The 461,373-nt window shown below is 72.7% G+C and carries 323 protein-coding genes, 6 pseudogenes and 1 riboswitch (2 of these 330 only partly in view); of the genes and pseudogenes, 139 read left to right on the forward strand and 190 right to left on the reverse strand.

The genetic code is table 11. From position 1 onward, the window contains the following. Positions 1-737, reverse strand: partial view of a pyruvate dehydrogenase gene (locus AB0D49_RS00220; RefSeq protein ID WP_362748174.1) — the beginning only. Its footprint begins 1,006 nt before the window's first position; only the first 737 of its 1,743 coding nucleotides appear in the window; its start codon is at positions 735-737; its stop codon lies beyond the left edge, outside the window. A gap of 252 nt (positions 738-989) precedes the next feature. Then, positions 990-2,516 carry a protein phosphatase 2C domain-containing protein gene (locus AB0D49_RS00225; protein WP_362748176.1) on the reverse strand — a complete coding sequence of 509 codons (1,527 nt, stop codon included), beginning with the start codon at positions 2,514-2,516 and terminating at the stop codon, positions 990-992. 317 nt (positions 2,517-2,833) lie between these two features. Between AB0D49_RS00225 and AB0D49_RS00230 the strand changes: the two genes are divergently transcribed. Further along, the gene (locus AB0D49_RS00230; protein ID WP_362748179.1) at positions 2,834-3,817 is read left to right on the forward strand and encodes a helix-turn-helix transcriptional regulator; all 984 of its coding nucleotides are present in this window, start codon (positions 2,834-2,836) and stop codon (positions 3,815-3,817) included. Between the two features lie 158 nt (positions 3,818-3,975). Beyond that, positions 3,976-4,458 (forward strand): DUF456 domain-containing protein, encoded by a 483-nt coding sequence (locus AB0D49_RS00235; protein ID WP_362748182.1) that lies wholly within the window; start codon positions 3,976-3,978, stop codon positions 4,456-4,458. Positions 4,459-4,491: 33 nt separating this feature from the next. Here the strand turns inward: AB0D49_RS00235 and AB0D49_RS00240 are convergent, their stop codons facing one another. Beyond that, a complete protein-coding gene (locus AB0D49_RS00240; RefSeq protein WP_362748185.1) occupies positions 4,492-5,880 on the reverse strand; it encodes an AlkA N-terminal domain-containing protein in 1,389 nt (462 codons plus the stop codon). A 160-nt stretch (positions 5,881-6,040) separates the two neighbouring features. Between AB0D49_RS00240 and AB0D49_RS00245 the strand changes: the two genes are divergently transcribed. Together AB0D49_RS00245 and AB0D49_RS00250 are read left to right on the forward strand one after the other, a co-directional pair. Next, on the forward strand, positions 6,041-7,057 hold the full coding sequence (locus AB0D49_RS00245) for a hypothetical protein (protein WP_362748188.1): 1,017 nt from the start codon (positions 6,041-6,043) through the stop codon (positions 7,055-7,057). A 31-nt stretch (positions 7,058-7,088) separates the two neighbouring features. Then, a complete protein-coding gene (locus AB0D49_RS00250; protein ID WP_362748191.1) occupies positions 7,089-7,361 on the forward strand; it encodes a hypothetical protein in 273 nt (90 codons plus the stop codon). Between the two features lie 30 nt (positions 7,362-7,391). Here the strand turns inward: AB0D49_RS00250 and rsgA are convergent, their stop codons facing one another. From rsgA to AB0D49_RS00270, 4 genes are all read right to left on the reverse strand, one after another. After that, positions 7,392-8,537, reverse strand: coding sequence for a ribosome small subunit-dependent GTPase A (gene rsgA, locus AB0D49_RS00255; RefSeq protein ID WP_362748194.1), 1,146 nt, complete (start codon positions 8,535-8,537; stop codon positions 7,392-7,394). 266 nt (positions 8,538-8,803) lie between these two features. Further along, positions 8,804-10,300: a cellulose-binding domain-containing protein gene (locus tag AB0D49_RS00260; protein WP_362748197.1), complete on the reverse strand. Its 1,497-nt coding sequence runs from the start codon at positions 10,298-10,300 to the stop codon at positions 8,804-8,806. Between the two features lie 146 nt (positions 10,301-10,446). Beyond that, entirely contained in the window at positions 10,447-10,815 is a 369-nt protein-coding gene (locus AB0D49_RS00265; RefSeq protein ID WP_362748200.1) for a hypothetical protein, read from the reverse strand. Between the two features lie 144 nt (positions 10,816-10,959). Further along, complete coding sequence (locus tag AB0D49_RS00270) at positions 10,960-12,279, reverse strand: radical SAM protein (protein WP_362748203.1); 1,320 nt, start codon at positions 12,277-12,279, stop codon at positions 10,960-10,962. Positions 12,280-12,479: 200 nt separating this feature from the next. Between AB0D49_RS00270 and AB0D49_RS00275 the strand changes: the two genes are divergently transcribed. Together AB0D49_RS00275 and AB0D49_RS00280 are read left to right on the forward strand one after the other, a co-directional pair. Next, positions 12,480-13,745 (forward strand): FAD-binding protein, encoded by a 1,266-nt coding sequence (locus tag AB0D49_RS00275; protein WP_362748206.1) that lies wholly within the window; start codon positions 12,480-12,482, stop codon positions 13,743-13,745. A gap of 197 nt (positions 13,746-13,942) precedes the next feature. Next, positions 13,943-16,816, forward strand: coding sequence for a glycoside hydrolase family 2 TIM barrel-domain containing protein (locus AB0D49_RS00280; RefSeq protein ID WP_362748209.1), 2,874 nt, complete (start codon positions 13,943-13,945; stop codon positions 16,814-16,816). A gap of 49 nt (positions 16,817-16,865) precedes the next feature. Here AB0D49_RS00280 and AB0D49_RS00285 read toward each other — a convergent pair whose 3' ends face one another. Next, complete coding sequence (locus AB0D49_RS00285; protein WP_362748212.1) at positions 16,866-17,387, reverse strand: hypothetical protein; 522 nt, start codon at positions 17,385-17,387, stop codon at positions 16,866-16,868. Then, positions 17,384-19,132: a PHP domain-containing protein gene (locus tag AB0D49_RS00290; protein WP_362748215.1), complete on the reverse strand. Its 1,749-nt coding sequence runs from the start codon at positions 19,130-19,132 to the stop codon at positions 17,384-17,386. The genes AB0D49_RS00285 and AB0D49_RS00290 overlap by 4 nt, the downstream gene beginning before the upstream one ends. Before the next feature lie 291 nt (positions 19,133-19,423). Here AB0D49_RS00290 and mmuM point away from each other — a divergent pair, with 291 nt between their 5' ends. Beyond that, positions 19,424-20,335 (forward strand): homocysteine S-methyltransferase, encoded by a 912-nt coding sequence (gene mmuM, locus AB0D49_RS00295; protein ID WP_362748218.1) that lies wholly within the window; start codon positions 19,424-19,426, stop codon positions 20,333-20,335. Positions 20,336-20,377: 42 nt separating this feature from the next. On the opposite strand, the gene AB0D49_RS00300 is transcribed toward mmuM, so the two are convergent. Beyond that, complete coding sequence (locus tag AB0D49_RS00300; protein ID WP_362748221.1) at positions 20,378-21,973, reverse strand: carboxylesterase family protein; 1,596 nt, start codon at positions 21,971-21,973, stop codon at positions 20,378-20,380. Positions 21,974-22,362: 389 nt separating this feature from the next. On the opposite strand from AB0D49_RS00300, the gene AB0D49_RS00305 reads away from it, so the two are divergent. Then, positions 22,363-23,178, forward strand: coding sequence for an SAM-dependent methyltransferase (locus AB0D49_RS00305; protein WP_362748224.1), 816 nt, complete (start codon positions 22,363-22,365; stop codon positions 23,176-23,178). Positions 23,179-23,252: 74 nt separating this feature from the next. Here the strand turns inward: AB0D49_RS00305 and AB0D49_RS00310 are convergent, their stop codons facing one another. The 5 genes from AB0D49_RS00310 to AB0D49_RS00330 all read right to left on the reverse strand — a co-directional run bounded on the left by AB0D49_RS00310 (position 23,253) and on the right by AB0D49_RS00330 (position 32,051). Further along, on the reverse strand, positions 23,253-24,782 hold the full coding sequence (locus tag AB0D49_RS00310; RefSeq protein WP_362748227.1) for an adenylosuccinate lyase family protein: 1,530 nt from the start codon (positions 24,780-24,782) through the stop codon (positions 23,253-23,255). Continuing rightward, positions 24,779-26,839 carry an FAD/NAD(P)-binding protein gene (locus AB0D49_RS00315; RefSeq protein ID WP_362748230.1) on the reverse strand — a complete coding sequence of 687 codons (2,061 nt, stop codon included), beginning with the start codon at positions 26,837-26,839 and terminating at the stop codon, positions 24,779-24,781. Before AB0D49_RS00315 ends, AB0D49_RS00310 begins: the two co-directional genes overlap by 4 nt. Positions 26,840-27,183: 344 nt before the next feature. Continuing rightward, positions 27,184-28,224, reverse strand: a complete 1,041-nt coding sequence (locus AB0D49_RS00320; RefSeq protein WP_362748232.1) for a methyltransferase — start codon at positions 28,222-28,224, stop codon at positions 27,184-27,186. A 147-nt stretch (positions 28,225-28,371) separates the two neighbouring features. Next, positions 28,372-30,996 carry an AAA family ATPase gene (locus AB0D49_RS00325; RefSeq protein WP_362748235.1) on the reverse strand — a complete coding sequence of 875 codons (2,625 nt, stop codon included), beginning with the start codon at positions 30,994-30,996 and terminating at the stop codon, positions 28,372-28,374. A gap of 320 nt (positions 30,997-31,316) precedes the next feature. Continuing rightward, entirely contained in the window at positions 31,317-32,051 is a 735-nt protein-coding gene (locus tag AB0D49_RS00330) for a class I SAM-dependent methyltransferase (RefSeq protein WP_362748238.1), read from the reverse strand. A 115-nt stretch (positions 32,052-32,166) separates the two neighbouring features. Between AB0D49_RS00330 and AB0D49_RS00335 the strand changes: the two genes are divergently transcribed. After that, on the forward strand, positions 32,167-32,565 hold the full coding sequence (locus AB0D49_RS00335; protein WP_362748241.1) for a VOC family protein: 399 nt from the start codon (positions 32,167-32,169) through the stop codon (positions 32,563-32,565). A 286-nt stretch (positions 32,566-32,851) separates the two neighbouring features. Here AB0D49_RS00335 and AB0D49_RS00340 read toward each other — a convergent pair whose 3' ends face one another. Both AB0D49_RS00340 and AB0D49_RS00345 read right to left on the reverse strand, forming a co-directional pair. Continuing rightward, positions 32,852-33,529, reverse strand: coding sequence for a helix-turn-helix transcriptional regulator (locus AB0D49_RS00340; protein WP_362748244.1), 678 nt, complete (start codon positions 33,527-33,529; stop codon positions 32,852-32,854). Positions 33,530-33,539: 10 nt separating this feature from the next. Then, positions 33,540-34,475, reverse strand: coding sequence for an AraC family transcriptional regulator (locus AB0D49_RS00345; RefSeq protein ID WP_362748247.1), 936 nt, complete (start codon positions 34,473-34,475; stop codon positions 33,540-33,542). 80 nt (positions 34,476-34,555) lie between these two features. Here AB0D49_RS00345 and AB0D49_RS00350 point away from each other — a divergent pair, with 80 nt between their 5' ends. After that, positions 34,556-35,392 (forward strand): NmrA family NAD(P)-binding protein, encoded by an 837-nt coding sequence (locus tag AB0D49_RS00350; RefSeq protein ID WP_362748250.1) that lies wholly within the window; start codon positions 34,556-34,558, stop codon positions 35,390-35,392. A gap of 31 nt (positions 35,393-35,423) precedes the next feature. Here AB0D49_RS00350 and AB0D49_RS00355 read toward each other — a convergent pair whose 3' ends face one another. Continuing rightward, positions 35,424-36,596 carry a YihY/virulence factor BrkB family protein gene (locus tag AB0D49_RS00355; protein WP_362748253.1) on the reverse strand — a complete coding sequence of 391 codons (1,173 nt, stop codon included), beginning with the start codon at positions 36,594-36,596 and terminating at the stop codon, positions 35,424-35,426. 110 nt (positions 36,597-36,706) lie between these two features. On the opposite strand from AB0D49_RS00355, the gene AB0D49_RS00360 reads away from it, so the two are divergent. From AB0D49_RS00360 to AB0D49_RS00435, 16 genes and pseudogenes are all read left to right on the forward strand, one after another. Continuing rightward, on the forward strand, positions 36,707-38,341 hold the full coding sequence (locus AB0D49_RS00360; RefSeq protein ID WP_362748256.1) for an acyl-CoA dehydrogenase family protein: 1,635 nt from the start codon (positions 36,707-36,709) through the stop codon (positions 38,339-38,341). A 390-nt stretch (positions 38,342-38,731) separates the two neighbouring features. Next, entirely contained in the window at positions 38,732-40,018 is a 1,287-nt protein-coding gene (locus tag AB0D49_RS00365; protein ID WP_362748259.1) for a GAF domain-containing protein, read from the forward strand. Positions 40,019-40,103: 85 nt separating this feature from the next. Then, the gene (locus AB0D49_RS00370) at positions 40,104-41,381 is read left to right on the forward strand and encodes a hypothetical protein (RefSeq protein WP_362748262.1); all 1,278 of its coding nucleotides are present in this window, start codon (positions 40,104-40,106) and stop codon (positions 41,379-41,381) included. Between the two features lie 75 nt (positions 41,382-41,456). Continuing rightward, on the forward strand, positions 41,457-42,029 hold the full coding sequence (locus tag AB0D49_RS00375; protein ID WP_362748265.1) for a GNAT family N-acetyltransferase: 573 nt from the start codon (positions 41,457-41,459) through the stop codon (positions 42,027-42,029). A 127-nt stretch (positions 42,030-42,156) separates the two neighbouring features. Then, positions 42,157-42,240 (forward strand): putative leader peptide, encoded by an 84-nt coding sequence (locus AB0D49_RS00380; RefSeq protein WP_350969053.1) that lies wholly within the window; start codon positions 42,157-42,159, stop codon positions 42,238-42,240. 126 nt (positions 42,241-42,366) lie between these two features. After that, entirely contained in the window at positions 42,367-44,064 is a 1,698-nt protein-coding gene (locus AB0D49_RS00385; protein ID WP_362748268.1) for a nitrite/sulfite reductase, read from the forward strand. 31 nt (positions 44,065-44,095) lie between these two features. Beyond that, complete coding sequence (locus tag AB0D49_RS00390; RefSeq protein WP_355739920.1) at positions 44,096-44,275, forward strand: hypothetical protein; 180 nt, start codon at positions 44,096-44,098, stop codon at positions 44,273-44,275. After that, positions 44,272-44,982, forward strand: a complete 711-nt coding sequence (locus AB0D49_RS00395; protein ID WP_362748272.1) for a phosphoadenylyl-sulfate reductase — start codon at positions 44,272-44,274, stop codon at positions 44,980-44,982. Before AB0D49_RS00390 ends, AB0D49_RS00395 begins: the two co-directional genes overlap by 4 nt. Positions 44,983-45,064: 82 nt before the next feature. Continuing rightward, a pseudogene (cysC, locus tag AB0D49_RS00400) lies at positions 45,065-45,610 on the forward strand (adenylyl-sulfate kinase); the annotation flags it as partial. Beyond that, a complete protein-coding gene (gene cysD / locus AB0D49_RS00405) occupies positions 45,607-46,542 on the forward strand; it encodes a sulfate adenylyltransferase subunit CysD (protein WP_362748275.1) in 936 nt (311 codons plus the stop codon). The pseudogene cysC and the gene cysD, both read left to right, overlap by 4 nt. Before the next feature lie 2 nt (positions 46,543-46,544). Beyond that, on the forward strand, positions 46,545-47,891 hold the full coding sequence (locus AB0D49_RS00410; protein ID WP_362748277.1) for a GTP-binding protein: 1,347 nt from the start codon (positions 46,545-46,547) through the stop codon (positions 47,889-47,891). A gap of 1 nt (position 47,892) precedes the next feature. Then, a complete protein-coding gene (locus AB0D49_RS00415; RefSeq protein ID WP_362749334.1) occupies positions 47,893-48,048 on the forward strand; it encodes a hypothetical protein in 156 nt (51 codons plus the stop codon). Between the two features lie 132 nt (positions 48,049-48,180). Further along, the gene (locus tag AB0D49_RS00420; protein WP_362748279.1) at positions 48,181-49,287 is read left to right on the forward strand and encodes an aliphatic sulfonate ABC transporter substrate-binding protein; all 1,107 of its coding nucleotides are present in this window, start codon (positions 48,181-48,183) and stop codon (positions 49,285-49,287) included. Positions 49,288-49,319: 32 nt separating this feature from the next. After that, positions 49,320-50,108 carry an ABC transporter ATP-binding protein gene (locus AB0D49_RS00425; protein WP_362748282.1) on the forward strand — a complete coding sequence of 263 codons (789 nt, stop codon included), beginning with the start codon at positions 49,320-49,322 and terminating at the stop codon, positions 50,106-50,108. Then, positions 50,095-51,021, forward strand: coding sequence for an ABC transporter permease (locus AB0D49_RS00430; protein WP_362748285.1), 927 nt, complete (start codon positions 50,095-50,097; stop codon positions 51,019-51,021). Before AB0D49_RS00425 ends, AB0D49_RS00430 begins: the two co-directional genes overlap by 14 nt. Positions 51,022-51,032: 11 nt before the next feature. Continuing rightward, on the forward strand, positions 51,033-51,794 hold the full coding sequence (locus tag AB0D49_RS00435; RefSeq protein WP_362748288.1) for a sirohydrochlorin chelatase: 762 nt from the start codon (positions 51,033-51,035) through the stop codon (positions 51,792-51,794). Between the two features lie 239 nt (positions 51,795-52,033). Here AB0D49_RS00435 and AB0D49_RS00440 read toward each other — a convergent pair whose 3' ends face one another. The 8 genes from AB0D49_RS00440 to AB0D49_RS00475 form a co-directional block, all read right to left on the reverse strand. Continuing rightward, complete coding sequence (locus tag AB0D49_RS00440; RefSeq protein ID WP_362748291.1) at positions 52,034-53,200, reverse strand: GNAT family N-acetyltransferase; 1,167 nt, start codon at positions 53,198-53,200, stop codon at positions 52,034-52,036. Positions 53,201-53,209: 9 nt separating this feature from the next. Further along, positions 53,210-53,740 carry a MaoC family dehydratase gene (locus AB0D49_RS00445; RefSeq protein WP_362748294.1) on the reverse strand — a complete coding sequence of 177 codons (531 nt, stop codon included), beginning with the start codon at positions 53,738-53,740 and terminating at the stop codon, positions 53,210-53,212. After that, complete coding sequence (locus tag AB0D49_RS00450; RefSeq protein WP_362748297.1) at positions 53,737-54,582, reverse strand: CoA ester lyase; 846 nt, start codon at positions 54,580-54,582, stop codon at positions 53,737-53,739. The genes AB0D49_RS00445 and AB0D49_RS00450 overlap by 4 nt, the downstream gene beginning before the upstream one ends. A gap of 7 nt (positions 54,583-54,589) precedes the next feature. Next, positions 54,590-54,820 (reverse strand): acyl carrier protein, encoded by a 231-nt coding sequence (locus AB0D49_RS00455; protein ID WP_362748300.1) that lies wholly within the window; start codon positions 54,818-54,820, stop codon positions 54,590-54,592. After that, positions 54,810-55,817, reverse strand: a complete 1,008-nt coding sequence (locus AB0D49_RS00460) for a beta-ketoacyl-ACP synthase III (RefSeq protein ID WP_362748303.1) — start codon at positions 55,815-55,817, stop codon at positions 54,810-54,812. Before AB0D49_RS00460 ends, AB0D49_RS00455 begins: the two co-directional genes overlap by 11 nt. Next, entirely contained in the window at positions 55,814-56,839 is a 1,026-nt protein-coding gene (gene dmpG, locus AB0D49_RS00465; RefSeq protein ID WP_362748306.1) for a 4-hydroxy-2-oxovalerate aldolase, read from the reverse strand. The genes AB0D49_RS00460 and dmpG overlap by 4 nt, the downstream gene beginning before the upstream one ends. A gap of 14 nt (positions 56,840-56,853) precedes the next feature. Next, positions 56,854-57,723, reverse strand: a complete 870-nt coding sequence (locus AB0D49_RS00470; protein WP_362748309.1) for an acetaldehyde dehydrogenase (acetylating) — start codon at positions 57,721-57,723, stop codon at positions 56,854-56,856. A 68-nt stretch (positions 57,724-57,791) separates the two neighbouring features. Then, positions 57,792-58,583 (reverse strand): fumarylacetoacetate hydrolase family protein, encoded by a 792-nt coding sequence (locus AB0D49_RS00475; RefSeq protein ID WP_362748312.1) that lies wholly within the window; start codon positions 58,581-58,583, stop codon positions 57,792-57,794. A 191-nt stretch (positions 58,584-58,774) separates the two neighbouring features. Here AB0D49_RS00475 and AB0D49_RS00480 point away from each other — a divergent pair, with 191 nt between their 5' ends. Together AB0D49_RS00480 and AB0D49_RS00485 are read left to right on the forward strand one after the other, a co-directional pair. Further along, positions 58,775-59,842: a hypothetical protein gene (locus AB0D49_RS00480; RefSeq protein WP_362748315.1), complete on the forward strand. Its 1,068-nt coding sequence runs from the start codon at positions 58,775-58,777 to the stop codon at positions 59,840-59,842. Continuing rightward, complete coding sequence (locus AB0D49_RS00485; RefSeq protein WP_362748318.1) at positions 59,806-60,147, forward strand: hypothetical protein; 342 nt, start codon at positions 59,806-59,808, stop codon at positions 60,145-60,147. The genes AB0D49_RS00480 and AB0D49_RS00485 overlap by 37 nt, the downstream gene beginning before the upstream one ends. A gap of 2 nt (positions 60,148-60,149) precedes the next feature. Here the strand turns inward: AB0D49_RS00485 and AB0D49_RS00490 are convergent, their stop codons facing one another. Both AB0D49_RS00490 and AB0D49_RS00495 read right to left on the reverse strand, forming a co-directional pair. Further along, complete coding sequence (locus AB0D49_RS00490; protein WP_362748321.1) at positions 60,150-60,890, reverse strand: NUDIX domain-containing protein; 741 nt, start codon at positions 60,888-60,890, stop codon at positions 60,150-60,152. Positions 60,891-61,175: 285 nt separating this feature from the next. Beyond that, positions 61,176-61,730, reverse strand: a complete 555-nt coding sequence (locus AB0D49_RS00495; protein ID WP_362748324.1) for a DUF1697 domain-containing protein — start codon at positions 61,728-61,730, stop codon at positions 61,176-61,178. A gap of 383 nt (positions 61,731-62,113) precedes the next feature. On the opposite strand from AB0D49_RS00495, the gene AB0D49_RS00500 reads away from it, so the two are divergent. Then, positions 62,114-64,363, forward strand: a complete 2,250-nt coding sequence (locus AB0D49_RS00500; RefSeq protein WP_362748327.1) for an MMPL family transporter — start codon at positions 62,114-62,116, stop codon at positions 64,361-64,363. Positions 64,364-64,434: 71 nt separating this feature from the next. Here AB0D49_RS00500 and mgt read toward each other — a convergent pair whose 3' ends face one another. The 5 genes from mgt to AB0D49_RS00525 form a co-directional block, all read right to left on the reverse strand. After that, the gene (gene mgt / locus AB0D49_RS00505) at positions 64,435-65,649 is read right to left on the reverse strand and encodes a macrolide-inactivating glycosyltransferase (protein WP_362748330.1); all 1,215 of its coding nucleotides are present in this window, start codon (positions 65,647-65,649) and stop codon (positions 64,435-64,437) included. 218 nt (positions 65,650-65,867) lie between these two features. After that, on the reverse strand, positions 65,868-66,647 hold the full coding sequence (gene erm, locus AB0D49_RS00510; protein WP_362748333.1) for an ErmE/ErmH/ErmO/ErmR family 23S rRNA (adenine(2058)-N(6))-methyltransferase: 780 nt from the start codon (positions 66,645-66,647) through the stop codon (positions 65,868-65,870). 386 nt (positions 66,648-67,033) lie between these two features. Continuing rightward, entirely contained in the window at positions 67,034-68,329 is a 1,296-nt protein-coding gene (locus AB0D49_RS00515) for an extracellular solute-binding protein (protein WP_362748336.1), read from the reverse strand. A gap of 197 nt (positions 68,330-68,526) precedes the next feature. Beyond that, on the reverse strand, positions 68,527-69,360 hold the full coding sequence (locus AB0D49_RS00520; protein WP_362748339.1) for a carbohydrate ABC transporter permease: 834 nt from the start codon (positions 69,358-69,360) through the stop codon (positions 68,527-68,529). Next, complete coding sequence (locus AB0D49_RS00525) at positions 69,357-70,292, reverse strand: sugar ABC transporter permease (RefSeq protein ID WP_362748341.1); 936 nt, start codon at positions 70,290-70,292, stop codon at positions 69,357-69,359. Before AB0D49_RS00525 ends, AB0D49_RS00520 begins: the two co-directional genes overlap by 4 nt. Before the next feature lie 203 nt (positions 70,293-70,495). Between AB0D49_RS00525 and AB0D49_RS00530 the strand changes: the two genes are divergently transcribed. Then, positions 70,496-71,359, forward strand: coding sequence for an aminoglycoside phosphotransferase family protein (locus AB0D49_RS00530; RefSeq protein ID WP_362748344.1), 864 nt, complete (start codon positions 70,496-70,498; stop codon positions 71,357-71,359). A 224-nt stretch (positions 71,360-71,583) separates the two neighbouring features. Here AB0D49_RS00530 and AB0D49_RS00535 read toward each other — a convergent pair whose 3' ends face one another. From AB0D49_RS00535 to AB0D49_RS00555, 5 genes are all read right to left on the reverse strand, one after another. Further along, positions 71,584-71,946, reverse strand: coding sequence for a hypothetical protein (locus tag AB0D49_RS00535; RefSeq protein ID WP_362748347.1), 363 nt, complete (start codon positions 71,944-71,946; stop codon positions 71,584-71,586). 283 nt (positions 71,947-72,229) lie between these two features. Beyond that, entirely contained in the window at positions 72,230-72,955 is a 726-nt protein-coding gene (locus AB0D49_RS00540; RefSeq protein ID WP_362748349.1) for a 3'-5' exonuclease, read from the reverse strand. Between the two features lie 152 nt (positions 72,956-73,107). After that, positions 73,108-74,346 (reverse strand): SAV2148 family HEPN domain-containing protein, encoded by a 1,239-nt coding sequence (locus tag AB0D49_RS00545; RefSeq protein WP_362749280.1) that lies wholly within the window; start codon positions 74,344-74,346, stop codon positions 73,108-73,110. A 103-nt stretch (positions 74,347-74,449) separates the two neighbouring features. After that, positions 74,450-75,763, reverse strand: coding sequence for a copper amine oxidase (locus AB0D49_RS00550; RefSeq protein WP_362748352.1), 1,314 nt, complete (start codon positions 75,761-75,763; stop codon positions 74,450-74,452). A gap of 61 nt (positions 75,764-75,824) precedes the next feature. Beyond that, entirely contained in the window at positions 75,825-76,670 is an 846-nt protein-coding gene (locus AB0D49_RS00555; RefSeq protein WP_362748355.1) for a Tat pathway signal sequence domain protein, read from the reverse strand. A 286-nt stretch (positions 76,671-76,956) separates the two neighbouring features. Here AB0D49_RS00555 and glgX point away from each other — a divergent pair, with 286 nt between their 5' ends. Continuing rightward, positions 76,957-79,071, forward strand: a complete 2,115-nt coding sequence (gene glgX, locus AB0D49_RS00560; RefSeq protein WP_362748357.1) for a glycogen debranching protein GlgX — start codon at positions 76,957-76,959, stop codon at positions 79,069-79,071. Between the two features lie 26 nt (positions 79,072-79,097). Here the strand turns inward: glgX and AB0D49_RS00565 are convergent, their stop codons facing one another. Together AB0D49_RS00565 and AB0D49_RS00570 are read right to left on the reverse strand one after the other, a co-directional pair. Beyond that, positions 79,098-80,276, reverse strand: a complete 1,179-nt coding sequence (locus tag AB0D49_RS00565; RefSeq protein ID WP_362748360.1) for an ATP-binding protein — start codon at positions 80,274-80,276, stop codon at positions 79,098-79,100. Next, positions 80,257-80,910 (reverse strand): response regulator transcription factor, encoded by a 654-nt coding sequence (locus tag AB0D49_RS00570; protein ID WP_362748363.1) that lies wholly within the window; start codon positions 80,908-80,910, stop codon positions 80,257-80,259. The genes AB0D49_RS00565 and AB0D49_RS00570 overlap by 20 nt, the downstream gene beginning before the upstream one ends. A 112-nt stretch (positions 80,911-81,022) precedes the next feature. Between AB0D49_RS00570 and AB0D49_RS00575 the strand changes: the two genes are divergently transcribed. From AB0D49_RS00575 to AB0D49_RS00590, 4 genes are all read left to right on the forward strand, one after another. Then, positions 81,023-81,592: a hypothetical protein gene (locus tag AB0D49_RS00575; RefSeq protein ID WP_362748366.1), complete on the forward strand. Its 570-nt coding sequence runs from the start codon at positions 81,023-81,025 to the stop codon at positions 81,590-81,592. After that, positions 81,589-82,869 (forward strand): peptidoglycan-binding domain-containing protein, encoded by a 1,281-nt coding sequence (locus AB0D49_RS00580; RefSeq protein WP_362748369.1) that lies wholly within the window; start codon positions 81,589-81,591, stop codon positions 82,867-82,869. The genes AB0D49_RS00575 and AB0D49_RS00580 overlap by 4 nt, the downstream gene beginning before the upstream one ends. Next, positions 82,866-83,630 carry an ABC transporter ATP-binding protein gene (locus tag AB0D49_RS00585; protein WP_362748372.1) on the forward strand — a complete coding sequence of 255 codons (765 nt, stop codon included), beginning with the start codon at positions 82,866-82,868 and terminating at the stop codon, positions 83,628-83,630. The genes AB0D49_RS00580 and AB0D49_RS00585 overlap by 4 nt, the downstream gene beginning before the upstream one ends. Positions 83,631-83,704: 74 nt before the next feature. Beyond that, positions 83,705-84,877, forward strand: a complete 1,173-nt coding sequence (locus AB0D49_RS00590; protein WP_362749283.1) for an ABC transporter permease — start codon at positions 83,705-83,707, stop codon at positions 84,875-84,877. Positions 84,878-85,057: 180 nt separating this feature from the next. Here the strand turns inward: AB0D49_RS00590 and AB0D49_RS00595 are convergent, their stop codons facing one another. Then, positions 85,058-86,233, reverse strand: a complete 1,176-nt coding sequence (locus AB0D49_RS00595) for a prephenate dehydrogenase (protein WP_362748375.1) — start codon at positions 86,231-86,233, stop codon at positions 85,058-85,060. Next, on the reverse strand, positions 86,230-87,570 hold the full coding sequence (locus tag AB0D49_RS00600) for a PLP-dependent aminotransferase family protein (RefSeq protein ID WP_362748378.1): 1,341 nt from the start codon (positions 87,568-87,570) through the stop codon (positions 86,230-86,232). Before AB0D49_RS00600 ends, AB0D49_RS00595 begins: the two co-directional genes overlap by 4 nt. A 191-nt stretch (positions 87,571-87,761) precedes the next feature. Between AB0D49_RS00600 and hppD the strand changes: the two genes are divergently transcribed. Together hppD and AB0D49_RS00610 are read left to right on the forward strand one after the other, a co-directional pair. After that, the gene (gene hppD, locus AB0D49_RS00605; protein ID WP_362748380.1) at positions 87,762-88,883 is read left to right on the forward strand and encodes a 4-hydroxyphenylpyruvate dioxygenase; all 1,122 of its coding nucleotides are present in this window, start codon (positions 87,762-87,764) and stop codon (positions 88,881-88,883) included. Continuing rightward, complete coding sequence (locus AB0D49_RS00610; protein WP_362748383.1) at positions 88,870-89,982, forward strand: alpha-hydroxy acid oxidase; 1,113 nt, start codon at positions 88,870-88,872, stop codon at positions 89,980-89,982. The genes hppD and AB0D49_RS00610 overlap by 14 nt, the downstream gene beginning before the upstream one ends. Before the next feature lie 100 nt (positions 89,983-90,082). On the opposite strand, the gene AB0D49_RS00615 is transcribed toward AB0D49_RS00610, so the two are convergent. From AB0D49_RS00615 to AB0D49_RS00670, 12 genes are all read right to left on the reverse strand, one after another. Beyond that, a complete protein-coding gene (locus AB0D49_RS00615) occupies positions 90,083-90,355 on the reverse strand; it encodes a ferredoxin (protein ID WP_362748386.1) in 273 nt (90 codons plus the stop codon). Between the two features lie 14 nt (positions 90,356-90,369). Next, positions 90,370-91,623, reverse strand: a complete 1,254-nt coding sequence (locus tag AB0D49_RS00620) for a cytochrome P450 (RefSeq protein ID WP_362748389.1) — start codon at positions 91,621-91,623, stop codon at positions 90,370-90,372. Positions 91,624-91,636: 13 nt separating this feature from the next. Beyond that, positions 91,637-92,827, reverse strand: coding sequence for a cytochrome P450 (locus AB0D49_RS00625; RefSeq protein WP_362748392.1), 1,191 nt, complete (start codon positions 92,825-92,827; stop codon positions 91,637-91,639). A gap of 53 nt (positions 92,828-92,880) precedes the next feature. Further along, positions 92,881-94,374 carry a tryptophan 7-halogenase gene (locus tag AB0D49_RS00630; protein ID WP_362748395.1) on the reverse strand — a complete coding sequence of 498 codons (1,494 nt, stop codon included), beginning with the start codon at positions 94,372-94,374 and terminating at the stop codon, positions 92,881-92,883. Positions 94,375-94,401: 27 nt separating this feature from the next. Then, the gene (locus tag AB0D49_RS00635) at positions 94,402-95,679 is read right to left on the reverse strand and encodes a cation:proton antiporter (RefSeq protein ID WP_362748398.1); all 1,278 of its coding nucleotides are present in this window, start codon (positions 95,677-95,679) and stop codon (positions 94,402-94,404) included. A gap of 41 nt (positions 95,680-95,720) precedes the next feature. Next, positions 95,721-95,942, reverse strand: a complete 222-nt coding sequence (locus AB0D49_RS00640; protein WP_362748406.1) for an MbtH family protein — start codon at positions 95,940-95,942, stop codon at positions 95,721-95,723. A gap of 119 nt (positions 95,943-96,061) precedes the next feature. Continuing rightward, positions 96,062-102,316 (reverse strand): amino acid adenylation domain-containing protein, encoded by a 6,255-nt coding sequence (locus AB0D49_RS00645; RefSeq protein WP_362748409.1) that lies wholly within the window; start codon positions 102,314-102,316, stop codon positions 96,062-96,064. Between the two features lie 39 nt (positions 102,317-102,355). Then, positions 102,356-117,562, reverse strand: coding sequence for an amino acid adenylation domain-containing protein (locus tag AB0D49_RS00650; RefSeq protein ID WP_362748412.1), 15,207 nt, complete (start codon positions 117,560-117,562; stop codon positions 102,356-102,358). 28 nt (positions 117,563-117,590) lie between these two features. Next, complete coding sequence (locus AB0D49_RS00655; RefSeq protein ID WP_362748415.1) at positions 117,591-122,174, reverse strand: amino acid adenylation domain-containing protein; 4,584 nt, start codon at positions 122,172-122,174, stop codon at positions 117,591-117,593. Continuing rightward, positions 122,171-128,854, reverse strand: coding sequence for an amino acid adenylation domain-containing protein (locus tag AB0D49_RS00660; RefSeq protein ID WP_362748418.1), 6,684 nt, complete (start codon positions 128,852-128,854; stop codon positions 122,171-122,173). The genes AB0D49_RS00655 and AB0D49_RS00660 overlap by 4 nt, the downstream gene beginning before the upstream one ends. Before the next feature lie 178 nt (positions 128,855-129,032). After that, positions 129,033-131,186 carry an ABC transporter ATP-binding protein gene (locus AB0D49_RS00665; RefSeq protein WP_362748420.1) on the reverse strand — a complete coding sequence of 718 codons (2,154 nt, stop codon included), beginning with the start codon at positions 131,184-131,186 and terminating at the stop codon, positions 129,033-129,035. A 683-nt stretch (positions 131,187-131,869) separates the two neighbouring features. Continuing rightward, positions 131,870-132,874, reverse strand: coding sequence for a streptomycin biosynthesis protein (locus tag AB0D49_RS00670; RefSeq protein WP_362748423.1), 1,005 nt, complete (start codon positions 132,872-132,874; stop codon positions 131,870-131,872). Between the two features lie 973 nt (positions 132,875-133,847). Between AB0D49_RS00670 and AB0D49_RS00675 the strand changes: the two genes are divergently transcribed. The 3 genes from AB0D49_RS00675 (at position 133,848) to AB0D49_RS00685 (ending at position 138,963) form a co-directional block, all read left to right on the forward strand. Further along, positions 133,848-134,366, forward strand: coding sequence for a hypothetical protein (locus tag AB0D49_RS00675; protein ID WP_362748426.1), 519 nt, complete (start codon positions 133,848-133,850; stop codon positions 134,364-134,366). A gap of 156 nt (positions 134,367-134,522) precedes the next feature. Then, positions 134,523-136,883 (forward strand): malto-oligosyltrehalose synthase, encoded by a 2,361-nt coding sequence (treY, locus tag AB0D49_RS00680; protein ID WP_362748429.1) that lies wholly within the window; start codon positions 134,523-134,525, stop codon positions 136,881-136,883. Between the two features lie 829 nt (positions 136,884-137,712). Next, on the forward strand, positions 137,713-138,963 hold the full coding sequence (locus AB0D49_RS00685; RefSeq protein ID WP_362748432.1) for a M14 family zinc carboxypeptidase: 1,251 nt from the start codon (positions 137,713-137,715) through the stop codon (positions 138,961-138,963). Between the two features lie 24 nt (positions 138,964-138,987). Here AB0D49_RS00685 and AB0D49_RS00690 read toward each other — a convergent pair whose 3' ends face one another. From AB0D49_RS00690 to AB0D49_RS00700, 3 genes are all read right to left on the reverse strand, one after another. Continuing rightward, on the reverse strand, positions 138,988-139,413 hold the full coding sequence (locus AB0D49_RS00690; protein ID WP_362748435.1) for an SSI family serine proteinase inhibitor: 426 nt from the start codon (positions 139,411-139,413) through the stop codon (positions 138,988-138,990). Then, complete coding sequence (locus tag AB0D49_RS00695; protein WP_362748438.1) at positions 139,410-140,777, reverse strand: M14 family zinc carboxypeptidase; 1,368 nt, start codon at positions 140,775-140,777, stop codon at positions 139,410-139,412. Before AB0D49_RS00695 ends, AB0D49_RS00690 begins: the two co-directional genes overlap by 4 nt. 191 nt (positions 140,778-140,968) lie before the next feature. After that, entirely contained in the window at positions 140,969-141,520 is a 552-nt protein-coding gene (locus AB0D49_RS00700) for a DUF1707 and FHA domain-containing protein (RefSeq protein ID WP_362748440.1), read from the reverse strand. 234 nt (positions 141,521-141,754) lie between these two features. Here AB0D49_RS00700 and treZ point away from each other — a divergent pair, with 234 nt between their 5' ends. Continuing rightward, complete coding sequence (gene treZ / locus AB0D49_RS00705; protein WP_362748443.1) at positions 141,755-143,500, forward strand: malto-oligosyltrehalose trehalohydrolase; 1,746 nt, start codon at positions 141,755-141,757, stop codon at positions 143,498-143,500. Positions 143,501-143,659: 159 nt separating this feature from the next. Here treZ and AB0D49_RS00710 read toward each other — a convergent pair whose 3' ends face one another. The 3 genes from AB0D49_RS00710 to AB0D49_RS00720 all read right to left on the reverse strand — a co-directional run bounded on the left by AB0D49_RS00710 (position 143,660) and on the right by AB0D49_RS00720 (position 146,596). Further along, positions 143,660-144,661: an aminoglycoside phosphotransferase family protein gene (locus AB0D49_RS00710; protein WP_362748446.1), complete on the reverse strand. Its 1,002-nt coding sequence runs from the start codon at positions 144,659-144,661 to the stop codon at positions 143,660-143,662. Between the two features lie 39 nt (positions 144,662-144,700). Continuing rightward, positions 144,701-145,828, reverse strand: coding sequence for an aminopeptidase P family protein (locus AB0D49_RS00715; protein WP_362748449.1), 1,128 nt, complete (start codon positions 145,826-145,828; stop codon positions 144,701-144,703). Between the two features lie 183 nt (positions 145,829-146,011). Next, complete coding sequence (locus tag AB0D49_RS00720; protein ID WP_362748452.1) at positions 146,012-146,596, reverse strand: PDZ domain-containing protein; 585 nt, start codon at positions 146,594-146,596, stop codon at positions 146,012-146,014. Positions 146,597-146,950: 354 nt separating this feature from the next. Here AB0D49_RS00720 and AB0D49_RS00725 point away from each other — a divergent pair, with 354 nt between their 5' ends. Further along, a complete protein-coding gene (locus tag AB0D49_RS00725; protein ID WP_362748455.1) occupies positions 146,951-148,480 on the forward strand; it encodes a hypothetical protein in 1,530 nt (509 codons plus the stop codon). Here AB0D49_RS00725 and cyc2 read toward each other — a convergent pair. From cyc2 to AB0D49_RS00740, 3 genes and pseudogenes are all read right to left on the reverse strand, one after another. Continuing rightward, a complete protein-coding gene (gene cyc2 / locus AB0D49_RS00730) occupies positions 148,473-150,731 on the reverse strand; it encodes a germacradienol/geosmin synthase Cyc2 (RefSeq protein WP_362748458.1) in 2,259 nt (752 codons plus the stop codon). The genes AB0D49_RS00725 and cyc2 overlap by 8 nt on opposite strands. A gap of 599 nt (positions 150,732-151,330) precedes the next feature. Next, a pseudogene (locus AB0D49_RS00735) lies at positions 151,331-152,728 on the reverse strand (S8 family peptidase); the annotation flags it as partial. A gap of 571 nt (positions 152,729-153,299) precedes the next feature. Further along, positions 153,300-154,259, reverse strand: a complete 960-nt coding sequence (locus AB0D49_RS00740; RefSeq protein ID WP_362748460.1) for an ABC transporter substrate-binding protein — start codon at positions 154,257-154,259, stop codon at positions 153,300-153,302. 526 nt (positions 154,260-154,785) lie between these two features. On the opposite strand from AB0D49_RS00740, the gene AB0D49_RS00745 reads away from it, so the two are divergent. Genes AB0D49_RS00745 through AB0D49_RS00760 form a run of 4 tightly spaced genes read left to right on the forward strand, consistent with a single transcriptional unit; the run spans position 154,786 to position 158,759 of the window. Beyond that, positions 154,786-157,233: an ATP-binding protein gene (locus AB0D49_RS00745; protein WP_362749290.1), complete on the forward strand. Its 2,448-nt coding sequence runs from the start codon at positions 154,786-154,788 to the stop codon at positions 157,231-157,233. Next, entirely contained in the window at positions 157,230-157,706 is a 477-nt protein-coding gene (locus AB0D49_RS00750) for a roadblock/LC7 domain-containing protein (protein WP_362748463.1), read from the forward strand. The genes AB0D49_RS00745 and AB0D49_RS00750 overlap by 4 nt, the downstream gene beginning before the upstream one ends. A gap of 44 nt (positions 157,707-157,750) precedes the next feature. Next, positions 157,751-158,173 (forward strand): DUF742 domain-containing protein, encoded by a 423-nt coding sequence (locus AB0D49_RS00755; RefSeq protein WP_362748466.1) that lies wholly within the window; start codon positions 157,751-157,753, stop codon positions 158,171-158,173. Then, complete coding sequence (locus AB0D49_RS00760; RefSeq protein ID WP_362748469.1) at positions 158,160-158,759, forward strand: ATP/GTP-binding protein; 600 nt, start codon at positions 158,160-158,162, stop codon at positions 158,757-158,759. Before AB0D49_RS00755 ends, AB0D49_RS00760 begins: the two co-directional genes overlap by 14 nt. 179 nt (positions 158,760-158,938) lie before the next feature. On the opposite strand, the gene AB0D49_RS00765 is transcribed toward AB0D49_RS00760, so the two are convergent. The 6 genes from AB0D49_RS00765 to AB0D49_RS00790 form a co-directional block, all read right to left on the reverse strand. After that, entirely contained in the window at positions 158,939-159,613 is a 675-nt protein-coding gene (locus AB0D49_RS00765) for an ABC transporter permease (RefSeq protein ID WP_362748472.1), read from the reverse strand. After that, positions 159,610-160,317, reverse strand: coding sequence for an ABC transporter permease subunit (locus tag AB0D49_RS00770; protein WP_362748475.1), 708 nt, complete (start codon positions 160,315-160,317; stop codon positions 159,610-159,612). Before AB0D49_RS00770 ends, AB0D49_RS00765 begins: the two co-directional genes overlap by 4 nt. Then, positions 160,314-161,507, reverse strand: a complete 1,194-nt coding sequence (locus AB0D49_RS00775; protein WP_362748478.1) for an ABC transporter ATP-binding protein — start codon at positions 161,505-161,507, stop codon at positions 160,314-160,316. Before AB0D49_RS00775 ends, AB0D49_RS00770 begins: the two co-directional genes overlap by 4 nt. A 194-nt stretch (positions 161,508-161,701) precedes the next feature. Further along, a complete protein-coding gene (locus AB0D49_RS00780) occupies positions 161,702-162,424 on the reverse strand; it encodes an FAD:protein FMN transferase (RefSeq protein ID WP_362748481.1) in 723 nt (240 codons plus the stop codon). Position 162,425: 1 nt separating this feature from the next. Beyond that, positions 162,426-163,109 carry an FMN-binding protein gene (locus AB0D49_RS00785; protein ID WP_362748484.1) on the reverse strand — a complete coding sequence of 228 codons (684 nt, stop codon included), beginning with the start codon at positions 163,107-163,109 and terminating at the stop codon, positions 162,426-162,428. Between the two features lie 72 nt (positions 163,110-163,181). Next, a complete protein-coding gene (locus tag AB0D49_RS00790) occupies positions 163,182-164,519 on the reverse strand; it encodes a ferredoxin reductase family protein (protein WP_362748486.1) in 1,338 nt (445 codons plus the stop codon). A 152-nt stretch (positions 164,520-164,671) separates the two neighbouring features. Between AB0D49_RS00790 and AB0D49_RS00795 the strand changes: the two genes are divergently transcribed. Further along, on the forward strand, positions 164,672-165,361 hold the full coding sequence (locus tag AB0D49_RS00795; protein WP_362748489.1) for a response regulator transcription factor: 690 nt from the start codon (positions 164,672-164,674) through the stop codon (positions 165,359-165,361). Next, positions 165,358-166,938 (forward strand): HAMP domain-containing sensor histidine kinase, encoded by a 1,581-nt coding sequence (locus AB0D49_RS00800; RefSeq protein ID WP_362748492.1) that lies wholly within the window; start codon positions 165,358-165,360, stop codon positions 166,936-166,938. The genes AB0D49_RS00795 and AB0D49_RS00800 overlap by 4 nt, the downstream gene beginning before the upstream one ends. A gap of 72 nt (positions 166,939-167,010) precedes the next feature. Here the strand turns inward: AB0D49_RS00800 and AB0D49_RS00805 are convergent, their stop codons facing one another. Beyond that, a complete protein-coding gene (locus tag AB0D49_RS00805; RefSeq protein ID WP_362748495.1) occupies positions 167,011-168,162 on the reverse strand; it encodes a PP2C family protein-serine/threonine phosphatase in 1,152 nt (383 codons plus the stop codon). Between the two features lie 409 nt (positions 168,163-168,571). Between AB0D49_RS00805 and AB0D49_RS00810 the strand changes: the two genes are divergently transcribed. Further along, entirely contained in the window at positions 168,572-169,615 is a 1,044-nt protein-coding gene (locus tag AB0D49_RS00810; RefSeq protein WP_362748497.1) for a lysylphosphatidylglycerol synthase domain-containing protein, read from the forward strand. 119 nt (positions 169,616-169,734) lie between these two features. Here the strand turns inward: AB0D49_RS00810 and AB0D49_RS00815 are convergent, their stop codons facing one another. From AB0D49_RS00815 to AB0D49_RS00835, 5 genes are all read right to left on the reverse strand, one after another. Beyond that, on the reverse strand, positions 169,735-170,952 hold the full coding sequence (locus AB0D49_RS00815; protein ID WP_362748500.1) for a PP2C family protein-serine/threonine phosphatase: 1,218 nt from the start codon (positions 170,950-170,952) through the stop codon (positions 169,735-169,737). Between the two features lie 121 nt (positions 170,953-171,073). After that, positions 171,074-171,478 (reverse strand): peptide-methionine (R)-S-oxide reductase MsrB, encoded by a 405-nt coding sequence (gene msrB, locus AB0D49_RS00820; RefSeq protein WP_362748503.1) that lies wholly within the window; start codon positions 171,476-171,478, stop codon positions 171,074-171,076. A gap of 66 nt (positions 171,479-171,544) precedes the next feature. After that, positions 171,545-172,936: a UDP-N-acetylmuramate--L-alanine ligase gene (murC, locus tag AB0D49_RS00825; protein WP_362748506.1), complete on the reverse strand. Its 1,392-nt coding sequence runs from the start codon at positions 172,934-172,936 to the stop codon at positions 171,545-171,547. Positions 172,937-173,233: 297 nt separating this feature from the next. After that, on the reverse strand, positions 173,234-173,707 hold the full coding sequence (locus AB0D49_RS00830) for an indole-3-glycerol phosphate synthase (RefSeq protein WP_362748510.1): 474 nt from the start codon (positions 173,705-173,707) through the stop codon (positions 173,234-173,236). A 150-nt stretch (positions 173,708-173,857) separates the two neighbouring features. Beyond that, positions 173,858-174,757: a dihydrofolate reductase family protein gene (locus AB0D49_RS00835; RefSeq protein ID WP_362748513.1), complete on the reverse strand. Its 900-nt coding sequence runs from the start codon at positions 174,755-174,757 to the stop codon at positions 173,858-173,860. A gap of 37 nt (positions 174,758-174,794) precedes the next feature. Between AB0D49_RS00835 and zapE the strand changes: the two genes are divergently transcribed. The 7 genes from zapE (at position 174,795) to AB0D49_RS00870 (ending at position 181,755) form a co-directional block, all read left to right on the forward strand. Further along, positions 174,795-175,934 (forward strand): cell division protein ZapE, encoded by a 1,140-nt coding sequence (zapE, locus tag AB0D49_RS00840; RefSeq protein ID WP_362748516.1) that lies wholly within the window; start codon positions 174,795-174,797, stop codon positions 175,932-175,934. A 684-nt stretch (positions 175,935-176,618) separates the two neighbouring features. Continuing rightward, positions 176,619-177,200: a carbonic anhydrase gene (locus AB0D49_RS00845; protein ID WP_362748519.1), complete on the forward strand. Its 582-nt coding sequence runs from the start codon at positions 176,619-176,621 to the stop codon at positions 177,198-177,200. An 8-nt stretch (positions 177,201-177,208) separates the two neighbouring features. Next, positions 177,209-178,699, forward strand: coding sequence for a SulP family inorganic anion transporter (locus AB0D49_RS00850; protein WP_362748522.1), 1,491 nt, complete (start codon positions 177,209-177,211; stop codon positions 178,697-178,699). A 135-nt stretch (positions 178,700-178,834) separates the two neighbouring features. After that, positions 178,835-179,785, forward strand: coding sequence for a slipin family protein (locus AB0D49_RS00855; protein WP_362748525.1), 951 nt, complete (start codon positions 178,835-178,837; stop codon positions 179,783-179,785). A 176-nt stretch (positions 179,786-179,961) separates the two neighbouring features. Then, positions 179,962-180,789, forward strand: a complete 828-nt coding sequence (locus AB0D49_RS00860; protein ID WP_362748528.1) for a polysaccharide deacetylase family protein — start codon at positions 179,962-179,964, stop codon at positions 180,787-180,789. A 27-nt stretch (positions 180,790-180,816) separates the two neighbouring features. Beyond that, positions 180,817-181,020: a hypothetical protein gene (locus AB0D49_RS00865; RefSeq protein WP_362748531.1), complete on the forward strand. Its 204-nt coding sequence runs from the start codon at positions 180,817-180,819 to the stop codon at positions 181,018-181,020. Positions 181,021-181,050: 30 nt separating this feature from the next. Further along, positions 181,051-181,755 carry a peptidyl-tRNA hydrolase gene (locus AB0D49_RS00870; RefSeq protein WP_362749293.1) on the forward strand — a complete coding sequence of 235 codons (705 nt, stop codon included), beginning with the start codon at positions 181,051-181,053 and terminating at the stop codon, positions 181,753-181,755. 114 nt (positions 181,756-181,869) lie between these two features. Here AB0D49_RS00870 and AB0D49_RS00875 read toward each other — a convergent pair whose 3' ends face one another. Then, positions 181,870-182,886 carry an aminoglycoside phosphotransferase family protein gene (locus tag AB0D49_RS00875; RefSeq protein ID WP_362748533.1) on the reverse strand — a complete coding sequence of 339 codons (1,017 nt, stop codon included), beginning with the start codon at positions 182,884-182,886 and terminating at the stop codon, positions 181,870-181,872. A 225-nt stretch (positions 182,887-183,111) separates the two neighbouring features. Here AB0D49_RS00875 and AB0D49_RS00880 point away from each other — a divergent pair, with 225 nt between their 5' ends. From AB0D49_RS00880 to AB0D49_RS00890, 3 genes are all read left to right on the forward strand, one after another. Beyond that, complete coding sequence (locus AB0D49_RS00880) at positions 183,112-184,470, forward strand: DUF692 domain-containing protein (protein WP_362748536.1); 1,359 nt, start codon at positions 183,112-183,114, stop codon at positions 184,468-184,470. Between the two features lie 126 nt (positions 184,471-184,596). Further along, a complete protein-coding gene (locus AB0D49_RS00885) occupies positions 184,597-185,394 on the forward strand; it encodes a TIGR04222 domain-containing membrane protein (RefSeq protein ID WP_362748539.1) in 798 nt (265 codons plus the stop codon). Positions 185,395-185,685: 291 nt separating this feature from the next. Then, entirely contained in the window at positions 185,686-187,269 is a 1,584-nt protein-coding gene (locus tag AB0D49_RS00890; protein ID WP_362748542.1) for an alpha/beta hydrolase, read from the forward strand. Between the two features lie 3 nt (positions 187,270-187,272). On the opposite strand, the gene hemQ is transcribed toward AB0D49_RS00890, so the two are convergent. Together hemQ and hemG are read right to left on the reverse strand one after the other, a co-directional pair. Further along, positions 187,273-187,998 carry a hydrogen peroxide-dependent heme synthase gene (hemQ, locus tag AB0D49_RS00895; RefSeq protein ID WP_362748545.1) on the reverse strand — a complete coding sequence of 242 codons (726 nt, stop codon included), beginning with the start codon at positions 187,996-187,998 and terminating at the stop codon, positions 187,273-187,275. A gap of 4 nt (positions 187,999-188,002) precedes the next feature. Beyond that, positions 188,003-189,457 carry a protoporphyrinogen oxidase gene (gene hemG / locus AB0D49_RS00900; RefSeq protein ID WP_362748548.1) on the reverse strand — a complete coding sequence of 485 codons (1,455 nt, stop codon included), beginning with the start codon at positions 189,455-189,457 and terminating at the stop codon, positions 188,003-188,005. A gap of 156 nt (positions 189,458-189,613) precedes the next feature. Here hemG and AB0D49_RS00905 point away from each other — a divergent pair, with 156 nt between their 5' ends. From AB0D49_RS00905 to AB0D49_RS00915, 3 genes are all read left to right on the forward strand, one after another. Beyond that, complete coding sequence (locus tag AB0D49_RS00905) at positions 189,614-190,627, forward strand: DUF4349 domain-containing protein (RefSeq protein ID WP_362748551.1); 1,014 nt, start codon at positions 189,614-189,616, stop codon at positions 190,625-190,627. A gap of 46 nt (positions 190,628-190,673) precedes the next feature. Next, complete coding sequence (locus tag AB0D49_RS00910; RefSeq protein ID WP_362748554.1) at positions 190,674-192,071, forward strand: FAD-dependent oxidoreductase; 1,398 nt, start codon at positions 190,674-190,676, stop codon at positions 192,069-192,071. A 230-nt stretch (positions 192,072-192,301) separates the two neighbouring features. Then, a complete protein-coding gene (locus AB0D49_RS00915) occupies positions 192,302-193,129 on the forward strand; it encodes a rhomboid family intramembrane serine protease (protein ID WP_362748557.1) in 828 nt (275 codons plus the stop codon). An 18-nt stretch (positions 193,130-193,147) separates the two neighbouring features. Here the strand turns inward: AB0D49_RS00915 and hemE are convergent, their stop codons facing one another. Beyond that, positions 193,148-194,215, reverse strand: coding sequence for a uroporphyrinogen decarboxylase (gene hemE / locus AB0D49_RS00920; RefSeq protein WP_362748560.1), 1,068 nt, complete (start codon positions 194,213-194,215; stop codon positions 193,148-193,150). 128 nt (positions 194,216-194,343) lie between these two features. Here hemE and AB0D49_RS00925 point away from each other — a divergent pair, with 128 nt between their 5' ends. The 5 genes from AB0D49_RS00925 to AB0D49_RS00945 all read left to right on the forward strand — a co-directional run bounded on the left by AB0D49_RS00925 (position 194,344) and on the right by AB0D49_RS00945 (position 201,073). Continuing rightward, positions 194,344-195,021: a DUF3000 domain-containing protein gene (locus AB0D49_RS00925; protein ID WP_362748562.1), complete on the forward strand. Its 678-nt coding sequence runs from the start codon at positions 194,344-194,346 to the stop codon at positions 195,019-195,021. A gap of 365 nt (positions 195,022-195,386) precedes the next feature. Further along, on the forward strand, positions 195,387-196,049 hold the full coding sequence (locus tag AB0D49_RS00930) for a response regulator transcription factor (protein ID WP_003972894.1): 663 nt from the start codon (positions 195,387-195,389) through the stop codon (positions 196,047-196,049). Positions 196,050-196,240: 191 nt separating this feature from the next. Beyond that, on the forward strand, positions 196,241-197,530 hold the full coding sequence (locus AB0D49_RS00935) for a ribonuclease D (protein ID WP_362748565.1): 1,290 nt from the start codon (positions 196,241-196,243) through the stop codon (positions 197,528-197,530). A 199-nt stretch (positions 197,531-197,729) separates the two neighbouring features. Next, complete coding sequence (locus tag AB0D49_RS00940; RefSeq protein WP_362748568.1) at positions 197,730-198,947, forward strand: acetyl-CoA C-acyltransferase; 1,218 nt, start codon at positions 197,730-197,732, stop codon at positions 198,945-198,947. Continuing rightward, positions 198,944-201,073 (forward strand): 3-hydroxyacyl-CoA dehydrogenase NAD-binding domain-containing protein, encoded by a 2,130-nt coding sequence (locus tag AB0D49_RS00945; RefSeq protein WP_362748571.1) that lies wholly within the window; start codon positions 198,944-198,946, stop codon positions 201,071-201,073. Before AB0D49_RS00940 ends, AB0D49_RS00945 begins: the two co-directional genes overlap by 4 nt. Positions 201,074-201,483: 410 nt before the next feature. On the opposite strand, the gene AB0D49_RS00950 is transcribed toward AB0D49_RS00945, so the two are convergent. Next, on the reverse strand, positions 201,484-202,512 hold the full coding sequence (locus AB0D49_RS00950) for a hypothetical protein (RefSeq protein WP_362749296.1): 1,029 nt from the start codon (positions 202,510-202,512) through the stop codon (positions 201,484-201,486). 66 nt (positions 202,513-202,578) lie between these two features. Between AB0D49_RS00950 and AB0D49_RS00955 the strand changes: the two genes are divergently transcribed. Next, complete coding sequence (locus AB0D49_RS00955; RefSeq protein WP_362748573.1) at positions 202,579-202,944, forward strand: NTP pyrophosphohydrolase; 366 nt, start codon at positions 202,579-202,581, stop codon at positions 202,942-202,944. Between the two features lie 25 nt (positions 202,945-202,969). On the opposite strand, the gene AB0D49_RS00960 is transcribed toward AB0D49_RS00955, so the two are convergent. The 17 genes from AB0D49_RS00960 to AB0D49_RS01040 form a co-directional block, all read right to left on the reverse strand. After that, positions 202,970-204,415: a glycosyltransferase family 39 protein gene (locus tag AB0D49_RS00960; protein ID WP_362748576.1), complete on the reverse strand. Its 1,446-nt coding sequence runs from the start codon at positions 204,413-204,415 to the stop codon at positions 202,970-202,972. A 72-nt stretch (positions 204,416-204,487) separates the two neighbouring features. Then, positions 204,488-205,999 carry an amino acid permease gene (locus AB0D49_RS00965; RefSeq protein WP_362748579.1) on the reverse strand — a complete coding sequence of 504 codons (1,512 nt, stop codon included), beginning with the start codon at positions 205,997-205,999 and terminating at the stop codon, positions 204,488-204,490. A 169-nt stretch (positions 206,000-206,168) separates the two neighbouring features. Next, positions 206,169-208,088, reverse strand: a complete 1,920-nt coding sequence (gene dxs / locus AB0D49_RS00970) for a 1-deoxy-D-xylulose-5-phosphate synthase (protein WP_362748582.1) — start codon at positions 208,086-208,088, stop codon at positions 206,169-206,171. 269 nt (positions 208,089-208,357) lie between these two features. Next, positions 208,358-209,650 carry a sugar ABC transporter permease gene (locus tag AB0D49_RS00975; RefSeq protein ID WP_362748585.1) on the reverse strand — a complete coding sequence of 431 codons (1,293 nt, stop codon included), beginning with the start codon at positions 209,648-209,650 and terminating at the stop codon, positions 208,358-208,360. Further along, on the reverse strand, positions 209,647-210,438 hold the full coding sequence (locus AB0D49_RS00980) for an ATP-binding cassette domain-containing protein (RefSeq protein WP_362748587.1): 792 nt from the start codon (positions 210,436-210,438) through the stop codon (positions 209,647-209,649). The genes AB0D49_RS00975 and AB0D49_RS00980 overlap by 4 nt, the downstream gene beginning before the upstream one ends. Before the next feature lie 188 nt (positions 210,439-210,626). Continuing rightward, a complete protein-coding gene (locus AB0D49_RS00985) occupies positions 210,627-211,733 on the reverse strand; it encodes a substrate-binding domain-containing protein (RefSeq protein WP_362749298.1) in 1,107 nt (368 codons plus the stop codon). A gap of 133 nt (positions 211,734-211,866) precedes the next feature. Continuing rightward, positions 211,867-213,066, reverse strand: coding sequence for an ROK family transcriptional regulator (locus tag AB0D49_RS00990; protein ID WP_362749301.1), 1,200 nt, complete (start codon positions 213,064-213,066; stop codon positions 211,867-211,869). Positions 213,067-213,296: 230 nt separating this feature from the next. Next, a complete protein-coding gene (locus AB0D49_RS00995) occupies positions 213,297-214,226 on the reverse strand; it encodes a carbohydrate ABC transporter permease (RefSeq protein WP_362748590.1) in 930 nt (309 codons plus the stop codon). A gap of 4 nt (positions 214,227-214,230) precedes the next feature. After that, on the reverse strand, positions 214,231-215,157 hold the full coding sequence (locus tag AB0D49_RS01000) for a sugar ABC transporter permease (RefSeq protein ID WP_362748593.1): 927 nt from the start codon (positions 215,155-215,157) through the stop codon (positions 214,231-214,233). Positions 215,158-215,225: 68 nt separating this feature from the next. Continuing rightward, entirely contained in the window at positions 215,226-216,677 is a 1,452-nt protein-coding gene (gene ngcE / locus AB0D49_RS01005; protein WP_362748596.1) for an N-acetylglucosamine/diacetylchitobiose ABC transporter substrate-binding protein, read from the reverse strand. Between the two features lie 423 nt (positions 216,678-217,100). Continuing rightward, on the reverse strand, positions 217,101-217,640 hold the full coding sequence (locus tag AB0D49_RS01010; RefSeq protein WP_362748599.1) for an NUDIX domain-containing protein: 540 nt from the start codon (positions 217,638-217,640) through the stop codon (positions 217,101-217,103). A gap of 81 nt (positions 217,641-217,721) precedes the next feature. Next, a complete protein-coding gene (locus AB0D49_RS01015) occupies positions 217,722-218,414 on the reverse strand; it encodes a hypothetical protein (RefSeq protein ID WP_362748602.1) in 693 nt (230 codons plus the stop codon). Between the two features lie 110 nt (positions 218,415-218,524). Next, entirely contained in the window at positions 218,525-219,487 is a 963-nt protein-coding gene (locus AB0D49_RS01020) for a toll/interleukin-1 receptor domain-containing protein (protein WP_362748605.1), read from the reverse strand. Next, complete coding sequence (locus AB0D49_RS01025) at positions 219,484-221,454, reverse strand: GTPase (protein WP_362748608.1); 1,971 nt, start codon at positions 221,452-221,454, stop codon at positions 219,484-219,486. The genes AB0D49_RS01020 and AB0D49_RS01025 overlap by 4 nt, the downstream gene beginning before the upstream one ends. Before the next feature lie 138 nt (positions 221,455-221,592). Next, complete coding sequence (locus tag AB0D49_RS01030) at positions 221,593-225,621, reverse strand: GTPase (protein WP_362748611.1); 4,029 nt, start codon at positions 225,619-225,621, stop codon at positions 221,593-221,595. Positions 225,622-225,716: 95 nt separating this feature from the next. Further along, complete coding sequence (locus AB0D49_RS01035) at positions 225,717-225,848, reverse strand: hypothetical protein (protein ID WP_362748614.1); 132 nt, start codon at positions 225,846-225,848, stop codon at positions 225,717-225,719. After that, positions 225,841-226,404, reverse strand: coding sequence for a hypothetical protein (locus tag AB0D49_RS01040; RefSeq protein WP_362748617.1), 564 nt, complete (start codon positions 226,402-226,404; stop codon positions 225,841-225,843). The genes AB0D49_RS01035 and AB0D49_RS01040 overlap by 8 nt, the downstream gene beginning before the upstream one ends. Before the next feature lie 157 nt (positions 226,405-226,561). Here AB0D49_RS01040 and AB0D49_RS01045 point away from each other — a divergent pair, with 157 nt between their 5' ends. The 4 genes from AB0D49_RS01045 to AB0D49_RS01060 are packed head-to-tail and all read left to right on the forward strand — an operon-like array spanning position 226,562 to position 228,116. After that, positions 226,562-227,404 (forward strand): helix-turn-helix transcriptional regulator, encoded by an 843-nt coding sequence (locus tag AB0D49_RS01045; RefSeq protein ID WP_362748619.1) that lies wholly within the window; start codon positions 226,562-226,564, stop codon positions 227,402-227,404. A 14-nt stretch (positions 227,405-227,418) separates the two neighbouring features. After that, on the forward strand, positions 227,419-227,616 hold the full coding sequence (locus tag AB0D49_RS01050) for a DUF397 domain-containing protein (RefSeq protein ID WP_362749303.1): 198 nt from the start codon (positions 227,419-227,421) through the stop codon (positions 227,614-227,616). A gap of 45 nt (positions 227,617-227,661) precedes the next feature. Next, a complete protein-coding gene (locus AB0D49_RS01055) occupies positions 227,662-227,877 on the forward strand; it encodes a DUF397 domain-containing protein (RefSeq protein ID WP_362748622.1) in 216 nt (71 codons plus the stop codon). Between the two features lie 23 nt (positions 227,878-227,900). Next, positions 227,901-228,116 (forward strand): DUF397 domain-containing protein, encoded by a 216-nt coding sequence (locus AB0D49_RS01060; protein ID WP_362748625.1) that lies wholly within the window; start codon positions 227,901-227,903, stop codon positions 228,114-228,116. A 13-nt stretch (positions 228,117-228,129) separates the two neighbouring features. Here AB0D49_RS01060 and AB0D49_RS01065 read toward each other — a convergent pair whose 3' ends face one another. Then, positions 228,130-229,170, reverse strand: coding sequence for a lipase (locus AB0D49_RS01065; protein ID WP_362748628.1), 1,041 nt, complete (start codon positions 229,168-229,170; stop codon positions 228,130-228,132). A 306-nt stretch (positions 229,171-229,476) separates the two neighbouring features. After that, positions 229,477-230,616, reverse strand: a complete 1,140-nt coding sequence (gene tgmC, locus AB0D49_RS01070; protein WP_362748631.1) for an ATP-grasp peptide maturase system methyltransferase — start codon at positions 230,614-230,616, stop codon at positions 229,477-229,479. A 324-nt stretch (positions 230,617-230,940) separates the two neighbouring features. On the opposite strand from tgmC, the gene AB0D49_RS01075 reads away from it, so the two are divergent. After that, entirely contained in the window at positions 230,941-234,765 is a 3,825-nt protein-coding gene (locus AB0D49_RS01075; protein WP_362748634.1) for a GH92 family glycosyl hydrolase, read from the forward strand. A gap of 62 nt (positions 234,766-234,827) precedes the next feature. Here AB0D49_RS01075 and AB0D49_RS01080 read toward each other — a convergent pair whose 3' ends face one another. Together AB0D49_RS01080 and AB0D49_RS01085 are read right to left on the reverse strand one after the other, a co-directional pair. Further along, positions 234,828-237,800, reverse strand: coding sequence for an FAD-linked oxidase C-terminal domain-containing protein (locus AB0D49_RS01080; RefSeq protein ID WP_362748637.1), 2,973 nt, complete (start codon positions 237,798-237,800; stop codon positions 234,828-234,830). A gap of 88 nt (positions 237,801-237,888) precedes the next feature. Further along, the gene (locus AB0D49_RS01085; RefSeq protein ID WP_362748640.1) at positions 237,889-239,055 is read right to left on the reverse strand and encodes an aminotransferase class V-fold PLP-dependent enzyme; all 1,167 of its coding nucleotides are present in this window, start codon (positions 239,053-239,055) and stop codon (positions 237,889-237,891) included. 420 nt (positions 239,056-239,475) lie between these two features. Between AB0D49_RS01085 and AB0D49_RS01090 the strand changes: the two genes are divergently transcribed. The 6 genes from AB0D49_RS01090 to AB0D49_RS01115 all read left to right on the forward strand — a co-directional run bounded on the left by AB0D49_RS01090 (position 239,476) and on the right by AB0D49_RS01115 (position 253,550). Continuing rightward, positions 239,476-240,843: an SLC13 family permease gene (locus AB0D49_RS01090; RefSeq protein ID WP_362748643.1), complete on the forward strand. Its 1,368-nt coding sequence runs from the start codon at positions 239,476-239,478 to the stop codon at positions 240,841-240,843. 177 nt (positions 240,844-241,020) lie between these two features. Further along, entirely contained in the window at positions 241,021-241,752 is a 732-nt protein-coding gene (locus AB0D49_RS01095) for a ribosome-inactivating family protein (protein ID WP_362748646.1), read from the forward strand. Next, positions 241,753-245,715, forward strand: a complete 3,963-nt coding sequence (locus tag AB0D49_RS01100; RefSeq protein WP_362748649.1) for a DUF6603 domain-containing protein — start codon at positions 241,753-241,755, stop codon at positions 245,713-245,715. It abuts the gene before it with no gap. 167 nt (positions 245,716-245,882) lie between these two features. Then, on the forward strand, positions 245,883-248,273 hold the full coding sequence (locus tag AB0D49_RS01105) for a hypothetical protein (protein WP_362748652.1): 2,391 nt from the start codon (positions 245,883-245,885) through the stop codon (positions 248,271-248,273). Beyond that, positions 248,270-252,142: a hypothetical protein gene (locus tag AB0D49_RS01110; RefSeq protein ID WP_362748655.1), complete on the forward strand. Its 3,873-nt coding sequence runs from the start codon at positions 248,270-248,272 to the stop codon at positions 252,140-252,142. Before AB0D49_RS01105 ends, AB0D49_RS01110 begins: the two co-directional genes overlap by 4 nt. A 34-nt stretch (positions 252,143-252,176) precedes the next feature. Continuing rightward, entirely contained in the window at positions 252,177-253,550 is a 1,374-nt protein-coding gene (locus AB0D49_RS01115; protein WP_362748658.1) for a hypothetical protein, read from the forward strand. 73 nt (positions 253,551-253,623) lie between these two features. On the opposite strand, the gene acnA is transcribed toward AB0D49_RS01115, so the two are convergent. The 8 genes from acnA to AB0D49_RS01155 form a co-directional block, all read right to left on the reverse strand. Then, positions 253,624-256,338: an aconitate hydratase AcnA gene (gene acnA, locus AB0D49_RS01120; RefSeq protein ID WP_362748661.1), complete on the reverse strand. Its 2,715-nt coding sequence runs from the start codon at positions 256,336-256,338 to the stop codon at positions 253,624-253,626. 288 nt (positions 256,339-256,626) lie between these two features. Continuing rightward, complete coding sequence (locus AB0D49_RS01125) at positions 256,627-258,057, reverse strand: FAD-dependent monooxygenase (RefSeq protein ID WP_362748664.1); 1,431 nt, start codon at positions 258,055-258,057, stop codon at positions 256,627-256,629. 181 nt (positions 258,058-258,238) lie between these two features. Then, positions 258,239-259,189, reverse strand: coding sequence for a squalene/phytoene synthase family protein (locus tag AB0D49_RS01130; RefSeq protein WP_362748667.1), 951 nt, complete (start codon positions 259,187-259,189; stop codon positions 258,239-258,241). Positions 259,190-259,297: 108 nt separating this feature from the next. Next, complete coding sequence (locus tag AB0D49_RS01135; protein ID WP_362748670.1) at positions 259,298-259,882, reverse strand: short chain dehydrogenase; 585 nt, start codon at positions 259,880-259,882, stop codon at positions 259,298-259,300. A gap of 95 nt (positions 259,883-259,977) precedes the next feature. Then, the gene (locus AB0D49_RS01140; protein WP_362748672.1) at positions 259,978-261,135 is read right to left on the reverse strand and encodes an XdhC/CoxI family protein; all 1,158 of its coding nucleotides are present in this window, start codon (positions 261,133-261,135) and stop codon (positions 259,978-259,980) included. A 370-nt stretch (positions 261,136-261,505) separates the two neighbouring features. Next, a complete protein-coding gene (locus tag AB0D49_RS01145) occupies positions 261,506-263,629 on the reverse strand; it encodes a xanthine dehydrogenase family protein molybdopterin-binding subunit (protein ID WP_362748674.1) in 2,124 nt (707 codons plus the stop codon). Further along, positions 263,626-264,654 carry a xanthine dehydrogenase family protein subunit M gene (locus AB0D49_RS01150; protein ID WP_362748677.1) on the reverse strand — a complete coding sequence of 343 codons (1,029 nt, stop codon included), beginning with the start codon at positions 264,652-264,654 and terminating at the stop codon, positions 263,626-263,628. Before AB0D49_RS01150 ends, AB0D49_RS01145 begins: the two co-directional genes overlap by 4 nt. Beyond that, the gene (locus tag AB0D49_RS01155) at positions 264,651-265,196 is read right to left on the reverse strand and encodes a 2Fe-2S iron-sulfur cluster-binding protein (protein WP_362748680.1); all 546 of its coding nucleotides are present in this window, start codon (positions 265,194-265,196) and stop codon (positions 264,651-264,653) included. The genes AB0D49_RS01150 and AB0D49_RS01155 overlap by 4 nt, the downstream gene beginning before the upstream one ends. Positions 265,197-265,487: 291 nt before the next feature. On the opposite strand from AB0D49_RS01155, the gene AB0D49_RS01160 reads away from it, so the two are divergent. The 9 genes from AB0D49_RS01160 to AB0D49_RS01200 all read left to right on the forward strand — a co-directional run bounded on the left by AB0D49_RS01160 (position 265,488) and on the right by AB0D49_RS01200 (position 288,486). Continuing rightward, entirely contained in the window at positions 265,488-266,183 is a 696-nt protein-coding gene (locus AB0D49_RS01160) for a TetR/AcrR family transcriptional regulator (protein ID WP_362748683.1), read from the forward strand. Positions 266,184-266,247: 64 nt separating this feature from the next. Continuing rightward, positions 266,248-267,777: a UDP-N-acetylglucosamine 1-carboxyvinyltransferase gene (locus AB0D49_RS01165; RefSeq protein ID WP_362748686.1), complete on the forward strand. Its 1,530-nt coding sequence runs from the start codon at positions 266,248-266,250 to the stop codon at positions 267,775-267,777. A gap of 277 nt (positions 267,778-268,054) precedes the next feature. Further along, positions 268,055-274,378: a protein kinase gene (locus AB0D49_RS01170; protein ID WP_362748689.1), complete on the forward strand. Its 6,324-nt coding sequence runs from the start codon at positions 268,055-268,057 to the stop codon at positions 274,376-274,378. A 40-nt stretch (positions 274,379-274,418) separates the two neighbouring features. Then, on the forward strand, positions 274,419-277,385 hold the full coding sequence (locus AB0D49_RS01175) for a DEAD/DEAH box helicase (RefSeq protein ID WP_362748692.1): 2,967 nt from the start codon (positions 274,419-274,421) through the stop codon (positions 277,383-277,385). Continuing rightward, a complete protein-coding gene (locus AB0D49_RS01180; protein ID WP_362748695.1) occupies positions 277,385-281,506 on the forward strand; it encodes a DNA methyltransferase in 4,122 nt (1,373 codons plus the stop codon). The genes AB0D49_RS01175 and AB0D49_RS01180 overlap by 1 nt, the downstream gene beginning before the upstream one ends. Before the next feature lie 61 nt (positions 281,507-281,567). Then, positions 281,568-282,821, forward strand: coding sequence for a hypothetical protein (locus AB0D49_RS01185; protein ID WP_362748699.1), 1,254 nt, complete (start codon positions 281,568-281,570; stop codon positions 282,819-282,821). Positions 282,822-283,262: 441 nt separating this feature from the next. After that, positions 283,263-285,086 (forward strand): DUF4357 domain-containing protein, encoded by a 1,824-nt coding sequence (locus AB0D49_RS01190; RefSeq protein ID WP_362748702.1) that lies wholly within the window; start codon positions 283,263-283,265, stop codon positions 285,084-285,086. Further along, on the forward strand, positions 285,083-286,345 hold the full coding sequence (locus AB0D49_RS01195) for a restriction endonuclease (RefSeq protein ID WP_362748704.1): 1,263 nt from the start codon (positions 285,083-285,085) through the stop codon (positions 286,343-286,345). Before AB0D49_RS01190 ends, AB0D49_RS01195 begins: the two co-directional genes overlap by 4 nt. Then, entirely contained in the window at positions 286,345-288,486 is a 2,142-nt protein-coding gene (locus AB0D49_RS01200; protein WP_362748707.1) for a UvrD-helicase domain-containing protein, read from the forward strand. The genes AB0D49_RS01195 and AB0D49_RS01200 overlap by 1 nt, the downstream gene beginning before the upstream one ends. 13 nt (positions 288,487-288,499) lie before the next feature. Here the strand turns inward: AB0D49_RS01200 and AB0D49_RS01205 are convergent, their stop codons facing one another. Next, complete coding sequence (locus AB0D49_RS01205; RefSeq protein WP_362748710.1) at positions 288,500-290,152, reverse strand: N-6 DNA methylase; 1,653 nt, start codon at positions 290,150-290,152, stop codon at positions 288,500-288,502. 119 nt (positions 290,153-290,271) lie between these two features. Here AB0D49_RS01205 and AB0D49_RS01210 point away from each other — a divergent pair, with 119 nt between their 5' ends. Beyond that, on the forward strand, positions 290,272-291,996 hold the full coding sequence (locus AB0D49_RS01210; RefSeq protein ID WP_362748713.1) for a TIGR04141 family sporadically distributed protein: 1,725 nt from the start codon (positions 290,272-290,274) through the stop codon (positions 291,994-291,996). A 55-nt stretch (positions 291,997-292,051) separates the two neighbouring features. Here AB0D49_RS01210 and AB0D49_RS01215 read toward each other — a convergent pair whose 3' ends face one another. The 4 genes from AB0D49_RS01215 to AB0D49_RS01230 are packed head-to-tail and all read right to left on the reverse strand — an operon-like array spanning position 292,052 to position 301,139. Further along, a complete protein-coding gene (locus AB0D49_RS01215) occupies positions 292,052-294,823 on the reverse strand; it encodes a DUF3962 domain-containing protein (RefSeq protein WP_362748715.1) in 2,772 nt (923 codons plus the stop codon). A gap of 10 nt (positions 294,824-294,833) precedes the next feature. Next, positions 294,834-298,364, reverse strand: coding sequence for a hypothetical protein (locus tag AB0D49_RS01220; protein WP_362748718.1), 3,531 nt, complete (start codon positions 298,362-298,364; stop codon positions 294,834-294,836). Further along, positions 298,357-299,565 carry a hypothetical protein gene (locus AB0D49_RS01225; RefSeq protein WP_362748721.1) on the reverse strand — a complete coding sequence of 403 codons (1,209 nt, stop codon included), beginning with the start codon at positions 299,563-299,565 and terminating at the stop codon, positions 298,357-298,359. The genes AB0D49_RS01220 and AB0D49_RS01225 overlap by 8 nt, the downstream gene beginning before the upstream one ends. Next, positions 299,565-301,139 (reverse strand): PD-(D/E)XK nuclease family protein, encoded by a 1,575-nt coding sequence (locus AB0D49_RS01230; RefSeq protein ID WP_362748724.1) that lies wholly within the window; start codon positions 301,137-301,139, stop codon positions 299,565-299,567. The genes AB0D49_RS01225 and AB0D49_RS01230 overlap by 1 nt, the downstream gene beginning before the upstream one ends. Positions 301,140-301,213: 74 nt before the next feature. Here AB0D49_RS01230 and AB0D49_RS01235 point away from each other — a divergent pair, with 74 nt between their 5' ends. Further along, positions 301,214-302,119: a serine/threonine-protein kinase gene (locus AB0D49_RS01235; protein ID WP_362748727.1), complete on the forward strand. Its 906-nt coding sequence runs from the start codon at positions 301,214-301,216 to the stop codon at positions 302,117-302,119. Between the two features lie 24 nt (positions 302,120-302,143). Here the strand turns inward: AB0D49_RS01235 and AB0D49_RS01240 are convergent, their stop codons facing one another. Further along, positions 302,144-304,924 carry a tetratricopeptide repeat protein gene (locus AB0D49_RS01240; RefSeq protein ID WP_362748730.1) on the reverse strand — a complete coding sequence of 927 codons (2,781 nt, stop codon included), beginning with the start codon at positions 304,922-304,924 and terminating at the stop codon, positions 302,144-302,146. Positions 304,925-305,164: 240 nt separating this feature from the next. Between AB0D49_RS01240 and AB0D49_RS01245 the strand changes: the two genes are divergently transcribed. From AB0D49_RS01245 to AB0D49_RS01255, 3 genes are all read left to right on the forward strand, one after another. Then, positions 305,165-305,332: a hypothetical protein gene (locus AB0D49_RS01245; protein WP_362748733.1), complete on the forward strand. Its 168-nt coding sequence runs from the start codon at positions 305,165-305,167 to the stop codon at positions 305,330-305,332. A gap of 369 nt (positions 305,333-305,701) precedes the next feature. Then, on the forward strand, positions 305,702-306,430 hold the full coding sequence (locus AB0D49_RS01250) for a hypothetical protein (protein WP_362748736.1): 729 nt from the start codon (positions 305,702-305,704) through the stop codon (positions 306,428-306,430). Further along, positions 306,430-306,717, forward strand: a complete 288-nt coding sequence (locus AB0D49_RS01255; RefSeq protein ID WP_362748739.1) for a helix-turn-helix domain-containing protein — start codon at positions 306,430-306,432, stop codon at positions 306,715-306,717. Before AB0D49_RS01250 ends, AB0D49_RS01255 begins: the two co-directional genes overlap by 1 nt. A gap of 173 nt (positions 306,718-306,890) precedes the next feature. Here the strand turns inward: AB0D49_RS01255 and AB0D49_RS01260 are convergent, their stop codons facing one another. Continuing rightward, a complete protein-coding gene (locus AB0D49_RS01260; RefSeq protein WP_362748742.1) occupies positions 306,891-309,065 on the reverse strand; it encodes a TerD family protein in 2,175 nt (724 codons plus the stop codon). Between the two features lie 220 nt (positions 309,066-309,285). On the opposite strand from AB0D49_RS01260, the gene AB0D49_RS01265 reads away from it, so the two are divergent. Both AB0D49_RS01265 and AB0D49_RS01270 read left to right on the forward strand, forming a co-directional pair. Continuing rightward, on the forward strand, positions 309,286-310,026 hold the full coding sequence (locus AB0D49_RS01265; protein ID WP_362749305.1) for a GNAT family N-acetyltransferase: 741 nt from the start codon (positions 309,286-309,288) through the stop codon (positions 310,024-310,026). 292 nt (positions 310,027-310,318) lie between these two features. Next, entirely contained in the window at positions 310,319-314,656 is a 4,338-nt protein-coding gene (locus tag AB0D49_RS01270; protein ID WP_362748745.1) for a discoidin domain-containing protein, read from the forward strand. A 108-nt stretch (positions 314,657-314,764) separates the two neighbouring features. Here AB0D49_RS01270 and AB0D49_RS01275 read toward each other — a convergent pair whose 3' ends face one another. Beyond that, a complete protein-coding gene (locus tag AB0D49_RS01275) occupies positions 314,765-315,187 on the reverse strand; it encodes a DUF6299 family protein (protein WP_362748746.1) in 423 nt (140 codons plus the stop codon). Positions 315,188-315,493: 306 nt separating this feature from the next. Here AB0D49_RS01275 and AB0D49_RS01280 point away from each other — a divergent pair, with 306 nt between their 5' ends. After that, the gene (locus tag AB0D49_RS01280; protein WP_362748749.1) at positions 315,494-315,682 is read left to right on the forward strand and encodes a DUF5999 family protein; all 189 of its coding nucleotides are present in this window, start codon (positions 315,494-315,496) and stop codon (positions 315,680-315,682) included. A gap of 14 nt (positions 315,683-315,696) precedes the next feature. Here the strand turns inward: AB0D49_RS01280 and AB0D49_RS01285 are convergent, their stop codons facing one another. Beyond that, on the reverse strand, positions 315,697-316,098 hold the full coding sequence (locus tag AB0D49_RS01285; protein ID WP_362748752.1) for a RidA family protein: 402 nt from the start codon (positions 316,096-316,098) through the stop codon (positions 315,697-315,699). Further along, on the reverse strand, positions 316,095-317,300 hold the full coding sequence (locus AB0D49_RS01290) for an acyl-CoA dehydrogenase family protein (protein WP_362748755.1): 1,206 nt from the start codon (positions 317,298-317,300) through the stop codon (positions 316,095-316,097). Before AB0D49_RS01290 ends, AB0D49_RS01285 begins: the two co-directional genes overlap by 4 nt. 248 nt (positions 317,301-317,548) lie before the next feature. Here AB0D49_RS01290 and AB0D49_RS01295 point away from each other — a divergent pair, with 248 nt between their 5' ends. The 5 genes and pseudogenes from AB0D49_RS01295 to AB0D49_RS01315 form a co-directional block, all read left to right on the forward strand. Continuing rightward, positions 317,549-319,174: an AMP-binding protein gene (locus AB0D49_RS01295; RefSeq protein WP_362748758.1), complete on the forward strand. Its 1,626-nt coding sequence runs from the start codon at positions 317,549-317,551 to the stop codon at positions 319,172-319,174. 25 nt (positions 319,175-319,199) lie between these two features. Next, positions 319,200-320,027: a PaaX family transcriptional regulator C-terminal domain-containing protein gene (locus AB0D49_RS01300; RefSeq protein ID WP_362748761.1), complete on the forward strand. Its 828-nt coding sequence runs from the start codon at positions 319,200-319,202 to the stop codon at positions 320,025-320,027. A 45-nt stretch (positions 320,028-320,072) separates the two neighbouring features. Next, a pseudogene (locus AB0D49_RS01305) lies at positions 320,073-320,330 on the forward strand (adenylyl-sulfate kinase); the annotation flags it as partial. Further along, positions 320,330-320,518: pseudogene (locus AB0D49_RS01310) on the forward strand (phosphoadenosine phosphosulfate reductase family protein); the annotation flags it as partial. The pseudogenes AB0D49_RS01305 and AB0D49_RS01310, both read left to right, overlap by 1 nt. Then, positions 320,506-320,826: pseudogene (locus AB0D49_RS01315) on the forward strand (hypothetical protein); the annotation flags it as partial. The pseudogenes AB0D49_RS01310 and AB0D49_RS01315, both read left to right, overlap by 13 nt. A gap of 3 nt (positions 320,827-320,829) precedes the next feature. Here the strand turns inward: AB0D49_RS01315 and AB0D49_RS01320 are convergent. Together AB0D49_RS01320 and AB0D49_RS01325 are read right to left on the reverse strand one after the other, a co-directional pair. Next, entirely contained in the window at positions 320,830-323,136 is a 2,307-nt protein-coding gene (locus AB0D49_RS01320) for a bifunctional salicylyl-CoA 5-hydroxylase/oxidoreductase (protein ID WP_362748764.1), read from the reverse strand. Further along, a complete protein-coding gene (locus tag AB0D49_RS01325) occupies positions 323,133-323,960 on the reverse strand; it encodes an enoyl-CoA hydratase family protein (protein WP_362748767.1) in 828 nt (275 codons plus the stop codon). The genes AB0D49_RS01320 and AB0D49_RS01325 overlap by 4 nt, the downstream gene beginning before the upstream one ends. Before the next feature lie 523 nt (positions 323,961-324,483). On the opposite strand from AB0D49_RS01325, the gene AB0D49_RS01330 reads away from it, so the two are divergent. Then, a complete protein-coding gene (locus tag AB0D49_RS01330) occupies positions 324,484-324,921 on the forward strand; it encodes an ATP-binding protein (protein ID WP_362748770.1) in 438 nt (145 codons plus the stop codon). 5 nt (positions 324,922-324,926) lie between these two features. Here AB0D49_RS01330 and argF read toward each other — a convergent pair whose 3' ends face one another. The 12 genes from argF to AB0D49_RS01390 form a co-directional block, all read right to left on the reverse strand. After that, a complete protein-coding gene (argF, locus tag AB0D49_RS01335) occupies positions 324,927-325,934 on the reverse strand; it encodes an ornithine carbamoyltransferase (RefSeq protein ID WP_362748773.1) in 1,008 nt (335 codons plus the stop codon). A gap of 162 nt (positions 325,935-326,096) precedes the next feature. Further along, the gene (locus AB0D49_RS01340; RefSeq protein WP_362748776.1) at positions 326,097-327,320 is read right to left on the reverse strand and encodes an arginine deiminase; all 1,224 of its coding nucleotides are present in this window, start codon (positions 327,318-327,320) and stop codon (positions 326,097-326,099) included. A 94-nt stretch (positions 327,321-327,414) separates the two neighbouring features. Beyond that, positions 327,415-329,166, reverse strand: coding sequence for an HEXXH motif-containing putative peptide modification protein (locus AB0D49_RS01345; protein WP_362748779.1), 1,752 nt, complete (start codon positions 329,164-329,166; stop codon positions 327,415-327,417). A 210-nt stretch (positions 329,167-329,376) separates the two neighbouring features. Next, on the reverse strand, positions 329,377-329,625 hold the full coding sequence (locus tag AB0D49_RS01350) for a hypothetical protein (RefSeq protein WP_362748782.1): 249 nt from the start codon (positions 329,623-329,625) through the stop codon (positions 329,377-329,379). A gap of 147 nt (positions 329,626-329,772) precedes the next feature. Next, positions 329,773-330,912 carry a caspase family protein gene (locus AB0D49_RS01355; RefSeq protein WP_362748785.1) on the reverse strand — a complete coding sequence of 380 codons (1,140 nt, stop codon included), beginning with the start codon at positions 330,910-330,912 and terminating at the stop codon, positions 329,773-329,775. Beyond that, entirely contained in the window at positions 330,909-332,081 is a 1,173-nt protein-coding gene (locus tag AB0D49_RS01360; protein ID WP_362748788.1) for an alpha/beta fold hydrolase, read from the reverse strand. The genes AB0D49_RS01355 and AB0D49_RS01360 overlap by 4 nt, the downstream gene beginning before the upstream one ends. A gap of 175 nt (positions 332,082-332,256) precedes the next feature. Beyond that, positions 332,257-336,915, reverse strand: coding sequence for an FxSxx-COOH system tetratricopeptide repeat protein (fxsT, locus tag AB0D49_RS01365; protein WP_362748791.1), 4,659 nt, complete (start codon positions 336,913-336,915; stop codon positions 332,257-332,259). Next, the gene (locus tag AB0D49_RS01370) at positions 336,916-338,001 is read right to left on the reverse strand and encodes an AAA family ATPase (RefSeq protein ID WP_362748794.1); all 1,086 of its coding nucleotides are present in this window, start codon (positions 337,999-338,001) and stop codon (positions 336,916-336,918) included. Then, entirely contained in the window at positions 337,998-339,752 is a 1,755-nt protein-coding gene (locus AB0D49_RS01375; protein ID WP_362749308.1) for a hypothetical protein, read from the reverse strand. Before AB0D49_RS01375 ends, AB0D49_RS01370 begins: the two co-directional genes overlap by 4 nt. Positions 339,753-340,827: 1,075 nt before the next feature. Further along, entirely contained in the window at positions 340,828-343,389 is a 2,562-nt protein-coding gene (locus AB0D49_RS01380) for a polynucleotide kinase-phosphatase (protein ID WP_362748797.1), read from the reverse strand. Continuing rightward, positions 343,386-344,876, reverse strand: coding sequence for a 3' terminal RNA ribose 2'-O-methyltransferase Hen1 (locus AB0D49_RS01385; protein ID WP_362748801.1), 1,491 nt, complete (start codon positions 344,874-344,876; stop codon positions 343,386-343,388). The genes AB0D49_RS01380 and AB0D49_RS01385 overlap by 4 nt, the downstream gene beginning before the upstream one ends. A gap of 175 nt (positions 344,877-345,051) precedes the next feature. Continuing rightward, positions 345,052-345,975, reverse strand: a complete 924-nt coding sequence (locus tag AB0D49_RS01390; protein WP_362748804.1) for an LLM class F420-dependent oxidoreductase — start codon at positions 345,973-345,975, stop codon at positions 345,052-345,054. A 467-nt stretch (positions 345,976-346,442) separates the two neighbouring features. Between AB0D49_RS01390 and AB0D49_RS01395 the strand changes: the two genes are divergently transcribed. Then, positions 346,443-346,643: a hypothetical protein gene (locus AB0D49_RS01395; RefSeq protein ID WP_362748807.1), complete on the forward strand. Its 201-nt coding sequence runs from the start codon at positions 346,443-346,445 to the stop codon at positions 346,641-346,643. A 33-nt stretch (positions 346,644-346,676) separates the two neighbouring features. Here the strand turns inward: AB0D49_RS01395 and AB0D49_RS01400 are convergent, their stop codons facing one another. The 4 genes from AB0D49_RS01400 to AB0D49_RS01415 form a co-directional block, all read right to left on the reverse strand. Then, positions 346,677-347,150 carry a DUF6099 family protein gene (locus AB0D49_RS01400; protein ID WP_362748810.1) on the reverse strand — a complete coding sequence of 158 codons (474 nt, stop codon included), beginning with the start codon at positions 347,148-347,150 and terminating at the stop codon, positions 346,677-346,679. 238 nt (positions 347,151-347,388) lie between these two features. Beyond that, positions 347,389-347,697, reverse strand: a complete 309-nt coding sequence (locus AB0D49_RS01405; RefSeq protein ID WP_362749311.1) for a nucleotide pyrophosphohydrolase — start codon at positions 347,695-347,697, stop codon at positions 347,389-347,391. Positions 347,698-347,759: 62 nt separating this feature from the next. Further along, positions 347,760-348,917, reverse strand: a complete 1,158-nt coding sequence (locus tag AB0D49_RS01410) for an ATP-binding protein (protein WP_362748813.1) — start codon at positions 348,915-348,917, stop codon at positions 347,760-347,762. A 94-nt stretch (positions 348,918-349,011) separates the two neighbouring features. Beyond that, positions 349,012-349,401: a cell division protein SepF gene (locus tag AB0D49_RS01415; protein WP_362748816.1), complete on the reverse strand. Its 390-nt coding sequence runs from the start codon at positions 349,399-349,401 to the stop codon at positions 349,012-349,014. Between the two features lie 263 nt (positions 349,402-349,664). On the opposite strand from AB0D49_RS01415, the gene AB0D49_RS01420 reads away from it, so the two are divergent. From AB0D49_RS01420 to meaB, 4 genes are all read left to right on the forward strand, one after another. Then, the gene (locus AB0D49_RS01420) at positions 349,665-350,414 is read left to right on the forward strand and encodes a DUF4142 domain-containing protein (protein ID WP_362748818.1); all 750 of its coding nucleotides are present in this window, start codon (positions 349,665-349,667) and stop codon (positions 350,412-350,414) included. A 651-nt stretch (positions 350,415-351,065) separates the two neighbouring features. Next, complete coding sequence (locus AB0D49_RS01425) at positions 351,066-352,865, forward strand: methylmalonyl-CoA mutase family protein (RefSeq protein WP_362748821.1); 1,800 nt, start codon at positions 351,066-351,068, stop codon at positions 352,863-352,865. Next, positions 352,865-355,045, forward strand: coding sequence for a methylmalonyl-CoA mutase (gene scpA / locus AB0D49_RS01430; RefSeq protein WP_362748825.1), 2,181 nt, complete (start codon positions 352,865-352,867; stop codon positions 355,043-355,045). The genes AB0D49_RS01425 and scpA overlap by 1 nt, the downstream gene beginning before the upstream one ends. A gap of 15 nt (positions 355,046-355,060) precedes the next feature. After that, positions 355,061-356,047: a methylmalonyl Co-A mutase-associated GTPase MeaB gene (meaB, locus tag AB0D49_RS01435; RefSeq protein WP_362748828.1), complete on the forward strand. Its 987-nt coding sequence runs from the start codon at positions 355,061-355,063 to the stop codon at positions 356,045-356,047. A 141-nt stretch (positions 356,048-356,188) separates the two neighbouring features. Here meaB and AB0D49_RS01440 read toward each other — a convergent pair whose 3' ends face one another. After that, positions 356,189-357,997, reverse strand: a complete 1,809-nt coding sequence (locus AB0D49_RS01440; RefSeq protein ID WP_362748831.1) for an FAD-binding dehydrogenase — start codon at positions 357,995-357,997, stop codon at positions 356,189-356,191. A gap of 349 nt (positions 357,998-358,346) precedes the next feature. On the opposite strand from AB0D49_RS01440, the gene AB0D49_RS01445 reads away from it, so the two are divergent. From AB0D49_RS01445 to AB0D49_RS01465, 5 genes are read left to right on the forward strand one after another with little or no spacing between them, the layout of a single operon-like run. Then, positions 358,347-359,894 carry an ABC transporter substrate-binding protein gene (locus tag AB0D49_RS01445; protein ID WP_362749314.1) on the forward strand — a complete coding sequence of 516 codons (1,548 nt, stop codon included), beginning with the start codon at positions 358,347-358,349 and terminating at the stop codon, positions 359,892-359,894. A gap of 32 nt (positions 359,895-359,926) precedes the next feature. Beyond that, on the forward strand, positions 359,927-360,895 hold the full coding sequence (locus AB0D49_RS01450; RefSeq protein WP_362749317.1) for an ABC transporter permease: 969 nt from the start codon (positions 359,927-359,929) through the stop codon (positions 360,893-360,895). Then, entirely contained in the window at positions 360,885-361,784 is a 900-nt protein-coding gene (locus AB0D49_RS01455; RefSeq protein WP_362748834.1) for an ABC transporter permease, read from the forward strand. The genes AB0D49_RS01450 and AB0D49_RS01455 overlap by 11 nt, the downstream gene beginning before the upstream one ends. After that, the gene (locus AB0D49_RS01460) at positions 361,781-362,758 is read left to right on the forward strand and encodes an ABC transporter ATP-binding protein (protein ID WP_362748837.1); all 978 of its coding nucleotides are present in this window, start codon (positions 361,781-361,783) and stop codon (positions 362,756-362,758) included. The genes AB0D49_RS01455 and AB0D49_RS01460 overlap by 4 nt, the downstream gene beginning before the upstream one ends. Further along, positions 362,751-363,452, forward strand: coding sequence for an ATP-binding cassette domain-containing protein (locus tag AB0D49_RS01465; RefSeq protein WP_362748840.1), 702 nt, complete (start codon positions 362,751-362,753; stop codon positions 363,450-363,452). Before AB0D49_RS01460 ends, AB0D49_RS01465 begins: the two co-directional genes overlap by 8 nt. Positions 363,453-363,479: 27 nt before the next feature. On the opposite strand, the gene AB0D49_RS01470 is transcribed toward AB0D49_RS01465, so the two are convergent. Next, the gene (locus tag AB0D49_RS01470) at positions 363,480-363,635 is read right to left on the reverse strand and encodes a hypothetical protein (RefSeq protein ID WP_362748843.1); all 156 of its coding nucleotides are present in this window, start codon (positions 363,633-363,635) and stop codon (positions 363,480-363,482) included. Positions 363,636-363,838: 203 nt separating this feature from the next. Between AB0D49_RS01470 and AB0D49_RS01475 the strand changes: the two genes are divergently transcribed. Further along, positions 363,839-366,841 (forward strand): tetratricopeptide repeat protein, encoded by a 3,003-nt coding sequence (locus AB0D49_RS01475; RefSeq protein WP_362748846.1) that lies wholly within the window; start codon positions 363,839-363,841, stop codon positions 366,839-366,841. A gap of 123 nt (positions 366,842-366,964) precedes the next feature. Beyond that, positions 366,965-367,537, forward strand: coding sequence for a MarR family transcriptional regulator (locus AB0D49_RS01480; RefSeq protein ID WP_362748849.1), 573 nt, complete (start codon positions 366,965-366,967; stop codon positions 367,535-367,537). Between the two features lie 58 nt (positions 367,538-367,595). Here the strand turns inward: AB0D49_RS01480 and AB0D49_RS01485 are convergent, their stop codons facing one another. The 7 genes and pseudogenes from AB0D49_RS01485 to AB0D49_RS01515 all read right to left on the reverse strand — a co-directional run bounded on the left by AB0D49_RS01485 (position 367,596) and on the right by AB0D49_RS01515 (position 374,908). After that, positions 367,596-368,345 (reverse strand): gamma-glutamyl-gamma-aminobutyrate hydrolase family protein, encoded by a 750-nt coding sequence (locus AB0D49_RS01485; protein ID WP_362748852.1) that lies wholly within the window; start codon positions 368,343-368,345, stop codon positions 367,596-367,598. Beyond that, on the reverse strand, positions 368,342-369,832 hold the full coding sequence (locus AB0D49_RS01490; RefSeq protein ID WP_362748855.1) for an aldehyde dehydrogenase: 1,491 nt from the start codon (positions 369,830-369,832) through the stop codon (positions 368,342-368,344). The genes AB0D49_RS01485 and AB0D49_RS01490 overlap by 4 nt, the downstream gene beginning before the upstream one ends. Further along, a pseudogene (locus tag AB0D49_RS01495) lies at positions 369,813-370,442 on the reverse strand (TetR family transcriptional regulator); the annotation flags it as partial. The pseudogene AB0D49_RS01495 and the gene AB0D49_RS01490, both read right to left, overlap by 20 nt. A gap of 65 nt (positions 370,443-370,507) precedes the next feature. Beyond that, the gene (locus tag AB0D49_RS01500; protein WP_362748858.1) at positions 370,508-371,353 is read right to left on the reverse strand and encodes a fumarylacetoacetate hydrolase family protein; all 846 of its coding nucleotides are present in this window, start codon (positions 371,351-371,353) and stop codon (positions 370,508-370,510) included. Beyond that, positions 371,350-372,282 carry a 3,4-dihydroxyphenylacetate 2,3-dioxygenase gene (locus AB0D49_RS01505; protein WP_362748861.1) on the reverse strand — a complete coding sequence of 311 codons (933 nt, stop codon included), beginning with the start codon at positions 372,280-372,282 and terminating at the stop codon, positions 371,350-371,352. The genes AB0D49_RS01500 and AB0D49_RS01505 overlap by 4 nt, the downstream gene beginning before the upstream one ends. Continuing rightward, positions 372,275-373,762 carry an aldehyde dehydrogenase gene (locus AB0D49_RS01510; protein ID WP_362748864.1) on the reverse strand — a complete coding sequence of 496 codons (1,488 nt, stop codon included), beginning with the start codon at positions 373,760-373,762 and terminating at the stop codon, positions 372,275-372,277. Before AB0D49_RS01510 ends, AB0D49_RS01505 begins: the two co-directional genes overlap by 8 nt. Positions 373,763-374,116: 354 nt before the next feature. Next, on the reverse strand, positions 374,117-374,908 hold the full coding sequence (locus AB0D49_RS01515; protein WP_362748867.1) for an acetoacetate decarboxylase family protein: 792 nt from the start codon (positions 374,906-374,908) through the stop codon (positions 374,117-374,119). A gap of 349 nt (positions 374,909-375,257) precedes the next feature. Here AB0D49_RS01515 and AB0D49_RS01520 point away from each other — a divergent pair, with 349 nt between their 5' ends. Beyond that, positions 375,258-376,646, forward strand: a complete 1,389-nt coding sequence (locus AB0D49_RS01520) for a glutamine synthetase family protein (RefSeq protein WP_362749319.1) — start codon at positions 375,258-375,260, stop codon at positions 376,644-376,646. Positions 376,647-376,720: 74 nt separating this feature from the next. Then, positions 376,721-378,013, forward strand: a complete 1,293-nt coding sequence (locus tag AB0D49_RS01525) for a cytochrome P450 (RefSeq protein WP_362748870.1) — start codon at positions 376,721-376,723, stop codon at positions 378,011-378,013. 41 nt (positions 378,014-378,054) lie between these two features. Here the strand turns inward: AB0D49_RS01525 and AB0D49_RS01530 are convergent, their stop codons facing one another. Both AB0D49_RS01530 and AB0D49_RS01535 read right to left on the reverse strand, forming a co-directional pair. After that, entirely contained in the window at positions 378,055-379,704 is a 1,650-nt protein-coding gene (locus AB0D49_RS01530; RefSeq protein WP_362748873.1) for an amidase, read from the reverse strand. Beyond that, positions 379,701-380,003, reverse strand: coding sequence for a hypothetical protein (locus AB0D49_RS01535; protein WP_362748876.1), 303 nt, complete (start codon positions 380,001-380,003; stop codon positions 379,701-379,703). The genes AB0D49_RS01530 and AB0D49_RS01535 overlap by 4 nt, the downstream gene beginning before the upstream one ends. A 390-nt stretch (positions 380,004-380,393) precedes the next feature. Here AB0D49_RS01535 and AB0D49_RS01540 point away from each other — a divergent pair, with 390 nt between their 5' ends. From AB0D49_RS01540 to AB0D49_RS01550, 3 genes are all read left to right on the forward strand, one after another. Next, positions 380,394-381,680 carry a right-handed parallel beta-helix repeat-containing protein gene (locus tag AB0D49_RS01540; RefSeq protein WP_362748879.1) on the forward strand — a complete coding sequence of 429 codons (1,287 nt, stop codon included), beginning with the start codon at positions 380,394-380,396 and terminating at the stop codon, positions 381,678-381,680. A gap of 192 nt (positions 381,681-381,872) precedes the next feature. After that, entirely contained in the window at positions 381,873-383,267 is a 1,395-nt protein-coding gene (locus AB0D49_RS01545) for a transaminase (RefSeq protein WP_362748882.1), read from the forward strand. 104 nt (positions 383,268-383,371) lie between these two features. Further along, positions 383,372-383,812 carry an Lrp/AsnC family transcriptional regulator gene (locus AB0D49_RS01550; RefSeq protein ID WP_362748885.1) on the forward strand — a complete coding sequence of 147 codons (441 nt, stop codon included), beginning with the start codon at positions 383,372-383,374 and terminating at the stop codon, positions 383,810-383,812. A 3-nt stretch (positions 383,813-383,815) separates the two neighbouring features. On the opposite strand, the gene AB0D49_RS01555 is transcribed toward AB0D49_RS01550, so the two are convergent. Further along, positions 383,816-384,919, reverse strand: coding sequence for a PP2C family protein-serine/threonine phosphatase (locus tag AB0D49_RS01555; protein ID WP_362748888.1), 1,104 nt, complete (start codon positions 384,917-384,919; stop codon positions 383,816-383,818). Positions 384,920-385,144: 225 nt separating this feature from the next. On the opposite strand from AB0D49_RS01555, the gene AB0D49_RS01560 reads away from it, so the two are divergent. Next, positions 385,145-386,836, forward strand: coding sequence for an alpha/beta hydrolase (locus tag AB0D49_RS01560; RefSeq protein WP_362748891.1), 1,692 nt, complete (start codon positions 385,145-385,147; stop codon positions 386,834-386,836). 175 nt (positions 386,837-387,011) lie between these two features. Here the strand turns inward: AB0D49_RS01560 and AB0D49_RS01565 are convergent, their stop codons facing one another. From AB0D49_RS01565 to AB0D49_RS01580, 4 genes are all read right to left on the reverse strand, one after another. Beyond that, positions 387,012-388,193: a PQQ-dependent sugar dehydrogenase gene (locus AB0D49_RS01565; protein ID WP_362748894.1), complete on the reverse strand. Its 1,182-nt coding sequence runs from the start codon at positions 388,191-388,193 to the stop codon at positions 387,012-387,014. 256 nt (positions 388,194-388,449) lie between these two features. Then, on the reverse strand, positions 388,450-389,217 hold the full coding sequence (locus tag AB0D49_RS01570; RefSeq protein ID WP_362748897.1) for an SDR family NAD(P)-dependent oxidoreductase: 768 nt from the start codon (positions 389,215-389,217) through the stop codon (positions 388,450-388,452). Between the two features lie 185 nt (positions 389,218-389,402). Next, on the reverse strand, positions 389,403-390,551 hold the full coding sequence (locus AB0D49_RS01575; protein ID WP_362748900.1) for an oxidoreductase: 1,149 nt from the start codon (positions 390,549-390,551) through the stop codon (positions 389,403-389,405). A 10-nt stretch (positions 390,552-390,561) separates the two neighbouring features. Then, positions 390,562-391,494 (reverse strand): 2-hydroxyacid dehydrogenase, encoded by a 933-nt coding sequence (locus tag AB0D49_RS01580; protein WP_362749322.1) that lies wholly within the window; start codon positions 391,492-391,494, stop codon positions 390,562-390,564. Positions 391,495-391,774: 280 nt separating this feature from the next. Between AB0D49_RS01580 and AB0D49_RS01585 the strand changes: the two genes are divergently transcribed. Together AB0D49_RS01585 and AB0D49_RS01590 are read left to right on the forward strand one after the other, a co-directional pair. Next, the gene (locus AB0D49_RS01585; protein WP_362748903.1) at positions 391,775-396,493 is read left to right on the forward strand and encodes a DUF6531 domain-containing protein; all 4,719 of its coding nucleotides are present in this window, start codon (positions 391,775-391,777) and stop codon (positions 396,491-396,493) included. A gap of 89 nt (positions 396,494-396,582) precedes the next feature. Continuing rightward, a complete protein-coding gene (locus AB0D49_RS01590; RefSeq protein ID WP_362748906.1) occupies positions 396,583-397,068 on the forward strand; it encodes a hypothetical protein in 486 nt (161 codons plus the stop codon). Between the two features lie 39 nt (positions 397,069-397,107). Here AB0D49_RS01590 and AB0D49_RS01595 read toward each other — a convergent pair whose 3' ends face one another. Beyond that, on the reverse strand, positions 397,108-398,439 hold the full coding sequence (locus AB0D49_RS01595) for a class I SAM-dependent RNA methyltransferase (RefSeq protein ID WP_362748909.1): 1,332 nt from the start codon (positions 398,437-398,439) through the stop codon (positions 397,108-397,110). Positions 398,440-398,762: 323 nt separating this feature from the next. Beyond that, positions 398,763-400,952, reverse strand: coding sequence for an APC family permease (locus AB0D49_RS01600; RefSeq protein ID WP_362748912.1), 2,190 nt, complete (start codon positions 400,950-400,952; stop codon positions 398,763-398,765). A gap of 544 nt (positions 400,953-401,496) precedes the next feature. Between AB0D49_RS01600 and AB0D49_RS01605 the strand changes: the two genes are divergently transcribed. Together AB0D49_RS01605 and AB0D49_RS01610 are read left to right on the forward strand one after the other, a co-directional pair. Next, positions 401,497-402,168, forward strand: a complete 672-nt coding sequence (locus AB0D49_RS01605) for a TrkA family potassium uptake protein (RefSeq protein WP_362748915.1) — start codon at positions 401,497-401,499, stop codon at positions 402,166-402,168. Beyond that, a complete protein-coding gene (locus AB0D49_RS01610) occupies positions 402,165-402,842 on the forward strand; it encodes a TrkA family potassium uptake protein (RefSeq protein ID WP_362748918.1) in 678 nt (225 codons plus the stop codon). The genes AB0D49_RS01605 and AB0D49_RS01610 overlap by 4 nt, the downstream gene beginning before the upstream one ends. Positions 402,843-403,047: 205 nt before the next feature. Here AB0D49_RS01610 and AB0D49_RS01615 read toward each other — a convergent pair whose 3' ends face one another. From AB0D49_RS01615 to AB0D49_RS01655, 9 genes are all read right to left on the reverse strand, one after another. Then, entirely contained in the window at positions 403,048-403,794 is a 747-nt protein-coding gene (locus tag AB0D49_RS01615; RefSeq protein ID WP_362748921.1) for a DUF3159 domain-containing protein, read from the reverse strand. A gap of 3 nt (positions 403,795-403,797) precedes the next feature. After that, on the reverse strand, positions 403,798-404,196 hold the full coding sequence (locus AB0D49_RS01620; RefSeq protein WP_362748924.1) for an OB-fold nucleic acid binding domain-containing protein: 399 nt from the start codon (positions 404,194-404,196) through the stop codon (positions 403,798-403,800). Positions 404,197-404,272: 76 nt separating this feature from the next. Continuing rightward, the gene (locus tag AB0D49_RS01625; protein WP_362748927.1) at positions 404,273-404,956 is read right to left on the reverse strand and encodes a response regulator; all 684 of its coding nucleotides are present in this window, start codon (positions 404,954-404,956) and stop codon (positions 404,273-404,275) included. After that, on the reverse strand, positions 404,953-407,574 hold the full coding sequence (locus tag AB0D49_RS01630) for a sensor histidine kinase KdpD (RefSeq protein WP_362748930.1): 2,622 nt from the start codon (positions 407,572-407,574) through the stop codon (positions 404,953-404,955). The genes AB0D49_RS01625 and AB0D49_RS01630 overlap by 4 nt, the downstream gene beginning before the upstream one ends. 140 nt (positions 407,575-407,714) lie before the next feature. Further along, a complete protein-coding gene (locus tag AB0D49_RS01635) occupies positions 407,715-408,407 on the reverse strand; it encodes an ABC transporter ATP-binding protein (protein WP_362748933.1) in 693 nt (230 codons plus the stop codon). 76 nt (positions 408,408-408,483) lie between these two features. Next, complete coding sequence (locus AB0D49_RS01640) at positions 408,484-409,683, reverse strand: alginate lyase family protein (RefSeq protein ID WP_362748936.1); 1,200 nt, start codon at positions 409,681-409,683, stop codon at positions 408,484-408,486. A gap of 712 nt (positions 409,684-410,395) precedes the next feature. Next, positions 410,396-411,172: a DUF3710 domain-containing protein gene (locus AB0D49_RS01645; RefSeq protein ID WP_362748939.1), complete on the reverse strand. Its 777-nt coding sequence runs from the start codon at positions 411,170-411,172 to the stop codon at positions 410,396-410,398. Between the two features lies 1 nt (position 411,173). Beyond that, complete coding sequence (gene dut / locus AB0D49_RS01650) at positions 411,174-411,734, reverse strand: dUTP diphosphatase (RefSeq protein WP_362748942.1); 561 nt, start codon at positions 411,732-411,734, stop codon at positions 411,174-411,176. Continuing rightward, positions 411,731-412,315 carry a PaaI family thioesterase gene (locus AB0D49_RS01655; RefSeq protein WP_362748945.1) on the reverse strand — a complete coding sequence of 195 codons (585 nt, stop codon included), beginning with the start codon at positions 412,313-412,315 and terminating at the stop codon, positions 411,731-411,733. The genes dut and AB0D49_RS01655 overlap by 4 nt, the downstream gene beginning before the upstream one ends. A gap of 474 nt (positions 412,316-412,789) precedes the next feature. Between AB0D49_RS01655 and AB0D49_RS01660 the strand changes: the two genes are divergently transcribed. Further along, on the forward strand, positions 412,790-413,257 hold the full coding sequence (locus AB0D49_RS01660) for a DUF3093 domain-containing protein (RefSeq protein ID WP_362748948.1): 468 nt from the start codon (positions 412,790-412,792) through the stop codon (positions 413,255-413,257). Between the two features lie 29 nt (positions 413,258-413,286). On the opposite strand, the gene AB0D49_RS01665 is transcribed toward AB0D49_RS01660, so the two are convergent. The 4 genes from AB0D49_RS01665 to AB0D49_RS01680 all read right to left on the reverse strand — a co-directional run bounded on the left by AB0D49_RS01665 (position 413,287) and on the right by AB0D49_RS01680 (position 416,854). Continuing rightward, complete coding sequence (locus AB0D49_RS01665; RefSeq protein WP_362748951.1) at positions 413,287-414,243, reverse strand: hypothetical protein; 957 nt, start codon at positions 414,241-414,243, stop codon at positions 413,287-413,289. A 13-nt stretch (positions 414,244-414,256) separates the two neighbouring features. Continuing rightward, positions 414,257-414,553: a DUF4193 domain-containing protein gene (locus AB0D49_RS01670; RefSeq protein WP_003993510.1), complete on the reverse strand. Its 297-nt coding sequence runs from the start codon at positions 414,551-414,553 to the stop codon at positions 414,257-414,259. A 408-nt stretch (positions 414,554-414,961) separates the two neighbouring features. After that, a complete protein-coding gene (locus AB0D49_RS01675) occupies positions 414,962-416,194 on the reverse strand; it encodes a HAMP domain-containing sensor histidine kinase (RefSeq protein WP_362748954.1) in 1,233 nt (410 codons plus the stop codon). A 6-nt stretch (positions 416,195-416,200) separates the two neighbouring features. Then, positions 416,201-416,854: a response regulator transcription factor gene (locus AB0D49_RS01680; RefSeq protein WP_069778299.1), complete on the reverse strand. Its 654-nt coding sequence runs from the start codon at positions 416,852-416,854 to the stop codon at positions 416,201-416,203. 449 nt (positions 416,855-417,303) lie between these two features. Between AB0D49_RS01680 and AB0D49_RS01685 the strand changes: the two genes are divergently transcribed. Further along, positions 417,304-417,477 carry a hypothetical protein gene (locus AB0D49_RS01685; protein WP_362748957.1) on the forward strand — a complete coding sequence of 58 codons (174 nt, stop codon included), beginning with the start codon at positions 417,304-417,306 and terminating at the stop codon, positions 417,475-417,477. Between the two features lie 287 nt (positions 417,478-417,764). Here the strand turns inward: AB0D49_RS01685 and AB0D49_RS01690 are convergent, their stop codons facing one another. Next, positions 417,765-418,580, reverse strand: coding sequence for an inositol monophosphatase family protein (locus AB0D49_RS01690; protein ID WP_362748960.1), 816 nt, complete (start codon positions 418,578-418,580; stop codon positions 417,765-417,767). Positions 418,581-418,588: 8 nt separating this feature from the next. Further along, the gene (locus AB0D49_RS01695; protein ID WP_362748963.1) at positions 418,589-419,716 is read right to left on the reverse strand and encodes a ferrochelatase; all 1,128 of its coding nucleotides are present in this window, start codon (positions 419,714-419,716) and stop codon (positions 418,589-418,591) included. Positions 419,717-420,077: 361 nt separating this feature from the next. Here AB0D49_RS01695 and AB0D49_RS01700 point away from each other — a divergent pair, with 361 nt between their 5' ends. Next, the gene (locus AB0D49_RS01700) at positions 420,078-421,316 is read left to right on the forward strand and encodes an MFS transporter (protein WP_362748966.1); all 1,239 of its coding nucleotides are present in this window, start codon (positions 420,078-420,080) and stop codon (positions 421,314-421,316) included. After that, a complete protein-coding gene (locus AB0D49_RS01705; protein WP_362748969.1) occupies positions 421,276-422,595 on the forward strand; it encodes a D-arabinono-1,4-lactone oxidase in 1,320 nt (439 codons plus the stop codon). Before AB0D49_RS01700 ends, AB0D49_RS01705 begins: the two co-directional genes overlap by 41 nt. Here AB0D49_RS01705 and AB0D49_RS01710 read toward each other — a convergent pair. Continuing rightward, positions 422,519-423,391: a hypothetical protein gene (locus AB0D49_RS01710; RefSeq protein ID WP_362748971.1), complete on the reverse strand. Its 873-nt coding sequence runs from the start codon at positions 423,389-423,391 to the stop codon at positions 422,519-422,521. The genes AB0D49_RS01705 and AB0D49_RS01710 overlap by 77 nt on opposite strands. 469 nt (positions 423,392-423,860) lie before the next feature. Between AB0D49_RS01710 and sepH the strand changes: the two genes are divergently transcribed. After that, positions 423,861-424,886, forward strand: a complete 1,026-nt coding sequence (gene sepH / locus AB0D49_RS01715) for a septation protein SepH (protein ID WP_362748974.1) — start codon at positions 423,861-423,863, stop codon at positions 424,884-424,886. 150 nt (positions 424,887-425,036) lie between these two features. Here the strand turns inward: sepH and AB0D49_RS01720 are convergent, their stop codons facing one another. Then, the gene (locus AB0D49_RS01720) at positions 425,037-425,888 is read right to left on the reverse strand and encodes a sulfurtransferase (RefSeq protein ID WP_362748977.1); all 852 of its coding nucleotides are present in this window, start codon (positions 425,886-425,888) and stop codon (positions 425,037-425,039) included. A gap of 472 nt (positions 425,889-426,360) precedes the next feature. Between AB0D49_RS01720 and AB0D49_RS01725 the strand changes: the two genes are divergently transcribed. Continuing rightward, complete coding sequence (locus AB0D49_RS01725; RefSeq protein ID WP_362748980.1) at positions 426,361-427,200, forward strand: VOC family protein; 840 nt, start codon at positions 426,361-426,363, stop codon at positions 427,198-427,200. 59 nt (positions 427,201-427,259) lie between these two features. Beyond that, positions 427,260-427,415, forward strand: a complete 156-nt coding sequence (locus AB0D49_RS01730) for a hypothetical protein (protein WP_362748983.1) — start codon at positions 427,260-427,262, stop codon at positions 427,413-427,415. A 401-nt stretch (positions 427,416-427,816) separates the two neighbouring features. Here the strand turns inward: AB0D49_RS01730 and AB0D49_RS01735 are convergent, their stop codons facing one another. From AB0D49_RS01735 to AB0D49_RS01750, 4 genes are all read right to left on the reverse strand, one after another. Then, positions 427,817-428,467: a thymidine kinase gene (locus tag AB0D49_RS01735; protein ID WP_362748986.1), complete on the reverse strand. Its 651-nt coding sequence runs from the start codon at positions 428,465-428,467 to the stop codon at positions 427,817-427,819. Positions 428,468-428,610: 143 nt separating this feature from the next. Beyond that, positions 428,611-429,819 (reverse strand): nucleotide pyrophosphatase/phosphodiesterase family protein, encoded by a 1,209-nt coding sequence (locus tag AB0D49_RS01740; RefSeq protein WP_362748989.1) that lies wholly within the window; start codon positions 429,817-429,819, stop codon positions 428,611-428,613. Beyond that, positions 429,819-430,415 carry a DUF5998 family protein gene (locus tag AB0D49_RS01745; protein ID WP_362748992.1) on the reverse strand — a complete coding sequence of 199 codons (597 nt, stop codon included), beginning with the start codon at positions 430,413-430,415 and terminating at the stop codon, positions 429,819-429,821. The genes AB0D49_RS01740 and AB0D49_RS01745 overlap by 1 nt, the downstream gene beginning before the upstream one ends. Before the next feature lie 819 nt (positions 430,416-431,234). Then, a complete protein-coding gene (locus tag AB0D49_RS01750; RefSeq protein WP_362748995.1) occupies positions 431,235-434,126 on the reverse strand; it encodes a GNAT family N-acetyltransferase in 2,892 nt (963 codons plus the stop codon). Positions 434,127-434,382: 256 nt separating this feature from the next. Between AB0D49_RS01750 and AB0D49_RS01755 the strand changes: the two genes are divergently transcribed. Beyond that, positions 434,383-434,664, forward strand: a complete 282-nt coding sequence (locus AB0D49_RS01755) for an HPr family phosphocarrier protein (RefSeq protein ID WP_362748998.1) — start codon at positions 434,383-434,385, stop codon at positions 434,662-434,664. Between the two features lie 713 nt (positions 434,665-435,377). On the opposite strand, the gene AB0D49_RS01760 is transcribed toward AB0D49_RS01755, so the two are convergent. The 4 genes from AB0D49_RS01760 to AB0D49_RS01775 all read right to left on the reverse strand — a co-directional run bounded on the left by AB0D49_RS01760 (position 435,378) and on the right by AB0D49_RS01775 (position 440,182). Then, positions 435,378-436,067, reverse strand: a complete 690-nt coding sequence (locus AB0D49_RS01760) for a GntR family transcriptional regulator (protein ID WP_362749001.1) — start codon at positions 436,065-436,067, stop codon at positions 435,378-435,380. Between the two features lie 200 nt (positions 436,068-436,267). Beyond that, on the reverse strand, positions 436,268-437,041 hold the full coding sequence (locus AB0D49_RS01765; RefSeq protein WP_362749004.1) for a M23 family metallopeptidase: 774 nt from the start codon (positions 437,039-437,041) through the stop codon (positions 436,268-436,270). 12 nt (positions 437,042-437,053) lie between these two features. After that, a riboswitch (cyclic di-AMP (ydaO/yuaA leader) is annotated at positions 437,054-437,210 on the reverse strand. A gap of 195 nt (positions 437,211-437,405) precedes the next feature. Next, positions 437,406-438,794, reverse strand: coding sequence for a pitrilysin family protein (locus tag AB0D49_RS01770; RefSeq protein WP_362749006.1), 1,389 nt, complete (start codon positions 438,792-438,794; stop codon positions 437,406-437,408). Next, positions 438,791-440,182, reverse strand: coding sequence for a pitrilysin family protein (locus tag AB0D49_RS01775; RefSeq protein WP_362749009.1), 1,392 nt, complete (start codon positions 440,180-440,182; stop codon positions 438,791-438,793). Before AB0D49_RS01775 ends, AB0D49_RS01770 begins: the two co-directional genes overlap by 4 nt. 434 nt (positions 440,183-440,616) lie before the next feature. Here AB0D49_RS01775 and AB0D49_RS01780 point away from each other — a divergent pair, with 434 nt between their 5' ends. Next, positions 440,617-443,073 (forward strand): DNA topoisomerase IV subunit A, encoded by a 2,457-nt coding sequence (locus AB0D49_RS01780; RefSeq protein ID WP_362749012.1) that lies wholly within the window; start codon positions 440,617-440,619, stop codon positions 443,071-443,073. Here AB0D49_RS01780 and AB0D49_RS01785 read toward each other — a convergent pair. Next, a complete protein-coding gene (locus tag AB0D49_RS01785) occupies positions 443,070-444,323 on the reverse strand; it encodes a CobW family GTP-binding protein (protein WP_362749015.1) in 1,254 nt (417 codons plus the stop codon). The two genes, AB0D49_RS01780 and AB0D49_RS01785, sit on opposite strands and share 4 nt — an antisense overlap. Positions 444,324-444,641: 318 nt before the next feature. Between AB0D49_RS01785 and AB0D49_RS01790 the strand changes: the two genes are divergently transcribed. After that, entirely contained in the window at positions 444,642-445,193 is a 552-nt protein-coding gene (locus AB0D49_RS01790; protein ID WP_362749017.1) for a DUF6082 family protein, read from the forward strand. Between the two features lie 340 nt (positions 445,194-445,533). On the opposite strand, the gene AB0D49_RS01795 is transcribed toward AB0D49_RS01790, so the two are convergent. After that, positions 445,534-445,773, reverse strand: a complete 240-nt coding sequence (locus AB0D49_RS01795) for a hypothetical protein (RefSeq protein WP_362749019.1) — start codon at positions 445,771-445,773, stop codon at positions 445,534-445,536. A 507-nt stretch (positions 445,774-446,280) separates the two neighbouring features. Further along, positions 446,281-447,495, reverse strand: coding sequence for a citrate synthase/methylcitrate synthase (locus tag AB0D49_RS01800; RefSeq protein ID WP_362749022.1), 1,215 nt, complete (start codon positions 447,493-447,495; stop codon positions 446,281-446,283). 100 nt (positions 447,496-447,595) lie between these two features. Between AB0D49_RS01800 and AB0D49_RS01805 the strand changes: the two genes are divergently transcribed. The 4 genes from AB0D49_RS01805 (at position 447,596) to AB0D49_RS01820 (ending at position 452,651) form a co-directional block, all read left to right on the forward strand. Continuing rightward, entirely contained in the window at positions 447,596-448,855 is a 1,260-nt protein-coding gene (locus AB0D49_RS01805; protein ID WP_362749025.1) for a citrate synthase family protein, read from the forward strand. A 53-nt stretch (positions 448,856-448,908) separates the two neighbouring features. Continuing rightward, positions 448,909-449,850, forward strand: coding sequence for a sucrase/ferredoxin-like family protein (locus AB0D49_RS01810; RefSeq protein ID WP_362749028.1), 942 nt, complete (start codon positions 448,909-448,911; stop codon positions 449,848-449,850). 390 nt (positions 449,851-450,240) lie between these two features. Next, positions 450,241-451,974, forward strand: a complete 1,734-nt coding sequence (locus tag AB0D49_RS01815; protein ID WP_362749031.1) for a sensor histidine kinase — start codon at positions 450,241-450,243, stop codon at positions 451,972-451,974. Next, on the forward strand, positions 451,971-452,651 hold the full coding sequence (locus AB0D49_RS01820) for a response regulator (protein ID WP_362749033.1): 681 nt from the start codon (positions 451,971-451,973) through the stop codon (positions 452,649-452,651). The genes AB0D49_RS01815 and AB0D49_RS01820 overlap by 4 nt, the downstream gene beginning before the upstream one ends. Before the next feature lie 82 nt (positions 452,652-452,733). On the opposite strand, the gene AB0D49_RS01825 is transcribed toward AB0D49_RS01820, so the two are convergent. The 6 genes from AB0D49_RS01825 to AB0D49_RS01850 all read right to left on the reverse strand — a co-directional run bounded on the left by AB0D49_RS01825 (position 452,734) and on the right by AB0D49_RS01850 (position 460,050). Next, positions 452,734-454,326 (reverse strand): cation acetate symporter, encoded by a 1,593-nt coding sequence (locus AB0D49_RS01825; protein ID WP_362749036.1) that lies wholly within the window; start codon positions 454,324-454,326, stop codon positions 452,734-452,736. Then, positions 454,323-454,898, reverse strand: coding sequence for a DUF485 domain-containing protein (locus AB0D49_RS01830; RefSeq protein WP_362749038.1), 576 nt, complete (start codon positions 454,896-454,898; stop codon positions 454,323-454,325). Before AB0D49_RS01830 ends, AB0D49_RS01825 begins: the two co-directional genes overlap by 4 nt. A gap of 69 nt (positions 454,899-454,967) precedes the next feature. Continuing rightward, entirely contained in the window at positions 454,968-455,651 is a 684-nt protein-coding gene (locus AB0D49_RS01835) for a response regulator transcription factor (RefSeq protein WP_362749041.1), read from the reverse strand. Continuing rightward, a complete protein-coding gene (locus AB0D49_RS01840) occupies positions 455,648-456,802 on the reverse strand; it encodes a histidine kinase (RefSeq protein ID WP_362749044.1) in 1,155 nt (384 codons plus the stop codon). Before AB0D49_RS01840 ends, AB0D49_RS01835 begins: the two co-directional genes overlap by 4 nt. Beyond that, complete coding sequence (locus AB0D49_RS01845) at positions 456,799-457,323, reverse strand: DUF1453 domain-containing protein (RefSeq protein ID WP_362749047.1); 525 nt, start codon at positions 457,321-457,323, stop codon at positions 456,799-456,801. The genes AB0D49_RS01840 and AB0D49_RS01845 overlap by 4 nt, the downstream gene beginning before the upstream one ends. A 606-nt stretch (positions 457,324-457,929) precedes the next feature. Then, positions 457,930-460,050, reverse strand: a complete 2,121-nt coding sequence (locus AB0D49_RS01850; RefSeq protein ID WP_362749050.1) for a DNA topoisomerase IV subunit B — start codon at positions 460,048-460,050, stop codon at positions 457,930-457,932. 442 nt (positions 460,051-460,492) lie between these two features. Here AB0D49_RS01850 and AB0D49_RS01855 point away from each other — a divergent pair, with 442 nt between their 5' ends. Beyond that, positions 460,493-460,723: a hypothetical protein gene (locus AB0D49_RS01855; RefSeq protein WP_362749053.1), complete on the forward strand. Its 231-nt coding sequence runs from the start codon at positions 460,493-460,495 to the stop codon at positions 460,721-460,723. Positions 460,724-461,039: 316 nt separating this feature from the next. Here AB0D49_RS01855 and AB0D49_RS01860 read toward each other — a convergent pair whose 3' ends face one another. Beyond that, positions 461,040-461,373, reverse strand: the final stretch of a protein-coding gene (locus AB0D49_RS01860) for a serine protease (protein ID WP_362749056.1). 533 nt of this gene lie beyond the right edge of the window; the window shows 334 of its 867 coding nt (coding positions 534-867); its start codon lies beyond the right edge, outside the window — the gene reads right to left on this strand; its stop codon occupies positions 461,040-461,042.

Genomic DNA, 461,373 nt, shown 5'->3' on the forward strand with positions numbered 1-461,373 from the left:
GGGTTGTCGTACTGGATCCATTCCTTGCCGCGCAGGGCGTGGCCCACCGGGGACTTGACCTTCTCGGCGAACTCCATCACCTCGGCGTGCGCCCCGGCCGTGCCGCTGCCGCAGAACAGGGTGATCTTCTCGGCGCGGTCGATGAGGTCGGCCAGCTTGTCGATCTCGGCGTCGCCGGGGCGGATCGAGGGGCGGGAGGTGACGAGGGCGGTCTCCAGGGGCTTGTCGGGGGCCGGGTGGTCGGCGATGTCACCGGGGAGCGTGATGACGCCGACGCCGCTCTGGCCCACCGCGTGCTGGATCGCGCTCTGGAGGACCCTCGGCATCTGCTTCGGGTTGGAGATCATCTCGCTGTAGTGGCTGCACTCGCGGAACAGCGACTCGGGGTGGGTCTCCTGGAAGTAGCCGAGCCCGATCTCGCTGGACGGGATGTGCGAGGCGAGGGCGAGGACCGGGGCCATCGAGCGGTGCGCGTCGTACAGCCCGTTGATGAGGTGCAGGTTGCCGGGGCCGCAGGAGCCGGCGCAGGCGGTGAGCCGGCCGGTGATCTGGGCCTCGGCACCGGCCGCGAAGGCGGCGGTCTCCTCATGGCGGACGTGCACCCAGTCGATCGCGGAGTTGCGCCGGACGGCGTCGACGACGGGGTTGAGGCTGTCGCCGACCACGCCGTAGAGCCGCTTGACTCCGGCGCGGGCGAGGATGTCGACGAACTGCTCGGCGACGTTCTGCTTGGCCATGACTGCGCTGCCCTTCGGTCTCCATGCATTCCCGGACCCGGTGCCTCCCGGAAGGTCTTCCGGGGTGCCGCTCGGATTCCATGAATTCACATCGAACGTGGTTTCGCCTCCCAAGCTACGCGATCACGGCGCCGGACCACGATCACGCACCGGGGGCAGGATCTTGCCCCCCGTAGGAAGGTTTCCCAGAGCGGTCGGCAGGTTTCCGGGAGCAGTCGGAAGGTTTCCGTGAGCACGGTCACGCCGTACGCGTCACGCCTCCCAAACGGCCGCCGCCGTACGGTCGTCGGCGTAGCCCTTGGCCCGGGTCTGGATGTCGGCGAGGAACGCGGCCAGGCCCGGTGGGGCGGCACCGGACCAGCGGGCGGTCAGATGGGCGGTCAGCTCCGGCTCGCCGTGCAGCGGTTCGGCCAGGCCGTGGGTGCACATCAGCAGGGTGTCCCCCGGGCGGGCCACCGAGGCGCGGAACCTGAAGGGCTCTCGGGGCCGCTCGGGGGCGGGCTCGTAGGGGCTCGGCGGGGTCGGGATGTTCAGGTCCATGGTGAGCCGGTCGCCCTCGGGGGTCTCGGCGGGCGGCGAGCCGAAGCTCATCAGGGGCTCCCCCGGGGCGTCGGTGATCTGCGGTTCGATGTCCTGCCAGACGCCGTCCCGGAGCCGGAAGAGGCCGCCCGCGCCGACCCCGAAGAACACCCGGGTACGGCACTCGGGGTCGGCGGTCAGCAGGAGGCAGCGCAGGGTGGCCGCGTACTCGTCCGGTCCGAGGCCCCGGTCGGCCGCCCCGGCGCGGAGCTTGCCGAGGCTGCGGTCGGTGAGCCGGTGCAGTCCGGACTTCAGATCGCCGCGCCGCCCGGCGCGTATGTCCTCGGCCAGCCGGGTGTGGCTGCGGCCCACGGCCCGCGCGATCCACTGGCACGCCTCGGCCGCCGCGCGGTGCGCCGCCGGGGTGGCGCGGGCGCCGCTCGCCATCGCGACCAGCACCAGCGCGTCGGCCCCGGTGCCGAAGCGGGCGGTGAGCAGCGCGTCCCGGCGGGGCTCGCCCCGGTAGCGGGCGGAGTCGCCGCGGACCGAGACAGCGCGCAGGGTGCTGACGCCGTACCGGGCGCCGTCCAGCACGGTGTCCGCGACGAGGTCGGCGAGGTCGTCGGGGTCGGCGGCGGGCAGGGCGGTGGGTTCGGGGTCGTAGGTGGGCGGTCCCGAGCCGACGTGGACGACGGTGGGGGCGGAGGTGTCGCCGGGGGTCGCGGAGGGTTCGGCGGGGGCCGGGCGGCGCGGCGGCGGGGGCGGGGGGAAGGTCGACGGTCCGCCCGCGGTGGGCAGCGGCCGTTCCCAGGGGGCGCGCTGGCGGACGAGCCCGGTGGCGGGGCGGGGCGGCGGGGGCGCCGGGGGTGCCGGGGTCCGGAGGGGTGGGGGCGGGGGCGGCCCGGGGGACGCGGGCGGGGGTGACGCGGGCGGGCGGGTGGTGCCTCGCGGGTCCCGGGCGCGGTCGGGGCGACGGGGGTCCACGGCCGGGGTGGCGGGGGCGGCGGGACCTGAGGGGTCGCGCGTGCCCCCCGTGCCCCCTGCCCCTCCGGGGTCACCCGTCCCGCCCGTCCCGCCCGTGTCTCCCGTGGCGTCCGTGACGTCCGTGGCGTCCGTGGTGACCGCTCCCGATGCCGAGGCGAACCGGTCGTCCAAGGAGTCGGCGGCCGGTGCGGGGCCGGTGTCCTCGGTGGAGTCGTCGTACAACTGACCCCACCAGTCGTCCTCATGACCGGTGGGGCTTCCCCCCTGTTGGCTCATGCCCCTAATTGTCCACCGCAGGGACGCCGGGAAAACGGGCATACGGAAATCCGCCGCACTCGTGCACGTCGAACGGTGTGTCGGACAAAGGCCGTCGGGCGGCTCCACCCCCCACGGGAGAACCGCCCGACGACAGTCATGGGCGTATCGCGCACAGGCGCGCCGGTCCGGCCGAAAAGGCCCGCTTGACGACGCGCGGTGACGTATGTCGCCGTGGCTCCACCTTGGCAGAGTGACCACCGGTACGGCGATGATGTGCCGAGGCGGGTTTGCGCCGTGGCCGGTTTCCGCCACGGCGAGGAGGGAGGGTTCGCCTGATGCTGGCGGCGATAGGGCTGGACGACACGCACGAGGCGGCGTACCGGACGCTGGTGGCGGTGGGGGCCGCCGATGTGCCGGATCTGGCGCGGCGGCTGCGGCTGGCCGAGCGGGAGGCCGAGCAGACGCTGCGGCTGCTGGAGGCGCGGGGGCTGGCGGCGCAGTCCCCCGCCCGGCCGGGCCGGTGGGTGGCGGCGCCGCCCGGGGTGGCGCTGGGCGCGCTGCTCACCCAGCGGCGGCACGAGCTGGAGCAGGCGGAGCTGACGGCGGTGCTGCTCTCCGAGGAGTACCGGGCGGCGGCGGCCGAACCGGCGGTACACGATCTGGTCGAGGTGGTGAGCGGCGCGGCGGCGGTCGCGCAGCGGTTCCTCCAGCTCCAGTTGGGCGCGACCGACGAGGTGTGCGCGCTGGTGACCGGGAACCCGGTGGCGGTGACGGGCATGGAGAACGACGCCGAGGAGCAGGCCGCCGGGCGCGGGGTGCGCTACCGGGTGGTGGTGGAGCGGGCGGTGCTGGACCCGCCGGACGGGATCACCGAGCTGACGGCGGCGCTGCGCCGGGACGAGCAGGTGCGGGTGGTGGACCGGGTGCCGACCAAGCTGGTGGTCGCCGACCGGTCGCTGGCCCTGGTGCCGCTGACCGCGCGGGCGGCGGAACCGGCCGCGCTGGTGGTGCACGCGAGCGGGTTGCTGGAGCTGCTGTGCGGGCTGTTCGAGTCGGTGTGGCGGGACGCGCTGCCGCTGCGACTGGGCGGGGCGGGCGTGAGCGAGCGGGCGCCGGACGCGCCCGACGGAGAGGATCTGGAGATCCTCTCCCTGCTGCTGGCGGGCCTGACCGATGTGAGCGTGGCCAAGCAACTGGACCTGGGGCTGCGCACGGTCCAGCGCCGGGTGAAGCGGCTGATGGAGCTGACCGGGTCCTCGACCCGGCTCCAGCTGGGCTGGCACGCGTATGAACGCGGGTGGGTCGCACGGGAGCGGTGAGGGGGGCGGGAGCGGTGGCGGGCGTGAGGGCGGTGCGGGGCGTGGGAGCGGTGCCGGGCACGGGAGCGGTGCCGGGCACGGAGAGCCGGGCGCTGCGCGCCGGACCGCGGCCGGTTCGCTGACCTGCGCGTGCCGCCGGGGTCCGGCACTCTGAACAGATGGGTGTCTGGGACCTCCTGCTGGTCGGCGTCGTCCTGCTGCTCGGCCTGTGCGGAGTGCTGGTGCCCGGGGTGCCGGGTTCATGGCTGGTGTGGGCCGGAGTCCTGTGGTGGGCGCTGAAGAACCCGGCGCCGGTGGCCTGGGGGCTGCTGGTGGGGGCGTCGGTGGCGCTGCTGCTGTCCCAGGTGGTCCGCTGGTCGCTGCCGCCCCGCCGGCTGACCGAGTCCGGGGCGACGCCCAGGATGGCGGTCTACGCGGGCGTGGGCTCGTTCCTCGGGTTCGTGCTGGTCCCGGTGGTCGGGGCGGTGCCGGGTTTCCTGGGCGGGGTCTATCTGTCCGAGCGGCTGCGGCTCGGCGGGCACGGGGAGGCGATGACCGCCCTGCGCACCGCGATGCGCTCGGGCGGCTCCAGTGTGCTGACGGAGCTGTTCACCTGCCAGCTGATCTTCGCGGCGTGGCTGGGCGCGGTGATCTGGGGCTGACCGGGTCCGGGCCGGGCGCGCAGGCCCGCGCGCTCACACCGGCTCCCCCGCGACCCGCAGATGCCGTACGGCGTACGAGCGCCAGGGGCGCCAGGTGTCGGGGAGGTCGGTGCCGGGCGGTGCCACGTCGGGGTCGCCGAGGGCACGGGTGCGGACGGCGGCGACGACGGCCGGGTCCAGACCGGGCAGCGCCCGCAGCGCGGCCTGCGAGGCGTCCCGGTCGGCGCCGGGGTCCAGCCGCAGGGTGCCGTCGGCGAGCGCGGCGGTGAGCGCGCCCAGCAGGGTGCCGGGACGGGCGGCGGCGAGGGCGGCGGGCTCGGGGAAGAGATGGGTGAGCGTGCCGTCGGGGGCGTCCAGCGTCGTGCCGTACCGCTGGACCAGGTCCGCTGTCGCGGCCGGGGTGAGCAGGGCGCGGACGGCCAGTTCGGCGGGGTCGGCGGCGCCGGGTGAGCGCAGTCCGGGGCGGGCGGCGATGAGCGGGGCGAGCCGGGGGTCGGTGCCGAGCCGGGCGTCGACGGCGTACGGGTCGGCGTCGAGGTCGAACAGCCGCCGCACCCGCTGTACGGCGGTGGTGAGATCGCGCTGGTCGGTGAGGTGCAGTACGGCGTCCAGCCAGCCGCCGGGGTGGGTGGCGGTGCCGGACGTGCCGGTGCGCTCGGCGACGGCGGCGACCCCGGTGCCGTACGGGAGGCGCAGGGTGCGGCGGTAGCCGCGGGCGCCGGGCGGGCCGGTGATCTCCTCGACGCCGGGGACGGCCTCGGCGGCGAGCAGATCGAAGACCGAGGCGGCGTGGTAGGGGCCGCGGTGGGCGAGGCGGAGCGGGATGCCGGTGGCGGGGGTGGCGTCCGGTGCCGGGCGGCGGGGCGCGGGGGCGGCGGAGCGCAGGGCGCTCGGGGTGAGCGCGTAGATCTCGCGGATCGTGTCGTTGAACTGGCGGACGCTGGCGAACCCGGCCGCGAAGGCGATCTCGGTGATCGGCAGCGCGGTGGTCTGGAGCAGGACCCGGGCGGTGTGCGCGCGCTGGGCGCGGGCCAGGGCGACCGGACCCGCGCCGAGTTCGGCGGTGAGCTGGCGCTGCACCTGCCGGGCGCTGTAGCCGAGCCGGGCGGCGAGTCCGGCGACGCCCTCGCGGTCGACGACACCGTCACGGATGAGCCGGACGGCCCGTCCGACGACATCGGCGCGGACGTCCCAGTCGGCCGAGCCGGGCACCGCGTCGGGGCGGCAGCGGCGGCAGGCGCGGAACCCGGAGCACTGGGCCGCGGCGGCGGTCGGGAAGAACCGGACGTTCCGGCGTTTCGGGGTGACGGCCGGACAGCTCGGGCGGCAGTAGATGCCGGTGGTCTCGACCGCGAAGAAGAACGCGCCGTCGAACCGGGCGTCCCTGCTGCGGACGGCTTCGTAGCGGGTGTCCTCATCCATCACGAGGTCCAGTCTGCGCCGCCCCCGAGAGCGCCGCTGGCGGGAATCGGACATGAACAGGGGGTGACACTTCCGGACAGATGCCGGACACACTCCGTTGACAGTCCGGACACCTCCCCTTGAGATTGATGCGTCCATGCCACCAATCCGGAGGTTCCATGTGTTAGGCATACGTCGCCGACACGCGCTCGCCGGCGGTCTCGCCGCCACCCTGCTCCTGCTCACCGGCACCGCCACCGCGGCTCAGGCCCGCCCGGCACCGGCCCCGGCCGCCACCAAGACGGTCGAACACCGGGTCCCCGCCGGAGCCGCGGCCCGCACCGCCGCGTACTGGACCCCCGAGCGCATGGCCGCGGCCATCCCCGTCGAGTCGACCGATCTCACCGTCCCCGCCACACCGCCGCGCGAGCGGCCCCCCGCCGCGCCGCAGCGGCCGACCGGCCCGGCGACCACCGGCTCCGACCCGGTCGCGGGCACCGCGACCCCGTCCGCCGACGTCCTGCGCGCGGCCGTCACCGCCACCCAGGTCGTCGGCAAGGTCTTCTACACCGCCTCCAACGGCCTCGACTACGTCTGCTCCGGGTCCGCGGTCAACAGCACCAACAAGAACATGGTGTTCACCGCCGGACACTGCGTCCACGGCGGTCCCGGCCAGGGCTGGGCGTCGAACTGGCAGTTCGTGCCGTACTACAACCACGGCAACCGCCCCTATGGCACCTGGTGGGCCGAGACCCTGGTCGCCTTCAACGGCTGGACCAACAGCGGCAACTTCGGCTACGACCTCGGGATCGTCATCACCGCGCCCAACTCCTCCGGTGAGCTGGTCAACGCGGTCGGCGGCCTCGGCCTCCAGTGGAACTACCCCAAGGACCGCTTCATGACGTCCATGGGCTACCCGGCGGCCGGCGCCTTCGACGGCCAGTGGCAGTACTACTGCTCCGCCACCACCGCCCAGCGCTCCGTCTTCACCACGGACCAGATCAAGATGCCCTGCAACATGACCGGCGGATCGAGCGGCGGCCCCTGGCTCTTCGGCAAGGACGACAACGTCTACTACAGCGGCTGGGTGAACGGCGTGAACAGCAACAACGACAGCCGCGACAACCCGACCGAGATGCGCTCGCCGTACTTCGCGACCTGGGTCGGCGACGCGTTCAACACCTACTCTTCGTACTGACGGCGGCGGCGCGCGGAGGGCGGAACCACCCATGACCGGGTCCACACGGGCACTTCTCGGTGTGCTGACGGCGGTGCTCGTGTGCGCGCTCGGCGGGTGCGGGGACGACGACGCCGGGTCCGGCGACCCGGGCGAACCGACCCCGTGCGCCACCGCGTCGGCCTCCGACGAGGAGACCGGCGCCGACGCCCCGGGCGACGGGGCGTCGGCCACCGCGCCCGGGGCCAGCCGGGCGCACACCCTCGATCCGTCCGAGGGCTGTGTCATCGAGAGCGGTATCGCCTCGATGCCGGAGGACCCCTAGCAGAGCGGGTCCTCCTGACGGTCGGCCCGCCTAGCGCAGTCGGCCCCGCTTCGCCTCCATCGCCGCCCGGCCCTCCGCGCCCTTGCGCTTCCAGTCCTTGCGGATCTCCGCGCGCAGCCGGGCGTCGGTCTTGGCGACGATCCGCTGGTTCTCCCGGAGCAGCTTGCGGTAGCTGTCCAGCCGGCGCGGCGGCAGGTCACCGGCGTCCAGCGCGGCCTGCACCGCGCAGCCCGGCTCGGACTCGTGGGCGCAGTCGTGGAACCGGCAGTCCCGCGCCAGTTCCTCGATCTCGGCGAAGGTCTGGCCGACGCCGGTCTGCGCGTCCCACAGGCCGACCCCGCGCAGTCCCGGGGTGTCGATCAGGACTCCGCCGCCGGGCAGCAGCAGCAGATTGCGGGTCGTGGTGGTGTGCCGCCCCTTGCCGTCGACGTCCCGGGTCGCCTGGACGTCCATCACCTCCTCACCGAGCAGCGCGTTGGCCAGCGTGGACTTCCCCGCGCCGGACTGGCCGAGCAGTACGGAGGTGCCCCCGGCGGTGACGGCGGCGAGCACATCGAGCCCGTCCCCGTCGACCGAGCTGACCGGCAGCACCGGCACACCGGGCGCACTGGTCTCGACGTCCTGCACCAGATGCGCCCGGGTCACCGCGTCCGGCACCAGGTCGGCCTTGGTGAGCACCACCAGGGGCTGGGCGCCGGACTCCCAGGCCAGGGCGAGGAAGCGTTCGACCCGGCCGAGGTCCAGCTCGGCGGCGAGCGAGACGGCCACGACGGCGTGGTCGACATTGGCGGCGAGGATCTGCCCCTCGGACCGCTTGGAGGAGGTGAAGCGCACAAAGGCGGTACGGCGTGGCAGACACGTCCGTACATAGCGCGGGTTCCCGCCGGGCTCGACGGCGACCCAGTCGCCCGTGCACACCACGCGCAGCGGGTCGTGCGGGGTGACGAAGGCGGTGTCGGCGCGGAGCGGACCGGCGGCGGTCTGCACATCGCACTGGCCCCGGTCGACCCGGACGACCCGGCCGGGCAGCAGCCCCTCGGCGGCGTACGGGGCGAACTCGGCGGCCCAGGCGTCGTCCCAGCCGTAGGGGACGAGGACGGAGAAGTCAGGGGAACCGGAGGAACCGGTGGAAGCAGAGGAACGGGTGGAATCGGTGGAACCGGTGGAGAAAGTCAAGGGGGGACCCTTCGACATGCGGTCCCGGCGCGCGAAGAGGTCGCGCAACGGTGTCGATCAGCCGGTGACCGCGGAGGTGGACGTGATGGGGAGCGGGATGCGGGCAGCGCCCAGCGCAGTGACAGCCATCGGTCAGCACCTCCTCGTCCTCTGGTCTCGGTCGTGGTCGCGGTCGCGGTCGCGGTCGTGGTCGCGGTCGTGGTCGACACCGGGACTCTAGCCCCGTGCCCCGGAGACGGGTCAACTCCTTTTTCCGGACCACATGCTCAGCGCAGCGCGCAGGGCCGTCCGTTGAGGGTGATGTTCTTCGGCACGCCGTTGGCGTCGCCGTACAGGCCGACGAATCCGAAGGTCAGCGATCCCCCGGCGGGCACCGCCCGGTTGTAGTGCGCGGCGTCGACTCTCACCCGGGTGCCGCGCTGCTCGGGGTGGGCGTCCCACATCTGGGAGATGCGCTGGCCGGGCCGGAAGTCCCAGGCGACGGTCCAGTCGTCCAGCGCGCGTTCGGTGGTGACCTCGACGACGGCCTGGAAGCCGGTGGACCACTCGCTGGTCATGTCGTAGGTGGCCCGGCAGGTGCTGGGGGGCGTGGCCGGGGCGCTCGGGGTGGGTCCCCCGGCGCCGGCGGACGCCGTGGAGGTGCCCTGCGGCTCCGGGTCGGGCGCCCGGTGGGACGGGGACGGCGAGGGCACGGCGGACACCGACGGCGCGGGCGTGCCGGACGGTTCGCGGCTCGGGCCGGTCGCGGTGGGGCCGGGTCCGCCGGTCCCGGGGCCGGTGGCGGGCGGCTGCCGGTCGGCGGCGTCCTCGCCCCGGACCGCGGCGTCGCTCTTCGCCCCGCCGAACGGCATCAGGGAGACCCCGAGCGCCACCAGCGAGACCAGGACCGCCCCGGCGAGCAGCCCGCCGCGCAGCAGCCGGACGCGGCGCGTGTCCGGTGCCGCCGAGCGGCCGAGGTCGCAGGTGGCGCGCCGGGCGGCGAGCCGTACCTCGGCGGCGCGGCGGCGGCGTTCCAGGTAGGCGAGTCCGCCCCAGCCGATGACCCCGCCGGACAGGGCGGCGGGCAGCTGTCCGCCGTGCACCCGCAGACAGGCGGCGGCCTCGGCGCAGTACGGGCAGCGGGCCAGATGGTGGGAGAGGTCGTCGGGGGTGTCGGCGACGGCGGTACGGGTGACGGCGTCCAGCATCCGGGCGTAGTTCCGGCACTGGGTGTCCATCGGGCGGTCGAGGTGGTTGCGCAGACAGCGGTCCCGGAACAGCGCCCGGACCTCGGTGCGTTCCTCGGCGACACCGCCGGGGTCGAGTTCCAGGCGGGCGGCGACGGCGGGCAGCGGCAGCGACTCGACCTCGGTCAGCCACAGCAGCGCGGCGTCGGGCCGCTGCATGTCCTGGAGGCCGCGCAGGGCCAGCGGGCGCTGGGTGGGCGGGCCGGTGAAGCGGGCGGCCTGTTCGGAGGTGAGCCACAGCCGCAGATCGGGGTCGAGCCGGTGGCCCTGGCCCCGGCGCTCCCAGTCGGCGGCGGTGTCACGGACCGCGCCGAGCAGCAGCGGGATGTGCGGAAGGGCGGCGGTCCGGCGTCCGGCACCGCGGCCGGGGGCGCCGGCGCGGGTCTCCCGGACGCCGTGCGCGAACGCCTCGGTGGCCAGCTCCACGGCGGCGTCGGAACCGGCCGTGCACAGGTCGGCGTACGAGAGAACGGTGTCCCAGCTCTCGTCGAACTCGGCTGCCTCGGTGGCGTTCTGGGGGGTCGGCAGGTCTGGCATGGGTCTCCTGCGTCCGGGCGAGGTCAACTCACCTTATGGATACGGGAGTTGTGGGGAACCTCGCGGGCGGTGCCGAGCCTTTCACGTATTCACCACAACTGACAAGCTAGGCATCCGATTAGCCGTCACGGGAGTGCCCATCAGTATCAGCGCCTACCAGCGGTTTCTTGTTTCTCCGTCGCTCCGGCGTTCTTTGATGGTTCGTCAGTTCGACGGGAAACCCGGAGGGGCGGGCCGCGGCGGCGCGGTGGTGTCATGGCGGTGGTGTCATGGCCGTCGGCGGTGGCGGTGACGAGCCCGCCCTCGTCCCCGGCGAGGAATCCGGAGAGGAATCCGGTCAGGAATCCGGTCGGGAATCCGGTCAGGAATCCGGAGAGGAGTCCGGTGAGGCCGCGCGGCTGCCCGGCGTGGTCGCCGGTGGGCCAGGTGTCGCAGACGGCGACGGCGGCGGTCGGTTCGCGGGGTCCGGCGCCGGGTCCCGCCCGGTCGGCGGCGGTCCGGGCGGAGGCGGGCACGACAAGCGCCGTGGGCCGTCGCGCGAGCCCGGTTCAGCGATGACCGGCGCCGCGGTCACCGTCACATACGGTCCCACTCCGTCTGCCCCGTCCCGTCGGTCGGCACGGGGCGGGGCGGGGCGGACGGGTAGCGGCCGGAGCGGGTCAGACCTCCGCGGGCTGCTGGGCGGCGAGGCTGTCCATGAAGGAGCTGACCGAGAACACCGCGCGGCCGGGTCCGGGCGGGCCGTAGCCGGGGGGCGAGGAGAGACCGAACTCGTCCATGGTGTTGCGGTACGCCTCCAGGAGCCGGATGTGGTACTCCAGCGGGGCGCCCTGCGGGTTGGCCTTGCCGAGCGGGGTGGTGGGCTCGGGGCACCAGGTGGTGAAGCGGGGCGTGATGCCCTTCGACATGAAGAAGCGCAGGCCCTCGGTGGTGGAGGCGATGGCCTCGTCGACCGTCTTGAAGCCGAACGGCTCGGCCATCTCGACGCCCGCGACGAAGTTGGGGATCACATTGCGGGGACCGAAGATCTCCGCGGAGTCCAGGATGCGCCGGTGCCACTCGTCCCGGCCGACGTACCGCTCCTTGCCGGGGCAGTACATCTTGAACAGGTACTCGTCCCACACCTCGTAGTTGGGGTGGTAGATCTGCACGCCGTAGTCCTTGAACCGCTGGACGTCGTCGCGGGGCAGGGCCTGGGCGACGACCTTGCCGATCCAGCGGCCCGGGAAGCGCTCCTCGATGGCCTTGGCGTAGCGGCCGTAGAAGTCGGCCTCGTCCCGGCCGCCGACGGTCTTGGTGATGGCGCCGCCGGTGAGGGTGTAGGCGGTGGACGCCTTCTGGGTGTCGTACCGGTCGATGATCTCCAGGGCCTCCAGGACCTCGTCGATGTCCTTGACCCCGGTGTACGGACGGCCGGCCGCCTTGTGCTGGCGCCAGTTGTGGTTGATGTCGCAGTACTGGCACTCCTCCTTGGCGCCGAAGTACTGGCAGACCCGGAAGACGGTGAGGTAGATCAGATAGCCCCACTGGATGGTGGGGGCCACCTCCATCACGGACTTCCCGTTGGAGAGGGTGTGCTTGTAGTACTCCGGCATCGGCGGCGCCCCGACGTCGGCGATCCGCTTGCCGTCGAGGTAGAGGCCGAGCATCCCGGAGTCGTCGGCGGCGACCCGGTACGGGGAGGCCGGGTTCACCCGGACCGAGACGACCGTGCGGCGCAGGTCGTAGGGGCCGCCGGTGAGGATGATCTCCTCCGGGGGGCGGCGCAGCGCGGCCTCGCCCAGCTCGGGCAGGGTGCCGTGGTCGAAGGAGAAGATGAAGTACGACTTCGGCTTGACCTCGCCCCCCTCGTTGTCACTGAGCGCGGACGGGTCGAAGGCGACTCCGCCGCGCAGCAGGTCCTCCTTGAAGACGGCCTCCCGCGGTACGTGCGGGAACCGCTCCATCAGATCCTCGACGAGCGCGGTACGGCTGCCCATCCCCTGTCTCCTCCCTGCGGCGGTGTTCGACTCCTCACGGTATGCCCCCTGCCTCGCCAGGCGTGCAGCCGGGTCCACCGGAGCGTCGACGCTGCCGACAGTCTTCGTCAGGGGCGTCCGTATGAGCAAACAGGACCGGGTCGCGCGGTCGGCGGGCGGTGATGTGATGATCACCTCACGGTCGTCGAGAGGGGTGCCGGATGTCAGGGGCCAGCGGGCCGGTCAGGAACTGGGCCGGGAACATCACCTACCGGGCCGCCGAGGTGTCCCGGCCCCGTTCGGCCGCCGCGGTGCGGGACGTGGTGGTGTCCGCCGACCGGGTGCGGGTGCTGGGCAGCGGGCACTCCTTCAACACCGCCGCCGACCCGGGACCCGGCGGTGTGCTGCTCTGCCTGGACGGGCTCGCGCCGGTCCTCGACATCGACACGGCCGCCCGCACGGTACGGGTCGGCGGCGGGGTCCGGTACGCGGAGCTGGCCCGCGCGGTGCACGCCCACGGTCTCGCGCTGCCCAATCTGGCCTCGCTGCCGCATATCTCGGTGGCCGGTTCGGTGGCCACCGGCACCCATGGCTCGGGCGCGGGCAACGGACCGCTCTCCGACGCCGTACGGGAGGTGGAGCTGCTCACCGCGGACGGGACGGCGGTGACGATCGGGCGGGGCGATCCACGGTTCGGCGGGGCCGTGACCGCGCTGGGCGCGCTCGGCGTGGTCACCGCGCTCACCCTGGATCTGGAGCCCGCTTTCGAGGTGGAGCAGTGGGTGTTCACCGGGCTGCCGCCGACCGGTCTCGATGTCGGGGCGGCGCTGACGGCGGCGTACAGCGTCAGTCTGTTCACGGACTGGCGGGCGCCCGGGTTCCGGCAGCTGTGGGTGAAGCGGCGGACCGATCAGCCGGTGCCGGAGGTGCCCTGGGGCACGCCCGCGACCCGGGCCGTGCATCCGGTGCCGGGGATGCCCGCGGGCCACTGCACCGAGCAGGGCGGGGTGCCGGGGCCCTGGCACGAGCGGCTGCCGCACTTCCGGGCGGAGTCCGCTCCGAGCAGCGGTGACGAACTGCAGTCCGAGTATCTGCTGGCCCGGGAGCACGCCCCGGCGGCCCTGGCGGCGCTGGACGCGCTGCGGGCCGTGCTCGCGCCGGTCACCCTGACCTGTGAGGTGCGGGCGGTCGCGGGCGACGGACAGTGGTTGAGCCCGAGCCACGGCCGGGACTCCGTCGCCGTGCACTTCACCTGGGTCGCGGACACCGCTGCCGTGCTGCCCGTGGTGCGGCGGGTGGAGGCGGCACTCGACGGGTTCGGGGCCCGGCCGCACTGGGGGAAGGTGTTCGCGATGCCGGGCGCGGTGGTGCGGGAGCGGTATCCGAGGCTCGGGGACTTCCGGGAGCTGCGGCGGGCGCTGGACCCGCGCGGGACCTTCACCAACGCGTTCGTGAGCGACTGTCTGGGGCTCGGAGGGGCTGAGTGAGGACTCGGCTGGACAGGACTTTCGACAAGCCCGTTCCTCGCCGGGCGGGGCGGCCCGTACCGGCGTCACCGGTCCGCCGGTGGACGCGGCCCCTGAGCCGTTGCGGTGACCGTGTCCGTCCGCACGGCCGTGCGTCCCCCGCCCTGTGGCGGCTTCCTGGGATGCCCAGAGGACGAGCCTCGTGAGGAGACCGACCCATGTCCTTCCGTTCCCCCAGCACCCCCGCCTCTGTCGAGGACGTCTCGCCCGGGAGCGGGGCGCTGCCGCCACGGGCGCGGGCCAGGCCGTCCGACGCGGCGGCACTCTCGCTGAACGGCACCTGGCGGTTCCGGCTGTCCCCCACGGCGGGCGGCGCCGACACGTCCTTCACGCGGCCCGGGTTCGACGCCGGGGACTGGGCCGGGATCGAGGTCCCCGGGCACTGGGTGCTCCAGGGCGGCGGGGCGTACGGCGCCCCGATCTACACCAACCAGATCTATCCGTTCCCGGTGGACCCGCCCCGGGTGCCCGCCGAGAACCCCACCGGTGACCATCTGCGCGTGTTCGACCTGCCCGGGGGATGGCCGGGCGACGGGGACGCGGTGCTGCGCTTCGACGGTGTGGAGTCCTGCGCCCGGGTCTGGCTGAACGGCACGCCGCTCGGCGAGTTCAAGGGGTCCCGGCTGCCGCACGAGTTCGCGGTCGGGGCGCTGCTGGAACCGGCCGGGAACGTGCTGGCGGTCCGGGTGCACCAGTGGTCGTCGGGGTCGTATCTGGAGGACCAGGACCAGTGGTGGCTGCCGGGCATCTTCCGGGACGTGACGCTGCTGCACCGCCCGCCGGGCGCGGTCCGGGACTTCTTCGTGCACGCCGGGTACGACCACACCACCGGCGAGGGCACCCTGCGGGTCGACTCCGATGTGCCGGGCCGGGTCACCGTCCCGGAGCTGGGCCTCGACCTGGCGACCGGGGACAGTGTGAGCGTGGCGGTGGCGCCGTGGACGGCGGAGACGCCCCGGCTGTACGACGGGGTGCTGGCCACGGCGGGCGAGCGGGTGCCGCTGCGGATCGGCTTCCGGACGGTCGCCCTGCACGACGGGCTGCTCACGGTGAACGGGCGGCCGATCCTGCTCAAGGGCGTCAACCGGCACGAGTGGCACCCCGAGCGGGGCCGGGCGCTGGACGAGGCGACGATGCGCGCGGACGTGCTGCTGATGAAGCGGCACAACGTCAACGCGGTGCGCACCGCGCACTATCCGCCGCACCCGGCGTTCCTGGACCTGTGCGACGAGTACGGGCTGTGGGTGATCGACGAGTGCGATCTGGAGACCCATGGCTTCACCGGGCAGGACTGGCGGGACAACCCGGTGGACGACGACCGCTGGCGCCCGGCGCTGCTGGACCGGGCGGCGCGGATGGTCGAGCGGGACAAGAACCATCCCTCGGTGATCGTCTGGTCGCTGGGCAACGAGGCGGGCACCGGGCGCGGACTGACCGCGATGGCCCGCTGGATGCGGGCGCGGGACTCCTCCCGGCTGCTGCACTACGAGGGCGACCACGACTGCCGGGACACCGATCTGTACTCCCGGATGTATCTGCCGCACGCGGAGGTCGAGCGGATCGGGCGCGGCCTGGACGGGGGTCCGCGGCGACGGCGGGGGCTGCCGTTCATCCTGTGCGAGTACGCCCACGCGATGGGCAACGGACCGGGCGGACTGAGCGAGTACCAGCGGCTGTTCGAGACGTATCCGCGGCTCCAGGGCGGGTTCGTGTGGGAGTGGATCGACCACGGCGTCACCGACGACCGGTACGGGTTCGCCTATGGCGGGGACTTCGGGGAGGAGGTCCATGACGGGAACTTCGTCTGCGACGGACTGCTGTTCCCGGACCGGGTGCCGTCCCCCGGCCTGACCGAGCTGAAGAAGGTGATCGAGCCCGTCCGGATCGAGGGCGACGGCACCGGCCCCGGCGCCACGGTCCGGGTGACGAACCGGCAGGACTTCGCGGATCTTTCGGCGCTGGCGTTCGAGTGGGCGTACGACGTCGAGGGCGAGACGGTCGCGCGGGGCGCGCTGGCGGTGGGGCCGCTCGCGGCGGGCGAGTCGGCGGAGCTGAAGCTGCCCGAGCGGCCGGACGGCCATGACGGGGAGGCGCTGTGGACACTGCGGGCGGTGCTGGCCGAGGACACGGCGTGGGCGGAGCGCGGGCACGAGGTGGCGTGGGCGCAGCTCCCGGCCGTCGCCCGGCGGGCACCGGAGGTGGCGGCGAGCGCCCGGCCGGTGGCGCGGGAGGGGCGGATCACGCTCGGTCCCGGGGTCTTCGACGCCGCCACGGGCGCGCTGCTGGCCGTCGGGGACGTGCCGGTCACCGGGCTGCGGCTGGATGTGTGGCGGGCGCCCACCGACAACGACGAGGGGGCGCCCTGGCAGCCCGACGCCCGTCTCGGGCCGCTGTGGCGGGCGCGGGGCCTGCACCGGATGCGGCACCGGCCGGACGGCGTGGAGACCGGTACGGACGCGCTGACGGTACGGAGCCGGGTGGCCGCCGCGGGGCGCGAGGAGGGGCTGCGCGCGGTGTACCGGTGGACCAGCGACGGGACCCGGCTGCGGCTGGCGGTGACGGTGGTCCCCGAGGGCGAGTGGAGTGTGCCGCTGCCCCGGCTGGGGGTGCGGTTCGGGCTGGCGGCGGCGGACCGGGTGACCTGGTACGGCGGTGGGCCGGGCGAGGGGTACCCGGACACCCGGGCGGGCTGCCGGACGGGGTTGTTCCGGTCGACCGTGGACGCCTTGCAGACGCCGTACGTCCGGCCGCAGGAGAACGGGGCGCGGCCCGGGGTGCGCCGGGTGGAGCTGGGCGGGCTGCGGGTCGAGGGCGACCCGGAGTTCTGGTTCACGGCCCGCCGCTGGAGCACCGAGGAACTGGACGCGGCGGACCATCGCAGCGATCTGGTGCCGGGCGACACGGTGTGGGTGAACGTGGACCACGGTCAGCTGGGCATCGGCTCCCAGTCCTGCGGTCCCGGTGTGCTGCCGCCGTATCTGCTGTCCGCCGGACCGGCGGAGTTCGCGGTGGTGTTCACGGCGGCGGGCTGAGCGCGACACGGCCGCCCCGGGGTGTCCCGGGGCGGCCGGTGCTCCGCCGTCAGTGGTCGGCGCAGCACGGTGTGGGGTCCGGGTGCTCGAACGGCACCAGGACCCCTCCGGCGGCGGGCTGCGCGGCGAGGACCAGCCGCCCGTCCCGCCACTGCGGCCGGACATGGCCCCGGGTGTCCAGCGGGGTGCCCGGGTCGGGCGCGCCCGGGGTGCCGAGCACCGTCACGGCGTCGATCGCGGAGGCGGCGAGGATCTCCCCGACCGGCAGGACGCCGGTGAGGGCCGCCGCGCCCGGGAAGAGCACGGCCCGGCCGTGGGCGTCGGGCGCCCCGTCGGCGACCTGGTGGCCCTGGGCGGTGAGCCGGTCCCTCGCGGTGTCGCGGGCGGCGGCCGACTCCAGGGCGAAGGAGAGCGCCACGCGCGGGCGGCCGTCCCGGACGAGGTGGGTGCAGCCGAACCCGCGCTCGGTGAGGGCGAGTCCGGCGGCCAGCTCCCGGAGCAGGTGATCGGCCGTACGCAGGTCCTTCGTCGCCGTGTCGACGGTCAGGACATGGGGCGTCGGCGGGGTCACGAGGGCAGGACCCACACCGGGTTGGAGTAGAACCAGAGGTCCTTCCAGGGGTCGGCGTCGCCGACGACGTCCAGCACCGGGCCGTTGGGGTCGACCGCGGCCCCGTTCACGCCGACGCCGTTGCGCTTGCCGTCGGTGCCGCGCAGCCGGACGTACACCGGGCGGTCGACCCGGCCGAGGTCGTAGCTGAGCCTGACCGTGCCGGTGCCCTTGCCGACCTCGTAGGACTTGACGACCTTCGCGGACGGGGCGGTGAAGGTGTCCTTGTCCTTGGCGGGGCCGGTGACATCGCCCTGGATGACATCGACGCGGGCCAGCTCGGGCTGGAATCCGGCCCAGTTGGGGCCACCGGCGAGGGCGACCTCGACCGAGAGGGTGACGCGCGTGCCCTTCTTGACGTGCAGGGCGCCGCCCAGGGTGGCCCAGCGGCTGCCGCCGGAGACCCGGACGTCCAGGGCGCTGATGAGCTGGCCGTGGTCGACCCAGATGCGCCCGGCGCGGATGCCGTCCATGACGGCGGCGTAGGAGAAGCCGTCGGAGCCGACGTGGGTGCGGCTGTAGTAGCCGGGCCAGTAGTCGCCCTGGGCCAGGTCGAGCTGGCCGTTGTAGACCGGGTCGTCGTAGCGGCCGTTGCCGTTGAAGTCGCCGCCGCCACGGGCCGCGGTGTCGGCGTAGACCTGGTGGGAGTCGGAGTTGGCGGTGATCCACCAGGGCTTGCCCTCGGCGATCAGGCTGTCCCAGAGGCCGCCGACGGTGGCGGTCATCCAGTCGAAGCCGCCCCAGGTGCGGTAGCTCTCCAGCGGGTAGCCGGGGAACGAGTCGGCGCCCGGGTTGTTGTCGTAGATGCCGCGGGCCCGGCCGGGGCCGAGCGGGGAGGGCAGTCCGGCGGCCTGGTGGCCGGGGGCGCCCTCGAAGCCGACGGCGATCTGACGGCTGACCGGGGAGGCGTCGCGCCAGCCGCGGATCTCGTGCGGGGAGTCGACACCGCGCCGCGCCGGGTGGTTGGCGAGCATCAGCGCGTCCTGCACCTTGCGCTGCTTGACCTGCTCGGCGAGGAAGGCGATCCCGGCGATGGCGAGCGCCTCGTTGGCGGGGCTGTTGCCGCTGGCGCCCTTGACGCTGCCGTCGTAGTCGTTCTCGAACTGCTTGAGGACGGACACCTCGTTCTTGCCGGGGTGCACGAAGACGGTGCCGTGCTCGGCGGCCGGGATGTTCCACTCCAGGCCCTGGAAGACAAGGGTGTCCTCGTAGGCGGAGCGGGCCTCCTTGATGTCCGGGTTGACCTTCTCCACACCGATCTTGGCGTGGGTGGCGGAGCCATGGTCGGTGATGACCAGCCAGTCCATGCCGTGCTTGGCGCCCTGGCGGACCTGGTCGACGACCCGGTACTTGCCGTCGCTGCTGTACTGGGTGTGGATGTGGTGGTCACCGGCCAGCCACAGGAAGCCGTTTCTGCGGCTGCCGCCCGACGCGGCCGACCGGGCGGCGGCGGACGCGGCGGGGGACGCGGCGGCGGGCTGCGGGGCGAGCACGCTTCCGGCGGCCAGACCGGCGCCGAGCAGTCCGGCGCGGCGCAGCAGCGAGCGGCGCGACCGCTGTTCGGGGCTCAGCTCCCCGTCCGGCACGGAGGTGTCGAACGCGGCGGGCAGGGCGCCCTGTTCATGGGCGTGGTCGTGCCCGTGGTCATGGTCGTGGTCGTGCCCGTGCGGGTGGTGGTGGTGCCCGGGTCCGTGGCTGTGCCCCATGATCGCGCCTCCTGTCGCCGCCGCTGTCGCGTGCGACGGCTGCCGTTCGCGGTGCTGCTGCGCCGCGTGAGGAGAATCGAGGGGGCACATGAACTCTTCGCGACCGTCGGATGAGCGCCGGACGACCCCGGCACGGCCGGTGTCGTGAGCGCTCACAGACTCCACGGGACGGCTTCCGCTTTGGCCCGGTTGGCACCGACCTGCGCTCTGCACATCCTGTGCAGCTGCCACTGACCTGCACCGATGGGGACACCGCTGGGCGGCGGAACCGGCGCGGACTACCGTCGGGTCATGAGCACCGTCGCGCCCCGTCCGCCGTTCGCCGCCGCCCTCGCCGCCGGGCCGCTGGTGCTGGACGGCGGGCTGTCGAACCAGCTGGAGGCCGAGGGGCACGACCTCGGGGACGCGCTGTGGTCGGCGCGGCTGCTGGACGAGGCGCCCGAGGCGGTCGTGGCGGCGCATCTGGCGTACTTCCGGGCGGGCGCCGATGTGGCGATCACGGCCAGCTACCAGGCGAGCTTCGAGGGGTTCGCCCGGCGCGGCACCGGGCGGCGGCGGGCGGCCGGGCTGATCGCGTCGAGCGTGGCGCTGGCCCGGGAGGCGGCCCGGCGCGCGGACGTGGCCCGCCCGTTGTGGGTCGCGGGGTCCGTCGGCCCGTACGGGGCGGTGCTGGCGGACGGGTCCGAGTACCGGGGGCGGTACGGGCTGGGCGTGGCCGAGCTGGAGCGGTTCCACCGGCCCCGGGTGGCGGCGCTGGCGGCGGCGGAACCGGATGTGCTGGCGCTGGAGACGGTCCCGGACGTGGACGAGGCGGTGGCGCTGCTGCGGGCGGTGCGCGGGGTGGGGCTGCCGGTGTGGCTGTCGTACGCGGTGGCCGGGGGGCGGACGCGGGCCGGGCAGCCGCTGGAGGAGGCGTTCGCGGTGGCGGCGGGGGTCGACCAGGTGGTCGCGGTGGGCGTGAACTGCTGTGCGCCGGAGGAGGTGGCGGAGGCGGTGACCGTGGCCGCCCGGGTGACCGGCAAACCGGTCGTCGCCTACCCCAACAGCGGGGAGGCCTGGGGCCCGGACGGCTGGACGGGCGACACCACGTTCGCCCCGGCCCGGGTCGGGACGTGGCGGGCGGCGGGGGCCCGGCTGATCGGGGGGTGCTGCCGGGTGGGGCCGGGGGCGATCGGGGAGGTGGCGGGGGTATTGGGGCGGTGACGGCGGGGGCCGCCTGAGAGGTGACGTTCACCCGGTGTCGCCCTACGTGCGTTTCACGCTTCCCGGGATGCGCAGGCGGCGGACGACCGAGCGGAGTTCGGTCATCCGGGCCGGGAGGTCGGCCGGGGGCGCGGGGGGTTCGGGACGGGGCGGGGCGGTGGCGGACCAGAGGGAGAGTTCGGCGTCGCGGGGGCCCTTGACGGTGTGGGCGGGGCCGTCGCCGAAGAGGTGGACGGGGTGGGTGGGGTCCCAGTGCGGCCAGCCGGGGGTGCCGTCGGTGGCGAAGCGGACCCAGGCGCGGTGCATGGCGTCGGCGAGGTCCTGGGGCGCTCCGGCGCCCGCGAGCTTGGCGGACTCGGGGACCTGGCCGGTGTCGAAGACGAACCCGAGTTCCAGGGCGTGGCAGGCGCCGAGCCGGGGGACCAGGGACGGCCAGGCGAACTCGTAGACGTACGAGGTGGTGGGGCGGGCGTCGGCCAGGCGGTGCAGGGGCAGCCGCAGCAGATGGTCGGTGACCAGCTGCCCGACGATCTCGGCGGTGCCGGCCTCGGGGCGCAGGGTGCGGTAGCCGCGCGGCACCTCGTGGCCGCAGTGGCAGCGGGCCATGGCACCGGCCAGGGCGACCGGGCCGAGTCGGTCGACGCGCTCCACCAGGCCGCCGGGGACCAGCCACAGCCGGTACTCGTCGCGGGTCCAGCCCGTCATCAGGTCGACGCCGGGGGCCGCGGCGCCGGAGACGAGGGCCTCCAGCGGGTCGCGGGGGACGACATCGCCGTCGATGACGATGCCGAACGCGGGGCCACCCAGGACGGGGCTGCTGAGGCGGCCCACGTCGGCCTGGACGCGCAGCAGCAGGTCGCGGTCGGCGGCGGCGAAGGCGGCGGCGGTGGCCGGGATCTTCAGCCGTCCGGCCATCCGGCGCACCATCCGCCGTACCTTCTCGCGTTCGGCGGCCTCGGGGGCGCCGCTCTGGAGGACGGCGCGGCGCACCAGGCCCTGGGTCTGCGGGGCGGCGAGCAGGGCGCCGATGCTGATGGCGCCCGCCGACTGGCCGAACAGGGTGATCCGCGCCGGGTCGCCGCCGAACTCCTCGATGGACTCGTGGACCCAGGTCAGGGCGGCGATCTGGTCGCGCAGTCCGGCGTTGGCGGGGGCGTCGGGGAAGAGTCCGTAGCCCTCGACGCCGAGCCGGTAGTTGAGCGAGACCAGGACCACTCCGTCGCGGGCGAAGGAGCCGCCGTCGTACACCGGGACGGCGGAGGAGCCCCGGGTCAGGGCGCCGCCGTGCAGCCAGACGAGGACCGGGAGACGGGCTCCGGGGCCGGGCTCGGGGGTCCAGACGTTGAGGTTGAGGCAGTCGTCGCCGGGGATCACCGGGTCGGACAGGTAGGGCGCGAAGGCGTCGGAGTACGGCGGTTTCGGCGGGGTCGGTCCGAAGGCTCCGGCGTCCCGGACGCCGTCCCAGGGCTCGGGCGGCTCGGGGGGCCGGAAGCGGCGGGGCCCGAAGGGCGGGGCGGCGTAGGGGATGCCCCGGAACACCGCGATCCCGTGCTCCCAGCGTCCGCGGACCGCCCCGTACGGGGTGCGCGCCACGGGTCCCGTGCGTTCCGTCCGTTCCGTCAGGTCTGCCGTAGACATCCGCCCACCAGCCCTTCCGCACCGCACAGCCTGGAGTTCCGGTTCTGATCAGAGCACCACATTCCGGGGTGGTATTCCGGCGTGGAGGGGGTGGGCGGGGGCCGATCGGGTGACGATCGGGTGACGCGTGACAGCAGCACTTGCACACCTCCGGACGAAACGGCCGATTACCAAATCATTCGCAGGCCAAGCCACTTGATCACCTTCGATTTCCGGAAGGCTGTGCTTCCTCTGCCTGGTCATGGCATCGTGTACTCGCCACCCCTCGAAAGATGGCCAAAACCTCACCGTGCGCAGGCGGCACCGCGTCAGCCCACCGCCGTGCCGGTCCGGGGTCGTCCCGGCCGTCGCTGCCCTGAACACCTCATTCGTCCGCAGGAGGCACTGCCGTGTCGGAGTCCAACCCCCAGATCGTCACGTCTGCGGAGATTCGCGCCAGGATCGACACCACCAAGCCGCACTCCGCCCGTTTCTGGAACTACTTCGTCGGGGGCAAGGACAACTACGAGGTCGACCGGGAGATCGGGGACCACATCAAGGAGATCTTCCCGGGTCTCGTCGATGTCGCGGTCACCAGCCGCCAGTTCCTCGGCCGCGCCGTACGGCATCTGATCGTGGACCAGGGGGTCCGGCAGTTCCTCGACATCGGCACCGGTCTGCCGACCGCCGACAACACCCACGAGGTCGCCCAGCGGGTCGCGCCGGACGCCCGGATCGTCTACGTCGACAACGACCCGATCGTGCTCACCCACGCCAACGCCCTGCTCACCAGCACCCCCGAGGGCAGGACGGCGTACCTGGACGCCGACCTGTACGACCCGGACTCGGTGCTGGAGGCCGCCGCCGGGACGCTGGACTTCGACCAGCCGATCGCCCTGATCATCATGAACACGCTCGGGCATGTCGCCGAGTACGACAAGGCGCGCGACCTGGTCCAGCGGCTGATGGCGGGCCTGCCGTCGGGCAGCTACCTGGTGATCAGCGACTCCACCTCCACCAGCGAGGGCATGATCGCCGCCTCCGACGCCTACAACGCGAGCGGCGCGGTGCCGTACTACGTGCGCACCGTGGCGGAGATCGGCGGGTTCTTCGACGGTCTGGAGCTGCTGGAGCCGGGCGTGGCGCAGGTGACCGCCTGGCGCCCGGAGAGCGACGCCTCGGACCCGGAGGTGGACGCGTACGGCGCGGTGGGGCGCAAGTCCTGACGCCCTGTCGGGCGCGGTGACCTCGGGAGCGGTCCGGGCGGACGTCCGGACCGCTCCGTGCTGTCCGCCGCGGCTCACCCCTCGCCCGTGCCGTCCGTGCCCTCCGTGCCGTCCGTGCCGTCCCTGGCATCCCTGGCATCCCTGGCATCCCTGGCGTCCGCGCGGGCCGTGTGCCGGGCGAGGACCCGGTCCACCAGGAGGCCCGAGGCGCCCAGATAGCCGGACGGCGCCAGGAGTTCCTTCAGCGCCGCCTCGCCGTCGGGCCCCGTGAAACGGCCGTCCGTCTCCGGGGCCGCCGCCAGCCGTTCGGCGAAGGAGGTTCCGCCGCCCGGCTCCTGAGGGGCGGTCAGCCGGCCCAGCAGCCGTTTCGCCCCCGCCTTGCCGAGGACCGGCGCGAGGGCGACCCCGAGCCGCTCCGCGTGCAGGGCGCCGTCGCTCAGCTCGGCGTTGGCGAGCATCCGCTCCGGGAACACCACCAGACCGGCGGTGAGTTCGGCCGCGCTGTCGGCCGCGCCCGCCGTCAGCCGCAGCGCCTCCCGCAGCGGCTGCCACTCGGCGTGCCAGGCGCCGGGCGCCCGCTCGTCCTCGGCGACCAGGCTCTGGGTGAGGATCAGCGCCAGCGGCGGCACCTGCCGGGCGGCCGAGGCGATCAGCGTGGCCAGCACCGGATTGCGCTTCTGCGGCATCGCCGAGGAGGCGCCCCGGCCCTCCCCGCCGGGTTCGGCGACCTCGGCGACCTCGGTACGGGCCATGCCCTGCACATCGGCGGCCAGCTTGCCGAGCGCCGCCGCCGTGAAGGCGAGCACGGCACCGAGGTCGGCGAGCGGGGTGCGCAGCGCGTGCCACGGCACGGGGGGCGCCGAGAGGCCGAGCCGCGCGGCGAACGGCCCGGTCAGTTCGGTGCCGTGACCGGGCAGGGCGCCCCGGGCGACGGCGTCGTAGCCCGCGAGGGTCCCGGCCGCGCCGCCGAGCTGGACCGGCAGCCCGGGGTCGAGCAGCCGGCGGACCCGGTCGGAGGCGTCGAGGGCCAGACTGAGCCAGCCCGCGGCCTTGAGCCCGAAGGTGACCGGTACGGCGTGCTGGGTGAGGGTCCGCCCGGCCACCGGGGTGTCCCGGTACCGGGCCGCCAGCCCGGCGAGCGCGTCCGCGGTACGGGTCAGCGCGGCGTCGATGTGCCACAGCACCCGGGTGGCGACCAGCATGGTCGCGGAGTCCAGGATGTCCTGGCTGGTGCTGCCGTGGTGGACATGCTCGGCGGCGTCCGGGTCGAGCGCGGCGACCACCGGGGTCAGCGCCGCGACCAGGCCGACGACGGGGTTCGCCGCGTCCCGGGCGCCCCGGGCGAGCGCCACCGGGTCGATCCGGCCGGACCGGGCGGCCTCGGTGATCGGCCCGACCGAGGAGGCGGGGATGACGCCCAGCTCCGCCTGGGTCTCGGCGAGCGCGATCTCAGCCTCCAGCATGGCGCCGAGGAAGGCCGCGTCGCCGGTGAGCCGCTCGGCCGGGGAACCGGCCCGGACCGGGGAGAGCAGCCCGAGGTCGGCGATCTCGGCGACGGCGGTGGCGTGCCGCTCGTACCAGGTGTCCACGGGTGCGCCGGTCATGCCGCGCCCCCGCCCGTGGTGGTGAGCGGCCGACCGCTGGTGGGCAGCCAGGCCAGCGGCACATGGCGGTGCAGATACGGCGTCCGGCGGGCCCGCGCCGCCGCGATCCGGGCGTCCGCCGACACCAGGCAGGTGTGGGCGATGGCGTCGCTGTCGCCGACGATGACCGAGTTGACGCCCGGCCGGATACCGGCCGCGGTGACCCAGTGGACGCCCTCGGTGGGCACCCCGAAGGCCAGCCTGCGCGGATGCGCCCGCGACTCCCGGTCGAGCAGATGGTAGGGCCGGGTGGTGACGGCGACGCCCCCGGTCTCGTACGGCGCGGCGGTGCCGTCCGGGATGCGGTACGGGGCGCACTGGCCGCTGCCGAGGAGCTGGCGCAGCAGCGGGTCGGTGGTGGCGCGCAGATCGAACTCGGGGAGCCGGGCGTCCACCAGGGCGGTGACGAGGGTGGCGGGACCGGGCACCCGGGTGGAGCCCAGCCGGAAGCCCCGTCCGTGCGGGTCGGGTTCGACGCGTACGCCCGGACCGGTCACCTCGACCACTCCGGCCTCGATCAGGGCGATCAGCTCCTCGATCCGGCGGGCGGGCGGGCCGATGGAGAGATAGGCGTTGAGCGGGGTGTACCAGCCGCTCAGCTCGTCGCGGTAGGACGCGCCGCCGAGTCCGGCGTGGTCGACCACCAGGCGTATCTCGTTGCGCAGATCGCGCAGCACGTCGAGGGCGGCCTTGAGGGGGCTGGTGACATTGCCCCTGCGGGCTTCGGCGAGGTCCTCGCGCAGATGGGCGAGGAGCCAGCGGCGGTAGTCGTCGGGGCCGGTGAACGCACGGTCGCCGTAGGGGCGTTCGATGTGGCTCCAGTCCCAGCGGCGCTCGCGCGGGACGCCGTGCCGGGTGAGGAGGGCGTCCTCGGCCGGGCTCTCGGCCGGGTCGTCGGGGGCGCCCAGGACGGCGACGAACTCGGTGAGGAAGGCGTCGGCGGCGGCCCGGTCGCCGCGTTCGGCGAGGAGCGCGTGGTAGTAGACCGCGCGGACCTCCGCCGAGATCAGCGGCCAGACGTCCGCGCGGAAGGACAGCGGACCGGCGGTGCGGTGGCGCCGCCGCAGCGCGTCGATGGCGGCGGGGGTCAGGAAGAGCGGGTCGTGGCGGCCGGAGACGCCCTTCTCGTTCTCGCCCCGGGCGTGGTACGGGATGCCCCGGCGCGAGGCCAGGTGGAGCACGGGTTCCTGTCCCGAGCGCTGGTACACCAGCCGTCCGGCGGCCCGCTGGAAGGTCCCGCCGCGTCCGGTGGTCAGCAGGGCGACGATGTCGAAGCAGGTCAGGCCCATCCCGAGCAGGGCGACCCGCTCGCCGGGGGCGATGGCGCCGTAGTCGGCGTCGGCCGGGTTGCCCGGCGGCAGATGCAGCAGTCCGTGCCGCTCGGCGTACGCGGTCAGTTCGCGCTCCCGGGCGCCGGGCGCCATGGGCGCGTGGCCCTGGGCGAGCACCACGGAGTCGAGCCCGGTCAGGACGGTGCCGTCGTCCAGGGCGACGGTCTGGGTGCCGTCGCCGCCGGGGGTGTCGTGCAGGGCCACGGCGACGGCCGGGTGCGGTGTGATGCGCAGGTTGGCGGGCGCGGTCGCGCGCAGCCGGTCCAGCACCCACACCAGGTAGTGGCCGTAGAGCCGCCGGGTCGGGTAGGTGTCGGGGCCGAGGTTCCTGACCTCCTGCCGGGTCCGCTCGGGCAGGTCCTCGGGGGAGCCGAGTTCGTCCAGGAGCGCCGCCCACTGGTGCAGGCTCGGTCCGGGGACGACGGGGCCCTCGCAGTCGACGCTGTCGTCGCTGAACAGGGTGATCTGCGAGGCGACGGTGTTCATCAGCAGTTCGGCGTCCTGCGCGGGCCGCCACACCTGGCCGCCCGCGCCGCGCGGGTCGACCAGGTGCACCTGGATCGTCCGTTCGCGCCAGCGCGGCAGCCGGGCCTGGGCGGCGAGCCGTTCCAGGACGCACAGCCCGCGCGGACCGGCCCCGATCACACAGATCCGGGTCACTTCCGGGTCAGTCATGTCAATCGCCATGCCCTGGACGCTAGACGCGGTCCGGGTTGTGCGGCATCACGCGGATACGGGATTTCCGGGGGCACCGTACGGATTACCGGGACCCGGTGCGGCAATTCCGGGGCGGGCGTCTTCTGGAATTCCAGCGAACGCCGGTGAATGCCGGTGAATGCCGGTGAATGCCGTGTCAAGTGCCGGGGATTTCATCCGTCAGGTTCCCGGGCGGAAATTGCCCGGACCCGCTGGAATTCCCGCGCGAAAGGCCCGCCGCGCTGTCGCGTGGCGGGCCGTTGCGGAGGGGGGAGCCCCAGGGGCCGGGGGGCCGGGGGGAGCCCCAGGGGACAGGGGGACGTGGGGGGGGCGGGTCAGGCGGGGACCGCCACGACGAGGCTCGTGGGCGACCGGGTCGGCAGCGTCTCCTGGTGCCGGAACCCGGCCTTCTCGAACAGCTCCACGAACTGCGCCTCGGTGCGCACCTGCCCGGTGAGCAGCGACAGCATCACGATGTCCTCGAACTTGCCGAAGTGCGGTGTGTCGCCCTCCGGCAGCACCTCGTCGACGACGATCAGCCGTCCGGAGTCGCCGAGCGCCCGCCGGACGTTGCGCAGGATGGTGACGGCGTCCTCGTCGTCCCAGTCGTGCAGGGTCCAGCACAGCACGTACACGTCCCCGCCCTCCGGGACGGACTCCAGGAAGTCGCCGCCGACGCACTCCGCGCGGTCCGCCACGCCGAGGCCGGTGAGCACGGCCCGCGCCTCGGGGACCACCCGGGGCAGGTCGTGGACCACGGCGGTGAGCCGCGGGTACCGCTGGAGCAGGGCCCCCACCAGCTGTCCGTGGCCGCCGCCGACATCGACCACATGGCGGGCGTCGGACAGGTCGTAGACGTCCAGGACACTGGAGTTGACCATGACCGACATGCTGGCCATGGCCCGGTTGAACTGCTCGGCCCGCTCCGGGTGGGCGGCGATGTAGGTCCACCAGTCGCTGCCGTGCAGGTCGTCGAAAGCGGGCCTACCGGTGCGCAGACTGTGCGCCAGCGCGCCGAACGACCGCTGCCGCTCGGGCAGTCCGACATAGCGGGCCAGGTCCCGCATCGAGCCGGGCACATCGCTGCGCAGGGTCGCGGCGAGCGGGGTGAGGGCGAAGGTCTCCGGCTCCACCTCGGTGAACACCCCGACGCTGGCCAGCGCCCGCAGCCCCCGGTAGAGGGCGCCGGGGTGGGTGCCGGTGCGGGCGGCGATGTCGTCGACATGCCGTGTCTCGTCGCCCACGGCGTCGGCGACGCCCAGTTCGGCGACGGCCAGGATCAGCTGGCTGACCAGCGAGCTGTAGAGCATCTCGTACATCCTGACCGGCGGTGGTACCTCGTTCGCAGGGTCGGACACGGTCGGGTGGACGGTCATGGTGTGCGCTCCTCCTCCGCCTGTGCGGCCGGATCGGTAGGGGGTGTACGGCAGGGTCGGCGTGGTCCGGGCCCAGTCTCCGGGCGGCGCCCGGGGCGGGACATCACGTGTTCGCGTGAACTGCCGTGGGGACGGGGCCGCGCGCGGTCACGCGGTGCCGTCCAGGGAGAGTTCCTCGTGCGCCAGCACCTGGCGGGTCAGCTCCACCCGGCTGGTCACGCCCAGCTTGGTGAAGCTGTGCCGCAGATGGCTGTCCACGGTGTGCCGGGACAGGAACAGCCGCTCGGCGACCTCCCGGTTGGTCAGCCCCTCGGCGACCAGCCGGACGACCCGCAGTTCGGACGGTGTCAGCCGCTCCCAGCGGGCCCGGGGCCCGCCTCCCGGATCGGGCGCGTCCCGGTCGCCCCGGCCGGGCTCGGGGCGTGGGCGGCGCACGGCCAGCGCGCGCAGGCTGGTGCGCACCCGCAGGGCGTCGCCGCGGGCGCCGAGGGACTGGTAGCGGCCGAGCGCCTCGTTGAGCAGGGCCGTCGCGGCGGCCCGGCCGCCCCGGGCGGCCTCCGCCCCGGCGAGGTCCTCGGTGGCGGCGGCCAGCGCGAGCGGCCGGGGCCCGGACCGGTAGTAGCCGACGGCGGTACGCAGCCGCCGTACGTCACCGCCGAGGACGCCCTCGGCGTGCGCGACGGCGGCGAGCGCGGTGAGCACCGTCGGGTTGCGGGCGGCGACCAGCCGGGCGGCCTCGGTGACGGCGGCGGCCCGCGCGGGGTCGCCGCCGTCCAGTGCCGTCCGCACCAGGAGGGCGCCCGCGTGCGGCTCCCGGGTGAGCAGCAGGGGCCGCTTGGGCAGCGCCGAGCAGACCTCGGCGAGGGCCTCGGCGGCGGTTCCGGGCTCCTCGTCCTCTCGGTGCAGCAGCGCGGTCACCCAGGCCAGGTCCTCCAGCGCGGCCCCGGCGGCACCGGCCGACAGGGGGCCCGCGCGGTCCAGGTGGCGGCGGGCGAGCGGCAGGTCCCCGGTGTGCAGCGCGACCCGGACCCGCAGCGCCAGCGGCGCCACACCGAGCGAGGGCACGGCGAGCCGCTCGGCGACCCGTACGGCTTCGGCGGCCTCGGCGTCGGCGTCGGCGAGCCGGCCCGCGGCGAGGGCGAGTTCGGCCCGGTGGTGGTGCCACATCGGGGGCACCCAGTGCAGGGCGGGGTGGCCGCCGGACGGGGCGTGGTCCCGGGCGAGGAGCGCCGCCGCCTGGTCGAACTCGTCGGTGGCGGTGAGGGCGACGGCCAGCCACAGCCGGTGGTGGTCGGCGTCGGCGCCCCGGCCCTGGGCGTCCCGCAGGGCCTCGCGGGCACGGGCGGCGACCTGCTCGTGCAGTCCCTGCGCGTGGGCGGCGGAGTACCACATGGTGGTGCGGTGGAGCGGTTCGGTGGGCCGTGCGGGGCGCGGGTCCGTGACGGGACAGGGCACGGGCGCCGGTGTGCCGCCGCCCGGAGCGTCGCCCAGGGTGTCGCCCGGGGCGCGGAAGGTCCCGGCGCCCATCAGATGGACGGCGTCGGCGATGAGTTCGGGCAGCAGCGGGCCGTCCCGGTCCCGTCCGGGGACCTCCGGCCCCGGCGGGCCGGTCACGGGGGGCGCCCCCGCGCGGGCGGACCGGCGCGGGGCGAGCGGGTCGGGCACGGGCCCCGGCGGTACGGCGGCGGGGCCGCGGGCGAGGACCAGGTGGTCGATGAACTGCGGGGCGGCGCCGCCCTCGCGCCACACCACCGTGGCCGCCTCCCGGTGCAGGGCGGCCCGTACGGGTCCGGGGAGCCGGTCGTAGAGCACCTCGCGGACCACGTCGTGCCGGAAGACGACGGCCGGGCCGTCCTCCACCAGGACGGAGGCGTCGAGCAGTTCACCGATCTGCGGGAGCAGGTCCACGGGAGCGCGGCCGAGCAGCGCGGCGGCCTCATGGACCGTGCAGCGCGGGCCGAGGACGGCCAGCGCGTCCAGGAGGCGCCGGCTCTCCGGGGTCAGGTCGCGCAGATGGTGCTCGACGGCGGACCGGAAGGCGGGCGCCGGTGTGCCGTCGGTGAGGGTGGCGACGGCGCCCGGTCCGCCCGGGGTCCGGACCCGTCCGTCGGCCAGCGCGGTGGACAGGAGTTCGGTGAGCAGGTAGGGGTTGCCGCCCGCGCGGGCGGCCAGCGCGAGGACGTCGTCACCGGGGCGGGCGCCCAGCACCTCGGCGGCCAGCGCGGCGACCGCGTCCGGGGACAGCGGCTCCAGCCGGTGGCGGGCGGCGCCGTCCCGTGCCGTCCGGTCGAAGGCGTCCTGGACGGGGCCGCGCGCCAGCAGCCACAGCACGGGCAGGTCGGCGGTGGCGCGGATCAGCCGGTGCAGGGCGGTCGCGGAGCGGTCGTCGGTGTGGTGGGCGTCGTCCAGCGCCACCAGGAGCGAGGTGGCGCGGGCGGCCGTCGCGAGGAACCCGGCGATCCGGTCGGTCGGCTCCACGGGGTCGTGGTCGGCGCGGGCGGTCAGCGGGGCGAGCAGCGCCGACGGCACGGTGTCCCGCAGCAGGGCGCGCAAGGTGCCGTACGGGGCCGCCCGGTCGGCGCGGGTGGCCTCGGCGGTGGCCACGGCCGTGCCCCGGGCGCGGGCGAACCGGACGGCCGCCCGCAGCAGCGCGCTCTTCCCGGTGCCCGTGGCGCCCTCGACGACGGCACACCGTCCCGGGCCCGTCGCGGTGTCCTCGATGGCCCGGCGTATCTCGTAAAGGATTTCCTCACGGCCCGGCAGCGCGGGCACGGCGGATAGCATGTCGTCCCCGTCCGACTGAAGTCCCCAGGTGTCGCATCCGTAGTGGTGCGAACTACCCGTGAAGTAAAGCCGAAAAGGCCCGGGAACGGCCCGGACGGTGACTTCCGGGCGACGTCGGGAACATCTCCGTCCACCGGAGAAGAGGACGTTCCGGAGATCTTCTCCGGTGGGCCCGCGCCCGATTCCCGAATCTCTCCGGGTGGCCGGAATTCATGGGCCGGGGCGCGGACTCACGGGAACCGTCACACGTCCGGGAGTTCCGGCCGCCGTCGCGGGCCGCCGGGAATGGCCGGTATGGGACGGCCGGGTCAGCGGGTGTCCGGGCGGCGGGCCACGAACACGAACTCCCGTCCGGGCCGGTCCGGGGCGTCCCGGACGCCCTCCAGCACGAAGCCGTACTCCGTCAGGTCCGCCACCACGTCCGCGCGCTCCCGGAACCGCAGCGTCGAATGGGAGAGCAGGGTCTCACCGGTCGCCCGGAAGACGTACGTGCCACGGAAGGTGACCAGCGGGCCGTCGACGGCGATCAGGTCGATCCAGTGCTCGACGGGTCCGGTGCCGGGGACGTCGACGACCGTGTGGGTGTGCGCGCGGTCCCACTCCCGCCAGGCCCGGCGCGCCGGGTCCCGGGTCTCGAACACCAGCCGCCCGCCCGGCCGCAGCGCCCGGTACGCGCCGCGCAGGGTCCGCGCCCAGTCCCCCGGGTCGAGGACGGCCTGTGCCGCGTTGCCGGTCATCACGGCGAGATCGGCGCCGAGCGGCCCGGCCGCGCCCGCGTCGCCGTGCACCCAGCGCACCCGCCCGGCACCGGGCTTGGCCCGCGCCGCGTCCAGCGAGGCGAGCGCCGGATCGACGCCCACCACGTCCAGGCCGCGCCCGGCCAGCAGCAGCGCGAGCACACCCGTGCCGCACCCGATGTCCAGGACCCGGCGCGCCCCGAACTCCCCGGCCATCGCGAGATAGGCGTCCAGGTCGTCGCGGTCGGCCTCCAGCACGTCGTAGAGCGGAACGAGCCGGGGATCGGAGAACAGGGCGTCGGGCATGGGCAGGACCGTAGAGAGCGCGGCGGACGGGGGCAACGAGATTTCCACGACGGCGCTCCCCCACGTGTCCGATTCATTCAAGACCGCCGCCCGCCGGGCCGCCTACGGTGGCCGCATGACTCCACGTTTCGACGCCATCGGCCTGGTCGTCTCCGACATGGCCGCCTCCGTCGCCTTCTACCGGCGGCTCGGGTTCGCCTTCCCCGACGGGGCGGAGACCGCCCCCCACGCGGAGGCGCCGCTGCCCGGCGGGCTGCGCCTGCTGCTGGACACCGAGGACGGCGTCCGCTCCTTCCACCCCGACTTCGACCCGCCCACCGGCTCCCGCCACTCCCTGGCCCTCCGGTGCGACGACCCCGCAGACGTGGACCGGGTCTACGCCGACCTCCTCGCCGCCGGCCACCACGGCGAACTCGCCCCCTGGGACGCCCCCTGGGGCCAGCGCTACGCGGTCGCGCACGACCCGGACGGCCACGGCGTGGACCTGTTCGCCCCACTGAAGACGACCGGGTGAACCGGCACCACCGCCGGGGCCTGCCGTACGGCTCGCCCCGGCGGACGACCGGGTGATCCGGCTCCGGCACCGGGGCCTGTCGTACGGCCCGTCCGGGCGCTGCTCGCACCCTGGCCGCGCCACCGTCGACACCTTCCAGCTGGAGCAAGCGTTCACCGAGGCGGGCCGCCCCCGGCCACGCCACCGTCGACCCCCCCTCCTCCGCCCCACGCCCCGACACGCCCGACCCGGCCGACAAGCCACCGCCGCTGGCGGCGAGAACGCTCCGCTCCGGACGACCGCGGTCCTAGCCGTCGCCGAGCAGCTCCCCCAGTGGGACCCCCGTGAGGTCCTTGACGTCCCGGGACAGATGGGCCTGGTCGGCGTAGCCGGCGCGGGCGGCGGTCTCGGCGTACGGGACGCCCGCGCGGGCCAGGGCCAGGGCCCGCTGGAGGCGCAGCACCCGGGCGAGGGTCTTGGGTCCGTAGCCGAAGGCGGCGAGGGAGCGGCGGTGCAACTGGCGGGCGCCCAGGCCGAGCCGGTCGGCGGTGGCGGCGACCGGGCGGCCCGCGCGCAGGGCGGCGACCAGCGCGCGCAGCGCCGGGTCGGGCGGGGCGGCCCGCCCGAGCGCCAGGTCCTCCAGGGCGGTGGCGGGGTCGGCGGCGGCGGAGAGGCGGGCGGACAGCGCGCGGACCTCGGTGGCGGGCCACAGCTCGGCGAGCGGGACGCGGCGGTCGCGGAGTTCGTGGGCGGGGACACCGAGCAGGGCGGGCGCGGTGCCGGGGGCGAGCCGTAGACCGGTCCAGGGGCCGGTGGCGGTGGAGCGGTGGGCCCGGGTGTCGGGGCCCGCGACCAGGAGCGTGCCGTCGTGCCAGAGCAGGTCCATGCATCCGTCGGGCAGCACCCGTCCGGTGCCGGGGCGGTCCGACGGGGTGAGCGTCCACACGACCGCGCCGGTCAGCCGGGACACCCGTTCCTCATACACGTGTGCCAGGCTACGCCGCCCGGGTGCGGTGCTCCTGGGGGCTGATCCCGTACACCCGTTTGAAGGCGCTGGACAGGGCGAAGGGGCTGCCGTAGCCGACCTGGCGGGCGATGGTCTCCAGGGTGTCGGCGCTGTCGCGGAGCCGGTCCGCGGCGAGCGCGAGCCGCCAGCCGGTGAGGTACGTCATCACCGGCTCGCCGACGAGGTCGGTGAAGCGGCGGGCGAGGGCGGCGCGGGAGACCCCGGCTTTCGCGGCGAGGGCGGCGACCGTCCAGGGGTGCGCGGGGTCGTCCTGGACCAGCCGCAGCACCCGGCCGACGACCGGGTCGCCGAGCGCCCGGTACCAGGCGGGGGCGGCGGACTCGGGGCGCGCGAACCAGGCCCGCAGCGTGGCGATGACCAGCAGGTCGAGCAGCCGGTCGAGGACGACCTCCTGTCCCGGCTCGTCGCGGGTGATCTCGACCAGGAGCAGCGGGACGAGGGGGCCGCCGTCCGCGTCCGGGCGGAGGCTGAGCAGCGGGGGCAGGGCGTCCAGCAGCCGGGCGCTGACCTCGCCGGGCCACAGATAGGTGCCGATCACCATGACCGTGGCGCCGTCGAACCGGTCGCCCCAGGCACGGACGCCGAGGTCCATGGAGCCGTTGAGGGCGCGGCCGTCGGGGTAGTGGCATTCCCCGCCGGGCAGGATCAGCGCCTGCGGCGCGGTGCCGGGGTCGTCGGCGCAGGTGTAGGGGGCGGGGCCGCGGGCGACGGCCACGTCCCCGGCGCGCAGCCGGAGCGGCTCCCCGGTGTCGGGCAGCACCCAGGCGTCCCCGCGCGCCATCACCATCACGGTCAGCGGCGCCCGGTCCTCCACCCGCACCGCCCAGGGCGGGTCGAAGCCCGCCCGGATCATGAAGGCGCCCCGCGCGCGGGGGCCCTCCAGCAGACCGGCGAGTGCGTCCATGGCGCCAGCGTAGACGGGCGCTTATGGGCGTGAGCCGTTCGCCGATGGCCGCCGCGGACGGGCGGGCGTTGACTTGAGCCATGACACAAAAGACACACGACGAGACGACAGTGCTGGTCACGGGGGCTTCGGGCCGTTCGGGGCGCCGGGTGGCGCAGGCGGCCCGCGCGGCGGGGCTCACCGTACGGGAGGCGTCCCGGGCCACGGGCTTCGACTGGAACGACCGGGCGACCTGGGCGGACGCCCTGCGGGGCGCGGACGCGGCGTTCCTGGTGCACCCGGCGGACGTGGGCGCGCCGGAGGCGACCCTGTCGGTCGGGCTGCTGGCCCACGAGGCGGTGGCCCTCGGGGTGCGGCGGCTGGTCCTGCTGTCCGCGCGGGGCGAGGCGCAGGCCCGGCCCACGGAGGAGGCGCTGCGCGAGTCGGGGGCGGACTGGACGGTGGTGCGGGCCGCGTGGTTCATGCAGAACTTCAGCGAGGGGCCGCTGGCGGACGAGGTGCGGGGCGGCGGGCTGGTCTTCCCGGCGGGCGACGCCGGGGAGCCGTTCGTGGATCTGCGGGACGTGGCGGACGTGGTGACGGCGGTCCTGACGGCGGGCGACACCTATGCGGGCGCGGCCGTCGACGTGTCCGGCGGCCGGTTGCTGACCTTCGGCGAGGCGGTCGCGGAGATCGCCGCGGCCACGGGACGTCCCCTGACGTACCGCACGGTCCCCCCGGCACAGTACGCGGGCGACCTCACCGCGTTCGGCGTCCCCCCGGAGCAGGCCGCGTTCCTGGTGGAGGTCTTCGAGGGCCTCCTGGACGGCCGTAACGCGTATGTCTCCGAGGGCATCCCGAAGATCCTGGGCCGCGAGCCCCGCTCGTTCACGTCGTTCGTGCGGGAGTCGGCGGCGGCGGGGGTGTGGGCGGGGTAGCGACACGCGTCCCCGCTCCCCCTGGGGGCCGTCACCTGTCCCGCCGCTCCCCCTCCTCCGGTGTCTTGCTCCCCGGGGTCTTCGCGTGGGTGCGGAAGCGGGACGTGACGTCCTCCGGGGGGAGGAAGCGGGACCAGCGTTCGGGGAACTCCGAGGGCATGTCGGGGTCGTCGGGGTCGTCGGGCTGCGCCGCGCGGGCCGCCTTGGCGCGGGCCACGTACTCCTCGACCTGGGCCTCGCGGATACGTTCGTTGGCGGCGCGGGCTGCGGCGGTCGCGGCGGCCGGCCAGACCCGGTCGATGGCCGCGTTGACGGCGGCGCCGACCAGCACCGCGAAGGCGGACACCCCGATCCACAGCAGTACGGCGACGGCGGCGGCGAGCGAGCCGTAGATCGTGGCGCCCTCCACGGTGCTCGTCAGGTAGATACGGAGCAGGAAGCTGCCGAGCACCCACATGCCGAGCGCCACCAGCGCGCCGGGGACGTCCTCGATCCAGGGCGAGCGGACCGGCACGGAGACGTGGTACAGCGTGGTGAGGAAGGCGATCGACAGCAGGATGACGACGGGCCAGTACAGCACTTGGACGAGCGTCGTCGACCAGGGCAGCACCCGCAGCACCGCGTCCGGCCCGGCCACCATCAGCGGCAGGGCGATCGAGCCGACCAGCAGCGCCACCAGGAAGAGCAGAAACGCCAGGAGGCGGGTCTTCACGATGCCGCGCACCCCGTCGAGGCCGTACATCACGGTGATGGTGTCGATGAAGACGTTCACCGCGCGCGAGCCGGACCACAGGGCGAACAGGAAACCTATGGAGATGACGTCGGGGCGTCCGCCGCGCATGACGTCGTCCAGGATCGGCTTGGCGATCTCGGTGACGCCCTTGTCGGACAGGACCGTGCGGGACGCCTCCAGCAGATTGGCCTCCAGACTGGAGATGGTGTCGGTGCCGGTCCAGTCGTCGACGTAGCCGAGCAGTCCGATCATGCTCAGCAGCAGCGGGGGCACCGAGAGCAGGGTGAAGAACGCGGCCTCGGCGGCGAGTCCGAGGATGCGGTACTCGATGCAGGAGTTGACGGTGTCCTTGACGAGCAGCCAGGCGGTCCTTCGTTTGGAGACGTTCCGGTAGAGGGCACGCGCGCGATGCAGACGGCCGGAGGAAGACGGGGGGCCCGGCGTCTGAGTGGGGTCACTGACTGGCTGCACGACCCAAAGGTATCCGTCTGGCCAGGCATCACTCACCCAGGTGGGGGGCCGGAAGCGGAAGCCGTGTCCCCGGACCGGACGATTCCCTACCCCACGGTAGGTTCCGGGCCATGCCACGCACCACACACACCGTCGTCAACCAGCCGCCCCCGCTCACCGGGTACGACGTCTACACGGCCGACCGGGCGCTGACCGCCGCGGTCGAACGCCATGTCGAACCGGAATCCGTCGCGGGGGTCCGTGCCGAGCTGACCACCCTGGGCCGGGCCGCCGGGTCCGCGCAGGTGCAGGAGTGGGGCGCGCAGGCGAACGCGTTCCCGCCGCGGCTGCGCACACACGACCGTTTCGGCCACCGTGTCGACGAGGTGGAGTTCCATCCGGCGTGGCACCGGCTGCTCGGCAAGGGCGTGTCGGCGGGGCTGACCTCGTCCTGGACCCGGCCGGGCGGGCAGGTGCGGCGCGCGGCGGCGTTCCTGGTGTGGACGCAGGTGGAGGCGGGGAACACCTGTCCGCTGTCGATGACCCACGCGGCGGTGCACGCGCTGCGCGCCGATCCCGGGCTGGCGGCGGTGTGGGAGCCGCTGCTGACCTCGGAGGTGTACGACCGGGGGCCCGGCCCGGCGGAGCGGAAGGCGGGCGCGCTGATCGGGATGTGCCTGACGGAGAAGCAGGGCGGCACCGACGTACGGGGCAACACGACCCGGGCGCGTCCGCTGGCGGAGGACGGGACGTACGAGCTGACCGGGCACAAGTGGTTCTGCTCGGCGCCGATGTCGGACGGTTTCCTGGTGCTGGCGCAGGCGCCGCAGGGCCCGACGTGCTTCCTGGTGCCGCGGGTGCTGGCCGACGGGTCCCGGAACGTGTTCCTGCTCCAGCGGCTCAAGGACAAGCTGGGCAATCGGTCCAACGCCTCCGCCGAGGTCGAGTTCGACGGCACCTGGGGGCGCCGGGTGGGCCCGGAGGGGCGGGGCGTGGCGACCATGATGCGGATGGTGACGGCGACCCGGCTGGACTGCGCGCTGGGTTCGGCGGCGCAGATGCGGCAGGCGGTGGCGCAGGCGGTGCACCACTGCGCGCACCGCTGGGCGTTCGGCGGCCCGCTGCGGGACCGTCCGCTGATGCGCAATGTGCTGGCGGATCTGGCGCTGGAGTCGGAGGCGGCGACGACGCTGACCCTGCGGCTGGCGGCGGCCTGCGACGACGGCGGCGAGCAGGCGCGGGCGCTGCTGCGCCTCGCGGTGCCGCTGGCCAAGTACTGGGTGACCAAGCGGTGTCCGCCGTTGGTGGTGGAGGCCGCCGAGTGTCTGGGCGGAAACGGTTATGTGGAGGAGTCGGGGCTGCCCACGCTGGTGCGGGAGTCGCCGCTGAACTCGGTGTGGGACGGAGCGGGGAACGTGCAGGCGCTGGATGTGCTGCGGGCGCTGCGGCGTGAACCGGCCGTGCTGGACGCCTATCTGCGGGAGGTCGGTGCGGCGCGGGGCGCGGACCACCGGCTGGACCGGGCGGTGAAGGACCTGCTGGGCGAACTGGCCGATCTGGCGGGGGTGGAGGCGCGGGCGCGGCGGCTGACCGAGCGGCTGGCGCTGGTGCTCCAGGGCTCGCTGCTGGTGCGGTTCGCGCCATCGGCGGTGGCCGACGCGTTCTGTGCGGCACGGCTGGGCGGTGAGGGCGGGGCGTCGTTCGGCACGCTGCCGCACACGCTGCCGCTCGGGGAGCTGGTGGAGCGGGCGCTCCCGGTCGGCTGACCCGGGGCGCCCGGCGGACCCGCTCCGGCCTGGGGGTTCGCCGGGTGGCCCGGAGTGGCGGAGGTGGTGCTGCGCCGACACGGCACCACCCCCGCGACGATGGCCCGGACAACGCGGCCACGAACGCCCGCAGGGGCGCCGTGGTGAGAGTTTCAGCCACCCCGGTGGCGATCACCAGGGTTGCAGAGGGTTGCAAGGTTGAACGCATATGTGCGCGGACTGTGCCCGTCCATTACCTCCCGCCGGGCAGTATGGGACGGACGACGGAACGCGACCGGAAAGCGCCGGAAAGCGCCGTAGAGCGCCGGAGAGCTTCGGTACCGGCGTCTGGCATCCGGTGGCGCACAGGGCTCTGCGGGGAGGACACCAGTGGGGAAGGCGCCGACACACGTGAGGCAACTCGCCGCCGTGGACGCGGCGCGCGCGGCCCGGATCCTCAGCGAGGTGCGGGACGCGCGGCTGGCCGGACGGCACCCGCGGATCGCGCCCCGCCCGGTGATCGAGCAGTCCTGGGGCCGGATGCTGCGCGTCGGGGTCGACCCGGACGGCGGCGTCCGCCCGGGGGTGCTGAGCGGCGACGAGGTGCTGCGGCGCCGGGAGTCCTCCCCGCTGCGCGAGGTGCTGCCGGTGCTGCGCCAGGGTCTGCTGTCGGTCGCGGACACCGCCCGGCACATCATGGTGGTGGCCGACGAGGACGGCCGGGTGCTGTGGCGGGAGGGCAGCGCGCCGGTGCTGCGCAAGGCGGACGGACTGGGCTTCGCGCCGGGCGCCGACTGGCGGGAGGACGTGGTGGGCACCAACGGCGTCGGCACCCCGGCCGTCGTCCGCCGCCCGGTGCAGGTGTTCGCCTCCGAGCACTTCGTCGCCAGCCACGCCGAGTGGACCTGCGCCGGGGCGCCGATCACCGATCCGCGCGACGGCCGGCTGCTGGGCGTGGTCGACATCAGCGGCCCGCTGGAGACCATGCACCCGGCGACCCTGGCGTGGGTCGACGCGGTGGCCAAGCTGGCCGAGGCCCGGCTGCGGGAGCGGCACAGCGGGGAGCTGGACCGGCTGCGGGCGGTGGCCGCGCCGCTGCTGGCCCGGGTCGGCGGGCGGGCGGTGGCGGTGGACCGGGACGGCTGGACGGCGGCGGTGACCGGGATGCCGTACCCGGGGCGGGTCGCGCTGCCCAGGGACTGCGCGCCGGGACGGCACCTGGTGCCGGGGCTCGGGATGTGCGGGGTGGAGCCGCTGGGCGACGGCTGGCTGCTGCGGATCGCGGACGAGCCGCTGCCCGAGGACAGCGCGCGGATCGTGCTGGACCTGACCCGGGCGCGGGGCTGGACGGTGGCGGTCTCCGGCGGCGCGGGCACCTGGACCCGGGAGCTGAGCCCGCGCCACGCCGAGTTGCTCTACCTTCTCGCGATCCACCGGAAGGGCCGTAGCGCGGCGGGGCTCGCGACGGACATGTTCGGCGACCCGGGACGCACGGTGACCGTCCGCGCGGAGCTGTCCCGCGTCCGGCGTTACCTCGGCTGCCTGCTGGAACATCGGCCGTATCGTTTCTGCGAACGGGCCGAGGTGACGTTGCTGCTGCCCCGTGACCCCGGCGATCTGCTGCCCGCCTCCACCGCGCCCGCGGTGATCGGCGCACGGCATTTTGCGGCGTCTTCCTCCGCGGACACGGTCACCTGACGTAGCATCCCTACGGGCCACCCCACCTGCTCCTCCGTCAACGTACGGATCATCAGGCGCAGTTGGCCCGGCCTCGGGAGGATCGATGAAGCAACGCGGCAGACACCGTCGGCGTACACGGGGCAGGGCGCTGCGCGCCACCCTGGCCGGAACCGCGCTGGCGCTCACCGCCACCGCCACCCTGATCAGCGCCTCCCAGGCCACCAGCGGTGACGATCCGGGCCCGCTCAAGCCGCTGTCCGCCAACGTCACCGCCTCCCTGGGGCTGGCCGAGGACCCGGTGCCCGGCGCCGCCCTGGACCGGCTCTCCGCCGAACTGGGCGCCCCGGTCGGGGTGAGCACCGTCCTGGCCGAGCCCGAGGGCACACTGCGCGACGCCGAGCAGTGTCCGTCCGGCGACCGGGCCGCGCTGCCGGTCTCCCCGGCCGCCACCCGCGCCTACTGCTGGGACCCGGCCGACACCCGCGGCTGGCGGCCCGGCGCGGTCACCACCTCCGGCGACGCCGACGACGACGGCCGCTGGGGACAGCACAAGGTGATCCTGTCCGGCTGGTCGGGCCGGGGCTCCGCCGCCGATCTCGCCCGGGTCGCCTTCGTCGACGCGGACGACTTCGCCCGCCCCGACTTCTCCTGGGCCCTGCTGGTCGTCCCGGTCGACGGCGGCCGTGACTACCGGGGCCTGTTCTCCCAGCTGACCGGCATGGTCTGGTACGGCGACAAGCTGGTCGTCACCACCACCGACGGCGACGCCGACGCGCTGTACGTCTTCGATCTGGACCGCATCCACCGCACCACGGTCGCCGCGCGGGACGTCGGCCGGGTCGCGGACGGCTGGTCGGCGGCCGGACAGCGGTTCGTGCTGCCCGCCGTCGCCACCTACCGGGCCACCGGCACCGGCGGCGCTCAGCCCGACGTCCTCTCCCTGGACCGCAGCACCGCGCCCGACAGCCTGGTCGCCGGTGAGTCGGTGCCCACCGGCGCCGAGCACGGCAGCCGTCTGTGGCGCTATCCGCTGGCCGCCGAGGACTCCGTCACCGGCCCGCTGGCCACCGGCACGGACGGACGGGCCGCCCCCGAGGAGGCGTACCGGACCAAGGCCACCGGGGTGCGCGGGGTGCTGTCCCACCAGTCGGGCTGGTATCTCACCCGGCCCGCCGACCCGAGCGACCACAACGGCAGCCTCTGGCGCCAGGACGACGACGGGGCGAAGGCCGCCCAGTGCGGCGCGGAGGAACTGCGCCACTGCTGGAGCGGACCGGCCGCGCCGCTGTCGTACTGGGAGGCGACGGGCGAGCTGTGGTCCCAGTCGGGCCGCACCCTGTTCGCCCTCCCGCTGGCCTCGGTGGACGGGGCGCTGGGCTGACCGCGCCTGCCCCGTCCCCTCCCCCGCGCGAGCCCCGGGTGACAGACCCGTCCACCGGATGATTCCCTGACCGGCATGAGCAACATCGCCGTGACCACCTGGTCCCTGGAGCAGACCGACCGCTCGGATCTGCTGCCCGCCGCCGCGCCCGAGGGCGACGTGCGTGTCGTCCGCGCCGAGGTCCCCTCCCCCGAGTTCAGCCGCTTCCTTTACGCCTCCGTGGGCCAGGACATCCGCTGGACCGACCGGCTCGGCTGGACGTACGAGCAGTGGCGGGCGCAGTTGGAGCAGCCCGGGGTGGAGACCTGGGTGGCCTACGACCGGGGCACACCCGGCGGATATGTGGAGCTGACGCCGGGCGACGACGGGGTGGTGGAGATCGAGTACTTCGGCCTGATCCCGGCCTTCCGGGGCCGCCGGATCGGCGGTCATCTGCTGTCGTACGGCACCGCCCGTGCCTGGGATCTCGCCGAGCGGTGGCCGGGACTCGCGGTCACCAAGCGGGTGTGGCTGCACACCTGTAGCAAGGACGGGGAGCATGCGATGGACAACTACCTGCGGCGGGGGTTCACGCTGTTCGACACCAAGGTCGAGGAGGAGCGGGAGGTGGCGACGCCCGGCCCCTGGCCTGGTGCGTACCCTGCCTGACCTGCGTCGACAAGCCCCGCTGCGGGCCATGTGACCGATCACACCCTTGTCTCACTCTACGAGACAAGGGTGTCCGCATCTCGGATAATGCTGGACTGTGCCAAGAACGCCATGCCACGCTTCCGTCATGTCTGGAACTGGAATCGCCTTGGTGAGCCGACGGCACGTCGACCTCGGCCGTATGTCCAGCGCCATCTGTCCGGTGGGCTGACCGCTTCAGCACCGCCGTCCCCTCCGCGTCACCCCTTCCTTTGCGCAAAGTCGCGCAAGCCTGCTGCCATGCGCCCGTACGCGCAGGCCAGAGCGCTTTCCGCCGGTCCCGAAGGACGTATTCACCATGGCCGCCTCCCCTGACAAGCCCGCCGCATCCGCGCCCCGCCGCAAGGTGAGCCGTCACCGTGGCGAGGGCCAGTGGGCCGTCGGACATCACACCCCGCTCAACGGGAACGAGCAGTTCAAGAAGGATGACGACGGTCTCAATGTACGGACACGTATTGAGACGATCTACTCCCGGCGCGGCTTCGACTCCATCGACCCCAACGATCTGCGCGGCCGGATGCGCTGGTGGGGCCTCTACACCCAGCGCAAGCCCGGGATCGACGGCGGCAAGACCGCGATCCTGGAGCCGGAGGAGCTGGACGACAAGTACTTCATGCTGCGGGTCCGCATCGACGGCGGCCGGCTGACCACCCGCCAGCTGCGGGTGATCGGCGAGATCTCGCAGGAGTTCGCGCGCGGCACCGCCGACCTCACCGACCGGCAGAACGTGCAGTACCACTGGATCCGGATCGAGGACGTGCCGGAGATCTGGAACCGGCTGGAGGCGGTGGGCCTGTCCACCACCGAGGCGTGCGGCGACACCCCCCGGGTGATCCTGGGCTCGCCGGTCGCCGGGATCGCCGCCGACGAGATCATCGACGGCACCCCCGCCATCGAGGAGATCCAGCGCCGGGTCATCGGCAACAAGGAGTTCTCCAACCTGCCCCGCAAGTTCAAGTCCGCGATCTCCGGCTCGCCGCTGCTGGACGTGGCGCACGAGATCAACGACATCGCCTTCGTCGGGGTGGACCACCCCGAGCACGGCCCCGGCTTCGACCTCTGGGTCGGCGGCGGGCTGTCCACCAACCCCAAGATCGGGGTCCGGCTGGGCGCCTGGGTCCCGCTGGCCGAGGTCCCCGAGGTCTACGAGGGCGTCATCGCCATCTTCCGCGACTACGGCTACCGGCGGCTGCGCACCCGCGCCCGGCTGAAGTTCCTGGTCGCCGACTGGGGCGCGGAGAAGTTCCGCCAGGTCCTGGAGGACGAGTACCTCAAGCGCCCGCTGACCGACGGGCCCGCCCCGGCCCAGCCCGTCGAGCGCTGGCGCGACCACGTGGGCGCCCACCGGCAGAAGGACGGCCTCTACTACGTCGGGTTCGCGCCGCGCGTCGGACGGGTCGACGGGGCCACCCTCACCAAGATCGCCGAGCTGGCCGAGGCGCATGGCTCGGGCCGGGTGCGGACCACCGCCGAGCAGAAGATGATCGTGCTCGACATCCCCGAGGAGCAGGTCGCCTCGCTGACCGAGGGGCTGGAGGCGCTGGATCTGACGGTCACTCCGTCGCCGTTCCGGCGTGGCACGATGGCCTGCACCGGGATCGAGTTCTGCAAGCTGGCCATCGTCGAGACCAAGGCGCGCGGTGCCTCGCTGATCGACGAACTGGAGCGCCGGATGCCGGAGTTCGCCGAGCCGATCACCATCAACCTCAACGGCTGCCCCAACGCCTGCGCCCGTATCCAGGTGGCGGACATCGGTCTCAAGGGGCAGTTGGTCCTGAACGAAGCGGGCGAGCAGGTCGAGGGCTACCAGGTGCACCTGGGCGGCGCGCTCGGTCTGGAGGCCGGGTTCGGCCGCAAGGTGCGCGGGCTGAAGGTCACCTCCGACGAACTGCCCGACTATGTCGAGCGGGTGCTGAAGCGGTTCGAGGCGGAGCGCGAGGACGGCGAGCGGTTCGCCGTCTGGGCGGCCCGCGCCTCCGAGGAGGCCCTGTCATGAGCACCGTGTCCGGACGACCGGGAGGTGCCCGGTGAGCGAGCGCGCGGCCCCGTTCTACTGCCCGTACTGCGGCGACGAGGATCTGCGGCCGAGTGAAGAGGGCCATGGCGCGTGGGAATGCGCGGCGTGCAGCCGGGCCTTCCAGTTGAAGTTCCTCGGGCTGCTGTCCCGGGGACTTCGGACCGACACCACGGGAGGGGACGGCATATGACCGCCCTGACACACGCCCCCACCACCGACGATCTCAAGGCGCTCGCCGAGCAGGCGGGCCGCGATCTGGAGGACGCCTCCGCGCTGGAGATCCTCCAGTGGGCCGCGGACACGTTCGGCCCGCGCTTCTGTGTGACCTCCTCCATGGAGGACGCGGTGGTCGCCCATCTCGCCTCCCGCGCGCGGCCCGGCGTGGACGTCGTCTTCCTCGACACCGGCTACCACTTCGAGGAGACCATCGGCACCCGGGACGCCGTGGCGGCCGTGATGGACGTCAAGGTCATCACCCTCACCCCCCGGCAGACGGTCGCCGAGCAGGACGCCGAGTACGGTCCGAAGCTGCACGACCGCGACCCCGATCTGTGCTGCCGGCTGCGCAAGGTGCAGCCGCTGGAAGACGGGCTGAAGGACTATCAGGCGTGGGCCACCGGGCTGCGCCGCGACGAGTCCCCGACCCGGGCGAACACCCCGGTGGTCGGCTGGGACGACCGGCGCCAGAAGGTCAAGGTCTCCCCCATCGCCCGCTGGACCCAGGACGACGTGGACGCCTATGTCGCCGAGCACGGTGTCCTCACCAACCCGCTGCTGATGGACGGCTACGCCTCGGTCGGCTGCGCCCCCTGCACTCGCCGGGTGCTGGCCGGGGAGGACGCGCGGGCCGGACGCTGGGCGGGCCGCGGCAAGACCGAGTGCGGGCTGCACGGCTGACCATGACGACGACACCCTCGACGCCGCCGACGCCCTCCCCACGTGCCACGCCTTCGCCGCCCTCGACCCTTCGACGAACCAGGAGAACCCCGTGACGACCGGAGCCACCGTATGGCTCACTGGTCTGCCGAGCGCCGGCAAGACCACCATCGCGTACGAGCTGGCCGGGCGGCTGCGCGCCGACGGCCACCGGGTCGAGGTGCTCGACGGCGACGAGATCCGCGAGTTCCTCTCCGCGGGCCTCGGCTTCTCCCGCGAGGACCGGCACACCAATGTGCGGCGGATCGGCTTCCTCGCCGAACTGCTCGCCCGTAACGGGGTGCTGGCGCTGGTCCCGGTGATCGCGCCGTACGCCGACAGCCGGGAGGCGGTGCGCAAGCGGCATCAGGAGAGCGGGACCGCGTACCTGGAGGTGCATGTGGCGACGCCGGTCGAGGTGTGCAGCGAGCGCGATGTGAAGGGGCTGTACGCCCGGCAGGCCGCCGGGGAGCTGACCGGGCTGACCGGCGTGGACGACCCGTACGAGGCGCCCGAGTCGCCGGACCTCAGGATCGAGTCGCAGCACCAGAGCGTCGAGGAGTCCGCGGCGGCTGTCTTCGCACTGCTCAGTGAGAGGGGACTGGCATGACGACCGTGGTGAGTGTCGCCGGGGAGACCGGCAGCCCGTACGCGCTGTCGCACCTGGACGCGCTGGAGTCCGAGGCGGTGCACATCTTCCGTGAGGTGGCGGGCGAGTTCGAGCGGCCGGTGATCCTTTTCTCCGGCGGCAAGGACTCCATCGTCATGCTGCATCTGGCGCTGAAGGCGTTCGCGCCCGCCGCGGTCCCGTTCTCCCTCCTGCATGTCGACACCGGGCACAACTTCCCCGAGGTGCTCGACTACCGGGACCGGACGGTCGAGCGGCACGGGCTGCGGCTGCATGTGGCGTCCGTGCAGGACTACATCGACCGGGGCGTGCTGCGGGAGCGTCCGGACGGGACGCGTAATCCGCTCCAGACCGTGCCGCTGACCGAGAAGATCCAGGGGGAGAAGTTCGACGCGGTGTTCGGCGGCGGGCGGCGGGACGAGGAGAAGGCGCGGGCGAAGGAGCGGGTGTTCTCGCTGCGGGACGAGTTCTCCCAGTGGGACCCGCGCCGCCAGCGCCCCGAGCTGTGGAATCTGTACAACGGGCGGCACGCCCCGGGTGAGCACGTCCGGGTCTTCCCGCTGTCCAACTGGACCGAGCTGGACGTCTGGCAGTACATCGCCCGGGAGGGGATCGAGCTGCCGGACATCTACTTCGCGCATGAGCGGGAGGTGTTCCGGCGGGCCGGGATGTGGCTGACCGCCGGGGAGTGGGGCGGGCCGAAGGACGGCGAGACCGTCGAGAAGCGGCTCATCCGCTACCGCACGGTCGGGGACATGTCCTGCACCGGCGCGGTCGACTCGGAGGCGACCACGCTGGACGCCGTGATCGCGGAGATCGCCGCCTCCCGGCTGACCGAGCGGGGCGCGACCCGCGCCGACGACAAGATGTCCGAGGCCGCGATGGAAGACCGCAAGCGCGAGGGGTACTTCTAGCCATGAGCACCACCACCACGCCGGGCACGGCCGAGGAGCTGTCGGCCACCACACTGCTGCGGTTCGCCACCGCCGGGTCCGTGGACGACGGCAAGTCCACCCTGGTCGGACGGCTGCTGCACGACTCCAAGTCGGTCCTCACCGATCAGCTGGAGGCGGTCGAGCGGGCGTCCGCGAACCGCGGCCAGGACGGTCCCGACCTGGCGCTGCTGACCGACGGACTGCGCGCCGAGCGCGAGCAGGGCATCACCATCGACGTGGCCTACCGCTACTTCGCCACCGCCCGCCGCCGCTTCATCCTCGCCGACACCCCCGGCCATGTGCAGTACACCCGCAACATGGTCACCGGCGCCTCCACCGCCGAACTCACCGTCATCCTCGTCGACGCCCGCAACGGCGTCGTCGAACAGACCCGCCGCCACGCCGCCATCGCCGCCCTGCTGCGCGTCCCCCACGTCGTCCTCGCCGTCAACAAGATGGACCTCGTCGGCTACGCGGAGCCGGTGTTCGCGGCCATCGCGCGGGAGTTCACCACGTACGCCACCGAGCTGGGTGTCCCCGAGGTGACGGCGATCCCGATCTCCGCGCTGGACGGGGACAACGTGGTGGAGCCGTCCGCGCACATGGACTGGTACGGCGGCCCGACCGTGCTGGAGCATCTGGAGACCGTCCCGGTCAGCCATGACCTGGCGCACTGCCACGCCCGGCTGCCCGTGCAGTACGTGATCCGCCCGCAGACCGCCGAGCACCCCGACTACCGGGGGTACGCCGGGCAGATCGCCGCCGGGTCGTTCCGGGTCGGCGACGCGGTGACCGTACTGCCGTCCGGGCGGACCAGCACGGTGTCCGGGATCGATCTGCTCGGTGCGCCGGTCGACGTGGCCTGGACACCGCAGTCGGTGACGCTGCTGCTCGCCGACGACATCGACATCTCGCGTGGCGATCTGCTGGTGCCCAGCTCCGATGTGCCGCCGACCAGCCAGGACGTGGAGGCGACCGTCTGCCATGTCGCCGACCAGCCGCTGACCGTCGGCCACCGGGTGCTGCTCAAGCACGGCACGCGCACGGTCAAGGCGATCGTGAAGGACATCCCGTCCCGGCTGACGCTGGACGACCTTTCCCTGCACCCGCACCCGGGGCAGTTGGACGCCAACGACATCGGGCGGGTCAAGATCCGTACCGCCGAGCCGCTGCCCGCGGACTCCTACGCGGACTCCCGGCGCACCGGTTCCTTCATCCTGATCGACCCCGCCGACGGCACCACGCTCACCGCGGGCATGGTCGGCGAGTCGTTCGCCTCGCCCGAGCCGGTGCGGGACACCGCCGAGGACGACGGATGGGACTTCTGACATGGACACCATGAGAGAGCCGCACGGCACCCGGGGGGTGCCGGACGCGCGGGGCACCAGACCGATCGATGCCTACGCCACGTTCGCCAAGGAGGGCGGTCGCGTCGGCAGCGGCTTGCTCGGCAGCGGACAGGGCGGAGTCGCGCGATGTGCGTGAACCGTGCCATCTCCGCGACGCCCTGTTCCCCCGGCGCACTGCGCCACGCGCCTCGAGCGCGCCGAAAACCTGCCGATCTCCCGGCCACACCCTGACGGTGTGACCGCCGGGCCACCGAGAGGAACCCCTCCCGTGCCTGCCAGAATCGCCCTGCGCCGCTCGCTCGCGGCCATAGCCGCGCTCCCCCTGCTCACCCTCGCCGCCTGCGGCTACGGCTCCGACGCCCAGGACGACGGCACCACCGAGGTGGCCGCCGGGGCGAAGAAGATCGACGGTCTGGACTCGGTCCGGATCGGCTACTTCGGCAATCTGACCCACGCGACCGCGCTGGTCGGCCGCGAACAAGGAATCTTCCAGGACGAACTGGGCGCCACCAAGGCCGAGTACGCCACCTTCAACGCCGGGCCGTCCGAGATCGAGGCGCTGAACTCGGGCTCCATCGACATCGGCTGGATCGGCCCCTCCCCCGCGATCAACGGCTTCACCAAGTCCGGCGGCAAGAACCTGCGGATCATCAGCGGTTCGGCGTCCGGCGGCGTCAAGCTGGTGGTGAACCCGGACAAGATCAAGACCCTGGCGGACGTCAAGGGCAAGAAGATCGCCACTCCGCAGCTCGGCAACACCCAGGACGTGGCGTTCCTCAACTGGATCTCCGAGCAGGGCTGGAAGGTCGACGCGCAGAGCGGCAAGGGCGATGTGTCGGTGGTCCGCACCGACAACAAGGTGACCCCGGACGCCTACAAGTCCGGCTCCATCGACGGGGCCTGGGTACCGGAGCCGACCGCCTCCAAGCTGATCGCCGAGGGCGCGAAGGTGCTGCTGGACGAGGCGACGCTGTGGCCCGACGACAAGTTCGTGATCACCAACATCATCGTCTCGCAGAAGTTCCTGAACGAGCACCCGGCCGCCGTGGAGGCGGTGCTGCGGGCCTCGGTCAAGGCGAACACCTGGATCAACGCCAACCCGGACAAGGCGAAGGCGTCGGCCAACGCGCAGCTGGAGGCCGACACCGGCAAGCCGCTGCCGGCCGAGGTGATCGACCCGGCGTGGGAGTCCATCCAGATCACCAATGACCCGCTGGCCGCCACGCTGGAGGCGCAGGCGGACCACGCGGTGAAGGCGGGGCTGCTGGAGCAGCCCACCCTGACGGGGATCTACGACCTGACGCCGCTGAACAAGGTGCTCGCCGCGGAAGGCGAGCCCACGGTGGACGACGCCGGGCTCGGCGTCACTTCGTAAGGCCCACTCAGCGATCCCAGGAGGTGACGACCATGGCCACGACCTTCGCCAAGGCCGCCGACGCCGGTACGGCGGCGGAGCACGCCGCGCGTATCGAGCATGTCTCGAAGTCCTTCGCCGGCCCCGCCGGGCAGCAGTTGGTGCTCGACGACATCACGCTCGATGTCGCCCCGGGTGAGTTCGTCACCCTCCTGGGAGCCTCGGGCTGCGGCAAGTCCACGCTGCTGAACCTGGTGGCGGGGCTCGACCGGCCGTCCGCCGGTGCCATCACCACGGACGGCCGTCCGGCGCTGATGTTCCAGGAGCACGCGCTGTTCCCCTGGCTGACCGCCGGGAAGAACATCGAACTCGCGCTGAAGCTCGGCGGGGTGCCCAAGCCGGAGCGGCGGGGGCGCGCCGAACAACTGCTGAAGCTGGTCCGGCTCCAGGACGCGTACGGCAAGCGGGTGCATGAGCTGTCCGGCGGGATGCGGCAGCGGGTGGCGCTGGCCCGCTCGCTGGCGCAGGACAGCCGGCTGCTGCTGATGGACGAGCCGTTCGCCGCGCTCGACGCCATCACCCGGGATGTGCTGCACGACGAACTCACCCGGATCTGGAGCGAGACGGGGGTGTCCGTGCTGTTCGTGACGCACAACGTGCGCGAGGCGGTCCGGCTCGCCCAGCGGGTGGTGCTGCTGTCGTCCCGGCCGGGGCGGATCGCCCGCGAATGGACCGTGGACATTCCGCAGCCGCGCCGTATCGAGGACGCGGACGTGGCGGAGCTGTCCCGGGAGATCACCGAAGAACTGCGTGGGGAGATTCGCCGTCATGGCCAGCACTGACACGACCGTCGCCAAGGACGGCGGTACGGGCGGCTCCGGTGGCGGCCGTGACCGGCACGACCTCGCCGGGGTCGAGGCCGGGCTCGACGCGCTGGACACCGTCCAGACCGGCCGGACGCCGTGGCGGACCACGCTGGTGCAGAAGGTGGTGCCGCCGGTCGTCGCGATCCTGCTGGTGGTCGCCGTGTGGCAGGCGCTGATCTCGTTCGGTGTGGTCGACGACCCGACCAAGCTGCCCTCGCCGGGCGATGTCTGGGGCGAGGTGGAGAACGCCTGGCTCCAGGGCGAGCTGCTCGGCTACATCTGGACCAGTGTCTCGCGCGGGCTGCTCGGCTTCCTGCTGGCCCTCGCCATCGGTACGCCGCTCGGGCTGCTGGTGGCGCGGGTCCGGTTCGTGCGGGCGGCGATCGGCCCGATCCTGTCCGGTCTCCAGTCCCTGCCGTCGGTGGCCTGGGTCCCCCCGGCCGTGATCTGGCTGGGCCTGAACAACCAGATGATGTACGCCGTCATCCTGCTCGGCGCGGTGCCGTCCATCGCGAACGGGCTGGTGTCCGGGGTGGACCAGGTGCCGCCGCTGTTCCTGCGGGCCGGGCGGACGATGGGCGCGACCGGGCTGAGGGGCACCTGGCACATCGTGATGCCGGCCGCGCTGCCCGGCTATCTCGCCGGTCTGAAGCAGGGCTGGGCGTTCTCCTGGCGGTCGCTGATGGCCGCCGAGATCATCGCGTCCTCGCCGGATCTCGGCGTCGGGCTCGGGCAGTTGCTGGAGAACGGGCGCAACACCAGCTCCATGTCCATGGTGTTCCTGGCGATCCTGCTGATCCTGGTCGTCGGTATCGCCATCGATCTGCTGATCTTCAGTCCACTGGAGCGGCGGGTGCTGCGCGGGCGCGGACTGCTGGTGAAGAGCTGATCGCCGTGTTCATGTCCCAGGAACCCGTTCTTGTCGTCGTCGCCCATGGCAGCCGTGATCCACGGCATCCGGCGACCGTGCACGCGCTCGTGGAGCGGGTACGGTCGCTGCGGCCGGGGCTGCGGGTGGAGACCGGGTTCCTGGACTTCAACCTGCCCTCCGTACCGGCGGTGCTGGAGTCACTGGCGGCGGAGGGGGTGCGGGAGGTGGTGGCGCTGCCGTTGCTGCTGACCCGGGCGTTCCACGCGAAGGCGGATATTCCGGCGGTGTTGCGGGGGGCGCCGCGCGGGTTGCGGATACGGCAGGCGGGGGTGCTCGGGCCTTCTCCGCTGCTGGTGGCGGGGTTGGAGCGGCGGTTGTCCGAGGCCGGGTTGGGGATGTCGGCGGGTGAGCGGTCCTCTACGGGGATCGTGCTGGCGTCCGCGGGGTCCTCGGACCCGGAGGCTGTCGCGGGGATCGGGCGGCTGGCTCGGGAGTGGGGGCGTCGTGGGGGGTGGGGGGCGGTGATGCCCGCGTATGCGTCCGCGCGGTTGCCTCGGACCGAGGATGCGGTGCGGGTGTTGTTCGCCGGGGGGTGTGAGCGGGTGGCTGTGGCTCCGTATGTTCTGGCGCCGGGGTACTTGCCGGATCGGATTGTTCGGGGGGCGGTGGGGGCGGGGGCCAGTGTGGTGGGGGGTGTGCTCGGGGATTGTGCGGAGGTGGCTCGGGTGGTGTTGCTGCGGTTTGAAGGGGCGCGGGGTGGTGAGTTGGGGGCGGAGGCTTTGGGGGCCTGAGGTGGGGGGGACTGTGCGGGTGGGTGGGGGCTGAGCGCGCAGTTCCCCGCGCCCCTAGAAGCACGGTGTCACCCTTGCCCGGGTTTCATCGGGCTCTTGGCTCGACAGCCGTGCGCGGTTCCCCGCGCCCCTGGTGGTCCTGGTGCGGGTGGGTGGGGGCTTGTTGCGCAGGCGGACACTTCAGTCCCACGTCATGGGGACACGCGTACAGGGTGAGAAGGCCGAGATTCCCGTGGCTGTCAGAAGTGGTCGGGCAGCCAGGGCTCGAACTGTGCTGTGCTGCGGATGAGGGTCGTGAGCGCCTTCTCCGATGTGGCTTGGACTCCGGACATGCGGGCCGAGGTGGTGGACCGGTAGCCGCCGGCGTACCAGACCGCGAGCTGGCGCCGTGTGAAGGTCACCTGTCCCTCGACGCGGGTGGGGATGATCTCGGCTGCTCCGTCACTGAACTGAAGCATCCACCGCGCCCGGTCGCCCTCTTCGTTCTCGATCTCGACCGGTATGGCGGTGGTGAGGTCGGTGGGCCACCCGCGGAGCCGGACGGCTTCGGAGGTGTTGAGGATGCGGAGCATCCAGGGGTGCCAGGCTTCGGCGGTTGTGCGGTGGTGTCGGAGTCCGTGGAGCAGGGTGGGGTAGGGCGGGAGGGCGCCGCGCCGGAACTCGATGGTGCGGGCTCGGGTGTTGTGGTGGCCAAGGAAGGCGAGCATGGCAGCGGCAGTGGGCTGGCCGGCGGCCCAGAAGTCATGGACGACCAAGCTCGTGCCGTGGCGTTCGTGCCGTTTGGTGGTGAGGCTGAGCAGGCCGGTGGTGGGGTGGCCGGGCCGGGCGAAGCGGTAGGTGATGAGGTTGCTCTTGTCGTGCTTCCACCGGGTCCACCAGGCGGGCCGGTGGACGGGGCCGTTCCACTGGCGGGCGAGTTCGCGCTGGAGGGCTTCGGCTTCGATGGTCAGTCCGTGCTCGGCCGCGAAGTCATCACCGGCGAAGGAATGTTTGAGGTCGTCGGTGGCCACCGCCCAGGCGAAGACGCCGGTGGGAGCTTCCCATCCGAGGCGGCGGGCGTAGCCGGTGGAGGAGGTCACGATCGCGGAGATCACCGCTCCACGCTCGATCAGGGGGCGCAGTCGTTCGGTGGCCAGGCCGGCGGCCAGGTGTTCGCCCCGCTCCTCGGGGGCCACGCAGCCGTCGCCGAGGCAGCCGCTGGGGACAGGAGCGCCGAAGAACTGATCGACGAGGAGGCCCAGCCCGCCGGCGACGACCCGGCCGCCGCGGACGGCGACCTGGAGGTCGGCGTGCTCGCGCAGGTGGGTGATGTCGCCGACCGGGTGACCGTAGGCGCGGGTGGCGAGTTGGTCGTACTGCTCCCACAGGCCGTCGTCGGCCGGGGCGAAGGTCAACTGCTGGTTCACGGTCCGCCCTCAGTAGTGGGTGGCGTCGCGGGCTGCGTCGGCGTCCAGAGGTACGAGGAAGGTGCGGGTGAAGGCCAGGACGCTGGTGCGGTCCTGGTTGTGCGCGGTGGTGTGGCAGGTGATGACCCCCGTGTCGGGACGGCTCTCGCAGGCCCGTCGGGTGAGGATCTTCGTCTCCGCGTACAGGGTGTCGCCGAGGTGCACGGCTGCGGTGAAGCGCACATGGTCGACGGCGAGGTTGGCGGTGGTCAGGCCGCTGATGCTGCGGACGGTCATGCCGGCCACGAGATTGAGGGTGACGCCGGAGCAGACCAGGATGCGGCCCCATTGGGTCTGGCTGCTGTAGTGGGCGTCGGTGTGGATGGGGGCGACATTGCCGCTCAGGGCGGCGCCGAGGAGGTTGTCGAGTTCGGTGACGGTCCGGCCGGGCCGGTGTTCGATGGTCAGGCCGGGGGCGAGTTCGGGGTAGGAGAGGCCGACGTTCTCGCGGATCCGGTCCTCGCCGATCTGTCGGTAGCTGTGTGGCAGGCCGGTGCTCATGACGGGCCGTCCGTTTCGGCGACGAGCGCGCGGGCCCGGTTGAAGAAGGGGGTGCCGCGCATCTTCCCGTCCACGGTGGTCACTGTTCCGCCGCTGGTGTCGGCGGCCTCGACGATGGCGCGGGCCTGTGCGATCTCCTCGGTGGTCGGGGTGAAGATCTCGTTGATCACCTGTACGTGGCGCGGGTGGACACAGCCCTTGCCGTGGAAGCCGATTTCCTTGGCCCGTTCGGCGTCACGGCGCAGGATGCCGGGGTCGTCGAGTTCCCAGGTGGGGGCGTCGATGGCGGGGATGTTCGCGGCGCTCGCCGCGTTGATGAGGGCCGAGCGGGCGTAGTGGAGGGCGTCCCACCCCAGGCCGCAGCGGACGGAGGCGGCGTAGTCGGCGGAGCCGAAGAGGACGCCGCCGAGCCGTGGTGCGCGCATGATCGCGGGGAGGGTGTCGAAGGCCCGGGGGCTTTCGATCAGCGCCCAGACGTCGGGGGTGTAGCCGTCGGCGTCGAGTACGGAGGCGACGAGTTCGATGTCGCGGGGGGATTCCACCTTGGGGACCACGACGAGGTCGGGCCGGGCGGTGTAGGCGGCGAGGGCCGCGAGGTCTTTGATGCCGTCGAGCGTCGTGAGGCTGTTCATCCTGATGCCGAGGATGCAGGTCGGGGCGGGGCGGGTGAAGAACGCTTCGGAAGTGGTGCGGGCGATCTGCTTGTCGGGGAGGGCGACGGAGTCCTCGACGTCGACGACAGCGACCGCGGCGCCGGACTTCCGCGCGATGGCGAAGCGGTCTTCGTGCATGCCGGGGGTGATGATCCAGGCCCGTCCGGACGGACGGATGTCGCTGGCCATGGGGTGGTCACCTTTCGTTGCGTTTGGTGGTGATGAGGAGGTCGAGCCGGCCGAGGGTGGCGGCGTTCGTGATGTCGCTGGCGCTGATGCCGATGCCGTAGCGGTCGGTGAGCAGGACGGACAGTTCGACGACGGCGAGGGAGTCGAACCCGGCGTGGTCGAGGCTGGCGTCGTCGGTGAGCCGGTCGGCGGGCAGTTTGAGGTCGTTGGTCAGGATGCGGGTGAGGTCACCGGTCATGTCCGGCTCCTTTCGGCGGGTGGCTGCGGCAGAGGCCGGGCCAGGTGAGGGTGGTGGCGCCCCAGGTCAGTCCGGCGCCGAAGGCGGTGAGCAGGGTGCGGTGGCCGGGCTGGAGGCAGCCGTCGGCGGCGGCATGGGCCAGGAGCAGGGGGATGGACGCGGCGCCGGTGTTGCCGGTCTCGGCGATATTGCTGAGCCGACGGTTGTCAGGGATGCCGAGCCGACGGGCGACAAACGCGGTGATGCGGCTGTTGGCCTGGTGCGGGACCAGCCGGTCGATGTCGCCGAGTACCCACCCGGCGGCGGTGGCCGCCCGGCGGGAGGCGGTGCACATGCGGTCGACCGCATACCGGAAGACCTCGCCTCCGTCCATGTGCAGGGCGCCGGGGCGGGAGGCCCGGATCAGGTCGGCGCCGGTGCCGTCGCTGCCCAGCACCACCGGTCCGAGCGCCCCGGCCTCGTCCGCGCTGCCGCAGCGCACCACGACGGCTCCGGCGCCGTCGCCGAACAGTGGGACGGTGGTGCGGTCGTCGGAGTCGGGAAGGGTGGCGAGGCGGTCGACGCCGATGACCAGGACGGTCCGTACGGTGCCCGCGGCGATAAGTCCGGCGGCGGTGGCGAGGGCGTAGAGGAACCCGGTGCAGCCGGCCGCGAGGTCGTAGGCGGGGATGTCGGTCAGGCCGATTCGGGTGGCGACGGAGGGGGCGGTGGCCGGGCAGCAGCGGTCAGGGGTGGTTGTGGCCACCACCAATGCCTCCGCTGTGACCGGTTCACCGTCGGCGAGGGCCTGGGCTCCGGCCCGTACGGCGAGGTCGGTCGTGGACAGGTCCGTCCCGGCGACGTGCCGTTGGGTGATTCCGGTGCGCGAGCGGATCCACTCGTCGGTGGTTTCCAGACGTGTGGTCAGGTCGGCGTTGGAGACGATGTGCGGTGGCAGCGCCGCGCCGACTCCGCAGACCACGGCCGCCCTCCTGGCAGCTGCGGATGCGGCGGTCATCTGGTGGCCGCCTTGAGCTGCCGGGCGACGTCTGCGATCAGGTCTTCCTGCCCGGCGACGACCTGCCGCTCGCCGAGGGCAAGGAACAGGTCGACGGGGTCCACGCCTTCGGCGCGTGCGGTCTGAAGGACGGGGCGCTTGAAGCCGGCGAACACTCCGGCGATTGCGCTGGCCACGGCGATCGGGTCGATGCTCGGCGGGGCCTTCATCAGGTGGTTGGCGGCGATGTCGGCGGCGGCCAGGATCTCGCGCAGGCCGATCCCCGTGTCGAAGCCGTGCCGTTCGAGGACGGCCACGAGGACTTCGAGCTGGGTGTTGCCGGCTCCGGCGCCGAACCCGCGGGCGGTCGCGTCGATGACGCATGCCCCGGCGTCCACGGCGGCAAGGCTGTTCGCCACGGCCAGGCCCAGGTTGTTGTGGCCGTGGAAGATGACCGGCACGTCGACGGCGTCGGTGATGGCGTGCACGCGCTCGGTGACGTCGGACGGGAGGTAGTGCCCGGCGGAGTCCATGATGCCGACGGCCTGGGCGCCGTACCTGAGCATGAGGGCGCACTGTTCGGCGAGGTGGCCGGGGCCGGTCATGTGGCTCATGAGCAGGACGCCCTGGGCTTCGGCGCCGAGGTCGCGGACGACGCCGAGGTGGCGTTCGGTGACGTCGGCCTCGGTGCAGTGCGCGGCGATCCGTACGACGTCGGCGCCGTGGTGGACGGCGGCCTTCAGGTCGTCAGAGGTGCCCCAGCCGGGGGCCATGAAGACGCCCATCCGTGATGAGGTGAGGGCTTCGCGGACGGTGGTGAGCATCGTGGCGTCGTCGAGCTTGGAGCGGCCGATCTGGAGGCTGGAGGCGCCCAGGCCGTTGCCGTGGCCGACCTCCACCACCGGTACTGCGGCGGCGTTCGCGGCGATGGCGTAGGCGCGGAGCTGGTCGGCGTCGAGCTGGTGGCCGACCGCGTGGTGGCCGTCGCGCAGGGTCGGGTCGTGCAGGAGGATGCGGGGCCGCGCGGGTGGGTGTGTCTTCACGGGTGGGGTTCCCTTCATCGGCAGGCGGCGGCCGACTGCTCGGCGAGCAGGACAGCGGCGGCGTTGATGATGTCGACGCTTCCGGCGTGGCGAGGCAGACGGCCGCCGGAAGCGGCCACCTCCACTACGGCCGAGATCCGGCCCGGGGCCACGGCGAGCGAGGTCACCGTGAATCCGGGCGTGTAGGCGCGCACGGCGTGGGCGGCAGCCGCGATGCCCGTGCGGACCTGTGCGGGGCGGATGCTGTCCGCGAGGACGGTCATGGCCACCCGGAAGAGCGGGGCGGGCCGGGCGGGGCTGATGTTGACCATCACCTTCACGTTCCGAGTGCCGGTGAGGGTGCGGATCGCCGCCGTGGTGGTGGCGATGTACTGGTCGAGGTTCAGCCGGGTGGCCCGGCCGGCGCTCGCGCTCGCCCCGGTGGAGACCACCTCGATGTAAGTAGGGGTGCAACTCTGGGAGATCGCGTACAGGACCGGAATGGCTGCCTGCCCGCCGCAGCTGACGAGGTTCACGTGCCGGTAGGCCGCCGACCGGTGGCTGTTGACCCCTGGGACGATGACCGTGCCGAGCCCTGTGGGGGTCAGATCGATCAAGGTGGTACCGGTCGGGCGCAGCGCCACCCAGTGCTCGGCGTGGCTGTCGGCGTTGGTGGCGTCGAAAACCACATCGAAGGGCCCGGCTTCCGCCACGGCGCGGATCCCGCCGGCCGTGGTCGGGTGGCCCGCCTCGGCAGCCCGTCGCAGCCCCAGGCTGTCCCGGTCGCGCCCTGCCACCAGGGCCAGTTCCAGCTTCCGCGACTGGTGGACCCTGTCGGCGAGGTCGACGCCGATCAGGCCCACGCCGAGTACCGCGACACGCGGACGCTGTTCATCAGCAGCCATCGGCCGCTCCTTCATTCGGGGGGGGTGGTGCATGAGTGAGAGGTGCGGGGTCAGCAGGGTGCTGCGCATCAGCGCACGCGCAGCTCGACCGGCGGAAGATGCGGCGAGCGGGCGCGCACCGTGCTCCGGGCCTCCAGCGGGAGGCTCGCGTGCACGGCACCGGCCAGGACCAGCTGCCCGGCGCGCAGTCCGCCGCCGACGTGATGCAGCCGTCCGGCAAGCCAGATCAGGGCATTGAGCGGGTCGCCGAGGACGGCGCGGCCCTCCCCGATGGCCACCGCGGTGCCGTCGACGCTGACAACCAGCGGCTCGGCGGCCAGGTCCATGTCCGCGCCGAGCGGCACCATGGGCCCGGTGACCACGCGGGCGCAGGAGGCGTTGTCGGCGATGCTGTCCGCGACCGTGATGCGCCAGCTGGTGAACCGGGTGTCGATCACCTCCAGGGCGAGGAACACGTTCTCCACCGCCGCCCGTGCCTCGTCCACACACACCTTCTCGCCCGCCAGGTCACGGCCGAGCCGGAAAGCGATCTCCGCCTCCACCCGCGGCTGCATCAGCTCGGACCGGGCCATGGTGCTGCCGGTAGGCAGCACCATGCTCTCCAGCAGGACACCCGAGTCCGACTCATCGACGCCCATCTGTTCCTGCATGGCCAAAGAGGTCACCCCGGCCTTGTGGCCGACGACGCGGGCGCCGCCCGCGATCCGCCGGGCCACCGCCGCCCCCTGCACCCGGTAGGCCGTCTCCAAAGACAGCTCCGGCCTGCGGACAGTCAGCGGATCGACCGGCACTCGCTCGTACTCCGCCGCCAGCAGAGCCGACGCCGTAGCGGTGATCCAGCGGTCATCCTGCTCAGCCATGACGATCCCCTCCTCGGGCATGTGGCATCACCTACGGTTCGCAGACCTGGGCACGGGAAGCAGATCCGGCGCGGCGCTGACAACGACAGCCGTCGGCCGGGCCTGATGAACAGTCAACTGGCGGGCTCGTCACGGCGGTACGGTGATGGGCAGGCCAAGCGGTATATCGGGTATATACGGGGCAGGTCCTCATGACCACGCGCACGCCGAACGTCCAGCTCAGCGCCCTTGTCGCCGAATCCGGGCTCACCTACGAGGCGCTGGCCAAGGCGGTCCGCGCGGTCGCCGCCGAGTGCGGCGCGGACTTACGCACGAACAAGTCCAACGTCGAGCACTGGCTCGGCGGATCCGTGCCCCGAGGCGATACGGTCCGCTACCTCGCCCTCGCGCTCTCCCGGCGCCTGGGCCGTCTCCTGACTACCGCCGACCTCGGCCTGCCCTCCCCGGCGGAGGCCGGGGATGACACCATCGGACTGTCCCTGCGGGGTGACCCGCTGGACGCCCTGCTGCCGATGTGGAGGTACGAGTTGGACCGCCGCCGCTTCCTGACGTCCTCCGCCTACTCCGTGGCAGCGGCAGCCCTACCCCTCAGCCACGTCCAGGACATCACCGCCCGCACTGCGGCCGCCCGCGCGGGCTACACCGTGGGCATGGCCGAAGTCGCCGCCGTCCGTGACATGATCCGCGCGTTCTCCGAGATGGACGAACGCCATGGCGGACAACACGGCCGCAGCGCCCTGGTCACCTACCTCCGCGACGACGTCGCCCCGCTGTGCCGGGCCCGGTTCCGTACCGACGAAGCCCGCCGGCAGATGCTGTCCGCCGCCGGCCGGGGCGTTCACCTGCTGGGGTGGAAGAGCTACGACGCGGGTCAGCAGGGGCTCGCCCAGCGCTACTACCTCCAGTCCTACGCTCTGGCCGCCGAATCCGGCCTGCGCGGGCAGGACGGATTCGTGATGCGCACGATGGCCATGCAGGGCCTCAGGCTCCATCGCCCCGAGCACTGCCTGGGCTTGGCCGAGACCGGACTGAACCGGGCCAAGGGACGGGTGGACGCCCAGACCGAGGCGCTCTTCCGCGTTGTTCACGCCCATACCCTGGCCAAGAGCGGCAAGCGCCGCGCGGCCCTGGCCGAGGCCGAACACGCCCGCACCCTGCTGACCGTGCCCCCGGCGACGAGGTGCCGTTCTGGGCGCTGGCCTGGGGCCCGCCGGCCGCGTCGGTGTACTCCCGCACCGCCAAGATCCACGAGACCGTAGGAGACCACCGGGCCGCCGCCGAGCAGTACGCGCTGGCCGCCACGGCTCGGCCTGCGGACACCTACGCGCGGATCGTCGCCCTGGACCTGGTCGCGGGCGCGGAGATGCACCTCAAGCGCGGCAGCATCGAGCAGGCGTGCGCCACCTGGCACCGGGCCATCGACCACATGGCCGGTGTGCGCTCCGTCCGCACACGGAAGGCGGTGTCCCGTATGCGTGGTGACCTCGCACGATTCCGGGCACGTGGCCTGCGGTGCGTGGCCGAACTCGACGAACGGGGACGCCAGTTCCTCGTCGGCACCTGACCTCAGCGGCACCCGGCGAAGCGGCGGACAATCGGTTCCAGGTAGTCCGCGTGCGGACCCGACAGAGCGGCCACGTCGTCCGGTGACCGCACCAGGGCGATGTCGTCGAGTTCCGGTTCACGGCCCTGAACACGCTCGGCTGCGGCAGCAGCGGTGAAGTCCGCGCGCAATGCCGCCTCGGAAAGGGCAGGGGCGAGGTAGGTCAAGCCGACGCTGCCGTTCTCGCCGCGGGTGACGACCCACAGCCTCAGCGCCTCCGCAGCCACGCTGATCCCCAGTTCCTCGGCAAGTTCTCGCGCGGCCTGACCGGCCAGTGCCGACTCGTCCAGCACCGCCCCGTCCCGGGGAGGTTCCACAGACCCACCCGGCAGCTGCCAGCGGCCCGGGGCAGCCGTAGAGGGCGACATCCTCGCTGCCAGCACACGGCCGTCGCCGGTCGGCTGAACGACGTTCACGAACAACGAGGGCAGTGCTGTGGCGCCGGGAACGCGACGCAGCGCGTAGTGCCGGTAGGTCACACGCACCCAGGAGAGGCACAGGATGCGTGGGCCGGTCTGCTCCAGTCCCCCACACGCCACCACAGGCCCGTCGAAGAGGGCCGGGTTGGCTCTCACCGCCAGGTCCCACACCCGGTCCCGGGCCTCAGCGTCACGGGGCGGCAATGGCGGCTCCGCAACTTCGGTCAGCAGGAGCCGTTCGACGTCGAAGAGGTCAATGCCCACGGGGGGCAGTGTTTCGGTCACCAACTCATCGTAGAAACCTTTCCCGGCTTGACCGGGGAATCGGCCCGGTACGTGAACCTATGGGCGCACCGCCGAGTGCTGGTCATCGCTGTCCGCTGGTGAGCGGGACCCGGCACGGTAACCACTGTCAGGTTCAGACGAGCGCCCATGTGGAGATTCACGTCGCCGTAGGGCCGGACATGGGACCAGAACAGCGGGGCCAGGCCGCGCCGGTCTGCGCCGGTACCGAGTAGGTCCCAGGGTGTTGGACTTTACTCAGTCCCCCGCGCCCCTGTGGTGGCCGGGTTACGGGGCTGTCAGTTCCGTTAGTTTGAGGGCTGTGTTCCAGTTGCGGGTCGTGGCGATCAGGTTTTTGGTGTGGCGGGGTTTTGACAGGGTTTCGGCTAGTTTTGAGCGGCCCAGGCCCTCGGGGGCGTAGAGGTAGAGGGCGCGGTCGCCCAGGCGGAAGTCCTCCGGGAGGAACGCCGTGCGGTCCAGGTCGCTGAAGCGGGTCTCGTCCACCGGGGTGGAGTAGTAGGTGACGTGGAGTTGGCGAGGCTCCAGGTCCGCGGCGGGGAACGGGCAGGCGTCGACGATCGCGCGGAAGTAGGCGTGGTCGCGGACCAGGAGGTCGACCCGGAAGCCGAAGTGGTTCTCCACCGCTTCGGTGAGTTCGGCGGCCAGGGAGTCCTCGTCGCCGTGGGGTGTGGTGAAGACGGCTTGGCCGCTCTGGAGGTACGTGCGGACCCCTAGATGCCCGAGGCCCTCGATCAGGGTACGCAGTTCGGCCATCGGCACCTTGCGGTTGCCGCCGACGTTGATGCCGCGCAGGAGTGCCGCGTAGGTCTTCGTCCGGGTCATCGAGCCACTGTATGCGGCCGTCGTGCCCCGTGGGGGACGGGCACGACGGCCGGTGGTGCACGGCGAACTCTGGCCGAAACTCAGGGGCGGGAGCAATATCTGCACGCAGCTGTGATTTGTTCAACAAGGTTCTGTAATCACAAAGGGGATGCCCGCGGCCGGACCGGACAGGGCCCGGACCCTGAGCGGTGGCCCGGAGTCGGGGCGATAGGTGTAAGGGGCCGTTGTCCTCCCGGGAGGGGACGGAGTGGGGTCCGCGGGGATGATCCGGACGACTTTCCTTTCACCGGACAGTACGACGAGATGGGTTTATCCCGCTCATACCTTCAATGCGGAGGGTGGCCGCGGCAGGTGGCCGCCGCGCAGGAGGGGGCAGGCCCGTCATGGGGAACCGAAAGAGGAGAGTGCGGGGCGTCGCCGCGCGGGCCGGCGGCTGGAGCGCCCGGCACCGCTGGGCGGCCGTCGGCATCTGGGTGCTGTTCGTGGTGCTGGCGATGGGACTCGGTTCCGCGGCGGGCACGGTCGAGGTCAAGGACAGTGAGCAGCTCAAGGGGGAGACCCAGACCGCCGCGCGGATCATCGAGGACGCCGGGATCGAGGAACCGGCCGGTGAGTCCGTACTGATCCAGTCGCGGGACGGCTCGCTGAAGGCGACGGACGGGGCGTTCCGGGCCGCGGTCGACGCGGTGGGCGAGGCCGTCGGGAAGACCGGTGAGGTCACCGGGATCACCGATCCGTACGCCACGGGCACGGTCTCCGAGGACGGGCGCAGTGTGCTGGTCCAGTTCGATATGCGGGGGGACTCGGACACCGCCGGGGAGCGGGTCCAGCCGGTGCTGGACGCGGTCGCGGAGGTCCAGTCGGCGCACGAGTCGCTGCGGATCGAGGAGATCGGCGGCGCCAGCATGAACAAGACGTTCGACGACGCGTTCGGCGACGACTTCAAGCAGGCCGAGTACTCGGCGGTGCCGGTGGCGCTGGGGATTCTGCTGATCGCGTTCGGCGCGCTGGTCGCGGCGCTGGTGCCGGTGCTGCTGGCGATCACCGCGATCATCGCCACCATGGGGCTGATGGGGCTGGTCAGCCATCTGATGCCGATGAGCGACACCGCCAACTCGGTGATGCTGCTGGTCGGTCTGGCGGTCGGGGTCGACTACTGCCTGTTCTATCTGCGCCGGGAGCGCGAGGAGCGGCAGGCGGGCCGGGACCCGCGGCGGGCGCTGGAGATCGCCGCGGCGACCAGTGGCCGGGCGATCGTGGTGTCCGGTGTGACGGTGTGTGTGGCGATGGCGGGGATGCTGTTCACCGGGATCGCCGAGTTCGAGGCGATGGGTCTGGCGTCGCTGATCGTGGTGGCGGTCGCGATGGTCGGCTCGGTCACCGTGCTGCCCGCGGTGCTGTCGCTGCTGGGTGAGCGGGTGGAGAAGGGGCGGGTGCCGTTCCTGCGCCGCCGCAGCACCGCCGGGAACAGCGGCAGCCGGTTCTGGAGCGCGGTCCTGAAGGGCGTGCTGGCGCGGCCGGTGGTGTCGGTGGTGGTCGCGGTCGGCGCGCTGCTCGCGATCGCGGCGCCCGCCGTCGGCATGAAGACACAGGAACTGACGCTGGACCAGGAGTTCGGCGACTCGCTGCCCATCGTGCAGACGTACAACCGGGTCAACGAGGCGTTCCCGGGCGGTTCCGAGCCCGCCGAGGTGGTCGTCAAGGCCCAGGACATCAACGCGCCGGAGGTGCGCGCGGCGCTCGCCGAGTTCCGTGAGCGGGCGGTGAGTTCGGGTGCCTCGCGCGGGCCGGTGGAGATCAAGGTGCACGACGAGGACAATCTCGCCTTCGTGTACGTCCCGCTGGTGGGCGGCTCCGATCTGGACGAGGCGGGCGCCAGCCTGGACATCCTGCGCGACGAGGTGCGTCCGGCGACGCTGGGCGAGGTCGACGGGGTCGAGGCGCCGATCACCGGTCAGGTCGCCGGGTCGAAGGACTTCAGCGACCAGTTGCTCGGCTCGGTCGTCCCGGTGTTCGTCTTCGTGATCGTGTTCGCGTTCGTGCTGATGCTGCTGTCGTTCCGCTCGCTGACGGTCGCGCTCACCTCGATCGTGCTGAACCTGCTGTCGGTGGGCGCCGCGTACGGCATTCTCGTCGCCGTCTTCCAGCACGGCTGGGGCGCGTCCCTGGTGGGCGCGGAGGGGGTCGGCGCGATCGTCGCCTGGCTGCCGCTGTTCCTGTTCGTGATCCTGTTCGGGCTGTCGATGGACTACCACGTGTTCGTGGTGTCCCGGATCCGTGAGGCGCGGCTGCGCGGGCGGACGACGAAGGACGCGATCACGCATGGCGTGGTCACCACGGCGGGTGTGGTGACCAGCGCGGCCGTCATCATGGTCGCCGTGTTCGCGATCTTCGGCACGCTGTCCATGCAGTCGATGAAGCAGATGGGCGTGGGTCTGGCGGCGGCCGTCCTGATCGACGCCACCGTCATCCGGGGCGTGCTGCTCCCGGCGGTGATGGCGCTGCTGGGCGAGCGCAACTGGTACTTCCCGAAGTGGCTGCGGGGGCTGCCGGACCTGACCCACGACGAGCTGCCGGAGGAGCCGGGCGGTGAGCGTCCCGCGCGGGACGAGGCGCGGACGGTGACGGTGTAGCGGGTCCAAGGAGGGGGCGGCGGGGGCCCGTCGGTTCATGTGAACCGGCGGGCCCCCGTCTGTCCGAACTTCTAGCGGCGGGTGGTGGGCAGGGACGCCTCGATGAGGTCGGCGGCCTGGCGGGTGCCGCCCTCGTCGGCCATCGCCGACTGGATCTCCTTGAGCCGGGTGGTGACCTGAGGGTCGTTCAGCAGGGCGTCGGCGGTGGCGCGCAGGGTCTCGGCGGTGGCCTCCTGGGTGGCGAGGACCTTGGCGACGCCGAGCGCCTGGAGCATCTCCGCGTTGCCGAACTGGTCGACCGCCTGCGGTACGGCGATCATCGGGGTGGCCGTGGCCAGCCCCTCCTGGCTGCCGCCCGCGCCCGCGTGGGTGAGGAACAGATCGGCCTGGCGCAGGATCGCCAGTTGCGGGACCCAGGCGTGGACCTCGGCGTTGGACGGGATCTCGCCCAGCTCGGCGGGGTCGACATGGCGGCCGATCTGGAGGACCAGACGGACGCCGGGCCGGTCGCCGAAGGCGGCCAGGCACTGCCGGTAGAAGTCCGGCTGCTTGGTGTACGCCGAGCCCAGCGACACCAGGACGACGGTCTCCGCGTCCGCGGGCCGCCGCCAGTCGCCCTGGGCCGCGCGGTCGCCCTGGCAGGCGCCGACGAAGGTGTAGACGGACGGGTCGACCCGGTCGGCGTTCGGCTGGAGCGCCTTGGGGATGAGGACGATCGAGCGGCCGGGGTGGCCGCCGAAGACATCCGGGTGCAGATCGATGCCGTTCTCCTGGAGCCAGGCGGTGAACCGGGCGTAGTACGCCTGGCCGCGCTCGGTCTTCTTCGGCTCCTCCCACATCGGCTCGGCGACCTCCTGCTCATAGCCGTCCCAGGCCACCAGGTTCGGCGAGAGGGAGATCACCGGGACGTCCCAGCGGTGGGCGAGCACCCGGGCCGGGTAGGACGAGATGTCGTGCAGGACGAGGTCGGGTTCGTCGCCCTCGTAGGCCGCGAGGAGCTGCGGCAGGGCCTGGATCGCGTCGCTCAGGAACGGCTCCACGTTGTCCAGCAGGGTCGCGCCCCATGCCTCCGGGTCCGCGTCGGGCCCCGGCAGCGTGGAGTTCCACGGCTTCACCTCGGCGCCGGTCTCGGCGACCTTCTCCGCGAAGGACGGCGGGATCGCGTACGTCACCCGGTGGCCGCGGGCCACCAGTTCGCGGATGACCTCCAGGCTGGGGTTCACGTGGCCATGGGCGGCGATGGAGAACATGGCGATGTGGGCGGGGGTTACCGCGGGGGGCGTCATGAGGAGGACACTACGCGAGACGAGACGTCTCGTGCAACTTTGATTCCCTGAGGCTGGGGCGCACGGCTTCTACCCGGCTTCCCGAGGCCCCGGGACTGAGTCCGGCTCCCCGGGGCCCCGGGTCCCCGGCGCCCCGGGACTGAGCCGGAGTTTCGGGGCGCTGGCACCCCGGGACTGAGCTGGAGTCCCGGGGCGCCGGGAACGTCCCGGGTCCGGCGCTAGCCGGTCAGCCCCTCGTACAGCCGGAGCCAGTGCGTCGGGGACACCTCCCCCACCAGGGCGTCCGGGGCGACCCCGGCCGCGCGGAACGCCCGGTCGACGCGGCGCCTCGGGTGGGCCCGGCGCAGGGAGGCGTGCAGGCTGCCGCCGACGCCGGTGAAGCCCAGGTCCACCAGGTCCCGCCAGGCCGGAACCTCGTCGGCGGGGAGCAGCGGGGTGGCCCGGCGCTCGATCCGGACGATCCCGGCGTCGACCCGGGGCACCGGGCGGAAGCTGTGCCGGCCGACGCGGGCGAGGAGCCGCCACGCGTGGCACGGCCAGCTGCGCACGGTCAGCAGGGTCCAGCTGCCGTAGTCACCGGTGCGTTTGCGGGCGTATTCGAGCTGGGTGAGGAGGGTGGCGGTGGTCAGCTCGGGGGCCCTGAGACACCAGTCGACGACATCGGCGGTACGGGAGAACGGCACGTTCCCGGCGACCGCGAAGGGGGTGCCCGGCGGGCGGGCGGTGAGGAAGTCGCCCTCGATGACCTGGACGTGCGGGGCATCGGCGAAGCGGGCGCGCAGTGCGGGGGTCAGGCGCCGGTCGATCTCGTAGGCGCGCACCGCGGCGGCGCGGGGGGCGAGGTGGTGGGTCAGGGCGCCTTTTCCGGCGCCGACCTCCAGGACGAGGGGGGCGGGTCCGTCGTGCGGGACGGAGAGCCGGGCGAGCCGTTCGGCGGCGGCTCGGTCGGTGAGGAAATTCTGCGAGAGCACACGGGAGGTGCGCGTCGGGCGGGCCATGCCTGCGGGTCCTTGTCTTCCATGAAAAGAGGGGAAAAGGGCAGCCGAAGGCCCTGACCGGAAGACAGTGAGAAAAAGGGTGGCGAAAGGAGACCCGTGGCGTCGGCTCCGCCGACGCGGGAACGGGTCGGCCGCGCCGATCCTCGATGGGGATCAGCGCTGCCGACGCGGGATCAACGGGTGTCGCGCCCCGGCCCGGTCAGGGCTGCGGGGCAAGCACGCACTCGGGTGTAGTGCGGGCAGCCCCGGCCGTAACCGGAGTTGAATACTGCGTTGAAAGCTGCCACGGGCTGGACGCTAGGCGGGGGCGGTGGACGGGTGCAACCGGTTTTTCACCAGGCCGGGGCCGCTCATCGCTGGTAGCGGGCCAAGGCCGGGTCCGCCGCTCATCGCTGGTAGCGGGCCAGGACCAGGTTGCCGTCGTCCTCAAGACGGCGTTCCAGTTCGGCCGCGTCGATCGCGCCGCTGTAGTACTCCTGGAACGCCGGGGTCGCCACCTTGTCCTTCCACTCCGGGTAGCCGCGGACAGATTGCGCGGGGGCCGGGCGCAGGTGGGCGGCGAGCGCCGTACCGGTGGCCCAGTCGTGCTCGTCGGTGCGCAGCGCCGGGTCGGCGAGGGCGGTCGTACCGGTGGGCAGCATCCAGTCGCCGAGGGCGAGCCGGACCATGTTGTCCGGCTGGAGCAAGAAGTCGAGAAACGCGGCGGCCTGCTTCTTGTACGGGCTGTCCTCGGCGATGGAGAGGGTCTGCGGGCTGACGCCCTGGGTGAGGCCCTCGGTCCCGGCGGGCGCGGGCAGCACCTGCCACTCGAAGCCCTCCGGTGCCTGCTGGGCGATCTGCTGCCGGTAGGAGAAGCCGAGCGGCACCATCGCGTACCGGCCGCCGAAGAAGCCGGGCAGGGTGTCGGAGCCGCCGCTGCCCAGCATGGTGGGTGAGGCGCTGGCGTCGGCGCCGGTCTGGGCGTGGATGGTGTCGGGGACGACCGCGTCACCTGGTTCGTAACGGACGGTGACCTTGCCGTCGGCGTCCCGGTGGAAGAGCCGGCCGCCCGCCGAGAGGGAGAGGTTGAGGGTGGCGGAGACGGGGTCCTTCAGCGGCCAGGCCACGCCGTACCTGCCGTCGCCGGAGAGGGTCTTGGTGATCGCGCGGAACTCCGTCCAGCTCCACGGCCGTTCCGGCGTGGGGACGCGCACCCCGGACTCCCGCAGCAGTCGGGCGTTGGCGATCAGCACCCGGGGTTCCTGGAGGAACGGCACTCCGTAGACGCCGTCGCCGAAGGTGGTGGTCGCCCAGGAGTGCGCCGGGATGTCGGAGCGGAGCCGGGCGGGCAGCAGGTCGGTGAGATCGGCGAGGTAGCCACCGTAGGCGAAGTCGGCCAGGTCGTCGGCGGCGTCATGGATGATGTCCGGGGCCTCACCGCCCTCGAAGGAGGTGAGGAGCTGGTCGTGCACACTGTCCCAGCTCCCCTGGACGTACTCCACCTGGACGGCGGGGTGCCGGGCGTTCCACTCCGCGACGAGGTCCCGGGTCGCGGCGACCGACTCCTCCTGCCAGGCGAGGGACTGGAAGCGCAGGGTGATCCGGCCGTCGTCGGCGGTCCGGTCGCCGCCCGTGCATCCGGCCAGCAGCAGCGCGAGGACGGCCAGCAGGACGGCGGCCGTCTTCCCCCCGTGGCGGCGCATCACGGCGGTGGTCCTCCCTCCATCGCGGTGCATCACGACCGTGGTCCTCCCTCCATGGCGGCGCATCACGACCATGGCCCTCCCTCCATGGCGGCACATCGCGGCCGTGGCCCTCCCTCCATGGCGGCGCATCACAGCCGTGGCCCTCCCCCCATCGCGGCGCATCACAGCCGTGGTCCTCCCCCCATCGCGGCGCATCAGCCTTTCACCGCCCCGGCGACCATGCCGCCGGTGATCCGGCGCTGGATGAGCGCGAAGACCACCAGGGAGGGCAGGGTGACGAGGACGGCGGCGGCGGCGAGCGGGCCGATGTCGGCGACGCCCTCCGCGCCGATGAAGTGGGTGAGGATCACCGGCAGGGTCTGTTTCTCCGGGGTCTTCAGCAGCACCAGCGCGAAGAAGAACTCGTTCCAGGCCGTGATGAAGGCGAACAGGGCCGTCGCCACGATGCCCGGCGCGAGCAGCGGCGCGGTCACCGACACCAGGGTGCGCAGCCGCCCGGCGCCGTCGACCGCCGCCGCCTCCTCCAGCTCCACCGGCACCGCCCGGACGTATCCGGTGAGCATCCACAGCGCGAACGGCAGCGCCCACACCACATAGACCAGCACCAGGCCCGGCAGCGAGTCGATCAGCCGCAGATTCTTCAGCACCAGGAACAGCGGGATGATCACCAGCACGAACGGGAACGCCTGGCTGACCACCACCCAGCCGCTGGCCGCGCGCGCCAGCCGGGTGCGCCGCCGGGCCAGGACGAAGGCGAGCGGGGTGGCGAGGACGACGGCGATCAGGGCGGCGCCGACCGCGGCCAGCAGGGAGTTCAGCCCGGCGCGCAGCAGGGGCTGTTCGGCGAACGCCTGCCGGAAGTTGTCCAGGGTGGGCTGGTCCGGAATCCAGCTCGGGTGCAGGTCGGCGAGTTCGCGGGGTGGTTTGAAGGCGGTGGAGAGCAGCCAGAGGAAGGGCAGGGCGAGGAAGAGGAGATAGCCGAGCAGGGCCGCGTACTGGCCCGCGCGGGCCGCGGTACCGGTCTTCATACGTCCTCGCCTCCCTTGAGCCGGCCGACGAGGAAGACGGCGAGCACGATCGAGATCAGGGCGACCATCACACAGCCCATGGCCGCCGCGTAGCCGAACTGGCCGTAGCGGAACGCCTCTTCGTAGGCGAAGAGCATCGGCAGCCGGGTGCGTCCGCCGGGGCCGCCGTTGGTCAGGACGTACACCAGGGCGAACGCGTTGAAGTTCCAGATCAGATTGAGCGCGGTGATGGCGAGGGCGACCGGGCGCAGGGCGGGCCAGGTCACCGTGCGGAAGCGGCGCCAGGCTCCGGCGCCGTCGAGGGCGGCGGCCTCGTGGAGTTCACGCGGGGTGTTCTGGAGCCCGGCGAGCAGGGCGACCGTGGTCTGCGGCATCCCGGCCCAGATCCCGACGACGATCACGGCGGGCAGCGCGGTGCCCAGCGAGCCGAGCCAGTCGCGGCCGTCGCCGAGGCCGAGGTCGCGCAGGGTCTCGTTGAGGACCCCGGCGTCCGGGTGGTACATCAGCCGCCACATCACCCCGACCACGACCTCGGGCATCGCCCAGGGCACGATCGCCAGGGCGCGGGCCAGCCAGCGCAGCCGCAGCCGCGCGTTCAGCAGCAGGGCCAGGCCCAGCGCCAGCAGGAACTGCGGCACGGTCACCCCGACCGCCCACACCAGTCCGATCCGGAACGACTCCCAGAACAGGGTGTCCTTCAGGAGGTCCTGGAAATTGAGGGTGCCGATCCACGCGGTGGGCTCGGTACGGCCGGACTGCGCGTCGGTGAACGCCAGGAGGATGCCGTACAGCAGCGGTCCGACGCTCAGCAGGAGGATGGGGATCAGCGCGGGCAGCACCAGGAACCAGGCGCCGTGGTCGGTGGTCCGCCGCCGCGCCCTGGGGGTGGGCGCGCGGCGCGCCGGGCGCTCGGCCTCGGTCGCCAGTGTCACGTCAGCGGCTCCTTCGCACGGTTCGTGACGCTCCGGACCCGGCGGGCCCCCGTCATGGTCGTGAACGCGACAGGGGGCGTCAAGGCACCGCGCGCCGACTCCGACCTGTACGAATGCGACACTGGCCGGTGCGTGGCGGGAACCCGACCCCGGCCGCGGCGACAGCAACGGCGACGGCACGGTGATCACGGAGGCGGGCGACGATGGACGAGGCACGGGCGCGGGACGTACTGGACCGGGCGGGGGTGCTGCCCGGACCGGCGCGGGACGCGCGGCTGCTCGCGCTGGGCGAGAACGCCGTGTTCGCCGCCGGTGAGCTGGTCGTGAAGGTGGGGCGGGACGCGGAGCTGCTCGACCGGGCGCGGCGGGAGCTGGCGGTCGCCGGGTGGCTGGCGGAGGCCGGGGTTCCGGCGGTACGGGCGGCGGAGGCCGAGGCACGGTCGGTGGCGGGACATCCGGTGACGGTGTGGCACCGCCTGCCGGAGCCCGTACGGCCCGCGGAACCGGCCGACCTGGCGGAACTCCTCCGCCTGGTCCACGCGCTCCCGTCCCCTCCCTTCCCCCTCCCGGCGCGGGAGTTGCTGGGCGGGGTGGAGCGGTGGCTGCGGCTGGCGGGGGACGCGATCGACCCGGCGGACGCGGCGTATCTGCGCGAGCGGAGGGACGGCTTCGCGGCGGCGGCGGCCGGGGTGACTCCGCACCTCCCTCCCGGCCCGATCCACGGGGACGCCCTCCCCCGCAATGTCCATGTCGGCCCCGACGGTCCGGTCCTGGTCGACCTGGAGACCTTCTCCCACGACCTGCGCGAACACGACCTGGTGGTGATGGCCCTGTCCCACGACCGCTACGGCCTGCCGCCGGAGTCCTACGAGGCGTTCGTGTCCACCTACGGCTGGGACGTACGCGAGTGGGAGGGCTGCGGCGTCCTGCGCGGCGCCCGGGAGACGGCGAGCTGCGCGTGGGTGGCCCAGCACACCCCGACGAACCCGAGGGCCCTGACGGAGTTCCGGCGCCGCGTCACGTCCCTCAGGGACGGGGACGACACGGTCCGCTGGTACCCGTTCTGACCCGGGCCGGGTTCGGCGCGACCCTCGGGTGACGGGGTCCGGGCCACCCTCCGGGCGGCGAGGACACCGGAGTGGCCCGCGAGATCGTATACGGTCCCGTCGCCCGTGAGCGCCCGGCGGACGGCACCGGCCCGGTCGGGTGTCGGCCCGCCCGCTCACCGACAAGGGAACAGGGGGGACACGACCCCGGGCAGGCCGTGTCCCCCCTGGCTGGTGATCCTCCGTCAGCAGGGCCGGTAGGAGGAGATCTTGTCGTTGATCCACCACGGGACCTGGGCCCACCACTCGCCGGGGCCGATTCTGAACTCGAGGCCGCCCCAGTTGCCGTGCTCGTAGAAGCACATGCCGTGGTCCGCGCTGCTGCCCACGGAGGAGATGCTGTCCTGCGCGATGCCGCTCAGGTTCTGGACCCACACCGGGGCGCCGGAGGGGTACACCGGGATCGAGTAGTTGTGGTCCCGGTACACGAAGACGTTGCCCTGCGCGGCGGCGGGGGTGGCGGTGGCCAGGACACTCGCCGTCGCCGCCATGGCACCGACCGCGCCGATCAGCGCGAAACGCCGTTTGGTGTTCTTCAGGAACGACATCGGTCTCTTCCTTCTCCTCGGAGGACGCACGGCCCGGGAGCGACTCGCCCAGGGCCGGCTTCAAGCCGTGGCGAGATGCTATGAAAGAAGTTTCTGCAAGCGATAGAAAGAGTTTGCACGGTTGCCCGAAAGGGCAACCCCTATGCCCCGAGGGGCAGTTCGCGCCGCGCTGTGTTTCGTCCGCGTTACGGGCTCATGGAGTGACGCGTCCGAGCACCCCGGATGACGAACGGCGTTCCGGAAGCCTCCCGGAACGCCGCTGGAACCACCCGCCCCTCCGCGCCTACACCCGCTCCCCCGCCGTGACCTCACGGATCGGCCACACCCCGTCCACCACCGCCTCCGTGTCGCCCTTGCCTCTCAGGAAGCGCTGGAAGTCCGCTGCCCACTCCGCGTACCACTCCACCTGTCTGCGGTGCAGCTCGGCGGCGCCGATCAGGGCGACCTTGGGATGCCGGGCGGCCACCGCGCGGGCGAGCCGGGCCGCCGCCACCGCGTCCGCCGTCGCGTTGTGCGCGGCGTCCAGCGGTACGCCGTACTCCGCGCAGACCGCCTCCAGGTTCCGCTTGCCCCGCCGGTAGCGGTCGGCCCAGCGGTCGATGGTGTACGGGTCGATGACGGGGCCCGGCTCCGCGCCGCCGAGGCGCTCGCGCAGGGTCGGCAGACCGTGCCGGTGCAGCTCCGCGCTGAGCAGGGTCAGATCGAAGGCCGCGTTGTAGGCGACGACCGGGACGCCCGCGCTCCACTGCCCGGTCAGCGCGGCGGCCAGCGCGTCGGCCACCTGGTCGGCCGGACGGCCGTGCGACATGGCGTGCTCGGTGCTGATGCCGTGCACCGCCACCGCGTCCGGCGGTATCGGCACTCCGGGGTCGGCGAGCCACTCCCGGTGGCCGAGGACCTGTCCGGCCCGGACCTCGACCACGGCGCCGGTGACGATCCGCGCCTCGCGCGGGTCCGTGCCCGTCGTCTCCAGGTCGAAGCCGATCAGCAGCTCCTCGTGCCAGGCCATGGCAGATCCCCTCATCCTTGGTGGTGCTCTCCCCCAGTGGTCTCCACCCTCGCACGCCCCACTGACAATCAGAGGATCGCATTCCGCTTGACCGTCGGTCCGGACGGCCCCCCTCGCCCCTACCCCCCCCCCGGAAGGACGGCCCTCGCGCGTCACGACACCGGTCGCGCGTCCGCCCAGGTCAGTTCGAACTCCTCGCGGTAGGTGGGGAACAGACCGGCCTCGTCCACCGGGTCCGGCCGGACCACCCGGCCGCCGCCGCGCAGCACCAGCACCGGCGCCTCCATGCCCCGGGTGCGGCGCATATAGGACTGGACGACGGCGATGCCGTCACTGCCGTCGCCGTCGACCAGGTACGCGGTGAAGCGCGGGGTCTCGTCGTAGACCTGGATCTCGAAGGCGCCGGGGTCGCGCAGCCGGGCCCGGACCCGGCGCATGTGCAGGATGTTCATCTCGACCGCGCGGCTCAGCTCACCGCGCTTGAGGCCGAGTTCGCGCTCACGGCGCTTGACGGCGCTGGAGGCGGGGTTCAGGAACAGCAGCCGGACCCGGGCCCCGGCCTCGGCCAGCCGGACCAGTCGGCGGCCGGAGAAGTTCTGCACCAGCAGGTTGAGGCCGATGCCGATGGCGTCCAGCCGCCGCGCGCCGCCGAAGATGTCCTCGGCCGGGAACCGGCCCAGCAGCCGGACCCGGTCGGAGTGGACCGCGACCACGTCCCCGTAGCGGTCGCCGACCAGGTCCTCCACGGCGTCCACCGGGAGGCGGCGCCCGGAGGGGACGTCACCGCCCGCGCCGAGCATCTCCAGCAGCCGGGCCGAGGCCCGTTCCGCCTGGTTCAGCACGGCCTCGGACAGGGCCCGGTTGCGGGAGACCACATTGCGGGTGACCTCCAGTTCGTCGAGGGCCAGCTCGACGTCCCGGCGGTCGTCGACGTACGGCTCGAAGCAGGGCCAGTGCTGGACCATCAGCTCGCGTAGCTGCGGGAGGGTCAGGAAGCTGAGGACGTTGTCGTCGGCCGGGTCGAGGAGATAGCCCTTGCGGCGGCTGACCTCGCGGACGGCGACCGCGCGCTGCACCCACTCCTGGCCCGCCGGTCCGGCGGCGGCGACCACCCAGTCGTCGCCGTGGACGGGTTCGTAGATCGGGCGGATGAGGGCGGAGACGACCGTGCGCAGCCGCTGCTCCACCAGGTTGAGCCAGATGTAGGCGCGGCCCGCGCGCTGGGCGCGGGTCCGTACCTCCTGCCAGGCCGCGGCGTCCCAGTCCAGCTCGGGCCCTATGGACCCGGTCTCCATCGGCCGGGCCAGGGACACCGTGCCGGGCTCGACATCCGCCGTGTTGCCCTCGTGACCCTCGTCACCAGGGGGCAACTCCAGCCCACCCGAGCCCACCCGCGCACCGCCTTCCGCTCCCCCGAGCACTCCCCGTCTCAACGATCAAGGAAGGGTACTCCGGGAGCGGTCGGCGGTGCAGCCGGATGGACAGGACCGTTTCTCAACGGCCGCCTCCCGGCTGGCCGTTCTCTTGGGCCAGCTCCCGGGGCGTGAGCGGATTCATAGCCGTGACGTCCCGCGGGGCCAGCGAGAAGCCCTGCCAGTGGACCGGCATGGGCTGCTGGTCCTCGTCGCGGGCGACGTGGTGGAAGCCGACATTGACCCAGACCGTGGGGTTGGTCAGGGTCTGGCCGTTGACCCATTTGTCGACATTCTTAGGGTGTCCCGTACCGCAGTTCAGCGGGTTGTTGCTGGCGTACTGCTCGCACTTGTTGTACTGCGTGAAGTACACGTCGTGCTGGGTGAAGCTGCGGCCCGGGTACTTGCTGGTCGGGCCCTGGACGATCTCGTAGGAGCGGGGGTGGCCGTCCTTGTTCTTGCCGGTGTTGCTGACCACCCGCCACCAGCGCATGTTCTTGCTGTCGCCGGCCAGCTCCTTGGTGACCTTGGTCAGGGTGGTCTTGTTGGTCGGGCCGCGGCTGCCGCTGGCCGGGCTCACCTTGGAGTCGTACTGCTCGACGCGGGCCTTGGAGGAGCCGTCCAGGCCGAAGTTGAGCCGCCAGAAGACATTGTGGCTGTGGCTGGTGGCATACGCCTTGGCGCCCTTGCCTATCGGCCAGCCCCGGCCGTCACCGGCGTCGTAGTCCCCGGGGGACAGCGAGCCCGTGGCGCCCACGTTCATGTTGATGGTGCCGTCGTCCGCGAAGCGCCACTCGGTGATGTACTCGTACCAGCCGACCTTGTTGACGGTGTACACCATCAGGTCGCTGCCCTGCTTCTGGTAGACCTTGCCCGCCGTGTCGCCCTGGAGGCGGTAGGCGTGGCCACGGGCGCGGGTGGTGGTGCACAGGCCCTTGACGTTGGGGTTCTGCGGGTCCCACGCCTCCGGGACCTTGACCGTGCGGATGGTGCCGCCGGGGCACTCGCCGGGGGCCAGCGGCATCAGGCCCGAGCCGAAGCCGTAGCTGGTGAGGTCGTCGAACTCGTTCTTGCCGTCGTCGTAGGGCACATGGATCTGGCCCAGCTTGGCGCTGTTGAGGACCTTGATGGGCTTGGGCTCGCCGGGCGGCTGGTAGGAGACGTCCTCCAGGACCAGGCCCGCCTTGGCCTCGTAGCGCCAGCACATCCGCCAGGTGGTGCCGGTCGCGAGCTTCTGCTCGATGCGGTACGCGGCGCTGCACGCCGGGGCGGGCGCGGGGGCCTCGCGGGGCTGGGCGGTGGCGGGTGCGGCACCGGCCGTGAGGCCACCGGCGAGGGAGGCCAGGGCGACGGCCCCCGCGGCCGTACGGGCACGGCTGACTCTGTTCACGCGCATGAAAGGAACTACTCCCTTGCGTAAGGAGTGAGAAGGAAGGGGGAAGTATGAGGTGTGCCGGTCAGGGCGTGAGCGTGCCGACCTTGCGGGTGCTCAGGTCGATCACGAAGCCGCGGGCGTCGATCCAGGGGCCGTTGACGACCTTCGGGAAGAGGCGGGCGCAGCGGTGCTCCCCGCACTTGGCGACGACGGCCTGCTGGGCGCCCGGCGTGGACCGGTAGACCATGCTGGTGATCTTCAGCTGGTCGGTGGAGGTCAGCGGCTTGCCGGTGGCGTCCTTGTAGTCGGCCTTGAGGCCCGCGCCGAGCGGGTCGGCGAGCAGCAGCTCGGCCGCCTCGACGGTCTCCGCGTAGGTCAGCGGGGGCTGGACGCCCCGCTCGCTGGCGGACTTCTCGACCTTGCCGGTGTCGAGGTTCACGGTCCTGGTGACGACCGTGTCGTTCTTGTAGTCGTAGAACGTGACGTCCGCGCGCCGGGGCGCGTCCGGGTCGTCCAGGTCGGCCGCGTCGGGTTCGGCGAGGTCGATGCCGAGCCGCTCGGGGCCCCGCTCGCCGTCCACGCCCTCGGCGGAGCGCAGCGCCGCCCGCTGTCCGCCGAGCGCGATCCGCTCGACCCGCTCCAGTTCGTCGTCGGTCAGCGGGTCGCGGCCCTGGCCGCGTTCGCCCTCGGCCGGGACCTCCTCGACCACACCGGGCGGCGGCGCGGCCTGGCCGTCCGCGGTGCCCGCGGCGCCCGCCGCGGACGGCTGTCCGGCGGCGGACGACTGCCCGCCGGCACCGGACGCCGGTGTGTCGTCGGCGCCCGCCGTGCCCGGCAGGGTGACGGCCACCATCGCCGCCGTGCCCGCGACGGCGAGGCCCGCCCCGGCCACCACCTTGCCCAGGTGGCGGCGCACTATCTCGCGCACAATTCCCCCTACTCCTCTTCATGTCCGGGAGTACGTGTTGCCCCATCAGCTGCGGCAGGCCGACTGCGGTGCCGGTCGGTACCGGTAGGTACCAGTAGGTACCGGTCGGTGCCGGTCGGTGCCGGTCGGTGCCGGTCCGTCGCGCTGGTCACGCGCGACGCGCCGGTCACGGCCTGCCCGGTCGACGGATAAGAGGGGCCCAAGTCGCCGTGGGTTCCCTGACTTTCCGGGAGACTCGGGCGCAAGGCGGCCCCGGTCGGGCGCCGCACCTGGAAGAGTCGGGTCCATGCAGGTCTGGCCTGGACAGGCGTATCCCCTCGGTGCCACGTACGACGGCGCCGGTACCAACTTCGCGGTCTTCACGGAGGCCGCGCACCGAGTCGAGCTGTGTCTGCTGCACGACGACGGCTCCGAGACGGCGGTGGAGCTGCGGGAGACCGACGCGTTCGTACGGCACGCGTATCTGCCCGGTGTGATGCCGGGCCAGCGCTACGGCTTCCGGGTGCACGGCCCGTACGCGCCGGAGCGCGGGCTGCGCTGCAACGCGGCGAAGCTGCTGCTCGACCCGTACGCGCGGGCGGTCGCCGGGGAGATCCGGTGGGGCGAGGAGGTGTACGGCTACCACTTCGGCGCGCCGGAGCGGCGCAACGACCTGGACTCGGCGCCGCACACCATGAGCGCGGTGGTGGTCAATCCGTACTTCGACTGGGGCGACGACCGCCGTCCGCGCACCGAGTACCACCACACGGTGATCTACGAGGCCCATGTGAAGGGCCTGACCATGCGCCACCCGGGGCTGCCGGAGGAGCTGCGCGGGACGTACGCGGGGCTCGCCCATCCGGCGGTGATCGGGCATCTGACGGATCTCGGGGTGACGGCGCTGGAGCTGATGCCGGTCCATCAGTTCGTCAACGACCACCGGCTGGTGGACATGGGGCTGAACAACTACTGGGGCTACAACACCATCGGCTACTTCGCCCCGCACAACGCGTACGCCTCCTGGGGCGACCGGGGCCAGCAGGTGCTGGAGTTCAAGTCGGCGGTGAAGGCGCTGCACGAGGCGGGGATCGAGGTGATCCTCGACGTGGTGTACAACCACACCGCCGAGGGCAACCATCTGGGCCCCACGCTGTCCTTCCGGGGGCTGGACAACCCGTCGTACTACCGGCTGACCGGCGACCGGCGCTACTACATGGACACCACCGGGACCGGCAACAGTCTGCTGATGCGCTCCCCGCATGTGCTCCAGCTGATCATGGACTCGCTGCGGTACTGGGTGACCGAGATGCATGTGGACGGGTTCCGCTTCGATCTGGCGGCGACCCTGGCCCGGCAGTTCCACGAGGTGGACCGGCTGTCGTCGTTCTTCGACCTGGTGCAGCAGGACCCGGTGGTCTCCCAGGTGAAGCTGATCGCCGAGCCGTGGGACGTGGGCGAGGGCGGCTACCAGGTGGGGAACTTCCCGCCGCTGTGGACGGAGTGGAACGGCAAGTACCGCGACACCGTACGGGACCTGTGGCGGGGCGAGCCGCGCACGCTCGCCGAGTTCGCGTCCCGGCTGACCGGCTCCTCCGACCTCTACCAGGACGACGGCCGCCGTCCCCTGGCCTCGATCAACTTCGTCACCTGCCACGACGGCTTCACCCTGCGCGACCTGGTGTCCTACGAGAAGAAGCACAACGAGGCCAACGGGGAGGACAACCGGGACGGCGAGAGCCACAACCGGTCCTGGAACTGCGGGGTCGAGGGCGACACCGACGACCCGGACGTACGGGCGCTGCGGGCCCGGCAGACACGCAACTTCATCGCCACGCTGATGCTGTCCCAGGGGGTGCCGATGATCAGCCACGGCGACGAGTTCGCCCGTACCCAGCGCGGCAACAACAACGCCTACTGCCAGGACAACGAGCTGGCGTGGGTCCACTGGCCGGAGCCGGGCGCCGGCGGGGAGCTGCTGGAGTTCACCCGGGCCATGGTGTGGCTGCGCCGGGACCATCCGGTGTTCCGGCGGCGGCGGTTCTTCCACGGGCGGCCGGTGGAGGGCACCCGCGACGAGCTGTCCGACGTGGCCTGGTTCACCCCTCAGGGCCAGATGATGACCCGGCGGGACTGGGACGCGGCGCCCGCCTCGGCGCTGGCGGTGTTCCTCAACGGCAACGCGATCTCGGAGCCGGGGCCGCGCGGGGAGCCGATCAGCGACGACTCGTTCTTCCTGATGTTCAACGCCTCGCCGGACCCGCTGGAGTTCGAGGTGCCCGCCGATCACGGTCAGCAGTGGCAGGTGGTGGTGGACACCGCCCGCCCGGAGGGGGTGCCGCCGGGCACCGGGCCGAAGGTGCGGGCCGGTGAGCGGCTGACGCTGATGGACCGGAGTCTGACGGTCCTCCAGCGCCCGGCGTGAGCGGCCCGGCTCCGCCGGGGGTCGGGTCACGGGGGCCCCGGTGACCCCGTGCGGGGGAACGTCACCGTGATGTCCAGGCCGCCCTCCGGGCCCTGTTCGGTGGTGATGCGGGCGCGGTGGGCGCTGGCGATGGCGGCGACGATGGACAGGCCGAGACCGTGGCCCCGGGCGCGTGCCGAGCGGTGGCCGAGTCGCTGGAAGGGCTGGTACAGCGAGGGGATGACATCGCGGGGCACCACCGGGCCGCTGTTGACCACCCGGACCTGCGGGAGGCCGCCCGGCAGTCCGGTGCTCACCTTGATCCAGCCGCCCGGGTTGGTGTAGCGCTGGGCGTTGCCGACGAGATTGCCCACCAGCCGTTCCACCAGGCTGGTGTTGCCCTGGGTGACGGCGCGGGCCAGGGACATGTCCAGGGTGACATCGGCGGGGCGGGTGGGTTCCAGCTCGTCCACGACGTCCGCGACGACCTCGGCGAGGTCCAGCCGGTCGGTCCTGAAGACCCCGCCCTGGCTGCTCGCCAGCGTCAGCAGCGCCTCGATCAGCCGCTCCTGGTCCTCGCCGATGGCGAGCGCCCGCTCGCACACCGCGCGCAGCGCCTTGGCGTCCGGGTCGGGGGTGTTCAGGGCGACCTCGATCACCGTGCGCTGGAGGGTCAGCGGGGTGCGCAGTTCGTGCGAGGCGTTGGCGACGAAGCGGCGCTGGGCGTCGAAGGCCGCGTCGAGCCGGGCGAGCAGTCCGTCGAAGGTGTCGCCGAGGTTCTTCAGCTCGTCGTCCGGGAGGCCCGGCATGGCGAGCCGCTCGTGCAGATTGTGCGCGGAGATCCGCCGGGCCCGTTCGGTCATCACCCGCACCGGGCGCAGCACCCGTCCGGCGACCACCCAGCCGAGTCCGCCGGAGACACCGGTCATGATGCCCAGCGCGATCCCGGAGCGGGTGAGCAGGGTGCGCTGGGCCTCCTGGCGCTCCCGGTCGGCGACGAACGAGATGTCCGTGCGCAGTTGGGAGCGGGCGGGGTCGTTGGACACGTTCCGGGTGGTGAGCTGGGTGCCCTTGGACGCCGGGCTCTGCACCACCAGGAGGTAGGTGACCGCCAGCAGGGTGGCGCCGGACACCAGGAACAGCGTGCCGTAGAGCAGGGTGAGGCGGAGCCGGGCCGACCAGCGGATGCGGAACCGGCCGCCGGGCTCAGATGCGGTAGCCGACATGGGGCACCGTCTCGATCACGGGCGGGTCGCCCAGTTTGCGGCGCAGCCGGCTGATGGTCACCTTCACGGTGTTGGTGAACGGGTCGGTGGCGTCGTCCCAGGCCCGTTCGAGGAGTTCCTCGGCGGAGACCACCGCGCCGCGCGCGGCGAGCAGCAGCTCCAGGACGGCCATCTCCTTCGGCGACAGATCGAGCTGGCGTCCGCCCCGCGAGACGGTGTGCTCGGCGGGCGACATCGACAGATCGCCATGGGTGAGCACGGGCGGTACGGCGGGGTGGGCGCGGCGGGCCAGGGCGCGGACCCGGGCGACCAGTTCGGCGAAGGCGAACGGCTTGGTCAGATAGTCGTCGGCGCCCAGGCTGAGGCCGTCGACCCGGTCGGCGATGGTGGAGGACGCGGTGAGCATGAGGATGCGGGCCCGGGAGCCGAGCCGGACCAGCTCGCGGCACACCTCGTCGCCGTGCATCAGCGGCAGGTCACGGTCGAGCACGATCACGTGGTAGTCGTACACGGTGGCCTGCTCCAGCGCCTGCTGTCCGTCCAGTGCCAGGTCGATGGCCATGCCTTCCTGCCGGAGTCCGGCGGCGATGGTCTCGGCGAGTTCGAGGTGGTCGTCGACAATGAGCACTCTCATGCCGGTCAGGATGCCCTGCGGGCGATAACAGGGGAATAACGCGTGGGCGGGGTGAGGGAGTTGGACACCGCTGTTCCCCGGGTGTAACCGGGCCCGGCGTAGAACTCCTCGCATGTTCTCCACACAGCGTCGCGCCCTGGTCGGGCGCGCTCTTCTTCCGGTATCCCTGCTCCTCACGGGCGCGCTGATCAGCGGTTGTTCCGGCGAGTCCAACGCGGCCGACGGCGCCGACGGGTCGTCCGAGTCGTCCGCGGCGGCGGGCAGCCAGTTCGACCAGGCACTGGTGTTCGCCGAGTGCATGCGCGCCAACGGTGTGCCCGCGTTCCCCGATCCGCAGCAGGCCGACGGCGGTGTCCGGATGGACGCCGGCGGTGTCGACACCAACTCCCCCGAGTTCCAGGGCGCGATGGAGGCGTGCCGGGACAAGGCGCCGCAGGCCCAGGGCCAGCAGCAGGGCGGTGAGCCGCTCGATCCTACGAAGGTCGCCGCGTGGGCGGAGTGCATCCGCTCCAACGGGGTGCCCGCCTTCCCCGACCCGGAGATCAACGGCGGCCAGATGGCGCTGGACTTCGGCGGTGCCGGGCTGAGCATGGCCGACCCGGCGTTCCAGCAGGCGCGGGCCGCCTGCCAGGACAAGTGGCCCGGCGGCGGCATGATGATCCAGGGCGGCGGGGGCCAGTGACCACCCAGGACGAGACGGAGCACCTGCCGGCCGTCGTGGAGGGCGGCTCCGCCCCGGCGGTCGCCGCGGAGGAGCCCGTCCCGGCCCCGGTCGCCGCCGACACCGACCCCGCGCCCAAGGAGCGGCGCAGGCGCGGCAAGGGCCGTACGGCGCTGATCGTGGTCGTGGCGATCGCCGTGGCCGCGGCGGCGGGGCTGGCCGCGACGGGGTTCTTCAGCGGTGACGACACGGCCGCCGCGTCCACCGCGCCGGACGGGCCCGCCGCCACCACCCAGGTCCAGCGGATGACGCTGACCAGCACGGAGACCGTGGACGGCACGCTGGGCCACGGTGATCCGACGGCGGTCACGGACGGTTCGTCCGCCGTGTCCGGGCAGTCCGGGCAGTCCGGGCAGGGCGCCGCGAGCGGGGCCGGGGCCGACGGTGAGTTCATCACCTGGGTGCCCGGCGAGGGCGACACCCTCACCCGCGGGGACACCGTGTACCGGGTCAACGAGCGCAAGGTACCGCTGCTGTACGGGGCGATCCCCTTCTACCGCACGCTGGAGACCGGCGTGGAGGGCTCCGACGTCAAGCTGCTGGAGCGCAATCTGGCGGAGCTGGGCTACTCCGGGTTCGAGGTCGACGACACCTACACCGCCGGTACCGCCGAGGCGGTCCAGGAGTGGCAGGACGACCTCAACGCCGAGGAGACCGGGACCGTACGGCCCGGGGACGCGGTGGTCGCGTCCGGGGCCCGGCGGGTCGCCGAGCTGAGCACCTCGCCCGGCGCGCTCGCCGGGGGCGAGGTGCTCACCTGGACCGGCACCGAGCGGATCATCTCCATGGAGCTGGACCCGCAGCACGAGGATCTGGTCAAGGAGGGCTCCAAGGCCACCGTGCGGCTGCCGGACGGCTCCACCGTGGTCGGCGAGGTCACCACGATCGGCACCCCGGGGTCCGCGGCGGCCGGGTCCGGCGCCGGGGCCGGTGAGGGCCAGGGCGCCGAGGACGCGACCCTGCCGGTCGAGCTGAGGATCGCGGACCAGAAGAAGCTGGGCCGGTACCAGGCCGCTTCGGTGGACGTGATCCTGGAGGCCGACAGCCGCCGGGACGTGCTCTCGGTGCCGGTGAACGCGCTGATGGCCCGGCAGGGCGGCGGATACGCCCTGGAGGTGCCGACGGCGGGCGGCGGCAGCGAGCTGGTCCCGGTGGAGCTGGGCATGTTCGCCAACGGCCTGGTCGAGGTGAAGGGGTCCGGCATCAAGGAGGGCATGGACGTGGGGGTGCCCAAGTGACACCGAACGTCGTCGAGCTGACCCAGGTCTCCCAGAAGTACGGGGAGGTCGTGGCGCTGGCCGACACCAGTCTGGTGATCGGGCGCGGGGAGCTGGTGGCGATCGTCGGTCCGTCCGGGTCCGGCAAGTCGACCATGCTCAACATCATGGGGACGCTCAGCCGTCCCACGTCCGGCGAGGTCCGGGTGGACGGGCACGCGGTGGCCGAACTGAGCGACCGCGAGCTGTCGGCGCTGCGCGCCGGGACCATCGGGTTCGTGTTCCAGCAGTTCCATCTCACCGCCGGTATCCCGGTGCTGGACAGCGTGGCCGACGGGATGCTCTACAGCGGCACCCCCCGGGCGCGGCGGCGGCGGCTCGCGGAGACCGCGCTGCGCCGGGTGGGCCTCGGGCACCGGCTCTACCACGAGCCGCACCAGCTGTCCGGCGGTGAGAAGCAGCGGGTCGCCATCGCCCGCGCGGTGCTGGGCGATCCCCCGCTGCTGCTGGCCGACGAGCCGACCGGCGCGCTCGACTCGCGCTCCGGGGCGACCGTGCTGGAGCTGCTGCACGAGCTGAACGAGGCCGGGACCACGGTCGTCGTCATCACCCATGACCGGGACGTGGCCGCGTCGCTGCCGCGTGAGGTACGGCTGAAGGACGGCCGGATCGAGCACGACTCGGCGGACACCGGGGACCGGGGGCGCGGGCGGGAGCTGGCCGCGGCCGGGGCTCCGGCGGTCACCGCGGGCGGTACCGAGGGCTCCGGGGAGGGGCGTTGAGCAGGGCGGCGGGGGGACGGAAGGCGAAGGCCGGGGCGAAGGCGGGCGGCGCGGGACGGCCGCGTCCGGCCCGGATGAGCCCGGCCGATGTGCTGCGGGTGGGCGGTTACGGACTGCGGGCCCGGCCGATGCGGGTGTTCCTGTCCGCGCTCGGTATCGCCATCGGCATCGCGGCGATGGTGGGCGTGGTGGGCATCTCCACCTCCAGCACCGAGGATCTCAACCGGCGCCTCGCGGCGCTCGGCACCAATCTGCTGTCCGTCACCCCGGGGCCCTCGCTCAGCGGTGAGGCGTCCCATCTGCCCACCGAGTCGGTGCAGATGGTCGGGAACATCCCGGACGTGGAGTCGGTGAGCGCGCTCGGCAAGGTCGACGCCAAGGTCTACCGCAACGACCACATCCCGGAGGCCGAGACCAGCGGTATCGCGGTCTACGCGGCGCGCACCAACCTGACCGAGACGACCGGCGCCGAGCTGACCGACGGGCGCTGGCTGAACGCGGCCAACGACCAGTACCCCTCCGTGGTGCTGGGGCCGAGCGCGGCCGAGCAGCTCGGGGTGCACCGGGCCGGAGCCGATGTGCAGGTGTGGCTGGGCGACCGCTGGTTCACCGTGATCGGGCTGCTGGCGCCCAACGCGCTGACGCCGGAGCTGGACACACAGGCGCTGGTCGGCTGGCCGTACGCCGAGGAGCACCTCGGGTTCGACGGCTATCCGACGGTGATCCACGTCCGGGCGGTCGAGGCGAAGGTGTCCGAGGTGCAGAGCATCCTCGGGGCCACCACCAACCCGGAGAAGCCGGACGAGGTGGCGGTGTCCCGGCCGTCCGACGTGCTCGCCGCGAAGGAGGCCACCGACGACACACTGAGCGGGCTGCTGCTCGGGCTCGGTGCGGTGGCGCTGCTGGTCGGCGGGGTCGGGGTGGCCAACACCATGGTCATCTCGGTGCTGGAGCGCCGCTCGGAGATCGGTCTGCGCCGCTCGCTGGGGGCGACCCGGGGGCAGATCCGCAATCAGTTCCTGTGCGAGTCGCAGCTGCTGTCCGCGCTCGGCGGGGTCGGCGGGGTCACCCTGGGCATCGCGGTCACCCTCGGGTACGCGTCCTATCAGGGCTGGCCCTCGGTGGTGCCGGTGTGGGCGATGGCCGGCGGGGTCGGCTCCACGCTGATCATCGGGGCGCTGGCCGGTTTCTATCCGGCGGTCCGCGCGGCCCGGCTGCCTCCGACGGAGGCGCTGGCGACGCCCTGACCGCCGCCCTGGACACGGGTGGCCCTCGAATCCCCCGCGAAGGGCACCGTGCGAGGTCCGGACCGACCGGACCTCACCCCTCCCCGGTCCGGTCGACCGGGGAGGGTTCGGTGTGTGACAGGGGGGACGGGGGGACAGCGGGGACAAGGGTGGCAGGGGGACAGGGGGACAGGGGTGGGTTCAGGAGGTGGTGAGGGCCGGTTCCCGGGAGTCCGTGGCCGTGTCCGTATCCGTGGCCGAGTCCGTGCCCGTGCCCGTGTCCGTCACCGTCCAGCCCGCCACCGCGAGTTTCCGGGCCAGGGTGTCGGCCTCGGCGGGGGTGAGTTCGAAGCGGATGACGAGGGGGCCGTCCGTGCCCCGGGGGGCGAGCGGGGCGGCGACCGTGTCGGGGCCCGCGCCATGGGCGGCGGCGGTGTCGAGGAGCCGGGCGAGTTCGCCGGGCCGCTCGGCGATGGTGACGTCGACCCGGGCGAGACCGGCGGCGGAGCGTGCCTCGGCCGCCGTCGGCGGGAGGGTCTCCAGGGCGGCGGTACCGCGCTCCAGGAGGCCGGTGAGATCGCGCCGGGCGCGGGAGCGGTCGGCCGGGTGACGGGCCGCCAGGTCCTGGACGGCGACCCGCAGCCGGTCCAGGTCGCCCTGGACGGCGGCCAGCACGCGGTCCACCTCCCCGGCGTTGGTCTCGATGATGTCGGTCCACAGCCGGGCCTCGCCGCGGGCGATCCGGGTGGCGTCCCGGAAGCCCTGGCCGACCAGCAGCGCGGTGACCGGGGAACGGCCGCCGAGCCGGGCCGCGACCAGGCTGGCCATCAGGTGCGGGGTGTGCGAGGTGAGCGCCACGGTCTCGTCGTGGGCGGCGCTCTGCATCACCGTGGGCACCCCGCCGCACAGGGCGATCAGATCGAGGGCCCGGTCGAAGGCGCGTTTGGAGGTGAGCCGGGACGGGGTGAGCACCCACACCCGGTCCTGGAAGAGGTCGGGGCGGGCGGCCAGCGGGCCGGAGCGCTCACGTCCGGCGAGCGGATGGCCGCCGACGAAGTGCGTGGGGCGCGGGGCGCGGGCCAGCACCTCCCGCTCGGGCGCGGCCTTGACGCTGGCCACATCGGTGTAGCTGTGGGCGAGCCCGCGGGCCTGCTGGTCGGCGAGGACGTCGGCGACCTTGCTCGGCGGGACGGCGAGGACGGCCAGGTCGACCGGTTCGGCGGGCGGCCGGGCGGTACCGGCGCCGAGGAGTTCGGCGGTACGGACGGCGGAGGCGTCGGCGTCGAGCAGATGGACCGGCAGTCCGCGGCGAGCCGCGGCGAGCGCCACGGAGGTGCCGATCAGTCCGGTGCCGACGACGGCCAGCGAGCGGATCACGAGGCGGCCCCGGTGGGGACGGCGACGCCGCTCGCGCGGTCCGCGGCGATCCGGTCGGTGACGGCGGCGGCCAGCCGGTCGAGGCCCTCCTCGATCCGGTCCGGGGTCAGGGTGCTGATCGACAGCCGCAGTTGCCGGGACACGGTGCCGTCGCCGTAGAAGTGGTGCATGGGGGTGAACAGGACGCCGTGGGTGCGCGCGGTGTGCTCAAGGAACGGGTCGTCGACGGTGAAGGGGACGGTGACGACGACGAAGAAGCCGCCGTCGGGTTCGTTCCAGGAGACGCCGGGGACGGTGCCCAGGCGGGCGCCGAGTCCGGTGAGGACCTGGCCGAGGTTGGCCCGGTAGACGGCGGTCTCGGCGGTGTTGGCGGCGACCAGGCTGTAGTCGTGGGCGATCAGCTTGCCGCCGATGACGGCCTGGGCGACGGGTGAGGTGTTCACCGTCAACATGCTCTTGATCTTGGAGAGCTGGTCGGCGAGCAGCGTCCCGTCGGGCATCGGCTGGTCCGCGACGGCGAAGCCGACCCGGGCCCCGGCGACCCCGCTCTTGGCGAACGAGCCGAGGTAGACGACCCGGCCGTGCGGGTCGAGGGACTTGAGGGTGGGCGGGCGGCGGTCGGGGGTGCGGTGGAAGATCCCGTACGGGTTGTCCTCCAGCAGGAGCAGTCCCTCGGCGGCGGCGATCTCCAGCAGCCGGTGCCGGTCGGGGACGGACATGCTGACGCCGACGGGGTTGGCGAAGTCCGGAGTGACATAGCAGGCGCGGACCCGGCGTCCGGCGTGCCGGGCGGTGCGCAGCAGCCGTACCAGTTCGTCCAGGTCGAGGCCGCCGTCGCCGGACGGCACCGGGAGCACCGGGAGATCGGTGAGCTGGGCGGCGCCGGTGAGGCCGACGTAGGTGGGGGACGGGGCGAGCAGGGTGTCGCGGTCGTCGGCGCGCAGCGCGCGCAGCACCAGGAACAGGGCCTCCTGGAAGCCGACCGTGACCACGATCGCGCCCGGGTCGGCGTCGACGCCCTCGTCGACGGCGAGATGACGGGCGATCAGCTCGTTGATCACGCCCTTGGTGTCGCCGTACTGGAAGAGGGTGCGGGCGATCTGCTGCTCGGTCATGCCGCGGGTGTCGCGCAGATAGCCCGTGAACACCTTCAGATAGGTGAAGAGCTGATCGGTGTCGAAGAATCCCTCGTAGGGCCGGCCGGCTGCGAACGACACGGCCGACGGATAGGCGCCGGCGATATTGTTCAGCAGATTCATCGACTCCATGGACGCAGCGGTGAGCGATGCGTGCAGCGGCTCCGAACTCAATTCCGCAAGACTTTCCCGGATCTGCATGGGGGCCAGTATCACGTACCGCGCAAGCCCCGACAACGGCGCTTTTTTGACACCCTGCCGATCCCTCATCGACCCTTCATCGACCCTTTTCACCTGCGGTTATCGGTCGCTTATTTTGACAGTTCGGTATTTTCGGAACGAGTTGTACGGTGGTGCCGGAAATTCCGATCCGCTACGACCCAGGGACCGTCATGAATGATCGAGCCAGCGGCCGTTCGAGCGGCAATCAGAGCGGTAACGACCCCATCAGTCACTACACGATCGACTATGTCGAGATGTATGTCGAGGACCTTGCGGCGGCGGCCGGGGTCTGGCGGGACGCCTATGGATTCTCGGTGGTCGGTGAGTGCGTTTCCGAGGACCGGCGGGGACTCGCGCTGCGGCACGGCGGGATCACCCTGGTCCTGACCGTCCCGCTGAGCGAGCGGCATCCGGCGTCGGCGTATCTCCCGGCGCACGGCGACGGCGTGGCGGACATCGCGCTGCGCACCCGGGACGCGGCGGCGGCGTTCGCGGCGGCGGTGGCGGGCGGTGCCCGCGGGCTGCGCCCGGCGGAGCGGCACGACGGGGCGGGGCCCCGGGCGAGCGCGCTGATCGGCGGGTTCGGGGACGTGGTGCACACCCTGGTGGAGCGGGACCCGGACGACCTGGCCGGGCTGCCGGACGGCTTCACCCCGGTCGCGGGCGCGGCGCCGGAGTGGGCGGGCGAGGTCGGGCTGCTGGAGATCGACCACTTCGCGGTGTGCGTGCCCGCGGGCGACCTGGAGCCGACGGTGCGGTTCTACCGCAACGCGCTGGGGTTCCGGGAGATCTTCGAGGAGCGGATCGTGGTGGGCACCCAGGCGATGGAGTCGAAGGTGGTGCAGAGCCCCAACGGGGCGGTCACCCTGACCCTGCTGGAGCCCGACACCCGGGCGCAGCCCGGCCAGATCGACGAGTTCGTGAAGAACCACGACGGGGCCGGGGTCCAGCACATCGCGTACTCCAGCGACGACGCGCCGCGCACGGTCCGGGCGCTGGGGGCGCGCGGGGTGCGGTTCCTGCGGACCCCGGACACCTACTACGACCTGCTCGACGGGCGGATCGCGCCGCAGGCCCACTCCATCGCCACGCTGCGCGAGACCCATCTGCTCGCCGACGAGGACCACGGCGGGCAGCTGTTCCAGATATTCACCGGCTCCACGCACCCCCGCCGGACCCTGTTCTTCGAGGTCATCGAGCGGCAGGGCGCGGGCACGTTCGGCAGCGCCAACATCAAGGCGCTGTACGAGGCGGTCGAGCTGGCGAAGTCCGGGCAGCATGACGGGCGCTGACGGCCGTCGGGACGCGGCGGCGGACCCGCTCGACCTGAGCGGCATCGAGCGGGTCGCCGCGGTGGTCCTGTCCCGCGAGGTGGGGGACTTCATCGCCGGGGGCAGCGGCCGGGAGCGGTCGCTGGCCGCCAACCGGGCCGCGTTCGACGCGGTGTTCGTCCGGCCCCGGGTGCTCGCCGATGTCTCCGGGTGCGCCCCGGACAGCACGCTGCTGGGGCGTCCGGCGCGGATGCCGCTGGCGGTGGGGCCGGTGGCGTACCACCGGCTGGCGCATCCGGACGGGGAGCTGGCGACCGCGCGCGCCGCGAAGGCGGCCGGGGTGCCGTTCACCCTGGCGATGCTGAGCAGTGTGCCGGTGGAGGAGGTCACGGCGGTCGGCGGCGCGGTGTGGTTCCAGCTGTACTGGCTGCGGGACACCGGGCGGACGCTGGAGCTGGCGCGGCGCGCCGAGGACGCGGGCTGCGAGGCGCTGGTGCTGACGGTCGACGTGCCGTGGATGGGGCGGCGGCTGCGGGACGTCCGCAATGGTTTCGCCCTGCCGGACGGGGTGCGCGCGGCGCATCTCGGTGACGCCCCGTCGGCGGCGCACCGGGGCGGGGCGGGGGCGTCCGCGGTGGCGGCGCACACCGCGGAGCTGTTCTCGCCGTCGCTGACCTGGACGGACGTGGAGCGGTTGCGGACCGCGACCCGGCTGCCGCTGGTCCTCAAGGGCGTGCTGGACCCGGAGGACGCCCGCCGGGCCGTGGAGTACGGGGCCGACGCGCTGGTGGTCTCCAACCACGGGGGCCGCCAGCTCGACGGGGCGGTGCCCGGCCTGCTCGCCCTGCCCGCCGTGCGGGAGGCGGTCGGCGCCGCGTACGAGGTGCTGGTGGACGGCGGGGTGCGGGGCGGCACGGATGTGCTGAAGGCGCTGGCGCTCGGCGCGTCCGGGGTGCTGGTCGGCCGGCCCCCGGTGTGGGGACTGGCGACCGGCGGCGAGGACGGGGTCCGGCGGGTGCTGGAGCTGTTCGCCGCCGAGCTGACCGACGCGCTGGGGCTGGCCGGGTGCGCGACCCCGGCCGAGGCGCGGCGGCTGACGACGGTCACGGTCCGGCCGTAGGGCGGGCGGCGCACCGGCGCATGGAAGTGCCCGGCAGGGAGATCCCTGCCGGGCACTGGTGCGTCGCGGCGGGTCGGGGGATGTCCCGCGCGACGCGGTCTCACCGCCGGGCCGACGCCGGAGTGCCGGGCCGGGGCGGGTCCGGCTGGTCCTGGTGGACCGGTCGGGGCGGGTCCGGCTCGTCCTCGTGGACCGAGATGGCGTGCCCGGGGCAGCGCCAGGCGACCGACCGTACGGCGGCGGCGAGTTCGGCGGGCGGGGCGGTGTTGTCGACGACGCCCACCCCGTCGTCGTCCTGGTCGAAGATCTGCGGCGCGAACATGGCGCACACCCCGCCGCTGACGCACTTGTCCCGGTCGATCCGGATCTCCATGGGTCAGCCCTCCGTCACCAGGCGACCGGCAGCCGGTGCACCCCGTGGGCGGTGGCGCGGCTGTGGAACCGCACCTCCTCCAGGGGCACGGCCGGCCGCAGGTCCGGGAAGCGGCGCCACAGCGCCTGGTAGGCGATGCGCAGTTCGGTGCGGGCCAGCGCGGCGCCCAGGCAGTGGTGGACGCCATGCCCGAAGGCGACATGGGCGACGGGTTCCCGGGCCAGGTCGAGCCGGTCGGGGCCGTCGCTGAGCGCCGGGTCGCGGTTGGCCATGGTGAGCGAGCAGATGACCGTCTCGCCCGCCTTGATGAGCTGCCCGCCGATCTCGATGTCGTGCACGGCGGTCCGCGGGGTGGGCGCGTTGGCCACCGACATGTAGCGGATCAGTTCGTCCAGGGCGCGGTCCGAGGCGAGCCGTCCGCCGCCCGCCCGGCCCTCGGTGCGGGTGTCGGCGGCGCCCAGCAGCAGCGGCAGCTGCTCCGGGTGTTCCAGCATGGCGAGGACGCCGAGGCCGATCATGCCCTCCATGTTGTCGATCCCGGCGAGGATCAGCAGGACGCACACGCCCCGCATCTCGTCGTCGGTGAAGTCGTCGCCGTGCTCGCGCACCAGCGCGCCGATGAAGCCGTGGTCGGGGTCCGCGCGCTGCCGGGCCACCATCTGGGCGAGGTAGCGGGAGAACGCGGCCCCCTCCGCCGCCCGCACCTTGCGGCTGCGGGCGGAGTCCATGTGCCGGTGGCAGTGGCGCAGGAACTCCGGCCGGTCGTCGCGGGGCACGCCGATCAGTTCGCACAGCACCTCGCCGGGCACCGGCTGGGCGTACAGCTTCATCAGGTCGGCGCCCGGTCCGGCGGCCTCGACGGCGTCGAGGTGCTCCTCGACGATCGCCTCGATGTCCGGCTCCAGACGGCGCAGCCGCCGGACGGTGAACTCCGGGGTGAGCATCTGGCGCAGCCGGGTGTGCTCGGGCGGGTCGTAGTCCATGAGGTGGCCGACCAGCTCCGGCGGACGCCAGGTGGGGCCCTCGGCGCCCCAGCGGCGGCGGGTGGAGAAGTTGGTGTGGTCGCCGAGGACGCGGCGCACCTCGTGGTAGCCGGTGGCCAGCCACACCCATTCGTCGGACTCGTTGCGCCCGACGGCGTACCGGCCGAGCGGCGGGGCGGCCCGCAGGTCGTCGGCCGGGTCGAAGCGGGTGCGGCGGGTGTAGAGCAGCTCGGGGTGCGCCTCGGCGCGCGGTGGTTCCTGCGCGGTCGGGGTGTTCTGCGGCATGGGTCGTTTCCTCCTACCAGGCCACCGGCAGCGCGTCCAGGGAGTACGCCCGTGACGACGCCAGCCGGAAGCTGATCTCCTCGTGCGGCACGGCGAGCCTCAGCTCGGGGAAGCGCCGGAACAGCGCCAGATAGGCGGTGCGCAGCTGCATCCGGGCCAACTGGGCGCCGATGCAGTAGTGCACGCCGTGGCCGAACGCCAGGTGCGGGGCGGGTTCCCGGGTGAGGTCGAAGCCGTCCTCGGCGCCGGGGGCGGCGGTCCGGTTGACGGCGAAGGCGGAGCAGATGACCCGCTCCCCCTTCGGCACCACCTCGCCGCCGAGCGGCACGTCCGTCAGGGCGGTGCGCGGCGACAGCGTGGGGATCACCGAGACATAACGCAGCAGTTCCTCCACCGCGCGGTCGATCAGGCCCGGGTCGTCGATCAGTTTGGCCAGTTGGTCGGGGTGTTCCAGGAGCACCAGGGTGCCGAGCCCTAACATGCTGGCGACGTTCTCGATGCCGGCCGAGGTCAGCGACGCGGCGAGGCCCTCCAGTTCCTCGTCGGTGATGTCGTCGCCGAACTCGCGCACCATCATGCCCAGCAGATCCTCGCCGGGGTCGCGGCGGCGGCGGGCGGTGAGTTGCTGGAAGTAGGCGCGGTAGGCGCGGCCCGCGGCGAGCTGGCGGGCCCGGCCGCGGCCGTCGTCCCGGGTGATGTCGAGCTGGCGGGAGAGTTCGGCCCGGTCGTCGCGGGGCACGCCGAGCAGGTCGCAGGCGGTCTGCCCGGGGATCTGCCAGGCGAAGTGGCGCATCAGGTCGGCCGGGGAGCCTGCCTCCTCCAGCGCGTCGAGGCAGTCCTCGACCACCGCGTCGATGCCGGGCTGGAGGCGGCGCAGGCGGCGCATGGTGAACTCGGGGTTGAGCATCTTGCGCAGCCGGGAGTGCTCGGGCGGGTCGTAGTGCAGCAGATTGCCGATGTTCTGGAGCTGGCGGGACTGGGCCTCGGTGTCGGCGGGCGGCAGCATGGTGAACCGGTCCAGGTCGCTGAGCACCTCGCGGGCCTCGTCGTTGCCGGTGACCAGCCAGCCGACCACCTGGCTGGACGGCCCGGAGTGCAGTTCGGTGCGCAGCACCGGGCACTGCTCGCTCAGCCGGGTCAGCTCCGGGACCGGGTCGATCCGGTCCCGGCGGTTGAACACGGGGACGTCCTTGGACGACGCCATCGTCGGGTCTCCCCCCTCTTCCTCGGGTTCCTCTGAAGGTCCGGTGGTGCCGGTCAGGCGGACGGGGCGGGCAGCCAGTACAGGCCGTCGGCGGAGGAGACCAGACCGCCGGGGAACATCGGCGCCTCCGGTTCGGCGTCCTCCCCGAGCAGCGCCCGCATCTGCACCTGTCCGGCCTCGTGCATGGCGTTGCGCACCACGGAGGAGGTGAACAGCGGTACGGAGCTGCCGTCGTCGTTGGCGGCGTACTTCTCCACGGCGGTGGCGAACTCCTCGGAGTTCTCCGCGAGCCGCTCGCTGAGCGCGTCCGCGTTCATCAGGCCCTGCTCGCCGGAGGACACCCCGCCGATCAGCTCCACGAACGACTGGAGCTCCGGCTCGGTGTTGGAGGTGACCTTCTTGGCCTGCCAGAAGTAGGAGTTCTCGTCGCGGTGCATCTCGTAGAAGGAGACGAGGAACTCGTAGAACACGCCGTACTCGCGGCGGTAGCGGGCCTCGAACTCCCGCATGGCGGCGTCCTCGCCGACCTTGCCCTCCAGGACGCTGTTCAGGGAGCGGGCGGCCAGCAGGGAGCTGTAGGTGGCGAGATGGACGCCGGAGGAGAACACCGGGTCGACGAAGCAGGCGGAGTCGCCGACCAGCATCATCCCGGGCTTGGTGAAGGTGGTCTGGTGGTACGAGTAGTCCTTGCGGACCCGGATCTCACCGTACTGGCCCTCGGTGACCCGGGTGGCGTCGGAGAGGTAGTCGGCGATCATCGGGCACTCGTCGATCAGCGCGCGCAGCGCCTTCTCCGGGTCGCCCTGGATCTTCTCGGCCAGCTCCCGGCGGACGACCGCGCCGACGCTGGTGAGGGTGTCGCTGAGCGGGATGTACCAGAACCAGCCGCTCTCGAAGGCGACACAGAGGATGTTGAAGCGGCTGGGCTCCGGCATCCGCTTGCCGTTCTCGAAGTAGCCGAACAGGGCGAGGCTGCGGAAGAACTCGGAGTACTCGCGGGTGCCGCCGACGGTGTGGTAGAGACGGCTCTTGTTGCCGGAGGCGTCCACCACGTACCGGGCGCGGATCTCCCGCTCGACGCCCTCGGGGTCGGTGTAGGTGAGGCCGCGCACCCGCTCCTCGTCCTCGACGACCCCGCGCACCGAGCAGCCCTCGCGGACGTCGGCGCCCTGCTTGCTGGCGTTCTTCAGCAGGATGTCGTCGAACTTGGACCGCTCCACCTGGTAGGCGACGGAGGTCGGTCCGGCCATCCGGGGGGATACGGCGAACGCGAACGTCCACGGCTCGGGGCGCGAGCCCCAGCGGAAGGTGCCGCCGCGCTTGAGCGGGAACCCGGCCTTCGCGAGGTCGTCGGCGGCGCCGGAGAGCCGGCACACTCCGTGGATGGTGGACGGCAGCAGCGATTCACCGATCTGATAGCGCGGGAAATTCTCCTTCTCCAGGACGACGACCCGGTGGCCTTGTTTCGCGACCAGCGCGGCAAGGGTGGAACCGGCGGGTCCGCCACCGACGACGGCCACGTCGAATTCTTCGGTCGATGCTGCCACAGTCAACTCCCTGTCGTGAATGCGTACTTATTGAGCCTGAATTTTTCCGGCCCGCTCGTCAACCCGTCCAATTTCCTTGCGCGGACGTTCTCCCCGGGCGATGAGGGTGAGCAGCGGTCCGGTCATGAAGGTGGTGACGAGGGCCATCAGGACGAGCACGGTGAAGAGTCCGGGGCCGATCACCCCGGCCTCCAGGGCCACATTGAGCACGATCAGCTCGGTGAGGCCGCGGGTGTTCACCAGCGCGGCGACCCGGGCCGACCCGCGCGGGTCGAGTCCGGTGCACCGGCAGGCCGCGTAGGCGGGGCCGAGCTTGCCGAGGACGGCGACGGCGAGGATCACCGCCAGCAGCACCAGACCGTCGCCGTCGAGGGTGCCGATGTCGAACTTCAGCCCGGTGGTGACGAAGAACAGCGGCAGCAGCAGCCCCGCCGTCTGCTCCATCGGCTGGAGCACCTCGGGGTCCGGCGACTCACCGCGGCGCGGCATCACCAGCCCGGCCAGGAAGCCGCCGAAGACCGGGTGCAGCCCCAGTTCGGAGGTGACCCAGGCGCTGCCCATGGCGAGCCCCAGCGCCAGCGGCACCTGGCCGAGCAGCCGGGACTCCGAGCGCCGCAGCAGCCAGTCCAGGGCGGGCCGCACCACCAGGAACATCACTGCGGCGAACAGCACGATCAGCACCAGCGCGCGCACCCAGGACGGCCCGCCGGAGTGCGCGGTACCGGCGAAGGCGGCGGCCAGCACCAGCCAGGCCACCACGTCCATGATCCCGGCGGCGGTGGTGGCGACCGTGCCGGTCGGCGTGCCCGCCAGACCGCGTTCCCGCACGATCGCCACCAGCACCGGGAGCGCGGTCACCGAGCAGGCCACCGCCATGAACAGGACGAACGTGCGTCCGCCCGCGTCCGGTTGGACCGCCTCGACCAGTCCGTCGAACGCGGTCACCGCGCCCATGCTCAGCCCGGCCGGGACCAGCAGCGCCAGCGCGGCCACCGCGAGCACGGACCGGCCGCCGCCGCGCAACTGGCGGTAGTTGATCTCGTACCCGGCGAGAAACATGAAGATCACGACGGCCACCTGGGAGAGCACCGTCAGGAACGGCAGCACCTCGGCCGGGAACAGGGCCTTCGTCGGGTCGCCGGGCAGCCGGCCGAGCAGGGTGGGGCCGAGGGCGATCCCGGCCGCGATCTGCCCGATGACGGTGGGCTGGCCGAGGCGCCGGGCCAGGGCGCCCATCAGCCAGGACACCACGACGATCAGCCCGACGTCCGCGATGACCAGGGCGGTCACCTGTTCGGTGTCCACACCTCTCCTTCCGTTCCGTGCCGCCTGGGGCGGGCGGCGGGTCAGCCGGTGGGCGCGCCCTCGGTGCGGGCGATCAGGCTCTTGGGCCGCAGGTCCGTCCAGTGCTGCTGGACGTAGTCCAGGCAGGCGGCGCGGTCGGCCTCGCCGAACACCGTGGTCCAGCCCTGCGGGACCTCGGCGAAGACCGGCCACAGCGAGTGCTGGCCCTCGTCGTTGACCAGGACGAGGAAGGTGCCGCTCTCGTTGTCGAACGGGTTCGTCATGGAATTACTCGCCTTCTTTTCCTGTGAGCTTCTGGAGTTCTCGGGTTCTGGGGTTCTGGGGTTCTCGGGTTCTGGGGCTCTGTTCGGTGCGGTGCGGGCGACGGCCGGGGCAGGCGAATTCACGCGGTGCCGGAATTCGCCGAACCGGTGTTTCCCGGCGTGCTCGCGGTGAGTTTCGCGGTGAGAATCCGGCCGACCGGCGGCAGGTTTCCGGGGTGCAACATGCGGTAGTGGTCGACGGGGATCTCATGGGCCTCGATCGCCCCGCCGGTGTACGGCTCCCAGCTCGCGCGGGCCTCGGGGGCGGGCAGTTCGGCGGGGCGGTCCTCGGCGGCGATGAACAGCAGCACATCGCCGCCGTAGCGGCGCGGGCTGTGGCCGGGGGCGAACTGGGCCATGTTGCGCAGCACCTCCTGCATCCGGGACAGCACCCGGTCGCCGAGGTTGTTCCGGGCGTCGACCCCGGCGGAGACCTCGATCTCCTCCTCCATCAGCGTGGCCGACTGCTCCTCGGGGGAGATGTCGCGGCCCCGGGAGACGGACTTCCCGGCGCTGCTGGGGTAGGCGTCGAGCAGCGCGAGCAGGGCGACCTCCGCGCCGAGTTCCTCCAGCCGGCAGGCGATGGCCTGGGCGATCATGCCGCCGAAGGACCAGCCGAGCAGGTGGTACGGCCCCTCCGGCTGCACCCGGCGGATCTCGTCGGCGTAGTCCGCCGCCATGTCCTCGATGCTGTGCGGGAGTTCCTCGGGCCCGGCGAGCCCGCGCGCCTGCACCCCGTACACCGGCAGATCGGCCGGGAGGTGGGGGATCAGCGCCGCGTAGGACCAGCTGAGGCCCATGCTGGGGTGGAGGCAGAACAGCGGCGGGCGGGTGCCTTCGGGGCGCAGCGGCAGCAGCACCCCGAGTTCGCTGCCGCCCCGGCCGCCGGGGCGCGCGGTGCGGGCGGCGCGGCTCTCGCGCAGCTCCAGGGCTCCGTCCCGGTCGCGGCGGGCCCGCCTGCCGGTGCGCAGCATCCGGTCACCGGGCCGGTGGGGGTCGGCGACGAACACCTCGGCGGTCGTCGCGGGCCGCCCGGCGTAGCCGCGGGCGAGCGCGCTGCCCGTCACATAGAGGTCGCCCTCCACGCCGGTCGGCACCGGCCGCAGCCGCTGGTCGAGCACCTGGGCGCCGGTGTGCGGGAGGGTCCGGCCGGAGGGGGCGGCGAGCCAGTCGCCGCCGGTCTCGGGCAGGGCGTGCCCGGTGGCGGCGGGGGCGGGGGCGGGCTGCGCGTCGGCGAAGTGGACCGTGCCGCCGCCGGTCAGGGTGGTGAGCAGGGGGAGGGCGACGGTGGACTGCGGGGCCGCCGGGTCCAGCGGAGCGGGCGCCCCGGCCGGGGTGGTGGTGGCCGCCTGGGTGAGCCGGGCGGCCAGGACGCGGTGCTCCAGGACCGCGTGGGTGTCGTTCCCGGCGGGGAGCAGGAGGGCGGGGTGGGCGGGGTGCGGGGCGACCGGGTCCGCCTCGGCGGGGTCGGGCGCGTCGAGCGGGATCACCGGGACGTCCTGCGGCCAGGAGTGCGGGGCGTCGGGGGCTGCGGTGACCACCGCGGTGGGGCGGGGCGCTCCGGGGCCGGGGACCAGCCAGGCGGCGCCCGAGCGCAGCACGCCGAGGGCGGCGACCGGCAGCGCGGGGCCGGTGGGCAGGTCCACGGCCACCGTGTCCTCGGGGCCGATGCCCCGGGCGGCGAGCCGGCGGGCCAGGGCGGTGGCCCCGGCGTCCAGTGCGGCATAGCTGAGGCGGTCGGTGCCGGACGCCACGGCGGGCGCCTCGGGGTCCGCCGCCGTGAGCAGTGCGGTGACGGTGGTGGCGGGGACGGCCGTCAGGGGCTCCGGGACGATCCGGCGCTCGGTGTCGTCCAGCAGGATGTCGACGTCCCCGGCGCGCAGGGCGGGGTCGGCGGCGAGCTGCTCCAGGACGCGGGTGAGCCGGGCCGCGAAGGCGGTGGCGGTGGCCGGGTCGAACAGGTCGGTGGCGTAGGTCAGTTCGCCGGTCAGACCGCCGGGTCCGCCGTCGGCGTCCTCCGTCTCGGCGAGGCGCAGGGCGAGGTCGTACTCGGTGGCGCCGGGGCCGAGGTCGACCGGGCGGGTGTTCAGACCGGGCAGCTGCCAGGCGTCCCAGGGGTCCTCGCCCTCCTCGTGGACGTCCAGGGCGACCTGGAAGACCGGGTGGCGGTCGGGGGTCGGCGGCAGGTCGAGGGACTCCAGGAGCCGGGCGAAGGGCACGTCCTGGTGGCGGCGGGCGTCCCGGCCCGCCTCGTGGGCACGGGCGACCAGGTCGGTGAAGGCGGGGTCGCCGGACAGGTCGGTGCGCAGCGCCAGGGGGCGTTCGAAGGCGCCGATCAGGCCCTCCAGCTCCACTTCGTCGTCGCTGCGCTCCAGGACCGTGCCGACGGTGATGTCGTCGGCGGCGCCGAGCCGGCCGAGCAGCAGCGCCAGCGCCGCCTGGACGGCGGTGAAGAGGGACGCGCCCGCGGCGTCGGCGGCCGAGGCGAGCGCGGTGTGCGTGGCGGCGCCGAGCGTGACGGGCACCGATCCGGCGCGGCGGGTGGGCAGCGCCGGACGGGCCCGGTCGGCGGGCAGGTCGAGAGGGTCGGGGCCGCCGTCGAGGACGCCCCGCCAGTACTGGGTCTCGTCCCAGGCGAGGGTCTCGCGGTCCTGTTCACCGGCGAGCAGTTCGCCCTCCCACAGCGCGTAGTCGGCGAACTGGAGCGGCAGCGGGGCCCGTTCGGGCGCCCGGCCCCGGCGCCGGGCGCCGTACGCGGCGGCGAGGTCACGCATGAGGACCCCGGTGGAGCGGGCGTCGGCGGCGATCCGGTGGACCAGCAGATGCAGCACATGGTCGGTGGCGGAGAGCGCGAACAGGGTGTGCGTCCACGGGGTGTCGCGGGTGAGGTCGAAGGTGTGGGTGCCCGCCTCGGCCAGCAGCGCGGGGAGCTGCTCCTCGCGGGCCTCGGTCAGCCGCAGGGCGGGGCGGACGTCCTCGGCAGGCTGGATGTGCTGGCGCACGCTGCGGCCGGTGCCGGGGAACGTGGTGCGCAGGATCTCGTGGCGTCCGGCCAGGTCGCCGAGGGCGGCACCGAGGGCGTCCCGGTCCAGGGCGCCGGTGATCCGCAGGGCGAGGGCGTGGTGCTGGGGCGCGGCGAGGCCGTCGTCGGTGAGCCGGTCCAGGAGCCAGGTGCGGCGCTGTCCCGCGGTCACCGGCACGCTGTCCGGGCGGTCCTCGACCCGGCGCAGCGCCGGGCGGACCTTGGCGGCCAGCGCGCGGGCCACCCCGGCGGGGGTCGGCGCGGAGAACAGCCGCCGGATGGGCAGGTCGACGCCGAGATCCTCGCGGATACGGCGGGCGAGCCGCATCCCGAGACCGGAGTCGCCGCCGAGTTCGAAGAAGTTGTCCTCGGCGCCCACCTCGTCCAGGGCCAGCACCTCGGCGAACAGGGCGCACATCTGCCGTTCGGTCTCGCCCTCGGGGGCGCGTCCGGCGGCCCGGGTCAGGAAGTCGGGGGCGGGCAGCGCGGCCCGGTCGACCTTGCCGTTGGGGGTGACCGGCAGCGTCACCATCGCCATCACCATGGCCGGGACCAGGTACTCGGGCAGCGTCCGGGCGACCTGCTCGCGCACCTGCTCCGGGTCCAGGCCGGGTCCGTCGGCGACGACATAGCCGATCAGCCGTTTCTCGCCGGGGCCGTCGTCGCGGGCGGCGACCACGGCCTGGCGGACGCCGGGCACGGCGGCGAGGGCGGCCTCGACCTCGCCGGGTTCGACGCGGAAGCCGCGCACCTTGACCTGGTCGTCGGCCCGTCCGGCGAAGAGGAGTTCGCCGTCGGCGGTCCAGCGGGCCAGGTCGCCGGTGCGGTACATCCGGGCGCCGGGCGTGTACGGGTCGGCGACGAACCGTTCGGCGGTGGCGGCCCACTGTCCGGTGTAGCCGAGGGCGACGCCCTCGCCCGCGAGGTACAGCTCGCCCGCGACCCCGGCGGGGACCGGCTGGAGGAAGGCGTCCAGGACGTAGGCGCGCCGCCCGGCCAGCGGCCGTCCGACGGGGAGCGTGGCGCGGGGCGGGGCGCCGGGTGCCACCTGGTGCCAGGTGGCGCACAGGGTGGTCTCGGTGGGCCCGTACAGATGGCGGACCCGCAGCCCGGGGTGGGCCTCGCGGACCCGGGCGACGGCGCCGGGCGGGACGACGTCCCCGCCGGTCAGCACCTCGCGCAGCCCGGCGAAGCACTCGGGTGCCTCCTCCGCGAGCACCCGGAACGTCCCGGCGGTCAGATGGAGCATGGTGACCCCGGCGGCCACCTCCTCGCGGACCCGCAGCGCGTCGACGACGCCGGGTTCTGCGACCACCACCCGGGCGCCGGACACCAGCGGCACCCAGATCTCGAACAGGGAGGCGTCGAACGCGTGCGGAGCGTGCAGCAGTACGGCGTCGTCCGGGCCGAGCGCCCAGCCCGGGTCCCCGGCGAGCGCGGCGACCGCCCGGTGCGGCACGGCGACGCCCTTGGGGGTGCCGGTGGAGCCGGAGGTGTACATCACGTACGCCAGGTCGCCGGGGTCCGGGGCGGCGGCGGGGTCCACCGGGCCGCCGTCGCCGTCGAGTTCCTCCAGCGGGGTCGGGGCGACGGGGCTGTCGACGGGGACGGACTCGCGGGCGGCGCCGGTGCACAGGACCGCGGCGGGGTCGGCGTCCTTGAGGAGGTGGGTGATCCGCTCGGCGGGGTGGGTGATGTCGACGGGCAGGTGCGCGGCGCCGGTCCGCCAGATGGCGAGCAGCGTGGTGAGCAGGTCGGCGGAGCGGTCCATCAGGACGGCGACCCGGTCGCCGCGGCCGATGCCGCGCCGGGCGAGCTGTCCGGCGAGCCGGGCGGACGCGGAGTCGAGTTCGGCGTAGGTCAGGGTCCGCTTGCCGTCGGTGACGGCGACGGCGCCGGGGGTGCGGGCGGCCTGCGCGGCGAACAGGGCGGGCACGGTGGCCGGGGGCCGGGCGGGTCCCGCGCTGTTCCAGCCGCGCAGGATCTGGTCGCGCTCCGGGCCGGTGACGGTGGCGAGCCGCCCGACGGGGACGGCCGGGTCGGCGGCGAGCTGTTCCAGGACCCGGATCAGCCGGTTCAGGACGGCTTCGGCGGCGGCCCGGTCGAACAGCTCGAGCTGGTGGTCGAGTTTGACGTGCAGCCGGTCGCCGCCGGGCGCCACGACCAGGGTGAACGGGTAGTGGGCGGTGTCCCGGGAGAGCTTCGCCGGGCGCATGGTCAGGCCCTGGGAGCCGGGTTTGGAGGGGGCGTGCGGGAAGTTCTCGTAGACGACCAGGGTGTCGAAGCCCGCGCCGGGGCCGCCGAGGCGCTGTACCTCGGGCAGGCCCAGGTGCTGGTGGTCGAGGAGTCCGGCCTGCCGTTCCTGGAGCGCGGTGAGCAGCTCCACGGCGGGCCGCCCGCCGTCCAGCGGGACCCGGACCGGCAGGGTGTTGATGAGCAGGCCCACCATCGACTCGACGCCGGGCAGTTCGGCCGGGCGGCCGGAGACGGTCGCACCGAACACCACGTCGGTGCGCCCGGCGAGCTGGCCGAGGACGACCGCCCAGGCGCCCTGGACGACGGTGTTGAGGGTGAGGCCGTGGCCCCGGGCCAGCGCGGTGAGCCCGGCCGTCAGCTCCGGGGTCAGGTCGGTGAGGACGAACCCGGAGTCGGGCAGCCGGGTCGGGTCGGCGGGCGCGACCAGCGTGGGGGCGTCCAGACCGGCCAGCTCGGCCCGCCACATGTCCCGGGCGCGCTGCTTGTCCTGCCGTCCGAGCCAGCCCAGGTAGTCCCGGTAGGAGGCGGTGGCGGGCAGCCCGGAGGGGTCGCCGCCGGACGCGTACAGCGCGGACAGCTCGCTCATCACGACCGGCATCGACCAGCCGTCCATCAGCACATGGTGGCTGGTGACGACCATCCAGTGGCGGTCCTCGGCCAGCCTCACCAGCGCGATCCGCAGCAGCGGTGCGGCGGCCAGGTCGAAGCGGCGGGCGAGTTCCTCCTTGGCCACCCGGTCGGCGGCGGCCAGGGCGCCGCTCCCGGTGAACCCGCTGACGTCCTCGAACCGCCAGGGCAGGGTCACCTCGCGGGCGATGACCTGCACCATCTGGGCGCCGCTGACATGGCGGAAGCAGGCGCGCAGGGCGGCGTGCCGGGCCACCAGCGCCTCCCAGGCGGCCCGCAGCCGGTCGCCGTCGACCGGCTGGTCGAGGGCGAGGACGGCCTGCACGGTGTAGACGTCGGGGCCGCCGCGGTCGTCCAGGGCGGCGTGGAAGAGCAGCCCTTCCTGGAGCGGGGACAGCGGCCACACGTCCTCGACGAGGGATCGGGGCATCGCGTAACTCTCCTCACAGCAACATGCGGTCGGGTGCGGTCACTTGTCGTCGGCGAGTCCGGCCTCCAGCTCCTCGATCTGGCTCTGCGCGAGATCCAGGAGGGAGAAGTCGGAGGGGGTGTGGCCGCCGGCGGCGGGGTCGTCGGTGTGCGCGGCGAGGCCGCCGAGCAGTGCGTGCCAGGCCCGGCCGAGCGGTGCGAGACCGGCGGCGGGGCCGTGCAGTGCGAGGGTGAGTTCCGGTCCGTCGGGGGTGTCCCGCAGTCCGGCGACCGCCTCGACGGGGTGCGCCGGGGGCCGGGTGGTGCCGGGCCGGTCCAGCGGCTGCCAGGGGGCGCCGGGGACGGGGACGGGGTGCGGGTCGTAGCGGAAGGCGACGGCGGCCGGGTCCGGTGCGGACTCCGTCCGGGTCTGTTCCTTCACCGCCTTGAGCAGCTCCCCGGCGGCCCCGCCGCCCGCGCGTGCGCCGCGCAGATCGAGACCGTCCAGCTCGACACGGACCGGGACCGGCCGGGCGAACCGCCCTACCGTACGGGCCGGTTCCCGTACGGCGGGCTCGGTCTCCACCTCCAGCGCGACCGGCCCGGTCCCGGCCAGCGCGCCCACCAGCGCGGCCAGCACCACTTCGGCGGGCTCGCAGTGGAAGGTGGCCGGGGTGCGGTCGGTGAGGACGGCGGTGACGCCGGGCGGCAGGGACCAGGTCGCGTGGGCGCGGTCGTCGGAGGTGGGGTCGGCGGGGGCACGGTCGGCGTGGGTGTCGTCGCCGGGGACGGCGGCGGGCCGGGGAGCCGCCTCGGGCTGCTCGCCGGGCTGTACGGCGGGTACAGGAGCCGCCTCGGACTCCTCGCCGGGCCGTACGGCGGGTACAGGAGCCGCCTCGGACCCCTCGCCGGGCCGTACGGCGGGTATGGGAGCCGCCTCGGGCTGCTCCGTGTGCTGCCGGGCCCAGCGCCGGTACGACATCTCCGGCGGGTCCAGCGCGGGCGGCTGCCCGGCGGCGACCGCCTCGTACGCCGAGCGGAGATCGGCGGCGAGGGTCCGCCACGACCCGGCGTCCACGACCAGTTCGTGCACCACCAGCAGCAGCCGTCCGGGGCCGTCCGCGCCGGGCAGTACCAGCAGCCGTACGAGGTCGCCCGCCGCCGGGTCGAGGTGTCCGGCCGCCTCGCGGGCGAGGTCCTCGTCGGTGCGGTCGCCCGCGTCGGGCCGCTCGATCTGCCGGGCGGCGTCGGGCTGTCCGGGCTCCCCGACGACCAGGTCGGCGCCGATCCGGCAGCGCAGCATGGCGTGGGTGTCCAGGACGGCCCGCAGCGCGCCGGTGAGGGCGTCCTGGTCGAGACCGTCCGGGGCGGTGAGGGCGAGCCACTGGACGGGCCCGCCCCCCGCGGTGGGCACCGCCCGCATGGGCGCGGTCCACGGCACCTCGCCGACGGCCGTCTCCTCGGTCGCCGCCGCCTCGGCGAGCACGGCGAGCCGCTCCGGGGTCTTCTCCACGAACACCTGGCGCGGGGTGAGCACCACGCCCTCGCGGCGCGCCCGGGAGGCCAGCTGCATGGAGGTGATGGAGTCGCCGCCGAGCGCGAAGAAGCTGTCGTCGGCCCCGACCCGCTCCAGACCCAGCACCTCGGCGAAGAGCCGGCACAGCAGTTCCTCGGCGGGGGTGCGGGGGTCGCGTCCGCCCGCGCGGCCCGCGAAGTCGGGGGCGGGCAGGGCGCGCCGGTCGAGCTTGCCGTTGGCGGTGAGCGGCAGCCGGTCCAGGGGGACCAGGGCGGTCGGCACCATGTAGGCGGGCAGCCGCTGTTCGAGGCGGGTGCGCAACTCGGCGAGCAGGGCGCCGGTGCCGCGTCCGGCCGCCGGGTCGTTGGTCCAGGCCGCGGGGGGCGGTTCGGGCGCCGGGTACAGGTCGACCACCGGGGCCTCGGCGGCCAGTTCGGCCCGTACGAACACGGCGTCCACGGCGTCCGAGGCGGTGGCGGACCAGGTGACGCCGGTCCAGTAGCCCAGGCGGTCGCCGAGGGCGTACAGCTCCTCGACGTCCGGGGCGGCGGGCGGCTCGGACGCCGGGGTGGTGCCGTCGTCCAGGGCGCGGGCGAGGGCGACCTCGTGCGCGACCCGGGTGTTGGGCACGCCGGTCAGCCGCAGCCGGTCCGGGCGGGTCCGCTCCAGGTGGCGGGCGAGCGCGTCGGCGGTGCCGTCGGTGTCCGTCCAGGCCAGGGCGGGGGCGTCGGCGGCGGACCGGACGGGGGTGGTGCCGGTGCGGCGCAGCACGACGTCGTAGCGGTGGCGGCTCAGCTCGTTGTGGTGGGCGGCCCGCTTGAGCCGGATGTCCGCGCCCGCCAGGTCGGGCAGGGTGGCGCCGAGGGCGGCGAAGAACCCGGGGTCGACGAGGAGTTCCTTCTCCAGGGTGAGGTTCTGCTCCACGGCCCGGCGCAGGGCGGGCAGGTCGGCCCGGTCCGTGGCCCGCGCGCTCTCCACGGCCGTCGCGAAGGACCGCAGCAGCCGGTGGTCGCGGACGTCGCCGACGAAGACCGCGCCGCCGTGCACCACCAGGGCCAGCGCCTTCGCCAGGACGTCCCGCAGATAGTCCGCGTTGGGGAAGTACTGGGCGACGGAGTTGAGGACGACGGTGTCGAAGTGACCCTCGGGGAGCCCGGCGGGCTCGTCGGCGGCCTGCACCCGTAGCTGGACCTTGGCGGCCAGCGCGGGGTCGAGGTCGACCTGGCGGCGCAGTTCGGCCACGACCGGGGCGGAGAAGTCCGTGCCCCAGTACTCCTCGCACTCCCCCGCCAGCCGGGACAGCAGCAGTCCGGTGCCGACGCCGAGTTCCAGGACGCGGCGGGGCCGCAGTTCCCGGATGCGGTCGACGGTCCGCTCCCGCCACTCGCGCATCTCGGCGAGCGGGATGGGCTCACCGTCGTAACTGCTGTTCCAGCCCGCGAAGTTCTCGCCGAACGCGGCGTCGGTGGGCTCGGCGTGCACGGTGTCGTACAGCACCTGCCACTCGCCGACCTGGTCGCGGGCGACGCGCTGGTCGCGGTCCGGGTCTCGGTCGGCGGTGTCGGGCACGACATAGCCGACCAGGCGCCGGTCGCCCGGGGTGTCCTCGCGGGCGACGACCGCCGCCGCCGCGACCCCGGGGTGTCCGGCGAGCACGGACTCGATCTCGCCGGGTTCGACGCGGTGGCCGCGCACCTTGACCTGGGTGTCGGCGCGTCCGGCGAACTCCAGGAGCCCGTCGGGGGTCCAGCGGGCCAGGTCGCCGGTGCGGTACATCCGGCCGCCGGGGGTGAACGGGTCGGCGACGAACCGGGACGCGGTCAGCGCGGTCCGGCCGAGATAGCCCCGGGCGACCCCGGCCCCGGCCACGTACAGCTCGCCGGTGGCGCCGGGCGGCAGGGGCCGCAGGAAGGCGTCCAGGACGTAGGTACGGCCGTTGGCGATGGGGCGGCCGATGGGTACGGGGTCGGCGCCCGGCGTGAGGGGCGGGCTCATGGACGCGCAGACGGTCGTCTCGGTGGGCCCGTAGGCGTTGATCATCCGCCGGGTGCCGGACCAGCGGTCGGCCAGCGCGGGCGGGCACGCCTCACCGGCGACGATCAGGGTGCGCAGCCGCTCGGGCAGCTCGTCGGCGGTGGCCAGGGCGCTCGGCGGGACGGTGACATGGGTGATGTCCCAGTGGGTGAGGGCCTGGGTCAGCGTCACCTGCGGGGGCAGGGTCTCGGCGGGCGCGACCACGGCGGCGGCCCCGGACAGCAGGGCCATCAGCAGTTCGGACACGGCCGCGTCGAAGCCCAGCGAGGCGAGCTGGAGCACCCGGGCGTCCGGGCCGACGGCGAACCGGTCGATCTGCGCGGCGGCCAGATTGCCCAGACCGGCGTGCGGGACGACGACCCCCTTCGGAGTGCCGGTGGAGCCGGAGGTGTAGATGACGTAGGCGGCCTGCTCGGGCGGGACCGGCACCGGTTCCAGCGGCCGGTCCGGCAGGTCGGCGCCGTCCACGCGGACCACACCGCCTGTGTCGTCCAGGGTGACGATCCGCCCCGACCAGCCGTCGGGTACGGCGGCCCGGGTGCCGGGGGTGCACAGCAGGACGGCGGGGCGGGCGTCGGCGGTGAGATGGGCGATCCGGTCGGCGGGCAGCGCCGGGTCGAGCGGGACGAACGTGCCGCCCGCGTGGGCCACCGCGAGCAGCGCGGTCACCTGGCCCACCGAGCGCGGCAGCAGCAGTCCCACCCGGGTCTCGGCGGTGACCCCGAGGTCGCGGAGGTGGCGGGCGAGGCGGCCGGACGCGTCGGCGAGTTCGGCGTAGGTCGCCTCCCGGTCGGCGCCGACCAGGGCGGTCGCGGTCGGGGTGCGGGCGGCCTGCGCGGCGAACAGCGCCGGCAGCGCGGCCGGTTCACGGGGCGCGGCGGTGGCGTTCCATGTGCCGGTCACCAGGGCCCGCTGGGCGGGGCCGGTCACCTCAAGGCGTCCCACCAGGGTGTGCGGGTCGTCGACGAGCTGTCCGAGGACCCGGACCAGGGCGGCGAGGAGGTCCTCGACGTCGGCGCGGGTGAACGCGTCGGGCCGGTACACGAAGTCGCCGCGCACCCGGTCCTGTTCCAGCACCGCGACCAGGGTCAGCGGATAGTGCCCGGCGTCCTCGGGGGTCCCGGCGGGCTTGATGGACAGCGCGTCCGGGTCGTCGGAGCCCAGCGGGGGGCGCGGATAGTTCTCGTAGACGACAAGGGTGTCGAAGGTGGCGGCGGGACCGGCCAGACGCTGGATCTCGGTGAGTCCCAGGTGCTGGTGGGACATCAGCGCGACCTGCCGCTCCTGGAGGTCGGTGAGGGTCTCCAGCAGGGTCCGTCCGCCGTCCAGGGAGACCCGTACGGGCAGGGTGTTGATGAACAGCCCGACCATCGACTCCACGCCGGGCAGTTCGGTGGGCCGGCCGGCCACGGTCGTGCCGAACACCACGTCGGTGCGGCCGGTCAGCCGGGCCAGCAGCACCGCCCACACGCCCTGGAGCAGGGTGTTCAGGGTGAGGGACCGGCTGCGGCCGAGCGCGACCAGCCGCCGCCCGAGTTCCTCGTCCAGCTCGTACACGACCCGCTCGGGCTCCGCCGGGTCGGTGACCCGGTCGGCCGGGACCACCAGCGTCGGTTCGTCCACGGGGGCCAGCTCCGCCCGCCAGGCGGCGCGCGCGGCCTCCTTGTCCTGCCGGGCCAGCCACTCCAGGTAGGCCCGGTAGGAGGTGGCGGGCGGCAGGGCGCGGGCGGCGCCGCCCGCCTCGTAGAGCCGGGCCACCTCGCTCACCATCACCGGCAGCGACCAGCCGTCGGAGGCGATGTGGTGGCTGGTGAACGCCAGCCGGTGGCGCCGCTCGCTGATCCGCACCAGCAGCACCCGCAGCAGCGGGGCGGCCGTCAGGTCGAAGCGGTGCTCCTGGTCCTCGGCGGCGAGCCGTTCGAACGCGGCGAGCGCCTCCACCTCGGGCAGCGCGGACACGTCCTCGCTCCGCCAGGGGATCGCCACCTCCCGGGCGACGGTCTGCACGTACCGGCCCGACTCCAGCTCGCGGAACCCGGCCCGCAAGGTGGCGTGCCGGGCGACCAGCGCCTGCCAGGAGGCGCGCAGCCGGGCCACGTCCAGCGGTCCGGTCAGCTCCAGCCAGCGCTGCCCCTCGTAGACGTCGGGGCCCTGCTCGTCGTAGGCCGCGTGGAAGAGGAGGCCCTCCTGGAGCGGGGACAGCGGCCAGACGTCGGCCAGCGCGGGCACGGCCGCGTCGAGTTCGGCGACCTCGCCCCGGGTGAGGTCGAGCAGCGGGAAGTCGGACGGGGTGTGGCCGCCGACGGCGGGGTGGTCGCAGTGGACGGCGAGTCCGTGCAGCAGCGCCAGCCAGGTCCGGCCGAGGGCTTCGGCGTCGGCGGCGGCGAGCACCTCACCGGCCCAGCTGAGGCTGAGGGTCAGTTCCGGCCCGTCCGGGGTGTCCCGGACGGTCGCGCCCGCCTCCACCACGTGCTTGACGGGGGTGGCCGGGTCGACGGAGCCGCCGATGCCGCTCGTCGGCTGCCAGGGCTCGGCGTGCCGTCCGCCGGTGGGCGCGGCGGACCGGCCCAGGTAGTTGAAGCCGATCTGCGGGACGGGCAGCGCGGCCAGTTCGGGCGCGGTGTCCGGGTTGAGGTACCGCAGCAGTTCGAAGCCGAGCCCGTCGGCGGGCAGCGAACGGACCTGCTCCTTCACCGTCTTCAGCAGGTCCCCGGCGGCCGGTGAGCCGTCCAGCGCGGCCCGCAGATCGATCCCGGCCGCGTCGAGCCGTACGGGCTTGACGCTGGTGAACCAGCCGACCGTACGGGACAGGTCGGCGCCGCCGACCGCCTCCCGGCCATGGCCCTCGATGTCCACCAGTACGGCGGTGGACCCGTCGTCGCGGGTGTGGGCGACGCTTCCGGCGAGGGTGGCGAGGAGCACCTCGTGGACCCCGCAGTGGAACGCGTTCGGGGCGCGGTTGACCAGCGCGCGGGCCTGCTCGGGCGGCACGGTCCAGGTGGTCCGGCGGACGGTGGCCGCGGTGTCCCGGGCGGGGTCGAGGGGGCGGGCACCGATCCGTCCGACGCGGCCGGCTCCCTCGCCCGCGCCCAGCAGCTCCCGCCAGCGGGGCAGTTCGGCGGTACGGGTCTCGGTGCGGGCCTCGGTGGCGAGGTGTCCGGCCCACTGGCGGAAGGAGATCCCGGCGGGCGTCGGCTCGGGCGTCCGCCCGGCGGCGACGGCCTCGCAGGCGGCCCGCAGATCGGCGAGCAGCACCGGCCAGGACACGGCGTCGACGGCGAGGTGGTGCACGGCCAGCGCCAGCCGTCCCGGACGGGACCCGGCGTCGACCCACACGGCCTGGACGACGGCCCCGGCGACGGGGTCGAGCCGCCGGACCGCGTCCCGGGCGGCCTGCTCGGCGAGCGCGTCGAGTGAGCGGGGGGTGTCGGGGGCGGGGGGGACGTGGGACGCGTCAACGGGGTCGGAGGCGTCGGGCGCGTCGGGCGCGTCGGGCGCGTCGGGCGCGTCGGGCGCGTCGGGCGCGTCGGAGACGCTGGGCACATCGGAGGCGTCGGAGACGGCGGGCGCCTCGGAGGCATCGGAGGCGTCGGGCGCGGCGGAGGCACCGGATGCGTCGGATGCGTCGAGCGCGTCGGAGACGGCGGGCGCCTCGGAGGCATCGGAGGCGCCGGGCGCGTCGAAGGCACCGGAGACGCCTGGCGCGTCCGAGACGTCGGGCGCGTCGGCCGTACCCGAGGGTCGGGCCGGACCGGTCTCGTGGGCGGGGTCGCCCGTCCCCCCGGTCGCCGCGACCCGGCTGACCAGCGCCCCGGCGTCCCCGGCCCCCTGCTCGGCGACGAGCAGCCGGGGCGACTCGCCCGGTTCGACGCGGGCGCGGAGCATGTCGTGGGAGTCGAGCAGGGACCGCAGACCAGCGGTGAGGGTCTCCTCGCCGAGGTCCGGCGGGACCGCCACCACCGCCCACTGGGCGAGTCCGCCGGTCTCCAGCGCGCGCGGGGCACGCTCGCGCAGGGCGCGCATGACCGGCGTCCAGGGCACCTCGCCGCCCGGGTCGGCGGCGGACGCGTCCACGGCCGGGGTGTCGTCGGCGAGCCGGGCGACGGCGGCGATGGCGGCGGGCGTCTCGTGCTCGAAGACGTCCTGCGCGCTGAAGACCACGCCCTTGCGGGTACCGCGCGCGGCGAGCTGCATCGACATGATGGAGTCGCCGCCCAGCTCGAAGAAGCTGTCCTCGACGCCGACCCGCTCCAGGTTCAGCACGTCGGCGAAGAGTTCGCAGACCAGCTTCTCGGCCGGGGTGCGGGGCGCCCGGCTCTCGCTCGCGGTGAACTCGGGGGCGGGCAGCGCCCGGTGGTCGACCTTGCCGTTGACGGTCAGCGGCAGCGCGTCGAGCACCACGACCGCGGCCGGGACCATGTAGTCGGGCAGCGCGGCGGCGAGCCGCTCGCGCAGGGCGTCCGGCTCAGGGCGTTGCTCACCGTCTGAGACATCCGGGACGACATAGCCGACGAGCCGCTTCTCGCCCGGCCGGTCCTCGCGGAGGGCCACGACCGCCTGGGCGACCCCCGGGAGGGCGGCGAGCGCGGTCTCGATCTCGCCGGGTTCGACCCGGAAGCCACGGATCTTGACCTGGGCGTCGGCGCGTCCGGCGAAGAGCAGTTCCCCGTCGTCCGACCAGCGCACCAGGTCCCCGGTGCGGTACATCCGCGCCCCCGCCGCGAACGGCGAGGCCACGAACCGCTCCGCCGACAGCGCCGACCGGCCCAGATAGCCGCGGGCCAGTCCGGCGCCCGCGAGGTACAGCTCGCCCGTCACACCGGGCGGCACCGGCTGGAGGAAGGCGTCCAGGACATATGTCTGGCGGCGTCCGAGGGGACGGCCGACGGGCAGGACCGGGCCGGTCTCCTCGCCCGGCTCCAGCACATGCCAGGTGGCGCACAGCGCGGCCTCGGTGGGCCCGTACAGGTGCCGGACCCGGACCTCGGGGCAGGCGGCCCGGACCCGGGCGACGGCCTCCGGCGGGACGACGTCACCGCCGGTCAGCACCTCCCGCGCCCCGGCGAAGCAGTCGGGTGCCTCTTCGGCGAGGACCCGGAACAGCCCGGCGGTGACGTGGACATGGGTGACCCCGGCGGCGAGGTGGGCGCGGACCGCCGCCGCGTCCACGGCGGTGCCGGGGTCGGCGATCACCACGCGGGCGCCGGTGGCCAGCGGCACCCACACCTCGAACAGGGAGATGTCGAAGGCGTGCGGCGCGTGGAACAGCACCGTGTCGCCGGGTCCGACGCCCCAGCCGCCGTCCGCCACCAGGGCTGCGGCGCTCGCGTGCGGGACGGCGACGCCCTTCGGCGTCCCGGTCGACCCGGAGGTGTACATCACGTACGCGAGGTCGTCGCCGTCCGGCTCCACGGCGGGCGGCGCCCCGCCCTCGGCCGCCTCGGCGGACTCCAGCGTGACGGCGGGCGCGGAGTCCGCGAGGACGAACGCGATCCGCTCGGCCGGGTAGGCGCCGTCCACCGGCACATACGCGGCGCCCGTCTTCCACACTCCGAGGAGGGCGGCGATGAGCCCGGTGGACCGCTCCAGACGGACCGCGACCCGGTCGCCCCGGCCCACGCCACGGCTCGCCAGATGTCCGGCCACCCGGTCGGAGGCGGCGTCCAGCGCGGCGTACGACAGCTCCCGGCCGCCCTCGGAGACGGCGACCGCGTCGGGGTCCGCCGCGACCCGGGCCCGGAACAGGTCGAGGGGCGAGGCGGCGGGCTGGTCCTCCCCGGCGGAAGAGTTCGTGCTGTTCCACCCGGCGACCACCAGTCCGTGTTCCAGCGGGGCGGTGATGCCGAGGCGGCCGACCAGGACGGTGGGGTCGGCGGCGATCCGCTCCAGGACGCGTTCGAGCTGGCGGGCCAGGTGGAGGGCCTCGTCGTGGGCGAACAGGTCGGGGCGGTAGGTGATGTGCAGCCGCATCCGGTCGCCGGGCATGACGCCGACGGCGAGGGGGTAGCTGGTGCCCGCGCGGGTGCTGACGCGTTCGACGGTGAGCCGGTCCGGGTCGTCGGCGGGGGCGGCGGGGGCGGCTTCGCCGGGGTAGTTCTCGAACATCAGCAGGGTGTCGAAGGACGCGCCGGGGCCGCACAGCGACTGGATCTCGGCGAGGCCGAGGTGCTGGTGGGCGAGGAGCGCGGACTGCCGTTCCTGGAGCCCGGTCAGCAGGTCCAGCACGCGCTGCGCCCCGTCCAGCCGGACCCGTACCGGCAGGGTGTTGAGGAACATGCCGACCATCGACTCCACCCCGGGCAGCTCCGGCGGGCGGCCCGCGACGGAGATCCCGAACACCACGTCGGTGCGGCGGGCGAGCCGGGCCAGGACCAGCGCCCAGGCGCCCTGGGCGAGGGTATTGAGGGTGAGGCCGTGGGCGCGGGCGACGGCGGTGAGGGCGTCGGTGAGCGGGGCGGGCAGCAGCACCGAGTCGCCCTCGGTGGCCGCCGGGCCCCGGTTGCCGGTGGCGGGGGCGACGAGGGTCGGCTCGTCGGCGTCGGCGAGTTCGGCGCGCCAGGCGGCGCGGGCGGCGTCCTTGTCCTGCCGGGCGAGCCAGGCGAGATGGTCGCGGAAGGAGGGCGCCGGGGGCAGCGCGGCCGGGTCGCCGCCCGCGGCGTGGATCCGGGCGGCCTCGGCGAGCACGACGGGGGTGGACCAGCCGTCCAGCAGGATGTGGTGCGAGGTGAGCACCAGGCGGTGGCGGCGCTCGCCGAACCGGATGAGGAGCAGCCGCAGCAGCGGGGCGGCGGTCAGGTCGAAGCGTTCGGCGCGCTCCTGGCGGGCGAGTTCCTCGGCCTCGCCCTCTCCGGTCGTGCCCGTGAGGTCGGCTTCGCGCCAGCGGGGCTCGGCGGTGGCGGTGACGGCCTGCACGCTGCGGCCGTCGGCGAGTTCGTGGAAGCTGACGCGGAGCATGTCGTGGCGGGTGACGAGGGCGTTCCAGGAGCGGCGCAGCCGGTCGGCGTCCAAGGGTCCGGTGAGGTCCAGGACGCGCTGGGTGGCGTAGACGTCGGGGCCCTGGCCGTCGTCGTAGGCGGTGTGGAAGAGGAGGCCCTCCTGGAGCGGGGAGAGCGGCCAGACGTCGGTGAGGCCGGGGACGGCCGTCTCCAGCTCCGCCACGTCGGATCCGGTGAGCGGCAGCAGCGGGAAGTCGGACGGGGTGTGGCCGCCCGCCGCCGGGTCGGCGAGGTGCGTGGTCAGCGCGGTGAGCAGGGCGAGCCAGGTGGCGCCGAGGCGTTCGGCGGTGGCGGTGTCGAGGACGCCGGCGGCCCAGTTGAGGGTGAGGGTCAGGGCGGGTCCGTCGGCGGTGTCGCGGACGACGGCCGCCGCTTCCAGGGTGTGCTGGAGCGGGGTGCCGGGGGCCATGGCGCCGCCGAGCGCGGCCGGTCCCGCGGGCTGCCACAGGGCGTCCTCGCCGGTGGCGGCGGGGAAGCGGCCCAGGTAGTTGAAGCCGACCTGCGGGGCGGGCAGCGCGGCCAGTTCGGGCGCGGTGTCCGAGTTGAGGTGGCGCAGCAGTCCATGGCCGAGTCCGTCGGGTCCGGGCAGGGCGCGGGACTGTTCCTTGACGGCCTTGAGGAGGGCGCCGGCGGCCGGTCCGCCGGTCAGGGCGTCGCCGAGGTCGATACCGGTGGGGTCGAGGCGGACCGGGTGGGAGGCGGTGAACCAGCCGACGGTGCGGGACAGGTCGGTGTCGGCGAGCGCGGCGCGGCCGTGGCTCTCGACGTCGACCAGCAGGGGTCCGTCGGTGCCGCCGGGGCGGGTGCGGGCGACGGCCCCGGCGAGGGTGGCGAGCAGCACCTCGTGGACGCCGCAGTGGAAGGTCCCGGGGGCGTGGTCCACGACGGCCCGTGCCTGGTCGGCGGGGAGCGTCCAGGTGTGGTGGAGCAGGGTGGCGGCGGTGTCGCGGGCGGGGTCGAGGGGGCGGGCGCCGAGCGGGGTGTCGCCGTCGGCGAGGACGCCGCGCCAGGCGTCCAGTTCGGCCAGCCGGGCGGGGGCGTGGGCCTCGGTCTCCAGGAGGGCGGCCCACTGGCGGAAGGAGGTGCCTGCGGGGTCCAGCGCGGGGGTCCGGCCGTCGGCGGCGGCCTCGCAGGCGGCCCGCAGGTCGGGCAGCAGGACCCGCCAGGACACGCCGTCGACCACCAGGTGGTGGACGACCAGGACGAGCCGTCCGGCGCGGTGCGGTCCGGCGTCGACCCACACCAGCCGGGCCAGGGGGCCGTCCGCCGGGTCGAGCCGGTCGGCCGCCGCGCGGGCGGCGCGTCCCACAGCCGCGTCGAGATCCTCGCCGTCCTCGCCGTCCTCGCCGTCGTCCACGGCGACCCGGGTCACCAGGGCGGCCGGGTCGGCGGTGCCGGGCGCGGGGACGGTGAGCCGGGCGCCGTCGGCGGTGCGGGCGCGGAGCATGGGGTGGGTGTCGAGGAGGGCGCCGAGCACGGTGGCCGGGAGGTCGAGGCCGAGCGCGGGCGGGGCGGTGACCACCGCCCACTGGGCGAAGCCGGGACGGGCGGCGGCGGGTCCGAGGGCGCGCATGACCGGCGTCCAGGGCAGGTCGCCGGTGGCGTCGGCGGCGTCGGTGCGGGCCGCCGACGCGGGGCGGGCGGCGGCGGCCAGCCGTTCCGGCGTGCGCAGTTCGAAGATCTGGCGGGGCGTCAGCACCAGGTCGGCGCGGCGGGCCCGGGACACCACCTGGAGGGAGGTGATGGAGTCCCCGCCGAGATGGAAGAAGTCGTCGTCGGCTCCGGCGCGGGCGACGCCGAGCACCTCGGCGTAGATCGCGCACAGGATGTGTTCGGCGTCGGTGCGGGGGGCGCGGCCGGTGGCCAGGACGGCGAAGTCGGGGGCGGGCAGCGCGCGGTGGTCGACCTTGCCGTTGCCGGTCAGCGGGAGCGCGTCGAGCACGATCAGCGCGGCCGGGACGAGGTAGTCGGGCAGCAGCCGGGCGAGCCGTTCGCGCAGCAGCGCGGTGTCGGGCGCCTCGCCGTCCGGGACGAGATAGCCGGTGAGCCGCTTGTCGCCGGGGCGGTCCTCGCGGGCCACGACGACGGCCTGGGCGACGCCGGGCAGGGCGGCCAGCGCGGCTTCGGCCTCGCCGGGTTCGACCCGGAAGCCGCGGATCTTGACCTGGGCGTCGGCCCGTCCGGCGAAGAGGAGTTCGCCGTCGTCGCTCCAGCGGGCGAGGTCGCCGGTGCGGTACATGCGCTCCCCGGCGGTGAACGGGGAGGCGACGAACCGTTCGGCGGACAGCGCGGCCCGGCCCAGGTAGCCGCGGGCCAGTCCGGCGCCCGCGAGATACAGCTCGCCGGTCACACCGGGCGGCACCGGCTGGAGGAAGGCGTCCAGGACATGGGCGCGGCGGTTGGTGAGGGGGCGTCCGACGGGCAGCACGGGGGCCGGGCGGTCGCCGGGCTCCACGAGGTGCCAGGTGGCGCACAGGGAGATCTCGGTGGGGCCGTACAGATGGCGTACCCGGACCTCGGGGCAGGCGGCGCGGACCCGTTCGACGGCCCGCGCGGGGACGACGTCCCCGCCGGTCAGCACCTCGCGGGCGCCGGCGAAGCAGTCGGGCGCCTCCTCGGCGAGGACCCGGAACAGCCCGGCGGTGAGATGGACATGGGTGACCCCGGCGGCGAGGTGCTTGCGGACGGCGGCGGCGTCCAGGGCGGTGCCCGGCTCGGCGACGACCACCCGGGCGCCGCTCGCCAGCGGTACCCACAGCTCGAACAGGGAGATGTCGAAGGCGTGCGGCGCGTGGAACAGCACGGCGTCCCCGGACCGGGTGCCCCATCCGAGGTCCCCGACGAGCGAGGCGACGGCGCGGTGCGGCACGGCGACGCCCTTGGGCGTCCCGGTGGACCCGGACGTGTACAGCACATGGGCGAGGTCGTCGCCGTCGAGTGCCGGGCGTACGGCGGGGGCCGGGCCGCCGCTCCAGAGGGTGTCGTCGAGCGGCAGGAGCGGGGCGGGCGGGTCCTCGGTCAGCAGGGCCCGGGTGCGGGGGTCGCAGACGACGGCGGCCGGGGCGCAGTCGGTGAGCAGCCGGGCGATCCGCTCCGCGGGGTGCCCGGTGTCGACGGGGACATGGGCCGCGCCGGTCTTCCAGACGGCGAGCAGGGTGGCGAGGAGTCCGGCGGAGCGGTCCAGGACGACGGCGACCCGGTCGCCGCGGCCCACGCCCAGGCCGGTGAGCCGGGCCGCCAGCCGGTCGGCGGCGGTGTCGAGGGCGGCGTAGGTGAGCTGGTGTCCGCCGTCGGTCACGGCGACGGCGGCGGGCGCGGCGGCGACCTGCCGGTGCCAGAGCGCGAGGACGCTGTCGCCGGGGGGCGGGGCGGTGGGGGCGGTGCCGTGGGCGGTGACCCGGGCGCGTTCGGCGGCGGGGATCGCGTCGATCCGGCCGACGGGGGTGCGCAGATCGGCGGCGAGCTGTTCCAGGACCCGGACGAGCCGCTGGAAGACGGCCCCGGCGGTGGTGTCGTCGTAGAGGTCGGGGCGGTAGTCCAGCTTGAACAGCATCCGGTCCTTGGGGACGGCGACCAGGGTGAGCGGGTAGTGGGCGGTCTCCTGTCCGGCGGCGAAGCGCAGGGTGAAGGCGTCGGGGGCGGCGGGCCGCTCGGGCGGGCGGGGGTAGTTCTCGAAGACGACGAGGGTGTCGAACCCGGCGCCGGGTCCGGCCAGCCGCTGGATCTCGGCGAGTCCGAGGTGCTGGTGCGCGATCAGCGCGGACTGCCTGGCCTGGAGGTCCTTGAGCAGGTCGGCGGCGGGCCGTCCGGCGTCCAGCGAGACCCGGACGGGCAGGGTGTTGATGAACATGCCGATCATCTGCTCGACGCCGGGCAGGTCGGCGGGGCGTCCGGCGACCGTGGCGCCGAACACCACGTCGGTGCGGCCGGACAGCCGGGCGAGGACCATCGCCCAGGCGCCCTGGACGACCGTGTTGAGGGTGAGGCCGTGCTGCCGTGCGGCGGCGGTCAGCCGGGCGGTGGTGTCCTCGGGGAGGTCGGCGATCAGGCTGCGCGGCAGCACCGGGTCGCGGGACGGGTCGGCGGGGGCGACGAGGGTCGCCTCGTCCACGCCGGAGAGTTCGGTCCGCCAGGCGGCGCGGGCGGTGTCCTTGTCCTGCCGGGCGAGCCAGGCGAGGTAGTCGCGGTAGGAGCGGGGGGCGGGCAGGTGGGAGGCGTCGCCGCCGTGGGCGTAGACGTCGGTGAGTTCGTGCAGCAGGACCGGCATGGACCAGCCGTCCATGATGAGGTGGTGGCTGGTGACGATCAGCCGGTGCCGGTCGGCGCCGAGCCTCAGCAGCAGCAGCCGCAGCAGCGGCGGGGCGGCGAGCTGGAAGCGGTGGGCGCGGTCCTCGGCGGCCAGTGCGGCGGCCCGCGCCTCGGCCGCCGCCGGGTCGAGTCCGCTGAGGTCCTCGGTCCGCCAGGGCAGTTCGGCGGCGCGGGCGACGACCTGCACGGCCTCGCCGGACTTGCGGCGCCGGAAGCCCGCCCGCAGCACCGGGTGCCGGTCGGCGAGCGCCTGCCAGGACGCGCGCAGCCGTCCGGCGTCCACCGGGCCGTCCAGGTCCAGGAGCCGCTGCCCTTGGTAGACGTCCGGGCCGTCGCTGTCGTAGGCCGCGTGGAAGAGCAGGCCCTCCTGGAGCGGCGACAGCGGCCAGACGTCCTCGACCTGGGATCGGGTCATCGCGTAACTCTCCTCACAGCGGGCTGGGTCACGGGGTCTCGTCGGCGAACTCGGCCTCCAGCTCGTCGACGTCGTCCTGGTCGAGGTCGAGGAGCGGGAAGTCGGAGGCGGTGTGGCCGCCCGCCGCCGGGTCGGTGGTGTGGGCGGCGAGTCCGCCGAGCAGCCGCAGCCAGTGGTGGCCGAGGCGGGTCGCGGCGGCGGTGTCGAGCGGACCGGCCGGGTGGGTGAGCATGAGGGAGAGTTCGGGTCCGGCGGCGCTGTCGCGGATCACGGCTCCGGCGCCGAGGACGTGTCGGACGGGCAGGTCGGGGGCGTTCGCCCCGCCGATCGCGCCGGGTCCGGCGGGCTGCCAGGGGGCGGGTTCGGGGGCGGGCGCCGGGAAGCGGCCGAGGTAGTTGAAGGTGATCTGCGGGGCGGGCAGCGCGGCCAGCACGGCGGCCGTGTCGGGGTTCAGGTGGCGCAGCAGTCCGTAGCCGAGTCCGTCGGGTCCGGGCAGGGTCCGCGTCTGGTCCTTGACGGCCTTCAGAAGGGCTCCGGCGGCCGGTGTGCCGTCGGCGGCACCGGCCAGGTCGACCCCGGCGAGATCGAGCCGGACCGGGTGGACCTCGGTGAACCAGCCGACCGTGCGGGACAGTTCGGCCCCGTTCGGCGCGGTCCGCCCATGCCCTTCGACATCCACCAGTACGTCATGGTCCGCGCCGTTCATACGGTTCGTACCGGTGCGCCACTCTACGACGGCGGCGGCGAGGGTGGCGAGGAGCACCTCGTGGACACCGCAGTGGAAGACCCCGGGGGTGCGTTCCACGAGCACCCGGGCCTGGGGCGCGGGCAGGGTCCAGGTGTGCCGTTCGGCGGTCGCGGCGGTGTCGCGGGCCGGGTCGAGGGTGCGGCTGCCGATCAGCGGGTCGCCGTCGCCCAGCACGCCTCGCCAGCCGTCGAGTTCGGCGACCCGGTCCGGGTGCAGCGCGGCCCGCTCCAGCAGGGCGGCCCAGCGGCGGTAGGAGGTGGCGACGGGGTCGAGGGCGGGCGGGCGGCCCTCGGCGGCGGCCTCGCAGGCGGCCCGCAGATCGGGCAGCAGGACCCGCCAGGACACCCCGTCGACCACGAGGTGGTGGGCCACGAACACCAGCCGTCCCACCTGTCCGGGTCCGGCGTCGACCCAGATCAGCCGGACCATCGCCCCGGCCGCCGGATCGAGCCGCCCGGCCGCCGCGCGGGCGGCGCGGATGGCGGCCGGGTCCACTTCGGCGGGGTCGGTGACGCGCAGCACGGAGATCAGGTCGGCCGGGTCCGGTGCGCCCCGCTCCCCGACCTCCAGCCGGTGCCCCTCCGTCACCCGGGCGCGCAACATGCCGTGGGTGTCGAGCAGGGCGCCGAGCCCGGCCGTGAGGGTCTCCAGACCCAGCTCGGGCGGGGCGCCGACCACCGTCCACTGGGCGAACCCGGGTCCGGTGGCGGCCGGTCCGGCGGCGGTGACGGCCGGGGTCGGCGGGACCGGCCCGGTGTCGCCGTCGCGGTCGTCCGCGCTGGCCGACTCCAGCCGGGCGACGGCGGCGATGGCGGCGGGGGTCTCGTGCTCGAACACGTCCTGCGCGCTGAAGACCACGCCCCGGCGGGTGCCGCGGGCGGCGAGCTGCATCGACATGATGGAGTCGCCGCCCAGCTCGAAGAAGCTGTCCTCGACGCCCACCGCGTCCCGCCCGAGGATCTCGGCGAACAGCGCGCACAGCACGGTCTCGGCGGGGGTGCGGGGCTCCCGGCCCGCGGCGGAGGCGAACTCGGGGGCGGGCAGCGCCCGGTGGTCGACCTTGCCGTTGACGGTGAGCGGCAGCGCGTCGAGCACCACCAGCGCGGCCGGGACCATGTAGTCGGGCAGGGTGGCCGCGAGCCGCTCCCGCAGGGCGTCGGGACCGGGTGCCCCGGGGCCGGGCACCACATAGCCCACGAGCCGTTTCTCGCCGGGCCGGTCCTCACGGGCGATCACCACGGCCTGGGCGACACCGGGCAGGGCGGCGAGCGCGCCCTCCACCTCGCCGGGTTCGACCCGGAAGCCGCGGATCTTCACCTGGGCGTCGGCCCGGCCGACGAAGACCAGCTCCACGGCGGTGGTCCAGCGCACCAGGTCCCCGGTGCGGTACATCCGCTCCCCCGCCCCGAACGGCGAGGCCACGAACCGCTCCGCCGACAGCCCGGCCCGCCCCAGATAGCCCCGCGCGAGCCCGGACCCGGCGATGTACAGCTCCCCGGTCACACCGGGCGGCACCGGCTGGAGGAACGGGTCGAGGACGTACACCCGGCGGTCGTTCAGCGGCCGGCCCAGCGGCAGCACCGCGCCCTGCTGCTCCCCGGGTTCGAACAGATGCCAGGTGGCGCACAGGGACACCTCGGTGGGCCCGTAAAGGTGGCGGACCCGGACCTCGGGGCAGGCCGCCCGGACCCGCTCGACGGACGCGAGGGGCACGACATCACCGCCGGTCAGCACCTCCCGGACGCCCCGGAAGCAGTCGGGCGCCTCCTCGGCGAGGACCCGGAACAGCCCGGCGGTGAGATGGACATGGGTGACCCCGGCGGCGATGTGCGCGCGGACCGAGGCGGCGTCCAGGGCGACTCCGGGCTCCGCGACGACCACCCGGGCGCCGCTCGCCAGCGGCACCCACACCTCGAACAGGGAGATGTCGAACGCGTGCGGCGCGTGGAACAGCACCGCGTCACCGGGTCCCACGCCCCAGCCGCTCTCCCCCACCAGCGCCGCCGCTCCGCGGTGCGGCACGGCGACCCCCTTCGGCGTGCCCGTCGACCCGGAGGTGTACATCACGTACGCGAGGTCGTCCCCGTCCGGCTCCAGGACGGGCGGCGCCGCAGCCCCGACGTCCTCCACCGACTCCAGGGTCACGGCGGGCGCGGAGTCCCGCAGCACGAACGCGACCCGCTCGGGCGGATACGCGCTGTCGACCGGCACATACGCGGCGCCCGCCTTCCACACCCCGAGCAGGGCGGCGACCAGCCCGGCGGAACGTTCCAGCCGCACGGCGACCCGGTCACCGGGCCGCACACCCCGGCCGTGCAGACGGGCGGCCACCCGGTCGGAGGCGGCGTCCAGCGCGGCGTACGACAGCTCCCGCCCGGCCTCGGACACGGCGACCGCGTCGGGGTCCGCCGCCACCCGGGCGCGGAACAGGTCCAGGGGCGAGTCGGCGGGCGGGTCCTCCCCGGCGGTGGCGTTCCAGCCGTCCACCACGAGCCCGCGCTCCAGTTGTCCGACGAGCCCGATCCGGCCGACGGGTGTCAGCGGGTCGGCGACGAGTTGTTCCAGCACCCAGACGAGCCGGCCCAGCAGGTCGCGGGCCACGTCGGGGTCGAACGCGTCGGGCCGGTAGGTGATGTGGACCCGTGTCGGACGGCCCGGCATGACCCCGAGGGTGAGCGCGTAGTGGGTGGCCTGGTGGCCCTCGACATGGGTGAAGGCGAGGGCGCCGGGCGCGTCGGGACGGTCGGGCGGCAGCGGGTAGTTCTCGAACATCAGCATGGTGTCGAAGACCGCGCCGGGCCCACCCGCCCGCTGGATCTCGGGAAGGCTGAGGTGCTGGTGGTCCAGGAGCGCGGACTGCCGCTCCTGGAGTTCGGTCAGGGTGCGCAGCACGGGCCGGTCGGCGTCCAGCCGGACCCGGACCGGGACGCTGTTGATGAACAGCCCCACCATCGACTCCACGCCCGGCAGATCGGCGGGGCGGCCGGAGACGGTGGCGCCGAACACCACGTCGGTACGGCCGGTGAGCCGGGCCAGGAGCATCGCCCAGGCGCCCTGGAGCACGGTGTTGACGGTGAGGCCGTGGCGGCGGGCGAGCCCGGCGAGGGCGTCGGTGAGGTCCTCGGCGAGGGTCAGGGCATGCTTGGCGGGCAGCACCGGCGCGCGGTCGGGGTCGGCGGGGGCGACCAGGGTGGGGCCGTCGCCGTCGCCGAGTTCGGCGCGCCAGGCGGCGCGGGCGGCGTCCTGGTCCTGCCGGGCGAGCCAGCCGAGATGGTCGCGGAAGGAGGGCGCCGGGGGCAGCACGGCGGGGTCGCCGTCCGCCGCGTAGAGGGCGGCGAGTTCGGTGAGCAGCACCGGCATCGACCAGCCGTCCAGCAGGATGTGGTGGGACGTCAGCACGGTCCAGTGCCGGTCGGGGGCGTGCCGCACCAGCAGCAGCCGCAGCAGGGGCGCCTTGGTGAGGTCGAAGCGTTCGGCGCGCTCCTCGGCGGCCAGCCGCCGCACCTCGGCGAGCGCCTCCTCCTCGGTCGTCCCGTCGGCCGACAGGTCGACCTCGCGCCAGCGCAGCGCGACCTCCCGGGGGATGAGCTGCACGGTGGCGCCGGACGCGCGGCGGTGGAAGCTGGCCCGCAGCGCGGGATGCCGGGCCAGCAGGGTCCGCCAGGCCGCCCGCAGCCGCCCGGCGTCGACGGGGCCGTGCAGCGCGTCGGTGCGCTGGAGGGTGTAGAGATCGGGGCCGGGGCCGGGTCCATGGCTGGGGCCCTGGCCGTCGTACTGGGCGTGGAACAGCAGCCCTTCCTGCAACGGGGAGAGCGGCCATGCCTCGGCGAGTGCCGAGCCGTGGACCGGGGTTGTGGACGTCACCGGAAGAGCCCTCCTTCGAGGTCCGCTGCGATCGCTTCGAACTGCTCGACCTCGTCCTGGTCCAGGTCCAGCAGGGGGAAGTCGGACGGGGTGTGGCCGCCGACGGCGGGATGGTCGGAGTGGACGGCGAGACCGCGCAGCAGCGCCAGCCAGATCCGGCCGAGGGTGTCCACGGCCGGATCGCCCAGTACGCGCTGCGGGCGGCCGAGGGTCAGGGTCAGCTGGGGGCCGTGCCGGGTGTCACGGATGACGGCACCGGCCTCCAGGGCGTGCGGGACGGGCATACGCGGGTCGTCCGAGCTGTACAGGGCGCGCGGTCCGGCCGGTTCCCAGGGGATCGCCGGGTCGGCGGCGCCGGGGCGGGTGGGGGCGGCGAACCGGCCCAGGTAGTTGAAGCCGATCTGCGGGACGGGCAGCGCGGCGAGGACGGGCGCGGTGTCCGGGTTGAGGTGGCGCAGCAGGCCGTGGCCGAGTCCGTCGCCGCCGGGCACGGCCCGGATCTGCTCCTTGACGGTCTTCAGCAGCCGTCCGGCCGCCGCCTCGCCGTCCATCGCCCCGAACAGGTCGATCCGGGAGAGGTCGAGACGGACCGGGTGGGCGCTGGTGAACCAGCCGACGGTCCGGGACAGGTCGGCGCCGTCCGGCGCGGCCCGCCCGTGGGACTCGACAGTGATGAGGACGGGCGCGTAGGGGTCCTGGCGCCAGTGGGCGACGGCCCCGGCGAGGGTGGCGAGCAGGATCTCGTGCGGCCCGCAGTGGAACAGCGCCGCGGTGCGTCCGACGAGGGTGGCGGTGTCGTTGTTGCGCAGGGTCCAGGAGTCCTGGCGGACCGTTCCGGCGGTGTCCGCCTCGGGGTCGAGGGGCAGCACGCCGGGCAGCGGCGCGGCGTCACGCAGCAGTGCGGCCCAGGCGGGGAGTTCGGCGGTCCGGTGCTGGGCCCGCGCCTCGGCGGCCAGCCGCCGGGTCCAGTGCCGGTAGGAGGTGGCGACGGGGTCGAGCCGCGGGGTGCGCCCCTCGGCCGCCGCCTCGTACGCGGCCCGCAGATCGGGCACGAGGACCCGCCAGGAGACGCCGTCCACGGCGAGGTGGTGGACGGCGAGGACGAGCCTGCCGGACCGGTCGGGCCCGGCGTCCAGCCAGACGGCCCGCAGCATCCGCCCGGCCGCCGGGTCGAGGCCCCGGACCGCCTCGCGCGCCGCGTCCTCGGCGGCGTCGGCGAGTACGGCGGGCGGGGCGGGCGGCGCGGGGGCGTCGATCCGCGCCAGCAGCGCGGCCGGGTCCGTGCCGCCGGGCGCGTCGACGGTCATGCGGTGGGCGGCGAGTCCGTCGCCGCCGTCGTGCTCGACCCGGGAGCGCAGCACCGCGTGGGTGTCGACCAGGGCGGCGAGGGCGGCGGTCAGGGCGTCGGCGCGCAGTCCCGGCGGGGTGGCGAGGACGGTCCACTGGGCGAAGGCGGGGCCGGTGACGCGGGGGCCGAGGAAGTGCGCGGCGGGCGTCCAGGGCACCTCGCCGGTCTCCGCGCCGGCCCCGGCCGCCGGGTCGTCCGCCGTGCTGGACCGGGCGACCAGGGCGAGCCGTTCGGGGGTCTTCTCGTCGAAGATCTGCCGGGGCGTGACCACCAGTCCGGCCTGCCGGGCGCGGGTGACCAGTTGCAGCGAGGTGATGGAGTCGCCGCCGAGCGCGAAGAAGCTGTCGTCGGCGCCGACCCGGTCGAGCCCGAACATCGCGGCGATGGCCGCGCAGAACACCGACTCGGCCGCCGTCCGGGGTTCCCGGCCGAGCGCGACGGCGGTGAAGTCCGGCGCGGGCAGCGCCTCGCGGTCCAGTTTGCCGTTGGGCGTCAGCGGCAGCGCGGACAGCACGGTCACGGCCGCCGGGACCATGTGGTCGGGCAGGGTGCGCGCGGCATGGGCGCGGACCGCCACCGGGTCGGCGCCGCGGCCCGCGGCGGACACCGCGTAGCCGATCAGCCGGTCGTCGTGGACGGCGGCGACGGCCTGTTCGACGTCCGGGTGGTCGGCGAGCGCGGCCTCGACCTCGCCGAGTTCGATCCGGTGACCGCGCAGCTTGATCTGCTCGTCGGCCCGCCCGACGAACAGCAGTTCACCGCCGGGGGTACGGCGCACCAGGTCACCGGTGCGGTACATGCGCCCGCCGGGCGTACGGGGGTCGGCGACGAACCGGTGCGCGGTCAGCCCCGGCCGGGCGAGGTACCCGCGGGCCAGGCCGGTCCCGGTGACGTACAGCTCGCCGGTCACCCCGGGGCGCACCGGCCGCAGGAAGCCGTCCAGGACCCGCAGTCCGGCGCCGTCGACCGGCCCGCCGATGGTCAGCGGCCCGGACCCGGTGAGCGGGGCGGTGACGGTGGAGACGACGGTCGCCTCGGTGACGCCGTACTCGTTGTGCAGCGCGCAGCGCCCGGCCCAGCGGCGCCGGGTCTCCGCCGGGAGCGCGTCCCCGCCGGACACCAGCACCCGCAGCGCCGGAAGCGGCCGGTCGGGCAGATGCGTGAGCTGGACGGCGGGCATCACGGCGTGCGTGATCCGCTGCCCGGCGAGCAGTTCGCCGAGCGCGTCGCCGGTGGTGTGTCCGCCGGGCGGGGCCAGCACCAGCCGCCCGCCCGCACACAGGGTCGGCCAGATGTCCCCCATCGACACGTCGAAGCTGGGCGAGACGAGCTGGACGAGCCGGGTGTCCACGCCGATGCGGTAGCGCCGGACGCGGTCGTCGATCAGACCGGCGAGGCCCCGGAAGGTGACGGCGGCGCCCTTGGGGGTGCCGGTGGAGCCGGAGGTGTAGATGACGTAGGCGGTGTGGTCGGGATCGGGGCCGGGGTCGGGGTCGGGGGCAGGGTCGAGGTCGGGGTCCGCGAGGCGCCGTGCGGCTGCCGCCGGGGGCGGGGCGGAGTCCAGGCCCGGCACGGGAGCGGCCGGGGGCCGGGCGGAGTCCAGGTCCCGCGCGGGAGCCGCCTGGGGCGGGGCGGAGTCCAGGTCCCGCGCGGGAGCCGCCTGGGGCGGGGCGGTGTCCAGGTCCCGCACAGGAGCCGCCTGGGGCCGGGCGGAGTCCAGGTCCCGCGCGGGAGCGGTGTCCAGGTCCAGCACCGGACCGGTGAACCCGGGGGGCACCAGCGCGCGGGTCTCCCGGGTGCAGAGCACGGCCTGCGGGGCGGCGTCGGCGAGGACGAACGCGATCCGGTCGGCGGGGTGTTCCGGGTCGACGGGCAGATACGCGCCGCCCGCCAGCGCGATGCCGAGCAGTCCGGTGATCAGCTCCACCGACCGGGGGGCGAGGACGGCGACCCGCGCCTCCGGTCCGACGCCGTGCCCGGTGAGCCGGTGCGCGAGATGCCGGGCGGCGTCGGCGAGCCCGCCGTAGGTCAGCTCACGGTCGCCCGCGACGAGGGCGACGGCGGCGGGCGTACGGGCCGCCTGCTCGGCGAAGCGCCGGGGCGGGAGGGGGCTGGGGGTCCCGGACGGCCGGGGGTCGGCTTCCGCGGGTACGTCGGTTTCCGCGCCGCCGGTCTCCGCTTCCGGCAGCGGTATGTCCAGGCGGCCCACCGGGGTCGACGGTTCCGTGGTGATCCGGTCCAGCACCTGGACGACGGCGTCCGCGATGCCCGCCGCCTCGGTGGCGGAGAACAGGGCGAGGCGGTGGGCGAGGCGCAGTGCGAGCCGGTCGGTGAGGACCACACCGAGGGTGAGCGGGTAGTGGGTGCCCTCGACCGTGGCGAGGTGCTCCATGCGCGGGGCACCGGGGGGCGCCTCGTCGCCGGTCGCGCGCGGATAGTTCTCGAAGACCAGCACCGAGTCGAAGGCGGACCGCGAGCCGGTCAGCTTCTGGAGTTCGGCGAGGCCCAGATGGTGGGCGCCGATCAGCGCGGACTGCCGGGACTGGAGGCCGGTGAGCAGGTCCAGCGCCGACCGCTCGCCGTCCAGCGGCACCCGGACCGGCACGGTGTTCATGAACACCCCGACCATGCCCTCCACACCGGGCAGTTCGGTGGGCCGGGCGGCGACGGGCGCGCCGAACACCACGTCGCCGCGGCCGGTCAGCCGGGCGAGGACCAGCGCCCAGGCGCCCTGCACCAGCGTGTTGACGGTGAGTCCGGCGCCGCGCGCGAAGGCGACCAGCCGGGCGGTGGTGTCCTCGGACAGGGTCCGGGTGAGCCGTCCGGCGGCGGCCGAGTCCTTGCCCCGTTCCAGCGGGTCCACGAGGGTCGGCTCGTCCACCCCGGCCAGCTCCGCCCGCCACACGGTCCGGGCGGCCTCCTTGTCCTGCCGGGCGAGCCAGGCCAGTTGGTCGCGGAAGGAGGGCGCGGGCGCGAGGGCGCCGGGGTCGCCGCCGGACGCGTACAGCGCGGCGGCCTCCTTCAGGACGACGGACATGGACCAGCCGTCGAAGAGGATGTGGTGGGTGACCACGATCAGCCGGTGCACCTCGGCGGAGAGCCGGACCAGGACCAGACGCAGCAGCGGCGGCCGGGCCGGGTCGAAGCGGGTGGCCTGCTCCCGCTCGGCGGTCGCCGCGAGCCGCGCCGCGGTCTCGGCCGGGTCGAGCCCGGTGAGATCGACCTCGCGCCAGGGAATCCGTACGGAGTGTTCGACGGCCTGGACCAGGCGGCCGGTGGTGAGCCGGTGGAAACCGGCGCGCAGGGTGGGGTGCCGGGCGGCCACGCCCTGCCAGGCCGTGCGCAGCCGGTCCGCGTCGAGCGGCCCGCGCAGCTCCAGCACCCACTGGCCCTCGTAGACATCGGGTCCGCCCTCGTCGTAGGCGGCGTGGAAGAGGAGCCCCTCCTGGAGCGGGGTCAGCGGCCAGACCTCCGCCAGGTCGGGTACGGCCGCGGCGAGTTCGGCGGTCTCGTCCGGGGTGAGGTCGAGCAGCGGGGTGTCCTCGCGGGGCGTGGCGGGGTCCCCGGCCGCCCCCTCCAGCGTGGCTACGGCGGCGATGGCGGCCGGGGTCTCGTGCTCGAACACGTCCTGGGCGCCGAAGACCACGCCCTTGCGGGTGCCGCGCGCGGCGAGCTGCATCGACATGATGGAGTCGCCGCCCAGTTCGAAGAAGCTGTCGTCCACGCCGACCCGGTCCAGGCCGAGGACATCGGCGAACAGGGCGCAGAGCAGCCGCTCGGCCGGGGTACGCGGCTCGCGGCTCTCACTCGCGGTGAACTCGGGGGCGGGCAGCGCACGGTGGTCGACCTTGCCGTTGACGGTGAGCGGCAGCGCGTCCAGCAGGACCAGCGCGGCCGGGACCAGGTAGTCGGGCAGCGTGGCGGCGAGCCGCTCGCGCAGGGCGTCCGGCTCGGGGCGCTCCCCGGCCGAGACGTCCGGGACGACATAGCCGACGAGCCGCTTGTCGCCGGGCCGGTCCTCGCGGGCCACCACGACCGCCTGGGCGACCCCGGGCAGGGCGGCGAGCGCGGTCTCGGCCTCGCCGGGTTCGACCCGGAAGCCACGGATCTTGACCTGGGCGTCGACCCGCCCGGCGAACACCAGTTCACCACCGGGGGTACGGCGGGCCAGGTCCCCGGTGCGGTACATCCGGGCGCCGGGCGTGTACGGGTCGGCGACGAACCGCTCGGTGGTCAGGGCGGCCCGGCCCAGATAGCCGCGCGCCAGCCCGGCACCGGAGAGATACAGCTCCCCGGTCCCGCCGGGCGCCACCGGGCGCAGGGCGGCGTCCAGGAGATGGACACGCCGGTCGGCGAGGGGACGGCCGAGCGGCAGCAGCGAGCCGGTGGCGGCGCCGGGCTCGATGGTGTGCCAGGTGGCGCACAGGGTGGACTCGGTGGGCCCGTAGAGATGGCGGACCCGTACGCCGGGGCACGCCTCGCGCACCCGCCGGACCGCTTCCGGCGGCACGACGTCCCCGCCGGTCAGCACCTCGCGGGCACCGGTGAAGCAGTCGGGCGCCTCGTCCGCCAGCACCCGGAACAGCCCGGCGGTGATGTGCACATGGGTGACCCCGGCCGCGAGATGACGGCGTACGGCCGCCGCGTCGACCGGCGCCGCCGGGTCGGCCACGACGATCCGCGCGCCGCTCGCCAGCGGCACCCACACCTCGAACAGGGAGATGTCGAACGCGTGCGGCGCGTGGAACAGCACGGCGTCGCCGGGGCCGACGGCCCAGCCCGGGTCCCCGGCCAGCGCGGCGGCGCTCCCGTGCGGCACGGCCACGCCCTTGGGGGTCCCGGTCGAGCCGGAGGTGTACATGACGTAGGCGAGGTCGTCGGCGGTGGTGTCGGCGCCGTGGGCGCCCTGGACGCCCGGGGTGTCGAGGACGCCCGGGGTGCCGAGGACGCCCGGGGTGCCGAGGACGCCCGGGGTGCCGAGGACGTCCAGGGTGTCCAGGGTGACCGTCGGGGCGGCGTCCCGGAGCACGTACGCCACCCGCTCGGCGGGGTACGCGCCGTCCACCGGGACGTACGCGGCGCCCGCCTTCCACACCCCGAGCAGGGCGGCGATCAGCCCGGCGGAACGTTCCAGCCGCACCGCCACCCGGTCACCGCGCCGCACGCCCTGTCCCCGCAGCTGACCGGCCACCCGGTCGGAGGCGGCGTCCAGTGCGGCGTACGACACCTCCCGCGCACCGGCGGTCACCGCCACCGCGTCCGGCGCGGCCGTGAGCCGTGCGCGGAACAACTCCAGCACCGAGCCCGGCGCTGCCACCGACGTGCCGTTCATGTCTCCCCCTTCGCGGGCGACCGCTTCTCGGGTACCGGGATTGCTGACGCGCTGATCGATCGGGGACGGGGCTGGATGGGGGCATGGGGGGATGAGGCGAGGTGGGTGCGCCGGTGGGGGGCGGCGAGGGGAGGCAGGTGGGGCGGAGTACGGGGCGGGGTACGGGGCGGGGCGCCGGTCAGGGGGTGTCGTCGCCGTCGGCGCCGCGCCGGCGTGGGCCGCGGACCTTGCCGCCGCCGGGGGTACCGCCGTTGGGGCCGGGCGGGGAGCCGCCTCGGCGGCGGAGTCCGCCGCCCATGCCGCCGTCGGGTCCGGGGCCCATCCCACCGGGCATCCCACCGGGCATCCCGCCGCCGCCGCGGGTGCGGATGGCCGGCATGGGCCGCTCCTGGGGGTCCGGTCCGCGGTGGCCGTTGGCGTGCGGGCCGTCGGCCTGGGGGCCCGGCTGGGGGTCGGCGGACCTGCTGAACTGAGTGGTGTAGAGCTGGGTGTAGAGGCCCCCGGCGGCGAGGAGTTCGTCGTGGGTGCCGCGCTCCCGGACCCGGCCGTCGTCGATGACGAGGATCTGGTCCGCCTCGCGGACGGTGGAGAGCCGGTGGGCGATCACCAGGGAGGTGCGGTCGCGCAGGGCGGTCTTCAGGGCGCGCTGCACGGCGGCCTCGGCCTCGGAGTCCAGATGGGCGGTGGCCTCGTCGAGCACGACGACCGCGGGTGCCTTCAGCAGCAGCCGGGCGACCGCGAGGCGCTGCTTCTCACCGCCGGAGAGCCTGAAGCCCCGGTCGCCGACGACGGTGTCGAGTCCGTCGGGCAGCGACTCGATCAGCTCCCAGATCCGGGCCTGTTCGCAGGCTTCGGTGATCTCCTGCTCGGTGGCGTCGGGGCGGGCGTAGGCGAGGTTGGCGCGGATGGTGTCGTGGAAGAGGTAGGCGTCCTGGGCGACCACGCCGACGGTGGCGCGCAGCGAGTCGAAGGTCAGGTCCCGGACGTCCGTGCCGTCGATCCGGACCGCGCCGCCGGACACGTCGTAGAGCCGGGACACCAGATGGGTCATGGTGGTCTTGCCGGCGCCCGAGGGGCCGACGAGAGCGGTGAGGGTGCCGGGGGCGACGCTGAAGTCCAGGTCGTGCAGGACCTGGGGGACGGGGCGGGCGCGTTCGTCACCGCCGGCCGGGTGGGTCTCCAGGGAGGCGATCGAGACCTCTTCGGGGCGGGGGTAGGCGAAGGAGACCGACTCGAAGCGGATCTCGGGCGCCGGGGAGGTGCTGGGGGCGGGGAGCGCCACGGCGTCGGGGCGTTCCTCGATGAGGGGCTTGATGTCGAGGAGTTCGAAGATCCGGTCGAAGCTGACCAGCACGGTGAGGGCGTTGGCCTGCATGCTGGAGAGCTGGGTGATCGGGCCGAAGAGGCGGCCCAGCAGGGTGGCCAGGGCGACCAGGGTGCCCAGACCGATGGTGCCGTTCAGCACCAGCCCGCCGCCCACGCCGTAGACCAGCGCGGTGGTGAGCGCGGTGAGCAGGGCCATGAGGATGAACGCCAGTCGGCTGAAGACGCTCAGCCGTACGCCGACTTCCCGCACCCGTGCCGCCTCGCCCTCGTAGCGGCCCAGTTCCTCGGCGGGACGGCCGAAGAGTTTCGCGAGCATGGCGCCCTGCACATTGAAACGCTCGTGAATGGTGCCGCTGAGGTTGGCGTGCAATTCCATCTGCTTCCTGGAATACACCTGGAGCCTGCGGCCTATGTAGAGCCAGGGCAGGAAGAACACCGGGAGCAGCACGAGCGCGATCAGGCTGACGAGCCAGGAGAGATAGAACATCTCGGCGAGCACGAGAACGACGGTGAGCGCGCCGGTCGCGGACATCAGCAGGGTGGTGAGCGCCTGTTGGGCCATCACCACATCGGTGCTGAGGCGGCTGGAGAGGGCGCCGGTCTGGGTGCGGGTGAAGAAGGCGAGCGGCATCCGCTGCACATGGCGGAACACCTTGACCCGCAGGTCGTAGCTGACGCCCTGGCCGATCCGTCCGGACAGATAGCTCTGGGCGAGCTGGGTCAGCGAGCCGACGAGCGCGAGCGCGGCGACCAGGAGGGCGAAGACCAGGACGACCTGGGAATCGTCCTTCAAGATCCCGCTGTCGACGATCTCTTTCAGCAGCAAAGGAGTCGCGACGATGATGAGGGAATCGACGAGCGTCACGAGAATGAGCGCGATCACGGTCGCGCGATGCGGTGTGACAAAGGCGAGGACCCGCCGCGATGTTCCCGGCCTGATCTTGGACGGCTCCGAATCGTCGCCGCCCTTCATCATCACCCCGCCGGGGGTCTGAGTGATCAGCATGTCGAAGGGAACCTCCTGCGGTAGGGATTCGGGAATACGGCGGCCATGAATGGGCGGAGCGACTTCTCGGGCCATTCGGTCTCGCGTGATCCGGGAGCCGACGATACCTGTCTGAATTCCGGCCAACTACGCCTGTGGAGTGCGGTTCCGGGCAACCCGGACAGGGGGGTTGGAGAGGGGGCCGGAGGGGGTTCGGGGAGGGTTCGGAGAGGGTCCAGGGGAACGGTCTTTATACGTGGGCATGACAAATATGGAGAGTCGTCGCCTGGCACTCCGGAGACGGGACATAGGGGCGGGACCCATGGATGGGACATAGGGGCGGGACATGGGGGCGCGGCATACGGGCGGGACATAGGGGCGCGGCATAGGGGCGGGACATGGGGGCGGGACATAGGAGCGCGGCATGGAGAGGCGCGGAGGGGCTGCGGAGGAGCCGCGGAGGGGTTGGTGAGCGGCGGAGCAGGGGGCGCGGTTCACGGTCGTGCGGCCGTATGTCCGTCGTCCGGGTCCGGCAGCGGGCTGGGTGTGCCGCCGCCGGGCCGGGACGGCTCGGCGTGCCCCTGGCCGGGTACGCGCCCGATCGCCGGGTACGCGCCCCAGGGCGGTCCGCCCCGGGGCGCGGGGGCGTCCAACCGGCCGGATCGGCCAGTTGGACAAGGGCGTGAGGGCGCGAGGGCGCGGTCTCACATGGTGGGGATGGCCCGGGGGTCGGGCCGGGTGGCCGTCGCGTCGGGACCGGCCGACGGGTGCGTCCGGGCCCCTGCGGGGTGCCCGGAGTGCGCCGGACGGACGACCGGCCCGCCGTGCGCCGCGGGCGCCTGCTGCGGCACCGGCGCGGACCCGGGTCCGTCGTGGCCCTGCCCGGTGTTCTGCTCCACCCGGGCGGCGACCTCCTCCCAGATGTGCGCGCACTCCCGGGCCAGATGGGCGACCGTCCCGCTCCAGTAGGGCGGCACGGTGTCGATGATGCCCTCCCACTCGTCCGGCGGGAGCATGTGCACACTGAGCAGCCGCAGCAGTTGCCGGCCGGTCTCGTTGAGCCGCAGCGCCGGGTCCGCCTTGAGCCGGTTGACCGCCGAGAGGCCCTCCGCGAAGGCGGACACCGCGGCCGGGTCGTGCCGGGGCTGCTCACCGTACCCCGTCTGCGGTACGACCTTCAGGATCTCCTCGCGCGGCCGGGCGCGGACACCCCGCGGGCGGGGCGGCAGCAGGGGTTCCTCACCGCGGCTCAGCCGGTTGCGCACGTCCCGCGCGGTCTCCGGGGAGATTCCGGCGGCCCGTGCGATCTGGCGCAGCGACAGATCCGGGTTCTCGCTGATGAGCTGGCCCGCGCGGCGCCGTCCCTCGGCGATGTCGACCGGCCGTACCCGCCCGTCCCGGCCGATGCGGGGGATGTTCTCCCCGGCGGTGCCGGTCTGGGTGGTGCGGCGCAGATCGGCGACCGTGCCGGGCGCGATGCCCGTCACCGAGGCGATCTTCCGGTCGGACCACTGCGGGTGTGTGGCGATGATCCGCGCGGCGGCCCGTTTGCGGTCCGGCAGGGACAGCGGCAGCCCGTGCCGCACATTGGACTCCACGGCCAGGACGAAGGCGTCCGCCTCCGTGCCGTCGTAGAACGTCACCGCGATGCTGCTGTGGCCGCGCAGTTGGGCGGCGCGCAGCCGGTGCAGTCCGTCGATCACTCGCATCGAGGCACGATGCACGATGATGGGCGGCAGTGGAACATCCAATTCCGCGAGTGTCGCCACATGGTCCGGGTCTTCGCCCGCGTTTCTCGGTGAACCTTCCGCCGATAAAGATCGAATATCGACATCGATGATCCTGTCATCCGTACTCCCCCGTCGCACCCACATCTCCGTTCGCTCGGTTCAACGCCTTCCTCGTGCGTCACACCGTCCGCGACGCATGCCGCTGCACACCGATTCCGTTGTCGCGCGTCGATCCCGCGCCATGTCGGTGTGGTCGATTTCCTGGATCACTTCGGTTCGTAGACCTGTGGAGTCCGCTCACTGCGAGAAGCCGAACCGGGGGCGCACTCGCAATTTCGAACGAGGCTCCAGGCGAACAAGAGTCCTTTTTCCCTGACACTTCACTCTAACAGCCAACACACAGTCCAGACGGGCACCTCATGGCATCCAGCATTTGAGACGATCCGTCAATTCACCCCGAACAGCGGGCCGACCTCGGCACGGACGCCGGAACAAGCCATTCTCCCGCGGATTTACGCCCCTATTCATCGCCTGCTCAACCACCGCCCGACCGCTCGGTCGGGGTGCGGGGCAACTACGCGGGATAGGCAGCATTAAGCGACGGCTGAAGCAGCCGCCGACGCGACGGCCCACGGCAATGGCCGGGGCGGCGAAGGGAATTCCCCGCCCTTCCGCCGCGACCTCGGAGCGGCCCGGCCGAAATCACCGGCCGGCCAAAGCCGATTGCCGGTGCGGTAAGTGCGCGTGGCACGCTCCACCACCGGCGCCCGATGCTCTCACCGCCGGGGTTTCAGTGGCGTAACAGCGCCCTCTCCCGGGCCGTCGCGGCGGGGCACGCGCACATCGGGTTGCGGCGAGATGACGGCCGGTGTTCCGGCGCGGTAACCCCTGTCGCGCTGTACTGGACGTCGGATCGCGAAGACCCGCCCCCCACACCGACCATGGAGGCTCCATGCGCACCGCACCCGGTCTCTGCGCCACATGTGGCGTCGAGTTCGTTCCCTCCCCCCGCCGCCGGGGCCGCCCCGACTCCCGTTTCTGCACCCCCGACTGCCGGGTGCTGTGGGAGCGCGCGAACGCGGCCCGCGGGGTGGACACGGCACCCGAGGGCGCGGGCGGTACGGGCGAGGGGCCCGGCTCCGCGGTGGCCGGGACGGCGTCCGGGCTCGGGGCTGTGACGGGCGCCGGAGCCGGTGCCGGTGCTGGTGCTGGCGCCGGTGTCGGTGTCGGTGCTGGCGCCAGTGTCGGAGCAGGCGCGGGGGCCGTGGCGGGCCCCGGGGCCATGGCGGACGTGGGGGCCGCGCCGGAGCTGCCGCCGCTGGGCACCGAGCACTCCTGCCCGCACTGCGGCCACCAGCTCACCATCGTCAACTTCGTGCTGCCGAGCCTGGACGCCACCGGGGACACGGCCGCCGTCGCAGAGGCCGTCGAGGTACCGGGGCAGCGCGCCCCGCAACGCCCGGCCGGCTGATCCACGGCACACCGCCGGAGGTCCCCCGCGCGCACCGGCCCCGCCCCCACGACGGGGCCGGTGCGCACCCCGGCGGACGAGCGCCGGGCGCGCGCGGGCGGCTCACATGGCGGCGGCGATGACAGGAACGCCCCGGCCGGGGGTACGTAGCTGTGCATGACCCCTGCGCGCCCCGTCCCCCTGGTGCCCACCGCCACCTACCGCCTCCAGTTGCAGCCCGCCTTCCCGTTCGACGCCGCCGCGCGGGCGGTGCCCTACCTGGCCTCGCTCGGCGTGTCGCACCTGCATCTGTCACCCGTGCTGGAGGCGGTACCGGGGTCGTCGCACGGCTATGACGTCGTGGACCCCGCTCTCGTACGAGCGGAACTCGGCGGCGAGGACGGTCTGCGCGCGCTGGCCCGCACCGCGCGGGAGCACGGCCTCGGCCTGGTGGCCGATGTGGTGCCGAACCACATGGCGATGGCGCCGCGCCACAACCACGCCCTGTGGGAGGTGCTGCGCGAGGGCCCGCAGTCGCCGTACGCGCGCTGGTTCGACATCGACTGGGAGGCGGGCGGCGGGCAGGTGCTGCTGCCGGTGCTGGGCGGCCCGCTGGGCACGGAGGCGGCACGGCTGGTGGTGGACGGGGACGTCCTGCGCTACCACGAGCACGCCTTCCCGCTGCGCGAGGGCACGGCCGGGCTGCCGCTGCCGCAGTTGCTGGACGCCCAGTGGTACCGCCCCGTGTGGTGGCGGCTGGCCCGGACCGAGCTGAACTACCGGCGGTTCTTCAGCGTGTCGGAGCTGATCGGGGTGCGGGTCGAGGACCCCGAGGTGTTCGAGGCGACCCACGCGAAGATCCTCGGCCTGCTGCACGAGGGCGTGCTCGACGGACTGCGCGTCGACCATCCGGACGGGCTCGCCGACCCGGACGGCTATCTGCGGCGGCTGCACGAGGCGACCGGCGGGCGCTGGACGGTGGTGGAGAAGATCCTCGCCGACGGGGAGCGGCTGCCCGCCGCGTGGCCCGTCGCGGGCACCACCGGCTACGACGCGCTGCGCCAGGTCGACGGCCTGTTCACCGATCCGGCGGGCGCCGGGGAACTCCTCGGCCGCTACCGCCGGTTCGCGGCCCCGCAGCCGGACCGGGGCGGGGTCTGGGAGGCGACGGTGCGGCGGGCCGCGTACCGGGTGCTGGGGCACGAGCTGGTGGCCGAGACGGACCGGCTGACCCGGACGGCGAGCCGGGTGTGCGAGCGGGCGCCCGAGACGGCGCTGCGCGACCGCGCCCCCTGGGCCCTGCACACGGCCCTGCGCGAACTCCTGGTCCGGCTGGGGGTCTACCGGCCCTACGCCTCGACCGACGCGACCCAGGTGCTGACCGAGGCGGCGGCGCGGGAGGCGAAGACGGCGTACCTGGTCCCGGAGGAGTCCGGCGCCGTGGACGCCGTACGGGATCTGCTGCTGGGGCGGTACGGGGACGTGCCCGGCGCCGGGGAGCTGCGGGCGCGGTTCGCGCAGACGGCGTCGGCGCTGCGGGCCAAGTCGGTGGAGGACACGGCGTTCTACCGCTATGTGCCGCTGCTCTCGGCGAACGAGGTGGGCGGCGATCCGGGGGCGCCGGGCGTGTCGCCGGAGGACTTCCATACGTACTGCGCCCGGATGCAGCGGGACTGGCCGGCCACCGGGACGGTGGTGTCCACGCACGACACCAAGCGCAGCGCGGACGTCCGGGCGGCGCTGGCGGTGCTCACCGAGTGCCCGGGGCGGTGGGCGGACGTGCTGGCCGAGGTGACCCCCCGCGCGGGTGACGGCGTGCCGGACGCCCAGTTGGCCTGGGCGGCGTGGCAGACGGTGTTCGGGCTGGGCCCGGCCGCGCCGGAACGGGTCCTGGAGGCGCTGCTGAAGCACGCGCGCGAGGCGGGTCTCTACACGAGCTGGACCGAACGGGAGGCGCCCTACGAGGAGACGGTGGCGGCGTTCGTCGCGGCGGGTCCCTGCGGGGCGCCGGGCGAGCGGGTGGCGGCGCTGCGGGCGTCCCTGGAGCCGCATATCCGGGCCAATGTGCTGGGCACGGCGCTGGTCCACCTCACCATGCCGGGCGTGCCGGACGTCTACCAGGGCTCGGAGGGCGAGTACCGGGCGCTGGTGGACCCGGACAACCGGGGCGTCGCCGCGTTCCCGCCGCCGGAGCCGGGCGTCAAGGACGAGGTGACGGCGGCGGCCCTGCGGCTGCGCGCGCGCCACCCGGAGGCGTTCGGCGAGAGCGCCTCGTACGCCCCCTTGGCAGCCGAGGGCCCGGCCGCCGCCCATTGCCTGGCCTTCGCCCGCTCCGGCCGCGCCGTCACGGCCGTCACCCGGCTGTCCCTGCGGCTGGCCGAGACGGGCGGCTGGCGCGGGACCCGGCTCCCCCTGCCGCCGGGCCACTGGACCGACACCCGGGACCCGTCCCGCGTGTTCACCGGCACAGCTCCCCTGACGACCCTCTTCGACCCACTCCCGGTGGCACTGCTGGAACGGGTGGACGACGGGGGGTGAGGGACGAGCACGGGGGCGGTGGCCGGGCGGCGCAGGTCGGAGAGCGCCCCGCGCGATACGGCCACCGGAACACCTCGGACCGCTCCCGTATGCCACGGCTCCGGGTCCCGGCCGGGTCACCCGGCCTCCCTCCGGGGCCGCCCGGAAACGGCCCCACGCCGCTCTGGTCCTCAGGGCGGCCGAACCCCACACGGGGCAGGTCACCGGGATGGGGTCTGCCGCCGTCCCGTGGTGGCCGCCCGTTCGACGGTGACTGTCCGCGGCGGCGACCGCCTGTTCGAGGGCGACCGCCCGCCCGACGGCGACCGCCTTCGCGCGGGAGCCCACCAGGTGCGGCGTCGGCACACCGGGCGGCTCTCCGTGCCGAGGTGCGGCCCGGCGTGGTGGGCCCGCCCCACGCGGAGTGCCCGCGCGGGGCGTCCAGGACAGCGGCGAGTTCGGCGACTTCCTGGGGCGCCCGGCAGCCCCCCTCGCGGGTCGTCCCAGATATCCCCCCGCCGGTGGTCGGCCGACGCGCCGCCCCGGACCCGCCGCCGGGAGGCAGGTCCCGGAGTGCCACCCGCCAGAGCCCCTCCCCCGGCACGGCCCCACCCGGGCTGTGGACGCGCACGCCCGTGACCGCCCGTGGCCGATCCCCCGCAGCACCCCCGTCGCACACGGCGTCAGAAGTGCTCGTGCGCGCGGTCGTGGCGCACGGCGGTGGGGGTGGGTGCTTCCGGACGCCCGGGGATGCCCCCTTGCGCCTCCCCCGGGTCGTTCTTGACAGGTGCCGCGCCGCGTGGGGTACTGCGGATGCGAGGTCATGCGGACTCGGCGGACAGGTCGGGGGGTGAGTCTGCTGCCGCAGCTGCGCTATCCCACCGTCACCGAACTGGTGTGGTCCGCGCGGGCACTGGCCGCCGACCATCCCGGGCTGTGCGCCCTGCGGCAGGTGGGCGTCTCCCGCGCGGGACGGCCGCTGCACCTGCTGTCCGTGGGCCGGTCGGGCCGCGCGGTGCTGGTCGTGGCGGGCGCGCACGCCAATGAGCCGACCGGCGGGTGCACCCTGCTGGCGCTGGCCCGGCGGGTGCTGGACGAGCGGGCCCTGCGCGACGGGCTGTCCTGGCACTTCCTGCTGTGCGCCGACCCGGACGGGGCGAGTCTGCACAGCACCCCGGCGCCGCACAGCCTGCTGGACTACCACCTCGGTTTCTACCGGCCGCCCGCGCCGGAGCAGCCCGAGTGGTCCCCGGCGGCGCTGCCCCCGGACCGGCTGCCGCCGGAGACCCGCGCCCTCACGGGGGTGATCGACGAGCTGCGGCCCTATCTCCAGGTGACCCTGCACGGCACCGACCTGGGCGGCAGCTGGGTGCAGCTGACCAAGGACATCCCGGGGCTGGCGGAGCCGTTCGCGCGGTCGGCGGCGGAGCTGCGCATCCCGGTGGAGGCGGGCGCGTCGGACGCGGCGGGCTGGCCGGTGGCGGGACCGGGCGTCCATGTGATGCCCCCGCCGGACGCGGGCGCCGCGTACCCGAGTATGCCGGACGACGCGCGCAACAGCACCTGGTACCACGCGCACCGCTACGGGGGGCTCACCGCGGTGGTGGAGGTGCCGATGTGGGCGAGCGACCTGGTGACCGATCCGGCGCCGCATCCGGCCCCGGCGGCGGCGCTGCGCAGACTCGCCCAGCGGCTGCTGCGCGACACGCTGGAGGTGGAACGGGTGCTGGGCGAGGCGCTGCCCCGGCTGAACGGGTCGGGCGGTCCGCTGCTGCGGGCCGCGCAGTGGGGTCTCGACCTGGTGCCGGGGCTGGCGGCCGACTGGACGCACACCGCGCCGGCCGGTTCCACGATGGCGTACGTCGGCAGCGTGGACGCCTTCGCGCGGCGGCTGCCGCTGCGGGCGGCGGCGATGCTGCTGCGGGTCCTCCAGGAGCGCGACGACCGCGCGGCGCCCCGGCTGGAGCGGCTGGTCGCCGCCTGGAGCACCTCCTTCGCGGACCGTTTCCGGGCCCGCTGGGTGCCGCTGGAGGACCAGACGGAGCATCAGAGCCGTACGGTCCTGGCGGCGGCGCTGCACGCGCGGGAGCGGGCGTCCTGACCGTCCGGGGCGGTGCCGCGCGGGTCAGGCGTCGAGGGTGAACACGTCCCCGGTGCTGCCACGGAGTTCGCAGTCGTTGGAGTAGGTCTGGCGGAACTCGACGCTCCGGCCGCTCCACTGTCCGCGCGCGTGGGCGGTGACGGGGGCGTAGAGCAGGGGGCACCGGGTGGCGTCGGCGGGGATGTTCCCGATGTCCCCGTCGGCGGAGGAGAGTTGTTCGCAGGCCGTGGCGGCGTGGGTGTGTCCCTGGGGCGGGTTGCACATGAGCAGCGTCCCGCGCGTGTCGCTGGTCTGGGTGTCGCCGCGGGTGACGCTCAGATAGAACCAGTTGCCGGGCAGGGCGGGCTGGGCACCGGCGTGGGCGGGGAGCGCGGCGGCGGCCAGGAGCAGGGCCGCGAGCAGACCGCCGCGCGCGGCTCTGCGGGGGCGCGGGGATGTCGTGTACGTCATTCCTGGTGCATCGGCACGGCGGTGCCCGAACCCCACCCCGACTCACCCGAACGGGAGGGTCCGCCGGTCCGGCGCAGGGCGAGGTCGACGGTGTGCAGCACGACCTGCGTCTGGTAGGCGACCTGCCGTTCGACGGGTATCCAGCGGGCCCCGCAGCCGTCGTGGAAGTCGGCGCACCACAGGTCGAGCAGGTGGTCCAGTGCGGGCAGCGTGCCGGTGGGGTCGGTCCCGGCGCGGCGGACGAGCTGGTGCAGCAGTCCGGCGGTGCGCAGCGCGAGCCGCCGTCCGGCCAGCCGCAGCGCGGTGAGGTGGGCGGTGGTGAGCGGCGGCAGGGTGCGCGGGCCGTCCCGGTCGCGCGTGTCGGGGTCCCAGGCGTCGGCGAGGCGGGGGCAGATCAGCAGGTGGTCGTCGACGGGCGCGAGCAGCGCGGCGGCGTCGGGCGCGGCGGCGAGGTGCGGGCGGCAGCGGGCGAGGAGGGTCTCCAGGAGCCGTGTGTCGTGCCGCAGGGCGCCGCTGACGGCCCGCAGGGCGCGGTCGGGGTCGGCGGGCACGGACCCGTCCTGGACGGCGGCGACGCCCCACATGGGTGCCTCCACGACGGCGGTCACCGTGCCGTGGCGGTAGGGGTGCAGCCAGGTGGAGTCGACGGGGGCCGTGGTGACGGCGGCCGGGCCGTCGTGGCGGGGGTGCGGGATGCGGTACACGGAGGGGCCGAGGACGGGCCAGTAGAGCGTGTCGTAGGGGCCGAGTTCGCGCGGTACGGCGTGGCGGGCGGCGGTGCGGGCGAGTCTGCGGGCGATGCCGGGCAGGTCGTGGGTGAGTTCGAGGAAGCCGCCGCCGACGTCGACGCCGTGCAGCGAGCACTGGAGGACGGGGCGCAGTTCGTCCTGGAGGGCGAGCAGGGCCCGGGTCTCGGGCAGGGCGGCGGCGCCGGGGCCGCCGGGCAGCCATTCGGGCTGTTCGCGGAAGCCGGGGCGGAAGAAGTTCCGGAAGTAGTGGCTGAGGGTGTAGGGGCCGTGGAGCCAGCCCTCGTTGCGGCGCAGTCCGTCGGGGTCGACGCAGAGCAGCAGGTCGTAGGTGACGTCGGTGTCCGCGCCGGGGGCCGGGTCGGCGAGGACGCGTTCGGCGAGGTGCAGGGCGGTGGCGCCGCCGCACGGCTCGTTGGCGTGGGGTCCGGCGACGATCAGGACGTGCCGGGTGCCGTGGCCCACGGACAGCAGCCACAGGGGGGTGCCCGCGCGGGAGGTGCCTACGCGGCGCAGCCGGGCGTGCCGGGGGCTGCGGGCGACGAGGGCGGCGGCGCGGGTGACGAGTTCGTCGACGGTGGGATAGCGCGGGAGGGGCGGCAGGGCACACCTCCACATCGCGCCGTCGCTTCACCTGCTGTGCAGGCCGAGCGACAGTCAGTCACGCGCGGAGATGGGCGTCAACACCGCCTCGGGCGGAGGGGGTCGCTGTCGGCCAGGCCCGTCCAGAGGGGGGCACGGGGGGCGCGGGGCGGCGCACGGGGGCCGTGCGGGACGGGACCGGGGCGGGGGTCCGCGCGGGGCCGCGTTCAGCCCGCGGCCAGCCGGAACTCCATCGTGCCGAACGACACCTGGTCGCCCTCGCAGACCACCACCGCGCCGATGACCCGGCGTCCGTTGACGCTGGTGCCGTTGGTGGAGCCGAGGTCGCGCAGCACCCACATGCCGCCCTGCCGGGAGAGTTCGGCGTGCACGCGCGAGACGGTCTCGTGGTTGAGGCGCAGCCCGTTGGCGGGGTCGCGCCCGATGCGCAGGGCGTGTCCCGAGGCGGGGTGCGGCAGCAGCAGCTTGGGCAGCCGCTCCGCCTGCCAGGCGCGGCGCAGCCGGACGGTGAAGCCGGAGACCGCCTCGACCGTGCCGAACACCGCGCGCGAGAGGCGGCCCTCGGTGGGCAGGTCGGCGGTGAGCAGGGCGAGTTCGTCGGAGCGCCGGGCGGCCAGCGCCAGTTCCATGCGGCGGATGAACGTGTCATGCGAGAGGCGGCCCATGGCGACGCCGTCACGCAGCAGCTTCAGCGCCTTGTCGCGCTCCGCGTCGGACAGCCTCGCGGGGTACGTGGGGAACTCGAAAGACGACGTCACAGTCGTGATTGTCGGTCAGCCCGGCCCCGGGTGTCCAGAATTCGGCGAAAGGCCGCCCCGCGCGTGCGGCCCGGCGCCGACGGGCACGGGAGGGGCGGCACGTGGTCGCGGCGGAGGCGGCACCGCGCGGGGAACGGGGTAGCCCGCAAATGGGGGTATGCGCCAGCGGACCCCGCGCGCGTCGCGCACGATGGACGCGCTACGTCCCGGTGGGCAGACGAAGGGGAACCGTCCGTGCAGTTCGAGGTGTGGGCACCGAGGGCCGACCGCGTGACGCTGGAGTGCGGGGGCGGCACGCAGGAGATGGAGCGCGACCCGCGCAGAGCGGGCTGGTGGACCGGGCAGGCGCGGGCGGAGCACGGGACGCGCTACGGCTTCGCGCTGGACGGCGGACCGGTGCGGCCCGACCCGCGCTCACGGCGCCAGCCGGACGGCCCCGACGGCCCGAGCGCGGTCGTCGACCACTCCCGCCACCCCTGGCGCGCCCCATGGCCGGGGCGCCCGCTCCAGGGGGCGGTCCTGTACGAGCTGCATGTGGGCACGTTCACCCGCGAGGGCACCTTGGACGCCGCCGCCGACCGTCTGGGCCATCTGGCGGAACTCGGCGTCACCCATGTGGAGTTGATGCCGCTGTGCCCCTTCCCCGGACGGCACGGCTGGGGCTACGAGGGCGTGTCCCTGTGGGCCGTGCACGAGCCGTACGGGGGCCCCGACGCGCTGAAGCGGTTCGTGGACCGGGCGCATGGGCTCGGGCTCGGCGTGGTCCTGGACGTGGTCCACAACCATCTGGGGCCGTCCGGGAACCACCTGCCGGAGTTCGGGCCGTACTTCACCGACACCCATCACACGCCCTGGGGGGCGGCGGTGAACCTCGACGCGCCCGGGTCGGACGAGGTGCGCGCCTTCCTGCTGGGCAGCGCGCTGGCCTGGCTGCGGGACTACCGGCTGGACGGGCTGCGGCTGGACGCGGTCCACACGCTGGCCGACACCCGCGCCTACCCGTTCCTGGAGGAGCTGTCCGCGGCGGTGGACGCGCTGGCCGTCGAGGAGGACCGGCCGCTGTCCCTGATCGCCGAGTCCGACCTCAACGACCCCCGGCTGATCACCCCCCGCCCGGCGGGCGGGCTCGGACTGCACGCGCAGTGGAGCGACGACTTCCACCACGCCCTGCACACCGCCCTGACCGGCGAGTCGCGGGGCTACTACGTCGACTTCGCGCGCGCCCCGCTCGACGCCCTCGTCAAGACCCTCACCGGCGGATACTTCCACGACGGCACCTACTCGTCGTTCCGCGACCGGCACCACGGCCGCCCCCTGGACCGGTCCCGGGTGGCCGCGCACCGGCTGCTGGGCTACAGCCAGACCCACGACCAGATCGGCAACCGCGCCCAGGGCGACCGGCTGTCCGCCTCGCTCTCCCCCGGCCTGCTGGCCTGCGCGGCGACCCTGACGCTGGCCGGGCCGTTCACGCCGATGCTGTTCATGGGCGAGGAATGGGCGGCGGGCACCCCCTGGCAGTTCTTCACCGACCACACGGACCCCGACCTCGCGGAGGCGGTACGGCGTGGCAGACGGCGGGAGTTCGCGGCGCACGGATGGGCCGAGGAGGACGTCCCCGACCCGCAGGACCCGGCGACCCGGGACCGCTCCTGCCTGGACTGGTCCGAACCGGCGGACGAGCCCCACGCGCGGATGCTGGCCTGGTACCGCCTGCTGATCGCGCTGCGCCACGACCACCCCGATCTCACCGACCCCGATCTGTCCGGCCTCAAGGTCGCCCACGACCCGGTGGCCCGCTGGCTGGCGCTGCGCCGCGGCGATCTGTGCGTGGCCGTCAATCTCGGTGCCGGGACCGCGGCCGTCCCCCTGGGGCCGCGCCGCGCGGCGGTCCTGGCCGCCTGGGAGCCGGTGGACACGCCCGGCCCGGACGGGGTGCTGCGGCTGCCCGGGGAGTCGGCGACGGTCCTGGCACAGCCGTAAGGACACCCCACGCGGTCACGGCTAGTCGTCCACCGGGGCGTCCGCCCTGAAGCCCCCCACGCGGTCACGGCTAGTCGTCCACCGGGGCGTCCGCCCTGAAGCCCCCCGCGCGGTCACGGCTCGCCGTCCACCGGAGCGTCCGCCCTGAGCCCCCCGCGATCACGGCCCGTCGTCCACCGGAGCGTCCGCCCTGAGGTCCGTCACACGCTCCAGCAGGATCGGCTCCCAGGTGCGGTGCAGCCGGTCGCGCAGCGGGGGCAGGTCCGCGCGGGTGCCGAGCGCGGCGGCGAGGTCCCGTACCGCGTCGCAGCGCGCCAGCCACAGGCCGCGCAGACACGGGCGGGCGCCGTACCCGGCCAGGGTCGCGGCGCGGACGGCCGCCGGGGAGCCGACGGCGGCGGCCAGGCCCGCGATGTCCTCGGCCGGGTCGCCGAGGACCGCCGCGTCCCAGCCGAGGACGCCCCGCACCCGGCCGTCGGCGCTGACGACGAGGTGGTCGGCGGTCAGCGCGTGATGGACCAGGACCGCGGCGGCGCTCTGGGCACCGAGCTGAGCGGCGGCGGCCGGGGTGAGCTGGTGGACCCGCGCGGGGCCGGAGTCGTCGGACTCGTCGGCCGCGGCGAGCCGTTCGGCGGCGCGTGCGGCGGCCTGGCGCAGCGCCTCCAGGGAGCGGGGCGCCCGGCGCGGCACACCGAGCGCCTCGGCCTGCCGCGCGGGCACCTGGCGCAGCCCGGTGAGCACCCCGGCGAGATCGGCCTCGCCCACCGCGGACACGTCGTGGCGGTCGGCGGAGCCGCCGGGCACCACGGTGTCCAGGGTGTAGCCGAGGCCGGGCGCCCACTCCCCGTGCGCCACGCTGACCGGGACGGCGACCGGCAGGTGCGGGCGCACCAGGTCGCGCACCCGCAGCTCGCGGCGGCGCCCGCCGCCCGCCTCCGGGCCCGGGGCCAGGCGCAGGACGTGCCGGGCACCGACCCACCAGGTGGCGCCGCCCGGGGACGCGGGACGGATGTCCGGCCCCCCGGCAAACCCACCGGAGCGGCCGGGCGTACCGGACGTGCCGGAGGTCCCGGAGGAATCCGAGGAGTCGGAGGGGTCCTTGAGGAGTCCGCGCACGATCCGGCGGACGGTGTCCTCGGTGGGGATGGATGCCTGGGTCATGGTCACGCCGTCGCTCGGAGGGGCTCCTAGGGGGGCGGTTCAGTCCACGACGACGAGTTCGCGGGTGGTGTCGTTGAGGCGCCGCCCGCCGTCCTCGGTGACGGTGACGATGTCCTCGATCCGTACCCCGAACCGGCCGGGCAGATAGACACCGGGCTCCACGGAGAAGCACATGCCGGGCACCAGGGGCTGTTCCTCGCCCTCGATCATGTACGGCGGCTCATGCGTGGTGACGCCGATGCCGTGGCCGGTGCGGTGGATGAAGCGGTCCCCGTACCCGGCGTCGGCGATGACCGCGCGGGCGGCCCGGTCGACCTCCTGGCAGGCGACGCCGGGCCGCACGGCCTCGTAACCGGCCTGCTGGGCGGCGCGCACCAGGTCGTGCACCCGGCGCTCCTCGTCGGTGGGCTCGCCGACGTGGACCGTGCGGGAGGTGTCGGAGCCGTAGCCGTCCCGGAGGCCGCCGAAGTCGAGGACGACCATGTCGCCCCGCTCGATGACCCGGTCGCCCGCCTCGTGGTGCGGGTTGGCGCCGTTGGGGCCGGACGCGACGATGGTGAAGTCGACCTGCTCATGGCCGTGCCGGCGCAGCAGCGCGTCGAGGTCGGCGGCCACCTCGGACTCGCGGCGCCCGCCGAAGGCCACCGTCCGGATCTCCTCGAAGGTGGCGTCGGCGGCGGCGCCCGCGGCGGCCATCAGCTCCAGCTCGGCGGTGTCCTTGACGGCGCGGAGCATGGGCAGGGCGTCCGTGAGCGCCGCATAGGAGCTGTCCGGCAGCGCCCGCTGGAGCCCGAGCAGGTGCAGCGCCCAGGCGTTGTCGCTGACGCCGAAGCGTCCCGCGGCGGCGAGGAGGGCGGCGGTGACGGCGTAGGGGTCCTTGCCGTCGGTCCAGTCCCGCAGGCTGAGCGCGGGCGCCCCGGCGGCCTTGGCGGCGTCCGGGGCCTCCAGGGTGGGCACCACGAGGGCGGGGTCCTGGCCGGGGACCAGCACCAGCACGGTGAGCCGTTCGGTGGCCGCGGGCGGGGCGTAGCCGGTGAGCCAGACGAGGTCGGGGCCCGGCGCGACGAGCAGTCCGGCGAGTCCGGCGGCGTCGGCCTCCCGCGCGGCGCGTGCCATACGGGCCCGGTAGTCGTCGGCGGTGAAGGACGCGCGCGTACTGGCGGTCATCGGGTGCCTCCCTGGGCGGCTGGGTGACCGGGTCTGTCGGCAGCATCCTGCCCGCACGCCGGGTGCGGCGCGAGCGGTCTGCGCGGGTTTCGCACGGTCCGCTCGCGCCCGGTGGGACGCGTGGGGCGCACCGGACACGCCCCCAGGGAGGCCCTTGCGGGGTACGGCGGTCCGCGCGGGGCGTCAGACGACGACGGCGGGCGTGATGGACAACTGCTGATAGCCGCCGCTGTCATGGCGCACGGTGATGGTGACCGGGCGGCCGGGGTCGGCGGCGGCGACGGCCCGCACCAGGTCGGCGGCGGTGTCCACCCGGGTGCCGTCGAAGGTGAGCAGGACGTCCCCGTGGACCAGTCCGGCGTAGTGACCCGGACCGGGCACATGCACGCCGACCACCAGGGCGCCCGCCTTCTCGGCGTCCACCGCCTCCACGCCGAGGGCGGCGGGCGGTGCGGGCGGGACCGGTCCGGGAGCGGGCGCGCTCCGGGCGGCACCGCCCCCGGCTCCGGAATCCGCCCCGGAACCCGTCCCGGTGTCGGCCCGCCGCTGGAGTTCGGTGAGCGGGCCCAGGCCGGCGACGGTGGAGCCGACGCCACCGAGAACGGCCCCGCACAGCATCAGCAGGGCGCAGGCGAGGAGCGAGAACAGCAGGGTCCGCAGCCGCCGCCCCCGGCGCCGGGCGGCATGTGGGCGTCTGCCGGGCGCGGCCCTGGCCGCACCGGGTTCCCGGCCGGGCATCGGCTTGGGACGCAACGCAGTCTGTTCCATCGGATCGCCTCCGGCTGATGCCCTACCCGGCGCACCGGCCCCCGACGAGCCACGAAAGAGTGAGACTGGGCGACCCGTTTGACCCGTGGGCCGCCCGGCTCCGCGACCACCCGAACGGCCGCCGCCCCGGCGACGCCCCATGTCAGCCCCGCAGGCCGAGCCGCGCCGACCGCACCGGACACGCAGAGCGATCCGACCGGCCCCCGGCGGACCCCACCGACCCGACTGGCCCCACCCACCCCACAGAGCCCACCGGTCCACCCGCTCCAGGCCATGGGAATCGTCCAAGTCGTCCACAGGGACGGCCGGTTCGCCGGGCCCGGATTGTCAGTGCTCACTGTTACGTTCTGTGACATGACGGATAACGCGCTCCGGCTGCTGCGGCAGCACCCGCGGCTGGCCGGCCTGGCCGCGTTCCCCTTCGACTTCGACCTGGACCGGGCCACCCAGGTCCCCGTGGGCCCGGTGCGGCTCGCGTCCGGCGCCCCGCTGCACGCGGTGGCGGGCGACGACTCGGGGGGTACGTACTTCCTGTGCCCGGACGGCACCGTGCTCTACGCGTCGGCGGACGGCACGGCCGGAGTCATCGGCTCGTCGGTGACCGAGGCGCTGGAGATCCTGGTGGGCCTGCCGGGCTGGGCGGCGTACGCGGAGCTGGCGCCCGGCACCCCGGAGCCGGAGCTGCTGGACACGGTGGCGCGGACCGAGGCGGCCCTGCGCGCACACCGCCCGCTGGACGAGGCGCGGAGCGCGCTGCGCACCGGCCTGGGCCTCCCCGCGCGGTCCCCGGCCGAGCTGCTGATCCGCCTGCACACCGCGCTGGCGTGCACGGAGCCGGAGTTCCTCCTGCTGGACGATGAGGACGGACACGCGTTCCGGCCGCTGCACAGCAGACCGCGCCGCCCGCCCTGGGCGCCGGTGCTGGCGCGCGGTCGGGCCGATCTGGCGCTGCTGCGCGCCGGGGACGTGCAGACGGCGGCGGCGATGCGGCAGGACGCGGTCCGGCGCCGGGTGGTGCTGCGGGCCGCGCAGTTCGACCGGGCCGAGGGCGATCTCGGGCTGCTGCGGCGGCTGCTGCGGCTGGCGGCGACCGCGTCGATGACGGACGAACTGCGGCTGGCGGCCGTGCTGGTGGGCCGGTACGGCCGGGCGGCGGACCTGCCGCTGCTCAACGAGGTGCGGGAGACCGACTTCGACACGGCGTGCGGTCTGAGCCAGCTCCCCGGTCTGGACGCCAGCGGCGCGGAGCTGGCGCGCTGGGCACAGGGGCTGGACGAGTCGATGTTCGGTACGGACCCGGCGGACGAACCACTGCTCACCTGGACCGGTCTGGCACTGGACCAGGGCCTGACCGAGCACGCCCGGGTGGCGCTGATCCATGAGCTGGACGCCATCACGCTGGACCAGGGCCGGCTCCGCCGGCCGGACGCCCCGACCCGGCTGAATCCGGCGCCGGTCGGCGCGCTGGCCCGGGAGTTCGAGCGGCTCGGGGATCTGCGCCAGGCGCTGCGCGCCCAGCGGCTGTACGCGGCGTTGCAGGAGACGGCCTGGGACCGGGTGTCGGCGCGGCTGACCCAGGCCCGGCTGGAGCGGTCGGCGGGGCGCGCCGTCCAGGCGGCCGGGACGCTGGCGGCGGTCCGGGCGGTGCTGGCCGACCCCGGCGACGGCTCGCTGGCGTACTGGCAGCGGGTGAATCTGGGCCGGTTCATCGCCGAGGAGCACTACGCGCTGGCGGTCGCCCTGGCCGACGCGCGGCTGCCGCAGCAGGCGCGCGCGGTGCTGGCGGCCGGTGACGCGATACTCGGCGAGCTGTCGGACACGGCCGCGAAGGGCGTCCGGCAGCTCGCCGAGGAGACCGCCACCTGGGTGTGGGGCGTCAGCTGACCGACTGCAAGGACGGGGGCGGGGACGGGGACGGGGAGATCTGAGTGAACGGGGCGGACGGGGCGAACGGGGCAGGTGCCCGGTCCGGCAGGAAGCCATGGGTGCGCCGGGCCAGATACTCGGCCTTGTAGCGGTCGACCGTGCGGTGCCAGTGCAGGATGCCGGACATCCAGTTCTCCAGGTCGGTCACATAGTCGGCCATCTTCTGGCGGCCCTCGGCGGACAGCTCGAAGTCGTCGTAGACGACGGGCAGTTCCTGGGCCACGACATGCTCGAACTGTTTCATCCGCTGGGTCATCAGATCGTGGACGACACCGACCGCGGTGGGGTAGTCGCAGCCGAAGAAGTTCTGCACGACGAGGACCGCGTTGTGGATCTCGCCCTCGTACTCGATCTCCTTCTGGTACGAGAAGACGTCGTTGAGGAGACAGGCGTAGTCGGCGGCGGCCATCTCCAGGGAGCGGACGGGTCCGGTGCGGTAGATCTCGTCGGGGACCGCGGGGCCGTGGCCCATACGGCACAGCCCGAGGGTGAGGTCGGAGCCGAAGGTGTCGCGGCGCATCTCCAGATAGTCCACGGGGTCGGGGACGCGGTGGTGGAACTGGTTGACCAGCTCCCACATCCAGGCCGCCGTCATCCGGTCGATCCCGGCCTTGAGGCGTTCGCGGTGCGCGGTGCTCATGCCGGCGGTGGTGCGGGCCCACAGGTCGATCAGCCCGCGCTCCATGGCGTTGACGGGGACGGGGAGGACGTCCCCGTCGTGCACGGGCATGCAGTCGGAGAGCCGGGCGGTGGTGACGCGGGCGGCGGCGAGATCGCGCCGGTGGCCGTAGACGAGGGGGTAGTAGTCGTCGCCGTAGGTGCCCCAGGCGAGCCATCCGGCGCTGAGGTCGAGGGCCTCCTCGCTGCCGTCCGGGTCGATTCCGGCGGAGCACAGGGCGAGGTCACAGGCGCGGAGCTTGTCCTCGTCCCAGACGCCTTCCTGGAGGATGCCCATCTCCCGCGACCAGGTGAGGAGCCGGGCCCGGGTGGCGTCGAGATGGGGGCTGAGCTGCGGCTCGAACGGCATGTAGAGATCGGGCACGAGGGACGGGCCGACCTTGGGGAACGGGACGTGGGTGAAGGGGCGCAGCCGTCCCGCGCGGCCGAAGTGGGTGGGGGCCGAGGGCGATCCGGCGGTCTGGGCGAGCAGCCGGGCGAGTCCGGCGGCCGAGGTGCCGGGGCCGGTCGGCGCGGACCAGGGCACGGCGGGGGTGTCGCGGACGTTCTCGTTCATATAGCGGCTGGAGCGCAGATGCCACTCATGGCCGCCGGACTGCCAGTCCTGGAGTCCCTTGGTGTAGGCGGCGACGGCCGCCACCTCGCCGGGTGTGAGGCCGTGTTCCAGGGCGAGCGCGGGGACCTCGGTGAGGGCGGTGTGCTCGAACTGGTGGAGACGGGAGGTGAGGATGTCGTTGACGTGTTCGGCGGCCTCCTGGGTGGAGCAGCCGAAGAACGTCTCCAGGACCAGGACGCCGTTGCTGAGTTCGCCCTCGTCCTCGACCTCGCGCTGGTAGGAGAAGAGGTCGTTGCGCAGATGGACCCCGTCGGAGAACGTCTCCATCAGCACCCGCAGCGGACGGCTCGGCGCCACCCGCGCCGGGACCTCGGCGGTCGCGTACTCGACGAGCCCCGCCGACCAGGGGGCGCCGCCGACCTTGCGGCGCATCTCGATGTACTCGACGGGGTTGGCGATCCGCCCCTCGTTGATGTTGGACAGCTCCCACAGCGACTCGTTGAGCAGATGCTCGGTCGCGGTGGCGAAACGCTTCCTCCACTCCTGCGACATGGCCGGGACGGTACGGGCCCACAGATCGGCGAGCCCGGCCTCGACCGGGTTCCGCGGCTCGGGCACGGGAGTGCCGAGGTCGAGCGGCATGAACAGCGGCATCCGGTCCAGATACGCCTTGCCGCCCACGCGGTCCTGGGTGCGCTTGAAGGTCTCCAGGAAGTGGTCGTCGAAGAAGAAGACCCACACGTACCAGTCGGTGATCAGGGAGAGGGCGGGTCCGTCGCAGTCGGGATGGGTGTAGGCGCACAGCAGACCGTAGTCGTGCGCCTCCAGATCGGCCTGGTCCCAGATCCCGGAGCCTTCCAACATGCCCATGTCGCGCGCCCACGCGGTGCAGTGGCTCCGGGCCTCTTCGAGGTGCGGATTCAGGCGTGCCGGATACGGCATGTAGAAGTGCGGGAGTTCGAACGGCTGCGTCATGGCCCGGGGCTACCCGGGACCCCCCGGACCCATCCGCCCGAAGGCACATGATCACACCATCGCGTGAATCGAGGCGGAATCCGGCCGTTCGCGGACCGCCGTGTGACGCTGCTCGCGGTGTGGTGCGGTGTCGCGCGTGCGGTGCATCACGGCGCGTGCGGTGCGTGTGGCGCGTGCGGTGAGGTGGGCTCCGGCGCCGGTGCCTCCCGGCCCGCACCCGGTGAGGTGGGCTCCGGCGCTGGTGCCTCCCGGCCCACGCGGTGAGGTGGGGCCCGGCGCCGGTGCCTCCCGGCCCACGCGCGGTGAACGGCCGTTCTCCGCGGGAAGCCGGTACGGCAGCGCACGCGTGTCCCGCCGCCCGGTGCGCGACGAGCGGACCGGCCGCCACCGTGGACGGCGACCGGTCCGCCAGAGCATTCCGAGGTGTCCGGTGGCTCCAGAACTCCGAGGTGTCCGGGGAGCCCTGGGACTCCGGGGTGTCCGGGGAGCCCTGGGACCCCGAGGCGCCCCGGGGGGGGACCCGGGACCCCGAGGTACCCGGGGATACCGGGACACCCGGCACTCCGAGGTGCCCGGTGAGCCCAGGCTCAGCCCGTCTTCACCGCCGTCACCGTCTTCGCCGCGTCGGCCAGCCCGGCGCCGCAGCCGCCCGTGCACGTCCCCGGCAGGGCCCGCGCGTTGGTCTTGATCGCGGACTCGATCTGGGCCGGGGTCAGCGCCGGCTTCGCCGACTTCAGCAGCGCGGCGAGGCCCGCGATGTGCGGCGCGGCCATGCTGGTGCCCTGGTAGGGGACGTACGACTCGGCGCCCGCGGCCTTGGTGCCCGTGTTGAGCGTGGACAGGATGCCGTTGGAGGCGGTCGGGCTGGTCTCGCCGCCGGGGGCCGCGATGTCCACGAGGGCGCCGTAGTTGGAGTAGTAGGCGCGGTTCCCGGTGCGGTCGGTGGCGGCCACGCTGATGACGTTGGCGCAGCTCGCCGGGGAGTAGTTCGCGGCGTTGGCGTTGCTGTTGCCCGCCGCGACGACCACGGTCGTACCGCGTCCGACGGCCGCGTTGATCGCGTTCTGGGTGGCCGTGGTGCAGGCGCCGGGGCCGCCGAGGCTCAGGTTGACGACCTTGGCGACATTCCGGTTGGCGGGGACTCCGGAGACCGTGCCGCCGGATGCCCAGGTGATCGCGTCGATGATGTCGGAGTCGTAGCCGCCGCAGGTGCCGAGCACGCGCAGCGGGGAGACCTTCGCGCCGTAGGCGACTCCGGCGACGCCCTTGGAGTTGTTGGTGACGGCGGCGATCGTCCCGGCGACATGGGTGCCGTGCCAGGAGGAGTCGTAGGCCGGTTCCCCGGCGGCGCACTGGCCCGCGCCGGTCCAGTCGCCCGGGTCGGCGGGGTTGGTGTCCCGGCCGTTGCCGTCGGAGGCGACGGTGGTGTCGGCGATGAAGTCGTAGCCGGTGACGATGTTCGCGGCGAGGTCGGAGTGGGCCACGTACCCGGTGTCGATCACGGCGACCGTGACCCCCGTGCCGGTGGCGAGGTCCCAGGCGCCCGGCAGCCGCATACCCGCGGTGCTCTCGAAGAGGTCCCACTGCTTGGTGTACTCGGTGTCGTTGGGCGTGGCCAGCGGCTTGTTCAGCCGGTCGGGCACGACATAGGCGACCTGGGGGTCGTCCCGGTACTCGGCGACGATGTCGGCGACCTCGGCGCTGGTGGCGTCGGCGGCGAGGCCGACGAGGGCGGCGCCGGTGCCGAGGCGGCGCTCGAAGTCGAGCGGCTCGCCGGTCTGTTCGCCCTTGGCGGCGGCGTCGGCGGAGGCGGCGGCGTCGGAGGTGGCCTCGGTGGCGCCGGTCTCGTACCCGACGATCAGCCGCTCGGCGGGGGTGCCGGGGGCGGCCTCGGTGGCGGCGGTGGGGACGGGCGCGGGGTCGGGGGCGTTCACCGCGGCGGTGGGGCCGGCGGTGACCAGGGCCGCGGCGAGCGCGGCGACGGATATCGCCGACATCGCGGCGGCCCGTCCGTGGGAGGAGGTGTGCACGGTGTTGCCTTTCGGTGGCCGGCTCCGGACAGCGCGGAGCACGGCGGTCGAGGCGCTTGACGGACGCGTGGACGCGCCGCCGAAGCGGGTGGGGGTTGTTTCCCGGGGAAAAGCGGTGGGGGCGCTCGCGGAGAAAGAGCGGTGGGGCTGCGGAGAACTCCGGGAAACGGAGCGCTCCGGGAAATCACGGGCCGCCGGAAAAGAGCGCGCTTCCGGAAAAGGGCGCGCCGGGCGGTCCGCCGCTCCGACCGGGGGTTACCCGTCGGTAAGGCGGTGGTGGAACGATAAACACGCCCGGGGCCGCCGGGATACAGGGGAAACCCTCGATCCCGTGGACCGCCCCTTCTCGTCCGGGTCCCATCCGGGCCGTAACCCGGACGAACTCCCGCCGGGCGCGGCGGGGGCACACAGGAAAGGGCGGTGCCGCCGAGGCGTTTCCGCCCCGATGACACCGCCCGCACCGCATCGGACCGGCCCGGCCCGCCGGCCTGACCCGTCCGCCGCGCCGTACCCGGCGCTTACCGTGCGCGTCCGGCCGTCAGATCAGCCCCGCCGACTTCAGCCACTCCTGGGCCACGTCCAGCGGGTCCTTGTTCTCCAGCTGGACCTGGGAGTCGAGTTCGAGCAGCGTCGCGGTGTCCAGCTTGGCGGAGACCGCGTCCAGCGCGGCCACGCCCTCCTGGGACAGCCCCGACTTGTGCACCAGCGGGGTGACGTTGGCGAACCCGAAGAGGTTCTTCGGGTCCTGGAGGACCACGAACCCCTCCTTCTTGATGGTCGGGTCCGTGGTGAAGATGTCGGCCGCCTGCACGGTGTTCTTGGTCAGCGCGGCCTGGGTGAGCGGGCCACCGGCGTCCAGCGCCTTGAAGGACTTGAACTTCAGGCCGTACTCCTCCTCCAGGCCGGGCAGGCCCTGGCGGCGGGTCTGGAACTCGGGCGAGCCGCCGATGACCATCTCGGGGGCTATGTCCTTGAGGTCGGCGAGGGTGGACTCGGCGGTCAGACCGTATTTCTCGGCGGTCTCGGCGTTGACCGACACCGAGTCCTTGTCCTCCGCCGGGGAGGACTCCAGCAGCGTCAGCTTGCTGTCCAGCTTGGTCTTGACGGCCGCGTTGACCGCGTCGACCGACTCCTGCGCGGCCTCCGCGTCGAGGTACGACAGCAGGGCGCCGTTGTACTCGGGCAGCACCGTGATGGTGCCGTTCTCCAGCAGACCGTAGGTGGTCTCCCGGCTGCCGATGTTGGGCCGGTACTCGACCTCGATGCCCTTGGCCTTGAGCGCCTCGCCGTAGATGTCGGCGAGCAGGATGCTCTCGGCGAAGTTGTTGGAGCCGACGACGACGGTGCCGCTGTCCGCGCCACCGCCCTCCGCCAGCGGGTCGGAGGAGTCGTCGGACGAACCACAGCCCGCGACGAGCGCCGCCACGACGGCGAGCGCGGCGGCTGCCGCGCCGGGGTGTCTCGTACGGGTCCAGCTGCTCTTCGCGGTAGAAGTCACGATTTCCGTTCCGTGCTCGGAGAGGGGGATGGACTGTCGATGGAACCGCCGGTCGCGCATGGCGTTTTCTGATCCAATCCAGCCGCTTCTGGCGCAGTCAAGTGCCGCCATGGTCACCAAGCGGTTTCGAAACGTAATCGCTTGTGAAGGACGCGCGGACAACGCGCCACCGACTCGCAGCAGGTTGTAACGGATTCTTGACTTCCGGCCGCCAGGCGATCACCGCAAGAGGAGGTAGTCTCCCCGGAGTTGGCGGACGTCACACAGGCATACGAATGCCGCTTCCGTGTCGCTCCCCGCAGATGCCCGCACTCGTCACCACTCACCTCACCCCTCGCTCTCCCCTCTCACCATCAGCCGTTAAAAGCCGTCATAAGACGACTTCGACCGGTCGGATTCGGTCCTCGGTCGTTCTGTGACAGTCATGTGAATTCTTCGCGCGCGACACCTTGGAGGAGGCCCGGTGGCCACTGGAGGAGGCCCGGAGTCCACGACCGGACGGGGCGACGCGCCGACCCCTCGGCGGCTGCGCGACCTCGTCGTCCGCTGGCCGTTCCGGCGCAAGCTGAACGTACTGGTCGGTGTCCCGCTCGCCGGACTGGCCGTCCTGCTCTCCTATCTGATCGCCGGACAGGTCGCCCAGGCCCGGGACGCGGCCGAGGCCGCCCAACTGGTCCGGGACAGCACCCAGGTCGCGGAGCTGGTGGACCGGGTGCAGACCGAGCACCAGCAGGCGATCCTGCTCTCGGTGCGGTTCGAGGCGATCGGCACCAACCAGTCCGCCGCCGCCTACCGGGTCGCCCAGAGTGCGGTGGACGAGCAGCTGGACCGGGTCCGCGACACCTTCGGCGACCGGCTGCCGGAGGGCACCGCCCGTGCGATGCGCGAGATCAGCGGCCTCGCCACCCTGCGGGACACCATCGAGCAGGGCTATCTGCCGGCCGACAACATCGACCCCGCGTACACCAATGTCGCCAAGGCGCTGATCGACGGGCTCGGCCTCGACCGCAACTCGGCGCTCGCCGCCACCTTCACCGGCAATCTGCTGGACTCGCTGCTGCGCGCCGACACCGCGCACGCCGCCTTCGAGACCGGCGTGTTCTCGGCGGCCACCGGTGACTCCAACGCGCAGATCCAGTTCATCGGCGCGGTCGGCGCCCAGGAGCTCTACCGCCACCAGGCGGAACGGTTCGCCATGTTCGCCTCCGAGGAGCAGGCCGCCGAGCTGTCCGGTATCGAGCACAGCTCCGCGCAGGCCGCCATCGAGCTGGAGTTCGCGGAGCAGCAGATCGATCCCAGCGGACTCCAGGCGGAGACGCCGCAGGAGATCCGCGACTCCTTCACCCAGGCGCTCGCCGCCTTCCCCACCTACCGTGAGCAGTCCCAGGTCCGGCTGGAGATCACCGCCTCGCTGATCGACCAGATCGCCGACCGGGCCGACGCCGCCTCCACCGACGCCTGGTGGAACGCGGGCTGGCTGCTGGGCGCCGCGCTGCTCGGCTACGGGCTGTGGCTCGGGCTGTCGGTGGCGGTGCGCCGCTCGGTGGTGCGCCCGGTGCTGGCGCTGACCGGGGCGGCCCAGGAGGTCTCCGAGGCCGCCGCCCGCGAACTGGCCCGGGTCGCCGACGACGACACCGAGGACGAGGGCCCGCCGCTGCTGCGGGACATGCCGGTCACCGCCCGCGACGAGATCGGCGAGCTGGCCGACGCCTTCAACCGGGTGCAGACCACCGCCGTCGCGCTGCTGGAGCGGCAGGTCCTCAGCCGCCGCAATGTCGCCGAGATGTTCGGCAACGTCGGCCGCCGGGTCAGCAACCTCACCACCCGGCAGCTGGCCCTGATCGACGCCGTCGAGCGCGGCGAGACCGACCCGGAGCTGCTGGAGCGGCTCTACCGCATCGACCACATCGCGGTCCGGCTGCGCCGCAACGCCGACAGCCTGATGCTGCTGGCCGGGCTGCGCGAGACGGTCCTCGCCTCCGGCCCGACCGCGCTCACCAATGTCGTACGGGCCGCGCTCGGCCAGATCGAGGGCTATCAGCGGGTCGAACTGCACGCCGGGACCGAGGTGATGGTCGAGCCCGACATCATCGGCGACCTGACCCTGATGGTGGCCGAGCTGCTGGAGAACGCGGTGGCGTTCTCCCCGGCGGGCAGCCCCGTCGAGGTCACCGTGCGCACCGGCGCGGCGGGCGGCGCCACCATCACCGTCGCCGACCACGGTCTGGGCATGAGCGCCGAGCGGCTCGCCGAGGAGAACGCCCGGCTGGTACGGCGCGAACGGCTGGACCTGGTCCCCACCAAGGTGCTCGGCCTGTTCGTGGTCGGCACACTCGCCCGGCGCTGGGAGGTCGAGGTCACGCTGAGCCGCACCCTGGGCGGCGGCGTCACCGCCGGGATCGGCATCCCGGCCGCCCTGCTGCTGACGATGAGCGCGGTGGGCGCGGACACCGGCGACCGGGCTGACCGGGCCGACCGGGACAAGTCACCGGGTACGGTCCCGGAGGCCGCGTCGGCACCGGGCTCCGGGGAGTCCGGGCCGCGGCCCGCCGCCGCGCTGCCCGCCGGGCCCGACGCCGAGGCGCCACTGCCCCGCCGGGTCCCCCGCCGCGACCCGGCCCCCGACGAACCCGCGCTGATCCCCAAGGCCCGCACCGGCGAACCACCGTCCGCCGCCACCGGGGACACCGCCGCGCGTCCGCTACGCCGCCGGGTGCGGGGCGCGACCCTGCGCACCACCTCCGGCACCGACGCCGACCGCCGCCCCACCGCCACCGCGCCCGCCGACGCCGACGCCGTACGCGACGCGCTGGACGAGTTCGAGGCGGCGATCGAGCGGGCGCACCGGGACAGCGCGAACGGCACCGCCGCAGGTACCGACGCCGGACCCGCGTCAGCCCCCCGGTCCGACGCGACCACCGAATCCACCCCCCAGCACCAGCAGCATCACCTCCCGGAAGGAGCGGAGCAGTGAGTACGTCGACAGGTGGCACTCCGGCGCGGGGCGCCACGCCGGACGAACTGCGGGCCGCAGCCGCCGACTTCACCTGGCTGCTCAACCGCTTCGCGACGGAGACGGCGGGTGTCGTGGACGCCATCGCGGTCTCCTCCGACGGTCTGCTGATCGCGGTGGCCCAGCTCCGCGAACGCGCGCACTCCGAGCGGCTCGCGGCGATCGTCTCCGGACTGACCAGCCTCGCCGCCGGGGCCTCCGGCAACTACGGGCTGGGCGCCCTCAACAAGGTCATCATCGATCTGGAGGGCGGCCATGTGCTGGTCTCCGCGATCGGCAGCGGTGCCGTGCTCGGCGTGGTCGCCGACAAGGAGGCCAAGCTGGGCAACATCGCCTACGAGATGACGCTGTTCGCCAACCGGGCCGGTGCCGCGCTCAGTCCGCAGCTGGTGCTGGAGCTGAAGAACACGGTCGGCGTCGCGCCGGCCGGCTGACCGGCCGCGCCGCCCCCCTGACGGCAAAAGAGGAGAGAGCAGTCATGGCGGACGGCCGCAGCCCAGGTGCACCGGGTCCGGACCCGGTGGAACCGGTCGCCGCGGTACGGCCGTTCCTGGTCACCGCGGGCCGGGTGGCGGGTACGGCCACCGGCCGGACGATGCCCGTCGAGACCCAGGTGATCGCCACCGCCGGGGGTCTCGCCGCGCTCGGCCGGCTCTCCTTCGAGAACCATGACATCGTCGCCGCGTGCGCGGTGCCGCAGTCGATCGCCGAGCTGGCGTCCCGGCTGAAGCTGCATCTGAACGTGGTCCGGGTCCTCGCCGAGGATCTGCGGACCGAGGGGCTGCTGGCGGTGCACGTGCCCGACACCGCCGCCACCCATGACGCATCCGTGCTGCGCAGGGTCATCGACGGCCTGCGGGCCATTCCCGACTCCCGAGGGGTACTCCGTGACACCGACTGACCGTCTCGCCGTCGGCACGGCCGGGCAGACCGCGGTACGCCCGCCGCTGCCGGTCAAAATGGTGATCGCGGGCGGGTTCGGGGTGGGCAAGACCACCACCGTCGGCGCGATCTCCGAGATCGAGCCGCTCACCACCGAGGCCGCCATCACCGAGGTCGCGGCGGGGGTGGACGATCTGAGCCACACCCCGCGCAAGACGACCACCACGGTCGCGATGGACTTCGGGTGCATCACCATCGACCCGACGCTGAAGCTGTATCTGTTCGGGACGCCCGGACAGGAGCGGTTCGGGTTCATGTGGGACGACATCGTGGAGGGGGCGGTGGGGGCGCTCGTCATCGTGGACACGCGGCGGCTGGACGACTGCTATGCCGCGGTGGACTACTTCGAGCATCGGCGGATTCCGTTCGCTGTCGCGGTGAACGCGTTCGACGGGACCGTGGAGCATGCGATGGAGGAGGTGCGGTGGGCGTTGGACGTGGCTGAGCGGGTTCCTGTGGTCGTTTTTGATGCGCGTGAGCGGGGTTCTGTTCGGGATGCGCTGCTTGTTGTGCTGGAGCTGGCGTTGGAGCGGGCGGAGGGGTAGGGGTGGGGGGTCTGGTGCGGGTGGGTGGGGGCTGGTCGCGCAGTTCCTCCCCCAGAGGGGGTACCCCCAGCGCCCCTGAGTACCTCTCCTTGGCCTGCGTGATCAGGGGCCGTTCCTCTTGGCCGCCGAAAAGATTGCGCAGTTCCCCGCGCCCCTAAAAGCAGAGCCCCCCCTCTTACTTACACAGTGCCCGGACGTCGTACCCCCCTCGATACCGTCAGTTTTGCCACCGTCCAGAACAGGGCCAGGGTCACCAACGCCATCACCGCCACCAGCGTCGCGCCGCCCACCACCTTCTCGTAGTCGCGTTGGTAGAGGCCGTCCACGATGTAGCGGCCCAGGCCGCCGAAGCTGACGTACGCGGCGATCGTGGCCGTGGAGACGATCTGGATGGCCGCCGAGCGCAGGCCGCTGAGGATGAGCGGGAGGGCGACCGGGATCTCCACCCGGAACAGGATCGCGGGTTCGGCCATGCCCATGCCGCGGGCCGCGTCCACCGGCGCCGGGTCGACCGAGCGGACCGCCTCGTACGTGGTGACCAGGATCGGGGGGATCGCGAGGACCACCAGGGGGATCATCACGGGGGCCAGGCCCAGGCCCAGCAGGACGAACATCAGGACCATCAGGCCGAAGCTGGGCAGCGCGCGGGCGGCCGTGGCGATCAGGGCGAGGGTGTTGCCGCCCCGGCCGGTGTGCCCGGTGATCAGGCCGACCGGCAGCCCGACGGCGGCGGCGATGCCGAGCGCCAGCAGGGTGTACCGGACGTGTTCGAGGACCCGGGTCGGGATCCCGTCGTAGCCCTTCCACTGGGCGCTGTCGCTGAAGAAGGCGTCGATGAAGTGGAGGATGTTCATGAGGCGGCTTCCTCCAGGGCGGCGCCGGCCGGTTTCCGGGCGTGGGTCTTGGCGGTGCCCGCGCCGCCGCGCGGCATCCATGGGGTCAGCAGCAGCCGCAGCCCGATCAGGGCCGCGTCCACCAGGACGGCGAGCACGGCCGTGCCGATGACGGACAGCCAGATCAGCCGGGGCTGGTTGTAGATCATGCCGCTGTTGAGGAGGTTGCCCAGCGCGCCCTGGTTGCCGATCAGCATCCCGACACTGACCAGGGAGATGCTGGACACGGACGCGACCCGCAGCCCGGCGATGATGGCGGGCGCGGCGATCGGCAGCTGCACCTGGAGGTAGCGGCGGACCGGGCCGATGCCCATGGCGGTGGCGGCGTCCAGCGTCTCGCGCGGCACCGAGCGCACCCCGTCGACGATCGCGGGCACGAACACCACCAGGCTGTAGACGGCCAGCGGGATCATCACGGTGGTCTCGCTGAGCCCGGTGTAGTCGATGAGGACGACGAAGAAGGCGAGCGAGGGGATGGCGTAGAGGACCGTGGTGATCCACAGGACGGGCGGGTACAGCCAGCGCAGCCGGACGCAGAGCTGGGCGACGGGCAGCGCCACCAGCAGACCGATGAGGACCGGTACGAGGGCGTTGCGCAGATGCAGGCCGATGAGTCCCCAGTAGGTGTTCTGGAGGTCGCTCGGCATGTCGAAGAGGCCGTTCACGGGGTGACCTTCCCGGTCTTCGCCGGATGCGCGGTCTTCTCGGTCTTCTCGGTGCGCGGGCCCGGCGTCCGGGCCGTGCCGTCGCCGCTCTTGGCGTGTTCGCCGCGGATGGTGTCGCCGATGGTGGCCTGGGACACCACACCGGTGGCGCGGCCCTCGGTGTCCACGGCGACGGCCCAGCCGGTCGGGGAGAGCACGGCGGCGTCCAGCGCGGCGCGCAGCGAGTCCCCGGCTGGGTGGAAGGGATGGCCGTAGGGCAGCAGCTTCTCGGGGCGGATCTGGCCGGCGGTGAGATCGCCGCGTACGGCCCAGCCGAGGGGGCGGCCGTCGAGGTCGGTGACCAGCAGATAGGGCACGTCCTCGGCGTCGCGGGCGGCGAGCTGCTCGGCGGTGGCGTCGACGGCGACGATCGGCGTGGTGAGCAGCGGCAGTCCGGCGGACGGGAAGAAGGAGAGCCTGCGGACGCCCCGGTCGGCGCCCAGGAAGTCCTCGACGAAGTCGTCGGCGGGGTGCGAGAGCAGCTCGGCGGGCGGCGCGAACTGGGCGAGCTGTCCACCGGTGCGCAACACGGCGACCAGGGTGCCCAGCTTGACGGCCTCGTCGATGTCATGGGTGACGAAGACGATGGTCTTGCCCAACTCGGCCTGGAGGCGCAGCAGTTCGTCCTGGAGTCCCTTGCGGACGATCGGGTCGACGGCGGAGAACGGCTCGTCCATCAGCAGGACGGGCGGGTCGGCGGCGAGGGCGCGGGCCACACCGACGCGCTGCTGCTGGCCACCGGAGAGCTGGTAGGGGTAGCGACGGGCGAGGGCGGCGTCGAGGCCGACGCGCTCCATCAGCTCCCGGGCGCGGGCGCGGGCCTTGTCCTTGCTCCAGCCGAGCAGCCGGGGCACGGTGGCGATGTTGTCGACGATCGTGCGGTGCTGGAACAGGCCCGCGTTCTGGATGACGTATCCCATGGAGCGGCGCAGGGTGTTGACCGGCTGCTGGGTGATGTCGGTGCCGTCGATGAGGATGGTGCCCTCGCTGGGCTCGACCATCCGGTTGATCATGCGCAGGGTGGTGGTCTTGCCGCAGCCCGAGGGGCCGACCAGGACGGTGATGGAGCGGTCCGGTATGTCCAGGGAGAGCCGGTCGACCGCCACCGTGCCGTCCGGATACCGCTTGGTGACTGAATCTATCCGTATCAAAGCGCCGAATACCCTTCGGGTTTGGCAGGTGCTGAGCGCGTTCACGCACGTGGTGCGCGGTCTCGGCCGGTCGCGGAGAGAGTCTAGACCGGTTGTGTTGCGGAAACTTGGCGGAAGCCCACCGTTTTCCGACCGTAACGGTAGGACAACCGTCCCTTCGCACACGAGAAGCACCTGATTCGGCCACCGGATCGTCACACGGCGACGGGCAGCCCCTCGGTCCTGCGCACCCGCCGGAGCCCGTCCACCGCGAACACCTCGCACCCGGTCCGTCCGGCGGCCCAGGCGATCCCGTCCGCGCCCATCGCGAACGCCGCCGTGGCCGTGACGTCCGCCTCGGTCAGGGTGGGCGCCACCACGGTCAGGCTGAGCAGTCCGGTCGCGGGGCGCCCGGTGCGGCCGTCGAGGATGTGGTCGCCGCGTGCGTAGCGCGCCGAGGTGGCCACCGCGCCGTGCTCGATCTCCAGCACCACACACACCTGGTCGGCGATCTCGGGATGGCGCACCCCGACCCGCCAAGGTCCCCCGGCGGCCACCACATCGCCCCCGGCGTTCAGACAGAACCGGCGCACCCCGGCCCCGTGCAGCAGTCGCGCCGCCCGCTGCACGGACCAGCCCTTCACCACCGCGCACGGATCGAGCCCGCGCCCCGGCAGCCGTACGTCGAAGGCGCCGCCGGTCTCCCGCCGGTAGCGCTCCGCGACGGACAGCACCTCCGCGAGGTCCGCGCTGACACCGTCCGCCGCGATCTCGCCCCGGCCGAGCCGGCTGACCTCGCTGTCCGGCCGGAACGGGCTGAACCGGCGGTCGGTCTCGCGCAGTCCGTCGAACACCGCGTCGGCGAGCCCCTCGGGCACCTCCTCGTCGTCGATCCGCAGCGACACCGGGAACCCCATCACCTGCTCGACGCGGTGCACGTCAGACGCCCTTCGCGTCGAGCACGGCCTGCAACGACTCCTTGTAGGCGTCGCTGGTGATCGTCGCCCCGGACACGGTGTCGATGTCCGCGCCCTGCGCCGACAGCGTCTCCTCGATCAGCGTCGGCACCGCCGCCTCCGTCTGCGGATGATCGGGCTGCTGGAGCATCCGCACGGCGCTGATGGTGTCGCCCTCGAAGGTCACCTCCACCTGGACCGGTCCCTTGTCGGTGGTGACCGTCGGTCCCGCGAGGACCTCGGCGGCCGGCTCCGTGGCCGGCGGGTCGGGGGCGGCTGCCCGCTCGTCCAGCGCGGCCTGCAAGGACTCCTTGTACGCCTCGCTGGTCATCGTCGCCCCGGACACGGTGTCGATGTCCGCGCCCTGCGCCGACAGCGTCTCCTCGATCAGCGTCGGCACGGCCGCCTCCGTCTGCGGATGGTTCGGCTGCTGGAGCAGCCGCACCGCGCTGATCCGGTCCCCCTCGAAGGTCACCTCCACCTGCACGGGGCCCTGCTCGGTGGCGACGACCGGTCCGGTGAGGACGGTGGCGCCCGGGGCGGTCGCGGCGGGAGCGGGGGCGGGGGCGGCCTCGACGGTGGTGGTGTCGCCGTGCGAGGGGGCGTAGCGCCAGACGGGGATCAGCCCGGCGACGGTCAGGGCCAGGACGGGCAGTACTCGCTTCACGGACGGTTCCTTGTCGTACGACGCTTCACGGGGCGCTTCCTTCTCGTGCTCGTACCGGAGGTGGGGGGTGGGTCAGCCGGCCAGGCTGAAGCGTTCGAAGTGGATCTGCGGCCGGGGCACGCCCAGGGTCCGCAGATGTCCGATGACGGCCGTGGTCATGCCGGGCGGGCCGCACACGTACACATCGCGTCCGGCGATGTCCGGGACCAGCCGGGCGAGCGCCTCGGGGGCCAGCGGGTCCGGTGCGATCGGGCCGCTGACCAGGTGCAGTTCGGCGCCCCGGTCCAGGGCGAGGCCGCGCAGCTCGTCGTAGAGGACGGCGTCCTTGTCGCTGGCGACGCGGTAGACGACCACGGTGTGGCCGCGCAGCTCCTCCAGCAGGGCGCGGATCGGGGTGACGCCGACGCCCCCGGCGATCAGTACGGCGTCGGGGCGGGTGCGGTGCAGGGCGGTGAAGGCGCCGTAGGGGCCCTCGGCGAAGACCCGGGTGCCGGGCTCCAGCCGGCGCAGGGCGGCGCTGCCCGCGCCGGTGGCCTTGGCGGTGAGGCGCAGGGTGCGGCCGTCGGGCGCGGCCGACAGGGAGAACGGGTTGGCCTGCCACCAGCGGTCGCGGGTGAGGAACCGCCACAGGAAGAACTGCCCGGCGCGGGCGGGCAGCCGGTCCAGGTCGCGGCCGGTCATGTACACCGAGACGACGGTGTCCGACTCGGGGACCACGGCGGTGACGACCAGCCGGTGCCGCCAGTTGCGCCACAGCGGCAGCACCACCCGGCCGACGAGCACCGCGCCGAGCGCGCCGCCCCACAGCAGATACCAGTACGCGGTGGCGAGGGCCGAGGAGGCGAAGGATGTCCCGACGGCGACCTGGTGGGTGAAGGCGAGGACCACCGCGAGGTAGGTGTAGAGGTGGATGAAGTGCCAGGTCTCGTAGGCGAGGCGGCGCCGGGCCCAGCGCGCGGAGACCGCGCCGACCAGGAGGATCAGGACCAGCGCCACGGTCGCCCGGAGCACGCCCTCCACGGTCTCGGCGAGGTCGACGAGCTGGTTCACCGGGTCGAGGCCGGAGGACCGGGCGTAGCCGAAGACGATGAAGACGGTGTGGCCGAGCAGCAGCCACAGCAGGGCGAAGCCGGTCCAGCGGTGCCAGTTGGTGAGCCGGTCCATACCGATCCGGCGGTCCAGCCAGGGCAGCCGGGCCACCAGCAGCAGCTGGAACGCCATCAGCAGACCGGCGTACAGGCCGGTGAGGCGGCCCAGCACGATCAGCGCGTTGGAGGCGAAACCGCCCTGGACGAAGAAGTAGGCCACGACGGCGGCGTTGGCGGCGAGAACGGTGTACAGCCCGGTGCGGGCCACGACTTTCGGCCGTACACCCGTGGTGGGGGCGCGATGGGATGCGACGGTCGGCACGGACGGCAGCTCCTTGCTCGGGTCTGGGAACACCGAGCTTGGCCGGAGGGAGCTGTCGATCCCCTGTCGGACGACTTTCAACTGGTTATCGATCGCCTCCGGGCCCGTCCCGGGGTCTGGCGCGGACGGCCGGTTGGCGCAGTATGGGACGCGTGGACAAAGTTCGAGTGCTGGTCGTGGACGACGACCCGCCCATCGCCGACCTGGTGGCGACCGTGGCGCGCTACGAGGGCTGGGACGCGCTGACGGCCAACTCCGGCGAGGACGCGCTGCGGCTCGCCGGTGAGTTCCGGCCGGACATCGTGGTCCTGGACCTGATGCTGCCGGACGTGGACGGCTTCGGTGTGCTGGACCGGCTGCGCCGCTCCGGCACGATGGTGCCGGTGGTGTTCCTGACCGCCCGCGACGGGGTCGCGGACCGGGTGGCGGGACTGACCCGGGGCGGTGACGACTACCTGGTCAAACCGTTCGCCGTGGAGGAGCTGATGGCCCGGCTGCGGACCGTGCTGCGGCGCAGCGCGGGCCCCGGCTTCCAGCGCTCGGTGCTGCGCGTCGGGGACCTCAGCATGGACGAGGACACCCGCGAGGTGCGCCGCGCCGACAAGCTGCTCACCCTCACCCCCACCGAGTACGAGGTGCTGCGCTATCTGATGCGCCGCTCCCCCACCGTGCTCACCAAGGCGCAGATCCTCGACCATGTCTGGGAGTACGGCTTCGGCGGGCGGTCGAACGTGGTGGAGCTGGTGGTCAGCAGGTTGCGCCGGAAGCTGGACGACACCGGTGACCCGCTGATCCACACGGTCCGCGGCTTCGGCTATGTGATCCGGCAGGCCGCCGGGTGAGCCGGGTCCTCGGCCGGATCCGGCACATCTACGGCAGGCTGCGGCTGGGCACCCGGCTGGCGCTGGGCCTGGGCGCCCTGTCCCTGGTGGTGTTCGCGGTGGTCGGCACGGTCCTGACCACGTACATGCACGACTATCTGGAGACCCAGCTCGCCGATCGGATGGAGTCGGCGCAGGTGGTCCAGGCGGAGGACGCGGTCGAACACGGGGCGGTGCAGCGCGAGACGTACATCGGCTGGTACCAGGCGGTGTACGACGTCTCCGGCGGGGAGCCGCAGGTACGGTCGCCGTCCGCGCTGCCCGAGGACACCTCCGCGTTCGCCGGGCTGGCCGGGCAGCTCGTCCGCGACCGGGCCGAGGACGCCTACGCGACCCGGACCATCGACGGGGAGGGCACCTACCGGCTACGCGCCTGCGAGGTCCAGCCGGGGGTGGTGCTGGTGACGGCGGCGCCGCTGCACGACATCGAGAACACCGTGACCCGGCTGGTCACGGTCCAGGTGATCGCGTTCGCGGTGGCGCTGCTGGCGCTGGTGGTGTTCGGCCGGCGGATGCTGCGGCGCGGGCTGAAGCCGCTGAGCGACATGGCGTCCACCGCGCACGGCATCGCCTCGCACGATCTGAGCGAGTCGGCGGCCCGGCTGCCGCTGCGCGCGGACCGGCGGGGCGGTGGTCCTGAGGTGGAGGAGCTGCGCACCGCGTTCAACACCATGCTGGAGCACATCGACGACTCGCTGGCGGTACGGGCGGAGGCGGAGCAGCGGCTGCGCCGGTTCGTCGCGGACGCCTCGCACGAGCTGCGCACCCCGCTGATGTCGGTGCGCGGCTACGCGGATCTGTTCCAGTACGCGGCGGCGAACGCCCCCGAGGAGCGGGACCGGCATCTGTCCCGGCTGCGCGCGGAGGCCGCCCGGATGGGAGTGCTGCTGGACGATCTGCTGATGCTGGCCCGGCTGGACGCGGCGGAGGTGGCGGCGCCGCTGCGGCTGGCACCGGCGGATCTGGTGGAGCTGGTGCGGCAGGCGGCGGACGCGTTCGAGGCGACCCGGCCGGAGCATCCGCTGACCGTGACGACCGGTCCGGGTCCGGTGCGACTCGCGGTGGACGCCCCGCGGCTGCGCCAGGTCCTGGACAATCTGCTGGCCAACGCGGCGGTGCACACCCCGCCGGGGACCCGGGTGGCGGTGGCCGTGACGGCGGCGGACGGGGAGGCGCGGGTGAGCGTCACCGACAGCGGGCCGGGGATTCCGGCGGCCGACCGGGAGCGGGTGTTCGACCGGTTCTACCGGATCGACAAGGCCCGCAGCCGGGACCGGGGCGGCAGCGGCCTCGGCCTGTCGGTGGCGGGCGCCCTGGTCCGGGCACACGGCGGCACGATCGAACTGACCAGCAGCCCGGGACGGACGGTCTTCACGGTACGGCTGCCGCTGGGGGAGGAGCGGGACGAGCGGGGGGACTGGGAGGGCCGGGAGGGCCGGGAGGACATGGAGTGCCGGGCGGACGGCGACGTTCCGGTTCCCTCGACGGCGGGGGACCCTGCGGAACGGCCGCAGCCGCAGCCATCGGGCCGACGCTGACGGAGGGCGGGGACGCGCTGACGGACGGCGGACGCGGGCCGGAAGACGGCGGCCGGAGCGGATGTACCGTGCTCACGTCACATCCGCTCCGCCCTCCGCCCTCCCGCGCAGGCTCGCCGCCAGCACCGCCACATCGTCCTCGGCGTGGGCCGCGTCGAGCCGGGCGAGGACGGTGTCCAGGACCGCCTCCACGCCCTCGGTGCCGGTGAAGCGGACGGCGGCCAGCCGGTCCAGGGAGTGGTCGATGTCCTCGCCCCGGCGCTCGACCAGTCCGTCGGTGAACAGCAGCAGCGTGCGAGCCGGGTCGAGCGCGTAGGTGACCGGCTCGTAGCCGCCGAGCCCGGTGCCCAGCGGCGGCCCCACCGGCACGTCCAGCAGGGTGGTGCGGCCGTCGCCGTCGATCACGGCGGGCGGCAGATGTCCGGCGCTGGCCAGCGTGATCCGCTCGCGGACCGGGTCGACCCGGACGATCAGACAGGTCGCCGGACGCCGGTCGGGCTCGCCCGCGGCGATACCGTCCAACTGGCGCAGCACCCGGTGCGGGGGCAGGTCGGCGGCGGCGACGGACCGCAGCGCCTGCCGGTAGGCGGTCATGTCGACGGCGGCCTCGACGCCGTGCCCCATCACGTCCCCGACCACCAGCAGGGTGCGCCCGAAGTGCAGCCGTACCGTCTCGCACCAGTCGCCGCCGACCAGGGCGCGCCGCCCGGCCGGGAGATGGCGGACGGCGACATCGAGGTTGGGGTGCGGGCGGCCGGGTTCGGTGAGCAGCGCCCGCTGGAGTTCGCCGACGATACGGCTGACCCGGTGATGTTCGCGGGCGTGCCGGATGTGGGAGGCGGCGCGTTCGGCCAGCAGGGCGAGTGCCTCGGCCTCGTGCCGGATGAACGGGACGCCTCTGCGGGCGCACACCAGGACGCCGAAGTGGTGCTCGCCGGTGGCCAGCGGCAGGCTGAGGGCGGGCCGTGTCCCGGCGCGTACGGCACGCCGTCGACGGCCGCCGCGCAGGGTGGCGGTGGTCCAGCGCATGTCGGGCAGGACGGCCGGGTCACCGCTGACCGCCTCGTAACCGCTGGTGGCGCCGGTGCCGCCGGACGGCTCCCAGGGGATCCGGACGACCGCCGCCGTACCGCCGATGTGGGCGGCGGCCCCACGGGTCAGCTCCTCGCAGGTGGTCAGCTCGTCCAGGGTGGTCCCGATCCCGGCCACCGCCGCGCGCAGCACGGTGAGCGGCCCCGGCCCGTCCCGTCGCGCGGACCAGGGTCTTCGGATCGATCGCAGCCAACGTGACTCACCGCACACCCCTAAAGAGTGGCAAATCCCCCCGCCGAACGCACAGAATCCCGGCAGACCGGCCGCAACAGGTCACCCGGTGTGGTGTGGCACGGCGTGCCCGCGGGGATGACGTTCTTGGTGGATTCGAGCGGCGTCGGAGGCCGCGTCGCCCATCCGCCCGCACCTGGTCGGCTCCTGGACACCCGTCCGTCACGCCGAACGGAGACCTTTCCCTGGGGTCCCCACCCCCGTACCCCCACCCCGGTCCCCCACCGGGTCACCCCGTCCCCCTCCCGCTCGCCTTGCATCCGTCCGCCCCGCTCACCGTCGGGCGTGATGCGGAAGGACGACGTTCGCCGTGACGCTGATGCCGCTCGACGGCCTGCCCCAGTCCGCGCCCACCACGGACCCGCCCCCCGCCGCCCCGACCACCGCCGAAGCGCCCCGCACCGGTCTGCGCTCCCCCGCCGTGGCCCGTGCCGTCCGGCTCTCGGTGAGCCTGCTCCCGCTGCTCCTGATCGCCGCCTGGGCGGTGGTGGACTGGCGGTCCATGTACGACGGTGCCGCGCGGCTCGCCTCCGCCGACCCGGGCTGGCTGCTGATCGCCGGGGTCTTCACCGGCCTCGGCTGGGTCGCCGCCGCCTGTGTCCGGCAGGGGGCGCTGCCCGAGCGGCTGCCGCCGGGGCTGCTGCTGGCCTCGCAGTTCGCCGCGGGCGCCGCCAATCACGTCCTCCCGGCGAGCATCGGCGCGCACGCCGTCACCCTGCGTTTCCTCCAGCGCCAGGGCGTGCCGCTGGCCCGGGGCACCGCGTCCCTCGCGCTGTACTCGCTGGTCAAGCCGGTCGCCAAGACCGTCGTCCTGCTGGTCTTCCTGATCGCCTTCCCCGACATGCTGCACTTCGGCGATCTGCTGCCCGACTCATGGACCCTGGTGCTGCTGGCGGGCGGCACCGCCGCCGCGCTCACCACGACCGTCGTACTGCTCGCGGTCGTCCCGTCGCTGCGCCGCCCGGTGACCGGCTTCCTGGGCACCGCGCTGACCGACGCCCGCGTGCTGCACACCCGCCCCAGCCGCTATCTGCCGCTGTGGCTGGGCGCGGCGGCCACCCCGCTGCTCCAGGGCAGTGTGATCGCGGCGGTGGGCTTCGCGCTGGGGCTGCCGCTGTCCTGGGCGCAGGTGGTGTTCGCGCTGCTGATCGCCAGCACGGCGGTGGGCGCGGTGCCCGCACCGGGCGGGATCGGCCCGGTGGACGCGGCGATGGTGTTCACGCTGAGCGACTTCGGCGCCCCGGTCGCCCTCGCCACCGCCACGATCATCGGCTACCGGGTGCTGACGGTGTGGGTACCGCTGCTGCCGGGCGCGCTGGTGCTGTCGGCGCTGGTCCAGCGCGAGGTGCTGTGACCGGGGCGGGGCGCGAGATGCCGTGACCAGCGGCGCTTCAGCGCCTGGCGCCCCGCCCGACCACCGTCCCGAACCTACGCCCGACCACTGTCCCGAGCCCCCGCCCGCCCGACCACCGTCTAGAGGCCCGCTCCCCCCACTAGCGTCCGCTCCCCCAGCCGGGCCGCCAGCACCGCCACGTCGTCCTCCGCGTCCTGGGCGTCCAGCCGGGCGAGGACCGTGCCGAGGACCTCCTCCACGCCCGTGCCCGCCGCGAAGCGCAGCCGGGTCAGCCGGGCCAGCGACCGGTCGATGTCCTCTCCCCGGCGCTCGACCAGACCGTCGGTGAACAGCAGCAGCGTCTGCCCCGGCGCCATCCGGTGCGTGGCCGGTTCGTAGCCGCCGTGACCGGTGCCGAGGGGCGGCCCGACGGGCACCGGCAGCAGCGAGACCCGCCCGTCGGTGCCGACCACGGCGGGCGGCAGATGCCCGGCCGAGGCCAGGTTCACCAGCCCCCGCACCGGGTCCATCCGGGCGATCAGACAGGTCGCCGGGCGCCGGTCCCGCTCCCGCGCGGCGAGGTCGTCGAGTTGACGCAGCACCCGGTGCGGGGGCAGGTCGGAGGAGGCGATGTAGCGCAGCGAGGAGCGGTACGCCGCCATGTCCACGGCCGCGTCCAGACCGTGCCCCATGACATCGCCGACGATCAGCAGGGTGCGCCCGAAGTGCAGCCGTACCGTCTCGCACCAGTCGCCGCCGACCAGGGCCCGCTGCCCGACCGGCAGATAGCGCAGGGCGACGTCGAGATTGGGGTGCGGGCGGCCCGGCTGGGCGAGCAGCGCGCGCTGGAGCCGGCCGACGATGCCGCTGACGGCGTCGTGCTCACGGGCGTGCCGGAGGTGCGCGGCGGCCCCTTCGGCGAGGAAGGCGGCCACCTCCGTCTCACCGCGTCCGAAAGGCGCCCCTTCGCGGGCACAGACCAGCAGCCCGTACCGGTGTCCGTGCACGGCGACCGGCACGACCAGCACCGCGCGGGGGCCGGTGGGCGCGGGCGCGGCTTCGGCGGGGGCGGGCAGCACCGCGCCCGGCTCGGGCAGCACCTCGGCGTTCCCGGCGACCGCCTGGTAGGCGGGTCCGGTCCGCTCGTGGGCCCGCAGCACCCCGGCCGCGGCCCCCAGTTGCGCGGCGACCTCCCGGGTCAGTTCCGCCCAGGTGGTCGCCTCGTCCAGCGTGGTACCGATGCGTGCGGCGACCGGGCGCAGCACGCTGAGCGGCGGCGCCCCGGTGTCCCGGGACGCGCCGGCACCGGTCGGCTCCGCGGTCGCCGGCCCTTGCGACGATTCGAACGTTCGCGCCACGCGCACCACTGTAGGAGGCGGGCGCGGGAGCGCGGGTAACGACCGGGTTACCTGCCCCCCATCGAACCGTCACGAATACCTGTCACGACGGATCGGCATGACGAACCGGCACGACGAACGCTTACGCGTCCGGCGTCAGCCGCAGCGAGATGCTGTTGATGCAGTACCGCTGGTCCGTCGGGGTCGGATACCCCTCCCCCTCGAACACATGTCCGAGATGCGAGCCGCAGCGGGCGCACCGCACCTCGGTCCGCACCATCCCGTGCGACCGGTCGGCGATCAGCTCCACGGCGTCCGTGTCCTTCGGATCGAAGAAGCTCGGCCAGCCGCAGTGCGACTCGAACTTGGTGTCGGAGGTGAACAGCTCGGCCCCACAGGCCCGGCAGGAGTAGACGCCCTGCGTCTTGGTGTCGGTGTACTCACCGGTGAACGCCGGCTCGGTGCCGGCCTGGCGCAGCACCGCGTACTCCGCCGGCGCCAGTTCCTCGCGCCACTGCTCGTCCGGCTTCTCGACGTCGTACGACATGGCTCTCAGCCCCTTGTCCGACTCTCGAAGAGTCTCGAAGTGTCGAAGTGTCCGGCCCGCCGCGGGTCAGCGCGGCAGCCGGTCCAGGATGTGCGGGCCCAGGTCCGTGACATCGCCCGCGCCCATGGTGAGAACGAGATCGCCGGGCTTCGCCATTCCCGCCAGGACCGCCGGGGCCTCGTCCTTGTCGTGGACGGCGGTGACGTCCGCGCCCGCCGCGCGGGCGGCCTCGATGATCAGCGCGCTGGTGACCCCGGGCAGCGGGTCCTCGCGGGCCGGGTAGATGTCCAGGACGACGGAGGCGTCGGCGAGCGCGAGGGCGTCGCCCATCTCCTTGCCCAGCTCCTGCGTGCGGGAGAACAGATGCGGCTGGAAGAGGACCAGGATGCGGCCGTCCCCGGCCGCCGACCGCATGGCCTCCAGGTCGGCGGTCATCTCGGTGGGGTGGTGGGCGTAGGAGTCGATCACCTGGACGCCCCCGGCCTCGCCCTTGAGCTGGAGCCGCCGCTTGACCCCGGTGTAGGCGCCGAGCGCGGTCGCCAGCTCCGCGGCGGGGACCCCGAGCGCCACGCCCGCGGCCAGCGCGGCGACGGCGTTGTGCGCGTAGTGCCGGCCGGGCACCGACACGGCGAACGTCAGCTCCGTCCCGTCGATCAGCACGGTGACCTCGCTCTTCAGCCCCTGCGCGACGACCGAGGTGATCCGTACGTCCGCGTCCGCGGACTCCCCGTACGTCACCACCCGCACATCCCGCCCGGCGACCCGGCGGGTCAGCTCACGGGCGCCCTCCTGGTCGGCGGCGATCACCAGCGTGCCGCCGTCGGTGATCCGGTCGACGAAGGTGACGAAGGAGTCGTGGATCTCCTCCATCGAGGCGTAGTTCGCGTGGTGGTCCAGCTCGACATTGAGGACGACGGCGACGGTGGGGGCGTACTTGTGGAAGCTCCGGTCGCTTTCATCCGCCTCGGCCACGAAGATGTCTCCGGGGCCGTGGAGGGCGTTGGAGCCGGGGGCGTCGAGGTCGCCGCCGATGGCGTAGGACGGGTTCAGGCCCAGCTCGGTGAGGGACACGGCGAGCATCGAGGTGGTGGTGGTCTTGCCGTGGGTCCCGGCGACGGCGATCGGGCGCAGCCCGTCCATCAGCGCGGCGAGCGCGTCGGACCGGTGCACCACCGGGACGCCCAGCTCGGCGGCGCGGGCCAGCTCGGGGTTGTCGGCGCGGATCGCGGAGGACACGACGACACAGCTGGCGTCGTCGGCGAGATGCCCGGCCGCGTGTCCGATGTGCACCACCACGCCGAGCCCGCGCAGCGCCTCGGCGGTCGCCGACTCCTTGGCATCGCTCCCGGCGACGACGGCACCGCGCTGGGCGAGGATCTTCGCGATCCCGGACATCCCGGCCCCACCGATCCCGATGAAGTGCGGCCGTTCCATGGCGGGAGGGATGCCGGATGCCATGCGTGTACTCCTCAAAGACCAGACTCAAGCGGACCAGATTGCCAAAACCCCTTCACCCTATTCCAGCCCCCACCCCCAACCCCGCCCCACACCACCGAACTGGGACAGCTGAATATCACCGGGCCGGGCAACCCCCTCAGGGGCGCGTGGAACTGCGCGACCAACCCCCCACGACCCGCAGACAAGACCCCTGACCGGCCGCACCCATCACCGCCGGTAAGGGCAACCCCTCAGGGGCGCGGGGAACTGCGCGACAAGCCCCCACCGACCCGCACACACACCCAACCCCAACCCCCACTACACCTTGCTGTGCGAGAACAACTTCAACACCGGCACCCCCACCTTGTGCCGAGCCCGAGAAGCCCAGTCCCGATGAAAGAACTCCTCCACATAGTGGGGATCGGTCAGCACGATCACCTCATCCGCCCCCACCTCATCCACCAACCGCTTCAACTCATCCAGCGGATGCTCCTCGATCAGCCGCCCCTCCGCCGCACTGCCGGACGCCCGCAACGCCTGGAGCGAGACATCCAGCGCCTGCTGCCCCTCCCCCCGCGCGTCCACCCCCTCCGGCGTCTCCCGCTCACGCGCCGCCTCGTCCAGCTCGCCGAGCGCGAGGTCGTCGATGGCCCGCAGCAGCCGGTCCGCCTGGTCCCCCCGCGGCTGGAGCAGCACATGGAAGGCGACCGGCTCGTCCCCGTGCAGGGTCGTGACGAACTCCACGTCGGCGGACGTCAGGGCCTTCTCGATCATCAAAACGCTTGTGAACACCAGACGCCCCTTCTGTTCGAGGGCTCGAAGCCCTCCGTCCTGCGTGGGCCGTTCCGGGCCCTGCGGAAACCATCCTGCCCCGCGCTCGCACGGGCACTGCGTGTCTAGTGTGCCCACCCGAAGCTAAACGGAACGGCAGATTCCGCTGATTTACGGCCGACGGTAGCGCCCGAACACATACCCGGCCTCCTCCAGCAGGGACACCAGTTCGAAGCGGGCCGGAACGCGCACCTCCGGCCCGCCCGCGATCCGCTCCGCACCCCCCGCGGTGAGCAGCGGCGCAAGGGTCAGACACAGCTCGTCCAGGACCCCGGCCGCCACGAACTGCCCCAGCAGCCGCGGCCCGCCCTCGGTCAGCAGCCGCCGGTACCCCAGGTCGGCCAGCGTCGCCACCACCCGCGCGGGCTCCACCCCGGCACCGGTACCGGCGATCACCACGCGGGCCCCCGCGCGCTCGGCCGCCGCGATCCGGTCGGCGGGCGCGGCGGCGCCGGTCAGCACCAGCGTCGGCACCAGCGGCGCGGTGAACAGCGGCTGTGAGAAGTCCAGGTCGAGACCGGCCGAGACCACCGCGACGGCGGCCACCGGCGCCTGTCCGGCCGCCGCCCGCCGGGCCGCGAACCCGCTCCGGGCGCGAGTCGGCCGGTACTGCTCCTGACGTACCGTTTCTGCGCCGACGACCACGGCATCCGCGAGCGCCCGCAGGGTGCCGAAGATCCGCATGTCCGCCGGGTGGGACAGGGGCTGGGACCGGCCGCCGTGGTGGGCGGCGCCGTCGAGGGTGGACACCATGTTGGCCCGCAGCCAGGCCCGACCACCCGCGCCACGGGTACCGCCCGTACCGCCGATATCGCCCGCACCACCGGTACCCCCCGTGCCGCCCATGTCCTCCGGATAGGCGTACGCGTCGGCGAGCGCGTCGAGGCTCCACTCGCCGGTCCCCCCGGCGTCCCCCTGCCCGGCGTCCCCCTGTCGGCCCTCCCCCTGTCCGGGGGCGCCGCCCTTCGGGGCGGTCGTTGTCTGGTCGGTCACAGGGAACAGGCGTCGCATGTCGTGCAGTGTTCCATGCCGCCTACCATGGTGAACCGTGTCGTCCTCCCCCGCCGCCCCCGGCCCCGGCGCTGGCTCCGGCCAGATAGCCGACGCGGCCCCGCTGTCCCTGTGCGCCCGTGAGCCCCGTGTCCCCGCGGAGCGACTGGTCGCCGAGATGGTGCCGCCGCCCCGCTTCGACTCGGTGCGGTTCGCCACCTATCTCCCCGACCCGGGCCAGCCCAGCCAGACCGAGGCGGTCCGGGTGCTGGAGGGGTTCGCGGCCGGACTCACCGGGGCGCCGGGCGGCTCGGGCGGCCCCCGCCGCGGCTTCCTCGGCTTCGGCCGGACGAAGGCGCAGAGGGCCCAGAAGGCACCGAAGGCGCCCACCGGCCCGCGCGGCGTCTATCTGGACGGCGGCTACGGCGTAGGCAAGACGCACCTCCTGGCCTCCCTGTGGCACGCCACCCCGGCCGCACCGGACCGCAAGGCGTTCGGCACGTTCGTGGAGCTGACCAACCTGGTGGGCGCGCTGGGCTTCCAGCAGACCGTGCGGACCCTGTCCGGCCACCGCCTCCTCTGCATCGACGAGTTCGAACTCGACGACCCGGGCGACACCGTCCTGGTCTCCAGTCTGCTCGCCAGGCTGGTCGAGGCGGGCGTCGCGCTCGCCGCCACCTCGAACACACTGCCGGGCAAGCTCGGTGAGGGCCGGTTCGCCGCCGTCGACTTCCTGCGCGAGATCCAGGGCCTGTCCGCGCACTTCCGCGCCCTGCGCATCGACGGCGAGGACTACCGCCACCGCGGGCTGCCCGAGGCGCCGGCGCCGTACTCCGACGCGGTCGTGACGGCGACCGCGCGGGCCACCCCCGGGGCCTCGCTCGACGCCTTCCCGGATCTGCTGGACCATCTGGCGCGGGTGCACCCCAGCCGCTACGGCGCGCTGACGGACGGTCTGACGGCGGTGTGCCTCACGGATGTGCGCCCGGTCCCCGACCAGTCGACCGCGCTGCGGCTGGTGGTACTCGCCGACCGTCTGTACGACCGTGAGGTCCCGGTGCTGGCGTCGGGCGTGCCGTTCGACCGGCTGTTCGACGACGAGATGCTGAACGGCGGTTACCGCAAGAAGTATTTCCGGGCGATCTCCCGGCTCACCGCGCTGGCCCGCGAGGCGCGCCCCCTCACCGAAACCGCCTGACATCCCGGGTTCCGGCCCAGGGCGCCCCGCCCGCGACACGCGATCAAAGGCGGGTTCGCGCCAGCCGACCCGCACTTTTGAGGCTCTCTCCCACTCGAAACGTCGAGTTAACCCTGCAAACAACTTTGCCGCGTTAACGTGTTTCTTGACCAACTGTTGACCAATAGTTGAGCCATGTATGAGGCGCGCAAGGGAGCACAAGATGCGAGGTACGACGGTTCGGACGGCGCAGCCGCCCCGGTCCGTCCTGTCACGCCCCCGGCGGCTCCACGCGTCGGCGTCACCGTTCGCGACCGTGTACACACTCCGTCAACCCAAGGCCAGCGCTCAGCTCGGCCCCCGGTACGCCCGGAGCACCACGGCTGACGCCGACGTCATCCGCCGCCCTCGGAGGATCGATCCGGCACCGGCGTCCGGCGCCGGGCCCGACGGCTCGTCGAGACCGTCGCCCATATCGAGATAGCTGACCCGGCCGGACGCCGCGTCGCGTCGGATCCCGGCCACCACCTGGTGCTCAGCCGCTGAGCGCGGACTCGTTCCGACCCGTCCCCGCTCACCGGCCCGGAGGGGCGCTCCCGCTCACTCCGCCCTGTGCGAGGGCGACGGCGGACGGCCCCCTCTTTTCCCCGACCCACGAGCCCCACGCGCGAACCCCCCAAGCCGCGCCAGGAGGAGACACGACCTATGCAGCCCCTCATCGACAACGCCCGTTCGTTCGGACAACGCCCTGAGGAGTTCGCCCCGCTGGCCGAAGGCCAGTCCCCCCAGGTGCTGTTCATCACCTGCTCCGACTCCCGGGTCGTCCCGGCCCTGATCACGGGCGCCCGCCCCGGCGAGCTGTTCGAGCTGCGCACCGCGGGCAACATCGTCCCGCCGTACGCCTCGCTGCAGCCCACCGGCGAAGCGGCCACCATCGAGTACGCGGTCCAGGTGCTCGGCGTTCAGGACATCGTGGTGTGCGGCCACTCCCACTGCGGCGCCGTCGGCGCCCTGGTGCGCGGCGACGACCTCGACGCCGTGCCCGCCGTACGCGACTGGCTGGGCCACGCCGCGGGCGAACCCCGCTCCGACGACCCCGCCGACCCCACCGTCGCCGCCGCCGTACAGCACCATGTGCTGGCGCAGTTGCTGCGGTTGCGGTCCTACCCGTGTGTGGAGCGCGGGCTGGCCGACGGCCGGCTGACGCTGCACGGCTGGTACTACGAGGTGCACACCGGTGCCGTGCGGGCCCACCGCGCGGACACCGACGGCTTCGAGGCGCTGTGATCCCTGCCATGAACCCACACCCTCACCCCGAGCGGGCCTCCGGTCCGCACAAGTACCCGTTCCTCAAGCAGGACTTCGCGGCCTCGCTGGTCGTGTTCCTCGTCGCGCTGCCGCTGTGCGTGGGCGTCGCCGTCGCCTCCGGTGTCCCGGCCGAACTCGGCCTGATCACCGGCATCGTGGGCGGCGTCGTCACCGGTCTGATGCGTGGCAGCAGCCTCCAGGTGTCGGGCCCGGCGGCGGGCCTGACCGTGCTGGTCTTCGAAGCCGTCCAGGAGTTCGGGCTGGCGGCGCTCGGCGCGATCGTGCTCGCGGCGGGCCTGCTCCAGCTGCTGATGGGCGCCCTGAGGCTGGGGCGCTGGTTCCGGGCCATCTCGGTCTCCGTCGTGGAGGGCATGCTCGCCGGGATCGGCCTGGTGATCATCGCCGGACAGCTCTACGCGGCGGCCGGGATGTCCGCCCCGGTCTCCGGCCTGGACAAGCTGACCGGCCTCCCGGGGGCCCTGGTCGAGGCGCTGGGCGACACCACCGCCCTGGCCTCGCTCGCCGTCGGCGCGGGCACCGTGGCCGTGCTGGCGCTGTGGCGGCACGCCCCGGCGAAGGCGCGTGCCGTGCCGGGCGCGCTCGCCGCCGTCCTGCTCGCGACGCTGGTCACGCTGGTACTGGACCTGTCCGTGGCCACGGTCGAGATCCAAGGTCTGCTGGACTCCGTCCAGCCGCCCGGTCTGGACGCGCTGGGCGGCCTCGCCACCCCGGCGATCCTCGGCACGGTCCTCGCCTTCACCCTGATCGCCTCCGCCGAGAGCCTGTTCAGCGCGGCGGCGGTGGACCGGCTGCACGACGGGCCGCGCACCCGCTACGACCAGGAGCTGATGGCCCAGGGCGCGGGCAACGCCGTGTGCGGGGCGCTGGGCGCGCTGCCCATGACGGCTGTCATCGTGCGCAGTTCCGCCAATGTGCAGGCGGGCGCGAAGACCAAGGCGTCCCGGGTGCTGCACGGCGTCTGGCTGCTGCTGTTCGCCGCGCTGCTGCCGGGCGCCCTCGCGCTGATTCCCATACCCGCCCTGGCCGGTGTGCTGGTGCACGCCGGCTGGAAGCTGATCCCGTTCCGCCAGCTCGGGGCGCTGTGGCGGGAGCACCGCGGGGAGGCGCTGATCCTGGTGGTCACGGCGGTGTCGATCGTCGCCGTGAACATGTTCGAGGGCGTGCTCATCGGTCTGGCGCTGTCCGTGGCCAAGACCGCCTGGGAGGCGTCCCACCTCAAGCTGGAGATCATCGACAAGGGCGCCGGACCGGTCCAGGCGTATCTGTCGGGCAACGCGACCTTCCTGCGGCTGCCGAAGATCCTCGACAGTCTGGAGGCGCTCCCCCAGGACCGCCCCGTGGAACTGGACCTCTCCGGACTGCACCACCTGGACCACGCCTGTCGTACGGCCCTGGAGAACTGGGCGGAGCGGCACAGCGCCGCCGGGACGGAGCCGGTGCGGATGACGGCGCAGTGAGTGCGCGCTGACGTCTGAGGTGTCCGGCCCGGGGCCCGCGCGGCGCCGGGCCGGACATCGGTTTCCCTGATTCCCGCTCCTCGGGCATATCGTGGAAGAGACGGCGAAAACGGACCTCTGTGCGAGGAGGTCGAGATGCTCGAAGCACTCCTGGTGACGCTCGTGGTCCTCGGCTCGGTCGGCGTGGTGTACCTGGCCGCGGCAGCCCGGGTCGTCAAGCAGTTCGAACGCGGTGTGGTGCTGCGCCTCGGCCGGCTGAACGGCGAGGTGCGGGGCCCCGGACTGACGATGATCGTCCCGTTCGTGGACCGGCTGCACCGGATGAACATGCAGATCGTGACCATGCCGATCCCGGCCCAGGAGGGCATCACCCGGGACAACGTCACCGTGCGGGTGGACGCGGTGGTCTACTTCAAGGTCGTCGACGCGCCGAGCGCGCTGATCACCGTCGAGGACTACAAGTTCGCGGTGTCGCAGATGGCCCAGACCTCGCTGCGGTCGATCATCGGCAAGAGCGAGCTGGACGACCTCCTCTCGAACCGGGAGAAGCTCAACCAGGGCCTGGAGCTGATGATCGACAGCCCGGCCGTCGGCTGGGGAGTGCAGATCGACCGGGTCGAGATCAAGGACGTCTCCCTGCCGGAGACGATGAAGCGGTCCATGGCCCGCCAGGCGGAGGCCGACCGTGAGCGCCGGGCCCGGGTGATCAACGCGGACGCCGAACTCCAGGCGTCGAAGAAGCTCGCCGAGGCCGCCCAGCAGATGGAGGCCACCCCGTCGGCGCTCCAGCTCCGGCTGCTCCAGACGGTGGTCGCGGTGGCGGCGGAGAAGAACTCGACTCTGGTCCTGCCGTTCCCGGTGGAGCTGCTGCGGTTCCTGGAGAAGGCCCAGCAGCCCGCGGACGCCCCTGAGCCGAGGCGGCGGCGCCTGGAACCGCCGACGCCGGACCCGACGCCGGACCAGCCGACGGAGTCCCCGAACGGCCTCCTGGAGACCCTGGGCGAGCCCCCGGCTCCGCCCGCGATGTCCCCGGTACCCCCGGTACCGGACGCCGTGGAAGCCCCGGACGACCCGCTGAAGCCATGAGCACGGGGGGCTGCCGGTAAAGCCCCCTTCTGGCCCTCTCACACGCCCGTTAGCCCGATCAGCCCCACCACCCCCCGACCTCACCTCCCCCCGCGCACACAATGCGCAGCTTGTCGTATTTGTATAGTTACGTTCGTCAGGTGATCCTCTCCGCCCGACGTGTACGACGTCCCCTCGTGGCCGGTGTTCTCGCCGCCGCCGCGCTGTCCTCCCTCGCCGCCTGCGGCACCGGTCCCGCCGAGCGTGCCCCGAAGACGTCCGCCGCCCCCTCCGCCGCCGCCGTCTCCCGTCCGCCGACCCTCGCGCCCGGCCCCGGCGGTGTGACGCCGGTCTTCGAGAGCGCCGCCCAGAGTCGTGACAAGACCGTCGCCCTCACCTTCGACGCCGACATGACCGCCGATCAAGGCCCCCGCGCGGCCTCCGGCGAGCACTTCGACAACCCGGAACTGATCACCACCCTGCGCCGCCTCAAGGTGCCGTCGACGGTGTTCATGACCGGCCGCTGGGCCGAGGAGTACCCGGCACAGGCCCGCGCGATCGGCCGGGACCCGCTGTTCGAGGTGGCCAACCACTCCTACAGCCACTACGCCTTCACCGGCGACTGCTACGGGCTGCCGACGGTGGCGCCGGACCGGATGGCCGCGGACGTGGAGCGCGCGTTCGCGGCGTTCCGCGCGGCGGGCGTGGAGCGTCCGATGCCGTACTTCCGCTTCCCCGGCGGCTGCTACGACCAGCGGGCGCTGCGCGCGCTGAGCGCGACCGGCGTCACGGCGGTCCAGTGGGACGTGGTGAGCGGTGACGCGTTCGCGACGGACGCGGACCCGGTGGCCCGGCAGGTGCTGGACGGGGTGCGGCCCGGGTCGGTGGTGGTGCTGCACTGCACCCGCAGCGCGGCCCCGGTGACCGAGCGGGCGATCCGGACGATCGTGCCCGAGCTACGGGCCAAGGGCTTCCGGTTCGTGAAGGTGTCGGAGCTGATCGGGAACACCTCGGGCCGCTCCTGACCGTTCCTGGCCGCCTACGCTGGAGGGATGAGCGAGGACGACGGCCCCGGCGGCGACGACCGTGACTACTGCCTCATCGACGCGACCCGGCCCCCGAGGGCCGACGGCCCGCCGTACGCCGAGTGTGTGCTGTGCCGGGAGCCCACGGAGTACCCGGAGGCGTACCGGGGCGTCACCCTGTGCCCGGTGTGCGAGTGGCAGGAGGCGCAGCGCACGGCGTGCTCGGGCTGACGGAGTGCGGCCCGGCGCCGGTCACGTACCCTGCGGTCCGTGAGCGAGAGCCCTTTTCAGCCCGAGACCGGTGACCGGGACACGGCACGGCAGTTCGTGCTGCCGCTGGTCGTGCGGATCGAGCGGGACGCGCCCCCGCCGCGCACGGACGCGCTGGAGACGGCGGCCCGCGCGGTGCTGGTGATGCTGAGCGACCCGCGCTCGACCGGCGACGGCGAGTGGGCGCAGACCATGCGGGACTGGCAGGACGCCCGTATCCGCAAGGTGGTGCGCCGGGCCCGGGGCGCGGAGTGGCGCCGCGCCGAGGCGCTGCCCGGCATCACGGTCGCCGGGAAGGCGGCGGAGGTACGGGTCTTCCCGCCCGTCCCGCTGGACGGCTGGCCCAAGGACCTGGCCCGGCTCCAGGTGTCCGGCACCGATCTGGACGACCCGGAGCCCCCGGCCGCCGCCGACCGGGACGCGCCGGTGCTGTGGCTGAGCCCGGAGGTGGAGATGTCGGCGGGCAAGGCGATGGCGCAGGCGGGCCACGGCGCCCAACTCGCCTGGTGGGAGCTGTCGGACGAGGAGCGCACGGCCTGGCGCGAGGCCGGTTTCCCGCTGGCGGTGCGCACGGCGGACCCGGCCGAGTGGCGGACCCTGACGGCGAGCGGGCTGCCGGTGGTACGGGACGCGGGGTTCACGGAGATCGCCCCGAATTCCTGCACGGTGATCGCGGACCACCCGGCGCTCCGCTGACCGACTCCGCCGTCCGGACCCCTCGTCATCACCTGGCGCTCCACTGACCCCCGCCGCCCTCCAGACCCCGCCCCTCCACCTACCCCGCCGCCATCCCGGCGTCCGGGCGTCCGGTCAGGCGGGCCATTCCCACGGCTCGGTGAGGAGTTCCCGCAGGGAGGCGGCCGTCTCGGTGGGGCCGGCCGCGCCGGTGCGGGCGCCGGGGAAGAGCCTGCCCCAGGCGGACGCGCGGCCCAGCGCGGCGAGCCGGGTGGCGGTGCGCAGGGCGTGCCGCAGTTCCGCCCGGCCGGGCCCGGCCCCGGTCCAGGGCTCCAGGTAGGCGTCCCGCAGCCGGGGCAGGACGCCGGGGCCGTACCGCTCGACGGCCTGGCGGGCGGGGACGAGGAAGCTGCACAGCGGGTGGGTGACGAGGGCGTCGCCCCAGTCGAAGAAGACGAACCGGCCGGGGCGGGGCCGGAACATCTGGCCCTCGTGGAGATCGGCGTGGTCGAGGGTGTCGCGGAGGCCGAGGGCGGCGAGTTCGGCACATCCCTCGGCGAGCCGGGGCCGCAGCGCCCCCAGCCGGGCCCGGTCCTCGGGCGTCAGCGCGGTGTCGGCGTCGACGAGCCGGTCGAACAACGCGGTCAGGTCGGCGGTGCGGGCCTCGGGGACACCGAGCCGTGCGACGGCGTCGGCGTGCGGGACCAGCGCGCGTTGCAGCGTGGCGTACTGGGTCAGCGGCGCCTCCCAGGCGCGCGGGTCGACGGGCTCGCGGGCGAGCAGCGTACGGAGGTCGTCGCCGCCGTCGGGGAGCAGGGACCAGCCGTGCGCGGTGTGTACGGCGAGCGGGGTCAGCACCTGGCCGGGGACCCAGCGGGCCAGCGCCTGTCCGAGGGCGGCCTCGAAGGCGCTCGCGGGCGGGTTGGCCTTGAACCACACGGTCCCGCCGTCGGCGACGGTGAACCGGACGAGCACCGACCAGGGCCGCAGCCGTACCCGCCACTCCCCCGCCGCGGGGCGTCCGGCGGCGGCCAGTTCCCGGTGCGCCCAGGCGAGGGCGGTCGCCCGCCAGTCGGGGTCCTCCCACGGGGTCACGGTGTCCGGGTAGGAACCCCGGTCGACGGCGGCGGGCTCGGTGTACGGCGGCTGCATGGCGGCATTCCACCACTCCCGCGACCCGGACTCGACCGGTTTTCCGCTGGTCAGCGCGGTCGTGACGGTGATCGGCGCGCGGATCTCACGGGGGCGCGAACCTCAAATGTTGCTCTGAACGACCGCCTTAGGGGGTTCGCCGCGCTCCGGCGGGGCCATACCCCGTCTCACCGGGATCGTGAGGTACGTGGAGAGGCTGTAGCAGGGCCGTAGGAGGAGGGGGACATGGGGACAGCACAGGCGGAGAGGATCGCGCGGGGAACGGCACGGGCACTGGGGACGGGGATCGGGTGGCGGCCGGAGATCGCGGACGCCGTGGAGCAGATGCCCGGCATCGACTGGGTGGAGGTCGTCGCGGAGAACGTGTGCCCGGGGCATCTGCCCGCGTCGCTGGAGCGGTTGCGCGGGCGGGGGGTGACCGTCGTCCCGCACGGGGTGTCGCTGGGGCTGGGCGGGGCCGAGCCGCCCGACGCCGGGCGGCTCGCGGCGCTCGCCGAGCGGGTGGCGGCGCTGGGGGCGCCGCTGGTCACCGAGCACATCGCGTTCGTCCGGGCGGGCGGGGCGCTCACCGCGTCGCCGCCGCTGGAGGCGGGTCATCTGCTGCCGGTGCCGCGCACCCGGGACGCGCTGGACGTGCTGTGCGCCAATGTACGGATCGCCCAGGACGCGCTGCCCGTGCCGCTCGCCGTCGAGAACATCGCCGCCCTGCTGTCCTGGCCGGGCGACGAGATGACGGAGGGACAGTTCCTGTACGACCTCGCCGACCGGACCGGCGTACGGCTGCTGATCGATGTGGCGAATCTGCACACCAACCGGGTCAACAGCGGCGCCGATCCGGCGAAGGCGCTCGCCGAACTGCCCCTGGAGGCGCTCGCGTACGTCCATGTGGCCGGTGGCGTCGAGCGGGACGGCGTCTGGCACGACAGCCACGCCCACCCGGTGTCCCGGCCGGTCCTCGATCTGCTCACGGATCTCACGTCCCGGATCGACCCGCCCGGTGTGCTGCTGGAGCGGGACGACGACTTCCCGGCCCCACGGGAGCTGGAACGGGAACTGATGGCCGTCCGGACGGCACTCGCCCGGGGACACGCCAGACGACGCGGGACCCCGACGCCGACGCCGACCACCGGCCCGGCGGCACGGGACGCCGGGGAGATACCCGGGGTCGACGGACCCCGGCAGCGCATCGGGCTGGCCCAAGCCGCGCTGCTGTCCGCGCTGGTCGCCGGGACCCCGGCGCCCGAGGGGTTCGACCGGGCCCGGCTGCGGGTGCAGTCCCGGGCGCTCGCCGGGAAGCGGGCGGACGTGGTGGCCAAGGTCGCGCCCGAACTGCCCCGCATCCTCGGGGGCGGGTACCGGGGGGCGTTCCTGGCGTACGCGCACCGCCGTCCGATGGCGGGCGGCTACCGGCGGGACGCGCTGGACTTCGTCCGGCAGGTGCTGCGGGACGGGCAGGACGTGGACGGGCGGGTACGGGGGGAGTTGCGGGAGTGGCTGCTGGACCGGTCGGGTCCGGCGCCGCGGTCCGCCCGGCCGGGCGCCCGGTTCGCGCGGGCCACCCGGCGGGTGCTGCTGCGCCGCTGACCGTCCCGGTGGCTCCCGGGCCACTGTCGTCCCTCCCGTCCGCCGGAACGTCACATACGCGCAACGCTCCGTCCGGATGGTGAACAAGGCATGGCGTTTCGCCTCCTCTTGTCATACAAACGCGGCATGTTCTGGGTGGTTCTCCTGCTCCTGGCCTGGGCCGTCGCCGGTGTGGCGTGCACCCGGCTGTGCCTGGCCGCCGTCCGCGCGGCGGCGCCCGACCCGGGCGCCGGGCGCGGGCGCGACCTGACGCTGTACGAGGCGGCGTTCCTGTCCGGCGGTCCCGGGCGGGTCGCCGAACTGACCCTGGTGTCGATGGCCCGCCAGCGGCGGCTGCTGCTGGCCCGCACCGGTTGGGCGACCGTCGTCGATCCGCGCGGGCGGGACGAGATGGAGCGCACGGTGATCGGCGCGATCGGGCCCGAGGGACAGTCCCCGATAGCGCCGGTGCGCAGCGCCACGGCCGCCGCCGACCCGGTGCGCGGGCTGGCCGACGCCTTGGTGCGGGCGGGGCTCGCGATGCCGGACGGCACCGGGTCGCCGGTCGCGGCGGGGGTACGGCAGGTGCGGGGCGCGGCGGTGCTGGTGGCGGCGCTGGGCGCCGTCGCGCTGCTGATGCCGACACCGACGGAGCTGCCCCGCCATCTGGTGGCGCTGTGGTTCGCGCTGCCGCTGGCCCTCACCCTGAGCTGTCTGGTCCTCGCCCGGATCGAGGTCCATCCGTACTCGCGCTGGGCCTCGCCCGCCGGGCAGCGGCTGATCGGCGGGCTGGCCCGGCACGGCGGACGCGGTGGCGCCGGGGACGACCGCGCGTTCCTGACGTCGGTGGCCGTGCTCGGGGTGCACGCGGTGGGCGAACCGGACCTGAGGGCGGCCTTCGCCCACCGGGACCGCGCCCCATGGGACGCCGACCCCGACGCGTGACGCCTGACGCCTGACGCCTGACGCCTGACGGGAGCGTCCCCCCGGGCCGCGGCTCCATGGGACGCCGACCCCGACACCTGACGGGCCCCATCACGCCCCTGACCGGCCTCCCACCCCACCGGTGACGGCCGACAAGCGAGAGCCGAGCCCCCCGCAACACCACGGAGTGCGAACGCATCGGAGTGCCCGCCGCGCCACGCCCCCTCCGGTGCTTGCCTTCCCCCACCCCCGCACGAAACATCCCTTATGTCGCCATCGTGCGTCCGCGCACGCTCCGAAGGGATACCTCGTATGCGAGCCGCCGCTCTCCTCTCGGCCGCCGGGTCCTTGCTGCTCTCCGCGCTGACCGCGGTCCCGGCGGGCGCCGCTCCCGGGCTTCCCGGCGCGGTCGAGGCGCACGGCACCCGGATCGCCGCCGAGCGCGCCCGCGCGGCCGGTGTCGCCTTCGGACCCTGCGCCGACGCCGAGGACCTGCCCGGCGCCATGGAGTGCGGCACGGTCACGGTCCCGCTGGACTACGCCCACCCCACCGGCGCCCGGCTGAAGCTGGCCGTCAGCCGGGTCAAGGCCACCCACACCGACCCCGGCAACAGCAAGCGCAAGGTGCCGCGGCAGGGCGCGCTGGTCTACAACCCCGGCGGACCCGGCGGTTCCGGCCGTTACTTCCCGCTGATCGGGCTGCTCCCGGAGTGGAAGCGCATCGGCGCCGCCTACGACCTGGTCGGCTACGACCCGCGCGGTGTGGGCGGTTCGGCGCCGCTGTCCTGCCAGGACCCGGCGCGGTTCTTCAAGGGGCCGAGCCAGTCACCGGCCCGCCCGTCGGCGGCGTACAAGAGGGAGCGGGTCGCCGAGGCCACGGCGTACGCGCGGGGCTGTGCCGAGCGGTCCGGGAGCGCCCTGCGGCACTACCACTCGCTCAACAACGCCCGCGACCTCGATGTGATCCGCGCCGCGCTGGGCGAGCAGAAGCTGACCTTCATGGGGTCGTCGTACGGCACCTACTTCGGGGCGGTGTACGCCACGCTGTTCCCCTCGCATGTGCGGCGGATGGTGTTCGACTCGGCCGTCGACCCCGACCCGGCGAGTGTCTGGTACCGCAACAACCTCGCCCAGTCCGCCGCGTTCGAGGGCCGCTGGGCCGACTTCAAGGCGTGGGCCGCCCGGCACGACACGGTGTACGGCCTCGGGGCCACGGCGGACGCGGTGCAGGCGGGCTACGAGCGGGCGCGGACCCGGCTGGCGGCCGAACCGGCGGGCGGGAAGGTGGGGCCCGGACAGCTCCAGGGGATGTTCCTGGAGGCCGGGTACTACGACGACCACTGGCCGTACCGGGCCGAGGCGCTGTCGGCGTATCTGAAGGGCGATCCGCAGCCGCTGGTCGACATCGCGGCGCCGGTCGAGGAGGCGGCGGCGGAGGCGGAGAACGCCAAGGCGGTCTACACGGCCGTGGAGTGCAACGACGCTCCCTGGCCGACGGACTTCGCGGTGTGGGACCGGGACAACACCCGGCTGGCGCGGGTGGCGCCGTTCGAGACCTGGGACAACGTGTGGCTGAACCTGCCGTGCGCGTACTGGGCGGGGCCCCGGCAGACACCGGTGGATGTGCGGACCGGGCCCGGTGAGCTGCCGCCGACGCTGATCGTGGCCGCCGAGCGGGACGCCGCCGCGCCCTACGAGGGGGCGCTGGAGTTGCAGCGGCGGCTGTCGGGGGCGGTGCTGGTGACCGAGCGGGACGCGGGCTCGCACGGGCTGGTCGGCGGGCCCAACGCCTGCGTCAACGGACATGTCGACGCGTATCTGCTGGAGGGGCGGCTCCCGGTGCGGCGCGCTGCGTGCGCGCCGCACCCCGAGCCCCGCCCCGGCGGCGCGAAGTAGCGCTCAGGCGAGCCCGGCCACCAGGTCCGCGACCGACTTGCGGCGGCCCGTGTAGAACGGGACCTCCTCGCGGACGTGACGGCGGGCCTCGGAGGCGCGCAGATGGCGCATGAGGTCGACGATCCGGTGCAGTTCGTCGGCCTCGAAGGCGAGCATCCACTCGTAGTCGCCGAGCGAGAACGAGGCCACCGTGTTGGCCCGGACGTCGGGGTAGCCGCGGGCCATCTTGCCGTGGTCGGCGAGCATCCGGCGGCGGTCCTCGTCGGGCAGCAAGTACCAGTCGTAGGAGCGCACGAACGGGTACACGCTGACGTAGTCGCGCGGGTTCTCGTCGGCCAGGAACGCCGGGATGTGCGAGCGGTTGAACTCGGCGGGCCGGTGCAGCGCCATGTTCGACCACACCGGGGTCAGCGCCCTGCCGAGCCGGGTACGGCGGAACAGGTTGTACGCCTCCTGGAGCTGGTCGGCGGTCTCGGCGTGCCACCAGATCATCAGGTCGGCGTCGGCCCGCAGTCCGGAGACGTCGTAGGTGCCGCGCACGGTGATGTCCTTGGCGGCGAGCTGGTCGAACAGCTCCTGCACCTCTTCGGCGTACCCCGCGCGGTCCTCGGGCAGGGCGTCCTTCAGCTGGAAGACGGACCACAGCGTGTAGCGGATGACCTCGTTGAGGTCCTTCGCCAGCTTGCCCTTGTTCGGAATCCGGTCGGTGGTGGGGGCGTCGTCACTCATGCGGCTATTCTCCCGCTCCGCCGTGCAGGCTCTGCACCGGGGCCTCGGTGAGCCGCCGCACGGCCCGGTCGTCGCCGTCCAGCGCGTCCACGGCCGCGTACGCGCTGGCGACGCAGGCCGGGACGCCGACCCCGTCGTAGACCGCGCCGCACACGGCGAGCCCGGGGAGCGCGGCGATCCCCTCGCGGATACGGGCCACCCGGGCGTGATGGCCGACGGGGTACTGGGGCAGCCCGTCCTGCCAGCGGGTCACGGCCGTGTCCACCGGGTCGGCGGTGAGGCCGGTGGCGGCCCGCAGATCGTGCCGGGCGACGGCCACCAGGTCGGCGTCGGGCCGGGCGAGGATCTCCGCCTCGCCGTACCGTCCGACCGAGGCGCGCAGCACGACGGTGTCCGGGTCCTCGGCGGCGATCCAGCCCCATTTCTGGGAGGCGAACGTCGACGCCTTGATGGTGTGGCCGTCGACCGGCGGGACGAGGAAGCCGCTGCCCTCGGGCAGCCGGACGTCCGCGCGGCGGTAGGCCAGGGTGATCAGCGCCATCGAGGCGTACGCGACGGCCGTGAGGTCGGCGGCGGCGGCCGGGGCCTCGGCGCGCAGCAGCCCGGCGGCGGCGGGCGCGGGCAGGGCCACCACCACGGCGTCCGCGCGCGGCGCCCGGTCCCCGGCGACGACCCGCCAGCCGTCCGGCTCCCGCCGCAGCCCGGTCACGGCGGTGCCGGTGACGATCTCGCCGCCCCGGGCACGCACCGACGCGGCCACCGCGAGCGGCAGCGTGCCGACACCGCCCTCGATGCCCATGAACACCGGCCCGGTGGTGGCGGCGCCCGCCGCTCTCGCCTGGATCGCGCGGACCGCCTCGGTCAGCGAGGTGTGGGTCTGCGCCGCCTCGAACAGCTGGGGGACGGCGGAGCGCATCGAGAGACGGTAGGCGTCCCCGGCGTAGACCCCGCCGAGGAGCGGCTCCACCAGCCGGTCGACGACCTCGCGCCCGACCCGGGCGGCCACGAACTCCCCGACCGCCACGTCCTCCCCGACCTCCGTGCGCGGGAGTTCGGCGTCCCGCGCGATCCGCCGCAGGCCCTCCTCGGACAGCACCCCGGCGACCGCCTCGGCCGTTCCCGGCACGCCCATCACATGTCCCTTGGGCATCGGGCGGAGCGTGCCGCGGGTCCACAGTGACGCGGACGCGGTGGCGGGCGGCTGGAGCCGGTCGGCGAGCCCCACCTCACGGGCCAGTCCGACCGCCTCGGGGCGCCGGGCGAGCAGCGACTCGGCGCCCAGGTCGACCCGGACCCCGGCGATCCGCCCGGCGAGCAGCTTGCCGCCGACCCGGTCCGCCGCCTCCAGGACGGTGACTCTCGCGCCTCGGTCCAGCAGCCGGTGCGCGGCGGCGAGCCCGGCGATGCCGGCCCCGATGACGACGACGTGCCTGCTGCCGGGGGCTGCTGCTGTGCTCATGGCCCCAGCCTCTCAGACCCGGCCGCCGCCCCGCGGGAAGGGGGCGTGCCCGGCCCGAGTCCCGACCGTGACCGCATCGGGACCGGCCGGGTCAAACGTATGGGCCCGTCCCGGCGTCGAAGAAGCGTCCGATCGTCACGACCCTGGGGGGCGCACATGCGCACACTTCACACCCGGCCCACCAACGCCGCCGTACGGCGCTCCGCGCGGCGCCCGGTCCGGCTGCTGGCGGGCGTCCTGCTCGCCGCCTCGCTCGGGATCGCCGGGTGCGGCGCCAACGACATGGGGGCGAGTTCGGCCAAGGACGCCGCCGCGGGCGCGCGAGCGGACGCCGACGACAAGGCGGCGGCCGAGGGGGCGCCCGGGGCGGTCGAGGCCGACGCGGGCGGGCAGAAAGCCGACCCCAGTGACGGGGAGGAGTCGGGGGACGATCTCCCGGCGAGCCATGTCATCCGGACCGCCTCCCTCACCGTGCAGGTCAAGGACGTGCCCAAGGCGCTGCGGGAGGCCCGCTCGGCGATCGAGGGCGCGGGCGGCCATGTCGGCGAGGAGCACACCAGCCGGGACGAGGACGACGCCGAGTACACCGAGGTCACCCTGCGCGTGCCCGCGGACCGCTACGACGCCGTCCTGGGCGACCTGGAGGGCGTCGGCTCGGGCAAGCTCCTCGACCGCTCCACCAAGGCGGAGGACGTCACCGAGCAGGTGGTGGACGTCGAGAGCCGTATCCAGACGCAGCGGGCCAGCGTGAACCGTATCCGTGACCTGATGGACCAGGCCGAGCGGCTCAGCGACGTCGTCACCCTGGAGGGCGAGCTGAGCCGGCGTCAGGCCGATCTGGAGTCCCTGCTCGCCCGTCAGTCCTCCCTCAAGGACCGCACCACCCTGGCGACCATCTCCCTCATCCTCACCGAGACCCCGGTCGACCAGGACGGCAAGGACGACGACCCCGGCTTCCTGGACGCGCTGTCCGGCGGCTGGGACGCGTTCGTGGCGATGCTGCGCTGGCTGCTCGTCGCGCTCGGCGCGGCCCTGCCGTTCGCGGCGGCCCTGGCCGTGCTCCTCCTGGCCTGGTTCCGCCTCGTACGGCCCCGGCTGCCGCGTCGTGCCGCAGCGGCACCCGCGCCCGTGACGGCACCGGAGGGCGGACCCGCGCGGGAGGCGGACTGACGTACCGGGCGGGAGCCGCCGCGCGGGGGCCCGTAGCGTGGGGCCCATGAGCAGCAGCGGGGCGCGGAACGCGCGAGAACGACTGGTCGTGATCGGCGGTGACGCCGCGGGCATGTCCGCGGCGTCCCAGGCCCGGCGGTACAAGGACCCCGGCGCACTGGAGATCGTGGCCTTCGAACGCGGCCACTTCAGCTCCTACTCGGCGTGCGGCATCCCCTACTGGGTCGGCGGCGACGTACCGGAGCGCAACGAACTGATCGCCCGGTCGCCCGAGGAGCACCGCGCGCGGGACATCGATCTGCGGATGCGCACCGAGGTGACGGAGATCGACGTCCCCGGCGGACGGGTCCGCGCACGGGACCTCACGACCGGGGCCGAGTCCTGGACGTCGTACGACCAGTTGGTCATCGCCACCGGGGCGCGTCCCGTGCGGCCCGACCTGCCCGGCATGGACGCGCCCGGAGTGCACGGGGTGCAGACGCTGGACGACGGTCAGGCGCTGCTGGACACCCTCGCGGCGACCCGAGGGCGGCGGGCGGTGGTCGTCGGCGCCGGGTACATCGGCGTGGAGATGGCGGAGGCCCTGATCAACCGGGGCTACCAGGTGACCGTCGTCAACCGGGGCGCCGAGCCGATGGCGACGCTGGACCCGGACATGGGGCGGCTGGTGCACACCGCCATGGAGGGTCTCGGCATCACCATGGTCAACGACGCCGAGGTGACCCGGATCGTCACCGGGCCCGACGGGCGGGCGTGCGGGGTGGCGACCGCCGACGCCGAGTACCCGGCGGACGTGGTGGTGCTCGGGATCGGGGTCCGGCCGGAGACGGCGCTCGCCCGTGCGGCGGGGCTGCCGCTCGGGGCGCACGGGGGGCTGCTCACCGATCTCGGGATGCGGGTGCGCGGGCAGGAGAACATCTGGGCGGGCGGGGACTGCGTGGAGGTGCTCGACCTGGTCTCCGGGCAGGAGCGGCACATCGCGCTCGGCACGCACGCCAACAAGCACGGGCAGGTGATCGGGGCCAACGTGGGCGGCGGGTACGCCACATTCCCGGGGGTGGTGGGGACCGCGGTCAGCAAGGTGTGCGATCTGGAGATCGCGCGGACCGGGCTGCGGGAGAAGGACGCGCGGCGGGTGGGGCTGCGGTTCGAGTCGGTGGTGATCGAGTCGACGAGCCGGGCGGGGTACTACCCGGGGGCTTCGCCGATGACCGTGAAGATGCTGGCGGAGTGGCGGACCGGGCGGTTGCTGGGCGTGCAGATCGTGGGGCGGGAAGGGGCGGCGAAGCGGGTGGATGTGGCGGCGGTGGCGTTGACGTGCGGGCTGAGTGTGGAGCGGATGGTGATGCTGGATCTGGGGTACGCGCCGCCGTTCTCTCCTGTGTGGGATCCGGTGCTTGTCGCTGCGCGTAAGGCGGTGGCGAAGGTGCGGGGGGTTGTTTGAGGGGGCGGCTACTGAGGGGGGTGGTGGGAGTCGTTGCCGGGTGCGGGTCGTCTGTGGCTGGGCGCGCAGTTCCCCGCGCCCCTCGTAGGCCCGGGTTCGTTGTCCGGTGCGGGTGGGCTGTGGCTGGGCGCGCAGTTCCCCGCGCCCCTAAAAACCTTGGTCCCGCCGTTCCCTGAAGCGGCTCCGCGCGCCTGGAATGGCCTGGGGGTGTTCTCGGGCACTGTCTTGTCGTGGTGATCCCTGTTCATGACGTCAATCCGGTGCGGCGTACGCCCTGGGTGACGTACGCGCTGATCGTGGCGAATGTCGTCGTGTTTCTGGTCATGCCGGGGATAGCGGGGTCGGTGACCGGTGGGGAGGAGAGTCTGGCCGATCTGTGTCGGCTGGAGGCGTTTCTCGACCACTACGCGGCGGTGCCGCAGGAGCTGATCCATCATCGGCTGCCGCGGCTCGTGCCGACCGGGGCGACGGGCGTGGGACCGCAGGGGCCCGGGTGTGTCATCGGGCCGCCCGGGTACGTCAAGTCGCCGGTGCTGAGTGTGCTCACGGCGATGTTCCTGCATGGCGGCTGGCTGCATCTGCTGGGCAACATGCTGTTCCTGCTGATCTTCGGCAACAACGTCGAGGACCGTATGGGCCACCTCGGCTACGCGCTCTTCTACGGCGTCTGCGGCTACGCGGCCACCTATGGCTTCGCCCTGCTCAACGCGGGCTCGGCGGCCCCGCTGATCGGCGCGTCCGGGGCGATCGCGGGGGTGCTCGGGGCGTATCTGGTGCTGTTTCCGAAGGCCCGGGTGTGGGTGCTGGTGCCGTTCCTGATCTTTCTGCCGCTGCGGCTGCCCGCGTGGATCGTGCTGGGCTTCTGGTTCGTGCTCCAGGCCGTGTACTCGGCGGGCCAGGGCGTCTCGGCGGTGGGCACGGTGGCCTACGCGGCGCACATCGTGGGGTTCCTGGTGGGGCTGCTGATCGCCGTGCCGCTGCGGCCGGGGACGCCTCCGCCGCCGGAGCCGCGCGGGCTGCTCTTCGGCAGACGGGCGCGGCCCCAGCGACCGTGGTGAGGTGCTGCGGGGCGCCGGTCAGCGGGCGCTGTGCGCGTGGACGTACTCCACGAGGCGGGTGAGGGCGTCCGGGTCGGTGGACGGCATCACACCGTGCCCGAGGTTGAAGACATGGCCCTCGAGCCCGGCCGCCGACGCCAGCACCTCGCCCGCCTTGGTCTCGACGGCCTCCCGGGAGGCGAACAGCACGGTGGGGTCCAGGTTGCCCTGGAGCGCCTTGCCGGGGCCGACCCGGCGGGCCGCCTCGTCCAGCGGGACCCGCCAGTCGACGCCGACGACATCCGCTCCGGCCTCGCCCATCAGCCCGAGCAGCTCGCCGGTGCCGACGCCGAAGTGGATACGCGGGACGCCGTAGCCCTCGACCGCGCGGAACACCTTCGCGGAGGCGGGCAGCACCGAGCGGCGGTAGTCGGCGGGGGCGAGGGCCCCGGCCCAGGAGTCGAAGAGCTGTACGGCGCTGGCGCCCGCCTCGATCTGCACCTTCAGGAACATGGCGGTGATCTCCGCGAGCCGGTCCAGCAGCTCCGCCCACAGCTGCGGGTCGCCGTACATCATCGCCTTGGCGTTCTCGTACGTGCGGGACGGGCCGCCCTCGACCAGATAGCTCGCCAGGGTGAAGGGGGCGCCCGCGAAGCCGATGAGCGGGGTCGCGCCGAGTTCGGCGGTGAGCAGACCGATGGCCTCGGTGACGTAGGAGACGTCGTCGGGGGTCAGGTCGCGCAGCTGGGCGAGGTCGGCGCGGGTGCGGATCGGACGTTCGACGACCGGGCCGACGCCGGGCTTGATGTCGAGGTCGATGCCGATCGCCTTGAGCGGGACGACGATGTCGCTGAAGTAGATCGCCGCGTCGACGCCATGGCGGCGGACCGGCTGGAGGGTGATCTCGGTGACCAGTTCGGGCCGCATACAGGAGTCCAGCATGGCGATGCCCTCGCGGACCTTGCGGTACTCCGGCAGGGAGCGCCCGGCCTGACGCATGAACCACACCGGTGTGTGCGGGACCGGTTCACGCCTGCACGCCTTCAGGAAGGCGGAGTCGTAGGTGGCTGTCGGGGGCTGGCCCGTGGGGCGTCCGTTGGCACTCACGGGGTCAGTGTCCCATGGGGGTGGGGGCCGGGATCGCGGGGTGGGCGGGTGCGGGCCCGTCCGGCGGGGCGTCGCGGCCGGGGTGTCTTGCCCTGCGCGCGGGCTCCGTTCCGCTTAATCTTCCCCGCATGGCTGCGGCTCAGGGACGACTGTCGGACGGCGCTGGCGGAATGGACGATCCGAAGGACAAGGGGGAGGGCTCACTGCATCCGGACGGTACGGCCCCGCCGGCCTTCACGGCCGCGGTCGACGCGCTGCGCTCGGCGCGGCTGCGTCCGCAGGTGGAGATCGAGCCGGTACCGGCGCCGAAGCGGCTGGCGCCGTACGCGTACGCGCTGGAGGCGACGGTCGTGGACGGTGAGCAGGATCTCGCCGACGGACGGCTGGTGCTGCTGCACGACCCCGCCGGGCACGACGCCTGGCGGGGCACGTTCCGGCTGGTGACCCTCGTACGGGCGGAGCTGGAGCCGGAGATGGCGGTGGACCCGCTGCTGCCGGACGTCTGCTGGTCCTGGCTGACCGGTGCGCTCCAGGCCCGCGGGCTGACGTACGGCGAGCCCAGCGGCACGGTGACGCGCGCCGGTTCGCACTACTTCGGCGGGCTCTCCGCGCGCCCCGCCGTCTCCCAGATCGAGATCCGGGCGTCCTGGACGCCGCGCGAGGGGCTGGGCGGGGTGCCGGACACGGGCGCGCATCTGGCCGCCTGGAGCGATCTGCTGGCCCAGGTCGCCGGGCTGCCCCCGGCCGGTCCCGGGGACGCGTCCGTCGTGACGCTGCCGCAGCGGCGCGGGCCGCAACCGCGGTGATCAGGGGCTGAGCGGAGCGGGAGGGCCGAGGGGCACGTGCGGTGGACGTGCCCCTCACGCATGTCCGGGGCACGCGCCCAGGCCGTCGCGGCTGCCGCTCACCCGCGTCGCCCGAACGCCGGGTTTCTATGCCATCACTTTGTCGATTCGGCCACTTTCCGCCACTCAATCGGCCCCGAGCGATCCGATTCGATCTTCGGACGATCGACCGCGTGTCCGAATTGCACGGATTGTTACTCACTGGATCGTGATCATTCTCTAAAGGACCCCGGGTTTGCTGCCGAAGACCTCTGTGACCTTGAAAGCACGGTTCGTACCGGCTTCATCCCCACGAGCCGGCCCCGTCCCGCACCCCAGGAGGCCTGGTGTCCGTTCTTCTTGAGCAGCCCGCAAGCCTGGTCGCCTACCGCCCGAACAAGCCCACCGCGATGGTGGTCGTAGCCGATCCCCGCGTCCGTTCCACCGTCACCCGCCATCTGTGGGCGCTCGGCGTGCGCGATGTCATCGAGGCTTCCTCCGTCGCCGAGGCTCGTCCCCGCATCGGCAACCCCCGTGACATCTGTGTCGCGGACGTCCACCTGCCCGACGGTTCCGGCCTCACGCTGCTGTCGGAGACCCGCGCCGCCGGCTGGCCCAACGGCCTCGCCCTGTCCGCCGCCGACGACATCGGCGCCGTGCGCAACGCCCTCGCGGGCGGTGTGAAGGGCTATGTCGTCACCGGCACCCGCACCAACGTCGGGCTCCCCACCCGTCCCGGTGCCGCCCCCATCGGTGCCGCCGCCGCCCGGCTGCACCGCCGCCCCCCGGGCGCCCCGAGCCACCCGGGCGGCTACCGCGAGCTGTCCGGCCGTGAGGTCGAGGTGCTGCGGCTGGTCGCGGAGGGCCAGTCGAACAAGGCGATCGGCGTCTCCATGGGCCTGTCGGCCCTGACCGTCAAGAGCCACCTCGCCCGGATCGCCCGTAAGCTCGGCACCGGGGACCGCGCGGGCATGGTGGCCGTGGCCCTGCGCACGGGGATCATCCACTGATCCCCGCCCCCGACCCCGATCCCTACCCCGTTCCCTGCCTTGTGTCCCCGCCCCTGTCCCCCGCCGTCCCCGCCGTCCTTCCTCCGCGTGAACCCCGCCTTTCACCGACATGACTGGTTTACGACCCCCGCGCGCCCGTCGACGGAACGTTCCGTCGGCGGGCGCCGTCCGTACACGGATACCCTTGACAGGTGACCGACGCCCAAGACACCGCAGCAGCCAGTTCACTGCGAACCACCGGGGGCGCCCCTCCGGACGACGGCGGTTCCACTGCTCCTGGGGCGCCGACACCGCTGCTCGAACCGCGTGACGGCATTCCGCCGGTGATCGCGGACGCCGATTCCCTCGCCGCCGCCGTCGCCGCGTTCGCGGCCGGATCGGGACCGGTCGCCGTGGACGCCGAGCGGGCCTCCGGCTACCGCTACGGCCAGCGGGCGTATCTGGTCCAGCTACGCCGCCAGGGCGCGGGCACCGCTCTGATCGACCCGGTCGCCTGTCCGGATCTGTCGGGCCTCGGCGAGGCGCTCTCCGGCGTCGAGTGGGTGCTCCACGCGGCCACCCAGGACCTGCCCTGTCTGCGCGAGATAGGCATGCTGCCCAGCACGCTCTTCGACACCGAGCTGGCCGGGCGGCTCGCCGGGTTCCCCCGGGTGGGGCTCGGCGCGATGGTCGAGAGCGTCCTCGGCTTCGTCCTGGAGAAGGGGCACAGCGCGGTCGACTGGTCGACCCGTCCGCTCCCCGAGCCCTGGCTGCGCTACGCGGCGCTCGACGTGGAGCTGCTGGTCGACCTCCGGGACGCGCTGGAGAAGGAACTCGACCGCCAGGGCAAGCTGGACTGGGCGCGCCAGGAGTTCGCGGCCATCGCCGCCGCCCCGCCCGCCGAGCCCCGCAAGGACCCCTGGCGGCGCACGTCGGGGATGCACAAGGTGCGGCGCAGGCGGCAGCTCGCCGTGGTGCGGGAGTTGTGGCTGGCCCGGGACCGGATCGCCCAGCGCCGGGACGTCTCGCCGGGCAAGGTGCTGTCGGACGCCGCGATCGTCGAGGCGGCCCTCGCGGTGCCGATCAATGCCCAGGCGCTGGGCGCGCTGAACGGGTTCGGGGCGCGGATCGGACGGCGTCAGCTGGAGCAGTGGCAGGCGGCCGTGGACCGGGCGCGGGTGCTCCCGGAGTCCCGCCTCCCGCAGCCGGGGCAGACGGTGACCGGACCCCCGCCGCCGCGGGCCTGGGCGGACAAGGACCCGGAGGCGGCGGCGCGGCTGTCGGCGGCCCGTGCGGGGGTCACGGCGTTGGCCGAGCGGTTGGGGTTGCCGCAGGAGAACTTGATCACGCCGGATACGGTGCGGAGGGTGTGCTGGGAGCCGCCCGCTGCCGCGGATGTGGCCGGGGTGAGTGCGGCGTTGGTGGGGCTGGGGGCTCGGGCGTGGCAGGTGGAGTTGGTGGCGCCTGTGCTGGTGGGTGCGTTTTCCGCCAAAGCGTCGTAGGGGGCGGGGGGTGCGTGGGCGGGTGCGGGTGCGTTGTGGCTGGTCGCGCAGTTCCTCCCCCAGAGGGGGTACCCCCAGCGCCCCAAAAGAGGCGCGACCGTCGCCCCTCGTCGGAAGTCGACGTTGGCAGCTACGTTACTCGGCAGTAGTGTGGGGGTGAGCAAGCGCTCAGCGCCCCGCACCCTGGAGGAGAGCCATCGTGCCTCGTACCGTCAGGGACGTCGTCTTCGTCGACGGCGTCCGTACCCCGTTCGGCAAGGCGGGCCCGAAGGGCATCTACCACGAGACCCGCGCCGACGATCTGGTCGTGAAGTCCATCCGGGAGCTGCTGCGCCGCAACCCCGGTCTGGACCCCGCGAAGATCGACGAGGTCGCCATCGCCGCGACCACGCAGATCGGTGACCAGGGGCTGACCCTGGGGCGGACGGCCGGCATCCTCGCCGGGCTGCCGCAGTCCGTGCCGGGCTACTCGATCGACCGGATGTGCGCGGGCGCGCTGACCGCCGTCACCACCACCGCCGGGTCGATCGCCTTCGGCGCGTACGACGCCGTGATCGCCGGTGGTGTGGAGCACATGGGGCGCCACCCGATGGGTGAGGGCGTCGACCCCAACCCGCGGTTCGTGAGCGAGAAGCTGGTGGACGAGTCGGCCCTGTTCATGGGCATGACCGCGGAGAACCTGCACGACCGCTACCCGGGCATCACCAAGCAGCGCGCCGACGAGTACGCGGTGCGCTCGCAGGAGAAGGCCGCCAAGGCGTACGCCAACGGGAAGATCCAGCAGGACCTGGTGCCGATCTCGGTGCGCAACACCAACGCCGAGGTCGGGGAGACCGGCTGGGGTCTGGTCACCGCCGACGAGCCGATGCGGCCCGGCACCACCCTGGAGAACCTGGCCGGGCTGAAGACCCCGTTCCGGGTGCACGGCCGGGTCACCGCGGGCAACGCGGCCGGGCTGAACGACGGCGCCACCGCCTCCATCATCGCCGCCGAGGACTTCGCCCGGGAGCACGGACTGCCGGTCCGGATGCGCCTGGTGTCGTACGCCTTCGCGGGTGTCGAGCCCGAGGTGATGGGGTACGGGCCGATCCCGGCGACCGAGAAGGCGCTCGCGCAGGCCGGGCTGTCCATCTCCGACATCGGGCTGTTCGAGATCAACGAGGCGTTCGCGGTCCAGGTGCTGGCCTTCCTGGAGCACTACGGCATCGCCGACGACGACGCCCGGGTCAACCAGTACGGCGGCGCGATCGCCTACGGCCACCCGCTGGCCTCCTCCGGAGTGCGGCTGATGACCCAGCTGGCCCGGCAGTTCGAGGAGCAGCCCGAGGTCCGCTACGGCCTCACCACCATGTGCGTCGGCTTCGGCATGGGCGCGACCGTCGTCTGGGAGAACCCGCACTTCGAGGGGGACAAGTGAGCACCACCGCAGAACTGTTGAAGGGCGCGGCCGAGCTGTTCCCCGACGAGGTCGTCACCCAGGCGCAGGTACGCCATCTGGAACTGCCGTCCGGCGCCGGGCGGTTCGCCCTGATCACGCTGGACAACGGCTTCGACCACACCAAGCCGACCACCTTCGGCCCGGCCTCGCTGGCGAACCTCGCCACCGCGATCGACCAGGTGGAGAAGGAGGCCGCGGCCGGGGAGATCACCGGGGTCGGCATCACCGGCAAGCCGTTCATCTTCGCCGTCGGCGCCGACCTCAAGGGCGTCGAACTGGTCAAGGAGCACAGCGACGCCTTCGCCATCGCCAAGGGCGGCCACGACGTCTTCAAGCGGCTCACCGCGCTGGCCGTACCGACCTTCACGTACTACAACGGCGCCGCCATGGGCGGTGGGGTCGAGGTCGGGCTGCACTGCACCTACCGGACCGTCTCCAAGGCGCTGCCCGCGTTCTCGCTGCCCGAGGTCTTCCTCGGGCTGGTCCCCGGCTGGGGCGGCTGCACGCTGCTGCCGAACCTGATCGGCGCCGAGAACGCGATCTCCGTGATCGTGGAGAACAGCCTCAACCAGAACCGGCAGCTGAAGGGGCAGCAGGTCTACGACCTCGGGATCGCCGACGCGCTGTTCGAGGGCGCCGACTTCCTGGAGCAGTCGCTGATCTGGACCGCCCAGGTACTCAAGGGCGAGCTGACCGTGGAGCGGCCCGCGATCGACCGCGGTGAGGCGTGGGACCAGGCCGTCGCCAAGGGCCGGTTCCTCGCCGACGGCAAGGTGCACGGGGCGGCGCCCGCCGCCTACCGGGCGCTGGACATCATCGCCGCCGCCAAGGACGGTGACGTCCAGAAGGGCTTCGACGCGGAGGACGCGGCGCTGGCCGACCTGATCATGGGCGGTGAGCTGCGCTCCGGGATCTACGCCTTCAATCTGGTCCAGAAGCGCGCCAAGCGGCCCGCCGGGGCGCCGGACAAGAACCTGGCGCGGCCGGTCACCAAGGTCGGGGTCGTCGGTGCCGGTCTGATGGCCTCCCAGCTCGCGCTGCTGTTCCTGCGCCGTCTTGAGGTGCCGGTCGTGCTGACCGACATCGACCAGGAGCGGATCGACAAGGGCGTCGGCTATGTCCACGCCGAGATCGACAAGCTGCTCGGCAAGGGCCGGATCAACCAGGACAAGGCCAACCGGCTCAAGGGCCTGGTCACCGGTGTCCTGGACAAGGCGGAGGGGTTCTCCGACGCGGACTTCGTCATCGAGGCCGTGTTCGAGGAGATGGGCGTCAAGCAGCAGGTGTTCGCGGAGGTCGAGGCGGTCGCCCCGGCGCACGCGATCCTCGCCACCAACACCTCGTCGCTGTCCGTCAGTGAGATGGCCTCGCAGCTCAAGCACCCCGAGCGGGTCGTCGGCTTCCACTTCTTCAACCCGGTCGCCGTGCTGCCGCTGCTGGAGCTCGTGCGCGGTGAGCGGACCGACGACGCCTCGCTGGCGACCGCGTTCGCCGTGGCGCGCAAGCTGAGGAAGACGGCCGTGCTGGTGAAGGACGCGCCCGCGTTCGTGGTGAACCGGATCCTCACCCGGTTCATGGGCGAGATCCAGAACGTCATCGACGAGGGCACGCCGGTCGAGGTCGCCGAGCGGGCGGTCGAACCGCTGGGGCTGCCGATGTCGCCGCTGGTGCTGCTGGAGCTGGTCGGACCGGCGATCGGGCTGCACGTCTCGGAGACCCTGAACCGGGCCTTCCCCGACCGCTTCACCGTCTCCCCCAGCCTCAAGGCGGTCGTGGCGGCGGGCAAGCGCGGCTTCTATGTGTACGACAGTGGGAAGCCGGAGCTTGATCCCGAGGTCGTCGCGCTGCTTCAGCAGGGGGATTCCGTGCTGACGGAGGAGCAGGTGCGGGGGCGTGTGCTGGACGCGGTGGCTCAGGAGATCGGGCTGATGCTGTCCGAGGGGGTTGTCGCGGAGGCGCAGGATGTCGATCTGTGTCTGATCACGGGGGCGGGGTGGCCGTTCCATCTCGGGGGGATCACGCCGTACCTCGACCGTGAGGGAGTCTCCGAGCGGGTGAATGGAACGCGGTTCCTGTCCCCGGGCGTCGCAAGCGTCCCGGCGTAGTTCTGTGACGCCGGTCCTCTGTACGCGAGCCGCACGGGGACCGGCGTTCTTCTACGGCCTGCTCTTCGACTGCGGGCAGCGGTCGCTCTGTCGCGCAGTTCCCCGCGCCCCTGAGATCCCCGGACCTGCCAGTACGTCGGGTGCGGGCTGTGGTCGCTTCTCGCGCAGTTCCCCGCGCCCCTGAAAAGCAGGGGCGTGGTGACGTCCTTGTCTTTAGGGGCGCGGGGAACTGCGCAAAAGCCACCCACGACCCGCACCCGACGTACCAGCGGGACCACGCACCTCAGGGGCGCGGGGAACTGCGCGAGAACCACCCACGGTCCGCACCCGAAGTGCATCTCAGGGGCGCGGGGAACTGCGTGGATCGGAACCGCCGGGCCGCGCCCGACAGCGCATCGCTCGTCGCATGGTCACGGGATCTCCTGCCACGCGGCCAGCGCCAGGCCCGGTTCCGCCTTCTGGCGGGAGACGCGGAGGACCCCCTCCGGGGTGAGCGTCGCCGCCACCACCCGGCCCTCCTCGTCCACGGTCAGCGACACCCCGCTGCCCGCAGGGAGTTGGGGGCCGGACTCCGTCCACCACAGGCCCGCCGACTCCCGCTCCGTCGGGTACGCGGCGAAGGCGATACGCCCCGAGGCGGACCGCTGCGCGAGGACCGTGCAGTCGTGGCCGTCGAGGTCGCAGCGCAGGGTCGTGACCGGACCGGGCCCCGCCGCCGGGAGGAGCGGGATCGGGTCCTCGCCGGGGCGCCAGGCGTACAGCGTGCCCGCGGGGTCGGCGAAGTACAGGGTCGTGTGGTCCTTGGACGTGGGCAGGGCGCTGAGCGTGCCCGGTTCCACGGCGGTGCGCAGCGGATCGCCGGGCAGCGGACGGGCGCCGGGCTCCTCCTGGTGCCAGCGCAGCACACCGTCCGGGTTGGTGGCGTACACGGCGACGAGGCCCGACTCGGCGGTGACGGCGACGAGTTCCTCGTGCACCTTGGACCCGCGCAGGTCGTGCCACGCGTTCCAGCCGCCGCGCGACTTCTGGTTGACGGTCTGCACGCCGAGTCCGCGGTTGCGGACGAAGAGGTAGGCGCGCCCGGCCTCGTCGACGGCCAGCGCCGGGGCTCCGGTGCGGGCGCCCGTGCGGTTGGGATGGCCGACGGGGAGCCAGTCCAGGGGGGCGAGGAGCGGGCGGAAGTGGGTGGAGTGGACCAGGCCGTGTTCCTCGGCGCGGGTGGGCCGCCAGGCGGCGAGATGGGTGTAGCCGTCGGCTCCTCTGGCCAGCGCGAAACCTCCGTGCAGGCGCTGTTCGCCGCCCACCCGGCGCGGGGCGCCCCAGGGGCCGCCGGGGACGCTCTCGGCGCGGCACAGCACCGCCTCGTCGGTGGAGAGGTAGACGCTGAGCCGGCCGTCTCGGCCGCGTATGAGCCAGTCGCCGTTCACTGTACGGACCATTGACACGACCCCACTTTAATCCGGCCGCGGGGCGAACCCCGCGCGGGTCCGTGCGACCCTGACCTCATGAGTGACGGCCTGCTGGTGATCGTGGACGCGGCGAACGTGGTCGGGTCGGTGCCCGACGGCTGGTGGCGGGACCGCCGGGGGGCGGCGGAGCGGCTGCGGGACCGGCTGGCGGCGGACGGGGTGCCGGGCCGGGAGGGGCCGGTGGAGATCGTGATGGTGGTCGAGGGCGCCGCGCGGGGCGTGGCGTCGGTGGCCGGGGTGCGGGTGGTGGACGCGCCGGGCGGCGGGGACGACCACATGGTGGAGCTGGTGGCCGCGGCGGCGGGGCGGCCGACGCTGGTGGTGACGGCCGACCGGGAGCTGCGGCGCCGGGTGACGGAACTGGGCGCGGAGGTGACCGGGCCGCGCTCGGTACGGCGGTGAGGTACGGCGGTGAGGTGCGCCGGGGTCAGGGCGCGCGGGCGTAGAGGATCGCGCCGTCGACGCGTTCGACCTCCTGGTAGCGGGCGGTGAGGACGCGGCGCAGGGTCCGGACGCGGTGCGGGGCGTAGGGCTTGCCCCGGGAGTCGTCGACGATCAGGGCGGGCGCGTGGGCGGCGAGTTCGGCGCGGAAGACGGGCAGGGTGCCGGGGACCGCGTACGCCTCGCCGACCTGGGGGCCGTCCCGGCCGCCGCTGTAGTTGGTGAGGAGCCCGGCGGTGAGGTAGCGGCTGGCGGGGGTGCGGTGGGCGAGCCAGTACGTCTCCGGGTGCATCCCCCAGACGAGGACGGTGTCGCCGGGGGTGGTGCGGCGGGCGGTGGCGTCGGCTAGCCGCTGGGCGTGGGCGAGTTCGGGGCGGGGGGCGAGCAGGCCCCAGGTGAGGAAGAGGGCGCAGGAGCAGGCGGTGAGGAGCAGGGCGCGCCTGCGGTGGTCGCGCGGGGTGTGCTGGAGGGCGGCCGTGGCCAGCAGGGCGAGCGGGGGCAGGAGTTGGAGGTAGTAGTGGCCGAAGAAGTGGAATCCGGCGCAGACGGCGGCGGCGGAGGCGGCCAGCCACAGTCCTAGGTCGCGGGGTCGGCCGGGGGTGCGGGCGAGGGGCGCGAGGAGTCCGGCGCAGGCTACGGCGAGCAGGGCGGCGTTGCCCAGCGCGCGGGCCAGGACGTGCAGTTCGGAGCCGGTGAAGGAGGCGTAGGCGCCGGAGCCGGTGACCGTCCAGAAGAGGAAGCCCGCCGGGTCGGTGAGCAGGGCGGCGGCGAGGACGGGGGGTACGGCCCCGGCGGTCAGGGCGAGCAGGGCGCGGCGGTCGGCGCGGGTGGTGCGCAGCCAGAGCCACAGCACCGGCAGGAGCACCGCTCCCCCGGTCTGTTTGACCAGGAAGGCGGCGGCGACGGCGAGCCCGGCGAGGGTCCAGCGGCGGCGGTCGGCGCACCACAGGGCGGCGGCGGTGCAGGGCAGCATGAACACCTCGAACCCGGCGGCCTGGGCGTCCTCGGGGTTCACACCGATGGAGATCAGCAGATACAGCACCCCGGCGGTGCGCCCGGCACGGTCGCCCCAGCGACGGCGGGCGAGCGAGACCAGCAGTACGGCGGTGAGGAGTTGCGCGACGACGGCGAGGACCCGGACGCCGGTGAGGGTGTCCGAGCCGGTGACCGCGAAGGCGCCCTGGTACAGCAGCGGCACCAGGGGCGGTTTGCGGTCGACGACGGTGTCGTAGAGCGTGCCGCCGTGGGCGAGTATGCGGGCCTGGACGGCGAGGTAGCCCTCGTCGGGGCTCCACAGGGGGTGCAGGAAGGACGGGAGGCGGGTGACGCAGGCCAGTGCGGCGAGCAGCGGCAGCAGCCGGGTCCAGTAGCCCGTCCGCGCGGTCGGCTCGGTGGTGGACGGGGTCGGGCGGATCTCGGAGGCGGCACGCACGCTCCGTACGCTATCCGGCCCCGTACGTCCTGCCTAAGCGGGACATACGGGGCCGGTAGGGATCGGGGAACGTTACTGACCGTCACCTGCGGGTGGGGTGGCGGGCTCCGGCTCCTCCTGGGCCAGGCGGCTGTGGCTGCGGCTGTAGAAGAAGTAGACGAGGACGCCGAGGATCATCCAGCCGGCGAACCGGACCCAGGTCTCGGCGGGCAGGTTCAGCATCAGCCAGAGCGAGGCGGCGACCGAGACGATCGGCAGCGCGGGCACCCAGGGGGTGCGGAAGGAGCGGGGCAGGTCGGGGCGGGTCCGGCGGAGCACGATCACGCCGATGGCGACCACCACGAACGCGAACAGCGTGCCGATGTTGACCAGTTCGGCGAGTTCGCTGAGCGGGGTGAACCCGGCAACGATCGCGATGATCACACCGAGCAGGATGGTCGGCCGGTAGGGGGTCTTGAAGCGGGGGTGGACATAGGAGAAGAAGCGGGGCAGCAGTCCGTCGCGGCTCATCGCGAAGAACACCCGGGTCTGGCCCAGCAGCAGGATCATGCAGACCGTGGTGAGTCCGACGGCGGCGCCGAAGCTGATCAGCCCCGCGTACCAGGGGTGCCCGGTGGCCTTGAAGGCGTCCGCGAGGGGGGCGGTGACGGACAGTTCGCTGTAGTGCTGCATCCCGGTGACCACGATCGACACGGCGACATACAGGGCCGTGCAGATGAACAGCGAGCCGAGGATGCCCCGGGGCATGTCCCGCTGCGGATTGCGGGTCTCCTCGGCGGCGGTGGCGACGACGTCGAAGCCGATGAAGGCGAAGAACACCACGGACGCGGCGGTGAAGATGCCCATCACCCCGAAGTTCGACGGCGCCCAGCCCACCATCAGCTGGATCAGCGGCGCCTGGAGGTCGGCGCCCGCCGGAACCGGCTGCGACTTCGGGATGAACGGGTCGTAGTTGCTGCCGGTGATGAAGAAGGACCCGGCGATGATCACGATCAGCACCACCGCCACCTTGATGGCGACCACGACGGAGGTGATCCGCGCGGACAGCTTCATGCCGAGGACCAGGATGAAGGTGAGGATCAGCACCAGCGCGGCGGCGAGGATGTCGAAGCCGAAGCCGGTCGCCCCGTCCCGGCTGCCCAGCGAGGCGGGCAGCACCCAGCCCGCGTTCGACAGCAGTTCGGCGACATAGCCGGACCAGCCGACCGCCACCACCGCCGTACCGAGCGCGAACTCCAGCACCAGGTCCCAGCCGATGATCCAGGCGGGCAGCTCCCCGAGCGAGGCGTAGGAGAAGGTGTACGCGGACCCGGCGACCGGGACCGTGGAGGCGAACTCGGCGTAGCACAGCGCCGCGAGCGCGCAGACCACACCGGCCACCACGAAGGCGAGGGCCACGGCGGGTCCGGCGTTGTTCTTGGCGACCGTCCCGGTGAGGACGAAGATGCCGGTGCCGATGATCACACCGACGCCGAAGACCGTCAGATCGAGCGCCGACAGGGATTTCTTGAGGGCGTGCTCGGGCTCCTCGGTGTCGCGGATGGACTGCTCGACCTTCTTCGTCCGGAAGAGGGTGCTGCTCACGGGCGTACCTCCCACGCTTGCCGTCCCCGACATGATCGAGAGGGGGTGCCCTGCGTATGCCCCGGCACGAGCGGGATCACGCGAACGGGCCGGTTCCACCACCCGTGTCGGGGAGGGAACCGGCCCGTTCGGGTGCCCCGGCGGCGAGCCGCCTGGACACCGGTGCGGCTCAGTCGCGGGTGGCCTCGACCTCGTTGGCCGCCTGCTGTCCGAACTTGCCGTCCAGCTTGGCGACCAGTCCGGTGACCTGCCGGGCGATGTCCGGCGCGGTCAGCCCGATCTCGGCCATCACCTCGGCGCGCGAGGCATGGTCAAGGAACCGCGGCGGGATGCCGAAGTCACGCAGCGGTACGTCCACGCCCGCGTCCCGCAGCGCCTGGGCGACAGCGGAGCCGACGCCGCCGACCCGGGAGTTGTCCTCGACGGTGACGACCACGCGGTGCCGTTCGGCGAGCGGGGCGAGCGCCTCGTCCACCGGCTTGACCCAGCGCGGGTCGACGACGGTGGTGGAGATGCCCTGCTGGTCCAGCAGCTTGGCGATGTCCAGGCACATCGGGGCGAGCGCGCCGACGGAGACCAGCAGCACGTCCGGTGTGTCGGTGCCGGGCTCGCGCAGCACGTCCATACCGCCGACGCGGCCCACGGCGGGTACGGCGGGGCCGACGACGCCCTTGGAGTAGCGCAGCACGGTCGGCGCGTCCTCCACGGCGACCGCTTCGCGCAGCTGCGCCCGTAGCTGCTCGGCGTCGCGCGGGGCGGCGATCCGCAGGCCCGGCACCACCTGGAGCATCGACATGTCCCACATGCCGTTGTGCGAGGCGCCGTCGTCCCCGGTGACGCCCGCGCGGTCCAGCACGAACGTCACTCCGCACTTGTGCAGGGCGACATCCATGAGCACCTGGTCGAAGGCGCGGTTGAGGAAGGTGGCGTACACCGCGAAGACCGGGTGGACGCCGCCGGTGGCGAGTCCGGCGGCGGAGACCGCGGCGTGCTGCTCGGCGATGCCGACGTCGTAGATCCGGTCGGGGAACTCCTCGGCGAACTTCTTCAGGCCGACCGGCTGGAGCATCGCGGCGGTGATGGCCACCAGGTCGGCGCGCTCCCGGCCGAGCCGGACCATCTCGTCGCCGAAGACGGACGTCCAGCTCGCGGCGGACGCCTTGATGGGCAGTCCGGTGTCGGGGTGGATGGGGCCGATGCCGTGGAAACGGTCCGCCTCGTCCTGCTCGGCGGGCTCGTAGCCGCGGCCCTTCTCGGTGAGACAGTGCACGATGACGGGGCCGCCGAACCGTTTGGCCCGGTTCAGCGCGGACTCCAGCGCCTCCATGTCATGGCCGTCGATCGGGCCGACGTACTTGAGGCCGAGATCCTCGAACATGCCCTGCGGGGCGATGAAGTCCTTCAGCCCCTTCTTGGCGCCGTGCAGTGTGTCGTACAGCGGCCGGCCGACGACCGGGGTGCGCTCCAGCAGGTCCTTGCCCCGGGCGAGGAACCGCTCGTACCCGTCGGTGGTCCTGAGGGTCGCGAGATGGTTGGCGAGGCCGCCGATGGTGGGCGCGTAGGAGCGCTCGTTGTCGTTGACGACGATCACCAGCGGGCGGTCGCCGTCGGCGATGTTGTTGAGCGCCTCCCAGGCCATACCGCCGGTCAGCGCCCCGTCGCCGATCACGGCGACGACATGGTCGTCCTTCTTCAGCAGCTGGTTGGCCTTGGCCAGCCCGTCCGCCCAGCCCAGCACGGTGGAGGCATGGCTGTTCTCGATGACGTCGTGCTCGGACTCGGCGCGGGAGGGGTAGCCGGAGAGCCCGCCCTTGCTGCGCAGCGCGCCGAAGTCCTGTCGTCCGGTGATCAGCTTGTGGACGTACGCCTGATGGCCGGTGTCCCAGAGCACCCGGTCCTTCGGCGAGTCGAACACCCGGTGCAGCGCGATGGTCAGCTCGACCACGCCGAGGTTGGGTCCGAGGTGGCCGCCGGTCTTGGACACGGCGTCGACCAGGAAGTTCCGGATCTCCCCCGCCAGCTGGTCCAGCTCCTCCGGGCTGAGCCGGTCCAGATCGCGCGGTCCCCTGATGCGGGTCAGCAGCGGCACCCGTGCCTCCTTGCAGTAGAGCTGTTCGAGCTGTTGCCGGGCTCGTCGAGTCTAATCTTCCGCCCCGAGCGCCGACGCCCGGAGAGTGCGTCATACATCACGCGATCGGCTCTACCCATAAGCAGCCTTCCGTATGACATACAGAAACCCCGGCACCATGTTCGATACCGGGGCCTGCACGCCCTCAGGGCGCGGGGCACTGCACGCCCTCAGGGGCGCGGGGAACTGCGCGAGAAGCGACCACTACCCGCAGTCGCTCCCCTACCTGATCACGCTCGACCCGCCGTCTTCTGCGTACGCCGAGTAACCGAGTCAATGACAACCGTAGTCAGCAGCACGCCCGCGGTGATCATGTACTTCACCGGCTCGGCAATGGACTCAAGCTGCAACCCGTACTGAATGGACACAATCACCAGCACACCCAGCAACGCGTTCCACGTCCGCCCCCGCCCCCCGAACAGCGACGTCCCACCGATGACCGCGGCGGCGATGGCATTCATCAACAGATCACCCGCACCGGCGCTCTGGTTCGCCGACGCGATCTTCGACGCCAGGAACAGCCCACCGATCGCCGCGAACCCACCGGAGATCGCGAACACCGAGATCCGTACGGCGGTGACATTGATACCGGCCCGGCGGGACGCCTCGACGCTGCCGCCGAGCGCGAACACCTTGCGCCCGTACGAGGTGCGCCGCAGCACGAAGTCCGTGGCGACCAGGAACACCAGGAAGATCACGGTGGCCAGCGGCAGCCCCTTGTACTGGTTGTACATGAACGCCGCGGCGAACGAGATCACCGCGAGCAGCCCGGTCCGCAGCAGGGTGTCGCTCATCGGCCGGGACGGCACACCCGCGGCCTCCCGGCGCCGGTTCCCGAGGAACGACGTCACGAAGAACACCCCGGTGACCACGGCGGCCAGCCCGTACGCGGCGGCCACATCGGTGAAGAAGTACGTGGTCAGGTTGCCGATCAGCCCGTCGCTGTCGAGGTTGATCGTGCCGTTCTCGCCGAGCGTCTGGAGCATGAAACCGAGCCAGAACAGCAGCCCGGCCAGGGTGACCGCGAAGGCGGGCGCGCCCAGCACCGCGAAGAAGAAGCCGTGCGCCGCGCCGATCAGCGCGCCCGCGCCGATGGCGAACAGCACGGCCGCCCACTCGGGCCAGCCCTGGTTGACGGCGAGGACGGCCGCGATGGCGCTGGCGGCGCCCGAGACCGAGCCGACGGAGAGGTCGATCTCGCCGAGCAGCAGCACGAAGACGATGCCGACGGAGATCATGCCCGTGCCGACCATGGTGACGGTGATGTCACTGATGTTCTGCGCGGACAGGAACGCCGAGTTCATGGACTGGAAGACGACACAGATGACGATCAGGCCGATGACGACCGGGATGGAGCCCAGCTCACCGGCGCGGATCTTCCGCTTGAACTCGCCGAGGTATCCGGCGAGGCCCTGCTCGCGCACCAGCAGCCGGGGGTCGACGGCGGTCACCGCCGCGGCGGCGGCCTCCGGGTTCTCGACCACCGTGGGCGCCGGTTCGGGCGTCTTGTCGAGGCTGGTCACTGGGATACCTCCCCGGTCGTGCGCGCCGCACGGCGGGTCACGGCATTGTCGGTGGCGCCGGTGATGGCGGAGATGATCTCCTCCTGCGAGGTCGTCTTGACCTCGAAGACGCCGTTGTTGCGGCCCAGGCGCAGCACCGCCACCTTGTCGGCGACGGCCTTGACGTCGGCCATGTTGTGGCTGATCAGGATCACGGCGAGGCCGCGTTCCCGGAGCCGTTCGACCAGGTCGAGCACCTGGGCGGTCTGCTCGACGCCGAGCGCGGCGGTGGGCTCGTCGAGGATGACCAGCTGGGGCGCGCCGAGCATGGAGCGGGCGATGGCCACGGTCTGGCGCTGACCGCCGGAGAGCGAGGCGATCGGGATACGGACGCTGGGGATGCGGATCGACAGCGTCTGGAGCAGCTCGCGGGCGCGGCGCTCCATCTCGACCTCGTCCAGGATGCCGAACTTCTTCAGCTCACGGCCGAGGAAGAGGTTGCCGACGACATCGATGTTGTCGCACAGGGCGAGATCCTGGTAGACGGTCGCGATGCCCAGGGACTGGGCGTCGTGCGGCCGGTTGATGGAGACGGCGGTGCCGTCCCATTCGATGGCACCCTCGTCGATGGGGTGCACGCCCGCGATCGTCTTGACCAGGGTGGATTTTCCGGCGCCGTTGTCGCCGACCAGGGCGACCACCTCACCGGCGTGGACCTCAAGCTCTACGTCGGTGAGCGCCTGGACGGCACCGAATCGCTTGGAGACCCCGCGCAACGCCAGCACGGGCGTAGCGGACACGTGAACCATCTCCTTCGCCGCCTGACCCGGCGGAAGGTTTGTCCGAAGACTGGGGTAGGGGGGAGGGTTCCGTCCGGCGCCCCGCACTGGCTTTGCGGGGCTGGCAGCGGGGCGCCGGAGGAGTCCTGTGACGGCGGCCCGGTGCGGGCCGGGCGGATGTGCCCGGCCCGCGCGGGGTCCGTCGTGCGCTACGGCGGTCAGCCGCTGATGCCCGCCGCGTCGCAGGCGGCCTTGTACTTGGCCGTGCAGATCTCGGCGACGGTGTAGACGCCGTCCTTGAGGACGGTGTCGTTGATGTTGTCCTTGGTCAGCGAGGTGACCGGGACCAGGACGGACGGGACGTCGGTGGCGCTGTCGCTGGAGACCTTGTCCTTGGCGATGGCGGCGAGGTCCTCGCCCTTGGCGAGCGCCACGGCCATCTCGGCGGCGGCGTCGGCCTCGGGGGCGTACGGCTTGTAGACGCTCATGAACTGCTCACCGGCGACGATCCGCTGCACGGCGGCCAGCTCGGCGTCCTGGCCGGTGACCGGGACGGTGATCCCGGCGGCCTTCAGGGCGGTGATGATGCCGCCGGCCATGCCGTCGTTGGCGGAGTAGACACCGACGATCTTGTCCTTGCCGATCGCCGAGATCGCCGCCTCCATGTTGGCGTTGGCGTTGTCCGGCGACCACTCCTTGGTGTCGTACTCCTTGCCGATCTTCACCTTGCCGTCGAGGACGGAGTGGGCGCCCTCCTTGAACATGGCGGCGTTCGGGTCGGTGACGGAGCCGTTCATCATGACGATCTGGCCGCTGCCGGCCTTGTCGCCGAGCTGCGCCAGCAGGGCCTCGCCCTGGGTCTTGCCGACCTCGACGTTGTCGAAGGAGGTGTAGGCGCTGATCGGGCCCTCGGCGAGGCGGTCGTAGGCGACGACCTTGATGCCCGCGTCGACGGCCTTCTGCACGGAGTTCTTGATCGCCTTGGCGTCCACGGCGTCCAGGATCAGCACGTCCACCTTGTTGGTGATCATGGTGTCGACCTGCTGGGCCTGGAGGTTGGCGTCCTGGCGGGCGTTGTTGTACTGGATCTCCGCCTTGTTGTTCGTCAGCTCCTTGATCTTCTTCTCGATCAGCGGGCGGTCGAACTTCTCGTAGCGGGCGGTCTTGTTCTCCGGGAGCAGGAGACCGACCTTGATGTCGTCGCCCTTCGCGGCGGCGGAGCTGCTGGAGTCGCTGCTTCCGCCGTCCGCTTCCTCGGCGCTGCCACAGGCGGCGAGCGAGACGGCCATCGCACCTGCTGCGACGGCTACGGCGGCACGACGCATACGCGTGTTCACTTCAGAAACCTCCCTGACGAGGCCGCGTCGTTGCGGCCGAGGTGGCTGGAAGTCAACTCGGCCACACGTGCGACGTCAAGAAGTAAATCCTTAACGAGATGGCAACGGTGCCATACGTTCTCTAAGTGAAGGCAGGTGTCGCGCTCGGCAGCGTGCCGTCCAAAAGAGTCGAATCCCCCATCTCGCTGAGCGCGAGGGCGAGCGCGCCGAGCACCTCGGCCCGGCCGCCAAGTGCCCCGGGCAGCAAGGTGAGTTGGCGGGCGGCGCTGGGGATCGCGTAGCGGCCGACGGACTCCCGGATGGGGCCGAGGACCAGCTCACCGGCCTCGGCGAGGTCACCGCCGAGGACGACCCGGCTGGGGTTGAGCAGATTGCAGAGATTCGCGACGCCGCTGCCGATGTGCCGTCCGACGTCGGCGATCACCCGGCGGCACCCCGGGTCGCCGTCCCGGGCGAGCCGGACCACGCTCTCCATGGTCAGGTCGGTGCCGTGGCTGGAGTGCAGCAGCGGCAGGACGTGCCGGGCGGCGGTGAAGGTCTCCAGGCAGCCCCGGTTGCCGCAGCGGCAGACCGGGCCGGACTCGTCGAGGGTGATGTGCCCGATCTCCCCGGCCGTGCCGCCGGGGCCCCGGTAGATCGTGCCGTCGATCACCAGACCGGCCCCGACCCCGCTGCTGACCTTGATGTACGCCAGGTCCCTGACGCCCTTGCCGGCGCCCCAGACCAGCTCGCCGAGGGCGCCCAGATTGGCGTCGTTGTCCACATGCACCGGGACGCCGAGCCGGCCGCGCATCTCCTCGGCGGGCCGGGTGCCGGTCCAGCCGGGCAGGATGGCGGTGGAGCCCAGCGTGCCGGACTCCACGTCGATCGGTCCGGGGACGCCAAGACCGATCCCGGCGATCGTCGCACGGTCCACTCCAGTGGCCGCGATCAGCCGGTTGACCAGCGCTTCCGCCGCGTCGAAGCCCTGCGCCGCGGAGGCGTCCACATCGAGCGGCTCGGCCTCCTCGGCGAGCACCTGGTGGGCCAGGTTGCCGACGGCGACCCTCAGGTGGGTGTGCCCGAAGTCGACGCCGATCACGATCCCGGCGTCACCGCGCAGCGACACGCTCCGGGCCCGGCGGCCACCGGCCGAGGTGGGGGTGACCTGGACGGTCCCGCCGTCCTTCAGTTCCCGCACGATGTTGGAGACGGTCGCGGCGGACAGACCCGTCGTACGCGCGATCTCCGCCTGCGTGAGCGACCCGGCCAGGCGTACGGCGCGTACGACCCGCTCCAGGTTGGCTCGGTGCAGCGACGACTGCGACCCCGGAGTCTCCACGACGACCTCCCGCGCACGGGACCACAGCGATGGGGCCCCGTCTATGTCCAACTAGTGAACTCTAAGCTGAGCCGTTCGGGTCACCTCCCGTCAAGAGGTTGAACTAGATCCCCGGTCCCGCACATGCCTGACACGCCGCTGCCCTGCGCGGGGAGCGGCGTGTCAGTGGTCGGTTCCGGAGGGTCACTTCATGGCGTACCGGGAGGTCACCCGGGGGCGCGCCGGGGAGGTCACTTCAGGGCGCCCGCCGTCAGGCCCTGGACGACCTGGCGCTGGAAGATGATGTACGCGGCCAGCACCGGCAGCATCGCCATCACCAGTCCGGCGAAGAGTCCGGACCAGTCGCCCTTGTAGCCCTGGCTGACGGCGAGCTGCACCAGGCCCTGGGTGAGGACGCGTTTGTCGGGGTCCGTGTTGAGGACCGTGGGCAGCATGTACTGGTTCCACTGGCCCAAGAAGTTGAAGATACCGACGCTGACCAGGCCGGGCCGGGCCATGGGCAGCATGATCTGGAAGAACGTCCGCGAGTGCGAGGCGCCGTCCACGAAGGCGGCTTCCGCGATCGAGGTCGGCAGGGTGCGGAAGAACGCGGTCAGGAAGAACACCGTGAAGGGCAGCGAGTAGGCGATGTACACCAGGATCAGCCCGTGGATGGTGTTCAGCAGCCCCATGTTGTTCACCACGTAGAACAGCGGGACCAGCGCCAGCATGATCGGGAAGCTCATGCCGCCGACGAACAGGAAGTAGATGAACCGGTTGCCGGGGAACTCGAAGCGGGCCAGGACATAGGCGGCCATGGAGCCCAGCAGCAGGGTCCCGATCAGCGAACCGCCCACCACCAGCACGGTGTTGAGGAAGTAGTCGCTCATATGGGCCTCGCTCCAGGCCCGGGACCAGTTGCCGAAGTTCAGCCGGTCCGGGAGCGACCAGGGCGAGGAGAAGATCGAGCGGTCGTCCTTGAAGGAGGTCATCACCGCCCACAGCAGCGGCATCACGACCATGATCGCCCAGATGACCAGGACGCCGTGGGAGAAGACATTGAGGACGGCGCCCTCCTTCTTCCCCTTCTTGCGCGGCGGCCCGGCCGGGCCGGAGGTCTTGGCGAGGGCCACGCCGCCGGACTCGGTGGGCTCGGCGGCGGGGGTCTCGGTCGTCTTCATCTCTTCAGTACTCCAGCCGCTCGCGCCGACCCAGCCGCATCACGACGGCGGCGAAGGCCAGGGTGACGACGAGCAGGGCGACGCCGATGGTGGTGGCGTAGGCGGCCTGTCCGTCCCGGAACGCCTTCTGGTAGACGTACAGGACCATCACGGTGGTCGAGTAGTCGGGTCCGCCGGGGCCGACCGTCATGATCTGCACGACGGCGAAGGACTCGGCGCCCAGGGCGAGGATGCCCATGTAGACCCAGCCGGACTGCACGGTGTCCCAGAGCAGCGGCAGGGTCACCTTGAAGAAGGTGGTGGCCCGCCCGGCGCCGTCCAGCAGCGCCGCCTCGTACATCTCGGCGGGGATGGACGCCATGCCCGCGGAGAAGAGGACCACGAAGAAGCCGACCGTGGACCAGACGAGGACCGCCATCACGGCCCACAGCGCGAGGTTCGGGTCGCCGAGCCACAGCGGCTGGATGCCGTCGAGCCCGATGCCGCGCAGTACGGAGTTGATGGCGCCGCTGTCCGGGTTGTACGCGAAGGCGAACAGCAGGGCCACGATCGCGATGGACAGCACCTGCGGGAAGAAGTAGACGATCTTGTAGAAGGACGAGCCCCGGACGCCGGTGATCGCGGGGCCGCCCTTCCGCTTGCGTCCGCCGACATTGATCATGAAGGCGAAGAACAGTGCCAGGCCGATCGTCACCAGCGGCACCAGCAGCGCGAACAGCAGGCTGTGCTGCAACGACTTCCAGAAGACGTCGTCGTCGAGCATTCTCTCGTAGTTGTCAAAGCCGACCATCTTGAAGTCGGGACTCAGTCCGGTCCAGTCCGTGAACGAGTAGTAGATGGACTGGATGAACGGCCAGACCACGAAGAGGGCGTACAGCCCGAGGGGGACCGCGAGGAACCCCACGATGAACCGGTACTTGCCGTGCTGCATCGCTACCGACCCCGTTCTGTGCGCGGGTGCCGCCGCTGGTGACGGATACTCACCTGACCACTACCGCCCTACTGGTGCTTGTAGTGCTTGATGGAGTCGTCCTTGGCCGCGGCGTCGGCGTACCCCTGGATCTTGGTGATCGCCTCGGCCGGGGTGAGTCGTCCGGCCATCATCTCGCCGAGCCCGCCGACACCGATCTGCTCCTTCTGGAGCTGGACGTACCAGTCCTGGAGGCGCGGGTTCACCACGTTGTCCCCGGCCAGCTCCAGCGCCGCCACACCGGACTGGAGGCCCGGGGTGAGGGTGATGCCGTCGGTGCCGCCGTCGTAGGCGGTCAGCGACTTCACCTTGCCGGTGAAGTTCTTGGACGACGCCTCGCTCAGCATGATGCGCAGCTGCTCCATGCCGCCGGCGGTGTTCTTCGCCTGGGCCGGGACGATGAAGGGCTCACCGCCGGACGCCCAGATCGTGCCGAAGGGCATCTTGTCGGAGCTGTCGATGCCGGTGGGCGCGGAGACGGCGAGGTTGAAGTCGGCGGGGATCACATTGGCGGACTCGTTCTCCACCCAGGACCCGTTCGGGATGAACAGCGCCTTGCCCTCGGCCCACGCGGTCTGCGACTGGATGTGGTCGAGCCCGGGGGTGCCCTTGAGGACGTACCCCTTCGCCTGAAGCTCGTAGTAGGCCTCGAAGCAGGTCTTCACCGCCGGGTGCTTCCAGGCGTTCGGCTCCAGGTTGTCGATGGCGTCCAGCACCTCACGGCCGCCGACCTTGCCGATCATCGGGTACAGCGAGAACGGCAGGTAGTACGGGTACTTGCCCGCGTACGTCCAGCCCGCGATGCCCTTCTTCTTCGCCGCGGCGCACACGGCGAGCATCTCGTCCCAGGTCTTCGGGTACTCGACCTCCAGGGAGTCCAGCGTCTTCTGCGAGTACCAGACGCCGTACACGGTGTAGGCGTAGTACAGGATCCACACCGGGTCGCCGTCGAACTGGCCCATCTCCACGATCCCGGGGCGCAGGGTGTCGCGGACCTTCTTGTTCGGGTCGTCGTACGAGGGCGCGTCCAGCAGCGGGGTGAGGTCGGCGAGCTGCTTCTTGCCGACCAGGACGCCCATGTCCATCTGCTCGGCGCCGGAGTTGTCGATCAGGTCCGGCGGGCTGCCCTGGTTGAAGCGGGGCTGGAGGGTGGACTGGATCTTCTGGGTCGCCGAGAACTTGACCGTGGCATCGGGGAAGGCGCCCTCGTAGATCTTCACGGCGTCCTCGGCGTACTCCTTGCCGAAGCCGCCGTCGAACAGGACGAACTCCATCTGGGCGGAGTTGTTGACGCCCAGCGGGTTCTTGTCGGTCTTCTCACCGGACTCGGCCTTCTCCTGGCTGTCGCCGCCGCCGCTGGCACAGGCGGACAGAAAGCCCATCGTGGGGACGGTGATCAGGCCGAGTGCGGCCGACCGCTTGATCAGATCACGGCGGCCGACGCCGCTGCCACGCTCGTTCTCGGCGGAAAGGGGTTCCATGCTCAAGTCCTCGCCTTCTCCAGGACTCAGGCGGTGAACCGGAGACTCGCCGGGCACCGCGATCGGGTCTAGCTGGGTTGTGCAGGCAGGTGCGAAAGGGGTGGTGCGGCTGCGGAACGGTGGTGCGGGAACTTCCGGGTCGTGAGGGGCTTGCAGGGCTTGCGCGTGGTCGTGCTCGGGGTCGTGCTCGTGCGTGCTTCTCGTGGTTCGAGGGTCGTACGAGACGCACCGAAACAGTGCGTGACATGCCGCGTTCCCCAGGCGGACACCACCCGGTGGCCGACAGGTATAGTCCACTTCCCGGCGGCTGAGCAAGATCGAAGCACGGTTCCCCGGTGGTCTTTTCCGAGTTGAGACCTCTTCGACATGTGTGGCCGCTGTGAACCGGTCCGCCGGTCTTGGCATGTCCGGCGCCGGGGGCGCTCAGACCTGCGGAGCGCTCACCGCGAGCACCAGCGCCGCGCTGGGCGCGCACCGCAGGCGCCCGTCCCGTACCGCGCGGACCGCCTCGGCGAGGGGTACGTGACGCACGCGCAGGTCCGCCTCCACGGCCTCGGGGGACGCGGGGCCCGGCAGGGGCCCGGTGGTCCGCCACAGGTGCACCCGGCAGGCGGTCAGTCCCGGGAGCGGGTAGAGGTGGCCGTGGTCGTGCCACTCGCCGCCGCGGTAGCCGGTCTCCTCGGCGAGTTCCCGCTCCGCCGCGGCGCGCGGACCGGCGTCCTCGGGGTCGACCGATCCGCCGGGCAACTGCCACAACTGACCGGCCAGGTAGTGGTGTTGCTCCACGACGAGGATGCCGTCCCCGACCAGGGCGGCGACCCGGATCTGGTCGGGCGCCGCGACCCAGTCGTAGCGGCCCCGTGCCCCGTCGGGGCGGGTGACCTCGTCGCGTTGTGCCGTGAAGTGGGGGGTGGTGATCAGCTGCCGGGTCGCGTGGCGCCGCCAGGGGCCTCGGTTCTCCATGGGGGGACCGTACGGTACGGGTGGGGGGTGGGCGAGGCGGCGTGGGGGCCGTGGCTCAGGGAAGCGTCGGGGGGCCGTGGCTCAGGGCGGGGGGCTGGGGGTGTCGGCCATCCGTTCGGCGTCCTGGACGCCCGCCAGCCGCGCGAAGCCGATGACGTACTGCCGGGTGCGCCCGTGGAGGGCGCGCAGTTCGGAGCGGCACGCGTCGGCCGCCGCCCAGTCGCTCTCGGGGGCGTCCGGCTGGGTCTCCTCGAACGAGCGCAGGCGCGGATGCCACTTGGAGAGGAAGGGGCGCAGCTCCTGGTTGAGGAAGGTGATCGCCAGGTACTCGACGGTCATGCCGGTGCCCACGACGGTCGAGGGGCGGCCTCCCTTCAGGGTGTCGCGGACGGTGCCGAAGAGGCCGTACAGCGAGTTCATGGCCTCCCTGATCCGGCCGTCGTCGTCCGCCAGGCGCTGGACGGACACCCGGGTGACGGACTCGACGAACAGCTGCCAGGCGACCCGCTGGGCGTCGTCGTCCACCACGAAGGTGAGTTCGCTGAGCTGCGGCACCGTGACCTTGACCTCGGTCAGCCGGGCCGAGCGCCGGTAGGTCTGCGCGCCCAGCACCGCGAGGACGGCGACGGCCGCCCCGACGACGGCGAACACCAGCACTCCCCCGACCTGGACGAGCGCGTAGACGCCCGCCCCGGCCAGGGCGCCGCCGATCAGCGCCAGTGCGATGCGGAGCGGTCGGCCGCCCCGCCCTGTGCGCGCCTGTGCTCCGGACATCGTCCGCTCCCGCTCTCTTTCCGGTTCCGGGCGGGCCTTGCGCGGCCCACCGGAGCGTCACCTTCTGGGTCAACTCCGCTGTGTGTCAAGGTGGTTGGGACCTGGTCGCGTCAGGCGCCGAGCATCCGGCGCAGTGCCGGGCTCACCGTGACGATCCGGGTCCGCCCGCCCGGGGATTCGAGGAGTTCCACGAGCCGCCGGTCCGCCAGCTCGGCCAGCTGTCTGCGGACGACCAGCCGCTCGGTGCCCGCGGTCTCGGCGAGTTCCTCCACGGCCCGTGCCGTGCCCCTGGGAGGTGCCTCGACCAGGGCGCGCACGATCCGGTGATGCGCGTCCCGGTGGTCGGGGACGACGGCGGGGAGCGCGGCCAGGTAGCCGGTCGGGGTGAGGGAGATCCGGTGCACCCGGCCGCGACGGCGGTCGACGGTCACGGCGTCCAGTGCCTCCAGGACGGGGACGGAGGCGAGGAGTTGGGGCATGTCCAGTGGGTCGGGCTCGGGGGACTCGGGGGGCTCCGGGTGGTGTGTGAGTGGTGGCCAGGGCAGTGGGCCCAGGCGGTCCAGGCGTACGGCCGTGCGCAGCAGCCCGGTCAGCAGAGCGCCGTCCGCCGGGCTCAGGCCCGGGACCGAGGGCCGGGGCACGACGGGGATCGGCGGTTCGACGCCGTGGATCAGGTCGGCCACCCGGCGGGCGGCCCGTGCCGCGCCCTCGGCCGTGTTGTCGGCGCCGATCCAGTGCCGGAAGGCGAGGGCCAGCGGGGGTTCGGTGCCGTCCAGGCACACCGTGACCATGCGGCGCTTCTTCTCGACCCGCAGGAAGACCGCGGCGTCCAGTTCCTCGCGGACCCAGGGCTTGTCCACCGAACCCGGGGACACGATCAGCACGATCGCGTCGGACCGGTCCATGCCCTCCGGGAAGATCCGCCGGGGCAGGCTGTCGCCCGGGGGGATCTCCCAGGCGTCCAGCCAGGACCGCACGCCGTGCCGCGCCAGCTCCCCGGCGAGCGGTTTGACGAATGTCTCCTTCACCTCGCTGGCGTGCGACAGGAACGCGAGGGGCGGTTCGGCGCTCACGCGGGCGGCTCCCGCAGCAGGGCGTCCAACTGCGCAGCGGCGGAGGTGAGTTCGTCGTGCCGGGCCCGCTGGGCGGCGCGCAGACTCTCCGGGGGACTGAGCGCGCGCAGCGCGGACCGGGCGGGGTCCACGGTGGACTTCGCCCACTCCGCGCTCACCGAGCGGACGACGGCGTCGGTCACCTTGCCGAGGTCGGCGCTGAGCCTGGCCCGCTGCTCCCGGCTCTTGCGGGCCCGTACCTCGGAGAGGTAGGTGAGTCCGAGGGCGAGGGCGCCCTCCAGTCCGGTGTCGATCAGGTCGTGCGCGAAGCCGCCGGTGTCCGGGGAGTCGGGGGCGGGGGCGTTGGGGGCGGACGCGTCGGGGGCCGGTCCGTCGGAGGCGGTCTGTTCGGTTCCGGTCGGGGGGTTCGCGGGGTCTCCGGTGTTTGCGGGGTTTGCGGTGGCCATGTCCGGCGCGGTGGCCATGTCCGGCTGGGGGTCGGACTGGGAGTCCGGCTGGGGGTCCTGCTGCCCCATGTACGGGTCCGTCCCCGGGAGTTGGTCTGGGCCGTACGGGTCCGTGGCCGGGGCGCCGAAGACGGTCTGTGCCGGGGTCGCGGGGACCGCTTCGGTGGCGGTGCGGGCCTCGGTGTAGCGGGTGATCTCGGCGCGGGCCGAGGGGGCGGCGGCGCCGTGGTGGCGGTCGAAGCTGGGGCGGGTGCCGCCCCGGACCGCGTCGCCTAGCGTCCCGAAGAGGTGCATGCCGCCCAGGATGCCCAGCGGGTCGAGCCGGGCGTCAGGGCGGGGCACGGAGGTCGTGGCGAGGCCGGTCATGGCGTCGAGGTGGTTGGCGAGGAGCTGGGCGGCCGGACGGGTCCGCGCGGTGTCGGCCTGGGCGCCGGCCCTCGCCAGGATCAGCGCGACCTGGTGGCGCAGGTCCGACTGCCCGCTGTCCAGGGCGACGGTGAGCTTCTCCGTCGCCGTGGTCCGCAGCGCGTCGGCCGCCGCGCCGGGCGCCGACTCGGCCAGCCACCCCAGTTGCTGGCGCACGGTGGAGCGCAGCGCGGTCGTCGCCGCCGCCACGGCGGTGTCCAGTTCGGACTCCAGCGAGGCCAGGTGCCCGGCCTGCCGTGCGGACTCCTCGGACAGCGTCTTGGCGCGCTCCCCCTCCGCGCGCACCTCGGGCAGGGCACGGGCCGCCGTCACGCTCCAGAACCGGACGACGGTGGCGGCCCGCAGCTCCGCCCGGCGCTCGCGCAGGGCGCCCAGCGCTTGCCGCAGCCGGGTGATGCCGTCCAGGTCGCCCAGGCCCGCGTAGTCCTCGGGCAGCGGAGCCGGACGGGCGCCCACCATGCCGTCGAGGTCCGCGACGACGGCATGGACGTCGGTGTCCGGGGCCGCTTTGAACAGGACGGCCAGTTCGGCGCGTTTGCGGGCGACGGCCTCGGTGAACTCGTCCGGGGCGTCGTCGGGGGCCGGTCCGATGGTGTCGGCCTGGGCGATGACGCTGAGCAGGGCTCCGGGGGGCAGCGGCAGCGGGGTGACCGGGTCGAAGTAGGTGCCGGTCACCACCGAGAGCACCTGTTCCGGGCGGGTGACGACCAGGTGCGAGGGCAGCACCAGCAAGAGGGCGTCGCAACGGTCCAGGGCGGCGCGGGCCTCGTCCTCGTCGCCGCCGTCGGACGCGCCGATGCCGGGGGTGTCGACATAGGTGAGGCCGCCCGATTCGATCGCGCGGGCCGTCGAGGTCTCCCGGCGTCCGCTGACCGTGAGCCAGCCGGGGACCGCCGTGCCGTCCTCGACCAGCAGACGCTTCAGGAGGGTCGACTTGCCCGCGTCGTACGGGCCATAGAGGGCGACCGTCACGTGTTCCAGCGTGGCGAGCAGGTCGCCGTGGGCCTCGGCGGCGGACAGCCAGGACCGTTCGACGACGGGTTCGAGCAGTGCGCGGACGCTCGCCGTCCAGGCGTCCGGGGTGGGCCCGCTCATGCCGTGCCTCTTCCTTCTCGTGTCCGTGGGTGTCCGTGGGTTTCCGTGAGTGTCCACGGGTGTCCTTGGGTTCCATGCGTGTCCATGGGTGCCCGTGGGTGCCCGTGGGCTTCCGTGGGTCGATGACCCGGGCCGCCGTCACTGTGGCGCCCGCTGTCCCTGGGCGGCTGCGGTCGGTTGCGCCCGCGAATCCGGCGGTGGCTCGGGGGTGCCGGGGCGCAGGGCCCGTTCCGCCTCGGCCGTCGCGGAGGTGCACAGGCTGATGAGCCGCTGCGCGGAGGCCACGTCCCCGAGCCGGTCGAGCCGGGTCTCGCCGAGGGCGAGGGCGGCCGTGTCGAGGCTCTGGCACTGTGCGGCGAGGTGGGCCGGCAGACCGTCCTGGCGGATCTGCCCGGTCCAGGCGACGGCGGACTCCCGCATCCCGGTGAGCACGCCCTCGCGCAGTTTCTGCGCCTCCGCCTCCTTGTCGAGCGCGTCGAGCAGGGCGCTCAGCTCCACGACCGCGTGGATCACCTTCACGACGCCCCCGACGGCGTCGAGCCCGGCGAGCCCGTCGAGGAGTTCCATGGTCTCGACCGGTATCGCCTCGGGGTCCAGAAGGTCACCGGCGTCGCTGAGGTCGCCGAGGTGCTGGAGCGTCCCGGCGTCGATGACCTTCGTGAGGTCCACGACCGATTCGGCGCTGTGCAGGAGGGTCCTGAGCGTGGCCTGCGCGGCGGGGTCGACCAGGAAGCCGATGTCGATGTCCGGCCGGTGGTCGGGGAACGCCTGCTTGAAGGACGGGGAGTCCATCCGGCGCTGGAGGGCGCTCTCGACGTCGGTCCGCCAGGTGTCCACCCGGCGGGTGAACCGGCGGTGCCACTCCGTCCGGAGCTGCTGGAACTCGGGGTCCTTGGACCAGTCCCGGCAGCGCCGGGCGCGGATGGCCCGTTCGTCCTTGTCCACGGGGCCCAGGGCGTCCTGGGCGAGCGTGGCGGTGAACCCCTCGGCGATCCGTCCGAGCGCGTCCGTCTCGTCGCGCAGCAGGACCCGCCCCAGCTCCGCCCCCGCCGTCAGATCGGCGGACAGGGCGGAGAGCTGGGCGACCTGGCGCTCCGCCTCGGCCGAGCGGTGCCGGGCGTCGGCACGCAGTACGCCGAGCCGTACCAGGCCGCCGTGGAGGAGCGTCACGTCCCGGGCGTTGGAGCGCAGTTCGTCCCGGACCTGGGCGAGGGCGGTGGCGAAGTCGCGGAAGCCGTCCCAGGAGCGGTACGGGTCGAACCCGGCGGCGGAGGCGGGGGCCGTCTCGAAGGGGGCGGCGGCGACGGAGACGATCCGGTCCTGCCGGAGCCGGGACGGGGTGCCGGTCCCGGGCGAGTGGGAGCGCAGCCGTTCCAGTGCCTTGGCGAGCCGGTCCTCCTGGGCGGCGACGAGCTGACCGAACTCGTCGGGGGCGTCGAAGGGGTCGGGGGCGAGGTCGTCCACGCGGTTGATGACGAACAGGGTGCGGTCCAGTTTGGCCGGGAAGCCGCGCGGCGGGTCGCCGTTCAGCAGCAGCCGCAGATCCGCGCGGTCGCCGAGGGCGAAGCCGGAGGGGGTGAACAGATGGATGACGACGGCGGCGTCGGCGAGCGCGGCGCGGGCCGCCTGGGCGTGGGTGTCGTGGCCGCTCTGGAATCCGGGGGTGTCGATCAGCAGCATGCCGTCCCACTCGTACTCCTGGGCCGACGACGTCTCCGGGGCGCCCGCCACCCGCAGCCGGTCGGGCACGGGCAGGCCGGTCTCCAGGAGCAGCCGGGCGACGAAGGACGACTTGCCGGTGTTGTAGTCGCCCGTGACGACGATCCTCGGGCGGGGGTCGGCGGCGAGGGCGTCGAGTTCGGCGAGCAGGGTACGGGCGTCGGGCTCGGCGCCGAGCGTGTCGCGGAGACGTTCCAGGAAGGCGCGGCCCGATCCGGGCCGGGGTTCGGGCCGGGGCCGCAGGAGCGCGCCGCGCAGCCGGGTGAGCAGACCGGGGCCGAAGGAGGGGCTGCGGCGGCTCGCCCCGGAGACCGTCTCGTCCGGCTCGTCGGTCTCGGTCAGTCCTTCGGGGTCGTCGACCCAGTCGGCGCCCAGCCACAGATCGTCGGCGCGCCGGCTGCCGGGGACGCCCGCCCTGGTCTCGCAGCGCCGGACGGCACGGGCCAGGACGCCGGTCGGGTCACCGGTCTCCGGGGTGACCGCGCGTACCCGGCGGACGGCCTGGCGGCTGCGGATCGCGGTGGCCTCGATCTCCCGCAGGACCAGCGCGGCGTCGACCTCGGGGCGGAGCACCAGCAGCGCGGCGCGCCGGATCTCGCGTTGGCACTCGGCCGCCGCCCAGTCCCGCAGCGCGTCGAAGAACTCGCCGACGACCCGGCGGGCCTCCGTACGGCCCACGCGCCGGGCCTCCTCCGCCTGCTGGGCGGCCCGTTTGCGGCCGAAGCGGGAGAAGAGGCGGGTGGCGAGGCCGGTGAGACCGGACGCGATGGCCAGCACCCAGCCGACCGGGGTGGCGAGGGTGACCAGGGCGGCGATGCCCAGCCCGATCGAGGCGCCGTTGCCGAGGAATCCGGCGGCGTAGCTGGAGGTGCGCAGCCGGCGTCCCCGGTGGCCGTCGATCGCGGTGCTGCGGCCCGCCACGGCACTGGCGTCGGCCTTGACGTCCCCGAGGGTCAGCTCGATGCGCTCCGCGACATGGCGCCGGAAGGTGTCGAGGGCCTTCTGCGCGGCCCGGTCGATGGCGGGGCGGTCCAGTACGGCCGCCTCGAACGCCTCGGCCGTCACCGCCGTACGGCTCTCGAAGGCGCGCTCCACCACGCCGTCCGCCTTCTCCTGGGCGCTGTCCCTGAGCGTGCCGAACTCGGCGCCGAGCAGATGGCGTGCGTACTGGTGGGCCTCACCCTGGACGGGGGCCACGAAGGCGCCGCCGCGCAGGGTCTCCAGGCGGGTGAGGGAGACCAGCAGGGCGGCGTACTCGGCGTCCGCGGCGAGTCGGGCGGGGTCCACGGCGCTCGGGGCGCCGTTGACCACGGCCTGGACGGCGGTCGCCGCGCTGTCGGCGAGGTCTGTGCGGCGGGGGGCGCCCAGGATGCGGAGGTAGTCCTCGATACCCCGCTCGTGCTGTTCGGCGAGTTCTTTGGCAGGCGTCTCCAGGAGGTCGCGGAGGTCGGTCTCCACTCCCTCCAGGGTGGCCCGGACCTGCCGGGTGAGCGCCCCGAGCCGCAGGCCCACGGCGTCGGTGGTGAGGGTGGTGGTGAGCAGGTTCTCCAGCACGGGGAGGTTGGAGCAGGTGAGCAGGCGCTCCGGGCCGACGCGCTCGCGGAGACCGGCGACGGTCTTCGGGTAGGGCCCTCGGTAGTCCGCCGTGGCGCGCGCGGCGACCGCCTTCTGTGTGTGCAGGGCGACGACGGGCACGCCGGGCAGTCCGATGCGCGCCAGCCCGCCACGGATGGACGCGGCGTGCTCGGCGACCGTGCGCTGGAGCGCCCGGCGCTTGCGCCGGCTCGCCACCCGGCCGGGGTCGCGCCACGCCTTGTTGCGGCAGTTGAGCACCGCGATCACCGGCTTCTGGTACTCGGCGATCCAGGCGGCGACCTTCTGGAACTCGTCCTCCTGCTGATTGGTGCTGTCGAAGCAGAGCAGGACGACATCGGCGGCGACGACGGCCCTCCGGGCGCGTTCCTCCAGTCGGGCGGAGGGACCGGCGCGGTCCCATCCGCCGATGCCGGGTGTGTCGACCATGCGGCAGGCCGCCCAGCCGAGGGCCCGGACGCCGGTGGTGAAGTCGCTCTCGCCGGGTGAGATGGTCTGTCCGTCGCCGGACGAGACGGCCTCGATCAGGCTGCTCTTGCCGACGGTGGTCCGGCCGAACAGGGCGATGTCGATGGTGTCGATGCTTCCGAGCCGTTCCTGGAGCAACTCCCCCAGTCCGCCCGCGACTTCGGCGCGCAGCCGGCGCTCGGCCTCCAGCAGCCGGAGGGTCGCCTCGTCGCCATGCGCGTCCGGGACGAAGCCGCGTTCCAGCTCCGCGATGAGCTGTTCCACGCGGGCGGCCATCGCCTCGGCGACGGGTCTGCTCCGGGCGACCGCGTCGGCGACGGCCGCGGCGAGCCCTGGGTCACCTTCCTGACCGCCGCCCTTTGATTCCGCTGATTCCGTCGCAGGCATGACTGCCTCCCCCGATGCCGCACGCGACCGGCTGTCAGCAGGAGGCTACTCCAAGTGGAGTTTCTGTGAAGGAAGTTGGGGGACGATGCTCGTTCTCACCGACCGTGTGTCAGCACCACGGACATCACGAAGGCGAACACGGACGACCAGACGAGGCCCATGAGGAGCCCGCCCCAGAAGACGGGGTCCGAGCGGAGGCTCTTGGTCCGGGGGTTCTCGTCAGTCACGCCGGAGCCCGCGGGCGGGGACGGGTACGAGCGCGGCGATGGCTGTGGCGCGCCGGAACATACGGGCCTTGATCAGCTGGTCCCGGTCGGGGCGGCGGATGTCGTCCGGGTCGGCGGTCCAGAGTTCACCGGGCTCCAGGGGACGGAGGAGACAGCCGATGAACTCGCCGACGCGGTCGGTGGCGAGGTCGAGGACGGTCTCGCCGGTGAGGGGGCGGTGGGGGCGGTCGGCGAGGAGGCTGGGCGGGTTGCGCTGATCGAGCGCGGCGGTGAGGGCACGGTTGAGCCGGTGCACGTCCGTGAGGGTGAGGCGGCCGAGGAGGACGGGGGCGGTGTGGTGATGGGTGGCCCAGTCGACGCGGGCGTAGGTGGGGGTGACGCCGAGGCCGGTGAGCAGCTCCATCAGGGTCTCGTAGGCGTCTTGGGAGGGGTTGCGGGTGGATGCGCGGGGGGTGGGAGTGGGGGTGGGGTGGAGGTGGCCTTGGGTGGTGGTGGTTGGGTCGGAGGATGGGGTGGGCGTGGGGGTGGGGATGGGGTCGGGAGTGGGGTTGGGCATGGGGGCTCCCATTTCAGCCATGGGTCACTGTGTGTGCATCACCTTGGACTGAATGTGAGTAGCCTCAAAGGGGTTCGCGGCCCGACCTCAGTTTTGGGCACACCGGCACATGCCTGGTCGTCCGACCAGGGGGAGGGGACGGCACGCTTTGGTGACCATGAGCGTTGGCACGCGGGACGAGTCCGACGAGTTGAACGCTGCGGAGGCCCGACGCCGATTCGGCGAAGAGCTGAGGAGCCACAGAGAACTGTACGGACCGGGCCCGTTGACGCAGACGGCGCTGGGTCGGCTGGTTCGCACGTCGAAGTCAACCATCAGCCGGTTGGAGTCGTCAGACTCCCCCATCCCACCTGAGTTGCCCGACCTGTTTGATCAGGTCTTCGCCACGAACAGGCTTTTCAAGTCCCTGTACGAGGATTGCATCGCCGCCACCTTTCCTGAGCTCTACCGGCGCCGAATGACGTGGGAGCGGCAGGCGGAGGCAATCTGGGAGTGGTCACCAACCATCGTCCCTGGACTCTTCCAGACTGCGGCCTACGCGCACGCTCTCCTCTCGAAGGGGGCGCCCCGCGCGAGCGCAGACCAGATCGAAGCCGATGTCGCCAAGCGGTTGGCCAGGCAAGACGTCCTGCGGTCGGCTGCACCCCCAGACATGCGGGTAGTTCTCTGCGAATCAGTCCTCATGCGTCATTTCGCCAGCGCGGCAACAATGCGAGAGCAATTGAAGGCTCTCCTGGACCGCGGCAAGCACCCCACTACACAGGTCCACATCCTGCCGCTCACCGCACGGGTCCATCTGCTCATCGACAACGCCATCTCCGTTCTCACGCTGCCAAATCACGTGATCAAAGTGTGTGTTGAGGCGTACCGAGCAGCGGGAATCATCGAGGAACCCGAGCACGTCAGAGCTGCCGTACGCGCATACACTGACCTGCTCGCCGAGGCTCTGTCTGCACAGCAGAGCGCCGCCCTCATCACTGAGCACCTGGAGAAGCTGTGACCCCCAACGCGCACATGGGCCCAGCTCGATGGATCAAGTCGAGCTACAGCAGTCCCGATGGCGGGAACTGCCTGGAGGTGGCACCCAACGCGGTTGCCGTCCTGGCGGCGCTCCCCGTCCGGGACTCCAAAGTGGCTGGCGGACCTGTTCTCCTGATAGCCGTGCCCGCCTGGTCAGCCTTCGTCGGTCATGTGCGGGATCTGTCTGTCTAACTCTGGCCGTCTTCCGTCTCTCCGTAGATCTGGAGGAACTTCACGATGAGCAAGTCCTCTGAGCCCACCTTCATCCTGTGGGTCGCGTCGAGCTACAGCGGCAACGGAGGGGGAAACTGCGTGGAATGGGCCCCCGACGTGGCTGCGGCATCTGGCGTCGTCCCAGTCCGGGACAGCAAGGTGCCAACCGGAAACTCCCTGACAATCGCCGAGCCCGCCTGGTCGGCCTTCGTGGACCACGTGCGCGACCTGCTTGCCTGACTCGGATCTGGAGGAGCTTCCCGATGGATGAGTCCCCTCAGCCCACCACCACCCGGTGGGTCAAGTCGACCTACAGCGGCAACGGTGGGGATACCTGCGTCGAGTGGGCCCCCGACACAGCCACCGCGTCCGGCCTCGTCCCCATCCGCGACAGCAAGACGCCCACCGGCCCCTCCCTCCTGATCCCCGAACCCGCCTGGTCGGCCTTCATAGGCCACCTGCGGGACCTCTCCCCCTGACCCGGACCCCTCCTCACCCCTCGACCGGCTTCTGGAAAGCCAGCTCCGGGTAGCCGGTCCCGGGGCCGTCCAGGATCGGCGCCGCGCGCCCCCGCAGCTGCGCATCGAAGAAGCCCCGCAGCACCGCCCTCTGGACCGTCACCGACCGCCTCCACTCCAGCGGGCCGATGACGCCGGCCACCTGCTCCGGCGTCGCCCCGATCCGCTCCGCCGCCTGTGGCAGCAACGGCTCATAGTCCGTGAACGAGAAGTGCAGCGACCCCTTCAGCGTCACGAACCGGCGCCAGCCCCGCAGCCTCGGCCAGACCCCCAGCCAGCTCCCGTCGTCCGGCAGATCCGCGCCGAACAGAAGCACCGGCCGGTCCACCCCCGACACCGCCGACCTCCCGAACAGACTGCCGTCGAGATTCGCCCCCGCGACGATCGGCAGCCCCTCGTACATCGCCTCCAGGGCCGTCGCCCCGCCCAGCGAGTGACCGAACATCGCCGTCCGGGAGAGATCCAGCACGCCCCGAAGCCCGGCCGGGAGCCGGTGCCCGCCCCCACCGACCACCCGGGTCAGCTCCTCCAGCACATGCCGGACATCGTCCACCCGCACCCCCAGCGCCTTCGTGACGATCCTCCGCTCCTCCTCCGGCGGCAGATCCGGCGTCAGTTCCGGCATCCCATACGTCTCGACCCGGCCACCAGGGAACTCGACCTGCCCCGCGTCATACGTGTGGTCGACGGTGACGACGACATACCCATGGCTCGCCAGATCCTCCACCAGCGACAGGCTCGCGCTGCGGTGCTGCCCATGGCCGTGGGAGTGCAGGATCACCGGACGCCGACCCCCCGCCGTGCGCGCGGGCAGATCCGTCCCCGCGTGCGACCGAGGCAGGGTCACATACCCGGCGGGAAGCAGTCCCGCACTCTGGAAGTGCCGGGCCGCCCCCGGCGTCATCCACGGAGCCCGCTCCCGACCCGCCGGACGCGCGGCGGGGTACCAGAACTGCACCATGAACTCCCGCACCGGCCTCCCCGCCACCCACGGGTCCCGGCGCGAGCGGTCCACCAACCGGAGGGCATGCGTACCGATCGGATACGGACCGGTCGGGGCGGGCAGCGTCAGCCTCACAGGCGGCGGCATCCGCCCGGGAACGGCGGACGCGGCGGGCGCGTACGCCGCAGACCCCCCAGCCACCCCCGCCAACCCTGCCATCCCCGCCACCAGCACCCTACGCCGGGACCAGTCGCCCCGACCCCTGTCCTTCTGATGTGTCGTCATATCCCAAGCCTGGGCCCCACTCCGCCCCCTCACCAATGCCGTCTGTCACCGGCATTCCTGACACATGTCACGTACGTGACCGACTCCGACCGCTCACCCCAGCACGAGCACGGGCATCTCCGGATGCCGAAGCCACTGCCCCGTCCCGTCCACGGTGAGGCGGAACTCCTCCGAGCCGGGACGCCCCGCCGCCTCATACGCCGCGAGAACCTCCTCCGCCCGATCCCAGAGCCGAACCGGCCCCGCCTGCCGCACCCGCAACTCATCACCCTCCGAGACCAGTTCAGCCACTGACCCGCTGTCGATATCGATCAGACACGTCACGCCATCGACCCCAGCGACCTGACTGGTCGGCAGAGCCGACTGGATCAGGAAGCGAGTGAAGAACGCCTCCTCCGTCCAAGCGTCGAGCCAGTCGATTTCGGGGTGACGAGCGAGCGTCGGGCGCGCGTCTGCCACGAGCGAGAGCCAGTGCGCCGGGTTCCCGAAGCCAGGAGGTTGGTGAGGGCGAGCCAGCATGAAGGAGATCGTCCCCGGCAGCAGCGGACCGCTCGCAGTGCCGTCCTCCCGCACCGTCAGCAACGTCCGACCGAAGCCGTACTGCCAGCCGCCCAGAGTCGTCAGGATCTTCCCCCCTGGTCGGGTCTGCGCGATCCACGCCCGAGGGATCACGCGCACCGCGCACGCTGCCACGATCCGATCGAACGGGGCCGACGGCCAGTAGCCGTACAGACCGTCCGCGACCGCCAGGCCAGGAACGTATCCGAGCCCGAACAGCGCGCCAGCCGCCCGCTCCAGCCGGTGGTTGTCGACTTCGATCGACGTGATCGCATCGGAGCCGTAGCGCTCGCACACCAGCGCCGTGGAGTAGCCGGTACCCGTCCCGATCTCCAGGATGTCCTGGCCCTCAGCCAAGTCGGCGTCCTCCCACATCTCCACGACCAGCGACGGCAGCGTGGACGAGGACGTGGGTGAGCCGCCGTCGCGAGGCTCGGGGCGGTCCCAGTCGGGCTCGTCGCCGTCGAACTGGGTGACAAGGGTCTGGTTGGTGTAGGCGGCGGTGAGCCACCGCTCCGGGTCCAGCTTGGCGGTGACCGGCTCCCACCATGTGAGCCCCCGTGGAGAGAGTTGCTCGGCGGGCAGGTAGAAGCCCGGCACGAATCGGTGCCGAGGCACCGCCTCCACAGCCGCACGCCACCCGTCAGCCACCGCAGCCGCCAGCTCAGCCCGCATCCGCCGCGCTCGCTCAGAGTCACCCGTGCGCGCGGGAGCAACATCAGCAACAGCCCCGATCACCGACGGTCCGTCACATCGCTTCAGCCCCAACGACGTACACCCCTCCCCCTCATCGCCTACGCACAGGAATCCCCCAGTCACCCCGAGAAATCGGCTCGACCCTACCGACCAGCCCCCACCGCGACCCCAGCTCTCCCCCACGCCACCCCTTCGGCTCCACCGGCCATCAACACCCTTGACATCACCGTCCCCTTACACCCCTACTAGTCCTTGCGTACAAAAGCTGACAACGTTGTCCAGCAGGGAGGGTGGTGCTCGCGCATGGAGCACAGAACGCGGCACTTGGTCCGGTACAGATGGCGCAGGGGGGTCGTACTCTCCGCCGCGCTCGCGCTCACCGCGGGCGCGCAGGGCGCGGCGATCGCGTTGCCCGGTCTCGCCGACGCGGCCGGTGCCCCGCAGGAGTTCAGCTCCTCGTTCGAGGCCGGTCAGCCCGCGCCGGACTGGCTCAACACCGTCGACACCGGGGCCGGTGGCGTCAAGCGGGCCGCCGGAGTCGATGGTGGGTTCACGACCGGGATCCCCGGCAACATCACCAACCAGGTGACCGATGTCCGCGCCAGCGCCGAGAACACCGGCGGTGGTGAGGTCAAGGAGAATCTGATCGACGGTGAGCCGGTCACCAAGTGGCTGGCGTTCGCGCCCACCGCGTGGCTGGAGTTCCAGCTCGACAAGCCCGCGAAGGTCGTCACCTACGCGCTCACCTCCGCGAATGATTTTGACGAGCGTGATCCGAAGGCGTGGACCCTCAAGGGGTCCGCCGACGGCAGCGACTGGAAGACCCTCGACACCCGGGACGGACAGTCCTTCGGCGAGCGGTTCCAGACCAAGTCCTTCGATCTCGCCGAGGCGGCCGAGTACCGGCACTTCCGGCTGGAGATCACCCAGAACAACGGCGGACCCATCACCCAGCTCGCCGATGTGCAGCTCTCCACCGGCGGGACCGACAATCCCGTACCGCAGGACATGCTGTCGCTGGTCGACACCGGGCCCGTCGGGTCCGCCACCGCCAAGGCCCGTGCCGGGTTCACCGGGAAGCGGGCGCTGCGGTACGCCGGGCGGCATCTCGCCGACGGGCGCGCCTACTCGTACAACAAGGTCTTCGACGTCGATGTGGCCGTCCAGCGGGACACCCAGCTGTCGTACAAGGTCTTTCCGTCCATGGCGGATGGGGATCTCGACTACGACGCCACGAATGTCGCCGTCGATCTCGTCTTCACCGACGGGACCTATCTGAGTGATCTGCGCGCCACCGACCAGCATGGGTTCCCGCTCACCCCGCGCGGTCAGGGTGACTCCAAGGTCCTGTATGTCAATCAGTGGAACAGTGTTGTTTCCGGGATCGGGTCCGTTGCCGCCGGGAAGACCGTCGATCGGGTGCTCGTCGCTTACGACTCGCCCAAGGGGCCTGCCAAGTTCCGTGGGTGGCTCGATGATGTGACCATCGAGCGGGTCGCGCCCGAGAAGCCCAAGGCGCATCTGTCGGACTACGCCGTCACCACCCGGGGGACCAACTCCTCCGGTGGGTTCTCCCGGGGGAACAACTTCCCCGCCACCGCCGTCCCGCACGGGTTCAACTTCTGGACCCCGGTCACCAACGCCGGTTCGCTGAGCTGGCTCTACGACTACGCGCGGGCCAACAACGCGGACAATCTGCCGACCATCCAGGCGTTCAGCGCCAGCCATGAGCCCAGCCCCTGGATGGGTGACCGGCAGACCTTCCAGCTGATGCCGTCCGCCGCGTCCGGCACCCCGGACGCCGGGCGCACCGCCCGCGCGCTGCCGTTCAAGCATGACAACGAGACGGCCCGGCCCTATTACTACGGGGTCACCTTCGAGAACGGGCTCAAGACGGAGATCGCGCCCACCGATCACGCGGCCGTCATGCGCTTCACCTACCCCGGCGACGACACCAGCGTCCTCTTCGACAATGTCACCGACCAGGCGGGGCTGACCCTCGACAAGGAGAACGGGGTCATCACCGGCTACTCGGACGTCAAGTCCGGGCTGTCGACCGGCGCGACCCGGCTGTTCGTCTACGGCGTCTTCGACAAGCCGGTGACCGAGGGGTCGTCCAGCGGGGTCAAGGGGTATCTGCGGTTCGACGCCGGGGACGACCGTCAGGTCACCCTGCGGCTCGCCACTTCCCTCATCAGCATCGACCAGGCCAAGGACAATCTGCGGCAGGAGATCCCGGACGGTACGTCGTTCGAGAGTGTGAAGAAGAAGGCTCAGGGGCAGTGGGACCGGATTCTCGGGAAGGTCGAGGTCGAGGGGGCGACAGCGGATCAGCTGACCACGCTCTACTCCAGCCTCTACCGGCTGTACCTCTACCCGAACTCCGGGTTCGAGAAGGTCGGCGGTACCTACAAGTACGCCTCGCCGTTCTCGCCCATGCCGGGTCCTGACACCCCGACCCACACCGGGGCGAAGATCGTCGAGGGCAAGGTCTACGTCAACAACGGCTTCTGGGACACCTACCGGACCACCTGGCCCGCGTACTCGCTGCTCTCCCCCTCCCAGGCCGGTGAGATGGTCGACGGGTTCGTGCAGCAGTACAAGGACGGCGGCTGGACCTCGCGCTGGTCCTCCCCGGGGTACGCGGATCTGATGACCGGTACGTCGTCGGATGTCGCGTTCGCCGACGCCTATGTCAAGGGCGTCGACTTCGACGCCGAGGCCGCCTACGACGCCGCCGTGAAGAACGCCACCGTCGTCCCGCCCACCTCCGGTGTCGGACGCAAGGGGATGCAGACCTCGCCGTTCCTCGGCTACACCAGCACCCAGACCCACGAGGGCCTGTCCTGGGCGCTGGAGGGCTATCTCAACGACTACGGCATCGCCAAGATGGGCGAGAAGCTCTACAAGGAGACCGGCAAGAAGCGGTACAAGGAGGAGTCCGCCTACTTCCTCAACCGGGCCCAGGAGTATGTGAGTCTCTTCGACTCCCAGGCCGGGTTCTTCCAGGGGCGCAGCCTCGCGGGCGACTGGCGGGTGCCGTCGGACAAGTACGACCCCCGGGTGTGGGGCTACGACTACACCGAGACCAACGGCTGGGGCTACGCCTTCACCGCCCCGCAGGACAGCCTCGGGCTGGCCAACCTGTACGGCGGGCGCGACGGCCTCGGCGACAAGCTGGACGAGTACCTCGCCACCCCGGAGACCGCGTCCCCCGAGTTCGTCGGGTCGTACGGCGGTGTCATCCATGAGATGACCGAGGCACGGGACGTCCGGATGGGCATGTACGGGCACTCCAACCAGGTCGCCCACCACGCCCTGTACATGTACGACGCCGCCGGGGAACCCTGGAAGACCCAGAAGAACGTGCGCGAGGTGCTGTCCCGGCTCTACACCGGCAGCGACATCGGACAGGGCTACCACGGCGACGAGGACAACGGCGAGCAGTCCGCCTGGTTCCTGTTCTCCGCGCTCGGCTTCTATCCGCTGGTGATGGGCAGCGGCGAGTACGCCATCGGCTCGCCCCTGTTCACCAAGGCGACCGTGCACCTGGAGAACGGGCGCGAACTGGTCGTCAAGGCGCCGAAGAACAGCACCAAGAACGTGTACGTCCAGGGGCTCAAGGTCAACGGCAGGCCCTGGAACTCCACCGCGCTGCCGCACTCGGTGATCGCCAAGGGAGGGGTCCTGGAGTTCGACATGGGCTCCAAGCCGTCCCGGTGGGGCACCGGCAAGAACGCCGCGCCGGTCTCCATCACCAAGGACGGTGACGTACCGGAGCCGCGCGGCGATGTCTCGCGGGGCGAGGGCGCGCTGTTCGACAACACGTCCGCGACCGAGGCCGCCGTCACGACGGTGGACCTGCCGGTCGAGAAGCGGACGAAGGCGGTGCAGTACACGCTGACGTCCGGCAAGGACCGGACGACGGCGCCCACCGCGTGGACGCTCCAGGGCTCCACGGACGGGAAGAAGTGGCGGACGCTGGACTCCCGCTCGGGTGAGTCGTTCGCCTGGGACCGCCAGGTCAGGGCGTTCTCCATCGACCGGACCGGGTCGTACGGCCAGTACCGGCTGGTGTTCGGCGAGGGTCAGACCGCGACACTCGCGGAGGTGGAGTTGATCTCCTGATCTCCCGGGTACAGCACGCCCCGGTCCGTCCGTTCTGCGGGCGGGCCGGGGCGTTTCCCCTTTTACGGCCCCGGCTTCTCCTGGTCCTCGCTCAGTGCCTCGCGGATCAGCTGTACCGGGTGCCATGCGTTTCGCCGTGTCCCGTGGAAGATCTGCTGGCGGCACGAGACCCCGGTCGCGACGATCACCGTCTCCGCCGGTTCCGCCGTCACGGCGGGGAACAGGCGGTCCTCCCCCACCGTCATCGAGACGTCGTAGTGCTCCGACTCGAAGCCGAACGAACCGGCCATCCCGCAGCAGCCCGCGTCCAGTTCGACCACCTCGGCGCCGGGGATGCGCTCAAGGAGCGCGATGGTCGCCGCCGTGCCGACCTCGGCCTTCTGGTGGCAGTGGCCGTGGTAGAGGAGACGGCGGCCGGCCGGCCAGGACGCCTCGCTCAGGCGCAGACGGCCCGCGTCGATCGCCTCCACCAGCAGTTCCTCGACCTGGCGGAGGCGGCCCGCGATGTCCTCGACCGCCTTGTCGCCGGGGAGCATCGCGCGGTGTTCGTCGCGCAGGGTCATCAGACAGGACGGCTCACAGCCCACGACCGGGGAGCCCGCCGGTGTGGTCTCGGCGAGCAGGTGCGCCAGCTTGAACGCCTTCTCGTTGGCCTCGTCCACCAGGCCCTTGGAGAGGCTGGAGCGTCCGCAGCAGCCCCGGCTCTCCAGCCGGACCTCCCAGCCGGAGGCTTCCAGCAGCTCCACGGCCGCCTGGCCGATGCTGGGTTCGGTGTAGGTGGTGAAGGAGTCGGCCAGGTACGTCACCACTCCCTGGGGCGCCGGGAGCGCGGTCCCCTTCCGCCGCCTCCTTCCGCCGAACCAGCGGACCAGGTTGCGCCGCTCGAAGCGGGGCAGTGGGCGGGACGCGGTGATGCCGAGGAGGCGGTCCATCAGGCGGCGCAGGACGGGGACGCGGCCGGGGAGGTTGGAGAGGGGGGCGGTCGCCGAGCCCAGGCGGTTCAGGAGGCGGATCGAGCCGAAGATCCGGGAGCGCAGGGGTACGCCGTGCTGGTCGTGGTGGTGGGAGAGCGCCTCCGCCTTGAGTGTGGCCATGTCGACGCCGAGCGGACACTCGCTCTTGCACGCCTTGCACATCAGACACAGGTCGAGGACCTCATGCAGGCGCTCGTCACCGAGCGCCTTGCGGGGGTCCGGCTCCGAGAGCGCCTTGACCAGGGCGTTCGCCCGGCCCCGGGTGGAGTCCTGCTCATTGCGGGTGGCCATGTACGACGGGCACATGGCGCCGGTGTCGCTCTTGCGGCACAGCCCGATGTTCATACAGCGGTCGGCGGCGCCCCGCATCCCGCCCACCACGTCGAAGGTGAGGCGGGTACGGAGTTCGGGGGCGGGCGGCAGCGCCGGGTCGCGGAGGTGGTCGGTCATCGCGGGGGCGTCCACGATCTTGCCGGGGTTGAGGCGGTCGTGCGGGTCGAACAGGCCCTTGACCGCGCGCATCGCCTCGTACAGCTCGTCGCCGAAGATCTCCCGGTTGAACTCGCTGCGGGCCAGCCCGTCGCCGTGTTCGCTGGAGTTGACCCCGCCGTACTCGGTGACCAGGTCCTTGATCCGTTCGGCGACCGTGCGCATCACGGTGATCTGGTGCGGGTCGGCGAGGTCCACGAAGGGGCGGATGTGGAGGCAGCCCACGGAGCAGTGGCCGTAGAAGCCCGCGGAGAGGCCGTGTTCGTCCAGGATGCCTTTGAACCGGCGGGTGTACTCGGCGAGGTGCAGCGGGTCGACGGCGGTGTCCTCCACGAAGGCGAGGGGGCGCCGGGTGCCCTCGCCCGCCGCCATCAGCAGGCCCAGGCTGGACTTGCGGACCTTCAGCAGCGCCGACTGCTGCTGCGGGGTGACGGCCTGGAGGGTGTGGTAGCCGTGGCCCCGGTGTTTCCATGAGGTGGTCAACTGGCGTAGCTGGTCGATGAGTTCGGTCTCGTCGTCGCCGGTGAAGCTGACGAAGAGCAGGGCTTCCGGGGCGCCTTCGAGGATCGTGCCGAGCGAGGCGTACTCGATCTTCTGGCGGGACAGGTCGAGGATCGTGCGGTCCATCAGCTCCACGGCGGCGGGATGGCAGGCGAGCGCGGACTCGGTCGCCTCGATGGCCGCGACGACCGAGGTGAAGTGGCCGACGGCGATCACGGTCCGGCGGGGTTTCGGCACCAGGTCCACCAGCGCCCGGGTGGTGATGGCGAGTGTGCCCTCCGAGCCCACGATGAACTTCGCCAGGTCGAAGGGGGTGTCGTCGCGGGCGAGGCGGTCCAGGCGGTAGCCGCAGGCGCGGCGCCAGAAGTCGGGGAAGCCCGCGGCGATGGCGTCGGCGTTGGCCCGGACGAGCGCCGGGAGATCGCGGTAGAGGCGGCCCTCCAGGGTGGGGAGGCGGGCGCGGCGCTCGCGTTCGGTCTCGTCGACGGGTTCGAGGCGGGCGGTGGTCGTGTCGGACAGGACGACGTCCAGGGCGCGGACGTGGTCGATGGTCATGCCGTAGCGCAGGGAGCCGCTGCCCGCGCTGTTGTTGCCGATCATCCCGCCGATGGTGGCGCGGTTGCTGGTGGAGGTGTCGGGGCCGAACATCAGGCCATGTGCGGCGGCGGCCCGGTTCAGCTGGTCCTGGACGACTCCGGGTTCGACCAGGGCGGTGCCCGCCTCGGGGTCGAGGTCGATGATCCGGTTCATATGGCGGGAGAAGTCCAGCACGAGGCCGGGGCCAACGGTCTGTCCGGCGAGGCTGGTCCCGGCGCCGCGCGCGAGGACCGGGACGCCGTACTCGACGGCGGCGGCGACGGTGGCCTGGACGTCGGCGGTGTGGCGGGGGAAGACGACGCCACGGGGGGTGATGGCGTACATGCTCGCGTCGCGGGAGAAGAGGTGGCGGGTGTAGTCGTCGAAGGCGACTTCGCCTTCCAGGTCGCGGCGGAGGCGGTCGTGGAGGTCGTGGTCGTCGGGAGTGGTTCGGCTGGGGGTCGAGGTGTGGGGCGCTCCGGGGGGCGGGGTCATGGATGCGGCTCCAGGCGGGAGGTCGGTGAGCTGCGGGGTGGGGTGGGGCGGGGCGGGACGATCGGGGTGTGCCGGGTCGGCGCCGGGGTCAGGGGGTGCGCAGTACGTCGAGCGCGGCGCCGAGACCGGTGGGGTCGATCGGGACGCCCGACAGCTCCAGGCCCATCTGGACGCCCGCCAGGGTGCCCGCCAGGGTGAGGTCGTTGAAGTGACCGAGGTGGCCGATGCGGAAGATCCGGCCGGCGAGCTTGCCCAGGCCCGCGCCGAGGGACATGTCGTAGCGCTCCAGGATCACCTTGCGGAGCTTGTCGGCGTCATGACCGTCGGGCATCAGTACGGCGGTGAGGGAGCCGGAGTGTTCGCGCTCGTCGGCGCACAGCACCTCGAGTCCCCAGCCGCGCACGGCAGCGCGGGTCGCGGCGGCGTGCCGGGTGTGGCGGGCGAAGACCTCGGGGAGTCCCTCGGCGGCGAGCATGTCCAGGGCTTCGGACAGGCCGTAGAGGAGGTTGGTGGCGGGCGTGGAGGGGAAGTAGCCGCGCCGGTTGGCCTCGATGATCGGCAGCCAGTCCCAGAACGACTTGGGCAGCCGGGCGTCCCGGGTCGCGGCGAGCGCCTTGACGCTGACCGCGTTGAAGCTGAGTCCGGGCGGCAGCATCAGCCCCTTCTGCGATCCGGCGACGGTGACATCGACGCCCCACTCGTCGTGCCGGTAGTCGATGGAGCCGAGTGAGGAGATGGTGTCGACCAGCAGCAGGGCGGGGTGCCCGGTGGCGTCCAGGACCTCGCGGAACTCGGGGACGCGGCTGGTGACGCCGGTGGAGGTCTCGTTGTGGACCACGCAGACGGCCTTGATGGAGTGGGTGAGGTCGGTCTCCAGACGGCGCCGGAGATCGGCGGGGTCGGCGCCGTGACGCCAGTCGCCGGGCACGAAGTCGACCTCCAGGCCGAGGGAGCGGGCCATGTCCTGCCAGAGCGTGGCGAAGTGGCCGGTCTCGAAGCACAGGACGCGGTCGCCGGGGCTGAGCGTGTTCACGAGGGCGGCCTCCCAGGCGCCGGTGCCGGAGGCGGGGTAGATCACGACCGGTCCCTCGGTGCCGAACACCGGCTTGATCCGCTGGAGCAGACCGAGGGTCAGCTCGGCGAACTCGGGGCCCCGGTGGTCGATGGTCGGCGCCGCCATGGCGCGCAGCACCTGGTCGGGGACGTTGGTGGGGCCGGGGATCTGGAGGAAGTGGCGGCCGGTGCGAAGCGTCATCAGAGGGCTCCTCCAAAGGACTCAAGGGGATTCGAGGGGTTCACTGGGGGCTCAAAGGGCTTGTGCCGTGTGGCGGCACGCTATACCGTCATGTGGCATGGCGGAGCATAGGTACCGCTGCGCGAGGGCGTCAATGGAGGGGGCGACCTCCGGAAAGTTCGGTCGCACCCCCTTGACGTATGCGGATTTACGGGGCTTCCATACTCCCCATTGCGGAACAGCCCTTCCGCGAAACGGAATTCGTCGCGTCGGAATGCCGGGGCGGCACAGCCCGGCACCATGCCGGGTCGCGGCACACATCCACCTGTTCGCTTTCCTCTGATATCCGGCTGTCCGGTTACCGGTCGCCCGGATGCCGGACAACGAGGGCCGCGCCGGTGCGCCCACACCATGACCGTCGACCGAAGGCGAGGAAGCCTCGTGTCAGATCACGTCATCTCCATCATCGCGTTGGTGCTGGTATTCACCATCGCCACCTTCACCTCGGTACATATGGGAGCGCTGGCGATCGTCGCCGCTTTCCTGGTCGGCACGCTGTTCGTCCATGAATCCACGGACGAGATCTTCGGGGGCTTTCCCGGCGATCTGTTCGTCGTCCTGGTCGGCGTGACCTTTCTGTTCGCCATCGCCAAGAACAACGGCACGATCGACTGGCTGGTGCAGGCGTCGACCCGGGCCGTGCGGGGCCGTATCGCCTTGATTCCCTGGGTGATGTTCCTGGTCACCGCGGTACTGACGGCCGTGGGCGCGGTCGTGCCGGCCGCGGTGGCGATCATCGCGCCGATCGGGATGGGATTCGCGGTCCGCTATCGCATCAACCCGGTGCTGCTCGGGCTTTTCATCATCAACGGGGCGAGTGCGGGCGGATTCTCACCGGTGAGCATTTTCGGCTCCATCACCAATGGAGTGGTCGAGCGGAACGATCTGCCGGGGAATCCGACGCTGCTGTTCGCCAGTTCGTTCATTTTCAACGCGGTGCTGTGTGTGATCGTGTTCTTCCTGTTCGGCGGGAGAAAACTCCTCGGACGGCGGGCGGACGACCTCGGCGGGACGGTGGCGGCGGGGACGGACGCCGGGGAGAGCGGGGGCCCTTCGGGGGCGGGGGAAGGGGGCGGCGGTACGGCGTTGCGGGCGGCGGCCACGGCGACGGTGGTCCGTCCTGGGGCGCCGGTGCCCGACGACGTGGTCCGTCTGAACCGGGTCCGGGTGCTCACGCTGGTCGGGCTGCTCAGTCTGGTGGTCGGGGCGCTGTTCTTCGATCTCAACGTGGGGCTGCTCGCGCTGACCGTGACCGTCGTGCTGTCGCTGCTGTCGCCCGAGTCCGCGAAGGGGGCCGTGGACCGGTGTGCCTGGTCGACCGTCCTGCTGGTCTGCGGGATCGTCACCTTCGTCGCCATGATGGAGCGCATCGGCACCATCGACTGGCTCGGCACCAGCGTGGCCGACATCGGGGCGCCGCTGCTGGGGGCGCTGCTGATCTGCGGGATCGGGGCGGTGGTCTCGGCGTTCGCCTCCACCACGGGCATCCTCGGCGCGCTGATTCCGCTGGCCGTGCCGTTTCTGCTGGCCGGTGAGGTGGGGGCGGTGGGGATGGTGACGGCGCTTGCCATCTCGTCGTCGGTGGTCGACTCCTCGCCCATCTCGACGAGCGGTGCGCTGGTGACGGCGAACGCGCCGGAGGAGCAGCGGGACGAGGTGTTCCGGAAGCTGATGACGTGGGGGCTGAGCATGGCGGTGATCGCACCGCTGGTGACCTGGACGATCTTCGTGGTGCCGGGCTGGCTCTGAGCTGTGCGGCGCCCACTCCACCTCACCGGTCGCCTGCCGACCTAATCCGCATCTTCCCTTACATGTCCGAAAACGTCTCCTTCGGTCCGTCACAGGCTTGCGCGTTCCGTGGAGGGACGGAGAGCCTGTGGCGGGCCGTGGCGGTGCACCATCCGGTGGGGGGATTTCGGAATGGTCGTGGCGATCGACGATGTTCATCCCTATCCGGCGGGCGACATGTCCGAGGGACACTTCGCGGGGATGATCGATTTCCTGCGCCGCAGATATGCCGCCGCCCCACTGGAGGGCGATGATCCCGACCGCCTCTTCTGCCGCGTCGACATGACGGCAGCCGGGGTAACGGTCGGGGTTTATGTCATCAAGGACAGCCTCTACCTGATGGGCTGGTCGATCGGCACCGGAGCCAATGAACGGTATTTCGCCGTCGATCCGAAGCACCTGCCCTCCGCCCACCGGATCGGCGCAGATCAGAGAATCCCCGTCACCTACACTGCCACCGCCGCGGACAGCTTCCTCTCGATCATGGCCATGACGAGCGATATCAAGGAACTCCACACCTTCGCAACTGTCGTGGCGAGCGGGAAGAAACCCAAGGATATCGACAAGGCGACGAAGTCATTCCACCGAATCGTCGGCCTGACCGCGGAGATGGCCAGATTCGACGGATTCTGCGCCCACATACGCCGCAACTGGATGAAACAGTGGTCACAGGAGAACCGGCTACGGAGAACCACCGGCGAGGGAAAGACCATCACCTTCGCCAGCACCATCAAGAAGTGGCAGAACCTGACGGAACTGGCGTCCGCCACCGACGCAGGGGCCACGCTGACCGACGGCAAGGACACGATCACCCGGGCCGACGCCCTCCAGATCCTGGGCACCGGCGGCGCCCGCCACCGGGGGGCGTGAATGGACCTCGACGCCCTCGCCGCGCACCTCACCACCCAGCCCCAGCCCCCCGCCCTGCGCGCCACGGACACCGCGCTCCCCCCGCGACTGACCGACGTGCTCACCACCTTCCCCGGCGGTGTCTGCCAGGGGACGGACGGCTCAGGGCAGCCCCGGTTCGACGCCGGGCACACCACGCTGACCCTCGACCTCACCTGCGCGTCCACCGTCTGGCCGGTCGGCGGGAAGGTCACCCTCGCGGTCACCGGCGTGACCGTGACCGTGTCCGCCGACGGCTCCGTCCGCGCGTACCTCAGCGGCGCTTTCGACTCCGTCGCTGTCGTGGCCACCGTCACCGGGGACGAGGACGGACGTCTGACCGCCGCCGTGCGCGCCCGGAAGGCGGGCGCCTTCGCCGACGCGCTCGACACCCTGGGCACCCGCCTCGGCGACGCCGACGTGTGGCGGACCGCCCAGGAGGGGCTGCGGGCCCTGGACTTCGCGCCCCGGGCCGTCGCCGGGTTCGACTACCGGCTGACCCCCAAGGACGGCACCGCCTTCGAGGTGACGTCGATGGCGGTGGTCGCCGCGCTGGACCTCAAGGCGCTGGCGCTGGACATCGCGCTGTGGCTGCCCGACCTGCGCGTCACCGGCAGTCTCCAGGACGGCGAGACCGTGGAGATCCGTGCGCTGCTGGCCTCGTGCGGCATCCCGGCGGACGAGATACCCGCGTCGCTGACCCTCACCGAACTCACCCTCTCCTCGCACCTCGGCAAGACCTGGGTCCTGCGGATGACGGCCACCGGGGACTGGGGCATCGGCCCCTTGTCCCTCACCGCCCTCTCCTTCCAGCTCTACTTCGACCCGGTACGCACCTTCGTGGCGCAGGTCGCCGGTACGGTCGCGATCGGCGAGTCCGTGTCCGTCGACCTCTTCGCCGTGCAGAACGGCGGGGCGGGCGGCGGCTGGACCTTCCGTGGGGGGATCGCCGCCGGGGAGATCGGCATCGGGGACGTCCTCAGCGGACTGCGTCTGCCGGACGTGCCCCAGCCGCTGAAGTCCCTGGAGCTGACCGCCCTCGGCATCTCGTACGACACCGGCACCAAGGCCGCCGACTTCTACTGCCAGGGCCACCTGGCCCTCACCGACACCATCACCGCCTCCCTCGCTCTCACCATCACCCGGGACGGCACCGCCACCCGCTACGGCGGCACGCTCGACATCGGCGGGTTCACCTTCGGCGTCACCTTGGACGAGGAGAGGGCCGGGGCCGATCTCCTCGTCGCCACCTATCACTCCCCCGACGACAGCGACACCAAGGTCACCCTGCGGGACTGGGTCGCCCACTTCTCCGACGAGCTGGCCGCCGGGGTCCCGGACGGGCTGCGGATCGGGCTGAAGGACGCCAAGTTCGTCCGGGTCAAACCTCCCGGCGGGACCGCCGTCTTCTGCGTCGGTATCGATCTGTCCGCCGGGATCGATCTCGCCGCGCTGCCGCTGGTCGGCGGATTCCTCGCGGAGATCGGCGGGGATCTCGCCGTCGACAACCTCCAGATCCTCTACTCCTCCGGCGTCCTCGACGCCACCGCCGTCGGCGCGGCCAACGCGCTGCTCGGCGCGGCCCAGGTCGTGGAACTGCCCTCGGGTGGGCTGAAGGCCGGGCCCGCCGCGCTCGCCGACCTGCGGATCGGGCAGGAGCGGACCCCCGTCGCCCTCGGTCTGCCCCCGGGCCCGAACAACGCCTCCGCCGCCAACGGCGGCAGCAATCCCGCCCCCTCCACCACCGCCCCCGCTCCCGCCGGTGTCTGGATCACCGTCCAGAAGACCATAGGCGTCCTCCAGATCAACCGCGTCGGTGTCATCTACCAGCACAACGCGCTGCTCTTCGGGCTCGACGCCGGGATTCAGCTCGGGCCCCTCGTCATGTCGCTGGACGGGCTGGCCGTCGGCTCGGCGCTGGAGAAGTTCGCGCCCGTCTTCCAGCTCAACGGCCTCGGTGTCGGCTACGCGGCGCCGCCCATCGTGATCGAGGGCGCGCTGCTGCACCTCCCCGCCGACCGGCTCGCCCCGGACGTGGCGTTCCAGTACGACGGGACGGCCACCGTCGCCGTACCGGACTTCTCGCTCGCGGCCGTCGGGTCGTATGCGCAGCTCACCAGCGGGCAGCCGTCGTTGTTTGTGTTCGCGCAGGTGGAGGCGCCGATCGTGGCGGCGCCGCCGGTGCTGATCACGGGGCTGATGGCGGGGTTCGGGTTCAACCGGGAGCTGACGCTGCCGACGCCCCGGGAGGTGTCCGGGTTCCCGCTGCTCGCGCTGAACAAGCAGGGGCCGGACGCCAATCTGAAGCCGTCCGGGGTGCTGGAGGTGCTGGAGGGCGGGGCGCCCGCCGTGCAGGGGAGTCCGGCGCGGACGTGGATCGCGCCGCGGCAGGGCGCGTACTGGCTGGCGATCGGGATGGAGTTCAGCGTCGCCGAGGTGGTCAACGCCAAGGTGCTGCTGGCCGCCGAGTTCGGCGGGGAACTCGCCCTGGCGCTGCTGGGGACGGCCACGATCCAGCTACCGCTGCCCGCCGAGTCCGCGACCCGGACATATGTGTACGCCGAGTTGGGGATCGAAGCGGTGGTCCGGCCGCTCGCCGGGAGCTTCGAGCTGGCGGCGGAGCTGGCGCCGGTGTCGTACGTGCTGACGCCCGCGTGTCATCTCACCGGGGGGTTCGCGGCGGCGGCGTGGTTCGGGGACCATCCGGACGCCGGGCAGTTCGTCGTGACCCTCGGCGGCTACCATCCGTCGTTCAAGCGGCCCGCGGGCTACCCGGATGTGCCCCGGCTCGGGATCGACTGGGCGGTCAGTGACAATCTCACGATCACCGCGCAGGCGTATCTCGCGGTGACGCCGTCGTGCGCGATGGCCGGGGGGCGGCTGAGCATCGTCTTCCACGCGGGGGACTTCCGGGCGTGGTTCACGGCTCAGGCGGACGTGCTGCTGTCCTGGCGGCCGTTCTTCTTCGACGCGCGGATCTCGGTGAGCATCGGCGCCTCGTACACGATCAACATCGGGATCGTCCACAAGACGGTCAATGTGTCCGTGGGGGCGGATCTGGCGCTGTGGGGGCCGCCTACCGCGGGGTCCGTCACCGCGCACTTCGCCTGCTTCTCCAAGACCATCCACTTCGGGCCCACGCCGTCCGGGCGCGACGCCCGTCCGCTCGGCTGGGACGACTTCGCGAGCATGTTGCCGAAACCGGCGGACGTCATCACCGTCGGGCCGGTCAACGGCCTCGACAAGACCGCCGACGACAAGGGCCAGGACCCCGGCAACAGCGGCAAGGTGTGGTACGTACGCGCCCGTGATCTGCGGTTCTTCACCCAGGCCGCGCTGCCCGCCAGTCACTTGCGGCTCGGGGAAGACCCCCTGTCCACGCCCGCCGCCGACGACGACAGCGGCGGGGTCGACATCCGGCCCATGGACCGCGCCGGGCTGATCGGCGAGCACCGGCTGCGGCTGACCTGCGCGGGCGCGCCCGCGCCGATGGACGGCTGGACGGTGACCCCCCGCACTCACAACCTGCCCGCGTCGCTGTGGGGCGCCCCGCCGTCGCCCTTCCGCCACACCCCGGACGCGCCCGGCGCCGAGGTGCTGCCCGACCGGCCGGTCGGGTACGACATCCAGGCGCCCCGGCCCGAACTGGCGCCCTCGCGCGGGGTGGTCCCGCTCAGCGAGTACCGGGCGGACGAGATCCCGCCGGGGCTCTCCCCGCTGCCCACGGTCCCGGTCGCCGACGGCGAGTACACGGGCGTACCCGACGACTCGTGTGTGGCGCGGATCGGGGAGACGGACCGGGGGGCTGCGCGGTCCGGGCGGGACCAGGTGGGCGCGGCGCTGGCGGACGCCGGGCTGTTCGACGGCCCGGCGGAGGCGCTGACCGCGCTGGCGGCGGACGCCGGGCATCTGTACCGCCGGGCACCGCTGGTGCGGAACCCGTAGACCCGCCCCGCCCCGTACAAGGCACCTGGCAAGCAGCGCCCCCGTGGCGAGACCCGGAGCAAGCAGCGCCCCCCGTAGCAAGAGCCGTAGCAAGAGCCGTGGCGAGAGCCGTAGCCATAGCCGAGAGCGACAGCCGTTGCGACTGACCAGGATCGAGGGACCCGGACGTGAGCGCGAGCAGCAGCCCGCAGCACCCCGCCCGTGACACCATCCCCGTCGGGGACATCGAACTGCACGACCGCTACCGGCCCGCGCTGCCCGCCGGTGACTACCGCGTCGAGGCCACGCACACCCTGCGCACCGGTCTGGGCGCGGGCGCGGGGACCGTCGGCGGGTCGTTCCGGGCCGTGCAGCGGTTCACCGTACGGGCGCCCCAGGTGGCCGTGGACGCCACGGCCGTGGTCGCCCGGCAGCCGCCGGACTCCGCCGAGGGGCGGTTCGCGGAGGTGCTGCCGCATCTGGTGCTCGGCGATCCGATGCTGCCGTGGGAGCGTCCGCTCGGCGGGGCGGACCGTGACACGCCCTGGCTGGCGCTGCTGGTGCTCACCGACGACCAGCTCGTCGGGGCGACGACCGCGCCGACCCGGGCCGAGACGACCACGGTGGGCGCGTTCCTCGCCGACGACCCGGACACGCTGAAGCCCGCGCTGACGCCGGAGTCGGACGTCCGGCCGGACGATCCGTGTGCCGTCGTCCGGATTCCGGCCGCCGTGTTCCGGGCGGTGACGCCCCGGCTGGCGGAGCTGCCGTATCTCGCGCACTGCCGGGGCGCCAACACCGGGGACCGGCCGATCCTGGGTCTCCAGGAGGACGGGTTGTTCTCCGTGGTCGTGGCGAACCGGTTCCCGGCCGTCGCGCCGCCCGGCTCGCCCCCGGAGGCCCGCACCAAGAACATCGTGCATCTGGTGTCCCTGGAGGGCCACCAGACACTTCTCGGCCCGGACGAACCGGACTTCCAGGGCCGTACGTCGGTGGCGCTGCTGTCGCTGTGCGGCTGGACGTTCTGGGCGCATCCGGACGGGGCCGTGCACTTCCGGGCGCTGGCCGAGGGGCTCGCCCACACGCCGGACGGGGGGCGTCCGGCGGACCGTGCGGAGATGTGGCTGCGGCTGCCGCCGCCGTACCAGGACACCGGCTCCGTCCCGGCCGCGCGGCGGCAGGTGGCCCGGCGGATCGCGGACGGGTATGTGCCGCTGCCGTACCGCCTCCGGTCGGGCGAGCGGACGTTCGGCTGGTACCGGGGGCCGCTCACGCCCGTACTGCCCGCCGCCGTGGACCGGGTGGCGACCGCCCGCAGCGCGGACGAACTGCTCGTCTACGACCCCGGGTGGGGCTGCTTCGACGTGTCGCTGGCGACCGCGTTCGAGACGGGGCGGGCGCTGGCGCTCGCCGACTCGGCGTATGTGGGGCAGCTGATCGCGTTCAAGCGGGCGACGCATGATCTGGTCGACACGCTGTACCAGCGGGAGAGCAGCAGTCATCTGCCCGGTGGCGGGCAGGGTCCGGGCTCGGCGCGGGACGCGTTCGGGGCGCTGCTCGACGGGCCGCTGCTGGCCTCGCTGGGGGCGGTCCCGGCCCGGCCCGACGCGCCTTGGTCGCCGCCCGCGCCCGACGCGCCGCCGGGCGATCCCACCGGGGAACTCGCCGCCTATCTGCGCTCCGACGCCGCCCGCGCGGCCGTCACCGCCGCGCTGGAGAGCGACGAGCACGGGCTGAAGGCGCGGCTGGCGCCGGTCGTGGACTGGCTGGCGCGGCTGTTCCTGCTGCTGCCGGTGCCGTTCAGCCGGCTGGTGCCGGACGCGCGGATGCTGCCGCCGGAGTCGCTGCGCTTCTTCCACACCGACCCCAACTGGCGGGACGCGCTGATCGGCGGCGCGCTCGGCATCGGCGCGCAGTCCAGCCGGGACACCCTTCAGGACGCGATCGTGGCGGGCGCGGTGCGCGCCGAGGTGGCGAAGGCCGCCGCCGCGCACCGGGACGGCCTGCGGGACGTGCCGGACGACGACGGCGGTGGCGCTTCCCCGGCGCCGCCCGGCCCGGTCTGCGGGCTGCTGCTGCGCTCCGCGCTGGTCTCCGGCTGGCCAAACCTGGCCGTGCGGGCGGTGGACGCGTCGGGCGCCCCGCTGCCGGTGCTGCGGCTGGACCATCTCTCGTCCGCCGTGCTGCTGTGCCTGTTCGACGGGGTGCCCGCGACCGTCGAACTCGCCGAGCCCCAGGAAGGGTTCCGCTTCGGGGTGGAGGACGACGGGCTGATCCCGCTGCGGAGTCTGCTGCCGGACGCCGGGCCCCGGCTGCCGCTGGGCGAGCAGCTCGGCACGGACGTGACCTTCCCGGTCCTCCCCCATCTGCGGCCGTCGGCCGACCCGGGCGTACGGGTCCTGGACTTCGGGGCGCTGGTGCCCGCGCTGAAGGCCGCCCTGGACGCGGCGCACGGCACGTCCGTGGGTCCGGTCGGGCCCGCCGACCTCGCGCTGCAACTGGTCAAGGTGCCGGAGGCGATCCGGTTCGCCGGGCCGGACGGCGACCGGTTCCCCGCCCCTCAGGAAGGACGCCGATGAGCCCGTCCCCCGCCCTCGTCGTGCCGGTCACGCTGGACGCGCTGGTGGTGACCCCGGCCGTGCTGCGCCGGGACGGCTTCCGGAGCTGGCGGCAGAACTATCTCGCGCTGCGCGACTACATGAGCCCCGAGCCCGACGAGGGCGACCGGCAGAGCGACGACCCGCTGTTCCGGCACACCGGGGTGCATCTGCACTGGACGCTGCCGCGCGGACTGCGGCACGGCGTCCAGGACCCGGCGACCGGCGAGGTGGACTACCCGCTGCTGCCCAACCGCTGGCTGGTCACCCGGTTCAGCGGCGGCGCCACGCGGCGGATGCGGGCCTGGGTGATCGAGAGCGACTGCCCGCACACCACGTACGCGGGACAGCGCGGGCACGCCCTGGAGCAGGCCAGTATGCAACTGGTCGACGACGCCGTCCTTGCCGCCTGGCGGTCCAGCGCCGATCCCTACCGCGGCGCCCGGACGTCCACGTCGACGCAGGTGTCCCTCGGGCTGGCGTTCCCGCACACCGATGACGCGCCCTGGTCGGAACGGGCCGGGCGGGACCCGCTGTTCCTCACCGCGCTGAGCGGCGGCGACCCGTACTTCACCACCTACACCCCGCACAACACCAACGTCTTCTCCTTCCTGGACGACCTGTCCGACGTGCTCGCGGCGGACACCCTCGGGTACCAGGTCGTCGGCTGGTACTCCGACCCGGGCGCCGACGTCCTCGCCGCGCTCCCGCCCGGCACCTCCTACGCCGACCTCCTCACCCGGCTGGACTGGCGCGACCCCCGGCTCACCGGGAACCCGGTGCTGGACGGCGCTGTCACCCCGGCCGTGCGCAGCCTCTACCAGGGGCTCGCGCTGACCGTCGGCTGGGACCCGGCGGCGTCCGACCCGCCCGCCCCCGACCCGCTGCACGAGGTCAAGGACAGCGGGGCGCTGAACGTGGCGCTCGGCGCCACCACCGAGGACGCGTTCACCGCGCTCGCCGGACACGCCCTGAAGGCCACCGGCGCCCGGCCCGCCGCCGAGGACATGCAACTCCTGCGGGCGTTCCTGCACGATCTGCTGCCGGTCGCCGACGAGAAGGGCGGCGACGAGCGGGTACGGCGACAGGTGCACGCGGCGTCGTTCGGGGCGTCTTCCGGGGGTTATCGGTGGACGGTGACCCCGCCTCCGGCAGACGCTGCCGCACCGGCAGACCCCTCCACAGCTGACGGCCAGGCAGGCGCCGGGCAGGCAGCCGACGGGGGGCAGACCCCGGCCGACCCGTCCGCAGCCGCCGACCCCACCCCCGCCGACCAACCCCCCGCCCCCTTCACCCCGCCCACCTGGCTGGCGACCCTCAACGACGACCAGCACCAGCTCGACACCCTCCTCGGCGAGGTGTACGCCCTCCAATGGTGGCTGAACTCCCTGTGGCTGAAACAGGGACTCCTCGGCATCCTGGACCCGCCGCCCGCCGGAGCACCGGACCAGGAGGACCTCAAGGCCGAGCTGGACCCCACGAGTGAGGGCTCCCTCGCGCACACCCTGCGGGAGACGACCGCGCGGGCCCGTGTCCTCGCCGCCCGGGTGCCCCAGCCCGACACCTCCGCCGCGCACACCACCGCGCACGACGCGCTGCTCGCCGGGATCGGCGCGTTCGCCGAGGCCAAGGGGCTGACCGGGGGCGCGACCCTCAAGGCGGTCCCCCGGCCCGCGTTCTGGCACAGCGTCAACCCGGTGATCAGCGTGTCCGGGATCATGCCGCCCGCCGACACCACCGTCACCGACCGTCCCGTCCCCGTCCGGCCGCTCGGCGAGGGCTCCCCCGCCGCGCTGGTCGGCGCGCTCACCGTCGGCGGCACCGCGCTCACCGTGGCGCCGGGACGCGGCGGGATGCCCGCGCTGCCGGGGCCCGGGGGGCTTCCGGCGCAGGTGCCGGGGCTGCTCGCGGAGTTCTTCCTGCTGGACCCCGGCAGCGCGGCGGCCCTCGCCGGTGCCGGGAAGCTGTCGGCCGCCGAGGTGGGCGCCGCCCTCGCGGCGCACCGCCCCGCCGACTACACCGGCACGCTGCCCGCGCTCGGCCTGGACCCCTGGACCCAGCCGTGGGAGCCGCTGTTCATGGAGTGGCGGACCTCCTACCGGCACATCCCGCACACCGGCGGCGCGGGACAGAGCTGCTGGGCCTTCGACGGCACCGACTACCGCTATGTGCCGGGCACCGCCCCCGCCGCGAAGCCGGTCACCGTCCGGGGCGTCTCCGCGCTCGGCCCGCATCCGCGCGCGCTGTTCGCCGCCCGGCTCAAGGAGTTCGTCACCCGGCACGGCTCCGACCTCCAGCGCGACCGGCTGGACGGCTGGCTCGCGGAGATCGGCGGCTGGGGCATCCTCGCCCAGGAATTCACCGGCTTCCACGACCGGATCGCGGCCCGGGACACCCGCGCCTTCCGCCGCCCCACGTCCCAGGACCGGCACTTCACCGAGGTCGCCGGGCTCGCCGGGTTCCCCGACGCCGCCACCGAGGACGGCCTGCCCGCCCGCTACCGGGGCAGGGTCACCAGCGTCCCCTACCTCCCCGGCGGCGAGAGCGCCCCCTTCCACCCGGTCCGGCAGGGCCAGCTCCACCTGGAGGAACTCTTCCTCTACGACAAGTTCGGCCGGGTCCTCGACGTGGTGAGCCCCGACCTCAAACAGGGCGGACTGCACGACTACCGCAGCTTCCCGCTGGTGGTCGACACCGCCCTGACCACCGCGTCGTCCCTCACCCCGACCGTCGCCGCCGTCGCCCAGCTCCCCCCGCGCCCGGTCCAGCCCGCCCGGCTCGACTTCGACCTCCTCGACGCCGCCACCGGCACCCGGGTGACCGAGACCGCCGCCGACCCCAGCCCCGTCACCGGCTGGCTGCTGCCCGACCACCTCGACGCCGGACTGCTCCTGTACGACCCGGCGGGCCGGTTCCTCGGCAGTTACCGGGCGCTGGCCGACGGCGACGGCACCCGCACCGGCCGCTGGGAACCCCCGCCGGACGGCACGCTCACCTCCCTCGACCAGGTCGAGGCGCTCGCCCCGCAGATCGCCGGGCTGCTGCGCTCACGGCGGCTGGCCGGGGAGGCCGGTCTCAGCGCGTTCCTCGACGTCATCGACTCGACGCTGTGGACCACCGATCCGCTGGGCCGCCGCAGCGACCAGACGCTGTCCGCGCTGATCGGACGGCCGCTCGCGCTGGTCAGGGCGCGGCTGCGGCTCACCCTGGACGGCCCGCCGCTGACCGACACCGGCTGGCGGGCGAGCCTGCGCCCACCACAAGCCGACTTCACCGCCGACGCGTTCGCCGTCCGCCTCGGCGACCAGGCCGCCCGCGACGACGGTCTGATCGGCTACTTCCGGACCGCGCCCGGCGGCGGCTACGACTACGAACGCTTCGACAGTGTCACGGCCCCCGACGACGGTCAGGACCTGATCGTCCGGATCGGCCCGCCCGGCGCCGGGACCCCGCCGCAGGACGCCACCTACCCGCTGCTGACGTTCGGCGACGCCGAGCCGACCGGGCTGCTGCTGCTCGTCGACCCGCGCGCGGGCGTCCACGCCGTCACCGGCATCACGCCGACCGCCTCCGTCACCGTGCCGCAGCAGCATGTCGACGGTCCGCTGCGCCGCCTCGAAGCCGTGTTCCGGTTCGGCCCGGTCCTCGGCGGCGAGGACGGGTCGGTCGCCTTCCCGCAGCCCAGCACCCGGCACTGCGCCTGGTCCTGGCTGCGCCCGCCCGCGCCGCCCGGCGGCCCCTGGACCCCGTACGACCTGGCACCGGCACCGGCCCAGGCCGGGTTCCCGGACCGCCCGCCCGCCCTCGAAGAGGGCCTGCTCCGCCTGCTCCCCGAGCCCGACGAGCAGTAGCGCCCACCCGTACGCCATCGATGGAGGTCCCGCCATGGCCGATCAGCCCCTGCTCACCTACCGCCTCGCCACCAGCCCCGCACCGCTCCAGGCGAGCACCCCGGACACCGCCGCCCAGGGACGTATCACGCTCGCGGTCACTCCGGGCGATCAGGACACCTACGTCGAATCCGTGCAGATAGCCGTACCGGCCGACGGGCTGAGCGGCGGCGCCTACTTCGCCGAGCAGCCGGACTTCTCCTCGGACGACGACCAGTGGGTGACGGGCTCGGCGGTCCAAGTGTCCGCCGAGCACCTCGGGCTGGACGGGGACGCCCAGTTCTACCGGGCGATCTTCCACTACCGGGGCGACGACTCCCAACCGGTCAGCGGCACCGTGCACCTCGGCGTCAGCGGCCCGCTCGGCGACAGCACCGGCACTCTCGAACTCCACATCTCCGAGCGCTCCGGCCCCGACCCCGACGAGTTGGAGGTCCGCCGGCGGACGGTCCCCCTGGTCGTCACCGCGCCCGTGTTCTACCTCCAGGCGTTCCTGGCCCGCTCCGACGAGAGCGCGACCGTCCCGAAGACCAAGTTCGCCGCCGGAAACTCCCCCTACCTGTCCTGGGAGAGCAACGGCGCCTATTTCCGGGTGTACGGCGGCGACGGCCAGATCGTCCACCAGGGGCCGGAGACGTTCTTCACGCTCGACGCCCGCTACCTCACCATGGACACCACCTACACCGTCGAGGCATCCATGTCCCCGGGCGGCGAGGGCAGCGGCAGCAGCTTCGAGCAGATCTACCAGTACGCCACGCTGACCCTGACGGTGACGGACCCGACGCTGGCCGGACTGACCGTCCAGGGCGGTATCGAGGGGCAGTCCGGGCTGAAGCTGAGCGGGGCCGCCGACCTGCGGTCCACGCTCGCCGTGGGGGGTTCCGTGACCGCCGACAGCGAACTGACCGTCTTCGGGTCCGTCTCCGCACGCGGCGACATCGACGTGAACGGCGATATGACCGTCTACAGCACCCTGGACGTCAACGGCACGCTGAAGGCGAACGGCGACCTGGGCGTGAACGGCACCCTGACCGCCAACGGCCAGGTCGAGGCGGTCGGCGGCGACCACTACGTCCGCATCCGCGAACTGCGCGGCCCGTACGGCGAGCATCTGCACATCAACAGCGCCATCGATGTGCTGTCCGGCTGCGACGTCACCATGCAGGAACACCTGAACGTCATCAAGGACATCAAGATCAACGGCCACGGCGTGCTCTCCGACAAGGACAACATCGGGCTCTACAACAACTATTACGGCGGCTACCTCTACGCCAGCACCTACGAGAAGGACAGCGACCGCCGCATCCCCTACGTGTGGGTGCCCGGCAACCGGGTGGACGAGTCGCACTGGCAGATCTCCCGCGACTGACCGCCCCTGAGGCGGACGCGCGAGGGCCGCACCCCCGTCGCCGGGGATGCGGCCCTTTCCGTACGCGGAGGCGTCAGCCGCGGATCAGGTTGCGCAGCACGTACTGCATGATGCCGCCGTTGCGGTAGTAGTCGGCCTCACCGGGGGTGTCGATACGGACGACCGCGTCGAACTCGACGCCCGTGTCGGTGGTGACCTTGACCGTGGCGGGGGTCGTGCCGTCGTTCAGCTCGGTGACGCCCGCGAAGGAGAAGGTCTCCTCGCCGGTCAGCCCGAGGGTCGCGGCGGACCCGCCCTCCGGGAACTGGAGCGGCAGGACGCCCATGCCGATCAGGTTGGAGCGGTGGATGCGCTCGTAGGACTCGGCGATGACGGCCTTGACGCCCAGCAGGGCGGTGCCCTTGGCGGCCCAGTCGCGGGACGAGCCGGAGCCGTACTCCTTGCCCGCGAGGACGACCAGCGGGATGCCCTGGTCGATGTAGTTGCGGGAGGCGTCGTAGATGAAGGAGACCGGGGCGTCGTCCTGGGTGAAGTCGCGGGTGTAGCCGCCCTCGGTGCCCGGCGCGATCTGGTTGCGCAGCCGGATGTTGGCGAACGTGCCGCGGATCATGACCTCGTGGTTGCCGCGGCGCGAGCCGTAGCTGTTGAAGTCGCGGCGCTCGACGCCATGCCCGGTGAGGTACTTCCCGGCGGGGGTGTCGGCCTTGATGGCACCGGCCGGGGAGATGTGGTCGGTGGTGACCGAGTCGCCCAGCTTGGCGAGGACGCGGGCGCCGGAGATGTCGGTGACCGGGGCAGGCTCCATCCGCATACCCTCGAAGTACGGGGGCTTGCGGACGTAGGTGGACTGGGCGTCCCACTCGAAGGTGTTGCCGGTGGGGATGGGCAGCGCCTGCCACTGGGCGTCACCGGCGAAGACATCGGCGTAGGACTTGTTGAACATGTCCTCGCCGATGGCGTTGGCGACGACGTCGTTGACCTCGGCCTCGGTCGGCCAGATGTCGGTCAGGAAGACCGGCTTGCCGTCCTGGTCGGTGCCCAGCGCGTCGCGGGTGATGTCCACCTTCATGGACCCGGCGAGGGCGTAGGCGACGACCAGCGGCGGGGACGCCAGGTAGTTCATCTTGACGTCGGGGTTGATCCGGCCCTCGAAGTTGCGGTTGCCGGAGAGCACCGAGGTCACGGCGAGGTCGTGGTCGTTGACCGCCTGGGAGACCTCGTCCGGCAGCGGGCCGGAGTTGCCGATGCAGGTGGTGCAGCCGTAGCCGACCAGGTTGAAGCCGACCTTGTCGAGATACGGGGTCAGGCCCGACTTGTCGAAGTAGTCGGTGACGACCTTGGAGCCCGGGGCGAGGGTGGTCTTGACCCACGGCTTGCGGGTCAGGCCCTTCTCCACGGCCTTCTTCGCGACCAGCGCGGCGGCGACCATGACATACGGGTTGGAGGTGTTGGTGCAGGAGGTGATCGCGGCGACGGTGACGGCACCGTGGTCCAGCTCGTACGTCGTGCCGTCGGGGGCGGTCACGGTGACCGGGTTGCTCGGTACGCCGTTGGTGGCGGCGGGGGCGTCGGAGGCGGGGAAGGACTCCTGGCCGGCCTCGTCGGCGGTGTCGACGTAGTTGAGGACGTCCTTCTTGAACTGCTCGGCGGCGTTCGCCAGGACGATCCGGTCCTGCGGGCGCTTGGGCCCGGCGATGGACGGGACGACCGTGGCGAGGTCCAGCTCCAGCTTCTCGGAGAAGTCCGGCTCGGCGGCCGGGTCCAGCCACAGGCCCTGCTCCTTGGCGTACGCCTCGACCAGCGCGACCTGCTGCTCGCTGCGGCCGGTCAGGCGCAGGTAGTTCAGGGTCTCGCCGTCGATCGGGAAGATGGCGGCGGTGGAGCCGAACTCCGGGGACATGTTGCCGATGGTGGCGCGGTTGGCGAGGCTGGTGGCGGCGACGCCCTCGCCGTAGAACTCCACGAACTTGCCGACCACGCCGTGCTTGCGGAGCATCTCGGTGATGGTCAGCACCAGGTCGGTGGCGGTGGTGCCGGGCTGGAGCTCACCGGTCAGCTTGAAGCCGACGACGCGCGGGATGAGCATGGAGACCGGCTGGCCCAGCATCGCGGCCTCGGCCTCGATGCCGCCGACGCCCCAGCCGAGCACACCGAGGCCGTTGACCATGGTGGTGTGCGAGTCGGTGCCGACCAGCGTGTCGGGGTACGCCTTGCCGTCGCGGACCATGACGACCCGGGCCAGGTGCTCGATGTTCACCTGGTGGACGATGCCGGTGCCGGGCGGGACGACCTTGAACTCGTCGAACGCGGTCTGGCCCCAGCGCAGGAACTGGTAGCGCTCCTTGTTGCGCCCGTACTCCAGGTCGACGTTCACCTTGAAGGCGTCGTTGGTGCCGAACTTGTCGGCGATGACGGAGTGGTCGATGACCAGCTCGGCGGGGGCGAGGGGGTTGATCTTCGCGGGGTCGCCGCCCAGCTCCTTCACGGCCTCACGCATGGTGGCGAGGTCCACCACACAGGGCACGCCGGTGAAGTCCTGCATGATCACGCGGGCGGGCGTGAACTGGATCTCCTGGCTCGGCTGGGCCTGCGAGTCCCAGCCGCCGAGGGCGCGGATGTGGTCGGCGGTGATGTTCGCGCCGTCCTCGGTACGGAGCAGGTTCTCCAGCAGCACCTTCAGGCTGTAGGGAAGGCGCGCGGAGCCCTCGACCTTGTCCAGCCGGAAGATCTCGTACGACTCGTCGCCCACGTGCAGCGTGCTGCGGGCGTCGAAGCTGTTCGCCGACACGACAGTCTCCTTCATTCATGTGCGCGTACCACCGCATCCTGCCGCGACGCGGTCTTGGCCGATCCGCTAAGGTAAGGCTAAGTTAGGCAAGCCTTACCGCCGGACTCGACGGGGCGTACGGCTCGTGGTGCGCCTTGGCAGATATCTCGATGTCGAGATAACTCTAGTACATGGGCGCGGGACGGTCATGTCCTGGGTGCTGTGGGCGGGGTCTCAGTGCGCCTCGATCCGCCGGGGCGGATGACGCGGCGCCCGGATTCTCCAGATATCTTCTGCTTTCCCCGCCGATCATCTACATCCGCCCCCTGCCCGTCCTTCCAGCCCGCTCAGGAGACGGCGTTCGGCGGTGGTGAACGGGGGGCCGTCCAGCGGGGGCCGCAGCGGACCGGCGAGAGCGGTCAGGAGCACCCCGGGCTTCACCAGGGAGACGGGCCGGGCCCGCAGGGACAGGACGTCGGTCAGTGCCGTGGCGGCGTGGAACGAACCCGTCGCGGTGTGCGAGAGCCGGCCGACATAGCGGCGCAGAAGGCGGTCGGCCGCCGTCGGCCGCCGTCCCCGGGTGCCGGCGAAGTGGATGTCGGAGCCCACCGCCAGGGACCAGGCATCGGTGACACGTGTCCCCACCGCGCGCTGCGCACGGCGGGCGAGACCGGGCACCAGCCCCCCGGCCGCCAGTTGCTCACGCAGGGCGACGGCGGCCCGCGCGGCGGACGACATGCCCTGTCCATAGACGGGGTTGAAGGCGGCGACGGAGTCCCCGAGCGCCACCAGGCCGTCCGGCCACGCGGGGAGCCGCTCGTAGTAGGAGCGGCGGTTGGTGGTGGTGTGGGTGACGCTGACGCCGGAGAGCGGTTCGGCGTGCCGCAGGAGGTCCGCGACGAGAGGGTGGCGCAGGGTGCGCGCGTAGTCCTCGAACGCGTCGGGGTCGGCGGTCGGATGGCCGCCGGGACCGCCCATCAGGCTGACGTGCCAGCGGTCCGCCTCGACCGGCAGGATGTGCCCCGAGCGGGCGGGACCGGGCAGGCCGGGGTCGGCCTGGACGGCGACGACGGGCCAGCCCTCGGTCGGGACCGGGGCGCGGTAGAAGCGGCTGGCGTACGCGAGGCCCGAGTCGATCTCGTCCTGCACGAGGCCCGTGATCCCCAGCCGGGCGAGCCAGCCGGGGGTGCGGGTGGCCCGGCCCGAGGCGTCGACGACCAGATCCGCGCACAGGGCGCGCTCCGTGCCGTCTGCGGCACGCACCCGGACCCCGGTGACCCGGCGGGCGTCGCCGAGCAGGGCGACGGCCCGGGTGCGGGTGCGGACGGTGACACGGGGGTCCTTGAGGACCTGGGCCCGGATCACGGAGTCGGTCAGGTCCCGGCTGGCGGTGAACACCTGGTGGGTGGTGCGGTTCCAGCGGCGGTACCAGCCGTGGGGGGAGTAGACCACCATGTTGGTGGTCACGGGTATGCGGTGGGCGCCCGCGGCCAGCAGCAGACCGGTCGTGCCGGGCAGGAGCCGTTCGACGGCGTCGGCGCCGCCGGTCTGGAGGAAGTGGATGTGCGCGGCCTGCGGCACTCCGGTACGGGGCGCGGGTCCTTCGGGCAGGTCGTGCGCCTCGATGATCTCGACGGTGCGGATGTGGTCGCGGAGGGCCGCGGCGGCGAGCATTCCGGCGATGCTGGCGCCGATGACTATGGCGTGGGTGGGGGTGGGGGTGGAGTGGGGGTCCCTCATGGTGGGCTGCCTTCTGTGGGGGGCGTGCGGGTGGGGGTGAGCGGGGTGGCTGATGCCTGGTGGCTGGTGGCTGGTGGCTCATGCCGGGTGGGCCGGTGGCCGGTGGGCGGTGGCGGTGATGGGCGTCCGGGGTCCCGGGTTCGTGCCTGCGGGTGACCGGGTTTCCCCGCCGGTGCGGGAGTCAGCGGGTGGCGGCGGGGGTCGGGGCCGGGCGGGGTGTGCGGCGAGTGTGGAGGTATTCGCGGGTGAGGGCGAGCAGCGCCGGGAGCGGGGCGGGGGACGCCGGGGCGCGGAGCAGGGCCGGGCCCTTCGCGCGGGCCGCCTTCAGGGTGAGGGTGTCGAGGGTCAGCAGGGCCCGGACCAGCGGGCGGTACGGGGCCGGGGTGGCGGCGGGCAGCGTGGCGCGGGCGGCGGCGTGGGGGACGGCGGCGCGGTCGAGCTGCTCGGCGATCAGGGCGCGGACGGCGGCGGTGTCGCGGGCCTGTTCGAGGTCGGCGCGGGTGACTCCGTGCCGGACGAGGGCGTCGGCGGGCAGCGTGAGCCGGCCGTCGGCGAGGTCCTCGGCGAGATCGTTGGTGAAGTCCAGCCGCTGGCCCGCGTCGATGAAGCTGCGGCAGGCCGCCCGGTGCGCGGCGGCGCCCTCCGGGTCGGTGGGCGCGACCAGACCGGCGACCAGCAGGAACGCCGGGAGGGAGTAGGCGTCGACGTACGCCTGGTAGTCGGACTCGGTGGCGAAGCCGGTGAAGTCCCGGTCGGCGGTGGCGGTTTCCAGGTACGCGGTGATGTGGGTGGTGAGGGCGGGGTGGCGGTCGGCGGTGTGGGCGACGGTCCGCAGCAGCGGGTCGGTGCCGGGTCCCGGGGCGGCCCCAGTGGTGAGGGTCGCGCGGGTCGCCGCCGCCCAGCCGTCCCAGTCGGTGCCGGGCACCTTGCCCTCCAGCACATTGTCGCTGTGGTGCATGAACGCGGTCGCGGCGAGGGCGTGCGGCACCAACGGGCGCGGCAGCAGCGCCTGGAGGGCGACGGCGGCGGTCCGCCGGTACCCGAGGACGAGGGCCCGCTGCCGGGTGTAGGCGGTCCGCAGGGCGGGGTCGGTGATCCGGGCGGCGTCCAGGGCGGTGGTCCATGCGCTCATGGGGCACGAGGGTAGCGACGGCGACCCTGGCCGGAACGCCCCGGTCCGGGCGGCGGCGTGAACCGGAACGCCCGGTCAAGGCGAGGGTGGCGCGAACCGGAACGCCCCTCAGGGCCGCAGGATCTGTCCCCGTCCGTCGCCTTCCACCGCCGTGACGTAGGCCGTGGCCACCTCGGCGACCGGGGTGCCGCCGGACCCGTCCCGTCCCATGGCCTGGAGGGTCTCCCGGATCCAGCCGGGCGCGACCAGGTTGATCCGCACCCCGCGCGGCAGTTCGGGGTCGGCGTTGCGGACGAAGCCCTCCAGACCGCCGTTGACCAGCGCCCCCAGCGAACCGCCCGCCAGGGGCTCGGCGAAGGTGCCGCCGGTGAGGGTGACGGACCCGCCGTCGGACACCTCCCGCGCCGCCCGCCGGGCCAGCGCGGTCTGCCCCAGCAGCTTGCCCCGCACCCCGGCGGCGAAGGCGTCGTCGGTCACGGCGGCGAGATCGACCAGCGGTCCGTTCGCGGCGCAGCACACCACCGCGTCCAGTCCGGTCACCGTCGTGAACAGGGCGTCCAGGGAGGCCGGTTCCTCCAGGTCCACCCGGACGGGTCCCGTCCTGGACGCCCGTACCACGTCGTGCGCCCCTTCCAGCGCCCTGACGACCGCCGTTCCGATGGTTCCGCTCGCGCCCACCACAAGTACCTTCATGGCGCCCAGGTTAGAGGGCGGGGGCGGCGACGCCGGGGTCGGCCGGGGTTGGCCGGAATCGGTCAGGCCGCCGCCGGGCTCGGCCCGGCGCCCGTTCAGGCCGCCGCCTGTTCCTCCCGCGCGCCGCCGTCCGCCGCGCCCGTGTCCCGGTGGATCGGGGTCCGGCTGCCGGTCAGGGGGGCGCCGGTGCCGCCCCGGCGGGCGGCGATGATCTCCGCCGCGATGGACAGCGCGGTCTCCTCCGGGGTGCGGGCGCCGAGGTCCAGGCCGATCGGGGAGTGCAGCCGGGTCAGTTCGGCGTCGGTGAGGCCCGCCTCGCGCAGCCGGGTCTCCCGGTCGGCGTGGGTACGGCGGGAGCCCATCGCGCCGATGTACGCGACCGGCAGCCGCAACGCCTCGACCAGCAGCGGCACATCGAACTTGGCGTCATGGGTGAGCACGCACAGCACCGTACGGGCGTCGGTGGGGGTGGTGCGCAGATAGCGGTGCGGCCAGTCGACGACGATCTCGTCGGCGTCGGGGAAGCGGGCGCGGGTGGCGAAGACCGGGCGGGCGTCGCACACCGTGACCCGGTAGCCGAGGAACGCGCCCGCGCGGACCAGGGCCGCCGCGAAGTCGATCGCGCCGAACACGATCATCCGGGGCGGGGGCACGCTCGACTCCACGAACAGGGTGAGTCCGCCGGGGCAGTGCGAGCCGTTCTCCGAGATCTCCACGCTGCCGGTGCGGCCGACCTCCAGCAGGGCGCGGGCCTCGGCCGCCGCGATCCGGTCCAGTTGGCGGGAGAGCCCGAGCCCGCCCTCGTACGAGCCGTCGGGGCGGACGGTCAGCGCCCGGCCCAGTTGCTCGCGCGGGCCCCGGGCCACCCGGACCACCGCGGCGGCCTCGCCCCGCGCGGCGGCGGCCAGCGCGGCGCCGAGCACCGGGCGGTCCGGCGACCCCGCGGCGACCGGGGTGACCAGCACCTCGACCGTGCCGCCGCAGGTCAGACCGACGGCGAAGGCGTCGTCGTCGCTGTAGCCGAAGCTCTCTCTGAGAGTCTCGCCATCGCGCAGGGCGCGCTCGCACAGCTCGTAGACCGCGCCTTCGACGCAGCCGCCGGAGACCGAGCCGATCGCCGTGCCGTCGCTGTCGACGGCGAGGGCGGCGCCGGGGCCGCGCGGGGCGCTGCCGCCCACGGACACGACGGTGGCGACGGCGAACGCGCGTCCTTCGGCCACCCAGTGGTCCAGCTCCCGGGCGATGTCGAACATCCTTGCCTCCGTGCACCGGCCCGGTGGACGGGCCGGCGGGTTCGGCCCCGGTGTCCCGCTCACCGGGGGTGTGGCGTGTGTGGTCCTAGGAGAACGTGGTGGTCGCTCCTCCGGTTCCCGCCGCGGTCTCCGAGTACCCCGGCGGCGCCTCGGTGACGCGGAGGGGGCGACGGGCCCGCTCAGGGCCTTGAGAAGCGCCGCCGCCGGAGGGTCAAGGGCCGGTGCTCCCCCGCCAGGAGGCGCCCCCAGGAGGCGCCCCCGAAAAAGAGCCCTGCCAAGGAGGCGCCCCCAAAGGAGCCCTGCCCAGGAGGCGCCCACGAAGAGCCGCCCAAGGAGGCGCTCCCAGGAAGAGCCGCCCAAGAAGGCGTCCTCACCCCTGTCCCCCCTCCCCCGCCATCAGCACCCGGTCCGGTCGCAGCGGCAGGTCCCGGTGGCGGACGCCCGTCGCGTGCCGGACCGCGTTGGCGATGGCCGCCGCCGTGCCGACGATGCCGATCTCGCCGATGCCTCTGATCCCGAGCGGATCGCCGTCGTCCGGCGCGGCCAGCCAGTGCGCCTCGACGGCCGGGACGTCGGCGTGCGCGGCGAAGTGGTAGCCCGCGAGGTCGGCGCCGACGGTCGCGCCCGAGGCGTGGTCGCGGGCGGCCTCCTCGTGCAGGGCCATGGACAGGCCCCAGATCATCCCGCCGACCAGCTGTCCGCGCGCGGTCAGCGGATTGACGATCCGCCCGGCGGCGAACACCCCGAGCAGCCGCCGTACCCGGATCTCCCCGGTGACCGTGTCGACGGCGACCTCGGCGAACTGGGCGCCGTAGGAGTGCCGTTCGCTCGGGGGCAGGGCGGCGAGGGCTGCGGTGGTGTCGGCGCGGGCGGTGATGCCCTCCGGGGGCAGGTCGGCGCCCGGGACCAGCCGTTCCCGCAGGGCGCGGACGGCGGCGGTGACGGCCCAGGCCCAGGAACGGGTGCCGGTGGAGCCGCCCGCGATGCCCGCCGGTCCGAAGTCGCTGTCGCCGATGCGGACGCGGACCCGGTCCGGCGCCACGCGCAGCGCCTCGGCGGCGATCAGGGTGAGCGCGGTACGGGCGCCGGTGCCGATGTCGGCCGCCGCGATCCGCACGGTGAAGGTGCCGTCGGCCTCGGCGGTGACGGCCGCGGTGGAGGGCATGGCACCGGCCGGGAAGCAGGCCGCCGCGGTGCCGGTGCCGATCAGCAGCGGGCCCTCGCGGCGCACCCCGGGGCGCGGGTCGCGGCCGGACCAGCCGAAGCGGTCGGCGCCTTCGCGGAAGCAGTCGAGCAGTTGCCGTCCGGCGAAGGGCAGCCCGGAGACCGGGCCGAGCGCGGGCTCGTTGCGGGCGCGCAGTTCGATGGGGTCGAGTCCGAGGCGTTCGGCGAGTTCGTCGAGGGCGCACTCCAGGGCGAAGGAGCCGGGTGCCTCGCCGGGCGCGCGCATCCAGGTCGGGGACGGCACGTCCAGCCGTACCAGCCGGTGCGAGGTGTGGTGGGCGTCGGCGGCGTACAGGGTCCGTCCGGGGCAGGCGGCGGGCTCCATGAACTCATGGACCGTGGAGGTGAGGTTGAGCCCCTGGTGCTCCAGTGCGCGCAGCCGTCCGTCCGGCCCGGCACCGAGCCGTACCCGCTGGACGGTGGGGCTGCGGTAGCCGGCGACGGAGAACATCTGGCGCCGGGTCAGGGCGACCCGGACCGGGCGGCGCAGCCGGGTCGCGGCCATCACGGCGGCCACCTGGTGGGCGCGCAGCCCCTTGGAGCCGAAGCCGCCGCCGATGTGCTCGGAGCGGACGCGGACCGCGCCGGGGTCGAGCGAGAACAGCCGGGCGAGGGGGGCCTGGACCCAGATCGCGCCCTGGTTGGAGTCGATGAGGTCGAGCCGCCCGCCGTCCCAGCGGGCGGTGGCCGTGTGCGGCTCCATGGGGTGGTGGTACTGCTCGGGGGTGGTGTAGCGGGCGTCGATCCGTACGGCGGACGCGGCGAGCGCGGCGTCCAGGTCGCCCACGCGGGCGGTCGCCTGGACGTGCGGTCCGTCGGCGGGGACGTAGGCGCCGGGGTGGTCCTCGCGCAGCGCGGTGTCGTGGGGCTCGGTGTCGTAGCGCACGACGAGGGTCTCGGCCGCCTCGCGGGCCTGCTCGGGGGTCTCGGCGACGACCAGCGCGACCGGCCAGCCGCGGTGCGGCACGCGGTCGTGCTGGAAGACGGCGGTGGTGGGGTCGTCGGTGTCGGCCACGTCGAGGTGGGGCGCGTCGCCGTGGTGGAGCACGGCGAGGACGCCGGGCCGGGCGAGCGCGGACGCGGTGTCCACGGAGCGGATACGGCCCCGGGTGACGGTGGACAGCACGAGCCAGCCGTGGGCGAGTTCGGCGAACGGCACCTCACCGGCGTAGCGGGCCCGGCCGGTGACCTTGTCGGGCCCTTCGACCCGGGTGTGCGGGACGCCGACGGGGGACGGGGGGCGTAGGGGGGTGCTGGGGGTGACGGTCATCGGGCCGCCCCTTCGGTGGGTCCGGCGGATTCGGTAGCTGTTGTGGGTCCGGCGAGTTCGATGAGCAGGGCGGTGACGAGATTGCGGACCAGGGGGACCTTGTAGGCGTTGTCCCGCAGGGGCGTGGCGGCGGCGAGTTCGGCGGCGGCGGCGCGGGTGAAGGCGGCCGGGGTGGCGGGTCCGCCGATCAGGGCCCGCTCGGCGGTCCGGGCCCGCCAGGGCCGGGAGGCCACCGCGCCGAACGCCAGCCGGACATCGCGTACGCGCCCGTCCGACACATCGAGCGCGGCGGCGACCGACCCGATGGCGAAGGCGTACGAGGCGCGTTCGCGCACCTTGCGGTAGCGGGAGCGGGCGGCGACCGGGGCGGGCGGCAGGGTGACGCCGGTGATCAGGGCGCCGGGCGGCAGCGCGGTCTCGCGGTGCGGGGTGTCGCCGACGGGCGGGTAGAGGTCGGCGAGCGGTGTCTCGCCGGGGCCGTCCTCGGTCTCGTAGGTGACCACCGCGTCGAAGGCGGTGAGGGCGACGGCCATGTCCGAGGGGTGTACGGCGACACAGTGGGCGGAGGCGCCGAGGATGGCGTGATTGCGGTGCTCGCCGGTCACGGCGGGGCAGCCGCTGCCGGGGGCGCGCCGGTTGCAGGGCGAGGCGAGGTCGGTGAAGTAGGCGCAGCGGGTGCGCTGGAGGAGGTTGCCGCCGACGGTGGCCATGTTGCGCAGTTGGCCGGAGGCGCCCGCGAGGACCGCCTGGGTGAGCGCGGGCCAGCCGCGGCGGACGTCCGGGTGGGCGGCGAGGTCGCTGTTGGTGACGGTGGCGCCGATCCGCAGCGAGCCGTCGGGGGCGCGGTCGATCCGGTCCAGGGGCAGACCGCGGACGTCGACCAGCCGGGCGGGGCGTTCGACGCCGGACTTCATCAGGTCCACGAGGTTGGTGCCGCCGCCGAGGTAGCGGGCGTCGGGGTCGCGGGCGAGGAGGGCGAGGGCGGTGGGGATGTCGTGGGCGCGGTCGTAGGCGAACTCCTTCATCGGACGGACTCCTCGGCGGCACGGGCGACCGCGTCGACGATGGCGACATACGCGCCGCAACGGCACAGGTTGCCGCTCATCCGCTCCCGTATCTCCTCCGGACCGAGCGGCGGCGGTCCGGCCTCGGGGCGGGGATCGGCGGTGACGGCGCTGGGCCAGCCGGCCGCGTGCTCCTCCAGGACGGCGACGGCGGAGCAGATCTGTCCCGGGGTGCAGTACCCGCACTGGTAGCCGTCGAGGTCGAGGAACGCCTGCTGGACGGGGTGCAGCCGGTCGCCGTCGGCGAGCCCCTCGACGGTGGTGATGTCGGCCCCCTCGGCGGCGACGGCGAGGGTCAGACAGGACAGGGCGCGGCGCCGGTCGACCAGGACCGTGCAGGCGCCGCACTGTCCGTGGTCGCAGCCCTTCTTGGTGCCGGTGAGGTCGAGCCGCTCGCGCAGGGCGTCGAGGAGGGTGGTGCGGTGGTCGGCGGTCAGCGCGTACTTCTCTCCGTTGATGTGCAGGACGAGTTCGCTGGACGTCGACACGGGGGCCGAAGCCATGGTCAGCCTTCTTTCACGGTTTCTTCGCGGCTCTTTCGCGTTCTTCGCGGTGCTTTCGCGGTCCCGGGCGTCGTGGGGGGGGCCGGCGCCGTGCGGGAGGACGACCGGGGGAACCCGCGGGGGCGGGCGGACGGGGGTGGCGACCCGGCGTCGTCACGCTGGGAGACTGGGGCGGGGCGGGCCACCCCCCGGAGCCCAACCGGACAACTGTCCGGTACAGTCAGGAACGTAGCGGACAGCTGTCCGGTTGGCAAGATCGGGTCCGCTCAAGACGCGTCGGGAGAAGCGAATATGAGCCAGTCGAGGGACGGGGCGCCGCCCGGGACGGACGGGGCCCCGCAGCGGGTGGACGCGCAGCGCAACCGCGAACGCATCCTCGCCGTGGCCCTCACCGAGCTGACCCGGGACGCGGGGACCCCGCTGAGCGCGATCGCCAAGAAGGCGTGCGTCGGACAGGGCACCCTGTACCGGCACTTCCCGAACCGCGAGGCGCTGGTCTTCGAGCTGTACCGGCATGAGATGCAGCAGGTCGCGGACGCCGCGCCGGAACTGCTGCGCACACACGCCCCGCAGCGGGCACTGCGGGAGTGGATGGACCGTCTGGCCCGCTACTACATGACCAAGATCGGCCTGGCCGAGGCGATCCGCCGGGCGACGAGCAGCCCCGCCGGCGGTACGGCCCCCCGCCCCACGCCCCTCCTGGAGGCGATCGAACTCCTGCTGGCGGCCAACGAGAAGGCGGGCACCGTCCGCCCCGGCGTCAGCGCGGACGACTTCGTCCTGGCCATCGCGGGCCTGTGGCAGATCGACCCGGCACAGGACTGGCAGCCGAGGGCGGAACGGCTGCTGGACCTGGTGATGCGCGGCTTGAGCGCGACGAACACCCCACAGGGGAACACAATGGACATCTCACATGATCCCCCACCCTGCCCGACATGCCCCCCTCCCACTCCCCTGCTCTCCCCACCCCCCACCAGGGACTCTTGACGCCGCTTCACCCGAACGGACCCCCCGGCGAGCGCGATCTCATATCTGAGATAGCCTCAAGGTCATGGCAGACGACTACCTCGAACGCATCGGCAAGCTCATCCGTGACGCCCGTCAGCACCGGGGCTGGACACAGGCGCAACTCGCGGAGGCGCTCGGCACCAGCCAGAGCGCCGTCAATCGCATCGAGCGCGGCAACCAGAACATCAGCCTTGAGATGATCGCCCGAATCGGTGAAGCGCTGGACAGTGAGATCGTCTCGCTGGGCTACGCGGGCCCGATGCATCTGCGGGTCGTCGGCGGACGCCGTCTGTCCGGCGCGATCGACGTCAAGACCAGCAAGAACGCGTGTGTGGCGCTGCTGTGCGCGACGCTGCTGAACAAGGGCCGTACGGTGCTGCGCCGGGTGGCGCGCATCGAGGAGGTGTACCGCCTGCTGGAGGTGCTCGGATCCATCGGCGTCCGCGCCCGCTGGATCAACGGCGGTGTGGACCTGGAGATCGTGCCCCCGGCCGACCTGGACATGGCGGCGATCGACGCGGACGCCGCCGTCCGCACCCGCTCCATCATCATGTTCTTCGGCCCGCTGCTGCACCGCATGGACCGCTTCAAACTGCCGTACGCCGGGGGCTGCGACCTCGGTACCCGGACCATCGAGCCGCACATGATCGCGCTGCGCCGGTTCGGTCTGGACATCGCGGCGACCGAGGGCCAGTACCACGCGATGGTCGACCGCTCGGTGCGCCCCGACCGTCCGATCGTGCTGACCGAGCGCGGCGACACGGTGACCGAGAACGCGCTCCTCGCCGCCGCCCGCCACGACGGTGTGACCACGATCCGCAACGCGTCCTCCAACTACATGGTCCAGGACCTGTGCTTCTTCCTGGAGGCGCTGGGCGTCCGGGTGGAGGGCATCGGCACCACGACCCTCACCGTGCACGGCGTCCCCACCATCGACGTGGACGTGGACTACTCCCCCTCCGAGGACCCGGTCGAGGCGATGAGCCTGCTGGCCGCGGCGGTGGTCACCGAGTCCGAACTGACCGTCCGCCGCGTCCCCATCGAGTTCCTGGAGATCGAACTCGCGGTCCTGGAGGAGATGGGCCTCGACCACGACCGCAGCCCCGAGTACGTCGCCGACAACGGCCGCACCCGCCTGGTCGACCTCACGGTCCGCCCGTCCAAGCTGGAAGCGCCGATCGACAAGATCCACCCGATGCCGTTCCCGGGCCTGAACATCGACAACGTCCCGTTCTTCGCGGCGATCGCGGCGGTGGCCCAGGGCAAGACCCTGATCCACGACTGGGTCTACGACAACCGCGCCATCTACCTCACCGACCTCAACCGCCTCGGCGGCCGGCTCCAACTCCTCGACCCCCACCGCGTCCTGGTCGAGGGCCCCACCCGCTGGCGCGCCGCGGAGATGATGTGCCCGCCCGCGCTCCGCCCCGCGGTGGTGGTCCTGCTGGCGATGATGGCGGCGGACGGGACGTCGGTGCTGCGCAATGTGTACGTCATCAATCGGGGGTACGAGGATCTGGCGGAGCGGTTGAATTCGATCGGGGCGCAGATCGAGATCTTCCGAGACATCTGAGCCCTCCTCACCAAGAAGCCGCCGCACCCCTCCTGAACAGCTCCGCCGGGAGACCGGAAGGGGAGTCGGGACGGGGCGCGGCGGCAACTCTTTGCCCTCCATGGGGCGTTGAGCCGGGAGCGAAAGCGTGAACCGCGCGGACGCGCAGCCCAGCAGACCCGGAATGCCCGTTGACAACGTCAACAGGCAGGTGTGATGCTCGTCAACAGGGTGAAGGTATACGCTCCCTACGGAATGTACCCACCTTGTGTGCGACGGGTGAGAACGGGGAGGGCCAGTGGGCCAGGAGACGGTCGCCGGACGGTTCCGGATCACGGGGGTACTGGGCCGCGGGAACATGGGCGAGGTGCACCGTGCCGACGACCTCCAGGCGGCCCCGGACTCCCCGCACCGAGAAGTCGCCGTCAAGACGGTGCTGCGCAGCCGGACCGGGCTCGCCGTCGACACCTCGGGAGCCGGAACGGAGATCGACCGGTTCCGCCGCGAGGTGCGGATCATGCGGATGCTCTCCCAGGGCCACCCGAACCTCACCCTGCTGATCGACGGTGGTGTGGACGAGGCACCGGGCGGCAGCGGTCTGCCCTATCTGGCCATGGAGTTGCTGGACGGGCATCCGCTCGCGGACCTGATCGACGAGGAGCCTCAGGCGCCGGTCTCCTGGGTCGCCGCCATCGGGGCGCAGCTCTCCGCCGGTCTCGCCGCCGCCCACACCGCCGGGGTCGTCCACCGCGATCTGAAGCCGGCCAACGCGATGCTGACCCGAGACGGCACGGTCAAGGTCCTCGACTTCGGCATGGGGTCGGTCGTCGACGACCCCGACCAGACCCGTCTGACCAGCACCGGCGTCAGTGTCGGCACGGCCCGCTATATGGCGCCCGAGCAGTTCCGCGCCGAGCGGGTCTCCGCGTCGGCCGACCTCTACGCGCTCGGCTGCATCCTGTACGAGCTGCTGATAGGGCGGCCTCCGTTCTCCGCCAGAACCCCCTACGAGCTGTCCGAACAGCACCAGCACGAGCAGCCGCCACGTCTCACGCTGGTCCGCCCGGATCTGCCCGCCGAGCTGGTCCGGCTGGTGGACCGCCTTCTGGAGAAGGACGCCGAACTCCGGCCCGACAACGCCGCCCTGGTCCGTGAGGCGCTGATCCCGCTCGCTCTCGCGCCGGACGACACGGCCGCCCTGCTGGCTCCGCACTGGCTGGCGATGGACCCGGTGGCACGACTGCGCGCCCTGCTCCCCCAGCCTTCCCCGGCCGCCCCCGCGCCCGTGCCGCGCCGACGGCCGCGACTGCCCGAGACGATGGACGTCTTCGGCATCCACGCCGACCTGATCAGCGAGTACGAGAACTTCACCAAGAGCGCCACGGTGATCCGGGACGCCCGTATCGACGGCTTCGTCGAGGACGACCTGGCCGCGAAGTCGCAGTGGCCCGACCCCTGGCTGTCGCTCAACCCGTTCTTCGCCGACGGCGGCCAGGTCACCGACCTCGTGCGGGACGGGGTGCTGCACCCCAGGTGTGCCGAGATCTTCCAGGCGGGCAAGCGGGACACCGCGGTGCGCCCGGACGGCCGGCCGCTGACCTTCCACCTCCACCAGCGGCAGGCGATCGAGGCCGCGCGGGCGGGTGACTCCTATGTCCTCACCACGGGCACCGGTTCCGGCAAGTCGCTGGCGTACATCGTCCCGATCGTGAACCACGTGCTGAAGGAGCGGCAGGCGGCGGGGCCGGACGCGGGTGGCCGGGTGCGCGCGATCGTCGTCTATCCGATGAACGCGCTGGCCAACTCGCAGCTGGGCGAGCTGGAGAAGTATCTGCGGCACGGTTTCGGGAAGGGCCGCGAGCCGGTCACCTTCGCCCGGTACACCGGTCAGGAGTCCCCCGACGAGCGCCAGGAGATGCGCAAGAACCCGCCGGACATCCTGCTGACCAACTACGTGATGCTGGAGCTGATGCTGACCCGGCCGGACGACCGGTCGAGCCTGATCCGGATGGCCGAGGGGCTCCAGTTCCTCGTCTTCGACGAGCTGCACACCTACCGGGGCCGTCAGGGCGCGGACGTGGCGTTCCTGATCCGCCGGGTGCGGGAGGCGTGCCGGGCGTCCGCGACGCTCCAGTGCGTCGGCACCTCGGCGACCATGTCCACCGAGGGCTCCTGGGAGGAACAGCGGCGTGAGGTGGCCAGGGTCGCCGGACGCCTGTTCGGTACGACGGTGCTGCCGAAGCGGGTCATCGGAGAGACCCTGGTCCGGGCGACGGAGGAGGCGCCCGAGACCGTACCGGCCGAGCGGCTGCGGGTACCGGCGGCGCCGCGCTCGTACGAGGCACTGACGAAGGACCCGCTGGCCCGCTGGGTGGAGTCGCGGTTCGGTCTGGAACGCGAGAACGGCACGGGGCCGCTGCGCCGCTGTGCCCCGGGGACGGTCGAGAAGGCCGCGGCTGACCTGGCCGGCCCGTCCGGGGTGCCCGAGGAGACCGTGCGCGAGGCGATCCGGACGACCCTGGAGGCAGGGGCGCAGGCCAAGCATCCGGTGACGGAGCGGCCGTTGTTCGCGTTCCGGCTGCACCAGTTCCTCTCCAAGGGCGACACCGTCTATACGACGCTGGAGAATCCGCTCACCCGGCCGCTGACCCGTACCTACCAGCTGGAGCAGCCGGACAGCGACGGCAAGCCGCTGTTCCCGCTGGCGTTCTGCCGTGAGTGCGGCCAGGAGTACCTGACCGTGTGGCGCACCGAGGACGGCGGGGTGTTCCGGTACGAGCCGCGCCGGGACACCTCCGCCTCCGGGGGACGCGCGGGCGAGGGCTATCTGTACCTGGGTATGCCCGGCGAGGACTACGAGTGGCCGGCCGATCCGCAGAAGGCCGTGGACGACCGGCGGTTGCCGGAGTCATGGCTGGAGCCGGACGCGCAGGGCGTCACGGTCGTCAGGAAGTCCTACCGGCCCCGGGTGCCCAAGCGTGTCGTCGTGGACGCCCACGGGAACGAGTCGGGCGAGGGGCTCGTGGCGGCGTTCGTGCCCGCGCCCTTTCTGTTCTGTGTGCACTGCCAGGTCTCCTACGAGCAGACCCGCGGCCGGGACTTCGCCAAGCTGGCCACCCTGGACCAGGAGGGGCGTTCCTCGGCGACCTCGCTGATCTCCGCCTCCATCGTGAAGTCGCTGCGCGCGGTGCCGGAGGAGAGCCTGGGCAAGGAGGCGCGCAAGCTCCTCACCTTCGTCGACAACCGGCAGGACGCCTCGCTCCAGGCGGGGCACTTCAATGACTTCGCCCAGGTGACCCAGTTGCGTGGCGCCCTCTACCAGGCCGCGGTGCGGGCCGGTGAAGAGGGCCTGAACCACGACGGCCTGGCCGAGGCCGTCACCGCGGTGATGGGGCTGGCGCCCGGCGCGTACACGGATGTCGCGGACCTGACCCCGGCCATGGAACGCCGTGCCGTGAAGGCCTTCCGGGACGTCGTCGGGTACCGCCTCTACCGCGACCTGGAGCGCGGCTGGCGTATCACGATGCCGAACCTGGAGCAGACGGGACTGCTGCGGATCGACTACGAGGATCTGGCCTGGCTCGCCGCCCGCCATGACCGCTGGCAGTCCGCGCACGCCGTGCTGCGCGACGCCGATCCGGCCCTGCGTGAGGAGATCGCCCGTACGCTGCTCGACTTCATGCGGCGGGCCCTCGCGATCGATGTGCAGTACTTCCGCGACGACTTCGACACCCTCCAGCGGGCGAGCGAGGAGCGGCTGACCGGCGCGTGGGTACTGAGCGAGAGCGACCGGCCGACGGTCGGGACCGCCTATCCGTACGGATCGCGACCGGGTATGGAGCGCTCCGCGCTGTTCCTGTCGGCCCGTGGCAAGTTCGGCAAGTATCTGCGGCGGAACATGCCCGAGCTGCGTGCGGCGTCCGTGACCCTGGACGACCTCCAGTCCGTCATCGAGGATCTGCTCACGGTGCTGCGGGACGCCGATCTGGTGCGCGAGGTGGACGCGACCCCCGAGCAGTCCGGTCCCGCCTACCGGCGCCGGGCCGCGCAGAAGCGCACCGGCTACCGGGTCTCCGCCGCCCACCTCATCTGGCGGGCCGGGACCGGTGAACGCGGTGCGGTCGACCCGCTCGCGCGTACCTACAGCAGCGGCGAGGGTCCGCGCGTCAACCCGTTCTTCCGCGACCTGTACCGGACCGCCGCCGCCGAGCTGGCGGGAATCTTCGCGCGGGAGCACACGGCCCAGGTCCTCCCGGAGGACCGGCTGGAGCGCGAGGAGCAGTTCCGGGAGGCCCGACTGCCTCTGCTGTACTGCTCTCCGACGATGGAGCTGGGCGTGGACATCTCCTCGCTCAACGCCGTGCTGATGCGCAATGTGCCGCCGACGCCGGCGAACTACGCGCAGCGCTCGGGCCGGGCGGGCCGTTCCGGTCAGCCCGCGCTGGTGACGACGTACTGTGCGACGGGCAACAGCCACGACCAGTACTACTTCCGCCGCTCGCGGGACATGGTGTCGGGTCAGGTGGCCCCGCCGCGCCTCGATCTGGCCAACGAGGATCTGGTCCGCTCGCACCTCCAGGGCATCTGGCTGGCGGAGACCGGGATGAAGCTCGGCACCGCGATCCCGGAGGTCGTCGATGTCGCCTACGACCCGGACGGTGAGGACCGCCCCGATCCGCTGATGCCGCTGCCGCTGCGCTCCGAGATCGTCAGCCGGTCCCTGGACGAGGACGCCCGCAGCCGCGCCGCCGCCACCGCCCGTGCCGTCCTCGCTCCGCTGATCGCGGACTTCGAGTCGACCACCTGGTGGTACGACGAGTGGATCGAGGACCGGATCGAGCGCGCCCCGCAGGAGTTCGACGACGCCTTCGACCGATGGCGCCAGCTGTTCCGGGCGGCCGTCATCGACCAGTACGAGCAGAACAAGCGGGTCGTCGACCACACTCTCACGCAGGGCGAGCAGAGCCGCGCGCGCTCGCGCCGCAGGGAGGCCGAGACCCAGACGAACCTGCTGCTGAACCGCTCCACCGACAGCAAGTCGGTGATGAGCGACTTCAATCCGTACCGCTATCTGGCGTCCGAGGGGTTCCTGCCGGGCTACAGCTTCCCGCGGCTGCCGCTGGCCGCGTACATCCCGCGCTCCGGCAACCGCCGCAACGCCGACGGCGACTATCTGCAACGCCCCCGCTTCCTCGCGATCCGCGAGTTCGGTCCCGGCGCGCTCATCTACCACGAGGGCGCCCGCTACCAGGTCACCCGGGTACAGCTGCCGCCCGACGCCTCGGGCGAGCTGGCGACGGCGGAGGCCAGGCGCTGCGACGGCTGCGGATACCACTACGCCGTCAAGCCCGGCTCCGACACCTGCTCGCTGTGCGGTGCGGAACTGCGCGGCAAGCGCACCGGTCTGCTCCACCTCCACACCGTGTACACCACACCCCGCGAGCGGATCTCCTCCGACGAGGAGGAGCGCCGCCGCGCCGGTTTCCGGCTGGAGACCTCGTACGCCTTCCAGGACCACGGTGCCCGCAGGGGACGTCTCACCTCGCATGTCGCCGACGCCGGCGGCGCACCCGTCCTCGATGTGGACTACGGCGACTCGGCGACCGTGCGGATCACCAACCTCGGCCGTGTCCGCGACAAGGAGAACGAGCCGGACGGCTACTGGCTGGACCTGGGTGACGGCCGCTGGCTCAACGACCGGGCCGCCGCGGACGCCATCGAGGGCACCGGAATGCCGGTGGTGGACGACGACGGCAACGAGAAGCGCCGCAAGAAGCGGGTGCTGCCCTTCGTGGAGGACCGCCGCAACATCCTCGTGGTCACCTTGGAGGAGCCCCTGCCCGAGCCGGTGGCGTGGTCGTTCCTGTACGCGCTGGAGCGGGGCATCGAGGCGGCGTTCGAGCTGGAGGACTCCGAACTGACCGCGGAGCTGCTGCCGCCCGACAGCGGCCCGCGCCGCCGCATGTTGTTCACGGAGGCAGCCGAGGGCGGCGCCGGTGTGCTGCGCCGCATCCAGCACGAGAGGGACGCTCTCGCCAAGGCGGCCAGAACCGCCCTGGAGATCTGCCACTTCGACCCGGACACCGGCGAGGACGACGGCGGACCTGAGGGAGGCGGGAAGTGCGCCCGCGGCTGCTACGCCTGTCTGCTCACCTACGCCAACCAGACGCACCACCGCCAGCTGAGCCGGCACAGCGCCCGCCCGCTGCTGGAGCGGCTGGCCGCGTCCCGTACCGAGCGGGAGGACCGGGGCGAGTCCCGCAGCGAGCAGTTCCGCAGGCTGGCCCCGGCGGAGCCGACGACCCCCGTGGAGGCGGACCTCGCGGCCCTGGTCGCCCAGGGTGATCTGCTCGGCTGGCTGCGGGCGAAGGGCTACCGGCTGCCGGACGAGGTGAAGGTCCTCGTCCCGGAGGCCGGCGCCTGTCCGGACCTCGTCTTCCGCCTCGACGGCGCCAACCTCGCCGTGTTCGTCGACATCCCCGGCCATCCCGCCGACACCACACGTGACATCGAGGCCGGATACCGCCTGGAGGAGGCCGGCTGGGATGTTCTGCGTTTCCCGGTGGACGCGGACTGGGACGCCCTCGCGGACCTCAACGCGGCCTACTTCCACCTCCGCTGACCCCCAGTCTCTCCCCGACCGCTAGGAACCGAGACATCTCATGAGCCTCATGTACACAACCGGCTCCCTGGTCGCCGCCCGTGGCCGGGAATGGGTGGTGCTGCCCGAGAGCGTCCCCGACATGCTGGTGCTGCGCCCACTGGGCGGGAGCGAGGACGACATCGCGGCCGTGTTCCCGGCCTTCGAGGAGGTGCGGCCCGCCGAGTTCGCCGCGCCGAGCCCGGCCGACCTCGGCGACCAGCGCGCCGCCGGTCTGCTGCGCACCGCGCTGCGCATCGGGTTCCGGTCGGGCGCGGGGCCGTTCCGCTCGCTGGCGTCGATCGCCGTGGAGCCCCGGGCCTACCAGCTGGTCCCGCTGCTGATGGCGCTGCGGCAGCGCACCGTACGGCTGCTGATCTCGGACGACGTGGGCATCGGCAAGACCGTCGAGGCGGGTCTGATCGCCAAGGAGCTGCTGGCACAGGGCGAGGCGACCCGGCTGGCCGTGCTCTGCTCCCCGGCCCTGGCGGAGCAGTGGCAGGGCGAGCTGCGGGAGAAGTTCTCCCTCGACGCCGAACTGGTCCTCGCCTCCACGGTGTCACGCCTGGAGCGCGGCCTGGAGCTGGGTCAGTCCCTGTTCGACAAGCACCCGTACACGATCATCTCGACGGACTTCATCAAGTCGACCCGGCACCGCGAGGACTTCGTCCGCAACTGCCCGGACCTGGTGATCGTCGACGAGGCCCACTCCTGTGTGGCGGCCGACGACACCGCGCAGGGCGCCAAGCCGTCCGCCGCGAACCAGCTCCGCTACGAGCTGTTGCGCAGGGTCTCCGCCGACGCCGACCGCCATCTGCTGCTGCTGACCGCGACCCCGCACTCCGGCAAGGAGTCCGCGTTCCGCAATCTGCTCGGGCTGGTGCGGCCCGAACTCGCCACGCTGGACCTGGAGTCCAGGGCGGGGCGGGAGAGGCTCGCCGAGCACTTCGTGGCCCGTAAGCGCGCCGACGTCCGCACCTACCTCACCAGGGAGGACGGTCTCGCCGATGACTCCCTGGCCGAGCGGACCGCTTTCCCGTCCGACCGCTGGACCAAGGACGAGCCGTACAAGCTGAGCCCCGCCTACCGGGCGCTGCTCGACGACGCCATCGCCTATGCGCGGGACCGCGTCACCGCCGCCGGGGAGCAGGGCAAGCGGGAGGCCCGGATCGCCTGGTGGTCGGTGATCGCGCTGCTGCGCTCGATGGTCTCCTCACCGGCGGCTGCCGCTCAGACCCTGAAAACGCGTTCGGAGTCCGCCACCGCCCGCACCGCGCAGGAGGCGGACGCGCTGGGCTCCCCGGTGGCGGCCGACTCCGCCGACAACGACCGGCTGGAGGGGATGGATGTCGCGCCGGGCGCCGCCGAGTCGGAGGAGGCGGGTGCGCGGCTGCTCGAACTGTCCCAGCGGGCCGAGCGGTTGGTGGGACCCGCCGAGGACGCGAAACTGAAGGCGCTCACCCGTCATCTGAAGGGCCTGGTCTCCGACGGCTACCACCCGATCGTCTTCTGCCGTTACATCCCCACCGCCGAGTATCTGGCCGCCCAGTTGGAGGGCAGGCTCGGCAAGAAGACGAAGATCGCCGCGGTGACCGGCACCCTCTCCCCGCAGCAGCGTCTTGAGCGCATCGAGCAGCTCGCCACCGAGTCCGCGGAGTCCGCCGAGTCCGCCGATGAGGCCGGTGACCCCGCCGCCCGCCGTGTGCTGATCGCCACGGACTGTCTCTCCGAGGGCGTCAACCTCCAGCACCACTTCGACGCCGTCGTCCACTACGACCTCGCGTGGAACCCCACCCGCCACGACCAGCGCGAGGGCCGTGTCGACCGGTACGGCCAGAAGCGCGACCAGGTCCGGGTCATCACCATGTTCGGCGAGGACAACGGCATCGACGGCAAGGTCCTCGAGGTGCTGTTCCAGAAGCACCGGCAGATCAAGAAGGACCTGGGCATCTCCGTCTCCGTGCCCGACGAGACCGCTTCCGGAGTCACCGACGCGGTCGTGGAGTGGCTGCTGCTGCACGGGCGGCAGGGCAGCCAGGAGAGCCTGTTCGATGTGGACGGCCACCAGGAGTCCTTCGACCGGATCGAGCGCGAGTGGTCCTCGGCCGCCGAGCGGGAGAAGACCTCCCGGTCCAAGTACGCCCAGCGCAGCATCCACCCGGAGGAGGTGGCCCGTGAGGTCGCCGCCGTACGGGCCGCGCTCGGCGGCGCCGACGAGGTGCGCGGTTTCGCCCTGGAGGCGCTGCGCGATCTGGACGCGCTGGTCCGCGACCCCCGCGACGGCAGCGGCGACTTCACCGCGCAGCCCGGAGGCGCCCCCGCCGGACTGCGTGACGCGCTCGCCGCGACCCTCGGCGGCCGGCTGATCGAGGAGGACCGGGAGATCCCGTTCCGTACGACACCGGCGATCGCCCGGGGTGAGGCCGCGCTCGTCCGTACCGACCCGTCGATCGGCGCCCTCGCCTCGTACGTCCTGGACTCCGCGCTGGACGCGAACACGCCGGGTCCGCGCCCGGCCCGCCGCTGCGGTGTCGTGACGACGGACGCCGTCGGCATCCGCACCACGCTCCTGCTGGTCCGCTACCGGTTCCACCTCACCCTGCCGTCCCGCACCGGCGAGCGGCAGCTGGTCGCGGAGGACGCCCGGCTGCTCGCCTACGAGGGGATGCCAGCGCGGGCCCGATGGCTGGACGACGACGCCGCCGCGGCGCTCCTGGGGGCCCGCGCCGCCGCCAACACCCATGAGCAGCTCGCCCGCAACCAGATCGCCCGCGCCCTGGACGGCCTGCCGGACCTGTCCGCGCACCTCACCGCGTACGGCACGCGTCTGGCCGGTGAACTCGACGCCTCGCACCGCCGGGTCCGCAAGGCCAACGAGGAGATCGTCCGCGGTCTGAAGGTCGTACCGCAGGAGCCGGCCGACGTCCTCGGCGTGTACGTCTATCTGCCGCAGCAGTCCGTTCCCACCGCCACCGGAGCCGAAGCCTGATGTCCGCCGCCACCCGCACCGCCCTGGCCTTCACCGCCGTCACCACGGTCGGCGGTCTGCTCCCGTCCGACATGCTGCTGCGTATCGCCGAGGCGCGGAACCTGCCGGGCACGAAGCCCGGCGACTACGGCCTGCCCGCGTCCGTGCCGGTGCGTGACGAGGCCGAGCGCGCCTGGGAGTACCTCAAGCCGCTCTGGCGTGATCTGCGGGCCGCGCTGCCCTCGGACCCGAACACGGGTGCGCCCGCCGCCGACCCGACGGGCCGGGCGGGGACGGACTGGCTCGCGCAGCTGTTCCGCAAGCTGGACTTCGGCGCGCTGACCGAGGTCGGGGCGGGGGGCGTCCCGGCCGACGCGGACGCGGAGAAGCGGTTCCCCGTCTCGCACCGGCACGGCCCGGCACTCGTCCATCTCGTGCCGTGGAACCAGGAGCTGGACAAGCGTCCGGCGGCCGGACACGTCCCGGCGCAGTCGATGCTCCAGGACTGCCTCAACCGCACCGAGGCCCATCTGTGGGCGGTCCTCACCAACGGCCGCCGGCTGCGTCTGCTGCGGGACTCGTCGTCCTTCTCCACGGCCGCGTATGTCGAGTTCGACCTGGAGGCGCTGTTCGACGGCGAGCTGTTCAGCGAGTTCGTGCTGCTGTACAGCCTGCTGCACGCGTCCCGCTTCACGGTCGCGGAGGGCGCCGCGCCTTCGGGGTGCTGGCTGGAGAAGTGGCGTGCGGAGGCCGTCACGTCGGGGGCGCGGGCCCTTGACCAGCTGCGGCTGGGGGTGCAGCACGCCCTGACCGTGCTCGGTACGGGCTTTCTGCGGCACCCGGACAACACCCGGCTGCGGGAGGACACCGACCCGAAGGCACTGCGGGACGCGTTGCTCCGTCTGGTGTACCGGCTGCTGTTCGTGTTCGTCGCCGAGGACCGAGGCGCGCTGCTCGATCCCTCGGCCGGTGAACGGCGGCGGGAGGCGTACGAGCGGTACTTCTCCTCGGCCCGGCTGCGGGAGCGGGCGCGGCGCCGTCAGGGCACGGCCCATGGTGATCAGTACGAGGCGCTGCGGATCGTTCTCGGTGCGCTCGGCACCGAGGGCGGGCGGCCTGAGCTGGGCCTGCCGGGGCTTGGCGGCCTGTTCTCCCACCAGCGGGCCGACGAGCCGCTGGAGGGGCTGAGGCTCTCCAACGAGTCGCTGCTCACCGCGGTACGTCACCTCGCCCAGGTGCGTGACCCGGGCGCGCGGCGCTGGCGGGCCGTCGACTACCGGCATCTGGACGCCGAGGAGCTGGGCTCGGTGTACGAGTCCCTGCTGGAGCTGGAGCCCAAGCACTCGGCGACGGACCGCAGCTTCGAGCTGATCGAGGTGGCGGGGAACAGCCGTAAGACGACGGGGAGCTACTACACCCCGTCCTCCCTGATCGAATGCCTGCTGGACACGACGCTCGACCCGGTGATCGACGACGCCGTCAAGCGGGGTGAGCAGCGGGCCACCGAGGCCGGCCGTCCCGACCCGGGCGACGACATCGTCGACGAACTGCTGTCGCTCACCGTGTGCGACCCCGCCTGCGGGTCCGGCCACTTCCTGGTGGCCTCGGCCCGCCGGATCGCCAAGCGGGTGGCGTCGGTCCGGGAGCGGAACCCCGAGCCGACGGTCGACGCGATGCGGCACGCGTTGCACGAGGTCGTCGCGCGGTGCATCTACGGGGTCGACCTCAATCCGATGGCCGTGGAGCTGGCCAAGGTCTCGTTGTGGATCGAGGCCATGGAGCCGGGGAAGCCGCTGGGGTTCCTGGACGCCCATGTGAAGCAGGGGAACGGCTTGATCGGCGCGACGCCGAAACTCCTGGCCGACGGCGTCCCGGACGACGCCTTCAAGCCGATCGAGGGGGACGACCGGAAGTACGCGGCGGGACTCGTCAAGCGGAACAAGGCGCAGCGGGGCGGGCAGGACGAGCTGCTGTTCGAGGCGGACGCGTTGCCCGGCAATGAGCGTTACGCCGCCGAACTGGCGCGGATCACCGCGGCGCCCGCGGAATCGCTGGAGCAGGTGCGGGCGCAGGAGTCCGCCTACCAGGTGTACGTGGAGTCGGCCGCGTATGTGCAGGACCTCCATGCCGCCGACGCGTGGTGTGCCGCGTTCGTGTGGCCCAAGCATGAGGGGGCGCCAGAGGCACCGACGGACCAGGTGTTCCGGGCCCTGCGGGGGCGTGACCAGTCCGTGGTGCCGGACGGCACACATGAGGCGGTGCTGCGGCTGCGGGATCAGTACAGCTTCTTCCACTGGCACCTGGAGTTCCCGGAGGTCTTCTCCGTTCCCGAGTCGGGGGTCGGGGTTCAGCGGGGGACGGGGTGGGCCGGGGGGTTCGACGCGGTGGTGGGGAATCCGCCGTGGGAGCGGGTGAAGCTCCAGGAACAGGAGTTCTTCGCTCAGCGGGACCCGCGTATCGCCGAGGCCAAGAACGCCGCCGCGCGGAAGCGGCTGATCGCCGAACTCCGTGACGATCCCGATGGGGCGCGCCTGTACACCGAGTTCGAGGCGGCCAAGCGCCGCGCGGAGGGCGAGAGTCACTTCCTGCGGGTCAGTGTCCGCTTCCCTCTGACGGGACGGGGCGACATCAACACATACGCCGTCTTCACGGAGACGGACCGCACGCTGACGGGGCCGCGGGGACGGACCGGCGTGATTGTGCCTACGGGGATTGCTACGGATGCGACGACGCAGTTCTTTTTCAAGGACTTGGTCACCAAGGGGCATCTTGTCGCGCTGTACGGCTTCGAGAACGAGGAGAAGATCTTTCCTGGAGTCGATCACCGCGTGAACTTCGCCCTGCTCTGCATGACGGGCTCCGGCTCTCCCGACGAGCCGATCTCCATCGCCTTCCGGGTCCGCCAGACCGAGCAGATCCCGGAGCGCTCCTATCCCCTGACCGGCCGCGACATCCAGCTCCTCAACCCGAACACCGGCACATGCCCCGTCTTCCGGAACCGCCGTGACGCCGAGATCACGCTCGGGATCTACCGTCGTGTACCGGTTCTGATCGACGAGACGAAGTCGGCGGGCGGGAACCCGTGGGGCATCTCGTTCATGACCATGTTCCACATGTCGAACGACTCCCACCTGTTCCGTCCCTCCGCACGGGACGACGAGACCTTCGAGGACCTGATCAAGACCGGCTGGTCCCTCGACGGCAACGTGCTCGTACGCGGCGAGGAGCGTCTGCTCCCGCTGTACGAGGCGAAGATGCTCCACCACTATGACCACCGGTTCTCCACGTACGAGAACGCGACGGAGAAGCAGCTCGCCGTCGGCACGCTCCCGCGCTTCACCGTGGAGCAGCATCAGGACCCCACGGCCGTCCCCCTACCTCGCTACTGGGTCTCTGAGCAGGACACCCCGACCGGTGAGATCGACAAATCCGGTCAGGAAATCAAGGCGCCGGGAGTCCTCAGCCGCCTGAGAGCCCGGGGGTGGGACCGGGAGTGGCTGATGGGCTGGCGTGACATCTGCCGCGCAAGCGATGAGCGCACCATGATCTGCTCCATCGCCCCTGCTCATGGCTTCGGACACCCCTTCCCGCTGGCATTCCCCGCCACCACCGCACACGCACCACTCCTCAGCGCGGTGTTCTCCTCCATGGCCTGCGACTACGCCGTCCGTCAGAAGATCGGCGGCACCCATCTCACCTTCGGCTATGTACACCAGCTGCCGGTCCCCACCCCCCAAACACTCGCCCCCCACGCCCCCTTCATCACCCCCCGCCTTCTCGAACTCACCTACACCTCCTACGACATGACCCCCTTCGCCCGCGACCAAGGCGACCCCGCCCTCCCCTTCCGCTGGGACCCCGACCGCCGCGCCCTGATCCGCGCCGAACTGGACGCCCTCTTCTTCCACCTCTACGGCATCACCCGTGACGACACCGCCTACATCCTGGACACCTTCAACGTCACCCGCGACAACGACATCAAGGCCCACGGCGAGTACCGCACCAAAAACCTGATCCTCGCCGAATACGACCGCATGGCCGCCGCCGGTCTCACCCTGGAGACCCCGCTCACCGAGGGCGAATCCGGCACCTACCGCTCCACCCTCACCCCGCCCCCCGGCCAGGGCCCCCGCCACGACTGAGACGCGCCTCCCAGAAACTCCCCCACCTCCACCGGACAAGAAGCCACATCAGGAGCGGGCGATGGACACCGAGATTCATGTGATCAGCGACGACGAGGGCCTGCTGCTCATCGGCGACGAGGCGGAGATCGAACACCTCCTCGCCCCGGAGAAGGTGCCGTCGAAAGACCTCCACCTGCCACAGCTCAAGTCCCTTCTCGGTTTCGGGGCCACCGTCGCACAAGCCGCTTCGGAGGTGTCCGCCCACTCCGCCCGCTGGGTGAGGCTGACCCCGGAGTCGGCGCACCTCTACAAGAAGTACGGGCTGAGGAAGAGCCGGAAGACGGGCTGTAGCACCGGCGTGCTGAAAGGACCGAAGGGCCAGGCCAAGGGATTCCTCGAGTTCGCCCAGTCACCCCGGTCGTTTCTGAGCAACCCGGCGGTGCTCGCCAACGCGGCGGCCCTGATGGCGCAGGTGGCGATGCAGCAGGCCATGGGGGAGATCACCACCTACCTCGTCGCGATCGACAAGAAGGTCGACGACGTGCTCCACGCCCAGAAGGACGCCGCACTGGCCAACATGATCGGAGTGGGTCTCACGATCGACGAGGCCATGACGATCCGGGAGCAGGTGGGCCGGGTCTCCGAGATCACCTGGTCGAAGGTGCAGAACGCACCGACGGCGATCGCGGTGACCCAGGCGTACGCGCTGAGCCGGCTCGACCGCGTGGCGGACAACCTGGAGCGCGAGACCAAGGTCGGCGATCTCGCGACGGCGGTCGGCGGGGCCGCACCCGCGGTTCAGGAGTGGCTCGCCGTTCTGGCCCGCTGTTTCCAACTGCATGACGCGTTCGCCGTCCTCGAACTGGACCGAGTCCTGGACGCGACTCCCGACGAACTGGACAACCATCGTCTCGGACTGCGGGCCGTCCGAAGGGACCGACTGGATCTCATCTCACACAGCACCGAACGCCTGCTGGCCCGCATGAACACGGCCGTAGGCACAGCCAACGCGAAGGTGCTCCTGCACCCGGCAAAATCCCCGGCCCTGGTCCAGTCGAGCAACCAAATCGCCGCTGGTGTCCATGACTTCCATAGGCACCTCGGGATCGAGTCAGGCCGCCCGTCCGAGGAGGCGAGACGATGGTTGGAGGCAGCCCTCGAAGCCAGGGACAGGGCGCTCGAAACAGGGGCGAGAGGCGTCGATGCCGCCAGAAGCCTCGGCAGTGAGACGCTCGACCGGGCCAGTTCGGTCAAGGGCAGACTCGCCGGCGAGATCGCCGAGCGAACACGCCGACGACGTGGGAAGGACGAGGAAGACGCCGACAAAGGCTGACCCACGATCTACCAGCCCATCAGCCCATCAGCCCCCGGCCACGAACCGCACGCACGACGCCCCCTCGGCGCGGCGCACGCGAAGGGCGTACGGGACACATCCCCGAAGTCCCGTCCGGCGATTCGAGATCGACCGCCCGCTCCCCGGCCCTCGGAACACCTGAGCCGCTGCCCACACGGGTCCCCCGAGATCCACACCAAGCCATCCAGACACGCGCGGGACGCGCAGTTCGTACGGCTCGGGCTCCTCGTCGAGCAGGGCCGGAGTCAGTTCGTGGAGGTGAGCGCCCCGCTCGCCGACGGCGAGCGTCCCGCCGTCCCAGCGGTGGCGGTCCGCAGGAGCGATCCGGTAGCCGTGTTTACGCATCACTGGATCGCTTGACAGCGTCAACAGGTAGGCTGAAGTGTCCGTGTCGGCCTCGCTCTCTCCGGAAGGTCACCCGTGCCCCAGCCCGAGTTCCTCCCCAGCGCCCCCGAGTTCCACATCAAGCTCCCCAAGGGCGCCGAGGCGCACGGGCGTCTGCTCACCGAGTTCGGCGGCAACGGCACACACAAGTTCCTGCTGCGGGAGGGGTCCTTGGTGGCCGCCGAGGCATCGCCGGGGCTCAGCAAGCACACCAGGCGCGTCCGCGCGGAACTGCGCGCGAGCGGCGGCCTCGTCGACGCGCCCGGCGTTCCCGGCGCTCCCTACCTGCCGCCGACGGAGCGCCGCTGGGTGACGACCCGGGACATCGAGTGCAACTCCTCCTCGGCGGCCGCCGGTCTCGTCTACGGCTATGACGCCTCGGGCCCCGAGTCCTGGCGCACCGAGGAGGGACACCCGCTCGCCGACTATCTGTCCACGGCGTGGCGTGCTCCGCGCAAGGCGTGGCTGGTGCGTGGCTCCAATGTGTCGGGGCGCAACCTGGTGCGGCAGCTGTGGCTGGAGGAGGGCTTCGTCTCCCTCGCGGCGGCGCATCTGCCACCTGTGGAGGAGAGCGATCCGACCAAGAGCACCCTGCGCCGCTTCGTGGAGGACGGGTACGAGGGGGCCTCCTCCTACCACCAGAAGCGCGCTCTCGTCGACGAACTGCACGCGTTCCTGACGCAGATGCGTGTCGGCGACACCGTCACCACCATCGGCGACGGATGGCTGCACCTCGGGCGGATCACCGGGGACGCCCTGCAGACCTCGTCGCCGGGCGGGCTGTCGAATCTGCGCAGGACCGTCACCTGGCTGCCGCAGAGCCACGCGTACGAGGAACTGCCGGAGGAAGTGCAGCAGAAACTGTCGGTTCAGCATGACGTCGTCGATCTGACCGGCGTGCTGGAGGCGCTCGACGGGCTCACCGGACCGACCGAGCCGGGCGCACCGGCGGAAGGCGGCGAGCACCCGCCCGCCGAACGGCCCGTCCCACGGGAGCTGTCGCTGCCGGAGATCACCGATGAACTCGCCGTCGATCTCCTCGTCCACGACCCGGCCTGGCTGCGGGAGACGCGTGAACTCCTGCTCGATGAACGCCAGCTGGTGCTCTACGGTCCACCGGGCACCGGCAAGACCTATCTGGCGCTGAAGCTGGCCGAGTACTTCGGCGGCGGTCCGGAGCAGGTCAAGGTCGTGCAGTTCCATCCCTCGTACGCCTATGAGGACTTCTTCGAGGGGTTCCGGCCCGTGGAGGACCCGGAGACACGGGAGGTGGCCTTCCGGCTGACGGCGGGCCCGCTGCGGGAACTCGCGGATCTCGCCTCCCGCGAGGGCAACCGGCACATCCCGCACTTCCTGCTCATCGACGAGATCAACCGGGCCAATCTGGCGAAGGTCTTCGGCGAGCTGTACTTCCTGCTGGAGTACCGGACGAGGTCGGTCCGGCTCACCTACTCCGGGGACGACTTCGCGCTGCCGCCCAACCTCTTCGTGATCGGCACGATGAACACCGCCGACCGGTCGATCGCCCTCGTGGACGCGGCGATGCGGCGCCGCTTCGCGTTCGTGGAGCTGTCTCCGCGCACCGAACCGACCTCGAACCTGCTCGCCCGCTGGCTGAAGCGCGAGGGCCGGGACATGGAGCCCGCCCGTCTGCTCGACGCCCTCAACGCCCGGATCGAGGACGCCGACTTCGCCATCGGACCGTCGTACCTGATGAAGCCGGGTGTGTACCGTGACGGCGGTCTCGACCGGACGTGGCGGACGAAGATCCTGCCGCTGCTGGAGGAACACCACTACGGCGAGGGTCTCGACGTCGCCGCCCGCTACGGACTCGACGCGCTGCGCGAGCGGCGGCCGTGACCGTGACGGCCTCGGTGTCCGAGGTGTCGCTGCGCGAGTACGGGCCCGCCGTCTCGGTCCCGCTCGGCGCCGAGGCCGGGCGGGCGCTCGCCGCCTCCGGCATCCTCCAGAGCGCCACCCCCGATCCCCGCCGGGACGGGCACTGGCTGCTGCGGGCGGGCAGCCGGGTCGGCGCGGTGCGGATGCCGGACGGCCAGGTCGTACGGATCATGCCCAAGACCCCGGTGAGCCGGCTGTTCTTCCTCCTCGGGTTCAGCCTCGACCCGGCCCGCGCCTGGCGCGACAGCGCGGAGGGCACGGTCGACACCGGCGCGTACGACGATGTCGTCCCCGCACTCGCGCACGCCGTGGAACGGCAGCTCGAACGGGCCCTGCGGCAGGGGGTCCTCCAGGGCTACCGGGAGGTGGCGGAGTCCGCGCTGGTCGTGCGCGGCAGGCTGCGCGAGGCCGACCAGATCCGGCGGCACTTCGGCCGTACACCGCCGGTGGAGATCGGCTACGACGCCTACACCGCCGACACCGCCGAGAACCGCGTCCTGCGCGCCGCCACCGAACGGCTGCTGCGGCTGCCGGGCGTTCCCGGTGCCGTCCGGCGGCGCCTGGCCCATCAGCGCGTACGGCTGGCCGACGCGCTGCCGCTGATACCGGGGCAGGAGCTGCCGCGTTGGCGGCCCAGTCGCCTCAACTCCCGCTACCAGCCGGCGCTGCGGCTCGCCGAGGCCGTTCTGCGGGGCACCTCGCCGGAGCACCGGCCGACCGGGGTCGAGCGGCTCGCCATGGACGGCTTCCTGCTCGACATGAACAAGCTGTTCGAGGATTTCGTGACCGTCGCGCTGCGCGAGGCGCTCAGGGAGCACGGGCTGACCGCCCGTCTCCAGGACCCCCATCACCTCGATGTCGCGGGTCTCGTGGGCCTCCGTCCCGACCTGGTCGTCCGCACCGGTGACGGCCGCACTCCGCTCGCCGTCGTCGACGCCAAGTACAAGGTCGAGAGGGCCGACGGACTGCTCAACGCCGATCTGTACCAGGCACTGGCGTACGCCACCGTGCTGGGCCTGCCCGAGGCGCACCTGGTGTACGCCGCCGGACGGCGGCCCGAGCGGTTCCACGAGGTGCGGGGAACGGCGGCGGGGCCGGAGGGACGGGGGACGCGGATCTACCAGCACAGCCTCGACCTCTCCCGCGCACCACACCACCTCCTCACCGCTTTCCGGGAGATCGCCGGACGCCTCGCGTCCGGCAGAAAGGCAGGGATCTGATGCCCCGGCTCGCCTTCGCCCAGAGCTTCTGGGACGGCTACGACGCCTTGGAGAAGCCCGTTCGGGCCGGAGTCCGCAAGGCCATGGCGAAGTTCCAGGCCATGAGCGCCGCCGAGCTGAACGCGGACAAGGGACTGCACCTGGAGTCCGTCCATCACGCCCGCGACCCGAGGATGCGCACCATCCGCATCACCGACTTCTGGCGTGGTGTGGTCCTCGCCCCCGACGACGGCAGCGACCTTTTTCTCCTGGTCCATGTCCTGCCGCACGACGACGCCTACACCTGGGCGGCGAAACGTCTGTACAGCGCGAACTCCGCGACCCGCGGTCTTGAGGTGCGCAACGCCGTCGCCCTGGACGAGCTGACCCCGCTGTACGAGACGGCCGCGCGCACGGCTCCGACCCTGCTGTTCACGGACGTCTCCGACGGCACCCTGCGCGAGCTGGGCATCGACGACCAGGTGCTGCGCGCCGCGCGTTCCCTGGTGGACAAGGCACAACTGGAGGCTTTCGCGACGCTGCTGCCGGAGGATCAGCTGGAGGTGCTCCAGTACCTCGCCGAGGGCTTCAGCCCGGAGGAGGTCTACCAGGACGTCGTCGCCGTGCGCCGCCCCGTCGACGCGCCCGCCGAGCCGGTCGAGGACCTGGCCACGGTGATCGCCAACACCTCCGCCCGTATCCGGCTGGTCACCGGGCCACGGGAACTGGAGGAGATGCTGAGGAAGCCGTTCGCGGCGTGGCGGGTCTTCCTGCATCCCTCCCAGCGGCGCGTGGCCTACCGCGCCTCGTACGGCGGTCCCGTCCAGGTCACCGGCGGACCCGGCACCGGCAAGACGGTGGCCTCCCTGCACCGGGTCAAGCATCTGCTCGACCGCTCCGAGGACAGCCGCGTCCTGCTCACCACGTACACCAACGCGCTCGCCGCCGGACTGCGCGAGATGCTCGGTCTGCTGCTGGACGACGACGAGAAGTCGCTGGCGCGGGTGGAGGTGACCACGGTCGACGCCTACGCGAACGCCGTGGTGCGGGCGCGCTCGGCGACCGGCCCGAAGCCGATCGGGGACCGGGAGCAACGGCAGCTGTGGGAGCGGGCGGTCAAGCAGCTCGACCTGCCGTTCAGCGCCCAGTTCCTGTCCCAGGAGTACCGGCATGTCGTCCTCGGCCAGAATCTCCGCGATCTCGACGCCTACCTCGGTGCGAGCCGCCGTGGCCGCGGCACCGGTCTCGGTCCGGCGCGGCGCCGGGAGGTGTGGCGGGGCGTGGAGCGCTTCGAGCAGTTGCTGCGCGACCGCGGCGCGACCACGCATCTGGGCGTCTGCGCCCGTGCGGCGGAACTCCTCGCCGACGGCACCGGGCCGGCTCCGTACGCCCATGTCGTCGTGGACGAGGCGCAGGATCTGCATCCCGCGCAGTGGCGGGTGCTGCGTGCCGCCGTCTCTCCCGGCCCCGACGATCTTTTCCTCACCGGTGACCCTCATCAGCGGATCTACGACTCCCGGGTGTCGCTGGCCTCGCTGGGTATCGTCTCGGCCGGGCGCAGCTTCCGGTTGCGGGTCAACTACCGCTCCACGGAGGAGATCCTGCTGTGGTCGGCCCGCCTCCTCGCGCCCGTCACCGTCGACGCGCTCGCGGGCGAGGGGACGGACTCACTGGCCGGGTACCGCTCCCTGCTCCACGGCAGCCGTCCCCGGGTGCGGGGATACGCCACCCGGCAGGAGGAGACGGAGGCCCTGGTGGAGCGGGTCCGTGCCCTGGTCGCCCAGGGTTTCGCGCCGCATGAGATAGGTGTGTGCGCGCGCTTCAACCTCGCCCTGGACGCGGCCGAGGAGAAACTGAGGGCCGCCGGGATTCCGGTGCTGCGGGTCAAAGGGCAGATCGCCCAGGGGGCCGAGGGAGTGCGGCTGGCGACGATGCACGCGATGAAGGGGCTGGAGTTCCGGGCGGTGTCGGTGCTCGGTGTCGCCGAGGGCACCGTCCCGTTCGCCCGTGAGATCACACCGCGTGAGGCGGACCCGCTCCAGCATGACGCCGACCTGCTCCGTGAGCGCTGTCTGCTCTTCGTCGCCTGCACCCGCGCCCGGGAGACCCTGAAGGTGTCATGGAGCGGGACCGCCAGCCCCTTCCTCCCGCCCGTGACCTGACCGGCGGCCCGGCTCATTCCTCCGGTGCCAGGGCTCCCGTGGCCAGACCGTCACGGGCGACCTCGGCGAGCTGCCGGCTCAGCTCGTCCACCTTGCGCATACCCTCCTCGAACGCGGACAGGGCACGGAAGGCGGAGCCGTACCGGCGCTGGTCGTCGATGCCCATCCGAGGGATGCGTGAGCCCCTGCCGTCGAAGCGGTAGGTCCCGCTGGCGCTGGTGGATCTGCGGGCGTTGGCGGAGCTGCGCAGGAACCCTCGCAGATAGTCCGTGTCGAGCTGTTCGCTGGCCGACACGGGCTCCGGGCCGTCGTACGCGACCAGCCCGGCGCGGGCCAGATCCGCGACGCTGGTGGTGGCGCCGTCCAGCGAGCCGGGCCCATCGCCGGTCGCGAGTCCGGGCAGCAGGGCGGCGAGTCGACGGATCTGGTCCTCCAGTTCCTCGCGCAGGGCGGTGTACTCACCGGGGTAGTCGCGGTGCCGGGAACGGAGGCGGCTCCCGGGTGTCAGGTCGACGGTGTCGTCGAGGAACTCGATGAGCGGTACGTCGGCGACCTGGTCGGAGCGTGGTTCCAGATCCCCGTCGGGGGCGTTGTCCGTCAGGTCGACCATGCGCACGGTGTGGTGCGCGTCCGGTCCGTCCGTGTTCTCGGGGCGCCGCAGACACCACAGATGGACGGGCAGCGCGTGCGAGGTGGCCGTGCCCGGTGGCAGTGCGGTGACTTGGCGCAGGATGCCCCGGCGCACGAGTTCCGCCCGGATACGGCGGCCTGCCTTGCGGTAGGCGACCGAGGCCGGCATGACCATGAGGACATGGCCGCCGGGCGCGGTGTGGGCGTAGGCGTGCTGGAGCCAGGCGAGTTCCCCCTCGGCCTTGGACGGGGTGCCGAGGTCCCAGCGGGAGTCGAGCAGCAGCTCCTCCCGCCCCCATTCGGTGACCCCGGCCGGGGGGTCGCAGACGACCAGGTCCGCCTTGAGGTCCTGCCACGCGTCCGCGCGCAGGGAATCGCCCGCCACGATGTGCACGCCGGAGCGGCCGAGGAGATCGGCGCGGAGCTGCGCGAAGCGAGCGCTGTCGTCATCCACCTCCTGGCCGCGGCAACGCGTCCCGGTGGAGGCGACGGACAGCAGGAGCACTCCGATTCCGCAGGCGGGATCGAAGACCGTGGCCCCGGAGGGCAGTTCGGGGGCGAAGTGGCGCACGGCTCGCACCACGCGCTCCGGGGTCACCTGGTCGGACCCGGCCCGCCGCGCGGAGTCCATGAACCGCTCGGTGAGCCCGTTCACCAGATCGACGGACGATCCGGTGCGAGCGAGCGCCTGTACCCGGGCGGCGATGTCGTCCGGCAGTCCCGGTCCCTTCTGGTCGGCCAGTGCCGCGGCGATCCGCGCCAGACCCGAGACCATCTGCTCCCCGTACACGGCCCGCAGGGCCTGCCACAGCTCGACCTCGGGTGACACCTCTTGGCCCTTGCGCTGGCTGTCCAGCCACTCCTGGACCTCCGTGAGCGCGTAGAGCGGACTGTTCGCGGCACCTGCGGCCGGCGCGGGGAAGTCGTCATAGCGCCGACGCCAATTGGAGACAGCGGCACGGGTGACTCCGGCCAGCCGGGCGATCTCGGCGCCGGTGACCAGCGGGCCGACCGAGGGAGCGGAATTGTCCGTCATAGCCCCACCGTACACGGACCGGAACCCCTGTTCTAGAGTGGAATCCGTTGACACCGTACACACGCAGATGTCACTCTACTCTGTGTACCCCCTTCCAGTCCGGCCCACGGAGCCGTGCCATGCCCTCCCACACCGAAGTACGCACCGTTTACCGGCTGTCGAGCGTCGCCCCCACCACGGAGGCCATGCTGGACGCCCTCGACCCCGCACTGCTGGACAGCCTCGGTGTCGATCCGCATCTGCCGGAGGCACTCGGGGTCCCCGCTGTGTACCTCACCTGCGGAATGGAACGCGCCGAGGCTCCGTGGTGCGAGCCCATGTCCCGCACCACCGGCATCACGGTCAGCGAGAGCGTCCGCCGCACCGCCGCCCTCCTGCTGCTCGCCGTCGACGGCACGGTGTACGCCATCGGCTGCGACCAGGGCTACCGGCTGATCCCCGACCACCTCAAGGACAAGCGTTTCGGGCTCTCGTTCGCCATCCGGCAGATGGACCCCGAGCTGATCCGCGAAGCCGTGTCGCGCTCTCTCGGGCAGGCACGCACGGACATCTCCCTGGTTCCCGGCGGCGCTCCGGTCCCTCTCCTGGGAATCCGCGACCACTCGCGGATCGTGCGCAGCCTGGGCGGATACCTCGACAGCGTGCCGCTCACCCGGTCGCGGCACAGCCTCGGCAAGGCCGTGAGCGCCCAGGGCGGGTGCGGGCTGAGGATCGCCCTCGGAGTCGAGCCCACGGCCCTGCTCTCCGATCTGCGGACCATCGCGAGGATCTGCCGCGAGGACATCCCCCACCAGCAGCTGGAGTTCATCGACCACATCGTCCCGGTCGGCGACCCGCCGACTCTCGACACCCTCGGCGCGGCCCTGGACGACCGTCTCGGCCGGCCCCACGACGGCAGCGTCTCCGTCTGCGTCCCCTCCGAACACCACCCGGCCGCCACCGAGGCCACCCTGTACATCACCCGGATCAACAGCGACAACGGGGCCCTGCGCTCCGACGACTTCGACCTCGGATATGTGCTCACCCGCGCCCGGCTCGCCCCGCCCGGCCACCGCGTGAAGGCGCTGCGCGACGGAACGGTGACCCTGGCCAGGGACCGCGGGAGAGGAGCCGCCGACACACTCGCCGTCACCAGCGCGCTGACCTGGCTGGAGACAGGCGTGTCCCTCGGCTCCCGGCGGTTCTTCCTGCTGGACGGCGAGTGGTACGAGGCCGGGGCCGCCTATGTCGAGGAGTGCCGGGCCACGGTGGGCGCGCTGTTCTCCCCCTCACCCTCCCTCTCCCTTCCCTCCTGGAGGGACGGCGAGTCGGAGAACGCCTACAACAACAGGGTGGCCGACGAGTACAACAGCGGGCGGGCCGCCGGTCGGCCCCCCTGGCTCTGCCTCGACACCAAGAACGTCACCAACCCCCTCCGGCCCCGGGACCAGGTCGAGATCTGCGACCTGCTCGCACCCGACGACACCCTGGTCCTGGTCAAGCGCGCCGGCGGTTCCGGTCCGCTGAGTCACTTGTTCAGCCAGGCCAGGGTGGCGGTGGAACTGCTCCAGGAGTCCGCCCAGGTCCGCGAGGAGTTCGCCGCGCGAGTGGCCAGGCTGAGTCACGGCACCCGGCTGCTCCCCGACGACTACACACCCCGGCGGATCGTCCTCGCCATGCTGCTCAAGAACCGCGCGAGCCTGACCCCGGACTCCGTGTTCGGCTTCTCCCAGATCACCATCGCCCAGACCGCGAAGGCACTGGCGGCACGAGGGGTGACGGTCGAGGTCATCGGCATCCCCGAAGGCGGCGCCGAGGCGGTTCCACCGGTTCTGTGTGGAGCGGGCAGTGGAACGGCGGGATGACAACGGGCCTCCGTCGGCGGGTCGTCCACGGGGTGCCTTCCGAGGAGCGTGCCCCCTAGTCGCCCGTGGCGGGCGGCTCCGGGTGCCGGGTGTCCGTCGCGTCCGGCGGGGCCGGCTGTTCCGTTCCTCGTGCCCTGTCCGTCGCGGCGACGGGGAGCACATACTCGCCGGCCAGCCGTGCAAGGTGCAGCGGGAGCGGGCGGGCCAGTGCGGGATAGTCGTCGAGATAGCGCAGTTGATGGGTCAGGGTGGCCCAGTCGACCGGCTGGTCGGGGGTCTCCTCCCGCCCCGAGTCCGCGAGAGCCTTCTCCGACAGACAGCCGAGCACGGTGATCTCGAGCTGTGCGGGGTTCCAGGCGGTCCGGCCGGGCGCCTTGCGGTCCTCCGCCGTCGGGATCAGCTTCATCAGCCCCGTCCGCAGCTTGGCCGCCGTGTGGGGCTTGGCTGCGGTACTGGCGAAGACCCGGTCGTCCGGCTGAGCCGACCCCCACAGCCCCTCGGTGAAACCGACCCTTCCCCGGGCGTCGTAGGCGTACCACTCCGCGACCTCCTCGCGGCCGTTGGCGTCCCGTACTCCCACCACCCGCAGGTCGGTGCCGTACGCCGTGTGCCGCTGGCCGGGCTCGTCGCCGAAGCCGAGCGTGTCGGGGACCAGCGCGCCGTTGAACAGCCGCGGCCAGCACTGACGGAGGTTCCCGGTGTTCACCAGCAGCAGGGTCGGACGGTCGCGGAGCTGGAAGAGCAGCGCACGGATCTGGCTCTCGGTCTCCCGTCGCGCACGCTGCGCCGCACCTTCCCGGTCGTCGCCCGGCGCACCGCTCCCGGTCTCGTCCCCGGCCGGTACCGGCGTCCGCGACAGGAGCAGCAGCAACCGCGGATACGGCACCCAGGCGGCCCGTTCGGCGTCCCATCCCTCGATGGAGCCGTCCGTGGGCCGGACCCGTACGGCGACGAGGCGGCGGACCGGGCACCGGGTGGGTCCCTTACGGGTGTGGCGGACGAGCCAGAGCGCCGCGTACTGGAGTTCGCCGGGAATCGCGGCGCCCACCCGGTGAGCGGGCGGGTGGACGGCACCGAGTTGCCGGAAGGCGTCCAGCCAGGTCCACCGGGCCCGGTGCTCCAGGGCTCCCTCGGTGTCGTCGGACAGATTGACGAACTGGCTGAGCCACCCCTGCCTCGCCCAGGCGATCCGCAGGGCGTGTTTGGGATCGGTGTCGGGGGCGGTGAAGCGGTCCTTGTCGGCGATCTCCGCGATGACGATGCCGACCCGCCCGCGCGGCGGCGCCATCCGCTCGGCGACCAGCGCGTGCCGCGCCTCGACGGCCTCGGCGAAGCGGACGGCCCTCGGGCGCCGGACGTCCCGGGCGGCGGGCAAGGCATGGGCCAGGAGTCCGGCGGGCCGCAGCCGGGCGCGGATCTCGATGCCGTCGGTCCGCCACCGCCAGGTGTCGTCCGGGTCCGCCCCGACCCGCTCCCCGGGCGGACAGCCGATGAGCCGGGGGAGTTCCGCGAGGAGCGCGGCCCGTGTCTGCGGGGACTGCCAGAGGATCTCCACCTCCAGGGGACGTCCGTCCAGCGCGCGGGTCAGCGCGGTGCGCCGCAGCACGGTCAGCTGTGCCGCACGGGCCTCGGATGTCGCCTTGCGGCCTGAGCGGGGGATCAGTGCGGGGGTGTTGTGGCGGGTCGCCCTGGTGAGGTCGGCGACCCGGCGCAGCACCGGGCGCAGACCGTCCTCGACCCAGGTGTCCAGTTCCGCCCGTTCCTTGGGCATCAGACCGCTGCCGACCTCGTGCGGGCCGACCGCCGCGTGGTGGACGATCCCCGCGGCGACCTCCCCGCATCCGTCGATCCAGCGTTCCGGCTCGGCGAAGAGTTCGGCCGGTTCGGGGTAGCGGCGCACGATGTCCAGGTCCGGGAGCAGCAGTGCCGGGCTGTGGCGGCGCCAGGCGAGTTCCTTGCGGCGCCGGTCGTAGCCGAGCGTGTTGGCCGTCAGCCGGTGCCCCCGGTCCGGTCCCTCCGGCCAGGGCAGGGGCGCGTCCAGGAGAACCGTCGCTCCGTTCAGCTGGTGGGGGCGTACGTCGAGGTGGGTGGCCCAGCGGCGGACCCCGGTGGAGATGTGCACACGGAATCGCGGGGCGAACGGCACGGTGTGCACGGTGATCTTCAGACATGCCGAGTAGTACCAGGTCTTCTTGCGGTGCTCGTAGCGCTGGGGCGGCCAGGAGACCAGGTTGGTGCCCTCCCCCGAACGCTCGACGCGGAAACGCAGGGTGGCGCCACGGGTGCGGAACGGGCGGGCCGCCAGGCGGAAGGCGATCGCCTCCGGCAGCAGGTTGTAGAGGCGGTTCGCGGGTTCGGCCGTACCGCCCGTGGAGATCACCGTCTCGGTGAGGTCGACCGGCTCGGTCTCCCACCGCGGGAGTCGTACCGCGGCGGACTCCGGTTCGGTCCGCAGCTGCTCCTCCAGGTCGGGACCGTCGGTGTCGTCGTCCTCGGTGAACCGGCTTCCCGCCCAGGTGCCGATCAGCGGGGCGAGCACCTCGGGCGGCACGGTCTCCCGCGCGTAGAGCCAGGGCAGACGGCCGTCGGTGCCCGCCCGGCGGCCGGTGGCGACGACACCCGGCGCCATGCCCTGGAACAACGAGTTGAGCTGACGCACGGGCAGCCGGTCGGGGTGGCGCGAGCCGCCGCCGGTCTCGTGGTGCAGTCGGATCAGCTCGGCGTGCAGTTCCTCGCCGAGCCGCAGGACGCGCAGTTCCTCCTGCCAGGGTCCGTGGTCGGGGTCGGGTTCGTAGGCGGTGGAACGCAGCGAGTGATACATGGACATGGATCGCCTCCTACGGGGCGGGGAACGGCTCGTGGTCGGGTGCCGGGGACGGCGGCTTCAGCAGCAGACGGGTGAGCATGGTGCGCAGCGGCTCGTAGAGGGCTCGGGCGATGAACCGCTCCTCCGGGGTCTTCGTCCCGCCCTCGAAGTAGGGGGCCAGCACGTCGAGGACGCTGTGCAGCAGGCTGGAGTCGGGTGTGTCGGAGCGGTCCGGGTCCGCCCCGTGGACCGGGGCGAAGGCGACGTCCACGAAGACCACCCGGGCGGGCACCCCACCACGCACCAGCCGTCCGATGACCTGCCACATCAGCACCATCTGGTCCCAGGTCACCCGCTCGCGCTCGTCGCCCAGCCGACTCCACGCCATCGAGCGGTTGAGCACCTCGTGCCAGCGGGTCCGGGCCCGGCGACGGACCTCGTCGGCGCCCGCCTCGACGGTGGGGGCGCCGCGTACCCAGGACGTGAAGTCCCCGCCGGGGGCCGTGGCCCGGACGATCCAGTCGTTGACCGCGCTGACGGCCAGGGACAGGTCGTCGGGGTGGGGGTTGGGGCGGACCAGGAAGTAGACGGTGCCGATCGCGGCCTCGTCCTGCGCGTTGAGGATGTTGTGGCCGCGTTCCACCGACAGCAGCGGCGCCACCAGGACGTCCGCCTTGGCCCCGGCCAACCGCTCGACGTCGCCGCGGCGCAGTGTCCGGGCACGGTGGGCGGAGGGCGTCTCGTCCTCGGGGGCGATCTCCTCGTCGTCCGAGACCAGGCACAGCACCCTGTCGCGCCAGCGCTGGTTGAGGTTGTGCAGGGTGTCGGCGACCACGCGCGCCTCCGCGTAGCTGCCGACCAGCAGCAGGATGTGGTCCCGTCCCCTCGGCAGGCTCAACAGCTCGCGTTCCAGCGGACCGCCGGTCAGCTCCTCGTCCTCCCCCGCGCCCAGGTGGCGCGCGATGCGGCGCAACTTCTCGGGGCGGTCCTGGGGGTCGGTGCCCGACATGCGCAGCTTCTCGTCGCCGTCGTCGATGAACTCGAAGCGCATCTCGCTGTGTTCCGCGATCCGCTCGGTCACCTTCGACGGCGGTTCGATGATCACCCCGACCGGGACACTGACGTGGTAGCGGCCGGAGGCGCCGGCCCAGCTGCTCGCGGACATCAGCAGCACATGGGCGCCCGCACGGCCGTCGACGGTGGCGAGGTGCGGCATGGCGCGCAGCAGCTCGCGGCCGACACCGCTGCACCGGAAGAAGGTCAGTTCCCCGCTGCGGACCCCGCCCTCGTCCTCCCCGGAGACCCGGAACTGGAAGCCCAGTACGTTGCCCATCGGCGCCTCGGGCACCATGGGGCCGTAGTCGGGCGGACGGCGGTACATGTCGTTGTAGCCGAGGCTCAGCGCCGCCTCGACCCGGGGCCACATCGCGTTGATCATGGCGAGCCGGGGTTCGAGGGCGCTCAGCAGCAGGGTGAACTCGAAGTGGGTCGCCGCCTCCTTCCGCCACGCCTCGGGGGGCACCGGCCGTTTGACCCGCTTGCGCCCGCGCCCCGCGCGCGAGCCCTTCCCGCGGATCTCCCGCTTCTGGCGCTCCCACTCGGCGAGCGCCGCCTCGTACTCCTTGCCACGGGCGGCCATGTACGGCTCGTCGAGGTGGAGGACCTCGTCCACGACCCTGGCCAGGTGGCGGCGGGTGTTCTCCGGGTTGCCGGTGTGCAGGAGTTCGTTGAGCAGCACGGTGAGGTCGCCGAAGTCCTCTCCGGTGCGTCGGGCCCGGTCGCCGAAGGGGTTGTCGCGGAACGCGTCGAGGAGCTTGCCGAGCCGAGCCCGTGGCGCCTGGTTCTCGTGGTCCGGGTCGGCGTCCTTCGGCAGCGGGTACCGCTCGTCGAGCAGGCCGAGCTGGAGCGTCCAGGCGCTGAAGTACCCCGTGCGGACCCAGTCGCGCAGGTCGGCGTCGCCGACGAGCATCGCGTAGAGCCGGTCCGTGGCGAGGGCCGCGGTGTTGAGCGCGGCGGCGAAGGTCTCCACGTCCCGCTCGGAGAGCTGGGTCCGCCCGCTCGCCGCGAGTTCCCGGATCTTGTGCTGGGTCAGGTCGTCGATGAGGCCCTTGTCCTCGTCGCTGGCGAGCACGGTGGCGGGCGCGAAGATCTGGTCGAGCTGCATCTGTACCCGGTCGGCCTCGTCGATGATGACGAGGTCGCTGCGCCGGCAGGCGAGTTCGAGGTACCGGATCTTCTCGCCGTTCTGGGGCCTAGGCGGCGCCGCGTCGATGAGACCGGCCGGTGTCGCGACCCAGATGTGCGCCCCGACCAGGGCGCGGGCTCCATGGTGCCGGGGGCAGTCGGACCAGTACGGGCAACTGGTCGGGCTCTTCTGCCAGGGCGACTTCGGGGCCTTCGACGTGCCGGGCCTCGGTTTCGTGGGTGGCTTGAGGCGGGTGCAGGGCGCCTCGCCGAAGGCCAGCGGCTCGGCGGACGGTGGGGTGTCCTGGCGTAGGGCGTTGAGGACGCAGGAGGTCCCGAGGTAGGCGAAGGCGGGGTCGTCATGGGCGAGCAGCCGGTGCTCGTCACGGCCCGCGAGGCGGCGGTGCAGGCGCTGGGCGTGCCGCTCGCGGCCGGAGGAGCCCAGCACGGGCGCGGCCGTCCCGTCGGTGTAGCGGTTGTACAGCTCGACCAGCTTCAGTACCTCGGCGACGTCGGAGACCACCACCGTGGTGCGCTGTCCGCGCCGGGCGAGGTGGACGGCGATGATGTCGCGCAGGGTGCTCTTGCCCGCGCCGACGATGCCGAGCAGGTGCTGGATCTCATGCACGGTGAACTGGAAGTCGCGCCGCTTGCGGAACGTGCCGTCCTCGTTCACGGACAGCTCGAAGTCCCCGAGCCGCTTCACCCAGTGCGGAGCGCGGTCCTCGGGTTCACCGGCGTGCAGGGCGTCCATCTCCGCCGCGGTGCGCTCCAGGTCCCGCCGGGTGAAGACCAGCGGCGCGCCGTCCCCGGGCGGGGTCAGGTCCAGGTCGTGGGCGACGACGGGGCCACGGGACACGACCGGCAGATCGACCACCGCCAGCGAGCGGCTGACCGGGAAGGCGTGCGGCCCCGGTCCCGCGACCGGCTGCCGCTCGCCCTCCAGCGGCGGGGCCACCGTGAGCAGCCGCTCATAGACCTGGAGGCGGTCGCCCGCGACGGACAGCTCCCGGTGCTCCGCCGGAGCCTCGGTGTCGGTGACGTCGTAGGCGCGTACGCTCGCGTCGAAGTCCTGATAGCGGTCGAGAGCCTCACACCAGGCGCGGCCCCGGCGCAGGGTCCACAGTGAGTAGCGGGCGACCCGGAGCGTCCGGTCGACGTCCGGTGGGAGCGGCACGCCGTACGCCTGGGCGAAGCCGTATCCGCTGAACAGCACCCAGGCGCCGCCCGCGGGAGCGCCGGGCATCAGTTTCCGCTGGAGGTAAAGGCCCAGCTCGACCTGGCAGAACGCCTCAAGGGTGCGCTGGTGGACCGATGGTCCGAGGAACGCCCTCAGCTCGGTGAAGACGTGCTGAAGAGGGGGCGCGATGCTACGCATCGTCTTCGGCCTCCGTTCGCGCCGACGCCGGGGTGCTCCTCCGGTGGGCCGTCCCGGTGTGCATGGTGTGGTCGCTCTCGGTGGCCCGTGTGGTGAGGTGGCGCACCAGGTCGGACGGCGTGGTCAGGATCAGCCGTGGGCGCAGGGGTTCGGGCAGCGCGGCGGTGAAGCTCGCGCGGTAGCCGTCCCGTGCGGCCAGCCGCTCGGGCACCACGATGAACGCGCGGTGGGTGTGGGGTGGGGACTGCGCGAGGTGCGCGGCGAGGAGACCGGGTTGCAGGCGGTCGTAGACGTGCATCTCCAGGGGGCCGTGTCCGGTGTCCCGGACGTGGTGGGCGCTCAGGTGTCCCGGCCGTGCCTCGTGTCGGATTCCGGCACTGTCGAGTGCGTTCCGGGCCGCTGTCTCCACCGGGTGCGGCAGCACGAGGTAGGCGCGCAGGGACCGCGGGAGGATCAGGGCGAGATCGGGATCACGGATCGGCTCGAACCGCTCAGGGCGCAGGCATTCCTCTCCCTCGCACCAGATCTCCTGGTCGGCGGCGGGCCGGGTCGGTGTGGGCAGGGTGCGTCCGCGGGGCAGTGCCGGGAGGCGGCAGACCGGGCAGGGGAGAAAGACCCCGTCTACGCGGAGCGACTCGGGCAGCGGCTGGTACAGCTCCTTGACCTTGGCCCATACGTCCCTGCTCCAGTTCCGCGTATGGCGGTCCTCCTGCTGCACCACGGGATGGTCGGCCAGGAACCGCCGGCACAGCCGGTACCTCTCGGTCGATCCGCAGCGCCCCTCCAGTTCCGCCAGCAGCCCGCGAGCCTCCGTCTCCACCTGTCCGGCCGGGCCGTGCGAGGCGAGTTCGAGACAGGTGCGGGTGGGCATCAGGCCGACCGGGGTCACCAGAGTCGCGCCCCTGGTGACGAGCGAGGACGGGACGTCGAACAGCGGGTCGTCGGCGGTCATGCTCCGGCACCACTCCCACAGTTCGGGAAGGCTCCTCGGCGGGGTCCTTCCGATGCCGAGGCAGCGCATCACCGTGTGGTCCAGGGCGCGCTGGGCGAAGCCCGGGTAGGGCAGGGTGAAGGAGCGCAGGCTCCGGGGCTCGGCCAGCGCGGCGACGGTGCGGGCCAGTTCGAGGTACAGCTCGGTGCCCGCGCCCGCTGCCGCAGCGGGCCGTGCCCGGTCCTTCCGCGGCCGGGTCGTCCTGGCCATCAGACGGCCTCCTCGGACGCGGCCGACGCCGGGCACCAGCGGGCCACCTCGCAGCGTCGGCAGGCGGGACCGGGGCTGGGGGCGTAGTCGTCGTCCTGGTGCCATCCCTCCACCATCTGGCGGACGACGTCCTCCGCCGCCTTCCGGTGGGCGGGGGCGAGGGGGTCGATGATCTCCAGGTCCGCGCCGCCGGGGCGCAGCACCTCCAGTTCGACCCGTGCGCGGGTCGCCGTCCCGCCGAGATCCCCGCGCCCGGTGAGCAGCACCGCAAGGGCGAGCTGCGGGTACTGGTCGAGCAGCGGTCGGCCGGACCGCCGGTCGGTCGCCGAGGTCTTGGTCTCCCGCCACACCCAGGAGTCCATGTCCCGGTACAGCAGGTCGGGTTGGGCGATCACCACGACATCGGCGGCGGTGTCGAGCCGGACCACCCGGGGTTCGGTCCGTACGTCCGTGCCGTTCCTGACGCACCGCAGCGGGCAGACCGCGGCATGTCTGCGCAGGAGACGCAGACCGAGGAGCCGCTCATGGGCGGGCAGGTCGTATCCGTCCGGCACCCAGTCCTCGGGCACGTCGGTCGTGCACGGCCGGGCGGCGGAATGGCCGTGGCGGTCGGCCAGGAAGGCGTGCACTGCCCGGCCCCGCTCGGCGGTCACCTCGCGCTCCACGGAATCCGCGGTGGGCAGTCGCAGCCGGCGCAGGTGGTCGCGGGCCGGGCAGACCCGGTAGTTGCGCCCGTTGGTGACGGACCAGGTACGCCGTGGCCGACCCGGTGTCGCGACTCCCAGCAGACCGGGCGCGGTACGCAGCGCCGGACAGACCCGCAGGTAGGGACATTCGGCGCAGCCCTGCCCGGGACGGTACTCCTGGCCGTTCAGTACGTCGGTGAGCGCACCGGGGCCATCCGCGCGGTAGGCGGCGAGCGCCTCGGTGCGGGTACCGGTGAAGAGTTCGCGTGTCTCACCGTCCAGCAGCGCGAACTCCACGATCCGTACCTGTTCCGGCAGCGGTCCGGGGCTGCCCTCGGCCAGGACCAGCGCGGTGGCCGCGACGAAACCGTCCGGCGGGCGGCTCGGGTTGATCCGGTGGACGGGCAGCCGGAGTTCGCGCAGCCGTCCATCGGGCGAGGCCAGGCAGCGGCCCCACACCGTGAACGCGTACTCCCGCGGGGCCCGTGGGTCTCCGGCGGCCGGGCGATAGCGGTAGGTCCACCGTTCGCTCACCTCACGCAGCGGGCGCCGCGGATCGGTGGGGAAGGCCGTGTCGTACAGGGCCATCCCGTGGTCCGTCCAGGTGCGGAGCCCGTCGTGCGGGGGTGTGCCGCGGGAGCCTATGGGCGGGGTCGCGGCCGAGGGAAGCCGGTTGCGGGCGTCGCAGGCGGCCATGAAGGGGCCCAGTGTGAAGTGCTCCAGCTTCTCCCGGCGGCGCGGCGCTCGTTCCTGGGGAACGTAGCCGCGTGCCTTGAGGGCATCGGCGGCCGGACAGCGGAAGTCGCCCTTCTTGAACATGCCCGCGGATACGGTGATGGTCGGGGATGTGCGGCGTACCCCGTCGGGGGGAAGCCAGGGTTGAGACATTCCTCGCTCCTTCTCTCTGAGTTTCTCTCTGAGCACGGCGATCCGACTCCTGGAGTCGGGAACTGGAGGTGGCCATGGACGCCGTCGCGGACATCGGGAACATCGAGGATTCCTACGAAGTCGTGGGCGTGTTGGACAACGACGGGGGTTTCGGGGACATCTACGTCGCCCACGACCGTCGGTCGAGGGCGAAAGTGGCGATCAAGACACAGAAGTCCTGGCGCATCGGCCCGAAGTCGTTGCACATCAGCGACGGAAGAAGGCTGGTCGAAGTGGAGAGCCGGCACATGATGACGTTGAGGGGGATTGAAGCAATTCCAAGGCTTCTCGCGACAGGCACCTATAGGGGCAACAGGTGTCTTGTCATGGAGTTCGTCAAGGGGCGGCAGCTCAGGAACGTGGTGGAGAAGCGGCCGGTCAAAGACCTGAGCGTCGTCGCCTCGATCATCGGGCAGCTCTGCGAAATCCTTCATGATGTGCACGCCAGGGATCTCGTGCACTGCGACCTGAAGCCGGAGAACGTCATCGTGGAACCGGACGGCCGACTGCGTCTCATCGACATGGGTCAAGCCGTCCGGGCCAACAAGGAGACATCCGACGGGTTCGGCACCACGGGGTATGCCGCGCCGGAGCAACTTGAAGCGAACCAGGACGGCCTCACTTCACGGGCGGACATCTTCGCGTTGGGGGCCATGTTGCTGGAGATGACCGTGATGCAACTGCCCTACGGTGGGCCGGAAGAGCGCGTCGAGCAGGGCCACCCTGTCCTGCCTGCCGAACGAATCGCCACGATTCCTTCGGAGTTCCGCGACCTTGCGCTGCGCATGGTGGCCTGGGAGGCCGAGGACCGTCCGGCGAATGTCCGAGAGGTGTTCGAGGCGATCCGCCCGCATCTGCCCAAGACGCGCTCGGACCGCCCCCTGAAGCCGCTCTCCCCGGACCCGACGGAGTACTACCGGTCGCGTCCACCGCGGTTATGACGCCGTGTACCCGGTGGGGCCGCCTCACCTCAGCCCTTCCAGCCGCTCCCGGATCTCCTGGACATCCATACCGCCCATCTGCTCGCGGAGCACCAAGACCCTCTCCAGTTCGAGAATCGCCTGCGGACGGTCTCCGGCGGCCACCAGGACGTCCGCGAACTGATTCCGTGCCTTTTCCTCTCCTGGCCAGGACTCCTGCTCCTGGTAGGTGTCGCACGCCTTCTGGTAGAGCTCGATGCCGCGCTCCCGCTCGCCCCGGGCGACGTACACCTTCGCCAGGGTGAACTGCACATCGGCATGACCGTTGTGGTCCGTGGTCCCTTCCACCAGGGCAAGGGCGTCGGAGCACCGGAGAAGGGCCTCTCCCAGCTCGCCCCGGTCGAGGTGGAGAGCCCCGATCCCGTTCAGCACCGCCGCCTCTCCCACCGGGTCACGCATGTCCTGGTACAGGTCGAGGGCCTGACGAAGGTTCGCCTCCGCCTCGGTCTCGTCACCGAGCTTGCGCTGACTGATGGCGAGTGTGTACAGCGAGCGGGTGAGACTCAGCCGACCGCTCCGGCTGTCGTCCGACTCGCTCAGAAGCACGGCCCGCTTCAGCTGGGCGACCGCGAGTTGGTACTTGTCCAGCCGCCACTGCGTGCCCGCGAGCATCCGGTAGACCATGGCGCGTTCTGCCGCCGGGGCTTCGGCCTCCTCCGTGATCTCCCGAGCGCGGTCGAGGTCGGTCACCGCTTCGTCAAGGAGTCGCCGTCGCCATTGATAAGTCACCAAGGCCATCGGCAGCAGCCAGATGTAGTGCTGGATGCGCTCGTGGTACGCCAGGTCGATGACCCGGCGGATCGTGGGGTACTCGGTGTCCAGATAGTCCATCGCCTGCTTCAGGTTCTCCGGCTCGGCCACCGTGACCCCGTCCGGCTCACCGATGGGCTCCAGCGCGCGCTGGCGGTCGAGCATCCGGTCGCAGGCCCGGACATTCTGCAACTGATGTTCCAGCACCAGCCGAATGGTCTCCGCCCTGAGGGACGCGTTCTCCAGGAGGGCTTTCGGCTTCAGATGGTGGCGGGCGAAGGCCCGCACCAGGTCGTGCAGGGCATAGCGGTCGTCCTGGAACATGACCAGGTTCGCGGCGACGAGTTCGCCGAGGACTCGCTCCGGCCGCATGCCTTCGCTCACCGCGCCCATGTCCATCACCGCGTCCCAGGTGATGCTGGGACCGGGATGAACCCCCAGCTGCCACAGCAGAAGTCGAGCCCCCTCGCTGAGCGTTCGCGTCGAGCAACGGAGCGCCACCTGTACCGACATCTCGTGTTCTGGCCGGTGCAATTCTTCCAGGAGCTCCCATTCCTTCTTCATTTCCCTCACCAGGCGCGGCATGGTGCTCCGGGCACGAATTCTGAGGTCCCGCTCCACAACGGTGAGCGCCAGCGGCAGATTTCCGCACAGGCGCACCAGTTCACGGAACTCGTAGTCGTACTTCTCCCGGTCCTTCTCGACCACATCCTGGTGGAGTACTTCCATGGCGGCGGCGTCCGACAACAGTTCCACCCTGCGCGAGTACACCTCTGTTTGGGCACACAGGCCGCCCAACTCAAGGCGACTGGTGATGATCACGGCACTGGTACCGCTCCCCGGCAGCAAGGGGATCACCTGTCGGGCGCTGAACGCGTCGTCGAGAATCATCAGGAGTGATCGATGGGACACGGCCGTGCAAAGATCCGCACTCTTTTCGGCGAGGTCCTTCGCGGTGGAGTAGGGAGGGAGCCTGGCCAGAAATCTGTCCAGAATATGCTCCGGTTCGGCCGGGCCCATCTCGTTGTCGGCGAATCCATTGAGATGCGCACGGAGAACTCCATCCGGGAAGCGGTCCCTCACCAGCCTGGCGAGGTGACGGGCAACCGCGCTCTTCCCCACCCCCGCCATGCCGCTCAGCAGAATGACCGCCGTTCTACCGGCACGTTGCCTCTCGGCCATGTAGTCGACGAGGTCGCGGATCAGATCATCCTGACCGACGGGGACAGGCGCATCGGCGGTCAACTGGTCGGGGATCGGCGGGAGCACAGCCAAGCCCGACCGGGAAGGGCCGCCTCCGCGCAATTGGTCGATGACGTCCTGAAGTTCGGCGTCCGGCGCCGAGCCGGTCTTCGCCACCCACTGCCCGATGAGCCGCTCACGCTCCTCATCGGACACCCGTTTCCCGTCGGCCGTCACATTCCCATGGGCCATCAGGTAGTACTGGAAGACTCGCATATGGGCCGGTAGTCGGGCGTACCAGTTCGCCGACTCCTCGCGGAGCCATCGCACGTTCCGTGACTGCGAGGCCGCCTCCAGCAGATCGCAGACGGCCTCGGCGCGCTTCGCCTTCATCCGGTCCCTGCGTGTCTCGAATCCCTCCCCGGACAGTCCACGCAGAGGCTCGTCATCGGCGTCCCACTCCCTCAGGGCGGAGCGAATCCGCTGGAATCTCTCCGGACAGGGCAATGCGTCGGCCTCGCGCCAGTTTTGGAGAAAGCGCAGATAGTCGACGCTGTCAGCCGGCACCCGGAGGATGAGACAGCCCGACTTGCCGGCGTGGGGCAGCACTTCACGGCCGCCCACCAGCTTCCGGAGTTCCTTGACGACCTGGTCCACCCGTTGGCCCACCCCGCTCTGTCCGTCCCACAGGACCTGGGCTATCTCCGCCCTCTCGCACCGCAACCCTTCCGAGGTGGCCAGCAAGGCGAACAGCCCGCCCGTCTTCGAGGTCCCCAGAGCTCGTTTTCCGCCCTCCCCCATGACACTGACCGGGCCCAGCACCCGTCCGTCCATCAGTCCTCCCTTGCCCCACACGGCAACCGTGGGTTCGCCTCGGGCACCCCACGCAACGTTCCTTGAACTGTGCGCGGACGCAGCCCGCTTCATACCCGTGCGCTCCTACACGCCCCCGGCTCTCAGTTATCGCTCAGTTATCGGTCTGCGGAGGTCTCGACCCCCCGGGCACGATGGCATCAGCCGCTCGCCGAACGGGCGGGAGCACGGCGCAACCCCAGCAGAGAGGACCTTCAGCAGATGAGTAACCGACAGCGCAACCGGCGGGTGATCCGCCTGCGGAAATCACCCGGATTCCCCCCGAGCCGGCGTCGGCCGAAGACGGACCCGGCCGACGGCGCCATCCCGGGTGCCGCGACGACCGAGGCGACCGACACCCCGAACACCGCGTCGAACGACCAGACCTGAGTCGTCGACGCAGGAGGGCGCCCGTCTCCGGGCGGGCGCCCTCCCCGGGCGGCCCGGGACAGCGCCGCTCCCGGAACCCAGTGGCTGTGTCTCCCGGCACTTAATATCCGCTCAGGACCAATGTCAGCAGTCCTGCGTGAGCGTCTACGAAGCCACGCGCATCTGCCAAAAATCGTGACGCCTGGGGCTGCTTCCCGTCTTGCCCCATTCTCAGATCCCCGGCCCATGGCCGCACGGCACCCTGCCACCACCCGCTCAAGGATTCCCTCATTCCGAGCGAGAGGACATTTCGTGAGTAATTCAACATCCACGAGCGTACTCACCGCGGTAAAGGAACACTTCGACGCCGCCCAGGCCAAGGAGACGACGTTGACCCTCAGTAGCGGATCAGACCTCCCGGAGCTGATCCGCATGACTGCGGCCGACGCGTACCAGGCCCTGTACGCACCCGAACCGGACCCCTGTCTCTCGGCCGCGATCTGGGAGGCGGCACTCCGTACGGCCCGGACCGATCACACCCCGGACGGGACCGGAAAGCTCCTGCTCATCTGGCTGGCCGCGCCGAAGCTCACCGAGGCGGTCCAGCTGATCTGCGGGCGCCTGCGCACCGACCGGGCCGACGTGGAGTCCGAGCTGGTACTGGCCTTGCTGGAAGGTCTCGCGGAGTACTCGCCGAACAGTTCCGGAGCCAGGGCGGGCGTGGCCATCCCAGCCGAGTCCGGTATCGAGCCACTGCTCAAGGCCGCGCACACCAGGGCCTGGCAGTTCGCCCGTGCCGATCTGCGGGAGACCGCTCCCAACCGGCTCAAGGACCTCGCACACGACGAGTCACCGCACCTGGAGGCGGCTGACGACGTGCCGTCCGCCACGGGACATCAGGTTCTGGAAGTGCGGATCGTCCGTCCAGCCGGGCCCGACGGACTGCACGCCTCTCTGCGCTTCCGGGTACGCCCGGAGCACCTGCGGGCCGACACGCTCGCAGACGGCGAAGCGGGGGCCAAGGGCCGGCCGGATCGGGGTCGCGATTCCCGCAAGCGGCGAGCCAAGCGTCGCATGCGCAGCGCTCCGGGCCGCCGCCGCAGCATGAGGAGGCCGTGATGCCCCCCGCTCGTGGTCAGCTGACCTTCACGGAACTGTTCGACCTGCCTGTCGTCCTCGATCTACGCACAGCGGCTCGTGCCCTCGGCATCTCCGCGTCGACCGCCTATCAGCTGATCCACCGGAACGAGTTCCCCTGTGTCATCCTCCGCGTAGGCGGCCAATACCGCGTCCCCACGAGTCAGCTGATGCGCGCCCTGGGCATCGAGGAACGGTCCCTGTACGACCTGGAACTGGGCCCTGACCCGGATTCAGACACGGACGACCCCTGGCGGACCGGCACGTAAAGGGCACCACCCACCACAACCCCACCCGACGACCCCGGGCGGACGCCCCCGCCACACCGGCAGGGGCGTCCGCCCGGGAATCCGTCGACGGCGAGGAAAGCGAAGGAGCTTGTTCAGCAGGAAAGTTGAGAAGGAAGCCCCTTCATGGCCTCGCCGGTGGTGAACGCTAGCACTCACCCCGGGATCAAGTCGCGCAGGTTTTCGACGGTCACGACCTGGGAGTCCGGGTGGAGACCCTCGGGGCGTTCCAGGCCGATGTACAGGACGGGCTCCGGCGGGGGCGGGGTGCCGGGGTGCCAGTGGTCCAGCGTCGTCGTGGGGGTGGACAGGAGGGACACGAGGTGGCGGACCGTCAGATAGTCCCGCTCCACCACCGCCCGTACCAGCTTCGCCACCGACACCTGGTTCTCCTCGACCCGGTTCGCCGCCGAGATCCCCCGCAGATACAGGTGCAGCCACTTCGCGCGCCAGCGGCCGTCGTCCTCCCGGCGGAACACCAGGGGGAGCGCCACCCGGCCCGTGCCGCGCAGGTCCGACTTCATCCGTACCGTGCGCGGCTCGAACGGACGGCCCTTCTGTTCCGCGTCGCGCAGCATGAAGCCGAAGAAGGACTCCTCGACGGTCTCGAAGTCCTCGCCCGCGTAGATGTTGACCTGCGGGACGATGAACGCGGCCGGTATCCGTTCCAGGGAGAGGTCGATGAACTCCGAGGCTCCGTCGGGCGCGGTCGTGATGTCGCCGGAGTGGGTGCCGCCGACGGTCTTCAGGGAGGTGTAGGACAGCCAGGCGTCGGTGCTGTAGTCGGTGTTCAGGAGCAGCGCGGACAGGTCGTAGTCAGTGCGGTGCGCGGTCTGCTTCCAGTAGGTGAAGAAGCGGAGCCGGTCGCCGTCGACCGGTGAGCGCGAGCCGCGCGGCAGGACGCCGAGTCCGGCCGTCGTCGCCCGGCCGCTGAGCGGCAGTGCCACATCCAGGACGGCGGGGTCGACGAGGACGCGCTCCGGGGTCGGGAGCCTGCGGCGGATCTCGGCGTCGAGGGCCTTGGTCAGCCGGTCGCGGGCGTCGGCCGGGACCGGCGGGCGGGCGTCGGGCGTGGCCCAGCCGCGGCCCCGGCGGTTGATGAAGATCCGGGGCTCGCCGGTCTCCCGCTCCCGGTTGTGGAAGTGCTCCCGGACCGACAGCACGACCCGCCCGGACACCTGAGGGGCGACCCGTACGGCCGTGTCCACGACCAGGTCCCGCTCCGCGTCGTCCACGGCGATCCGCAGCAGGTGGTCCAGGGCGCGGAACAGCCGGCCGGGGGACGACGACAGCATCCGTACCGCGCCCGGCACGTCGAGGTCGGCGAGGCGTTCCTCGACGCGGCTGTCCAGGGTCCGGGCGCGCCGCTCGCCCCGGGCCACCGCGAACACCTGGGCCGCGTGCGGCCAGCGCGGGTACTCGTGCGGATGCAGCCGCTCACCGAGCCGCTTGAAGGGCTCCCGGTGCGCGGTGACATCGCTCAGCTTCGCGGGGGTCGCCGCGATCAGGGCGTCCAGGGCCGCGAGCAGGGCGCGGCGGACCGGGCGCGGCAGCGTCCGGAACCTGGTCGGTTCCAGCAGCGTCACATCCCCGCCGGACAGCGCGCACGCCAGCCGCAGCACATCCGTCACCGTGTCCACCAGCAGGTCAGCGCCCACCGCGAGCCGGGCCGCGTTCACCACCGCCCGGTTCTCCCGGATCGGGATCGCCTCCGGCTGGGGTCCGCGCGCACACCGTCCGGCGAGCACACCGAGGTCGCTCAGGTGCTCCTCGCCCAGCGGGGTCGTACTGCCCGCGAGGGAGAGGTAGAGGGCGGTCAGTTCGGTGTCCAGGTCCCGCCCCAGGTGGAGGACCGTCACACGGTCACCGGCGGCGGCGATCAGCTCGTCCTGTGCCGCGAGGAGTTCCTCGTAGGTGTGCTGGTAGCGGCCGTAGGAGGGGAGGGAGAGCAAGTTCAGGAAGCCGGACGCCAGTTGGGACAGCACGCCTTCCCGGGCCTCGGGGTCGCTCAGCGCCTCCGCCACGCAGCGCGCCCAGAACTCCTCCGTGTCCGGCACGTTCGCCGGGAAGTCGATGAAGTAGGTGTTGTGCCGGACGTGGTCGCCGGACATCTCCGCCACCGTGCGCAGCGTCCGCCGGGCGGTGTGCAGGACCGCGGCGCCGGACAGGTCCGACAGCCGGGCCAGCAGCTCCGCCGACAGCTTGAACCCCGCCGACGCCAGTGCCGCGTCGAACTGGCGCGCGGCAGCCGCGCTGTCCCCCGCGGACCCCCTCGGGGCCGGGACGCGATGGGTGTGCCGGACGACCAGCGCTTCAAGAACGTGCTCCATCCGGGCATGGTCGCAGAGGTGTACGAATCACCGCACCGCACTTTTGTACGCGCCCCGCCTCTGTGCTAACCCAGAGGGCGTCATGCGCCGCCGCGCGCCCCACGCGCCCGGCGGCGTCCACTCCCGACCCCAGGGGAACCCGGTGACCGAACGCGCGGAATCCACGGAATCCACGGAATCCATCGAATCGGCGGAGCAACTCGCCGCCGCCTGGCGCTCCATGGTGCTGGACCGTACCCCGGACGCCGACGTCCGCGACCTGCCCGGGATCGCCGTGCGCTGGGCCGACAGCCGGTTCGCCTTCTGGAACTGCGTCACCCTCACCACCGCCGACCTCACCGAGGACGTCCTCGCAGGGCGGCTGGCGGAGGCCGCCGCCGTCATGCGGACCAAGGAACGCCCCGGGTTCCTCTGGCTGTTCGAAGGGCTCCTCGACGAGGACGCCCGTGCCGCACTGCCCGCCGCCGCCGAACGCGCCGGGCTCCAGTACTTGTTCCCCGCCACCGGCATGGCCGGGAACATCCTGCCGCTGCCCGAACCCCGCCACCCCGACCTGACCTTCGTCCGCGTCACCGACGACGACCAGTTGCGCGCGTACGCCGATCTCAACTCCCGTGCCTACGGCTTCCCGCTGGACGACGGACGGGACGGGCTGCACGGGTCGGCGCTGTGGAAGGACGGGGTGCACGCCTATCTGGCGATGCGCGGCGACACACCGGTGGCGTGCGCGGGGACCATCGAGGCGGACGGACGGCTCTTCGTCGCCCTGGTGGCCACCGCGCCCGAGTGGCAGCGGCGGGGGTACGGCGAGGCGGTCACCCGCAAGGCGCTGTACGAGGGGGCCCGCGCCACCGGGCTCACCCGCGCCACCCTGCACGCGACCGAGGCGGGCGCCCCCGTCTATCTGCGGATCGGATTCCGGCCGAATTCACCGATCCGCTTCTACGGACTGCGGGACTGACCCGACCGGTTCCCCCATCGCACCACACCGAGCGGCCCTCGCGACTCCCCCGAGCGCGAGGGCCGTTCCCGTTCACGTTCCCCTTCCCGGCTCCCCCGGCCTCCGTCTCACACACACCCCTCACGCACCGATCTTTGTCATGCGCATGGACGAAGTCCCCACCTTCTGCAACGCTTCAGCAGTCCTATGCAAATTGCTTGCAGAGCAACGCTTCTCAGGATCACTCTCTCGCAACTTACTGACAGACACGGCAGACGCGAGAGCCACCCCACCCCTGCGGACGAGGAGCACCATGAGCAGCACCCAAGCCAGCGGCACCCAACCCGGCGGCAGTCCGGCCCGCGGCCGGCGATTCAGAGGACGGTGGCTCGCCATCGCCCTGGCGGGCGGTCTCGTGGCCGTCGGCGGACCCACCCTCCCCGCGCTGGCAGCCCCCACGGCCCCCGCGAGCGCAGCGACCGGCGCCGCAGCCGCCAGCAGCGCGGCCGGGCACACCGCCGCCGCGCTGGACGACGGCGACAGCGGCACGTACTGGCAGAGCGACCGGGGGGAGTTCCCCGCCTGGGCGCAGATCGACCTGGGCACCAGCACCAAGATCGACCGGGCGGTGCTGAGACTGCCCGAGGGATTCAAGACCCGGACGCAGACGCTCGCCGTGCAGGGCAGCGCGGACGGCGAGGCGTTCCGCACGCTGGTGCCCTCGGCGAAGTACACGTTCCGGCCCGGCGACGACAACACCGTGACCGTGGACTTCCCGGCGCTGGACACCCGTTATCTGCGGGTGGAGATCACCGCCAACAGCGTGGCGGGCGCCGGTCAGCTGGCCGAGCTGGAGGCGCGCCGGGCGACCGGCAGCAGCGCCGATCTGGCGCGCGGCACCCGGCTGACCGCCAGCAGCGCGGCGGCCGGGCACGCGGCCGGTGCCGCCGCGGACGCCGACCGGGCCAGCTACTGGCAGAGCCGCGCGGGCGACTCCTCGCCCTGGATCGAGAGCGATCTGGGCGCGGCGCTGCCGGTGAACCGGGTGGTGCTGAAGGTGCCCGCCGGGTTCGACGCGCGGACCCAGTCACTGAAGGTGCAGGGCAGCACCGACGGCAGACACCACACCGATCTGGTCGCCCAGGCCGACTACCGGTTCGACCCGGAGAAGGGCAACCAGGCCACCATCAGCTTCGACACCACGACCACCCGGTACGTACGGCTCGCCCTCACCGGCGCCGCCGGGAAGTCCGCCGGGCGGCTCGGCGCGTTCGAGGTGTACGGGCCGGGCACCGGCGACGCCGAGGCGCCCTCCGCGCCGCGCGCCCTGGAGCTGACCGAGCCCGGCACCGGGAAGGTCGCCCTGTCCTGGCAGGCGGCGAAGGACGACACCGGGGTCACCGGGTACGACGTCTATCTGGGCGGGGTGCTGCGGACGACCGTCGCCGGGGATGTCACCTCGTACACCGACGACCAGCCCGCGGACCGGACCCTGAGCTACAAGGTCACGGCCCGGGACGCGGCCGGGAACCAGTCGGCGGCGAGTAACACCGTGACCCGGAAGGCGGGCCGGGGCGACACCCAGGCGCCGACCCCGCCGACCGGACTGACCGCGAAGGCCGCCGGGTCAGGCGATGTACGGCTGGCGTGGGCGAGGTCGGCGGACGACGAGAAGGTCACCGGGTACGACGTCTACGCCGACAACAAGCTGCGCGGGAGCGTCGCCGGGAACGTCACCTCGTACACCGACGACCAGCCCGCCGGGGCCACCGTGGGCTATCAGGTGCGGGCCAGGGACGCGGCCGGGAACACCTCGCCGCCCAGCGCCAGGGCCGCCACCACCGGGGACGCCGGGATTCTCGCCACCAACCTGGCGGTCGGCAAGCCGGTGGTGGAGTCCGGGCATGTGCACACATTCGTCGGGACCAACGCCGTCGACAACAACGTGGGCACCTACTGGGAGGGCGCCAGCGGTGTCTGGCCCAGTGTGCTGACCGTGCAGCTCGGCGCCAACGCGGACATCAGCCAGGTCGTCATCAAGCTCAACCCCGACCCGATCTGGGGCGCGCGCACCCAGAACATCCAGATCCTCGGCCGGGAGCAGAACCAGACCGCGTACACCAACCTGGTGTCGGCGGCCAACTACAACTTCTCCCCCAGCACCGGGAACACGCTCACCATCCCGGTGACCGCGCGGACCGCCGATGTCCAGGTGCGGATCAACAGCAACACCGGGGCGCCCGGCGGGCAGATCGGTGAGCTCCAGGTCATCGGCGACCCGGCGCCCAACCCGGACCTGACCGTGTCCGGCCTGACCGCGTCCCCGGCGTCCCCGGTGGAGACGGACACCGTCAGCCTGACCGCGCGCGTCGCCAACACCGGCAGCGCCGCCTCCCCGGCCAGCAACGTCAATTTCTACCTGGGCACCACCAGGGTGGCCACCGCCAACGTCGGCGCGCTCGCGGCGGGCGCGTCCAGTGATGTGACCACCTCCATCGGCACCCGGGACGCGGGCTCGTACCAGCTGACCGCGAAGGTCGACGAGGCCAACACGGTCGTCGAGCAGAACGACACCAACAACTCCTTCACCGCCCCGAATCCGCTGGTCGTCCGGCCGGTGGACAGCGCCGACCTGGTGGCCGCGCCGAGCGGTTGGTCACCGGACAACCCGGCGGCGGGCGCCACGGTCACCTTCAGTGTCGGCCTGAAGAACCAGGGCACCATCGCCTCCGCGGCCGGCGCGCACAACGTCACGGTGACGGTGCTCAACGAGGCCGGTGCCACGGTCCGCACCCTCACCGGCAGCTACACCGGAGCCATCGCCGCCGGGGCCACCACCAGCCCGATCGCACTCGGCTCCTGGACCGCGACCGGCGGCAAGTACACCGTGCGCACGGTGATCGCGGACGACGCCAACGAGCTGCCAGTCAAGCGCGCCAACAACACCAGCAGCAAACCGCTGTTCGTGGGCCGCGGCGCCAACCTGCCGTTCTCGATGTACGAGGCGGAGGACGGCGTCCTCGGCGGCGGCGCCCAGCTCATCGGGCCGAACCGGACCGTCGGCGACCGCGCGGGCGAGGCGTCCGGACGCCGGGCCGTCACCCTCAACGGCACCGGCAACTACGTCGAGTGGACCACCAAGGAGCCCACGAACACGCTGGTCACCCGGTTCTCCATCCCCGACTCGGCGGGCGGCGGCGGCATCGACGCCACCCTCAACGTGTATGTCAACGGCACCTTCCACAAGGCGATCAACCTGACCTCGAAGTACTCCTGGCTGTACGGCGCCGAGGCGAGCCCCAGCAACTCGCCGGGCGCGGGCCCGGCCCGGCACATCTACGACGAGGCCAACGTCATGCTGGACTCGACCGTCCCGGCGGGCGCGAGGATCCGGCTCCAGAAGGACACGGCGAACACCTCGCAGTACGCGATCGACTTCATCAACACCGAGCAGGTCGCGCAGATCGCCAACCCGGACCCGGCCCGCTACACCACCCCGGGCGGACTGACCCAGCAGGATGTGCAGGCCGCCCTGGACCGGGTCCGGATGGACACCACCGGCACCCTCCTCGGCGTCTATCTCCCGCCCGCCAACTACCAGACGACCAGCAAGTTCAATGTGTACGGCAAGGCGGTACGGGTCGTCGGCGCCGGTCCCTGGTACAGCCGGTTCACCGCCCCGACCGGCCAGAGCAACACGGACGTCGGGTTCCGTATCGAGTCCTCCGCCAACGGCTCGACGTTCTCCGGGTTCTCCTACTTCGGCAACTACGACTCCCGCAACGACGGCCCCGGCAAGGTCTTCGGCGATCTGTCCAACGTCGCCAACCTGACTATCGACAACCTGTGGGTCGAGCACCAGATGTGCCTCTACTGGGCCGCCAACAGCGACAACGTCACCATCAAGAACAGCCGTATCCGGGACACGTTCGCCGACGCCATCAACATGACGAACGGGTCGCAGAACAACCTGATCCAGAACAACGAGGCCCGCTCCACCGGCGACGACAGCTTCGCCCTGTTCGCGGCCACCGACAACGGCGGCGGCAACAACACGGGCAACGTCTACGAGAACCTCACGTCGACGCTGACCTGGCGGGCGGCCGGGATCGCGGTCTACGGCGGCGAGAACAACGTGTTCCGCAACCTGTACATCGCGGACACCCTCGTCTACTCCGCCATCACCATCAGCTCGCTCGACTTCGGGTATCCGATGAACGGCTTCGGACCCGGCCAGACCAAGGTGGAGAACGCCTCACTGGTCCGGGCGGGCGGGCACTTCTGGGGCAGCCAGACCTTCGGCGCCATCTGGATGTTCTCGGCGTCGAAGACGTTCACCGGCATCCGGGTCACCGATGTGGACATCGTCGATCCCACCTACAGCGGGATCATGTTCCAGACGAATTACGTCGGCGGACAGCCGCAGAACTCCGTCCAGGACACGGTCCTGACGGACGTCTCGATCAGCGGCGCCCAGAAGAGCGGCGACGCCTACGACGCCAAGTCCGGCTTCGGCGTCTGGGCCAATGAACTGCCCGAGCCCGGCCAGGGCCCGGCGGTCGGCTCGGCCACCTTCGTGGGGCTGGCCCTCAGCAACAACGCGGTCGACATCAGGAACACCACGTCGACATTCACCATCAACCGGCAGTGACCCGGTGACCGGCCGCCCGCGCCGACAGTGGGCGGCCGGTTCCGGTGCTGGTGCGGTCGGCGGGGGCGTACGCCTCCGCCGGCCGTGTGCGTCCCGACGGGAGGACGTTCACCCCCGGGCCAGCGTGATCGCCTGCTCGGTCACCGCGTGGAAGCGGGGCAACGGCAGCCCGCCCTGCGTCCGCAGTTCGGTGACGGTCGCCTCGACGCTCGCCGGGCCCGCCGCGAGGGCGTCCGGGGACGGCCGCCCGGAGTTGGTCCAGCGGTGCGCGGCGCCGTCGCAGAGCGCGCGGCTGCCGCCGATGCCGTACCGGACGCGCGGGGAACTCTGGGCCAGGGAGGAGCTGATGAAGACCGGGCCGGTGGCGCCGAGACAGCGGTACGTGCCGGACAGGGTCACCGTGCCGTCGGCGGCGATCCGGCCGACCGGGCGGACGGTCACCGACTCGAACGGGCCCGCGGTGGCGGTGGACACGGCGGACAGGGCGGACGCGAGCACGGCCGCGGCGGCGAGAACGGGACGGGTGGGCATGGGGCCTCCTCGGGGTCAGGTTCCGGGGTACCGCGCGGGTCCCGGCCCGAGGGCGGTACGGCCGTCCGACGCCCATGAACGTCACTCCAACGGGGGCCGGGCCCCGTACGGGGCCGTCGCGGACCGGCATCCACCGTCCGGGAACCGTCAGCGAGTTGTCCGTGTGTTGTCACGTTCGCCGCACACCCGTTCCGATGCGTCCGCGCCGGGCGCATGGTCGTCCCACAGGACGCCGCACCCCATCGCCGACGATCACACCGGAAGCGACCTCACCGGAAGCGACCTCACCTCACCAGGAGACCCGCCATGTGCGCGCACCAGCCCTCATGCACCGCCCCGACCACCGCCCAGACCCCCACCGCGCACCTGGTGAGCGCCCACCCCGAACAGGGCTGGAGCCTGCTGTGCGACGGCACCCTCGTCTTCGACGACTCCGGCGAACTCCGCCCCGACGGACGGATCGTCGCCCCGCACCGCACCGCCCTCGCCGCGTGAGCCACGGCCACCCCCTAGGGCAGCACCGCGAAACCGTCCAGCTCCACCAGCGCCGTCTCGTCCCACAGCCGTACGACCTGCACCACAGCCATCGCCGGATAGTCCCGGCCCGCCGACCGCCGCCAGATGCGGCCCAGTTCGGCCGCGTGCGCGCGGTACGCGGCGATGTCCGTGGCGTAGACGGTGACCCGCGCGAGATCGGCCGGGGTGCCGCCCGCCGCCGCCAGCGCGGCCAGCAGATTGGCCAGCGCCCGCTCGAACTGCGCGGTCAGCGACGGACCGCCGGTGATCCTGCCGTCGGCGTCCAGCGCGGTCTGCCCGGCCAGGAACACCACACGGGTGCCGGTCGCGACGACCGCGTGCGAGAAGCCGGTCGCCGGTGCCAGCCCCGGGGGGTTGATGCGTTCGGCGCTCATGCCCCGCCCTCCGTCCTCTGCCGCGCGTTCGCGACCTCGCCGGCCTCCCGGACCTCCCGGATCTCACGGATCTCACGGGCCTCCCGGACCTCCCGGTACAGCTCCTTGGCGATGATCCCGCGCTGCACCTCGCTGGCCCCCTCGTAGATCCTCGGCGCCCGCACCTCGCGGTACAGGTGCTCCAGCAGATGACCGCGCCGCAGGGCGCTCGCCCCGTGCAGTTGCACCGCCGTGTCGATCACGAACTGCGCGGTCTCGGTGGCCAGCAGCTTCGCCATCGCCGCCCGCCGGGGCACGTCCGGGGCGCCCGCGTCGTACGCGCAGGCCGCCGCGTGGACCATCAGCCGGGCCGCCTCGGTGCGCAGCGCCATCTCGGCGACCTGGTGGGCGACGGACTGGAGGTCGGCGAGCTTGCCGCCGAAGGCGTCCCGGGCGGCGGTGTGGGCGAGCGTGGCGTCCAGCGCGGCCTGGGCCATGCCGACGGCGAAGGCGCCGACGCTGGGCCGGAACAGGTTCAGGGTGTCCATGGCGACCCGGAAACCGCCGTCGACCGGACCGAGGACGTCCGCCCGGGTCACCGGTACGGCGTCGAAGCGCAGGGCGCCGATCGGGTGCGGGGAGAGCATGTCGAGGGAGGTGCCGGTGAGGCCGGGCCGGTCGGCGGGGACCAGGAACGCGGTGATCCCGCGGGCCCCGGCGCCGGGCGTGGTGCGGGCGAACACGGTGTAGAGGTCGGCCTCGGGGGCGTTGGAGATCCAGCACTTCTCACCGGTGAGGGTCCAGCCCCCGGCGCCGTCGGGCTCCGCGGCCAGCCGCAGCGCCGCCGCGTCGGAACCGGCGCCGGGCTCGCTGAGCGCGAACGCGGCGACCGAACGGCCCCGCGCCACACCGGGGAGCCAGCGCTCGCGCTGGGCGGGGGTGCCGTGGGCGTGCACGGGGTGGGCGCCGAGGCCCTGGAGGGCGAGGGCGGTCTCGGCCTCGGTGCACTCCTGGGCGAGGGACTCCCGCATCAGACAGAGGTCGAGCGCGCCGGAGGTGAAGAGCCGGGCGGTCAGCCCGAGGTCGCCGAGCGCGGCGACGAGGGGCCGGTTGACATGACCGGGCTCGCCCCGGTCGGCGAGCGGGCGCAGCCGGTCAGCGGCCAGGGCGCGCAACTCGGCGCACCAGGCCGTCTGTTCCGGTTCGAGCGAGAACGCGGGCACGGCCGGACTCCTCTCTCTTCTCTTCGCAGAGCCTTGTCTTCGAAGCCTTGTCTTCGGAGCCTTCTCTTCGCAGAGCCTTCTCTTCGCAGAGCCCTCTGTTCGCACAGCCCTCTGTTCGCAGAGCCCCCTGTTCGCAGGACCCCGTGTTCGCGGGACCGTCCACGTTATCGCGTCCCATTGACTGTCGTCACCAACACGTTACGCTCCCTGACACGACCCGGCCCACCCGGCAAGGGGGCGATCCACCCATGGACGGTCCGACCCGCTCCGCCCACCTCGACACCTTCGCGCGCGACCACCTCCCGCCGCGCGAACAGTGGCCGCGACTCCGCTTCGACCTGCCCGAGCTGCGCTATCCCGAACGGCTCAACTGCGCCGCCGAACTCCTCGGCGGCGGCGCCCCGGACGCCCCCGTCTTCCGCACCCCGGACGCCGCTCCCTGGACGTACGCCGAGCTGGGCGCCCGGGTCGACCGGATCGCGCATCTGCTCACCGGCGAGCTGGGCGTGGTCCCCGGCAACCGGGTGCTGCTGCGCGGCCCCACCACACCGTGGCTGGCCGCCTGCTGGCTGGCGGTGCTGAAGGCGGGCGCGGTCGCGGTCACCGTGCTGGCCCAGCAGCGCCCGCACGAACTGGCCACCGTCTGCGAGATCGCCCGGGTCCGGCACGCCCTGTGCGACAGCGCCGCCCTCGACGACCTGACCCGCGCGGACATACCCGGGCTGCGGATCACCCCGTACGGCGGTGACGGCCCCGGCGATCTGCTGCGCCGCCCGGCGCCGGACACCCCGTACCCGGCCGCCGACACCGCCGCCGACGATGTGGCGCTGATCGCGTTCACCTCCGGAACCACCGGGCGGCCCAAGGGCTGTATGCATGTCCACCGGGACGTGCTGGCGATAGCGGACACCTTCTCCCGCCATGTGCTGGGGCCGCGCGCCGACGATGTGTTCACCGGGTCGCCACCGCTCGGGTTCACCTTCGGGCTGGGCGGCCTTGTGGTGTTCCCGATGCGGGCCGGTGCCAGTTCCCTGCTGCTGCCCCAGGCCGGTCCCCGCCAGTTGCTGCCCGCCATCGCCGAGCACCGGGTGTCGGTGCTGTTCACCGCGCCGACCGCGTACCGGGCGATGCTCGGCGCCCTCAACGGGCACGACGAGCACGACGTGTCCTCGCTGCGCCGCTGTGTGTCGGCCGGGGAGAACCTGCCCGCCGCCACCTGGCACGCCTGGCGTGAACGCACCGGCCTGAGGATCATCAACGGCATCGGCGCCACCGAGCTGCTGCACATCTTCATCTCCGCCGCCGACGACGCCATCCGCCCCGGCACCACGGGCGTCCCGGTGCCGGGCTGGGAGGCCCGGATACAGAACGGCGACGGCGAGCCGGTGCCCGACGGCACCCCGGGGCTGCTCGCGGTGCGCGGCCCGGTCGGCTGCCGCTATCTCGCCGACCCGCGCCAGCGCGACTACGTCCGCGACGGCTGGAACATCACCGGCGACACCTATGTCCGGGACGCGGAGGGCTACTTCCGCTATGTGGCCCGCGCCGACGACATGATCATCTCGGCCGGGTACAACATCGCCGGACCCGAGGTGGAGGACGCCCTGCTGCGCCACCCGGACGTGGTGGAGGCGGCGGTCGTGGGCCGCGCGGACGCCGAACGGGGACAGGTCGTGGTGGCGCACGTGGTGCTGAAGGAGGGCGGGCGGCGGGACGCGGACGCGCTGCGCGCCTTCGTCAAGACCGAGCTGGCGCCGTACAAGTGCCCGCGCGAGATCGTGTTCCTGGACGCGCTGCCGCGCACCGCGACCGGCAAGCTCCAGCGGTTCCGGTTGCGCGAGCCGGACCGGGCCCGCCCGGTGGACCTCGGGTGACCAGCGGCGATACCGGATGCCTAAAATGATCAACGTGTCCGACCAGCATGCCCCACGGTCCCTCATCGTCACGCTCTACGGGGCGTACGGCCGGGACTTCCCCGGTCCCGTGCCCGTCGCCGAACTCATCCGGCTGCTGGCCGCGGTGGACGTCGACGCGCCCTCCGTACGGTCCTCGGTGTCCCGGCTGAAGCGGCGCGGGCTGCTGCTGCCCGCCCGCACCGCCGAGGGCGCCGCCGGGTACGCACTCTCGCCGGACGCCCGGCAGTTGCTCCAGGACGGCGACAGACGGGTGTACGCGCCGCCGCCGGACGACGACGAGGGCTGGGTGCTCGCGGTGTTCTCGGTCCCGGAGTCGGAGCGGCAGAAGCGGCATGTGCTGCGCTCCCGGCTGTCCGGGCTCGGCTTCGGCACGGCCGCGCCGGGCGTGTGGATCGCCCCGGCCCGGCTGTACGAGGAGACCCGGCACACCCTGGACCGGCTGCGCCTGGACGGCTATGTGGAACTCTTCCGCGGCGAGCACCTCGGCTTCGCGCCGACCGTGGAGGCGGTGGCCCGCTGGTGGGACCTGGCCGCCATCGCCAAGGAGCACGAGGCGTTCCTCGACCGGCACGGACCGGTACTGCGGACCTGGCGGCGGCGCACCGGCACCCCGCCCCAGGAGGCGTACCACGACTACCTTCTCGCCCTGGACTCCTGGCGCCACCTCCCCTACGCCGACCCCGGTCTGCCGCCGCGGCTGCTCCCCGACGGCTGGCCCGGCGCCGCGTCGGCGGCGGTGTTCCGGGAGCTGCACCAGCGACTGCGGGACGCGGGGGCGGAGTTCGCGGGGGTACCGGAACGTCACGCGTGACCGGTGTGACACCCGGCACGCCCTGAGAGACGAGGACTGTCGCGGATGACCACCAGCACGGCCGGGGCGCGCGGAGCCGGGGCCACCGTGTGGCTCACGGGGCTGCCCAGCGCCGGGAAGACCACCATCGCCCGGTTGCTCGGGGACCGGCTGCGGGCCGGCGGACACCGGGTGGAGATCCTGGACGGCGACGAGATACGGCGTCTGCTCTCCGCCGGGCTCGGCTTCTCCCGCGCGGACCGGCACGCCAACGTCCAGCGCATCGGCCTGGTCGCGGAGGTGCTGGCCCGCGACGGCGTCCTCTGACCGGCGCCGGGGCGGGCGGACGCCCCCGCGCGCTGTCGCCCCTGGACGCGCTGGAGTCCGAGGCCGTGCACATCGTCCGTGAGGTGGCGGGCGAGTTCGAGCGACCGGTGATCCTTTTCTCCGGCGGCAAGGACTCCCTCGTCATGCTGCATCTGGCGCTGAAGGCGTTCGCGCCCGCGGCGATCTGATCACGGCGGGCCCCGGACCCGCCCTCACGCAGGACGTCCACGCGGCCGTCTGCCATCTCGCCGACCGCCCGCTGCGGGTCGGCGACCGGGTCCTGGTCCGGCACATCACCCGGACCGTGCGCGCCCGGGTGACCGGCCTGGCCGGGGCGGCGGCGCTGGCCGCCAACGACCTGGGCCGGATCGCCCCGCGCACCGCCGAGCCGCTCCCCCTGGACCCGTACGCGATGTCCCGCCCCACGGGCGCGTTCCTGCTGATCGACCCGGCGGACGGGGCGACGCTGACGGCGGGGATGGTGCAGGACTAGTTCTCAGAGGGGCTGGTTCCCCAGCGTCAGCCGCGGCCGGGGCGCGTCCGTGCGCCCGGTCCTCGGTGGTCGGCTGCCCGCCCGGTACGGCTCCGGCCAGCGCACCCCCGGCCCGTCGTAGCCCTGTTCGGCGGCGGCGTGCAGGGTCCAGTGCGGGTCGTAGAGGTGGGGGCGGGCCAGCGCGCACAGGTCGGCGCGTCCGGCGAGGATCAGCGAGTTGACGTCGTCCCAGGAGGAGATCGCGCCGACCGCGATCACCGGGACCCCGGCCTCATGACGTATCCGGTCGGCGTACGGCGTCTGGTACGAGCGGCCGAAGTCGGGCCGTTCGCCGCTGACCACCTGACCGGTCGACACATCGACGGCGGCGGCGCCGTGCGCGGCGAAGGCGCGGGCCATGGCCACGGCGTCGTCCCCGGTGGTGCCGCCGTCGGCCCAGTCGGTGGCGGAGATACGGACGGTCAGGGGCCGGTCGGCGGGCCAGACCTCGCGTACGGCGTCGCACACCTCCAGCGGGAAGCGGAGCCGCCGGTCGAGGGTGCCGCCGTAGGCGTCGGTGCGGAGGTTGGTGAGCGGGGAGAGGAAGCCGGACAGGAGGTAGCCGTGCGCGCAGTGCAGTTCGAGCAGGTCGAACCCGGCGTCGGCGGCCCGGCGGGCGGCGGCGGTGAACTCCCCCTTGATGCGGTCGAGTCCGTCGGCCGACAGCTCGGCCGGGGTCTGGCTGCCGGGCCGGTACGGCAGCGGGGAGGCGGCGACGAGGGGCCAGTTGCCGGTGTCGAGGGGCTCGTCCATGCCCTCCCACATCAGCTTGGTGGAGCCCTTGCGCCCGCTGTGGCCGAGCTGGACGCCGAGGGCGGTGCCGGGGGCCTGGGTGTGGACGAAGTCGGTGATCCGGCGCCAGGCCGCGGTCTGCCGGTCGGTGTAGAGGCCCGCGCAGCCGGGGGTGATCCGGCCCTCGGGGCTGACGCACACCATCTCGGTCATGACCAGCCCGGCGCCGCCGAGGGCGCGGGCGCCGAGGTGGACGAGGTGGAAGTCGCCGGGGACGCCGTCGGTGGCGGAGTACATGTCCATGGGCGAGACGACGACCCGGTTGCGCAGGGTGAGTCCGCCCAGCCGGAACGGGGTGAACATCGGGGGTGTGCCGGGTGGGCAGCCGAACTCGTCCTCGACGGCGGCGGTGAAGCCGGGGTCGCGCAGCCGCAGATTGTCATGGGTGACCCGGCGGCTGCGGGTCAGCAGGTTGAAGGCGAACTGGCGGGGCGGCTGGTCCAGATGGCGGGCGAGGCCCTCGAACCACTCCAGGCTGGCGCGGGCGGCGCGCTGGGTGGAGGCGACGACGGGCCGGCGTCCGGCCTCGTAGGCGGCGAGCGCCTTGGGCAGCGAGCGGTGTTCGGTGAGGGCGGCGGCGAGCGCGAGGGCGTCCTCGACGGCCAGCTTGGTGCCGGAGCCGATGGAGAAGTGGGCGGTGTGGGCGGCGTCCCCGAGCAGCACGGTGTTGCCGTACGACCAGTGTGCGTTGACGACCGTGCGGAAGGTGGTCCAGGTGGAGGCGTTGGAGCGCAGGGGGCGTCCGCCGAGGGCGGTGGCGAAGATCTGCGCGCAGCGCTCGACGGAGGCGCCGATGTCGGCGGTGTCGAAGCCCGCGGCCCGCCAGACCTCCTCGCGCATCTCGACGATGACGGTGGAGGCGTCGGGGGCGTAGGGGTAGCCGTGCAGTTGCATGACGCCGTGCTCGGTCTCGGCGATCTCGAAGCGGAACGCGTCGAAGGCGAGATCGGCGGCGAGCCAGAGGTAGCGGCAGCGGTGCGGGGTGAGGTGCGGCCGGAAGGCGTCGGCGTGCGCCGCGCGGACGGCGCTGTGCACCCCGTCGGCGGCCACCACCAGGTCGTGGGTGGCGGCGAGCCGGTCGGGGTGGGGGGCGGGGGTGCGGAAGCGGAGGTCGACGCCGAGGGCGCGGCAGCGCTCGTGCAGGATCTGGAGGAGGCGGCGGCGGCCGAGGGCGGCGAAGCCGTGTCCGCCGGAGGTGTGGCGGGTGCCCCGGTGCACGATGTCGATGTCGTCCCAGCGCACGAAGTGCTCGCGCAGTGCCTCGTGGACGGCGGGGTCGGCGTCCTCGATGCCGCCGAGGGTCTCGTCGGACAGGACGACTCCGAAGCCGAAGGTGTCGTCGGGGGCGTTGCGCTCGTAGACGGTGATCTGCCGGGCGGGGTCGAGGCGTTTGAGGAGGACGGCGGTGTAGAGGCCGCCGGGTCCGCCGCCGGCTATGGCGACCCGGAGGGGGTGTGCGGCGGGGGCCGGGCCGGTCATCGGCCGCTCCAGCGTGCGGGGCGCTTCTCGGTGAAGGCGGCGTGGAACTCGGCGTAGTCCTGGCCGGTCATCAGCAGGGCCTGGGTGGACGCGTCGAGTTCCACCGAGGCGGCCAGCGGCATGTCCAGTTCGGCGGTGAGCAGGGCCTTGGTCTGGGCGTGGGCGAGGGCGGGGCCGTCGGCGAGTCTGCGGGCGAGGGCGTGGGCGGCCTTGCCGGTGTCGCCCTCGTCGGTGAGTTCGCTGATCAGCCCGATGCGTTCGGCCTCGGGGGCGCGGACCGGGTCGCCCAGCATCAGCAGCCGGGTGGCGTGGCCGAGTCCGACGATCCTGGGCAGCAGATACGCGGCGCCCATGTCGCCGCCGGAGAGGCCGACGCGGGTGAAGAGGAAGGCGAACCGGGCGCTGGGGTCGGCGACCCGGAAGTCGGCGGCGAGGGCGAGGACGGCTCCGGCGCCCGCGGCCACGCCGTGCACGGCGGCGATCACCGGGAAGGGGCACTCGCGGATCGCCCGGACCACCTGGCCGGTCATCCGGTTGAAGTCGAGGAGGTGCGCGGTGTCCATGGCGAGGGTGGCGCCGATGATCTCGTCCACATCACCGCCGGAGCAGAAGCCGCGGCCCTCGCCCGCCAGCACCAGGGCGCGCACCGAGCGCTCCCGGGAGAGTTCGGCGAGCAGGTCCCGAAGGTCGGCGTAGGCGCCGAAGGTGAGGGCGTTGAGTTTCTCGGGGCGGGCCAGGGTGACGGTGGCGACGCCGTCGGACTCCTCGACGCGCAGATGGCGCCAGTCGGGGGTGCGGGCGGCGGAGCCGGTGAACGGACTCATGGCGGGCGGCCTCCTCGGGCGGGCACCGCCTCACAGTGCGGCGCTTGCGCTCTCCCGTGCTCTACCCGGGGAACTTATCACCCATTCATGACCGTCGTCAGATACGCGCGATAGCTGACGGGAGGGGCCGCACGCCCGGCGAACCGCCCCAGGAAGAGTCGCCCGCCCGTCGAACCGCCCCGGGAAGAGTCGCCCGCCCGCCGAACCGCCCCGGGAGGGTCCGCACGCCCGGCGAACCACCTCCGCACCCCGGTCACGCACCGCCGCCGCCCCCTCACCCCACGTCGCTCTCGTCACCGCTTCTCCCCCGGACGTCAATAACGCGGTAACAGCGGGATCAGTTGTGCGACGCACATCGTTTCCCCGAGTAAGCCGCACCATACTGGCCTCCCGCCGGGGGGCCCGAAGTCCCGGCGACGCCCGACCAGTGACTCTGCCGGGGGGGCGTCGTACCATCCCTAAAGTTGAAAGCAGGACGGCCCGACGTCCCACTCGGGGTTCCTGCGGCACGAACGGACTCGCCTTGCACGATCGCTCCCCCGCCTCCGCCTCCTGGCGCATCGCGCTGCCGCACTCCGCCGCGGCCGTGCCGGTCGCGCGGGCCCTGGTGCGGACCGCACTGGCCGAGCTGGAGCACGGGGCCGACAGCGACACCGCCGAGCTGCTGACCGCGGAGCTGGTCGCGAACGCCGTCGAGCACACCTCCGGCGACGCCCCGATCGAACTCGTCCTCCAGCTCCTGCCCACGGGCTGCCAGGTCGAGGTGCACGACCCCGACCCGTCCCCCCCGGGCGAGCTGACCCGGCCGCCGGACCACGCGCCCGACCCCTGGCAGGAGCACGGCCGGGGACTGCTGCTGATCCGTGCCCTCAGCTCGGCCTGCGGCCACCGCGCGACGGAGACCGGCAAGGCGGTGTGGTTCACCCTGTCCGTCGTGCCGCCGCAGTGGCGCGGCCCCTGACCGGGTCAGGCCAGCGTGGCGACCAGCACCGCCTTGATGGTGTGCAGCCGGTTCTCCGCCTCGTCGAAGACCACCGAGTGGGCGGACTCGAACACCTCGTCCGTCACTTCCAGCGAGTCCAGCCCGTGCCGCTCATGGATCTCCCGGCCCACCTTGGTGCCCAGGTCGTGGAAGGCGGGCAGGCAGTGCAGGAACCGCACCCCGGGATTGCCGGTGGCCCGCAGCACATCCATGGTGACGGCGTACGGCGCCAGCGCGGCGATCCGCTCGTCCCAGACCTCCTTGGGCTCCCCCATGGAGACCCAGACGTCGGTGGCGACGAAGTCGGCGCCCCGCACCCCCTCCGCCACCGACTCGGTGAGCGTGATCCGCGCCCCGCTCGCCGCGGCCAGCTCCCGCGCCCGTGCCACCACGGCCGCGGCGGGCCAGTACGCCTCGGGGGCCACGATCCTTACGTCCATGCCGAGCAGGGCGGCGGTGACCAGGTAGGAGTTGCCCATGTTGAAGCGGGCGTCGCCGAGGTAGGCGAAGGCGGTGCCGGTGAGCGGCTTGGCGCAGTGCTCGGTCATGGTCAGCACATCGGCGAGCATCTGGGTGGGGTGCCAGTCGTCGGTCAGCCCGTTGAAGACCGGTACGCCCGCGAACCGGGCCAGCTCCTCCACCGCGTCCTGGCTGTCGCCCCGGTACTCGATCCCGTCGTACATCCGGCCGAGCACCCGGGCGGTGTCTTTCACGGACTCCTTGTGGCCGAGCTGGGAGCCGGAGGGGTCCAGATACGTGGTCGACGCCCCCTGGTCGGCCGCCGCGACCTCGAAGGCGCACCGGGTGCGGGTGGAGGTCTTCTCGAAGATCAGCGCGATGTTCCGGCCGACGAGGTGGCGGGTCTCCGTCCCGGCCCGCTTGGCCGCCTTCAGCTCGGCGGCCAGCTCGATCAGCCCGAGGAACTCCGCACGGGTGAAGTCCAGCTCCTTGAGGAAGCTGCGGCCGGCGAGGGCGGTCGGGACGGTCGCCATGGTCGCTCCAGGGGTTCGACAGGACGGGGAATCGGGACGGGAATCAGTACGGGCCAGCATGACCGACTGGAAGTCTATACGACGATCGGCATTCTTATACACTCACCGTCTCCCGCCCGGTCCCCACCCCTGGACCAACCCCTAGACCAGCCCCTAGCCCCCCTACACCGCGTCCCGCTGCACCGGACAGCTCATACAGCGCGGCCCGCCCCGCCCCCGCCCCAGTTCGCTGCCCGGGATCTCGATCACCTCGATGCCCTGTTTGCGCAGTTGGGTGTTGGTGGTGGCGTTGCGCTCGTAGGCGACCACCACCCCGGGCTCGACGGCGAGCACATTGCAGCCGTCGTCCCACTGCTCGCGTTCGGCGGAGTGCACGTCCTGCACGGCGGTCAGCACCCGGATCGCGTCCAGGCCGAGCGCGGCGGCGATGGCCCGGTGCATGTGCTCCGGCGGATGGTCGGTGACCTTCAGCTCCCGCTCCCCGCTGCCGGGCTCGATGGTGTACGAGCGGAGCATCCCGAGCCCGGCGTACTGGGTGAAGGTGTCGCCGTCGACCATCGTCATCACCGTGTCGAGATGCATGAAGGCCCGTCGCTTCGGCATGTCGAGCGCCACGATCGTGGTGGCGGACCCGGCCGCGAACAGTTTGTGGGCGAGCATCTCCACGGCCTGCGGGGTGGTGCGCTCGCTCATCCCGATGAGCACCGCCCCGTTGCCGATGACCAGCACGTCCCCGCCCTCGATGGTGGACGGGTAGTCGGCCTGCCCCTCGGACCAGACATGGAACGGGTCGCCGCTGAACAGCGGATGGTGCCGGTAGATCGCCTCGAAGTGCACGGTCTCGCGCTGCCGGGCGGGCCAGCGCATGGCGTTGATGGAGACCCCGTCGTAGATCCAGGCGGAGGTGTCCCGGGTGAAGAGATGGTTGGGCAGCGGACCGAGCAGGAAGTCGTCCAGCTCCATGGCGTGGAACCGTACGGAGGTCGGCTCGGCGTGGCCCTGGAGGAACTCCCGTTTGGTCATCCCGCCGACCAGCGCCTCGGCGAGGTCGGGGGCGGACAGCGCGGCGAACGCGGCCCGCAGCGGGCCGGTGGCCAGCGGACCGTACTCCTTCTCGTCGAAGACCCGGTCCAGGACGAGGGTGCGGGCCGCCGGGATCGCCAGGGCCTCGGTGAGCAGGTCGCCGAAGAGATGGACCTCGACACCGCGGTCGCGCAGGACGTCGGCGAACCCGTCGTGCTCGGCGCGCGCCCGGCGCACCCACAGCACATCGTCGAAGAGCAGCGCGTCCTTGTTGCTGGGGGTGAGCCTTTTGAGCTCTAGATCGGGCCGGTGCAGGATGACGCGGCGCAGCCGCCCGGCCTCGGAGTCGACGTGGTATGCCATGTCTCCATCCTGACCAATCGGGCAGGTGTTCACCCCCGTTTCCCCCAGGACCGCCACTGCGGACCGGCGCGAAGACCTGGACCGACGACCTCGCTCAGCCGCTGCACAGCGGCTGGCGCAGCTCCGGGCGGGCCAGCAGCCGCCGGGCGGACGGGCCCGGGGTGAGGGCCGCGTGGGCGACGATCCAGCCCGCGAGCGTGTGCGGGTCGGCCGGATCGCGCTCCAGGGCGGCGGTGTACCGGTCGAGCGCGGCGGCCGGGTCGGCGGCGGCGAGATGGTCGTCGGCGGTGCGCGGGGCACCGGGGGCGGTGGCGAAGGCGTGGGTGCGCCGGTCGGTCCACGCGGCCCGGTCGGGGGACGGCCGCAGGGCGCCGGACGGGCCGGGCAGGACATTGCGCAGCCGCCACTCCGTGCGGTGCAGTGCGGCGGCGGTGCGGGCGCGGGCGAGGGGGGCCGGGGGCACGGGTTCGCGCAGCCAGCCGTCCAGGGTGGCGGCCAGGCCGGACACCAGCCGGTGTCCCTGCGCGGTGAGCCCGCCGCTGGTCAGCAGGGTGCGCGCGACCAGCCTGCTCTGGAGGCGCCGGAGCGCGAAGTAGTAGGCGGCGCCGTCGGCGTGGGCGGGGTCGGCCATCCGGTCCCGCCAGAAACCCGCGACCGCGGTGAAGGCGTACGCCCCGTGCAGCAGCCCGGTCAGATGGCGCGGGTCGCCACGCCAGGGGGCGTAGTAGCGCTCGGCGCGGTCGTCGTCGAGGAGCGGGAAGAGATGGAGCAGGGCGCCGAGCTTGCTGTGCTGGAACTCGTGGACGAGGGTCTCGGCGAGCGGCAGGGCGGTGGCGGGACGGGCGATGACCATCGCGCCGAAGGTGTCGCCGCTGGACGCGGAGACCACCACGGTCGGCGGGGCGGGCGGGGTCGCGGCGGTCCGTCCCCAGGGCACGACGGCCCTGATCCACGCCGGGTCCAGCCGTCCGGGCCCGACGGTCCCGGTCCCGGTCCCGCCCCCCGTACCGGTACGGCTGTTCGGCCCGTCGGTGCCGACCAGGGTCAGCGCCTGGTCGAACAGCTCCTGCCAGGCCCGTGCCTCGGCCTCCTCCAGGCGGGCCGGGGGGACCGGGTCGTCGAGGTCGCGGTAGGGGTCGAGGTCGTCGAGGGGGACCGCTCCGCCGGAGTGGGTGAGGGTGCGCAGCGGGAGCCAGCCGGGCGACGGGTCCGGGGCGGTGGCGCCGACGGGCGTGGTCGCCGGGCGGCAGCGCAGCGTACGGGTGCGGCCGTCGTGGTCCGGCCCGGAGAGGGTCAGCTCACCGGCGCGGGTGCGGGCCCGGCCGACCGTCGCCCCCGGCGCCGGGCTGGGCAGCACGGCCCGGCCGAGACCGGGCAGATGCAGGCCCCCGTCGGTCAGCGCGACCCGTACGTCAGCCTCCGTACCGGCGCGCAGCGAGGCGGCGACGGCGAGCGCGGCGAGATGCCCGGCCTCCGTCCACAGCGGCGGTCCGCCCGACGTGCCGTGGACGCGCCGCAGCAGATGGGCGAGCCAGCCGCCGGTGGACGGGGTGAGCAGCAGGGCGTCGACCGCGTCCGGCGCCCGTTCGGCGGCCTCCTTGAGGGTCCGCCAGACGGTGCCGGGCGGGTCGAGGGGGCCGGACGGGGCGGGCGGGCCGGGCGGGGCAGCCAGGGCGGTGAGCCGGTCGAGCAGGGTGCGCAGCAGCAGGAGCCGCCGGGCGCGCTCCCCGCGGACCAGGAAGGCCACGGCCTCGTCCGAGCCGCCCCCGGTGGCCAGTTCGGTGAAGAGCCGGTCGGGCATCCGGAACGGGGCGGGGCCGGGCGGCGGCGCGGTCGGCTTGCTCATGGGCGGAGACCTCCGGTCACGGGTGCGGACGTGCGGTGCGGTCGGGTCCGGTCCGGCCGGTCGCCGGCCGGTGCGCCGACCGGGTGGCCCTCCCGGAGGGGCGGCCCGCGCACACCGCCCGCCGGGCGGACCCTCCCGGAGACACGACACACGCACACCGCCCACCGGGCGGACCACCCCGGAGACACCGCGCGCGGACCCGGCCGTCGGTCACTCGGCCTGCGCGCTGCCTCCCGCTCCCGTCCCCTCTCCCCCGCCGCCCTGCTGGACGCCGTGCCGGGCCCGGAGGACCTCCTGGAGGACACGGGCCCGCGTGTCCAGCGGAGGCAGTGCGTCCACGGCGGACAGGGGCAGCCCCGTGAGGTCGGCCAGGTCCGATTCCCAGCGGCCGGCACTCGTGGCGAGGGCCGGTCCTTCGCCGGCGGCCTCGGCGTGGTGCACAGCGGACGGCTGTTCCAAGATGCTCCCCCTTCTCACCCTGCGGCACGTGGCGGCAGACAGCGGGACGCGGCGGCACGTGCCCGTGCCGCTCCCTGTTCTGCCCATGTCCATTTCCATCATGACCATTCATGAGCGGGTCGAAAACCATACGATCCCGCCACTCGATCATTTCTGATCGCTTGAGGGAGTCTTAGCGTCGGTGAACTCCCTGAGCGCCGCCTCCAGTTCGGCCGCCCGTTCAGGGTCGTCGTCCAGTGCGAGCACCGCGTCGTACAGGTCCCACAGCGCCCCGGAGCGGTCCCTGGCCAGCCGGTTGAGGATGCCCGCCACATCCGTACGCGTCTTGCTGTGGCGGGGCAGTGTCGCGGTGACCCGGGGGTCCAGCGCGGCGACCACGGTCTGCCGCTCCCCCGGGTCGTGCATCAGCGGATAGGCGACCAGCGCGGCCACCGCCCGGTTCAGCGGCGAGGGCGCGCGCACCGCCACGGCGGCCGGTGCGGGCGGCGCGGGAGCCAGGATTTCCGTACGGTCGGGGCTCTGGAGCCGGATCTCCGGGTACTGGAGGGTAGCGCCCGCGTCCCTGAGGGCCGCGATACGTGTCTTCACGGCCGGAAACAGCTCCTCCGCATCCGGCGGGGCGGGCAGCAGGGCCGCCCGGTCGGCGAGCAGGGCGAGCACGATCTCGGAGAAGAGCCCCGTTCCGCGCGCCGGATCGTTGGCGGCGGCCCGGCCGCGCCCGGCGGCCCGCAGCACGCTCTGCCGGTGCGTCAGGTTGCGCCGCCCGACCGGCAGCCCGTCCGGCGGCAGCGGCTCCCGGAAGGCGAGCGCCTCCTCGAACGTCTCGCAGGCGTCCACCACCCAGAGCTGCTCGGCGAAGCCCGGCACCGCGTCCCCGGCGTACCGCTCCAGCGCCGAGTCCAGGCCGATGGCGAGCTTGTCGTCGGTCCCGGCGTCCGCGCAGAACAGCCGCAGCTGCCCCGCCCGGTCCAGCACGCCGTGCCCGCCCCACCACACCCACAGGACCTCGCCCCGCTCCTGCGGCAGGTCCCGCACCAGCACCCGGCGCAGCGTGGCGTGGTCGGCCGCCGCGTACGGCACGCCCGGGACGTACGGCGGCAGCGGCGCGAGGTGCAGCCGCAGCCGCTCCTCGGGCACCCCGGCCGCGCGCAGCAGCCGCCAGAAGGCGACGGCGTCCCGCGCCGGTCCCGGCAGGTCCCACGCGGGCCCGGCCTCGTACCGCTCGACGCCCACGATCAGCGCCGTGACCCGGGCCGGGTCCACCGGCACGGCCCGTGGGGCGGTCACGGCAGCCGGTCCACGATGTGCCGGTACACCTCGGGGTTGGTCCAGTAGGCGCTGTGCGCGGCCGGGAACGGCTGCCGGCTGTCGACGGCGATGTCGGTGACCCGGCCGGGGAAGAGCGGCCCGCCGAGGTAGGAGAGCAGATCGCGGCGGTCGTAGAGGTTGAGCCAGTCCGGGACGTGCGGCGGCAGCGGGGCCGGGTGCTCCAGGGAGGGCAGCGAGCCGGACTCGTACAGGAACGGCCCCTGCGATCCGGCCGTCACCAGCAGCCGTACCTGGGGCAGCGGGGCGCCGATCAGGGTGTCGAGGGCGATGATCCCGCCCAGGCTGTGGCAGACCAGGGTGACCGGCGCCGCCAGTCCGGCGACCAGGGTGCGCAGTTCCTCGCGGACGGCGGCGCCCCGGGCGAGATAGCGCAGGATGTCCCCGGCGGCCGGGTGCGCGGCCTCGGTCAGCGCCCGTCGGCGCCGTACGACGGCGCTGGTCGCGGCGGACCCGGCGGCCCGCAGCAGCACGGTCCGCAGCCCCCGCTCACTGCCCCGTGGCGCCCCGCCGAGCGCCTCGGCGAGCTGCTGTACGACGGTGTCGCGGGCGTCACCGGCCGGGACCAGCGGGTCGTCGGCGGCGAGCAGCGCGGCGACCACCCGGGCGGTGAGGCTGCGCGCGGCGAGTTCGGCGAGGTCGTCCGGGCCGAGGGCCTCGGCGGCGGGTCCCAGGAGCGGATGCGCGGTCAGGTCGGCGGCGGCGTCCGCCAGTCCCGGCCCCAGGGCGGCGGCGGGCTCGTCGCCCCGCGCGGCGAGCGCGCCGAGCCGGGCCTGGAGCGGCTGCTCGGGCGGTACGGACCCGGGCGGGCGTTCGCCGGGCGGACCGGCCAGGGCGGCGGCGAGGGCGAGTTCGGCGTAGGGGTCGGCGTACAGGGCGGCCCAGTCGGCGGCGTCCGCCTCCGGACCGTCGGCGCTCACTCCCTCACCGAGTCCGCGGACGGCACCGCCTTCGGGCGGCAGGCTGAGCCCGCCTCCGGCCAGCGCGGCGCCGTGCGGTGCGCCCCAGTAGTACGGCACGACACGGAGTCCGGGCCGCAGCGCGGTCAGTCCCGCCGCCACCCGCCCCGCGAGCTTGGAGAAGCCGGGCTCGCGCACCCCGGTCCCATGGACGAAGACAACCGCCGTCATGTGCCCCCCGTGACACCCGTGCGGCCCGTGTACGACCGGCCCCCGATGCCCTGCGCTCGGTGGTTCTCTGTTCGATGTAGCGTCAACGTAACAGTAGGTGGGGGCAGTTGGCACCGGCAAGCGGAACAAACCGGCGGAGGGGCCGTGCCCCGCCGCCGGTCCCGTCCGTCGTCTCCTACAGCGGCATCGGGGTGATGTCGCACTCGATCCGGCGGCGCTGGCGGGCCGCCACCAGCCAGGGGTGTTCGGCGCGGACCACACGGGAGAAGCCCTCGACGGCCGTGCGCTGCAACTCGTCGGCCTCCGGACCCCGGCCCAGGCCCCGCAGGTCCAGGGCGAGGTTGGCGGTGACCGAGAGGGTCAGCGGGTGGTCCTCGCCCGCGGCCTCGGCGAGCAGCGGCAGGTTCGTCCCGTCGATCTCCCGGGCCCGCTCGAAGTCGAGCCGCGCGTACGCCGTGTTGGCCTGGCCGATCGCCACGGTCAGGGTACTGACATGGCGCGGGCCGACGGTCCCGGCGAACCGGCGGGCGGCGTCGTCCTCCATCTCCTGCGCCTCGTCCAGCGCGGCCAGCGCCCGCAGGGTGGCGGCCAGGTTCGCCCGGGTCATCAGGGTGTACGCGTGGTCGCGGCCCAGCCGGGTCTCCAGCCGCCGCACGGTGACCTCGGCGAGGCTGCGGGACGCTTCGAGGTCGCCGTCCAGGCGCTGGTCCACGCTGAGGTTGATGGCCGTGGACAGGGAGTCGAAGTGGTCCGGGCCGTACCGGGCGACGAACCGGCGCAGGGTCTCCTCGGACAGCTTCAGCGCCTCGCCGAACGCGCCGTCGCGGCGCCGGGACACCGCCAGGTTGCGCGCGGTGCGCAGGGCGAGCGGGTGCTCCTCGCCGAACGAGCCGACCGCCCGCCGGTAGGCGTCCTCCTGGTAGTCCCGTCCGCCCGGGTAGTCGCCGCCCTCGCGCACGTCGATGGCCAGCGCGTTCAGGGAGTTGAGGGTGAAGAAGCTGGCCGAGCCGAAGAGCTGCTCGCGCTGGCGGGCGTTCTCCGTGTCCAGGTCGAGCGCCTCGCTGAACTGTCCGCAGAACCGCAGGTGTACGCCCCAGGCGTGGATGGCGCGCAGGGTGATCGGGTCGTCGGCCCCGTACAGCGAGCGGGCCAGTTCGGTGGCCTCGGCGGTCAGGTCGCGGCCTTCCTCGAAGCGGCCCTGGTAGCCGCGGGCGTCGGCCAGTTCGCACAGCGAGTCGATCAGGTCCTCGGGGTCGGCGTCGATCCGGCGGCAGACCTCCAGCGCCTTCTCGGTGAGCGGGATCGACTCGGGGACCTGGCCGATCTGGCGGAGCAGGAAGGCCAGGCTCTTGGTGATCCGGATGACCTGGACGTCCTCCTCGCCGGAGGCGGCCATCCAGGCGTTCCAGCACTGCCGGGCCAGTTCGGCGGCGCCCTCGTGGTCGCCCCAGTAGTAGAGGAACCACACGGTGTCGAGGACCAGGTCCCGTACATAGGTGTCGGTGCTGAGCACCGCCTGCGAGGCCAGCACGTGAGGCAGCAGCGCCTGGTAGGAGCGCCACTCCAGGGACGAGCCGAAGGGGCCGGGCTTGGCCGCGGACAGCAACTGGTGGGCGGCGTCCCGCATACGGACCCGGTCCGCCGGGTCCAGCTTGGCCAGCAGCACCGTCTGGAGCAGCCGGTGCATCTGGAGGGTGTTGGACCGGGGGTCGACCTTGATCAGCGAGAACTGGCTGAGGTCGCGGACCGCGCGGTTGAGCTTGATGGACTCGCGCAGCACCGGGTCGATCTCGGGGGTGATGCTGACCCCGCGGCTGCCGCGCAGCACGGACCGCGGGATGGGCTCGGGGGCCATGCTGGCGCAGATGTCGAGGAGTTGCCGGGCGCCGGGGTTGCGCTCCCGGATGCGCTCCAGCGAGATGTCCCAGGCGGCGGCCACCGACACCGGGTACTCGGGAGAGGGGTCCAGCTCCAGGATCTCGGGGCTGCGCGCGTTCAGGAGTTCGAGGTACTCGTCGACCTGCATCCCGGTCACCGCCCGCCAGGCGCCCGCCTGCTCGACCGCCAGCGGCAGATCGCCCAGCGCCTCGGCGAGCCGGTCGGCGTCCTCGACGCTCAGATCCGGTGACCGCCGCTGGAGCAGTTCGACGGACTCCTCGCGCTCGAACACATTGACCGGCAGCGAGGTGGCGACCCGCTCCCAGGCCCGGTTCCGGGAGGTGACGATGACCTTGCCGGGACCGTTGGTCGGGAAGTAGGCGCGCACCGCCTCGACGTCCTCGGCGTTGTCGAAGATCAACAGCCATCTGTCGTACGGGACTCCGCTGCGCAGCGCCTCCAGGACGGCGGGCACGGCGGTGTTGGCGGCGGGCACACCCACACCGTCCTGGGCGGGGGCGACGCCGAGCTGGGCGGCGAGCTGGGCGAGCGCGGCCAGGATGAGGCTCTCGCGCTCGGCCGGAATCCAGCAGATCACCCGGTAGTCGTACTGGTGGGAGTAGACGTACTCCAGGGCCAGCTGGGACTTGCCGACCCCGCCGAGACCGTGCAGGGCGTTGGGCAGCACGGCGGCCGTGTCCTGGGCGGCGAGCTGCTCCTCCACGGCCCTCAGAAGCGCCTGCCGGCCGACGAACGAGGTGTTCCGCAGGGGAACGTTCACCAGAAGGGCGGGCGTTGCGGTCGTGGTGCTCTGCATGAGCTGCTCAGCCTCCGGGGCTACGGGTGGGGTGGCGTCGGTTACCAGCACGGGGGGTTCTCCTGGCTCGTCGGGGCCGTTCGACGGAGGCAGGCTTCCCCCTCCGCCGGACATTCCCCCACCAGACTGGCCGTTCCCCCCGGAAGAGGACAGTCCGTCCATGGTGCCGTCCACCCGTTCGGCGGCGCCGGGCTCGCGGGCGTCCGGGACACCAGGAAGGACGGCGGTATCGGGGCCGGCGGTTCTGCCGGGTGGGAGGTCGGCGGCGCCGGGGTCCGGGTCGCCCAGGTCGCCGGAGGCCGTCGCGGTGGCGCCCGCGCGGACCAGCCGGGGCTCGATCCGCCGCGCCCGCTCCGCGTACGGCCCGGACAGCGCGCGCATCACGGCCAGTTCGCTGCGCGCCCAGGCGCCCGCGCCGGGGTCGGGCAGCACGGTGCCCGCCGGGTCGCGCAGCGCGGCGCGCAGGGCGACTCCGCGGGCTCCGGCGGCGGGCAGTTCACCGACCACGGTGACGGTGTGGGCGAGCTGGCTGCGGGTGGTGGTGGCGAGCAGTTCCTCACGGACGCCGTCGGCGAACTCGGGCCGTCCGTCGCCGCCGTCCCAGTCGATCAGCCCGCCCATCAGGATCTCGGCGAGATGGTCGGGGCCGGTCTCCGGCATGATCCGCCGCCGCAACTGCTCGACCAGGTCGAACTCGAAGGGCACGGCGGCGAGCTGGGTGGCGAGCCGCCGGGCGGCGGGGGTGGCGAGGGTGGAGAAGCGGCGGACGGCGGCCTTGGCGGCGCGCGGGAAGCGCGGGGCGCGCAGTCCGGGCGCGGGCGAGCCCTTGGTGAGCGTCCCCGCCAGCACCACGGGCAGCGCCCGGCGCACCCCGCGCTCACCGGTGACGAGATCGGCCCAGGCGGCCAGCGAAGCGGGCTTGAGGGACAGCACGGGCACCGGCACCGAGCCGTCGTCGCCGCTGGGCAGCGGGCGCAGCGGGTCCAGGCCGCCGGGCGGCGGCCAGTGCGCCAGGGCGTGGTTGGCGGCGCCGAAGCCCCCGGCTTCCAGGACGGCGTCGTAGGGGTAGAGGGTGGCGCGGCGGCGCATGTGCGGGGGCAGCAGATGGACCAGCGCGGTGGGGCCGCCGTGGGCGAGGCGGCCGAGCAGGTCGTCGGCGGCGGGGGCGGCCCAGCCGTGGGCGAGGCCGTCGGTGACGACCAGGAAGATCCGGCCGCCGCGCGCGTCGAGGAGTTCCCCGGGGTCGGCGGCGGGTCCGGCGGGGATGCGGCGCAGGACGGCGGCGCCGGTGCGGGGGACCTGGACGAAGACCGTGCGCACGGCGCGGAAGGCGCCGCTCTGCTCGGCGGCCTCGGCGAGCCGGGTGGTGGCCTCCTGCCAGATCCGCATGGTCGGGGCGTCGTCCACCACCAGCATCAGATCGAAGGCGGCGGAGCGGCTGGGCCGCAGGAACGGCATCCACAGTCCGTCGGCGAGCCCGCGCTCGGCGGTGGTCTCCTCGTCGAGTTCGAGGGTGGCGCGCGAGGGCAGCCGCCGGGCGAGCCGGTGCAGGGCGCGCGCGAACAGCGCCGTGGCCCGGCCGGGCCGGGGGGCACCACGGTCGTCGGGGGGCAGCAGCGGCCGGGAGACATGCAGGGTGAACGGGCCCTCGGGATCGGGTAACAGCCGGGCCGTGCCCGCGCGCTCGGGGCCGGGGGTGTCGATCGGGTCGCGGGGGCTCGGGGGAGGGAGGGGGTGCGCGGGAAGCGTGGGAAGCGTGGTGACCGAGGGCCGGGCGAGCGGCGGGAGCGTGGCGGGGCCGGGCGGACCGGTGTCGCTGCCGGTGTCGGTGTCGGCTGCGGTCGCGGGCTCGGCGTCGGCGGCGGCGTCGGCTTCCGGGCGCGGCTGGTCCGCCGTCGGGTCCGGTGCGGGCGGGGCGGGCTCTTGGGGAGTGCCGCGGGCCGGGCCGCCGTGGCGGGACCAGTACGCGGCGAGCCACACCGCGTCCGCGACCTCCTGCCAGCGCGGTTCCTCGGCGGGACCCGGTGCGGGCACGACGACCGGGTCGGCGGCGTCGGGGAACGCCGAAGGGGGCGACGACCCCGAAAGGGGGAAACCGTCACCCGGCCCGGATGCGTGCTCCCTGGAGTAGCCCTTCATTCAGCGGCCCTTCGCGAGGTCGCGCAGGAGCATTTCCACGAGCTTACGCCCGTCACCATCGGCCTGGAAACCACCCGCTGTAGTCATCTGGACGGCGTTCAGCAACTGGTCCAGGGAGTGGGTGCCGCCCGCCTGGATGCGCTGGACGAACAGATCGACCAGGTCCTCGGTGCCGTGCGGGCGGGCCCCCAAGTGCCCTTCCACCATGGCCAGCAGCTGGTCGCGGGTGGGGGTGCGCATCTCCAGCGGGAGGCAGCGGCGGCGGAAGGCGGCCGGGAACTCGCGCTCTCCGTTGCTGGTGATCACCACGACCGGGAACTCCCGGCACTCGATCCGGCCGTCCCGGATTCCGGCGTGTCCGCCGGGGTCGCTGGTGTGGACGCGCGCGGAGTCCGCGGTGTCACGTACCAGTTCCGGGATGTCATAGCTTCCGTTCTCCAGGACGTGCAGCAGGTCGTTGGGCAGGTCGATGTCGCTCTTGTCCAACTCGTCCACGAGCAGCACCCGGGGTCGATCGTAGGGCAGCAGAGCGGTGCCGAGCGGTCCGAGGGTAATGAAGTCGCCGAGACCGGGCGGTAGTTGACCGGACTGTGAGAATTCCGAGGCCGGGCCATTGCCGTGGGGGACGTCGGCGCCTTCCGGGGTGCCGTCGCTCAGCCCGGCCCGCCAGGCGGCGATGGCCTGGGCGCGGCCCATGGCGTCATAGGCGTAGAGCCCGTCGCGCAGGGCGGTGCGGCTGACGATGTTCCACTCCAGGACCCGGCCGAGGTCCAGTTCCCGGGCGATCAGATGGGCGAGGGTGGACTTGCCGACCCCGGGCGGGCCGGTGATCAGCAGCGGCCGGCGCAGCAGCAGGGCGGCGTTGATGACGTCGATCTCCTCGGCGCCGAGCTGCGGGGCGATGTCGCCGGGGCCGAGGCGGCGCAGCGCGGCCTCGGGGTCGGCGGCCGGCACGTCCAGCGCCGGGGCGCCGCGGAACCGGCGCCAGGGCGGGGGCGGCGGCACCTGCGGCGGGGCGGCGGGGGCACGTCCCGTGCCGTGGAACATCCGCCAGCCGTCGGGTGACGTCTGCTCCGGTGCGGTCATGCCGATGCCTCCTCGCTGGCGAGATCGCCGTGCGCAATGGGGTCGATGGGATGGTGAAGGGGATGGCCGGGACGGCCGGGATGGCTGGAGTGGCTGGAGTGGCTGGAGTGGAGAGGACGGTCGGGTCCGATGGAGTCGACGGGACGGAGGGGAGCCGGAGGTTCACGGGGATCAAGGGGAGCGACGGATTCCGCCGTTCCCCCGCGCCCCTGGGGATCGTTCGGGTCGTTCGGGTCGGTGAGGTCCGTCGGATGGAGGTCCACGGGACGGGTGGGATCGTCCCACAGGAAACCGATGTGACGGCCCAGCAGCTCACCCGGACCGCGGCCGTCCGTCTCCGCGTTGCGGCGCAGCAGATGCACGGCCAGCGGGATGCGCTCGGGGGACGGGGCAGCGGCGAACAAGGCGGTGATCACCTCCCGGCGTTCCTCCCGGAACACCCCTCTGCGGTCCCAGATCGCGAGCCCTATCCCTTCCGCGATGGCGGCTCTGAGGGCCGCCTGTGCCATGGCGTCGGTGGGCGCGTCGAGCACCACCGCCGTATGTCTTGCTTCCCCGGCGAGGGTGGCTTGCCACGCGCCGGGCGTACGGCCGTCCGGTTCGCGCCAGCCGTGCACCGCCACACCGTGCTCGCGCAGCATCCGCCAGCGCTCCCGCCACTGGTCGCGGACCAGGGCGTCGTCCGTCCGCATCCGCTCAAGACTGCGCAGGTGGACGCCGTACTTGAGGCTGAGCGGCAGGGGCTGTCCATCGCCGATGCGATGGGTCAGACCGGCCACGTCATGATTGAGCAGGTCGTACGGAAGTACGAATTCGACATACGGCGGTGGAGGGCGGCGCCCGCCCGCGCCGGGCTCGGCGGGCACGGACCACAGCCGTGCGCCCTGGCGCAGCGCCCGCTCGACGGCGGTGCCGAGGTGGTCGAGCGTGGTGACGGCGGGTTCGCCGGGCTGCGGGTCCCAGTAGCCGGGCACCGAGTTCAGCCAGGGGCGGACGACGATCTCGTCGGTGCCGTCCCGGGCCGGTTCCACGGCGACCACCAGACAGCGCGGGATGTCGGGGTCGGGGGCCGCCGTCACACGGGCCGTCCGGCGCTCGCGCAGCGGCTCGGTGAGCCCGGCGCGGGCGGCCCAGTCGTCGGCCCACTCGCCCAGCGCGGCGCGATGGGCGGGGACGAGGGCGATCCGGGCGGCGCGGTCGAGCAGCAGCACGGCGGGGGGCAGTCCGTCGGGCTGTACGTTGCGGTCCAGGAGGTGCTGGAAGAGCTGGTCCGGCTGGAGACCGGTGGGCAGGTCGACCCCGTTCAGCTCCTCGACCAGGTCGTCCCGGAGCCGGACGGCGGGGATCTCGCCCTGGGCGAGCACGGCACGGGCGGTGGCCATGTCGTCGGGGGCGACCGGACCCGCGGGCCGGCCGGTCGCGGCGGGGGTGAGCAGGTCGTCCAGGAGCCGGTCGACGTCGTCGCCCGCGAGGTCCCCTTCGAGGATGCGCACCACGTCGACCAGGAGGCGTTCACCACCGGCCGCGCCCAGCGCGGTGCGGACCAGGACGACGACGTCCTCACGGAGTTTGATGCCGCGCAGATCGACCTGGCGGCCCAGCAGATCGCCGAGGAGCCCACCGAACTGGAGACGGCTCTGCGCGTCCTCCATACAGCCGAGGTGGCACAGCTCATTGGTCAACCGCAGCAGTAATCGCGTTCCGCGCGCGCGTACCGCGTCGCCGTCGGGTCCGTCGACCCCCGCGCCCATCGTCACCGACTGTCCCCCCGAAGCCGGTTCTCCCTGCCTGACCGGCCAGCGAAGTTAGCACGGCAACCAGCGGTTAACCAGGGGCCCCTGGGAAAGGAGCCGCAGCCTCCGGCCAAGTTAGCCCGTTCGGGAGCCGACTTGACCGGAATCCACCGCGGCGGAATCACTCCAGAATCTCTCACGCACCGTCAATTTCCCCACCAGCCGAACCTCATACGACGCTCACGCACTGTTTCCTTGGGGGGGTGTGGGGGATGCGGGGCGCCCGGGAGGGGGATGGCGGGGTACCCCGCCGGGGGATGGACGGGTGCCCGGTCGGGGGGGAATCGCGGGGCGGGGCGCCCTGCCGGAGGGCGGGCGAGCGGCCTGCGTACGCGGACGCGAGGCCGGGCTTACGCCCAGCGCCCCGCCGGGCCACGGACGGAAGACCGGGCGGAGCCCCCGCCGCACGACCAGAAGGCCGCGTGGATGCCTGGCAACCCGCCGCCGCGCGACGGACGGCAACCGGGCGGGAGGCCGGGCACCCCGATCCGCCACGGGGCGAGCCCGAGGGAACGCGCGGCGGCCCGCAGGGCATCGGGCGAGGGCCCGGACAGACCACCGGGCGACCCGCCCGACAGCGGACGGAAACTCCGACGGCCGCCCGGCAACACGCCACGCCACGGACGAAGACCTCAGCCGTCTGCCCGACCGGGGACGGCAACCCGGAAGGACAGCCCGACAACTCGCCCGACCACAGACACGAACCCGGACCGACAGCCCGGCGCCCCGCCCGACCACAGACACGAACCCGGACGGACAGCCCGGCGCCGCGCCCGACCGCAGTCGGAAGGCCGGGCGGACGGCTGGCAATCCGTCGCCGCACGACGGACGGCAACCGGGCGGGTGGCCGGGCACCCCGCCACGCCACGGGCGAAAACCCGAGCGGACGCACGGCAGCCCGCCGGGCGTCGGACGAACGCATCCCCCGGCAGCCCGCCCGGTCGTGGGCGGAGACCGGACGGGCGGTACGGCGGCGACCCGCCCGATCGTGAGCGTCACCCGGAGGGGCAGCGCTCCGACACGGGCGGGGGCGTCACAGGCGGGGGTCGACCGGTTCCGACTCCAGGGACAGGACCGCGAAGACCGTCTCGTGCACCCGCCACAGCGGCTCGCCCGCCGCCAGGCGGTCCAGGGACTCCAGGCCGAGGGCGTACTCGCGCAGGGCGAGGGAGCGCTTGTGGTTGAGGAAGCGGCGGCGCAGACGGTCCAGGTGGTCGGGGCGGGCGTACTCGGGGCCGTAGATCAGCCGGAGGTACTCCGCGCCGCGCACCTTGAGGCCGGGCTGCACCAGCCGTCCCTTCGGGTCGCGGACCAGCGCGCCGAGCGGTTTGACGACCATGCCCTCGCCGCCCCGGCCGGTCATCTCCCGCCACCAGTCGACTCCGGCGGCGACGGAGGCGGGGTCGGCGGTGTCGACGTACAGGCGTCGGGTGGTGGTCAGCAGGCCCGTGGTGTCGTGCTCGACCAGGCGGTCCAGCAGGGTCAGCTGTTCGTCGTGCGGCAGGGCGGCGAGGCTGCGGCCCTGGACGGCGAGGAGCTGGAACGGGGCGAAGCGGACCCCGTCCAGGCCGTCGGTGGGCCAGCAGTAGCGCCGGTAGACGTCGGTGAACGCCGCCGCGTCCGCGGCCCGTGCGCGCTGGCGGTCCAGCAGGGGCGTGACGTCGGCGGAGCGGGCGGCGGCCCGCTCCAGGGCGGCGAGCGCGTCCGGGAAGACCGCACCGGCGGCGGCGCCGACCGCCGCGTACTGGGTGCGCAGCAGCCCGGACGCCTTCAGCGACCACGGCATCAGCTCCGCGTCCAGCAGCAGCCAGTCCGTCTCCAGCTCCGTCCACAGCCCGGCCGCGTCGATGGCGGCGCGCAGCCGGTCGAGGACCGCCTCGGTCAGGGTGCCGTCGGTGAAGAAGGGGCGGCCGGTGCGGGTGTAGAGGGAGCCGGTGGGGCCGTCGACGCCGAAGTGCCGTCCTGCCGCGGCGGCGTCCCGGCACACCAGGGCCACCGCCCGCGACCCCATGTGCTTCTCCTCGCACACGACCCGCTCGACGCCGTCCTCCCGGTACTGGGCGAACGCCTCCGACGGGTGCTCAAGGAACCCGTCGGCCGTACTGGTCGGCGCCGGGGCCATGGTGGGCGGCAGATAGGGCAGCAGCCGCGGGTCGATCGCGAAGCGGCTCATGACCTCCAGGGCCGCCGCCGCGTTCTCCTCGCGCACGGTGATCCGCCCGGCGTGCCGGGTCTCCACCGTCCGCCGCCCCTGCACGTCCGCCAGGTCCAGCGGACGCCCGTCGTGCCCGCCGGGCGCCTCCGCGCGCAGCGGCCGGACCGGCTCGTACCAGACCCGCTCGGCGGGTACGTCGACCAGTTCGCGTTCCGGCCAGCGCAGCGCGGTGAGCCGGCCGCCGAAGACGGCGCCGGTGTCCAGGCAGATGGTGTTGTTCAGCCAGGTGGCCTGGGGGACCGGGGTGTGGCCGTACACCACGGCGGCGCGGCCCCGGTAGTCCTCGGCCCACGGGTAGCGCACCGGCAGCCCGAACTCGTCGGTCTCCCCGGTGGTCTCGCCGTACAGGGCGTGCGAGCGGACCCGGCCGGAGGTGCGGCCGTGGTACTTCTCCGGCAGCCCGGCGTGGCAGACGACCAGCTTGCCGCCGTCGAGGACGTAGTGGCTGACGAGTCCGTCGATGAACTCGGCGACCTCGCGGCGGAACTCCTCGCTCTCGCCCGCCATCTGGGCGACGGTCTCGGCGAGCCCGTGGGTGTGCTGGACCTTGCGGCCGTTCAGGTGGCGGCCGAACTTGTTCTCGTGGTTGCCGGGCACGCACAGCGCGTTCCCGCTCCTGACCATCCCCATCACCCGGCGCAGCACGGCCGGGCTGTCGGGCCCGCGGTCGACCAGGTCGCCGACGAAGACGGCGGTCCGGCCGTCCGGGTGGACGCCGTCGGTGTAGCCCAGCTTGCCGAGCAGGGACTCCAGTTCGGCGGCGCAGCCGTGGATGTCGCCGATGATGTCGAAGGGGCCGGTGAGGTGGGTGAGGTCGTTGAACCGCTTCTCGGTGCGGACGGTCGCCGCGTCGATCTCCTCGACCCCGCGCAGCACATGCACCTTGCGGAAGCCCTCGCGTTCCAGTCCGCGCAGGGAGCGGCGCAGTTCGCGGATGTGCCGCTGGATGACCCGGCGGGGCATCCCGGCCCGGTCGGCGCGGGCCGCGTTGCGCTCGGCGCACACCGACTCCGGGACGTCCAGCACGATCGCGATCGGCAGTACGTCGTACTCCCGGGCCAGGGCGATCAGCTGACGGCGGGCGTCCGGCTGGACGCTGGTGGCGTCGACGACCGTACGGCGGCCCGCCGCCAGGCGTTTTCCGGCGATGTAGTGCAGGACGTCGAAGGCGTCCCGGGAGGCGCTCTGGTCGTTCTCGTCGTCGGAGACCAGGCCCCGGCAGAAGTCGGAGGAGAGCACCTCGGTGGGCTTGAAGTGGCGGCGGGCGAAGGTGGACTTGCCCGAGCCGGACGCGCCGACCAGCACGACCAGGGAGAGGTCGGTGACGGGCAGGGTCCGCCCGGCGACGGGTGTCGTGGTGGTGTCGGTGGTGTCGGTCATGCTGCTTTCGCCTCCGTCCGCTCGGTCAGGGTGAACACGGCCAGCTGGGTGGGCGGGCCGACCTCGGGGTCGTCGGGGCCGACGGGCCGGAAGTCCACGGCGTAGCCGTGCCGGTCGGCGACCGTGGCCGCCCAGGCGCGGAACTGGGCCCGGGTCCATTCGAAGCGGTGGTCGCCGTGCCGGACATGCCCGGCCGGGAGGGACTCCCAGCGGACGTTGTACTCGACGTTGGGGGTGGTCACCAGGACCGTACGGGGGTGGGCGGCGCCGAACACCGCGTACTCCAGGGCGGGCAGCCTCGGCAGGTCCAGGTGCTCGATGACCTCGCTGAGCACGGCCGCGTCGTAGCCCTTGAGTCGTCGGTCGGTGTAGGACAGCGAGCCCTGGAGGAGCTGGACGCGGGACGCCTGGCGCTCGCCCATGCGGTCCAGTTTCAGCCGCCGGGCGGCGATGGTCAGCGCCCGCATCGACACATCGACGCCGACGACATCGGTGAAACGGACGTCCTTCAGCAGCGCCTGCACCAGCTGGCCCTGGCCGCAGCCGAGGTCCAGGACGCGGGTGGCGCCCGCCTCGCGGAGCGCGGCGAGGATCGCGTCCCGGCGCTGGACGGCGAGCGGCACGGCCTTCCCGTCCGAGGCGTCCGTCTCCTCTCCCGTCTCGTCCCCCGTCTCTTCCGGGACCGCGTTGTCGATCTCCTCGACCTCGCTGTCGTCGGTCTCGGCCAGCCGGAGCAGTTCCAGCCGTTCGCGGGCCTCGCGGGTCAGGGACCAGCGGCGGGCGAGGTAGCGGCTGGTGATCAGCTGCTGTTCGGGGTGCTGGTGGAGCCAGCCCTCACCGGCCCGCAGCAGCTTGTCGACCTCGTCGGGCGCGACCCAGTAGTGCTTGGCGTCGTCCAGCACCGGCAGCAGCACATACAGATGGCGCAGGGCGGCGGACAGGGTCAGCGTGTCGGACTCCAGGACGAGGCGGACGTAGCGCGAGTCGCCCCACTCCGGGAATCCCTCGTCCAGCGCCACGGCCCGCGCGGTGACCGTCCAGCCGAGCGGCTCGAACAGGGCGCGGACCAGGTCGGGGCCGCCGCGGGCGGGCAGCGCGGGCACCTCGACACGCAGCGGCAGCGGCTCGGCGGCGCGTTCGGGCCGGGCCCGGCACACTCCGCGCAGGGCGCTGGAGAAGACGGCGCTGAGGGCGACCGCGAGCAGCGAGGAGGCCGCGTAGGGGCGGTCGTTGACGTACTGGGCGAGGGCCGCGTCCGGGGCGCCGCCGCGGCCCTTGCTCTTGCTCCGGCGCACCAGCGCCACCGCGTCGACCTCCAGCAGCAGGGCCGCCGTGCAGCGCTCCACGTCGGCCTCGGGGTAGAGGACGTGCGCGGTGCCGTGGGAGGTGGAGAACGTCTGCGCCCGGTCGGGATGCTTGTGCAGCAGGAAGCCGAGGTCGGTGGCGGGACGTTCGGGGACGCCGGTGGTGGTGATGGTCAGGAACATGGGCGGGGCCTCTCCGGCCGGACGGTTGGGCGGTTGGGCGGTTGGGCGGTTCACGGACGCCGTGCGCGCGAAAGCCCCCAGGACGGTGATCCTGAGGGCTCGGCAGGACGACGGTCCTACCTTCGCACGCGGGTACGGGCGCCCGCCTTCGGATATCGCTCCGGTGCCGCCGCCGTCAGGACAGCTGGGACTGGACCTGCGCGGAGATCAGCTCCAGGTGGTCCAGGTCGTCGAGGTCGAGGACCTGGAGGTAGACCCGGCTCGCCCCGGCGTCGGCGTAGCGGCCGATCTTCTCGACCACCTCGGCCGGGGAACCGGCGAGGCCGTTGGCCTTGAGTTCATCGACCTCGCGGCCGATCACGGCGGCGCGGCGGGCGACCTCCTGGTCGTCCTTGCCGACGCAGACCACGAGGGCGTTGGAGTAGACGAGGTCGTCGCCCTTGCGGCCGGCCTCCTCGGCGGCGGCGCGCACCCGGCCGAACTGGCGGGCGCTGTCCTCGATGGAGGCGAACGGCACATTGAACTCGTCGGCGTAGCGGGCGGCCAGCCGCGGGGTGCGGGTGGCGCCGTGGCCGCCGATCAGCACGGGCACCTTGGCCTGGGCGGGCTTGGGCAGCGCGGGCGAGTCCTTGAGCTGGTAGTAGGTGCCGTCGTAGTCGAAGGTGTCGCCGACGGGTGTCTCCCACAGCCCGGTGACGATGGCGAGCTGCTCCTCGAGCCGGCCGAACTTCTCCTTGGGGAAGGGGATGCCGTAGGCGGCGTGCTCCTCGGCGAACCAGCCCGCGCCCAGGCCGAGTTCGATCCGCCCGCCGGACATCTGGTCGACCTGGGCGACCGTGATGGCGAGGACGCCGGGCAGCCGGAAGGTCCCGGCGGTCATCAGCGTGCCGAGCCGGATACGGCGGGTCTCGCGGGCGAGCCCGGCCAGCGTGATCCAGGCGTCGGTGGGCCCGGGGAGCCCGTCGACCGAGCCCATCTTGACGTAGTGGTCCGAACGGAAGAAGGCGTCGAACCCGAGGTCCTCGGTGGCCTTGGCGACCGTGAGCAGCGTGTCGTACGTGGCCCCCTGCTGGGGCTCGGTGAAGATGCGAAGATCCATGGGGCCATCATGCACAGGGGCACGGGCGCGATGCCGGAACGCGGCTGGGTACCGTCCCGGCGATGGTGAACGGGGCCACGCACGTCACCCCGCGCGCACGGACAGCCGCGAGGGCCGGGACGAGGCAGGACGCCGGTGCGCTGCGGGCGACGATCGCCATGTCGGGCAGGGGAGCCCCCTCCCAAGTGGGCGGCAGTGGCGGCGAGGTGGGGACGCGGAGGTGCGTGGTCTCGGTGCTCCGGCCTGGAATCCCGCCGGATCGTGTCGGGCGTCGGCCGTGTCGGGATCCTCGGTCGGGTGAACTTCGTCAACACCGTGGGGCGCGGGGCGCTCGGACCAGTGACCCGGTTCCGTGGTGATCGTTGGCTCGGGCGGAGCCGGAGCGACCGGCGCCCGCATCCGGCCGTGCGGCTCGGGGGCGACTTTCGCAGCGGCCCTCGCGGGGGCCTGGGGCCGAGGAGGCCGTCATGTCCGAGGAAACCGTGCCGCAGCAGGGCGGAGCGGCCCAGCCGAAGGGCCTGTTGCAGCAGATGGAGGAGCTGATGGCGGCGCTGAGCGCGGATCTGAACGCCCTGGACGCCGACCTCCAGGCAGCCGGGAGCGGCACCGCGCCGGGCCGCGGGCATGTCGAGGAGGACGAGCAGGGACTCAGCGCCTCGGGTGTGTGAGACCCCGGCGCCGGACACCTATAGGCGCCGGAGCTAACCCGCCTCGCGCCGGGCCAGGGCCGCCGCCTCGCGGTCCGCGAGTTTGCGGAGCATGTCCCGGATACGGTCACGGGACTCGTCCGCCGCGTCGATCGCCTCCATGCACGACCAGTACGTCCCCTCGTCGTCCGCACAGCTGGCGACGCCGACCAGGGCTATCCCCACCTCGCCGAGGAGTCCGCCGAGGTACATCAGGGCCTGCCGGGCGTCGCCCAGCTCCGAGAGCTGGGCCGCGCGCAGTTCGCCGGGGCCGAGCTTCGGCTCGTCCAGCACTCCGCAGCCCCGGCCCGCCAGTTCGGTCAGGCCGAGCGCCTCGCCGCGCAGCTCGGGCGGTCCGAAGACCGCGAGTCTGCTGCCTATCGCCTGTGCCAGACACTGGGCCTGCCACACCTCCGCCAACGTCTCCGATATCCCGTCGCTCGCCGCCAGCGCCCGCCTGCTCGTCACGATGAGCCGCACCGCGTCCATGGGCCGCCCCGTCTGTCCGCCCGAACTCCGCTGTCCACTACCCAGAGTGAGGGTGAGTGAGACGAAAAGCCAGAGGAAGACGGAAATCTGCGGACAACGATTCGGATTCATCAAGGATTTCAGTTACGGAGTGTAGTAACGGAGTGATCGAATCCCCGAGTTGTCCGGACTCGTCCGTGATGCCGCCCCTGTCACTCACGGCACAGCGGATCACCCGGGTCCACGCGGCGCGCCCGGCTCAGGGCGCCGGGAACCGGTGCTCGTTGCGGTCGATCTTCGCGTCCAGCGCGGCCAGCGGATCGACGCCGAGCACCTCGCACAACTGGAGCAGATACGCCAGCACATCGGCGATCTCGTCGCGCACCCGGTGCGCGGTCCCCGGGTCGTCCATCACCCGCGCCGACTCCTCCGGGGTCAGCCACTGGAAGATCTCCACCAGCTCGGACGCCTCCACGCTCAGCGCGGCGACCAGATTCTTGGGGGTGTGGTACGGCTGCCAGGCGCGGGCCGCCGCGAACGCGGCGAGCCGACGCTGGAGGGCCGCCAGGTCGGGCGGGTCACCGGGGGCGGGCTGTCCGGGGTGTGCGGTCCGGCCGTCGTGTTCGTCGCTCACGGATCAAGGTGTACCACCGTCACTCCGGGCGCCCCGGTGGCCCAGGAGGCGTCACTGACCGCGGCCACGCATCGGAAGCGGCCGTCCCCGGCCGTCTCCACCGCCAGCCGCAGCAGCGCCGCCCGCTGCACCGGGTCCAGGGCCCGGTCCAGGCCGTCGGCCAGCACGGTCAGCGAGCGCAGCGCCGGGGGGACCTCGCCGGGCGGGTCGGCGGCGAGCACACCGGGGCCGGTGAGCAGGGCCAGGGCGAGGGCGACATAGCGCAGTTCGCCGTCGCCGAGCCGGGCGAAGTCGGTGCGCAGTCCGCCGCCCCGGTCGATCAGCGCGCGGACGGTGGCGGGGGCGCAGGGCTCGGCGTAGACGTCCGCGACCGGGCCCCGGCAGCCCGCGCGGACCACGTCGACCAGACGGGCGTGGCGGCGCGGGCACTCCTGACGGGTGCGCCACAGCACCCCGGCGAGGTTGTCGCAGCCGCCGAGCAGCCGGTCGGAGCCCACGGGCACCGGGTCGCGCATCCGGGCCGGGCGGGGGTCGAGCGGGAACACCGCGCGCAGGGCGAGCACCATCTGCTCGGCGGCGGCCAGCACATGGCGCTGCCCATCCGTCTTCCCGGCCACCCGCAGCGGCAGCAGCGCGGTGGCGAGCCGGTCGTCGGGGAGCGGGGCGCGGGTGAACCGGGCGGAGCCCGCGGTGTGCCAGGCGGCCTGGACGGTCCGGCGGCCGGGGTCGCGCAGGGCGGTCTCCAGCAGGACCCTTCCGGCCGCGGAGAGGCGTTCGCCGACGATCCGCAGGGCGGGTTCGGCCTGCACGGCGACATCCAGCCGGACGGGTCCGTCCGGGCCCGCGGCCGTACAGCCGATCCGGAAGCCGCGACGGCGCTCGGCGTCGGGGCGGGCGCGGTCCGGGACCCAGGCCGCGGGGTCGGGGAACACCTCCCCGAGGGCGGCGCCGCCCGCGAGTCCGGCCAGCGCCGCGCAGGCGGTCAGGGCGCTGGTCTTCCCGCTGCCGCTGGGGCCGGTGAGCAGGGTGACCGGGGTCAGCGGGACCGTGGCGCGGCGATGCGCGGCGAAGGCGGACAGGCGCAGTTCGGTGAGATGGGGGCGGGAGAGGGCGCGCGGGGGCGGCGGCGGGGGTGGTGCGTCGGTCCTGGCCATGGGGGTGAACGTAGGACCGTCATATTCCGCTGAAACGTTGCACCGGGCCGGTCTTCCTACGAACGGGCGACGACGGCCGCGGCGGGGGGCCGGGTCAGTGGCCCGGGGCGCCCATTCCGGCCATCAGACCCTGTACCTCGGTGCCGGGCGGGGTCAGCAGGAACACATTGCGGTCCACCCGGTGCATCCCGCTGGACAGGCCGAAGACCACGCCGGTGCTGAAGTCGAGGACCCGTTTGGCGACATCGGGCTCGGCCCCGCTCAGGTCGAGCAGCACCGGTATCCCGGCCATCAGCGTCTCGGCGACCTCGCGGGCGTCGGCGAAGACATTGACGCGCAGCACCACGAAGCGGCGGCGGGCCTCGGTCTCGGCGTCCGGCAGGGCCCGGTGGCCCACGGCGGACGGCCAGGCGTCCCGGCCGCGCAACGGCACGACCTGGGCCAGCCCCTCCCACTGTTCATCGGTGACGTCCCTGTGGTTCACCGGCTCCCCCGATCCGCCTCGTCGTACCCTGCCGTGCCGTGTCCGGCCCCGCCTTCATGCCCTGCACCAGCCATTCTTACGTCAAGTCACCCGTTCGGCCCAACTGCGACACGGTGTGCGACCGACTCGTACAAAGGTGTGACGCACTCCACATGATCCGGGCGGGAAATCCCGGGGGCGCGGTGACGCTTCGCGGGCGGCCGTCCGTATCTCCTTTCGTACAGAGGTACGTGAGGTACGAGCCGTTCGGGTCAGGAGTCCACATGCCCATCTCCCGCACCAAGGTGGGAAGTCTCTTCGTCTTCGGCGCGATGGGGCTCACCCTGACCGCGCTCGCCTACCCGGCGATGCTGGGGGTGGAGACCACCACGGAGGACCAGAGCCGGATCATCGCCAACACCCAGTGGGGGCCGCTCACCGAGGCGGACCGGGACTTCGTGGTGAAGGTACGGGCGGCCGGGCTGTGGGAGTACCCGCTCGGCGAGCTGGCCATGGAGCGGGGGACGTCGGCGGAGATGAAGGAGGCGGGCAAGCATCTGATCGTGGGCCACGCCGGGCTGGACGAGCTGTGCCGCAAGATCGCGCCCCAGCTGAACATCAGCCTGCCGAACCAGGCGAGCCCCCAGCAGCAGCAGTTCGTGGCGACGGTCGCCGCCGAGCAGGGCAACTCCTTCGACTCCACGGCCGTGCAGATCATGCGGGTCACCCATGGGCAGATCTTCCCGGTGGTCGCCAAGACCCGCGCCAACACCCGCAACACCCTGGTCCGGCAGCTGGCCGACCTCGCCAACGACACCGTCCTCGACCACATCACCGTGTTGGAGAAGACCGGGCTGGTCAATCACGACCAGGTCAACTTCCAGCAGACCACCCCGCCCAAACTCCCCAAGGACCAGCTGACCCCGCCGCCCCCGCAGCCCGGCGCCCCCGTGCTCGTCCTCACCCCCCGCCCCGACCTGGGCGTCAACACGGCCAACCCGACGCCGAGCCCTTCGGCGGCGACGGGGGGCTGACCCTGACGGGGCGGGCGGGCTCCTGAGCTTTGGGGGTTCAGGGCTTCAGGGCTTCAGGTGGGAGGCGGCGTACTGGTGCGCCCGGACGGGTCCGGGCGCCGGGCCCGTCACCCGAACGGCCGCGTGACGGCCACCGACCGCGTCCACCTGCCCGGACGGCTCCCCCAGAACACCATCGCCGCTACCGCTCGGGGGTACGGCCGTACGACCCGTAAGACCTCAGGGCGCCCGGCGGGCTGGGAGAGCCGGGGGACCAGGAACGGTCCGCCCCGCGTGGCCCCTCGCCTCCGCCCGGCGGAGGTGAGGGAGACGTACGGCTGCCGCCCGCGCGCGCCCGGCGCCCTCGCCCCCGCGACGCTGCCGCACCCGTCCCGCCCCCTGAGAAGCCCTCATCTCCGCGCGGGGAACTCCTCTCGTCCCCGCCCCCGGAGCACCCCTCACGCCCACTCCCGGAGCGCCCTTCACGCCCACCGCCGGGGCGCCCTCACTCCACCCCCGAAACACCCTCACCCGCACCGCCGCGGTACTCCGCTCCCCCACCCCCAAAGGGACCCCCCGCCCCCTAGAGCGGCTCGTCACACCCCCTAGGAGAAGAAGGTCACAGTCGCGTCCACTGATGGTCGGTCATCGATCTGGCCTAGCATCCGAGCCATGACGGTCCTGCCTGACGACGGGCTCTCCCTGGCCGCCGAGTTCCCGGAAGCGACCCATGAGCAGTGGCAGCGCCTCGTGGCGGGTGTCCTGCGCAAGTCGGGCAAGGAAGTCTCGGGAGCCGAGGCGGAGGACGCCCTGTCCACGCCGCTGGAGGACGGGCTCCGCACTCGTCCCCTCTACACCGCGCACGACAGCGCGCCCGACCCCGGGCTGCCCGGCTTCGCCCCGTTCGTACGGGGCGGTACGGCCGCCGGGGGCACGGCGGGCGGCTGGGACGTACGGCAGCGGCACACCGTGGCGGACAACGCGGCCGTCCTCGCCGATCTGGAGCACGGGGTCACCTCGCTGTGGCTGGAGGTCGGGCGGCCCGGCGGCATCGCGGTCGACGCGCTCGACGCGGTGCTGGAGGGGGTGTATCTCGACCTGGCACCGATCGTGCTGGACGCCGGGACCGAGGTCGCGCCCGCCGCGCGGGAGCTGCTGCGGGTCGCCGCCGCGCGCCGGGTCCTGCCGCACGCCCTGCGCGGCACGCTCGGCGCCGATCCGCTCGGGTACGAGGCCCGCACCGGAGCCCCGTACGAGGGCGCGCCGGTGGCCGATCTGCTGCTGCTCACCTCGGGCAACGGGCTGCGCGCGGCGACCGTGGACGCGCTGCCGTACCACGAGGCCGGGGGGTCGGCGGCGCAGGAGCTGGGCGCCTCGCTGGCCACCGGGGTGGCGTATCTGCGGGAGCTGACGGACGCCGGGCTCGGTGTCGCCGAGGCGGCCGGGGAGCTGGAGTTCCGGTACGCGGCGACCGCCGACCAGTTCCTGACCATCGCCAAGCTGCGCGCCGCGCGCCGGCTGTGGGCGCGGGTGACCGAGGTGTGCGGGGCGCCGAGCCCGCAGCGCCAGCACGTGGTGACGTCGTCGGTGATGACCGCGCCCCGCGACCCGTGGGTGAACATGCTGCGGGCCACCGTCGCCACGCTGGCCGCCGGGGTGGGCGGCGCGGACGCGGTGAGCGTGCTGCCGTTCGACCACGCGCTGGGCCGTCCGGACGCGTTCGCCCGGCGGATCGCCCGCAACACCTCCGTGATCCTGATCGAGGAGTCGCATCTCGCCCGGGTCATCGACCCGGCGGGCGGGTCGTCCTACGTGGAGCGGCTGACGGACGATCTCGCGCGGGCCGGGTGGGCGTTCTTCCAGGAGATCGAGCGGGCCGGGGGGCAGCGCGCCGCGCTGCGCTCGGGGCTGCTGCGGGACCGGCTCGCCGAGACCTGGGCGGCGCGCAAGGCGCGGCTCGCCACCCGGCGTGAGCCGGTCACCGGGGTGAGCGAGTTCCCGTTCCTCGCGGAGAAGCCGGTGGAGCGCGAGCCCGCGCCCGAGCCGCCGTCGGGCGGGCTGCCCCGGGTGCGGCGGGACGAGGACTTCGAGGCGCTGCGGGCCCGCTCGGACGCCCACCTCGCCGCGACCGGCGCCCGGCCCCGGGTGTTCCTGGCCGCGCTGGGCCCGGCCGCCGCGCACACCGCGCGCCTCACCTTCGCCGCCAACCTCTTCCAGGCGGGCGGCATCGAACCGGTCACCGAGGGCTCGTTCGCGGACAGCGGGGCGGGCGAGGCGTGTCTGTGCTCCAGCGACGCGCTGTACGAGGAGCGGGCCCAGGCGGTGGCGGGCGAGCTGCGGGCCGCCGGAGCCACCCATGTGTTCCTCGCCGGGCGGCCGGGGACGTACCCGGGGGTGGACGGCTATGTGTTCGCCGGGTGCGACGCCGTCGCCGTGCTGTCCGCCGCCCTCGACCGTATGGGAGTGTCCTGATGTCGTCGTCCGTCCCCGACTTCGCCGGGATCGAGCTGGGCACGCCCACCGTGGAGGGCGGCCCCGACGAGTGGCGTACGGCGGTGAAGAAGGCCGCCGACGGTGACGATCTGCTCTGGGAGACCCCGGAGGGCATCACCGTCGAGCCGCTGTACACCGGGCGGGACCTGGAGGGTCTGGACTTCCTGGACACGTACCCGGGTGTGGCCCCGTATCTGCGCGGGCCCTACCCGACGATGTATGTGAACCAGCCCTGGACGATCCGGCAGTACGCCGGGTTCTCCACCGCCGAGGAGTCCAACGCCTTCTACCGGCGGAATCTGGCGGCCGGTCAGAAGGGTCTGTCGGTCGCCTTCGACCTGCCGACGCACCGGGGCTACGACAGCGACCATCCCCGGGTGACCGGCGATGTCGGCATGGCGGGCGTGGCGATCGACTCGATCTACGACATGCGCCAGCTGTTCGACGGCATCCCGCTGGACCGGATGACCGTGTCGATGACCATGAACGGGGCCGTGCTGCCGGTCCTGGCGCTGTACATCGTGGCGGCCGAGGAGCAGGGGGTGGCGCCGGAGAAGCTGGCGGGGACCATCCAGAACGACATCCTCAAGGAGTTCATGGTCCGCAACACGTACATCTATCCGCCGAAGCCGTCGATGCGGATCATCTCCGACATCTTCGCGTTCACCTCGCAGCGGATGCCCCGCTACAACTCGATCTCCATCTCCGGGTACCACATCCAGGAGGCGGGGGCGACGGCCGATCTGGAGCTGGCGTACACCCTGGCGGACGGGGTGGAGTACATCCGGGCTGGCCGGGAGGCGGGGCTGGACGTGGACGCGTTCGCGCCCCGGCTGTCGTTCTTCTGGGCGATCGGCATGAACTTCTTCATGGAGGTCGCCAAGCTGCGGGCGGCGCGGCTGCTGTGGGCGAAGCTGGTGAAGCAGTTCGACCCGCAGAACGCCAAGTCGCTGTCGCTGCGCACCCATTCGCAGACCTCGGGCTGGTCGCTGACCGCGCAGGACGTCTTCAACAACGTGACCCGTACCTGTGTGGAGGCGATGGCCGCGACCCAGGGGCACACCCAGTCGCTGCACACCAACGCCCTGGACGAGGCGCTCGCGCTGCCCACCGACTTCTCCGCGCGGATCGCCCGCAACACCCAGCTCCTCATCCAGCAGGAGTCGGGCACGACCCGGGTCATCGACCCGTGGGGCGGCAGCGCGTATGTGGAGAAGCTGACGTACGACCTCGCCCGGCGGGCCTGGCAGCACATCCAGGAGGTCGAGGCGGCGGGCGGCATGGCGCAGGCCATCGACGCGGGCATCCCCAAGCTGCGGGTGGAGGAGGCGGCGGCCCGCACGCAGGCCCGGATCGACTCCGGGCGGCAGCCGGTGATCGGGGTCAACAAGTACCGGGTGGACAGCGACGAGCAGATCGAGGTGCTGAAGGTCGACAACTCCTCGGTGCGCGCCCAGCAGATCGACAAGCTGCGGCGGCTGCGCGAGGAGCGGGACGAATCCGTCTGCCGGGCCGCGCTGGACGCGCTGACCCGGGCGGCCGGGGGCGAGGGCAATCTGCTGGAGCTGGCGGTGGACGCGGCCCGCGCCAAGGCCACCGTCGGGGAGATCTCCGACGCGCTGGAGAAGGTCTACGGGCGGCACGCGAGCCAGATCCGTACGATCTCCGGGGTGTACCGCAACGAAGCCGGGGAGTCGCCGTCCGTCGGGCGCACCCGGGCGCTGGTGGACTCCTTCGAGGAGGCCGAGGGCCGGCGTCCGCGCATCCTGGTCGCCAAGATGGGGCAGGACGGCCACGACCGGGGGCAGAAGGTGATCGCGACCGCCTTCGCCGACCTCGGTTTCGATGTCGACGTCGGTCCGCTGTTCCAGACGCCGGGCGAGGTGGCCCGGCAGGCGGTGGAGGCGGATGTGCACATCGTGGGCGTCTCGTCGCTGGCCGCCGGTCATCTCACCCTCGTACCGGCGCTGCGGGACGAGCTGGCGGCGGAGGGCCGGGAGGACATCATGATCGTGGTCGGTGGGGTGATCCCGCCGCAGGATGTGCCGACGCTGCTGGAGATGGGCGCGGCGGCGGTGTTCCCGCCGGGCACGGTGATCCCGGACGCGGCGTACGACCTGGTGCGGCGGCTGGCGGCCGACCTCGGCCATGAGCTGTGACCGCCCATGGCGCGCATGATCGACGTTGATACGTATGTGAAGGGCGTGCTGGACGGGAAGCGCGCCCTGGTCGCCCGTGCGATCACGCTCGTGGAGTCGGCCCGGCCGCAGCACCGGGTGCTGGCGCAGCGGCTGCTGACGGAGCTGCTGCCGCACAGCGGACGGGCCCGGCGGATCGGGGTCAGCGGGGTCCCGGGGGTCGGCAAGTCCACCTTCATCGACGCGTTCGGGACGATGCTGACGGCGGCCGGGCACCGGGTCGCGGTGCTCGCCGTGGACCCGTCCTCCAGCCGTACCGGCGGTTCGATCCTCGGGGACAAGACCCGGATGGAGCGGCTGGCGGTGGACCCGGCGGCGTTCGTCCGCCCCTCCCCCACCGCGGGGACGCTCGGCGGGGTCGCCAAGGCCACCCGGGAGTCGATCGTGGTGATGGAGGCGGCCGGGTACGACGTGGTGCTGGTGGAGACGGTGGGCGTCGGGCAGTCGGAGACGGCGGTCGCCAACATGGTCGACTCGTTTCTGCTGCTCACCCTCGCCCGGACCGGCGATCAGCTCCAGGGCATCAAGAAGGGCGTCCTGGAGCTGGCCGATGTGATCGCGGTGAACAAGGCCGACGGCCCGCACGAGCGGGACGCGCGGGCGGCGGCCCGTGAACTGGCGGGCGCGCTGCGGCTGATGCACGGCAAGGACGCGTTCTGGACTCCGCCGGTGCTGAGTTGCAGCGCCCGGGAGGGGATGGGCCTGGACGTGGTGTGGGACCGGCTGGAGCAGCACCGGACGCTGCTGGACACGGACGGACGGCTCACCGCGAAACGCCGTGACCAGCAGGTGGACTGGACATGGAGCATGGTCCGGGACGAGTTGCTGGGACGGCTGCGGTCCGATCCGGCGGTACGGGAGCTGACTCCCGGGCTGGAACGGGCCGTCCGGGAGGGGGAGTTGACGGCGACGCTGGCGGCGGAGCGGATTCTGGGGGTGTTCGGGGGCGGGGAGGCGCGGTGAGGTGGGCTGAGGTGGGAGGGGGCGCGATAGCGGCCCTGACCGGCCGGGGCCGCCCCGCTCGACCCGCCCTGTCGCCTCCGCCCCCGCTCAACCCCCCGTCGCCTCCGCCGCCGCTCAACCCCCCGTCGCCTCCGCCCCCGCTCAACCCCCCGTCGCCTCCGCCGCCGCGCGGCCCGCCGCTCGGCCGCTGAACAGGCAGCCGCCGAGGAACGTGCCCTCCAGGGAGCGGTAGCCGTGGACCCCGCCGCCGCCGAAGCCGGCCACCTCGCCCGCCGCGTACAGCCCGGGGACCGGACGGCCGCCCGCGTCCAGGACCCGGCTCGCCAGGTCGGTCTGGAGGCCGCCCAGGGTCTTGCGGGTGAGGATGTTGAGGCGGACGGCGATCAGGGGCCCGGCGGAGGGGTCCAGGATGCGGTGGAGGGACGCGGTGCGGCTGAGGGAGTCGCCGGGGTAGGCGAGGGCGTTGCGGATGCCCATGACCTGGACGTCCTTGGTGTAGGGGTTGTCGATCTCGCGGTCACGGGCCTCGATCTGGCGGCGCAGGGCGTCCAGGGCGATGAGGTTCTGGCCGGTCAGCCGGTTCATCCCGGCGACGAGCTGCGGAAGGGTCTCGGCGACGACGAAGTCCTCCCCCCGGTCCTTGAAGCGCTCGATCGGTTCGGGGGTCTGCCAGATCCGGGAGAGCAGCTTGAGGAGGTCCTTCTCGGTGAGGTCGGGGTTCTGTTCGGAGCCGGAGAGGGCGAACTCCTTGGCGATGATCTTCTGGGTGGTGACGAACCAGGAGTAGTCGTAGCCGGTGGCGGTGATCGACCGGAGAGTGTGCAGGGTGTCGTATCCGGGGAGGTCGGGGGTGCCGAAGCGGCGGCCGGTGGCGTCGAACCACATCGACGACGGTCCCGGCAGGATGCGGATGCCGTGGCCGGGCCAGATGGGGTCGTAGTTCCGCAGGCCCTCGGTGTAGTGCCACATGCGGTCGGGGTTGACGATCCGGCCGCCCGCGCGTTCGGTGATCGCCAGCATCCGGCCGTCCACATGGGCGGGGACACCGGTGATCATCGTCTTGGGCGGGGCGCCGAGGCGGGCGGGCCAGTTGCGGCGGACCAGGTCGTGGTCGGCGCCGATGCCGCCGGAGGTGACGACGACCACGGGGGCGGTGAACGCGAACTCGCCGACCACCGTGCGGGAGCTGGGCCTGCCGCGGGCCGCGCCGCTGGGCTCCAGGACCGCCCCGCGCACCCCGGTGACGGCTCCGCCGCTGACCACGAGTCCGTCCACCCGGTGGCGGAAGCGGAAGCCGACCCGTCCGCGCTCGGCGGCGGCCCGCACCTGCTTCTCGAACGGTTCGACCACGGCGGGCCCGGTGCCCCAGGTGACATGGAAGCGCGGTACGGAGTTGCCGTGGCCGTCGGCGAGTCCGCCGCCGCGCTCGGCCCAGCCGACGACCGGGAACCAGCGCACGCCCAGCCCGTGCAGCCAGTCGCGTTTCTCCCCGGCGGCGAAGTCGACGTACGCCTCGGCCCAGCGGCGGGCCCAGTGGTCGGCGCCCGTCGGGTCGTCCACACCGCGGTCGAAGCCGGCCGTGCCGAGCCAGTCCTGCCAGGCCAGTTCGGGTGAGTCCTTGATGCCCATGAGCCGCTGTTCGGCCGAGTCCACGAGGAAGAGCCCGCCGAACGACCAGAACGCCTGACCGCCGAGGTTGGTCTCCGGCTCCTGGTCGAGCAGCAGCACCCGGCGTCCGGCGGCGGCGAGTTCGGCGGTGGCGACCAGTCCGGCGAGTCCGGCGCCGACCACGATCGCGTCGGCGTCGGCGGACCCGGCGGCGGACGCGCCGGGCGCCACGGCCTGGGACAGCGCGGCTGTGGCCAGCACTCCCCCGGCGACGGTGAGGGCGCGGCGGCGGCTGACGCCTTCGGCGGAGGGGGCGGCGGGGTGGGGGGTGAGGTGCTCCATGGGGAGGTGGCCTTCCGTGCGGGCGGGGGTGCAGGAAAGGAGCGGGGAGAAAAGGGCGCACCGGGGCCGGAGGGCGTGAAGTGCCGCTCCGAGCAGGGTGTTACCGAAGGTAGCCCAGGGGGTGGGGCGGCGAACAGAGTCGTGCGGCCTTCAACCGTCCGGGCGCCCGCCGCGGACCCGGCGTCCCGTGGTGAACATCTCCGTACGGGGGCGCCAAGGGCTGGGACGGGGGCTTGATCTGGGGTTATCTGCAATTAATATGCAACAGCACCAGCAGGGCATTAAGGGTGGGAGACCCATGGCGAAGCGAGCCAGGCGACGGATACGGACGGCCGCGGTCGCGGGCGCGATGATCGGGGGCGTGAGCGCCTGTTCGGCGCCCGGCGGCGGCGCGGACGACGGGGGCGGGGCCGCCGACTCCGTGGTCGTCGGGGTGGCCTCCGAGCCGGAGACGCTCAGCCCGCTGCTGGGCTACGGCAAGGACGGCAACTCCAAGATCTTCGACGGGCTGCTCGCCCGGAACGCCGACCTCAGTCTGCGCCCGGCGCTGGCGAAGGCGCTGCCCGAGATCACCGGGGACGGGCTGACGTACACCTACTCCCTGCGCGAGGGCGTGCAGTTCAGCGACGGGGAGCCGCTGACCGCCGAGGACGTGGTGTTCACGTACGACACCGTCCTCGACGCGAAGACCAACAACACCGCGCGCAGCGAGCTGGACGCCATCGAGGACGTGCGGGCGGAGGGGGACGGGACGGTCGTGTTCTCCCTGAAGTACCCGTACGCCGGTTTCGCCGCGCGGACCGTGCTGCCGATCGTGCCCGAGCACATCGCCGGGACGCAGGACCCCAACACCGGGGAGTTCAACACGAAGCCGGTGGGGGCCGGGCCGTATGTGCTGTCGTCCTGGAGCAAGGGCGAGAAGCTCACCTTCAAGGCGAACCCGAACTACTGGAACGGGGAGCCGGAGGTGAAGACGGTCACCATGGCGATCATCGAGGACGACGACGTGCGCGCCACCCGGCTGCGCTCCGGCGACCTCGACGGGGCGGTGCTGCCGCCCAACCTCGCCGCCACCTTCGAGGGCGAGGAAGGGAAGAAGACGTACGAGGCGAAGACGTACGACTTCCGGGCCGTCACGCTGCCGCAGTCCGGGAAGGTCACCGGGGACACCGCGATCCGGCGGGCGCTGGATCTCGCCGTGGACCGGCTGGCGATGGTCGAGGGCATCCTCGACGGGGCCGGGACCCCGGCGTACGGGCCGCTGCCCGTCGGGGACACCTGGTTCGCCGACGGCGTCGAGCGCGAGCGGGATCTCGCCGGGGCCGGACGGATCCTGGACGCCGCCGGGTGGAAGGCGGGCGAGGGCGGCATCCGTGCCAAGGGCGGTCAGCGCGCCTCGTTCACGCTCCTCTACCCGTCCGGCGACAAGGTGCGCCAGGACCACGCCCTCGCCTACGCCTCCGACGCCAAGAAGGCCGGGATCGAGGTGAAGGTGGAGTCCGCCACCTGGGAGGTCATCGAGCCCCGGATGAAGGACGACGCCGTGCTCGCCGGGTTCGGCAGCGTCGGCGACCCCGACTTCGGGCTCTACACCCTGCTGCACTCCTCGCTCGCCGGGGACGGCTTCAACAACATGGGCCGCTACGCGAACCCGGCCGTGGACGAGGCGCTCGACGAGGGGCGGCGCAGCGCCGACCGGGCGGCCCGCGAGAGCGCGTACGACACCGTGCAGCGGGAGCTGGTGGAGAACCCCGGATACACCTTCCTCACCCACATCAACCATCTGTACGTCCTCGCCGACCGCTGGGACGGGCTGACCACCCAGATCGAGCCGCATGAGCACGGCTTCGCCAGCGGGCCGTGGTGGAACCTGGAGAGCTGGAAGCCCGCCGCGTGATCCTCCGCACGGACCGGCTCCCCTGGGCCGACATGGGGCGGCTCGCGGCCCGGCGGCTGGTGTTCGCCGCGCCGGTGCTGCTGGTGGTCACCTTCGGGGTGTTCGCGGTGGCCGCCGCCTCCCCGTTCGACCCGGTCAAGGCGTACGCCGGGACCGCCGCGCTCGGCGCCGACGCGGAGACCCTCGCCCGGCTGCGCGAGAACCTGGGCGTGGACCAGCCGTTCACCGCCCGCTGGTGGAACTGGCTCACCTCGGCGCTCGGCGGCGACCTCGGCTACTCCAGCGTGCTGCGCCAGCCGGTCACCGAGGTCGTCGGGGAACGGCTGGTGTGGTCGGCGCTGCTGTGCGCGCTGGCCTTCGCCCTCGCCGTGCTCACCGGCACGGTCCTCGGGGTCCTCGCCGCCCGCCGCCCCGGCTCCTGGCTGGACCGGGCGGTCAGCTCGCTGGCGTACACCCTGGAGGCGGCCCCCGTGTTCTGGGTGGCCCTGCTGGCGGTGTGGCTGTTCGCGCTCCAGCTCGATGTGCTCCCGGCCGGCGGACTGACCGACACGGCCAGCGAGCGGGTCACGGCGGGGCAGGTGGCCCGCCATGTCCTGCTGCCCGCCGGGGTCCTCGCCGTGTCCCAGCTGCCCTGGTTCACGCTGTACGTCCGGCAGGGCGTCGCCGACGCGCTCGCCGAGGACCCCGTGCGCGGGGCGCGGGCCCGGGGGCTGAGCGAGCGGACCGTGCTGCTCGGCCACGCGCTGCGCTCCGGGCTGCTGCCGGTGCTCACCCTGATCGGGTCCCGGGTGCCCGAACTCATCACCGGGGCGCTGCTGGTGGAGACCGTGTTCAGCTGGCCAGGGATCGCGGCGGCCACCGTGGAGGCGGCCACCGCCGTGGACTTCCCGCTGCTCGCCGCGCTGACCACGCTGGCCACCGCCGCCGTACTGCTCGGCAATCTGCTCGCGGACCTGCTGTACGGCCTGTTCGATCCGAGGGTGAGATTCCGTGACATGTGACCCGCCCGCGCAGGCGGCGACGGTACAGGAGAAGCGGTGGCGGTCCCATGGGGCCGAGCGCCGCTCCACCCGTGCGGTACGGGTCCGGGTGTCGGCGGTGCTGGTGGCCGTGACCGTGCTGGCCGTGCTGCTCGTACCGCCGCTGGTCCGGCTCGACCAGCAGGCCGTGGACCTGGCCCTGAAGCTGCGCCCGCCGAGCTGGGCGCACCCGTTCGGCACCGACGACGTGGGCCGGGACCTGCTGCTGCGCTGTGTGTACGGGCTGCGGGTGTCGCTGCTGGTGGGGCTCGCGGCGGCGCTCACCGCGACGGTGATCGGCACCGCCGTCGGGGCGACCGCCGGGGCGCTCGGCGGCTGGGTGGACCGGCTCGTCATGCGGGTCGTCGACGCCCTGTCCTCCGTACCGCATCTGCTGATGGGCATCTTCATCGTGGCGATGTTCCGGCCGGGGGTGTGGCCGGTGGTGGTGTCGGTCGCGCTCACCCACTGGCTGTCCACCGCCCGGATCGTGCGCGCCGAGGTGCTGTCGCTGCGCGCCCGGCCGTATATCGACGCGGCGGTGTCCGGGGGCGCCTCGCGGTGGCGGGTGACGGTCCGCCATCTGCTTCCGGCGGTGCTGCCGCAGGCCGGGCTCGCGGCCGTGCTGATGGTGCCGCACGCCATGTGGCACGAGTCGGCGCTGTCCTTCCTGGGTCTCGGCCTGCCCACCCACACCGCGAGCCTCGGCACCCTCGTGCAGGGCGCCCGCAGCTCGCTGCTGGCCGGTGACTGGTGGCCGACCCTGTTCCCCGGGCTGTTCCTCATCGTCCCGACCCTCGCCATCGCGGGCCTCGCCGGGGCCTGGCGGGAACGGATCAATCCGCGCCGCCGATCGGAGCTGATGCTGTGAACGAGCGCGAGGCACCGGTTCTTTCGGTGCGCGGGCTGTCCGTGCGGTTCCTGCTGCCGGGCGGCGCCCGGGTCGCGGCGGTCACCGACGCGTCCTTCGACGTGGCCGCCGGGGAGTGCCTGGCGCTGATCGGCGAGAGCGGCTGCGGCAAGTCCGTGCTGGCCTCCGCGCTGCTCGGACTGCTCCCCGGCAACGCCCAGACGGCGGGCACGGCCCACCTCGGCGACCTGGACCTGCTCACCGCCGGGGAACGAACCCTGGCCGGTACGGTGCGCGGCAGACGCGTCGGGCTGATCCCGCAGAGCCCGGCCGCGCATCTGACGCCGGTACGCCGGGTCCGGTCCCAGCTCGCGGAGACGGTCGCCGCGCTGACCGGCGTACGCGGCCGGAGCGCCGTACGGGACGCCGCCGAACGGGCCGCCGAGCGGGCCGCGTTCCCCGCCGGGCACCTGGACCGGTATCCGCACGAACTCTCCGGCGGGCTCGCCCAGCGGGCCGCGACCGCGCTCGCCCTGGTCGGCGACGCGCGCCTGCTGCTCGCCGACGAACCCACCACCGGCCTGGACCGCGACCTCGTCGACCACACCGTCGACGCACTGCGCCGCCATGTCGACGGAGACGGCGGCGGCGGACGGGCGCTGCTCGTCATCACCCACGATCTGCGGGCCGCCGAGCGGATCGCCGACCGGGTGGCGGTGATGTACGCGGGCCGGATCGTGGAACTCGCCGACGCCAAGGCGTTCTTCGGGACGCCCGGCCCCCGCCACCCCTACAGCCGGGGACTGCTCCAGGCGCTGCCCGACCGCGGGTTCACCCCGATCCCCGGGCTGCCGCCCGAGCTGACCGACCTCCCGCCCGGCTGCGCCTTCGCCCCGCGCTGCCCCCGGGCCACCGCCGCCTGCGCGGCCCCGCCCCCGGCCGCCGATGGCACGGCCTGCCACCATCCGCACGTCCCGGAGGGCCTGAGTGCTTGAGCTGCGCGCCATCACCGCCGGATACGGCCGCCGGACCCCGGTCGTGCGGGACGCCTCGCTGACCGTCCCGCCCGGCCGCGCGATCGGTCTCCTTGGCCCCAGCGGCTGCGGCAAGTCGACGCTGGCCAGGGTCGCGGCCCTGCTGCACCGCCCCGACGCGGGCACGGTCGTCCTGGACGGCGACCCGGTCCACGGCTGGCGGCACCGGGCGCCGCGCGCCCAGCGCACCGCGATCGGCGTCGTCTTCCAGCAGCCCCGGCTCTCCGCCGACCCCCGGCTGCGGCTCACCGACCTGATCGCCGAGCCGCTGCGGGCCAACGGACGCCGTGAGGAGATCACCGACCGGCTCGCCGAACTGACCCCGGCGGTCGGCCTCACCCCCGACCTGCTGGGCCGCCGCCCGCACGAGGTCAGCGACGGCCAGCTCCAGCGGGCCTGTCTCGCCCGCGCGCTGGTGCTCCGGCCCCGCTGGCTGATCTGCGACGAGATGACCGCGATGCTGGACGCCTCCACCACGGCGGCACTGGTCACCGCGGTGGAGCGGTACCGCACCGAGACGGGCGCGGGGCTGCTGGCCGTGGGGCACGACCAGGTGCTGCTGGAGCGGTGGTGCGACACGGTGCTGGAGTGGGGGGACGTGGCGGACGTGTCGGACGGGTCGGACGGGTCGGCGGCGAAGCCGGGGCGGGGCTGAGCCCGGCCGCGTGTGCCGTGAGGTGTCTCAGTCGCCCAGCAGTCGGGCGGTCAGCGCCCGGAAGACACCGGAGAGCAGCCCGCCGAGGGCGTGACCGGCCAGCGTCAGGAACGGGGTGCGGGTCCGTCGTTCGGCCGGGGCGGTGGCGGCGGTGGTGGTGGCGGTGGAAGGCGTGGAGGTCATGGCTGCTCCCGTGTGATGGACGCGGGCCCGGTGCGGGGTGCGCCGGGCGGTGCGGTCATCAGGCCGTCTCCGGGGGGTTTCCGGCGATGTTCCGGGGTCCTTACCGGCCCTGCGGCGAGGGTCCTAGCCTGGTCCGACACACGACCCGCGCGGGTTTTCCGGCGGGGTCGGGATTCCGGTGCGGGCGAGGGGGGCGTGGGCCGATGGAGCCGCGGGCGGACCGGTTCTGGGCCGAGTTACGGGCGCTGTACGAGGCGGCGGGCCGACCGACGCTGAGCAGCCTCGTCGCGCTGGGCGCACGGCAGCGCCCGCCGCTCACCGTGGCGGACTCCTCCCTGCACGAGTGGCTGCACGGCCGTACCGTCCCCGGCCCCCGCCACACCGCCTTCGTCCTGGTCCTGGTGGCCCATCTCCAGACCAGGGCACGGGGGTACGAGGAGCGGCCGGAAGGCTGGTGGCGGCGGCTGCTCACCGACGCCCGCCACGAACGCGACCGGGCGCGCGGCGGACGGCCCGGCGGACGGGACCAGGAGCGGAGACCGCCCACCGCCCAGGGCCCGGTGACGCTGCCGCCCGAGCCCACCGGCTTCACCGGACGGGCGGAGGCCGTGGAGCGGGTCATGGGCTGGCTGGCGCCCACCGGGGAGCCGTCCGGCGTCGCCGCCGTGTCGGTGGTGGCGGGGATGGGCGGGGTCGGCAAGACCGCGCTGGCCCTGCACACCGCCCACCGGGCGCACACGGCCGGATGGTTCCCCGGCGGTGTCCTCTTCGCCGATCTGCACGGCCACAGCCTGGGCGCGCCCGTCGAACCGGGGGCCGTGGCGGACCAGTTCCTGCGCGCGCTCGGCGTCAAGGGCGGTGAACTGCCCCGAACCGTCGAGGAGAAGCTGGACCTGTGGCGGATGCGCCTGGACGGCCTCGCCCGGCAGGGCAGGCCCCTCCTGATCGTCCTCGACAACGCCCGGGGCGCCGCACAGACCGCGCCCCTCCTGCCCGGCCCGCCCCATCACGCGCTCCTCACCTCCCGCCAGGCGCTGTCCGGGCTGTCCGCCCAGCACCTCAGCCTGGACCCGCTGGACGCGGACGGGGCGCTCGGCCTCCTCGACCGGGCGCTGCGCGCGGGCGGGACCGGGGACGACCGGGTCGCCGACGTGCCCGAGGACGCGGCACGACTGGTCGCGCTCTGCGGGCATCTCCCGCTCGCCCTGCGGATCATCGCCGCCCTGCTGCGGGACGAGCCGGACCGCTCCCTGGCCGACCAGGCGGCCGACCTCGCCGACGCCCGGACCCGGCTCGACGCCCTGGACTACGCCGACACCGACGACCACGGCCACCCGCTCGCCGTCCGCGCCACCTTCGACCTCTCCTACCGCCGTCTCAGCCCGGCACAGGCCCGCGTCTTCCGGCTGCTGTCGGCGGCGCCGGGCCCCGACCTGTCCACGCGGGCCGCCGCCGCGCTCCTCGGCGCCCCGAACGCCCGGCCCCTGCTCGCCGCCCTCGCACGGGCCCACCTCCTGCGGCGCACGGCGGACGAACGGTGGTCCCTGCACGATCTGCTCCAGCTCTACGCGCTGGAGAAGGGCGAGGAGCGGGCGGAGGAGGACCGCCGGGAGGAGGCCGTCGTCCGGCTGACGGAGTTCTATGTCGGCACCGTCGAGGCGGCGTGCGGCCAGTTGGTCACGGACATCGCACCCGGGGCGGGCCGATTCACCGGCGTCGTCGACGCGACTGCCTGGCTGGAGGCGGAGCGCGCCAATCTGGTCGCGCTCACGGAGTCACCGTCGGACACGGCCAGGGCGGCGAGTGTCCCGCTCACCGTCTCGCTCGCCGGGTTCCTGGAACGCCGCCGATACCTGGCCGACTGGATCACCCTGGCCAGCCACGCCTGCACGGTCCTGGAGACGGCTCCGCCCTCGGTCGTGCGGGTCCGGGTGCTCAACAGCCTGGGCCAGGCTCTCGGCGAGGCCCGCCGCTTCGACCAGGGAGCCGACACACACCGTGCGGCGCTGGCCCAGTCCGAGGTCACCGGGGACTGGCGCGCCACCGCGGAGTCCCGTGCCTGTCTCGCCGCCGCCCTGTTGCCGATGCGGAGGTTGGAGGAGTGCGTCGCCGCCGGAACACCGGCCGCGGAGGCGTACCGCGAGCGGGACGACGGTCTCGGCGAGGCGAGCATCCTCATGACTCTGGGTCTCGCGCTGACCGGGCTGGGGCGGATCTCCGAGGCGGTGGAAGCCCATGTGAGGGCGTGTCGGCTCTTCTCCGCGTCCGGCAGCCGGCGTCGACAGGCCACGGCGCTGAACGCTCTCGGGAACACGCTCCAGCTGACAGGGCAGTTCGAACCTGCCATCGCGGCGCACATGCAGTCCGCCGCCCTCTACAGTCACTGCGCCGATCCGTACCGCGAGGCCATGGCGCTGTTCAACCTGGCCGCCGCACTGCGGGAGTTCGGCGTGTACGAGGTGGCTGTCGACGTACTGACCTCCGTGCTGGGCCTCGTACGCGAGCACGGCGGCCCCTCCGACGAGGCGTTGGCTCTGGACCACCTGGGTATCGCCCTGACGGCGGCGGGGCGGCCCGATGAGGGCGTGGAGGCGCATGACCGGGCCCTCGCGGTCCTCCAGGAGACCGGGGATCTGCGCGGCGAATCCGCGTGCCTCAGCAATCTCGGGCTCGCCCTCGTGGAGCTGGGCCGCCACGAAGAGGCCGCCGCGCTGCACGCCCAGGCGGTCGACGTCGCCCGCGCGGTGGGACATCTGGACCGTGAGGGCATCGCCCTGAGCAATCTCGGCACCTCGCTGCGGCTCCTGGGGAGGATCGACGAGGCGCTGGACGCGCACCACGCGGCCCTGGCCGTGTTCCGCGCGGCCGGTGAACACCGCCGCGAGATCGGGACGCTCTTCGACATCTCCCGCGCCCATGAAGCGGCGGGACGCCTCGAAGAGGCGGTGGACGCCCTTGCCGAGGGCCTGCCCCTCACGGAACGTGAGCCCGCCGAGGACGCCCTGCTGCGCTGCCAGATCGGGGAACTCCTGTGGCGCCTCGGGCGGTTCGAGGAGGCGGTGGCCTCCGGGCTGACCGGGGCCGCCCTGTTCCGCCGGGCCGGGGCGGAGCGGGACGCGCGGACGGCGGGGACCCGGTGGACCGCGTTGCGCAACGGACTCCGGCGCCGCCAAGCGGACGGCGGTGCCTCACCGTACACACCGTGAGCGGGACGCGTCCGGCGGCAGCACCAGGGGGACGCCGGACCGCGCCCGTACACTGCGAGAGCGGACGATCGTGTGGCCGATACTGCGCGCACGGTGTGACGGTGTCGAGGCGAGGGAGCACGTGTGACCGGCCAGCGGTCCATCGGTGAGGCGGAGAAGCTCGCGGCCCAGAAGCTCGGCGGGATCGAGCTGCGCCGGGAGCAGATGATCGCGGTGGCCAACATCCACCGGGCCGCGGCGGCGGTCCGCCAGCATCTGGAGAACTCGGTACTGCGTGGCTCGGACCTGACCTGGACCGGGTTCGTGGTGCTGTGGGTGGTGTGGGTGTGGGGCGAGTCCGAGACCCGGCGGGTGGCGGAGGAGGCCGGGATCTCCAAGGGGACGCTCACCGGGGTCGCCCGGACCCTGGAGTCACGGGGGCTGCTGCGCCGGGCGGGGCATCCCAGCGACGGGCGGCTGGTGCTGCTGTCGCTGACCGGGGAGGGCGAGGAGTTCATGCGGCGGGTGTTCCCGGCGTTCAACGCCGAGGAGGCGTTCGTCACCGCCCGGCTGAGCGACGACGAGTGCGTGGGGCTGGCCGACGCGCTGCGCCGGGTGGTGCTCCAGGTGGAGGAGTCCGGTGAGGAGCGGCGCCGGGAACTGCTGGGCGGGGCGAGCCCGACGCCCCGGCGCAGTGGGCGGCGGGCCCGGAAGTAGGCGGGACCAGAAGTCGGCGGGACTAGGGGTGGGCGGGCCCGGAAGTAGGTCCCGTCCCTCAGGAGGTGCGCGCCGCCGCGGTGGTCAGGGCGTCGAACAGGGCCTGTTGTGCCGGGTCCGCGGCGGCCGTGTCCTCCGGGTGCCACTGGACGGCCAGGAACCAGCCCGCCGCGCCCGGGAGTTCCGCCGCCTCGATCGTGCCGTCCGCCGCGCGGGCGGTGACCGTCAGACCCGTGCCCAGGCGGTCGATCCGCTGGTGGTGGTAGCAGGAGACGTCCGCCTTGTCCGGGCCCATGAGGGCGGCGAGGGCCGAGCCGGGGGCCGGGGCGACGAGGTGGCGCAGGTGGCGGTGGGCGCGGTCGGGGCCGCCCATGTCCTGGTGGAGGGTGCCGCCGAGGGCGGTGTTGACGACCTGGAGGCCGCGGCAGACCGCCAGCAGGGGGACGCCGGTGGTGAGTGCCCGGCGGGCCAGTTCCAGGTCGAAGGCGTCCTGTTCGTCGTCCACGTCGTAGACGCTCGGGTCGGTGGCGGTGGCGCCGTAGCGGTGCGGGGCCAGGTCGCCGCCGCCGGGCAGCAGCAGTCCGTCGAAGCGGGCGAGACGGGCGGCGACCTCGGCGGGGTCGGCGGTGCCGCCGGGGGCGTGCGGGTGGAGGGTGACGGGCTCGCCGCCCGCCCGCCACACCGCCTCCGTCAGGGCGCGGGCGGTGACCTCTGCGGTGTAGCGCAGGGCGGAGGTGGAGGCGGCGAAGCGGGCGGGGACGGCTATCAGGGGGCGGTGCGGCGGGCGATCCCCCCGGGTGGCGGTCACAGCTGGATCCAGGTCGTCTTCAGCTCCGTGTACTTCTCCAGCGCGTGGGCGGACTTGTCACGGCCGTTGCCGGACTGCTTCATCCCGCCGAAGGGGACGGTGAGGTCGCCCTCCTCGTAGCAGTTGACCCAGACCGTTCCGGCCCGCAGGGCGCGGGAGACGCGGTGGGCGGTGGAGAGGTCGGCGGTCCACAGCCCGGCGGCGAGGCCGTACTCGGTGGCGTTGGCGAGCCGTACCGCCTCGTCGAGGTCGTCGAAGGTGAGGACGGACAGGACCGGGCCGAAGATCTCCTCGCGGGCCAGCCGCATGGCGGGGGTGACGGCGTCGAAGACGGTGGGCTCCAGGTAGCTGCCGCCGGTGGCGATGAGGGTGCGGGAGCCGCCGGTCAGCAGGCGGGCGCCCTCGGCGTGGCCGGTGGCGATGTGGTCCTGGACGCGGGCGAGGTGGGCCTCGCCGACCAGCGCGCCCATCTCGGTGGCCGGGTCGAGCGGATCCCCGACGCGCAGGGCGCGGGCCCGTCGTACCACCGCCTCGGTGATCCGGTCGGCGATCGAGGTGTGCACCAGAAGCCGGGAGGGGGCGGTGCACATCTCGCCCTGGTTGAAGAAGATGCCCCAGGCGGCGGTGGCGGCGGCCCGGTCCAGGTCAGGGGCGTCGGGCAGCACGATGTTCGGGGACTTGCCGCCCAGTTCCAGCCAGACCCGTTTGAGGTTGGAGTCGGCGGCGTAGCGCAGGAAGTGGCGGCCGACGGCGGTGGAGCCGGTGAAGGCGAGGACGTCGACGCCGGGGTGCAGGCCGAGCGCGCGGCCCGCGACCGGGCCGGTGCCGTTGACCACGTTGAGCACGCCCGGCGGCAGTCCGGCCTCGCGGGCGAGCCGGGCCAGCAGCAGCGCGGACAGCGGGGAGTTCTCGGACGGTTTGAGGACGGCCGTGCAGCCCGCGGCGAGCGCGGGCGCGATCTTCCAGCCCGCCAGGGTCAGCGGGAAGTTCCACGGGACGACCGCGCCGACCACCCCGGCGGGTTCCCGGGTGACCAGGGCGAGGGCGTCGGGGGCGGTGTGCGGGGACTCGTCGGTGAGTTTGTCGCTGAGCTGGCCGTACCAGCGGACGGTGCCGATCAGCGCGCGGAGTTCGATGTCATGGGCGTCGGTGATCGGCTTGCCGGTCTCCAGGGTGACGGCGAGGGCGAGTTCGGTGCGGTGGGTCTCGATCAGGTCGGCGAGGCGGAGCAGGACCCGGCCGCGTTCGGCGGGGGCCAGGCGGGGCCAGGGGCCGTGGTCGAAGGCGCGGCGGGCGGCGGTGACGGCGGCGTCGATCTCGGCGGGGCCGCCGTCGGCGACCTCGGTGAGGGTGCGGCCGTCGCGGGGCGAGAGCACCGGGACGGCGGCTCCGGGGCCGGGTTCGTCGGTGCCGTCGATGTGATGGGCGGTGGGGGGAGTGAAGGTCTTCGCGCGCTGGAGCCAGTCGTCATGGGTGGGGGCGGTCATGTGGTCCTCCGGGTGCGGATGGTGGCGGGGGCGGGGGGCGGTCCCGGGCGGCCAGCGCCGCCAGCAGCTCCCGGAGTTCCGCGAGCGCCTCCTGGGTCACCTCGCGCTCGCCGAACACCAACTGGTGCAGGACGAGCCCCTCCAGCGCGGCGAACACCAGCCGGTGGCGGCCCCGGCTCACCGGCTGGGGCAGCATCCGGGTCAGTTCGCGCCGGGTGGCCTCGAAGTACTCCTCGTACAGCGCGCGCAGAAGCGGCAGGAGTGCGGGGCGGCGGCGGGCCTCCAGAAGCAGTTCGTACTGGAAGAGCTGGAGGTCGGGGTCGTTGTCGACATGGTCGGGGAGCCGGGCGGCGAAGTCGGCGGGGCGGCCGGTGCCGAAGTCCAGGGCGCTGCTGTCCAGGGAGGTGCGGACGGCGTGGGTGACGGCCTCCGCGATCAGCGCGTCCCGGGAGCCGAAGTGGTGGACGACGAGTCCATGGGTGACCCCGGCCTCCTCGGCGACCGCCCGGTAGGTGAGTCCGCGCAGTCCACCGCGGGCCACCACCCGGACGGCGGCGTCCAGCAGGGCGGTGCGGCCGGTCCCGTACGGGCCGGGGCGTCTGCGGGGGCGGCCGGCCGGACCGGTGGGCCCGGCCGCGTCGGTCGTACGGCCGGCCCTCCCCGCCGAGCCGCCGGTCAGCGCCGCGGCGGACGGACGCCGCGGAACTCCCAGTCGCCGCCCAGCGCGGTGGAGAGCACCTCCTCGGACTCGGTCGGCTGGGCGCCGACGTCGGTACGGACCGGGGTGGGGCCGGTGACGACATGGTTGCTGAGCCGGCCGAGGCCCTCGACCTCCACCTCGACCACATCACCGGGCTGGACGGGCCGGGAGCCCGCCGGTGTGCCGGACAGCAGCACGTCCCCGGGGTACAGGGTGATGGTGCGGGCGATGTCGGCGACCAGGTAGTGCATGTCCCAGGTCATCTCGTCGGTGGAGCCGTCCTGGACGGTCTCGCCGTTGACGTACGTCCGCAGCCGTTTCCCGGTGAAGTCCCAGTCGGTGACCAGGCCGGGGCCGAGCGGGCACAGGGTGTCGGAGCCCTTGACGCGGAGCATGGACCCGGCGTCGGTGTCCCGGAAGTCGTGCAGCCCGAAGTCGTTGGCGACGGTGTACCCGGCGATGTGCGCCGCCGCGTCGGCCGGGGCGATGTTGCGGGCGGTGCGGCCGATGACGATGGCGACCTCGCCCTCGTAGTTGAGCCACTTGCAGCCCTCGGGGCGGACCACGGCCCCCTGGTGGGCGTTGAGCGCGGAGGTGGGCTTGTGGAAGTAGGTGGGCGTGCCGGACAGCGCGATCCGGAACTCCTCGACCCGGCTGCGGTGGTTGAGGTGGACGGCGATCACCTTGGACGGGACGACCGGCGGCAGATGGCGGGCGCTGTCGGCCTTGACGCGGCGGCCGTCCCCGGCGACGAGTTCGTCACCGTCCCGGACGGTCTCCACGACGGCCCCGTCGAGGAGGACGCGGCGGTACTCGGTCATGACTGCTCCTGGCGGGGGGTGACAGAGGCGGTGACGGACGCGGGGGCGGTCCAGCCGTCGGCCGGGCGGTCGAACCAGAGCAGGACCTGACCGGTGCCGATGGCGTTCTCGTACTCGCCGTACTGCCGGGCGGGCGCGGTGCAGGCGTGTTCGCCGAGCGCTCCGGCCATCATCAGATAGTGGAAGAACCGGGCCTCCGGCTTGTGCGGCCAGAAGGCGTCCATGGTGTCGATCACCCGGTCGTGCCGTCCCTCCTTGAACCAGGCGATCCGCTCCAGGTCCGCGGCCCGTGCCTCGGGGGTGAAGATGTGCGCGGGGTCGCTGGCCTCGTGGGCGCGGAGTTCGCGCAGCGGCCAGAAGGAGTGCGACAGGGCACCGGAGGCGACCAGCAGCACCCGGCGGCCGGGCGTGGCGGCGATACCGTCGGCGAGCGCCCGGCCGAGCCGCAGATGGTCCTCCATGTCCCCGGTCTGGCAGACCCCGATGGTCACCCACCGCTTGTCGGGCAGGCCCTCCCCCAGGAACTTCCAGAGGTTGATGGTGGCGTAGTAGACGGGCAGGTAGGCGTCGTCGACAGGGGCGATCCAGGTGCCGTGCCGGTCCGCGAACGAGGCGATGTTCCGGGCGAGTTCGGGGTCACCGGGATAGTCGTACGGCATTCGGCACATGCCCCGGGGGAGTTCCTCGGAGGTGAAGAGTCCGGCCCGGCGGTCCTGGGCGGTGACGACGAACTCGATGGTGGTCGCCCAGTGCGAGTCGAGGACGACGACGGTGTCGTAGTCGTCCCGTTCGAAGACCTCGGCGCGCAGTTGGTTGAGGCCGGTGACGAGGGTGATCTCCTTGCCCTCGTTCAGTGCGAGGCGGTCCGCCTCGGGGAGCACGATGGTGGGGACATGGGCGAGCAGCCCGGCCCCGACGATCTCACCCATGGTCCTGCCATCCCTTCGCGGCGGTGACGGTGTTCTTGAGGTCGCAGTAGAAGTCGAAGCTCCAGGTGCCGCCCTCGCGGCCCACCCCGGACTCGCGGCTGCCGCCGAAGGGGGCCTTCAGGTCCCGGACGAAGAAGCAGTTGACCCAGACCGTCCCGGCCGTCAGCCGTGCGGCGACCCGGGCGGCGCGCTCGCGGTCCCCGGTGGCGAGGGTGGCGGCGAGCCCGAACCGGGTGTCGTCGGCGAGCCGTACCGCCTCGTCCTCGTCGGTGAAGGTCTGGAGGGTGAGGACGGGGCCGAAGACCTCCTCCTGGACGATCTCCGCATCCTGGGCCACGTCGGTGAGGAGGGTCGGGGCGTAGTAGCGGCCGTCGACCGGGTGGCCGCCGAGCACCGCGCGGGCCCCGGCGTCCAGCGCCCGCCGGACGAACCCGTCGACCTTCTCCAGTTGGCGGGGGTGGATGGTGGGCCCGATGTCGGTGGCCGGGTCGCGGGGGTCGCCCTGCACGAGCCGGGCGGCCCGTTCGGTGAACCGGCGGGTGAACTCCGCGGCGACGGACTCCTCCACCAGCAGCCGGGTCGCGGCGAGACAGACCTGACCGGCGTTGTCGTACTGCTCCACGGCGAGATCGACGGCGAGGTCGAGGTCGGCGTCGGCGAAGACCAGCAGCGGGGACTTGCCGCCGAGTTCCAGGCTGAGCGGGGTGAGCCGGGCGGCGGCCGACGCGGCGATGCGGCGGGCGGTGGGGACGGAGCCGGTGAAGCTGATCCGGCGGACGTCGGGGTGGGCGGTGAGGGCGTCGCCGATCTCGGAGCCGTAGCCCTGGACGACGTTCAGCACACCGGGTGGCAGGCCCGCCTCGGCGGCGATGTCGGCGAGCAGCGAGGCGGTCAGCGGGGACCATTCGGCGGGCTTGAGGACGACGGTGTTCCCGGCGGCGAGCGCGGGCGCGACCTTCCAGGTGGCCAGCATGAGGGGCGCGTTCCAGGGGGTGATCAGGACGCTGGGTCCGGCCGGGTCCCAGGTGACGTGGTTGGTGTGGCCGCGGGTGTCGAAGTCCGGGTGGTCCAGGGCGAGGAGGTGGTCGGCGAAGTAGCGGAAGTTGTGGGCGACACGGGGCATCACGCCCCGGCGGTGGGAGCGGAGCAGGGCGCCGTTGTCGGTGGTCTCCACGAGCGCCAGTTCTTCGAGCCGTTTCTCGACGCCGTCGGCGACGGCGTGCAGGAGGCGGGCGCGTTCGGCGCGGGAGGTGGCGGCCCAGGCGGGGAAGGCGGCCTTGGCGGCGGCGACGGCCGTGGCGGCGTCGGTCGGGGTCGCGCGGGAGATCGCGCCGATGAGGGTCCCGTCGATCGGGGACAGGTCGTCGAAGGTCGTGGCGGAGGCGATCCGACGGCCTCCGATCCAGTGCCGGGTGTCGACGGGGACACCGGCGACGGTGATTCTGTGAGGCTGCTCGGGCTGCTCGGGTTGCTTGGGCATGGGAGGGGGCTCCTGGGAGGTTGGGGGAGGCGGAGAGGGAGAGGGGGGCGGGAGCGGGGGGCGGGAGCGGGGCAGGAGCGGGGTCTTGCCATCCCCGTGCCGGGGGTCGCCGTCCCCGTGCCGGGGGTCGCCGTCCCCGCGCGGGGGGTGCGCCGTCCCCGCGCGGGGGGTGCGCCGTCTCCGCGCCGGGGCTCACCGACCGCGCGGCCGGGGCTCGGTGGCGTGGCGGGGGGCGCCGATCCCGCGAGGTGGCTCGTTGGGGCGGCGAGGCGGCTCGGTGACGCGGGGTTCGCCGGTCCCGCGAGGGGACTCGATGCCGCGGCGAGGGGCTCGCCCATCCCGCGAGGCGGCTCGCTACCCCCGCTCCAGCAGCCGCCCCCCGTCCCAGACCACGCCCACCTGACGGAAGTACGCGGCGATCGGCTCCCGCACCTCAAGGCGGGCCAGTTCCTCGGTGGGGGACGCGAACAGCTCCAGCTCCGCGTCGCCCACCCACGCCGGTCCGGCCTCGAACGCGGCGGCGCCCGACTCGATCAGCTCGTCCAGGGCGAGACCGCCGCCCTTCTCGATCGCCGGGAGCCACCGGTGGTGGGCCATCGGATGCCCGTTGACGAACCCGTTGGTCTCGGACGGTTCCCGCAGCGTCACCACGGTCTGCGCGAGCCGCCGGTCCGCCGCGGCGAGCGTCGCCCCGAACCGGGCCCCGGCCTCGATCCGCGGGGCGGGCCCGTAGGGGTGCGGCCGGGTCTGGTGGATGGAGCCCAGCTTCTTCGGATAGCCCTGGTGCAGTCCGCGCGCGAGGGCGAAGTCCTTGTCGACCCAGATGTACACGCACCGCGAGTACGTCCGCCCCTGGTAGCGGCAGCGGACCACCGCGAACGCCTCCTTGTACTGGGCCCGCACCGGGTCCAGCAGCTCCTCCCCGGACGCGGCGCAGGACTGCCAGTCGGCCCAGATCAGCGCCACCGCGCCGGGGTCGTCCTCGGCGAGTTCCAGCGGCTCGGGCAGCAGTTCGCGCACCCGGTCGGGGTCGGTGCGGTACTCGACGGTGAGCAGATCGCCGGAGTAGCGCCAGGGCGGGGCGGGGATCAGCGACGCCGCGCCGGTCGCGGTCTTGGGGTGGAAGTAGCCACGGACACTGGTCACTTGGGTTCCTCGGGTCGGGCGGCGGTCAGCGGGCGGGGGGCTGAGGCGGGGTCGGACGGCCCGCACCGAGACTGTCGTTTGGCTTCAAACAAAGCCGACCTTTCTCAAGGTAGGGACGGCCGGAGCCGGGGTCAATACCTATCCAGGCGGATAATTTCCGGGCCTGAACCCCTTGCGGCGGCCTCTGCGGCTCCCTACCGTTTGCCACCAAACGAAATGGGGGCGCCACACCTGATCCGCCCCTCGCCCCTCCCCCCTCCCCTCCCCCTCCCAGCTCTCCAGAGGAGACACGGTGAGCGACGCCTCCGCCTCCGCCAACCCGGCCGCCCGGCAGCAGCTCCGGCACCACATGGAACGGCTGGCCGCCGACGGCATCGACGTGGTCCGGGTGACCTATCCCGACCTCATGGGCACCGAACGCGCCCGGGACGTCCTGCTGGACCGGCTGCCCGCCGCCGTCGAGCACGGGCTCGCCTTCTGCCGGGCCGTGTACCACACCAGCCCGCAGGGCGACACGGTCGAGGTCCCCGGCGGACTGGACGCCGGGCTGCCCGACATCTGCGTACGGCCCGATCTGGACACCCTGGTGGCGCTGCCCTGGGAGCCGGGGGTCGCCGCCTGTCTGGGGGACGTCACCGACCCGGCCACCGGGGCACCGGCCCCGGAGTCGCCGCGCGATCTGCTGCGCCAGGTGATCGACCGCTGCCACACCCAGCTGGGACTGCGCCCGGTGGTGGGCCCGGAGCTGGAGTACTTCCTGTGCGAACCGGCGCCCGGCTCGGCCCGTGGCTGGCGCCGCTACGACGAGACCACCGGAGCCGTCTACACCGCCGGACTGCGCGCCGACGGCGACAACCATCTGCTGCGCGCCCTGCGGCTGCTGCGCGATCTGGACATCGGGGTGAGCGGCGGCAACCACGAGTACGACGGGGGCCAGTTCGAGATCAACCTCACCCACTCCGACGCGCTGTCTGCGGCCGACCGGGCGTTCCGGTTCAAGGCGGCGGTGAAGGAGGTGGCCCGCAAGGAGGGCCGGCTGGCCACATTCATGGCCAAGCCGTTCAACGACGCGGGCGGCTCCGGCTTCCATCTGCATCTGTCCTTCGAGACCCTGGGAACGGACCCCGACGCGACCCCCGACGCGACCCCCGAAGCGGCCCCCCACGCGACCCCCGACAGCCCTGGCGCCTCCGCCTTCGACGCCCCCTCCGCCCCCTACGGGCTGTCCAGGACCGCCCGGCACGCGCTGGCCGGAATACTCGCCCACACCCCCGCACTCGCCGCCCTCGCCAACCCGACGCTGAACTCGTACAAGCGGTTCGGGCCCGACACCCTGGCGCCCTGGCTGATCGACTGGGGCCTCGACAACCGCAGCGCGATGATCCGCGTCCCGCCCGAGCGCGGCGCCGGGACCCGGCTCGAACTGCGGCTCGGCGACGCCACCGCCAACCCCTATCTGCTGATCGCCGGTACCCTCGCCGCCGCGATGCTGGGCATCCGGGCCGGTGCCGAACCGCCTGCCCCGCTGGAGGGCTACGGCTACGACAGCGCGCGCTCCGCCCTGCTGCCCGCGAGCCTGCCCGCCGCGCTGGACGCGCTGGAGGCGGACACCGGGCTGACCGATGTCCTCGGCAAGCCCTTCGTCGCGTCGTACCTCGCCTACAAGCGGGACGAGGTGGCACGGTTCCAGCGGTACGTGACCGACTGGGAGTTCACGGAGTACGCGTACCACCTCTGACCGTGACGATGTCGGTGGTGACGCCGCTGGCGGGGCCGACCGCCGGGGGAGCAGCCCCGAGGAGGACGCACCGGATGACCACCGCACCTTCCCCCGGCCCGGACGCCGTGCGCGAGCCGCTGCCGCTCGCCGACGTCGATCTCACCGACCTCGACCGCTTCACCGACGGGGTCACGCCCTGGCGGATGTTCCACACCCTGCGCCACCAGGACCCGGTGCACTGGCAGCCGGAGGCCGGGGGCGGATCGGGGTTCTGGGCGCTGACCCGGCACGCCGACATCGCCCGGGTGGAGCGGGACACGAAGACGTTCACCTCCACCAGGTTCGTGAACCTGGAGGAGGTGGACGACGACCAGATCGCCAAGCGGGCGTCCCTGCTGGAGCTGGACGGGGTCCGGCACCGGGCGCTGCGCGGGCTGCTCCAGCGGCAGTTCGGTCCGTCCGTCGTGGCCGGATACACGGACTTCCTGCGCGGGCTGACCGCGACCACCCTGGACGCGGCCCTGGCCAAGGGCACCTTCGACTTCGTACGGGAGGTGTCAGCGGACTTCCCGATCAATGTGCTGGCCCGGCTGCTGGACGTACCGCCCGAGGACAACCGGCGGCTGATCGACTGGGGCAACCGGATCATCGGCAACACCGACCCCGACTACGCGGACGTACTGCTGGACAGCGCGGAGAGCGAGCGCTACCGGGATCTTCCGTTCCGCTCCCCCGCCTCCCTGGAAGTGTTCGCGTACGGCCGTGAACTGGCCCGGCGGCGGCGCGGCGGCACGGGGACGGATCTGGTGTCCCGGCTGGTGAACGAGGTCCCGCGCGACGGAGTGCCGCTGTCCGACCGCGACTTCGACAACTACTTCCTGCTGCTGGTGGTGGCCGGGAACGAGACGACCCGGCACACCATCAGCCACGCCCTGCTGGCCCTCGTCCAGCACCCCGGGCAGCTCGCCCGGCTCCAGGAGGACCCGGCGCTGATCCCGGGGGCGGTCGAGGAGTTCCTGCGCTGGTCCTCCCCCGTCTACCACTTCCGGCGCACCGCCACCCGGGATGTGGAACTGGGCGGCAGGCACGTCCGGGAGGGCGAGAAGGTGGTGATGTGGTTCGCCTCGGGCAACCGGGACGAGGAGGTGTTCGACGATCCGTACACCTTCGACGTCACCCGGCACCCCAACGACCATGTCACCTTCGGCAAGGGCGGACCGCATGTGTGCCTGGGCGGTCTGCTGGCCCGCACCGAGGTGCGGATCATGTTCGAGGAGCTGATCCCGAGGCTGTCCTCGGTACGGCTGGCGGGTGCGGTGCCGCGGGTCCGCTCCAACTTCGTGAACGGGATCAAGCGGCTGCCGGTGGAGGTGACGGTGGGGTAGGGGTGCTGGGGTAGGGGTGCTGGGGTAGGGGTGCTGCCTTCTCAGGCGGAGAGTTCGGCCGCCTCCTCCGCCGACAGCCGTAGAGGTTCCGCCGCCGCCGAGCGCGAAGCCGCCCCCTGGGGGACGGTGGCGGGGTCGGCGGGACGCCGGGTGTGCCAGTCCGTGACGGCCTGGTACGCGGCGACGACCTCCAGCAGCCGGTCCTCCTCATAGGGCTGGCCGCCCAGCAGCACCCCGGACGGGACCCCGCCCACGAACCCGGCGGGGAAGCCGATCAGCGGCAGTCCGAGCAGGTCGAAGGGGACCACATCGGTCTGGAGGACCACATCGCAGTCGTCGAGGAATCCATCGAGGACCTCGCGCAGCAGATGGTTCTTGGCGCGCTGCGCGGTGAGCCACTCGTCGCCCGAGAGCATCAGCCCCTGGAGCCAGCTCAGCAGGGACACCCCGAACTTGGTGGGGTCCTCGCGCAGCCAGTGCCGGAAGGGCTCGGTGCGCTCGGCGAGCCGGGCCGCGTTGAAGGTGGTGGTCAGCAGGGACCAGTCGGCGGGGTAGGCGATGTCGACCAGGGTCACACCGGAGATGCCGTCGAGGGTGTCGAGCAGCGCGGAGCGCACGGCGGCGGTGGCGGAGGAGCCGAGGAAGTTGGCGGGGACGCCGATCCGGGTGGCGTGCCGCACCTGGACCGTGCCGCGCCGGGAGCGGACCGGGGTGGCGGCCCTGACCAGGTCGGGCACGCCCGGCAGCCCGAGGGTGCGGGGGTCGTTCGGGTCGGGTCCGGCCATCACGGACAGCATGAGGGCGGCGTCCATGGCGTCCCGGGCGAGCGGCCCGGGGTGGTCGCGGGTGAAGGACAGCGGGATGACGCCGTATACGGAGGCGCGGCCCATGGTGGGCTTGAGACCGGTGAGATTCTGCCGGTTGGCGGGCAGCACGATGGAGCCGCCGGTCTGGGTGCCGATCGCGGAGGCCGCCAGCCGTCCGGCGACCGCGCAGGCGGAACCGGTGGAGGAACCGCCGGGATCGGTGGCCGGGTTGTCCGGCGTCCAGGCGTTGACCGTGGTCACGGTCCCGTTGGGCAGGGTCGCGCGGGTGGTGGCCAGCGGCCCCATCTGCCCCTTGCCCAGCACGATCCCCCCGGCCGCGGTGAGCCGCGCGACGGCGGTGGCGTCGTACTCGGGCACGAAGTCCGCGAAGATGTACGAGTTGCAGCGGGTCGGCACGCCCTGGGTGAAGTAGTTGTCCTTGACGCACAGCGGTACGCCGTTGAGGACCCCGCGTCGGCCGGTGGACCGGCGGTCGGCCGCGCGGGCGGCGGTGAGCGCGGCGTCGGCGGTCACCTCGGCGAACGCCTGGTAGACGCCGTCGTACCGCTCGATCCGGGCGAGGTACGCCTCGGTGAGCGCGACCGAGGTCAGCTTGCGCTGCCGCATCAGGACGGCGGCCTCGGTGAGCGTGGCCTCGGTGGGATCGCGCCGGGCGGCGTCGCGGACCTGGATGTCGGGCAGATAGGGCGCGGCGCTCCGGCTCGCGGCCGCGGGGGCGGCGACCGCGGGCGACGGCAGCGTCAGCCCTCCGGCGACGGCACCGGTGACGGCGGCGGAACCGGCGAGGAAGGTACGGCGGTTGAGGGCGCGGCGCGGGTCGGCGCGGTCGCTTCGACGGGCGCTGACGTCTTGGGGGGCGCTCACTCGTCGTCCGCCTCTCCGGTCCAGGACTCGGTGATGGACGGGTACAGCAGCGGGGCGGCGGCCTGCTGGGCGTAGACCGCCTCGGGCTTACGGGTCGCGGGCGGCGCCCAGGCGGCCAGCGCGGGCGGCGACGAGGTGACGAACGACCGCAGGGAGGCGAGTGCCTGAGCCCGGGTCGGGACCCCGGTCCGGGGGTCGGGGGTCTCGGGCAGCAGATCCAGATCGACTCCGGCGAGTGCGAGTCGGGTGCGTATGTAGGCGTCCACCTGCTCGGCGGTGGGCGGCGGCGGCTGGCTCAACGTGTCCTCCCTCGGTGGGTGTGGGGGGCGGTGGGTGTAGCGGGCCGCGGGCGTGGGGGCCGGTCGGCGTGCGGGCCGGTCGGCGTGGGGGCCGGTCCGCGTGGGGGCGCTCGCGATTGGCCAGACTTCATCACCCATCGATATCCGCCCCATTAAGCCCGGGTGTCACAGTTGTTGCCCTGATGCGCGGCGGGCCGTGACGCCATCCCCGAGACCACCCACACCCCGTCAGCGAGTCACCCGAACTAGCACAACTCCCCACCCACAAGGACCATTTGTCGTCAACCTTCACCCGTCTTAGGTCAATCTTTGCCGCCTCATAGCAGTCGACATACTTTCCCTTGACCCTGAGCGGAGAGACGGAAGCCTCAGACGCAGAAGGAGCCCGGCATGACGCGCCTCTCCAGGAAGCTGTCCATGGGATGGTCCGCGGCGGTGGGGGTCACCGCCGCCGCCCTGCTCAGTGTCCTGACCGCCGCGCCCCCGGCCCAGGCCACCGCGCAGCAGCTCAGTTGTGGTCAGACGGTCACCACCAGCGTCGTCCTCGGCGCCGATCTGCTCGACTGCCCCGGCGACGGACTGATCGTCGGCGCGCACGGCATCACCATCGACCTGGCCGGCCACACCGTGGACGGTGTCGGTCTTGGCACCGGCATCCGCAACGACGGCTTCGACCACACCACGGTCACCAACTCCGCCGGAACCCCGGCCCAGGTCCAGGAGTTCGACCACGGCGTCCGGCTCGACCCCGGCACCTCGGGCGCCGTCGTGGAGAGACTCACCCTCCAGTTCAACGAATGGGCGGGCGTCGCACTCGACGACGCGGACACCGGCAACCACGTACGGAACAACACGATCACCCGGCAGTCCCAGCGCGGTATCACGGTGACCGGCGGTTCGAGCGACAACACCATCGCCGACAACACGGTGACCGCGAACCAGGGCGAGGGGATCTACGTCGAGAACTCCACGGGCAACCGGATCGAGCGCAACTCCGTCACCGACAGCGGGGACACCGCCCTGATCCTGGACGGCTCCAGCGGCAACACCCTGCTGTCCAACACGGTCAGCGGCAGCAGCGACGGGGCGATCGTGCTCCGGTCCGGCTCGCACGACAACCTCGTCCAGTCCAACACCGGCTCCCAGAACTCGGACGCCGGGCTGTCCCTCACCGACTCCAGCCGGAACCGCGTCCTGTCCAACACCTTCCAGGGCAGCGGCGACAGCGGTATCGCCCTCCAGTACGCCCATGACAGCACCCTCAGCGGCAATGACGTCAGCGGGAACCCCGGCGGCATCGAGCTGATCCACTCCGACCGCAATGTCATCAGCTCCAACCTCGCGAACGACTCCACGGGCGACGGCATCAGCGTGGAGCAGTCCCTCTCCACCACGCTGGAACTCAACCAGGTCAACCGCAACGACGCCCGGGGCATCTATGTCGTCGGCGACGCCGCCCCGGGCACCGGCACCAAGATCCTGCGCAACACGGCCAGTGGCAACGCGGCCGACGGCATCCATGTCTCCAAGTCCGTCCACACCCTCCAGGGCAACACCACCCGCGACAACAGCGGCTGGGGCGTCTACGCCGAGCAGGGCAACACGGACGGCGGCGGCAACCGGGCGAGCGGCAACGGGGAGGCGGCACAGTGCAGCGGGGTGGTCTGCACACCGTGACGGACGGGGCGGGGTGACGTCCGTACGGGAGGAGCGAGAGACCAGGGCGCGTGAATCGATCGTACCGGCAATCGATTCACGCGCGATCTCTTGAAGAGCCAGCGCATTCGAGCGTAGGCTGCGGCCATTCCACGGCGGGGTCATCACCACCCACCCGGCCGCCCCGCTCCAGCTGAGCCGCCCGAGGTGCCCATGCCCGACCCCCGTCAACCCGACCTCCCCGGCCTCCCCCGTCACCCCCGTAACCCCCGTCTCCCCGCCCTCCTGGCCCGCGAGTCCGCCGAGGCCGAGCGCCGCGGCCCCCGCTCCAAGGCCGCCTACGGCCGGGCCGAGCACCTCTTCGGGCGGGTGCCGATGACCTGGATGAACAAGAACGCCGGCGCCTACCCCCGCTACCTCGCCACGGCACGCGGCGCCCGCGTCACCGACATCGACGGGCACGAGTACATCGACTTCTGTCTCGGCGACACCGGCGCCATGGCCGGTCACTCCCCCGCCCCGGTCGCGGAGGCGGTACGGCGGCGGTTCACCGAGCAGGGCGGGGCGACGGCCATGCTGCCGACGGAGGACGCCGAATGGGTCGGCGCGGAGCTGACCCGGCGGTTCGGGCTGGCCCGCTGGAGCTTCTCGCTGACCGCCACCGACGCCAACCGCTGGGCGATCCGGCTGGCGCGGGCCATCACGGACCGCCCCAAGATCCTCGTCAACAGCTACAGCTACCACGGCAGCGTGGACGAGTCCCTGATCGTCGTCGGCCCCGACGGCACCGGCACCGCCCGCCCCGGCAATGTGGGCGCCCCCTGCGAGGTGACCCTGACCAGCCGGGTCGCCGAGTTCAACGATCTGGCGGGGCTGGAGCGCGAACTCGCGCACGGCGATGTCGCCGCCGTCCTGATGGAACCCGCGCTGACCAACATCGGCATCGTGCTCCCCGAACCCGGCTATCTGACCGGCGTACGCGAGCTGACCCGGCGGTACGGCACGCTGCTGATCAACGACGAGACACACACCTTCTCGGCGGGTCCGGGCGGCTGCACCGCGGCCTGGGACCTGGAGCCCGACCTCCTCACCATCGGCAAGGCCATCGGCGGCGGCATCCCGGCCGGTGCCTACGGGCTCTCCGCCGAGCTGGCCGACCGGCTGCTCGCCCGCGCCGACCTCGATCTGATCGACATGGGCGGTGTCGGCGGCACCCTGGCGGGCAACGCGCTGTCGGTCGCGGCGACCCGGGCGACCCTGGAACACGTCCTCACGGACGAGGCGTTCGCCCGGATGGACACGCTGTCCGCGCGGTTCGAGGCGGGCGTACGGATCGGGATCGAGACGTACGGGCTGCCCTGGTCGGTGAGCCGTCTCGGGGCCCGCAGCGAGTACCGGTTCACCGCGCCCGCGCCCCGCACCGGCACCGAGTCCGAGGCCGCCGGGGACCCGGAGCTGGAGGACTTCCTCCACCTCTATCTGGCCAACCGGGGCATCCTGCTCACCCCGTTCCACAACATGGCCCTGATGTGCCCGGACACCACCGCGCGGGATGTCGACACGCACACGGAGCTCTTCGCGGCGGCGCTGGCCGAGCTGACCGGCTGAGCGCCGACCGCCCGGGGATAGGGTGACGCGGAGCCGACCGACGGCCCCAGGGGGGTCCGGGCAGGTCCGGGCAGGTCCGGGCGAGGACGAGAGGACGCGGGTACGTGGACGAGATCGACCGGGCCATCCTGCGCGAGCTCCAGACCGACGGCCGGATCGCGTACGCCGATCTCGGTCCACGGGTCGGGCTGTCCGCGTCGGCCGCCCGGCAGCGCCTCCAGCGGCTGCTGGACTCCCGGACCGTCCAGGTCGTCGGTGTCACCGACCCGATGTCGATGGGCGGTCAGGCGATGGCGCTGCTGGGGATCGGGGTCGACGGCGATCCGCGGGCCGTCGCGGACGCGCTGGCCGGGCATCCCGAGGTGATCTACTCGGTGTTCACGTCCGGCGGCTTCGATCTCTTCGCGGAGGTCGTCACCCCGGCCCCCAAGGACCTGCTGGACTTCGTCAACGACACGGTCCGCGCCATCGAGGGCGTACGACAGGTCCAGTCGTTCCCGTACTTCGGTATCCACACCCACCGCTTCCTGTGGGACGTGGGCTGAGCGTCACCGCACCGGCTCCGGGGTCAGCACCAGCATCGTCACATCGTCCCCGACCTCCCCGCACCGCTCCAGCAGGTCCGCCCACATCCCGGCGGTGAGCGCGTCCGGCTCCAGCTCGGCGAAGGCCGGGAGCCGCCGGACCAGCGGATAGAACGCGCCGGAGCCGTCCCGGGCCTCCCACACCCCGTCGGAGGCCAGGAACAGCCGGTCGCCGGGCTCCAGGCCCAGGGTGATCTCCTTGGGCGGGTCGCCGCCGAACCCCCCGATGCCCAGCGGCAGCCCGGCGGGCACACCGACCTCACGGACCTGCCCGCCCCGCAGCAGCAACGGCGGCGGATGGCCCCGTACGACGATCCGCACCGAGCGGACATCGGCGGAGAACTCCAGCAGCACGGCGGTGGCGAACATCTCGGAGTCGCGGACGCCCGACGCGTCCGTGGTGAGTCTTCGCTCCATGCGCCCGGCGACCCCCGCCAGGTCCGGCTGGTCGAGCACCGCCTCGCGGAACGCCCCGAGCAGCGACACCACCGTGGGCACGGTCCCGAGCCCGTGCCCCTGGACGTCGGCCATCACCCCCCGTATCCCGTAGGGGCCGTCCCGTACGTCGAAGAAGTCCCCGCCGACCAGTGTGTCGCGCTGCGCCGCCCGGTACAGCCCGTAGCAGCCGACCCGTCCGACCCGCCCCGGCAGCGGCGGTACGACGGCCCGCTGCACGGCCTCGCCGACCGCGCGCTCGGTGACCAGCTGGGCGTCACGGCGACTGCGCACATAGGAGACGAACACGCTCAGTAGCACGACGAACACAAGGGCGAGCAGATCGGTGTTGCCCGGCTGGTTGAGATGGGTCCTCGGCACATTGAGCACGACCACCACGAGGGCCCCCATGACGGCCGTGGCCAGCGGGCCGTACGACAGCACGGTCAGCGGTGGGATGGCGCCCAGCAGAAAGCCGATGTCGAGGGCGTTACGGCTGATCAGGGTGGCCGCGGTGACCCCCGCGAACAGGGCGATCGGCAGCACCCTCACCCAGCGTGGCGGCTCCGCTCCCGTCAGCCAGTCACGCTCGTGCCGGTGCCGGTGCCCAAGGCGACCGCGGACCGTTCCCACACACCCACGCTACGCCCGCCCCGTTCCCCTCGCCGCCGCCCACGAGATCCGGCCACCGGCATCCCGGCCACCACCCCGCTCTCCCCTACAACTGGGGTACGAGACACGGCCGTTGCGTCACCCTGGGGAGGGAGAGGAGAACCCACCCTGGCGAGGGTTCCGCGGCCGGGTGCCCGTCCGGGAAGATCCTTTGTGTCCGAACCCGCCGACGGAAGGATCGACAACGTGCGCAGACGACGTCTCGCGCCCCTGCTGGCCGTGAGTGTGATGGCGACGCTGGCCCCGGTGCTCGCCACCTCGACGGCCACCGCGAACGCCGCACCCCCCACCGCCACGACCACCACCACAGCCGCCACCGCCCAGGGCGCCCTGGACCGCTATCTGCGGCAGGACCCGCGCTGGACGCGGTGCCGTCCGGACACCCCGCCGGAGTTCGAGTGCGCCACGATCAAGGTGCCGCTGAACTACCGCGACCCCGGCGGGAAACGGCTCGACCTGGCGATATCCCGGATCAAGAGCACCGCCCCGGACCAGCGGCGAGGGGTGCTGCTGGCCAACCCGGGCGGACCGGGCGGGCCCGGCCTGTACATGCCGCTGTCCCTCCAGGAGGGCCTGCCGCAGCCCCTCCAGAAGCGGTACGACCTCATCGGCTTCGATCCGCGCGGGGTGGGCCAGAGCAGCCCGGTCTCCTGCGGTCTGACGCCGGAGGAGGAGGACTGGCTGCGCCCGTACAAGAAGGAGACGTTCGCCAAGGACGTCACCTGGGCGCGCACGGTCGCGGACAAGTGCCGGGAGAACGCGGGCGACGCCCTCCCCCAGATGACCACCCGCAACACGGCCCGGGACATGGACCTGCTCCGGGCGGTCCTCGGCGAGAAGAAGATCTCGTACCTCGGCTACTCGTACGGCACCTATCTGGGCGCGGTCTACACCCAGCTCTTCCCGGCGCGCGCCGACCGGTTCGTGCTGGACAGCGCGGTCGATCCGGCGCGGGCGTGGCGCGGGATGATCCAGTGGTGGGCTGAGGGCGCGGAGCCCGCGTTCGACCGCTGGACGGCATGGGCCGCCGAGCGGGACGGCCGGTACGACCTCGGGGACACCCCGAAGGCCGTCGAGCGCACCTTCTGGGACCTGGTCGAGCAGGCCGAGGAGGAGCCGATCGACCTGGGCGGTGAGCTGATCACCGGTGACCAGATCCGGATGGGGATGCGGGCGCTGGTCTTCACCCCGGTCACCGCCAGCGAGGCGCTGGCGGAGCTGAAGCGGGCCGCGGAGGGCCGTCCGGCGTCGGCGGCGAGGCTCGCCCCGTTCGCCCGTGCCGGTGCTCCCGGTGCTCCCGGCGCTCCCGGCGCTCCCGGTTCTCCCGGCGCGACGGCGGACCCGCTGCCGGAGCTGGTCGAGGTCCCGCCGGACAACATGACGGCGAGCTTCTGGGCCGTGGTCTGCGGCGACAACTCGGCGGTGTGGTCCGACGACCCGGAGTCCTACCGCCGGGACGCCATCGCCGACAAGGCGCGCTACCCGCTGTTCGGCGACTTCGCGTCCAGCATCAAGCCGTGCGCGTTCTGGGACGAGTCGGAGGAGCCGGTGACCCGGGTCAAGAACCGGGTCGGCTCGCTGGTCGTGCAGAACGAGTGGGACTCCCAGACCCCGCTGCCCAGCGGCCAGGCGCTGCACGCGGTCCTGAAGGGCTCGCGGATGGTGACCGTCCTCGGGGGCGAGGGCCACGGCATCTACCCCAGCGGCAACGCGTGCACGGACGGCACGATCGAACGCTACCTGGGCACCGGCAGACTCCCGGCCCGCGATATGACCTGCGCGGCGACCCCGGCGTCGAACGCGGAGGCCCGCGCGAACCAGGCACCGGGCGAGGTCCCCGGCTCCCCGGTCCCGCAACGGGGCACGGACCGCTTCTGACGCCCCGCTGAGACAGGGGCACGCCACATGAGGTGAGACAACAGGGGCACGACACATGAGGGGGGCGGGACCTCGCCCGAGGTCCCGCCCTTCCACCCATACCGGATGGACCCGATCCGATCCGACCCAATCTGAACCGAACCGAACCGAACCGAATCGATCCGAACCGCTTCCGCTACGCGGGGTCGATACGGAAGACGCTGCCGCCGATCGCGAGCACATACAGCTCGCCGTCGCCGCCCTGGGCGAAGGAGATGACCTCGCCCCCATTGACGCCGAGGTCGTACGTGCCGGTCACTTCGCCGTTCCTCGTCCGCAGGGTGCGGACGGTTCCGTCGCAGTAGTCGCTGTACACGTACTGCCCGCGCAGCGCCGGGATCGCCCGGCCCCGGTAGACGAAGCCACCGGTCACCGAGCAGCCCCAGTTGGCGCGGTCGTACTCGTACACCGGCGGGACATGGTTCGCGGGTTCGGTGCCACCGCGGAACGGATGGGTGCCTTCCATCTGGCCCCAGCCATAGTTCTCGCCACCGTCACCGTCCGCGGGGGCCCAGTCGATCTCCTCCCAGTCGTTCTGGCCGACATCGCCCAGCCACAGGTCGCCCTTGCCCGCGTCGAAGGAGAACCGCCACGGGTTGCGCAGCCCGTACGCCCAGATCTCGCCCCGCGCGCCCGGTACGTCCACGAACGGGTTGTCGGACGGGATCGCGTACGGTGTGCCGCCCCTCGGGTCGATCCGCAGCAGCTTGCCCAGCAGAGTGCCGAGGTTCTGCCCGTTGCCGTGCGGATCGCCGCCGGAGCCGCCGTCGCCGAGCGCGATGTAGAGATAGCCGTCGGGACCGATCTTGATGTCGCCGCCGTTGTGGTTGACGTAGGGCTGGGTCTGGGTGATGACCGTGCGCCGGGTGTGCGGCAGGAGCCTGCCGTTGCGGACGGCGAACTCGTCCACGGTGCTGGTGCCTTCGAGGTCCGTGTAGGAGATGTAGAAGTGCGCGAACCGTTTGTCGAACGCGATGCCCAGCAGTCCGCGTTCACCGTCGGTGGTGGTCTCCGCGGAGATGTCGAGGACCGGGCTGCTGAGCCCGCCCTCGCCCAGCACCCGTACGGTACCGGCGCGTTCGGCGATCCACAGCCGCCCGCCGGGACCGGCGGCCCCGGCGATCGGGTTCTTGGCCGTGGCCACGGTCGTGAGGGCGACCTTCGGGGGCTGGCGGGGCTTGTCGACGGCGGTGGCCCGATCGGCCGCCGCCGTCCGTGGTGGGTCGGCGCGCTCGTCGGCCGACGCCGTGGTCAGGGCGAGGGTCATGACGAGACCGAGGGTGCCGACGATCGCCGAGCTTCTGGTGCGAACTCTCACCGTGAGCCTCCTGGAGGCGGAGATCGGCAGGTCACATCGCCGGGCGCGGACCGCACGGCGGCGGGCGGGCGGGGACGGGACCTGGGTGGGGGGGGTGGGGGGTCGGTTGAAGTGCGGTGCCGTGGTGCCGTGGTGGGGTGGGGTGTTGGTGGCTGCGGATGAGGATACTGGGGCGCGGGTGTTTGGTATAGACCATCTACGGCCGATCTCTCGACCGCCGTCCCACTCCCGCCCCGTCGCCCCGCACCCACCGCCCTCACCTCATATGAGCCCCACCGTTGACATCGAAGGTGGCCCCCGTGACGAACCCGCCGTCCTCGCCCACCAGATACGCCACGAGCCCGGCGACCTCCTCCGGCCGCCCCAGCCGCCCCACCGGGATGGCCCGGACCGCGTCCGCCACAGCGTCCGCGCCCAGATCGGCCACCGCGGGTGTCCGGACGGCGGCCGGGGCGACGGCGTTGACGGTCACGCCGTACGGTGCCAGTTCCCTGGCGAACACCTTGGTCAGCACCACGACACCGGCCTTCGCCGCGGAGTAGTGGGCGCCCGCGAGGGTCCCGCCCTGCTGCCCGGCCAGGGAGGCGAGGTTGACGATCCGTCCCCATCCGCGTCGCCGCATCTCCCACCCGCACAGCCGGGTCAGCGCGAACACCCCGCGCAGATTCACCGCCATGACGGCGTCCCACTCGTCCAGCCCGATGTCCCACACGGAACCACCGGCGGTCCGCGCGGCGTTGTTGACCAGCACGTCGGGCGGCCCCCAACGCTCCGCGAGCATCCGCACCGCCGCCTCCGACGCCCCGGCGTCGCCCACATCGGCGACGAGGTGGCAGACGGTACGGCCAGCCGGGTCGAGTCGGCGCGCCAGCGCGGCGACGGCGTCGCCGTCCCGGTCGAGCAGGGCGACACGGAGTCCGAGGCCGTGCAGGCGGACGGCGATGGCCGCGCCGATACCGCGTCCGGCACCGGTGACGAGGGCAACCCGATGGGACGTCTGCGGCTCACTCTTGGGCTCACGCACGGGCTCATTCTTGGGCTCACTCATAGGGCCTTCCCGGAGATGGGGACGCGTCTCAAAGACTCACGGGACTCAAGGGATTAACGGGATGAACGAGATTCCCGGGATCAACGGGACTCACAGAACTCATAGAAATCACAGGACTCCCGAAGTTCCCGAAATCCCGGCACTCCCGGAACTCCCGGAACTCACAAGACCGGGCTCGACGGCAGCTCCCTCCCCAGCAGCGCCCGCCCATAGATCTCCTTGCTCGTCTGGACACTGAACGCCGCGTGCCGCGACGCCGTGTCGATGTCCCGCCACGCCCGCTGGAGGACCGACCCGTCCGCGAAGCTGCCCGCGCCCGCGCTGTCGAGCAGCAGCCCCACGGCGTCCCGGGCGCACCGCACCGCGTGGGCGGCGTCCATGCGCAGCCGGGCCCGCTCGGGCAGCTCCGGTCGGCGCCCGGCGCGGGCCTCGGCGTCCACCACGTCGGCGGCGCGGTGCAGATGCAGCCGCGCGGTGTCGACCAGCACGGCGGCGTCCACGACGTTCAGCTGGTGGGCGGGCGCGTCCGCCGTCAGCTCGTACAGCGGTGAGACCGCCCGTCTGCCGCCGGTCAGGGCGCCGACCACCCGGTCCAGGGTGGCCGCGGCGACCCCCACGGCGGTGGCCACCAGCGGCAGATTGATGGAGAGGTGGAAGGTGATCCGCGGTTCGCCGGGATGGCGCCGCCGGTAGGAGCCGTCGGCCAGTTCGGTGAGGGAGACGACACGCGCGTCCGGCACGTACACCTCGGCCGCCACCGCCGCGCAGCTCCCGGTGCCGCGCATCCCCGCCATGTGCCACACGTCCTCGACGGTGAGGGCGGACGTGGGGACCAGCGCGAGGCCACGCTCCGGCGTGCCGCGCTTCTCGTCGGTCCAGCCGAAGCCGAGCAGGGTCCACGGCGCGTGATGGATGCCGGACATCCAGGGCCAGCGACCGCTGAGGGTCCACCCGCCGACCGTGCGGCGCGCGGTCCCGGAGGGCTGGGCCGTACCGCAGACGAACGCGTCCGGGTCGTCCTTCCACAGGGCCGCGCGCTCGTCGTCGGGGAGTTGGGCGGCGAAGAGGTTGCCGCCGTAGGCGATGGCCACGATCCAGGAGCTGGCGGCGCAGCCGTGCGCGAGCGCCTCGCACACCTCCACCGCGGTACGGACCCCCAGCCCGTGACCTCCCTGGGCGGCGGGGGTCCCGAGCCGGAACATGCCGGACTGGCGCAGCGCGACCACGCTGGCGTCGGTCAGTCGCCGTGCGGCGTCCGAGCGCCCGGCCTCGGCGGCGAGCAGCGCAACGAGCGAGCGCGCGGCGCCCACCGGTCCTCCGTCACACAATGTTGACCAACTCCTCTCCCGCGGCGAACCGCTCCAGCTGACGTCGGATCAGGTCTTCGAGCCGGGGCCACAGGCTGGGGGTGAACGCCCCGACGTGCGGAGTGATCAGCACGCCCGGTGCGGTCCGGAGCGGATGCCCGGCGGGCAGCGGCTCGGGGTCGGTCACGTCGAGCGCGGCCAGGAGCCGCCCGCCGCGCACCTCGTCCACCAGGGCGGCGGTGTCGACGACGCCCCCTCGCCCCACGTTGACCAGCAGCGCGCCGTCCTTCATCCGGCCCAGCACGGCGGCGTCGAACAGCCGCCGCGTGGCAGGTGTGAGCGGCGTGGCCAGCACGACGACGTCCGCCTCCCCGACCAGCGACGGAAGGCGCTCGACGGAGAACACCGGCCCTCTGACGGATTCCCGCTCGTGACGCGCCACCCGCGTCACCGCGCACCCGAAGGGAACGAGCAGCTCCTCCAGAGCGCGTCCCAGGGCACCATGACCGACGATCAGCACGGACCGCCCGCACAGAGACGGCCGCACCTCCGCCCGCCACATCCCACGCCCCTGGTCCCGCACGAACCCGGGAATCCCCCGCAGCGAGGCGAGCATCAGCGTCAGCGCCAGCTCCGCCGTGCTGCGGGCGTGCACTCCCCGAGCGCTGCACAGGGTCACCCGCCCCGCCGAACCGGTCAGTTCCGCCCGCAGCTCATCGGTCCCGGAGCTGAGCGCCTGCACGGCTCTGAGCCGCGTCATGAGCGCGAGGGGCCTGCTGATGGCCCGGATGTCCTGCACGAGGGGCGGCACGTAGAACTCCACACCACCGGGATCGGACGGAAAGCCCGAACGCCCGTCCCACCGGGCGTAGCCCAGCCCGGCGGGCAGCCCGTCGAGACTGCCGAACTGCCGGGGCAGCCATACCTGTTGCGCCGAGGACACCATGGTGGGGGACCCGCTCTGCACGTGGCGGACGAGGAGACCACGGAGTCACGGCCCGGTACCGGCGGCCCGACGCCCAGCGATCTCCCGGAACCTGCCCCTGTGACACAGCGCACATTCCCACCGGCAGGGCCCGCACGGGAAACGACCGAAAGGCCCCTGTGCGCGGGCGAAGCCGACCGCCCCGGATTCGCACATGTCTCCTATGATGGTCCATCCATTCGTGCACAGGGCAGGGGTGTTGAGGTCCGGCGCCCCGGCCGCGGACCACGGGGGTGGCGGAATGGCGGTCGTACTGCCGGACTGGCTGGACACGGCGCTCGACATCGTCGGGATCGCCTGGCCGAACGTCGACGAGGACGCCTATCGCGACATGGCCGTGTCGCTGCGGGAGTTCGCGGAGGACGTGGACGACGACGGGCACGCGGCGAACCTGCATGTGCAAAGGCTGCTGTCGTCGGGGAGCGGCGAGGCGCTGACGGCGTTGTCCACGCACTGGGACAAGGTCAAGGGCAAGCAGGGGGACATCGCCGGGGCGGCGCGGATCATCGCGGACGCGCTGGACGCGGCGGCCGGGGTGATCGAGGCGATGAAGTACGCCTGCATCGGCCATCTCTCGGCGATGATCGCGCAGGCGGGCATCTCCCTGGCGGCGGCGCCGTTCACGTTCGGTCTGTCGACGCTGATCTCGGCGGGCACGATCACGGCGACCCGGACGCTGGTCAAGCAACTGATCAAGGAGGCCGGCGAGGAGGCCGTCGGCTACATCATGGCCGCGCTCACCGAACCCGCCGTGTCGGCGATCGAGAACGTGGCCGCCGATCTCGCCGTCCAGATCGGCGCGAACGCCCTCGGCCTCCAGAACGGCATCGACACCGGACAGGCCGTCCGGGCAGGCCAGGACGGCTTCCAGGAGGGGGTCACCACCGGGCAGGACTCCCTGCGGCTCGCGTCGGCCTCGGGCGGGCCGGGGCCCGGCTCGCTGGGCGGGCTGATCGGCGATCTCGGCATCGACCACGCCGAGCACGACCGGGCCACGGGCCGCCTGTTCACGGTCGGCGACAGCGTCAGCGGGCGCACCTCCACCCGGTTGAACACCGCCCGCGGCCACCACAGCCGCACCCGCGGCCGGGACAGCATCGCCGAGATCATCGACCCGATCGCGGACCGGGCCATCGCCACGCTCGGCAAGGCGTCCAAGGACTACGGCGACCATCTGGGCGGCAGCCTGTCCCAGGGCATCCGCCGGAACTCCACCGACCAGCACAACCGTGATGTGGACATCCGCGACCGCATCCACCGCATCGGCGGCGGTGACGGCGACGACGGCCGGGGCGGCGACACCCGTACCCGCCCCGCGTCGGCCGGGGACGTCCCCGGGCAGGCCCGGGAGCGGTCGGTGGCGCTGGCCGACCGGAACTGCAAGACCGACCCCGTGGACATGGCCAGCGGCGAGATGGTGCTGCCCCAGACCGACCTGGCGCTGCCCGGCGTCCTGCCCCTGGTGCTACGGCGCACCCACATCTCCGGCTACCGCTACGGCCACTGCTTCGGGGCGAGTTGGGCCTCCACCCTGGACGAACGGCTGGAGATGGTCGGCAGCGGGGCGGTCTACTGCCGCGAGGACGGCTCGGTCCTCTTCTACCCCCACCTGCCCACCGACACGGAGACGGGCGGTGACACCGCGGCGGACACCTCCGGCGTGCTGCCGCTGGAGGGCGACCGGCTTCCGCTGACCCTCTCCGCCCGCACCGCCCTCGGCGACACCACCTACTCCGTCACCGACCCGCACTCCGGTCTGGTCCGCCACTTCACCGGCAGCCCCTACCGCTCCGGCGGCCTGTACTGGCTGGAGGAGATCGAGGACCGCAACGGCAACGCCGTACGCATCGGGCGCGGCGACCACGGGCTGCCCGACACGGTGGTCCACGACGGCGGCTACCGGGTCCGCGTGGCCCACGACACCGCCCTGGTACGGGTGACGGGCCTCGCCGTGGAGACCCCGGAGGGGCCGGTCTCCGTAGCCTCCTTCGGTTACGACTCGATGGGCAGCCTGACCGAGGTGTCGGGAGCGCGGGACGTCCCGCTGCGCTTCACCTACGACGACGAGCACCGCGTGACCTCATGGACCGACCGCAACGGCCACACGTACCGCTATGTGTACGACGCGGCCGGCCGGGTCGTGGAGACGGTCGGCCCCGACGGCGCGCTGTCGTCGCGCTTCTCCTACGACCCCGAGGCTCGCGTCACCCGCTTCACCGACTCCACCGGCGCCCGGACGGTGACCCGCTTCAACCCGCTCGGCCAGACCATCGCCGAGACCGACGCACGCGGCCATACGGTCCTGTTCACCTGGGACCGCCACGACCGTCTGCTCTCCCGTACCGACGAACTCGGCAACACCGCCGCCTTCCGGTACGACGAGCGCGGAGACCTGGTCACCATGGTCCTCCCGGACGGGCGTACGGCGTCGGCGGACTACGACGAGCGGCATCTGCCCCTCCGCGTCACCGGCCCCGACGGGTCCGAGTGGCGGCAGTCCTTCGACGAACGCGGCAACCGGCTCTCGGTGACCGCCCCGGACGGCACGTCCACCACCTTCACCCATGACGCCACCGGCGCCCCGGCCACCGTGACGTTCCCCAACGGAGTCACGGAGCGCCGGGTGAGTGACCCGGCCGGCCTCACGCTGTCGGCCACGGACCCGGCAGGCGCCACCTACACGCTCCGGCGGGACGCCTTCGGGCGCCCGGTCGAGTCGGTGGACCCGGCCGGGTCGGTGACACGGCTGGAGTGGACGACGGACGGACTGCTGTCCCGGCGCACCGCCCCCGACGGCGCCGTCGAGTCGTGGACCTGGGACGAGGAGGGCAACTGTCTCTCGTACACCGATGTGCTGGGCGCCACCGCCCGGTTCGAGTACACCTGGTTCGACCTGCTCCGCGCCCGTACCGGCGTGGACGGGGCACGCCACGAGTTCACCTACGACACCGAACTGCGGGTGACCGGGGTGCGGAACCCCCAGGGCCGCGAGTGGACCTACACCTACGGGGCGACGGGACTGACGGTCTCGGAGACGGACTTCGACGGCCGCACCACCCGCTACGAGCACGACGCCGCCGGACGGCGCACCGCCAAGGCCGGCCCGCACGGACACCGGGTCACCTTCGCCTACGACGCCCTCGGCAACCTGGTGGAGAAGGACTCCGCGGGCCTGGTCACCCGCTTCACCTACGACGACGGCGACCGGCTGACCAGGGCCGAGTCCCCGCAGTCCGTACTCACCCTGGAGCGCGACGCCACCGGCCGGCTGCTGACGGAGACCGTCGACGGCCACACGATGCGCTACGGCTACGACGCCGGCGGGGAACTGGTCTCCCGCACCACCCCTACGGGGGTCGTCACCCGCTACGCGTACGACGGCGCCGGCCACCGCACCCGGGTGGAGACGGACGGCCACGCCCTCGACCAGACCCATGACGCCCTGGGCCGTGAACTGACCCGCAGTTTCGGCGACCCCGCCCGGCCCGTGACGCTGGCCTCCACCTGGGACGCGGCCGGGCGGCTGACGGCCCAGACGGTGTCGACCGCACACCGCACCCTCCGCTCCCGGGCCTTCGGCTACCGCGCCGACGGACTGCTGACCTCGGCCACGGACCACAGGACCGGCCTCACCGCCCGATTCGACCTCGACCCGCTGGGCCGCCCGCTCGGCATCACCCTGGGCGACTGGTCCGAGCGGTACGGCTACGACAGCACGGGCAACCAGACCTCGGCCCACTGGCCGGACGCCGCCGGGCACCCCGAGAGCCGGGGCGAACGGACCTACGACGGAACCCGCCTGGTGTCCGCGGGCGGCCTGCGCTACGCGTACGACGAGGCGGGCCGGGTCGTCCTGCGGCAGCAAAAGCGCCTGTCCCGCAAACCCGACACCTGGCGCTACACCTGGGACGCCGAGGACCGGCTCACCTCGTGCACCACCCCCGACGGCACCCTCTGGCGCTACACCTACGACGCGATCGGCCGCCGCACCGCCAAGCACCGCATGGCCCCCGACGGCACCACGGTCCTGTCCACGGTCAGGTTCTCCTGGGACGACACCCGGCTCGCCGAACAGAGCGACTCCGCCACCGGCACCACCCTCACCTGGGACCACGAGGGCTACCGGCCCATCGCCCAGACGGAACGCCGCACCACCGGCGACACCGACAGCCGGTTCTTCGCCATCGTCACCGATCTGGTGGGCACCCCCACCGAACTCGTCGACGAGAGCGGCGACATCGCCTGGTACAACCGCTCGACCATCTGGGGCCTCACCGCCTGGAACCGCGACGCCACCGCGTACACCCCGCTGCGCTTCCCGGGCCAGTACGCCGACCCCGAGACGGGTCTGCACTACAACGTCCACCGGCACTACGACCCCGCGACCGGCCGGTACCTGTCGTCCGACCCGCTGGGACTCGCCCCCGCCCCCAACCCGGCCACGTACGTCACCAATCCCGCCACCTGGATGGACCCCGAAGGGCTGATCGCCAAGGGCTGCACGGAACGGGGCGGCTGGTACGGCGGCATGCTCCCCGCCAACGTACGGGCGGACGGCACCGCGTTCCCCCAGCCGATGGAGGTCAACCACATCCCGCCCAAGGCGGCCTGGAAGAACGTCGTCGAGCCCGGCTTCTACATAGCGAACCGGCCGCACAAGAAGCAGAAGGTCAACAACGGCCCCGCCATCCGCATGGAACGCGCCGACCACAAACAGCTGAACAGCACCGGCAACGACCTGGTGGCACAGGCATGGCACCAGTGGCAGCGCGAACTGATCGCCCAGGGAAAGCTGACCGAGGCCATGCGGATGGACATCGACGACATCAAGCACAAGTTCCCCGGCCAGTACGACGACCACATCCGGGACATGGTGCACAGCCTCAAGGACAACAAGAACTTCCAGGACATGCTGACCACCCGCGGATGGACCGTCGACGAGACCGAACTGCTCCGATGACCTGCTCCGATGACCCGGCCCCCGACAGCCCCACCCCAAGTACGGCACAGTAGACGGCCACGGCCGACACAGACACGAAAGGCACCACGATGGACCTGACGCTCCTGCCGGAGGTGGGCGTCGCCACGATCCGGCTCGGCATGGCGGCGGACGAGGCGATCGAGGCCGCGCGGCAACTCGGCTTCACCGCCCCGAACCCCGACCACGGCGCGACACCGGGCCAGGTCTTCTGTGAACACCCCGCGTCCGACTCGGACATCACCCTCGGCTTCACCAAGGGCGCCCTCACCGACATCCATGTCTCCCGCTTCCGGAAGGAAGACGCGGACGTCCACGTCGTCCTCGACGGACTGGACATCTTCCGCACCCCGAGCGACGAACTCCTGGAAACCCTCCAGGAACACGGCCACCGGGTCGAGCAGAACGACGACGGAGTGGACGTCCTACCCGACCTGAAGGTGATCCTCTCCAACGAGAGCAGCTTCGACTACCCCACGGACGACGAAGGCGACCCCCTGTACTTCGACTACGCCCTCGTCACGTCGGTCTTCCTCCACGGCCCCCGCGGCGACTGAACGGACCGGGCGGGACGGCGTCCGACACAAAGCCGCAGCTCAGGCGCCCTTCCCCACCGGCTCAAGCACCGCCACACACTCCACATGATGAGTCATCGGAAACAAATCAAACGCCCGAACAGTCCGCACCCGATACCCCCCCTCCCCGAAATACCCCAGATCCCGCGCCAACGCCGCCGGATCGCACGCCACATACGCGATCCGCCGCGCCCCCAACGTCACCAGATGCTCCACCGTCTTCCGCCCCGCCCCCACCCGAGGCGGATCGAGGACGATCAGATCGACCTCCGTGATCCCGGTGCGCGGCAGCACCGACTCCACCTTGCCCTGCTCGATCCGGACCCGGTCGAACTCCGCCAGGTTGTGCCGCGCGTCCTCCACCGCCCGCTTGCCCGACTCGATGCCGAGGACCGCGCCCTTCTCACCGATCCGGTCGGCGAGGGCGCCCGCGAAGAGGCCGACGCCGCAGTACAGGTCGAGCGCCATGTCCCCCTTGCGCGGCAGCAGACCCTGCATCACCGCCGTCACCAGCGTGTCCGCCGCCTTCGGGTGGACCTGCCAGAAACCTCCGCTGCCGACCCGGTACGTACGGCCGTCCGCGCGCTCCCGGACGAAGGGGCGGCCGTGCACCCGGTGCACCCCGCCGTCCTTCTCCTCCACCCGCATCACCGACACCGGCCGGTCCAGCTCGACGATCGGCAGCCGGGCGCCCTCCGTCGGGGTGAGGATGACCTGCCGGTCCTGCGAGCCCGTCGCCGCGATGGCCTCCACCGACTCCATGCCGGTCCAGTCCCGCCGCTCCACGCCCAGCTCGCTGACGCCCTCCGCCGCGATCATGCAGTGGTCGACTGTCTCCACGTCGTGCGAGCGGTGCCGGCGCAGCCCCGCCCGCCCGGTCTCCGCGTCCACCGCGTACTGCACCCGGGTCCGCCACCGCGGCACCTCTCCGGCCGGCAGCTTGTCCCCCTCGGCCGGCATCACCGTGCCGTCCCAGCCCGCCTCCTCCGGCGTCAGCCCGGCCAGCCGCTTCAGCTGCTCCGCGAGCACCTCGCCCTTGAGCCGCCGCTGCGCCCCCGGCTTGGCGTGCTGCCAGTCGCAGCCCCCGCACCGGCCCGGACCGGCGTACGGACAGGGCGCCTCGATCCGGTCCTTGGACGCCTCCAGCACCTCGACGGCGTCCGCCCGCAGGAACCGCGCGCCTTCCTCGCCCTCGGTCACCCGGGCGATCACCCGCTCGCCGGGCAGCGTGTGCCGCACGAACAGCACCTGGCCCTCGGCGGTACGCGCGATGCAGTGCCCCCCGTGCGCGACGGGCCCGACCTCGACCTCGTACTCGGCCCCGACCAGCGTTTTCCTAGGTTCTGCCTGCATGGCGGGACGACTCCAGTACGTGAAGGGAAAAGGGCCGGACAACAGCCCACCAGTCTACGTCCCCGGACCCACCCCCCGACCCGGAGCCAGCCGCACAGCGCCCGGCCGCCCACCCCAACGCAAGCCACAAGCGGCGGCCCACCCACCTACTCCCGCCCCACACCCCCACCGGCCCCCACCACCAGCCCCGTCACCGGCCGCCCTGTCAGCCCCCGGCCATGGACCACCGTCCACGCGCCCCGGCACCGCCCCCGGCACCGAGCCAGCCCCACAGCGACCCGACGGCTCACCCCAGCGCAAGGCGCAAGCGGCAGCCCACCCCCCTACTCCCGCCCCACACCCCCACCGGCCCCCGACGCCGAAGCCCGCTCCCCAGCCCCACCACCAGCCCCGTCACCAGACCCGCCACCGGCCCTGTCCCCGGCCGCCCCGTCACCCCCACCAGCCATGGACCGCCGTCCACGCGCCCCGGCGCCGCCCCCGGCACCGGCCGCCCCCCGCGCAGGCCCCCTCCGCACCGCCCCCGGCGCGTTCCAGTCCTGCCGCTTGCGCGCCCGCTGGCGCGCCACCTCCGACGACTCCAGCTGATACGGCACGGACGTCACCATCACGCCCGGCGTGAAGAGCAGCCTCCCCTTCAGCCGCAGCGCGCTCTGGTTGTGCAGCAACTGCTCGTACCAGTGCCCGACCACATACTCCGGGATGATCACGGACACCGCGTCCCGCGGCGACTCCCGCCGCAGGCTCTTCACATACTCGATCACCGGCCGCGTGATCTCCCGGTACGGCGAGTCCAGCACCTTCAGCGGTACGTCGATCCCGCGCCGCTCCCACTCCTCGCGCAGCGCCTTCGTCTCGGCCGGGTCCACGTTCACGCTGAGCGCCTCCAGCGTGTCCGAGCGCATCAGCTTGGCGTACGCGAGCGCCCGCAGCGTGGGCCGGTGGATCTTCGAGATCAGCACCACGGAGTGCACCCGCGAGGGCCGCACGCTGTCGTCGCTGGGGCTCTCCGGGGCGGCCAGTTCCTCCGAGACCCGGTCGTAGTGGCGGCGGATCGCGGTCATGGTCGCGTAGAAGATGACCATGCCCAGCAGCGCCACCCACGCCCCGTGGGTGAACTTGGTGACCAGGACGACCACCAGCACCAGGCCGGTGAAGAAGGCGCCGAACGTGTTGATCGCGCGGGAGCGGATCATGTGACGGCGCTTGCCCGCGTCCTTCTCGACGGCCAGATGCCGGTTCCAGTGCCGGACCATGCCGATCTGGCTGAGGGTGAAGGAGACGAAGACACCGACGATGTAGAGCTGGATCAGCCGGGTCGAGTCCGCGCCGTAGATCCAGACCAGCAGGCCCGCCGCGCCCGCGAGCAGCACGATGCCGTTGGAGAAGGCGAGCCGGTCGCCGCGGGTGTGCAGCTGGCGCGGGAGGTAGCGGTCCTGGGCGAGTATGGAGCCGAGCACCGGGAAGCCGTTGTACGCCGTGTTCGCGGCGAGGAACAGCACCAGCGCGGTGGCCGCGGCCAGCACCAGGAAGAAGAAGCTCCCGTTGCCGAAGACCGCCTCGGCGACCTGGGAGATCACCGGGTTCTGGACATAGTCCGAGCCGACCGGGACACCGTTCTCCAGCAGGTCGTGCGCCGGGTTCTCGGCCATCCGGACGTTGCTGGCCATGGCGAGCCCGATGATCCCGCAGAACATGGTCACCGCCAGCAGCCCCATCAGCGCCAGCGTGGTCGCCGCGTTGCGGGACTTGGGCTTGCGGAAGGCGGGGACGCCGTTGGAGATCGCCTCGACACCGGTCAGCGCCGCGCAGCCGGACGAGAAGGCCCTCAGCAGCAGGAACACCAGTGCGAAACCGGCCAGTCCCTGATGTTCCGCCTTGATCTCGAACCCGGCCGTCGGCGCCCGCAGGGTGTCCCCCTGCACCAGCCCCCGGTACGCGCCCCACGCGATCATCAGGAACACACCCGCGACGAAGACGTACGTGGGGATCGCGAACAGCGTGCCCGACTCCCGCACCCCGCGCAGATTCATCACCGTCAGCAGCACGATCACCCCGATCGCGCAGGCGACCTTGTTCTCGACCACGAACGGGATCGCCGAGCCCAGGTTCTCGATACCGGAGGAGATGGAGACGGCGACGGTCAGGACGTAGTCGACGAGCAGGGCGCTCGCCACCGTCAGGCCCGCCTTGGGGCCGAGGTTGGTCGTCGCCACCTCGTAGTCGCCGCCCCCGCTGGGGTAGGCGTGCACGTTCTGCCGGTAGGAGGCGACCACGGTGAACATCAGCACCACGACCGCGACCGCGATCCAGGGGCTGAAGTGGTACGCCGACACACCCGCGATGGACAGCACCAGCAGCACCTCGCCCGGCGCGTACGCCACCGAGGAGAGCGGGTCGGACGCGAACACCGGCAGGGCGACGCGCTTCGGCAGGAGCGTCTCCCCCAGCCGGTCACTGCGCAGTGCGCGCCCGATGAGGAGCCGTTTGGGCACGTCGGTCAGTTTGGACACGACAGAGCATCGTACGGGCTCGAACGCCCAGTCGCCCACCTAGTGACCGAGATCCGGGACACAGCCCCGCCGCGCCCCGCGCAGCGGACCGCGCACCGGCCCTCCGCACCACCCGCGATCTGCCCCACGGGTGAATCACGCCCCCGATTCGGCGGCACCGCCGACGCCCCTTCCGGTACGACAAGCACGCCTGTACGACGATCCCTCCAGCGCCGGGACAGGTACGCGCACCACTTCCGGCGTCCTCACACACAGAGCCGCCGACATCCTGGAGGTCCCATGCCCGCCACCGCAGAGCTGATCGGCGCCACCGCCGCCCTCATCGGCCTGGGCGTTCTGACGCTGCTCAGCGTCCGCCGCATCAGCCGCCGCTGACGGGGGAACCCCGCCGTTCCGCCCGTCCCGCGGCGAGGCACAGAATTACCCGGAAATACCCGGGAATGCACAGGGGTGCCGCCCCGCCACCGTGCGTGTGTAGCTTGGGCGGCGGTCTGAGACCCTAGAACCAGCCAAGTCAACAACCCCTGACCTCGGAAGGACGGTCGTGCACATCGTCATCATGGGCTGCGGCAGAGTGGGTTCCGCTCTCGCCCAGACCCTGGAGCAACAGGGGCACACGGTCGCCGTGATCGACCAGGACCCCACCGCCTTCCGACGCCTTGGCTCCTCGTTCGGTGGCCGCCGGGTCACCGGCGTCGGCTTCGACCAGGACACCCTGCGCGAGGCCGGTATCGAGGAGGCCGGTGCCTTCGCCGCCGTCTCCAGCGGCGACAACTCCAACATCATCGCCGCCCGGGTGGCCCGCGAGATGTTCGGCGTGGAGAACGTCGCGGCCCGTATCTACGACCCCCGCCGCGCCGAGGTCTACCAACGGCTCGGCATCCCCACGGTCGCCACGGTCCGCTGGACCGCCGATCAGATGCTGCGCCGTCTGCTGCCGTCCGGCTCGGAGCCGCTGTGGCGTGATCCCACCGGCGGCGTCCAGCTCGCCGAGGTGCACGCCTCGCACGCCTGGGTCGGCCACAAGATCAGCAGGCTCCAGGAGGAGACCGGGGTCCGGGTGGCGTTCCTGACCCGGCTCGGCGAGGCGATCCTGCCGTCGTCGCAGACGGTCCTCCAGGAAGGCGATCTGGTGCATGTGATGATGCGCTCCGACGAGGTCGAGAAGGTCGAGGCAGCGTTCGCCGAGGGCCCGAAGGAGGGCGGCAACCGATGAGGGTCGCCATTGCCGGAGCCGGCGCCGTGGGCCGCTCGATCGCGGGCGAGCTGCTGGAGAACGGGCACGAGATCCTGCTGATCGACAAGGCCCCCACCGCGATCTCGGTCGAGCGGGTGCCCCAGGCGGAGTGGCTGCTGGCCGACGCCTGCGAGATCACATCCCTGGACGAGGCCGCGCTCCAGCGCTGCAATGTCGTCATCGCCGCGACCGGCGACGACAAGGTCAACCTGGTCGTCTCCCTGCTCGCGAAGACGGAGTACGGCGTTCCGCGGGTCGTCGCCCGGGTGAACAACCCCAAGAACGAGTGGCTGTTCAACGAGGCGTGGGGGGTGGACGTGGCCGTCTCCACCCCACGGCTGATGTCCGCCCTGGTGGAGGAGGCGGTGAGCGTCGGCGACCTGGTCCGGCTGCTCCGCTTCAGCCATGGCGACGCCAACCTGGTCGAGCTGACCCTCCCCGAGGAGTCCGCGCTGGCGGGCACGCAGGTCGGCGACGTGGACTGGCCGGAGGACACCTCCCTGGTCACGATCATCCGCGGCACCCGCGTCCTCACCCCGACCCGCGAGGACTCCCTGGAGGCCGGCGACGAACTCCTCTTCGTGGCGGCCCAGGCGAGGGAGGAACAGTTGGAGGACCTGCTGTCGGTACGCAACGAGGAGCCGGGGGCGTAGCAGGCAAGCAACGCCGAAGGGGCCCTGCGGAATGACGCGGGGCCCCTTTGGCGGCTTCTTGAGCTGGGCGGCTTTTCGAGGTCACCCTTTTCCCCGACCGAGACGGGCGGCAGGGTGGGCATAGGCCGGGGGTCTGGGGGCGGAGCCCCCAGGGACGTCCAGGGAAACCCCGGTCACCTCCGAACCCTGGGCCACGCAGAGGGACCTACTCGCCCCCCTTGGAAGCCACGGCCGCCTTCTCCGCCCTCTCCGCCGCCTCCATCTCCGCGAACACATCGATCGGCGCGGGCGCCTTCGCCAGGAACACCCACGTCAACCACACCGCCAACAGGAACGGCGGGATCTTCAACGCCACCAGCACCCACCCGAGCTGCGTCGTGTCCGCCCACCAGTACAGCGGGAACAGGATCGCCGACTTGCCCAGCAGAATCAGCCCCCACGCCCAGCTGGCCTTGGCGTACGCCCGCTTCCGCCCGGGATTCCGGGTCCGCCAGGACAGGTTCTCCTTGAACACCGGCCCGAGCACCAGCCCGATCAGCGGCACCCCGCACAACGTGGTGATGATGTACGCGAAGCCCAGCCCCAGCGTGTAGAGCATCCCGGGCAGATAGAAGTCCTTGGCGTTGCCGGTCATCATCGCGAAGACCACACCGAAGGCGACCCCGAAGACCCCGCTGAACGCGTGCTTCACGGTGTCCTTCATGGCGAGCCGCACCACCACGAGCACCAGGGACACGGCGAGCGCGGCGATGGCCGACAGATGCAGGTCCTTGTTGATCGTGTAGATGCTCACGAAGAGCAGTCCGGGCACCACCGTCTCGACCATGCCGCGGACGCCGCCGAACGCCTCGAACAGCGCGGCTTCGGTGACCGCCCGGGAATCCTGCTCGGGCTCCCGCGCCGGTTCCCGCTCCTGCTGGGCGTCTTCGGTCGGCTTGTCGAGCGACGTCACCGGCTACTCCCGTCCGAGGGGTCTCAGTTCGTACTTGGGGTTGAACAGCACACGACGGCCCCGGCTCATCGAGATTCGGCCCGACGCGATCATCTTCCGGCCCGGCTCGATCCCGACGATGGAACGCCGTCCCAGCCATACCACGTCCAGCGCGGCGGAGCCGTCGAACAGCTCGGCCTCCAGAGCCGGGACACCGGCCCGGGGACGCAGCGTGACCGTGCGCAAGGTACCAGTAACCGTCACTATCTGTCGGTCGTGGCAGTCGCAGATGCGGGTACAGCCGGTGATGTCCGTGTCCTCACGCAGCTCCTCGGACTCCAGGTCCTCCTGCGACGAGGAGAGCCGGTCGAGCATGCGCCGGAACCGGCCCACCGGCTTATCGGAACGAGGAACAGCACTCATGTCTGAAGGGTACCGGCGCACCCCGACCCGCCAGTACCCCCGCAGCCGGCCGACTACCGACCGCTCCCGTCGGGTCTCACTTCTCGAACCGGTATCCCATGCCCGGCTCGGTGATGAAGTGCCGGGGATGCGAGGGATCGGCCTCCAGCTTGCGGCGCAGCTGGGCCATGTAGACCCGCAGATAGTTGGTCTCGGTCCCGTACGACGGCCCCCACACCTCCTGGAGCAGCTGCTTCTGGCTGACCAGGCGCCCGGTGTTGCGCACCAGCACCTCCAGCAGATGCCATTCGGTGGGGGTGAGCCGTACGTCCTTCCCGGCCCGGTTGACCTTCTTCGCGGCGAGGTCGACGGTGAAGTCGTCGGTCTCGACCGTCACCTCGTCCTCACCGGCCCCGGTGGGCTCGGCGCGGCGCACGGCGGCCCGCAGCCGCGCGAGCAGCTCGTCCATGCCGAACGGCTTGGTGACATAGTCGTCGGCGCCCGCGTCCAGCGCCTCGACCTTCTCGTCGGAGGAGTGCCGCGCCGACAGCACCAGGATCGGTACGCGGGTCCAGCCCCGTAGGCCCCTGATCACCTCGACCCCGTCCATGTCGGGCAGCCCGAGGTCCAGCACGACCACGTCGGGGTGGCGGGCGGCGGCCAGCTGGAGGGCGGTGGCCCCGTCGTGGGCCGCGTCGACCTCGTACTTGCGGGCCTTGAGGTTGATCACGAGGGCGCGCACGATCTGCGGCTCGTCGTCGATCACGAGCACCCGGGTCATGAAGCCCGCCTTTCGGTTCGTACGGGGCGCTGCGCCCCGGCGCGCGAGCGGTCGGCCCGCGCTGTCGTCACATCCGCCGGTCCCCCGGCGTCACCGGCGGCGGCGGTCCGCGTGGCGCCGTCCCGCCGTGCCGCCCGCAGGGTCAGCACCATCGTCAGACCGCCGCCGGGTGTGTCCTCCGCGGTCAGTGTGCCGCCCATCGCCTCGGTGAAGCCCCGGGCGACGGCGAGCCCGAGTCCGACGCCCGCCCCGCGCGGTACGTCGCCGTGCCGCTGGAAGGGCTCGAAGATGCGTTCCTTCGCCTCGTCCGGCACGCCCGGCCCCCGGTCGACCACCCGCACCTCGACCCGGTCGGCGATGGCGCTCGCGGCGACCAGCACGCTCTGCCCGTCGGGGCTGTACTTGACGGCGTTCTCCACCAGGTTGGCCACGGACCGCTCCAGCAGTCCGGCGTCCACCGACACCATCGGCAGGGTCTCGGGGATGTCGAGTTCCACGCTGTCCTCGGGCACCCCGCCGAGCGCCATCGGCACCACCTCGTCCACATCGATGTCGCGGATGATCGGGGTGACGGTCCCGGTCTGGAGCCGGGACATGTCGAGCAGATTGCCGACCAGGTGGTCCAGCCGGTCGGCGCCCTCCTCGATGCCCTCAAGCAGCTCGGCCTGGTCCTCCTCCGACCAGGCCACGTCGTCCGAGCGCAGCGACGACACGGCCGCCTTGATCCCGGCGAGCGGGGTGCGCAGATCATGGCTGACGGCGGCCAGCAGCGCGGTGCGGATGCGGTTGCCCTCGGCCAGCGCGCGGGCCTGGTGGGCCTCCTCGCGCAGCCGCCGCCGGTCGAGGACGACGGCCGCCTGCGCGGCGAACGCGGCGAGCACCCGGCGGTCGGAGGCGGGCAGCACCCGGCCGGTGAGCGCGAGGGCCATGTGGTCGCCGACGGGGACGTCGACATCGGCGTCCTCGGGCCGTTCGAGGGCGGGTCCGACGCCCGCGCGGCCCACACAGGTCCAGGGGTCGACGTCGCTGGGGCGTTCCAGCATGGCCGCGGAGTCCATGCCGAAGGTCTCGCGGACCCGTTCGAGGAGTTCTTCGAGGCTGGTCTCGCCGCGCAGCACGTTCCCGGCGAGGAAGGAGAGTATCTCCGACTCGGCCCGGAGCCGGGCGGCCTGGTGGGTGCGCCGGGCGGCGGTGTCCACGACGGACGCGACGGACACCGCGACCCCGATGAAGATCGCCAGCGCGACGATGTTCTTGGGGTCGGCGATGGTCAGCCGGTGCAGCGGATAGGTGAAGAACCAGTTCAGCAGGAGCGAGCCGAAGGCGGCCGAGGCGAGGGCGGGGTAGAGCCCGCCGAGCAGTGCCGCGGCCACGGTCACGCTGAGGAACAGCAGCATGTCGTTGGCGAGGCCGATGCTGACCGTGCTGAGCAGCAGGGTGAGCAGCGGCGGCCCGGCCAGTCCGACGGCCCAGCCCCAGATGATCCGCCCCCGGCCGAGCCGGGCGCCCCGGGCGACGGGCAGTCCGCGCCCCTTGGCGGCCTCCTCGTGGGTGACGATATGGACGTCGAGGTCGGGTCCGGACTCGCGGGCGACGGTGGCGCCGACGCCCGGTCCGAAGACGTACTGCCAGCTCTTGCGGCGGGAGGAGCCCAGCACGATCTGGGTGGCGTTGACGCCCCGCGCGAAGTCCAGGAGGGAGGCCGGGATGTCGTCGCCGACCACATGGTGGAAGGTGCCACCGAGGTCCTCGACCAGGGTGCGCTGGACGGCGAGTTCCTTGGGGGAGGCGGCGGTCAGTCCGTCGCTGCGGGCGATGTAGACGGCGAGGACCTCGCCGCCGGCGCCCTTCTCGGCCAGCCGGGCGGCCCGCCGGATCAGCGTCCGGCCTTCCGGGCCGCCGGTGAGGCCGACGACGATCCGCTCCCGGGAGCCCCAGATCTTGGAGACCCGGTGGGCGCTGCGGTACTCGGTGAGGTATTCGTCCACCCGGTCCGCGACCCAGAGCAGCGCCAGCTCACGCAGGGCGGTCAGGTTCCCGGGGCGGAAGTAGTTGGAGAGGGCAGCGTCGACCTTGTCGGGCTTGTAGATGTTGCCGTGGGCCATGCGGCGGCGCAGCGCCTCCGGCGACATGTCGACCAGCTCGATCTGGTCGGCCCGCCGTACCACTTCGTCCGGCACGGTCTCCTGCTGCCGTACGCCCGTGATGGACTCGACGACATCGCCGAGTGACTCCAGGTGCTGGATGTTGACGGTGGAGATCACGTCGATCCCGGCGGCGAGGAGTTCCTCGACGTCCTGCCAGCGCTTGGGGTTGCGGGAGCCGGGGACATTGGTGTGGGCGAGTTCGTCCACCAGGGCGACCTTGGGGCGGCGGGCGAGGACGGCGTCCACGTCCATCTCCGTGAACGTGGTTCCCCGGTACTCCAGGTCCCGGCGCGGGATCTGCTCCAGGCCGTGCAGCATCACCTCGGTGCGGGGGCGGGCGTGGTGCTCCACGAAGGCGACCACGCAGTCGGTGCCCCGTTCGACCCGTCGATGGGCCTCCGACAGCATGGCGTACGTCTTGCCGACGCCCGGTGCCGCACCGAGGTAGATCCGAAGCTTGCCGCGTGCCATGTCCCTATTGTCTTCCCGTCACCGATGCGTACGCAGCGTAGACCTTACGGCCAAAGATGCCGACAAACGGGACGAGGGCTAGCTCAGGGGACGTCTTTGACAGAACTCTGATGCACGGCCGTATCCGCGGGTGTCCCTGGTCACGCCTCCGTGATCGTGCCGTCGCTCAGCTCCAGGACCCGGTCGGCGAGGTCCAGCAGGGTGGTGTCGTGGGTGGCGACGAGCGCGGTCACGCCCTCGCTGCGGACCACCGCCTTGAGCAGTTCCATCACCGCGTGGCCGGTCTCGGCGTCGAGCTGGGCGGTGGGCTCGTCGGCGATCAGGAGGGCGGGTCTGTTGGCGAGCGCGCGGGCGATGGCCACCCGCTGCTGCTGGCCGCCGGACAGCTCGCCGGGCCGCTGCGCGGCGTGCTCGGCGAGGCCGACCAGGGCGAGCAGCAGGGCGACCCGCTCCTCGCGCTCCTTCGGGTCGGCCCGGCGCAGCCGCAGCGGCACCCCGACGTTCTCGGCGGCGCTGAGGATCGGGATCAGCCCGAAGGACTGGAAGACGAAGCCGATCCGGTCCCGGCGCAGCTCCAGCAGCCCGCTCTCGCCGAGCCCGGTCAGCTCCTGGCCGCCGACGGTGATCCGGCCCCGGTCGGGGGCGTCCAGCCCGCCCACGATGTTCAGCAGGGTCGTCTTGCCGGAGCCGGAGCGGCCCTTGAGGGCGACCAGCTCGCCGCGCCCCACCCTGAACGACACCCCGCGCAGGGCATGGACGGCGGCGGCGCCCTCGCCGTACGACTTGTGGACGTCCTCGACGCCGACCATGGTCTCGGTGACCACCTGGCTCATGATCTTCTCCCCCCGTGGGCCGGGCGCCAGTATCTCCGGGGGCGCCCGGCCGATCAACGGATAAGACGCTCAGAGATCAGTTGGGGTTGTCACCGTGAGTGAGCGTCTCCCACGCGACGAAGAGGTTGTTGCTGCCCGCGGGGCGGCCCCGCTGGGTGAGTGTCCCGGTGTTGGTCATGGCGATGCCGAGCCGGTGGTGGAGGGCGTTGTAGCCGACCTCGGTGACCGGGCCGAGGCCCCGGTGCAGGGTGCCGCCGCAGAGCCAGGCGGGCGCGGCCTCGCCGAGTTCGTAACGGGCCTGGAAGCCGAGGGCCTGCCGCAGCCGCTCGCCCACGTCGGTGCCGTAGAGGTCCTGGCCCTGGATGCGGCTGGTCTCGGCGACATGGGAGATCGCGGAGATGCCGTATCCGGTGTGGGTGAAGTCGCGGCAGGTCTCCTGGGTGAGACCGGTGACGAACGTGGACTGTCCCTGCCAGTAGGAGACGATCTTCTCCCGGGTGTTCAGGTTCTGGCTGGGCACGGTCCTCGGCAGTTCCCCGTCCGAGGCCAGATACACATACGCGGCGGTCCGGGTGCGGAAGGTCGCCATCGCCTTGTCGTAGGACGCCTTGTCCTCCAGGAAGACGGAGATGCCGACGGCGGCCTCCATCATCGACAGCTCCCAGTTCCCGTTGGACTTCGAGCCGTTGATGATCTCCGGGAGGTAGACCGTGCGGAGCATGGTCGCGAAGCGGCCGGAGTTGGCCCAGCCACCGGTGTAGGTGTACTTGATGATCTCGGCGGCCTTGGGCCAGGACGAACCCGCCCAGCCGGTCTGGAGCGGGGCGTTGCTGTTGGTGTGGTCGGTGATCGTGCCCGACCAGGCGTCCATCAGCTGGATGGCCTTCCGCGCGTAGTCCGCGTCCCGGGTGATGTACCAGGCCAGCGCGTTGGTGTACGCGGCGATGGCGTCCTCGCGCTCGTCGGTGCAGCCGTTGTTGGGGTTGGAGTACGAGCCGCACTCCACCACCGCGCGCGGCTTGGGCACCCGGCTCTGGCTGGCGTACTTGCTCGCCATCATCTGGTCGTAGGCGCCCTTCCAGGGCTGGGCACCGGCGAGGACCTTCTCCCGGGCGAAGTCGAGCTGGCTCTTGGAGACGGTGACACCGGGGTGGGTGAAGGCGGCCGGGGCGGCTTCGGCACGGGGAGCGCCGGGTCCGGCGAGCAGGGCCGCCGCGGCGGCGGTGACCATGAGCGACGCGGCGGGGCGGCGGTGCCGTGTGGGGGTGTTCGGCATCGTGCGGGTCCATCCGTTCTCGGATACGAACGCCCTGGCGGGCATTCTCATATGTGAACGCCAACTTCCTTTATGAACTGGTGTGTTGGCCGGGAACGATAGGTATGGACCAGTGGGGCGTCAAGGGGGCGCGGTGGGTGACGCTTGTCGCGGCGGGCGGGACGGGGGGCGGGCGGGCGGGGGGGATCGCCGGGGAGGGGGGATCGCCGGGGGATCAGCTGCGCGGGCCGGGCGGACGGGCCGAGGGGGGGGGAGATCGCCGGAGGGGGATCGGTTGAGGGAGAGCGCCGGGGGGCGGCTGGGCGGGCCGAGGGGATCGGCCGGGGGAGAGCGCCGGAGGGATCCGCCTGGGCTCGCCGGGGGTACCGGGGGGACGGGGGCGCCTGAGGGGGGCGGCTGGGCGTCCAAGGGGATCGACCGGGGAGATCACCGGAGGGATCGGTGGGGCGGGCCGGGCGGGTCGACCGGGGAGATCACCGGAGCGGGGATCTCCGGAGGACGGCTGGGCGGCGGCCCGAGGGACATCGGCCGGGCCGGGCGGATCGACCGGGGCAGATCACCGGAGCGGGAATCACCGGAGGACGGCTGGGCGGCGACCCGAGGGGCACCGGCCGGGCCGGGATCGGCCGCGGAACGCCGATGGGCCGCGCCCCCGGTCACGGGGAGCACGGCCCATCACTCCTACCCACCTACCTACCAACCGCCGTCGCGATCAGCGGACCTCGGTGATCTCCGGTCCACGCTGGAGCTGACCCATGCCGCCGGAGAAGCGGGAACCGGCCTGGTCCTCCTGCTGCACGCCCTCGGGGACCATCTGGGCGTCGTTCGGCAGCTTCAGGACGATCGGGTCGCGGGGCGCCATCGGGCCCTCGCCGCGCACCACGACCGTGTCCCGGAAGATCTGCTCCAGCAGCCCGGCGGCCTGCGGCTGCACCGCGCCCTGACCGGAGATCACTCCGCGCAGGAACCAGCGGGGCCCGTCCACACCGACGAACCGGACCACCTGGAAGCCGCCCGTGCCGTCCGGCAGTTGCACCGGCACCTGGGCCCGCAGCTCCCAGCCCAGCGGACCCTCGACCTCGTCGACGATGCCGCCCTGCTGGGTGATGCCGGTGGCGATCTCCTCGCGCACCTCGCCCCAGATGCCCTCACGCTTCGGCGCGGCGAACGCCTGGAGCTGGACCGCGCTGTCGCGCAGCACCACCGTGGCCGCGACGATCGCGTCACCGGCGACCTCGACCCGCAGCTCCATGCCGTCGACGCCCGGGACGAAGATGCCGCCCAGGTCGACCCGGCCCTCGGCGGGCTCGGTCACCTCGGTGCTGTCCCAGGGGCCGTCGGGCCGGGGCTCGGGTTCGAGCCGCACCCGCTCGCGCCCACCGGCGCCTTCGCCTTCGCCGTCCGCCTCGGAGTCGACGCTGTCGACGACCTGCTCGGCCTCGCCGGCCGCGTCCTCGGCGGCATCCTTCTTCTTGCGACGTCCGAACACGTCACTGTCCTTCCCGGTCGGATACGACCGATGCGTATCGATTCCCACCCGTCGAGCCGCCCGCGGCGGCAAGACCGTTTGTGCCGCTTGTTCCGTTCGTCCCGTCCACGGCGGCATGGCCTCCGGTGGACCCGAAGCCCCCCTCGGCCCGCGCCGAGCCGGGAAGCTCCGCCACCTCCTGGAAGCGAACCCTCTCGACCTGCTGGACAACCAGTTGGGCAATCCGGTCGAAGCGCTCGAACCGCACGGAGTCGCGCGGGTCGAGATTCACCACGATCACCTTGATCTCCCCACGGTACCCGGCATCAACCGTCCCCGGGGCATTCACGAGGGCGACACCGCAGCGGGCGGCGAGCCCGGATCGGGGGTGCACGAAGGCCGCGTACCCCTCGGGGAGCGCGACAGACACACCGGTCGGCAGGACGGCCCGCTCCCCCGGTTCCAGCTCGCACTCCTCGGTGGTCCGCAGATCGGCCCCGGCGTCCCCCGGATGCGCGTACGAGGGCAGCGGTACGTCGGGGTCGACACGGCGGACGAGCACGTGCAGGGGGTCGCGGCTCACGGGTTCACCTCGAAGGCGCGGGCGCGCCGGATCTGGTCGGGATCGTTCATGGCGGCCCGGATCTCCTCCTGGCGGCCGTTGTCGACGAAGTGGTCCACCTTGACCTCGATGAAGAGGGCGTCCGCGCGGACGGCGACCGGCCCGTCGGGGCCGCCGATACGGCCGGTGGCCGTGGAGTAGATCTTCCGCCCGGCCACCGCGACGACCTCGGCCGACAGATGCAGGGTGGTGCCGACCGGCACCGGCCGGACGAAGTCGGTCTCCAGCCGTCCGGTCACGGCGATGGCGCGCAGCAGCCAGTTCAGCGAGCCGAGCGTCTCGTCCAGGGCGCTGGCCAGGACCCCGCCGTGGGCGAGACCGGGGGCGCCCTGGTGGGCGGCCTGCACGGTGAACTCGGCGGTGATCGTCACGCCCGCACCGGCGCGGGCGGCGAGATGCAGCCCGTGCGGCTGTTCGTCGCCGCAGCCGAAGCACTGGCCGTAGTGCGGCCCGAGCAGCTCGCCGGGGGCGGGTGCGTCGGGGTGCCGCACCGGCGGCACGGCGTCGGCCGGGGGCCGCAGACTCGGGGAAGTACCACTCACAGCCGCAGACCTTACCCGCCCGCACTGTGCCGTACGCCGCCCCGCACCTGCGGCCCCGGCCACGCCGCCCCCCGCATCCGTCCCCCGGGAGCCGGGCCCGTCCCGCCCCCTCCCCAGCCCCACAGGCCCCAGGGCTCCCACGGCCCCCACAGCTCCCGCACACGACCGCCCCGGACGACCTGGACACCGGCGAGCCACCGGCGCCGCACACGGGTACATGGGCACACGCGTACGTGAGCGCGCGCCCACGCGGGCGGGGCCCATGCCCCGGGATCCGAACTCCTCGCCGGCCCCTGGTCACGCGCCCGCGCGGCGAGGCCCACGCGTGTGCGCCCGCGTCGAGGGTGTGCGCGTACGCGCGTGCGGGCCCCATGCCCTCGGACGCGGCGACCGTCCTGCCCGGCCTCGTGCCCGCGCGGGCAGGGCCCCTCCCTGACGACGGCCCCCCGTACCCCCCGTGCCAAGCTAGACCGCATGGAGCAGCTCGCGGCCACGCCGTACGAAGAACGTCTCACCGCGCCCAAGTCCTGGTGGGGGATCTCCCTGCTGGTGGGGATCGGTCTGGCGCTGACCCTGTTGCCGTTCGGCACCCTGGCGCTGCTGGGCGGCCTGGTGGGCGGCACGGCCGTGGCGGCCGTGGCGGCCAGCTCGTACGGCTCGATCCGGATCCGGGTGGTCGGCGGGGCCCTGGTCGCGGGGGAGGCGAAGGTCCCGGTGACGGCGCTCGGTGAGACGCATGTGCTGGATCGCGAGGAGGCCCGCGCCTGGCGTACCCACAAGGCGGACGTCCGGGCCTTCATGCTGCTGCGGTCCTACATCCCGACCGCCGTACGGATCGAGATCACTGATCCGGAGGACCCCACTCCGTATCTATATCTGTCCACCCGGCACCCTCAGCGACTGGTCGAGGCGGTGCGTGAGGCACGGGCGGCGGTGGCCTGACCCGGCAGCGACGGACGGGGCGGGTCGGGTCAGTGACCCGGCCCCTCCAGGGCGTCACGCAGCGGCGGCGGCAGCGGCTCGGCCGGCTGCTCCAGCTTGGGCAGCTCGGTGAGCTGGTCCCAGGGGACCTGCATCGCCCGTAGATCGGTGCGGATGCGGTGCGCGAGCTTCTTGGTGTCACGGCGGTTCATGACCGCGCCGACGGCGGCGCCGACCATGAACGGCATCAGGTTCGGCATATTGCGCACCATGCGCTTCATGATCTGCTGGCGCAGCTCGCGCTTCATCTGGCCACCGAGAGCGGCGTTGACCGACGCGGGTTTCATCACGTCGATACCGCGCTCACCGGACCAGGAGCGCAGATAGGCGGTACTGCGGTCCTTGAGCGTGCCGGGCGGCCTGAGCCCGTACACCTCGTGCAGCTCGGCGATCAGCTTCAGCTCGATCGCGGCGACCCCGGTCACCTCGGCCGCCAGTTCCGTGGGCATCGCGGGCGGTACGGGCATCATCGCCGCCGCGCCGACTCCGGCACCGACGGTCGCCGAGGCGTTGGCCGCACCGGTCACCAGCTTGTCGGCGATCTGCTCCGGCCCGAGCCCCGGGAACTGCCGGCGCAGGGTCGCCAGGTCCCGTACGGGGATGCGCGGCGCCAGATCGATCAGCCGGTCCGCGAGATAGGCCAGGGACGCCCTGGCCCGGTCGCCGCCCTTGCGGGCGCCTTCCTTGGCCAGGTCCCTGGCCCGGTCCCGGATGACCGCCGCCCGGCGACGGGCGGCGGGCGCGGGACTCTCCAGCGGTGCCGGGAGGTCGGCCCCGGCCGCCGGTTCGAGCGAGGCCGTCCCCGCGGAGGCGGCTTCCACATCAGCCTCCGCCACGGGGGAGCCCCGCTCGTCGTCACGCACGCCGTACGGACCGTCCTCGAACGGCCCCGAGTCCGCCTTCCGTCCCGGAAAGCGGCGCTTCCAGGGAGAGGTCGAGCCAGTCATGCCCGACCCCTCCTCAGTCGCAGTCGCGGCAGATCGGCTGGCCGTTCTTCTCGCGGGCCAGCTGGCTGCGGTGATGGACCAGGAAGCAGCTCATGCACGTGAACTCGTCCTGCTGCTTGGGCAGCACCCGGACGGCCAGCTCCTCGTTCGAGAGGTCTGCTCCGGGCAGCTCCAGGCCCTCTGCGGCTTCGAACTCGTCCACGTCGACGGCCGAGGCGGACTTGTCGTTCCGCCGGGCCTTCAGCTCTTCGAGGCTGTCCGAGTCGACGTCGTCGTCGGTCTTGCGTGGGGTGTCGTAATCGGTTGCCATGTTCGCTCTCCCCCTCCGGGTGTCTGCGGTGTCTCCAGCGCACGTAACGCGTGAGAGGCCGGACTTGTGCCCGACCTGAGGCGGAGATTTTGCCTCACATCAAGGTCTGTTACTCAATCGACACCCAACCGGACTCCTCAAGAGTGATCGGCTGGGATGGCGAACGGGACCGTACACGGTCCGCATCATGCACTCCAAAGGCGTCTCACCGTGTACTTCCCGTGATCAAGCCCCTGGAAAACCAGGACTTTCCCGGCCTGGCCTTGGCCGAAACAATCACGGAGAGTATATGGCCGGAAATTCGCCCCTGTGATCGATCACACACTGGTCTACTCCGCTCGCGTCCGAAAAATTCAGCGCAAAGCGAACAACCTCGGGTGTGTCCTCACTCAAACGCCCGCCATGATCTCAGACGGGCAGGGTCACTCTCATCACCAGCCCACCCCCTTCACGCGGCTGCGCGGCGATGTGCCCGCCGTGCGCCCGCGCCACGGACCGGGCGATCGACAGACCGAGCCCTACTCCCTTGTCGCTCCCCGTGCGCTCGGTGCGCAGCCGGCGGAACGGTTCGAAGAGATTGTCGATCTCGTAGGCCGGCACCACCGGCCCGGTGTTCGCCACCACCAGCACCGCGTGCCCGTGCTGTATCCCGGTGGTGACCTCCACCCAGCCACCCTCCGGAACGTTGTACCGGACGGCGTTCTGTACGAGGTTCAGGGCGATCCGCTCCAGCAGCACACCGTTGCCCTGGACCACCGCCGCCTCGCGTGTGCCGCGGATCTGGACGCCCTTGGCGTCCGCCTCGGCGTGCACCTGGTCGACGGCCTGGGAGGCCACCTCCGCGATGTCCACGGGCTTGCGCTCGACGATCTGGTTGTCGCTGCGGGCGAGCAGCAGCAGGCCCTCCACGAGCTGCTCGCTGCGCTCATTGGTGGCCAGCAGGGTCTTGCCGAGCTGCTGGAGCTCCACCGGGGCCTGCGGATCGGACAGGTGCACCTCCAGCAGCGTGCGGTTGATCGCCAGCGGCGTCCGCAGTTCGTGGGAGGCGTTGCCGACGAAGCGCTGCTGGGCGGTGAAGGCGCGCTGGAGGCGCTCCAGCATGTCGTCGAAGGTGTCCGCCAGTTCCTTCAGCTCGTCGTCCGGGCCGTCCAGCTCGATCCGCCGGGACAGGTCCGAACCGGCGACCGCGCGGGCGGTCCGGGTGATCCGGCCGAGCGGCGAGAGGACCCGCCCGGCCATCGCGTAGCCGAAGGCGAAGGCGATCACCGCGAGGCCCAGCAGGGCCAGCAGGGAGCGGCTGAGCAGGTTGTCCAGGGCGTGCTGGCGCTGCTGGCCGACGCAGTCGTTCATGGCGTCGTTGAACACCGTCGCCGAGCCCGACTCCGGGAAGTTGCAGATGCTGCTGGAGACCTTGCCCTCGACGATCCTGAAGGGCAGCTCACTGCCCACGTTGAGGGCCTGCGCGGCCAGCAGGTAGATGATCGACAGCAGCAGGATGCCGGCGATCAGGAACATCCCGCCGTACAGCAGTGTGAGCCGTATGCGGATGGTGGGGCGCAGCCAGGGCACGGGCGGCCCGGGGCGGCGGGGGTCCCAGGAAGGCTTCGGGGGCGCCTGAGGAGGCGCGGGTGTGGCGGCCACGCTGGATCAGATCCGGTAGCCGGAGCCGGGCACGGTCACGATCACCGGCGGCTCACCCAGCTTGCGGCGCAGGGTCATCACGGTCACCCGGACCACGTTGGTGAACGGGTCCGTGTTCTCGTCCCACGCCTTCTCCAGGAGCTGCTCCGCGGAGACCACCGCGCCCTCGCTGCGCATCAGCACCTCCAGCACCGCGAACTCCTTCGGCGCCAGCTGGATCTCCCGGCCGTCGCGGAACACCTCCCGGCGGTTCGGGTCCAGCTTGATGCCGGCCCGCTCCAGGACCGGGGGCAGCGGCACACTGGTCCGCCGGCCCAACGCGCGCACGCGCGCGATCAGCTCACTGAAGGCGAAGGGCTTGGGGAGGTAGTCGTCGGCGCCGATCTCCAGGCCCTCGACCCGGTCGCTGACGTCGCCGGACGCCGTCAGCATCAGTACCCGGGTGGGCATGCCCAGCTCGACGATCTTGCGGCAGACGTCGTCGCCGTGCACCAGGGGGAGGTCGCGGTCGAGGACCACCACGTCGTAGTCGTTGACGCCGATGCGCTCCAGGGCAGCCGCACCGTCGTACACGACGTCGACGGCCATGGCCTCCCGGCGCAGTCCGGTGGCCACCGCATCGGCGAGCAGCTGCTCGTCCTCGACGACGAGTACGCGCACGTCGCTAGTCCTTCCTGTGTCTGACCGGACGGCGCGAGGGCGCACCCGGACAGGGGTCGCTGGGGAGTGTTGACCTCCATCCTGCCCTTTTCGGTCATAAGTCGGCGGTAAGCCGGTGCCCCGGCCGTCCCTCCGGCCCCTGTTTTCCGGCCGGTCCCCATGGTGGTGAGATTCCCGCCACGCCACGGGAATGCCGGATTTTCTGTTCGGGTTGAGGTTTCCACGGAAGAGAGCGGGGGGAGGACGGCTTTACACCCCGCGATCACGCTCTGCACGCACCGTCGCATCCGTCGGTGCTCCGCGATCCGCTTTCCGCAGAGTGGGCGTGGGTGTCCGGCACCGTCGCCGCCCGGCGCGGCTGCGTCGGGCACCTACATCGGCGTGATCGCCCCTTCCGAACGGCACACCCCCGTGCCACCGACCCACGACCCAGGACGAGGGGGCGCAGCATGGACGCATTCACCGCAGGGCTTTTGCAGCGCATAAGGGCTACCGAGTCCGACCTGACCCGGGCGCGCAACGAGGGCGACGACTTCCTCGTCGAGGTCGAGCAGGGCGAACTCGACGATCTGCGCCGCCTCGCCGCCGAGCACGGCGTGGAGGTCGGCGCGCCCAGCCTCTGACCCGTACCCAAGCGACAAGTGCCCCCGGCGATCCAGCGCCGGGGGCTTTGTCGTGCGGGGTGTTTCCGGTGCTGTTCTCAGGGCGTTGCCGTGCCGTGCCGATCTTTGGTTCGGTCGCCTCCGGGGCGCTCCGTGCCGGTGTCGGGAGGGTGAGCGTGCTCAGCGCTGCGCGCCTCCGCGCGCTCACCCTCCCGACACCGGCGCACCCCTGCGGCTCCCTCACGGCCGGAGCGTCGGGACGGTCGGGGTTGGTGGGCCCGCACCGTGGGCTGGGGCCCTTCCGGGCGTCAGTCGTGCCACGCCCCGAAGTCCTCCAGCAGCCCCTGGAGCCGCTCGAACACCCCCGGTGTGCCCGCCACCGTCAGATCGCGTGACGGGCGCTCTCCGGGGCGTCCACCGGTCAGGGCGCCCGCCTCCCGGGCGATCAGGTCGCCCGCGGCGACGTCCCACGCGTTGAGCCCCCGCTCGTAGTAGCCGTCGAGTCGGCCGCAGGCCAGGTCGCAGAGGTCGACGGCCGCCGAGCCGCCCCGCCGGATGTCGCGCAGCAGCGGGATGAGTCGGGCGGCGACCTCCGCCTGGTGGGCGCGGACCTCGGCGACGTAGTTGAAGCCCGTGGAGACGAGGGACTGGTCGAGCGGCGGAGCCGGCCGGCAGGCGAGGCGGCGCTCGCCGTCCCACGCGCCCGTGGCCCAGGCTCCGGCGCCGCGTACGGCGTGGAAGGTCTCGCCGCGCAGGGGGACGGCGACGACACCGGCGACCGTCTCGCCGTCCTGTTCGGCGGCGATGGAGACGGACCAGGTGGGCAGGCCGTAGAGGTAGTTCACCGTGCCGTCGAGGGGATCGATGATCCAGCGGACGCCGCTGGTGCCGGTGGTGGAGGTGCCCTCCTCGCCGAGGAAACCGTCGTCGGGGCGGGCCTCGGAGATCAGGCCGGTGATCAGTTTCTCGGCGGCGATGTCCATCTCGGTGACGACGTCGATCGGGCTGGACTTGGTGGCGGCGACGGCGAGGTCGGCGGGGCGGCCGTCGCGCAGCAGGGCGCCCGCGCGGGCGGCCGCCCGCTGGGCCAGGGTGAGCAGCTCGGTGTGCAGGGGGTCCGTCACGGGGGTCCTCACGCGTAGGGGCTGTCGGCGCCCGCGGCTGCGGGGCGCGGGGTGCGGGCGGGGCAGCAGCCGACGGGGCAGATGTCGTGGCTCGCGCCGAGCGTGCCCAGGGCGCAGGGGGTGACCTGGGCGCCGCGTGCGGTGCGGGCGCGTTCGAGGACCAGGTCGCGGATGGCGGCGGCGAAGCGGGGGTCGTCTCCGACGGTGGCGGAGCGGCGGTAGGGCAGGCCCAGTTCGGCCGCCTTGTCCTTGGCCTCGGTGTCGAGGTCGTAGAGGACCTCCATATGGTCGGAGACGAAGCCGATGGGGGCGACGACGACGGCCGGGGCGCCCTCCTCCCGCACCTGCTCCAGGTGGTCGCAGATGTCGGGCTCCAGCCAGGGGACGTGCGGCGCACCGGAGCGGGACTGGTAGACGAGCTTCCAGGGGCGGTCGACGCCGGTGCGCTCGCGGACGGCGGCGGCGATCAGCCGGGCCACGTCCAGGTGCTGGGCGACATAGGCGCCGCCGTCGCCGTGTCCCTCGACGGGGCCGGAGGTGTCGGCCGCGGTGTCGGGGATGGAGTGGGTGGAGAAGGCGAGGCGGGCGCCGTCGCGGACATCGGCGGGGAGGTCGGCCAGGGCGGCGAGGACGCCGTCGACCATGGGCTCGACGAAGCCGGGGTGGTTGAAGTACTGGCGGAGCTTGTCGACCGCGGGCAGGTCGAGGCCCTCGGCGCGGAGGGTGTCCAGGGCGTCGGCGAGGTTCTCGCGGTACTGGCGGCAGCCCGAGTACGAGGTGTAGGCGCTGGTGGCGAGGACCAGGACGCGGCGGCGGCCGTCGCGGGCCATCTCCCGCAGGGTGTCGGTGAGGTACGGCGCCCAGTTGCGGTTGCCCCAGTAGACCGGGAGGTCGAGGCCGTGCTCGGCGAAGTCCTTGCGGAGGGCGTCGAGCAGGGCGCGGTTCTGCTGGTTGATGGGGCTGACTCCGCCGAACAGGAAGTAGTGCCGGCCGACTTCCTTGAGGCGTTCTGTGGGGATGCCGCGCCCACGGGTCACGTTCTCCAGGAACGGAACCACGTCGTCCGGTCCTTCGGGGCCGCCGAAGGAGAGCAGGAGCAGGGCGTCGTAGGGGGTGGCGTCGAGCGCGTCTGGCATGCCTTCGATCCTGCCACCCGCCACTGACAGCCGGGGCACCGACCGGGCGCGGTCGTGGACGGGATGCGGGCGGGAAGCGGGCGGGGGATGCGGGCGGGGGATGCGGGCGGGGAGTGGGCGGGATGCAGACGGAACGCGGACGGAACGCGACCGGGACTCGGGCGGGATACGGACGGGACGCGGTGCGCGGGCGCACGCGCGGGTGCATTAGGGTCGCTCACTCGTAAGCTGTATCGGCCATCTTTGTGCCTGACCAGCCGGGAGGCGCCACCTCAGCCGCGGCGGAGCCGTCCCGCGCTGGATGCGGCCCTTCCCGGCCCTGTCGGGCCCGCAGCCCGTACCGAACCCGTCGGAGACGCACGTGCCCAGCCCCTACCGCGCCCTGTTCGCCGTTCCCGGCACCAGGTCGTTCGCCCTGGCCGGTTTCCTCGGCCGGATGCCGCTGTCGATGATGGGCATCGGTGTGGTGACCATGGTGTCGCAGCTCACCGGGCGCTACGGGCTCGCGGGCGCCCTGTCGGCGACCATCGCGCTGTCGGCGGCGGTCGCGGGGCCGCAGGTCTCCCGGCTGGTGGACCGGCACGGGCAGCGCCGGGTGCTGCGCCCGGCGACGCTGGTGGCGCTGACCGCGGCGGCGCTGCTGCTGCTCGCGGCGCACTTCACCTGGCCGGACTGGACGCTGTTCGTGGCCTGTGTGGGCATCGGCTGCGTGCCGAGCGTCGGCGCCATGGTCCGGGCCCGCTGGGCGGTCCTGTACCGGGGGACGCCGCAACTGCACACCGCGTACTCGCTTGAGTCGGTGATCGACGAGATGTGCTTCATCTTCGGGCCGATCATCTCGATCGGGCTGTCCACGGCCTGGTTCCCGGAGGCCGGACCCCTGCTCGCCGCCTGCTTCCTCGCGGTCGGCGTGTTCTGGCTGACCGCCCAGAAGTCCACCGAGCCGGTCCCGCACCCGCGCGAGCAGCACACCGGCCGCTCGGCCCTGCGCTCCCCCGGCCTCCAGGTGCTGGTCGTGGCGTTCGTGGCGACCGGCACGATCTTCGGGGCGGTCGACGTGGTCACCGTGGCGTTCGCCGAGGAGCAGGGCCACAAGAGCGCGGCCAGCCTGGTGCTGGCCGTCTACGCGGCGGGTTCCTGTCTGGCGGGCGTCGTGTTCGGCCTGTTGCGGTTCAAGGGGGCACCGGAACCCCGCTGGCTGCTGGGCATCTGCGGGATGGCCGTGAGTATGATCCCCCTCCTACTGGTCGGAAACTTGCCGTTTCTGGCCGTGGCGCTGTTCCTCGCGGGTCTGTCCATCGCTCCGACGATGATCACGACGATGTCCCTCATCGAGCAGCACGTACCACGCGCGCAGCTGACCGAGGGCATGACCTGGACCAGCACGGGACTGGCGGTCGGGGTCGCACTCGGCTCCTCCGCGGGCGGCTGGGTGATCGACGCGGAGGGCGCGCGCACCGGGTACGTGGTTCCGGCGGTGGCCGGGGCCGTCGCGGTCGCGGTCGGTTTCCTCGGGTACCGCCGGCTCAAGCGGCCGGCTCCGGGTCGGGGAGGCTCCGTTGAGCAGCACAACGAGCGGGAAGAACGGCACGTGGCGTAACTGGGGCGGGAATGTCGTCGCCCGTCCCGCGCGGGAGGTCGCGCCTGCCTCGGTCGAGGAACTGGTGGCCGCGGTGCGGTCGGCGGCCGAGGACGGACTGACGGTGAAGGCGGCCGGGAGCGGCCATTCCTTCACGTCGATAGCCGCCACCGACGGTGTATTGATCCGCCCTCAACTGTTGACCGGCATCCGCAACATTGACCGGGACGCCGGGACGGTCACGGTGGAGGCGGGCACTCCGCTCAAGAGACTCAACATGGCGCTGGCCCGTGAGGGGCTGTCGCTCACCAACATGGGCGACATCATGGAGCAGACGGTCTCCGGCGCCACCAGTACCGGCACCCATGGCACCGGCCGCGAGTCCGCCTCCATAGCGGCCCAGATCACCGCCCTGGAGCTGGTCACCGCCGACGGCTCGGTCCTCACCTGCTCGGCGACGGAGAACGCGGACGTCTTCGCCGCCGCCCGCATCGGACTGGGCGCGCTGGGCATCGTCACCGCGATCACCTTCGCCGTGGAGCCGATCTTCCTGCTCACCGCGCGTGAGGAGCCGATGCCGCTGGCCCGGGTGCTCGGCGAGTTCGACCAGTTGTGGGCGGAGAACGAGCACTTCGAGTTCTACTGGTTCCCGCACACCGCGAGCACCAACACCAAGCGCAACAACCGCAGCGCCGGTCCCGAGCAGCCGGTGGGGCGGCTCGCGGGCTGGTTCGAGGACGAGTTCCTCTCCAACGGCGTGTTCCAGGCCGCCCAGTGGGTGGGCCGCGCGGTGCCCGCCACGGTGCCGGGCATAGCCAAGGTCTCCAGCAGGGCCCTCTCCGCGCGCAGCTACACGGACATCCCCTACAAGGTCTACACATCACCGCGCCGCGTCCGCTTCCTGGAGATGGAGTACGCGGTTCCGCGGGCGGCGGTGGCGAGCGTGCTGCGTGAGCTGAAGCAGCTGGTCGACCGGTCCGGGCTGCGGGTGAGCTTCCCGGTCGAGGTACGCACCGCCCCGGCCGACGACATCACCCTGTCGACGGCGTCCGGCCGGGAGAGCGCCTATGTCGCGGTGCACATGTTCCGGGGGACGCCGTACCAGTCGTACTTCACCGCCGCGGAGCGGATCTTCACCGCGCACGAGGGGCGTCCCCACTGGGGCAAGATCCACACGCGGGACGCGGAGTACTTCGCCGGGGTCTATCCGCGGTTCGGCGAGTTCACGGCGCTGCGGGACCGTCTCGACCCGGAGCGCCGGTTCCAGAACGGCTATCTGCGGAGGGTGCTGGGGGCGTAGCGGGTGTGCTGGGCGGGGCGGGCGCGGGGGTGCCCGTACCGCCGCCCGGGGTGCCTGAGGAGCCGTCGGACGGCCCGGTGCCCGGAGTGCCGCCGGGCTCGCCCTGGGGTTCGCTCGGGGTGGGCGCGGGACTGCTGCCGCCGCCTTCGCCGGGGGTGGCGCCGTCGGTCGCGGGGTCGTCGCCCGTGCCGGGGCCCGGGGTGGTCGTCCCGGGGTGGTCGCCGGGGACGGAGTCGTGCGGGTTTCCGGAGGACTTGCTTCCGCCAGTGAAGGCGTCGCCCACGGTGGTGCCGCCTCCGCCGCTGAAGGCCGCACCGGAACTCAGTTCGTAGGCGGTGATCCCGCCCATGGTGACGCCGAAGACCAGGACCGCCGCGATGAGCGGGCGCTTCCAGCTCCGCCTCCGCGCGGTGCGGGTCCGCGCGCGGTAGACGGTTCCTTCGGTGAACGTGCCGGGCTCGGGCGGTCCCTGGGGCGCGGGCGGGGCGCCTTCCTGGACCCGCGGGACGACGCCGGAGGCCGCCGGAGCGGGGCCCGCGGTCGTCCCCGCGTCCCGGAACTGTTCGCCGGTGCGGGTGAAGAAGTGCTGGAAGACCGAGCCTCCGCAGGTGGCCACGACGCTCACCAGACCGGCGCCCAGGATGGTGCCGTAGACCCCGAAGGACGAGGCGAGTTTGGCGGCGAGCACGGCGGCGATGGCGCTGCCCGCCACCTGGGGCAGGCTCAGGTCGAGACGCCTCTTCTTCACCTCCTCCCCGTTGTCCGGCTCCTGCACGGCTTCGGGCCTTTCACGCATTCCGGGATCTTGCCTGCCTTTCCCGCACCTGGTCGGTCAGTTGTACGAGTGGGGGACGATCCGGCAAAACCGATAGTTCCGGTTCCGGAGTTTCCGTGAAGTTCGCCACGTTCATGATCACCAGAACCGCCCCGGGCGGCGACGCGGTACCCCTTGCGGGAAGTTGGGCGGCGTGCCCAGCCACGCACATGGTCCAAATGGAGTACTGTTGCGAGCCCTGGGCCCGGCCTCCCTTCGGGGTGTCCGGGACCGGGAAGAACCGCCGGGAGGGGGCTTGTCGCACAGGGTGACAGCGTTGGTCACTTAGCGTTGTGAATAGGTAACCGTGCCATAACGGCGACCTAGGGCCCGCGCCCGACACGCCGGGCAACGCGGCAAGGTTGTGGCAGGCTGCACCCGGGCAGGCCACACTCGACTAGCGGAAGCAGCGACGCAGGTGACGTCGGCAGGCACCACCCGGGAGGTCCCCATGCCCGAACTGCGTGTCGTGGCCGTCTCCAATGACGGCACACGGCTGGTGCTCAAGGCTGCCGACGCGACGGAGTACACCCTTCCGATCGACGAGCGGCTGCGTGCCGCCGTGCGCGGCGACCGCCCCCGTCTCGGTCAGATCGAGATCGAGGTCGAGAGCCACCTCCGCCCCCGTGACATCCAGGCCCGTATACGGGCCGGCGCGACCGCGGAAGAGGTCGCGCAGATGGCCGGCATCCCCGTGGACCGTGTACGTCGGTTCGAGGGTCCCGTGCTGGCCGAGCGGGCGTTCATGGCGGAGCGGGCCCGTAAGACCCCCGTACGCCGTCCCGGTGAGAACTCCGGGCCGCCGCTCGGCGAGGCCGTGCAGGAGCGACTGGTGCTGCGCGGCGCCGAGAAGGACACCGCCCAGTGGGACTCCTGGCGCCGCGACGACGGCACCTGGGAGGTGCTGCTGGTCTACCGGGTGGCGGGCGAGCCCCACGCGGCGAGCTGGACCTACGACCCGCCGCGCCGCCTGGTGCAGGCCGTGGACGACGAGGCGCGCGCGCTGATCGGCGAGTCCGACGACCTCGGCACGCCCGAGCCCAGCTTCCCGTTCGTCCCCCGTATCGCACGGCTGCCGCGCGACCGGCCCCTGGACCGGCCCGACCGTGAGCGCCCGAGCCTGCCCCCGGTGCCCGAGCCCCTGGACGAGCCGGTCGCCGAACGGGACTCGCTCACCAGCCTCCTGGAGGCCGTACCCAGCTTCCGGGGCGATCTGGTGGTTCCCGAGCGCCCGGCGGAGCCCGTGGAGGAGCCCACGGTCCAGCCGGAGCCCGACGAGCCCCCGGCGCCCGCGGCGTCGGCCGGGTCCGCCTACGCCGATGTCCTCATGCCGCGTTCGGTGGGCAGCCACCGCGACCGGCTGATCGGCGCCACCGACCGCCAGGCGGAGGCCGACGGCGTCCGGCCGGGCCGCCGCGCGGCCGTCCCGAGCTGGGACGAGATCGTGTTCGGCACGCGGCGCAAGAAGCAGGACTAGCCGCTTCGCGCGGGTGCGTGGGTGACCCCGTCCGGCGTGGAAGCCGTTCCCCGGGGTCCGTCCCGAGTGTGAGAGCCCCCGTCCGACAGTCGTCGGACGGGGGCTCTCTGTCATGGGTCCGTGCTCCCGGGGCCGTACCAAGGAGCGGTGCTACTGCGGGTCCGGGCCCACCGCCACCGGGCGGTCCGGGTCCGAGGACCACTCCGACCAGGAGCCGACATAGAGCGCGGCCGGGATGCCCGCGACCGCGAGGGCGAGGACCTCATGGGCGCCCGAGACACCCGAGCCGCAGTACACACCGACCTCGGCGCCACCGTCCGCGCCCAGGGCGCGGAAGCGCTCCGCCAGCTTCCCGGCGGGCAGGAAGCGGCCGTCCTCGGCGACGTTCTCGGAGGTCGGCGCGGACACCGCGCCCGGGATGTGACCGCCGACCCGGTCGATCGGCTCCACGTCGCCCCGGTACCGCTCCCCCGCGCGGGCGTCGAACAGCACGCCGGAGCGGGCCAGCGCCGCCGCAGCGTCGGCGTCGAGCAGACCGGAAGCGCCCGGGACCGGCTGGAAATCGCCCTCGGTGGGCGCGGGGATGTCCGTCGAGAGGGGCCCCTCCCACGCGGGGAGCCCTCCGTCGAGGACCCGCACACGCGGATGCCCCGTCCAGCTCAACAGCCACCACGCGCGAGCCGCAGCCCAGCCCTGACCGCCGTCGTAGACCACCACGGGCCTGTCCGGCGACACGCCGGCGCGGCGCATGGCGGCGCCGAACACCGCCGGGTCCGGCAGCGGATGCCGGCCGCGCTCCCCCGGTGCTGAGGCGAGTTCCTCGTCCAGGTCCACATAGACGGCACCGGGGATGTGGCCCGCGGCGTGGGCGGCACGACCGTCGAAGGCCGGCTCACCGGCCGCCTTGGCGACGCTGAGCTGCCAGCGGACGTCCAGGACCACCGGCGGCTCGGCGCCCGCCAGGTCGCCCGCGAGTTCGGATGCGGAGATGATGGCGTTCATGGCCACCATCCTTGCGCACGGGGTGGCCGGAGCGTGCGTGCGCGACTACTCTCCTCGGCCGGGCGGTCCCGCTCACCGGGCGTACGGGATCGGGCACATGGTGTCCCGCCTAGCGGCATCCCGGCACCGGACCCGGACGCCGGTCATCGTGGGCGCGCCTCGTAGAGGCCCTGCTCCGGGCCGGAACCGGGACCTGGTGCCCCGCCCGGCGAGCCGCCCCGGCATGGACATACCTCCCTAGGCCCCGTTTGCCCCGCACGGACGCACGGACGCAGGGGTGCCGTGGACGGAGTTGGGGTACGGAGAGGGGCACGGGGTGCCGCGATGGGGCTGCGGCAGCCCGGACAATGGGCACCGGGTGCCGCGGCTGGACAGGAACGCCGACCACGGGAACCGGGGCCCGGTCAGGGAGACGGGGGTGCTCAGTGTGGATTCGAGGCGGTCCCGTGTGGGGGCCGAGGAGAGAGTGACGATGACCGAGGCACAGGGCTCGACCGGCGCGGAACACGCGCGGTACGCGCCCGGCACGCCCTGCTGGGTGAGTCTGATGGTGCACGGGATGGAGCCGACGCAGGACTTCTACCACGCGTTGTTCGGCTGGGAGTTCCAGCCGGGGCCGCAGCAACTCGGCGCGTATGTGCGGGCGCTGCTGGACGGCCGGGAGGTGGCCGGGGTCGGCACGCTGCCGCCGGACCGTCGGCTGCCAGTCGCCTGGACGCCGTATCTGGCCTCCGACGACGTGGACGCCACGGCCGAGTTGGTGCGGCTGTGCGGTGGAACGATCGGCGTGGGGCCGCTGGACGCGGCCGAGGCGGGCCGGATGGCGATCGGCTCCGACCCGGCGGGCGCGGTGTTCGGGATCTGGCAGGGGGCGGCACACGCGGGCATGGCGGTGTCGGGCGTACCCGGCACGCCCGCGTGGAACGAACTGCTGACGTTCGACACGGTGGGTGTCACCAAGTTCTACGAGACGGTGTTCGGCTTCGAGGCGGAGGCGACGGGCCCGGCCGACACCGACCGTGTGACGCTGCGGGTCGGCGATCGGCCGGTCGCCGGGGTGCACGGCCTGGGCGACGCCCTGCCACGGGACCGGGGGCCGCACTGGACGACGTACTTCGAGGTCGCCGACGTGGACGCGGCGCTGGAGCGGGTGGTGGAGCTGGGCGGGCAGGTGCTGAGCCCCGCGCGGGACGGTGAGCGGGGGCGGGTGGCGATGGTGTCGGATCTGGAGGGGGCGCGGTTCGCGCTGGTGACGCCGGGCGGTGAGGGCGCTGAGGCGAGCGGTGAAGGTGGTGTGCCGACGGCGATGTGACGCCTTGTATGCGGCGCGCTGAGCGGGTTCGTATGTGACGGCGTGTCGGTGCTCAGTGGGTGCGGGAGGCCCAGCTCCCGGCCGCCGTCTACACCGATGAACGGACGGCCCTGCCGCCAAGGTTCCTGGAGCTGGGGCGTGCCGAGCGGCTGGTGCCCTGGGCCTTCGCGGGCCTGCACTGTGCGGTCTTCGTCGTGCACGTGGTGCCTGGCTGAGGTCTGGCGGGCTCCGCACGGGGGTGTGAGCGGCTCGCGCCGCTTCTGCCGGGGTGCGCCTTGTGCGCGCCCCGGTGTCGGCGGGGACGTGGCACGGTCGTGTGCCGTTTTGGGCGCCGGGCGGGGTACGCGGCACGGTCTTGTGCCGTCCCCGGCGACGGGCGGGGTACCCGGCACGGTCTTGTGCCGTCTCCGGTTCCGGGCGAGGGTACGTGGCGCGGTCGTACGCCATCTCAGGTGCCGTCGGGCTACGCGGCACGGCCGTGTGCAGTCTCCGGTTCCGGGCGGGGTACGCGGCACGGTCGGTCGTACGTCATCTCGGGTGCCAGCGGGGCGCGCGGCACGATCGGTGCCGTCTCCGGTGCTCGCGGCGGTACACGACCGTGTCGCCGCGTCGGGCGTCAGACCGGGGCGACCGGCAGCACGTCCGGGGACAGGGCCCCTGCCCGCGCCGTGGCGCTGGTCATCTGCCTGCGGTGATGGCGCCGGCACAGCACCTCGTACCCGACTTCCTCGGACTGCCGGTTCACGTCCCCGACCACGACCTGCTCGCCCTCGACGACCATCTGGCCGCCCACCGTCCGCGCGTTGTGCGTCGCCCTGGCGCCGCACCAGCACATCGCCTCGACCTGCAAGGTCTCCAGCCGGTCCGCCAGCTCGATCAGCCGCTGGGAGCCGGGGAAGAGCCGGGTACGGAAGTCGGTGGTGATGCCGAACGCGAATACGTCCAGGTCGAGATCGTCGACGATACGGGCCAACTGGTCGATCTGGTCCGGCGCCAGGAACTGCGCCTCGTCCACGATCACGTAGTCGACCTTGCCGCCCCGCGAGAGCTGCTCCACCACATAGCCGTACAGATCCCGGCCAGGACCCGCCTCCACCGCGTCGGTCACGAGCCCCAGCCGGGACGAGAGCCTGCCCTCCCCCGCGCGGTCGTCCCGCGTGAAGATCACACCCTGGAGACCCCTCGCCGACCGGTTGTGGCCGATCTGCAGCGCCAAAGTGCTCTTCCCGCAGTCCATCGTTCCGGAGAAGAAGACCAGCTCGGGCATGGGGTGGTGCGCACCTTTCAGGGGTGTTCCGGAACGGGGTCCGTATGTCCGGCACAGGGTGAGTGCGGGACAGGGGTGTGAGGGATGGGTTGGATGCGGGACGGGCGGCGACGGGCCTCAGGGGGCGTAGGTCGAGACGGGCCTCAGGAGCGTACTTCGAGCAGGGGGACGAACTGCTCGGCGGGGGTCATGGAGCCGTGGTTGCCGACCATGGCCGACTCCTTGGGCTCCCGCTCCGAGGCGATGATCAGGACGTCGTCCCGCGCGGCGGCGAGTACGTCGCCGACCCGCCCGTAGACCCGGTCGTCGACCTGCGGCCCGAACCAGCCCGCCTCGATCGCCTCGTCCCGGGAGGCCACCCAGAAGCGGTCCCCCAGCACCTCGCGCCAGCAGGTCAGGACGTCGGACTCCGCACCCGGGACCGCGTACACATGCCGGGCGCGGCCCTCGCCGCCCAGCAGGGCGACTCCGGCGCGCAGTTCCCAGTCGAGGTCGAAGTCGATGCGGTGGTCCTCGTCGAAGGGCACGTCGACCATGCCGTGGTCGGCCGTGACATAGAGCGCCGCTCTCGGTGGCAACTGCTCGGCGAGTCGCTGCACCAGGCGGTCGACGTACATGAGCTGGCCGCGCCAGGTGTCGGAGTCGACACCGTAGCGGTGCCCGGCGCCGTCGAGTTCGGCGTAGTACGTGTAGACCAGCGCGCGGTCGCCCTCGGCGAGCTGCTCGGCGGCGAGGTCCATACGGTCCTCGCCGGTGAGCCGCCCGTGGAAGGTGCCGCCGCTGAGCGCGACCTTGGTGAGCGGGGTGTTCTGGAAGATCGGCGAGGAGACCTGGGCGGCGTGCACACCCGCCGCTGCCGCGCGTTCGAACACGGTGGGGTACGGCTGCCATACGGCGGGCTCGGTCCAGGGCTGCCAGCGCAGCTGGTTCATCAGCTCGCCGGTGGCCGGATCGCGCACCATGTAGCCGGGCAGACCGTGGGCTCCGGGCGGCAGCCCCGTGCCCACGGAGGCCAGGGAGGTCGCCGTGGTGGCCGGATAGGCGGTGGTGAGGGGCGTTCCGGTGCCGCCGCGCGAGGAGGCGAGCAGCGAGGTCAGATAGGGGGCCTCGTCGGGGTGCGCCTTGAGCTGCTCCCAGCCGAGACCGTCGACCAGGAACACACAGGCCCGGTCGACCGGGGTCAGCTCACCGATCGCGGCGGTCGTCCCGGGGACGCCCATACCGGCCGCGAGGGTCGGCAGGAGATCGGCGAGGGAGCCGCTGCCATAGGCGGGGCGGGGCGCCGAGTCGACGGCGAGGGGCTCGGGGTGGCCGTCCCAGTCGGGGGGACCGGCGGTCGCGGGCGCGGCCATCAGCGGGTGATGCCCGCGGTCGCCTCGGAAATGGCCTGGGCGAAGGCGAGCGCCTCGCGGACGGTATCCGGGCCGTCCCCGGCCTCGCTGACCCGCAGGCTGAGGTCGTCGGCCGTGGAGCTGCCCGTGTAGCCGTGGTCCGCCTCGCAGTTCGGGTCGCCGCAGGCGGCGGGCTCCAGGTCGAGGCGGGCGACGGCGCCCCAGCCGATGGTCAGCACGACCTCGCGGGGCAGGGTGCCCGGACGGTACTTCTCCGGATTGGCGACCACGCGGCTGACCACGACGGACGAGATCCGCCCGAGCTTGACCGACTCGGTGGAGGTGGTGGCGTACGGAGTCGGGGAGGTGCTGTCGGCGGCCTGTTCGTCGGTGTGGCTGACGATGAAGCGGTTGTCCGTGAGCACCAGCACCGTCACATGCCGGCGGACCTCGTTCTGGTCGAACGTGGTCTCCTGGTGGACCAGGTACGACCGCATGGGCTCGCCGCCCACGGCGGCCTCCACCGCCTCGGCCACGAGGGCCGGGTAGTAGCCGCTGCGCTCGATCGCCGCACGCAGCCCCTGGGTCGTCGTACTGGTCTTGGCCATGCCGCCCATCCTAGTCCCCGGGTAGGGCCCGTCCGGGCCAGTCAAGACCAAGGCCGCGTAATCGAACGCCGGGCCCTCGGACGGGGGCGACGGGACACCGGGCGGCCGGAGGACGGGCGCGGGTCCTGTGCGGCGGCTGTCGTGTGGGGCGCGTACGGGGTGGGGCTGCGGGGCGGGGTGCGTGGTGGGCAGGTCGTACGGGGGGCTGCGCGGGCCGGCGTACGGGAGGGCGTACGAGGGGGCCGCGTGGGACGCGGTGTCCGGGGTCCGTGTAGCACGGCGAAGGGCGGTCCGCGCGGGACGGGGTACGGAGGTCCCCGCCCCGCCGGGCATCCGGTGATCCGCCCGGCACCGCGTACGGCGACCCGCGTGGCACGTGTACGGCGACCGGCGATCCGGCGCGGCAGGGCGTCCGACGGTCCGAGGCGGGACGGCGAAGGGCGGTCCGCGCGGGACGGCGTACGGAGGTCTGGCCGGCGGGGCGTCCGGCGGTCCGCCTGGCACGGCGTACGGAGGTCCGGCCGGCAGGACGTCCGGCGGTCCGCGCGGGACGGCGTATGGAGGTCCGCCCGGCGGGGCGTCCGGCGATCCGCGTGGCACGGCGTACGGAGGTCCGGCCGGCAGGACGTCCGGCGATCCGCGCGGGACAGCGTACGGAGGTCCGGCCGGCGGGGCGTCCGGCGATCCGCGCGGCACGGCGTACGGAGGTCCGCCCGGCAGGACGTCCCGCGATCCGCGCGGGACAGCGTACGGAGGTCCGCCCGGCAGGGCGTCCCGCGATCCGCGTGGCACGCCGCACAGCGCCCCCGCGCGGCACCGCGTCCGGCGTCAGTACGCGGGCAGGGTCCGCGGCCCCAGGTCGTCGCGGGCGGGTGGCGTGGCCAGGCGGACGGAGGCGCCGAGGACCGTGAGGCCGTGCGGGGCGACGACGACGGGTTCCAGGGTGACGGCGACGACCTCGGGATGGTCGTCCACCAGCCGGGAGACGCGCAGCAGCAGTTCCTCCAGGGCGGGGGTGTCCACGGGGGCGGAGCCGCGCCAGCCGAACAGGAGGGGGGCGGTGCGGATCGCGCGGACCAGGGAGGCCGCCTCGCGGTCGGTGACCGGGATCAGCCGGTGCGCCACGTCGCCGAGCAGCTGGGACGCCGCCCCGGCCAGCCCGAACGACAGCACCGCGCCCGCCGCCGGATCGATCACCGCGCGGACGACCGTGTCCACCCCGCGCGGGGCCATCCGCTGCACCACCGGCCGCAGTTCCACAGGCGCGCCGAACAGCTCGCTCAGCTCGCTGTACGCCCGCCGCAACTGTTCCTCGTCGGCGAGGTCGAGGCGGACGCCACCGAGATCCGCGCGGTGCCGCAGATGCGGGGCGGTGGCCTTGAGGGCGACGGGGTAGCCGAGGTCCCGCGCGGCGGCGACGGCGGCCTCGGGGGTGGACACGTGCAGCGCGCGCTGCACGGCGACGCCGTACCGGCCGAGCAGTTCCCTGGTGTCCTCCGGGCCGAGCGTGAGGCCCTGTCCGCGCGCGAGGAGCCCGTCGATCAGCCGGGCGGCACCCTTCTCGTCGATGTCGTCGTACTCGGGCACCCGGCCGGGGTCGGCGGCCTCGCGCCGCCACTGTCCGTAGCGGACAGCCTCGGCCAGCGCGCGCACCGCTCGTTCGGCGGCGGGGTAGGCGGGGAGCGGGCCGGGCGTGTCGGTGCCGTCGGGGGACGCCGCGTCGGGGGACGGGTCGGCGGGAGACCGGTCAGAGGGTCCGGGGTCCGGTGCGGTGCCGGGGCTGGTGGGCGCGTCGGTGGCGGCCGGGTGTGCCGGTGTGCCGGGCGCGGCGGCGCGCGGTGCCGTGCTGGTGGCGGCGGACAGCGCCGCCGCGAGGCCGCCCAGTTCGACGTGGACGACGAGGACCGGCTTGGCGGCGGCACCGGCCGCGGCGGACCGGAGCGCCTCCGCCAGGGCGGCGTCCCCGGCCGGGGCCTCGCCGATGGCCGGTATCGCCGTGACGACGACGGCGTCGCAGGTGTCGTCGGCCAGCGCGCGTGCCAGGGCCGTACGGAAGTCCTCGGGCGACGCGGCGGTCGTCAGGTCCTGGGGCGGGTCCGGGCGCAGCCCCTCGGAGAGACAGGCGTCGTAGGTGAGCAGGCCCAGGGACTCGGAGTTCCCGAGGATCGCCACGCGCGGACCGGCGGGCAGCGGCTGACGGGCGAGGAGCAGTCCGGTGTCGACGAGTTCGGTGATGGTGTCGACACGGATCACGCCTGCCTGCCGCAGCAGCTCCGAGACGGTCTCACTGGGCAGCCTGGTGGCCCGTACGGCGTGTCCCTGGGGCGCGGCTCCGGCGTGTCGTGTGCCCTGCACCACGACGAGGGGCTTGGCGGCGGCGGTGCGGCGCGCGAGGCGGGTGAACTTGCGCGGGTTGCCGATGGACTCCAGGTACATGAGGGCGACATCCGTGTCGGGGTCGTCGTACCAGTACTGGAGGACGTCGTTGCCGGAGACGTCCGCGCGGTTGCCGGAGGAGACGAAGGTCGACACGCCCGTGACGCCGGTGACACCGCCGCCGCGCCGGTGCAGCCGGGACAGCAGGGCGATGCCGATGGCGCCGGACTGGGCGAACAGCCCGATGCGGCCGGGGCGGGGCAGTTCGGGCGCCAGGGAGGCGTTCAGCCGTACGTCGGGGGCGGTGTTGATGACGCCGAAGGCGTTGGGCCCGATGAGCCGCATCCCGTGGGCGCGTGCCTGGCGGACGAGCGCGCGCTGGCGGGCCCTGCCCTCGGGGCCGCTCTCGGCATACCCGGCGGCGAGCACCACCAGGCCCTGGACGCCGTGTTCCCCGCACTCCTCGACGACCTCGGGCACCTGCTCGGCGGGGACCGCCACCACGGCGAGGTCCACGGGGCCGTCGATCTCCCGCACGAAGCGGTGCGCGGGCACCCCGTCGATGTCCTCGCGGCCCTCGGGGAAGGCACGGTTCACGGCGTGCAGGCGGCCGGTGAAGCCCGCCGCGCGGAGGTTGTCGAGGACGCTGCGGCCCACGCCGCCGGGGGCGCGGCCCACGCCGATCACGGCGACGGAGCCGGGGGTCAGCAGCCGCCGCACCGAGCGGGCCTCGGCACGCTGCTCGCGCGCCCGCTGGACGGCGAGGGAGCGGTCGGTGGGTTCCAGGTCGAAGCCGAGGCGTACGACGCCGTCCTCGAAGCTGCGCTTCTGGGTGTATCCGGCGTCCGTGAAGACCTTGATCATCTTGGTGTTGGCGGGCAGCACCTCGGCGGCGAAGCGGCGGATGCCGCGCTCACGCGCGACGGCCGCGATGTGCTCCAGGAGCGCGGAGGCGACTCCTCGTCCCTGGTGTGCGTCCTGGACCAGGAAGGCGACCTCGGCCTCGTCGGCGGGCGCGGAGGCGGGCATGCCGTCGGCGTCGATCCGGTCGTAGCGTACGGTGGCGATGAAATCGCCGCCGACGGTGGCCGCGAGTCCGACCCGGTCCACGAAGTCATGGTGCGTGAAGCGGTGGACGTCCTTGGCGGAGAGCCTCGGGTAGGGCGCGAAGAAGCGGTAGTACTTCGACTCGTCGGAGACCTGCTCGTAGAAGCTGACGAGGCGATCGGCGTCATCGACGGTGATCGGCCGGACCCGCGCGGTGCCGCCGTCGCGCAGCACCACGTCCGCCTCCCAGTGGGCGGGGTACTCGTGCCGGTCCTGCGGGTCCGCCGGGGTCTGCATGGGCCCCAGCGTACGGCTCACGTACGACAACGGCGCGGGGCAGTCCGTGGGCAGGAAACGGGCCCCTGGGACTGCCGGTGCCGACGGGCCACGGGCCGGACCGAGGCCGCGATCGGGCGACACGCCCGGGGGAACCGGGAGGCGCTCCGCAGGCACGCAGGGGGGTTCCGGAGGAAGCCCGAGGGCCGCTCCGGGCACGCTTCACGGTATGGGACACTGGTCTAGACAACCCTGAGACACTGAAGGGCAGCATCACATGGCTGAGCGCCGCGTCAACGTCGGCTGGGCCGAGGGTCTCCACGCCCGCCCCGCCTCCATCTTCGTCCGGGCCGCCACGGCCTCCGGGGTCCCCGTGACGATCGCCAAGGCCGACGGCAACCCCGTCAACGCGGCCTCCATGCTGGCCGTTCTGGGCCTGGGCGCCAAGGGCGGCGAGGAGGTCGTGCTGGCATCCGACGCCGACGGCGCCGACGCCGCCCTGGACCGTCTGGCGAAGCTGGTCGCGGAGGGGCTGGAGGAGCTTCCCGAGACCGTCTGAGCCGGTCCGGCACCCGCCTACGGACACCGGAGCCGCGTCACCCGCCGGGTGACGCGGCTTCCGCGTTCCCGCGCGCGCGTGGCGCCCCTCACGCTGCCTGAAGGCGGAGGCACCTTCGAGTCCGCGTTCCCGCGCGTGCGGGGCGCCCTGGTGCGCGGGGCCGGGGAACCGCCACGTTCCGTCCGCGTTCCCGCGCGGGGGCGGGACCGCTGATCGACCCGAAGGGGTCGGCGGTCGATATCCGCGCTCCCGCGCGGGGCGGGACCCGGCACGAGGGCCTGTGTGGCCGTGGTCGCCGCGCAGTAGAGGGACCCGGCGTGCAAGGAAACACGGCACCGAAACCGCCACGCCCGGGACGCACACATACGCGCACGACCATGAAGGAGGGAGCCCCCGTCCACTCCCGGACGCGGGCCCGCGCGGAACCCGCCGAGCCCCTCCCCCCGGACGCGGGTACGCGCAGGAGACACCGCGACCGCCCCGCGCGCCAAAACACACCCGACGCCCCCACGCCGCATTCCCACGCCCGTTTCCCCTAAGACTCACACCCAATTGTCCGCCGGGCGCACACCGAAGCACTTCGGCGACCCACACGGGCACGGACGCACCGAAATACACCGGTACCGTACGAGAAGAATCACGCACCACACCGGAAAAGGGCAGCCGGAATTCACACCCTCCAAATAACCCCATCTTTGTATACGGCGCTTTTGTTAAAGCCGCTGGCCCGACATGTTTACGGCATGTTGCGAAGTCCTCACACGCTCCGCGCCCCCGCCGCTGAAGCGCAGCCGGAACGCCGACGTGGCGCGCTCGGCGTGCAGCGCGGTGAGCGTCCGCGCACGGTCCGCGTCGCCACGGACGACCGCGTCCACGACGGCCCCGTGCTCGGACCAGGACTCGACCGGCGCGGACGGCGCCCCGACCGCGTACATCCAGGCGGTCTTGTGGCGGAGCTGGGTCAGCATGGAGACCAGGGAGGGGCTGCCGGACGCCTGGGCGAGCGTCTCGTGGAACCAGCTTCCCAGGGAGCGCAGGTCGTCGCTGCTGCCCCGGCGGGCCCGCTCCTGACCGAGCCGGACGAGGCCGCGCAACACCTTCAGATGGGCCTCCGTCCGCCGCTGGGCGGCCCGGGAGGCGGCGAGCGGCTCCAGCAGCACCCGCATCTCCAGCAGGTCGGCCGCCTCCTGCTCGGTGGGTTCGGCGACGCACGCGCCCGCGTGCCGCCGGGTCACCACGAAGCCCTCGGCCTCCAGGGTGCGCAGCGCCTCGCGGACGGGGACGCGCGAGACGCCGTAGCGGCGGGCGAGGACTTCCTCGGTGAGCCGGCTGCCGCGTTCGTAGACACCGGCGATGATGTCGTCCCGGATCGCCGTGCACACCGAGTGCGCCGGAATACGCATGAGCGACCTCCGCCTTAATCCCCGTGAAACGTCTCCGATTGACGTCAGAACAATGACTCTATTGCAAACGGCGGGAATTTCCGACGGGGGGTCGCATTCCATGGATATTTTTTGGACAGCGTGCGCCGGAAACGACGAATGCCCCGGCCGTGGGCCGGGGCAGGTCGGTGGGAGGGGTATCGCCTGAGGGGCGGGGAAGGTCAGATGCCGACGCCGTGGGCGCGGAGGTAGGCGACCGGGTCCAGGTCGGAGCCGTACTCGGGGCTGGTGCGGGCCTCGAAGTGGAGGTGTGCCCCGGTGACGTTGCCGGTGGCCCCGGACAGTCCGATCTGCTGTCCCGGCGTGACCGCCTGCCCCGCCGACACGCCGATGGACGTCAGGTGTCCGTATTGGGTGTACGTGCCGTCAACCATCTTGATCACGACTTGATTGCCGTACGCGCCGCCCCATCCGGCCTCCACGACGGTGCCGTACCCGACCGCGTGGACGGAGGTGCCGGAGGAGGCGTGGAAGTCGATGCCGGTGTGGCTGCCGGAGGACCAGGCGGCGCCGCCCGCCTGGTAGCTGGTGGAGACGTAGGAGCCGGGGATCGGCGAGACGAAGGTGTTGAGGCGCTCGCGCTCGGCCTCGCGGGCGGCGCGCTCCTCCGCCTCGCGCTGCTTCTCGGCCTCCTCCGCGGCCCGCTGGCGCGCCTCCTCGGCGGCCTTCTTGCGGGCGGCGTCCGCGGCCTTCTGCCGCGCGGCCTCCATCTGGGCGGCGGCCTGGGCGTCTATCTGGTCGGCGACGTCCTCACCGACGCTGACGACGGGGGTGAGCCCGGTCTGCTCGGGGGCCGGTTCGGCGGCGAGTGCCGGGGCCGCCAGCGTGCCGACGACTCCGGTGGTGGTGAGTGCCGCGACGCCCGCCGCGTGGGCGGTGGTGCGGTGGGTGCGGCTGGGACGCCGGTGCTTCCCGGTGGCGCGCGTGAACGCCATGGAGTGGCTGGTCCTTTCCTTCCCTCTCGCCTACCGGGTTAGCTGACGGGTTCGGAGCAGGAAGGTCTCCTACGGCTCCCCGCACGCGCGGGAGGCCGATTCACCCCAGGGGACTTGGGTCCCCGGCTCCCCTGGCTCGCGCCGTACGGGGACTCGGCGATGACTGTCCGGTGCCGCGGTCGCGGCGCACTGCCTGACGGACAGCCCGGATGACGCTAAGCGGCCGGCTTTCAATCCCCAAACGGATCGGGGTTTTTGTAGCGCACGCCACAGGGCAGACAGGCAGCCTCCGCCGCAATCCGGACATCAGGGGGCCCTGGTGACGCGGTGTTCACCAGGGCCCCGCGCGGGTGGGTGCGCCGTGCTATTCCGCGGCCACGACCGTGACGGTGCCGATGCCGAGCGCCTCCACGGGTGCCTTGATCTGCGCCGCGTCGCCGACCAGGATCGTCACCAACCGGTCCACCGGGAACGCGTTGACGACGGCCGCGGTGGCCTCGACCGTGCCCGTGTCGGACAGCCGCTGGTACAGGCTCGCCTGGTAGTCGTCCGGCAGGTGCTGCTCGACCTGATCGGCGAGGGTGCTCGCGACGGCCGCCGCGGTCTCGTACTTGAGCGGCGCCACGCCGACGAGGTTCTGTACGGCGGTGTCCCGCTCGGCGTCGGTGAGCCCTTCCGCGGCCAGCGTGCGCAGCACCTTCCACAGGTCGTCCAGCGCCGGGCCGGTGTTCGGCGTGTCGACGGACCCGCTGATGGCCAGCATGGACGCCCCGGCTCCGTCCGGCCCGGACCTGAGGACCTGGCCGAACGCGCGGACGCCGTACGTGTAGCCCTTCTCCTCGCGCAGGACGCGGTCCAGGCGTGAGGTGAGCGTGCCACCCAGGCAGTACGTGCCGAGCACCTGGGCGGGCCACACGCGGTCGTGCCGGTCGGAGCCCACGCGGCCCAGCAGCAGCTGCGTCTGGACGGCGCCGGGCCGGTCCACGATGACGACCCGTCCGGTGTCGTCGGCGCTGATCGGCGGCACGGGCCGGGGCGCGGCCGAGGAGCCCGTCCACGCGCCCAGCGTGTCGCCGAGGAGCGCGTCCACGTCGACGCCGGTCAGGTCGCCGACGACCACGACGGTGCCGGTGGCCGGGCGGACGTGCTTCTCGTAGAAGGCGCGTACGGCCGGGGAGTCGATGCCGGCCACCGACTCCTCGGTGCCCTGGCGGGGGCGCGACATGCGCGAGGTCGCCGGGAACAGCTCCTTGGACAGCTCCTTGGCGGCGCGCCGCGAGGGGTTGGCCAGCTCGTGCGGGATCTCGTCGAGCCGGTTGCGCACCAGGCGCTCGACCTCGCTGTCGGCGAACGCGGGCGCGCGCAGGGCGTCGGCGAGCAGTCCGAGGGCCTTCGGCAGCCGGGAGACCGGCACTTCGAGGCTGATCCGGACACCGGGGTGGTCCGCGTGCGCGTCCAGGGTGGCGCCGCAGCGCTCCAGCTCGGCGGCGAACTCCTCGGCGGAGTGCTTGTCGGTGCCCTCCGAGAACGCCCGCGCCATGATCGTGGCCACGCCTTCGAGGCCGGCCGGTTCGGCGTCCAGCGGGGCGTCCAGCAGCACCTCCACGGCCACGACCTGCTGGCCGGGGCGGTGGCAGCGCAGGACCGTGAGTCCGTTGTCGAGCGCGCCGCGCGTGGGCGCCGGGAACGCCCAGGGGCGGGCCTCGCCGGGCTGCGGCTGGGGGTGGAAGTCCATCGTGGCCAGGTCGCTCACTTGGCCGCCTCCTCGTTCTCGTCGGTGGCCGCGCCCTGCGCGCCGTCCGTGTCCGCGGTCTCCCCGGCCGTCTCCCCGACCGCGGGGGCCGTCGGCTCGTAGACCAGCACCGCGCGGTTGTCGGGCCGCAGACGGGCCCTGGCGGCCTCCTGGACCTCCTCGGCGGTCACCTCCAGGACGCGCTGTACGGCGGTCAGGGCGAGCTGGGGGTCGCCGAACAGCACCGCGTAACGGCACAGTTCGTCGGCGCGTCCGGCGACCGTGCCGAGCCGGTCCAGCCACTCGCGCTCCAGCTGGGCCTGGGCGCGCTCCATCTCCTCCGCCGTCGGGCCCTCGGCGGCGAACCGGGCCAGTTCCTCGTCGATGGCGGTCTCGATGACCGGCACCTCGACGTCCCCGGACGTCTTCACGTCCAGCCAGCCCAGCGACGGCGCCCCGGCCAGCCGCAGCAGGCCGAAGCCCGCCGCCACGGCCGTACGGTCGCGGCGTACGAGCCGGTTGTAGAGCCGGGAGGACTCGCCGCCGCCGAGCACGGTGAGCGCCAGGTCGGCCGCGTCGCACGCGCGGGTGCCGTCCTCGGGGAGCCGGTAGGCGGCCATGAGGGCGCGGGCCGGGACCTCCTCCTCGACGACCTCGCGCAGCTGCCCGCCCATGGTCTCCGGGAGGGAGCCGTCGCGCGGGACGGGCTTGCCGTCGTGGGCGGCGATGGAGCCGAAGTACTTCTCGATCCAGGCGAGCGTGCGCTCCGGGTCGATGTCGCCGACCACGGACAGCACCGCGTTGTTCGGCGCGTAGTACGTGCGGAAGAAGGCCCGCGCGTCGTCCAGGGTGGCCGCGTCCAGGTCGGCCATGGAGCCGATCGGCGTGTGGTGGTAGGGGTGACCCTCCGGGTAGGCGAGGGCGGTGAGCTTCTCGAAGGCCGTGCCATAGGGGACGTTGTCGTAGCGCTGGCGGCGCTCGTTCTTGACCACGTCCCGCTGGTTTTCCATGGACTCCTCGTCCAGGGCGGCCAGGAGCGAGCCCATACGGTCCGCCTCCAGCCAGAGCGCCAGCTCCAGCTGGTGGGCGGGCATGGTCTCGAAGTAGTTGGTGCGCTCGAAGCTGGTCGTGCCGTTCAGCGAGCCGCCGGCGCCCTGCACCAGCTCGAAGTGCCCGTTGCCCTTGACCTGGCCGGAGCCCTGGAACATCAGATGCTCGAAGAGGTGCGCGAGGCCCGTACGCCCCTTGACCTCGTGGCGTGAGCCTACGTCGTACCAGAGGCACACCGCCGCGACCGGGGTCAGATGGTCCTCGGAGAGCACCACGCGCAGACCGTTGGCCAGGCGGTGCTCGGTCGCTGTCAGGCCGCCGGAGCCTGCCTCCGCTGTGGCCGTGTGACCCATGGGCATGTACGTCCCTTCGATCGCTGACGCGGTCGCTGCGACCGCGGTTCTACTGCCGGTCCTGTCACTGTATGCAAGTGTGCGCGGCACCGGCGAAGTTCCCGGAGCGCGTACGCCGACAGCGGATCGCGTAGCCTGCGGGCAGCCGGGCCTCCGCCGGAGCGGACCCCCGGGCGGCACGCGCGGGCCCGGACGGTGTCCGCGGGCCCGGCGGCACGCCGTTCCGGGGCATGATCCGGGTGTGCGGTCCGGGTTGTCGGTGCCGCGGTCCACAATGGTCCGCGTCAGATCTCGTTTCCCGTTCCCGTTCCACGCTTCAGCAAGTGCGAGCCGCGGGGCGGGCCGGTGTCGGCAGGACGAGCGGGCGGCTCCCGCCCGGCGTCCTGCCGGCACCGGCTCCGGCGCCCCGGGCGAGCGACCAGAAAAGGAGCCAGGCAGCGATGGCCCGCCGCAGCACGAAGACCCCGCCGCCGGACGACTCGTACGAGGAGCGCATCCTCGACATCGACGTCGTCGAAGAGATGCAGGGTTCCTTCCTGGAGTACGCCTACTCGGTCATCTACTCCCGTGCCCTGCCCGACGCGCGCGACGGCCTCAAGCCCGTCCACCGCCGCATCGTCTACCAGATGAACGAGATGGGCGTGCGCCCCGAGCGCGGCTACGTCAAGTGCGCCCGGGTCGTCGGCGAGGTCATGGGCAAGCTCCACCCGCACGGCGACTCGTCGATCTACGACGCCCTCGTGCGGATGGCGCAGCCGTTCTCCATGCGCCTGCCACTGGTCGACGGCCACGGCAACTTCGGCTCCCTGGGCAATGACGACCCGCCCGCCGCCATGCGCTACACCGAGTGCCGGATGGCCGCCGCGACCGGTCTGATGACCGAGTCCATCGACGAGGACACGGTCGATTTCGCGCCCAACTACGACGGTCAGGAGCGGGAGCCCGTCGCCCTCCCGGCGGCCTTCCCCAACCTGCTGGTCAACGGCGCCTCCGGGATCGCCGTCGGCATGGCCACCAACATGCCGCCGCACAACCTGTCCGAGGTCATCGCCGCGGCCCGCCATCTGATCCGCCACCCGAACGCGGATCTCGACACGCTGATGCGGCACATCCCGGGCCCCGACCTGCCGACCGGCGGCCGGATCGTGGGCCTGTCGGGCATCCGCGACGCATATGAGACCGGTCGCGGCACCTTCAAGATCCGCGCGACCGTCGCGGTGGAGTCCGTCACGGCCCGCCGCAAGGGTCTGGTGGTCACGGAGCTGCCCTTCACGGTCGGGCCCGAGAAGGTGATCGCGAAGATCAAGGACCTGGTCGGCTCGAAGAAGCTCCAGGGCATCGCGGACGTCAAGGACCTCACCGACCGTGCGCACGGGCTGCGCCTGGTCATCGAGATCAAGAACGGCTTCGTGCCGGAGGCCGTCCTGGAGCAGCTCTACAAGCTGACTCCCATGGAGGAGTCCTTCGGGATCAACAATGTGGCGCTGGTCGACGGCCAGCCGCTCACGCTGGGCCTGAAGGAGCTGCTGGAGGTCTATCTCGACCACCGCTTCGAGGTGGTCCGGCGGCGCTCGGAGTTCCGCCGCGCCAAGCGCCGCGACCGGCTGCATCTGGTCGAGGGTCTGCTCACCGCCCTGGTGGACATCGACGAGGTCATCCGGCTGATCCGCTCCAGCGAGAACTCCGCGCAGGCCAAGGAGCGCCTCATGGGGCGGTTCTCGCTGAGCGAGGTGCAGACGCAGTACATCCTCGACACACCGCTGCGGCGGCTCACCAAGTTCGACCGGATCGAGCTGGAGTCCGAGAAGGAGCGGCTCAACGCGGAGATCGCGGAGCTGACCCGGATCCTGGACTCCGACGCCGAGCTGCGGAAGCTGGTCTCCGGGGAACTCGCGGCGGTCGCCAAGAAGTTCGGCACCGAGCGGCGTACGGTCCTCCTGGAGGCGTCCGGCACCCCGGCCTCCACGGTGCCCCTCCAGGTCGCCGACGACCCGTGCCGGGTCCTGTTGTCCTCCACCGGGCTGCTGGCCCGTACGACGAACGGCGCGCCCCTGGAGACGGACGAGGACACCAGACGCACCAAGCACGATGTGATCGTCTCCGCGGTACCGGCCACCGCGCGGGGCGAGATCGGCGCCGTCACCTCCGCCGGGCGGCTGCTGCGGATCAACGTCGTCGACCTGCCCCAGCTCCCGGACACCGCGTCCGCGCCGAACCTGGCGGGCGGCGCCCCCCTCACCGAGTTCGTCTCCCTGGAGGGCGAGGAGACGCTGGTCTGCCTGACCACGCTCGACGAGTCCTCCCCGGGCCTGGCCCTCGGCACGGAGCAGGGCGTCGTCAAGCGCGTGGTCCCCGACTATCCGACCAACAAGGAGGAGCTGGAGGTCATCACCCTCAAGGACGGCGACCGGATCGTCGGCGCGATCGAGCTGCGCACCGGCGAGGAGGACCTCGTCTTCATCACCGACGACGCCCAGCTGCTGCGCTACCAGGCGTCCCAGGTCCGCCCCCAGGGGCGGCCCGCGGGCGGCATGGCGGGCATCAAGCTCACGGACGGCGCCAAGGTGATCTCCTTCACGGCGGTCGACCCCGCCGTCGACGCGGTGGTCTTCACGGTCGCGGGCTCCCGCGGCACGCTCGACGACTCGGTCCAGACGACGGCCAAACTGACACCGTTCGACCAGTACCCGCGCAAGGGGCGGGCCACCGGCGGCGTCCGCTGCCAGCGGTTCCTGAAGGGCGAGGACTGCCTCGCCCTGGCCTGGGCGGGCCCCACACCGGCCCTCGCAGCCCAGAAGAACGGCACCCCGGCCCAGCTCCCGGAGATCGACCCGCGCCGTGACGGCTCGGGCGTGTCGCTGGCGAAGACGGTGGCGGTGGTGGCGGGACCGGTCTAGGAACGGGCGGTACCGGGGGCGTCCGCCTGGAGGGCGGGCAGATCACCCTCCGGCAGGGAGGAGCCGGCTTCCTCCGTGGAAGGATCGCGTACATAGCGCAGGACGCCCCACATGCCGTGCTCGTCGGCGTGCGGGGCGTCACTCGTGGACGCCGCCAGCTCCTTGCCGAGCGCGTCGGAGTCGATACCGGAGCCGATGAGAACGAGCTGCGTACGGCGGGGCTCCTGGACGGCCCAGGGCTCCGGACGGAACCGCAGGAAACGCCCGACGGCATGCACGGAGTACCGGTTGCGCGGGTCGTACGGCCCGAAGTCGACGTACCCCTTGATCCGGTACAGCCCCTCCGGACGGCTGTCCAGGAACGCCATCAGACGACGGGGGTCCATCGGCGTGTCGGAGACGAAGGAGCACGTGTCATACGCGGCGTGGAGGTGGGCGGCGTGTGAGAGGGGCACATGAGCGCGGCTCTGCCCGTCGGGGGCGGACGCGGGGTCCTGGTGGTCGAGGCCGTGCTGAAGCGGGCCGTCGCCGAGCGCATCACCTTGACGCGGATCGTGATGATGCGGATCGTGATGATGCGGATCGTGCCGGTGCAGGTCGTCGAACGACAGCTGCCCGATCCGCTCCTCGCTCGGCCGGCAGTCGAAGAGGAGTTCCGGGTCGATCCGCCCGCAGCGCGCGGGCACGACGGCGGCGCGGTCGGTGAGGCTCCGCACGAGGGCGAGCAGCCGCGCGGCGCCGGAGGGCGGCTCGGCGGCGCGGTCGAGCTTGTTCACGACGACCAGGTCGGCGAGCGCGAGGTGCCGGTCGATCTCGGGGTGCTTGGCGCGCGTGGCATCGAACTCGGCGGCGTCGACGACCTCGACCAGACCGCCGTACACGATCTCCGGATGCTCGCTGGCGAGCACCATCCGCACGAGTTCCTGCGGCTCGGCGAGCCCGCTGGCCTCGATGACGATGACGTCGATACCCGCGGAGGGGGCGGCGAGCCGTTCGAGGTAGAGGTCGAGTTCACTGGCGTCGACCGCGCAGCACAGGCAGCCGTTGCCCAGGGACACGGTGGAGTCGCCCAGCGCACCGGCCACCGCCATCGCGTCGATCTCGATCGCGCCGAAGTCATTGACGATCGCGCCGATGCGGCTGCCGCCGCTGTGGTGCAGCAGATGATTGAGCAGCGTCGTCTTTCCGGAGCCGAGGAATCCGGCGAGGATGACGACCGGGATCTGCCGCGGACTCGGACTGTGACCCACCGCACGACCTCTCTCACACCAGTGGCCCACCGGCTCACGCCCGCACACACCACGCTGAACGGAATGCCGACTCAGGATACGAGGTGCTGCGATCGGGCTGGGGTGAACGATTGTTAGCGCCCCACAGGGGGCAGACGTCTGTCAAGGCGCCGGTTCGTGCGACCCTCGCTTCCTTCCATGCGCCTTCTCTCCGCCTCCCCGCCGACCAGAGCCGCTCGGCACCCTGGGAGACGGCAGCGCCGCCCTCCGCTCGCCGGTCCCCTATCGTCGACCCGCACCCCGACGACCGGCGGACGGCCGCCTGATTCGGGGGTAGACATGGCAACACGGAACTTCGGGGCGCACGCGCTGGGCGTGGTCGCCGCTGCCGGTCTCACGACCGGCGTCCTGCTCGCACTGACCGCCCAGCGCCGCACACTGGAATCGCTCCACGCTCGTCTGGAACGACTGGAGGAGCAGCCGCCGACTCCTTCCCACGCCAATCTGGCCCGGCAGCAGCATCAGCACTGGGAACTGCTGAGCAAGGCCATCGACGACCCGGAGCTGGCCGAGGTCCTCGACCACTACGACGTGTCCCTCACCCCCAAGCAGCGGCGCCAGTACCTTTTCGCCAACGCCCTCTACACGAATCTGCTCTTCTACTACCGCATCGGGAACCTCACCAAAGACGAGTTCTTCCAGCACGTCAGAGGCATGCTTCAGAATCCGGTGGTGCGTGCGTACTGGAACGCAAGTCGGCATCAGCGGGCCAGTATCACCGACACGGACGAGGCCGAACTCGGCAGGATCGTCGACGACTTGCTCCAGGCGCTGGAGGACGCGGACGACGAATGGTGGGTGGTGGGAATGTCACCCAGCGAGGAGGACTAGCAGACGTCCAGGCGCATAGGTGAGGCGCCGGGCCGCGCAGGGGGTTCCTGCCGGGCCGACGCCTTGCGTCCGCGCATGGGTCGCAGCGGGTCTCAGCCGGTCGGGCTCAGTGAGTGGTCTCGGTGAGTGGCGCTCTTGTGTGCGCTCGTTCGATCGGGGGCGATCGATTCGATCGGCCGTCGACCGGGTCCGGTCGTAGGTCGATCGATCAGTAATCGGTGGTGGTTTCACGATCAGCACGGCGATCGATACGGCGATCCCTACTGCGATCCGTACTTCGATCCGTACTTCGATCCGTACTGCGATCGGCCATGTGAATCGCCTTCGCTCATCCGGCGCCTCATGCGTCCGGGATATCCGCCTTCGCCCTCACCAAGGTCTCCCGGGTGATGACAACAATGCGCTCGTAGTCGGCCCGTCCGGCGTCCGACGGCAGTTGCGATTCCAGCGAGTCAGTGACATCGGTACCGATGACGGCGAAGTTCCCGTCCTCCAGTTCGAAGATGTCGGGACATGTGGCCCCGTTGGTGCTGCCCCGAAGGCGCGGTGAGACGCCCAGGCGGCGAATGATCTGGCTCACTGTTGATTTCCCTCTGTTCTCACGGCACAACTCAGCTGCAAGGCACGAGTGCCTGCGCACGCGACCGCGCATACGCGTGGGCATCTTCCCAGGGCGCAGGCCCTGGACGGCAACAGCGGCACGGATTGTTCAGGGACGATTCGAGGGCCGCGCGATGTGGTGACCGGCGACCGTCGACGTGCAGATCGGTGACTGCCGAAGGGGCGAGCGGCGGCCATCGGCTTGATGTTGGGCGGCTGCCCAGGTGACGGTTGGCGGCAGCCCAAGCCGCCACACCGTCACACGCAGCGACTTTTGCGCCTTCTTTACCTCTAGCCAGAGCCTGATCGACTGCTGGCCGAACGGGCACCAGAAGCGGAAGGGCGACGCTCGGATCAGGACGAGCCGCGCGCAGTTGCGAGCGCGGCTCCCATCAACTCTGTTATGTCACAGCAGTGTCGAACCCAATGGACCATGCCCGGCCCCACCCTGGCGCGCACTCAACCCGACTGCGCTGCAAAGCCCGCCTCACACTCCCTGCGGCACCACCACCGGCGCCCCCACCCCCACATACCGCGCCGCCGGACGAATGATCTTCGAGTCCCGTGCCTGCTCCAGCACATGGGCGCTCCACCCGACCGTCCGCGCGGCGGCGAACGTCGGTGTGAACATCTCCCTGGGCAGCCCGCAGAGTTCCATGACCACCCCCGCGTAGAACTCCACGTTGGTGTGCAGCTCACGCCCCGGCTTCAGTTCCGCCAGGATCGCCTCGACCTGTCGTTCCACCTCGACGGCGAACTCCACCCGCGGCCCACCGAAGCCCTCGGCGATCTCCCGGAGCATCCGCGAGCGCGGGTCCTCGGTGCGGTAGACGGCGTGCCCGAAGCCCATGATGCGGTCGCCGGACAGCACCCGCTCACGAATCCACGGGTCGATCCGGTCGGGCGTGCCGATGGCGTCGAGAGCGTCCAGGGCCCGGCTCGGAGCGCCGCCGTGCAGGGGGCCGGAGAGGGCGCCTACGGCCCCGACGAGACAGGCGGCGACATCGGCGCCGGTCGAGGCGATGACCCGAGCCGTGAAGGTTGACGCGTTGAATCCATGGTCAATGGTGGAGATCAAGTATTGCTCGATCGCACGCGTCCGCCGTTCGTCGGGCACACTCCCCGTCAACATGTACAAGTAATTGGCGGCGAACGACAGATCCCGCCTGGGCTCGATCGGATCAAGTCCCTGCCCCAGCCGGTGCAGTGCCGTCAACATCGTCGGCACGGCGGCGACAGCCACCACGGTGTCGTCCCGCCGCCGCCTGTCATCGATGTCGTACACGGGCCGGAACCCCTTGACCGCCCCCAGCAGCGACAGCGCACTGCGCATTCCGGCCAGCGGCCCGCCCCCTCCCCCGGACCCACGCCCGGCCCCGCTCCCCGGCCCCCGTCCAGCCGCCGCGATGGCCGGAAGTACGGCCGTCACCTCTTCCGGCAGCCGCCGCAGCGCCGCCGTCTCCGCGGCGAAGGCCGCGCCGCGTACCGGGTCCGGCAGTTCACCGTGGACGAGGAGATGCCAGACGTCCTCGAAGCTGCGGTGGCGCGCGAGGTCCACCGCCGAGTACTGGCGGTAGTGATAGAAGCCTTCGCGCCCACGGACGTCCCCGACCTCGGTGTCGGCGACGACAACACCGGCCAGACCCCGGGGCACATCGGCAAGGGCGGCTGCGGGGCTGTTGATGGAACTACTGGCGGACATGATTTCCTCCCTCGACTTGATTCGACTGTCCATGATTGACTTATTCACTGTCAATATTGATTGAATCAATATGCATACGACTGCGGATACGGTGACGCCCATGCCCGATCAAGGACCCGGCTCCAGCCACCCCGAACGACGCCTCAGCACCAAGGAGGCCGCCGAGCTGCTCGGCGTGAAGCCCGAGACCGTCTACGCCTACGTGAGCCGAGGCCAGCTCAGCAGCCGCCGCGCCCCGGGCGGACGGGGCAGCACCTTCGACACGACAGAGGTGAAAGCACTGTCCCGGCGCAACAAGCGGGAGAGCGCCAGGACTTCACCGACCGGCGGCGGCGACCTCTCGGTCCGCACCCGGATCACCCTGATCGAGCCGGACCGCTACTACTTCCGGGGCGTGGACGCCGCCGAGCTGGCCGCGCGCCACTCCTACGAGGAGATCGCCGACTGGCTCTGGACCGAGCACCTGCACCCCGGAATCACCTTCACCGCACCGCACTCCACGGTCGAAATCGCCCGCCGCGCGGTCGATGCTTTGCCCGAGCACACGGACCCGACCGACCGACTGAGGGTCGCCGCCATCGCCGCGGCGACCGCGGACCCGCTGCGCTTCGACCTCTCGCAGCAGGCCGTCCTCGGCGCCGCGCGAACCCTCATCCCGACCCTGGTCGGCGCCCTGCCGCGGATGCCCTACGCCCCCAAGGACGACGGTCCGCTCGCCCACCGCCTATGGGGCCGGCTGACCCCGCGCGAGCCCGACGAGGCGTCGCTCGCCGTCCTGGACACCGCGCTCGGCCTGCTGGTCGACCACGACCTCGCCGCCTCCACACTCGCCGTCCGTGTCGCCGCCTCGGCCCGCGCGCACGCCTACGCGGCCGTCTCGGCGGGCCTCGGCGTCCTGGAGGGCCCCCTGCACGGCGCCGCGAGCGGACTCGCCCACCGGCTGATCGAGCAGGTCCTCGACCAGGGCGACGCCGCCCCCGTGATCGCGGACGAACTACGGGCGGGCCGCCGCATCCCGGGCCTCGGGCATCGGCTCTACCCGGGCGAGGACCCCCGCGCGAGGGCCCTCTTCGCGCGCCTGGCGGAACTCCCGCAGGCGGAGTCGGCCCTCGCCGCCGCCCGCGACATCGTCGACACCACCGCCCGCCACACCCCCCTGCACGCCAATATCGACCTCGCCCTCGCCGTGCTCACGGTGTCCTGCGGCATGCCCGCGACCGCGGGCGAGACGGTCTTCGCCATCGCCCGCACGGCGGGCTGGATCGCCCACGCCCTGGAGGAGTACACGGAACGCCCTTTGCGGATGCGACCAGAAGGCCAGTACGTGGGTCCGCGACCGCCCCAGCCACTGCCGGAGTAGCCGTGACCCCGGCCGGAAGTCGCCCCTGACAAAGTCAGGTTAGGCTCACCTCTGTGAGAGCGTGCGCGACCGTCTCCCGGGACCTAGACGAGCCCGTTTCCGGCACCGCGGCCACCGCCCGGACGTGGCTGCTGCTGGAACAACCCGGCCCCTGGGGTGCCCACGCGCTCACCGCGAGCCACCTGGACCCCGCCGTAGGACGCGCGCTGGAAACCGCCGCCGAGGGCACCGGCGTACGGGTCGCCCTCATCCGCCGCCCCGGCCGCCACGCCGACTGCGGGACACCCACGGCACGTCAGGTGTACGCGGCTCATACGGCACCCAGCGGCGTATGGCTGCGCAGCGCCACCACCACCGACCCGAGCCGCCTCCTGGACCTCGATTTCGCCGCCCTGGGCCGGGGCGACCACCGCACCTTCGACACCGCCCTCCAGGGTCGGCCGCACCAGGGCGACCCGCTCGCCCTCGTCTGCACCAACGGCAAGCGCGACCGCTGCTGCGCCCTGCTGGGCCGCCCCCTGGCCACCGAGCTGACCGCGTCCGGCGTGCCCGGCATCTGGGAGGTCACCCATCTGGGTGGTCACCGCTTCTCACCGACCGTGCTCGTCCTGCCGTACGGCTACGCCTACGGCCGCGCCGCGGCCCACACGATCAAGGAGGTCCTCCAGGGCGTCCAGGAGGGCCGTGTGGTCGTGGAGGGCTGCCGGGGCTGCTCGGCGTGGGAGCGCCCCGGCCAGGCCGCGGAACTCGCCGTACGGATCTCCGCGCGGGAGTACGCCGCGGGTGTGCTGAGCGTGATCGGCACCGTCGGCGGCGCACCGCGCTGGGAAGTCACCGTCGCCCATGAGGACGGCCGCCGCTGGCGTGTCGTCGTCGCCCAGGGTGCGTCCCTGCCGCCCCGCGAGGAGACCTGCGGCACCTCGGTCCTGGGCGCGCCCGCCCGCATGGACGTGGTCTCGGTCCGGGAGCTGACACCTGCGGCGCTGGCGGTGTAGACGCCCCCAAGGGGACGGGCACGCGCAAACTCAAGGGGACGGGCACGCGCAGAGCACCACACAAGGACGCCGCTCCAGAGCCGGCCCGCCCAAGGGCGCCCACACCCAAGGAACGCGCCCCCATATGCGGCTCCCCCTCTACGCGGCTCCATAGAGACCGCTTCCACCCTCCCGAGTCCTTCCCGGGGGCTCACCCAGGGCCCCGTCCCACCTCAGCCCCTCGCGAGGCTCCGCGCGGAGCCTCGCCCGAGCTGGGCTACCGCAGACGGCCTCGCCCTCTCGTACGGGCCTCCGCGCGGAGCCCCGTAAACCCACCCCGCGCCCCTCCCCCGCCCACCGACGTGGCCCACGCCCTACACCCCGCCCGGATCGCGACGTACCGTCTTGGCCATGAGCACCACTCCCCCCACCCGTCGCCTGCGCCTGGGCCTGCCCCGCCGGGCCTTCTCCCAGGTGCTGCTGATGCAGGTGGCGATCGCCGCGGGAGTCGCCGTCCTCGCGACCGGACTGTTCCTGGCGCCGCTGGGCGACCAGCTGGACGACCAGGCGATGCGCCGCGCCCTGGCCATCGCGCAGACGACCGCCACACAGCCGCAGCTGGCCGACCAGATCAGCAGCACGCCGCCCACGTCCGGCGGCCCGGTCCAGCAGGAGGCGGAACGGATCCGGAAGGCGACCAAGGCGGAGTACGTCGTGGTCATGGACCGGCGCGGCGTGCGCTGGTCGCACACGGACCCCGCAGAGATCGGCCATGTCGTCTCGACGGACCCCAGTGCGGCGCTGGCGGGCCAGGACGTCATGGAGATCGACGAGGGCACTCTCGGCCGCTCCGCGCGCGGCAAGGTGCCGCTGCGCGACGAGAACGGCACGATCGTGGGCGCGGTGTCGGTCGGCATCGCGTACGACAGCGTGCGGGCGCGGCTGATCCATGCGATCCCGGGGCTGCTGGCCTACGCGGGCGGCGCGCTCGCGGTCGGGGCGCTGGCCGCCTGGCTGATCTCCCGCCGGGTCCAGCGGCAGACCCGTGACCTGGCCTTCTCGGACATCTCGGGGCTGCTGGCGGAGCGCGAGGCGATGTTGCACGGCATCCGCGAGGGCGTGGTCGCGCTGGACCGCTCGGGGCGTGTGCGGCTGCTGAACGACGAGGCGCAGCGGCTCCTGGGCATCGGCGACGAGGCCGTGGGTCGCTCCCCGGACGAGGCGCTCGGCGCGGGCCGTACGGCGGATGTCCTGGCGGGGCGGGTGACCGGCACGGATCTGCTGACCGTACGCGGGCAGCGTGTCCTGGTCGCGAACCGAATGCCCACGGACGACGGCGGCGCCGTCGCCACCCTGCGCGACCGTACCGAACTGGAGCAGCTCGGCCGGGAACTCGACTCCACACGCGGACTGATCGACGCCTTGCGCGCGCAGGACCATGAACACGCCAACCGCATGCACACTCTGCTCGGACTGCTCGAACTGGAGATGTACGACGACGCCGTGGAGTTCGTCGGCGAGGTGGTCGGCGGCCACCGGGCGACCTCGGAGCAGGTGGCCGAAAAGGTACGTGACCCCTTGCTGTCGGCGCTGCTGGTCGGGAAGGCCACCGTCGCCGCCGAGCGCGGGGTCGCTCTCGGCCTGTCGGAGCGCACCGCGCTCCCGGACCGGCTGATCGATCCGCGCGGCCTGGTGACGGTCGTCGGCAATCTGGTGGACAACGCCTTGGACGCCACCGCCGGGACACGGCAGGCGCGGGTGGAGGTGGAGTTGGTGGCCGAGGGGCGTACGGTCGTGCTCAGAGTGCGCGACACGGGGCCGGGCATTCCCGTGGAGCACCGGGAGTTGATCTTCCAGGAGGGCTGGTCGACCAAGCAGCCGCCGGCCCACCGTGAACGCGGTATCGGTCTGTCCGTGGTCCGCAGGCTGGCCGAGCGGCAGGGCGGGACCGCGACGGTGACCGAGGCAGAAGGCGGCGGCGCGGAGTTCACCGTCGTCCTGCCCGAGGCACTGTCCGAATCCACCCGCCCGCACCCCACGGACGGCACCGCCCCGGAACCACCCATCGCCCCCGACCTGGCCACCGCACCGACCGGCGCACGAGCCGCCACCCTGCCCTTCGCCGCCGAGGAGGAGTCCCGATGATCGAGGTCCTGGTCGTGGACGACGACACCAGGGTCGCGCGGGTGAACGCCGCGTATGTCGAGAAGGTGCCGGGCTTCCATGTGGCCGGCGAGGCCCACAACGCGGCCGAGGCCCTGAGCCGGCTGGAGACCCTGCCCCGCCTCGACCTGGTCCTCATGGACCACTACCTCCCCGACGACACCGGACTCGCCGTGGTACGCGAGATGCGCCGCCGCGGCCACCAGGCCGACGTGATCATGGTGACGGCCGCCCGGGACGTCTCGACGGTCCAGGAGGCGATGCGGCACGGCGCACTCCAGTACCTCGTCAAGCCGTTCGCCTTCGCGGGCCTGCGCGCGAAACTGGAGGCGTACGCCGATCTGCGCCGCACCCTGGACAGCGGTGGCGAAGCCGAACAGGCCCAGGTCGACCGCATCTTCGGCGCCCTCTCCGCCACCTCGGAACCCGATCTTCCCAAGGGCCACTCCCCCACCACCGCCGAACTCGTCCGCCAGTCCCTGCTGAGCGCCGAGGGCCCCCTCTCCGCCCAGGAGATCGCCGACCGCACCGGCGTCAGCCGCCAGACCGCCCAGCGCTATCTCAAGCTCCTGGAACGCACCGGCCGGGCCACCCTCAGCCTCAAGTACGGCGACGCGGGCCGCCCGGAACACCGCTACGCCTGGGCGACCCGCCCCTGACCAGACCGCACCCAGGAACTCCGGTACGACGACGCTGTCGGCGGCCGGAGACCGGAACCCCGACCTCCGCCGCTCGCTCCCCCTACGCGGCCCCCGCCCCCGTCAGTGACCGCACCTCCGTCTCGGCGTGCTTGGCCGCGTCGGGTTCCTCGGGCGAGGTGACCGTGCCGAGCCAGCCCGCGAGGAAGCCCAGCGGGATGGAGACGAGCCCGGGGTTCTCCAGCGGGAAGTACTGGAAGTCGACGCCGGGGAACAGGGCGCCGGGGCTGCCGGACACCACGGGTGACAGCAGCACCAGCACCACGGCCGGGATCAGTCCGCCGTACACCGACCAGACCGCTCCCCTGGTGGTGAAGCCGGGCCAGAACAGGGAGTACATCAGGACCGGCAGGTTGGAGGAGGCGGCCACGGCGAAGGCGAGGCCGACGAGGAACGCCACATTGAGGTCGCGGGCGAGCAGCCCGAGCCCGATCGCGACGACCCCGATGCCGATGGCCGCGACCCGCGCCACCGCGACCTCGCCGCGCGGCTTGGACCCGGGGCGCCGCAGCGAGGCGTACAGGTCGTGCGCCACAGACGCCGAGGAAGCCAGGGTGATTCCGGCGACGACCGCGAGGATGGTGGCGAAGGCGATGGCCGCGACCACCGCGAACAGCACCGTTCCACCAGTGGAGCCCGCGCCGCCGCCCAGGTCCAGCGCCAGCAGCGGAACCGCCGTGTTCCCCGCCGCGTTGGAGGCCCGCACCTCGTCGGAACCGAGGACAGCCGCCGCCCCGAATCCGAGGACGATCGTCATCAGATAGAACCCGCCGATGAGCCCGATCGACCACACCACCGACCGGCGCGCCGCCTTCGCGGTGGGCACCGTGTAGAACCGGGACAGGATGTGCGGCAGCCCCGCCGTGCCCAGCACCAGCGCCAGGCCGAGGCTGATGAAGTCGAACCGCGACGTCCAGTCGCCCCCGTACTTCAGCCCCGGTGCCAGAAACGCGTCCCCGTGCCCGCTCCGCTCGGCCGCCGTGCGCAGCAGCTGGTCGAAGTCCCCGTGGAAGCGCACCAGGACGAGCACCGTCAGCGTGATGGCCCCGCCCATGAGCAGAACCGCCTTCACGATCTGAATCCAGGTAGTGGCCCGCATCCCTCCCCACGACACATAGATCACCATCAGCGCGCCGACGGCCACGACCGTCCAGGACCGCGCCGCCTCGCCCGTCCCGCCCAGCAGCAGCGCGACCAGGCTCCCCGCGCCCACCATCTGCGCCACCAGATAGAGAACGGACACGGTGACCGAAGAAGTTCCCGCCGCGATCCGCACCGGCCGCTCCCGCATCCGCGCGGCCACCACGTCGGCCAGCGTGAACCGCCCGCAGTTGCGGACCAGTTCGGCCACCAGGAACAGCACCAGCAGCCACGCCACCAGGAAGCCCACCGAGTACAGCAGCCCGTCGTAGCCGAACAGCGCGATCAGCCCCGAGATACCGAGGAAGGACGCCGCCGACATGTAGTCACCCGCGATGGCAAAACCATTCTCCATCGGCGAGAACAGCCGTCCCCCGGCGTAGAACTCCTCCGCCGAACCACGCCGGTTGCGGCTCACCCAGGTCGTGATCCCCAACGTCACCGCCACGAAGGCGCTGAACAGCAGCAAGGCCAGGGTCTGATGGTCGACCGTCACCACGCACCGCCCCGCACAGCCCGTGTCATCTCCTGGGTGTCCCAGCGCAGTTCCAGCGCGGCACGGTCCCTGCGCAGCCGCGCATGCCGGGCGTACGCCCAGGTGAGCAGGAAGGTCGTCAGGAACTGCCCCAGCCCCGCCACCATCGCCACGTTCACCGCACCCACCACCGGCCGGGCCATCAGCCCCGGTGCCACGGTCGCCAGCACCACATACGCCAGGTACCAGGCGAGGAACCCGATCACCGCGGGTACCACGAACCTCCGGTACCGTCCGCGCACCTCCCGGAACGCCTCGCTGCGCTGGACCGCGAGATAGATCTCCCCCGCGTCGACCTGGTCCGCCGCCCCGCCGTCCCGCTCCCGGCGGGCCCCCGGTACGGACCCCGCGGCCTGGTCCGCTCCCGTCACCGCCGACTCACCCCAGCCGGAGGCGATCGCGTCATACCACGGATCGGCGTACCCGTCCGCCCCGGACACCTCGGTGGACGTCGGTTCCGCACCACCGTCGTTCTCCGGCGGACTGCCCTGCCCCTCCGCGCCCATGACGGGACGCCCCTTGCTTGCGTGCATGCCCAAGGATGGACAGAACGGGAAGATCCCCCGCCCTTCTTCTCCGCGCTCTTCACCCCTTCAGGTGATTCATCCCTTCGGTGGCCGCACCAGCCCCTTCCGATACGCATAGCGCACCGCCTGGGCCCTGTCCTTCATCCCGGTCTTGGCGAAGAGGTTGTTGATGTGGGTCTTCACCGTCGCCAGGGAGACCTGGAGTCTGCGGGCGATCTCCTGGTTGTTGAGCCCGTCGGCGATCAGCACGAGCACCTCCGACTCCCGCGCCGTGAGCCCGTCCGGAGGCTCACCGGGCCCTGGTTCGGCGGCCTCGGGCGGCGGTTCGGACAGCCGCTCCAGCAGCCGGCGCTGGATGGCCGGAGAGAGACCCGCGTCCCCGGACATCACGCTCCGCACGGCTCGGACGATCTCGTCGCCACCCGCGTCCTTGGTGAGATAGCCGCGGGCGCCCGCCGAGAGCGCCGGGAAGAGCGACTCGTCGTCTCCGAAGGTGGTCAGCACCACGATCTGTGTTCTCGGATGCTCCGCCCGGATGCGCCGGGTCGCCTCCACACCGTCGCAGCGGGGCATCCTCAGGTCCATGAGCACCACGTCCGGGTCCAGCTCGGCGACCAGCCGCACCGCCTCTTCCCCGTCCCCGGCGGCCCCCACCACCTCGATGCCCGGGAGCAGACCCAGCAGCATCACGATGCCCTCGCGCACCACCGTCTGGTCGTCGGCCACGACCACCCGCGCGGTCCGCTCGTCCTCGGTCATCCGGGAACCTTCAGCGTCACCTCGAACCCATCCCCTTCCGGCCCCGCCAGCAGCGACCCACCGAGCAGTTCCGCCCGCTCCCGCATGCCCAGCAGACCGTACCCGGCACCAGCACCCGACAGTTCCCCCGGCGAACCGCCCGAGTCCCGCACGTTCAGCGTCACCTCCCGTTCGCCGTAGTCCAGGGACATCCGCACCTTCGCCCCGTGCGCGTGCTTGCGGACGTTCGTCAGTGCCTCCTGCGCGACTCTGCGCACCGCCTGCGACGCCTCGGCCGGCAGCGGTCTGCGCTCACCCGTAATAGTGATCTCGGCGGTCTCCCCGCCCCCGACCAGTACGGTCAGGAAGTCCTCCAGCGGAGTCAGCTCACCGCGCAGCGCGGACAGCGCCTGTCTGGTCTCGGCGAGGCCCTCTCTCGCCATCCCGCGCGCGGCCACGACCCGCTCAAGGATCTTGTCCCGTTCGGCGCCACCCTCGATGAGCAGCCGTGCCGCCTCCAGATGCACCATCTGCGCGGAAAGACTGTGGGCCAGCACATCGTGGATCTCCCGGGCGATACGGCTGCGTTCGGCGAGCGTCGCCGACTCGGCCTCGGCTGCCCGCGCCGCCCGCTCCTGTGCGAGAAGCCGCTGTGCACCGGCCCGGGACTCCGCGTCGAGCCGCAGCACATACCCGGCCAGCGACATCCCCGCGATGGTGACGGCCGTGGTGAACCAAGCATCGTCGTTCAGCGCGGCGAACCCCGCAAGGGAGACCACGGTGACGGGGACGGCCGCCGCCAGCGGGAGCCGCTCCAGCGCCGAGATCGCGACGCCGCAGAACACCACCAGGGCCGCGAGCCGGAACTCCGTGGTCTGTGCGAGGAAAGCCAGCCCCAGCAACCCGGCGACACACCCCAGCGACGGCCAGAGCTGATGCCGGAGGGTGGTCCGCAACAGCAACCAGGCCAGCCCGCCCGTCATGAGGAAGCCGCCCACCACGCCGACCGCGGCCCAGCCGTGCACACGCCGGTCGTCGAAGACGCTCCACATGAGCACCCCGGCGACCAGGACCCGCACGGCCCAGGCCAACACGCGGCGCGGACGGGAGACAGCCTGTCGTGAGAGCGCCTCCCGCGAGGGCCAGCGGGTCCAGATGGCGTTGTCCGTCACGTGCGTTCCTTCCGTGCGGTGCGGTGCCCGTCGTCACGGTACGCGCGGCCACCGCCGCCTGACGTGGTCAGTGCCTGGGCCCGGAAGGCGAGGATTCCCCCACGGACCAGCAGAGTCGCCGCGAGGGCCAGGAGCAGCGTCGGCGTCCCCTGGTGCACTCCGAGCACGCCGCCCAGCCCGAAGAGAGCGACACGCACCGCGATACCGGCGCCCCAGACACCCAGGCTCGCCTTGGTGCTCTTGCTCCATACGGAGCCGTCCGTCTCCACCCATGTCCGGGTGGTCCAGGCCCAGCCGGCCCCGATCGCCACGCCGACGAGCAACTCGGCGACCAGCAGCAGCACCGCCTCGGTGTGATGCCGGGCGTCTATCACCCCTGGGTCCCGCAGGGACAGGAACACCAGAACGGCGGGCACCAGCCACCAGCGGCGAGACGTGTCGATCCGCTGTGGCCGTGTCTGCCGCGTGATCACCAGCGCGACGACGGCCACGATCACCAGAGCGTTGACGAGCCCGGTCATTGTGCGCCTCCGTGAGCGGGAAGTGAGTGCCGACGGCAAGCACCGCCGACGCCTTCGACGCTACGGAAATCAGCGCCCCGGGAGATCGGAGCCCGGGTGGATCATGGGTGGAAAGCGACAGGCTGTACTTCTCCACCCACAGGTGGAGAAGCCTGCGGCCGAAGCAGACCGGGCCGGGCCGAGGCACGGCAGATCGAAGCAAGCGGAAGCCAACCGCCGACGGCAGCGACAGCGACAGCGACAGCGACAGCGACAGCGACAGCCTGGTCGGACCAGAGCCCCACCCCATCGGGAACGGGACCCGGTTAAGCCCCGAGAACAGCCACGGCGGGAACAAGCAGCGGGTCAGCCCTGCCCCTGGAACCACAGCCGATCACCGCGCCGCCCATCCCCGGCTTCGACCTACACAACCAGCCCTGGCCAGAACGCCCCGGCTGGCTCCCACCCCGAGCCCCACGCACGGCACGCGACCCGAAACCACCGCATCCGTACAGCCAGAGCCGCAGACGCATCCACAGCCACAGCCACAGCCACAGCAAAAAGCGACCGGCCCAGCCAAGGGGGGCGGGGCAAGGCGCACCCCACACCCCCACCCCCGGCGGAGCACTACGCGTCGATCCGCGACCGATCCAGCCGAGCAGCCGCCCCCGAGATGAATTCCTTGCGCGGAGCCACGTCATTGCCCATCAGCAGATCGAAGACCTGCTCGGCCCCCTCCAGGTCGGAGAGGTTGATGCGGCGCAAGGTGCGGTGGCGCGGGTCCATCGTGGTCTCGGCCAGCTGGTCGGCGTCCATCTCGCCCAGACCCTTGTAGCGCTGGATGGAGTCCTTGTACCGGACGCCCTTGCTCTGGAACTCCATGAGCTTGTCGCGCAGCTCACGGTCGGAGTACGTGTAGACGTACTTGTCCTGGCCCTTCTTGGGCTGGGTCAGCTCCACGCGGTGCAGCGGCGGAACGGCGGCGAAGACCCGTCCGGACTCGACCATGGGCCGCATGTAGCGGTGGAACAGCGTGAGCAGCAGGGTCCGGATGTGGGAGCCGTCCACATCGGCGTCGGTCATCATGATGATCTTGCCGTACCGCGCCGCGTCGATGTCGAAGGTGCGCCCGGACCCGGCTCCTATGACCTGGATGATCGCGCCGCACTCGGCGTTCTTGAGCATGTCGGTCACGGACGACTTCTGGACGTTGAGGATCTTGCCCCGGATCGGCAGCAGCGCCTGGAACTCGGAGTTCCGGGCCAGCTTGGCGGTGCCGAGCGCGGAATCCCCCTCGACGATGAACAGCTCGCTGCGGTCCACGTCGTCGCTACGGCAGTCGGCGAGCTTGGCGGGCAGCGAGGACGACTCCAGGGCCGTCTTCCGGCGCTGCGCGTCCTTGTGCTGGCGGGCCGCGATGCGGGTACGCGCCGCGGCCACCGCCTTCTCCAGGACGACCCGGGCCTGGGCGGCGGCGTCCCGCTTGGTGGACGTCAGGAACGCCTTGAGTTCCTTGGAGATCACCGTGTTCACGATGCGCCGGGCCGCCGAGGTACCGAGGACCTCCTTGGTCTGCCCTTCGAACTGGGGCTCGGCCAGGCGGACGGTGACGACAGCTGTGAGGCCCTCCAAGGCGTCGTCCTTGATGATGTCGTCCTCGGCGACCCGCAGCAGCTTCTTGGCCCGCAGAACCTCGTTGAGGGTGCCGGAGACGGCCGCTTCGAAGCCCGCGACATGGGTGCCGCCCTTGGGGGTGGCGATGATGTTCACAAAGGACTTGAGGGTGGTGTCGTAGCCCGTGCCCCAGCGCATGGCGACGTCCACCTCCAGCTCACGGGTGACCTGGGTGGGGGTCATCTGCCCGTGCTCGTCCAGGACGGGAACCGTCTCCCTGAACGTGCCCTGTCCGGTGAAGCGGAGTACGTCGCACACGGCCTTGTCGGTGGCCAGGTACTCGCAGAACTCGCTGATGCCGCCGTCGAAGCGGAACGACTCCTCACCCTTGCTGCCGCCCTCGCCCAGACCGAATTCGTCGCGCACGACGATGGTCAGGCCCGGCACCAGGAACGCGGTCTGGCGAGCACGCTGGTGCAGATGTTCCAGGGAGAGCTTGGCGTCCTTGAGGAAGATCTGGCGGTCGGCCCAGTAGCGCACCCGGGTGCCGACACGGTTCTTGGGGATCTTCTTGGACTTGCGCAGTCCGCTCCCGGCCTCGAACTTGGCGTCCGGCCCGGCACCGGCGAAGACCCCCGGGACGCCGCGGCGGAAGCTGATCGCGTGGGTGTGGCCGTTGCGGTCCACCTCGACGTCGAGCCGCGCGGACAGGGCGTTCACGACCGACGCGCCCACGCCGTGCAGCCCGCCGGAGGCCGCGTAGGAGCCGCCGCCGAACTTGCCGCCCGCATGCAGCTTGGTCATGACGACCTCGATGCCGGACAGACCCGTCTTCGGCTCGACGTCGACCGGGATGCCGCGACCGTTGTCACGGACCTCGACGGAGCCGTCGTCGTGCAGGATCACTTCGATGCGGTCGCCGTAGCCCCCGAGGGCCTCGTCCACCGAGTTGTCGATGATCTCCCACAGGCAGTGCATCAGGCCACGGCTGTCGGTGGAACCGATGTACATGCCAGGACGCTTGCGTACGGCCTCAAGTCCTTCGAGGACGAGCAGGTGCCGCGCGGTGTAGTTGGAACCGTCCCGGTCTGCTCCCAGCAGCGCAGTGGACGGCACGGACGTGTCGGCGGTCACGCGGTTCGCTCCTCGCTGAATTTCAGATGATGCCCAAGTGGGTAAGGGCGCGGCTTCTGTTGCCGCTCAGAGGGTACCGAGGCCAGATAGAGCCGTTGTAACGCCACCCTCGTCCCTTCCCAGCCTAGTCCAGAGTCGCATGCGTGTTCGATCCCTCGATGGAGTGAAGTACATATCACGTTCCCTTCCAGGCATGAACCATTTAGGCTCCGGGCACGTCCTCATGAACAAACCGGCAACCCGCCGGGAGGACCGAACACTGACCGACAGCGCGAAACCGTACGACACGAGCACCACGCAATACGGCACATTCGCCGCCAAACCGGCAGCAAACAGCCGCCTCGGAAGATTTTTTCGAGGGAAAGCCCCGAGCGGGAACGTTTTCGGGCTGGTTGGATGTTGACCCTGGTACGACAGCTCGTCGAGCTAGAGAAGAGGCGACGTGACTACTGTTCTGACCCCCGCGAGCCCGCTGACGGCCGCCGATCGCTGCGACCGCTGCGGCGCCCAGGCATACCTGCGCGTCGTGCTGCTCAGCGGTGGAGAACTGCTCTTCTGCGCCCACCACGGTCGCAAGTTCGAGCCGGAACTCAAGAAGATCGCCGCTGAGATACAGGACGAGACGGAGCGGCTCACGACCGTTTCCACCACCGCGTCCGAAGATGAGCGCTGAGATCTAGCGTCCACGACGAGCCAAGGCCGGCACAGGCCGGCCCGCGGGCGACCGAATCCTCACCGGAGGACGGTCGCCCGTAATCGTGGACCTACGCTCCCAGCGCCGGAGCGCGGACATACAGCGGCGACCAGGCGGACCAGGCCCCGAAGGGCCGCAGGCATCCGCGCCGCACCCCCTTGGCAAGCACGGCATCCGGCCGCCAGCCGTCTTACCGGCCAGCGGCAGCGACCTCACCAGGCTCTGACCCGGCAGGGGCCCGCCCCAAAGGCCCGGCGAGACCGCATGAGACGGCCATAAGGCTCCTTGGAGGCTCTCAGCGGCCCCCTGAGCCGCCGTCCCCGCCCGCAGCTCGGGTGGTCCAGCCCAGCCGCTGGAGGAGGTCGGAGACACGGGTGTAGACACCCGGATTCCCGGCCTTGCCGCAGCCGCTGCCCCAGGACACCAGCCCGATCAGTCGGCCCTGCGCCACCAGCGGGCCACCGCTGTCCCCCTGGCAGGCGTCCCGGCCCCCCTGCGCCTCCCCCGCGCACAGCATGCTGTCGGCGCGGTAGGCCCCGCCCAGACCCCCTGGATACGCCCTCTGGCAGTCGGCGTCGGCGAGCACATGCACCCGTGCGGCCCTCAGTGACGTGGCGTAGTCCCCGGCG

It is taken from the genome of Streptomyces sp. NPDC048290, from assembly GCF_040652095.1.
Taxonomy (GTDB): domain Bacteria; phylum Actinomycetota; class Actinomycetes; order Streptomycetales; family Streptomycetaceae; genus Streptomyces.

What these genes read in the sequence shown, in the direction of transcription:
- AB0D49_RS00225 (WP_362748176.1), bottom strand. Translation starts at nt 2,516, where the DNA reads ATGAGCCAACAGGGGGGAAGCCCCACCGGTCATGAGGACGACTGGTGG.
- AB0D49_RS00230 (WP_362748179.1), top strand. Translation starts at nt 2,834, where the DNA reads ATGCTGGCGGCGATAGGGCTGGACGACACGCACGAGGCGGCGTACCGG.
- AB0D49_RS00235 (WP_362748182.1), top strand. Translation starts at nt 3,976, where the DNA reads ATGGGTGTCTGGGACCTCCTGCTGGTCGGCGTCGTCCTGCTGCTCGGC.
- AB0D49_RS00240 (WP_362748185.1), bottom strand. Translation starts at nt 5,880, where the DNA reads ATGGATGAGGACACCCGCTACGAAGCCGTCCGCAGCAGGGACGCCCGG.
- AB0D49_RS00250 (WP_362748191.1), top strand. Translation starts at nt 7,089, where the DNA reads ATGACCGGGTCCACACGGGCACTTCTCGGTGTGCTGACGGCGGTGCTC.
- AB0D49_RS00260 (WP_362748197.1), bottom strand. Translation starts at nt 10,300, where the DNA reads ATGCCAGACCTGCCGACCCCCCAGAACGCCACCGAGGCAGCCGAGTTC.
- AB0D49_RS00270 (WP_362748203.1), bottom strand. Translation starts at nt 12,279, where the DNA reads ATGGGCAGCCGTACCGCGCTCGTCGAGGATCTGATGGAGCGGTTCCCG.
- AB0D49_RS00275 (WP_362748206.1), top strand. Translation starts at nt 12,480, where the DNA reads ATGTCAGGGGCCAGCGGGCCGGTCAGGAACTGGGCCGGGAACATCACC.
- AB0D49_RS00280 (WP_362748209.1), top strand. Translation starts at nt 13,943, where the DNA reads ATGTCCTTCCGTTCCCCCAGCACCCCCGCCTCTGTCGAGGACGTCTCG.
- AB0D49_RS00290 (WP_362748215.1), bottom strand. Translation starts at nt 19,132, where the DNA reads ATGGGGCACAGCCACGGACCCGGGCACCACCACCACCCGCACGGGCAC.
- mmuM (WP_362748218.1), top strand. Translation starts at nt 19,424, where the DNA reads ATGAGCACCGTCGCGCCCCGTCCGCCGTTCGCCGCCGCCCTCGCCGCC.
- AB0D49_RS00300 (WP_362748221.1), bottom strand. Translation starts at nt 21,973, where the DNA reads ATGTCTACGGCAGACCTGACGGAACGGACGGAACGCACGGGACCCGTG.
- AB0D49_RS00310 (WP_362748227.1), bottom strand. Translation starts at nt 24,782, where the DNA reads ATGACCGGCGCACCCGTGGACACCTGGTACGAGCGGCACGCCACCGCC.
- AB0D49_RS00315 (WP_362748230.1), bottom strand. Translation starts at nt 26,839, where the DNA reads ATGGCGATTGACATGACTGACCCGGAAGTGACCCGGATCTGTGTGATC.
- AB0D49_RS00320 (WP_362748232.1), bottom strand. Translation starts at nt 28,224, where the DNA reads ATGACCGTCCACCCGACCGTGTCCGACCCTGCGAACGAGGTACCACCG.
- AB0D49_RS00330 (WP_362748238.1), bottom strand. Translation starts at nt 32,051, where the DNA reads ATGCCCGACGCCCTGTTCTCCGATCCCCGGCTCGTTCCGCTCTACGAC.
- AB0D49_RS00335 (WP_362748241.1), top strand. Translation starts at nt 32,167, where the DNA reads ATGACTCCACGTTTCGACGCCATCGGCCTGGTCGTCTCCGACATGGCC.
- AB0D49_RS00345 (WP_362748247.1), bottom strand. Translation starts at nt 34,475, where the DNA reads ATGGACGCACTCGCCGGTCTGCTGGAGGGCCCCCGCGCGCGGGGCGCC.
- AB0D49_RS00350 (WP_362748250.1), top strand. Translation starts at nt 34,556, where the DNA reads ATGACACAAAAGACACACGACGAGACGACAGTGCTGGTCACGGGGGCT.
- AB0D49_RS00360 (WP_362748256.1), top strand. Translation starts at nt 36,707, where the DNA reads ATGCCACGCACCACACACACCGTCGTCAACCAGCCGCCCCCGCTCACC.
- AB0D49_RS00370 (WP_362748262.1), top strand. Translation starts at nt 40,104, where the DNA reads ATGAAGCAACGCGGCAGACACCGTCGGCGTACACGGGGCAGGGCGCTG.
- AB0D49_RS00375 (WP_362748265.1), top strand. Translation starts at nt 41,457, where the DNA reads ATGAGCAACATCGCCGTGACCACCTGGTCCCTGGAGCAGACCGACCGC.
- AB0D49_RS00380 (WP_350969053.1), top strand. Translation starts at nt 42,157, where the DNA reads ATGTCTGGAACTGGAATCGCCTTGGTGAGCCGACGGCACGTCGACCTC.
- AB0D49_RS00385 (WP_362748268.1), top strand. Translation starts at nt 42,367, where the DNA reads ATGGCCGCCTCCCCTGACAAGCCCGCCGCATCCGCGCCCCGCCGCAAG.
- AB0D49_RS00395 (WP_362748272.1), top strand. Translation starts at nt 44,272, where the DNA reads ATGACCGCCCTGACACACGCCCCCACCACCGACGATCTCAAGGCGCTC.
- cysD (WP_362748275.1), top strand. Translation starts at nt 45,607, where the DNA reads ATGACGACCGTGGTGAGTGTCGCCGGGGAGACCGGCAGCCCGTACGCG.
- AB0D49_RS00410 (WP_362748277.1), top strand. Translation starts at nt 46,545, where the DNA reads ATGAGCACCACCACCACGCCGGGCACGGCCGAGGAGCTGTCGGCCACC.
- AB0D49_RS00415 (WP_362749334.1), top strand. Translation starts at nt 47,893, where the DNA reads ATGGACACCATGAGAGAGCCGCACGGCACCCGGGGGGTGCCGGACGCG.
- AB0D49_RS00425 (WP_362748282.1), top strand. Translation starts at nt 49,320, where the DNA reads ATGGCCACGACCTTCGCCAAGGCCGCCGACGCCGGTACGGCGGCGGAG.
- AB0D49_RS00430 (WP_362748285.1), top strand. Translation starts at nt 50,095, where the DNA reads ATGGCCAGCACTGACACGACCGTCGCCAAGGACGGCGGTACGGGCGGC.
- AB0D49_RS00435 (WP_362748288.1), top strand. Translation starts at nt 51,033, where the DNA reads ATGTCCCAGGAACCCGTTCTTGTCGTCGTCGCCCATGGCAGCCGTGAT.
- AB0D49_RS00445 (WP_362748294.1), bottom strand. Translation starts at nt 53,740, where the DNA reads ATGAGCACCGGCCTGCCACACAGCTACCGACAGATCGGCGAGGACCGG.
- AB0D49_RS00450 (WP_362748297.1), bottom strand. Translation starts at nt 54,582, where the DNA reads ATGGCCAGCGACATCCGTCCGTCCGGACGGGCCTGGATCATCACCCCC.
- AB0D49_RS00455 (WP_362748300.1), bottom strand. Translation starts at nt 54,820, where the DNA reads ATGACCGGTGACCTCACCCGCATCCTGACCAACGACCTCAAACTGCCC.
- AB0D49_RS00460 (WP_362748303.1), bottom strand. Translation starts at nt 55,817, where the DNA reads ATGACCGCCGCATCCGCAGCTGCCAGGAGGGCGGCCGTGGTCTGCGGA.
- AB0D49_RS00470 (WP_362748309.1), bottom strand. Translation starts at nt 57,723, where the DNA reads ATGGCTGCTGATGAACAGCGTCCGCGTGTCGCGGTACTCGGCGTGGGC.
- AB0D49_RS00475 (WP_362748312.1), bottom strand. Translation starts at nt 58,583, where the DNA reads ATGGCTGAGCAGGATGACCGCTGGATCACCGCTACGGCGTCGGCTCTG.
- AB0D49_RS00480 (WP_362748315.1), top strand. Translation starts at nt 58,775, where the DNA reads ATGACCACGCGCACGCCGAACGTCCAGCTCAGCGCCCTTGTCGCCGAA.
- AB0D49_RS00495 (WP_362748324.1), bottom strand. Translation starts at nt 61,730, where the DNA reads ATGACCCGGACGAAGACCTACGCGGCACTCCTGCGCGGCATCAACGTC.
- AB0D49_RS00500 (WP_362748327.1), top strand. Translation starts at nt 62,114, where the DNA reads ATGGGGAACCGAAAGAGGAGAGTGCGGGGCGTCGCCGCGCGGGCCGGC.
- mgt (WP_362748330.1), bottom strand. Translation starts at nt 65,649, where the DNA reads ATGACGCCCCCCGCGGTAACCCCCGCCCACATCGCCATGTTCTCCATC.
- erm (WP_362748333.1), bottom strand. Translation starts at nt 66,647, where the DNA reads ATGGCCCGCCCGACGCGCACCTCCCGTGTGCTCTCGCAGAATTTCCTC.
- AB0D49_RS00515 (WP_362748336.1), bottom strand. Translation starts at nt 68,329, where the DNA reads ATGCGCCGCCACGGGGGGAAGACGGCCGCCGTCCTGCTGGCCGTCCTC.
- AB0D49_RS00520 (WP_362748339.1), bottom strand. Translation starts at nt 69,360, where the DNA reads ATGAAGACCGGTACCGCGGCCCGCGCGGGCCAGTACGCGGCCCTGCTC.
- AB0D49_RS00530 (WP_362748344.1), top strand. Translation starts at nt 70,496, where the DNA reads ATGGACGAGGCACGGGCGCGGGACGTACTGGACCGGGCGGGGGTGCTG.
- AB0D49_RS00535 (WP_362748347.1), bottom strand. Translation starts at nt 71,946, where the DNA reads ATGTCGTTCCTGAAGAACACCAAACGGCGTTTCGCGCTGATCGGCGCG.
- AB0D49_RS00540 (WP_362748349.1), bottom strand. Translation starts at nt 72,955, where the DNA reads ATGGCCTGGCACGAGGAGCTGCTGATCGGCTTCGACCTGGAGACGACG.
- AB0D49_RS00550 (WP_362748352.1), bottom strand. Translation starts at nt 75,763, where the DNA reads ATGCGCGTGAACAGAGTCAGCCGTGCCCGTACGGCCGCGGGGGCCGTC.
- glgX (WP_362748357.1), top strand. Translation starts at nt 76,957, where the DNA reads ATGCAGGTCTGGCCTGGACAGGCGTATCCCCTCGGTGCCACGTACGAC.
- AB0D49_RS00565 (WP_362748360.1), bottom strand. Translation starts at nt 80,276, where the DNA reads ATGTCGGCTACCGCATCTGAGCCCGGCGGCCGGTTCCGCATCCGCTGG.
- AB0D49_RS00570 (WP_362748363.1), bottom strand. Translation starts at nt 80,910, where the DNA reads ATGAGAGTGCTCATTGTCGACGACCACCTCGAACTCGCCGAGACCATC.
- AB0D49_RS00575 (WP_362748366.1), top strand. Translation starts at nt 81,023, where the DNA reads ATGTTCTCCACACAGCGTCGCGCCCTGGTCGGGCGCGCTCTTCTTCCG.
- AB0D49_RS00590 (WP_362749283.1), top strand. Translation starts at nt 83,705, where the DNA reads ATGAGCCCGGCCGATGTGCTGCGGGTGGGCGGTTACGGACTGCGGGCC.
- AB0D49_RS00600 (WP_362748378.1), bottom strand. Translation starts at nt 87,570, where the DNA reads ATGCAGATCCGGGAAAGTCTTGCGGAATTGAGTTCGGAGCCGCTGCAC.
- hppD (WP_362748380.1), top strand. Translation starts at nt 87,762, where the DNA reads ATGAATGATCGAGCCAGCGGCCGTTCGAGCGGCAATCAGAGCGGTAAC.
- AB0D49_RS00610 (WP_362748383.1), top strand. Translation starts at nt 88,870, where the DNA reads ATGACGGGCGCTGACGGCCGTCGGGACGCGGCGGCGGACCCGCTCGAC.
- AB0D49_RS00615 (WP_362748386.1), bottom strand. Translation starts at nt 90,355, where the DNA reads ATGGAGATCCGGATCGACCGGGACAAGTGCGTCAGCGGCGGGGTGTGC.
- AB0D49_RS00620 (WP_362748389.1), bottom strand. Translation starts at nt 91,623, where the DNA reads ATGCCGCAGAACACCCCGACCGCGCAGGAACCACCGCGCGCCGAGGCG.
- AB0D49_RS00625 (WP_362748392.1), bottom strand. Translation starts at nt 92,827, where the DNA reads ATGGCGTCGTCCAAGGACGTCCCCGTGTTCAACCGCCGGGACCGGATC.
- AB0D49_RS00640 (WP_362748406.1), bottom strand. Translation starts at nt 95,942, where the DNA reads ATGACGAACCCGTTCGACAACGAGAGCGGCACCTTCCTCGTCCTGGTC.
- AB0D49_RS00645 (WP_362748409.1), bottom strand. Translation starts at nt 102,316, where the DNA reads ATGCCCCGATCCCTCGTCGAGGACGTGTGGCCGCTGTCCCCGCTCCAG.
- AB0D49_RS00650 (WP_362748412.1), bottom strand. Translation starts at nt 117,562, where the DNA reads ATGACCCGATCCCAGGTCGAGGACGTCTGGCCGCTGTCGCCGCTCCAG.
- AB0D49_RS00660 (WP_362748418.1), bottom strand. Translation starts at nt 128,854, where the DNA reads ATGAACGGCACGTCGGTGGCAGCGCCGGGCTCGGTGCTGGAGTTGTTC.
- AB0D49_RS00665 (WP_362748420.1), bottom strand. Translation starts at nt 131,186, where the DNA reads ATGCTGATCACTCAGACCCCCGGCGGGGTGATGATGAAGGGCGGCGAC.
- AB0D49_RS00670 (WP_362748423.1), bottom strand. Translation starts at nt 132,874, where the DNA reads ATGCGAGTGATCGACGGACTGCACCGGCTGCGCGCCGCCCAACTGCGC.
- AB0D49_RS00675 (WP_362748426.1), top strand. Translation starts at nt 133,848, where the DNA reads ATGCGCACCGCACCCGGTCTCTGCGCCACATGTGGCGTCGAGTTCGTT.
- treY (WP_362748429.1), top strand. Translation starts at nt 134,523, where the DNA reads ATGACCCCTGCGCGCCCCGTCCCCCTGGTGCCCACCGCCACCTACCGC.
- AB0D49_RS00690 (WP_362748435.1), bottom strand. Translation starts at nt 139,413, where the DNA reads ATGACGTACACGACATCCCCGCGCCCCCGCAGAGCCGCGCGCGGCGGT.
- AB0D49_RS00695 (WP_362748438.1), bottom strand. Translation starts at nt 140,777, where the DNA reads ATGTGGAGGTGTGCCCTGCCGCCCCTCCCGCGCTATCCCACCGTCGAC.
- AB0D49_RS00710 (WP_362748446.1), bottom strand. Translation starts at nt 144,661, where the DNA reads ATGACCCAGGCATCCATCCCCACCGAGGACACCGTCCGCCGGATCGTG.
- AB0D49_RS00715 (WP_362748449.1), bottom strand. Translation starts at nt 145,828, where the DNA reads ATGACCGCCAGTACGCGCGCGTCCTTCACCGCCGACGACTACCGGGCC.
- AB0D49_RS00720 (WP_362748452.1), bottom strand. Translation starts at nt 146,596, where the DNA reads ATGGAACAGACTGCGTTGCGTCCCAAGCCGATGCCCGGCCGGGAACCC.
- AB0D49_RS00725 (WP_362748455.1), top strand. Translation starts at nt 146,951, where the DNA reads ATGACGGATAACGCGCTCCGGCTGCTGCGGCAGCACCCGCGGCTGGCC.
- cyc2 (WP_362748458.1), bottom strand. Translation starts at nt 150,731, where the DNA reads ATGACGCAGCCGTTCGAACTCCCGCACTTCTACATGCCGTATCCGGCA.
- AB0D49_RS00755 (WP_362748466.1), top strand. Translation starts at nt 157,751, where the DNA reads ATGGCGGACGGCCGCAGCCCAGGTGCACCGGGTCCGGACCCGGTGGAA.
- AB0D49_RS00765 (WP_362748472.1), bottom strand. Translation starts at nt 159,613, where the DNA reads ATGAACATCCTCCACTTCATCGACGCCTTCTTCAGCGACAGCGCCCAG.
- msrB (WP_362748503.1), bottom strand. Translation starts at nt 171,478, where the DNA reads ATGTCGTACGACGTCGAGAAGCCGGACGAGCAGTGGCGCGAGGAACTG.
- murC (WP_362748506.1), bottom strand. Translation starts at nt 172,936, where the DNA reads ATGGCATCCGGCATCCCTCCCGCCATGGAACGGCCGCACTTCATCGGG.
- AB0D49_RS00835 (WP_362748513.1), bottom strand. Translation starts at nt 174,757, where the DNA reads ATGCGACGCCTGTTCCCTGTGACCGACCAGACAACGACCGCCCCGAAG.
- AB0D49_RS00845 (WP_362748519.1), top strand. Translation starts at nt 176,619, where the DNA reads ATGCAGCCCCTCATCGACAACGCCCGTTCGTTCGGACAACGCCCTGAG.
- AB0D49_RS00850 (WP_362748522.1), top strand. Translation starts at nt 177,209, where the DNA reads ATGAACCCACACCCTCACCCCGAGCGGGCCTCCGGTCCGCACAAGTAC.
- AB0D49_RS00855 (WP_362748525.1), top strand. Translation starts at nt 178,835, where the DNA reads ATGCTCGAAGCACTCCTGGTGACGCTCGTGGTCCTCGGCTCGGTCGGC.
- AB0D49_RS00865 (WP_362748531.1), top strand. Translation starts at nt 180,817, where the DNA reads ATGAGCGAGGACGACGGCCCCGGCGGCGACGACCGTGACTACTGCCTC.
- AB0D49_RS00875 (WP_362748533.1), bottom strand. Translation starts at nt 182,886, where the DNA reads ATGCAGCCGCCGTACACCGAGCCCGCCGCCGTCGACCGGGGTTCCTAC.
- AB0D49_RS00880 (WP_362748536.1), top strand. Translation starts at nt 183,112, where the DNA reads ATGGGGACAGCACAGGCGGAGAGGATCGCGCGGGGAACGGCACGGGCA.
- AB0D49_RS00885 (WP_362748539.1), top strand. Translation starts at nt 184,597, where the DNA reads ATGTTCTGGGTGGTTCTCCTGCTCCTGGCCTGGGCCGTCGCCGGTGTG.
- AB0D49_RS00890 (WP_362748542.1), top strand. Translation starts at nt 185,686, where the DNA reads ATGCGAGCCGCCGCTCTCCTCTCGGCCGCCGGGTCCTTGCTGCTCTCC.
- hemQ (WP_362748545.1), bottom strand. Translation starts at nt 187,998, where the DNA reads ATGAGTGACGACGCCCCCACCACCGACCGGATTCCGAACAAGGGCAAG.
- hemG (WP_362748548.1), bottom strand. Translation starts at nt 189,457, where the DNA reads ATGAGCACAGCAGCAGCCCCCGGCAGCAGGCACGTCGTCGTCATCGGG.
- AB0D49_RS00905 (WP_362748551.1), top strand. Translation starts at nt 189,614, where the DNA reads ATGCGCACACTTCACACCCGGCCCACCAACGCCGCCGTACGGCGCTCC.
- AB0D49_RS00910 (WP_362748554.1), top strand. Translation starts at nt 190,674, where the DNA reads ATGAGCAGCAGCGGGGCGCGGAACGCGCGAGAACGACTGGTCGTGATC.
- AB0D49_RS00925 (WP_362748562.1), top strand. Translation starts at nt 194,344, where the DNA reads ATGGCTGCGGCTCAGGGACGACTGTCGGACGGCGCTGGCGGAATGGAC.
- AB0D49_RS00950 (WP_362749296.1), bottom strand. Translation starts at nt 202,512, where the DNA reads ATGGTCCGTACAGTGAACGGCGACTGGCTCATACGCGGCCGAGACGGC.
- AB0D49_RS00955 (WP_362748573.1), top strand. Translation starts at nt 202,579, where the DNA reads ATGAGTGACGGCCTGCTGGTGATCGTGGACGCGGCGAACGTGGTCGGG.
- AB0D49_RS00980 (WP_362748587.1), bottom strand. Translation starts at nt 210,438, where the DNA reads ATGGTTCACGTGTCCGCTACGCCCGTGCTGGCGTTGCGCGGGGTCTCC.
- AB0D49_RS00985 (WP_362749298.1), bottom strand. Translation starts at nt 211,733, where the DNA reads ATGCGTCGTGCCGCCGTAGCCGTCGCAGCAGGTGCGATGGCCGTCTCG.
- AB0D49_RS00995 (WP_362748590.1), bottom strand. Translation starts at nt 214,226, where the DNA reads ATGAAGACGACCGAGACCCCCGCCGCCGAGCCCACCGAGTCCGGCGGC.
- AB0D49_RS01000 (WP_362748593.1), bottom strand. Translation starts at nt 215,157, where the DNA reads ATGCAGCACGGCAAGTACCGGTTCATCGTGGGGTTCCTCGCGGTCCCC.
- ngcE (WP_362748596.1), bottom strand. Translation starts at nt 216,677, where the DNA reads ATGGAACCCCTTTCCGCCGAGAACGAGCGTGGCAGCGGCGTCGGCCGC.
- AB0D49_RS01010 (WP_362748599.1), bottom strand. Translation starts at nt 217,640, where the DNA reads ATGGAGAACCGAGGCCCCTGGCGGCGCCACGCGACCCGGCAGCTGATC.
- AB0D49_RS01015 (WP_362748602.1), bottom strand. Translation starts at nt 218,414, where the DNA reads ATGTCCGGAGCACAGGCGCGCACAGGGCGGGGCGGCCGACCGCTCCGC.
- AB0D49_RS01025 (WP_362748608.1), bottom strand. Translation starts at nt 221,454, where the DNA reads ATGAGCGGGCCCACCCCGGACGCCTGGACGGCGAGCGTCCGCGCACTG.
- AB0D49_RS01030 (WP_362748611.1), bottom strand. Translation starts at nt 225,621, where the DNA reads ATGCCTGCGACGGAATCAGCGGAATCAAAGGGCGGCGGTCAGGAAGGT.
- AB0D49_RS01040 (WP_362748617.1), bottom strand. Translation starts at nt 226,404, where the DNA reads ATGCCCAACCCCACTCCCGACCCCATCCCCACCCCCACGCCCACCCCA.
- AB0D49_RS01045 (WP_362748619.1), top strand. Translation starts at nt 226,562, where the DNA reads ATGAGCGTTGGCACGCGGGACGAGTCCGACGAGTTGAACGCTGCGGAG.
- AB0D49_RS01050 (WP_362749303.1), top strand. Translation starts at nt 227,419, where the DNA reads ATGGGCCCAGCTCGATGGATCAAGTCGAGCTACAGCAGTCCCGATGGC.
- AB0D49_RS01055 (WP_362748622.1), top strand. Translation starts at nt 227,662, where the DNA reads ATGAGCAAGTCCTCTGAGCCCACCTTCATCCTGTGGGTCGCGTCGAGC.
- AB0D49_RS01060 (WP_362748625.1), top strand. Translation starts at nt 227,901, where the DNA reads ATGGATGAGTCCCCTCAGCCCACCACCACCCGGTGGGTCAAGTCGACC.
- tgmC (WP_362748631.1), bottom strand. Translation starts at nt 230,616, where the DNA reads ATGCGGGCTGAGCTGGCGGCTGCGGTGGCTGACGGGTGGCGTGCGGCT.
- AB0D49_RS01075 (WP_362748634.1), top strand. Translation starts at nt 230,941, where the DNA reads ATGGAGCACAGAACGCGGCACTTGGTCCGGTACAGATGGCGCAGGGGG.
- AB0D49_RS01080 (WP_362748637.1), bottom strand. Translation starts at nt 237,800, where the DNA reads ATGACCCCGCCCCCCGGAGCGCCCCACACCTCGACCCCCAGCCGAACC.
- AB0D49_RS01085 (WP_362748640.1), bottom strand. Translation starts at nt 239,055, where the DNA reads ATGACGCTTCGCACCGGCCGCCACTTCCTCCAGATCCCCGGCCCCACC.
- AB0D49_RS01100 (WP_362748649.1), top strand. Translation starts at nt 241,753, where the DNA reads ATGGACCTCGACGCCCTCGCCGCGCACCTCACCACCCAGCCCCAGCCC.
- AB0D49_RS01110 (WP_362748655.1), top strand. Translation starts at nt 248,270, where the DNA reads ATGAGCCCGTCCCCCGCCCTCGTCGTGCCGGTCACGCTGGACGCGCTG.
- AB0D49_RS01115 (WP_362748658.1), top strand. Translation starts at nt 252,177, where the DNA reads ATGGCCGATCAGCCCCTGCTCACCTACCGCCTCGCCACCAGCCCCGCA.
- AB0D49_RS01125 (WP_362748664.1), bottom strand. Translation starts at nt 258,057, where the DNA reads ATGAGGGACCCCCACTCCACCCCCACCCCCACCCACGCCATAGTCATC.
- AB0D49_RS01130 (WP_362748667.1), bottom strand. Translation starts at nt 259,189, where the DNA reads ATGAGCGCATGGACCACCGCCCTGGACGCCGCCCGGATCACCGACCCC.
- AB0D49_RS01135 (WP_362748670.1), bottom strand. Translation starts at nt 259,882, where the DNA reads ATGAAGGTACTTGTGGTGGGCGCGAGCGGAACCATCGGAACGGCGGTC.
- AB0D49_RS01140 (WP_362748672.1), bottom strand. Translation starts at nt 261,135, where the DNA reads ATGTTCGACATCGCCCGGGAGCTGGACCACTGGGTGGCCGAAGGACGC.
- AB0D49_RS01145 (WP_362748674.1), bottom strand. Translation starts at nt 263,629, where the DNA reads ATGACCGTCACCCCCAGCACCCCCCTACGCCCCCCGTCCCCCGTCGGC.
- AB0D49_RS01150 (WP_362748677.1), bottom strand. Translation starts at nt 264,654, where the DNA reads ATGAAGGAGTTCGCCTACGACCGCGCCCACGACATCCCCACCGCCCTC.
- AB0D49_RS01155 (WP_362748680.1), bottom strand. Translation starts at nt 265,196, where the DNA reads ATGGCTTCGGCCCCCGTGTCGACGTCCAGCGAACTCGTCCTGCACATC.
- AB0D49_RS01160 (WP_362748683.1), top strand. Translation starts at nt 265,488, where the DNA reads ATGAGCCAGTCGAGGGACGGGGCGCCGCCCGGGACGGACGGGGCCCCG.
- AB0D49_RS01165 (WP_362748686.1), top strand. Translation starts at nt 266,248, where the DNA reads ATGGCAGACGACTACCTCGAACGCATCGGCAAGCTCATCCGTGACGCC.
- AB0D49_RS01175 (WP_362748692.1), top strand. Translation starts at nt 274,419, where the DNA reads ATGAGCCTCATGTACACAACCGGCTCCCTGGTCGCCGCCCGTGGCCGG.
- AB0D49_RS01180 (WP_362748695.1), top strand. Translation starts at nt 277,385, where the DNA reads ATGTCCGCCGCCACCCGCACCGCCCTGGCCTTCACCGCCGTCACCACG.
- AB0D49_RS01185 (WP_362748699.1), top strand. Translation starts at nt 281,568, where the DNA reads ATGGACACCGAGATTCATGTGATCAGCGACGACGAGGGCCTGCTGCTC.
- AB0D49_RS01200 (WP_362748707.1), top strand. Translation starts at nt 286,345, where the DNA reads ATGCCCCGGCTCGCCTTCGCCCAGAGCTTCTGGGACGGCTACGACGCC.
- AB0D49_RS01205 (WP_362748710.1), bottom strand. Translation starts at nt 290,152, where the DNA reads ATGACGGACAATTCCGCTCCCTCGGTCGGCCCGCTGGTCACCGGCGCC.
- AB0D49_RS01210 (WP_362748713.1), top strand. Translation starts at nt 290,272, where the DNA reads ATGCCCTCCCACACCGAAGTACGCACCGTTTACCGGCTGTCGAGCGTC.
- AB0D49_RS01215 (WP_362748715.1), bottom strand. Translation starts at nt 294,823, where the DNA reads ATGTCCATGTATCACTCGCTGCGTTCCACCGCCTACGAACCCGACCCC.
- AB0D49_RS01220 (WP_362748718.1), bottom strand. Translation starts at nt 298,364, where the DNA reads ATGCGTAGCATCGCGCCCCCTCTTCAGCACGTCTTCACCGAGCTGAGG.
- AB0D49_RS01225 (WP_362748721.1), bottom strand. Translation starts at nt 299,565, where the DNA reads ATGGCCAGGACGACCCGGCCGCGGAAGGACCGGGCACGGCCCGCTGCG.
- AB0D49_RS01230 (WP_362748724.1), bottom strand. Translation starts at nt 301,139, where the DNA reads ATGTCTCAACCCTGGCTTCCCCCCGACGGGGTACGCCGCACATCCCCG.
- AB0D49_RS01235 (WP_362748727.1), top strand. Translation starts at nt 301,214, where the DNA reads ATGGACGCCGTCGCGGACATCGGGAACATCGAGGATTCCTACGAAGTC.
- AB0D49_RS01240 (WP_362748730.1), bottom strand. Translation starts at nt 304,924, where the DNA reads ATGGACGGACGGGTGCTGGGCCCGGTCAGTGTCATGGGGGAGGGCGGA.
- AB0D49_RS01245 (WP_362748733.1), top strand. Translation starts at nt 305,165, where the DNA reads ATGAGTAACCGACAGCGCAACCGGCGGGTGATCCGCCTGCGGAAATCA.
- AB0D49_RS01255 (WP_362748739.1), top strand. Translation starts at nt 306,430, where the DNA reads ATGCCCCCCGCTCGTGGTCAGCTGACCTTCACGGAACTGTTCGACCTG.
- AB0D49_RS01260 (WP_362748742.1), bottom strand. Translation starts at nt 309,065, where the DNA reads ATGGAGCACGTTCTTGAAGCGCTGGTCGTCCGGCACACCCATCGCGTC.
- AB0D49_RS01265 (WP_362749305.1), top strand. Translation starts at nt 309,286, where the DNA reads ATGGTGCTGGACCGTACCCCGGACGCCGACGTCCGCGACCTGCCCGGG.
- AB0D49_RS01270 (WP_362748745.1), top strand. Translation starts at nt 310,319, where the DNA reads ATGAGCAGCACCCAAGCCAGCGGCACCCAACCCGGCGGCAGTCCGGCC.
- AB0D49_RS01275 (WP_362748746.1), bottom strand. Translation starts at nt 315,187, where the DNA reads ATGCCCACCCGTCCCGTTCTCGCCGCCGCGGCCGTGCTCGCGTCCGCC.
- AB0D49_RS01280 (WP_362748749.1), top strand. Translation starts at nt 315,494, where the DNA reads ATGTGCGCGCACCAGCCCTCATGCACCGCCCCGACCACCGCCCAGACC.
- AB0D49_RS01285 (WP_362748752.1), bottom strand. Translation starts at nt 316,098, where the DNA reads ATGAGCGCCGAACGCATCAACCCCCCGGGGCTGGCACCGGCGACCGGC.
- AB0D49_RS01295 (WP_362748758.1), top strand. Translation starts at nt 317,549, where the DNA reads ATGGACGGTCCGACCCGCTCCGCCCACCTCGACACCTTCGCGCGCGAC.
- AB0D49_RS01300 (WP_362748761.1), top strand. Translation starts at nt 319,200, where the DNA reads ATGATCAACGTGTCCGACCAGCATGCCCCACGGTCCCTCATCGTCACG.
- AB0D49_RS01320 (WP_362748764.1), bottom strand. Translation starts at nt 323,136, where the DNA reads ATGACCGGCCCGGCCCCCGCCGCACACCCCCTCCGGGTCGCCATAGCC.
- AB0D49_RS01325 (WP_362748767.1), bottom strand. Translation starts at nt 323,960, where the DNA reads ATGAGTCCGTTCACCGGCTCCGCCGCCCGCACCCCCGACTGGCGCCAT.
- argF (WP_362748773.1), bottom strand. Translation starts at nt 325,934, where the DNA reads ATGGCGACCGTCCCGACCGCCCTCGCCGGCCGCAGCTTCCTCAAGGAG.
- AB0D49_RS01340 (WP_362748776.1), bottom strand. Translation starts at nt 327,320, where the DNA reads ATGGCATACCACGTCGACTCCGAGGCCGGGCGGCTGCGCCGCGTCATC.
- AB0D49_RS01345 (WP_362748779.1), bottom strand. Translation starts at nt 329,166, where the DNA reads ATGAGCAAGCCGACCGCGCCGCCGCCCGGCCCCGCCCCGTTCCGGATG.
- AB0D49_RS01360 (WP_362748788.1), bottom strand. Translation starts at nt 332,081, where the DNA reads ATGACGGCGGTTGTCTTCGTCCATGGGACCGGGGTGCGCGAGCCCGGC.
- fxsT (WP_362748791.1), bottom strand. Translation starts at nt 336,915, where the DNA reads ATGAAGGGCTACTCCAGGGAGCACGCATCCGGGCCGGGTGACGGTTTC.
- AB0D49_RS01370 (WP_362748794.1), bottom strand. Translation starts at nt 338,001, where the DNA reads ATGACCGCACCGGAGCAGACGTCACCCGACGGCTGGCGGATGTTCCAC.
- AB0D49_RS01375 (WP_362749308.1), bottom strand. Translation starts at nt 339,752, where the DNA reads ATGGGCGCGGGGGTCGACGGACCCGACGGCGACGCGGTACGCGCGCGC.
- AB0D49_RS01380 (WP_362748797.1), bottom strand. Translation starts at nt 343,389, where the DNA reads ATGACCGACACCACCGACACCACCACGACACCCGTCGCCGGGCGGACC.
- AB0D49_RS01385 (WP_362748801.1), bottom strand. Translation starts at nt 344,876, where the DNA reads ATGTTCCTGACCATCACCACCACCGGCGTCCCCGAACGTCCCGCCACC.
- AB0D49_RS01390 (WP_362748804.1), bottom strand. Translation starts at nt 345,975, where the DNA reads ATGGATCTTCGCATCTTCACCGAGCCCCAGCAGGGGGCCACGTACGAC.
- AB0D49_RS01395 (WP_362748807.1), top strand. Translation starts at nt 346,443, where the DNA reads ATGTCCGAGGAAACCGTGCCGCAGCAGGGCGGAGCGGCCCAGCCGAAG.
- AB0D49_RS01400 (WP_362748810.1), bottom strand. Translation starts at nt 347,150, where the DNA reads ATGGACGCGGTGCGGCTCATCGTGACGAGCAGGCGGGCGCTGGCGGCG.
- AB0D49_RS01410 (WP_362748813.1), bottom strand. Translation starts at nt 348,917, where the DNA reads ATGGCCAGGACCGACGCACCACCCCCGCCGCCGCCCCCGCGCGCCCTC.
- AB0D49_RS01420 (WP_362748818.1), top strand. Translation starts at nt 349,665, where the DNA reads ATGCCCATCTCCCGCACCAAGGTGGGAAGTCTCTTCGTCTTCGGCGCG.
- AB0D49_RS01425 (WP_362748821.1), top strand. Translation starts at nt 351,066, where the DNA reads ATGACGGTCCTGCCTGACGACGGGCTCTCCCTGGCCGCCGAGTTCCCG.
- scpA (WP_362748825.1), top strand. Translation starts at nt 352,865, where the DNA reads ATGTCGTCGTCCGTCCCCGACTTCGCCGGGATCGAGCTGGGCACGCCC.
- meaB (WP_362748828.1), top strand. Translation starts at nt 355,061, where the DNA reads ATGATCGACGTTGATACGTATGTGAAGGGCGTGCTGGACGGGAAGCGC.
- AB0D49_RS01440 (WP_362748831.1), bottom strand. Translation starts at nt 357,997, where the DNA reads ATGGAGCACCTCACCCCCCACCCCGCCGCCCCCTCCGCCGAAGGCGTC.
- AB0D49_RS01445 (WP_362749314.1), top strand. Translation starts at nt 358,347, where the DNA reads ATGATCGGGGGCGTGAGCGCCTGTTCGGCGCCCGGCGGCGGCGCGGAC.
- AB0D49_RS01450 (WP_362749317.1), top strand. Translation starts at nt 359,927, where the DNA reads ATGGGGCGGCTCGCGGCCCGGCGGCTGGTGTTCGCCGCGCCGGTGCTG.
- AB0D49_RS01470 (WP_362748843.1), bottom strand. Translation starts at nt 363,635, where the DNA reads ATGACCTCCACGCCTTCCACCGCCACCACCACCGCCGCCACCGCCCCG.
- AB0D49_RS01475 (WP_362748846.1), top strand. Translation starts at nt 363,839, where the DNA reads ATGGAGCCGCGGGCGGACCGGTTCTGGGCCGAGTTACGGGCGCTGTAC.
- AB0D49_RS01490 (WP_362748855.1), bottom strand. Translation starts at nt 369,832, where the DNA reads ATGACCGCCCCCACCCATGACGACTGGCTCCAGCGCGCGAAGACCTTC.
- AB0D49_RS01500 (WP_362748858.1), bottom strand. Translation starts at nt 371,353, where the DNA reads ATGACCGAGTACCGCCGCGTCCTCCTCGACGGGGCCGTCGTGGAGACC.
- AB0D49_RS01505 (WP_362748861.1), bottom strand. Translation starts at nt 372,282, where the DNA reads ATGGGTGAGATCGTCGGGGCCGGGCTGCTCGCCCATGTCCCCACCATC.
- AB0D49_RS01510 (WP_362748864.1), bottom strand. Translation starts at nt 373,762, where the DNA reads ATGCCCAAGCAACCCGAGCAGCCCGAGCAGCCTCACAGAATCACCGTC.
- AB0D49_RS01520 (WP_362749319.1), top strand. Translation starts at nt 375,258, where the DNA reads ATGGAACGGCTGGCCGCCGACGGCATCGACGTGGTCCGGGTGACCTAT.
- AB0D49_RS01525 (WP_362748870.1), top strand. Translation starts at nt 376,721, where the DNA reads ATGACCACCGCACCTTCCCCCGGCCCGGACGCCGTGCGCGAGCCGCTG.
- AB0D49_RS01540 (WP_362748879.1), top strand. Translation starts at nt 380,394, where the DNA reads ATGACGCGCCTCTCCAGGAAGCTGTCCATGGGATGGTCCGCGGCGGTG.
- AB0D49_RS01545 (WP_362748882.1), top strand. Translation starts at nt 381,873, where the DNA reads ATGCCCGACCCCCGTCAACCCGACCTCCCCGGCCTCCCCCGTCACCCC.
- AB0D49_RS01580 (WP_362749322.1), bottom strand. Translation starts at nt 391,494, where the DNA reads ATGGTGTCCTCGGCGCAACAGGTATGGCTGCCCCGGCAGTTCGGCAGT.
- AB0D49_RS01585 (WP_362748903.1), top strand. Translation starts at nt 391,775, where the DNA reads ATGGCGGTCGTACTGCCGGACTGGCTGGACACGGCGCTCGACATCGTC.
- AB0D49_RS01590 (WP_362748906.1), top strand. Translation starts at nt 396,583, where the DNA reads ATGGACCTGACGCTCCTGCCGGAGGTGGGCGTCGCCACGATCCGGCTC.
- AB0D49_RS01595 (WP_362748909.1), bottom strand. Translation starts at nt 398,439, where the DNA reads ATGCAGGCAGAACCTAGGAAAACGCTGGTCGGGGCCGAGTACGAGGTC.
- AB0D49_RS01610 (WP_362748918.1), top strand. Translation starts at nt 402,165, where the DNA reads ATGAGGGTCGCCATTGCCGGAGCCGGCGCCGTGGGCCGCTCGATCGCG.
- AB0D49_RS01620 (WP_362748924.1), bottom strand. Translation starts at nt 404,196, where the DNA reads ATGAGTGCTGTTCCTCGTTCCGATAAGCCGGTGGGCCGGTTCCGGCGC.
- AB0D49_RS01625 (WP_362748927.1), bottom strand. Translation starts at nt 404,956, where the DNA reads ATGACCCGGGTGCTCGTGATCGACGACGAGCCGCAGATCGTGCGCGCC.
- AB0D49_RS01630 (WP_362748930.1), bottom strand. Translation starts at nt 407,574, where the DNA reads ATGGCACGCGGCAAGCTTCGGATCTACCTCGGTGCGGCACCGGGCGTC.
- AB0D49_RS01635 (WP_362748933.1), bottom strand. Translation starts at nt 408,407, where the DNA reads ATGAGCCAGGTGGTCACCGAGACCATGGTCGGCGTCGAGGACGTCCAC.
- AB0D49_RS01640 (WP_362748936.1), bottom strand. Translation starts at nt 409,683, where the DNA reads ATGCCGAACACCCCCACACGGCACCGCCGCCCCGCCGCGTCGCTCATG.
- AB0D49_RS01660 (WP_362748948.1), top strand. Translation starts at nt 412,790, where the DNA reads ATGGAGCAGCTCGCGGCCACGCCGTACGAAGAACGTCTCACCGCGCCC.
- AB0D49_RS01665 (WP_362748951.1), bottom strand. Translation starts at nt 414,243, where the DNA reads ATGACTGGCTCGACCTCTCCCTGGAAGCGCCGCTTTCCGGGACGGAAG.
- AB0D49_RS01670 (WP_003993510.1), bottom strand. Translation starts at nt 414,553, where the DNA reads ATGGCAACCGATTACGACACCCCACGCAAGACCGACGACGACGTCGAC.
- AB0D49_RS01685 (WP_362748957.1), top strand. Translation starts at nt 417,304, where the DNA reads ATGGACGCATTCACCGCAGGGCTTTTGCAGCGCATAAGGGCTACCGAG.
- AB0D49_RS01695 (WP_362748963.1), bottom strand. Translation starts at nt 419,716, where the DNA reads ATGCCAGACGCGCTCGACGCCACCCCCTACGACGCCCTGCTCCTGCTC.
- AB0D49_RS01710 (WP_362748971.1), bottom strand. Translation starts at nt 423,391, where the DNA reads ATGCGTGAAAGGCCCGAAGCCGTGCAGGAGCCGGACAACGGGGAGGAG.
- sepH (WP_362748974.1), top strand. Translation starts at nt 423,861, where the DNA reads ATGCCCGAACTGCGTGTCGTGGCCGTCTCCAATGACGGCACACGGCTG.
- AB0D49_RS01720 (WP_362748977.1), bottom strand. Translation starts at nt 425,888, where the DNA reads ATGAACGCCATCATCTCCGCATCCGAACTCGCGGGCGACCTGGCGGGC.
- AB0D49_RS01725 (WP_362748980.1), top strand. Translation starts at nt 426,361, where the DNA reads ATGACCGAGGCACAGGGCTCGACCGGCGCGGAACACGCGCGGTACGCG.
- AB0D49_RS01735 (WP_362748986.1), bottom strand. Translation starts at nt 428,467, where the DNA reads ATGCCCGAGCTGGTCTTCTTCTCCGGAACGATGGACTGCGGGAAGAGC.
- AB0D49_RS01740 (WP_362748989.1), bottom strand. Translation starts at nt 429,819, where the DNA reads ATGGCCGCGCCCGCGACCGCCGGTCCCCCCGACTGGGACGGCCACCCC.
- AB0D49_RS01745 (WP_362748992.1), bottom strand. Translation starts at nt 430,415, where the DNA reads ATGGGCGGCATGGCCAAGACCAGTACGACGACCCAGGGGCTGCGTGCG.
- AB0D49_RS01750 (WP_362748995.1), bottom strand. Translation starts at nt 434,126, where the DNA reads ATGCAGACCCCGGCGGACCCGCAGGACCGGCACGAGTACCCCGCCCAC.
- AB0D49_RS01755 (WP_362748998.1), top strand. Translation starts at nt 434,383, where the DNA reads ATGGCTGAGCGCCGCGTCAACGTCGGCTGGGCCGAGGGTCTCCACGCC.
- AB0D49_RS01760 (WP_362749001.1), bottom strand. Translation starts at nt 436,067, where the DNA reads ATGCGTATTCCGGCGCACTCGGTGTGCACGGCGATCCGGGACGACATC.
- AB0D49_RS01765 (WP_362749004.1), bottom strand. Translation starts at nt 437,041, where the DNA reads ATGGCGTTCACGCGCGCCACCGGGAAGCACCGGCGTCCCAGCCGCACC.
- AB0D49_RS01775 (WP_362749009.1), bottom strand. Translation starts at nt 440,182, where the DNA reads ATGCCCATGGGTCACACGGCCACAGCGGAGGCAGGCTCCGGCGGCCTG.
- AB0D49_RS01780 (WP_362749012.1), top strand. Translation starts at nt 440,617, where the DNA reads ATGGCCCGCCGCAGCACGAAGACCCCGCCGCCGGACGACTCGTACGAG.
- AB0D49_RS01790 (WP_362749017.1), top strand. Translation starts at nt 444,642, where the DNA reads ATGGCAACACGGAACTTCGGGGCGCACGCGCTGGGCGTGGTCGCCGCT.
- AB0D49_RS01800 (WP_362749022.1), bottom strand. Translation starts at nt 447,495, where the DNA reads ATGTCCGCCAGTAGTTCCATCAACAGCCCCGCAGCCGCCCTTGCCGAT.
- AB0D49_RS01805 (WP_362749025.1), top strand. Translation starts at nt 447,596, where the DNA reads ATGCCCGATCAAGGACCCGGCTCCAGCCACCCCGAACGACGCCTCAGC.
- AB0D49_RS01815 (WP_362749031.1), top strand. Translation starts at nt 450,241, where the DNA reads ATGAGCACCACTCCCCCCACCCGTCGCCTGCGCCTGGGCCTGCCCCGC.
- AB0D49_RS01820 (WP_362749033.1), top strand. Translation starts at nt 451,971, where the DNA reads ATGATCGAGGTCCTGGTCGTGGACGACGACACCAGGGTCGCGCGGGTG.
- AB0D49_RS01830 (WP_362749038.1), bottom strand. Translation starts at nt 454,898, where the DNA reads ATGCACGCAAGCAAGGGGCGTCCCGTCATGGGCGCGGAGGGGCAGGGC.
- AB0D49_RS01835 (WP_362749041.1), bottom strand. Translation starts at nt 455,651, where the DNA reads ATGACCGAGGACGAGCGGACCGCGCGGGTGGTCGTGGCCGACGACCAG.
- AB0D49_RS01845 (WP_362749047.1), bottom strand. Translation starts at nt 457,323, where the DNA reads ATGACCGGGCTCGTCAACGCTCTGGTGATCGTGGCCGTCGTCGCGCTG.